The sequence below is a fragment of the Pelomonas sp. CA6 genome, assembly GCF_022549225.1.
Lineage (GTDB): Bacteria > Pseudomonadota > Gammaproteobacteria > Burkholderiales > Burkholderiaceae_C > Roseateles.
On the sequence record NZ_JAKZFD010000001.1, the window covers coordinates 333,386 to 786,841 of the forward strand.

General features: G+C 69.6%; 388 protein-coding genes, 16 tRNA genes, 1 other RNA gene and 1 CRISPR repeat array (2 of these 406 only partly in view). Of the genes, 262 read left to right on the forward strand and 143 right to left on the reverse strand.

The genetic code is table 11. The annotated features are described in order from the left end of the window. The 3 genes from LZ017_RS01535 to LZ017_RS01545 all read right to left on the reverse strand — a co-directional run. Positions 1-494 carry the 5' portion of a sulfurtransferase gene (locus tag LZ017_RS01535; protein WP_374109859.1) on the reverse strand. It extends 364 nt beyond the left edge of the window, so 494 of the gene's 858 nt are visible here — the first part of the coding sequence; its start codon is at positions 492-494; the stop codon falls past the left edge of the window. A gap of 14 nt (positions 495-508) precedes the next feature. Beyond that, a complete protein-coding gene (locus LZ017_RS01540; RefSeq protein WP_241298296.1) occupies positions 509-1,420 on the reverse strand; it encodes a DMT family transporter in 912 nt (303 codons plus the stop codon). 109 nt (positions 1,421-1,529) lie between these two features. Beyond that, positions 1,530-2,642 carry an aromatic ring-hydroxylating dioxygenase subunit alpha gene (locus LZ017_RS01545; RefSeq protein ID WP_241298297.1) on the reverse strand — a complete coding sequence of 371 codons (1,113 nt, stop codon included), beginning with the start codon at positions 2,640-2,642 and terminating at the stop codon, positions 1,530-1,532. Between the two features lie 314 nt (positions 2,643-2,956). On the opposite strand from LZ017_RS01545, the gene LZ017_RS01550 reads away from it, so the two are divergent. From LZ017_RS01550 to folE2, 4 genes are all read left to right on the forward strand, one after another. Further along, positions 2,957-3,223 (forward strand): exodeoxyribonuclease VII small subunit, encoded by a 267-nt coding sequence (locus tag LZ017_RS01550; protein WP_241298298.1) that lies wholly within the window; start codon positions 2,957-2,959, stop codon positions 3,221-3,223. 12 nt (positions 3,224-3,235) lie between these two features. Continuing rightward, the gene (locus LZ017_RS01555) at positions 3,236-4,111 is read left to right on the forward strand and encodes a polyprenyl synthetase family protein (RefSeq protein ID WP_241298299.1); all 876 of its coding nucleotides are present in this window, start codon (positions 3,236-3,238) and stop codon (positions 4,109-4,111) included. A gap of 23 nt (positions 4,112-4,134) precedes the next feature. Beyond that, positions 4,135-6,063 (forward strand): 1-deoxy-D-xylulose-5-phosphate synthase, encoded by a 1,929-nt coding sequence (dxs, locus tag LZ017_RS01560; RefSeq protein ID WP_241298300.1) that lies wholly within the window; start codon positions 4,135-4,137, stop codon positions 6,061-6,063. 111 nt (positions 6,064-6,174) lie between these two features. After that, positions 6,175-6,969 (forward strand): GTP cyclohydrolase FolE2, encoded by a 795-nt coding sequence (gene folE2, locus LZ017_RS01565; RefSeq protein WP_241298301.1) that lies wholly within the window; start codon positions 6,175-6,177, stop codon positions 6,967-6,969. On the opposite strand, the gene LZ017_RS01570 is transcribed toward folE2, so the two are convergent. Beyond that, positions 6,945-7,871, reverse strand: coding sequence for a LysR family transcriptional regulator (locus LZ017_RS01570; protein WP_241298302.1), 927 nt, complete (start codon positions 7,869-7,871; stop codon positions 6,945-6,947). The genes folE2 and LZ017_RS01570 overlap by 25 nt on opposite strands. 98 nt (positions 7,872-7,969) lie before the next feature. On the opposite strand from LZ017_RS01570, the gene lysA reads away from it, so the two are divergent. From lysA to ahpF, 3 genes are all read left to right on the forward strand, one after another. Further along, on the forward strand, positions 7,970-9,241 hold the full coding sequence (lysA, locus tag LZ017_RS01575) for a diaminopimelate decarboxylase (protein ID WP_241298688.1): 1,272 nt from the start codon (positions 7,970-7,972) through the stop codon (positions 9,239-9,241). Between the two features lie 150 nt (positions 9,242-9,391). Next, complete coding sequence (ahpC, locus tag LZ017_RS01580; RefSeq protein ID WP_241298303.1) at positions 9,392-9,955, forward strand: alkyl hydroperoxide reductase subunit C; 564 nt, start codon at positions 9,392-9,394, stop codon at positions 9,953-9,955. Positions 9,956-10,117: 162 nt separating this feature from the next. Continuing rightward, positions 10,118-11,671, forward strand: coding sequence for an alkyl hydroperoxide reductase subunit F (gene ahpF, locus LZ017_RS01585; RefSeq protein WP_241298304.1), 1,554 nt, complete (start codon positions 10,118-10,120; stop codon positions 11,669-11,671). A 55-nt stretch (positions 11,672-11,726) separates the two neighbouring features. On the opposite strand, the gene rarD is transcribed toward ahpF, so the two are convergent. Continuing rightward, on the reverse strand, positions 11,727-12,632 hold the full coding sequence (gene rarD, locus LZ017_RS01590; protein WP_241298305.1) for an EamA family transporter RarD: 906 nt from the start codon (positions 12,630-12,632) through the stop codon (positions 11,727-11,729). Between the two features lie 137 nt (positions 12,633-12,769). Between rarD and LZ017_RS01595 the strand changes: the two genes are divergently transcribed. Further along, positions 12,770-13,039, forward strand: a complete 270-nt coding sequence (locus LZ017_RS01595; protein ID WP_241298306.1) for a MoaD/ThiS family protein — start codon at positions 12,770-12,772, stop codon at positions 13,037-13,039. A gap of 3 nt (positions 13,040-13,042) precedes the next feature. After that, entirely contained in the window at positions 13,043-14,122 is a 1,080-nt protein-coding gene (locus LZ017_RS01600; RefSeq protein ID WP_241298307.1) for an exo-alpha-sialidase, read from the forward strand. Between the two features lie 15 nt (positions 14,123-14,137). On the opposite strand, the gene LZ017_RS01605 is transcribed toward LZ017_RS01600, so the two are convergent. Next, positions 14,138-14,863, reverse strand: coding sequence for a pseudouridine synthase (locus LZ017_RS01605; RefSeq protein ID WP_241298308.1), 726 nt, complete (start codon positions 14,861-14,863; stop codon positions 14,138-14,140). A 149-nt stretch (positions 14,864-15,012) separates the two neighbouring features. Here LZ017_RS01605 and LZ017_RS01610 point away from each other — a divergent pair, with 149 nt between their 5' ends. Next, a complete protein-coding gene (locus LZ017_RS01610; protein ID WP_241298309.1) occupies positions 15,013-15,387 on the forward strand; it encodes a hypothetical protein in 375 nt (124 codons plus the stop codon). A gap of 24 nt (positions 15,388-15,411) precedes the next feature. Here the strand turns inward: LZ017_RS01610 and LZ017_RS01615 are convergent, their stop codons facing one another. Further along, a complete protein-coding gene (locus tag LZ017_RS01615; RefSeq protein WP_241298310.1) occupies positions 15,412-15,822 on the reverse strand; it encodes a YchJ family protein in 411 nt (136 codons plus the stop codon). 90 nt (positions 15,823-15,912) lie between these two features. On the opposite strand from LZ017_RS01615, the gene LZ017_RS01620 reads away from it, so the two are divergent. Next, positions 15,913-18,306, forward strand: coding sequence for a UvrD-helicase domain-containing protein (locus tag LZ017_RS01620; protein WP_241298689.1), 2,394 nt, complete (start codon positions 15,913-15,915; stop codon positions 18,304-18,306). A gap of 204 nt (positions 18,307-18,510) precedes the next feature. On the opposite strand, the gene LZ017_RS01625 is transcribed toward LZ017_RS01620, so the two are convergent. From LZ017_RS01625 to LZ017_RS01635, 3 genes are all read right to left on the reverse strand, one after another. Next, entirely contained in the window at positions 18,511-19,944 is a 1,434-nt protein-coding gene (locus LZ017_RS01625) for a peptide MFS transporter (protein WP_241298311.1), read from the reverse strand. Positions 19,945-20,118: 174 nt separating this feature from the next. Beyond that, positions 20,119-22,074, reverse strand: a complete 1,956-nt coding sequence (locus LZ017_RS01630) for a PhoX family phosphatase (RefSeq protein WP_241298312.1) — start codon at positions 22,072-22,074, stop codon at positions 20,119-20,121. A 173-nt stretch (positions 22,075-22,247) separates the two neighbouring features. Next, entirely contained in the window at positions 22,248-23,408 is a 1,161-nt protein-coding gene (locus LZ017_RS01635) for a GNAT family N-acetyltransferase (protein ID WP_241298313.1), read from the reverse strand. Between the two features lie 143 nt (positions 23,409-23,551). Here LZ017_RS01635 and LZ017_RS01640 point away from each other — a divergent pair, with 143 nt between their 5' ends. Next, positions 23,552-25,636, forward strand: a complete 2,085-nt coding sequence (locus LZ017_RS01640) for an NAD(+) synthase (RefSeq protein ID WP_241298314.1) — start codon at positions 23,552-23,554, stop codon at positions 25,634-25,636. A 129-nt stretch (positions 25,637-25,765) separates the two neighbouring features. After that, positions 25,766-26,104 carry a P-II family nitrogen regulator gene (locus LZ017_RS01645; protein WP_241298315.1) on the forward strand — a complete coding sequence of 113 codons (339 nt, stop codon included), beginning with the start codon at positions 25,766-25,768 and terminating at the stop codon, positions 26,102-26,104. A gap of 17 nt (positions 26,105-26,121) precedes the next feature. On the opposite strand, the gene LZ017_RS01650 is transcribed toward LZ017_RS01645, so the two are convergent. From LZ017_RS01650 to LZ017_RS01670, 5 genes are read right to left on the reverse strand one after another with little or no spacing between them, the layout of a single operon-like run. Beyond that, complete coding sequence (locus LZ017_RS01650) at positions 26,122-26,499, reverse strand: diacylglycerol kinase (protein ID WP_241298316.1); 378 nt, start codon at positions 26,497-26,499, stop codon at positions 26,122-26,124. Positions 26,500-26,508: 9 nt separating this feature from the next. Then, positions 26,509-27,021, reverse strand: coding sequence for an RDD family protein (locus LZ017_RS01655; RefSeq protein ID WP_277604433.1), 513 nt, complete (start codon positions 27,019-27,021; stop codon positions 26,509-26,511). Positions 27,022-27,029: 8 nt separating this feature from the next. Next, positions 27,030-27,848, reverse strand: a complete 819-nt coding sequence (locus tag LZ017_RS01660; RefSeq protein ID WP_241298318.1) for a DUF3106 domain-containing protein — start codon at positions 27,846-27,848, stop codon at positions 27,030-27,032. After that, positions 27,845-28,324 carry a DUF3619 family protein gene (locus tag LZ017_RS01665; RefSeq protein WP_241298319.1) on the reverse strand — a complete coding sequence of 160 codons (480 nt, stop codon included), beginning with the start codon at positions 28,322-28,324 and terminating at the stop codon, positions 27,845-27,847. The genes LZ017_RS01660 and LZ017_RS01665 overlap by 4 nt, the downstream gene beginning before the upstream one ends. Next, the gene (locus LZ017_RS01670) at positions 28,324-28,887 is read right to left on the reverse strand and encodes an RNA polymerase sigma factor (protein ID WP_241298320.1); all 564 of its coding nucleotides are present in this window, start codon (positions 28,885-28,887) and stop codon (positions 28,324-28,326) included. Before LZ017_RS01670 ends, LZ017_RS01665 begins: the two co-directional genes overlap by 1 nt. 261 nt (positions 28,888-29,148) lie before the next feature. Between LZ017_RS01670 and LZ017_RS01675 the strand changes: the two genes are divergently transcribed. The 7 genes from LZ017_RS01675 (at position 29,149) to pbpG (ending at position 38,275) form a co-directional block, all read left to right on the forward strand. Next, positions 29,149-30,942 (forward strand): acetolactate synthase 3 catalytic subunit, encoded by a 1,794-nt coding sequence (locus LZ017_RS01675; RefSeq protein ID WP_241298321.1) that lies wholly within the window; start codon positions 29,149-29,151, stop codon positions 30,940-30,942. A 165-nt stretch (positions 30,943-31,107) separates the two neighbouring features. Beyond that, positions 31,108-31,599, forward strand: coding sequence for an acetolactate synthase small subunit (gene ilvN / locus LZ017_RS01680; RefSeq protein WP_241298322.1), 492 nt, complete (start codon positions 31,108-31,110; stop codon positions 31,597-31,599). Between the two features lie 51 nt (positions 31,600-31,650). Next, entirely contained in the window at positions 31,651-32,667 is a 1,017-nt protein-coding gene (gene ilvC / locus LZ017_RS01685; RefSeq protein WP_241298323.1) for a ketol-acid reductoisomerase, read from the forward strand. Between the two features lie 108 nt (positions 32,668-32,775). Beyond that, positions 32,776-33,615, forward strand: a complete 840-nt coding sequence (gene pssA, locus LZ017_RS01690; protein ID WP_241298324.1) for a CDP-diacylglycerol--serine O-phosphatidyltransferase — start codon at positions 32,776-32,778, stop codon at positions 33,613-33,615. A gap of 196 nt (positions 33,616-33,811) precedes the next feature. Next, a complete protein-coding gene (leuA, locus tag LZ017_RS01695; protein ID WP_241298325.1) occupies positions 33,812-35,500 on the forward strand; it encodes a 2-isopropylmalate synthase in 1,689 nt (562 codons plus the stop codon). Positions 35,501-35,526: 26 nt separating this feature from the next. Then, the gene (locus tag LZ017_RS01700; RefSeq protein ID WP_241298326.1) at positions 35,527-37,071 is read left to right on the forward strand and encodes a 2-isopropylmalate synthase; all 1,545 of its coding nucleotides are present in this window, start codon (positions 35,527-35,529) and stop codon (positions 37,069-37,071) included. Positions 37,072-37,258: 187 nt separating this feature from the next. Further along, entirely contained in the window at positions 37,259-38,275 is a 1,017-nt protein-coding gene (gene pbpG / locus LZ017_RS01705; RefSeq protein WP_374109860.1) for a D-alanyl-D-alanine endopeptidase, read from the forward strand. Between the two features lie 94 nt (positions 38,276-38,369). On the opposite strand, the gene LZ017_RS01710 is transcribed toward pbpG, so the two are convergent. From LZ017_RS01710 to hpnC, 4 genes are all read right to left on the reverse strand, one after another. Then, complete coding sequence (locus LZ017_RS01710; RefSeq protein WP_241298327.1) at positions 38,370-39,140, reverse strand: IclR family transcriptional regulator; 771 nt, start codon at positions 39,138-39,140, stop codon at positions 38,370-38,372. Positions 39,141-39,267: 127 nt separating this feature from the next. Beyond that, complete coding sequence (hpnE, locus tag LZ017_RS01715) at positions 39,268-40,605, reverse strand: hydroxysqualene dehydroxylase HpnE (RefSeq protein WP_308194053.1); 1,338 nt, start codon at positions 40,603-40,605, stop codon at positions 39,268-39,270. Continuing rightward, positions 40,569-41,417 carry a presqualene diphosphate synthase HpnD gene (gene hpnD, locus LZ017_RS01720; RefSeq protein WP_241298328.1) on the reverse strand — a complete coding sequence of 283 codons (849 nt, stop codon included), beginning with the start codon at positions 41,415-41,417 and terminating at the stop codon, positions 40,569-40,571. The genes hpnE and hpnD overlap by 37 nt, the downstream gene beginning before the upstream one ends. Continuing rightward, on the reverse strand, positions 41,414-42,283 hold the full coding sequence (hpnC, locus tag LZ017_RS01725; protein WP_374109861.1) for a squalene synthase HpnC: 870 nt from the start codon (positions 42,281-42,283) through the stop codon (positions 41,414-41,416). The genes hpnD and hpnC overlap by 4 nt, the downstream gene beginning before the upstream one ends. 267 nt (positions 42,284-42,550) lie before the next feature. Here hpnC and LZ017_RS01730 point away from each other — a divergent pair, with 267 nt between their 5' ends. From LZ017_RS01730 to LZ017_RS01785, 12 genes are all read left to right on the forward strand, one after another. After that, a complete protein-coding gene (locus LZ017_RS01730) occupies positions 42,551-43,603 on the forward strand; it encodes an efflux RND transporter periplasmic adaptor subunit (protein ID WP_241298330.1) in 1,053 nt (350 codons plus the stop codon). A gap of 10 nt (positions 43,604-43,613) precedes the next feature. Next, complete coding sequence (locus tag LZ017_RS01735; protein ID WP_241298331.1) at positions 43,614-46,742, forward strand: efflux RND transporter permease subunit; 3,129 nt, start codon at positions 43,614-43,616, stop codon at positions 46,740-46,742. A gap of 172 nt (positions 46,743-46,914) precedes the next feature. Continuing rightward, positions 46,915-47,001: transfer RNA gene (locus tag LZ017_RS01740), tRNA-Leu, on the forward strand. A 410-nt stretch (positions 47,002-47,411) separates the two neighbouring features. Continuing rightward, positions 47,412-48,725, forward strand: coding sequence for a trigger factor (gene tig, locus LZ017_RS01745; RefSeq protein WP_241298332.1), 1,314 nt, complete (start codon positions 47,412-47,414; stop codon positions 48,723-48,725). A gap of 149 nt (positions 48,726-48,874) precedes the next feature. Next, a complete protein-coding gene (clpP, locus tag LZ017_RS01750; RefSeq protein ID WP_277604436.1) occupies positions 48,875-49,483 on the forward strand; it encodes an ATP-dependent Clp endopeptidase proteolytic subunit ClpP in 609 nt (202 codons plus the stop codon). Positions 49,484-49,624: 141 nt separating this feature from the next. Further along, entirely contained in the window at positions 49,625-50,893 is a 1,269-nt protein-coding gene (clpX, locus tag LZ017_RS01755; protein ID WP_241298333.1) for an ATP-dependent Clp protease ATP-binding subunit ClpX, read from the forward strand. 146 nt (positions 50,894-51,039) lie between these two features. Then, positions 51,040-53,460: an endopeptidase La gene (lon, locus tag LZ017_RS01760; protein WP_241298334.1), complete on the forward strand. Its 2,421-nt coding sequence runs from the start codon at positions 51,040-51,042 to the stop codon at positions 53,458-53,460. Positions 53,461-53,594: 134 nt separating this feature from the next. Continuing rightward, positions 53,595-53,670: transfer RNA gene (locus LZ017_RS01765), tRNA-Gly, on the forward strand. 112 nt (positions 53,671-53,782) lie between these two features. Next, positions 53,783-53,856, forward strand: a tRNA-Cys gene (locus tag LZ017_RS01770). Positions 53,857-53,864: 8 nt separating this feature from the next. Beyond that, a tRNA-Gly gene (locus tag LZ017_RS01775) sits at positions 53,865-53,940 on the forward strand. A gap of 46 nt (positions 53,941-53,986) precedes the next feature. Next, a tRNA-Gly gene (locus tag LZ017_RS01780) sits at positions 53,987-54,062 on the forward strand. 145 nt (positions 54,063-54,207) lie between these two features. Continuing rightward, positions 54,208-54,295 (forward strand) — tRNA-Leu (locus tag LZ017_RS01785). A gap of 31 nt (positions 54,296-54,326) precedes the next feature. Here LZ017_RS01785 and murI read toward each other — a convergent pair. After that, entirely contained in the window at positions 54,327-55,142 is an 816-nt protein-coding gene (gene murI, locus LZ017_RS01790) for a glutamate racemase (protein WP_241298335.1), read from the reverse strand. A gap of 167 nt (positions 55,143-55,309) precedes the next feature. Here murI and LZ017_RS01795 point away from each other — a divergent pair, with 167 nt between their 5' ends. From LZ017_RS01795 to LZ017_RS01810, 4 genes are all read left to right on the forward strand, one after another. Beyond that, positions 55,310-56,059 (forward strand): electron transfer flavoprotein subunit beta/FixA family protein, encoded by a 750-nt coding sequence (locus LZ017_RS01795; protein WP_241298336.1) that lies wholly within the window; start codon positions 55,310-55,312, stop codon positions 56,057-56,059. A 41-nt stretch (positions 56,060-56,100) separates the two neighbouring features. Further along, a complete protein-coding gene (locus LZ017_RS01800; protein ID WP_241298337.1) occupies positions 56,101-57,033 on the forward strand; it encodes an electron transfer flavoprotein subunit alpha/FixB family protein in 933 nt (310 codons plus the stop codon). A gap of 90 nt (positions 57,034-57,123) precedes the next feature. Further along, positions 57,124-58,917, forward strand: a complete 1,794-nt coding sequence (locus LZ017_RS01805) for an acyl-CoA dehydrogenase (protein ID WP_241298338.1) — start codon at positions 57,124-57,126, stop codon at positions 58,915-58,917. 34 nt (positions 58,918-58,951) lie between these two features. Continuing rightward, positions 58,952-59,908: a nitronate monooxygenase family protein gene (locus LZ017_RS01810; protein ID WP_241298339.1), complete on the forward strand. Its 957-nt coding sequence runs from the start codon at positions 58,952-58,954 to the stop codon at positions 59,906-59,908. A gap of 49 nt (positions 59,909-59,957) precedes the next feature. Here the strand turns inward: LZ017_RS01810 and LZ017_RS01815 are convergent, their stop codons facing one another. From LZ017_RS01815 to LZ017_RS01830, 4 genes are all read right to left on the reverse strand, one after another. Beyond that, positions 59,958-61,538 (reverse strand): ABC transporter substrate-binding protein, encoded by a 1,581-nt coding sequence (locus tag LZ017_RS01815; protein ID WP_241298340.1) that lies wholly within the window; start codon positions 61,536-61,538, stop codon positions 59,958-59,960. Positions 61,539-61,632: 94 nt separating this feature from the next. Further along, a complete protein-coding gene (locus LZ017_RS01820) occupies positions 61,633-63,219 on the reverse strand; it encodes an ABC transporter substrate-binding protein (protein WP_241298341.1) in 1,587 nt (528 codons plus the stop codon). A 58-nt stretch (positions 63,220-63,277) separates the two neighbouring features. Beyond that, positions 63,278-63,625, reverse strand: coding sequence for a hypothetical protein (locus LZ017_RS01825; protein ID WP_241298342.1), 348 nt, complete (start codon positions 63,623-63,625; stop codon positions 63,278-63,280). 30 nt (positions 63,626-63,655) lie between these two features. Next, entirely contained in the window at positions 63,656-64,498 is an 843-nt protein-coding gene (locus LZ017_RS01830) for a 2OG-Fe(II) oxygenase family protein (protein ID WP_241298343.1), read from the reverse strand. 417 nt (positions 64,499-64,915) lie between these two features. Between LZ017_RS01830 and LZ017_RS01835 the strand changes: the two genes are divergently transcribed. The 5 genes from LZ017_RS01835 (at position 64,916) to LZ017_RS01855 (ending at position 72,558) form a co-directional block, all read left to right on the forward strand. Continuing rightward, positions 64,916-67,774: a 2-oxoglutarate dehydrogenase E1 component gene (locus LZ017_RS01835; RefSeq protein ID WP_241298344.1), complete on the forward strand. Its 2,859-nt coding sequence runs from the start codon at positions 64,916-64,918 to the stop codon at positions 67,772-67,774. Positions 67,775-67,885: 111 nt separating this feature from the next. After that, positions 67,886-69,145, forward strand: a complete 1,260-nt coding sequence (gene odhB / locus LZ017_RS01840; RefSeq protein WP_241298345.1) for a 2-oxoglutarate dehydrogenase complex dihydrolipoyllysine-residue succinyltransferase — start codon at positions 67,886-67,888, stop codon at positions 69,143-69,145. A 158-nt stretch (positions 69,146-69,303) separates the two neighbouring features. Beyond that, on the forward strand, positions 69,304-70,734 hold the full coding sequence (gene lpdA / locus LZ017_RS01845) for a dihydrolipoyl dehydrogenase (RefSeq protein WP_241298346.1): 1,431 nt from the start codon (positions 69,304-69,306) through the stop codon (positions 70,732-70,734). A gap of 79 nt (positions 70,735-70,813) precedes the next feature. Beyond that, the gene (gene zapE / locus LZ017_RS01850) at positions 70,814-71,914 is read left to right on the forward strand and encodes a cell division protein ZapE (protein WP_241298347.1); all 1,101 of its coding nucleotides are present in this window, start codon (positions 70,814-70,816) and stop codon (positions 71,912-71,914) included. A gap of 23 nt (positions 71,915-71,937) precedes the next feature. Beyond that, on the forward strand, positions 71,938-72,558 hold the full coding sequence (locus LZ017_RS01855) for a hypothetical protein (RefSeq protein ID WP_241298348.1): 621 nt from the start codon (positions 71,938-71,940) through the stop codon (positions 72,556-72,558). A gap of 6 nt (positions 72,559-72,564) precedes the next feature. On the opposite strand, the gene LZ017_RS01860 is transcribed toward LZ017_RS01855, so the two are convergent. Next, positions 72,565-73,329, reverse strand: a complete 765-nt coding sequence (locus tag LZ017_RS01860) for a PP2C family serine/threonine-protein phosphatase (RefSeq protein ID WP_241298349.1) — start codon at positions 73,327-73,329, stop codon at positions 72,565-72,567. A gap of 62 nt (positions 73,330-73,391) precedes the next feature. Here LZ017_RS01860 and LZ017_RS01865 point away from each other — a divergent pair, with 62 nt between their 5' ends. Both LZ017_RS01865 and LZ017_RS01870 read left to right on the forward strand, forming a co-directional pair. After that, entirely contained in the window at positions 73,392-73,595 is a 204-nt protein-coding gene (locus LZ017_RS01865; protein ID WP_241298350.1) for a YdcH family protein, read from the forward strand. A gap of 185 nt (positions 73,596-73,780) precedes the next feature. Then, positions 73,781-75,742: an ATP-dependent DNA helicase gene (locus tag LZ017_RS01870; protein ID WP_241298693.1), complete on the forward strand. Its 1,962-nt coding sequence runs from the start codon at positions 73,781-73,783 to the stop codon at positions 75,740-75,742. On the opposite strand, the gene LZ017_RS01875 is transcribed toward LZ017_RS01870, so the two are convergent. Beyond that, positions 75,704-76,537, reverse strand: a complete 834-nt coding sequence (locus LZ017_RS01875; protein ID WP_374109869.1) for an outer membrane protein assembly factor BamD — start codon at positions 76,535-76,537, stop codon at positions 75,704-75,706. The two genes, LZ017_RS01870 and LZ017_RS01875, sit on opposite strands and share 39 nt — an antisense overlap. Positions 76,538-76,614: 77 nt before the next feature. Here LZ017_RS01875 and LZ017_RS01880 point away from each other — a divergent pair, with 77 nt between their 5' ends. The 20 genes from LZ017_RS01880 (at position 76,615) to LZ017_RS01975 (ending at position 97,557) form a co-directional block, all read left to right on the forward strand. Next, on the forward strand, positions 76,615-77,664 hold the full coding sequence (locus tag LZ017_RS01880) for an RluA family pseudouridine synthase (protein WP_374109862.1): 1,050 nt from the start codon (positions 76,615-76,617) through the stop codon (positions 77,662-77,664). A gap of 378 nt (positions 77,665-78,042) precedes the next feature. After that, a complete protein-coding gene (scpB, locus tag LZ017_RS01885; RefSeq protein ID WP_241298351.1) occupies positions 78,043-78,852 on the forward strand; it encodes an SMC-Scp complex subunit ScpB in 810 nt (269 codons plus the stop codon). Beyond that, complete coding sequence (locus tag LZ017_RS01890; protein ID WP_241298352.1) at positions 78,849-80,834, forward strand: pseudouridine synthase; 1,986 nt, start codon at positions 78,849-78,851, stop codon at positions 80,832-80,834. Before scpB ends, LZ017_RS01890 begins: the two co-directional genes overlap by 4 nt. Positions 80,835-80,948: 114 nt before the next feature. Next, positions 80,949-81,374, forward strand: a complete 426-nt coding sequence (ndk, locus tag LZ017_RS01895) for a nucleoside-diphosphate kinase (protein WP_241298353.1) — start codon at positions 80,949-80,951, stop codon at positions 81,372-81,374. Positions 81,375-81,502: 128 nt separating this feature from the next. Then, the gene (rlmN, locus tag LZ017_RS01900) at positions 81,503-82,639 is read left to right on the forward strand and encodes a 23S rRNA (adenine(2503)-C(2))-methyltransferase RlmN (protein WP_241298696.1); all 1,137 of its coding nucleotides are present in this window, start codon (positions 81,503-81,505) and stop codon (positions 82,637-82,639) included. Next, complete coding sequence (pilW, locus tag LZ017_RS01905; RefSeq protein ID WP_241298354.1) at positions 82,636-83,457, forward strand: type IV pilus biogenesis/stability protein PilW; 822 nt, start codon at positions 82,636-82,638, stop codon at positions 83,455-83,457. Before rlmN ends, pilW begins: the two co-directional genes overlap by 4 nt. 10 nt (positions 83,458-83,467) lie before the next feature. Continuing rightward, the gene (locus LZ017_RS01910; RefSeq protein ID WP_241298355.1) at positions 83,468-84,421 is read left to right on the forward strand and encodes a helix-turn-helix domain-containing protein; all 954 of its coding nucleotides are present in this window, start codon (positions 83,468-83,470) and stop codon (positions 84,419-84,421) included. A 41-nt stretch (positions 84,422-84,462) separates the two neighbouring features. Continuing rightward, a complete protein-coding gene (gene ispG / locus LZ017_RS01915) occupies positions 84,463-85,755 on the forward strand; it encodes a flavodoxin-dependent (E)-4-hydroxy-3-methylbut-2-enyl-diphosphate synthase (protein ID WP_241298697.1) in 1,293 nt (430 codons plus the stop codon). Between the two features lie 14 nt (positions 85,756-85,769). Continuing rightward, positions 85,770-87,101, forward strand: a complete 1,332-nt coding sequence (hisS, locus tag LZ017_RS01920; RefSeq protein ID WP_241298356.1) for a histidine--tRNA ligase — start codon at positions 85,770-85,772, stop codon at positions 87,099-87,101. A gap of 27 nt (positions 87,102-87,128) precedes the next feature. Further along, the gene (locus LZ017_RS01925) at positions 87,129-87,797 is read left to right on the forward strand and encodes a tetratricopeptide repeat protein (RefSeq protein ID WP_241298357.1); all 669 of its coding nucleotides are present in this window, start codon (positions 87,129-87,131) and stop codon (positions 87,795-87,797) included. Continuing rightward, the gene (bamB, locus tag LZ017_RS01930; RefSeq protein ID WP_241298358.1) at positions 87,794-88,933 is read left to right on the forward strand and encodes an outer membrane protein assembly factor BamB; all 1,140 of its coding nucleotides are present in this window, start codon (positions 87,794-87,796) and stop codon (positions 88,931-88,933) included. Before LZ017_RS01925 ends, bamB begins: the two co-directional genes overlap by 4 nt. Positions 88,934-88,975: 42 nt before the next feature. Further along, positions 88,976-90,319 carry a ribosome biogenesis GTPase Der gene (gene der / locus LZ017_RS01935; protein ID WP_241298359.1) on the forward strand — a complete coding sequence of 448 codons (1,344 nt, stop codon included), beginning with the start codon at positions 88,976-88,978 and terminating at the stop codon, positions 90,317-90,319. Positions 90,320-90,419: 100 nt separating this feature from the next. After that, the gene (gene hfq, locus LZ017_RS01940; protein WP_241298360.1) at positions 90,420-90,662 is read left to right on the forward strand and encodes an RNA chaperone Hfq; all 243 of its coding nucleotides are present in this window, start codon (positions 90,420-90,422) and stop codon (positions 90,660-90,662) included. 38 nt (positions 90,663-90,700) lie between these two features. Next, positions 90,701-91,963, forward strand: a complete 1,263-nt coding sequence (hflX, locus tag LZ017_RS01945) for a GTPase HflX (RefSeq protein WP_241298361.1) — start codon at positions 90,701-90,703, stop codon at positions 91,961-91,963. A 32-nt stretch (positions 91,964-91,995) separates the two neighbouring features. After that, positions 91,996-93,231 (forward strand): FtsH protease activity modulator HflK, encoded by a 1,236-nt coding sequence (gene hflK, locus LZ017_RS01950; protein ID WP_241298698.1) that lies wholly within the window; start codon positions 91,996-91,998, stop codon positions 93,229-93,231. A gap of 17 nt (positions 93,232-93,248) precedes the next feature. Further along, positions 93,249-94,145 carry a protease modulator HflC gene (gene hflC / locus LZ017_RS01955; protein ID WP_241298362.1) on the forward strand — a complete coding sequence of 299 codons (897 nt, stop codon included), beginning with the start codon at positions 93,249-93,251 and terminating at the stop codon, positions 94,143-94,145. 13 nt (positions 94,146-94,158) lie between these two features. Further along, on the forward strand, positions 94,159-94,347 hold the full coding sequence (locus tag LZ017_RS01960; RefSeq protein ID WP_241298363.1) for a DUF2065 domain-containing protein: 189 nt from the start codon (positions 94,159-94,161) through the stop codon (positions 94,345-94,347). A gap of 78 nt (positions 94,348-94,425) precedes the next feature. Further along, positions 94,426-95,589, forward strand: a complete 1,164-nt coding sequence (locus tag LZ017_RS01965; protein WP_241298364.1) for an ATP phosphoribosyltransferase regulatory subunit — start codon at positions 94,426-94,428, stop codon at positions 95,587-95,589. A gap of 39 nt (positions 95,590-95,628) precedes the next feature. Beyond that, positions 95,629-96,966, forward strand: a complete 1,338-nt coding sequence (locus LZ017_RS01970) for an adenylosuccinate synthase (protein ID WP_241298365.1) — start codon at positions 95,629-95,631, stop codon at positions 96,964-96,966. A 69-nt stretch (positions 96,967-97,035) separates the two neighbouring features. Beyond that, positions 97,036-97,557 (forward strand): phosphoribosyltransferase, encoded by a 522-nt coding sequence (locus LZ017_RS01975; protein WP_241298366.1) that lies wholly within the window; start codon positions 97,036-97,038, stop codon positions 97,555-97,557. Positions 97,558-97,774: 217 nt separating this feature from the next. Here the strand turns inward: LZ017_RS01975 and LZ017_RS01980 are convergent. After that, positions 97,775-97,859: transfer RNA gene (locus LZ017_RS01980), tRNA-Leu, on the reverse strand. A 27-nt stretch (positions 97,860-97,886) separates the two neighbouring features. Here LZ017_RS01980 and rnr point away from each other — a divergent pair. Next, positions 97,887-100,331 (forward strand): ribonuclease R, encoded by a 2,445-nt coding sequence (gene rnr / locus LZ017_RS01985; RefSeq protein WP_241298367.1) that lies wholly within the window; start codon positions 97,887-97,889, stop codon positions 100,329-100,331. Positions 100,332-100,353: 22 nt separating this feature from the next. Here rnr and LZ017_RS01990 read toward each other — a convergent pair whose 3' ends face one another. Genes LZ017_RS01990 through LZ017_RS02000 form a run of 3 tightly spaced genes read right to left on the reverse strand, consistent with a single transcriptional unit; the run spans position 100,354 to position 104,514 of the window. Continuing rightward, the gene (locus LZ017_RS01990) at positions 100,354-101,898 is read right to left on the reverse strand and encodes an NAD(P)H-hydrate dehydratase (protein ID WP_241298368.1); all 1,545 of its coding nucleotides are present in this window, start codon (positions 101,896-101,898) and stop codon (positions 100,354-100,356) included. Positions 101,899-101,944: 46 nt separating this feature from the next. Beyond that, positions 101,945-103,135, reverse strand: coding sequence for an FAD-binding oxidoreductase (locus LZ017_RS01995; protein ID WP_241298369.1), 1,191 nt, complete (start codon positions 103,133-103,135; stop codon positions 101,945-101,947). A 2-nt stretch (positions 103,136-103,137) separates the two neighbouring features. Beyond that, on the reverse strand, positions 103,138-104,514 hold the full coding sequence (locus tag LZ017_RS02000; RefSeq protein WP_241298370.1) for an amidase: 1,377 nt from the start codon (positions 104,512-104,514) through the stop codon (positions 103,138-103,140). 224 nt (positions 104,515-104,738) lie between these two features. On the opposite strand from LZ017_RS02000, the gene rpsB reads away from it, so the two are divergent. From rpsB to LZ017_RS02080, 16 genes are all read left to right on the forward strand, one after another. Further along, complete coding sequence (gene rpsB, locus LZ017_RS02005; protein ID WP_241298371.1) at positions 104,739-105,485, forward strand: 30S ribosomal protein S2; 747 nt, start codon at positions 104,739-104,741, stop codon at positions 105,483-105,485. Positions 105,486-105,607: 122 nt separating this feature from the next. Further along, a complete protein-coding gene (tsf, locus tag LZ017_RS02010; RefSeq protein ID WP_241298372.1) occupies positions 105,608-106,510 on the forward strand; it encodes a translation elongation factor Ts in 903 nt (300 codons plus the stop codon). 121 nt (positions 106,511-106,631) lie between these two features. After that, positions 106,632-107,342, forward strand: a complete 711-nt coding sequence (pyrH, locus tag LZ017_RS02015; RefSeq protein ID WP_241298373.1) for a UMP kinase — start codon at positions 106,632-106,634, stop codon at positions 107,340-107,342. A 58-nt stretch (positions 107,343-107,400) separates the two neighbouring features. Then, the gene (frr, locus tag LZ017_RS02020) at positions 107,401-107,961 is read left to right on the forward strand and encodes a ribosome recycling factor (protein ID WP_241298374.1); all 561 of its coding nucleotides are present in this window, start codon (positions 107,401-107,403) and stop codon (positions 107,959-107,961) included. A gap of 15 nt (positions 107,962-107,976) precedes the next feature. Next, positions 107,977-108,708 (forward strand): polyprenyl diphosphate synthase, encoded by a 732-nt coding sequence (uppS, locus tag LZ017_RS02025; protein ID WP_308194054.1) that lies wholly within the window; start codon positions 107,977-107,979, stop codon positions 108,706-108,708. Further along, a complete protein-coding gene (locus LZ017_RS02030; protein ID WP_241298375.1) occupies positions 108,709-109,548 on the forward strand; it encodes a phosphatidate cytidylyltransferase in 840 nt (279 codons plus the stop codon). A gap of 23 nt (positions 109,549-109,571) precedes the next feature. Continuing rightward, positions 109,572-110,768: a 1-deoxy-D-xylulose-5-phosphate reductoisomerase gene (locus LZ017_RS02035; protein ID WP_241298376.1), complete on the forward strand. Its 1,197-nt coding sequence runs from the start codon at positions 109,572-109,574 to the stop codon at positions 110,766-110,768. After that, on the forward strand, positions 110,765-112,135 hold the full coding sequence (rseP, locus tag LZ017_RS02040; protein ID WP_241298377.1) for an RIP metalloprotease RseP: 1,371 nt from the start codon (positions 110,765-110,767) through the stop codon (positions 112,133-112,135). Before LZ017_RS02035 ends, rseP begins: the two co-directional genes overlap by 4 nt. A gap of 9 nt (positions 112,136-112,144) precedes the next feature. Continuing rightward, positions 112,145-114,448, forward strand: a complete 2,304-nt coding sequence (gene bamA / locus LZ017_RS02045) for an outer membrane protein assembly factor BamA (protein ID WP_374109863.1) — start codon at positions 112,145-112,147, stop codon at positions 114,446-114,448. Next, complete coding sequence (locus LZ017_RS02050) at positions 114,448-114,957, forward strand: OmpH family outer membrane protein (protein ID WP_241298379.1); 510 nt, start codon at positions 114,448-114,450, stop codon at positions 114,955-114,957. Before bamA ends, LZ017_RS02050 begins: the two co-directional genes overlap by 1 nt. Continuing rightward, a complete protein-coding gene (gene lpxD / locus LZ017_RS02055) occupies positions 114,954-116,018 on the forward strand; it encodes a UDP-3-O-(3-hydroxymyristoyl)glucosamine N-acyltransferase (RefSeq protein ID WP_374109864.1) in 1,065 nt (354 codons plus the stop codon). Before LZ017_RS02050 ends, lpxD begins: the two co-directional genes overlap by 4 nt. Next, entirely contained in the window at positions 116,015-116,470 is a 456-nt protein-coding gene (gene fabZ, locus LZ017_RS02060) for a 3-hydroxyacyl-ACP dehydratase FabZ (RefSeq protein WP_241298380.1), read from the forward strand. Before lpxD ends, fabZ begins: the two co-directional genes overlap by 4 nt. Before the next feature lie 14 nt (positions 116,471-116,484). Then, entirely contained in the window at positions 116,485-117,267 is a 783-nt protein-coding gene (gene lpxA, locus LZ017_RS02065) for an acyl-ACP--UDP-N-acetylglucosamine O-acyltransferase (RefSeq protein WP_241298381.1), read from the forward strand. 4 nt (positions 117,268-117,271) lie between these two features. Beyond that, on the forward strand, positions 117,272-118,489 hold the full coding sequence (lpxB, locus tag LZ017_RS02070) for a lipid-A-disaccharide synthase (RefSeq protein WP_241298382.1): 1,218 nt from the start codon (positions 117,272-117,274) through the stop codon (positions 118,487-118,489). Positions 118,490-118,566: 77 nt separating this feature from the next. Beyond that, positions 118,567-119,196 (forward strand): ribonuclease HII, encoded by a 630-nt coding sequence (gene rnhB, locus LZ017_RS02075; RefSeq protein WP_241298383.1) that lies wholly within the window; start codon positions 118,567-118,569, stop codon positions 119,194-119,196. Continuing rightward, positions 119,193-119,966, forward strand: a complete 774-nt coding sequence (locus LZ017_RS02080; RefSeq protein ID WP_241298384.1) for an RNA methyltransferase — start codon at positions 119,193-119,195, stop codon at positions 119,964-119,966. The genes rnhB and LZ017_RS02080 overlap by 4 nt, the downstream gene beginning before the upstream one ends. Before the next feature lie 36 nt (positions 119,967-120,002). Here the strand turns inward: LZ017_RS02080 and LZ017_RS02085 are convergent, their stop codons facing one another. Then, positions 120,003-120,881 (reverse strand): DMT family transporter, encoded by an 879-nt coding sequence (locus LZ017_RS02085; protein WP_241298385.1) that lies wholly within the window; start codon positions 120,879-120,881, stop codon positions 120,003-120,005. Next, positions 120,878-121,699, reverse strand: coding sequence for a pyruvate, water dikinase regulatory protein (locus LZ017_RS02090; RefSeq protein WP_241298386.1), 822 nt, complete (start codon positions 121,697-121,699; stop codon positions 120,878-120,880). Before LZ017_RS02090 ends, LZ017_RS02085 begins: the two co-directional genes overlap by 4 nt. Before the next feature lie 243 nt (positions 121,700-121,942). Between LZ017_RS02090 and ppsA the strand changes: the two genes are divergently transcribed. The 8 genes from ppsA to LZ017_RS02130 all read left to right on the forward strand — a co-directional run bounded on the left by ppsA (position 121,943) and on the right by LZ017_RS02130 (position 131,117). Continuing rightward, positions 121,943-124,342 carry a phosphoenolpyruvate synthase gene (gene ppsA, locus LZ017_RS02095; protein WP_241298387.1) on the forward strand — a complete coding sequence of 800 codons (2,400 nt, stop codon included), beginning with the start codon at positions 121,943-121,945 and terminating at the stop codon, positions 124,340-124,342. 138 nt (positions 124,343-124,480) lie between these two features. Beyond that, positions 124,481-126,562 carry a sodium:solute symporter family protein gene (locus LZ017_RS02100; protein WP_241298388.1) on the forward strand — a complete coding sequence of 694 codons (2,082 nt, stop codon included), beginning with the start codon at positions 124,481-124,483 and terminating at the stop codon, positions 126,560-126,562. Positions 126,563-126,774: 212 nt separating this feature from the next. Next, complete coding sequence (rpsF, locus tag LZ017_RS02105; protein WP_241298389.1) at positions 126,775-127,137, forward strand: 30S ribosomal protein S6; 363 nt, start codon at positions 126,775-126,777, stop codon at positions 127,135-127,137. A 69-nt stretch (positions 127,138-127,206) separates the two neighbouring features. Beyond that, on the forward strand, positions 127,207-127,491 hold the full coding sequence (gene priB, locus LZ017_RS02110) for a primosomal replication protein N (RefSeq protein ID WP_241298390.1): 285 nt from the start codon (positions 127,207-127,209) through the stop codon (positions 127,489-127,491). Positions 127,492-127,547: 56 nt separating this feature from the next. After that, complete coding sequence (gene rpsR / locus LZ017_RS02115) at positions 127,548-127,838, forward strand: 30S ribosomal protein S18 (protein WP_241298391.1); 291 nt, start codon at positions 127,548-127,550, stop codon at positions 127,836-127,838. A 13-nt stretch (positions 127,839-127,851) separates the two neighbouring features. Beyond that, complete coding sequence (gene rplI / locus LZ017_RS02120; RefSeq protein ID WP_241298392.1) at positions 127,852-128,304, forward strand: 50S ribosomal protein L9; 453 nt, start codon at positions 127,852-127,854, stop codon at positions 128,302-128,304. A gap of 179 nt (positions 128,305-128,483) precedes the next feature. Further along, positions 128,484-129,905, forward strand: coding sequence for a replicative DNA helicase (gene dnaB / locus LZ017_RS02125; protein WP_241298393.1), 1,422 nt, complete (start codon positions 128,484-128,486; stop codon positions 129,903-129,905). Between the two features lie 81 nt (positions 129,906-129,986). Continuing rightward, a complete protein-coding gene (locus LZ017_RS02130; protein ID WP_241298394.1) occupies positions 129,987-131,117 on the forward strand; it encodes a PA0069 family radical SAM protein in 1,131 nt (376 codons plus the stop codon). Between the two features lie 277 nt (positions 131,118-131,394). Here LZ017_RS02130 and LZ017_RS02135 read toward each other — a convergent pair whose 3' ends face one another. The 8 genes from LZ017_RS02135 to LZ017_RS02170 form a co-directional block, all read right to left on the reverse strand. Then, on the reverse strand, positions 131,395-133,068 hold the full coding sequence (locus LZ017_RS02135) for a phosphoethanolamine--lipid A transferase (protein WP_241298395.1): 1,674 nt from the start codon (positions 133,066-133,068) through the stop codon (positions 131,395-131,397). Between the two features lie 104 nt (positions 133,069-133,172). Further along, positions 133,173-134,792 carry a response regulator gene (locus LZ017_RS02140; RefSeq protein ID WP_241298396.1) on the reverse strand — a complete coding sequence of 540 codons (1,620 nt, stop codon included), beginning with the start codon at positions 134,790-134,792 and terminating at the stop codon, positions 133,173-133,175. Positions 134,793-134,941: 149 nt separating this feature from the next. After that, positions 134,942-136,099, reverse strand: a complete 1,158-nt coding sequence (gene dnaJ, locus LZ017_RS02145) for a molecular chaperone DnaJ (protein WP_241298397.1) — start codon at positions 136,097-136,099, stop codon at positions 134,942-134,944. Between the two features lie 102 nt (positions 136,100-136,201). Further along, positions 136,202-138,160 carry a molecular chaperone DnaK gene (dnaK, locus tag LZ017_RS02150; RefSeq protein WP_241298398.1) on the reverse strand — a complete coding sequence of 653 codons (1,959 nt, stop codon included), beginning with the start codon at positions 138,158-138,160 and terminating at the stop codon, positions 136,202-136,204. Between the two features lie 87 nt (positions 138,161-138,247). Next, positions 138,248-138,772 (reverse strand): nucleotide exchange factor GrpE, encoded by a 525-nt coding sequence (gene grpE, locus LZ017_RS02155; protein WP_241298399.1) that lies wholly within the window; start codon positions 138,770-138,772, stop codon positions 138,248-138,250. Between the two features lie 151 nt (positions 138,773-138,923). Continuing rightward, positions 138,924-139,379, reverse strand: coding sequence for an RNA-binding S4 domain-containing protein (locus LZ017_RS02160; RefSeq protein ID WP_241298400.1), 456 nt, complete (start codon positions 139,377-139,379; stop codon positions 138,924-138,926). Between the two features lie 31 nt (positions 139,380-139,410). Next, positions 139,411-140,820, reverse strand: a complete 1,410-nt coding sequence (locus tag LZ017_RS02165; RefSeq protein WP_241298401.1) for a sensor histidine kinase — start codon at positions 140,818-140,820, stop codon at positions 139,411-139,413. Beyond that, positions 140,820-141,500, reverse strand: coding sequence for a response regulator transcription factor (locus LZ017_RS02170; RefSeq protein WP_241298701.1), 681 nt, complete (start codon positions 141,498-141,500; stop codon positions 140,820-140,822). Before LZ017_RS02170 ends, LZ017_RS02165 begins: the two co-directional genes overlap by 1 nt. 160 nt (positions 141,501-141,660) lie before the next feature. Between LZ017_RS02170 and LZ017_RS02175 the strand changes: the two genes are divergently transcribed. The 4 genes from LZ017_RS02175 to LZ017_RS02190 are packed head-to-tail and all read left to right on the forward strand — an operon-like array spanning position 141,661 to position 145,709. After that, positions 141,661-142,683 carry a porin gene (locus tag LZ017_RS02175; protein WP_241298402.1) on the forward strand — a complete coding sequence of 341 codons (1,023 nt, stop codon included), beginning with the start codon at positions 141,661-141,663 and terminating at the stop codon, positions 142,681-142,683. A 53-nt stretch (positions 142,684-142,736) separates the two neighbouring features. Continuing rightward, positions 142,737-143,690, forward strand: coding sequence for a tripartite tricarboxylate transporter substrate binding protein (locus tag LZ017_RS02180; RefSeq protein WP_241298403.1), 954 nt, complete (start codon positions 142,737-142,739; stop codon positions 143,688-143,690). Positions 143,691-143,692: 2 nt separating this feature from the next. Beyond that, positions 143,693-144,208: a tripartite tricarboxylate transporter TctB family protein gene (locus tag LZ017_RS02185; RefSeq protein WP_241298404.1), complete on the forward strand. Its 516-nt coding sequence runs from the start codon at positions 143,693-143,695 to the stop codon at positions 144,206-144,208. Between the two features lie 13 nt (positions 144,209-144,221). Then, positions 144,222-145,709 (forward strand): tripartite tricarboxylate transporter permease, encoded by a 1,488-nt coding sequence (locus LZ017_RS02190; RefSeq protein WP_241298405.1) that lies wholly within the window; start codon positions 144,222-144,224, stop codon positions 145,707-145,709. A gap of 25 nt (positions 145,710-145,734) precedes the next feature. On the opposite strand, the gene hemH is transcribed toward LZ017_RS02190, so the two are convergent. The 9 genes from hemH to argA all read right to left on the reverse strand — a co-directional run bounded on the left by hemH (position 145,735) and on the right by argA (position 158,334). Continuing rightward, positions 145,735-146,826 carry a ferrochelatase gene (hemH, locus tag LZ017_RS02195; RefSeq protein ID WP_241298406.1) on the reverse strand — a complete coding sequence of 364 codons (1,092 nt, stop codon included), beginning with the start codon at positions 146,824-146,826 and terminating at the stop codon, positions 145,735-145,737. A gap of 29 nt (positions 146,827-146,855) precedes the next feature. Next, positions 146,856-147,815 carry an adenylate/guanylate cyclase domain-containing protein gene (locus LZ017_RS02200; protein WP_241298407.1) on the reverse strand — a complete coding sequence of 320 codons (960 nt, stop codon included), beginning with the start codon at positions 147,813-147,815 and terminating at the stop codon, positions 146,856-146,858. A 182-nt stretch (positions 147,816-147,997) separates the two neighbouring features. Further along, positions 147,998-150,214 (reverse strand): RNA polymerase sigma factor RpoD, encoded by a 2,217-nt coding sequence (gene rpoD / locus LZ017_RS02205; protein ID WP_241298408.1) that lies wholly within the window; start codon positions 150,212-150,214, stop codon positions 147,998-148,000. 302 nt (positions 150,215-150,516) lie between these two features. Next, positions 150,517-152,595, reverse strand: a complete 2,079-nt coding sequence (gene dnaG / locus LZ017_RS02210) for a DNA primase (RefSeq protein ID WP_241298409.1) — start codon at positions 152,593-152,595, stop codon at positions 150,517-150,519. Next, positions 152,592-154,763, reverse strand: coding sequence for an EAL domain-containing protein (locus LZ017_RS22220; RefSeq protein ID WP_241298410.1), 2,172 nt, complete (start codon positions 154,761-154,763; stop codon positions 152,592-152,594). Before LZ017_RS22220 ends, dnaG begins: the two co-directional genes overlap by 4 nt. Positions 154,764-155,088: 325 nt before the next feature. After that, positions 155,089-155,385 (reverse strand): H-NS family nucleoid-associated regulatory protein, encoded by a 297-nt coding sequence (locus LZ017_RS02220; protein WP_241298411.1) that lies wholly within the window; start codon positions 155,383-155,385, stop codon positions 155,089-155,091. A gap of 125 nt (positions 155,386-155,510) precedes the next feature. After that, positions 155,511-156,569, reverse strand: a complete 1,059-nt coding sequence (locus tag LZ017_RS02225; protein WP_241298412.1) for a Fe(3+) ABC transporter substrate-binding protein — start codon at positions 156,567-156,569, stop codon at positions 155,511-155,513. Positions 156,570-156,642: 73 nt separating this feature from the next. Then, complete coding sequence (locus LZ017_RS02230) at positions 156,643-156,915, reverse strand: oxidative damage protection protein (protein WP_241298413.1); 273 nt, start codon at positions 156,913-156,915, stop codon at positions 156,643-156,645. A 78-nt stretch (positions 156,916-156,993) separates the two neighbouring features. Continuing rightward, complete coding sequence (argA, locus tag LZ017_RS02235) at positions 156,994-158,334, reverse strand: amino-acid N-acetyltransferase (RefSeq protein WP_241298414.1); 1,341 nt, start codon at positions 158,332-158,334, stop codon at positions 156,994-156,996. 114 nt (positions 158,335-158,448) lie between these two features. Here argA and hrpA point away from each other — a divergent pair, with 114 nt between their 5' ends. The 3 genes from hrpA to LZ017_RS02250 all read left to right on the forward strand — a co-directional run bounded on the left by hrpA (position 158,449) and on the right by LZ017_RS02250 (position 166,840). Beyond that, positions 158,449-162,375, forward strand: a complete 3,927-nt coding sequence (gene hrpA, locus LZ017_RS02240) for an ATP-dependent RNA helicase HrpA (RefSeq protein ID WP_374109865.1) — start codon at positions 158,449-158,451, stop codon at positions 162,373-162,375. Positions 162,376-162,537: 162 nt separating this feature from the next. Continuing rightward, positions 162,538-164,394: a serine/threonine-protein kinase gene (locus LZ017_RS02245; RefSeq protein WP_241298415.1), complete on the forward strand. Its 1,857-nt coding sequence runs from the start codon at positions 162,538-162,540 to the stop codon at positions 164,392-164,394. A gap of 37 nt (positions 164,395-164,431) precedes the next feature. Beyond that, positions 164,432-166,840, forward strand: a complete 2,409-nt coding sequence (locus LZ017_RS02250; protein WP_241298416.1) for a serine/threonine protein kinase — start codon at positions 164,432-164,434, stop codon at positions 166,838-166,840. 40 nt (positions 166,841-166,880) lie between these two features. Here the strand turns inward: LZ017_RS02250 and LZ017_RS02255 are convergent, their stop codons facing one another. Both LZ017_RS02255 and ffs read right to left on the reverse strand, forming a co-directional pair. Beyond that, positions 166,881-167,483 (reverse strand): 2-hydroxychromene-2-carboxylate isomerase, encoded by a 603-nt coding sequence (locus LZ017_RS02255; RefSeq protein ID WP_241298417.1) that lies wholly within the window; start codon positions 167,481-167,483, stop codon positions 166,881-166,883. A 422-nt stretch (positions 167,484-167,905) separates the two neighbouring features. Continuing rightward, positions 167,906-168,003, reverse strand: an RNA gene (gene ffs, locus LZ017_RS02260) — signal recognition particle sRNA small type. Positions 168,004-168,238: 235 nt separating this feature from the next. Here ffs and LZ017_RS02265 point away from each other — a divergent pair. Next, positions 168,239-168,688 carry a hypothetical protein gene (locus LZ017_RS02265; protein WP_241298418.1) on the forward strand — a complete coding sequence of 150 codons (450 nt, stop codon included), beginning with the start codon at positions 168,239-168,241 and terminating at the stop codon, positions 168,686-168,688. A gap of 40 nt (positions 168,689-168,728) precedes the next feature. Here the strand turns inward: LZ017_RS02265 and LZ017_RS02270 are convergent, their stop codons facing one another. Both LZ017_RS02270 and LZ017_RS02275 read right to left on the reverse strand, forming a co-directional pair. Next, positions 168,729-169,106, reverse strand: coding sequence for a SirB2 family protein (locus LZ017_RS02270; RefSeq protein ID WP_241298419.1), 378 nt, complete (start codon positions 169,104-169,106; stop codon positions 168,729-168,731). 123 nt (positions 169,107-169,229) lie between these two features. Beyond that, entirely contained in the window at positions 169,230-170,354 is a 1,125-nt protein-coding gene (locus LZ017_RS02275) for an AIR synthase-related protein (protein ID WP_241298420.1), read from the reverse strand. Between the two features lie 56 nt (positions 170,355-170,410). On the opposite strand from LZ017_RS02275, the gene dnaX reads away from it, so the two are divergent. From dnaX to LZ017_RS02295, 4 genes are read left to right on the forward strand one after another with little or no spacing between them, the layout of a single operon-like run. Continuing rightward, positions 170,411-172,633 carry a DNA polymerase III subunit gamma/tau gene (dnaX, locus tag LZ017_RS02280; protein WP_241298421.1) on the forward strand — a complete coding sequence of 741 codons (2,223 nt, stop codon included), beginning with the start codon at positions 170,411-170,413 and terminating at the stop codon, positions 172,631-172,633. A gap of 30 nt (positions 172,634-172,663) precedes the next feature. Continuing rightward, positions 172,664-172,990, forward strand: coding sequence for a YbaB/EbfC family nucleoid-associated protein (locus LZ017_RS02285; RefSeq protein WP_241298422.1), 327 nt, complete (start codon positions 172,664-172,666; stop codon positions 172,988-172,990). Positions 172,991-172,996: 6 nt separating this feature from the next. Then, a complete protein-coding gene (gene recR / locus LZ017_RS02290) occupies positions 172,997-173,584 on the forward strand; it encodes a recombination mediator RecR (RefSeq protein ID WP_241298423.1) in 588 nt (195 codons plus the stop codon). Positions 173,585-173,597: 13 nt separating this feature from the next. After that, positions 173,598-173,990: an MAPEG family protein gene (locus LZ017_RS02295; RefSeq protein WP_241298424.1), complete on the forward strand. Its 393-nt coding sequence runs from the start codon at positions 173,598-173,600 to the stop codon at positions 173,988-173,990. A gap of 754 nt (positions 173,991-174,744) precedes the next feature. Here LZ017_RS02295 and LZ017_RS02300 read toward each other — a convergent pair. Together LZ017_RS02300 and gloB are read right to left on the reverse strand one after the other, a co-directional pair. Continuing rightward, positions 174,745-176,433, reverse strand: coding sequence for a transglycosylase SLT domain-containing protein (locus LZ017_RS02300; RefSeq protein ID WP_241298425.1), 1,689 nt, complete (start codon positions 176,431-176,433; stop codon positions 174,745-174,747). Next, entirely contained in the window at positions 176,430-177,203 is a 774-nt protein-coding gene (gene gloB / locus LZ017_RS02305; protein ID WP_241298703.1) for a hydroxyacylglutathione hydrolase, read from the reverse strand. The genes LZ017_RS02300 and gloB overlap by 4 nt, the downstream gene beginning before the upstream one ends. A 116-nt stretch (positions 177,204-177,319) precedes the next feature. On the opposite strand from gloB, the gene LZ017_RS02310 reads away from it, so the two are divergent. The 4 genes from LZ017_RS02310 (at position 177,320) to LZ017_RS02325 (ending at position 183,020) form a co-directional block, all read left to right on the forward strand. Next, on the forward strand, positions 177,320-178,108 hold the full coding sequence (locus tag LZ017_RS02310) for a class I SAM-dependent methyltransferase (protein ID WP_241298704.1): 789 nt from the start codon (positions 177,320-177,322) through the stop codon (positions 178,106-178,108). Then, positions 178,105-178,596, forward strand: coding sequence for a ribonuclease HI (gene rnhA / locus LZ017_RS02315; protein ID WP_241298426.1), 492 nt, complete (start codon positions 178,105-178,107; stop codon positions 178,594-178,596). The genes LZ017_RS02310 and rnhA overlap by 4 nt, the downstream gene beginning before the upstream one ends. A gap of 166 nt (positions 178,597-178,762) precedes the next feature. Next, the gene (locus LZ017_RS02320; protein WP_241298427.1) at positions 178,763-179,953 is read left to right on the forward strand and encodes an efflux RND transporter periplasmic adaptor subunit; all 1,191 of its coding nucleotides are present in this window, start codon (positions 178,763-178,765) and stop codon (positions 179,951-179,953) included. A 10-nt stretch (positions 179,954-179,963) separates the two neighbouring features. Then, positions 179,964-183,020, forward strand: coding sequence for an efflux RND transporter permease subunit (locus tag LZ017_RS02325; RefSeq protein WP_241298428.1), 3,057 nt, complete (start codon positions 179,964-179,966; stop codon positions 183,018-183,020). A gap of 18 nt (positions 183,021-183,038) precedes the next feature. Here LZ017_RS02325 and LZ017_RS02330 read toward each other — a convergent pair whose 3' ends face one another. After that, the gene (locus tag LZ017_RS02330) at positions 183,039-183,728 is read right to left on the reverse strand and encodes a Crp/Fnr family transcriptional regulator (protein WP_241298429.1); all 690 of its coding nucleotides are present in this window, start codon (positions 183,726-183,728) and stop codon (positions 183,039-183,041) included. A 125-nt stretch (positions 183,729-183,853) separates the two neighbouring features. Between LZ017_RS02330 and LZ017_RS02335 the strand changes: the two genes are divergently transcribed. Next, on the forward strand, positions 183,854-184,417 hold the full coding sequence (locus LZ017_RS02335) for a dCMP deaminase family protein (protein WP_241298430.1): 564 nt from the start codon (positions 183,854-183,856) through the stop codon (positions 184,415-184,417). Between the two features lie 92 nt (positions 184,418-184,509). Next, entirely contained in the window at positions 184,510-184,800 is a 291-nt protein-coding gene (locus tag LZ017_RS02340) for a hypothetical protein (protein ID WP_241298431.1), read from the forward strand. A 27-nt stretch (positions 184,801-184,827) separates the two neighbouring features. Here the strand turns inward: LZ017_RS02340 and LZ017_RS02345 are convergent, their stop codons facing one another. Beyond that, on the reverse strand, positions 184,828-185,097 hold the full coding sequence (locus LZ017_RS02345) for a hypothetical protein (protein ID WP_241298432.1): 270 nt from the start codon (positions 185,095-185,097) through the stop codon (positions 184,828-184,830). Positions 185,098-185,297: 200 nt separating this feature from the next. Here LZ017_RS02345 and LZ017_RS02350 point away from each other — a divergent pair, with 200 nt between their 5' ends. Next, on the forward strand, positions 185,298-187,460 hold the full coding sequence (locus tag LZ017_RS02350) for a S46 family peptidase (protein WP_241298433.1): 2,163 nt from the start codon (positions 185,298-185,300) through the stop codon (positions 187,458-187,460). A gap of 252 nt (positions 187,461-187,712) precedes the next feature. Continuing rightward, complete coding sequence (locus LZ017_RS02355; protein ID WP_241298434.1) at positions 187,713-190,535, forward strand: TonB-dependent receptor; 2,823 nt, start codon at positions 187,713-187,715, stop codon at positions 190,533-190,535. 58 nt (positions 190,536-190,593) lie between these two features. On the opposite strand, the gene LZ017_RS02360 is transcribed toward LZ017_RS02355, so the two are convergent. Beyond that, a complete protein-coding gene (locus LZ017_RS02360; protein WP_241298435.1) occupies positions 190,594-191,745 on the reverse strand; it encodes an alpha-hydroxy acid oxidase in 1,152 nt (383 codons plus the stop codon). A 72-nt stretch (positions 191,746-191,817) separates the two neighbouring features. Further along, on the reverse strand, positions 191,818-192,729 hold the full coding sequence (locus tag LZ017_RS02365) for a LysR substrate-binding domain-containing protein (protein WP_241298436.1): 912 nt from the start codon (positions 192,727-192,729) through the stop codon (positions 191,818-191,820). A gap of 54 nt (positions 192,730-192,783) precedes the next feature. Between LZ017_RS02365 and LZ017_RS02370 the strand changes: the two genes are divergently transcribed. After that, the gene (locus LZ017_RS02370; RefSeq protein WP_241298437.1) at positions 192,784-193,212 is read left to right on the forward strand and encodes a YbaN family protein; all 429 of its coding nucleotides are present in this window, start codon (positions 192,784-192,786) and stop codon (positions 193,210-193,212) included. A gap of 748 nt (positions 193,213-193,960) precedes the next feature. Here the strand turns inward: LZ017_RS02370 and dinB are convergent. The 4 genes from dinB to argH form a co-directional block, all read right to left on the reverse strand. Further along, positions 193,961-195,235, reverse strand: a complete 1,275-nt coding sequence (gene dinB / locus LZ017_RS02375) for a DNA polymerase IV (protein ID WP_241298438.1) — start codon at positions 195,233-195,235, stop codon at positions 193,961-193,963. A 58-nt stretch (positions 195,236-195,293) separates the two neighbouring features. Continuing rightward, positions 195,294-196,850, reverse strand: coding sequence for a methyl-accepting chemotaxis protein (locus LZ017_RS22020; protein WP_277604447.1), 1,557 nt, complete (start codon positions 196,848-196,850; stop codon positions 195,294-195,296). 248 nt (positions 196,851-197,098) lie between these two features. Next, a complete protein-coding gene (locus LZ017_RS02390; RefSeq protein ID WP_241298439.1) occupies positions 197,099-197,584 on the reverse strand; it encodes a hemerythrin domain-containing protein in 486 nt (161 codons plus the stop codon). A gap of 80 nt (positions 197,585-197,664) precedes the next feature. Continuing rightward, positions 197,665-199,113 (reverse strand): argininosuccinate lyase, encoded by a 1,449-nt coding sequence (argH, locus tag LZ017_RS02395; RefSeq protein ID WP_277604448.1) that lies wholly within the window; start codon positions 199,111-199,113, stop codon positions 197,665-197,667. A gap of 126 nt (positions 199,114-199,239) precedes the next feature. On the opposite strand from argH, the gene LZ017_RS22025 reads away from it, so the two are divergent. Both LZ017_RS22025 and LZ017_RS02405 read left to right on the forward strand, forming a co-directional pair. Continuing rightward, positions 199,240-200,289 (forward strand): sensor histidine kinase, encoded by a 1,050-nt coding sequence (locus LZ017_RS22025; protein WP_277604449.1) that lies wholly within the window; start codon positions 199,240-199,242, stop codon positions 200,287-200,289. A gap of 25 nt (positions 200,290-200,314) precedes the next feature. Continuing rightward, a complete protein-coding gene (locus LZ017_RS02405; RefSeq protein ID WP_241298440.1) occupies positions 200,315-201,121 on the forward strand; it encodes a LytTR family DNA-binding domain-containing protein in 807 nt (268 codons plus the stop codon). Here LZ017_RS02405 and LZ017_RS02410 read toward each other — a convergent pair. Next, the gene (locus LZ017_RS02410; protein WP_241298441.1) at positions 201,048-201,773 is read right to left on the reverse strand and encodes a DUF2087 domain-containing protein; all 726 of its coding nucleotides are present in this window, start codon (positions 201,771-201,773) and stop codon (positions 201,048-201,050) included. The genes LZ017_RS02405 and LZ017_RS02410 overlap by 74 nt on opposite strands. Before the next feature lie 592 nt (positions 201,774-202,365). On the opposite strand from LZ017_RS02410, the gene cas3 reads away from it, so the two are divergent. The 8 genes from cas3 (at position 202,366) to cas2e (ending at position 211,305) form a co-directional block, all read left to right on the forward strand. Continuing rightward, entirely contained in the window at positions 202,366-205,146 is a 2,781-nt protein-coding gene (cas3, locus tag LZ017_RS02415) for a CRISPR-associated helicase Cas3' (RefSeq protein WP_241298442.1), read from the forward strand. Beyond that, the gene (casA, locus tag LZ017_RS02420) at positions 205,143-206,768 is read left to right on the forward strand and encodes a type I-E CRISPR-associated protein Cse1/CasA (RefSeq protein WP_241298443.1); all 1,626 of its coding nucleotides are present in this window, start codon (positions 205,143-205,145) and stop codon (positions 206,766-206,768) included. Before cas3 ends, casA begins: the two co-directional genes overlap by 4 nt. A gap of 36 nt (positions 206,769-206,804) precedes the next feature. After that, positions 206,805-207,383 carry a type I-E CRISPR-associated protein Cse2/CasB gene (gene casB / locus LZ017_RS02425; protein ID WP_241298444.1) on the forward strand — a complete coding sequence of 193 codons (579 nt, stop codon included), beginning with the start codon at positions 206,805-206,807 and terminating at the stop codon, positions 207,381-207,383. Between the two features lie 52 nt (positions 207,384-207,435). After that, positions 207,436-208,497: a type I-E CRISPR-associated protein Cas7/Cse4/CasC gene (cas7e, locus tag LZ017_RS02430; RefSeq protein ID WP_241298445.1), complete on the forward strand. Its 1,062-nt coding sequence runs from the start codon at positions 207,436-207,438 to the stop codon at positions 208,495-208,497. 4 nt (positions 208,498-208,501) lie between these two features. Continuing rightward, the gene (cas5e, locus tag LZ017_RS02435) at positions 208,502-209,287 is read left to right on the forward strand and encodes a type I-E CRISPR-associated protein Cas5/CasD (protein ID WP_241298446.1); all 786 of its coding nucleotides are present in this window, start codon (positions 208,502-208,504) and stop codon (positions 209,285-209,287) included. Between the two features lie 15 nt (positions 209,288-209,302). Continuing rightward, positions 209,303-210,016: a type I-E CRISPR-associated protein Cas6/Cse3/CasE gene (gene cas6e, locus LZ017_RS02440; RefSeq protein WP_241298447.1), complete on the forward strand. Its 714-nt coding sequence runs from the start codon at positions 209,303-209,305 to the stop codon at positions 210,014-210,016. A 99-nt stretch (positions 210,017-210,115) separates the two neighbouring features. Then, complete coding sequence (cas1e, locus tag LZ017_RS02445) at positions 210,116-211,006, forward strand: type I-E CRISPR-associated endonuclease Cas1e (protein ID WP_308194058.1); 891 nt, start codon at positions 210,116-210,118, stop codon at positions 211,004-211,006. Beyond that, the gene (gene cas2e / locus LZ017_RS02450) at positions 211,006-211,305 is read left to right on the forward strand and encodes a type I-E CRISPR-associated endoribonuclease Cas2e (RefSeq protein WP_241298449.1); all 300 of its coding nucleotides are present in this window, start codon (positions 211,006-211,008) and stop codon (positions 211,303-211,305) included. Before cas1e ends, cas2e begins: the two co-directional genes overlap by 1 nt. A gap of 65 nt (positions 211,306-211,370) precedes the next feature. Continuing rightward, positions 211,371-212,865: direct repeats of the CRISPR family, unit length 29 nt; unit sequence GTGTTCCCCACGGGCGTGGGGATGAACCG. A 113-nt stretch (positions 212,866-212,978) separates the two neighbouring features. On the opposite strand, the gene ppc is transcribed toward cas2e, so the two are convergent. After that, entirely contained in the window at positions 212,979-215,813 is a 2,835-nt protein-coding gene (gene ppc / locus LZ017_RS02455) for a phosphoenolpyruvate carboxylase (RefSeq protein ID WP_241298450.1), read from the reverse strand. A 165-nt stretch (positions 215,814-215,978) separates the two neighbouring features. Between ppc and hemC the strand changes: the two genes are divergently transcribed. The 7 genes from hemC to LZ017_RS02490 all read left to right on the forward strand — a co-directional run bounded on the left by hemC (position 215,979) and on the right by LZ017_RS02490 (position 221,483). Further along, complete coding sequence (hemC, locus tag LZ017_RS02460; protein WP_241298451.1) at positions 215,979-216,923, forward strand: hydroxymethylbilane synthase; 945 nt, start codon at positions 215,979-215,981, stop codon at positions 216,921-216,923. A 62-nt stretch (positions 216,924-216,985) separates the two neighbouring features. Continuing rightward, a complete protein-coding gene (locus LZ017_RS02465; protein ID WP_241298452.1) occupies positions 216,986-217,810 on the forward strand; it encodes a uroporphyrinogen-III synthase in 825 nt (274 codons plus the stop codon). A 5-nt stretch (positions 217,811-217,815) separates the two neighbouring features. Further along, positions 217,816-218,937 carry a uroporphyrinogen-III C-methyltransferase gene (locus tag LZ017_RS02470; protein ID WP_241298707.1) on the forward strand — a complete coding sequence of 374 codons (1,122 nt, stop codon included), beginning with the start codon at positions 217,816-217,818 and terminating at the stop codon, positions 218,935-218,937. A 13-nt stretch (positions 218,938-218,950) separates the two neighbouring features. Continuing rightward, a complete protein-coding gene (locus LZ017_RS02475; RefSeq protein WP_241298453.1) occupies positions 218,951-220,189 on the forward strand; it encodes a heme biosynthesis HemY N-terminal domain-containing protein in 1,239 nt (412 codons plus the stop codon). 108 nt (positions 220,190-220,297) lie between these two features. After that, positions 220,298-220,374 (forward strand) — tRNA-Arg (locus LZ017_RS02480). 105 nt (positions 220,375-220,479) lie between these two features. Further along, positions 220,480-220,556: transfer RNA gene (locus LZ017_RS02485), tRNA-Arg, on the forward strand. A gap of 93 nt (positions 220,557-220,649) precedes the next feature. Further along, complete coding sequence (locus LZ017_RS02490) at positions 220,650-221,483, forward strand: ChaN family lipoprotein (RefSeq protein WP_241298454.1); 834 nt, start codon at positions 220,650-220,652, stop codon at positions 221,481-221,483. A 19-nt stretch (positions 221,484-221,502) separates the two neighbouring features. Here LZ017_RS02490 and LZ017_RS02495 read toward each other — a convergent pair whose 3' ends face one another. The 5 genes from LZ017_RS02495 to LZ017_RS02515 all read right to left on the reverse strand — a co-directional run bounded on the left by LZ017_RS02495 (position 221,503) and on the right by LZ017_RS02515 (position 224,789). After that, complete coding sequence (locus tag LZ017_RS02495) at positions 221,503-222,288, reverse strand: zinc-dependent peptidase (RefSeq protein ID WP_241298455.1); 786 nt, start codon at positions 222,286-222,288, stop codon at positions 221,503-221,505. A 16-nt stretch (positions 222,289-222,304) separates the two neighbouring features. Next, positions 222,305-223,087 (reverse strand): UDP-2,3-diacylglucosamine diphosphatase, encoded by a 783-nt coding sequence (locus tag LZ017_RS02500; protein ID WP_308194055.1) that lies wholly within the window; start codon positions 223,085-223,087, stop codon positions 222,305-222,307. A gap of 16 nt (positions 223,088-223,103) precedes the next feature. Then, the gene (locus tag LZ017_RS02505; RefSeq protein ID WP_241298456.1) at positions 223,104-223,607 is read right to left on the reverse strand and encodes a peptidylprolyl isomerase; all 504 of its coding nucleotides are present in this window, start codon (positions 223,605-223,607) and stop codon (positions 223,104-223,106) included. Then, a complete protein-coding gene (locus tag LZ017_RS02510; protein WP_277604450.1) occupies positions 223,604-224,164 on the reverse strand; it encodes a peptidylprolyl isomerase in 561 nt (186 codons plus the stop codon). The genes LZ017_RS02505 and LZ017_RS02510 overlap by 4 nt, the downstream gene beginning before the upstream one ends. A gap of 100 nt (positions 224,165-224,264) precedes the next feature. Beyond that, positions 224,265-224,789 (reverse strand): tetratricopeptide repeat protein, encoded by a 525-nt coding sequence (locus LZ017_RS02515; protein WP_241298457.1) that lies wholly within the window; start codon positions 224,787-224,789, stop codon positions 224,265-224,267. A 184-nt stretch (positions 224,790-224,973) separates the two neighbouring features. Here LZ017_RS02515 and cysS point away from each other — a divergent pair, with 184 nt between their 5' ends. The 6 genes from cysS to LZ017_RS02545 all read left to right on the forward strand — a co-directional run bounded on the left by cysS (position 224,974) and on the right by LZ017_RS02545 (position 230,937). After that, entirely contained in the window at positions 224,974-226,359 is a 1,386-nt protein-coding gene (cysS, locus tag LZ017_RS02520) for a cysteine--tRNA ligase (RefSeq protein ID WP_241298458.1), read from the forward strand. Beyond that, positions 226,359-227,012: a DNA-3-methyladenine glycosylase gene (locus LZ017_RS02525; protein WP_241298459.1), complete on the forward strand. Its 654-nt coding sequence runs from the start codon at positions 226,359-226,361 to the stop codon at positions 227,010-227,012. The genes cysS and LZ017_RS02525 overlap by 1 nt, the downstream gene beginning before the upstream one ends. Positions 227,013-227,020: 8 nt before the next feature. Next, on the forward strand, positions 227,021-227,992 hold the full coding sequence (locus LZ017_RS02530; RefSeq protein WP_241298460.1) for an acetyl-CoA carboxylase carboxyltransferase subunit alpha: 972 nt from the start codon (positions 227,021-227,023) through the stop codon (positions 227,990-227,992). 91 nt (positions 227,993-228,083) lie between these two features. Then, a complete protein-coding gene (tilS, locus tag LZ017_RS02535) occupies positions 228,084-229,388 on the forward strand; it encodes a tRNA lysidine(34) synthetase TilS (RefSeq protein WP_241298461.1) in 1,305 nt (434 codons plus the stop codon). Between the two features lie 134 nt (positions 229,389-229,522). Next, positions 229,523-230,794 (forward strand): aspartate kinase, encoded by a 1,272-nt coding sequence (locus tag LZ017_RS02540; protein ID WP_241298462.1) that lies wholly within the window; start codon positions 229,523-229,525, stop codon positions 230,792-230,794. 50 nt (positions 230,795-230,844) lie between these two features. After that, positions 230,845-230,937: transfer RNA gene (locus tag LZ017_RS02545), tRNA-Ser, on the forward strand. 141 nt (positions 230,938-231,078) lie between these two features. On the opposite strand, the gene LZ017_RS02550 is transcribed toward LZ017_RS02545, so the two are convergent. From LZ017_RS02550 to LZ017_RS02585, 8 genes are all read right to left on the reverse strand, one after another. Next, positions 231,079-233,163: a YqiA/YcfP family alpha/beta fold hydrolase gene (locus LZ017_RS02550; RefSeq protein WP_241298463.1), complete on the reverse strand. Its 2,085-nt coding sequence runs from the start codon at positions 233,161-233,163 to the stop codon at positions 231,079-231,081. Next, positions 233,126-234,829: a hypothetical protein gene (locus LZ017_RS02555; protein WP_241298464.1), complete on the reverse strand. Its 1,704-nt coding sequence runs from the start codon at positions 234,827-234,829 to the stop codon at positions 233,126-233,128. The genes LZ017_RS02550 and LZ017_RS02555 overlap by 38 nt, the downstream gene beginning before the upstream one ends. Next, complete coding sequence (locus LZ017_RS02560; RefSeq protein ID WP_241298465.1) at positions 234,826-238,836, reverse strand: ankyrin repeat domain-containing protein; 4,011 nt, start codon at positions 238,834-238,836, stop codon at positions 234,826-234,828. Before LZ017_RS02560 ends, LZ017_RS02555 begins: the two co-directional genes overlap by 4 nt. Then, positions 238,833-239,624 carry a PP2C family serine/threonine-protein phosphatase gene (locus LZ017_RS02565; RefSeq protein WP_241298466.1) on the reverse strand — a complete coding sequence of 264 codons (792 nt, stop codon included), beginning with the start codon at positions 239,622-239,624 and terminating at the stop codon, positions 238,833-238,835. Before LZ017_RS02565 ends, LZ017_RS02560 begins: the two co-directional genes overlap by 4 nt. Beyond that, positions 239,621-240,223 (reverse strand): FHA domain-containing protein, encoded by a 603-nt coding sequence (locus LZ017_RS02570; protein WP_241298467.1) that lies wholly within the window; start codon positions 240,221-240,223, stop codon positions 239,621-239,623. Before LZ017_RS02570 ends, LZ017_RS02565 begins: the two co-directional genes overlap by 4 nt. Next, positions 240,220-242,625, reverse strand: coding sequence for an AAA family ATPase (locus LZ017_RS02575; RefSeq protein ID WP_241298468.1), 2,406 nt, complete (start codon positions 242,623-242,625; stop codon positions 240,220-240,222). Before LZ017_RS02575 ends, LZ017_RS02570 begins: the two co-directional genes overlap by 4 nt. A gap of 214 nt (positions 242,626-242,839) precedes the next feature. Continuing rightward, a complete protein-coding gene (locus tag LZ017_RS02580; RefSeq protein WP_241298469.1) occupies positions 242,840-243,847 on the reverse strand; it encodes a zinc ribbon domain-containing protein in 1,008 nt (335 codons plus the stop codon). A gap of 219 nt (positions 243,848-244,066) precedes the next feature. Next, positions 244,067-245,611, reverse strand: coding sequence for a PLP-dependent aminotransferase family protein (locus LZ017_RS02585; protein WP_241298470.1), 1,545 nt, complete (start codon positions 245,609-245,611; stop codon positions 244,067-244,069). A 102-nt stretch (positions 245,612-245,713) separates the two neighbouring features. Here LZ017_RS02585 and LZ017_RS02590 point away from each other — a divergent pair, with 102 nt between their 5' ends. Continuing rightward, positions 245,714-246,334 (forward strand): FMN-binding negative transcriptional regulator, encoded by a 621-nt coding sequence (locus LZ017_RS02590; RefSeq protein ID WP_241298471.1) that lies wholly within the window; start codon positions 245,714-245,716, stop codon positions 246,332-246,334. A 29-nt stretch (positions 246,335-246,363) separates the two neighbouring features. Beyond that, positions 246,364-246,966: a GNAT family N-acetyltransferase gene (locus LZ017_RS02595; protein WP_241298472.1), complete on the forward strand. Its 603-nt coding sequence runs from the start codon at positions 246,364-246,366 to the stop codon at positions 246,964-246,966. Positions 246,967-247,089: 123 nt separating this feature from the next. On the opposite strand, the gene LZ017_RS02600 is transcribed toward LZ017_RS02595, so the two are convergent. Next, entirely contained in the window at positions 247,090-248,775 is a 1,686-nt protein-coding gene (locus tag LZ017_RS02600; protein WP_241298473.1) for an electron transfer flavoprotein-ubiquinone oxidoreductase, read from the reverse strand. 284 nt (positions 248,776-249,059) lie between these two features. Between LZ017_RS02600 and LZ017_RS02605 the strand changes: the two genes are divergently transcribed. The 3 genes from LZ017_RS02605 to LZ017_RS02615 are packed head-to-tail and all read left to right on the forward strand — an operon-like array spanning position 249,060 to position 250,945. Next, positions 249,060-249,842 carry an SDR family oxidoreductase gene (locus tag LZ017_RS02605; protein WP_241298474.1) on the forward strand — a complete coding sequence of 261 codons (783 nt, stop codon included), beginning with the start codon at positions 249,060-249,062 and terminating at the stop codon, positions 249,840-249,842. A gap of 4 nt (positions 249,843-249,846) precedes the next feature. Next, positions 249,847-250,506 (forward strand): YceH family protein, encoded by a 660-nt coding sequence (locus tag LZ017_RS02610; protein WP_241298475.1) that lies wholly within the window; start codon positions 249,847-249,849, stop codon positions 250,504-250,506. Between the two features lies 1 nt (position 250,507). Further along, a complete protein-coding gene (locus tag LZ017_RS02615) occupies positions 250,508-250,945 on the forward strand; it encodes a thioesterase family protein (RefSeq protein ID WP_241298476.1) in 438 nt (145 codons plus the stop codon). A gap of 33 nt (positions 250,946-250,978) precedes the next feature. Here the strand turns inward: LZ017_RS02615 and LZ017_RS02620 are convergent, their stop codons facing one another. Beyond that, positions 250,979-251,542 (reverse strand): ester cyclase, encoded by a 564-nt coding sequence (locus tag LZ017_RS02620; protein WP_241298477.1) that lies wholly within the window; start codon positions 251,540-251,542, stop codon positions 250,979-250,981. A gap of 118 nt (positions 251,543-251,660) precedes the next feature. Here LZ017_RS02620 and LZ017_RS02625 point away from each other — a divergent pair, with 118 nt between their 5' ends. Then, the gene (locus LZ017_RS02625) at positions 251,661-252,569 is read left to right on the forward strand and encodes a LysR family transcriptional regulator (protein ID WP_241298478.1); all 909 of its coding nucleotides are present in this window, start codon (positions 251,661-251,663) and stop codon (positions 252,567-252,569) included. Between the two features lie 77 nt (positions 252,570-252,646). On the opposite strand, the gene LZ017_RS02630 is transcribed toward LZ017_RS02625, so the two are convergent. Next, positions 252,647-253,093, reverse strand: coding sequence for a GNAT family N-acetyltransferase (locus LZ017_RS02630; RefSeq protein ID WP_241298479.1), 447 nt, complete (start codon positions 253,091-253,093; stop codon positions 252,647-252,649). 291 nt (positions 253,094-253,384) lie between these two features. On the opposite strand from LZ017_RS02630, the gene LZ017_RS02635 reads away from it, so the two are divergent. The 9 genes from LZ017_RS02635 (at position 253,385) to soxB (ending at position 261,172) form a co-directional block, all read left to right on the forward strand. Beyond that, positions 253,385-253,699: a c-type cytochrome gene (locus LZ017_RS02635; RefSeq protein WP_277604453.1), complete on the forward strand. Its 315-nt coding sequence runs from the start codon at positions 253,385-253,387 to the stop codon at positions 253,697-253,699. A gap of 87 nt (positions 253,700-253,786) precedes the next feature. Next, complete coding sequence (locus LZ017_RS02640; RefSeq protein WP_241298480.1) at positions 253,787-254,158, forward strand: metalloregulator ArsR/SmtB family transcription factor; 372 nt, start codon at positions 253,787-253,789, stop codon at positions 254,156-254,158. A 256-nt stretch (positions 254,159-254,414) separates the two neighbouring features. Beyond that, positions 254,415-255,794, forward strand: coding sequence for a sulfite dehydrogenase (gene soxC, locus LZ017_RS02645; protein WP_241298481.1), 1,380 nt, complete (start codon positions 254,415-254,417; stop codon positions 255,792-255,794). After that, complete coding sequence (locus LZ017_RS02650; RefSeq protein WP_241298482.1) at positions 255,778-256,860, forward strand: c-type cytochrome; 1,083 nt, start codon at positions 255,778-255,780, stop codon at positions 256,858-256,860. Before soxC ends, LZ017_RS02650 begins: the two co-directional genes overlap by 17 nt. Positions 256,861-256,930: 70 nt before the next feature. Beyond that, on the forward strand, positions 256,931-257,401 hold the full coding sequence (soxY, locus tag LZ017_RS02655) for a thiosulfate oxidation carrier protein SoxY (protein ID WP_241298483.1): 471 nt from the start codon (positions 256,931-256,933) through the stop codon (positions 257,399-257,401). A 62-nt stretch (positions 257,402-257,463) separates the two neighbouring features. Then, positions 257,464-257,775: a thiosulfate oxidation carrier complex protein SoxZ gene (soxZ, locus tag LZ017_RS02660; RefSeq protein ID WP_241298484.1), complete on the forward strand. Its 312-nt coding sequence runs from the start codon at positions 257,464-257,466 to the stop codon at positions 257,773-257,775. 89 nt (positions 257,776-257,864) lie between these two features. Continuing rightward, positions 257,865-258,677, forward strand: a complete 813-nt coding sequence (soxA, locus tag LZ017_RS02665; RefSeq protein WP_241298485.1) for a sulfur oxidation c-type cytochrome SoxA — start codon at positions 257,865-257,867, stop codon at positions 258,675-258,677. 11 nt (positions 258,678-258,688) lie between these two features. Continuing rightward, a complete protein-coding gene (soxX, locus tag LZ017_RS02670) occupies positions 258,689-259,351 on the forward strand; it encodes a sulfur oxidation c-type cytochrome SoxX (protein WP_241298486.1) in 663 nt (220 codons plus the stop codon). Between the two features lie 87 nt (positions 259,352-259,438). Further along, positions 259,439-261,172 (forward strand): thiosulfohydrolase SoxB, encoded by a 1,734-nt coding sequence (soxB, locus tag LZ017_RS02675; protein WP_241298487.1) that lies wholly within the window; start codon positions 259,439-259,441, stop codon positions 261,170-261,172. Between the two features lie 486 nt (positions 261,173-261,658). On the opposite strand, the gene LZ017_RS02680 is transcribed toward soxB, so the two are convergent. Continuing rightward, the gene (locus tag LZ017_RS02680; protein ID WP_241298488.1) at positions 261,659-262,093 is read right to left on the reverse strand and encodes a DsrE family protein; all 435 of its coding nucleotides are present in this window, start codon (positions 262,091-262,093) and stop codon (positions 261,659-261,661) included. A gap of 111 nt (positions 262,094-262,204) precedes the next feature. Between LZ017_RS02680 and LZ017_RS02685 the strand changes: the two genes are divergently transcribed. From LZ017_RS02685 to LZ017_RS02695, 3 genes are read left to right on the forward strand one after another with little or no spacing between them, the layout of a single operon-like run. Beyond that, on the forward strand, positions 262,205-263,320 hold the full coding sequence (locus tag LZ017_RS02685) for a YeeE/YedE family protein (RefSeq protein ID WP_241298489.1): 1,116 nt from the start codon (positions 262,205-262,207) through the stop codon (positions 263,318-263,320). Then, positions 263,317-264,267: an MBL fold metallo-hydrolase gene (locus tag LZ017_RS02690; RefSeq protein WP_241298490.1), complete on the forward strand. Its 951-nt coding sequence runs from the start codon at positions 263,317-263,319 to the stop codon at positions 264,265-264,267. Before LZ017_RS02685 ends, LZ017_RS02690 begins: the two co-directional genes overlap by 4 nt. Then, positions 264,264-264,758, forward strand: coding sequence for a hypothetical protein (locus LZ017_RS02695; protein ID WP_241298491.1), 495 nt, complete (start codon positions 264,264-264,266; stop codon positions 264,756-264,758). The genes LZ017_RS02690 and LZ017_RS02695 overlap by 4 nt, the downstream gene beginning before the upstream one ends. A gap of 13 nt (positions 264,759-264,771) precedes the next feature. Here the strand turns inward: LZ017_RS02695 and LZ017_RS02700 are convergent, their stop codons facing one another. The 4 genes from LZ017_RS02700 to LZ017_RS02715 all read right to left on the reverse strand — a co-directional run bounded on the left by LZ017_RS02700 (position 264,772) and on the right by LZ017_RS02715 (position 268,831). Beyond that, the gene (locus LZ017_RS02700; RefSeq protein ID WP_241298492.1) at positions 264,772-266,703 is read right to left on the reverse strand and encodes a radical SAM protein; all 1,932 of its coding nucleotides are present in this window, start codon (positions 266,701-266,703) and stop codon (positions 264,772-264,774) included. Between the two features lie 85 nt (positions 266,704-266,788). Next, entirely contained in the window at positions 266,789-267,256 is a 468-nt protein-coding gene (locus LZ017_RS02705; protein ID WP_374109870.1) for an HU family DNA-binding protein, read from the reverse strand. Between the two features lie 580 nt (positions 267,257-267,836). Beyond that, positions 267,837-268,418 (reverse strand): LuxR C-terminal-related transcriptional regulator, encoded by a 582-nt coding sequence (locus LZ017_RS02710; protein ID WP_241298494.1) that lies wholly within the window; start codon positions 268,416-268,418, stop codon positions 267,837-267,839. After that, on the reverse strand, positions 268,415-268,831 hold the full coding sequence (locus tag LZ017_RS02715) for a PaaI family thioesterase (protein ID WP_241298495.1): 417 nt from the start codon (positions 268,829-268,831) through the stop codon (positions 268,415-268,417). Before LZ017_RS02715 ends, LZ017_RS02710 begins: the two co-directional genes overlap by 4 nt. A gap of 157 nt (positions 268,832-268,988) precedes the next feature. On the opposite strand from LZ017_RS02715, the gene LZ017_RS02720 reads away from it, so the two are divergent. The 5 genes from LZ017_RS02720 (at position 268,989) to LZ017_RS02740 (ending at position 274,457) form a co-directional block, all read left to right on the forward strand. Then, positions 268,989-269,690 (forward strand): CoA transferase subunit A, encoded by a 702-nt coding sequence (locus tag LZ017_RS02720; RefSeq protein ID WP_241298496.1) that lies wholly within the window; start codon positions 268,989-268,991, stop codon positions 269,688-269,690. Positions 269,691-269,723: 33 nt separating this feature from the next. Beyond that, complete coding sequence (locus tag LZ017_RS02725; RefSeq protein ID WP_241298497.1) at positions 269,724-270,362, forward strand: CoA transferase subunit B; 639 nt, start codon at positions 269,724-269,726, stop codon at positions 270,360-270,362. Between the two features lie 188 nt (positions 270,363-270,550). Next, a complete protein-coding gene (locus tag LZ017_RS02730) occupies positions 270,551-272,221 on the forward strand; it encodes a DUF1800 family protein (RefSeq protein WP_241298498.1) in 1,671 nt (556 codons plus the stop codon). A 12-nt stretch (positions 272,222-272,233) separates the two neighbouring features. After that, positions 272,234-273,622: a DUF1501 domain-containing protein gene (locus LZ017_RS02735; RefSeq protein ID WP_241298499.1), complete on the forward strand. Its 1,389-nt coding sequence runs from the start codon at positions 272,234-272,236 to the stop codon at positions 273,620-273,622. 199 nt (positions 273,623-273,821) lie between these two features. Further along, on the forward strand, positions 273,822-274,457 hold the full coding sequence (locus LZ017_RS02740; RefSeq protein ID WP_241298500.1) for a helix-turn-helix transcriptional regulator: 636 nt from the start codon (positions 273,822-273,824) through the stop codon (positions 274,455-274,457). A 17-nt stretch (positions 274,458-274,474) separates the two neighbouring features. Here the strand turns inward: LZ017_RS02740 and LZ017_RS02745 are convergent, their stop codons facing one another. Continuing rightward, on the reverse strand, positions 274,475-274,978 hold the full coding sequence (locus tag LZ017_RS02745; protein ID WP_241298501.1) for a disulfide bond formation protein B: 504 nt from the start codon (positions 274,976-274,978) through the stop codon (positions 274,475-274,477). Beyond that, positions 274,978-275,457, reverse strand: coding sequence for a RidA family protein (locus LZ017_RS02750; protein WP_241298711.1), 480 nt, complete (start codon positions 275,455-275,457; stop codon positions 274,978-274,980). The genes LZ017_RS02745 and LZ017_RS02750 overlap by 1 nt, the downstream gene beginning before the upstream one ends. Before the next feature lie 234 nt (positions 275,458-275,691). On the opposite strand from LZ017_RS02750, the gene LZ017_RS02755 reads away from it, so the two are divergent. Further along, positions 275,692-277,617: a gamma-glutamyltransferase family protein gene (locus LZ017_RS02755; protein WP_374109871.1), complete on the forward strand. Its 1,926-nt coding sequence runs from the start codon at positions 275,692-275,694 to the stop codon at positions 277,615-277,617. Positions 277,618-278,040: 423 nt separating this feature from the next. Here the strand turns inward: LZ017_RS02755 and ubiM are convergent, their stop codons facing one another. Further along, complete coding sequence (ubiM, locus tag LZ017_RS02760) at positions 278,041-279,261, reverse strand: 5-demethoxyubiquinol-8 5-hydroxylase UbiM (RefSeq protein WP_241298502.1); 1,221 nt, start codon at positions 279,259-279,261, stop codon at positions 278,041-278,043. A 229-nt stretch (positions 279,262-279,490) separates the two neighbouring features. Between ubiM and LZ017_RS02765 the strand changes: the two genes are divergently transcribed. Next, positions 279,491-281,926, forward strand: coding sequence for a DNA internalization-related competence protein ComEC/Rec2 (locus LZ017_RS02765; protein WP_241298503.1), 2,436 nt, complete (start codon positions 279,491-279,493; stop codon positions 281,924-281,926). Here the strand turns inward: LZ017_RS02765 and LZ017_RS02770 are convergent. The 5 genes from LZ017_RS02770 to LZ017_RS02790 all read right to left on the reverse strand — a co-directional run bounded on the left by LZ017_RS02770 (position 281,851) and on the right by LZ017_RS02790 (position 288,093). Then, complete coding sequence (locus LZ017_RS02770; protein ID WP_241298504.1) at positions 281,851-282,777, reverse strand: EamA family transporter; 927 nt, start codon at positions 282,775-282,777, stop codon at positions 281,851-281,853. The two genes, LZ017_RS02765 and LZ017_RS02770, sit on opposite strands and share 76 nt — an antisense overlap. Positions 282,778-282,870: 93 nt before the next feature. Beyond that, positions 282,871-284,091 (reverse strand): lytic murein transglycosylase B, encoded by a 1,221-nt coding sequence (gene mltB, locus LZ017_RS02775; protein WP_241298505.1) that lies wholly within the window; start codon positions 284,089-284,091, stop codon positions 282,871-282,873. A gap of 14 nt (positions 284,092-284,105) precedes the next feature. Continuing rightward, positions 284,106-286,163 (reverse strand): DUF3488 and transglutaminase-like domain-containing protein, encoded by a 2,058-nt coding sequence (locus tag LZ017_RS02780; protein ID WP_241298506.1) that lies wholly within the window; start codon positions 286,161-286,163, stop codon positions 284,106-284,108. Continuing rightward, complete coding sequence (locus LZ017_RS02785) at positions 286,160-287,170, reverse strand: DUF58 domain-containing protein (RefSeq protein ID WP_241298507.1); 1,011 nt, start codon at positions 287,168-287,170, stop codon at positions 286,160-286,162. The genes LZ017_RS02780 and LZ017_RS02785 overlap by 4 nt, the downstream gene beginning before the upstream one ends. Further along, positions 287,167-288,093 carry a MoxR family ATPase gene (locus tag LZ017_RS02790; RefSeq protein WP_241298508.1) on the reverse strand — a complete coding sequence of 309 codons (927 nt, stop codon included), beginning with the start codon at positions 288,091-288,093 and terminating at the stop codon, positions 287,167-287,169. The genes LZ017_RS02785 and LZ017_RS02790 overlap by 4 nt, the downstream gene beginning before the upstream one ends. A gap of 49 nt (positions 288,094-288,142) precedes the next feature. Here LZ017_RS02790 and LZ017_RS02795 point away from each other — a divergent pair, with 49 nt between their 5' ends. From LZ017_RS02795 to LZ017_RS02805, 3 genes are all read left to right on the forward strand, one after another. Next, a complete protein-coding gene (locus LZ017_RS02795; protein WP_241298713.1) occupies positions 288,143-289,078 on the forward strand; it encodes a histone deacetylase family protein in 936 nt (311 codons plus the stop codon). Between the two features lie 84 nt (positions 289,079-289,162). After that, positions 289,163-290,458, forward strand: coding sequence for a mechanosensitive ion channel family protein (locus LZ017_RS02800; protein WP_241298509.1), 1,296 nt, complete (start codon positions 289,163-289,165; stop codon positions 290,456-290,458). 30 nt (positions 290,459-290,488) lie between these two features. Continuing rightward, positions 290,489-292,369 (forward strand): DUF3857 and transglutaminase domain-containing protein, encoded by a 1,881-nt coding sequence (locus LZ017_RS02805; protein WP_241298510.1) that lies wholly within the window; start codon positions 290,489-290,491, stop codon positions 292,367-292,369. 9 nt (positions 292,370-292,378) lie between these two features. On the opposite strand, the gene LZ017_RS02810 is transcribed toward LZ017_RS02805, so the two are convergent. Further along, on the reverse strand, positions 292,379-293,389 hold the full coding sequence (locus LZ017_RS02810) for an NAD(P)-dependent alcohol dehydrogenase (RefSeq protein ID WP_241298511.1): 1,011 nt from the start codon (positions 293,387-293,389) through the stop codon (positions 292,379-292,381). A gap of 196 nt (positions 293,390-293,585) precedes the next feature. Between LZ017_RS02810 and LZ017_RS02815 the strand changes: the two genes are divergently transcribed. Beyond that, the gene (locus tag LZ017_RS02815) at positions 293,586-293,816 is read left to right on the forward strand and encodes a DUF3079 domain-containing protein (RefSeq protein ID WP_241298512.1); all 231 of its coding nucleotides are present in this window, start codon (positions 293,586-293,588) and stop codon (positions 293,814-293,816) included. A gap of 58 nt (positions 293,817-293,874) precedes the next feature. On the opposite strand, the gene LZ017_RS02820 is transcribed toward LZ017_RS02815, so the two are convergent. Then, the gene (locus tag LZ017_RS02820; protein ID WP_241298513.1) at positions 293,875-295,401 is read right to left on the reverse strand and encodes a fumarate hydratase; all 1,527 of its coding nucleotides are present in this window, start codon (positions 295,399-295,401) and stop codon (positions 293,875-293,877) included. A 194-nt stretch (positions 295,402-295,595) separates the two neighbouring features. Here LZ017_RS02820 and nhaA point away from each other — a divergent pair, with 194 nt between their 5' ends. Beyond that, positions 295,596-296,765 (forward strand): Na+/H+ antiporter NhaA, encoded by a 1,170-nt coding sequence (gene nhaA / locus LZ017_RS02825; RefSeq protein WP_308194057.1) that lies wholly within the window; start codon positions 295,596-295,598, stop codon positions 296,763-296,765. 73 nt (positions 296,766-296,838) lie between these two features. On the opposite strand, the gene LZ017_RS02830 is transcribed toward nhaA, so the two are convergent. After that, positions 296,839-297,471, reverse strand: coding sequence for a TIGR00645 family protein (locus LZ017_RS02830; protein WP_241298514.1), 633 nt, complete (start codon positions 297,469-297,471; stop codon positions 296,839-296,841). 242 nt (positions 297,472-297,713) lie between these two features. Between LZ017_RS02830 and acs the strand changes: the two genes are divergently transcribed. Further along, positions 297,714-299,672: an acetate--CoA ligase gene (gene acs, locus LZ017_RS02835; RefSeq protein WP_241298515.1), complete on the forward strand. Its 1,959-nt coding sequence runs from the start codon at positions 297,714-297,716 to the stop codon at positions 299,670-299,672. A 224-nt stretch (positions 299,673-299,896) separates the two neighbouring features. Here the strand turns inward: acs and LZ017_RS02840 are convergent, their stop codons facing one another. After that, positions 299,897-300,205, reverse strand: coding sequence for a c-type cytochrome (locus LZ017_RS02840; protein ID WP_241298516.1), 309 nt, complete (start codon positions 300,203-300,205; stop codon positions 299,897-299,899). A gap of 130 nt (positions 300,206-300,335) precedes the next feature. On the opposite strand from LZ017_RS02840, the gene LZ017_RS02845 reads away from it, so the two are divergent. After that, the gene (locus tag LZ017_RS02845; RefSeq protein ID WP_241298517.1) at positions 300,336-300,584 is read left to right on the forward strand and encodes a TIGR04438 family Trp-rich protein; all 249 of its coding nucleotides are present in this window, start codon (positions 300,336-300,338) and stop codon (positions 300,582-300,584) included. 79 nt (positions 300,585-300,663) lie between these two features. Here LZ017_RS02845 and ilvD read toward each other — a convergent pair whose 3' ends face one another. Beyond that, positions 300,664-302,352, reverse strand: a complete 1,689-nt coding sequence (gene ilvD / locus LZ017_RS02850) for a dihydroxy-acid dehydratase (protein ID WP_241298518.1) — start codon at positions 302,350-302,352, stop codon at positions 300,664-300,666. A gap of 109 nt (positions 302,353-302,461) precedes the next feature. On the opposite strand from ilvD, the gene LZ017_RS02855 reads away from it, so the two are divergent. From LZ017_RS02855 to LZ017_RS02905, 11 genes are all read left to right on the forward strand, one after another. Beyond that, positions 302,462-303,346, forward strand: coding sequence for a LysR family transcriptional regulator (locus LZ017_RS02855; protein ID WP_241298519.1), 885 nt, complete (start codon positions 302,462-302,464; stop codon positions 303,344-303,346). A gap of 48 nt (positions 303,347-303,394) precedes the next feature. Then, a complete protein-coding gene (locus tag LZ017_RS02860; protein ID WP_241298520.1) occupies positions 303,395-304,399 on the forward strand; it encodes a tetratricopeptide repeat protein in 1,005 nt (334 codons plus the stop codon). A 72-nt stretch (positions 304,400-304,471) separates the two neighbouring features. After that, positions 304,472-305,272, forward strand: coding sequence for a prolipoprotein diacylglyceryl transferase (gene lgt, locus LZ017_RS02865; RefSeq protein ID WP_241298715.1), 801 nt, complete (start codon positions 304,472-304,474; stop codon positions 305,270-305,272). Positions 305,273-305,351: 79 nt separating this feature from the next. Then, on the forward strand, positions 305,352-306,077 hold the full coding sequence (dnaQ, locus tag LZ017_RS02870) for a DNA polymerase III subunit epsilon (RefSeq protein ID WP_241298521.1): 726 nt from the start codon (positions 305,352-305,354) through the stop codon (positions 306,075-306,077). Between the two features lie 88 nt (positions 306,078-306,165). After that, positions 306,166-306,240 (forward strand) — tRNA-Val (locus LZ017_RS02875). A 62-nt stretch (positions 306,241-306,302) separates the two neighbouring features. Further along, positions 306,303-306,377: transfer RNA gene (locus tag LZ017_RS02880), tRNA-Val, on the forward strand. A 465-nt stretch (positions 306,378-306,842) separates the two neighbouring features. Continuing rightward, complete coding sequence (locus LZ017_RS02885; RefSeq protein ID WP_241298522.1) at positions 306,843-307,865, forward strand: extracellular solute-binding protein; 1,023 nt, start codon at positions 306,843-306,845, stop codon at positions 307,863-307,865. A gap of 3 nt (positions 307,866-307,868) precedes the next feature. Further along, positions 307,869-308,954, forward strand: a complete 1,086-nt coding sequence (locus tag LZ017_RS02890; RefSeq protein WP_241298523.1) for an ABC transporter ATP-binding protein — start codon at positions 307,869-307,871, stop codon at positions 308,952-308,954. Continuing rightward, entirely contained in the window at positions 308,945-310,603 is a 1,659-nt protein-coding gene (locus LZ017_RS02895) for an iron ABC transporter permease (protein WP_241298524.1), read from the forward strand. Before LZ017_RS02890 ends, LZ017_RS02895 begins: the two co-directional genes overlap by 10 nt. A gap of 2 nt (positions 310,604-310,605) precedes the next feature. Further along, a complete protein-coding gene (locus LZ017_RS02900; protein WP_241298525.1) occupies positions 310,606-311,625 on the forward strand; it encodes an Ldh family oxidoreductase in 1,020 nt (339 codons plus the stop codon). 13 nt (positions 311,626-311,638) lie between these two features. Then, positions 311,639-312,532: a DUF1932 domain-containing protein gene (locus LZ017_RS02905; RefSeq protein WP_241298526.1), complete on the forward strand. Its 894-nt coding sequence runs from the start codon at positions 311,639-311,641 to the stop codon at positions 312,530-312,532. A 36-nt stretch (positions 312,533-312,568) separates the two neighbouring features. Here the strand turns inward: LZ017_RS02905 and LZ017_RS02910 are convergent, their stop codons facing one another. Continuing rightward, complete coding sequence (locus LZ017_RS02910; protein WP_241298527.1) at positions 312,569-313,447, reverse strand: LysR family transcriptional regulator; 879 nt, start codon at positions 313,445-313,447, stop codon at positions 312,569-312,571. Between the two features lie 153 nt (positions 313,448-313,600). On the opposite strand from LZ017_RS02910, the gene LZ017_RS02915 reads away from it, so the two are divergent. The 4 genes from LZ017_RS02915 to LZ017_RS02930 all read left to right on the forward strand — a co-directional run bounded on the left by LZ017_RS02915 (position 313,601) and on the right by LZ017_RS02930 (position 317,944). Next, complete coding sequence (locus tag LZ017_RS02915; RefSeq protein ID WP_241298716.1) at positions 313,601-314,479, forward strand: phosphonopyruvate hydrolase; 879 nt, start codon at positions 313,601-313,603, stop codon at positions 314,477-314,479. Between the two features lie 244 nt (positions 314,480-314,723). Further along, positions 314,724-315,923, forward strand: a complete 1,200-nt coding sequence (locus tag LZ017_RS02920; protein WP_241298528.1) for a lipid-transfer protein — start codon at positions 314,724-314,726, stop codon at positions 315,921-315,923. Between the two features lie 23 nt (positions 315,924-315,946). Continuing rightward, positions 315,947-316,792, forward strand: a complete 846-nt coding sequence (locus LZ017_RS02925) for an NUDIX hydrolase family protein (RefSeq protein WP_241298529.1) — start codon at positions 315,947-315,949, stop codon at positions 316,790-316,792. A gap of 27 nt (positions 316,793-316,819) precedes the next feature. Further along, entirely contained in the window at positions 316,820-317,944 is a 1,125-nt protein-coding gene (locus LZ017_RS02930) for an NAD(P)/FAD-dependent oxidoreductase (protein WP_241298530.1), read from the forward strand. Positions 317,945-317,954: 10 nt separating this feature from the next. Here the strand turns inward: LZ017_RS02930 and LZ017_RS02935 are convergent, their stop codons facing one another. Both LZ017_RS02935 and aat read right to left on the reverse strand, forming a co-directional pair. After that, entirely contained in the window at positions 317,955-318,677 is a 723-nt protein-coding gene (locus LZ017_RS02935) for an arginyltransferase (protein WP_241298531.1), read from the reverse strand. Between the two features lie 40 nt (positions 318,678-318,717). Then, positions 318,718-319,479 carry a leucyl/phenylalanyl-tRNA--protein transferase gene (gene aat, locus LZ017_RS02940; protein ID WP_374109872.1) on the reverse strand — a complete coding sequence of 254 codons (762 nt, stop codon included), beginning with the start codon at positions 319,477-319,479 and terminating at the stop codon, positions 318,718-318,720. Positions 319,480-319,503: 24 nt separating this feature from the next. On the opposite strand from aat, the gene LZ017_RS02945 reads away from it, so the two are divergent. From LZ017_RS02945 to LZ017_RS02960, 4 genes are all read left to right on the forward strand, one after another. Next, complete coding sequence (locus tag LZ017_RS02945) at positions 319,504-319,851, forward strand: ArsC family reductase (protein ID WP_241298533.1); 348 nt, start codon at positions 319,504-319,506, stop codon at positions 319,849-319,851. A gap of 175 nt (positions 319,852-320,026) precedes the next feature. Next, entirely contained in the window at positions 320,027-321,229 is a 1,203-nt protein-coding gene (locus tag LZ017_RS02950; protein WP_241298717.1) for an ammonium transporter, read from the forward strand. 73 nt (positions 321,230-321,302) lie between these two features. After that, positions 321,303-322,019: a riboflavin synthase subunit alpha gene (locus LZ017_RS02955; protein WP_241298534.1), complete on the forward strand. Its 717-nt coding sequence runs from the start codon at positions 321,303-321,305 to the stop codon at positions 322,017-322,019. Positions 322,020-322,052: 33 nt separating this feature from the next. After that, positions 322,053-322,553 carry a GyrI-like domain-containing protein gene (locus tag LZ017_RS02960; protein ID WP_241298535.1) on the forward strand — a complete coding sequence of 167 codons (501 nt, stop codon included), beginning with the start codon at positions 322,053-322,055 and terminating at the stop codon, positions 322,551-322,553. A gap of 10 nt (positions 322,554-322,563) precedes the next feature. Here LZ017_RS02960 and LZ017_RS02965 read toward each other — a convergent pair whose 3' ends face one another. Both LZ017_RS02965 and acnA read right to left on the reverse strand, forming a co-directional pair. Beyond that, complete coding sequence (locus LZ017_RS02965; protein ID WP_241298536.1) at positions 322,564-323,397, reverse strand: enoyl-CoA hydratase-related protein; 834 nt, start codon at positions 323,395-323,397, stop codon at positions 322,564-322,566. A gap of 107 nt (positions 323,398-323,504) precedes the next feature. Beyond that, positions 323,505-326,357, reverse strand: a complete 2,853-nt coding sequence (gene acnA, locus LZ017_RS02970) for an aconitate hydratase AcnA (RefSeq protein WP_241298537.1) — start codon at positions 326,355-326,357, stop codon at positions 323,505-323,507. Positions 326,358-326,484: 127 nt separating this feature from the next. Between acnA and LZ017_RS02975 the strand changes: the two genes are divergently transcribed. After that, positions 326,485-328,482 (forward strand): type IV pili methyl-accepting chemotaxis transducer N-terminal domain-containing protein, encoded by a 1,998-nt coding sequence (locus LZ017_RS02975; RefSeq protein WP_241298538.1) that lies wholly within the window; start codon positions 326,485-326,487, stop codon positions 328,480-328,482. Further along, entirely contained in the window at positions 328,479-329,165 is a 687-nt protein-coding gene (locus LZ017_RS02980) for a response regulator (RefSeq protein WP_241298539.1), read from the forward strand. Before LZ017_RS02975 ends, LZ017_RS02980 begins: the two co-directional genes overlap by 4 nt. Positions 329,166-329,685: 520 nt before the next feature. On the opposite strand, the gene LZ017_RS02985 is transcribed toward LZ017_RS02980, so the two are convergent. Next, positions 329,686-330,855 carry a serine hydrolase gene (locus tag LZ017_RS02985; RefSeq protein WP_241298540.1) on the reverse strand — a complete coding sequence of 390 codons (1,170 nt, stop codon included), beginning with the start codon at positions 330,853-330,855 and terminating at the stop codon, positions 329,686-329,688. Beyond that, entirely contained in the window at positions 330,833-333,544 is a 2,712-nt protein-coding gene (locus LZ017_RS02990) for a TonB-dependent receptor (protein WP_241298541.1), read from the reverse strand. The genes LZ017_RS02985 and LZ017_RS02990 overlap by 23 nt, the downstream gene beginning before the upstream one ends. Positions 333,545-334,004: 460 nt before the next feature. Between LZ017_RS02990 and LZ017_RS02995 the strand changes: the two genes are divergently transcribed. The 9 genes from LZ017_RS02995 to LZ017_RS03035 all read left to right on the forward strand — a co-directional run bounded on the left by LZ017_RS02995 (position 334,005) and on the right by LZ017_RS03035 (position 347,135). After that, complete coding sequence (locus LZ017_RS02995) at positions 334,005-335,351, forward strand: cyanophycinase (protein ID WP_241298542.1); 1,347 nt, start codon at positions 334,005-334,007, stop codon at positions 335,349-335,351. A 239-nt stretch (positions 335,352-335,590) separates the two neighbouring features. Then, the gene (locus LZ017_RS03000) at positions 335,591-336,886 is read left to right on the forward strand and encodes a nitrate/nitrite transporter (RefSeq protein ID WP_241298543.1); all 1,296 of its coding nucleotides are present in this window, start codon (positions 335,591-335,593) and stop codon (positions 336,884-336,886) included. Positions 336,887-336,911: 25 nt separating this feature from the next. Next, entirely contained in the window at positions 336,912-338,573 is a 1,662-nt protein-coding gene (locus LZ017_RS03005) for an MFS transporter (protein ID WP_241298544.1), read from the forward strand. 24 nt (positions 338,574-338,597) lie between these two features. After that, complete coding sequence (locus tag LZ017_RS03010) at positions 338,598-342,440, forward strand: nitrate reductase subunit alpha (RefSeq protein WP_241298545.1); 3,843 nt, start codon at positions 338,598-338,600, stop codon at positions 342,438-342,440. A 54-nt stretch (positions 342,441-342,494) separates the two neighbouring features. Continuing rightward, positions 342,495-344,030, forward strand: coding sequence for a nitrate reductase subunit beta (gene narH, locus LZ017_RS03015; RefSeq protein WP_241298546.1), 1,536 nt, complete (start codon positions 342,495-342,497; stop codon positions 344,028-344,030). 8 nt (positions 344,031-344,038) lie between these two features. Continuing rightward, positions 344,039-344,749: a nitrate reductase molybdenum cofactor assembly chaperone gene (narJ, locus tag LZ017_RS03020; RefSeq protein ID WP_241298547.1), complete on the forward strand. Its 711-nt coding sequence runs from the start codon at positions 344,039-344,041 to the stop codon at positions 344,747-344,749. Beyond that, complete coding sequence (narI, locus tag LZ017_RS03025; protein WP_241298548.1) at positions 344,746-345,480, forward strand: respiratory nitrate reductase subunit gamma; 735 nt, start codon at positions 344,746-344,748, stop codon at positions 345,478-345,480. The genes narJ and narI overlap by 4 nt, the downstream gene beginning before the upstream one ends. Before the next feature lie 10 nt (positions 345,481-345,490). Next, entirely contained in the window at positions 345,491-346,339 is an 849-nt protein-coding gene (locus tag LZ017_RS03030; protein ID WP_241298549.1) for a peptidylprolyl isomerase, read from the forward strand. 22 nt (positions 346,340-346,361) lie between these two features. Continuing rightward, positions 346,362-347,135, forward strand: a complete 774-nt coding sequence (locus LZ017_RS03035; protein WP_241298550.1) for a carbonic anhydrase — start codon at positions 346,362-346,364, stop codon at positions 347,133-347,135. Between the two features lie 6 nt (positions 347,136-347,141). On the opposite strand, the gene LZ017_RS03040 is transcribed toward LZ017_RS03035, so the two are convergent. The 6 genes from LZ017_RS03040 to ccoG form a co-directional block, all read right to left on the reverse strand. Next, on the reverse strand, positions 347,142-347,876 hold the full coding sequence (locus tag LZ017_RS03040) for an ABC transporter permease (protein WP_374109866.1): 735 nt from the start codon (positions 347,874-347,876) through the stop codon (positions 347,142-347,144). An 8-nt stretch (positions 347,877-347,884) separates the two neighbouring features. Then, complete coding sequence (locus tag LZ017_RS03045; RefSeq protein ID WP_374109867.1) at positions 347,885-349,141, reverse strand: ABC transporter substrate-binding protein; 1,257 nt, start codon at positions 349,139-349,141, stop codon at positions 347,885-347,887. 12 nt (positions 349,142-349,153) lie between these two features. Beyond that, a complete protein-coding gene (locus LZ017_RS03050) occupies positions 349,154-350,008 on the reverse strand; it encodes an ABC transporter ATP-binding protein (protein WP_241298551.1) in 855 nt (284 codons plus the stop codon). Then, positions 350,005-351,078 (reverse strand): acyl-CoA/acyl-ACP dehydrogenase, encoded by a 1,074-nt coding sequence (locus LZ017_RS03055; protein ID WP_241298552.1) that lies wholly within the window; start codon positions 351,076-351,078, stop codon positions 350,005-350,007. Before LZ017_RS03055 ends, LZ017_RS03050 begins: the two co-directional genes overlap by 4 nt. Next, positions 351,075-351,632: a carboxymuconolactone decarboxylase family protein gene (locus LZ017_RS03060; RefSeq protein WP_241298553.1), complete on the reverse strand. Its 558-nt coding sequence runs from the start codon at positions 351,630-351,632 to the stop codon at positions 351,075-351,077. Before LZ017_RS03060 ends, LZ017_RS03055 begins: the two co-directional genes overlap by 4 nt. A 105-nt stretch (positions 351,633-351,737) precedes the next feature. Continuing rightward, positions 351,738-353,159 carry a cytochrome c oxidase accessory protein CcoG gene (ccoG, locus tag LZ017_RS03065; RefSeq protein WP_241298554.1) on the reverse strand — a complete coding sequence of 474 codons (1,422 nt, stop codon included), beginning with the start codon at positions 353,157-353,159 and terminating at the stop codon, positions 351,738-351,740. A gap of 217 nt (positions 353,160-353,376) precedes the next feature. Here ccoG and LZ017_RS03070 point away from each other — a divergent pair, with 217 nt between their 5' ends. After that, positions 353,377-354,804, forward strand: a complete 1,428-nt coding sequence (locus LZ017_RS03070) for a PLP-dependent aminotransferase family protein (protein WP_374109873.1) — start codon at positions 353,377-353,379, stop codon at positions 354,802-354,804. A gap of 37 nt (positions 354,805-354,841) precedes the next feature. Here the strand turns inward: LZ017_RS03070 and metG are convergent, their stop codons facing one another. After that, a complete protein-coding gene (gene metG, locus LZ017_RS03075; protein ID WP_241298556.1) occupies positions 354,842-356,887 on the reverse strand; it encodes a methionine--tRNA ligase in 2,046 nt (681 codons plus the stop codon). A gap of 611 nt (positions 356,888-357,498) precedes the next feature. Here metG and minC point away from each other — a divergent pair. The 6 genes from minC (at position 357,499) to LZ017_RS03105 (ending at position 361,815) form a co-directional block, all read left to right on the forward strand. After that, the gene (gene minC, locus LZ017_RS03080; protein ID WP_241298557.1) at positions 357,499-358,326 is read left to right on the forward strand and encodes a septum site-determining protein MinC; all 828 of its coding nucleotides are present in this window, start codon (positions 357,499-357,501) and stop codon (positions 358,324-358,326) included. Between the two features lie 45 nt (positions 358,327-358,371). After that, the gene (minD, locus tag LZ017_RS03085; RefSeq protein WP_241298558.1) at positions 358,372-359,187 is read left to right on the forward strand and encodes a septum site-determining protein MinD; all 816 of its coding nucleotides are present in this window, start codon (positions 358,372-358,374) and stop codon (positions 359,185-359,187) included. Positions 359,188-359,200: 13 nt separating this feature from the next. Next, positions 359,201-359,461 (forward strand): cell division topological specificity factor MinE, encoded by a 261-nt coding sequence (gene minE, locus LZ017_RS03090; RefSeq protein ID WP_241298559.1) that lies wholly within the window; start codon positions 359,201-359,203, stop codon positions 359,459-359,461. A 351-nt stretch (positions 359,462-359,812) separates the two neighbouring features. Further along, positions 359,813-360,235: a GreA/GreB family elongation factor gene (locus LZ017_RS03095; protein ID WP_241298560.1), complete on the forward strand. Its 423-nt coding sequence runs from the start codon at positions 359,813-359,815 to the stop codon at positions 360,233-360,235. Positions 360,236-360,292: 57 nt separating this feature from the next. Continuing rightward, positions 360,293-361,192, forward strand: coding sequence for a hypothetical protein (locus LZ017_RS03100; RefSeq protein WP_241298561.1), 900 nt, complete (start codon positions 360,293-360,295; stop codon positions 361,190-361,192). 2 nt (positions 361,193-361,194) lie between these two features. Further along, positions 361,195-361,815, forward strand: a complete 621-nt coding sequence (locus LZ017_RS03105) for an N-acetyltransferase (RefSeq protein ID WP_241298562.1) — start codon at positions 361,195-361,197, stop codon at positions 361,813-361,815. Here LZ017_RS03105 and LZ017_RS03110 read toward each other — a convergent pair. Beyond that, positions 361,772-362,068, reverse strand: coding sequence for a 2Fe-2S iron-sulfur cluster-binding protein (locus LZ017_RS03110; RefSeq protein ID WP_241298563.1), 297 nt, complete (start codon positions 362,066-362,068; stop codon positions 361,772-361,774). The two genes, LZ017_RS03105 and LZ017_RS03110, sit on opposite strands and share 44 nt — an antisense overlap. 76 nt (positions 362,069-362,144) lie before the next feature. Here LZ017_RS03110 and LZ017_RS03115 point away from each other — a divergent pair, with 76 nt between their 5' ends. Further along, positions 362,145-362,705 (forward strand): M48 family metallopeptidase, encoded by a 561-nt coding sequence (locus LZ017_RS03115; protein ID WP_241298564.1) that lies wholly within the window; start codon positions 362,145-362,147, stop codon positions 362,703-362,705. On the opposite strand, the gene LZ017_RS03120 is transcribed toward LZ017_RS03115, so the two are convergent. Beyond that, positions 362,647-364,170, reverse strand: a complete 1,524-nt coding sequence (locus LZ017_RS03120) for a BCCT family transporter (RefSeq protein ID WP_241298565.1) — start codon at positions 364,168-364,170, stop codon at positions 362,647-362,649. The genes LZ017_RS03115 and LZ017_RS03120 overlap by 59 nt on opposite strands. Positions 364,171-364,358: 188 nt before the next feature. Here LZ017_RS03120 and LZ017_RS03125 point away from each other — a divergent pair, with 188 nt between their 5' ends. The 4 genes from LZ017_RS03125 (at position 364,359) to LZ017_RS03140 (ending at position 368,331) form a co-directional block, all read left to right on the forward strand. Further along, positions 364,359-365,339, forward strand: a complete 981-nt coding sequence (locus tag LZ017_RS03125; RefSeq protein ID WP_241298566.1) for a tRNA-dihydrouridine synthase — start codon at positions 364,359-364,361, stop codon at positions 365,337-365,339. Next, entirely contained in the window at positions 365,336-367,570 is a 2,235-nt protein-coding gene (locus LZ017_RS03130) for an alpha/beta fold hydrolase (protein WP_241298567.1), read from the forward strand. The genes LZ017_RS03125 and LZ017_RS03130 overlap by 4 nt, the downstream gene beginning before the upstream one ends. 3 nt (positions 367,571-367,573) lie before the next feature. Continuing rightward, complete coding sequence (locus tag LZ017_RS03135; RefSeq protein ID WP_241298568.1) at positions 367,574-367,912, forward strand: translation initiation factor Sui1; 339 nt, start codon at positions 367,574-367,576, stop codon at positions 367,910-367,912. A 197-nt stretch (positions 367,913-368,109) separates the two neighbouring features. Further along, complete coding sequence (locus LZ017_RS03140) at positions 368,110-368,331, forward strand: hypothetical protein (protein WP_241298569.1); 222 nt, start codon at positions 368,110-368,112, stop codon at positions 368,329-368,331. Positions 368,332-368,341: 10 nt separating this feature from the next. On the opposite strand, the gene LZ017_RS03145 is transcribed toward LZ017_RS03140, so the two are convergent. From LZ017_RS03145 to LZ017_RS03175, 7 genes are read right to left on the reverse strand one after another with little or no spacing between them, the layout of a single operon-like run. Then, positions 368,342-369,751: a PAS domain-containing sensor histidine kinase gene (locus LZ017_RS03145; protein WP_241298570.1), complete on the reverse strand. Its 1,410-nt coding sequence runs from the start codon at positions 369,749-369,751 to the stop codon at positions 368,342-368,344. A gap of 7 nt (positions 369,752-369,758) precedes the next feature. Further along, positions 369,759-371,099 carry a sigma-54 dependent transcriptional regulator gene (locus tag LZ017_RS03150; protein WP_241298571.1) on the reverse strand — a complete coding sequence of 447 codons (1,341 nt, stop codon included), beginning with the start codon at positions 371,097-371,099 and terminating at the stop codon, positions 369,759-369,761. 42 nt (positions 371,100-371,141) lie between these two features. Further along, positions 371,142-372,371 carry an ABC transporter permease gene (locus tag LZ017_RS03155; protein ID WP_241298572.1) on the reverse strand — a complete coding sequence of 410 codons (1,230 nt, stop codon included), beginning with the start codon at positions 372,369-372,371 and terminating at the stop codon, positions 371,142-371,144. A 10-nt stretch (positions 372,372-372,381) separates the two neighbouring features. Then, positions 372,382-373,695, reverse strand: coding sequence for an ABC transporter permease (locus LZ017_RS03160; RefSeq protein ID WP_241298573.1), 1,314 nt, complete (start codon positions 373,693-373,695; stop codon positions 372,382-372,384). A gap of 1 nt (position 373,696) precedes the next feature. Beyond that, a complete protein-coding gene (locus tag LZ017_RS03165; protein WP_241298574.1) occupies positions 373,697-375,028 on the reverse strand; it encodes a TolC family outer membrane protein in 1,332 nt (443 codons plus the stop codon). Next, positions 375,025-375,741 carry an ABC transporter ATP-binding protein gene (locus tag LZ017_RS03170; RefSeq protein WP_241298575.1) on the reverse strand — a complete coding sequence of 239 codons (717 nt, stop codon included), beginning with the start codon at positions 375,739-375,741 and terminating at the stop codon, positions 375,025-375,027. The genes LZ017_RS03165 and LZ017_RS03170 overlap by 4 nt, the downstream gene beginning before the upstream one ends. A 56-nt stretch (positions 375,742-375,797) precedes the next feature. Continuing rightward, complete coding sequence (locus tag LZ017_RS03175; protein WP_241298576.1) at positions 375,798-377,036, reverse strand: efflux RND transporter periplasmic adaptor subunit; 1,239 nt, start codon at positions 377,034-377,036, stop codon at positions 375,798-375,800. A gap of 317 nt (positions 377,037-377,353) precedes the next feature. On the opposite strand from LZ017_RS03175, the gene LZ017_RS03180 reads away from it, so the two are divergent. Genes LZ017_RS03180 through LZ017_RS03190 form a run of 3 tightly spaced genes read left to right on the forward strand, consistent with a single transcriptional unit; the run spans position 377,354 to position 379,778 of the window. After that, a complete protein-coding gene (locus LZ017_RS03180; RefSeq protein WP_241298577.1) occupies positions 377,354-378,052 on the forward strand; it encodes a hypothetical protein in 699 nt (232 codons plus the stop codon). Beyond that, complete coding sequence (locus LZ017_RS03185; RefSeq protein ID WP_241298578.1) at positions 378,052-379,176, forward strand: M48 family metalloprotease; 1,125 nt, start codon at positions 378,052-378,054, stop codon at positions 379,174-379,176. The genes LZ017_RS03180 and LZ017_RS03185 overlap by 1 nt, the downstream gene beginning before the upstream one ends. An 11-nt stretch (positions 379,177-379,187) precedes the next feature. Continuing rightward, positions 379,188-379,778 (forward strand): hypothetical protein, encoded by a 591-nt coding sequence (locus tag LZ017_RS03190; protein WP_241298579.1) that lies wholly within the window; start codon positions 379,188-379,190, stop codon positions 379,776-379,778. 51 nt (positions 379,779-379,829) lie between these two features. Here LZ017_RS03190 and LZ017_RS03195 read toward each other — a convergent pair whose 3' ends face one another. From LZ017_RS03195 to LZ017_RS03220, 6 genes are all read right to left on the reverse strand, one after another. Further along, on the reverse strand, positions 379,830-381,644 hold the full coding sequence (locus tag LZ017_RS03195; protein ID WP_241298580.1) for a glutamine--tRNA ligase/YqeY domain fusion protein: 1,815 nt from the start codon (positions 381,642-381,644) through the stop codon (positions 379,830-379,832). 48 nt (positions 381,645-381,692) lie between these two features. Then, complete coding sequence (locus LZ017_RS03200) at positions 381,693-382,502, reverse strand: LytTR family DNA-binding domain-containing protein (protein WP_241298720.1); 810 nt, start codon at positions 382,500-382,502, stop codon at positions 381,693-381,695. Then, complete coding sequence (locus tag LZ017_RS03205) at positions 382,496-383,602, reverse strand: sensor histidine kinase (protein ID WP_241298581.1); 1,107 nt, start codon at positions 383,600-383,602, stop codon at positions 382,496-382,498. Before LZ017_RS03205 ends, LZ017_RS03200 begins: the two co-directional genes overlap by 7 nt. Positions 383,603-383,838: 236 nt before the next feature. Beyond that, a complete protein-coding gene (locus LZ017_RS03210) occupies positions 383,839-386,178 on the reverse strand; it encodes a hypothetical protein (RefSeq protein ID WP_241298582.1) in 2,340 nt (779 codons plus the stop codon). Then, positions 386,163-386,930: a hypothetical protein gene (locus LZ017_RS03215; RefSeq protein ID WP_241298583.1), complete on the reverse strand. Its 768-nt coding sequence runs from the start codon at positions 386,928-386,930 to the stop codon at positions 386,163-386,165. Before LZ017_RS03215 ends, LZ017_RS03210 begins: the two co-directional genes overlap by 16 nt. Next, the gene (locus LZ017_RS03220) at positions 386,878-388,470 is read right to left on the reverse strand and encodes a helicase HerA-like domain-containing protein (RefSeq protein ID WP_241298584.1); all 1,593 of its coding nucleotides are present in this window, start codon (positions 388,468-388,470) and stop codon (positions 386,878-386,880) included. Before LZ017_RS03220 ends, LZ017_RS03215 begins: the two co-directional genes overlap by 53 nt. Positions 388,471-388,583: 113 nt before the next feature. On the opposite strand from LZ017_RS03220, the gene LZ017_RS03225 reads away from it, so the two are divergent. From LZ017_RS03225 to rng, 10 genes are all read left to right on the forward strand, one after another. Continuing rightward, positions 388,584-389,309 (forward strand): YebC/PmpR family DNA-binding transcriptional regulator, encoded by a 726-nt coding sequence (locus tag LZ017_RS03225; protein WP_241298585.1) that lies wholly within the window; start codon positions 388,584-388,586, stop codon positions 389,307-389,309. A 76-nt stretch (positions 389,310-389,385) separates the two neighbouring features. Continuing rightward, on the forward strand, positions 389,386-390,669 hold the full coding sequence (purD, locus tag LZ017_RS03230; protein ID WP_241298586.1) for a phosphoribosylamine--glycine ligase: 1,284 nt from the start codon (positions 389,386-389,388) through the stop codon (positions 390,667-390,669). Continuing rightward, positions 390,666-391,322 carry a 1-acyl-sn-glycerol-3-phosphate acyltransferase gene (locus tag LZ017_RS03235; protein WP_241298587.1) on the forward strand — a complete coding sequence of 219 codons (657 nt, stop codon included), beginning with the start codon at positions 390,666-390,668 and terminating at the stop codon, positions 391,320-391,322. The genes purD and LZ017_RS03235 overlap by 4 nt, the downstream gene beginning before the upstream one ends. A gap of 22 nt (positions 391,323-391,344) precedes the next feature. After that, positions 391,345-392,295 carry an oxygen-dependent coproporphyrinogen oxidase gene (hemF, locus tag LZ017_RS03240; RefSeq protein WP_241298588.1) on the forward strand — a complete coding sequence of 317 codons (951 nt, stop codon included), beginning with the start codon at positions 391,345-391,347 and terminating at the stop codon, positions 392,293-392,295. After that, positions 392,295-392,975: a nicotinate-nucleotide adenylyltransferase gene (gene nadD / locus LZ017_RS03245; RefSeq protein WP_241298721.1), complete on the forward strand. Its 681-nt coding sequence runs from the start codon at positions 392,295-392,297 to the stop codon at positions 392,973-392,975. The genes hemF and nadD overlap by 1 nt, the downstream gene beginning before the upstream one ends. Continuing rightward, positions 392,976-393,785, forward strand: coding sequence for a ribosome silencing factor (rsfS, locus tag LZ017_RS03250; protein ID WP_241298589.1), 810 nt, complete (start codon positions 392,976-392,978; stop codon positions 393,783-393,785). 4 nt (positions 393,786-393,789) lie between these two features. Beyond that, positions 393,790-394,260 (forward strand): 23S rRNA (pseudouridine(1915)-N(3))-methyltransferase RlmH, encoded by a 471-nt coding sequence (rlmH, locus tag LZ017_RS03255; protein ID WP_241298590.1) that lies wholly within the window; start codon positions 393,790-393,792, stop codon positions 394,258-394,260. Then, complete coding sequence (locus LZ017_RS03260) at positions 394,253-395,041, forward strand: ABC transporter substrate-binding protein (protein WP_241298591.1); 789 nt, start codon at positions 394,253-394,255, stop codon at positions 395,039-395,041. Before rlmH ends, LZ017_RS03260 begins: the two co-directional genes overlap by 8 nt. A gap of 522 nt (positions 395,042-395,563) precedes the next feature. Further along, entirely contained in the window at positions 395,564-396,163 is a 600-nt protein-coding gene (locus LZ017_RS03265; protein ID WP_241298592.1) for a Maf family nucleotide pyrophosphatase, read from the forward strand. Positions 396,164-396,267: 104 nt separating this feature from the next. Beyond that, positions 396,268-397,767 carry a ribonuclease G gene (gene rng / locus LZ017_RS03270; RefSeq protein WP_241298593.1) on the forward strand — a complete coding sequence of 500 codons (1,500 nt, stop codon included), beginning with the start codon at positions 396,268-396,270 and terminating at the stop codon, positions 397,765-397,767. On the opposite strand, the gene LZ017_RS03275 is transcribed toward rng, so the two are convergent. After that, positions 397,746-398,357, reverse strand: coding sequence for a peroxidase-related enzyme (locus tag LZ017_RS03275; RefSeq protein WP_241298594.1), 612 nt, complete (start codon positions 398,355-398,357; stop codon positions 397,746-397,748). The two genes, rng and LZ017_RS03275, sit on opposite strands and share 22 nt — an antisense overlap. 162 nt (positions 398,358-398,519) lie before the next feature. Here LZ017_RS03275 and tolB point away from each other — a divergent pair, with 162 nt between their 5' ends. The 8 genes from tolB to LZ017_RS03315 all read left to right on the forward strand — a co-directional run bounded on the left by tolB (position 398,520) and on the right by LZ017_RS03315 (position 403,697). Continuing rightward, positions 398,520-399,809, forward strand: coding sequence for a Tol-Pal system beta propeller repeat protein TolB (gene tolB / locus LZ017_RS03280; protein WP_241298595.1), 1,290 nt, complete (start codon positions 398,520-398,522; stop codon positions 399,807-399,809). 117 nt (positions 399,810-399,926) lie between these two features. Continuing rightward, positions 399,927-400,454, forward strand: a complete 528-nt coding sequence (pal, locus tag LZ017_RS03285) for a peptidoglycan-associated lipoprotein Pal (protein WP_241298596.1) — start codon at positions 399,927-399,929, stop codon at positions 400,452-400,454. A gap of 1 nt (position 400,455) precedes the next feature. Then, positions 400,456-401,226: a tol-pal system protein YbgF gene (gene ybgF, locus LZ017_RS03290; protein ID WP_241298597.1), complete on the forward strand. Its 771-nt coding sequence runs from the start codon at positions 400,456-400,458 to the stop codon at positions 401,224-401,226. A gap of 156 nt (positions 401,227-401,382) precedes the next feature. Continuing rightward, positions 401,383-402,501: a YeeE/YedE family protein gene (locus LZ017_RS03295; RefSeq protein WP_241298598.1), complete on the forward strand. Its 1,119-nt coding sequence runs from the start codon at positions 401,383-401,385 to the stop codon at positions 402,499-402,501. After that, positions 402,498-403,298 (forward strand): ThiF family adenylyltransferase, encoded by an 801-nt coding sequence (locus LZ017_RS03300; protein WP_241298599.1) that lies wholly within the window; start codon positions 402,498-402,500, stop codon positions 403,296-403,298. The genes LZ017_RS03295 and LZ017_RS03300 overlap by 4 nt, the downstream gene beginning before the upstream one ends. Before the next feature lie 111 nt (positions 403,299-403,409). Next, a tRNA-Lys gene (locus tag LZ017_RS03305) sits at positions 403,410-403,485 on the forward strand. Positions 403,486-403,519: 34 nt separating this feature from the next. After that, positions 403,520-403,595 (forward strand) — tRNA-Lys (locus tag LZ017_RS03310). A gap of 26 nt (positions 403,596-403,621) precedes the next feature. Continuing rightward, positions 403,622-403,697 (forward strand) — tRNA-Lys (locus LZ017_RS03315). A gap of 69 nt (positions 403,698-403,766) precedes the next feature. Here the strand turns inward: LZ017_RS03315 and LZ017_RS03320 are convergent. Further along, positions 403,767-404,102 carry an SMR family transporter gene (locus tag LZ017_RS03320; RefSeq protein WP_241298600.1) on the reverse strand — a complete coding sequence of 112 codons (336 nt, stop codon included), beginning with the start codon at positions 404,100-404,102 and terminating at the stop codon, positions 403,767-403,769. A 43-nt stretch (positions 404,103-404,145) separates the two neighbouring features. Here LZ017_RS03320 and LZ017_RS03325 point away from each other — a divergent pair, with 43 nt between their 5' ends. The 3 genes from LZ017_RS03325 (at position 404,146) to apbC (ending at position 406,496) form a co-directional block, all read left to right on the forward strand. Then, on the forward strand, positions 404,146-404,769 hold the full coding sequence (locus LZ017_RS03325) for a LysE family translocator (protein WP_241298601.1): 624 nt from the start codon (positions 404,146-404,148) through the stop codon (positions 404,767-404,769). Further along, positions 404,766-405,326, forward strand: coding sequence for a DUF523 domain-containing protein (locus tag LZ017_RS03330; RefSeq protein ID WP_241298602.1), 561 nt, complete (start codon positions 404,766-404,768; stop codon positions 405,324-405,326). The genes LZ017_RS03325 and LZ017_RS03330 overlap by 4 nt, the downstream gene beginning before the upstream one ends. A 75-nt stretch (positions 405,327-405,401) precedes the next feature. Beyond that, positions 405,402-406,496 (forward strand): iron-sulfur cluster carrier protein ApbC, encoded by a 1,095-nt coding sequence (gene apbC / locus LZ017_RS03335; RefSeq protein WP_241298603.1) that lies wholly within the window; start codon positions 405,402-405,404, stop codon positions 406,494-406,496. Between the two features lie 20 nt (positions 406,497-406,516). Here the strand turns inward: apbC and LZ017_RS03340 are convergent, their stop codons facing one another. Next, positions 406,517-408,568 (reverse strand): HAMP domain-containing sensor histidine kinase, encoded by a 2,052-nt coding sequence (locus LZ017_RS03340; RefSeq protein ID WP_241298604.1) that lies wholly within the window; start codon positions 408,566-408,568, stop codon positions 406,517-406,519. After that, the gene (locus tag LZ017_RS03345) at positions 408,565-409,974 is read right to left on the reverse strand and encodes a sigma-54 dependent transcriptional regulator (protein WP_241298605.1); all 1,410 of its coding nucleotides are present in this window, start codon (positions 409,972-409,974) and stop codon (positions 408,565-408,567) included. Before LZ017_RS03345 ends, LZ017_RS03340 begins: the two co-directional genes overlap by 4 nt. Positions 409,975-410,421: 447 nt before the next feature. On the opposite strand from LZ017_RS03345, the gene fdnG reads away from it, so the two are divergent. The 13 genes from fdnG (at position 410,422) to LZ017_RS03410 (ending at position 424,574) form a co-directional block, all read left to right on the forward strand. Further along, positions 410,422-413,493, forward strand: a complete 3,072-nt coding sequence (gene fdnG / locus LZ017_RS03350; RefSeq protein ID WP_241298606.1) for a formate dehydrogenase-N subunit alpha — start codon at positions 410,422-410,424, stop codon at positions 413,491-413,493. A gap of 10 nt (positions 413,494-413,503) precedes the next feature. Further along, positions 413,504-414,415 (forward strand): formate dehydrogenase subunit beta, encoded by a 912-nt coding sequence (gene fdxH / locus LZ017_RS03355; RefSeq protein ID WP_241298607.1) that lies wholly within the window; start codon positions 413,504-413,506, stop codon positions 414,413-414,415. A gap of 10 nt (positions 414,416-414,425) precedes the next feature. Next, a complete protein-coding gene (locus LZ017_RS03360) occupies positions 414,426-415,046 on the forward strand; it encodes a formate dehydrogenase subunit gamma (RefSeq protein ID WP_241298608.1) in 621 nt (206 codons plus the stop codon). A gap of 190 nt (positions 415,047-415,236) precedes the next feature. After that, positions 415,237-416,271: a formate dehydrogenase accessory protein FdhE gene (gene fdhE / locus LZ017_RS03365; RefSeq protein WP_241298609.1), complete on the forward strand. Its 1,035-nt coding sequence runs from the start codon at positions 415,237-415,239 to the stop codon at positions 416,269-416,271. 1 nt (position 416,272) lies between these two features. Continuing rightward, positions 416,273-417,772: an L-seryl-tRNA(Sec) selenium transferase gene (gene selA / locus LZ017_RS03370; protein WP_241298610.1), complete on the forward strand. Its 1,500-nt coding sequence runs from the start codon at positions 416,273-416,275 to the stop codon at positions 417,770-417,772. Between the two features lie 16 nt (positions 417,773-417,788). After that, positions 417,789-419,138 carry an FAD/NAD(P)-binding oxidoreductase gene (locus LZ017_RS03375; RefSeq protein WP_241298611.1) on the forward strand — a complete coding sequence of 450 codons (1,350 nt, stop codon included), beginning with the start codon at positions 417,789-417,791 and terminating at the stop codon, positions 419,136-419,138. Positions 419,139-419,179: 41 nt separating this feature from the next. Beyond that, positions 419,180-419,716, forward strand: coding sequence for a TlpA disulfide reductase family protein (locus LZ017_RS03380; RefSeq protein ID WP_241298612.1), 537 nt, complete (start codon positions 419,180-419,182; stop codon positions 419,714-419,716). Between the two features lie 46 nt (positions 419,717-419,762). Further along, complete coding sequence (locus LZ017_RS03385) at positions 419,763-420,884, forward strand: transglutaminase domain-containing protein (RefSeq protein WP_241298613.1); 1,122 nt, start codon at positions 419,763-419,765, stop codon at positions 420,882-420,884. Between the two features lie 34 nt (positions 420,885-420,918). After that, a complete protein-coding gene (gene selB, locus LZ017_RS03390; protein ID WP_241298614.1) occupies positions 420,919-422,886 on the forward strand; it encodes a selenocysteine-specific translation elongation factor in 1,968 nt (655 codons plus the stop codon). Positions 422,887-422,917: 31 nt separating this feature from the next. Beyond that, a tRNA-Sec gene (locus tag LZ017_RS03395) sits at positions 422,918-423,013 on the forward strand. A 64-nt stretch (positions 423,014-423,077) separates the two neighbouring features. Next, positions 423,078-423,506: a glycine cleavage system protein H gene (locus tag LZ017_RS03400; RefSeq protein WP_241298615.1), complete on the forward strand. Its 429-nt coding sequence runs from the start codon at positions 423,078-423,080 to the stop codon at positions 423,504-423,506. After that, a complete protein-coding gene (locus LZ017_RS03405; protein ID WP_241298616.1) occupies positions 423,485-423,883 on the forward strand; it encodes a DsrE family protein in 399 nt (132 codons plus the stop codon). The genes LZ017_RS03400 and LZ017_RS03405 overlap by 22 nt, the downstream gene beginning before the upstream one ends. 58 nt (positions 423,884-423,941) lie before the next feature. Next, positions 423,942-424,574, forward strand: a complete 633-nt coding sequence (locus tag LZ017_RS03410; protein ID WP_241298617.1) for a nitroreductase — start codon at positions 423,942-423,944, stop codon at positions 424,572-424,574. On the opposite strand, the gene LZ017_RS03415 is transcribed toward LZ017_RS03410, so the two are convergent. Together LZ017_RS03415 and LZ017_RS03420 are read right to left on the reverse strand one after the other, a co-directional pair. After that, the gene (locus tag LZ017_RS03415) at positions 424,565-424,993 is read right to left on the reverse strand and encodes a CBS domain-containing protein (RefSeq protein ID WP_241298618.1); all 429 of its coding nucleotides are present in this window, start codon (positions 424,991-424,993) and stop codon (positions 424,565-424,567) included. The two genes, LZ017_RS03410 and LZ017_RS03415, sit on opposite strands and share 10 nt — an antisense overlap. A gap of 121 nt (positions 424,994-425,114) precedes the next feature. Beyond that, positions 425,115-425,645 (reverse strand): DUF962 domain-containing protein, encoded by a 531-nt coding sequence (locus LZ017_RS03420; protein ID WP_241298619.1) that lies wholly within the window; start codon positions 425,643-425,645, stop codon positions 425,115-425,117. A gap of 92 nt (positions 425,646-425,737) precedes the next feature. Here LZ017_RS03420 and LZ017_RS03425 point away from each other — a divergent pair, with 92 nt between their 5' ends. Both LZ017_RS03425 and LZ017_RS03430 read left to right on the forward strand, forming a co-directional pair. Then, positions 425,738-426,487, forward strand: coding sequence for a Crp/Fnr family transcriptional regulator (locus LZ017_RS03425; protein ID WP_241298620.1), 750 nt, complete (start codon positions 425,738-425,740; stop codon positions 426,485-426,487). Next, on the forward strand, positions 426,484-427,230 hold the full coding sequence (locus LZ017_RS03430; protein ID WP_241298621.1) for a YceI family protein: 747 nt from the start codon (positions 426,484-426,486) through the stop codon (positions 427,228-427,230). Before LZ017_RS03425 ends, LZ017_RS03430 begins: the two co-directional genes overlap by 4 nt. Positions 427,231-427,264: 34 nt before the next feature. On the opposite strand, the gene LZ017_RS03435 is transcribed toward LZ017_RS03430, so the two are convergent. The 4 genes from LZ017_RS03435 to moaA are packed head-to-tail and all read right to left on the reverse strand — an operon-like array spanning position 427,265 to position 429,914. After that, entirely contained in the window at positions 427,265-427,807 is a 543-nt protein-coding gene (locus LZ017_RS03435) for a GNAT family N-acetyltransferase (RefSeq protein ID WP_241298622.1), read from the reverse strand. Continuing rightward, a complete protein-coding gene (gene mobA / locus LZ017_RS03440; protein ID WP_241298623.1) occupies positions 427,800-428,447 on the reverse strand; it encodes a molybdenum cofactor guanylyltransferase MobA in 648 nt (215 codons plus the stop codon). Before mobA ends, LZ017_RS03435 begins: the two co-directional genes overlap by 8 nt. Beyond that, positions 428,440-428,754 (reverse strand): hypothetical protein, encoded by a 315-nt coding sequence (locus LZ017_RS03445; RefSeq protein ID WP_241298624.1) that lies wholly within the window; start codon positions 428,752-428,754, stop codon positions 428,440-428,442. Before LZ017_RS03445 ends, mobA begins: the two co-directional genes overlap by 8 nt. A gap of 23 nt (positions 428,755-428,777) precedes the next feature. Continuing rightward, on the reverse strand, positions 428,778-429,914 hold the full coding sequence (gene moaA / locus LZ017_RS03450) for a GTP 3',8-cyclase MoaA (RefSeq protein WP_277604465.1): 1,137 nt from the start codon (positions 429,912-429,914) through the stop codon (positions 428,778-428,780). A gap of 132 nt (positions 429,915-430,046) precedes the next feature. Here moaA and LZ017_RS03455 point away from each other — a divergent pair, with 132 nt between their 5' ends. Continuing rightward, positions 430,047-430,985, forward strand: a complete 939-nt coding sequence (locus tag LZ017_RS03455; RefSeq protein ID WP_241298625.1) for a carbohydrate kinase — start codon at positions 430,047-430,049, stop codon at positions 430,983-430,985. Here LZ017_RS03455 and paaY read toward each other — a convergent pair whose 3' ends face one another. Then, on the reverse strand, positions 430,986-431,588 hold the full coding sequence (gene paaY, locus LZ017_RS03460; protein WP_241298626.1) for a phenylacetic acid degradation protein PaaY: 603 nt from the start codon (positions 431,586-431,588) through the stop codon (positions 430,986-430,988). 170 nt (positions 431,589-431,758) lie between these two features. Between paaY and LZ017_RS03465 the strand changes: the two genes are divergently transcribed. From LZ017_RS03465 to nadB, 12 genes are all read left to right on the forward strand, one after another. Beyond that, complete coding sequence (locus tag LZ017_RS03465) at positions 431,759-432,574, forward strand: enoyl-CoA hydratase-related protein (RefSeq protein WP_241298627.1); 816 nt, start codon at positions 431,759-431,761, stop codon at positions 432,572-432,574. 4 nt (positions 432,575-432,578) lie between these two features. After that, a complete protein-coding gene (paaI, locus tag LZ017_RS03470) occupies positions 432,579-433,019 on the forward strand; it encodes a hydroxyphenylacetyl-CoA thioesterase PaaI (protein ID WP_241298628.1) in 441 nt (146 codons plus the stop codon). A gap of 53 nt (positions 433,020-433,072) precedes the next feature. Next, complete coding sequence (paaK, locus tag LZ017_RS03475) at positions 433,073-434,383, forward strand: phenylacetate--CoA ligase PaaK (RefSeq protein WP_241298629.1); 1,311 nt, start codon at positions 433,073-433,075, stop codon at positions 434,381-434,383. A 33-nt stretch (positions 434,384-434,416) separates the two neighbouring features. Further along, a complete protein-coding gene (paaA, locus tag LZ017_RS03480; RefSeq protein ID WP_241298630.1) occupies positions 434,417-435,418 on the forward strand; it encodes a 1,2-phenylacetyl-CoA epoxidase subunit PaaA in 1,002 nt (333 codons plus the stop codon). Between the two features lie 34 nt (positions 435,419-435,452). After that, positions 435,453-435,758 (forward strand): 1,2-phenylacetyl-CoA epoxidase subunit PaaB, encoded by a 306-nt coding sequence (gene paaB / locus LZ017_RS03485; RefSeq protein ID WP_241298631.1) that lies wholly within the window; start codon positions 435,453-435,455, stop codon positions 435,756-435,758. Positions 435,759-435,776: 18 nt separating this feature from the next. Then, positions 435,777-436,565, forward strand: coding sequence for a 1,2-phenylacetyl-CoA epoxidase subunit PaaC (gene paaC, locus LZ017_RS03490; RefSeq protein WP_241298632.1), 789 nt, complete (start codon positions 435,777-435,779; stop codon positions 436,563-436,565). A gap of 20 nt (positions 436,566-436,585) precedes the next feature. Then, positions 436,586-437,131 (forward strand): 1,2-phenylacetyl-CoA epoxidase subunit PaaD, encoded by a 546-nt coding sequence (gene paaD / locus LZ017_RS03495; protein ID WP_241298633.1) that lies wholly within the window; start codon positions 436,586-436,588, stop codon positions 437,129-437,131. A gap of 15 nt (positions 437,132-437,146) precedes the next feature. Next, positions 437,147-438,226, forward strand: coding sequence for a 1,2-phenylacetyl-CoA epoxidase subunit PaaE (gene paaE, locus LZ017_RS03500; RefSeq protein ID WP_241298634.1), 1,080 nt, complete (start codon positions 437,147-437,149; stop codon positions 438,224-438,226). Positions 438,227-438,293: 67 nt separating this feature from the next. Next, on the forward strand, positions 438,294-438,905 hold the full coding sequence (locus LZ017_RS03505; RefSeq protein WP_241298635.1) for a TetR/AcrR family transcriptional regulator: 612 nt from the start codon (positions 438,294-438,296) through the stop codon (positions 438,903-438,905). Between the two features lie 64 nt (positions 438,906-438,969). After that, the gene (locus LZ017_RS03510) at positions 438,970-440,127 is read left to right on the forward strand and encodes an ABC transporter substrate-binding protein (RefSeq protein WP_241298636.1); all 1,158 of its coding nucleotides are present in this window, start codon (positions 438,970-438,972) and stop codon (positions 440,125-440,127) included. Positions 440,128-440,310: 183 nt separating this feature from the next. Beyond that, entirely contained in the window at positions 440,311-442,368 is a 2,058-nt protein-coding gene (paaZ, locus tag LZ017_RS03515) for a phenylacetic acid degradation bifunctional protein PaaZ (protein WP_241298637.1), read from the forward strand. Positions 442,369-442,798: 430 nt separating this feature from the next. Beyond that, the gene (gene nadB / locus LZ017_RS03520; protein WP_241298638.1) at positions 442,799-444,436 is read left to right on the forward strand and encodes an L-aspartate oxidase; all 1,638 of its coding nucleotides are present in this window, start codon (positions 442,799-442,801) and stop codon (positions 444,434-444,436) included. Positions 444,437-444,442: 6 nt separating this feature from the next. Here the strand turns inward: nadB and LZ017_RS03525 are convergent, their stop codons facing one another. From LZ017_RS03525 to LZ017_RS03540, 4 genes are all read right to left on the reverse strand, one after another. Further along, positions 444,443-446,683 carry a TonB-dependent receptor domain-containing protein gene (locus LZ017_RS03525; RefSeq protein WP_241298639.1) on the reverse strand — a complete coding sequence of 747 codons (2,241 nt, stop codon included), beginning with the start codon at positions 446,681-446,683 and terminating at the stop codon, positions 444,443-444,445. Between the two features lie 100 nt (positions 446,684-446,783). After that, on the reverse strand, positions 446,784-447,068 hold the full coding sequence (locus LZ017_RS03530) for a late competence development ComFB family protein (RefSeq protein WP_241298640.1): 285 nt from the start codon (positions 447,066-447,068) through the stop codon (positions 446,784-446,786). Positions 447,069-447,195: 127 nt separating this feature from the next. Next, entirely contained in the window at positions 447,196-448,302 is a 1,107-nt protein-coding gene (nadA, locus tag LZ017_RS03535) for a quinolinate synthase NadA (protein WP_241298641.1), read from the reverse strand. 489 nt (positions 448,303-448,791) lie between these two features. After that, a complete protein-coding gene (locus tag LZ017_RS03540; protein WP_241298642.1) occupies positions 448,792-449,634 on the reverse strand; it encodes a helix-turn-helix domain-containing protein in 843 nt (280 codons plus the stop codon). Positions 449,635-449,725: 91 nt separating this feature from the next. On the opposite strand from LZ017_RS03540, the gene LZ017_RS03545 reads away from it, so the two are divergent. From LZ017_RS03545 to rraA, 4 genes are all read left to right on the forward strand, one after another. Beyond that, positions 449,726-450,946 (forward strand): MFS transporter, encoded by a 1,221-nt coding sequence (locus LZ017_RS03545; protein ID WP_241298643.1) that lies wholly within the window; start codon positions 449,726-449,728, stop codon positions 450,944-450,946. 115 nt (positions 450,947-451,061) lie between these two features. Beyond that, the gene (locus LZ017_RS03550) at positions 451,062-452,783 is read left to right on the forward strand and encodes a thiamine pyrophosphate-binding protein (protein ID WP_241298644.1); all 1,722 of its coding nucleotides are present in this window, start codon (positions 451,062-451,064) and stop codon (positions 452,781-452,783) included. 13 nt (positions 452,784-452,796) lie between these two features. Then, on the forward strand, positions 452,797-453,039 hold the full coding sequence (locus tag LZ017_RS03555) for an RNA-binding S4 domain-containing protein (RefSeq protein WP_241298645.1): 243 nt from the start codon (positions 452,797-452,799) through the stop codon (positions 453,037-453,039). Between the two features lie 71 nt (positions 453,040-453,110). Continuing rightward, positions 453,111-453,456: the 5' portion of a ribonuclease E activity regulator RraA gene (gene rraA, locus LZ017_RS03560; protein ID WP_241298646.1), read on the forward strand. The gene runs 152 nt beyond the window's last position; only the first 346 of its 498 coding nucleotides appear in the window; the start codon lies at positions 453,111-453,113; the stop codon falls past the right edge of the window.

Here is a 453,456-nt window from a genome sequence, read left to right on the forward strand (position 1 = left end):
TCGGCGTCCAGCGTGCGCTCCAACGCGGCGCTGGCCTCGAAACTGCCCGGCGTGGGCCGTGAGGGCAGCTCGGCGCTGAGCGACAAGCCCGCCGCGCGCCAGGCGGGCAGGCCACCATCCAGCACGGCCACGGCCTCGTGGCCCAGCCAGCGCGCCAGCCACCACAGGCGCGCGGCATACATGCCCCCTTGTGCGTCATAGGCCACCAACTGGCGGCCGGCCGTCAGGCCCAGGCCGGCCAGCGTGGCGGCCAGGCGCTCGCGGTCGGGCAGGGGATGGCGGCCGCGGAAGACGCCTTGCGCATCGGTCTTGGCGCCGCTGAGATCCTCGTCCAGATGCAGATAGTGGGCGCCGGGCAGGTGGCCCTGCACATAGGCGCGTCGGCCAGCTTCGGTGTCGGCCAGGTCAAAGCTGCAGTCGATCAGCAGCGGCGCGGCGTTGCCGTTCAGCAGCGGCTGCAGCTCGGCGACGGACATCAGGGTGCGGTGGCTCATGTGTGACTCCGGGGTCAGGATTCCGAAGGGGGAGGGGTGGGCTCGGGCTTGCTCGCCGCGGCCGGCGCGCTGCGTGCGCGCAGCAGGCTGGCGGCGAGTCCAGCGCCGACGATCAGCAGGATACCGAGCAGCGCGCTCCAGCCCGGCCGGTCGCCGAACAGCAAAACGCCATAGCCGACCGAGAACGCGATGCCCAGGTATTGCAGCGACGCGTTGACCAGCGGCTTGCCGCGGCCGTAGGCGCGCGTCATCAGCAGCTGGGCCAGCGTCGCGAGCACTCCCACCGCGAGCAGCAGCAGTGCGCCCTTCAGGCTGTGGCCATGCCAGCCGCCCTGAGTGAGCAGGCTGATCGCGCCGCCGGCCAGCGCGCCGCCCAGCGAAAAGTAAAAGACGATGCGCATCTCCGGCTCGCCGGCCCGACCCAGCGCGGTCACCTGCAGGTAGGCCATCGCGGCCAGCATGCCGGAGGCGAGGCCGGCGAGCGCATGCCAGGCCTGGTCCTGCTGCATGGAGGGCCGCAGCACCAGCGCGACGCCCACAAAACCCAGCAGCACCGTGGCGACCAGGCGCGGGTCCACGCGCGCCGCACCCATCAGCACCGCGCCACCGATCAGGAACAGCGCCATCCAGACCGAGGACATGTAATTCAGCGTCATCGCCGTGGCCAGCGGCAACTGGCTGATCGCGTAGAACCAGAGCGACAGCGAGATGACGCCCGACAGGCTGCGCCAGAAATGCATGGCGGGCACCGTCGTGCGCAGGCTCACGCCCTGGTAGCGCGACAGCAGCGCAAGCATGCAGGTGCCCACCAGACCGCGATACATCACGATCTCGCTCGCGCCGTAATAGGCCGACGCAAGCTTGACGCAAACACCCATGGTGGCGAACAGCAGGCTCGCCAGCGCCATCAACAGCGGAGCAGACATGGGGTCGGATTGTCCATCGGCCAGGCGTTTCTGCCGGGCACAAGAAACAACGCCCCGCGAGGCGGGGCGTGATCGGGAGCGAGGGCTCCGAAGAGATCCAGCGGCAGGCTCAGTCGCGGATCTGCATCTTCGCGCGGTACCACTCGTGGAAGTGCTGCATGCCGTCTTCCATCGGGCTCTGGTAGGGGCCGACCTCGTTGTCGCCCCGCTGCATCAGCGCCTTGCGGCCTGCGTCCATGCGGATCGCGATCTCATCGTCCTCGATGCAGGTCTCCATGTAGGCGGCCTGCTGAGCCTCAACGAACTCGCGCTCGAAGGCGACGATTTCCTCGGGGTAGTAGAACTCGACGATGTTGGTGGTCTTTTGCACGCCGGTGGGGAACAACGTGGAGATCACCAGCACGTGCGGATACCACTCCACCATGATGTTGGGGTAGTAGGTGAGCCAGATCGCGCCCTGCGTCGGCGCCTGGCCGCCATCGAAGCGCAGCACCTGTTCATGCCACATCTTGTAGATGTCGGATCCCGGCTTGGACAGCGCCTTGTTGATGCCCACCGTCTGCACCGAGTGCTCGCGGCCGAACTCCCAGGCCAGGTCGTCGCAGGTGACGAACTGGCCCAGCCCCGGGTGGAAGGGGCCGACGTGGTAGTCCTCCAGATAGACCTCGATGAAGGTCTTCCAGTTGTAGTCGCACTCGTGGATGTGCACCTTGTCCAGCTGGTAGCCGCTGAAGTCCAGTGCCCCGCGCGGCCCCATGCCGGCAAGGTCGGCGGCGATGTCGCGGCCGTTGTCCTCAAACAGCAGGCCGTTCCATTCGCGCAGCTTGTAGCGGTTCAGGTTCAGGCAGGGATCCTGCGCAAAGTGCGGCGCGCCGATCAACTGGCCCTGCAGATCGTAGGTCCAGCGGTGCAGCGGGCAGACGATATTGCTCTTGGTGTTGCCCCGGCCCTTGAGCATCACCGCCTGGCGATGGCGGCAGATGTTGGAGATCAGCTCCAGACCCTTTGGCGTGCGCACCAGCGCGCGGCCCTCGCCCTCCTGGGGCAAGGCGTAGTAGTCGCCCACCTCCGGCACGGCCAGCGCGTGCCCGAGGTAGCGGGGACCGGGCTGAAAGATGAGTTCTTGCTCTTTGCGGAGCAGGTCCTCGTCGAAATAGGAAGAAACATGCAGCTGGGTGCGGCTGCGTTCAAGGGAACTGAGGGAGAGGCTCAGGTCGGACATGATCCAAAGGGTTCTCCAAGAAACCAATGTCAACCCCCCGGCGATCACATGGGGCTGGGCTCAAGCGGGCCGGGTTGCAGCGCGGAAGGGCCGCGCCAAAACACCGACAGCAGGCTGCTGCCGGCAAACGAGGGAAAGATTGTACCCGTGCCGACCATCGGGGGCTTGGCCCAGGTCAAATCCCGCCGGCTCGATCGTGCGCGTCGCGGAGGCTTGCGCAGTGTGGCGGCGATGGAACTCAAGCCGTCCCTTCATGGAGGGGCGTGCTTGGCCTGTCGAGGGGCTGCGTACAATCCACGTTTTCGCGTCAAAAAATGAGCAAAGCAACAGCCAGCGCCAAGCCCGCCGCCGCTGCGTCCGATACGGACCGTCCGGTTGCGGCCAGTTACGAGCAGGCCTTGGCCGAGTTGGAGCGTCTGGTGTCCGATATGGAAACCGGCCAGCTTCCCCTCGATCAGCTGCTGGCCAGCCACCGTCGAGGGGCCGAGCTGTTGAACTATTGCCGCACCCAACTGCAGGTCGTCGAACAACAAGTCCGCCTGGTGGAAGGAAATGACGTGAAGCCCTGGGAGGATTCTTAATTGGATGCAGGCGTGTTCGATCAATGGGTCAAGCGATCGCTGCAGGACGTCGAGTCGGCCCTCGAGGCCTGGGTGCCGGACGAGGCGCCCGCAGGGCTGGGCGAAGCGATGCGCTATGCGGTGCTGGGGGCGGGCAAGCGCCTGCGCCCCTTGCTGGTATTGGCGGCGGCCGAGGCAGTGGACGGATTGGGGCAGGCCGCCATGCGCGCGGCTTGCGCGGTGGAATTGATCCACGCCTATTCGCTGGTGCATGACGACATGCCATGCATGGACAACGATGTGCTGCGGCGCGGCAAGCCCACCCTGCACGTGCAGTACGGCGAGGCACAGGCCATGCTCGCCGGCGATGCGATGCAGGCGCTGGCCTTCGAAGTGCTCACGCCCGACGAGGGTGTGGATCCCGCGCTGCAGGCCCGGCTGTGCCGCCTGTTGGCGCGCGCATCGGGCTATGCCGGCATGGCTGGCGGCCAGGCCATCGACCTGGCCAGCATCGGCAAGCCGCTGACCGAAACCGAGCTGCGCGACATGCACCGGCGCAAGACCGGCGTGCTGCTGCAGGGCTCGGTGCTGATGGGGGCCGCCTGCGGGCGCGTTTCCGACAAGGCCTGGAACGCGCTGTCCGACTACGGCGCAGCGCTGGGCCTGGCCTTCCAGGTGGTGGATGACATTCTGGACGTGACCCAGGACTCCAGCGTGCTGGGCAAGACCGCCGGCAAGGATCAGGACTGCAACAAGCCGACCTATGTCAGCCTGCTGGGCCTGGAGGCCGCCGGCCGCTATGCCGACGAACTGCGGCTGGAAGCGCACCGCGCGCTGGCAGCCAGCGGTCTGGCGAACACCGCCTGGCTGGGCCTGCTGGCCGACAAGGTCGTGGACCGGCAGCACTGAAGACGTAAGGGTAGGGTTACAAGATGCTCAACAACTATCCCTTGCTGGCCAAGGTGGAGAGCCCGTCCGATCTGCGCAAGCTGCCGCGCCAGCAGCTCAAGCCGCTCGCCGACGAGCTGCGTGCCTATGTGCTGGACTGCGTTTCCAAGACCGGTGGCCACCTCGGCTCCAACCTGGGCACGGTGGAGCTGACCGTTGCGCTGCACTATGTGTTCAACACCCCCGAGGACCGGCTGGTGTGGGATGTGGGGCACCAGACTTATCCGCACAAAGTGCTGACCGGGCGGCGTGATCGCATGCTGTCGCTGCGCCAGCGGGGCGGCATCAGCGGTTTCCCCCGTCGCGACGAGAGCGAGTACGACACCTTCGGCACCGGCCATTCGTCCACCTCCATCTCGGCAGCGCATGGCATGGCGATGGCCGCCAAGCTCAAGGGCGAGTCGCGCAAGGCCGTGGCCATCATCGGCGACGGCGCGATGACCGCGGGCATGGCCTTCGAGGCGCTCAACAACGCCGGTATTCCGCACGGCGGGTTGATGGGCGACCTGCTGGTCATCCTGAACGACAACGACATGTCGATCAGCCCGCCGGTGGGCGCGCTGAACAAATACCTGGCCCGTCTGATGAGCGGGAACTTCTACACGGCGGCCCGCGAGGGCGCGAAGAGCGTGCTGAAGAACACGCCGCTGTACGAGTTCGCGCGCCGCTTCGAGGAGCACACCAAGGGCATGGTCGGCCCGGGCACCATCTTCGAGGAGTTCGGCTTCAACTACGTCGGGCCGGTGGACGGTCATGACCTGGAGTCGCTGATCCCGCTGCTGGAGAACCTGCGCAGCCGTCCGGGCCCGCAATTCCTGCATGTGGTCACGAAGAAGGGCCAGGGCTACAAGCTGGCCGAAGCTGATCCGGTCAAGTACCACGCCGCCTCTGGCAAGTTCGATCCCGCCGTGGGTTTCGTGAAGGCCGCGACGCCGCCCAAGCCCACCTTCACCCAGGTGTTCGGCGAATGGCTGTGCGACATGGCCGAGCAGGATGCCAAGCTGGTGGGCATCACACCGGCGATGCGCGAGGGCTCGGGCATGGTGGAGTTCCACCAGCGCTTCCCCACCCGCTATTACGACGTGGGCATCGCCGAGCAGCATTCGGTGACCTTTGCCGCCGGGCTGGCCTGCGAAGGGCTGAAGCCGGTAGTGGCGATCTACTCCACCTTTCTGCAGCGCGCCTACGACCAGATGATCCACGACGTGGCGCTGCAGAACCTGCCGGTGCTGTTCGCGCTCGACCGGGCCGGTCTGGTGGGCGCGGACGGCGCCACCCACGCAGGCAACTACGACATTGCGTTCACGCGCTGCATTCCCAACATGGCGGTGCTGACGCCGGCCGACGAGGCCGAATGCCGCACGGCGTTGACCACCGGCTACCAGCACACCGGCCCGGCGACGGTGCGTTATCCGCGCGGCGCCGGCGTCGGTGCCGAGATGACCAAGCCGCTGACCGCCTGGCCCTGGGGCAAGGGCGAGATGCGTCGCCATTCGGCGCGGCCCCAGACCCATGGCCGCGGCACGCCGCGCATCGCCGTGTTGGCCTTCGGGCCGCTGCTCTACCCGGCACTGAAGGCGGCCGAGGCGCTGGATGCCAGCGTGGCCAACATGCGCTTCGTGAAGCCGCTGGATCTGGAACTGGTGGTCGAACTGGCGCGCACGCACGACGCCTTGGTGACCGTTGAGGACAGCTGCATCATGGGCGGCGCCGGCAGCGCGGTGACCGAGGCATTGTCCGCGCAAGGCTTGACCCTGCCAGTGCTGCAGCTCGGTCTTCCGGACGAGTACGTCGAGCATGGCGACCCGGTCAAGCTGATGAGCTTGTGCGGACTGGATGCAGCCGGCATCGAGAAATCCATCCGCGAACGCTTCCTGTCCGCGCCCCTGCTGCGCTCGGTCGCGAACGAGTAACGAGTAAGGCAAGTCCTTGCCTGGGCAAGGTTGGCCACAAGCTGTCATTCTGATGCCCGCTTCCACCCTTGAACCGCAGTCCCGGCCCGTGGCCGCAGGCTTCCAGTCCCGATGAACCAAGTCACCAGCGCCCTGCATATTCCCGACACCCAGAGCGAACGCGATGAGCGTCACCTGGTGATTCAACGCGTCGGGGTGAAAGATGTGCGCTATCCGCTGCAGCTGAAAGTGGGGCGCGAGTCCCAAGGCACGGTGGGTCAGTGGACGCTGGATGTGCTCTTGCCGGCCGAGAAGAAGGGCACGCACATGTCACGCTTCGTGGCCTGGCTGGACGCGCTGAGCGAGCCGCTGGATGCCGCCGGGCTGCACGCGCTGCACCACCAGATGCTGGGCAAGCTGGAGGCCCAGGAGGGGCGCATCGAGGTCGCGTTCGCGTTCTTCCTGCGCAAGAGGGCGCCGGTGTCGGGCATCTCCAGCCTGCTGGACTACCAGGGCCGGCTGATCTCGGAAACACGCTCGGGCCAGACGCGCGTGTGGGCCGAGGTGGCCGTGCCGGTCAAGAGCCTGTGCCCCTGCTCCAAGGAGATATCGGACTATGGCGCGCACAACCAGCGCTCCTTGGTGACGATACGCGCCGAACTGAAGGACTTCTCGCTGGGCTGGCAGGAACTGGTGCGCTTCGCCGAGGAAAGCGCGTCCAGCGAGATCTGGCCGCTGCTCAAGCGCACCGACGAAAAGTGGATCACCGAGCACGCCTACGAGAACCCGAAGTTCGTCGAGGACCTGGTGCGCGACGTGGCGCTGCGCCTGAACGCGGAGCCGCGCGTCGGCGCCTATGCGGTGGACGTCGAGAACTTCGAGTCCATCCACAACCACAGCGCCTACGCGCGCATCGAGCGCGCCTGAGCCAGCCGCCCCGCGGCCTCGTCCAGCACCGCCTTGACCGCCGCGACGAAGGGCTCGGCCAGCGGCTGCAGCGGGCGATGCAGCGGGCGCAGCAGCTGCACCCGGTAGGGCACGGACACCTCGATGGGACGCCAGTGCAGGCCCTCACCGGCGCAGACCAGCGCGGTCAGCGGGTTGACCAACCCCAGGCCCAGACCCTGCTGCACGAGGGCGCAGACCGCGATCGCGCTGTGCGTTTCGGTGCGCAGCAGTCGCTGCACGCCGGCCTCGGCGAACAGGCGGTCGAACTGGTGCCGGTAGGGATCGTCCGGCGCCAGGCTGACGAAGGGCTCTCCTGCGAAATCCTGCAGGCGCAGCATGCGCCGCTGCAGCAAGCGGTGGCCCGCGGGCAGCACGCAGACCTCATCCAGCAGTGCCAGGGTCTCGCCGTGCGTGCCGCCCACGGCGGCGGCGGTTTCGCTCAAACCCAGGTCAAAGCGCTGCGCGGCCATCCAGGCTTCCAGCAGCGGTGATTCCTGGGGTGTGAGGCTCAATGCGGCCTGCGCATGGGCCGCGCGCCAGCGCGCACCGGCCGCCGGCAGCAGGGCATGGGTCAGCGCAGGCAAGGCCAGCACCGCCAGGCCCTGGTCCTCCGCCCGGCCCAGCGCCTGCGCGCGCGCGATCACGGCGTCCAGCCCCTGATACGCGCGCTGCACCTCGTCGAACAGGCTCAGCGCACGGGCCGTGGGGCGCAGCCGGCCGGCCTGGCGTTCGAACAGCGCGTAGCCCAGCAGCTGCTCCATGCGCGCCAGCTCGCGGCTGACCGTGGGCTGCGAGCTGTGTAGCAGCGCGGCAGCCCCGGTGACGCTGCCGGCCGTCATCACGGCGCGGAACACCTCGATGTGGCGATGGCTCAGGCTCATGACATATCAAATGTGAATTGATGGCAGACAACAAAGCAATTGATTGAATGATAGGCGCCGGGCATGCTGGGGTCTTGTCCACCTTCGCCGCACCGACCATGCCGCAGCCGCTCACTCCCGCCCGACAGGCTCTTTACGCACAACTCGTGGCGCGCCATGGCAGCCCGCTGTGGGTCTATGACGCCGCGGTGATCCGCGCACGCATCGCGGCGCTGAAGTCCTTCGACACGCTGCGTTTCGCGCAGAAGGCCTGCTCCAACACCCACATCCTGCGCCTGATGCGCGAGCAAGGCGTCAAGGTAGACGCGGTCTCGCGCGGCGAAGTGCTGCGCGCGCTTGGCGCCGGTTTCAGTGTGGGGCAGGGCGACGCGGCGCTGCATTCCGAGATTGTCTTCACCGCGGATCTGCTGGACCGCGAGACGCTGAAGACGGTGGTTGAGCTGAAGGTGCCGGTCAATGCCGGGTCGACGGACATGCTGGAGCAACTGGGTGAGCTGTCGCCAGGGCATCCGGTGTGGCTGCGCCTGAACCCCGGCTTCGGCCATGGCCACAGCAACAAGACCAACACCGGCGGCGAGCACAGCAAGCACGGCATCTGGCATGCGCAGCTGCCGCAGGCCCTGGAGGTGGTGCGCCGCCGCGGACTGCGCCTGATCGGGCTGCACATGCACATCGGCTCCGGCGTGGACTATGGCCATCTGCAGCAGGTCTGCGGCGCGATGGTGGGCCTGGTGCGCCAGGTGCGGGCGGCCGGCATGGACCTGCAGGCGATCAGCGCGGGCGGCGGGCTGTCCATTCCCTATCGCGACGGTGAGGCGCCCATCGATACCGCGCATTACTTCAGCCTCTGGGACGCGGCGCGCCGTGAGGCCGAGGACCTGCTGGGCCACGCGCTGACGCTGGAACTGGAGCCGGGGCGCTACCTGGTGGCCGAGTCTGGCTGTCTGCTGGCCGAGGTGCGGGCCGTCAAATCCCAAGGCAGCCAGCGTTTCACGCTGGTGGACGCGGGCTTCAACGAGCTGATGCGCCCGGCCATGTATGGCAGCTTCCACGCGATGAGCCTGATCCCGGCGGACGGGCAGCCGCGCGTCGCAGAGCCCACCGTGGTGGCTGGCCCTTTGTGCGAGTCGGGCGATGTGTTCACGCAAGGCGATGGCGGCGTGGTGCTGACGCGCGAACTGCCGCAGGCACGGGTCGGCGACCTGCTGGTGATCCATGACACCGGGGCCTATGGCGCATCCATGTCCAGCAACTACAACAGCCGCCCGCTCGCGGCCGAGGTGCTGATCGACGGGGACGCCCCCGCGGCCGCCCGCCTGATCCGCCGCCGCCAGACGGTGGAGGAGTTGCTAGCGCTGGAGCAGTGTTGAACCGACAGGTTCCGCTATCGCACAATTTTTAAGCGATAGCGACACTCAATAGCCTGGCCCAATGACCCCGATTCGATAAATCAAAACTAAGGGCGGCGGGATCGCCATATGATTCTCTCCATCCCATCAACCCCACAGCGGAGAGTATCGATGTCCCTGATCAACACCCAAGTGCAGCCGTTCAAGGCGCAGGCCTTCCACAACGGCAAGTTCATTGAGGTCACCGAGCAGAGCCTGAAGGGCAAGTGGTCCGTGCTGATCTTCATGCCGGCCGCCTTCACCTTCAACTGCCCGACCGAGATCGAGGACGCGGCCGAGCACTACGCCGAGTTCCAGAAGGCCGGCGCCGAGGTCTACATTGTCACGACCGACACGCACTTCTCGCACAAGGTGTGGCACGAGACCTCGCCGGCTGTCGGCAAGGCCAAGTTCCCCCTGGTTGGCGATCCCACCCATGCGCTGACCAACGCCTTCGGCGTGCACATCCCCGAAGAAGGCCTGGCGCTGCGCGGCACCTTCGTGATCAACCCCGACGGCGTGATCAAGACCGTGGAAATCCATTCCAACGAGATCGCCCGCGACGTGGCCGAGACCCTGCGCAAGCTGAAGGCCGCCCAGTACACCGCCTCCCACCCCGGTGAAGTCTGCCCGGCCAAGTGGAAGGAAGGCGCCAAGACGCTGACCCCGTCGCTGGACCTGGTGGGCAAGATCTAAATCTCACCGATCTCTCACTGCACGGTGGCCGGGCATTCCCTCCACCTTCTGCAAAGCCTTCCTGGCGGGCCGCGGGTCCGTCGGGAGGGGGCTGGCCGCCCTGTCGCGTCATGAAAGGGGGCCGGCTCTCGAAGACGCTCATCGATTGAAAGGAAGTACCCCATGTTGGACGACACCCTGAAGGCGCAACTCAAGGCCTACCTGGAGCGCGTGACGCTGCCGTTCGAGATCGAGGCTTCCCTGAGCGACTCCGAGAGCTCCCGCGACTTGCAGCAACTGCTGCAGGACATCGCATCGATGTCCGACAAGATCACGCTGCGCACCGATGGGCAGGACGGCCGCCGGCCTTCGTTCAGCCTCAAGCGCACGGGCAGCGAGCAGGGCCTGCGCTTCGCGGGCATCCCGCTGGGCCACGAGTTCACCTCGCTGGTGCTGGCGCTGCTGTGGACCGGCGGCCATCCGCCCAAGGTCGAGCCAGACCTCATCGAACAAATCAAGGGCCTGGACGGCGACTTCAACTTCGAGGTCTACATGTCCCTGTCCTGCCACAACTGCCCGGACGTGGTGCAGGCGCTGTCGCTGATGGCGGTGCTCAATCCCAAGGTCAAGACGGTGGTGATCGAAGGCGGCCTGTTCCAGGATGAGGTGAATGCGCGCGAGATCATGGCGGTGCCCATGGTCTATCTGAACGGCGAGGTCTTCGCCTCCGGCCGCATGACGGTGGAGGAGATCGTGGCCAAGCTGGATACCGGCGCGGCGGCCCGCGACGCGGCCAAGCTCAGCGCGAAGGACGCCTACGACGTGCTGATCGTTGGCGGCGGCCCGGCCGGCGCGGCGGCGGCCGTCTATGCGGCGCGCAAAGGCATCCGCACCGGCATCGCGGCCGAGCGCTTCGGCGGCCAGGTCAACGACACGCTGGCGATCGAGAACTACATCTCGGTGCTGGAGACCGATGGTCCGAAGTTCGCGATGGCGCTGGAGCAGCATGTCAAGCATTACGGCGTGGACATCATGAACCTGCAGCGCGCCGAGAAGCTGGTGCCGGCTGCCGAGCCCGGCGGCCTGATCGAAGTGCAGCTGGCCAATGGCGGCGTGCTCAAGAGCAAGACCGTCATCCTCTCCACCGGTGCGCGCTGGCGCAATGTGAACGTCCCCGGCGAGCAGGAGTACAAGAACAAGGGCGTGGCCTACTGCCCGCACTGCGACGGTCCGCTGTTCAAGGGCAAACGCGTCGCGGTGATCGGCGGGGGGAATTCTGGCGTCGAGGCGGCGATCGACCTGGCCGGCATCGTCGAGCATGTGACCCTGGTCGAGTTCGCCGACCAGCTCAAGGCCGATGCGGTGCTGGTGAACAAGCTCATGAGCCTTCCCAACGTCAGCGTGCACGTCAACGCACAGACGACCGAGATCACCGGCGCCGACGGCAAGGTCAACGGCCTGCGCTACAAGGACCGCGTGGGCGGCGACGAACACCTGGTGCCGCTGGAAGGCGTGTTCGTGCAGATCGGTCTGGTGCCCAACACCGAATGGCTCAAGGGCACGCTGGAGCTGTCGCGTTTCGGCGAGATCGTGGTCAACGCCAAGGGCGAGACTTCGTTGCCCGGCGTCTTCGCCGCGGGCGATGCGACGACCGTGCCCTACAAGCAGATCGTCATCGCGGCCGGCGATGGCGCGAAGGCGGCGCTGTCGGCCTTCGACCACCTGATCCGGCACTGAGCCGGACCTGGGCCAGACCGCTGGCCCGGTTTCCCTTTGACGGTGCGCGAGCGGCTCAGGCCGGCGCACCGGCAACGCGCCGCGCGGTCCACAGGCCCTCCAGGCTGTAGACCGCCAGCGCGGCCCAGATCAGCACGAAGCCCGTCAGCCGCGAGCCGGCCAGCGGCTCGTGGTAGAGCCACACGCCCAGCAGGAACTGCAGCGACGGCGAGATGTACTGCAGCAGTCCCAGTGTGGTCATCGTGATGCGGCGGGCCCCGGCGGCAAAGAGGAGCAGCGGCAGCGCCGTGATCGGGCCGGCCGCGAGCAGCCAGGCCCATTGCGACAGATCGGCGCCGACCAGCGCGCTGTGGCCCTGCAGCGTCCATGCCGCCAGCGCGATCGCGGCCACCGGCGCGAGGATCAGGGTCTCCAGCGTCAGGCCTTCCAGCGCGCCCAGCGACGCGGTCTTGCGCAGCAGCCCGTAGACGCCGAAGCTCAGGCCCAGCACCAGCGCCACCCAGGGCGGGTGCCCGGTGCTCAGGCCCAGCCACAGCACGCCGGCCGCGGCCAGCCCCACCGCCAGCCACTGCGCCGGCCGCGGCCGTTCGCGCAGCACCAGAAAGCCCAGCGCCACATTGACCAGCGGGTTGATGAAATAGCCCAGGCTGGCATCCAGCACATGGTTGTTCTGCACCGCCCACACATAGGTCAGCCAGTTGGTCGACAGCAGGACTGCGGACAGCGCGAAGGCAGCCAGCAGCCGCGGCTGGCGCAGCACCGGACCCAGCCACGCGAAGCGCCTGATCGATGCCAGAACCAGCACCATGAACACCATGCACCACAGCGTCCGGTGAGCGATCATCTCCAGCGCCGGCACCTGGGCCAGATGCTTGAAGTAGAGCGGGAACAGGCCCCACGCGGCATAGGCGAGGGCGGCGTAGAGCATGCCGGAGCGGACGTGGGCCATGATGTCTTGCATGAAGCGGTCCGCGATTTTGCCCGTCCGCCTCGCCGCGTGCTGACACAGGGTCGACACCGCATCGGCGCCCCATGACTTTGCGCATGCCATGGAATCCCTATGTTCAAGCCGGGGCCGGGCGCGCAGCATCAGCGGACATGGCCCGCATCCACTTCACGGCGCAGCTGCGCCGCTTCGTCGAGGCGCCCGAGATGGACTGCGCCGCGGCGACCCTGGGCGAGGCGCTCGAGCAGGTCTTCGCCGAGCACCGCCGGCTGCGCGGCTATGTGCTGGACGAACAGGGGCATCTGCGGCCCCATGTGGCCGTCTTCATCGACGGCCAGCGGGTGCGCGATCGCGTGGGCCTGAGCGACACGCTGCAGCCGCAATCGCAGGTGCATGTGCTGCAGGCCCTGTCGGGAGGATGAGCGATGGCGTCTCGTGCATGGGTGGCCACCCGCAAGGGCCTGATCGAAATCGAAGCCCTCGCGGGCGGCGGCTGGCGCGTGGCCCGGGTCAGCTTTCTCGGCGATCCGGTCAGCATGCTGCTGCCGCCACCACCCGGGGGCGGACGCATGCTGGCGGCGCTGAATCTGGGGCATTTCGGCTGCAAGCTGCACGCCTCGGACGACGGCGGGGTCCACTGGACCGAGCTGGAGGCGCCGGCCTATCCCGCGCAGCCGGAGGGGGCCGAAGGCCCGGCCTGGACGCTGCAGCAGATCTGGTCGTTGGAGCGTGATGCGGCGGGCCGGATCTGGGCCGGCACCATCCCCGGCGGGGTGTTCCGTTCCGATGACGACGGGGCTTCCTGGCGGCTGGTGGATGCACTGTGGTCGCATCCGGCGCGGCTGGGCTGGTTCGGCGGCGGCTATGACGCGCCGGGCGTGCATTCCATCTGCCCGCACCCGCGGCGTGCCGACGACCTGCTGCTGGGCATTTCCAGCGGCGGCGTCTGGCGCAGCGAGGACGCGGGGCAGGGCTGGCGGCACAGCGCCGCGGGCCTGCGGGCGGACTACATGCCGCCCGAGCAGCGCGACGATCCCAATATTCAGGACCCGCACCGCATCGCACGCTGTCAGGCCGAGCCAGAGGTGCTCTGGTGCCAGCATCACAACGGCGTCTGGCGCTCCGAGGATGGCGGCGCCCATTGGCAGGAGTTGCGGCCGCCGCTGTCGGTGTTCGGCTTCGCGGTCGCGGCCCATCCACGGGATCCGTTGACGGCCTGGCTGGTGCCCGGCGTCAAGGACGAGAAGCGCATCCCGGTCGATGGCGCGCTGGTGGTCAATCGCACGCGCGACGGCGGCCGCAGTTTCGAAACGCTGCGCACCGGGTTGCCGCAGCAGGACTGCTACGACCTCGTCTACCGCCATGGGCTGGACGTCGATGCCAGCGGCGAGCACCTGCTGATGGGCAGTACCACCGGGTCGCTGTGGGCCAGCCGCGATGGCGGCGATCGCTGGGCCATGGCGCTGCCCCATCTGCCGCCGATCTACGCGCTGCGCTTCGGTTGAGGCGGACGGCCGGGCTCAGCCCTCCTCCATCCAGCGCGCCCACTCCGGGCCGGGCCGGGCGACGAACTCCAGCGTGGTGCCGGTCAGCGGATGACGGATTTCCAGCGTCTGGGCATGCAGCCACAGCCGCTGCAGGCCCAGGTAGGCGGCGAGCGCACGGTTCAGCGGCCCCTTGCCATGGTTGGCGTCGCCGATGATGGGGTGGGCCATGTGCTTCAGATGGCGTCGAATCTGGTGGCGTCGCCCCTGGACGGGCTGGCATTCCAGCAGCGCCAGGCGCGTCACGGGGAAGCGCGCATCGGTCTGCAGCGGCAGCGCCAGGCGCCGCAGGCAGCGCCATTCGGTCTGCGCTTCCAGCAAGACCTGACCCCGCGAGGGCAGCTCGGGGTCGCGCGCCAGCGCATGGTCAACGAGCCCCTGCGCGTCGGCCGGCCAGCCGCGCACCAGGGCGATGTAGCGCTTGCGGCTCTCTCGCTCGGCGAGCGTGCGGCCCAGCAGGCCTGCGACCTCGGCGCTGAGGGCGAAGACCAGCACGCCCGAGGTGCCCTTGTCCAGGCGATGCACAGGCCAAACCGGCCGGCCGAGCTGGTCGCGCAGTCGCTGCAGCGCAGCGTCGTCCTCGTGGGCATCCAGGCTGCTGCGATGCACCAGCAGGCCGGCCGGCTTGTCGACCACGGCCATGTGCTCGTCCAGGTACAGCAGGGGCAGGGCAGGGGGTGTGACCGATTCAGCGATTTGCATGGCGGGGCGTCGTTCGATGTCGTCCAGATGCTGCATTTCCCCGTTATGGGGGGTATGACGCACGGGTGGCGCTTTCACACAATCCGGCCGCGCGGACATCAGCACATTCCCGGATCTCGGGCCGTGCGCAGCAAGACAGGGAGAAACACATGCCTCAGGAATTCCACATCGGCCACCGTTCCAGCCTCGTGACCTTCATGGCCTGGGGATTGCTGGTGCTGGGCACGCTGGCGGTGCTGCTGGCCTGGTGGGCGCCCCAGCCGCTGCTGGCGACTTTTTGCGCGCTGTGGGGGCTGGCCTGCGCGGCCACCGGCAACGCGCTGGGACGCCGGCTCGAGTGGGGTCGCCGCGTCGCGCGCACCATGTTGAGCAGCCTGCCGCTGCTGGCCGTGCTGGTGGGGCTGGGTTGGGCTGGGCTGCAGCCGTCGCTGACGCTGGGCCTGGGCGTCGCCGCGATGCTGCTGCCGCTGGGCTGGGCGCTGCGGCGGCTCAACTCCCGCGGCGTGCGCCAGGAATTCGCCTGAGCCAGGGATGGCGAGCATGCCGGGTCAGCCGGGAAAGTCGCCATCCACGTAGTACCAGACGCCGTTCTCGCGCACGAAGCGGCTGATCTCCTCCAGGCGGTGCGCCCGTCCGCCCAGCTTGCTGCGGGCGACGAAGTGCACGGTCGCGTGGCTGTCGTCCTGCCGGCGATGGGCCTTGACCTGCAGTCCCAGCCAGCGCAGTCCCGCGTCATCGGGCTCCAGCGAATCCGGACGGGTGCTGGGGTGCCAGGTGGCCCGCAGGTAGGCGTGCAGGCCGCGCACATAGGCGCTGTAGCGGGAGCGCATCAGTGCCTGCGCGTCGATGGCGCACAGGCTGCCGTCCAGGGCATGGCGCGCATGCAGCGCGCCGCAGCAATGCTCGTAGGGCAGGCCGGATCCGCAGGGGCAGTCGGCGTCGGTGGGCGGTCGGGACATGGGGCGGCATCATGCCAGGGTCGCCGGGCTCACTAGAATGGCTGGATGGATTCCCAGGACTTCGGCGCGCCCGCGGGCCCGCAAGACGACATGTTCGCTCCGCGCGTGCCGCGCGGGCTGCTGGACAACCTCAACCCCGAGCAGTACGCGGCGGTCACGCTGGGCCAGGAGCCGGCGCTGATCCTGGCTGGCGCGGGCTCGGGCAAGACCCGGGTGCTGACCACGCGCATCGCCTGGCTGATGAGCCAGGGCTATGCCACGCCGGCCAGCGTGATGGCGGTGACCTTCACGAACAAGGCGGCGAAGGAGATGGTCACCCGACTGTCGGCCATGCTGCCGGTGAACGTGCGCGGCATGTGGATCGGCACCTTCCACGGCCTGTGCCACCGCTTCCTGCGCGCGCACTGGAAGCTCGCCGGTCTGCCGCAGGGCTTCCAGATCCTGGATGCCAGCGACACGGTTTCGGCGGTCAAGCGCGTGATCAAGGCGATGAATCTCGACGAGGAGCGCTTCGTTCCCAAGCAGGTGTCCTGGTTCATCGCCGGGGCCAAGGAGGATGGCCTGCGTCCGCGCGACATCGAGCTGCGCGACGAGCAGACGCGCAAGCTGGTGGAGATCTACCAGGCCTACGAAGACCAGTGCGAGCGCGAGGGCGTGGTGGACTTCGCCGAGCTGATGCTGCGCTCCTATGAGCTGATGCGCGACAACGACGCGGTGCGCGAGCACTACCAGCGCCGCTTCCAGTACGTGCTGGTGGACGAGTTCCAGGACACCAACAAGCTGCAGTACGCCTGGCTGAAGATGTTCGCGCCGCCGGGGCGCGGCCAGGGCGTGTTCGCGGTCGGCGACGACGACCAGAGCATCTACGCCTTCCGGGGCGCGCGCGTGGGCAACATGAGCGACTTCGAGCGCGAGTACCGCGTGCGCCGGGTCGTGAAGCTGGAGCAGAACTACCGCAGCTTCGGCAACATCCTGGACTGCGCCAACGCGCTGATCAGCCACAACAGCCGCCGCCTGGGCAAGAACCTGCGCACCGAGGCCGGCCCCGGCGAACCGGTGCGCGTGCACGAGGCCGCGAGCGACTTCGCCGAGGCGCAGTGGTTGCTGGAGGAGGCGCAGGCCCTGCACCGCCAGGGTCTGGCGCGCAGCGAGATCGCGGTGCTCTACCGCAGCAACGCGCAGTCGCGCGTGATCGAGTCGGCGCTGTTCAACGCCGGCATCCCCTACCGGGTCTATGGCGGGCTGCGCTTCTTCGAGCGGGCCGAGGTCAAGCATGCGCTGGCCTATCTGCGCCTGATCGAGAACCCGAACGACGACACCAGCTTCCTGCGCGTGGTGAACTTCCCGGCGCGCGGCATCGGTGCGCGCACCATCGAGCAGCTGCAGGACGCCGCGCGCGCGAGCGGGCGCAGCCTGTACCAGAGCGTCGGCGCCGTCAGCGGGCGGGGCGGCACCAGCCTGGCCGGCTTTGTCGGCATGATGGACGCGATGCGCGAGGCGACCACGGGCCTGACGCTGCGCGAGATCATCGAGCACACGCTGCAGGCCTCGGGGCTTCTGGACTTCTACCGAGCCGAGAAGGAAGGCGCGGAGCGGCTGGAGAACCTGGACGAACTGGTCAACGCCGCCGAGGCCTTCGTGACGCAGGAGGGTTTCGGCAAGGACGCCGTCGCGCTGCCGGTGGACGAGACGGGGTCAGGTTTTGCCCCCGGCGACATTGCTCCCGGGCTGCCCGCGGCGCCCGCGCCCGCGGCCCAGCCCGTGCCGGACGCCGAAACCGGCGAGATCATGTCGCCGCTGGCGGCCTTCCTGACGCACGCCTCGCTGGAGGCGGGCGACAACCAGGCGCAGGCGGGCCAGGACGCCATCCAACTGATGACGGTGCATTCGGCCAAGGGGTTGGAGTTCGACGCGGTCTTCCTCACCGGCCTGGAGGAGGGGCTGTTCCCGCACGAGAACTCGCTCTCCGACGGCGACGGGCTCGAGGAAGAGCGGCGGCTGATGTACGTGGCGATCACGCGGGCGCGCCAGCGTCTGTACATCAGCTTCTGCCAGACGCGCATGCTGCACGGTCAGACCCGCTACAACATCAAGAGCCGCTTCCTCGAGGAGCTGCCCGAGGAGGCGCTGAAGTGGCTGACCCCGCGCAACCAGGGCTTCGGCTCTGGCTTCGCGCGCGACTACCAGCAGGCCTGGCAGCGTGGCTCGGGGCTGAAGTCCATGGTCGGTGCCGGGCGGGTCGATGCGCCGAGCTTCGGTGGCGCACCCGTGCCGCAGACCATGAAGCAGTCCGCGGCCCAGAAGACGGGCGACGAGCACGGCGGCCTGCGCGTGGGCAAGGGCGTGTTCCACAACAAATTCGGCGAGGGCGTGCTGGTCACGCTGGAGGGCAGCGGCGCCGACGCGCGCGCGCAGGTCAACTTCGGCCGCCATGGCATGAAGTGGCTGGCGCTGTCGGTGGCGAAGTTGACGCCGATCGAGTGAGTGTGAGTGAGTGAGCCCCCCGGTCAAAGGGTACTTTGACCGGCCCCCCGAGGGGGCGGCGATGCTCGCGGGGGTGGCCCCGCTCGCACATCGCCATGTGGGCCGGCTTGGGGCGGCCCGGCGCTCGGCCCTGAACACCCATCAAGCCCGGTGGGTAGGCTGGGCGGCCCCTCATGGGGGCGGCCAGCGCATCCCAGAAGCGGGTCAGGCGGCCTGCGCGGCGTCGTCGGGGGCGAGAAGGCGGCCGAAGGCGAGCTTGATCAGCAGCATCAGCACGGCAGCGGAGGCCACGAGCGCGGCGTGCAGGGCCCAGAATTGTGGGCCGCTGACCACCTCCAGCAGGCCGGCCAGCCAGCCGACGAAGGTGTTGCCGATGAACAGGTGCAGGTAGTAGGCGCCGATCATCAGGCCCTCCAGGCGCTTCGGTGCCGCGCGCGAGTACAGCGCCAGACCCACGGGCATCACGTTGGCGAAGCCCACGTTGTTCAACACGGTGTAGCCCAGGGTCCAGACGAGGCTCAGCCGGCCCCCCTCATGCTCGATCACGCCGGCGGCGAGCATGGTCAACGCCGGCGCGCTGGCGGCGACCAGTGCGCCCAGTGCCATCTTGCCCAGCTCGTCCGGTTCGCGGCGGCGCTGGGCCCACCAGCGCCAGAAGGCGATGGAGCCCAGCATGGTCAGCAGGCTGGTCGCCGCATCCACGGCTTGCAGCCAGGTCACCGGCACGGCCCAGCCGAACAGCACCATGTCCAGGTGCTTCTGGGCCCACAGCGGATAGGCGTTGTAGAACTGCTGGTTGCCGACGACGGACAACATCAGCACCGGGATCAGCGCGATCAACAGCAACAGGCGCTGGCGGTCGCGGCGGCTCATCGGTTCGCGGGCCGTGGCATCGTCGCGGCGCGACGGGCGCTGCGGTTCGGGCGGCAGATGGCGGCGTCCCGCCAGATAGACGAAGAGGCCGATCACCATGCCCACGCCCGCGGCGCCGAAGCCCCAGTGCCAGGCCACCTTCTCGCCCAGGGTGCCGCAGATGATGGGCGAGCCGATGACCGCGATCTGCACCGCCAGCATGAAGATCTGGAAGGCGCTGGCACGTCGCTTGTCCCCCGGCGGGTAGAGCGCGCCGACCTGGGCCGCGATGTTGCCCTTGAACGCCCCCACGCCGACCAGCAGGCAGGACAGCGCCGCCAGGAAGCTGGCATCGAAGGCCATCAGGAAATGACCCAGCGCCATCAGCACCGCGCCGATGGTGATGGTGCGCGTGCGGCCCAGCCAGCGGTCCGCGACGATGCCGCCCAGCAGCGGCGTCAGGTAGACCAGGCCGGCGTAGAGGCCGAAGATGAGCGAGGCCAGTTGCTGGGGCGAGCGTGCGCCGACGACGGATTCGAGCGCCGCGCGCAAGGCGTCCATGCCGCGCACATTGGCGATGTGCTCGGGCAAGAAGAGGTAGTTGCTGAGGTAGAGCACCAGCAGCGCCTGCATGCCGTAGTAGGAGAAGCGCTCCCAGAACTCGCAGAAGGCCAGCCAGCCCAGCCCGACCGGGTGGCCGAGGAAGGCGCGGTCGCTGGCAGGGGGGAGGGCGGAACCGGGGGCCGCCTGGGGGGCCGGCTCACCGGTGGGCATGACGACGGACATGGAGGGACGCCAGGGTGCGATGAAGTCCGCTAATGTCGCCGAGCTCGGCGACTCTGACCATCGAGGCTTCCCTGAACGGCGGATGGGGGCGACGGTCCACGAAAAAAAAGCCCCCGGCGGCTGCCGGAGGCTTCAAGTGCATGGTTGCGCCAGGCCTCTGGGCCTGGCCGGGGGTCAGACCTTGTTCAGCTTGACGCTGGTCGATGCGGCCGTCAGATAGCCGACGCAGGCGCCGAAGCGGTCCTTGTAGTTGGCGCGCACCAGCGGGTCCAGCGTGGGCTTGACCACGTTGTGGATGGAGCCCCAGTCGCCAGGGTGCTGGAAGTTGCTGGTGATGTAGGTCCAGCCGTTCAGATCGTCCACCACGCCCAGGCCGGTGGCCTCGGCGCCGGAGGGCATGGAGACCAGACGGCTGAGCTGCTTGGTGTCGACGTTGTAGGCCCACACGAAGTTGTTCACGTGCTGGCTGCTGTCCTCACCGATGAACAGGGTGCGCAGCTTCTCGGAGAACTTCAGGTTGTCCGGGTTGGCGATCTTGTCGGGGTTGCCGGTGTTGCCCAGCGGGTCGGCGGCGATGTCTTCGCCGACCAGCAGCGCCTTGGTCAGCGTCGGCACCCATTCGCTGTTGATCGCATTGCCGGCGGTGTCCTTCTGGCTGGCGGACAGCGTGTGCGCGAACACGCCGCCGGCATTCAGCGCCTTGGCCACGCCGACGTTGTAGGCGGGGTTGTTGGCGGCGTTGCCGGTGACCATGGAGCTCTGGATGTTCTGCAGCGCGGAGTAGGCCACCTTGTCTTTGATGTTGACCGTGGTGCCTTCCATCTTCGTGAAGGCCATGCTGGCGCCGACCAGCGCGGCATAGCGATGGGTTTCCAGGAAGGCGGCGGCTTTTTCCATGCCGGCCTTCAGCTTGACCCATTGCGGCTTGCCGCTGTACCAGATCTTGGTGTAGCTGGCGTCGGCCGGGTCCGCGGTCTTGACGTCCATGATGTCCGTCGGCTTGAGGCTGTTGGCCAGGGCCTCGATCTCGGCGCTGGTGGCCGAGCCCAGCTTGATCCAGGTGATCGCGGCGCCCGCGGCGGCCGGGTCCACCGAGAAACCGGAGGCGAACTTGGCGACATACAGTGAGCCGGAGGAGAGGTCCTTCTCCTTGTCGGCGACGAACATGAAGAAACCGCCGTTGGTGGCGTCGTCACCCATGATCGCGGTGCGGTTGTCGGGCATGACCTGGATCAGCTCATGCGAGATCCGGCCCATGCAGTAGTGCTTCTTGATCGAGCCGGTGCCGTCGGGGTTGACGGTCACTTCGGGCAGGTGGCCGTAGTGGTAGGGGTTGGCCTTGGTCGCGTCGCCGTACAGGTTCTTGCTGAAGTCCTGGAACTGGCTGCTGGTCGCCGCGGTGAAGGCGTCCGGCTCGTATTCCTCGCTGGACAGATGAGTGCCCCACGGGGACAGGCTAGAGCCGCAGGTGATCCACAGGCCCTTGACGGCGGAGGTGTCGACGTTGTGGTACTTCACCAGCGAGAGCTTGCCGGTGCTCTGATCCTGGTCCAGCGTCAGCACGGCGATGGGCGAGGGCAGGCGGCCGTACATGTCGGTCTTGCCGTCCTGGGCCCAGGTCGTGTATTCGAACTGCACGACGGCGAACACCGGCTTGCCCTTCACGCCGCTGACGTTGGCGTTGGGCAGGCTCAGCAGCGAGGTGCCGTCCGGCGAGTCGGAGAAGAAGTGGCGGTCCTTGCCGGCCACCGTGGTGTCGATGATGGGCTTGTTGTTGATGTCGTAGTAGCCGCCGGCGAGCAGGGTGCCGCCCTTGCCGTCCGGCACCATGTCGCCGGTGACGAAGAAGGCCGCATAGGCCAGCTGGAAGCTCTGCTTGGAGCCGTCGCTCAGCGAGACGTCCAGCGAGGAAGCAACCGCCGTCGTGGCCATGGCCTTGGGGTCGGCCAGGCTGGGGGCGGCCATCGCGGTGAAGGCGGCGGACACGAAGGTGGGCGCGGGCTTGTCGTCATCGCCGCCACCGCAGGCGGTCAGCAGGCTGGTGGCGCCGGCACCGGTGAGCGGCAGCATCAACGGGGTCGAGAGGAACTTCAGGGCCTGGCGGCGGGTGGGCTGGGAGGCTTGGGTCATGACAACGGATTCCATGTTGTGAGGGGCGGCCCGCTCGCGGGCCGTCGAGGTCACGGAGCGGCCACCGGCACCGGTGACGCCCCCGACAGGCCTCGCAGCCTAGGGTCGCCCTGTGTCAACAGCATGACTGCGCCCGCCGCGGGCGCAAGGCGCACGCGGCAGAGCGCGCGGTGTCAGGACTTGAAGGGGCGGTGCGCATCCAGCTCATCGACGTATTCGTCCATGGCCAGTTGCTCGCGCGCCAGATGTCGCGCCACCGCGTCATGGAACTGGGGATGGGCGAGCCAGTGCGACGACTGGGTGCGCACCGGCAGCAGGCCGCGCGCCATCTTGTGCTCGCCCTGCGCACCGCCCTCGAAGCGCAGCCAGCCGCCCGCCAGGCACCATTGCAGCGGCTGGTAGTAGCAGGCGTCGAAATGCAGGCAGGGCACCTGCTCCACCGTGCCCCAGTAGCGGCCATAGGCGACGCGGCGCAACGGGTCGATGGCCAGCAGCGAGCAGGCGATGCGCTGATCGCCGCGCCAGGCCACGAACATCAGCCAGTGCTGCGGCATGTGCCGGGCCATGCGCCCGAAGAAATCGCGCGTCAGATAGGGCTGGCTGCGATGCGCGCGGTAGGTCAGCGTGTAGCAATGATGGAAGAAGTCCCAGTCCTGTTCGCGGATCGCCTCGCCCTCCAGCCGTTCGAAGCGGATGCCGGCCTCGCGCACGCGGCGCTGTTCCTGCTGGATCTTCTTGCGCTTGTCGCGCTGCAGCCGCTGCAGGAAGTCCGGCCATGCGCAGGGCTGGCCGTCGCCGGTCCAGTGAAACTGCACCTGGCTACGCGCCAGCCAGCCGGCTTCGGCGAGCGTCGCCTGATCTTGTTCGTCCTCGAACAACACATGGGCGGACGACAGCGTCAGTTGCTGCGCCAGGGCTTCGAGGCCCTGCGCCAGCAGCGCACGGGCCGTCGCATCGCGCGCCAGCAGGCGGCTGCCCGGCACCGGCGTGAAGGGTACGGCCACCAGCAGCTTGGGGTAGTAGGGCAGGCCATGGCGCTGGTAGGCCTCGGCCCAGGCCCAGTCGAACACGTACTCGCCGTAGGAGTGGCTCTTCAGGTAGGCCGGGCAGGCCGCCACCAGTCGGTCCTGTTCCCACAGGCTGAGAAATTGCGGCTGCCATCCGGTCTCGGGCACGGCCGAGCCGGAGTCGTGCAGGGCCTGCAGATAGGCCAGGCGCATGAAGGGCGTGGGGCGCGGCGACGCGTCCAGCAGCGCGTTCCAGGCATCGGCGGGCAGCGCGGACGGATCGTCGTCCACGCGCAGCTGCAGGGGAGGGACGGGCGGCGTGTTCATGGCGAGCGCGCATGTTAGGCGGCGTTGCGCCGATCTGCAGGTTCGGGGCGCAAACCCTCAAGCCCTTGCCTGGCCCGCCCGGCGCTTTGATGGCAGGATGCGGGCTGAGGCTTGGCCCCGTGCGCCGGGCAACGACAGCGTTCATGCAATTCGACAATCTCTACAACCACGACTTCGCCCGCATTGCCGTGGGCGTGCCGATGTGCCGTGTGGCCGACCCCCTGTACAACGGCGAGCAGACGGCACAGCTGCTGCGCCAGGCCGCGGCGCAGGGCGCCGCCGTGGTCGCCTTTCCGGAGCTGGGCCTGTCGGCCTACAGCTGCGACGACCTCTTCCATCAGCGCGCGCTGCTGGACGGCTGCGAGGCGGCGCTGGCCGAGCTGCTGAAGGTCTCGCTGACCCTGCCGACCGTCGCGGTCGTGGGCATGCCCCTGCGCGTGGAGCACCGCCTCTTCAACTGCGCGGTGATCCTGCAACGTGGCCGAATCCTGGGCGTTCAACCCAAGACCTATCTGCCCAACTATGGCGAGTTCTACGAGGCGCGCCAGTTCAACGCGGCGGACGAGGCGGTGGCGGACGAAGTCGAACTACTGGGGCAGCGCGTGCCCTTCGGGACGCGGCTGCTGTTTGCCGCCACCGACCTGCCGCTGCTGCGCCTGCATGCCGAAATCTGCGAAGACGTCTGGACGCCGATTCCGCCCTCGTCCTTCGCCGCGCTGGCCGGCGCGACGGTGCTGCTCAATTTGTCGGCGTCCAACGTGACCGTGGGCAAGGCGGCCTACCGGCGCCAGCTGGTGGCGCAGCAGTCCGCGCGCTGCCTGGCGGCCTATGCCTATTCGTCCGCTGGCGCGGGCGAGTCCAGCACCGATCTGGCCTGGGACGGGCAGGCGCTGATCTACGAGAACGGCGAGGCTCTGGCCGAATCGGAGCGCTTTCAGCGCCGTGCCCAGCTGATCACGGCCGACGTGGACCTGGAGCGGCTGTCGCGCGAGCGCATGCGCCAGGGCAGCTTTGGCGCGTCGGTGCGCCGCCACGCCGAGGACCTGCGGGGCTTCCGCACCGTGGGCTTCGAGCTGGGCCTGGACCGCGGGCAGAGGCTGGCGCTGCAGCGGCGCGTCGAGCGCTTCCCCTATGTGCCCTCGGACCGCAGCCGGCGCGACGAGCGTTGCCACGAGGTCTACAACATCCAGGTGCAGGCGCTGGTGCAGCGCCTGGCGTCCAGTGTCATCCACAAGCTGGTCATCGGCGTGTCCGGCGGCCTGGATTCCACCCATGCCCTGCTGGTGGCGGCGCGCGCGATGGACCAGATGGGGCTGCCGCGCAGCCACATCATCGGCATCACCATGCCGGGCTTCGCCACCAGCCACCGCACCCGCGACCAGGCCTGGCGCCTGATGCAGGCCATCGGCTGCGATGCGCGCGAGATCGATATCCGTCCCAGCTGCGAGCAGATGCTCAAGGACCTGGGCCATCCCTATGCGCAGGGCCAGCCGGTCTACGACGTCACCTTCGAGAATGTGCAGGCGGGGGAGCGCACCAGCCATCTGTTCCGCCTGGCCAACCATCTGGGCGCGTTGGTGCTGGGCACGGGCGACCTGTCCGAGCTGGCGCTGGGCTGGTGTACCTATGGCGTGGGCGACCACATGTCGCACTACAACGTGAACGCCAGCGTGCCCAAGACCCTGATCCAGTACCTGGTGCGCTGGGTGGCTGAATCGGAGCTCGGCGAACAGCTGGGCCGCGGCGGGCGCGAGGCATTGCTGGACATCCTGTCCACCGAGATCAGCCCCGAGCTGGTGCCGGCCGGCGCCGAAGCCGGCTCCGGGCTGCAAAGTACCGAGGCCACGCTCGGGCCGTATGAACTGCAGGACTTCAACCTCTACTACACCCTGCGCTACGGCTACGCCCCCACCAAGATCGCCTACATGGCACGGCATGCCTGGGGCTCGCGGGAGCGTGGCACCTGGCCGGACGGCGAGCATGTGGCGCGCAACGAATACAGCCTTGCCGAAATCAAGAGGGTGCTGCGCATCTTCGTGCAGCGCTTTTTCAAAGGCAGTCAGTTCAAGCGCAGCTGCGTTCCGAATGCCCCCAAGGTGGGCAGCGGTGGCTCGTTGTCGCCGCGTGGCGACTGGCGCGCACCCTCCGATTCGGAGGCCGCTGTCTGGCTGGCCGACTTGGCGCGCATCCCCGACGGGCTGGATGCAGCGACTGAGCCGAGGCTCTGACGCCGAGTGTCATGGGGCCTACGGTGCGGGCGGCGTGACCCTGGGCGGCAGCTCGCCAAGTCGAGCCGGTTCCATGCTTAAATGGGGCATCCCCGGGACCTCGGCGTCCCTTCATCTTCGGAGCCTTCGATGAAGCAGATCACCGCCATCATCAAACCCTTCAAGCTGGACGAGGTCCGCGAGGCCCTCGCCGAGGTCGGCGCTTCCGGCCTGACGGTCACCGAGGTCAAAGGTTTCGGCCGCCAGAAGGGGCATACCGAGCTGTACCGCGGCGCCGAGTACGTCGTGGACTTCCTGCCCAAGGTCAAGGTCGAGGTGGTGGTGAAGGATGATGACGTCGAACGCTGCATCGACGCCATCCTGAAGGCGGCCAAGACCGGCAAGATCGGCGACGGCAAGATCTTCGTCACCCCGGTGGAGCAGGTGGTGCGCATCCGCACCGGCGAGACCGACGAGGCCGCGGTCTAAGCTGCGACAGGCAGGGGCTACTGCAGGCGCTGCCACAGCGCCGTGGCCCAGATGCCTGCGCACAGCACCAGGCTCAGGAAGACCGCCGCGCTGGCGATGTCCTTGGCGCGCTTGGACAGCGCGTGCAATTCGAACGAGACGCGGTCGATCGCTGCCTCGACGGCCGAGTTCAGCAGCTCGACGATCAGCAGCAGCAGCAGCGAACCCAGCAGCAGCGCAATCTCCACCCAGGTCCTGCCCAGCCAGAAGGCCAGCGGCGTGGCGACGAGGGTGAGCCAGACTTCCTGTCGGAAGGCGCTTTCGCCGCTGTAGGCGGCGCGCAGACCGGCGATGGAATAGCCGGTGGCGTGGATCAGGCGATTCAGGCCCGTGCGGCCCTTGTGCGGATTGCTCATGGACGAGGCTCAGGGGCGCCTGACGGGCGGCCGTTGGGTGATCAGCTGGGTGCGGCAGATCACGTCGTGCAGGAATTGGCGGCGTGGATGCAGCCGGGCCAGCAGGGCATACCCCAGCACGCCCGCGATGAGGCTGCCGAAGATCGCGCCGGTGCTGTGGTTGAGGCCCAGCAGGTAAACACTGGCGAGCGCCGGCATGAACCACAGCCAGGACAGCAGATAGCGCAGCGCCGCGCGCCCCTGGCCCAACGGTTGTCCGTCCAAGTCCACGACGCGCAGATGCCAGGCCTTCATGGCCACAGTCTGTCCGCCATGCGACCAGAACCAGCTGAAGTAGATGCCTAGCACCAGAAACAGAAAGGCCTGCAGGCCATGCTGGCCCTGCATCGCGTTGCGTTGCTGGGTCAATGCGGAATACAGGTAGCCGGCCACGAAGAGAACGCCGAACAGCAGCAGACCCTCATAGACGAAGCTGGCCATGCGGCGCCCGATTCCCGGCGGCGGGAGTTGCGGTTCATTCATCGGGCGGGTCAGCGCGGCTTGGTCCGCGGCAGCAAGGTGTGCGGGTCCAGCGCGTCGCCGGCCGCCAGTGGCAACCGCAAGCTTGATGCCGGCCGGGCCTGGGCCCCTTGGGTGATCAACACCGTGCTGGCACCGGGACGGGCCTGGACCAAGCTGGGCGCTTCGGCCACCGGTATCAGCGGCGGGGCCGCCACAACCTGTGCACCAGGCTTGGTGGCTGGCTGCGCTGGCTTGTGGGCTGGGCGCTCGGACGAGGCTCGCTGTGCGGCCTTCTCCGTCAGGCGCTGGCGCTCCTCGGGCGAGAGCGCCTGATAGGCCTCCCACTTGGACTGCAGTTTGTCTTGCACGGCCTCGGGCGACTGGCGCCTCTTGGGATCGGCCGCCTGCAACAGGTTCAGGTAGGCGGCACGCGTACGCTGGCGCTCGGCGGCGCTCAGCAGCGCCCATTCCTGCATGCGCTGGCGAATGCGGTCCTGCTGTTCGGGCGGCAGGCTGTGCACCCGGGCGGCCACCTCCAGCCACTTGCCTTTGCGGGCGCCGTCCAGCGTTTTCCACTCAGCCTGCAGCGGCGCCAACACCTGCTGCTGGGCCGGACTCAGTGCGGACCAGTCGGGGCCACCGGCCAGGGTGCTGGGTGCCAGTGGCGCGGGCGGGCGCGTGCTGCCGGGGGCGGATGCCGCGACGACGGGAGGGGATAGCCATGGAGAAGAAGCCGGCGCGGAGGCGCCGGCTTCGGGCAGGGGGGCTTGGGCTGCCGCGACCAGGGGCAGCAGGACAGGTCCGAGGAAACGCCAGCCGTGGCGACGGACCAGGACGGGCAAGATCACTGCTTGTCTTCTTCCTGGTTGGGGTCTTCGTTCAGGTATTCGCGGAAGCCCGGATCGTTGTAGGCCGCTGGCGGCAGAGGCTTGGACAACAGGCCGGTGTCCAGTTCGGCCGCCGCACGGATCTGTTCGTACCACTGGCTGTGCTGGATCAGCAGCAGCCCGGCCAGCAACAACAACAGCGGCAGCAGAGCGGCCAATTTGAGCCAGCGCGGCGAGCGATTGTCACTGGGGCCGCCCTTCAGCGCCAGTGTTCCGGACTCCAGCACGATGGTGTCCTGGGCCGGCTGGGCCGGCTGGGCCGCACGGGCGGCCTGCGCCTTGGCAAGTGCCTGCTCACGTGCAAAGCGAAGCCGCTCCTGGATGTCCAGGGGCAGGGTTTCGGCCTGCTCGCTCAAGCCGGCAGCGATACGCAACCCGAAGCGGGCGACGCGGGCGTCCGATTCCTGGGCGCTTGGCGGATGCTGTGGCTTGTTCATCACTGGATTCCCTTGGCTTTGAGCGACTTTGCCAGCGCGTGCACCGCCCGGGAGCAGTGTGTCTTAACACTGCCCTCCGAGCAACCCATGACCGACGCGGTCTCGGCAACGTCCAATTCCTCCCAGTAACGCAGCAGGAAGGCTTCGCGTTGACGGGCTGGCAGCTGTTGCACTTCCTGGTCGATCAAGGCCAGGGTCTGAGCCCTGGAGACCTCGTCGGCGGCGGACAGCGCGCCCAGGAAGCCTTCGCCCGTCTCCAGGCTTTCGAGCAGGTCGAATTCCTCGTCCGTCTCGCTGCCTTCAAAGTCGGACAGGTTGCGCATCACCGCGTTGCGCACCTTCTGGCGTCTGAACCAGTCCATCGTGGCGTTAGACAGGATGCGCTGGAAGAGCAGGGGCAGCTCAGCGGCTGGGCGGTCGAAGTACTTCTCGGCCAGCTTGATCATGGCGTCCTGCACGATGTCCAGCGCCGCGTCGTCGTCGCGCACCAGGTAACTGGTGCGTTTGAACGCCCGGCGGTCCACGCTTTTCAGGAAGTCGTTGAGTTCTTTGTCGGTAGCCAAGGTCTGACGGCCGGGTGTCGGCCCGTGCGCTGGCAAAAAACGGCGCGGATTATCGCATTGGCTTGGGGCTTGCTAGTTTTTTGTGCGGTGCCGCAGCAATTGCGGGTATCATGCTGCTTCGCACAACGCAGTTTGGGTCTCAAGCTGGCCGCCCGACCGGGGCGCCTTGTTTTTGACCGCGCAGGCTCCGAGTCCGCCCCACAAGGGTGAGAGGAGGGGCACCGATGGTTTTTCGTCAGAGAAAATCTCAGAGGTTCGACAATGGACATGTCTGCCGCGGACATCAAACGTGCAGCGACCACGGACGGTCGCGCACAGCCGCAATCCCCCCACGCATCCGCCGCGGAGCTCAATGGCTCCGAAATCCTGGTCCGCAGTCTCCAAGCCGAGGGCGTCAAGTACCTCTGGGGCTATCCAGGCGGCGCGGTTCTTTACATCTACGACGCGCTCTACAAGCAGGACGCCATCCAGCACGTGCTGGTGCGCCATGAGCAGGCCGCCGTGCATGCCGCTGACGGCTATGCGCGCGCCACCGGAGAGGTCGGCGTCGCCCTGGTGACCTCGGGTCCGGGCGTGACCAATGCCATCACCGGCATTGCCACGGCCTACATGGACTCCATTCCCATGGTGATCATCACCGGGCAGGTGCCCACGCCGGCGATCGGTCTGGATGCCTTCCAGGAATGCGACACCGTGGGCATCACGCGCCCCATCGTCAAGCACAACTTCCTGGTCAAGGACGTGCGCGACCTGGCGGTGACGCTCAAGAAGGCCTTCCACATTGCCCGTACCGGCCGGCCCGGACCGGTGGTGGTGGACATCCCGAAGGACGTCTCCCTGAACAAGACCGCGTTCAGCTACCCGGAGCGTGTCGAGATGCGCTCCTACAACCCAGTGAAGCGGGGTCACAGCGGTCAGATTCGCAAGGCCGTGCAGCTGCTGATGGCGGCCAAGCGGCCCTACATCTACACCGGCGGCGGCGTGATCCTGGGCGAGGCCACGGCCGAGCTGCGCCAACTGGTCGAGCTGCTGGGCTATCCCTGCACCAACACGCTGATGGGCCTGGGCGCGATGCCGGGCACCGACCCGCGCTTCCTCGGCATGCTGGGCATGCACGGCACCTACGAAGCCAACATGACGATGCAGAACTGCGACGTCCTGCTGGCGGTGGGGGCACGCTTCGACGACCGCGTGATCGGCAATCCCAAGCATTTTTCGCAGGTCGAGCGCAAGATCATCCATGTCGACATCGACCCCTCGTCGATCTCCAAGCGGGTGCGGGTGGACATCCCCATCGTCGGCGACGTGAAGGACGTGCTGCAGGAGCTGATCGCGCAGATCAAGGAAGCGCAATCGCGGCCCGACGCGCAGGCGCTCAACGCCTGGTGGTCGCAGATCAACGAATGGCGCCAGCGCGAATGCCTGGCCTACAAAAAGTCCGACGAGGTCATCAAGCCGCAGATGGTTGTCGAGACCCTGTGGAAGCTGACCCGCGAACGCGACACCTACATCACCTCCGACGTGGGGCAGCACCAGATGTGGGCGGCGCAGTTCTACCGCTTCGACGAGCCGCGGCGCTGGATCAATTCCGGCGGTCTGGGCACGATGGGCGTGGGACTGCCGTATGCGATGGGCATCAAGCTGGCCAAGCCGGAGTCTGACGTGTTCTGTATCACCGGCGAAGGCTCCATCCAGATGTGCATCCAGGAGCTGTCGACCTGTCTGCAGTACCGCACGCCGGTCAAGATCGTCTCGCTGAACAACCGCTACCTGGGCATGGTGCGGCAGTGGCAGGAACTCGATTACGAGGGCCGCTACTCCCACAGCTACATGGATGCGCTGCCCAACTTCGTCAAGCTGGCCGAGGCCTACGGGCACGTCGGTCTGCTGGTGGAGAAGCCCTCGGACGTGGAGCCCGCGCTGCGCGAGGCGATGCGTCTGAAGGACCGCACCGTCTTCCTGGACGTGCGCACCGACCCGACCGAGAACGTCTGGCCCATGGTGAAGGCCGGCAAGGGCATCTCGGAAATGCTGCTCGGTTCCGAAGACCTGTGAACGCCTGAAGCCGCGAGGCGCAGCCGGTGTTACCGCACCGGCGGCGACCGCGCGGCGCGAGGCGGGATCGGTCCCGACCCAACCCTGCAGACCCTGCGATCGAAGAGCGTGGCCAAGGACCGCCGGTTACCGCCGTCGGCCTGAAGAGCGCGAAGGACGAGACTCATGAAACACATCATTGCTTTGCTCATCGAGAACGAGCCGGGCGCGCTGTCGCGCGTCGTCGCGCTGTTCTCAGCCCGGGGCTACAACATCGAAAGCCTGACCGTGGCCCCCACCGAGGATGCCTCGTTGTCGCGGATGACCATCGTCACCAGCGGCAGCGACGAGGTGATCGAGCAGATCACCAAGCATCTCAACCGACTGATCGAGGTGGTCAAGGTCGTCGACCTGACCGAAGGCCGCTACATTGAGCGCGAACTGATGCTCATCAAGGTGCGGGCGGTGGGCAAGGAGCGCGAGGAAATGAAGCGCACCGCCGACATCTTCCGCGGGCGCATCATCGACGTGACCGAGAAGACCTACACCATCGAACTCACCGGCGATGCCGGCAAGCTCGATGCCTTCATCGACGCGATCGACCGCAGCGCCATCCTCGAAACCGTGCGCACCGGCACCAGCGGCATCGGCCGAGGCGAACGCATTCTGCGCGTCTGATTCCAGGCGCCCCTCTTGAACCCATTCACGAATTTCCCCCGGAGACCCACCATGAACGTGTACTACGACAAAGACGCCGACCTCAGCCTCATCAAGGGCAAGAACGTCACCATCATCGGCTATGGCTCACAAGGCCACGCCCATGCCCAGAACCTGAACGACAGCGGCGTCAAGGTCACCGTCGGTCTGCGCCGCGGCGGTGCTTCATGGGCCAAGGCCGAGGGTGCCGGCCTGAAGGTCGCCGAGATCGCCGAGGCCGTGAAGGCCGCCGACGTGGTCATGATCCTGCTGCCCGACGAGCAGATCGCCGAGGTCTACAAGAAGGACGTCGAGCCCAACATCAAGGCGGGCGCTTCGCTGGCCTTCGCGCACGGCTTCAATGTTCACTATGGCCAGGTGCAGCCGCGCGAAGACCTGGACGTGTGGATGGTTGCCCCCAAGGCGCCCGGCCATACCGTGCGCAACACCTATCGTCAGGGTGGCGGCGTGCCGCACCTGATTGCCGTCTACCAGGACAAGACCGGCAAGGCGCGTGACCTGGCCCTGTCGTATGCGGCGGCCAATGGCGGCGGCAAGGCCGGCATCATCCAGACCAGCTTCCGCGAGGAAACCGAGACCGACCTGTTCGGCGAACAGGCCGTGCTGTGCGGCGGCACCGTGGAGCTGATCAAGGCGGGCTTCGAGACGCTGGTGGAAGCCGGCTACGCCCCCGAGATGGCCTACTTTGAATGCCTGCACGAGCTCAAGCTGATCGTGGATCTGATCTACGAAGGCGGGATTGGCAACATGAACTATTCGATCTCGAACAATGCCGAATACGGTGAATACGTCACCGGCCCGCGCGTCGTGACCGAGGCGACCAAGAACGCGATGCGCCAGTGCCTGAAGGACATCCAGACCGGCGAATACGCCAAGAGCTTCATCCTGGAGAACAAGGCGGGCGCCCCTACGCTCATCAGCCGCCGTCGTCTGACCGCCGAGCATCCCATCGAGCAGGTGGGCGAGCAGTTGCGCGCGATGATGCCGTGGATCAAGGCCAACAAGCTGGTCGACAAGTCCAAGAACTGATGGAGTGGGCCGGGCGCGGGTGCGTCGCGTCCGATTCCTCACGCAAGCCGCGCCGGCCACCGCCAGCGCGGCTTTTTCATTGAAGGCGCTGTTGTATCCTCCCGCCCCATGAACGAAACCCACGACAAGAACGTGGACCAGCTGGACGATGACGAGGTTCTCGAGCCGCTGCGCCCGCGCCGCAAGGGCATTTACATCCTGCCCAATCTGTTCACGCTGGGGGCGCTGTTCAGCGGCTTCTACGCGATCGTGATGGCGATCGGCGGCCGTTTCGAACAGTCGGCCTATGGCATCCTGGCCGCGATGGTGCTGGACAGCCTGGACGGACGCGTGGCCCGCATGACGCATACCCAGAGCACCTTCGGCGAGCAGATGGACAGTCTGTCCGACATGGTCTCCTTCGGCGCTGCGCCCGCGCTGATCATGTACATGTGGGCGCTGCAGGGCCTGGGCAAATGGGGCTGGTTCGCCGCCTTCGTCTACGTCGCCGGCGCTGCGCTGCGTCTGGCGCGTTTCAACACCAATATCTCGGTGGTCGACAAGCGCTTCTTCCAGGGGGTGCCCAGCCCTGCCGCGGCCGCGTTGGTCGTGGGGCTGGTCTGGGTGCTGGACGATGCCGGCTACAAGAATGTGCACCAGGATCCGGCGCTGGCATGGACGGCCTTCGGCTTCACGCTCTATGCCGGCCTGACCATGGTGACCAATGCGCCGTTCTACAGCTTCAAGGACATCAGCTTCAAGCGTTCGGTGCCCTTCATCGTGATCGTCGCGATCGCGCTGGGCATCGCGGTGATCAACATCTATCCGCCGCGCGTTCTGTTCGGGGTGTTCTGCATCTATGGGCTGTCGGGCTACGTGGTCTACGCCATCAAGCGTGCCAAGGGCAAGCCGGTGAGCGTGATCGCCACATCCACCGACGAACCCGACGAGCAGGGCTTGCATCGCTAAGCCGCTGGCGTGCTATATTCGTTGGACCATGAAGACCTGGGCCGTGACCGCTCTGCTACTACTAGGTGAACCACGGGTTCGCTAGATCTGTCACGTCCTCACGTCCTCGATCTCAACGGCCCGTATGCAACCTGCAGCGGGCCGTTGGTCTTTCTGAAGACTCTGTGGGTTGCGAATCTCCTCAACAGGAATCCCCATGCTGAAGCAACCGCAACAGAAGTACCGAGCCTTTCAACCCATCGCGCTGTCTGATCGTCGCTGGCCCGACGTGCGCCTGGAGAAGGCTCCGCTATGGCTCAGCACCGATTTGCGTGACGGCAATCAATCGTTGATCGAGCCGATGAGCGTGGAGCGCAAGCTGCGCATGTTCGAGATGCTGGTGCGCATCGGATTCAAGGAGATCGAGGTCGGTTTCCCCTCCGCCTCGCAAACGGACTTCGACTTCGTGCGGCTGCTCATCGAGCGCGACCTGATCCCCGCCGACGTGACCATCCTGGTGCTGACCCAGGCGCGGCGCGAGCTGATCGAGCGCAGCTTCGAGTCGCTGCGCGGCGCGCGGCGCGCGGTGGTTCACCTGTACAACGCTGTTGCGCCGGTGATGCGGCGCGTGGTGCTGGGCATGAGCGAGGACGAGGTGGTGGAGATGGCGGTCAGCCATACGCGGCTGATCCGCGAGCTGGCCGACGCGCAATCGGAAACGGACTTTGGTTTCGAGTACTCGCCCGAGACCTTCTCCGGCGCCGAGTTGGCGTTTTCCAAGCGCATCGTCGACGCCGTCGTCGAGGCCTGGGGTGCGACGGCCGAGCGGCCCTGCATCGTCAACCTGCCTTCGACGGTGGAGCACTCCACGCCCAATGTCTTCGCGGACATGATCGAGTGGATGCACCGCAACCTCGCGCGGCGCGACGCCATCGTGCTGTCGGTCCATCCTCACAACGACCGTGGCACCGGGACCGCGGCCGCGGAACTGGCGCTGATGGCCGGGGCACAGCGGGTCGAAGGCTGCCTGTTCGGCAATGGTGAGCGCACCGGCAATCTGGATCTGGTCAACGTGGCGCTGAACCTCTACACCCAGGGCGTTCATCCGGGTCTGGACTTTTCGGACATCGACGAGGTCAAACGTTGCGTGGAGTATTGCAACCAACTGCCGGTGCATCCGCGCCATCCGTATGCCGGCGATCTGGTCTACACGTCCTTCTCGGGCTCCCATCAGGATGCGATCAAAAAGGCCTTCGCGCAGTACCGCGAGGGCGACGTCTGGCAGATCCCCTATCTGCCCATCGACCCCAAGGATGTAGGCCGCAGCTATGACGCGGTGATCCGCGTGAACAGCCAGTCGGGCAAGGGCGGCATCTCATATTTGCTCGAAGCCGAGTTCGGGGTGGAACTGCCGAGGCGCCTGCAGATCGAGTTCAGCCAGGTCGTGCAGGCGGTGACCGACAGCAGCGGCAAGGAGCTGGACGCTGCCGCCCTGTGGGCCATGTTCGAGCGCGAGTACGGCACCGCGAACGCACCGGTGCTGCAGCCCGACATCCGCAGCGGCGACAACGGACAGATCGAGCTCAGCGCGCTGGCCGATCTCAGCGTGCGCCGGCTCAAGGTCCAAGGTCAAGGTCAAGGCCCCATCGAGGCCTTCGTCGACGGGCTGAATCGCCAGCTCGTCTCCCAGGTGCGCGTGCTCGACTACCATGAGCACGCCATTGGCAGCGGCGCCGATGCGCGCGCCGTGGCCTATCTTGAGCTGCGCGTCGGCGACTCGCTGACGCTCTTCGGAGTGGGCATGGACGCAAACATCGTCACCGCCTCCCTCAAGGCCATCGTCTCCGGACTGCGGCGCGCCGCCCGACGCGGCAAGCTGCAGATCTCCAACGTACACACCGCCTGAATCACCGCTGCCGAAAGAGCCCAGCCATGTCCACCGACCGATTGATCATCTTTGACACCACCTTGCGCGATGGCGAACAGTCGCCCGGCGCCTCGATGACCAAGGACGAGAAGCTACGCATCGCACGGCAGCTGGAGCGCCTGCGCGTCGACGTGATCGAGGCCGGCTTCGCGGCCTCCAGCAACGGCGACTTCGAGGCGGTGAAAGCCATCGCCGAGGCGATACGCGAGAGCACCGTCTGCTCGCTGGCGCGCGCCAACGACCGAGACATCGCGCGTGCGGCCGAGGCGCTCAAGGGCGCCGCGCGCTCACGCATCCACACCTTTATCGCCACCAGCGAACTGCACATGGAGAAGAAGCTGCGCATGACGCGCGAGCAGGTGCTCGAGCAGGCGCGGCTGGCGGTGCGCTTCGCCCGCAACTTGTGCGAGGACATCGAGTTCTCGCCCGAAGACGGCTATCGCTCCGACCCCGACTTCCTGGCGCGCGTGATCGAAGCCGTGATTGCCGAAGGGGCCTGCACCATCAACATCCCCGACACGGTGGGCTATGCCGTGCCCGAGCTGTTCGGTGAGTTCATCCGCAGTCTGCGCGAGCGGGTGCCCAACTCCGACCAGGCCGTCTGGTCGGTGCATTGCCACAATGATCTGGGCATGGCGGTGGCCAACTCGCTGGCTGGCGTGAAGATAGGCGGCGCGCGCCAGATCGAATGCACGATCAACGGGCTGGGCGAGCGTGCCGGCAACTGCTCGCTGGAAGAGGTGGTGATGGCGGTGAAGACCCGCCGCGACTACTTCGGCCTGCAGTTGGGCATCGACGCGAGCCAGATCGTGCCGGCCTCGCGTCTGGTCAGCCAGACCACCGGCTTCGTCGTGCAGCCCAACAAGGCGGTCGTGGGCGCCAACGCCTTTGCCCATGCTTCGGGCATCCACCAGGACGGCGTGCTGAAGGCGCGCGACACCTACGAAATCATGCGCGCCGAGGACGTGGGCTGGAGCGCCAACAAGATCGTGCTGGGCAAGCTCTCCGGGCGCAACGCCTTCAAGCAGCGACTGCAGGAGTTGGGCATCGCCTTGGAATCCGAGGCCGAAATCAACGCAGCCTTCCAGCGCTTCAAGGACCTGGCTGACCGCAAGGCCGAGATTTTCGACGAGGACATCATCGCGCTGGTGATGGACGAATCGGTGACGCAAGAGCAGGAGCACTACCGCCTGCTGACGCTGGCGCAGCGCTCCACAACCGGTGAGCGCCCGCATGCGGAGGTGGTGTTCGCCGCCGGCGATGCCGAGTTCCGTACTGAGAGCGATGGCAATGGCCCGGTCGATGCGGTGCTCAAGGCCATCGAATCCAAGGTCGAAAGTGGGGCTGAGATGGTGCTCTATTCGGTCAACGCGATCACCAGCGGAAGCACAGAATCGCAGGGCGAGGTCACGGTGCGCCTGCAGCATGCGGGGCGGGTGGTGAATGGCGTGGGGGCCGACCCCGATATCGTCGTCGCGTCCGCCAAGGCATATTTGAGCGCGCTGAACAAGCTGCAAAGCAAGACCGAACGGGTTGCCGCGCAGGGCTGAGGTCGGTGTTGGGCAGTTCCACGGGGCTGCCCGGCTCAGGCGCAGCCCCAGGTCCCGGGAGGCCCAACCGCGCAGCAAGCGCCTCGGTGTGCGCCTTTTTGCACTTTAAGACAGTGCGTTAAGTCGTTGAATCTTGCCGAAGATTGGGTCATCCCCTAAACTCCGGCCAGCTTTCTTGGGGACTGGATTGAAGACGATCGCGACACTGCTGTCTGGCGCCGCACTGAGCGGCCTCCTGTTGGTGATGGGCAGCGTGGCGCCGGTCGCGTCTGCCCACGCCGCCCCGTCCAACGCCAAGGCCAAAACCTCCGCCGCGCAGAAATCGACGCGCAAGGCCAAGCCGGCACCGCGCTCCCCACGCAAGGTGGCACGCGCGGCCCGCGAGACACCCGTGGTGGTGGCCAAGCCATCCTTCGGGCAGCTCTACGGCCTGCATGCGGTCGATGACCCGCTGGAATTGAAATCCAGCGTGGCGCTGGTGCTCGACCAGGACACCAACGAGGTACTCTTTTCCAAGAATCCGCAGGCCGTGCTGCCCATTGCGTCGATCACCAAGCTGATGACGGCACTGCTCGTCGTCGAAGGCGGACAGTCGCTGGACGAGAAGATCACCATCACCGACGAGGACCGCGACACCGAGAAGGGCACCGGCTCGCGCCTGGCGATCGGCACCACGCTGACCCGCGGCGAGCTGTTGCATCTGGCGCTGATGTCTTCGGAGAACCGCGCGGCCCACGCGCTGGGACGCAACTATCCCGGTGGCCTGCAGACCTTCGTAACGGCGATGAACGAGAAGGCCCGCTCGCTGGGCATGAGCGACACGCATTACGTCGAGCCGACTGGCCTGTCCAGCCGCAACCAGTCCAGCGCCAAGGATCTGGCCGCGCTGGTGAAGGTGGCCCACCAATACCCGCTGCTGCGCGAACTGTCGACCTCGCCCGAGCATGTGGTGGATCTGGGGCGCCGTCAGCTGCAGTTCCGCACCACCAATGGCCTGGTGCGCAAGGCCGATTGGGACATCGGTCTGCAGAAGACCGGTTTCATCAGCGAGGCGGGCCAGTGCCTGGTGATGCAGGCGCAGCTGGCCGGCCGCAAGCTGATCATGGTCTTCCTCGATTCGGCGGGCAAGTACTCGCGGATCGGCGACGCCGAGCGTGTGCGCAAATGGCTCACGGGTGGCAACTCGCCGCTGGCCAAGCACTGAGCGAGGCGGCTTTGCGCGTTTCAACGGCGGCCCAGGGCCGCCGTTGTCGTTTGAGCTCGAACAAGACTCTCGCAGGAGCCTCGTTTTCGGCACCTCAGGTGCCGCGATAGCCCAGTGCGGCGGAGATGCGCGCCGCCGTCTCCTTCAGCTTGGGCAGCCAGGCCTCCTCCAGCCGGTCGGCTGGCGCGGAGATGGACAGGCCAGCGATCAGTTTGCCCTGGTCGTCGTAGATGCCGGCGGCCATGCAGCGCACGCCCAGCTCCAGTTCCTCGTCGTCGCGCGCCAGGCCGCGTTGGCGCACCAGCGCCATTTCGCGCTCCAGCGCCGCCAGGTCGGTGAGGCTGTTGCGGGTGTGGCCGGCCAGACCGGTGCGCGTCGCATAGGCGCGCACGCGCTGCGGATCGTCGCTGGCCAGGAACAGCTTGCCGACCGAGGTCAGGTGCAGCGGCGCCCGCCCGCCGACCGCGCGCACCACCTGCATGCCGGAGCGCTCGCTGTAGGTTCGTTCGATATAGACGATCTCGTCGCCCTGGCGCACCGAGAGGTTGACGGGCTGGTGCGTCAGCTTGTGCAGCTCGCGCATCGGGCCGATGGCCGCCTCGCGAACGTCCAGCCTGGCCTTGACCAGGTTGCCCAGTTCCAGCAGACGCATGCCCAACCGGTAACTGCCGGCCTCGGGGCGATCGACGAAGCGGCCCAGCGCAAGGTCGTTCAGGATGCGGTGCGCGGTGGATGGATGCAGACCTGTGCTTTCGCTGATCTGCTTCAGCGAGACCGGATCCTGGTGCTGGGCCAGCACATCCAGCAGGGAGAACATCCGCTCCAGGACCTGGATGGCGGGGGCTTGGAGCTCCGACGATTTCATGGTGAGGGATTGTGGAGGATGCGGGTCAGTTTTGCATGGCGAAATTAAGCGGGCGAGGCAGACCGTCGCTCCTGCCCATCACCGGGGCTGACCCCGCGTCTGGTTCCAGATCCTGAAATGCCACCGCTCAGCTTCGGAATGTGGGCGCTACCGTGCTTTGACCCAGCGCTGCCTCAGCGGCCGCCAGCCCGGCCTTCACCGCGCCTTCCAGCGTGGCGGGATAGGGGCCCTGAACATAGTCGCCGGCGGCCCATAGGCCGGGAGCAACCCGTGCCGGCGGACGTCGCAGCCCTGGCGTGCAGGAGAAGGTGGCGCGTTTCTCCGCGATCACCTGGTGGATCTGTCCGCCGTCGCCCCAGCCCAGGGCCTGTCTTGCCTGATGCAGGGCGAGCCGGCTCGTGGCCTGCAGGCCGCGCTTCAGCCACGGGGCAGCTCCACTGATCACCAGGCTGAAGTGTCCGGGCGCCAGTCCCAGCTGGCCCAGGTCGAACGCGAACTGGGCCGGGGCGTCGGGCCCCTCATGCAGTGCCAGCATGGGCGCAGGCAGGCGTGCCCCAGGATGCGTCAGGTAGACGGTCACAATGGGCTCGAAGCTCAGGCCGGTGGCCTGCGCGCTCCAGGCCGGCGCCTGCGGTTGGGTCAGCCGCGCCGCCTCCTGGCTGCTGCAGCACAGCAGCACGGCGTCAAAGGGGCGCGGGTCTTCGTCGAGCAGCCAGCCGCCGGGAACGCCCGCCGGGCGCAGACCTTGCACCCGGTGGCCGCGCTGCACGACGGCACCCTGGGCATGCAGCCAGCGCAGCGCTGGCTCGGGCAGCAAGGCGCCCAGGCCCTGACGCGGCAGCAGCAGATCCGCGCCTCCCGGCCCGCTGAACAAGGCGTCGCGCAGTACGCGCAGGAATACGGCCGCGCTGGCCCGCTCCGGCGGCGTATTCAGCGCGGCCACGCACAGCGGTGCGACGAACTCACGCCAGGGCAGCGCATGCAGGCCCTCGCAGAGGCCGGCCACGGTCATATCGTCGGCCGCATGGAAACCGCGGACACGCCAGCGGAGCAGCCGCCGCAACAGCGAGAGCCGGGCCGCCCAGGGCCAGCGCGGCGCGGTCAATACGGCGCGGGTGAAGGCCAGCGCGGTCGGACCACGGCCCAAGGCCAGGCGGTCGCCGTCGGGATAGCTCAACCGCAGCGGCAGCCGCAGCAGCAGGCGTTCGGGATCGGCGCCGACGCGGCGCATCAGCGCCAGGGTGTCGGCATAGGCACCGATCAGGATGTGCTGGCCGTTGTCCAACGAGGGCTCGCCCCCGTCCAGACTGCGCGCCCGGCCACCCGGACGGGCCGCCATCTCGTACAGGTGAACCTGGGCTCCGAGCTCGCAGGCGCGGACCGCCGCGGCGAGGCCGGCCCAGCCGCCTCCGACCACGGCCACGCGCATCAGCGGCCCCGCCAGTTGGTGCGCATCGCGATCCACAGCTTGCGCAGCGGGGTCAGCGCGATGCGTTGATGCAGCACCTGAAAGTTCTCCGCCTCGATCTCGCGCAGCAGCGTGCGATAGATGTTGGCCATCATCAGCCCCGGCTTCTGGGCCTTGCGGTCCACCTCGGGCAGCAGGGCCATGGCCTGGTCGTACAGGCCGTGGGCGCGTTGGGCCTGGAACTGCATCAGCCGCGTGAAACGTTCGCTGTAGCCCCAGGGCGCCTGGCGTTGGAGGATTTCGTGGGCCTTGACGTCGAACTGCTGCAGTTCGCTGACCGGCAGATAGATGCGACCGCGGCGCGCATCGTCGCCCACGTCACGGATGATGTTGGTCAACTGCAGCGCCAGGCCCAGCGTGTGGGCATAGGCGAGGGTTGCGGGGTCGTGACGGCCGAAGATGCTCGAAGCCACCTCGCCCACCACCCCCGCCACCAGGTGGCAATAGCGTTGCAGGCCCGCGAAGTCCAGGTAGCGGGTCTGGTCCAGATCCATCTGGCAGCCTTCGATCACCGCCTGCAGATGCGTCTCGCGGATGTCGAAGGTGGCGCAATGCGGCATCAGCGCCAGCATCACCGGATGCTGAGGCTTGCCCGCGAAGGCGGCCGCCACTTCCTTGCGCCACCAGGCCAGTTTGGTGGCAGCGACGCCCGGGTCCTGCACCTCGTCCACCACGTCGTCCACTTCACGGCAGAAGGCGTAGAAGGCGGTGATGGCGGCGCGGCGTGGCGGCGTCAGAAAGAGAAAGGCGTAGTAGAAGCTGGAGCCGCTCTGCGCGGCCTTCTGCTGCACGTATTGCTCGGGCGTCATCGGGAGGCTCCCGCAGCGGCGGCGGCCACGCTGCTGGGCATGCGCCAGGCGCGCCAGAGCAGGGCGGGGACATCGGACGCGCCAACCGTGGGGCGTCCAAGCAGGGCAGCGAACTGCATGGTTTCGAGTTTGTCCAGGATGCGCAGGCCGCCTTGTACCACCAAGCGCAGCTCCCAGCCCGCGCGCCCTGGAATGCGATGCACCAGCGGCGCACCTTCATGCATCAGCGCTCGGGCCCATGCACACAGTTCGCGTACCAGGGCGCGTGCCGCCGGGGAGTCCTGCCGGCGCAGCAGCGCGTCGCGCGTCAGCCCCTGCCGCGACAGGTCCTCCAGCGGTGCATACACCCGCCCGCGCGGCCCGTCCACGCTGAGGTCCTGCCAGAAGTTGATCAGCTGCAGCGCCGAGCAGATGGCGTCCGACTGGCGCAGAGCCTGCGCATCGTCGATGCCGTACAGATGCAGCAGCAGGCGACCCACTGGGTTGGCCGACCGGCTGCAGTAGTCCAGCAGCTCGGCACGGGTGTCGTAGCTGTGGCGGGTCAGGTCCTGCTCGAACGCGTCGAGCAGGGCCTCCAGCAGCGGCAGGGGCAGCCGATATTGGGAAAGAGCCGGTGCCAGCCGCTGGAAGACCGCCCCCGCCCAGCGCGGGGACGGCGGCCGCCCGGCGGCGATCGCATGGAGGTCTTGCCGATAACTGCGCAGATCGCCCAGGCGTTGCGCGGGCGTGGCATTGCCTTCGTCGGCCAGGTCGTCGGCGTGGCGGGCGAAATGGTAGATCGCAACAATGGCCGGCCTCAGCGCGGGTGGGCTCAACCAGGAGGCGACCGGAAAATTCTCGTAGTGCTCTATGCTCACGGCCGGCATTGTGTGCGTTTTGTGTGGTCCTTTACGCGCAGCCCAGGTGTTTGACAGGCTTGTACGCGCTGAATACATTACTGACCGGTCAGTCAGTTAGCGAACAACAACAGGAGCCTGGGCCCCGAACGGTGGTGGCGGCGGGCTCGCGGAGTGCCTCTTATGCCCCAGCTGTCCTTTGTCCCCCGCTCCTCGCGGCCGCTTGGTCCGTATCGCGATTCAACGGCCCTTGGTCGTCGGCATGGTGCCGGTTTTCTCGGTGGCCTGGGGCTGGCGGTGGCCTTGTTGCTGGCGGGCTGCGGCAAGCAGGCCCCGGCGCCGGAGCCTGAGCGCTATGTCCGCACCCAGGTGCTGGGTGCACAGGACAGCGTGCTCGTCAAGGAATTCGCCGGCGAGGTCAAGGCCCGGGTGGAGTCGCGCCTGGCCTTCCGCGTCGGCGGCAAGGTGCTCAAGCGGCAGGTCAACCTGGGCGAGGTGGTGCGGCCCGGTCAGGTGCTGGCGCAACTGGACAGTCAGGATCTGCTGCTGGGTCAGGAGGCGGCCAAGGCCGCGATGCAGGCGGCGCGGGTGAACCGTGACACGCTGGGCAGCGAATACAAGCGCTTCATCGAGCTGAAGCAGCAGGGCTTTATCAGCGCGGCCGAGCTGGAGCGGCGCGAGAACGCGTTCAAGGCGGCGCAGGCGCAGCTGGAACAGGCCCGCGCGCAAGCCGATGTGCAGATCAACCAGGCCGGCTATGCGCTGCTGCGTGCCGATGCGCCGGGTGTCGTGACCGGTGTCGACGCGGAGCCCGGCATGGTCGTCGGGGCCGGAACGCCCATCGTGCGCGTGGCCCATGACGGGCCGCGGGACATTCATTTCTCGGTGCCCGAAAACCAGCTGACCCAGTTCCGCGCCGCCGCGGGAGAAAAGGGGGCGCTGCGGGTCAAGCTGTGGGGCCACGACGGCGAGCCCGTCGATGCGACGGTGCGCGAACTGTCGGCCGCCGCCGATCCGGTCACGCGCACTTTCCTGGTCAAGGCCGAGGCCCAGGGTCTGGATGCACGGCTGGGCCAGACGGCCACCGTGCTGCTGCGCCAGCAGCGCAAGGAGTCGGCAATCAAGCTGCCCTTGTCCGCGGTGATGGAGGTGCAGGGCCGGACCTCGGCGTGGGTGCTGGACCCGCAGAGCATGACGGTCAAGCCCGTACCGGTGACCGTGGCAGGTGCCGACGGCAACGAGGTCGTCGTGTCCCAGGGGTTGCAGCCCGGGCAGGAAATTGTGACCGCTGGCGTGCACGTGCTGACGCCGGGCCAGAAGGTCAAACGCTACCAGCAGGCCGCGCGCTGAGGTTGCCGCCATGAGCACGCAGAACAGCCATTCGGGCTTCAATCTCTCACGCTGGGCGCTGGAGCATCCCGCGCTGACGCGCTACCTGATGGTGGTGCTGATGGTGATGGGATTCGCCACCTATTTCCAGCTGGGACAGGACGAGGATCCTCCGTTCACCTTCCGCATCATGGTGATCCAGGCCTTCTGGCCGGGTGCCACGCCGCAGCAGATGGCCGAGCAGGTGTCCGACAAGATCGAGCGCACGCTGCAGGAGGTGCCGCATGCGGACAAGATTCGCAGCTTCACCAAGCCCGGTGAGTCGCTGATCCTGTTCCAGCTCAAGGACAGCACGCCGGCCAAGGAGGTGGCGGGCACTTGGTACCAGGTGCGCAAAAAAGTCGGAGACATGCGCTACACGCTGCCACAAGGCGTGCAGGGCCCCATCTTCAACGATGACTTTGGCGACGTGTACGGCTCCATCTACGCACTGTCGGCCGATGGATTCAGCCAGGAGGAACTGCGCCAGCATGCCGAGAAGGTGCGCTCGGAGCTGCTGCGCGTGCCCGATGTGGCCAAGGTCGAGCTGTTCGGGGTGCAGGCCGAAAAACTCTTCATCGAGATCTCGCAGAAGCGACTCGCCGAGCTGGGGCTGGACTTCAACCAGGTGATCGGCCAGCTCAATGCGCAAAACGCGGTGGAGGGGGCGGGCGTGCTGGACGCGTCGGCCGGCAATCTGCAGGTGCGGGTCAAGGGGCAGCTCACCTCGGTGGAAGCGCTGCGCCAGCTGCCCATCCGCGCGACCAATCCCGCCACCGGCCAAGCCAGCAGTCTGCGTCTGGCCGACATCGCCAGCATCACGCGCGGCTATGCCGACCCGGCCACCGTGATGGTGCGCCACCAGGGCAAGCAGGTGGTGGCCCTGGGTATTTCGATGAGCAAGGGCGGCGACATCATCGCGATGGGCAAGGCCCTGCGTCAGTCCGTCGCCGGCGTCCAGTCCTCGCTGCCAGCGGGGCTGGAGCTGTCGCAGATCCAGGACCAGCCGCAGGCCGTGTCGCGCTCGGTGGGCGAGTTCGTTCAGGTATTGATCGAGGCCATCGTCGTCGTGCTGGCGGTCAGCTTCATCAGCCTGGGTCTGCACACGCGCCCGCTGCGCATCGACATCTGGCCGGGCCTGGTGGTGGCGATCACCATCCCGCTCGTGTTGGCGATCACCTTCGTCACCATGTTCTATTGGGGCGTGGGCCTGCACAAGATCTCGCTGGGTTCGCTGATCATCGCGCTGGGCCTGCTGGTGGACGACGCGATCATCGCGGTCGAGATGATGGTGCGCAAGCTGGAGGAGGGCTATGACAAGCTCCATGCCGCCACCTACGCCTACGACGTCACCGCGATGCCCATGCTGACCGGCACGCTGATCACCGCGGTGGGCTTCCTGCCCATCGGCTTGGCGCGTTCGGCCACGGGCGAGTACACCTTCGCGATCTTCGCGGTGACAGCCGCGGCGCTGGTGATCTCGTGGGTGGTGTCGGTGTACTTCGTGCCCTACCTCGGTGCGCTGCTGCTGCGCGTCAAGCCCCAGACCGGCGGCGAGGCCCACGAGCTGTTCGACACGCCTTTCTACAACCGCTTCCGTGCCACGGTGCGCTGGTGTGTCGAGAACCGCTGGAAGACCATTCTGGCCACTGTGGCCCTGTTCGTGCTGGGGCTGGTGGGCATGAGCCGGGTGCAGCAGCAGTTCTTCCCCGATTCCAGCCGTCCCGAGATCCTCGTGGATCTCACCCTGCCCGAGGGCTCGACGATGCGCCAGACAGAGGAGGTCGCGAAGCGCTTCGAGGCGCGCATGCTGAAGGAGCCGGGCATCCGGACCGTGAGCGCCTGGGTGGGTTCGGGCGTGCCACGCTTCTACCTGCCGCTGGACCAGATCTTCCCGGCCAGCAACGTCAGCCAGTTCATCCTGCTGCCCAAGGACCTGGGCGAGCGCGAGGCGCTGCGCAAGCGCTTGCCGGCCCTGGTGGCCACCGAGTTCCCGGAGGTGCGGGCGCGCGTGAAGCTGCTGCCCAACGGACCGCCGGTGCCCTATCCGGTGCAGTTCCGTGTCAGCGGTGCCGATCCGAAGGAAGTTCGCGTCTGGGCGGACCAGGCCAAGGAGATCCTGCGCGCCAATCCCAATATGCGCGGCGTGAATGACAACTGGAACGAGTCCATCAAGGTGCTCAAGCTGGACGTCGACCAGGACAAGGCGCGCGCGCTGGGCGTGAGCAGCCAGAGCATCGCCCAGGCCTCGCAGGTGCGCCTGTCCGGCGCCGTGGTCGGTCAGTACCGCGAAGGCGACCGCCTGATCGACATCGTGCTGCGCCAGCCGCTGGATGAGCGCAATGCGATCACCGACCTGGCCAGCGCCTATGTGCCGACCGCGACCGGCCGCGCGATCCCCCTGACGCAGATCGCCAAAGTGGACTTCGGCTGGGAGCCGGGCGTGATGCAGCGCGAGGACCGGCTCTATGCGGTCACCGTGCAGGGCGACGTCGTCGAAGGCCTGCAGGGCGCGACGGTCAGCGGGCAGATCTGGCCCGAGATGCAGAAGCTGCAGTCGCGCATGCCGCCGGGCTACCGCATCAGCATCGCCGGCGCGGTGGAGGAAAGCAGCAAGGGGCAGGGCTCCATCGCGGCTGGCGTGCCCATGATGCTGTTCATCACGTTCACGCTGCTGATGCTGCAGCTGCAGAGCTTCTCGCGCGCGATGCTGGTTTTCCTCACCGGCCCGCTGGGCATTGCCGGCGTCGCGGCCGCGCTGCTGCTGCTGAACAGGCCCTTCGGCTTTGTCGCGCTGCTGGGCGTGATCGCGCTGATGGGCATGATCCAGCGCAACTCCGTGATCTTGATCGACCAGATCGAGCAGGACCGCGCCCGCGGGGTGCCGGCTTGGTCGGCCATCGTCGAGGCGGCGGTGCGGCGGCTGCGGCCGATTGCGCTGACCGCAGCGGCGGCCGTGCTGGCCATGGTGCCGCTGTCGCGCAGCGTGTTCTGGGGGCCGATGGCGGTGGCCATCATGGGTGGCCTGATCGTCGCGACGGTGCTGACGCTGCTGGCGCTGCCGGCGATGTATGCGGCCTGGTTCCGCGTCGAGCGGCCCACGCAGGCCTCGCGGTTCTGAGCGTCGCGGGGCCCCGTCGCTTCGTGTGAGGTCTGCTAAGGACTCAAGAGAGTCCCGAAGCGGCTGCTTGCCTTACGGAGGAGGCGGATCTCGCTGCTAGAATCATCGGTTCGCCCAATCGGGGCTGCGCGGGTCTGTCGCTGAGGCAGCACCCGTTCAGTGCCCCGGCAATGCGCGGGTGGCGAAATTGGTAGACGCACCAGGTTTAGGTCCTGACGCCAGCAATGGTGTGGGGGTTCGAGTCCCCCCCCGCGCACCACGGATCCGCCGTGGCGGATCGTTCGTGGTCTAGTCCGGTTTCCGGCCCGACAGGGATGTCGGGTCGCGAATCCCGGTCTGTCCGTTGACCTGCCGGCAGTCGCCGGCAGCGCTGACTCCTCGCGTGACGCCCCGGTCTGCGGGTGCGATACGCACGCGTCTGCGCAGGCGGGCGGTCTTGCGGCGCGATGAGTTATAGTCTCGGACTCTTTTCAGATGGGGGCGGTGTTGTCTCCCCCGTCTCAAGACAAGCGCGGGCGTGGCCGAGCTGGTCTTTGTGCCAGGCTTTGTGCCCGGCCTTGTGCCAGGTTGGAGCCGTCAGCGCCCAGGTATGACCGAATCGGGGCCGATGGGCCTGCCGGCTCGACGCCGGTCCCGTTCACCGCAACACTCAACTGTTCAGAGTCCACTATGGCTGTCACCGTCGAAACTCTCGAAAAGCTCGAACGCCGCATCACTCTCACGCTGGCGGCCGCTGACATCAACAGCGAAGTCGAGACCCGTCTGAAGAAGCTGGCCCGCACCGTCAAGGCCGATGGCTTCCGTCCCGGCAAGGTGCCGATGTCCTTCGTGGCCCAGCGCTATGGCGCGTCGGTGCAGTACGAGGTCGTCAACGACAAGCTGGGCGAGGCTTTCGCCGCGGCGGCCAACGAAGCCCAGCTGCGCGTGGCCGGCATGCCCCGCATCGCTCAGAAGGACGGCGCCTCGGATGCCGAACTGGCGTTCGATGCCACCTTCGAGGTCTATCCCGAAGTCAAGATCGGCGACCTGGCCGAAGCCGAGGTCGAGCGCGTCAATGCCGAAGTGACCGAAGAGGCGATCGACAAGACCGTTGAGATCCTGCGCAAGCAGCGTCGCAGCTTCGCCCAGCGCGCCGCGGCCGACGCCGCCGCCGATGGCGACCGTGTGACGATCGATTTCGAAGGCAAGATCGATGGCGAGCCCTTCGCCGGTGGCAAGGCCGAAGGCTTCCAGTTCCTGCTCGGCGAGGGCCAGATGCTCGAGGCCTTCGAGAAGGCCGTGCGCGGCATGAAGGCGGGCGAGTCCAAGACCTTCCCGCTGGCCTTCCCCGAGGACTACCACGGCAAGGATGTGGCCGGCAAGGAAGCCGACTTCCTGGTGACGGTCAAGAAGATCGAAGCCCAGCATCTGCCCGAGGTGAACGAAGCTTTCGCGAAGTCGCTGGGCATCAAGGAAGGCACGGTCGAAGGTCTGCGCGCCGACATCAAGAAGAACCTGGAGCGCGAAGTGAAGTTCCGCGTGCTGGCCCGCAACAAGGCCGCCGCGATGGACGCGCTGCTGACCAAGGCCGAGCTGGACCTGCCCAAGGCGCTGATCGAAGGCGAGACCGAGCGCCTGGTCGAGGGTGCTCGCGAGGACCTGAAGAAGCGTGGCATCAAGGATGCCGACAAGGCCCCCATCCCTGCCGAGCTCTTCACGCCGCAGGCCGAGCGCCGCGTGCGCCTGGGTCTGGTCGTGGCCGAGCTGGTGCGCGCCAACAACCTGCAGGCCAAGCCCGAGCAGCTGCAGGCCCACATCGAGGAAATCTCGCAGAGCTACGAGAAGCCCGCCGAGGTGGTGCGCTGGTATCTGTCGGACCGCCAGCGCATGGCTGAAGTCGAGGCCATCGTGATCGAGAACAATGTCACCGAGTTCGTGCTGGGCAAGGCCAAGCTGAGCGACAAGCTGCTGCCCTTCGACGAGCTGATGGCATCCGCCGCCTGAGGCTGCTGAGCCGCTCGACGGCTCCGCACATCGCTGGGCGCCGTGCCGCAAGGCCGGCGCCCTTGTTCATTTGGGCCATTCTCCGGGCCGGCGCAGGGGCTCGTTCAGCCGCGACATAATCGCCGTGCCACACCATTTCTGAGGAAACAATGAGCGCGCTGGAAACAAGCAACCTGGGCATGGTGCCCATCGTGATCGAGCAGTCGGGCCGCGGTGAGCGGGCCTACGACATCTACAGCCGCCTGCTGCGTGACCGCATCATCTTCCTGGTCGGACCGGTGAACGATGCCACGGCCAACCTGGTCGTCGCCCAATTGCTGTTCCTGGAAAGCGAGAACCCGGACAAGGAGATTTCGCTGTACATCAATTCGCCGGGTGGCAGTGTCTCGGCGGGCATGTCGATCTACGACACCATGCAGTTCATCAAGCCGGACGTGTCCACGCTGTGCATGGGCATGGCGGCGAGCATGGGGGCCTTCCTGCTGGCGGCCGGGACCAAGGGCAAGCGCATGGCGCTGCCGAATTCCAAGATCATGATCCACCAGCCGCTGGGCGGCGCCCAGGGCCAGGCCACCGACATCGAGATCCATGCCCGCGAGATCCTGAAGACCCGCGAGCAACTCAACCGCATCCTGGCCGATCGCACCGGGCAATCGCTGGAGAAGATCCAGAACGACACGGAGCGTGACTATTTCATGTCGGCGACCGAAGCGCAGACCTATGGCCTGGTTGACCAGGTGGTCGAAAAGCGCGCCTGAGGCCTAGGATTCCCGTTTGCTGCACAGGGCGGCGCCAGGATGTAACTGGCGCCGCTTCCGGGCTTTTATCGCCCCAAGGCGGCTTGGGGCATTTGAACTATCATCATCGCAGGCACCCTGCCTGCTCCGAGTACCAGACCCATGGCCGACAAAAAAGGCAACTCCAGCGATAAAGTCCTGTACTGCTCGTTCTGCGGCAAGAGCCAGCACGAGGTGAAGAAGCTCATCGCCGGTCCGTCCGTCTTCATCTGCGACGAGTGCATCGAGCTGTGCAACGACATCATTCGCGACGAGGTGCCGGCGGAGTCCGCGCCGGGCCGGGCGAGCAAGTCCGACCTGCCGGTGCCCAGCGAGATCAAGTCCACGCTGGATAATTACGTGATCGGCCAGGACGTGGCCAAGCGCACGCTGTCGGTGGCGGTCTACAACCATTACAAGCGCCTGCGCCATGCTGGCGAGTCCAAGGACGGCGTCGAGCTGTCCAAGAGCAACATCCTGCTGATCGGTCCCACCGGCTCGGGCAAAACGCTGTTGGCGCAGACGCTGGCGCGCGTGCTCAATGTGCCTTTCGTGATCGCCGACGCCACCACGCTGACCGAGGCCGGCTATGTGGGCGAGGATGTCGAGAACATCATTCAGAAGCTGCTGCAGAACTGCAATTACGACGTCGAGCGCGCGCAGCGCGGCATTGTCTACATCGACGAAATCGACAAGATCAGCCGCAAGGCCGACAACCCGTCCATCACCCGCGACGTCTCGGGCGAGGGCGTGCAGCAGGCCTTGCTGAAGCTGATCGAGGGCACGATGGCCAGCGTGCCCCCGCAGGGCGGTCGCAAGCATCCCAACCAGGATTTCCTGCAGATCGACACGACCAACATCCTGTTCATTTGCGGCGGCGCCTTCGATGGCCTCGAGAAGGTGATCCAGAACCGTTCGGAAAAGTCCGGCATCGGCTTCGGCGCGACGGTCAAGAGTAAGAGCGAGAAGCGCGCCGCCGAGTTGTTCCGCGAGGTGGAGCCCGAAGATCTGATCAAGTTCGGCCTGATTCCCGAGCTGGTCGGTCGCCTGCCCGTGGTGGCGACGCTGGCCGAGCTGACCGAGGACGCGCTGATCCAGATCCTGACCGAACCCAAGAACGCGCTGGTCAAGCAGTACCAGCAGTTGTTCGCGATGGACGGCGTGGAACTGGAGATCCGCTCTTCCGCGCTGGGCTCCATCGCCCGCAAGGCGCTGGCGCGCAAGACCGGCGCCCGCGGCCTGCGTTCCATCATGGAGCATGCGCTGATCGACACGATGTTCGAGCTGCCGTCCATGGACGGCGTCGCCAAGGTGGTGCTGGACGAGCACAACATCGAGGAGGACGCCAAGCCCCTGCTGGTGTACCGCGAGCAGGCCAAGGCGAGTGCCTGAGCCCGGGGCTTGATCTCCGTGGGGCGCTGCGCCACGCCGAACGGAACTGCCGTGGACGCCCTGACACCCTTTGTGCCTGTGCTGGCGGCACAGCACTTGTAATCGACCGCTCAGGCCCTAGATGGGGCTGAGAAAGAGAGGTTTTCATGTCCGGTCATCCCATCCTCCCTGCGGAACCCATCACGCTGCCGCTGCTGCCGCTGCGCGACGTGGTTGTGTTCCCCCACATGGTGATCCCGCTCTTCGTCGGTCGGCCCAAGTCCATCAAGGCCTTGGAAGCGGCCATGGAAGCCGGCCGCCAGATCATGCTGGTGGCGCAGAAGGCTGCCGGCAAGGACGAACCCAAGCCCGACGACATGTTCGAGATGGGCTGCGTCTCCAGCATCCTGCAGATGCTCAAGCTGCCCGATGGCACCGTGAAAGTCCTGGTGGAAGGCCTGCAGCGCGCGACCACGCAGGAAATCACCGATGGCGAGGAGCACTTCAGCGCCGTCGTGACCCCCATCCCGCCCGAGGCCGATGAACAGCCCGAGGTGGAGGCCCTGCGCCGCGCCGTCACTCAGCAGTTCGACCAGTACGTCAAGCTGAACAAGAAGATCCCGCCGGAGATCCTCACCTCCATCGCCGGCATCGACGATGCCGGCCGCCTGGCCGACACCATCGCCGCCCACCTGCCGCTCAAGCTCGACGCCAAGCAGGCCGTGCTGGACCTGGCCGAGGTGGGCAAGCGGCTCGAGAAGCTGCTGGACCTGCTGGAGCACGAGGTCGACATTCTCCAGGTGGAGAAGCGCATCCGTGGCCGCGTCAAGCGCCAGATGGAGAAGAGCCAGCGCGAGTACTACCTGAACGAGCAGGTCAAGGCCATCCAGAAGGAGCTCGGCGACGGCGACGAAGGCGCCGACATGGAGGAGCTGGAGAAGAAGATCAAGGCTGCGCGCATGCCCAAGGAGGCTCGCAAGAAGGCTGAGGCCGAACTCAAGAAGCTCAAGCTGATGTCGCCGATGTCCGCCGAAGCCACGGTGGTGCGCAACTACATCGACACCCTGGTCAACCTGCCCTGGAGCAAGAAGACCAAGATCAAGCACGACCTGGCCAATGCCGAGGAGGTGCTGAACGAGGACCACTACGGCCTGGAGAAGGTCAAGGAACGCATCCTCGAATACCTCGCGGTGCAGCAGCGCGTTGACAAGCTCAAGGCGCCCATCCTGTGCCTAGTCGGCCCTCCCGGCGTGGGCAAGACCTCGCTGGGTCAGTCGGTGGCGCGCGCCACCGGCCGCAAGTTCGTCCGCATGGCGCTGGGCGGCGTGCGCGACGAGGCCGAGATCCGTGGCCACCGCCGCACCTACATCGGCTCCATGCCGGGCAAGGTGTTGCAGAGCCTGTCCAAGGTCGGCACGCGCAATCCGCTGTTCCTGCTCGACGAGATCGACAAGCTGGGCATGGACTTCCGCGGTGATCCGTCCTCGGCGCTGCTGGAGGTGCTGGATCCGGAGCAGAACCACACCTTCGCCGATCATTACATCGAGGTCGACTTCGATCTGTCCGACGTGATGTTCGTCGCGACTTCCAACTCGCTGAACATTCCGCCGGCACTGCTGGACCGGATGGAAGTGATCCGCCTGTCTGGCTATACCGAGGACGAGAAGGTCAACATCGCCCAGCGTTACCTGCTGCCCAAGCAGCGCGGCAACAACGGCGTGAAGGACGAGGAGCTGGAGGTGACCGAAGGCGCGATCCGCGGCGTGATCCGCTACTACACCCGCGAGGCTGGCGTGCGCTCGCTGGAGCGCGAGGTCTCCAAGATCTGCCGCAAGGTGGTCAAGGGTTTGCAGCTCAAGAGTTATGAGGGCAAGGTCGTCGTCACCGAGGACAACCTGAACGACTTCCTGGGTGTGCGCAAGTACGACTTCGGCCGTGCCGAGAAGAAGAACCAGGTGGGGCAGGTGGTGGGTCTGGCCTGGACCGAGGTGGGCGGCGATCTGCTCACCATCGAGGCCACGGCCATGCCGGGCAAGGGCAACATCATCCGCACCGGCTCGCTGGGCGACGTGATGAAAGAGTCCGTGGAAGCGGCGCGCACCGTGGTGCGCTCCCGTGCCCGCCGCCTGGGTATCAAGGATGAGCTCTTCGAGAAGCGTGACGTGCACATCCACGTGCCCGATGGCGCCACGCCCAAGGACGGTCCCAGCGCCGGCATCGCGATGACCACGGCCTTCGTTTCGGCGCTGACCGGCATTCCGGTGCGGGCGGATGTGGCGATGACCGGCGAGATCACGCTGCGTGGCGAGGTCACGGCCATTGGCGGTCTGAAGGAGAAGTTGCTCGCGGCCCACCGCGGCGGCATCAAGACCGTGATGATTCCGGAAGAGAACGTCAAGGATCTCCAAGACATTCCGGAAAACGTGAAGAACCAGCTGGAGATCGTGCCGGTACGCTGGATCGACCGCGTGCTGGAGGTTGCCCTGGAAGCGCTGCCGGAGCCGCTGGCGGAAGAGGACGCCGCCGCGGCCAAGGTCGCCGCGGAGCCTGCGGTGAAGGCGGAGAACGCCGAGTCGCTGAAGCACTGAACGAGTGGCGGGCCACGCAATGCAAAATGCTTGCGTGGCCCAATAATTTCGTTCTATACTCTCGGCTTCAGCGCGACGGAGACACCAAGGCCGAAACGCTGAACGTTCGAAAGAACGGTTCCTCGGAACACCATGCGGGAATAGCTCAGTTGGTAGAGCGCAACCTTGCCAAGGTTGAGGTCGCGAGTTCGAGCCTCGTTTCCCGCTCCAAGTTTCCAGGAAAAAATTTCGAAGAAGGGAAGCCCCGGCTTCCCTTTTTTATCGAAGCCGGAGGCGCTGGACGCGGCACCAAAGGGTTCGGCAGAATCAGTCCGAGATTCTGGGCGCGATAGCAAAGCGGTTATGCCCCGGATTGCAAATCCGGTCAGTCCGGTTCGACTCCGGATCGCGCCTCCAAGGACATTGCGGGAATAGCTCAGTTGGTAGAGCGCAACCTTGCCAAGGTTGAGGTCGCGAGTTCGAGCCTCGTTTCCCGCTCCAATCCACCGGTCGCACCGGTTCCTGGGGATTCAAACCCGGGAGAAATGCGGGAATAGCTCAGTTGGTAGAGCGCAACCTTGCCAAGGTTGAGGTCGCGAGTTCGAGCCTCGTTTCCCGCTCCAGATCAAAAGGGGAAGCCGGTTGGCTTCCCCTTTTTCTTGTCCGTTGAGCGGGTATCCGCACCGTGCGACCGAGTGCGTCGGGCAAGGCCATAATGCGCGCGATTCGCTTCTTTGGGAAGCACGGCGCCCCAGCGCGCCGACCACCGCCCGGGTGGTGAAATCGGTAGACACAGCGGACTTAAAATCCGCCGCCCTAAAAAGGCGTACGGGTTCGAGTCCCGTCCCGGGCACCAGCGGCTGCTGCATCAAGTGCCAGCATCATGCTTAAAGCTTGCGCTGGCGCGCCTCCAGCGGCCAGCCTAAGGCCTCGCGTGCCAGCCGCTGCAGCGGTAGCGGGTCGCCAGTGCTTGCCAGCTGTATGCCTTGTGCCACACCTTCTTCCGGATGGGCCTCGCGCCAGTGGCGCCACAGCCGCGCGGCTTGGCGCGCCACCGCCGATTCGATGTTGAGCAACTGGACGTGTTCGCCTAGCCGCGCCTGGATGTGCGCTTGGACCAGTGGGTAGTGCGTGCATCCCAGCAGCACGGTATCCACGCCGGCCTCGCTCAGCGGCGCGCAGCTCTGCGCGATGCGTTCGAGCACGGCTGGGCTGTCCAGATCGGCGGTCTCGATCAGGTCGGCCAAGCCGGGGCAGGGCTGGCTGAAGATGCGCGCCTCTCCGGCATGCTGGGCCACCAGCTGTCGGTAGCGTTCGCTGGACAGCGTGGCGCGCGTGGCCATCACGCCGATGCGACCGTTGCGCGTCTGTTGCACGGCCGGCTTGATGCCGGGCTCCACGCCGACGAAGAGCAGGTCGGGCCAGCGTTGCCGCAGCGCATGGATGGCCTGCGTGGTCGCCGTGTTGCAGGCGACGACGACCAAGCGCGCACCGTCGGCGATCAAGGCGCCCGCCAGGGTGAGACTGCGCTCGACGATGAACTCGCTGCCGCGCTCGCCATAGGGGGCATGGGCGGTGTCGGCGATGTAGTCCAGGCCGACCTCGGGCAGCAGCTCGTGAAGGGCGCGCAGTACCGTCAGGCCGCCCACGCCGGAATCGAAGACGCCAATGCGCGCGCCGTCCTGTCTCGCGAATGCACTCATATCAGGGCGAGCAGTCTAGACGGGTGCGGAGACTCCTGGCATGCTCTGTCTAAAATAGAACGATCGTTCGTTTTATTCCTATTCTCCGCCCGGGGCATGCGTCCAGAGCTCGGCGGCACCCGTAGAATCCAATTAACGTTAACGTCAATTCGTCCTGGAGTGCTTCGATGAAGGTATTGGTTCCTGTCAAACGAGTCGTCGACTACAACGTCAAGGTCCGCGTGAAGAGCGACGGCACCGGCGTGGACATCGCGAACGTGAAGATGTCCATGAATCCGTTTGACGAGATCGCGGTCGAGGAAGCCGTGCGCCTGAAGGAAAAAGGCGTGGTGACCGAGGTGGTGGCCGTGTCCTGCGGCGTGGCCCAGTGCCAGGAGACCCTGCGCACCGCGATGGCGATCGGTGCCGACCGCGCCATCCTGGTCGAGACCGACGCCGAGCTGCAGCCGCTGGCCGTGGCCAAGATCCTGAAGGCCCTGGTGGACAAGGAGCAGCCCCAACTGGTGATTCTGGGCAAGCAGGCCATCGACGACGACTGCAACCAGACCGGCCAGATGCTGGCCGCGCTGACCGGCCTGCCGCAGGGCACGTTCGCCTCCAAGGTCGAGGTGGCCGACGGCAAGGTGGCCGTGACCCGCGAAGTGGACGGTGGCCTGGAGACCGTGAGCCTGGCGCTGCCGGCCGTGGTCACCACCGACCTGCGCCTGAACGAGCCGCGCTATGTCACCCTGCCCAACATCATGAAGGCCAAGAAGAAGCCGCTGGACACCGTCAAGCCGGCCGACCTGGGCGTGGACGTGGCGCCGCGCATCAAGACGCTGAAGGTCGAGGAGCCGCCCAAGCGCAGCGCCGGCATCAAGGTGCCCGACGTCGCCACGCTGGTGTCCAAGCTGAAGAACGAGGCGAAGGTCATCTGAGCCTGAGCACGGAACGACAAGATCTGGAGATTCGACCCATCATGACCGCACTCGTCATTGCCGAACACGACAACGCCTCCATCAAGGGCGCCACGCTGAACACCGTCACCGCGGCCGCCGCCGCTGGGGGCGAGGTCCATGTGCTGGTGGCCGGCCACAACGCCGCCGCCGCCGCTGCCGCCGCCGCGCAGATTGCCGGCGTCACCAAGGTGCTGCATGCCGACGCCGCGCAGCTGGCCGAGGGCCTGGCCGAAAACCTGGCTGCCCAGGTGATCGCCGTCGCCGGCGGCTACAGCCACCTCCTGTTCCCCGCCACCGCGTCGGGCAAGAACGTGGCGCCGCGCGTGGCGGCGCTGCTGGATGTGGCCCAGCTCAGCGACGTCACCAAGGTGCTGAGCGCCGATACCTTCGAACGTCCCATCTACGCTGGCAACGCGATCGCCACCGTGCAGTCCGCCGACGCGGTCAAGGTGATCACCGTGCGCACGACCGGCTTTGACGCGGCCGCCAGCACCGGGGGCAGCGCCTCGGTCGAGACCGCCGCCGCCGCCGCCGACAGTGGCAAGAGCAGCTTCGTCGGCCGCGAGGTCACGAAGAGCGACCGCCCCGAGCTGACCGCCGCGAAGATCATCGTTTCCGGTGGCCGCGCCCTGGGCTCCAGCGACAAGTTCAACGAGGTCCTGACGCCGCTGGCCGACAAGCTGGGTGCCGCGCTGGGCGCTTCGCGCGCCGCCGTGGACGCGGGTTACGCGCCCAACGACTGGCAGGTGGGCCAGACTGGCAAGATCGTCGCCCCGCAGCTGTACATCGCCGCGGGCATCTCCGGCGCGATCCAGCATCTGGCCGGCATGAAGGACTCCAAGGTGATCGTCGCGATCAACAAGGATCCCGAGGCCCCGATCTTCTCGGTCGCCGACTACGGCCTTGAGGCCGACCTGTTCACCGCTGTGCCGGAACTGGTCAACAGCCTCTGATGCACCCGTGCCCCGTCGCGGGCACGACCGCTCAAACAAGGGGCGCCGGCAGCACACGCGGCGCCCCTTTCTTCATCCCTGGAGACAAGCATGACGTACCGCGCCCCGATCAAGGACATGTTGTTCGACATGCAGGCCCTGGCTGGCCTGCAGACCCTGGCGGACCAGATTCCCGCGTTCGCCGACCATGGGCTGGATACCGCGCAGGCGGTGCTGGAAGAAGCCGCCAAGCTCAACGAGGACGTGATCGCCCCGCTGAACTGGGAAGGCGACAAGAACCCCTCGTACTGGAAAGACGGCCAGGTCTTCACGACGCCGGGCTTCAAGGAGGCTTTCCGTCAGTACGTCGAAGGCGGCTGGCAGGGCCTGCAGCATCCCGAGGCCTATGGCGGACAGGGCCTGCCCAAAACCATAGGCGCGGCCTGCGGCGAGATCGTCAACGCGGCCAATGTCAGCTTCGCGCTGTGCCCGCTGCTGACCGACGGCGCGATCGAGGCCTTGCTGGTGGCGGGCAGCGATGAGCAGAAGTCGCTGTACATCCCCAAGCTGATCTCGGGTGAATGGACCGGCACCATGAACCTGACCGAGCCGCAGGCAGGTTCGGATCTGGCGCTGGTGCGCACCCGCGCCGAGCCGCAGGGCGACGGCACCTACAAGGTCTTCGGCACCAAGATCTTCATCACCTATGGCGAGCACGACATGGCCGAGAACATCGCCCATCTGGTGCTGGCTCGCGTGCCGGGCGCGCCAGAGGGCGTGAAGGGCATCAGCCTGTTCCTGGTGCCCAAGTTCCTGGTCAATGCCGACGGCTCGCTGGGCGCGCGCAACGACGCGCATTGCGTCTCCATCGAGCACAAGCTGGGCATCAAGGCCAGCCCGACCGCGGTGCTGCAGTTCGGCGACCACGGCGGCGCGATCGGCACGCTGATCGGCGAAGAGAACCGCGGCCTGGAATACATGTTCATCATGATGAACGCCGCGCGCTTCGGCGTCGGCGTGCAGGGCATCGCGGTTGCCGATCGCGCTTACCAGAAGGCCGTGGCCTATGCCCGCGAGCGCGTGCAGTCGCGCCCCGTGGACGGGTCGGTGGCCGGCCCGGCCACCATCATCCACCACCCCGACGTGCGCCGCATGCTGATGACGCAGCGCGCGCTGGTCGAGGGCTGTCGCGCGATGGCGATCGACGCCGCCGCGGCCTACGACATCGCGCATCACCACGCCGATGCCGACACGCGCAAGCAGGCGCAGGCCTTCTACGAGTTCCTGGTGCCGCTGGTCAAGGGCTACAGCACCGAGATGAGCCTGGAGGTCAGCTCGCTGGGCGTGCAGGTGCATGGGGGCATGGGCTTCATCGAGGAGACCGGTGCAGCGCAGTACTACCGCGACGCGCGCATCCTGCCCATCTACGAGGGCACGACCGCCATCCAGGCCAACGACCTGGTCGGTCGCAAGACGGTGCGCGACGGCGGCGCCTTCGCGCGCAGCGTGGCCGCGCAGATCGAGGAAACCGAAGGCGCGCTGGCGCAGGACGGCAGTGCCGCCGCGCAAGCCGTGCGCACCCAGCTGGCGCGCGCGCGCGCGGCCTTCGTCGAGGTGGTGGACTTCATCGCCAAGAGCGGCAAGGCGCAGCCCAATGCCGCGTTCGCCGGTTCCGTGCCCTACCTGATGCTGGCCGGCAACCTGGTCGCGGGCTGGCAGCTGGCGCGCTCGCTGCTGGCGGCGCAGCAACTGCTGGCGGCCGGCGAGGACACCGAGTTCATGCAGGCCAAGATCAGCACCGCGCGCTTTTACGCCGAACACATCCTGCCGCGCACCGTCGCGCTGCGCGACGCCGTCGTCAATGGCGCCGACAGCGTGATGGCGCTGCCGATGGACGCGTTCTGACCGGCCCTGTGCCCCGCCAACAAGGAGACAACACGTGGCACTTCCCCCGTTGTTCAACACCCTGCGCCTGCCGGTGATCGGCTCGCCGCTGTTCATCATCAGCAACCCCAAGCTCGTGATCGCGCAGTGCAAGGCCGGCATCGTCGGCTCCATGCCCGCGCTCAACGCCCGTCCGGCCGAGCTGCTGGACGAGTGGCTGGCCGAGATCACCGAGGCGCTGGCCGCTCACGACCGCGCGCATCCCGAGGCGCCGGCCGCGCCGTTCGCGATCAATCAGATCGTGCACAAGAGCAATGACCGGCTGGAGCACGACATGGCGCTGTGCGCCAAGTACAAGGTGCCCATCGTGATCACCTCGCTGGGCGCGCGCGAGGACGTCAACGCGGCCGTGCACGGCTGGGGCGGCATCGTGCTGCACGACGTGATCAACAACCGCTTCGCGCACAAGGCGATCGAGAAGGGCGCGGACGGGCTGATCGCGGTCGCCGCGGGCGCGGGCGGCCATGCCGGCGTGAAGAGCCCCTTTGCGCTGGTGCAGGAGATCCGCCAGTGGTTCCACGGCCCGCTGGCGCTGTCGGGCTCCATGGCCAGCGGCGACGCCATCCTCGCGGCGCAGGCCATGGGCGCGGACCTGGCCTACATCGGCTCGGCCTTCATCGCGACCGAGGAGGCACGCGCGCCGGACGACTACAAGCAGATGATCGTCGACAGCGACAGCGACGACATCGTCTACAGCAATCTCTTCACCGGCGTGCATGGCAACTACCTGAAGGGGTCCATCGTCAAGGCGGGGCTGGATCCGGAGAACCTGCCGGTCAGCGATCCCAGCCAGATGAACTTCGGCGGCGGCGCGGCCAAGGCCTGGAAGGACATCTGGGGCAGCGGCCAGGGCATAGGCGCGATCGACAAGGTGCAGCCCGCGGGCGAGCTGATCGAGCGCTTCAAGCGCGAATACCAGGCCGCGCGCCAGCGCCTCGCGCTGGCGGCCTGAGCCTCCTGCCGGCCTCGCCGCGACGGGCGAGGCCGGTTGAGCGCGGCGGTTACTTCACCGTGGTGAACCGCCCCTCGGGGCGGTCGTCCGAGCGGTGCACGGTGCTGACGTTCTTCTTCATCGCCCAGGGACGCACCTGGTGGTGGAGGGGGATGAACAGCACCTCGTCGCGCATGCGCAGCAGGCCCTCGCGCAGCAGCGCGTTGCGCTTGGTCACGTCGCCCTCGACCTTGGCCGCGTCGATGATCTGGTCCAGCTTCGCATCGCTGATGCGGAAGTAGTTGCCGCTGCCGTCGGCGCCGCCGGTGCGCGTGCGTGCCAGCGCCTGCATGGTGTAGAGCGCGTCGTAGGTTGGCACGCCCCAGCCGTACAGAAACAGCGGGTACTCGAAGGCCTGCAGCTTGGGGCTGTAGATGGAGAACTGCTCGGCCTGCAGCCGGGCCTTGATGCCCACCTTGCTCCACATGGACACCACGGCGAGGCAGATCTCCTCGTCGTTCACATAGCGGTTGTTCGGACAGGCCAGCGGCACCTCAAAGCCGTTGGGGTAGCCGGCCTCCGCGAGCAGCTTCTTGGCGCGTTCCGGATCGGCCTTGGGCGCGACGTCGATGTCCGGCGTGTTGCCGTTGACGCCCGGGGCGACCATGATGCCCGCGGGCACCGAGAGCCCGCGCATGGTGGCGCGCTTGATCGCCTCGCGGTCGATCGCGATGGACAGGGCCTCGCGCACGCGCCGGTCCTTGAACGGGTTCTTGCCCTGGACGCTGGCCCCCTTGATCTGCTCGCTGCCCTGGTCCATGCCGATGAAGATGGTGCGTACCTCGTTGCCCTCCAGCACCTGCAGCTTGGGGTCGCTGCGCAGCCGGGCGACGTCCTGGGTCGGGATGTCGGACAGAAGGTCCACGTCGCCGGACAGCAGGGCGGCGACGCGCGTGGGGTCGGACTTGATCGGCGAATAGATCAGCTCGCTGACATTGCTCGCGTTCTTGGCATCCCACCAATCCTTGTTCTGCACCAGGCTGACGCGCTGGTCCGGCTGCCAGCCGGTGATGCGGTAGGGGCCGGTGCCGTTGGCGCTGCGCGTCGCGACAGTCTCCTCCTTGGCCTTAACGTCGGGCAGGTTGGTGGCCTTGTTCTTCTCGGCCCAGGCCTTGCTCATGATGCGGAAGTCCACCACGATGCGCAGCAGGATGGGGTTGGGCGCGGCGAGCATGAAGTCCACCGTGTGGCTGTCCACCTTCTTCACTTCGGTGATGCCGGCGACGAAGGGGTGCATGGTGCCGTTGGGCTGGCGGATGCGGCCGAAGGAGAACACGACATCGTCGGCCGTGAAGGGCGTGCCATCGTGGAACTTCACGCCCTTGCGCAGCTCGAAGCGCACCTGTGTCGGGCTGATGTAGGTCCACTTGGTGGCCAGCGCGGGCTCCACCTGGTAGCTTTTGTCGTAGCGGGTCAGGCCCTCATAGGCATGCTGCAGCAGCGCGTTGGTCGTGCTGTGGTTCTGCGAATGCGGATCCAAGGTCAGCACGTCGTTCTGCGCGGCCCAGCGCAGCGTCGCGGCGCTGGCCTGAGCGGCGGCCAGGCCCAGGGCGACGACCAGCGTCGCGAATTTCAAAGTGGGGGTCCTCAAGCTAGCTCTCCCTGCAGTTGTCGGTTCGGGGATGCTAGCGGCGAGGCGGCCTGGCCGGCCTCGGCGATTGCCCGGAGGCCGCGCGCTGTGAGGTCTACTTGATCGTCGTGAAACGGGCCTCGGGACGGTCGTTGGAACGGTGCGGGGTCTCGACGTTGGTTCTCAGCGCCCAGGGGCGCATCTGGTGGTGCAGCGGAATGAACAGGTGCTGGTCGCGCACCCGCAGCAGCGCCTCGCGCAGCAGCGCGTCGCGCTTGGGCGTGTCGGTCTCGCTCTTGCTCGCGTCGATCAGCTTGTCCAGCGCCGGATCGCTGACCTTGGAGAAATTGAAGCTGCCGTCGCCGCCACTGCCGCGCGTGTGCGCCAGGGCCTGCAGCATGTACAGCGCATCGCGCGTGGACACGCCCCAGCCCAGCATGAACAGCGGCGATTCGAAGCGCTGGAACAGCTGGCTGTGCTGCGACATCGGCTGTGCCACCAGCCGCGCATGGATGCCGATCTTGGACCACATGGAAACGACGGCCAGGCAGATCTCCTCGTCGTTGACGTAGCGGTTGTTGGGGCAGTGCAGCGGCGTGTCAAAGCCCTGCGGATAGCCGGCTTCGGCCAGCAGCTTCTTGGCCCGCTCCGGATCGGGCTTGGGCGGCTTGTCGATGTCCGCGCTGTGGCCGTTGATGCCGGGCGCCACCATCAGCGCGGCCGGGATGGACTGCCAGCGCATGATGCTGCGCCGGATCGCCTCGCGGTCGATGGCCAGGCTCAGCGCCTCGCGCACGCGGATGTCCTTGAAGGGGTTCTTGCCCTTGACGCTGACCCCCTTCAGCTCGTTGCTGCCCAGGTCCATCGCGAAGAAGATGGTGCGCGTCTCCGGACCCTCGACGACCTTGAGCTTGGGGTCGGCCTTGAGCTTGGCGACGTCCTGGGTCGGCACGTCGGTCAGCAGATCCACGTCGCCGGCGATCATCGCGGCCACGCGGGTGGGTTCGGACTTGATCGGCAGGTAGCTGAGCTCGGTCACGTTGCCCTTGTTCTTGTCCCACCAGTCCTTGTGAATTTCCATCGTCAGCCGCTGATCGGGCTGCCAGCTGGTGATGCGGTAGGGCCCGGTGCCCATCGCGTGGCGCGAGGCGTAATTCTCTTCCTTGGACTTGTAGTCATGGACCTGGGCGGCCCGGTTCTTCTCGGCCCAGGTCTTGCTCATGATGCGGAAGTCGATCAGGTTGCGCAGCAGGATGGGCTGGGGGGCCTCCAGCATCAGGTCCACCGTGTACTCGTCGACCTTGCGGATCTCCTTGATGCCGGCGACGTAGATCTGCATCGTGCCCTGGGGCTGGCGGATGCGGTTGAAGCTGAAGATCACGTCGTCGGCCGTGAAGGGCGAGCCGTCGTGGAACTTCACACCGCGGCGCAGTTCGAAGCGCATCTGGGTCGGACTGATCGCGGTCCAGCGGGTGGCCAGCGCGGGCTCCACCTCGAAGGCCTCGTTGTAGCGGGTCAGCCCTTCGTAGGCGTGCTGCAGGATGGCGCTGGTCGTGGTGTGATCCTGCGAATGCGGGTCCAGCGTGAGGACGTCGTTCTGGGCCGCCCAGCGCAAGGTGGCCGCTCGGGCATCGGGGAGGGTGGCGGCCAGCGCAAAACAGGTGCTCAGCGCGAGAAGTGATCGGCGCAGCTGGGGGATCATGGCGCGACTCCGGAGGGTGGGGGTCCCACGATGCTAGTCGGGTCGACCGGCCCTGGGTCTATCGCTTGTCCTGGGTTGCGGGTTGTTGCACCGTCAACTCGGCATCGCAGCCCACGCCGGCCGCGATCATGCGGCGGGCCCATCGTGCCAGCGCGCGGTTGATGCCATGGCCTGCCGCGAGTCCGGGCAGCCCCAGGAAACGCGCCGGCCGGTCCAGCATGCCGCAGCGGTAGCGCCGCTGCCCGTCCGCCCATTCCAATGCCCGGCAGGCGCCATGGCGCTTCAGGCTCACGAGCATGCCCACCGGGCAGGGCTCATGCAGGCAGCAGAGTCCGCAGCCATTGCAGGCTTCGCCCAGCGCTGGCTTGGCCGGTGCCTCGGGCTGGATCAGGACGACGCGGGCCATGCCGCACTGTAGTCGCGGGAGGAGGCGAGGTCAGGTCTTGACGCCCAGTTCGCGCAGTCGCTCCTCCAGGTAGCTGTGCGCGGTGTAGCGGTCGGACAGCACGACATCGTTGCGCGGATGCAGGAACAGCGGCAGCGAGACGCGGCTCTTCTTCGCGCCTTCGCCGCTGGGGTTCACGACGCGATGGATGGTGGACGGGTAGTAGCCCTGCGAGGCCTCCTGCAGCATGTCGCCGATGTTGATGATCAGCATGCCGAAGTCGCAGGGCACGTCCACCCATTGGCCGTCCTTGCCTTGCACCTGCAACCCCGGCTCGTTGGCGGCCGGCAGGATGGTCAGCAGGTTGATGTCGCCATGCGGGGCGGCACGCAGCGAGCCGGCCGGCTCCTGGCCCGTCAGCGGGGGGTAGCGCAGCACGCGCAACAGGGTCTGGCGGCTGTCCTGGATCATCCGCGACAGCGGTTCGCGATAGCCGCGGGCGATCTCGGCCGGCGTGTGCGCCTCCACCCAGGAGAGCAGCTCGGCCGCCAGCGTGTTGGCGATGCCGTAATAACGCATCGCATCATCCTTCAGCGGCGCCGGGATGCGGCCCCAGGGGTAGATGTGGAAGTACTCTTTGATGTCCTTCTGCGTGAAGCCCTTGGCCGTCTCGGAGATCTCGGTGGAGAAGTAGCCGTCCTGCGTTTCCTTGGAAAAGGCGAACAGGTGCTTGTCCTGGCCGTCGAAGAACTTCAGCCAGTCGGCATAGATCTTCTCCACCAGGCTCTGCGGAATGGGGTGGTTGACCAGCACGCCGAACCCGGTTTCGTGCAGGGAGCGGGTGAACTGTTCGGCGGCATCGGCGGCACGGTAGTCGACGACTCGGACTTGCATGGGATCTCCTGGCTGTCCCGGCGTCTGCCATTCAATAGCGGGGCAGGACGCGCGGCAAGTCTAAGTGAAGCATTGTCAGACGCCAAACGTTTGCCTCTCCGAAACCTCCTTCCGGAAGTGCTACGTCCGGGCGGTTGGGCCTCTCTTGCCGGTGGGGCCTGTGGTGCGCCGCCGAGGTGCCGAATGCAGAGCTTCTGAGCCAGCGCAAGGCATTTATGCCGAAAACTGTGCGACCAGCGGCGTTGGTTGGCCCTGTCAACGGTGCTAAAGTCTGGCGCTTGTGACTTGAGGTCCTTCCCGTCCCCTTTTCTGGCAACAGTGAAAGGCGGGTCGCAATCCGCCAACCGGTCAAGCCGTGTCGCGGAAGGTTTATCAACCAGCCGATTGCCTTGGAAACCGAGGCGGAGGTGAGCGAAGATGATGCAGCAATACAGGTCGAATTCGTACCTGTTCGGGGGCAACGCGCCCTATGTCGAGGAAATGTATGAGGCCTACCTCGACAACCCGGGCTCCGTGCCTGACAACTGGCGGGCGTATTTCGACGCGCTGCAACATGTTCCTGCCGTCGATGGCAGCGACAAACGCGATGTGGCCCATGCGCCCGTCATCGAATCCTTCGCTCAACGGGCCAAGTCCAACGCCTTCGGCAACAAGGTCTCCAGCGCCGAGCTGGCCGTTGCCGGCAAGCAGGTCCATGTCCAGTCGCTGATCGCGGCCTATCGCTTCCTCGGCTCGCGTTGGGCCGACCTGGATCCGCTCAAGCGCACCGAGCGCCCCAAGATCCCCGAGCTGGAGCCCGCGTCCTATGGCCTGACCGAGGCCGACATGGACATCACCTTCAGCGCCACCAACACCTACTTCACCAAGGCCGAGTCCATGACCCTGCGCGAAATCGTGCAGGCCTTGCGTGAAACCTATTGCGGCTCGATCGGTGCGGAGTTCATGCACATCACCGATCCGACCGAGAAGCGCTGGTGGCAGGAGCGCCTGGAGTCCATCCGCTCCAAGCCCAGCTTCAGCGCCGACAAGAAGAAGCACATCCTGGATCGCCTCACCGCGGCCGAAGGCCTGGAGCGCTACCTGCACACCAAGTACGTGGGCCAGAAGCGTTTCTCGCTGGAAGGCGGCGAGAGCTTCATCGCCTCCATGGACGAGGCGGTGCAGACCGCCGGTGCCAAGGGCGTGCAGGAGATCGTGATCGGCATGGCCCATCGCGGCCGCCTGAACGTGCTGGTCAACACCCTGGGCAAGATGCCCAAGGACTTGTTCGCCGAGTTTGAGCACACCGCGCCGGAAGACCTGCCCGCCGGTGACGTGAAATACCACCAAGGCTTCTCCAGCGACGTGTCGACCGCCGGCGGCCCGGTTCACCTGAGCCTGGCCTTCAACCCCTCCCACCTGGAAATCGTCAACCCGGTGGTGGAGGGCTCGGTCAAGGCCCGTCTGGACCGTCGCGGCGACAAGACCGGCGACCAGGTGCTGCCGGTGCTGGTGCACGGCGACGCGGCCTTTGCCGGCCAGGGCGTCGTGATGGAGACGCTGGCGCTGGCGCAGACGCGCGGCTACTACACCGGCGGCACGCTGCACATCGTCATCAACAACCAGATCGGCTTCACGACCAGCGATCCGCGCGACACCCGCTCGACGCTGTACTGCTCCGACGTGGTCAAGATGATCGAGGCGCCGGTGCTGCACGTGAATGGCGACGATCCCGAGGCCGTGGTGCTGTGCACCCAGCTGGCCCTGGAATACCGCCAGCAGTTCAAGAAGGACGTGGTCGTCGACATCGTCTGCTTCCGCAAGCTGGGCCACAACGAGCAGGACACGCCGGCGCTGACCCAGCCGCTGATGTACAAGACCATCGCCAAGCACCCCGGCACGCGCAAGCTCTACGGCGAAAAGCTGGTGGCCCAGGGCGTGCTGCCGGCCGAGGGCCCGGACGAGATGGTCAAGGCCTTCCGCGCCGCGATGGACGAGGGCCGCCACACCGTTGACCCGGTGCTGACCAACTTCAAGAGCAAGTACGCCACCGACTGGACGCCGTATCTCGGCAAGAAGTGGACCGACAGCTGCGACACCGCGCTGCCGGTTGCCGAGTGGAAGCGCCTGGCCGAGCGCATCACGACCATCCCCGCCAATGTCAAGGTGCATCCGCTGGTCGAGAAGGTGATCGCCGACCGCGCCGCGATGGGCCGTGGCGAGATCAACGTCGACTGGGGCATGGGCGAGCACATGGCCTTCGCGTCGCTGGTGGCCTCGGGCTATCCGGTGCGCCTGTCCGGCGAAGACTGCGGCCGCGGTACCTTCGTGCACCGCCACGCCGTGCTGCACGACCAGAACCGCGAGAAGTTCGACGAGGGCACCTACATCCCGCTGCAGAACGTGGCCGAGAACCAGGCCCCGTTCGTCGTCATCGACTCCATCCTGTCGGAAGAGGCGGTGCTGGGCTTCGAATACGGCTATGCCAGCGCGGATCCGGTCACGCTGACCATCTGGGAAGGCCAGTTCGGCGACTTCGTCAACGGTGCCCAGGTCGTGATCGACCAGTTCATCGCCTCCGGCGAAGTGAAGTGGGGCCGTGCCAACGGCCTGACGCTGATGCTGCCGCACGGCTACGAAGGCCAGGGCCCCGAGCACAGCTCGGCGCGTCTGGAGCGCTTCATGCAACTGTCCGCGGACAACAACATGCAGGTGGTGCAGCCGACCACGGCCTCGCAGATCTTCCATCTGCTGCGTCGTCAGCAGCTGCGCATGTTCCGCAAGCCGCTGGTCATCATGACCCCGAAGTCGCTGCTGCGGAACAAGGATGCGACCTCGCCGGTGACCGAGTTCACCAAGGGCGAGTTCCGTACCGTGATCGGCGAACTCAACGCCGAGATCGACGCCAGCAAGGTCAAGCGCGTGATCGCCTGCTCGGGCAAGGTCTACTACGACCTGGTCAAGAAGCGCGAGGAGAAGAAGGCGCACGACGTGGCGGTCATCCGCGTCGAGCAGCTCTATCCCTTCCCGCACAAGGCCTTTGCCGCGGAACTCAAGAAGTACCCCAATCTCGCGGACATCGTGTGGTGCCAGGACGAGCCGCAGAACCAGGGCGCCTGGTTCTTCGTGCAGCACTACATCCACGAGAACATGCAGGACGGCCAGAAGCTGGGCTTCGCCGGCCGCCCGGCCTCGGCTTCGCCGGCCGTCGGCTACGCGCACCTGCACCAGGAGCAACAGAAGGCGCTGCTGGACCAGGCCTTCGCCAAGCTCAAGGGCTTTGTTCTGACCAAGTAAGTGATTGCGGACGCTTGCGCGCCGCAATCACACCAGGTGCACCCCGCCACGAGCGGGGGCGCCTGGCAGGCGCGAAGCTCCGGTTGACCCAAACCGAGAGAGAAAAACATCATGGCTATCGTAGAAGTCAAGGTTCCCCAACTGTCCGAGTCGGTGGCTGAGGCCACGCTGCTGCAGTGGAAGAAGCAGCCCGGCGAGGCGGTTGCAATCGACGAAATCCTGATCGAAATCGAGACCGACAAGGTCGTGCTGGAAGTGCCGGCGCCGGCCGCCGGCGTGCTGGCTGCCCATGTGGTGGGCAATGGCGGCACCGTGGTGTCCGACCAGGTCATCGCGCAGATCGACACCGAAGGCAAGGCCGGTGCCGCCGCTCCGGCCGCTGCGCCCACGGCTGCCGCCGCGCCCGCGGCCGCTGCAGCCGTGTCGGGTGCCGACAAGTCCGGCGTCGCGATGCCCGCGGCCGCCAAGCTGATGGCCGACAACAACCTGCCCGCCGGCTCCGTGGCCGGTACCGGCAAGGACGGCCGCGTGACCAAGGGTGATGTGCTGGGCGCGCTGGAAGGCGGCGCCAAGCCGGCCGCCGTGGCGGCCCCGGTCGCCGTGCCCGCGGCGCCCGCCGTGGCCAAGCCGCTGCCTGCCGTCGCCGCCCCCGTGGCGCAGAACCTGGGCGATCGCCCCGAGCAGCGCGTGCCCATGAGCCGTCTGCGTGCCCGCGTCGCCGAGCGTCTGCTGCAGTCCCAGGCCACCAATGCCATCCTGACCACCTTCAACGAGGTCAACATGGCTCCGGTGATGGAGATGCGCAAGAAGTTCCAGGAGAAGTTCGAGAAGGAGCATGGCGTCAAGCTGGGCTTCATGAGCTTCTTCGTGAAGGCCGCGGTGCATGCGCTGAAGAAGTTCCCGGTGCTGAACGCCTCGGTGGACGGCAACGACATCGTCTACCACGGCTACTTCGACATCGGCATCGCCGTCGGCTCGCCCCGCGGCCTGGTGGTGCCCATCATCCGTAACGCTGATCAGCTGAGCTTCGCCGAGATCGAGAAGACCATCGCCTCCTTCGGCCAGAAGGCCAAGGACGGCAAGCTGTCGATCGAGGAACTGAGCGGCGGTACCTTCTCCATCTCCAACGGCGGCACCTTTGGTTCCATGCTGTCGACCCCGATCATCAACCCGCCGCAGTCGGCCATCCTGGGCGTGCACGCCACCAAGGACCGTGCCGTGGTGGAGAACGGTCAGGTCGTGGTGCGTCCGATCAACTACCTGGCGATGTCTTATGACCACCGCATCATCGACGGCCGCGAAGCCGTGCTGGGCCTGGTGGCGATGAAGGAAGCGCTGGAAGATCCGGCTCGCCTGCTGTTCGACATCTGACAACCTGGGTCATCGCGCGGACGCCTGGCGTCGCCGCGGGGCCCGGCCGGGGAATCCTCAGGTAGCGCCGCGGCGCTGCGCGTCCCCGGCCCCCGCGTCTGGCCGGGTATCCCGCTGACGCCTCGGAGCACCGGGGCCTGCTGCGACAAGGAATACACATGAGTACCAAGAACTTTGACGTCGTCGTGATCGGCGGCGGCCCCGGCGGCTACATCGCGGCGATCCGCGCCGCGCAGCTGGGCTTCAACACGGCCTGTATCGACGAGTGGAAGAACGACAAGGGCGGCCCGGCACCGGGCGGCACCTGCACCAACGTCGGCTGCATTCCGTCCAAGGCTCTGCTGCAGTCCAGCGAACACTTCGAGCAGGCGGCACACCACTTCGGCGACCATGGCATCACGCTGTCGGACCTGAAGATGGACGTGGCCAAGATGGTGGGCCGCAAGGACAGCGTCGTGAAGCAGAACAACGACGGCATCCTCTACCTGTTCAAGAAGAACAAGGTCAGCTTCTTCCACGGCCGCGGCTCCTTCGTGGCGGCCAAGGACGGCGGCTATGAGATCGCCGTGGCCGGCGCCGCCACCGAGACGCTGCAGGCCAAGCATGTGGTCATCGCCACCGGTTCCAACGCCCGCCAGCTGCCTGGCGCGGAGTTCGACGAGGCGCTGATCCTCTCCAACGACGGCGCGCTGCGCATCCCCGCCGTGCCCAAGAAGCTGGGCGTGATCGGCTCGGGCGTCATCGGCCTGGAGATGGGGTCGGTGTGGCGGCGCCTGGGGGCGGAGGTCACCATCCTCGAAGCCATGCCGGCCTTCCTCGGCGCGGCCGACGAGTCGGTCGCCAAGGAAGCCGCCAAGGTCTTCAAGAAGCAGGGCCTGGACATCCAGCTGGGCGTGAAGATCGCCGAGGTGAAGAAGGGCAAGGACAGCGTCAGCGTGCGCTATGCCGATGCCAAGGGCGCCGAGCAGACGGTCGAGTTCGACAAGCTGATCGTGTCCATCGGCCGCGTGCCCAACACCATCGGCCTGAACGCCGAGGCCGTGGGTCTGAAGCTGGACGAGCGCGGCGCGATCGTCGTCGACGGCGACTGCAAGACCAGCCTGCCCAATGTCTGGGCGGTGGGCGACGTGGTTCGCGGTCCGATGCTGGCGCACAAGGCCGAGGAAGAGGGCGTGGCCGTGGCCGAGCGCATCGCCGGCCAGCATGGGCATGTCAACTTCAACACCATCCCCTGGGTCATCTACACCAGCCCGGAGATCGCCTGGGTGGGCAAGACCGAGCAGCAGCTCAAGGCCGAAGGCGTGGCCTACAAGGCGGGGCAGTTCCCCTTCCTGGCCAACGGCCGCGCCCGCGCGCTGGGTGACACGACCGGCTTCGTCAAGTTCCTGGCCGACGCCAAGACCGACGAAATCCTGGGTGTGCACATCATCGGCCCCTTCGCGTCGGAGCTGATCTCCGAGGCGGTGGTGGCGATGGAGTTCAAGGCCTCGGCCGAGGACATCGCGCGCATCTGCCACGCCCACCCCAGCCTGAGCGAAGCGACCAAGGAAGCCGCGCTGGCGGTCGACAAGCGCACGCTCAACTTCTGAGCCCGCCGGGGCCGCTGGCTCCGTCGCGTTCACAATCAAGGGGCGGCTTCGGTCGCCCCTTTGTCTTGATCCCTGCACCATGGCCTCCGTCACCGAGCTCTACCACCAGACCCTCGCCGAGCGCGGCTACAGCGCCGATCCCGCGCAGCTGCGCGCCATTGCCGCGCTGCAGCGCTGCCAGGACGAATGGGCCGACTACAAGGCGCGGCGCTCCAACGCGGTGACCAAGCTGCTGGTGCGCCCGCCGCTGCCGCGCGGCGTCTACATGTACGGCGGGGTGGGGCGAGGCAAGAGTTTCTTGATGGATTGCTTCTTCCAGGCCGTGCCGCTGACGCGCAAGACGCGTCTGCACTTCCACGAGTTCATGCGCGAGGTGCACCGCGAACTGCAGGACCTGAAGGGCATCGCCGACCCGCTGGAGGAGCTGGGCAAGCGCATCGCCAAGCGCTTCCGGCTGATCTGCTTCGACGAATTCCACGTTGCCGACGTGACCGACGCGATGATCCTGCACCGCCTGCTGGACTCACTCTTCAAGCACCGCGTCTCCATCGTCACCACCTCCAACTTTCATCCCGACGGCCTCTATCCGGGCGGCCTGCACCGCGACCGCATCCTGCCGGCCATTGAGCTGTTGAAGGAGAAGATGGAGATCATCAACGTCGACAATGGCATGGACTACCGGCAGCGCTCGCTGGCCCATGTGGAGCTGTACCACTGCCCGCTGGACGACAAGGCCGATGCTGCGCTGGTCCACGCCTTCGAGGCACTCGCCGAGGCGCGCGACGAGGATCCGTTGCTGCACATTGAGCACCGCGAGATCCGCGCGCGGCGCCGTGCCGGCGGCGTCGTGTGGTTCGACTTCCAGACCCTGTGCGGCGGCCCGCGCTCGCAGAACGACTACCTGGAGCTGGCTGCCCAATTCCACACCCTGATCCTCTCCGGCGTGCCGGAGATGCCGGTGCGCCTGGCCAGCGAGGCGCGGCGCTTCACCTGGCTGGTCGACGTGCTCTACGACCGCCGTGTCAAGCTGATCATCTCCGCTGCCGTGCCACCCGAGCAGCTGTACACCGAAGGGCCGCTGGCCCACGAATTTCCGCGCACAGTCTCGCGCCTGCAGGAAATGCAATCCCAGGAGTACCTGGCCTTGCAGCGCCGCGACGTGGACACGTCCCTGACCTGAGCCCGCAGCGGCGGAGGAGAGCCATGAAGCCCGTTGTCAAACCCTGGTCGCTGATGCTGGGCGTTGTGCTGACGCTGCCGGCGCTGGCCGGCAGTGCCGAGGAGGACCAGGCTCAGCGCGCCCGCATCGAACAGCGCTTCCAGGAGCAGATGCAGGTCTGCGCGGAGCGCATCGACGTGTTCAGCTGCGAGCGTCAGGCCAAGGCCCAGCGCGCCCAGGCACTCAAGCCACTGGAACAGGCGCGCCGCGAGCGTGCCGCGCGCGAGCGCGAGCAGCGTGCCGCCGAACACCAGCGCCGCGTCGAGGCCAAGCAGGCCGAGGCCACGCGGGAGCAGGGCGAACGCAATGCGGCCGCGCTGGTCGCGCCCGCGGCGAGCGCCGCGCGGCGCCATGCGCCGCGGCCGACCGTGCCCGCGCCCGATGCCGCGGCGCGCGCCGCGCGCGAAGCAGCGCATGAGCAGAAAGCAGCGCGCGAGCAAAAGCAGTCGGTGCTGGAGGCTCGCCAGCGCCGCGAGGCACTGCAAAAGCGCCAGGCCGATGCGCGCGCGCACAAGGAGGCGGTGGAGCAGCGCCAGCGCGAGCGCGCCCAGCAGAAAGCGCCCGCCGCCAGCCTGCCGCTGCCGGTGGCGTCGGCGCCGCGCTGAGGGCGCTTACTCGATGGGGTCGATCCGGACGATGGCCAGCGACAGGTTGTCGCCGCCGCCCTTGGCGCGCTGACGCGCCTTGTTGATCAGCAACTCCGCCGCCTCGCGGGGGGCCAGGCTGTGCAGCACCGTGCCCAGCTCGGCCGGTGTGAAGTAGTGCCACAGCCCGTCGCTGCAGGCGAGCAGGCTGTCGCCGATCTCCAGCCCCTCGATGGTCGACTCGACGGGCGTGGGCTCCTGCACCGTGCCCAGGCAGCCGGTCAGCAGGTTGGACTGCGGGTGCACCAGCGCCTCCTGCTCGGTCAGCTCGCCCTCGTCGACCAGGCGTTGCACGTAGCTCTGGTCCAGCGTGCGCGTGAGCATGCGCGGGCCGCGGAAATGGTAGATGCGCGAATCGCCCGAGTGGATCCAGTGGCAGCGCCGCCCCTGCACCAGGTAGGCGGCCAGCGTGCTGTGCGGTTCCTCCTCCGCGGAGATCGCCGTCAGGCGGATCATCAGGTGCGCCTCGGACACCAGTTGGCGCAGCAGCTCGGCCGCGTCCTCCTCGCCGGGCACGTAGCGCTCGAAAAGCTGCTGCGCGGTCAGCAGCACCTGGTCCGCGGCCTTGCGGCCGCCGCTCTTGCCCCCCATGCCATCGGCCACCAGGCCCAGCAGGCAGCCGGGCACGCGCGCATGGCCGATGATCTGCACCTGGTCCTGCTGATAGGCGCGGTCGCCGCGGTGAATGCCGGTGGCGGCGCTGAGTCGAAAGCCGATGGGGTTGCGGGTCATCCCAAAACTATAATCGTCCATCAGGTCGATTCGATGGCAGCCAGGCCGTCTCCCCCTCGTTCATGGATCAGCAACTGCACTCTCCCGCACGCCGGCTGATCGAGCTGCGCATCGCGCATGCCGAGCTGGACGAGCAGATCGACACCCTGGCCGGACAGCCCCAGCCCGACGAACTGTGCATGCGCCGGCTGAAGAAGCAGCGCCTGGCGCTGCGCGACGAGATCGCGCGCCTGGAGATGGCCTGCAGCCCGGACGAGCCCGCTTGAGCGATTCCTCCTCTCAGGACGACGCGTCCGCCGCCAGCCCGCAGGCCCGGGCCCACAGCGCGTGGGACGACGAGCGGGTGCCCGTGCTGTCCGAGCTCGAACAATCGGTGCGTGCCGCCTTTGACACCGGGGGGCCGCTGTCCCGTTGCGATCCCGGCTATGCCCCGCGCGAACCCCAGCTGCAGATGGCGATGGCGGTCGCGCGTGCGATTGCTGAACGCGAGGCGCTGGTCGTGGAGGCGGGCACCGGCGTTGGCAAGACATTCGCATACCTGGTGCCGGCTCTGCTGTCGGGCACGCGTGCGCTGATCAGCACCGCGACCAAGAGCTTGCAGGACCAGCTCTTCCTGCGCGACCTGCCGCGCCTGCTGCAGGCGTTCGCGATGCCGCTGCGCATCGCGCTGCTCAAGGGCCGCAGCAGCTATCTGTGCCTGCATCGGCTGGAACACGCGCGGCAGACGGCCTCGCTGCCGGACCGGCGCGCGATCGCGCAGCTGGCGCGCATCGAGCGCTGGGCGCTGGAGACTCGCAGCGGCGACTTCGCCGAGCTGGACGGACTGGACGAGCGCTCGCCGGTCATTCCGATCGTCAGCTCCACGCGCGACAACTGCCTGGGCACCGACTGCCCGTCTTATCGCAACTGCCATGTGGTCAAGGCGCGGCGCGAGGCGCTGGAGGCGGATCTGGTGGTGGTCAACCACCATCTGTTCTTCGCCGACCTGGTGCTGCGCGACTCCGGCGTGGCGGAGCTGCTGCCCAGCGTGGACCTGGCGGTCTTCGACGAGGCGCACCAGTTGGCCGAGGCGGGGCTGAACTTCCTCGGCCGGGTGCTGGGCAGCGCCCAGGTCTTCGACCTCGCGCGAGACCTGCTCGCGCAGGGGCTGGCGCAGGCGCGTGGCCTGCAGGAATGGCAGGACTTGGCCGGCGGGCTGGAGGCGGCGGCGCGGACGCTGCGCCTCGCTTGCGCGGACAGCCTGCAGCCGCGCGGACTGATCAAGCTGCGCTGGCAAGAGCGGGCCGGCCGTGCCGCGTTCGCCGAGTCATTGGCCGATCTGGCCTGCGCGGCGGATGCCGCGGAGCATGCGTTGGAGGCGGTGCTGGAGATGGGGCCGGACTTCCAGCGTCTGCACGAGCGCGCCGTCGCGCTGGGCGAGCTGGCGCGCCGCTTCTCGCAGCCGGCCGAAGCGGATGCGGTGCGCTGGATCGACCTGGGCCAGCACCAGGTGCGCCTGGTCGAATCCCCGCTGGACATCCGCGACGCGATGCACGAACAGCTGGAGCGCGGACCGCGCGCCTGGGTCTTCACCTCCGCGACGCTGGGCGAGGACGAGCAGCTGCGCTGGTTCACGGAGCCCGCGGGGCTGGCCGACGCGCGCACGCTGCGCGTGGGCAGTCCCTTCGACTACGCGGCGCATGCGCGGCTCTATGTGCCGCGCCGCTTCCCCAAGCCCGGCGAGCCCGCTCACGCGCAGCAGGTGGCGCTGCTGGCGGCGCGCTGCGCACGCGAGCTCGGCGGGCGCTGCTTCGTGCTCACCACCACGCTGCGGGCGCTGCAGGCCATCGGCGAGGCGCTGCGCGAGGACTTCGACAGCCAGGGCGACGCCCTGCGCGTGCTGGTGCAGGGCAGTGCGCCCAAGCGCCAGTTGCTGCAGCAGTTCGTGCAAGACCCGGCGGCGGTGCTGGTGGGGTCGGCCAGCTTCTGGGAAGGCATCGACGTGCCCGGCGACGACCTGCAATGCGTGCTGATCGACAAGCTGCCCTTCCCGCCGCCCAACGACCCGCTGGTGGAGGCGCGCGTGGCGCGGCTGGAGGCCGAGGGGCGCAACGCCTTTGCCGAGTACTTCATCGCCGAGGCGGCGATCGCTCTGAAGCAGGGCGCCGGCCGGCTGATCCGCACGGAGTTGGACAAGGGCCTGCTGGTGGTCTGCGATTCGCGCCTGGCCGGCATGAACTACGGCCGCCGGCTGCGCCAGTCGCTGCCGCCGATGACGCCGCTGATGCACGAGGAGGAGGCGCTGGACTGGCTGGCCGCGCTGCGCGACGCGCGTGAAAAAGCCGGCCGCGTGGGAACGGGGCCGGCCGGGCAGGGAGGGCTCAGCGAGCGCGGCTTACCAAACCTGCCACCAGGGTTTTTTGGCCTTTCGTAGCGCGCCGTCGGCGAGGAACTCGCTGTTCGGGAAGCTGGCCTTGAGCACGCGGCGGGCGTCGTCGCGCAGCTCGGGCAGGCCCAGCTTGTCGTAGCTGTTGATCATGATGTTCAGCGCGTCCTCGGCGATCGGGGCACGCTGGAATTCGTTGATCGCCTGCTGGGCGCGATTGGCCGCGGCCAGGTAGGCGCCGCGGTTGTAGTAGTAGCGCGCCACATGCACCTCGTAGGCCGCGAGGCTGTTGGTGATGTAGTCGATGCGCACGCGCGCATCCTCGGCGTACTTGGACTGCGGGAATTGCTCCACCAACTGGCGGAAGGCCTGGAGCGCGTCACGCGAGGCCTGCTGGTCGCGTTCATTGATGTCCTGGCGCGTGATGCGGCCGAACAGGCCGAGGTCATCGTTGAAGTTGACCACGCCCTTCATGTAGATCGCGTAGTCCAGCGCCGGGCTGGAGGGGTTGAGCTTGATGAAGCGATCCAGCGTGGTGACCGCCTGCGCGCGCTCGCCGCTCTTGAACTGAGCCCAGGCCAGATCCAGCGTGGCCTGCTGGGCCAGCACCGTGCCGGCGGCGCGGCCTTCGATGCGCTCCAGGGTCTTGATCGCGCGGTCGTAGCTGCCGGAGGACAGGTCGTCCTTGGCCTCTGCATACAATTTCTCCAGGCTGGCCTGCGAGTTCGGATCGTCCTTGGGCGCCGAGGAGCATGCCGCCAGCACCAGGGCCATGGCCATCGCGGTGGTCGAGAGCAGGGCCCGCGCGGCCCCGCTGCGGGGGGGCATCGGACGGTCAGGCATCACGCGTTGTTCAGTCATGGTCCCGGTCATTCTGGGGTGGCCTGTGCCCACCCTGAGCTAAATGGAGCGCAGATTATATGGTTGGGGTCCCGCGCGACGAGGTCGTGCCCGAGGGGGAAGTGGTGGTGTCGGGGGATGCTCCGGAATGGGAAGGCGCCTCGGACGAGCCGGCGGCGGACGAGGTCGAGTGCCGCGCCGAGATGCTGGGGCCTCAGGCCCAGGGCGAACGGCTGGACAAATGGCTGGTGCGCATGGCGCCCGAGTTCTCGCGCAGCCATCTGCAGAACCTGATCGCGCGCGGCTGCGTGCGCCTGGACGGGCAGCGGGTGGAGCAGGCGTCGCGCAAGCTGCGCCTGGGGCAGCGGCTGGAGGTGGAGCTGCAGCCCACCGACGAAAGCCGTGCTTTTCGGGCCGAACCCATGGCGCTGTCCATCGTCTTCGAGGACGAGCACCTGCTGGTGCTGAACAAGCCCGCCGGGCTGGTCGTGCATCCGGCGGCCGGGCACTGGTCGGGCACGCTGATGAATGGGCTGCTGGCCCATCACGCCGGCGCGACCCAGCTGCCGCGCGCTGGCATCGTGCACCGGCTGGACAAGGACACCTCCGGGTTGATGGTGGTGGGCAAGACCCTGCCGGCGGTGACCGCGCTGGTGCGCATGATCGCGGCGCGTGAGGTGCACCGCGAATACCTGGCGCTGGCGCAGGGCGCGCTGCGGCTGGCACCCGGCGAGGCGCTGGAGATCCAGGCGCCGCTGGGGCGCGACCCGCAGTCTCGCATCAAGATGGCGGTGCTGGCTTCCGGCAAGCCGGCGCGCACCGATGTTTTCATGCTCGGGCAGGGGGCGGACGAGCAGGGGCGCGCGGTCAGCGCGGTCCATTGCGTGTTGCACACCGGCCGCACGCACCAGATCCGTGTGCATCTGGCATCGCGCGGGCATCCGCTGGTGGCCGATGCGGTGTATGGCGGGCGGCCTGCGCTGGGGTTGCAGCGCCAGGCCTTGCATGCGGCGCGGCTGAGTCTGGCCCACCCTGTGCCGGGCCTGCCCGCGCTGCGCCTGCAGGCGCCGCTGCCGCCGGACCTGGCACTGGCTTGGCAGTGCGCCGGCCTGCCGGCGCCGTCAATATGAGCGGGCTCTTGCCATCCGGGCGTCGCGGCGTTTGACCGGGTGGGCGGCGCTCAGGCTACAATCCGCCAAAACCGGTGCAAAGGTCGCGCGAAGGGCAGGGCAGTGAGTCCAGGCGCGGCACACCGAGCAGGGCCCGATTGCCCCGCCGACGCCCGTGAGGGTCAGGCAGCAGCAGGCCCGGTCTCCCCAAGCGGAGCTTCCCCCCGCAAGTCCCTCCGGCGCCACGAATCCGTGTCGTCAGGCTTGAGCGGCGCACGGCGCCATGCGGATCCGGCTCCAAACGCCAGCGAACTTACGCGACCCCCGGGTCGACCCAGCCGACGCCACGATGGCGCAACCGTTGAGCGGCGCCTTAGCCGCAGACACTGACGACAGGCCATGAACACACAGGATGCCAAACGCGTCCTCGAGACCGCATTGCTGGTCGCTCAACAGCCGCTGACGCTGCGCGACCTGCGCAGCCTGTTCGCCGACGAAGTCGGTGCGGACACGCTGCGGCTGGTGCTGGACGAGCTGGTGCGCGAATGGGAGGGCAAAGGCGTGGAGCTGGTCGCGCTGGCCTCGGGCTGGCGCTTTCAGAGCCGCCCCGAGATGCGCGAGCATCTGGATCGGCTCAACCCCGAGAAGCCGCCGCGCTATTCGCGCGCGGTGATGGAGACGCTGGCCATCATTGCCTACCGTCAACCGGTGACGCGCGGCGACATCGAGGACATCCGCGGCGTGGTGGTTTCGACGCAGATCATCAAGCAACTCGAGGACCGGCACTGGATCGAGGTCGTCGGGCATCGCGAGGCGCCGGGCCGCCCCGCCCTCTATGCGACAACGCGGCAGTTTCTCGACGATCTGGGCCTGTCGGGCCTGGACCAGCTGCCGCCGCTCAGCGAAGCCGGCGCCGGTCCGCTCGCCGGGCAGGCTTCCTTGCTGGAGGCCGCGGCGGCGCAGGTGCTTGAAGGTGGGCCTGCCGAGGCTGCCGGTGCCGACGAGGGGTTGGCGTCGGACCAGGCCGCAGGGCCGGCCGAGTCCGCGGAAGCTGCGGAAGCCGCTGAGTCGACCAATGCTGCCGAGCCGGCCGATCCCGGCCCGGTTCCTGCCCCGGAAGCGCCACCGACCGCTTCCGACTCTCCATCCGATACGGCGCCCGAGGGCGACGATCTCAACCGATTCAACCAGGTGCAAACCGACGCATGAACGACAACGACAGCAATCCCAAGCCGGAGGATGCCGGCTCCGTGGCCTCCGAGGCGGCTGCGGCCCCCACGCCCAAGCGCGCGCGCAAGAGCGCGGCCAAGCCGGTGGCCGCGGACGATTCGGTGCCGGCGGGCGTCGCCACCGAGGGCGTCGATACCGAGGCGCCCAAGCCGCGCCGCCGCAAGGCGGCCGCCGAGACGGCGGATGCGGCGCCTGCGGCGGATCCAACCCTGGAGGCCAAGCCCAAGCGGCGCACGCGCAAGCCGGCCGCCGAGGGGGTGGAGGCGCAAGCCTCGGCTCCGGCCGAGGTCGCTGCCGTGCCTCAGCCGCTGGAGCTGTCGCCGTCCGAGCCGGCGGCGCCTGTCCCCGAGATGGATTCGGGTCGCCAGGCCGCTGATGGAATCGATGGTGCTGACGTGACCGATGACGGCGATGGTGGTGGTCGCCGCGGCCGCAACCGCCGCCAGCGCGGCGAGCGCCGCGAGCGCGCCGAAGACGCCATGGAGCCGACCGCCGCCGCCGCGCCCGTCGATGACGGGCAGCTGCAGGCCGAAGCCCAGGCCCGATTCGACGAGCTGCTGACCGGCGATTTCGATGCGGTCGCCGATGCCGCCCCCGAGGCGCAGCCGGCCGCCGTCGAATCGGCCGAAGAGCTGTCGAGCGACGACGCGCAGGCCGAGTCCGCTGGCGACGAGGAGGGGCAGGCGTCCAAGCGCGTGCTCGCCGCCGAGCCCGATGCGCCCAAGCTGCAGAAGGTGCTGGCCCAGGCTGGTGTCGGCTCGCGCCGCGACATCGAGGACATGATCGCGAAGGGCCAGATCACCGTGAACGGCGAGGTCGCGCATGTCGGCCAGCGCATCTCCTTCGGTGACAAGGTGGCCGTGGCCGGCAAGCCCATCAAGGTGCGCATCGCGCCGCCGACGCCGCGCATCCTGGCCTATCACAAGCCGGTCGGCGAGGTCGTCACCTTCAACGACCCCGAGGGCCGTCCCACGGTCTTCCGCAACCTGCCGCGTCTGCCCCAGGGCAAGTGGCAGTCGGTGGGCCGTCTGGACCTGAACACCGAAGGTCTGCTGCTGTTCACCAACTCCGGCGAACTGGCCAACCAACTGATGCATCCGCGCTTCGGCGTCGAGCGCGAGTACGCGGTGCGCGTGCTGGGCTCGCTGTCCAACGAGCAGAAGGACAAGCTGCTCACCGGCGTCGAGATCGAGGGCCAGGCGGCCAGCTTCAAGAGCATCACCGACGGCGGCGGCGAAGGCGTGAACCGCTGGTACCGCGTGGTGATCACCGAAGGCCGCAACCGCGAGGTGCGCAAGCTCTTCGAATCCGTCGGCATGGCCGTGAGCCGGCTGATCCGTATTCGCTATGGCACCGTGGTGCTGCCGCGCGGCCTGCGTCGCGGCGTCTATGTCGAGCTGAACGACGCGGATGTGCGCGTCATTCGCCAGCTGGCCGGTCATGGCGACCGTGAGCGCGGCGAACGGGGCGACCGTGGCGATCGCAATGACCGCAACAAGCGCCGCCGCGGCGGCGGCAATGGCGGCCCGCGCCCCAGCCGGCCCGAGCCTCGCCAGGTCGAGCAGCGCGCCAACGACAACCGTCCGCCGCGCCAGCAGCAGGAGCGCGAGCGCCCGCGCCGCGATGAGCATGACGAGGACGACGACGACTTCATCCCGCGCCACATCAACCCGCTCGAGCAGACCTTCGACCGGCGCTTCGTCGGCGGCGGCAAGTCGCGCGCCATCCCGGCCGGTTTCGGTCGCGGCGGCAGCGATGCAGGCCGTGGCGGTGCCGGCGGTGGCAACCGTGGCGGCGGCAAGGGCAAGGGGGGCGGCGGTGGCGGCGAGCGCCAGCCCGACCCGATGCAGACCTCGGTGGGCTATATCGGCGCCGACGCCTATCTGAACCGCGGCGGGCGTGGCGGCGGACGTCGTGGTGGCGGGGGTGGCGGTGGCGGCGGAGGTCGGGGCCGCCGCTGACGCGCCAGCCCTGCCGTCTGGCCTCCCGTGATGGCGCCCGCCGTCACGGGGGCCTTGACTTCACAAGGTAGAATGTCCGGCTTTGCTAAGCCCTAGATTTTCAAGGAAAACACCATGGCGATCGAACGCACCCTGTCCATTATCAAACCCGATGCCGTGGCCAAGAACGTCATCGGCCAGATCTACGCCCGTTTCGAAGGCGCTGGCCTGAAGGTCGTGGCGGCCAAGATGGTCCACCTGTCGCGTGGCGAGGCCGAGGCCTTCTACGCCGTGCACAAGGCCCGTCCCTTCTTCAACGACCTGGTGAACTTCATGATCTCCGGCCCGGTGATGATCCAGGCGCTGGAAGGCGAGAACGCCATCCTGAAGAACCGCGAGCTGATGGGCGCCACCGACCCGAAGAAGGCCGAGAAGGGTACCATCCGCGCCGACTTCGCCGACAGCATCGACGCCAATGCCGTGCACGGCTCCGACGCCCCGGAAACGGCGGCTGCCGAAGTGGCGTTCTTCTTCCCTGGCATGAACGTCTACAGCCGCTGAGTCGGCACCAGGCCTCCGGGTTGCTATGGCCTTGAGGCCATTCGCAAGCCGTCCCCGACCGGTCGCCCTCGCGACCGGTCTTCCCCGGGAAGACGCGGGGCGGCGCAAGACTTGAGAGAGGCATGACCATGGACGCGGTCAACCTGCTTGGATTCGATCTTCAAGGCCTGGCCGCGTATTGCGAGCAGCTGGGGGAGAAGCGCTTTCGCGCGACCCAGCTGTTCCGCTGGATCCATCAAAAGGGCGCCTGGGATTTCACCCAGATGTCCGACCTGGCCAAATCGCTGCGCGACAAGCTCGCCGGCAAGGCCCATGTCACCGCGCTGCCGGTGATCTCCGAACACCTGTCCGCCGACGGCACGATCAAGTGGCTGTTCGACGTCGGACAGGGCAACGCCGTCGAGGCGGTGTTCATTCCCGAAGACGACCGCGCCACGCTGTGCATCTCCAGCCAGGCCGGCTGCGCCGTGGGCTGCCGCTTCTGCTCCACCGGCCACCAGGGCTTCAGCCGCAACCTGGAGACCTGGGAGATCGTCGCCCAGCTCTGGTATGCCGAGCACAGCCTGCGCAAGCGCTTCAATACCAGCGAACGCATCATCTCGAACATCGTGATGATGGGGATGGGCGAGCCGCTGCAGAACTACGCCGCGCTGGTGCCCGCGCTGCGCATTTTCCTGGATGACCACGGCTATGGCCTGTCGCGCCGCCGCGTGACCGTGTCCACCTCGGGCGTGGTGCCCATGATGGACCGGCTGCGCGAGGACGTGCCGGTGGCGCTGGCCGTTTCGCTGCACGCGCCCAACGATGCGCTGCGCGACCAGCTGGTACCGCTGAACAAGAAGTACCCGATCGCCGAGCTGCTGCAGGCCTGCCAGCGCTACCTGGAGAAGGCGCCGCGCGATTTCATCACCTTCGAATACTGCATGCTCGACGGCGTCAATGACGGCCCCGAGCAGGCCCGCGAACTGATCGCGCTGGTCAAGGGCAAGCTGCCCTGCAAGCTCAACCTGATCCCCTTCAACCCCTTCCCGGCCTCGGGCCTGAAGCGCAGCAGCCGCGAGCGGGTGCAGGCCTTCGCCGAGCTGCTGATCCAGGCCGGCATCGTGACCACGGTGCGCAAGACCCGCGGCGACGACATCGACGCAGCCTGCGGGCAACTGGCGGGCGAAGTGCAGGACCGGACGCGGGTTCATCAGCGCATGCTGCGTGCCCCGGTGGTGGTACAAGCGAGCCCGTCTTCCACTCCCTCGACGAGCGGCTCATGAAATTGCAATCTGTGGCTGGTGGCGGCGTGAACAAGCTTCTTTGCGCGCTGCTGATGGCGGGGCTGCTGGGCGGCTGCGCCACGACTGGCGGCGGCGGTGGTGGCGATGGCTCGGGCCCTCGCACCGCCAGCGACCAGACAGACGCCGACCGCCGCGCGGCGGTGCGCCTGGAACTGGCCACGGGTTATTTCGAGCGCGGTCAGTTCGACACCGCGTTGGACGAGATCAAGCAGGTGCTGCAGATCAAGCCTGGCATGACCGAGGCCCTGAGCCTGCGCAGCCTGGTCTATGCCGGCATGGGTGAGAACCAGCTGGCCGAGGATGGCTTCCGACGTCTGCTGGCGCAATCGCCCAAGGACGGCGACGTGGCCCACAACTACGGCTGGTTCCTGTGCCAGCGCGGCCGTTATCGCGAGAGCTACGAGCAGTTCGACGCGGCGCTGGCGCAGCCGCAGTATCGCGCTCCGGTGCGCACCCTGATGGCGCGCGGTGTCTGCGAGGCGCGCGAGGGCCAGTTGGTCAAGGCCGAGCAGAGCCTGGCCAAGGCCTTCGAGTTCGACCCGTCCAGCCCGGTCGTGCAGGTGAACCTGGCCGAGGTGCTGCTGCGCCAGGGGCAGCTGGAGCGTGCGCGCTTCTATGCCCGTCGGGTCAATGCCAAGGCCGACCAGGTCAACGCGTCCAGCCTGTGGCTGGAGCTGCGCATTGAGCGCCGGCTCGGCAATGCCGCGAATGTCGAAGAACTGGGTCAGCAGCTACGTCGGCGCTTTCCCGCGTCGGCCGAGGTCGCGGCCCTGAACAGTGGTCGTTTCGATGAATGAGGGATCAGGCATGAGTTCGATGGCGGCCGAGGAGGCGCCCATGTCGGCAGTCGGCGCGGACAGCGCCGGTGCCGCGCTGCGCAAGGCCCGCGAGGCCCGGGGGCTGCATATCGCGGCGCTGGCCGTGATGCTGAAGGTGCCGCAGGCCAAGCTGGAGGCGCTGGAGGCTGATCGCTTCGACGAGCTGCCCGATGCCACCTTCGCGCGCGCGCTGGCCAAGTCGGTCTGCCGCGCGCTGAAGGCGGACCCCGCGCCCATCCTGGCGCTGCTGCCGCGTGGCAACGAGCCCGAGCTGGACCGCGTCTCGCGCGGGCTCAACGAGCCCTTCCGCGAGCGCAGCGGCCGCCCCGAACTGCTGCCTGGCGAGCTGCTGAAGAGCCCGGTGCTGATCGCCGCCGCGGGCATCGCGGTGGCGGCATTGGCGGTCTTTCTGCTGCCCAGCCACTGGCTGGAGTCCCTGACCGCCCCGCGCAGCGAGGTGGTACCCGTCTCTCCCGCGGCCTCCGAGCCGGTGCCGGATGGCTCCGAGCTGAAGCCCGAGGCGCTGCTGACGCCGGCCAGCGCAGTGATTCCGGCGTTGGTGGGGCAGGCCGCCAGCGCGGCCATGCCGGCTCAGCCGACGGCCAGTGCGGCCGCTTCGGCGCCAGCCCCGGTGATCGCCACCGCGGGGACCGGCGCGGCCACGCCGGCGTCGGTACCTGCGTCTCAGCTGCCGCCGCCTGCGGGCGCGGTGCCGCTGCGCCTGAAGATCAGCGCCGAGTCCTGGATCGAGGTGGTCGACGCGCGCGGGCAGACCCTGCTGTCGCGCCTGATGCGCCCCGGCGAGCAGACCGAGCTGAATGGCGTGCCGCCGCTGAAGCTGCGTGTGGGCAATGTCGCCGGCACCGAGCTCGTGTTCCGTGGCCAGCCGGTGGACCTGGGCAGCCGCGCGCGCGACAACGTCGCGCGCATCGAGCTGAACTGAACGAATGAACTGAACGAGGGAAAGGCGCAGGCCGGCCCATGATGGACAAGCAGTTGTTGAGCGAATCCTCTCCGCAGGACGAAGGCCTGATTGACGCGGCATGCCCCGCTGCGCGGCGCAGCCGCCAGGCCCAGGTGCGCTGGGGCGACCATCTGGTGACGATAGGTGGCGACGCGCCGGTGCGCGTGCAATCGATGACCAACACCGACACGGTGGACGTCATCGAAACTGCGATCCAGGTCAAGGAGTTGGCCCAGGCTGGCTCGGAACTGGTGCGCATCACCGTGAACACGCCCGAGGCCGCGGCCGCGGTGCCGGCGATCCGCGAGCAGCTGGACCGCATGGGCATCAACGTGCCGCTGGTGGGCGACTTCCATTACAACGGCCATCGCTTGCTGACCGAGTTCCCGGACATGGCGCAAGCGCTGTCCAAGTACCGCATCAACCCCGGCAACGTGGGCAAGGGCGACAAGAAGGATCGCCAGTTCGCGCAGATGATCGAGGCCGCGGTGCGCTACGACAAGGTCGTGCGCATCGGCGTCAACTGGGGCAGCCTGGACCAGGAGATCCTGGCCCAGATGATGGACGACAACGCGCGCCGTGCCACGCCCTGGGATGCGAAGCAGGTGATGTACCAGGCGCTGATCCAGTCGGCGCTGAGCTCCGCGAGCTATGCGCGCGAGCTGGGCATGAACCCGGACAACATCATCATCAGCTGCAAGGTCAGCGGCGTGCAGGACCTGATCTCGGTCTACCGCGCGCTGAGCCGGCGCTGCGACTATGCGCTGCACCTGGGGCTGACCGAGGCCGGCATGGGCGCCAAGGGCACGGTGGCCTCGGCCGCCGCGCTGTCCATCCTGCTGCAGGAAGGCATCGGCGACACCATCCGCGTCTCGCTGACGCCGCAGCCCGGCGAGGCACGCACGCAGGAGGTGGTGGTGGCGCTGGAGATTCTGCAGTCGCTGGGGCTGCGCGCCTTCAACCCCAGCGTCACCGCCTGCCCGGGCTGTGGCCGCACCACCAGCACCACCTTCCAGGAGCTGGCCAAGCAGATCGACGATTTCCTGCGCGCGCAGATGCCGGTCTGGCGCAAGAAGTATCCCGGCGTCGAGAACATGAAGGTCGCGGTGATGGGCTGCATCGTCAACGGCCCCGGCGAGAGCAAGCATGCCGACATCGGCATCAGCCTGCCGGGGACCGGCGAGGCGCCGGCAGCGCCGGTCTTCATCGACGGCGAGAAGGCCCTGACCCTGCGCGGCGACAACATCGCCAACGAATTCCACGCGCTGGTGGAAACCTATATCGAGCGCCGCTTTGGCACGGCCTCGGCCTGAGCATGTCTGAACCCATGAGCGAGAACAACAAGCCCGACGCGACGCGCGCCGCCAAGCTGGAGCCCCTGCGCGGCGTCAAGGGCATGAACGACAGCTTCGCCCCCGAGTCCGCCCGCTGGGAATGGCTGGAAGGGCAGATGCGCGGCCTGCTGGCGGCCTATGGCTACCGCAACGCGCGCACGCCCATCGTCGAGCCCACGCAGCTCTTCGTGCGCGGCATCGGCGAGGTGACCGACATCGTCGAGAAGGAGATGTACACCTTCACCGACAAGCTCAACGGCGACCAGCTCGCGCTGCGCCCCGAGATCACCGCCGGCCTGGTGCGCGCGGTGATCGAGCACAACGCGCTGTACGACGGCCCGCTGCGCCTGTGGTCCATCGGCCCGGTGTTCCGCCATGAGCGCCCTCAGAAGGGGCGCTACCGCCAGTTCCACCAGCTGGACGTCGAGGCCATGGGCTTCGCCGGCCCGGACATCGACGCCGAGCTGATCCTGCTCACCCGCGCGCTGTGGAAGCGCCTGGGGCTGAAGGAGGGCGAGGACATCCGCCTGGAGCTCAACAGCCTGGGCGAGCCCGCCGAGCGCGCCGCCCACCGCGCCGCGCTGATCGCCTATCTGGAGCAGCATCAGGCGCTGCTCGACGAGGACGCGAAGCGCCGCCTCTACACCAACCCGCTGCGCGTGCTGGACACCAAGAACCCGGCGATGCAGGCCATGGTGGAAGGTGCGCCCAAGCTGCTCGACTTCCTTGGTGAGGACTCGCGCGCCCACCTGCAGGCGATCTGCACGGTGCTGGACGCCGCCGGTCTGGCCTACACCATCAACCCGCGCCTGGTGCGCGGGCTGGACTACTACAACCGCACCGTGTTCGAGTGGGTCACGCCCCACCTGGGCAGCCAGGCCACCGTCTGCGGCGGCGGGCGCTATGACGGGTTGATCGCGCAGCTGGGCGGCAAGCCGGCGCCGGCGGTGGGCTTCGGACTGGGCATGGAGCGCCTGCTGCTGCTGCTGGAGGCGCTGGGCCTGAACACGGCCGACGGCGCGCCGGACGCCTACGCAGTGATCCCGGACGCCACGCAGCTGCCGCGCATCCTGCCGGTGTTGGAGGCGCTGCGCGAGCAGGGCGTCGCGGTGCAGATGCATGCCGGCGGCGGCTCGTTCAAGTCGCAGTTCAAGAAGGCCGACGCCAGCGGCGCGCGCTACGCCCTGGTGTTCGGCGGCGATGAGCTCGCCCGCGGCGAGGTGGCGCTCAAGCCGCTGCGCGAGGAGGGGGCCGCCCAGGTCACCCGGCCGCTGGCCGATGTCGGGGGCTGGGCGCAGGAATTGCAGAACCGCCGCAACGCATAATCGCGGCACCATTGAATCAGGACAAGCATGGCGTCTCATCTGGATCTGGAAGAACAGGAACAGCTCGAACAGCTGAAGGCTTTTTGGAAGCGCTGGGGAAATGCGATCACCTGGGTGGTGACGCTGGCGCTGCTGGCCTATGCGGGCTGGAGCGGCTGGAACTACTGGCAGCGCGAGCAGGCCGCCAAGGCCTCGGCGATGTACGGCGAATTGGAGCGCGCCGTCGAGGCCGGCGACCTGGAGAAAGGCCAGCAGGTGCTGACCGACCTGCGCAACGGCTATGCGCGTACCGCCTATGCGGCCCAGGGCGGCCTGCTGGCTGCCAAGCTGCAACTCGACAAGGGCAAGGCCGACGACGCCCGTGCCACGCTGGCGTGGGTGGCGGACAACGCCCGCGAGGCCGCCTACAAGGATGTTGCCCGCCTGCGTCTCGCGGCGCTGCAGATGGACGCCAAGCAGTATGACGAGGCCGGCAAGAGCCTGGACGCCGTGAAGGGCGCCGAGTTCGCCGCGCTGGTGGCCGACCGCCGCGGCGACCTGGCGCTGCTGCAGAACAAGCCGGACCTGGCCAAGGACCATTTCAAGAAGGCCTACGACAGCCTGGACAAGACCCTGGATTACCGCCGCATCGTCGAATACAAGCTGGCCACGCTGGGCGTGGCGGTGGACGAGCCGGCCGCTGGAGCGAAGCAATGATGGGCCGCATTCCTTCCCGTGCCTTCACGACCGCCGCGCTGGCGGCGCTGACCCTGCTGGGCGGCTGCTCGTGGTTTGGCGGCTCCAATGCGCCCAAGCCGGCGCCGCTGGAGCAGATCTCGCCGCAGCTGGCGGTGAGCGTGGCCTGGCAGGGCCGCGTGGACAGCGTGAAGTTCCCGCTCAGCGTCGCCACGCCCAAGGGCCAGTACGTGCTCGCCGGCACCGATGGCGTGGTGCAGGCGCTGTCTGCCGTTGATGGCGCCTCGCTGTGGCGCGCCGACCTGAACCAGGGCCTGGCCGCGGGCGTGGGCAGCGACGGCCGCTATGCCGCCGTCGTGACGCGCAACAGCGAGCTGGTGGTGCTGGACGAAGGCAAGGTGCTGTGGCGCAAGACGCTCAAGACGCCCGTGGTCACCGCCCCCTTTGTGGCCGGTGAGCGCGTCTTCGTGCTGACGCTGGACCGCATGGTGCTGGCGTTCGACGCGCTCGACGGCCGCCGTCTGTGGGAACTGCGTCGTCCCGGCGACGCGCTGACGCTGCAGCAGTCCGGCGTGATCGGCGCCTATGGCAACACCCTGGTGGTGGGGCAGGGCGCCCGTTTGGCCGGGGTCGATTCGCTGCGCGGCACCGTGCAGTGGGAAGCCCCCGTGTCCACCCCGCGCGGCACCAACGAGGTGGAGCGCCTGGCCGACCTGGTGGCGCCCGTGGTGCGCAGCGGCGAGCTGCTGTGCGCGCGCGCCTTCCAGTCCGCCGTGGGCTGCGTCAATGCCGAGCGTGGCGGCCCGGTGTGGAGCCGCAATGTCGGCGGCACCCAGGGCCTGGGCGGTGACGCCGAGCTGATCGTCGGCGCCGATGCCTCCGACCGCATCACCGCATGGGCCACCCGCAATGGCGATGTGCAATGGACCGCCGACCAGTTCCAAAACCGCCGCCTGAGCGCGCCGGCCGTGCTGGACCGCGCCGTCGTGTTTGGCGATGGCGAGGGCTATGTGCACTTCCTGTCGCGCGACAAGGGCAAGACGCTGCAGCGCCTGCCCACCGACGGTTCGCCCATCGCCACCGCCCCGGTGGTGTCGGGCAACACGCTGCTGATCGTGACGCGCAACGGCGGGCTCTTCGCCCTCCGTCCGCAGTAAGGTCGGCGGCCCTTCGATACGCTTGCTGAGAACAAGAACAAGATGAAACCCGTGATCGCCCTGGTGGGCCGGCCCAATGTGGGCAAGTCCACGCTGTTCAACCGCCTGACCAAGAGCCGCGATGCCATCGTGGCCGACTTCGCCGGGCTGACACGCGACCGCCACTACGGTGACGGCCGCCTGGGCGATCGCGAGTTCATCGTCATCGACACCGGCGGCTTCGAACCCGACAGCAGCAGCGGCATCGTCAAGGAAATGGCCAAGCAGACCCGCCAGGCCGTGGCCGAGGCGGATGCGGTGGTCTTCGTTGTCGACGTCCGCCTGGGCGTGTCCGGACAGGACCATGACATCGCGCGCTATCTGCGCCAATCCAACAAGCGCGTCTTCCTCGCCGTCAACAAGGCCGAGGGCATGAGCGACTCCCCGCTGCTGGCCGAGTTCCACGAACTGGGCATGGGCGAGCCGCATCCGATCTCGGCCGCACATGGCCAGGGCATACGCAGCATGCTGGAATGGGTGCTGGAGGACTTCGAGCCCGACGCCGAGGACGAAGAGGGCGAGGACGAGGAAGCCCCGCAGGTCATCCGCCTGGCCGTCGCGGGCCGGCCCAATGTGGGCAAGAGCACGCTGATCAACACCTGGCTGGGCGAAGAGCGCCTGGTGGCCTTCGACATGCCCGGCACCACGCGCGACGCGATCAGCGTGGACTTCGAGCGCAACGGCCAGAAGTTCAAGCTCATCGACACCGCCGGGCTGCGCCGCAAGGGCAAGGTTTTCGAGGCGATCGAGAAGTTCTCGGTGGTCAAGACCCTGCAGGCCATCGCCGATGCGCATGTGGTGCTGCTGCTGATCGACGCCACGCAGGGCGTTTCCGACCAGGACGCCCACATCGCCGGTTATGTGCTGGACTCCGGCCGGGCCGTGGTGGTGGCCATCAACAAATGGGATGCCGTGGACTGCTACCAGCGCGAGCAGCTGGAGCGCTCCATCCAGACCCGGCTGGCCTTCTTGCGCTTCGCGCCCATCCTGCACATCTCGGCGCTCAAGCGCCAGGGCCTGGGGCCGTTGTGGAAGGCTCTGGGCGAGGCCCACGCCTCGGCCTATCGCAAGATGAGCACGCCGGTGCTGACCCGGCTGGTGCACGAGGCCGTGCAGCACCAGGCGCCCAAGCGCGCCGGCACCTTCCGCCCCAAGCTGCGCTATGCCCACCAAGGTGGTATGAACCCGCCCATCGTCGTGATCCACGGCAATTCGCTGGAGCACATCGGCGATGCCTACAAGCGCTATCTGGAAGGGCGCATCCGCGATCACTTCAAGCTGGTCGGCACGCCGCTGCGCATTGAGATGCGCTCGTCGAAGAACCCGTTCGCCGAAGGGGCGGGCTGAAGCGCCCTGGCTGGGCCGGGTTTCGGGAGGGCTGCGGGGAAACCCGGGCCTGTGTTAAGGTGCGCACTCCAACACCATCTCCCTCAACACGGAGCATATCGTGAGCAACAAAGGACAACTCTTGCAAGACCCCTTCCTGAATCTGCTGCGCAAGGAGCATGTGCCGGTGTCCATCTACCTGGTCAACGGCATCAAGCTGCAAGGCCACATCGAGTCCTTTGACCAGTATGTGGTGCTGCTGCGCAATACGGTGACGCAGATGGTCTACAAGCACGCGATCTCCACCGTGGTGCCGGGTCGTGCCGTCAACTTCCACGCAGGCGAGAGCAACGACGCTGCCTGAGTCGGGCGGGCCCACCGGGCCCGCTTTCTGCCCCTACCTTGAGTTCCACTGATCCGAGTCACCGCACGCCGCCCCCAGAGGCGGCGCGCGCCATTCTGGTGGGCGTCGATTTCGGTCGCGGCGCCTCGTTCGATCCGCGGCTCGACGAGCTCGCCCTGTTGGCCGAATCGGCCGGGGACACCCCGGTCGCCCGTGTCATCGCGAAGCGCAAGGCGCCCGATGCGGCGCTGTTCGTCGGCGAAGGCAAGGCCGACGAAATCAAGCTGCTGGTGCAGGCGCATGACGCCCACACGGTGCTGTTCGACCAGGCCATCTCGCCGGCGCAGCAGCGCAACCTGGAGCGCCACCTGGGCGTGCCGGTGGCGGACCGCACCGCGCTGATCCTGGAGATCTTCGCCGCCCGTGCCCAGAGCTTCGAAGGCAAGCTGCAGGTCGAGCTGGCGCGGCTGCAATACCTGGCCACGCGCCTGGTGCGGCGCTGGAGCCACCTGGAGCGCCAGAGCGGCGGCATCGGCATGCGCGGCGGCCCGGGCGAGCGCCAGATCGAGCTGGACCGCCGCATGATCGACGAGCGCATCAAGACCATCAAGGAGCGGTTGCGCAAGGTCGAGCGCCAGCGCAGCACGCAGCGCCGCGCCCGCGCGCGCAACAACGTCTTCCGCGTTTCGCTGGTGGGCTACACCAACGCCGGCAAATCCACGCTGTTCAACGCACTGGTCAAGGCGCGCACCTATGCGGCGGACCAGCTCTTCGCGACGCTGGACACCACCACCCGCTCGCTCTACCTGGAGGAGGCGGGGGCCAGCGTGTCGCTGTCCGACACCGTGGGCTTTATCCGCGACCTGCCGCACAAGCTGGTCGAAGCCTTCAAGGCCACGCTGCAGGAGGCGGCCGACGCCGACCTGCTGCTGCATGTGGTCGATGCCGCGTCGCCGGTGCTGGACGAGCAGATGGCCGAGGTCCAGCGCGTGCTGGCCGAGATCGGCGCCCAGCATGTGCCCCAGATCCTCGTGTACAACAAGCAGGATCTGCTGGAGCCCAACCAGCGTCCGCGTCAGCCGCAGGACTGGCTGCAGGCCGGCCCCGCCGGCGAACTGCTGCCGCGCGTGTTCGTCAGTGCGCACAGCGGCGAAGGACTGGACCTGCTGCGCGCGATGATCGCCAGAAGCGTGCACGACGACTTGAAGCCCGAGGACTCGCCCTCAGATGCGCAGCAGGCTGCCGACATCGCCGATACTCGCGCCGAGGCAAGTACTGACCCCGGCGCTGCCGCAAACCAAAACGTTCGACAACAGGCATGAGCATGAATCAAACCGACCGCGGCCCTTCGCGCATGGATCCGGCGGGGCGCGCAGGCGTGATGCAGCGCTGGACGCGCCTGCTGAGCAATGGCCGCAACGACGGCCCGCCCGATCTGGACGAGCTGTGGCGCGATTTCAATCGCAAGCTCTCCGGCCTGTTCGGAGGCCGTGGCGGCGGTGATGGCAACCAGGGCGGCGGCTATGGCAACGGCAGCGGCGGCACGCCGCCCGACATGAAGGGCGCCGGGCTGGGCATCGGCCTGGTCGGCGGCATCGTCGCGCTGGGCTGGCTGGCCAGCGGCGTCTTCATCGTCCAGGAAGGCCAGCAGGGTGTGATCACCTCGTTCGGAAAGTACAGCCGCACGGTGGACGCCGGCATCCAGTACCGCCTGCCCTATCCCTTCCAGGCCAACGAGGTCGTCTCGGCCACCCAGCTGCGCTCGGTGGAAGTGGGGCGCAGCTCGGTGGGGCAGGTGACCGGATTGCGCGACTCCTCCATGCTGACGCAGGACGAGAACATCGTCGACATCCGCTTCACCGTGCAGTACCGCCTGAAGGACGCACGCGACTACCTCTTCGAGAACCGCAATGCCGACGATGCCGTCGTGCAGGCGGCCGAGGCCGCCGTGCGCGAGATCGTCGGCAAGAGCAACATGGATTCGGTGCTGTACGAGCAGCGCGATGCGATTGCCGCCGATCTCGCCAAGTCCATCCAGGCACAGCTGGACCGGCTCAAGGCCGGCATCCTGATCGCCAACGTCAACGTGCAGAGCGTGCAGGCGCCCGAGCAGGTGCAGGCCGCGTTCGACGACGCCGTGAAGGCCGGTGCCGACCGCGAGCGCCTGAAGAACGAAGGCGAGGCCTACGCCAACGACGTGATCCCCAAGGCCCAAGGCACGGCCGCGCGCCTGCGCGAGGAGGCCGAGGGCTACCGTGCGCGCGTCGTGGCCCAGGCCGAGGGTGATGCGCAGCGCTTCAAGAGCGTGCTGAGCGAATACCAGAAGGCGCCGGCGGTGACGCGCGATCGCATGTACATCGACACCATGCAGCAGGTCTACAGCAATGTGACCAAGGTGATGGTGGACAGCCGCAGCGGCTCCAACCTGCTCTATCTGCCGCTGGACAAGCTGCTGCAGCAGGGCAGCAGCGGCACCGTGACCAGCACCCCGCCGACGCCGGTGACGAGCACGCCGGAGCCTCTGCCCCCCAACCTGAATGACCCGCGCTCGCGCGACGGCATGCGCAGCCGCGACCGTGACGGCCGTTGACGAGCGGAGTCCCCACCATGAACCGTTTGATATCCATCGCCCTGGGCCTGCTGGTCGTTTTCATGCTGGCCAGCTCCACCCTGTTCGTCGTCGACCAGCGCCAGTTCGCGGTCGTCTACGCCCTCGGTGAGATCAAGGAAGTCGTCACCGAGCCGGGCCTGAAGTTCAAGCTGCCCGCGCCGCTACAGAACGTGGTCTTCCTGGACCGCCGCGTGCAGACGCTGGACAGCCCGGAATCGCGCCCCATCTTCACCGCCGAGAAAAAGAGCCTGGTGATCGACTGGCTGATCAAGTGGCGCGTCACCGACGCGCGCCAGTTCATCCGCAACAGCGGCGCCGACATGCGCAACGTCGAGAACCGCCTCAGCCCCATCGTGCAGGCGGCGCTGAACGAGGAAGTCACGCGCCGCACCGTGCGCGCGGTGCTGGCCACCGAGCGCGAGAAGGTGATGCAGGACGTCCGCAAGCGCCTGGAGGAAGAGGCCAAGCAGTTCGGTATCGAGGTGCTGGACGTGCGCGTGAAGCGTGTGGACTTCGCGTCCAACATCACCGAGTCGGTGTACAACCGCATGAAGTCGGAGCGCGTGCGCGTCGCCAACGAGCTGCGTTCCACCGGCACGGCCGATGGCGAGAAGATCCGCGCCGACGCCGATCGTCAGCGCGAGGTCATCATCGCCGAGGCCTACCGCGATGCCCAAAAGATCAAGGGCGAAGGCGACGCCAAGGCCTCCGCGATCTATGCCGAAGCCTTTGGTCGCGATCCCGCCTTCGCGCAGTTCTACCGCTCGCTGGAAGCCTATCGCCAGACCTGGCGCAGCAAGTCCGACGTGATGGTGGTGGACCCCAACACCGAGTTCTTCAAGGCCCTGCGCGGCGGTGCGCCGGCCGCCGCCGGTCCCGCGCCGCGCAAGTAAAGACCGGGCGGGCATGGCCGACCTGCTGCTGAGCGCGGTGGCGCTGATGTTGGTGATCGAGGGGCTGATGCCTCTCGTGAACCCGCAGGCCTGGCGCCAGGTCTTCACCCGGCTGCTCGCGATGAGCGACGGGCAGCTGCGCTTCATCGGTCTGGCCAGCGTCGCGTTGGGGCTGCTGTTGCTGTTTCTTTTCCGCGGCTGACAGCCGACGGTTTGCTCGGGATTGCCGGGTTCGCGCGCGACCCCGGTACAATGCCTTTTTTAATCCCCCATTCCGTCCATGTCCTCTGCTTGGCTGCTGCCCGAGCACATCGCCGACGTCTTGCCGTCCCAGGCGCGCCGCATCGAAGAACTGCGGCGTGAGTTGCTGGACATGGCGCGCAGCTATGGCTGCGAGCTGGTGATGCCGCCCCTGTTGGAGCATCTCGAATCGCTGCTGTCCGGCACCGGGCATGCGCTGGATCTGACCACCTTCAAGCTGGTCGACCAGCTGTCCGGGCGCAGCCTGGGCCTGCGCGCCGACACCACGCCGCAGGTCGCGCGCATCGACGCCCACCTGCTCAATCGCGCCGGCGTCACCCGCCTGTGCTACTGCGGCCCGGTGTTGCACACCCGTCCGCGTGGACTGCATGCCACGCGCGAGCCGCTGCAGTTCGGTGTCGAGGTCTACGGCCATGCCGGTCTGGAGGCCGATCTGGAGGTGCAGGAGCTGGCGCTGGACGCGCTGCAGCGCGTGGGCCTGCAAGACCTGACCCTGGACCTCGGCGACGCACGCCTGCTGCAAGGCCTGCTGGACGGCTGCACGCTGCCCGAGGGTCGCGAGGACCAGATCGTCGCCGCGCTCGCCGCGAAGGACGCCGCCGAGTTGCGGGCGCTCACGCAAGACCTGGCCCCGGCGGTGGCCTCCGGCCTGCAGGCGCTGCTGGCGCTGTATGGTGGCATGGAGGTGCTGGCGCTGGCGCGCGACCGGCTGCCCGCGCATCCGCTGATCCAGGCTGCGCTGCATGATCTGGAGTGGCTCGCGCGCCATGTCGTGGCCGCCCATCCCGGCGTGCGTCTGGGCTTCGACCTGGCGGACCTGCCGGGCTATGCCTACTACAGTGGCGCGCGCTTTGCGATCTACGCCAAGGGCAGCAGCGAGGCGCTGCTGCGCGGAGGCCGCTACGACGAGGTCGGTGCCGTGTTCGGCCGCCGCCGTCCGGCGGTGGGGTTCAGCCTGGACCTCAAGACCCTGGTGGGTCTGATTCCCGAGACCGCTCTGCGGGCGGCGGTGCGTGCGCCCTGGGGTGAGGATCCGGCGCTGCGTTCGGCGGTGCGCCGCCTGCGCGAGCAGGGCGAGACGGTGGTCTGCGTCCTCCCGGGTCATGAGCACGAGAACGACGAATTCGAGTGCGACCGCGAGCTGGTGCTGGCCGGCGACCAATGGGTGCTGCGCGCGCTGTGACGCGCCGCAGATGGCTTTAGTTTTCACCGGATGAACAAGATGCAAAGCAGTGAGATCGCGCGCGGCCGCAATGTGGTGGTCGTGGGCACCCAGTGGGGTGACGAAGGCAAGGGCAAGGTCGTGGACTGGCTGACCGACCACGCCCAGGGTGTGGTGCGCTTCCAGGGCGGCCACAATGCCGGCCACACGCTGGTGATCAAGGGCGTGAAGACCGCGCTGCAGCTGATCCCCTCGGGCATCATGCGCGACGGCGTGGCCTGCTACATCGGCAACGGCGTGGTGCTGGACCCCAACCACCTGATGTCCGAAATCGAGCGCCTGGAGAAGGCCGGCGTGGAGGTGCGTTCGCGCCTGTTCATCAGCGAGAGCTGCCCGCTGATCCTGCCCTTCCACGTCGAGGTGGACCGGGCCCGCGAGGCGCTGCGCGAGAGCAGCGGCAGCGGCAAGATCGGCACCACCGGCAAGGGCATCGGCCCGGCCTATGAAGACAAGGTGGCGCGCCGCGCGCTGCGTGTGCAGGACCTGAAGCATCCCGAGCGCTTCGCGAAGAAGCTGCGTGAGCTGCTGGAGCTGCACAACTTCGCGCTGACGGGCTACCTGAAGGCGGGCGCGCTGGAGTTCCAGCCCATCTACGACCACGCGCTGCAGCTGGCCGAGCAGATCAAGCCCATGATGGCCGACGTCGGCTACATGCTGCACAAGGCCCACCAGGCAGGCCAGAACATCCTGTTCGAGGGGGCCCAGGGCACGCTGCTGGACATCGACCATGGCACCTATCCCTATGTGACCTCCAGCAACTGCGTGGCCGGCAACGCGGCGGCCGGCGCAGGCGTCGGGCCGCAGATGCTGCATTACATGCTGGGCATCACCAAGGCCTATGCCACTCGCGTCGGCTCGGGTCCGTTCCCGACCGAGCTGGACTGGGAGGTGCCGGGCACCGTGGGCCATCACCTGTCCACCGTGGGCCAGGAGCGCGGCACCGTGACCGGGCGCGCGCGCCGCTGCGGCTGGCTGGATGCCGCCGCGCTGAAGCGCTCCATCATCATCAACGGCATCAGCGGCCTGTGCCTGACCAAGCTGGACGTGCTGGACGGCCTGGCCGAGGTGAAGATGTGCGTGGGCTACGAGCTCAACGGCAAGACCACCGACATCCTGCCGCTGGACGGCGACGAGATCGCCGCCTGCAAGCCCATCTACGAGACCTATCCCGGCTGGACCGAGAGCACCTTCGGCGCCACCCGTTGGGAGCAACTGCCGGCCAATGCGCGTGCCTACCTGGAGCGCGTGCAGCAGGTGATCGGTGCGCCGATTGCGATGGTGTCCACCGGCCCGGACCGCGAACACACCATCCTGCTGCAGCATCCCTACCAAGCCTGAACCCGCGGTGGCCCGCAACGGGCCGCCGCTCATGACATCACCGAGATCCACGCTGAGGAGCCAAGACCCATGTTGACCGACGACGGCAAGCATCTGTATGTGTCCTGGGACGAATACCACCTGCTGATCGAGCGCCTGGCGCTCAAGGTCTACAACTCCGGCTGGGAGTTCGACCAGATCCTGTGTCTGGCCCGCGGCGGCATGCGCCCGGGCGACGTGCTGTCGCGCGTGTTCGACAAGCCGCTGGGCATCATGTCCACCAGCTCCTACCGCGCCGAGGCGGGCACCATCCAGGGCCGCCTGGATATGGCCAAGTACATCACCATGCCCAAGGGCGAGCTGGCCGGCCGCGTGCTGCTGGTCGACGATCTGGCCGACTCCGGCGTCACGCTGAAGGCCGTGGTCGAGCGTCTGCGCGGCATGCCCGCGATCACCGAGCTGCGTTCCGCGGTGATCTGGACCAAGAGTGTTTCGGCCTACACGCCGGACTACTACGTCGAGCTGCTGGAGACCAGCCCCTGGATCCACCAGCCCTTCGAGGACTACGACTCGCTGCGCCCCGATGCGCTGGCGAAGAAGTTCGCGATCTGACGTGGAAATGCAAAAAGCCGGCTCCTCGAAGCCGGCTTCTTGTTTCGGTCCCTAGAATGGATGCAATGGCTGCCGATGTGAACACCGTTCTGCCGCAAGCGGCGGGCTCCGAGGGAAGGGGCCCGGCCGGTCCGGGTTGGGTGTTGCACGCACTGCGCAAGCGGGATGCGGCCGCCGGAAAAGAAAAAAGCCAGCTTGCGCTGGCTTTCATCGAATTTGGTGCCCAGGAGAGGACTCGAACCTCCACGGAGTTACCCGCTAGTACCTGAAACTAGTGCGTCTACCAATTCCGCCACCTGGGCAAGGTTCCAAGAGAAAATCAAGAAGATTTGCTTGGACGTCTCAGGAAAGAAAAGGATTCTAATATCAAAACGACACAACACACAAGCCCCGCCACCGACAATTCTTCCAAGGCCGCGGGCCTGCTGAGCGAGGTGGAAGGCGTGGTGCAAGGTCACCGCGACGGCTACGGCTTCCTGATCAGCGAACAAGATGGTCCGGACATCGTGCTGTCCGCGCAGGAGATGCATGCGGTGATGCATGGCGACCGGCTGCGCGTGCGCGTCACGCGTTACGACAAGCGCGGCCGTCCCGAGGGCAAGGTGCTGGAGATCCTGGAACGGCGCAAGAAGCCCATCATCGGCCGGCTGCTACTGGAGTCGGGCATCTGGCTGGTCGCGCCCGAGGACAAGCGCTACGGCCAGGACATCCTGATCCCGAAGAACGCGATCGCCAATGCCACCGCCGGCCAGGTCGTCGCGGTGGAGCTGACCGAGCCGCCGTCGCTGTACTCGCAGCCGGTGGGCCGCGTGACCGAGGTGCTGGGCGAGATCGACGACCCCGGCATGGAGATCGAGATCGCGGTGCGCAAGTACGAGGTGCCGCATGCCTTCAGCGCCGAGACGCTGGCGCAGGCGGCCAAGCTGCCGGACAAGGTGCGCGCGGTGGACATGAAGCACCGCGTGGACCTGCGCGACGTGGCTCTGGTCACCATCGATGGCGAGGACGCGCGCGACTTCGACGATGCGGTCTACTGCGAGCCGCACAAGCAGGGCCGCGGCAAGAATGCGTTCAAGGGCTGGCGCCTGATCGTCGCGATCGCCGACGTGAGCCACTACGTGAAGCCCGGCGAGCCGCTGGACGCCGATGCCTACGAGCGCGCCACCTCGGTGTACTTCCCGCGCCGCGTGATTCCCATGCTGCCGGAGAAACTCTCCAACGGCCTGTGCTCGCTCAACCCCGAGCAGGACCGGCTCAGCATGGTCTGCGACATGCTGATCACCGAGGCCGGTGAGATCCATGCCTACCAGTTCTACCCGGCGGTGATCTGCTCGCATGCGCGCTTCACCTACACCGAGGTCGCGGCCATCCTGTCCAACACCCATGGACCCGAAGCCGCCAAGCGAAGCGCGCTGGTGCCGCATCTGCTGCATCTGCACGAGGTCTACCGGGCGCTGCTGGCGCAGCGCGAGAAGCGCGGCGCGGTGGACTTCGACACCGTCGAAACGCAGATCGTCTGCGACGAGAACGGCCGCATCGAGAAGATCGTGCCGCGCGTGCGCAACGAGGCTCACCGCTTGATCGAGGAGGCCATGCTGGCCGCCAACGTCTGCTCGGCCGATTTCATCGGCCACAACAAGCACCAGGGGCTGTACCGCGTGCACGAGGGGCCGACGCCCGAGAAGCGCATGGCCCTGCAGGCCTATCTGCGCGCGCAGGGCGTGGGCCTGTCGATCAGCGACGACCCCAGCCCGGGCGAGTTCCAGGCCATCGCCAAGGCGGTGAAGGAGCGACCCGACGCGCAGCAGATCCACACCATGCTGCTGCGCTCCATGCAGCAAGCCATCTACACGCCGGCCAATTCGGGCCACTTCGGGCTGGCCTACGGGGGCTACACGCACTTCACCAGCCCGATCCGGCGCTATCCAGACCTGCTGGTGCATCGCGTGATCAAGGGGATCCTGGCCGGTAAGCGCTACCACCTGGACGCGCACAAGATGGCTGCCGCCAAGCCCCTGATCAGCAAGCGCTCCGGCCCGGCCAAGCCGCACAACCCGATGGCGGCGAGCACCGAACAGGAACGCTGGGAGATCGTCGGCGCGCACTGCAGCGCCAACGAGCGCCGCGCCGACGAGGCCTCGCGCGACGTCGAGGCCTGGCTCAAGTGCCGCTACATGCGCGAACACCTGGGCGAGGAGTTCAGCGGCACGGTCAGCGCGGTCACCGGTTTCGGGTTGTTTGTCCAGCTCGACGCGATGTTCGTCGAGGGGCTGGTCCACATCACCGAGCTGGGAGGCGAGTACTTCCGCTTCGACGAGGTGCGCCAGGAGCTGCGCGGCGAGCGCACCGGCATCCGCTATCACGTCGGCACGCGCGTCCAGGTGCAGGTCAGCCGCGTGGACCTGGATGGCCGGCGCATCGATTTCCGCCTGGTGCGCGAAGCCGATGAACTGCGCCAGCGCAGCGGCGCCAGCGGCAAGTCGTCCGAAGGCCGGGCTGCCGGGCGTGGCGCCGGGCGGAAGTCCGACAAGCGGGCTGGCAAGGCCGCCGAGCGCGAGGCGCGCAAGGCGGCCGATCCGGCCGCCGACGCGCCGCCCGCGGCGACGCGGGCGAGCGAGGCGCTGGACGAGGTCCAGCGCGCCGATCGCGCACTGAAGGCGCAGCGCCGCGCCACGCTGAAGGCCAGCCATCCGGTGGTGGTGCGCCAGGCCGCCGCCAAGGCGGGACGCGCGGTGAAGCGGGGCGAGACCAAGCCGGCGCGCAAGAAGCGCTGAGGGGCAAGGCCCCGCGCAGGGCTCAGCGGTGCAGCCGGGCCATGCGCTCGATCAGGTCGGCGGCACGCAACGGACCGCGCCAGCCCTGCGCGGCCAGGCCATGCCAGGCCACGCCGGCGCAGGCCAGTTCGAGCAGGGCCTGCTCGGCGGAGCCGGCCGCGCTGTCGTGGCACTGGGCCGCCTGCTGAGCCCACAGGCCTCCCAGCCAGCCGGCCAGCACATCGCCGGTGCCGGCGGTCGCCAGCGCCGCGCCACCGCTGGCGTTGATCCGCGGGGGCAGGGGCGCCGGGGAGGCGATCACGCTGCCGGAGCCCTTCAGCACCACGGTGGCGCCAAAGCGCAGGGCGAGCCGGCGCGCCGCGTCCAGGCGGGCATGCTGGATCGCCGCGGCATCGCAGTCCAGCAGCCGGGCGGCTTCCAGCGGGTGCGGCGTCAGCAGCGTGGCCTGTCCGCGCGCACGGCGCAGGGCCAGCAGCTCGCGCAGCGCGGGGGCGGCGGCCACGGCATTCAGCGCGTCGGCATCCAGCACCAGTCGGCGCGCCGCGCGCAACAGCGCGGGCAGGCGTTGGGTCACCGCGCTGCCGCCTCCACAGCCGCAGACCAGGGTCAGGTCTTGCCAGGCCGACACATCGTCCCAGCGCTCGGCGCGCCAGAGCATCAGCTCGGGGCGCGGCAGGCCCGTGCCCTGGGCATCGAGCGGGCTCAGGTAGACGCGCCCGGCCCCAGCCGCCAGTGCGGCGGCTCCGGCCAGCCCGACGGCGCCACTCATGCCGCTGGCGCCGCCCAGCACCAGCACGTCGCCCTGGCGGCCCTTGTGGCTGCTCGGGCTGCGTGCATGGCGTTGCTGCCAGGTCGACAGTGCCGCGAGGCCGCTCAGCAGGGCCTCGGGCGGGCCCGCGGCGTCGGGGAGGGCGCCCAGCGCGTCGAACCAGATCGTGCCGCAGCGGCTGCGCCCCTCGGCGGTGAACAGTCCCGGTTTCAGGCTCAGCAGGCACAGCGTGTGGTCGGCGCGCACCGCGTCGCCCAGGCAGGCGCCGGTGCCTGCGTGCAGCCCGCTGGGCAGGTCCACGGCCAACGCGCGCACCCCCGCCGGGCGGGCGTTGATGTGTTGGATGGCTTCGGCCAGCGCGCCCGCGGCCGGTCGGTCGGTGCCCAAGCCCAGCAGGCCGTCGACCACCAGTTCGCAATCCGCCGGTATCTCGGCGGGGCCGGGCTGGATGGGCACGCCAGCGGCCAGCGCCCGTGCCAGCGCATGGCGGGCGTCAGGCGGTGCCGACGCGCTGGCGCCGATGTGCCGGACCTGTACTCGGCGCCCCGCCTCCTGCAGGTGGCGCGCGGCGATCAGCGCGTCGCCGCCATTGTTGCCGGGGCCGCAGAGCAGCCAGATCATGCGCCCCTGCGGTGCGAGCGCCAGGGCCAGCTTGGCCAGCGCAAGCCCGGCGCGCTCGATCAGGGCATGGTCTGGCAGTGAGGCCTGCAGGCGCTGTTCCAGCTGGCGACTGGTGGCCACGCCCAGCAAGGGGTGGTCGTGCCCGGGCAGCTGGGCGTCGGAGAGGAGGAGTTGCATGCGCCTACTCTAGTCCACGCCCCCTTTGCCGTCGTGCGCGCGAGCCCTAGTGCAGCGCCGCGGGTTCCAGCGCTTGCGTGTCGATGGCGGTGGGCTGCTGCTGGATGCGCTGGGCGAGCAGATGGGCTGCGCCCAGGGCCAGGATCCAGCCGTGTTCACCGTGGCCGATGTTGAGCCAGATGCCGGGCTTGCCGCTCGCGCCGATCAGCGGCAGGCCGCTGGGCAGCAAGGCGCGCTGCCATTTCCATCGCTGCACGGAGCCATGCTGCTGGGCGCCGGGAAAGACATCGTCCAGCACGCGCTGCAGGCGCGCCAGCGGCTTCTCGCCCAACTGCTCGGCGTCGCCGCCCAGTTCGGGGCCGCCGCTGACCCGCACGCGCTGGCCCAGGCGGGTCAGCGCGACGCGTTGCTGCATGTCCATCAGAGCCGCTTTGGGGCCCAGGTCGGGATGGGCCTCCAACTGACGCAGCGGGGCCGTCAGCGTGTAGCCGTGCACCGGTGCCAGGGGCAGCTGCAAGCCCAGGCCGGCCAGCAGCGCGGGCGATCCGGCTCCCGCGCAGAGCACGACGGCGTCGAACTCCAGGCTGCGGTCCGCCAGCTTCAGCAGCGGCCTGGGGCCGGGCTCGAGCCCCTGCACCTCGGCCTGCAGATGCAGGCCGGCGCCGAGCTGCTGCAGCGCGCCGCGCAAGGCCTGCACGAATTGGCGCGCATTGCCGGACTCGTCCTGGCGCAGATGCAAGCCGGCGTGCAGGGTCAGCTCCGGCGCGAGGCCGGGCTCGATCTCTCGGCAGGCCTGGGCGTCGAGCAGGCGCAGCGCATGGCCCTGGCGTTCCAGTCGCTGCAACAGCGGCTGGTCCTGCTGCAGGTCGCGCTCGCGCCGCCACAGCAGCAGCAGGCCGTGGGATTCTTCGTACTCGGGCTGCAGCTGACGCTTCAGCTCGGCCAGGCGCTCGCGGCCCAGCGCCGCGAGCTCATGCAGCGCGCCGGGTGCTTCGGCCTTGTGGCGCCACTGGCTCCAGCGCCAGGCGGCATGGCGTGGGCGGTCCGTCCATTGCAGTGCGCCGAGGTCCGGCTGCGCCGCCAGCCAACCCGGCGCGATCAGGCCGGCCGGCGCGAAGCTCGCACCGGTGGCCACGCCCGTGCTGCGTTCGAAAACCTGCACGTCGTGGCCGGCCTGGGCCAGCTCGTGAGCGCAGCACATGCCGGCCAGTCCGGCACCGACGATGGCAACCCGCATGCTCAGTGCACTCCACGGCCGGTGGTCGGGGCCAGCGCGGCCTCCAGCTGATCTGCGACGCCCAGCAGCGCGTCGTCGCGGCCGTTGAGGGTCCAGGCCATCAGTCCGACCGGCAGCTCGCCGGGGGCCTCGCAGGGCAGCGAGATCGCGCAGCCGTCGAGCAGGTTGACGATGGCCGGATTGCGCAGCAGACGCGCATTGGTGGCGAAGAACAAGGCATCGGACTCCAGCAGCGGAGCCAGTTCGGGGGCATGCATCGGGACGGTGGGGCTGAGCAGAGCATCGAAGCCGGCGATGGCTTCGTGCATCTGCGCGATGAAGAGACGGCGCTCGCGCAACAGATCGATGTAGTCGGCGGCGCTGATGGATTCGCCGCGCCGTATGCGCAGCGCGACGCGCGGATCGTACAGCGCTTCGCGCTCGGCCAGCCGGCGGCGATGCCAGGCCCAAGCCTCCGCGGCGGTGAGTCCGCCCTGCGCCTGCAGCGCAGGCAGCCGCACGAAGGCCTCGGCGAGCGAGACCTCCGCGATGCGCGCGCCGGCGGCGCGCAGCAGGGCCAGCGCGCGTTCGAAGGCCATGGCGACGCCGGGCTCCAGCTCGTCCTGCATCAGCTCCCGGACCACGGCCAGGCGCAGGTCGGCGAGTGGCCGCCCTGCGATCCGCGTCGGGGCGGGCTGGGCGGCGAGGACATGGTGCAGCAGCCGGGCATCGCGCACCGAGCGCGTGATCGCGCCGACGGTGTCCAGGCTGGTGGACAGCGGGATGCAGCCTTCGCGCGGGGTGCTCTGCGCGCTGCACTTGAAGCCCACCAGGCCCTGCAGCGCGGCGGGGATGCGCAGCGAGCCGCCGGTGTCGCTGCCCAGCGCGGCCCAGGCGGCGCCGGTCGCGACGCTGACGGCGGCCCCCGAGCTGGAGCCGCCCGGGATGCGCGTGCGCCCGTCCAGCGCGTGGGTGACCGGGTTGCCCGGCGTGCCGTGGTGGGGATTGATACCCACGCCGGAGAACGCGAACTCGCTCATGTGGGTGTGGCCCAGCAGCGCGGCGCCGGCCTGGCGCAGTCGCGCCACGGCCGGCGCATCCGCCGCTGCCGGCGCGGCGTCCCGCAGCGACGCGGAGGCCGCCGTCGTGGGGTGGCCGGCGACGTCGAACAAGTCCTTGATGGAGACAGCGAGTCCGGCGAGCGGCGGCAGCGGGGCGCCCGCGCGAACCAGGCGATCAACGCAATCGGCCTGCGCCGAAGCCGGCTCTGCGAAGAGGCGCACGAAGGCCGACGCACAGGCCGGGCTGCGGGCGATGGACAGGCTCTGCGACATCAGCTCGGACGCTGAGGTCTGGCCCTGACGCATCTGCTGCAGGGCGGCTGTCAGGTCATGGGGCATGGATGGTGTATACTCTTTGGGTTTTGCTGATCGGACCTTCGATGCCCGCTTCCCGGGAAGGGATTCCCAGGGTGGGGTGGCAGGGGTCCCAGGCAAAGCGAATCGCAAACCCGGCTGTCGAAAGGTGTTGCGACGCAAGCGGAAACAAGGCGGGATCGCCGCAAAAGTTCGTGAGCTTCGTTGCAATTCGTGCCGGATTTTAGAACCAACCTTCGGAGTTACCCATGTCCGTGACGATGCGCGAAATGCTGGAAGCCGGTGTCCACTTTGGTCACCAAACCCGCTTCTGGAACCCCAAGATGGCCCCCTTCATCTATGGCCATCGCAACAAGATCCACATCATCAACCTGGAAAAGACGCTGCCCGCGTTCCAGGAAGCCCTGAAGTTCGTGCGTCAGCTGTCGGCCAAGCGCGGCAACATCCTGATGGTCGGCACCAAGCGCCAGGCCCGCGACATCGTCGCCGAGGAAGCGCTGCGCGCCGGCATGCCCTATGTGAACCAGCGCTGGCTGGGCGGCACGCTGACCAACTTCAAGACCGTGAAGACCTCGCTGAAGTCCCTGAAGGACATGCAGGCCCAGGTCGAGGCTGGCACCCAGCCCGCGATCAAGAAGGAAGCGCTGCTGTTCAAGCGCGACATCGCCAAGCTCGAGAAGAACATTGGCGGCATCCAGGACATGGGTGCGCTGCCCGACGCGCTGTTCGTGATCGACGTCGGCTACCACAAGATCGCCGTGGCTGAAGCCAAGAAGCTGGGCATTCCGGTGATCGGCGTGGTGGATACCAACCACTCGCCCGAGGGCATCGACTACGTGATCCCGGGTAACGACGACTCCGCCAAGGCCGTGGCGCTGTACGCCAAGGCCGTGGCCGACGCCGTGCTGGATGGCCGTGCCAACGCCACGCAAGAGCTGGCCCAGGCCGTGGCCGCCGACGGCGACGAGTTCGTGGAAGTCAGCGAAGGCGCCTGAGCGCCCGCCTGAGCCCGCACGGGTCTGACGAGGGGGCTGCTACAGCCCCCTTTTTCTAAGCTGATTCAGATTTTGAGGATCCGCCGGCCAGACCGCCCGGATCCGAACAACCGGAGATTGATATGGCAGCAATTACCGCAAGCATGGTGGCCGAACTGCGTGCCCGCACCGACGCCCCGATGATGGAGTGCAAGAAGGCGCTGACCGAGGCCGAGGGCGACCTGGGCCGTGCGGAAGAAATCCTGCGCGTCAAGCTGGGCAACAAGGCCGGCAAGGCGGCGTCGCGCGTCACCGCCGAAGGTATCGTCGCCGCGGCCGTGGTGGGTGGTGCCGGTGCGCTGATCGAAGTCAACTGCGAAACCGACTTCGTCTCCAAGAACGACAGCTTCCTGGCTTTCGTGAACTCGCTGGCCGGCCTGATCGCCGAGAAGAACCCCGCCGACATCGACGCGCTGTCGGCGCTGCCGCTGTCGCAGGACGGCTTCGGCCCCACGGTCGAGGATGTGCGCAAGGGCCTGATCGGCAAGATCGGCGAGAACATGAGCATCCGCCGCTTCAAGCGCTATGAAGGCACCAAGCTGGCGTCCTACCTGCACGGCACCCGCATCGGCGTGATGGTGGCCTTCGACGGTGACGACGTGGCCGCCAAGGACGTGGCGATGCACGTGGCGGCGATGAAGCCGGCCGCGCTGTCCGCCGCTGAGGTGCCCGCGGATCTGGTCGCCAAGGAGCGCTCCATTGCCGAACAGAAGGCCGCCGAATCCGGCAAGCCGGCCGAGATCGTCGCCAAGATGGTCGAAGGCTCTGTTCAGAAGTACCTGAAGGAAGTGTCGCTGCTGGACCAGGTCTTCGTGAAGGCCGCCGACGGCAAGCAGACCGTGGGCGCGATGCTGAAGGACAAGGCCACCCAGGTGAAGAGCTTCACGCTCTACGTGGTCGGCGAAGGCATCGAGAAGAAGGTGGACGACTTCGCGGCCGAAGTGGCGGCGCAGAAGGCTGCCGCCGAAGCCGCCAAGGGAGCCTGAGCTTCATCTTCGGAAACAAGGGGCGCCTCTGGCGCCCTTTACACTTGTGCCTGCGCCGAAGGCGGGAATCGCAATGCCCCCGCTCGCGCAGCACCCCCATCGCTGTATTCAAGAGGTGACAATGCCCGCGCACAAACGCATCCTGCTCAAGCTTTCCGGTGAGGCCCTGATGGGCGATGATGCCTATGGCATCAACCGCGCCACCATCGTGCGCATGGTGCGCGAGATCCAGGAAGTGACCCAGCTGGGTGTGGAGGTCGCGGTCGTGATCGGCGGCGGCAACATCTTCCGCGGCGTTGCCGGCGGCTCCGTGGGCATGGACCGCGCGACGGCCGACTACATGGGCATGCTGGCCACCGTGATGAACGCGCTGGCGCTGGCGGACACCATGCGCCAGGAGGGCATGACCGCGCGCGTGATGTCCGCCATCGGCATCGAGCAGGTGGTCGAGCCCTATGTGCGCCCCAAGGCGCTGCAGTACCTGGAAGAGGGCAAGGTCGTGGTCTTCGCCGCGGGCACGGGCAACCCCTTCTTCACGACCGACACCGCCGCCGCGCTGCGCGGCGCCGAGATCGGCGCCGAGGTGATGCTCAAGGCCACCAAGGTGGATGGTGTCTACACGGCCGATCCCAAGAAGGATCCCAGCGCCACGCGCTACAGCCGCATCAGCTTCGACGAAGCCATCATCAAGAACCTGCAGGTGCTGGACGCCACCGCGTTCGCGCTGTGCCGCGACCAGAAGCTGCCGATCAAGGTGTTCTCCATCTTCAAGCCCGGTGCGCTCAAGCGCGTGGTGATGGGCGAGGACGAGGGCACGCTGGTGCACGTTTGAGCGTCCTGCCGCGTTGAGGCATCTGCCCGCGCGGCAACGCAATGAGAGAGGTCAAGACATGAGCATCGCTGACATCAAGAAGAACGCCGAAGCCAAGATGGCCAAGTCCGTCGAGGCCTTCAAGAACGAGTTGCAGAAGATCCGCACCGGCCGGGCCCACCCCGGCATCCTCGACCAGGTGCATGTGGACTACTACGGCTCCATGGTGCCCATCTCCCAGGTGGCCAACGTGAGCCTGCTGGACGCCCGCACGATCAGCGTGCAGCCCTGGGAAAAAGGCATGGGCGCGAAGATCGAGAAGGCCATCCGCGAGTCGGACCTGGGCCTGAACCCCTCCGCGCAGGGCGACCTGATCCGCGTGCCGCTGCCCCCGCTGACCGAGGAGCGCCGCAAGGAGCTGACCAAGGTGGTCAAGGGCGCCGGCGAAGATGCCAAGGTGGCCGTGCGCAACCTGCGCCGCGACGCCAACGAGCAGGCGAAGAAGCTGCAGAAGGACAAGCTGATCACCGAGGACGACGAGCGCCGCAGCCAGGATGAGGTGCAAAAGCTCACCGACCGCGTGATCGCCGACATCGACAAGCTGATCGCGGCCAAGGAAGCCGAGATCATGGCCGTCTGATTTCCGGCCGTTCCCGTGCAGAACCTAGACAAGGCGGCCGTGCCCCGCCATGTGGCCATCGTGATGGATGGCAATGGGCGCTGGGCCAAGAAGCGCTTTCTGCCGCGCTTCTTCGGCCACAAGCAGGGCGTGGACGCCCTGGTGCGCATCGTCCAGGCCTGCCTGGACCGCGAGATCGAGTACCTGACCGTCTTCGCGTTTTCGAGCGAGAACTGGAAGCGCCCCAGCGACGAGGTGTCGGGCCTGATGGGCCTGGTGCTGGCCGCGGTGTCGCGCTATCTGGCCCGCCTGGGCGACATGGGGGTGCGCATCCGCATCGTCGGTGACCGCGAGGCGGTGTCGGACAAGCTGCGTGCCGCCTGGAACGAGGCGGAGAGCAGCACCGAGCACAACACCCGGCTGACGCTCAACGTGGCTTTCAATTATGGCGGCCGCTGGGACATTGTCCAGGCCTGCCGCAAAGCCATCGCGGCCGGCGTGCCGGCGGACGCGCTCACCGAGGCCAAGCTGTCCGAATTCATGGCGATGAGCTATGCGCCGGACCCGGATCTCTTCATCCGCACCGGCGGCGAGATCCGCATCAGCAACTTCCTGCTCTGGCAGGCCGCCTACACCGAGTTCGTGTTTTCCGACTGTCTGTGGCCGGAGTTCGGCGAGGCGGAACTGGACGCCGCGATCCAGGCCTTCCGGACGCGCGACCGCCGCTTCGGCGGCGTCAATCCCCAGCCGGTGGCCCAAGGAGCCTGAGTGCTGCGTACCCGCATCATCACCGCGCTCGTGCTGCTGGCGCTGCTGCTGCCGGCGCTGTTTGCCGCCAGTCCGTTGCCGTTCGCTCTGCTGACCCTGGCGATGATTGCCGCGGCCGGTTGGGAATGGGGGAGGCTCAACGGCCTGGGGCAGGGCGCCGCGCTGGCGCTGGGCGCCGCGGTCGCGCTGGCCTGCGCGGCGGCGCTGTCCGGCCTGGGCTTGCAGGCGGCGCCGGGTTGGGTCTGGTGGCTGGTCGGCGGCCTGTGGGTGCTGGGCGGTGCCCGGGCGCTGAGCCTGGGGCCGACGGGCTGGCCGCGTCTGCCGCGGGCGCTGCGCCTGGCGCTGGGCGTGCTGCTGCTGTGGGCGGCCTGGCTGGCGCTGGCGCAGGCGCGCGCGCGCGGCATCAATTTCCTGCTGTCGGTGTTCTGCCTGGTCTGGATGGCGGACATCGCCGCCTACTTCTGTGGCAAGGCCTTCGGCCGCCGCAAGCTGGCGCCCGCGATCAGTCCCGGCAAGAGCTGGGAAGGCGCGATCGGCGGCCTGCTGGGCGTGCTGCTGCTGGCCGTGCTCTGGGCGCGGTTCATTGACGCCCGTGTCGCGGTCGACTCCGTGAGCCTTTATCAGCTGCTGCTGAAGGGTCAGGTGTTGCCGGTGGCGCTGCTGGCCCTTGTTTTCCTGGGTGCGATGAGCGTCGTCGGGGATCTGTTCGAATCCCTGGTCAAGCGTGCCGTCGGTGCCAAGGACAGCAGCGCGCTGCTGCCTGGCCATGGCGGCGTGCTGGACCGCATCGACGCGCTGCTGCCGGTGCTGCCGCTGGCGATGGCGATCAGCAGCCTCTAGCCTCTTTCCGTCGAGTTCCGATCATGACCCCCTCTCGCAAGCAGCGCGTCGTCGTGCTGGGCTCCACCGGATCGATTGGCACGAACACGCTGGACGTGCTGGGTCGGCACCCGGAGCGCTTCGAGGTGTTCGCGCTGTCCGCGATGAGCCGCGTCGACGAACTGGCCGCGCAGTGCCGCCAGTGGCAACCGCGCTTCGCCGTGCTGCCGGACTGCGCACTGGCCGCGCAGCTGCGTGTGCTGCTGCGCGAGGCTGGCCTGCGTACCGAGGTGCTGGACGGCGAGGCGGCGTTGGCCGAGATCGCCGGCCATCCCGATGCCGATGTGGTGATGGCCGCGATCGTCGGTGCCGCCGGGCTGGCTCCGGCCATCGCCGCGGCGCGCGGTGGCAAGCGACTGCTGCTCGCCAACAAGGAAGCCATCGTGCTTGGCGGCGCGCTGTTCATGCAGGCCGTGGAGCAGGGCGGCGCGACGCTGCTGCCGGTCGACTCCGAGCATTCGGCCATCTTCCAGTGCCTGCCCGAGGATCGCAGCGCCTGGGCGCGGCGCATTGACCACATCGTGCTGACCGCGTCCGGCGGGCCGTTCCGCGAGCGCGATCCGGCCACGCTGTCGGCGGTCACGCCGGCGCAGGCCTGTGCCCACCCCAACTGGGTGATGGGGCGCAAGATTTCGGTGGATTCGGCCACCATGATGAACAAGGCGCTGGAAGTCATTGAAGCGCGCTGGCTGTTCAATCTGGCGCCCGAGCAGATCCGCGTGCTCATCCATCCGCAGAGCATTGTTCATTCCATGGTGGTGTGTCGCGACCAGTCGGTGCTGGCGCAACTGGGCACGCCGGACATGCGCGTGCCCATCGCCTATGCGCTGTCCTTCCCGGAGCGCGTCGAATCGGGCGCCAGCCGGCTGGACCTGCTGAGTGGTCGCGGTCTGAGCTTCGAGGAGGCTGATGAGCGACGCTTCCCCGGTCTCTTCCTGTCCTGGCAGGCGCTGCGCGCCGCCGAGGGGGCGACCGCGGTGCTGAACGCGGCCAACGAGGAGGCGGTGGCCGCCTTCCTGGACGGCGGCCTGCGCTTCGATCTGATTCACCGCGTGAACCGCGAGACGCTCGAAGCGCTGCAGGCCACGCGCGACGAGTGCGCCAGCGTCGAGGGCCTGATGGCACTGGACGCCCGGGCCCGCCGCCACGCCCAGGCCCTGATCGAGGAGCTGCGATCGTGATCTCGTCGGCCCTGGCCTTTGTCGTCACCCTGGGCGTGCTCATCGTGGTGCACGAATGGGGCCATTACCGGGTCGCCCGGGCCTGCGGGGTCAAGGTGCTGCGTTTCTCGGTGGGCTTTGGCAAGGTGCTGTGGCGCCGCCAGCGCCACCCCGACGCCACCGAGTTCACGCTCAGCGCCATTCCGCTGGGCGGCTATGTCCGCATGCTGGACGAGCGCGAGGGTCAGGTCTTGCCGCAGGAGCGCGACCAGGCCTTCAACACCAAGCCGCTGTGGCAGCGCGCGGCCGTCGTGGCCGCCGGGCCGGCCGCCAACCTGGTGCTGGCGGTGCTGTTGTTCGCGGCCTCGGGCTGGTTGGGCCAGCAGGAACTGAAGCCCTTGCTGGCCTCGCCGCCGGCCGGCAGTTTGGCTGAGCGCGCCGGTGTGCGCGCCGGCGACTGGGCGCAGTCCTGGTCTTGGGACGGGCAGAACTGGGAGGAGCTGCGCTCGCTGGCCGATCTGAACTGGCGCCTGACCCAGGCGGTGGCCGAAGGCCGGCCGCTGCAGCTGGAACTCAGCAACGCGCAGGGGCATGGCCGGCGCGCGGTGCAGCTGGACATCGACCGCCTGCCGGGTCGCGAGATGAATGCCTCGCTGATGCGTCAGTTGGGGCTGGGCGGCGTCTACAGCGAGCCGGTGCTGGGTGAGATCAAGGCGGCCGGTCCGGCCGACCGCGCGGGGCTGCGCGCCGGAGATCGCGTGCTGAGCATCGATGGTCAGCCCATCGTCGACGGGGCGCAGGCGCGCGAGCGCGTGCGCCAAGCGTTGCAGGAGGGCGAGGGTCGCCGCATGCGCTGGCAGGTCCAGCGTGGCGGACAGCTGGTGGACCTGGAGGTGCTGCCGCGCGCGCTTGAGCTCAATGGCCAGCGCATCGGTCGCATCGACGCGGAGCTGGGCTCGCGACCGGAGACCGTGCAGGTGCGCTACGGCTTCTTTGAGGGCCTGCGGCAAGGCGTGCAGCGCAGCTGGGACCTCAGCGTTCTGACCCTGAAGACCCTGGGCCGCATGGTGATCGGCGAGGCCTCGCTGAAGAACCTCAGCGGCCCGCTGACCATCGCCGATTACGCCGGCCAGTCCGCGCGCATGGGACTGACGCAGTACCTGGGCTTTCTGGCCCTCGTCAGCGTCAGCCTGGGGGTGCTGAACCTGCTCCCGCTGCCCATGCTCGATGGCGGACACCTGATGTATTATCTTTTCGAGGGCTTGAGCGGCCGCCCCGTCTCCGAGTGGTGGCACAAGCAGCTTCAGCGCGTTGGCGTCGCTGTTCTGCTGCTGATGATGAGCCTGGCCCTTTCCAACGACCTGACCCGCTTGCTGGGTCTGCACTGAAGCTTCCGCATGTCCCCACTTTCGCCTATGCGTATGCGCCCGACCTTGAGTTACGTGGCGGCGTTGGCCGCTGTCCTGCACGCGGGCGCCGCCTGGGCCGTCGAGCCCTTCGTCCTGAAAGACATCCGCGTCGAGGGCCTGCAGCGGACCGATCCGGGCACGGTGTTCGCGAGCCTGCCTTTCCGCATCGGCGACACCTACAACGATGACAAGGGTGCGGCCGCGCTGCGTGCGCTGTTCGCGACCGGCCTGTTCAAGGACGTCAAGATCAACATCGACGGCACGGCCGTCGTCGTGGTGATCGAAGAGCGGCCCATCATCGCCAACGTCAGCTTCGCGGGCTTGAAGGAGTTCGACACCGAGGCGCTGAACAAGTCGCTGAAGGACGTGGGCATCGGCGAAGGCAAGCCCTTCGACAAGGCCCTGGCCGACCGCGCCGAGCAGGAGCTGAAGCGCCAGTACCTGACGCGCAGCTTCTACGGCGCCGAGGTCACGACCACGATCACGCCGCTGGAGCGCAACCGCGTCAATGTGAGCTTCTCGGTCACCGAGGGCGAGCCGGCGAAGATCAAGGAGATCCGCATCCTGGGCAGCAAGGTCTTCTCCGAAGGCACGCTGCTGGGCCTGCTGGAGCAGACCACCAGCGGCTGGCTGACCTGGTACACCAAGACCGACCGCTACAGCCGCACCAAGCTGAACGCGGACCTGGAGACCATCCGCTCCTACTATCTGAACCGCGGCTATCTGGAGTTCAACGTCGAGTCCACGCAGGTCACGATCTCGCCGGACAAGCAGAGCATCAGCATCGCGGTCACCGTGCACGAGGGCCAGCCCTACACGGTCAGCGCGATCAAGCTCGAAGGCGAGTTCCTCGGCCGCGACGAGGAGTTCAAGCGCCTGATCGCACTCAAGCCCGGCCAGGCCTACCAGGGTGAGGCGGTGGCGCAGACCACGCGCAACTTCCAGGACCTCTACGGCACCTTCGGCTACGCCTTCGCGCGCGTCGAGAGCCGGCCGGAAATTGATCGCGCCACCGGCCAGGTGGTCGTGACCTTCGTCGGCGAGCCGCAGCGCCGCGTCTACGTGCGCCGCGTGCTGGTCTCGGGCAACACGCGCACGCGGGACGAGGTCATCCGCCGCGAGTTCCGTCAGTTCGAGTCCGCCTGGTACGACGGACAGCGCATCAAGAACTCACGCGACCGCGTCGAGCGCCTGGGCTATTTCAAGGACGTCAACATCGACACCACCGAGGTGCCCGGCTCGCCGGACCAGGTGGATGTGACCATCTCCGTTACCGAACGTCCGACCGGCAACATCACCGTCGGTGCCGGCTACTCCAGCGCCAGCAAGCTGTCGCTGTCGGGCTCCATCCAGCAGGACAACGCCTTCGGTTCGGGCAACTACCTGGGCATCCAGGTCAACACCGCGCGCACCGGTCGCGCGCTGGCCATCTCCACCGTGGATCCTTATTTCACGGTGGACGGTGTCTCGCGCGGTCTGGACGTGTTCTACCGCACCGTGAAGCCGATCAACACCCTGGGTGAGGAGTACCAGCTGGCGACGGTGGGCGGCTCGGTCAAGTTCGGTGTGCCCTTCTCGGAAGAGGACACGGTCTTCTTCGGCATCGGCTACGAGAACACCCGCATCACCACCTCGCGCGGCTTGCCGTTCTCGTACTGGCTGTACCGTCACACCTTCGGCGCCAGCAGTTCAGCGGTGCCGCTGACCGTGGGCTGGAAGCGCGACAACCGCGACAGCGTGATCACGCCGACGGCCGGCCGCTACCAGCGCGTCAACCTTGAACTCAGTCCCATTGGCGATGCACGCTACGCGATCGCCAACGTCCAGCACCAGGAGTTCTTCCAGCTGACGCGCAAGTTCTCGCTGATGCTCAACGGCGAGATCGCCTGGGGCAGCGGCCTGGGCAGCCGGCCCTTCCCGCTGTTCAAGAACTTCTACTCCGGCGGCCTGGGCTCGGTGCGCGTCTTCGAGGCCGGCTCGCTGGGCCCGGTGGACATCACGGGCTCCTACTCGGGCGGCAACCGCAAGTTCAACCTGAACGCCGAGCTCTACGTGCCGGTTCCCGGCACCGGCAACGACAAGAGCTTCCGCCTCTTCGGCTTCGTGGACATGGGCAATGTCTGGGGCTCCAACGAAAAGCTCAGCGCGTCGGACATCCGCTCCTCGGGCGGTATCGGCATCAGCTGGCTCTCGCCGATGGGCCCCCTGCGTTTGAGCTATGGTGTGCCGATTCGCAAGAAGGGCACGGATAGAATCGAGAAATTCCAATTCCAGATCGGGAACGCATTCTGATGAACAGCAAGCTGTTGAAGACGGTGGCTCTGGCCGCCCTGATGTCGGCGACGACCCTGGCGACCCAGGCCCAGGAATTGAAGATCGGGTACGTCAACAGCGACCGCGTGCTGCGCGAGGCCAACATGGCCAAGGCCGCTGGTGCCAAGCTGGAGGCCGAGTTCGGTCGCCGCGACAAGGAGTTGAAGGACGCCGAAGGCAAGCTGCGCAGCGCCGCCGAGAAGCTGGAGAAGGAAGCCCCCACGCTGTCCGAAGCCGAGCGCGGCCGTCGCCAGCGTGACCTGATCGAGCAGGACCGCGATCTGCAGCGCAAGCGCCGTGAGTTCCAGGAAGACCTGAACCAGCGCAAGAACGAAGAGCTGGCCACGGTCGTCGACAAGGCCAACCGCGTGATCAAGGCGATCTACGAGAAGGAAAAGTACGACCTGATCCTGCAGGACGCCATCCATGCGAGCGACCGTATCGACATCACCAAGAAGGTGATCGATACGCTGAATGCACAGAAGTGAACATCCGGCAGGTCTGCGTCCAGGATCTGATCGCCGCCTTGGGCGGCGATCTTCTTGGTGCGGGTGAAACCCAGGTGTCGCGCGTGGCCCCGCTGGACGAAGCAGGCCCCGACGCGATCTCTTTCCTGGCCAATCCGCTCTATCGCTCGCAGCTGGACAGCACCGGCGCCGCCTGCGTGATCGTCGCGCCGGCGATGGCCGAGGCGGCCGCGGCGCGCCGGGGCGGCCAGGGCTGCGCCATCGTCACGCCGGATCCCTACCTGTACTTCGCGCGCCTGACCCAGTGGTGGGTGGCGAACATGCGCAAGCCCAGGCCCACGCCTTCGGTGCACCCGACCGCGGTCGTCGCGCCGGATGCGGTGCTGGGCGAGGACGTCGAGATCGGCCCTTATGCGGTGATCGAATCTGGCGCCCGCATCGGCCGCGGCGCCCGCATTGGTGCCCATTGCGTGGTGCAGCACGACGCCGAGGTGGGCGAGGGCACGCGGCTCGCGCCCCATGTGGTGCTGGGCCATGACTGCCGCATCGGCGCGCGCGGCCTGGTGCACAGCGGCACGGTGATCGGCTCCGACGGCTTTGGCTTCGCACCGACCCGGGGCGAGGGCGGTGTGGTCTGGGTGAAGATCGAGCAGCTCGGTGCGGTCCGCATCGGCGACGACGTCGAGATCGGCTCCAACACCAGCATCGACCGCGGCGCCCTGGGCGACACCGTGATCGCCGACGGCGTGAAGATCGACAACCTGGTGCAGATCGCGCACAACGTGCAGATCGGCACCCGTACCGCGATCGCCGGCGCGGTGGCCATTGCCGGCAGCGCCAAGATCGGTGCCTATTGCACGCTGGCCGGCGCCGCGCGCGTCAAGGGCCACATCAGCATCGCCGACCATGTCAATGTGACCGCCACCGCGGTCATCACAGGCAGCATCCACCAGCCCGGCAACTACGGCGGCCACTTCCCCTTCGACAACTACGCGAACTGGGAAAAGAACGCGGCCACGCTGCGCAAGCTGCATGACCTGCGCCAGCGGCTGCGTGCGCTGGAAAAGAAGAGCAACCCATGAAAGCATTGATCGACATCCACCGCATCCTGAAGATGCTTCCGCATCGCTATCCCATCCTGCTGGTGGACCGCGTGCTGGAGATCGAGAAGGGGCGTCGCATCCTGGCGCTGAAGAACGTCAGCATCAACGAGCCTGTCTTCAACGGCCACTTCCCGCATCGCCCGGTGTTCCCGGGTGTGATGATCCTGGAGGCGATGGCCCAGGCGGCGACGCTGCTGGCGCTGGAGAGCACGGGTACCGAGCTCGATGAGAACAGCGTGGTCTATTTCGCCGGCATTGATGGCGCGCGCTTCAAGCGCCCGGTCGAGCCGGGCGACCAGTTGCGCCTGGAAGTGGTGCTGGACCGTGCCAAGGCCGGCATCTACAAGTTCCATGGCCGAGCCTGGGTCGGCGAGGAGGTCGCGGCCGAGGCGCAGCTGATGTGCACCATGCGCCAGCTGCCGGCGGCCTGACGGAGAGCTCCGCGATGGCGCGCATCCATCCCACCGCGCTGGTCGACCCGGCGGCCGAGCTGGACGAGTCGGTCGAGGTCGGTGCCTACACGCTGATCGGTCCTCACGTGAAGATCGGCGCCGGCACGGTGGTCGGCCCGCATGTGGTGATCGAAGGCCATACCACCATCGGCCGCGACAACCGCTTCTTCCAGTTCAGTTCCATCGGCGCGGCCAACCAGGACAAGAAGTACGCCGGCGAGCCGACCACGCTGGTGATCGGCGACCGCAACACGGTGCGCGAGTTCTGCACTTTCAACGTGGGCACGGTGCAGGACCGTGGCGAGACGCGTGTCGGCGATGACAACTGGGTCATGGCCTATGTGCATCTGGCCCATGACGTGGTGCTGGGCGATCACTGCGTGCTGGCCAATGGCGTGACGCTGGCCGGCCACGTCCGCGTCGATGACTGGGCCACGATCGGCGGCCTGACCGGCGTGCTGCAGCGCATGCGCATCGGCGCGCATGCGATGGTGGGCTTCCAGGCCCATGTGGCGCAGGACGTGCCACCGTTCATGATGGTGGACGGCCATCCGCTGGCCGCGCGCGGGCTCAACCTGGTGGGGCTGCGCCGGCGCGATTTCACGTCCGAGCGGATCGCCGTCGTCAAGCAGATCCACAAGCTGCTCTACCGCAACGGCCTGACGCTGGAGCAGGCCCTCACCGCGATCGGCGAGCTGCGCGGGCAGGGCGGGGATGCCGAGGTTCAGCAGATGCTGGACTTCCTGGCCAGCGCCCAACGCGGCATCGTCCGCTGAACGGATGAACGGCACCGAACCCAGCGGAGCCGGCTTCGCCGGGTCGTCGTCCGCCGCGCCGCCGTCTGCCGCCGTGGCCGCGCCCACGCTGGGCCTGGTGGCCGGCGAGGCCTCGGGCGATCTGCTGGCCAGCCTGCTGCTGCAGGGTCTGCGCGAGCGCTGGCCCGGGCTGCTCTCCTGCGGCATCGGCGGCCCGCGCCTGGCCGAGCTTGGCTTCACCGCCTGGTGGCCCAGCCACAAGCTGTCCATCTTCGGCTATGTCGACGCGCTGTTGAACCTCCGCGAACTGCTCGCCATACGCCGCGAGCTCGGCGACCGGCTGATCGCCGACCCGCCCTCGGTCTTCGTCGGCGTCGATGCGCCGGACTTCAACTTCGGCCTCGAGCGCCGCCTGCGCGAGGCCGGCATCAAGACCGTGCACTTCGTCTGCCCATCCATCTGGGCCTGGCGGCCCGAGCGCGTGCAGACCATCAAGGCCAGCTGCGACCATGTGCTGTGCCTGTTCCCCTTCGAGCCCGAACTGCTGCAGCGCGCCGGCATCGGGGCCACCTATGTGGGCCATCCACTCGCCGATCGCATTCCGCTGTGGCCCGACCAGGCGGCGGCGCGCGTGGCGCTGGGCCTCGCTGAGGGCTCGTCCGGCGGACCGGTCGTGGCTCTGTTGCCCGGCAGCCGGCGCTCGGAGCTGAAGTACATCGCGCCGCCGCTGCTGCAGGCGGCCCGACGGATGGCGCAGGCGCGCGGCGATCTGCGCTTCATCCTGCCGGTCGCGCCCGGGCTGATGGAGATGGCCCGTGCGCTGCAGCAGGCCCATGGGCAAGACCTGCCCCTGACCCTGCTGGACGGCCGTTCGCACGAGGCCCTGGCGGCCTGCGACGTCACGCTGGTGGCCAGCGGCACCGCGACGCTGGAGGCGGCGCTGTTCAAGCGCCCCATGGTGATCGCCTACAAGCTGCACTGGCTCAACGCCTGGCGCATGCGCGGCAAGGCCCTGCAGCCCTGGGTGGGGCTGCCCAATGTGCTGGCGCGCGAATTCCTCGTGCCCGAACTGATCCAGCAGGACTGCACGCCCGAGAATCTGGCCCGCGAGGGCCTGGCCTGGCTGGACGATCCGGCGCGCTATGCGCGGGTGCAGCAGCGCTTTGTCGAACAACATGAACTGCTGCGCTGCAATACCGCGCAACGTGCCGGCGATGCCATCGCAAATCTGCTGCAGCGCTGAGGATCCGAGGCCGGTGTTCCCGGCGCGCCGCGGGCTTCGTGCCCGGTCGGGTGGGCCGAGCTTCCTGGAGATCCGCCATGCCCGCGCCTGAGCAACTCGGCCTGGCCTGGGATCGTGTGGGTCTGATTGCCGGCGTCGACGAGGCCGGCCGCGGTCCGCTGGCCGGCCCGGTGGTCGCCGCCGCGGTGATCCTGGACGACCAGGCGCCCATCGCCGGGCTTGGCGACTCCAAGGCCCTGAGCGAGAAGAAGCGCGAGCGGCTGTTCGACGAGATCCGCGCCAAGGCCTTGTGCTGCTGCATCGCGGAGGCCAGCGTCGAAGAGATCGACCGCCTCAACATCCTGCAGGCGACGATGCTGGCGATGCGCCGTGCGGTGGAGGGCCTGCGCCTGCCGCCGGCCAAGGTGCTGGTCGATGGCAACCGCATCCCGGTGCTGAAGGTGCCCGCCGAGGCCATCGTGAAGGGCGACGCCAAGGTGGCCGCCATCTCCGCCGCATCCATCTTGGCCAAGGTGCACCGCGACCGGCTCTGCCTGCAGTGGCATGAGGCCCTGCCTCAGTATGGCTTCGCCACCCACAAGGGCTACCCCACCGCCGAGCACCTGCAGGCGCTGCGCGCCCACGGCGTCAGCGCCTGGCACCGGCGCAGCTTCGGGCCGGTGCGGGAGCTGCTGGCGATCCCCTCGCTTTCCGGAGCCCCATCATGACCTGGCAGCCCATCAGCGCCCGCGACAACCCGCAACTGCAGCGCCTGCGCAAGCTGGCGCAGGACGGCAACGCCTACCGCAAGCTGGGCAGCGTTTGGCTGGAAGGCGACCACCTCGGCCGTGCCGCGCTGCAGCGCGGGCTCGGCCCTCAGCTGGCGCTGATCACCGAGGAAGCGGCGCAGCAGCCCGCGCTGCGCGAGCTGGCCGAGCGGGCGCCGCGGGTGCTGGTCGTGTCGTCGGCGCTGTTCAAGACCGTCTCCGGGCTGGAATCTCCCGCGCAGATCGGCTTCGAGCTGGCGCTGCCAGCGACGCAAGACCTGACCCCGGGCGTGGACAGCGTGGTGCTGGACCGCCTGCAGGACGCCGGCAACGTGGGCACCATTCTGCGCAGCGCCGCGGCGCTGGGCTTCGGCCAGGTGCTGGCGCTCAAAGGCACGGCCGCGCTGTGGTCGCCCAAGGTGCTGCGCGCCGGCATGGGGGCGCACTTCGCGCTGCGCCTGGTCGAGGGCCTGGGCCCGGAGGATTTGTCGCGCCTGCAGCTGCCCCTGCTGGCCACCAGCTCGCATGCGGCCCAGCAGCTGCACCAGGTGCGCCTGCCCCGGCCCTGTGCCTGGGTGATGGGCCATGAAGGGCAGGGCGTGCAGCCGGCGTTGATGGCGCGTTGCTCGCTGACCTTGGGCATTCCGCAGCCCGGCGGCGAGGAATCGCTCAATGTCGGCAGCGCGGCGGCCATCTGCCTCTACGAGAGCGCGCGCCAGCGGCTGGCCTGAGCCCGAGCGAGCGGCGCCCCGGGCGCCCCTTGGCGCTCAGGACGCCGCCAGCCCCACCACGCCAGCGGCGATCAGCACGGCGCCGGCCAGGCGCCAGCCGCGCTCGCCTTCGCCCAGCAGCTGTCCGCCCAGCAGCGCCGCCACCAGCATGGACAGCTCGCGCGCCGGTGCCACGCGAGACAGCGGCGCCAGCTGCATCGCGTACAGCACCAGGATGTAAGCCAGCGGGCTGAGCGCGGCGACCAGCAGCGCGTAAGGCCATTGCCGCCGCAGCGCTGGCCAGAATCCGCCGCGGTCGCGCAGCACCGGCGGCAGCGCCAGCGGGACGCGCAACAGGTTGCAGAGGTAGTCGTAGAGCAGCGGCGAAACGGCCAGCATCTTCACCGCATAGCCGTCGACCACGCTGTAGCTGGCGATGGTGGCGCCGGTAAGCAGCCCCCACAGCAGGCCCAGCTTGCGTCGCCGCTGCTGCTCGGCGTCGCCGCGCGCCAGCAAGGCCGGGCCCGCGGCGATCAGCAGGATGCCGCCCACCACGCCGGCCAGCCCCAACGCGCCATAGACGCCCAGGTGCTCGTCCAGCAGCACCAGGGCCACCAGCGACGAGATCAACGGCCCGCTGCCGCGCGCGACCGGGTAGACCACAGTCATGTCGGAGGCGCGGTAGCCAGCCAGCAGCGCATTGAAGTAGGCCAGGTGCAGCGCCGCGCTCAGCAGCGTGGCGGCCCACTGAGGCCAGCCCCAGCGTGGCAGCTCATCCACGCCCACGTAGACGGCGACCGGCAGCCACAGCAGCGCCACGCCCAGCGAGCTGGCGAGCACGAAGTGATGGTTGCCCTGCGCCTTCTTCGCGCCCAGATTCCACAGCGCATGCAGCAGCGCGGCGGCCAGCACCAGGGCCAATGCGGCGGCGCTCAATAGATCAGCCTGTCCGGACGGATGTCGCGCAGGATGGTGGTCGCGATTTCCTCGATGGACTTGTGGGTGGAGGAGAGCCAGGCGATGCCGGCTTTCTTCATCATGGTCTCGGCCTCGCGCACCTCGTAGTGGCAGTTCACCAGGTCGGCGTATTTGCTGCCCGGGCGGCGCTCATTGCGGATCTGCGACAGGCGCTCGGGGTCGATGGTCAGCCCGAAGCACTTGCTCTTGTGCGGCATCAGCATGGAAGGCAGCACGTTGCGCTCGAAGTCCTCGGGGATCAGCGGGTAGTTGGCGGCCTTGATGCCGTGCTGCATCGCCAGGTACAGCGAGGTGGGCGTCTTGCCGCAGCGGCTCACGCCGACCAGGATCACGTCGGCGCGGTCCAGGTTCTTGGCCGATTGACCGTCGTCGTGGGCGAGCGAGAAATTGATCGCCTCGATGCGGTCGTGGTACTCCTGGCTGCGCGCCACGTCGGAGAAGCGGCCGACGCGGTGGTTGGACTTGAGCTGCAGCTCCTGCTCCAGCGGTTCGATGAAGGTGCCCACCATGTCCATCACCATGCCTTCGCAGCGGCTGCGCACCACCTCCAGCACCTCGCGGTTGACCAGGGTGGCGAACACGATGGCCCGCTCGCCCTCGCGCCGGCCAGTCTCGTTGATCTCGTCGACCACCTCGCGGGCCTTGTCGACACTGTCGACGAAGGGGCGGCGCACATGGCGCGGCTTGATCGAGAACTGGGCCAGGATGGAGTTGCCGAAGGTCTCGGCCGTGATGCCGGTGCCGTCCGAGACAAAGTACACGGTGCGTTGGGTCATGGTGACAGTGGGGCTCTGGCGCCCCGCGCTGAAGAAGGCCTGATCGCATCTTAAGGGCGCGAACCCGTAGAATTCCCGCCAGTTTCAATCCATGCCCCCGATGAACGCGCTCCGCCCCCCATCACAACCGATCAGAAATCGGGCGATGCTGCGCGCCGGGATGGCCCTTTGTGGATCGGCCGCCGTCGTGCCGACCAGGGCCAGGCAGGGAAGCCCGGTTTCTCAACATCACGGAGTTTTCCCATGTCTGATGCACGCTTCGAGGCGGCCGCCCTGGTCGTACCCTTCGAGAAACTGAGGATGGACGACGTCGAGGTCGTGGGCGGCAAGAACGCCAGCCTCGGCGAAATGATCTCCCAGCTGGCCGAGTCCGGCGTTCGGGTGCCCGGGGGCTTCGCCACCACGGCGCATGCCTTCCGCGAGTTCCTCAAGTACGAGGGACTGGACCAGCGCATTCACGCCCGGCTGTCCAGCCTGAACACCGACGACGTGCGCGCGTTGGCCGAGGCCGGTGCCGAGATCCGCGGCTGGGTCGAGGCCCAGCCCTTCCCGGCGGACCTGGAGGCGGCGATCCGCGAGGAATTCGCGCGCCTGACCGCCGGCAATCCTGCGGCCTCCTTCGCGGTGCGCTCGTCGGCCACCGCCGAAGACCTGCCCGACGCCTCCTTCGCCGGCCAGCAGGAGACCTTCCTGAACGTGGTCGGCATCGAGCAGGTGCTGCACAAGATGAAGGAGGTCTTTGCCTCCCTCTACAACGACCGCGCGATCAGCTACCGCGTGCACAAGGGCTTTGCCCACAGCGAGGTGGCGCTGTCGGCCGGCGTGCAGCGCATGGTGCGCTCCGACCTGGGTTCGGCCGGCGTGATGTTCACCATCGACACCGAGTCGGGCTTCAAGGACGTGGTCTTCATCACCTCCAGCTACGGCCTGGGCGAGACGGTGGTGCAGGGCGCGGTCAACCCCGACGAGTTCTACGTGCACAAGCCGGCGCTGACCAAGGGCAAGTTCGCGCTGATTCGTCGCAACCTGGGTTCCAAGCTGATCAAGATGAGCTTCGCGACGCCCGAGGAGAAGGCGGCGAGCGGCAAGCTGGTCAGGACCGAGGACACCGAGCCGGAACAGCGCAACCGCTATTCGCTGAACGACGAGGAAGTCATCCAGCTGGCCCGCTACGCGCTGATCATCGAGCAGCACTATGGGCGTCCGATGGACATCGAATGGGGCAAGGACGGCGGCGACGGCCAGCTCTACATCCTGCAAGCCCGTCCCGAGACGGTGAAGAGCCAGGCCGAAGGCCAGGTCGAGCATCACTTCAAGCTCAAGGGCCACAGCACGGTGCTGGCCGAGGGGCGCGCGATCGGGCAGAAGATCGGCACCGGCCCGGTGCGCCTGGTCCACAGCATCGCCGAGATGGAGCGCGTGCAGCCCGGTGACGTGCTGGTCACCGACATGACGGACCCGAACTGGGAGCCGGTGATGAAGCGCGCCAGCGCCATCGTCACCAACCGCGGCGGCCGCACCTGCCACGCCGCCATCATCGCGCGCGAGCTGGGCATCCCGGCGGTGGTCGGCTGCGGCGACGCGACCGAGACGCTGAAGGACGGCCAGCTGGTCACGGTGGCCTGCTCCGAGGGCGACACCGGCCACATCTACGACGGCCTGCTGGAAACCGAGGTCACCGAGGTGCATCGCGGCGAGCTGCCGTACTGCCCGGTGAAGATCATGATGAACGTCGGCAATCCGCAGCTGGCCTTCAACTTCGCGCAGATGCCCAGCAGCGGCGTGGGCTTGGCCCGCCTCGAGTTCATCATCAACAACAACATCGGCGTCCATCCCAAGGCCATCCTGGACTATCCGAACGTCGACGCCGACCTGAAGAAGGCGGTGGAGTCGGTCGCCCGCGGCCACGCCTCGCCGCGCGCCTTCTACGTGGACAAGCTGGCCGAGGGCATCGCCACCATCGCCGCCGCCTTCTACCCGAAGCCGGTGATCGTGCGCCTGTCCGACTTCAAGAGCAACGAGTACCGCAAGCTGATCGGTGGGTCGCGCTACGAGCCGGACGAAGAGAACCCCATGCTGGGCTTCCGCGGCGCGTCGCGCTACATCAGCGGCGAGTTCTCCGACGCCTTTGCGATGGAGTGCGAGGCTCTCAAACGCGTGCGTAACGACATGGGCATGAGCAACGTCGAGATCATGGTGCCCTTCGTGCGCACCGTGCGCCAGGCCGAGCGCGTGGTCGGCATGCTGGCCGAGCGCGGGCTCAAGCGCGGCGTCGACGGGCTGCGCGTGATCATGATGTGCGAGGTGCCCAGCAACGCCATCCTGGCCGAGCAGTTCCTGGAGCATTTCGACGGCATGTCCATCGGCTCCAACGACCTGACCCAGCTGACGCTGGGCCTGGACCGGGATTCGGGCCTGGAGCAGCTCTCCGGCGATTTCGACGAGCGCGATCCGGCCGTGAAGGCGCTGATTTCGCGCGCGATCACCGCCTGCCGTGCCACCGGCAAGTACATCGGCATCTGCGGTCAGGGCCCCAGCGACCATCCGGACTTCGCCGACTGGCTGGCACAGGAAGGCATCGTCTCCATCTCGCTGAACCCCGACACGGTGATCGAGACCTGGCAGCGACTGGCCGCCCGCTGAGGCGGCTCTTCGCCGCCGGATGGCGTTGACCCCGGCGCGCTGCCATCGCGCCGGGTGTCCGGGGGTGCCGCCGCCAGGCGCCCCCGGCGCGGGTCATCCGCGATGCGCGCCGTGCGGAGGCGGCGCATCATCCGAGCTATGTCCAGCCCTCTTCCTACCGCCAGGTTCCGCCAACGCCTGGACCGCATCTACCTCGGCTACACGCTGGGGTTCGCGGTGCTGGTGCTGGTGCTGGCCGTGCTGGAGTACTGGGGCCTGCCCAAGCGCTGGATCGGCTTCTCCTTCCTGGCCGTCACGGTGGGGGTGTATGCCGGCATCGGCATCCTGAGCCGCACGACCGACCCGGAGGAGTACTACGTGGCCGGGCGCCGCGTGCCGGCCTTCTACAACGGCATGGCCGCCAGCGCCGATTGGATGAGCGCGGCGTCGTTCCTGGGGCTGGCGGGCAGCCTCTATCTGTCCGGCTACGGGGGGCTGGCCTTCGTGCTGGGCTGGACCGGCGGCTTCGTGCTGGTCGCGCTCTTCCTGGCGCCTTATCTGCGCCGCTTCGGCGGCTTCACGGTCGCCGATTTCTTCGGCGAGCGCTATGGTGGACGCGACATCCGCCTGCTGGCCGCGGTGGCGACGGTGCTGGTGTCCTTCGTCTACGTCGTGGCGCAGATCTATGGTGTCGGGCTGATCACGACGCGGCTGACGGGGCTGAGCTTCGAGATCGGCGTGTTCGTCGGTCTGGGGGGCGTGCTGGTGTGCTCCTTCCTGGGCGGCATGCGGGCGGTGACCTGGACCCAGGTGGCGCAGTACATCATCATGATCCTCGCCTACCTAGTGCCGGTGCTGTGGCTGTCGGCCAAGCAGACCGGCTTTGTGCTGCCGCATTTCAGCTATGGGCAGCAGGTCCAGGCCATCACGCTGCGCGAGGACCAGCTGATCGCCGACAAGGCCGAGCTGGAGGTGCGTCACATCTATGCGCACCGGGCCAGCGAGGCGGAGGACCGCCTCGCGCGCGTGCCCCAGGCGCTGGCCGAGGAGCGCCTGCGCGCCTCGCAGGAGGTCGCGCTGCTGCGCGCCAAGGACGCACCGCTGGCCGAGATCCAGGCGGCCGAGAAGCGCCGCTCCGCACTCCCGCGCACCGAGGCCGACGCGGTGGACCGCTGGGGGCGCGAGATGACCCAGGACAGCGAACGGGCGAAGGAGCTGTCCGGCATGCCCCGTCACGCCCAGGCTTTCGCCGGCGATCCGCAGGGCAGTGCCGAGGAACGTGAGGCCTTCGAGCTGTCGCGGCGCAACTTCCTCGCGCTGGTGCTGTGCCTGATGGTGGGCACCGCCGGCCTGCCGCATATCCTGACGCGCTACTACACGACACCCAACGTCGCGCAGGCGCGCTCGTCGGTGACCTGGTCGCTGCTGTTCATCTCGGCCCTGTACATCACCGCGCCGGCGCTGGCGGTGATGCTCAAGTTCGAGGTCTTCAACCAACTGGTGGGCACGCCCATCGACGATCTGCCCAGCTGGATACGCCAATGGGCGCGCGTGGACCCGGGGCTGATCGCGGTGAGCGACCTCAACGGTGACGGCGTGCTGCAGCTCGGCGAGCTGCGCCTCAGCGGCGACATCATCATGCTGCTGGCGCCCGAGCTGTCCGGGCTGCCCTATGTGGTGTCGGGCATGGTGGCGGCCGGCGGCCTGGCGGCCGCGCTGTCCACGGCCGACGGGCTGCTGCTGACCATTTCCAGCGCGCTGTCCCACGACCTCTACTACCGGGTGATCAACCCGCGGGCCAGCACGACCAAACGCGTCACCATCTCCAAGGCCCTGCTGCTGGCGATGGCGCTGACCGCCGCTGCGGTGGCGGCGCAGAAGCCGGCGGACATCCTCTTCCTGGTGTCCGCCGCTTTCTCGCTGGCGGGCGCCACCTTCGTGCCGGCGCTGGTCGGTGGCGTGTTCTGGTCGCGCGCCAATCGGCCGGGGGCGCTGGCGGCGATGCTGACGGGCCTGGGCGTGACGATCTACTACATGGTCACGGCCCACCCGGCGTTGCGCCAGATGCTGGGCCTGTCCGGGCCGCCGCAGCTGTGGTGGGGCATACAGCCGATCTCGGCCGCGGTGTTCGGCGTGCCCGCTGGCGTGCTGGCGCTGGTGGTGGTCAGCCTGTCGACACCTCGGCCCAGTGCCGCCGCCACGGCGCTGGTGCAACGCCTGCGCAGCCCCGACGGACGCTGAGCGCGGCCGCATCCCTGGTCAATGTGGCGCGACTGCGCTACAATCGCGGGCTTTCCCTTGCCGGACCCAGGGCTTAGGGCATGCCTCATCCGAGGCCATGTCCGCAAGCCAGACGCATGGGGCCGGCTTTCAGGCTGGGGGCTGGCGTCGTTTTCCTGGATCCAGGGAGGCGGCCAAGGGCTGAAGGTCGTTGAAATCCATAAGGAGTGTTTATGCGTCATTACGAGATCGTTCTGCTGATCCATCCGGATCAAAGCGAACAGGTTCCGGCCATGCTGGAGCGCTACAAGGGCCTGGTCACCAACGGTGGTGGCAAGGTGCATCGTGTGGAAGACTGGGGCCGCCGTCAGCTGGCCTACATGATCCAGAAGCTCGCGAAGGCGCACTATCTGTGCCTGAACATCGAGTGCAGCAAGGAAGTCCTGGCTGAGCTGGAAACCGGCTTCCGCTTCAACGACGCCGTGCTGCGTCACCTGACCGTTGCCAAGGACAAGGCGGAGACCGCCCCCTCGGTGATGATGAAGGCTGTCGAGCGCGAAGAGGCCCGCAAGGCGCCTCAGGAAGCGTCCGCCTAATCGGCTGGCGCGAGCCAACCGCCAAGCGTTCGCGAAAGAGTCTTACCTGCCAGTTCTCCACGCGTCTGCATGAACCAGCTGGTGTTGCAGGCGCAGGTGCTGGAAATGGCCCCGATCCGCTACACCCCCGCCGGCTTGCCGGCCCTGGACCTGATGCTCATGCATGAGTCCCAGGTGGAAGAAGCCGGCAGCCTCCGCAAGGTGGCGCTGGAACTGAAGGCGGTGGCGATCGGCGACATGGCCAAGCAGGTGCAGGCGCTGGGGCTGGGCAGTCAGGCCTTCTTCAAAGGCTTTCTGTCGGCACAGCGCCAGGGTCGGGGAACGGTGTTCCACATCACCCGGCTCAAGACCTGAGGCAGACGCAGCGCAGGCTCGCATCGTTCAATCCGGATAGATTCAAAGAGGTCAATATGCCCCCCGCACGTGGTAAAGGTCGGTTCTCCAAGGACCGCAAGCCCAAGCGCAACCAACAATCGCTGCTGTTCCGCCGCAAGCGCTTCTGCCGCTTCACCGTGGCCGGCGTCGAGTCCATCGACTACAAGGACGTCGACACGCTGCGCGACTTCGTCAGCGAAAACGGCAAGATCGTGCCCGCCCGCCTGACCGGCACGCGCGCGTTCTACCAGCGCCAGCTGTCGGTCGCGATCAAGCGCGCCCGCTTCCTGGCCCTGCTGCCGTACAGCGACCAGCACAAGGTTTGAGGAGTTAGACACCATGCAAGTGATCCTGCTTGAAAAGGTGGCCAACCTCGGCAACCTGGGTGACGTGGTCAAGGTCAAGGACGGCTACGCCCGCAACTTCCTGATCCCGACCCGCCGCGCCCGTCGCGCCACCGAGGCCGCCATCAAGGAATTCGAAGCCAAGCGCGCCGAACTGGAAAAGGCCGCCGCCGAGAAGCTGGCCGCCGCCCAGACCCAGGGCGAGAAGCTGAACGGCAAGACCGTCACCATCAGCCAGAAGGCTGGCGTGGACGGCCGCCTGTTCGGTTCCGTGACCAACGCCGACATCGCCGAAGCCCTGGTGAAGGCCGGCTTCGAGGTCGTGAAGGCCCAGGTGCGCCTGCCCAATGGCCCGCTGAAGGCCGTGGGCGAGTTCACCGTGTCGGTGGCCCTGCACACCGACGTGGTCGTGGACCTGCACGTCCAGGTCGTGGCCGAGGCCGAGTAATCGCCCGCCCGACATCGGAGATCCGGTCTGCGAACCAGGCTGGATTTCCCGCATAGCCGCCGCCCGCAAGGGCTGCCACTATGCTCGAAAGCCGACGGCTGCAAAGCCGTCGGCTTTCGGCTTTCTGGGCCCGACAGTTGTCCAGTGCCCATCCCAAGCTTGCCCACAGACTTGTCCACATGTCCGCGATCTTCTCCTCCAATCCCCCCGGCACTCCCCGCGACGACGAGGTGGCGCGCCTGCGGGTGCCGCCCAACTCGGTCGAGGCCGAGCAGAGCGTGCTCGGCGGCCTGCTGATCGACAACTCGGCCTGGGATAAGGCCGCCGATCTGCTCTCCGAGGGCGACTTCTACCGCTACGAGCACAAGCAGATCTACGCGGCCGTTGGTAAGCTGGTGAACGCCGGCAAGCCGGCCGACGTGGTGACCGTCTACGAGGAGCTGACCTCGCTGGGCAAGGCGGAAGAGTGCGGCGGCCTGGCCTATCTGAACGCGCTCGCGCAGAGCGTGCCCAGCGCCGGCAACCTGCGCCGCTACGCCGAGATCGTTCGCGAGCGCGCCATCCTGCGCAAGCTGGTTCAGACCTCGGATGAAATCTCCACCGCGGCGCTGAACCCGCAGGGCCGGGCGGTCAACGAGATCCTGGACGAGGCCGAAGGCAAGATCTTCCGCATCGGCGAGGAGGGCACGCGCAGCGGCCAGGGCTTCCAGAGCATGGACCGGCTGATGGTCGAGCTGATGGACCGCGTCAACGAGCTGGCGGAGAACGGCGCCGAGGATGTGACCGGCGTGCGCACCGGCTTCTACGACCTGGACCGCATGACCGCCGGCCTGCAGCGCGGCGACCTGATCATCCTCGCGGCCCGGCCCTCCATGGGCAAGACGGCCTTCGCGATCAACATCGGCGAGGCCGTCGCGATCAACGAAGGCCTGCCGGTCGTCATCTACTCGATGGAAATGGGCGCCGCCCAGCTGGCGCTGCGTATGGTGGGCTCTATCGGCCGCATCGACCAGAGCCATCTGCGCACCGGCCGGCTCAAGGACGACGAATGGAGCCGCCTGGCCGAGGCGGTGGACAAGCTGGGCAATGCCCCCATCTTCATCGACGAGAGCCCGGGCCTCTCGCCCAGCGAAGTGCGTGCGCGTGCGCGCCGCCAGGCGCGCATCTGCGGCCAGCTGGGCCTGATCATCATCGACTACCTGCAGCTGATGAGTGGCAACGGCGGCGGCAGCGAGGAGAACCGCGCCACCGTGGTGGGCGAGATCTCGCGTGGTTTGAAAGCCCTGGCCAAGGAATTGCGCTGCCCGGTGATCGCCCTGTCGCAGCTGAACCGCTCGGTGGAAACGCGGCCCGACAAGCGGCCCATGATGTCCGACCTGCGCGAATCCGGTGCCATCGAGCAGGATGCCGACATCATCATGTTCATTTACCGCGACGAGTACTACACCAAGGAAGAGTGCAAGGAACCGGGCGTCGCCGAGATCATCATCGCCAAGCAGCGTAACGGCCCGGTCGGCACTGTGAAGCTGGCTTTCCAGCGCCAGAACACGAAGTTCGAGAATCTGGCGCCCGGCTACACCGGCGGCGGCGACGAGTACTGATCGTTCGGGGCCGACGGCCGCGCGCATCCGTTCGTCGCAGGCGCTTGGCGGAGGTCAAGGCATGCTGTATAAATAAACAGTATGAAGACGCCCCATTCCTCCGACGCCGCGCCCGCTCCGGACGCTCCGCTCCTGCCGGGCGCTCCGCTGAAAGGCCGGGGCACGGCCTGGGCCATCGCCCACCGCTTCGAGACGCGCGAGCGCGAGCAGTTCGACGACGGCTGGGGCAACCTGGACCAGCAGGCCGCCGAAGAAACCCTGCCGCCGCGCACCCAGATCATCGAGGAGCAGGCGGGGCGCATCCTGAGCGGCAATGAATCGCCGGACATCGGCTTCGATCTCTCCATCAATCCCTACCGCGGCTGCGAGCATGGCTGCATCTACTGCTTCGCCCGGCCCACGCACAGCTATCTGAACCTGTCGCCGGGGTTGGACTTCGAGACCCGCATCATCGCCAAGGTCAATGCCGCGCAACGCCTGCGCGAGACCTTGGCGAGCCCGTCCTACCTGCCGCTGGCGCTGTGCCTGGGGACCGCGACCGATGCCTACCAGCCAGTGGAGCGGCGCTTGCGCATCACACGCGGCATCGTCGAGGTGCTGGCCGAGGCTCAGCATCCCTTTTCACTGGTCACCAAGTCCAGCGGCGTGGAGCGCGACCTGGACCTGCTCGCGCCCATGGCCGCCCGCGGGCAGTTCGCCGTCTATGTGTCGATCACGACGCTGGACCCGCAGCTGGCCCGCTTGCTGGAACCGCGCGCCGCGTCGCCGCAGCGCCGGCTGCAGACCCTGCGCACGCTGTCCGAGGCCGGCGTGCCGGTGGGTGTCAGCGTGTCGCCGGTGATTCCGTTTCTCAACGAGCCTGAGCTGGAGCGCATCCTGGAGGCGGCGGCCGACGCTGGCGCCAGCAGCGCTTTCAGCATCCCGCTGCGCCTGCCCTGGGAGGTTCGCCCGCTGTTCCTGGACTGGCTGCGGCAGCACTACCCGGAGCGCGCCGAACGCGTGATGGCCCGGCTGCGCGACATGCGCGGTGGGCGCGACAACGACCCCCGCTTTGGCAGCCGCATGCGCGGCGAAGGGCTGTGGGCGGACCTGCTGCGCCAGCGCATGCGCAAGGCCTGCCAGCGGTTGGGGCTGCTGCGGGAGCGGCGCTCCATGGACTACAGCGGGTTTAGACGGCCGGTTGGGATGGCGGGGCAGGGGGATTTGTTTTAGTGGGTGTGGGAGGCGGGGAAGGCTTGGATTGACTGTTTGCGCGCTGCGCAGAGCCCGCCGGGTACGGCTGGGTTCCACACTGGGCTCGCTGCCAAGACGTCTGCCGATGCTTGCGGCTCGACGCCGCGAGCATCGGCGGTATTCGGGGCCGAGCGCCGGGCCGCCCCAAGCCGGCCCACCTGCCGATACGGGCGGCTCCATGCCGCCCGTATCGGCGCCCCCGCGGGGGGCCGCCCAAGGTATTCCTTGGGCGGGGGGGCCACACACTCCCGGGCACTCAAATCCTGCAAGCCCCCACCCAATCCCAATCCTTGCGGTACAGCTGGGTCTGCACGCCGGCCAGGCTCAGCACGGTGTGGAACAGGCCGTCGTGCGACAGCGGCGTGTCCAGCCGCTGTGCCAGGCAGGCACGGTCCACGCCGGCGGCGCGGCTGCTGGCTTCGGGCAACCAGAGGACCATAGGCACATGCTTCTGCTCCTGCGGCGCCACGGAGTAGGGCATGCCGTGCAGGAAGAGGTTCTTCTCGCCCAAGGACTCCCCATGGTCGGAGACATAGGCCAGGCTGGGCGCGAAGCGGTCCTGCTGGGTCTCCAGCCAGCGCACCGCGCTGGCCAGCACGCGGTCGGTGTAGGCGATGGTGTTGTCGTAGGCGTTGCGCACCTCGTCCACCGGGCATTGCTGCAGCGCGTTGCTGCGGCACTCCGGCTGAAAGGGCTTTCGATCCGGCGGCGTGCGCTTGTAGTAGGCCGGGCCATGGCTGCCCATCTGGTGGAGCACCAGCACGACGCCCCGCGCGACGCGCTGCGGGTCCAGTTGCGCGATGCGGGCTTCCAGGTCATGCAGCAGGGCCTCGTCCAGGCACTCGCCATCGGCGCCGCACAGCCCCTGCGGCAGCGGGTGATCGGCTCGCGCGGGGTTGATGGCCTGGGCGTTGGGCACGCGGTCGCAGATGCCTTTGCAGCCGGACTGGTTGTCCAGCCACAGCACGGCCAGCCCGGCACGCTGCAGCACGTCCATCAGGCTTTCCTGGTGCGGCTTGAGGTCGGTGTAGACCTCGCGACCCAGCGGCGAGAACATGCAGGGCAGCGACGCAGCGGTGCTGGTGCCGCAGGAGCTGACATTGCGGAAGCTCAGCACCGGCAGCTTGGCCAGCTCCGGGTTGGTGGGCTTGGCATAGCCGTTGAGCGAGAAGTTGGCCGCGCGCGCCGTCTCCCCGACCACCAGCATCACCAGTGGCGGCTTCGCGCCCTCGGCGCGGGGCGCCAGCTTGGCGTCCAGGCCGATGGCCTCGGGCGGGCCCTTGGGCTTGCGCTGCGATTCCGCGGCCACCACGCCCACGCCCCACAGCGCATTCACCGGGCTGATCATGTAGCGCAGGGACTTGTGGTTGCGCATGGTCGAGGACAGGTCGGCAAAGCTGGTCAGCGCCAGCAGCACGGCCGCGATCAGGCCCAGCACCAGGCCGCCCAGGTTCCATGAGATGCGCCGCGCCCAGCTGCTGTCCTTCAGCGGCTGGCGCCACAGCCACCAGGCCGGCAGCGCCGCGATCACCAGCACGCTCGCCACCATGCGCAGGCCCAGCAGGTCCCGGGTCTCGCGGACGTCGGTCTGCAGCGCATTCGTGATCATGGTGGCGTCGATCACCACCCCATAGCTGCCCATGAAATGCGCCAGCACGGCGGTTATCAGCAGCATCGCGGTGAGCGCCGGCTTGACCACCGGCCGCCATGCCAGCAGGCTCGCCAGCGCGCCCAGCAACGCGCAGACGATGGCGGCGAACACCAGCACGAAGAGCCTGCCCTTGGGCTCGGCGAATTCGCTCATGCCCAGCATGCGCTGCCACAGCGGCCAGTTGCCGACGGTGCCCATCCACAGGGCCGCGATCCAGGCGAGGTTGAGCGGGGAGAAGCGCGCGGCGCGTGGCTGAAGAGCTGTCCGGAGGTCTCGCATCGGTTCGGGTCTGGGGCAGAGGGGGCTGTCTTGTAGCCCGAGGGGCTGAAGTCAAGCTGAAGCGAGTGAGGGCGCCCGGCCCTCCGGCGCCGGGGCACCGAGGCTCAGCCGCGCATCACCATCGCGCCAGCAGCACGCGCGGCGCGCAAACCTTGGCCGCTGCGCTGCACGTAGCGCTGCTGCAGCCGCTCGATCTGCTCCAGCAGCGCGTGCTGGTCGGCGATCTTATCGTGGTGGCGTTTCAGGACCAGGGACGCGAGGTCGATCAGCTTGGCATTGCGGGTCTGGCCGCCATGCTCCAGCAGCAGTTGCACGGCGACGCGCGCGTCGCCACGCATGGCGTGGCGCATCGCCGTCTCGGCGACGTTGGCGATGTGCGCGTGGGCCTCGCGCAGGCGCAGCACCGCGGCTTCGTCGTCTTCCGCCATCGCCACCAACACCTCGGTGGCGGACTTGGACGCGCAGAAGCGCAGCCCCACGGTGCTCATCACTGCATCCATCTCGGCGCGCTCGATGCCTTGCCGCGCCAGCCGCACCCACAGCGCGATCAGCAGGCTGGCGGCTTCGAGGTCGACGTCATCCTGCTGCAGCAGCGCCGCGTCCTCGCGTGCCAGCTGCAGCGCATCGGTGGTCCTGCGTTCCTGCAGCAGGCGCAATGCGCGCAGCAGCAGGTCCAGGCGTTGCAGCCTGTCATTCTTGGGGTTGCGGATCAGGGCCTGCGCGAGCGCGTCCTGGGCGTACTTCAGGCCCTTGCCGTCGCGCTTGTCGAAACGCATCAGCGCGATCAGCGCCAGGCTGAGCCAGTCGAAGAGCTTGGAGCGCAGCCCCTGGGCCAGCGCCCGTTCCAGCAGCGTCAGCGCCTCGCTGCGGTCTCCGCTGTAGAAGGCCAGGGTGCCGCAATGCTGTTGGCGCAGCAAGCAGCCGGGCGTGAGCTTCACCGCGGTGCGGTAGGTCTGCAGCGCGGCGTCGATCTCACCCTGCTCCATCTGCACGCGGCCCATCAGGTCGTAGGAGTCGGCCTGCTCGGGCATCTCGCCGATCAGGGTTTCCAGCGTGCGCCGCGCGGCGGGCAGGTTGCCGCCCGCCACTTCGGTGCGTGCCACGCCCAGCCGTGCCCAGGGCACGGTGCGCGCCGCGATGATGGCTTCGTAGAGCCGGCGCGCCTCGTCATGGCGCTCCAGGCGCAGCAGCAGTTCGGCGCCAATGCGCGCGGCGTAGAGCCAATAGGGCGCGCGCGCCTCGAAGCGCTGCATGCACAGCTCGGCCGCGCGGACGAAGTCCTTGTCCTCGACCGCGTCGAAGATGTCCTTCAGCTCGCGCTTGCGCCGTCTCGCGCTGGACAGCCGCTCGGCCAGCGCCGCGCTGGTGTAGGGCTTGACCAGATAGGCATCCAGCGCCGCCTCGGCGGCCTCGGCGACCTTGGCGTAGGAGGCTTCGCCAGTGACCATCACGAAGACGGTCGAATAGGGCAGCAACTGCTCGCGGCGCAGTTCGTCCAGCAGATCCTGGCCGGACATGTCGGTGCCGTCGAAGTGGTAGTCGCACAGCACGATGTCGTAGGGTTGGGTCTCCAGGATCACGCGCGCGTCCTTGACGCGGGTGGCCTGGCGCACCTGGCCCACGCCCAGTTCGCGCAGCTGCGCGCTCATCAGGCTGCGCGAGGTGGCGTTGCCGTCGATGACCAGCGCACTGGCGCTGTTGATCGAGGTATCTAGCGAACGCATGCGCGGGCTCCGCGGCCGCGCCAAAGACAAGGACCCGCGCAGCCCGGTAAGGGCGGCAGCGGGTCCCGGTTTGGCTTACAGCGGCTCACCCCCGGACTATCGGCCGGAAAGTGTGCGAACTGTAGACAGGATTTGCCCGAAGGCGGGATTTATTTGAACAAATCCTTCACCCGGTCGGTCCAGCTCTTGGCGCTGGGCGAGTGGCGCTCGCCGCCTTCGCGCAACGAGCGGTCCAGCTCCTTGAGCAGCTTGCGCTGGTGCTCGGTCAGCTTGACCGGCGTCTCGATCGCGATGTGGCAGTACAGGTCGCCCGGATAGCTGGAGCGAACGCCCTTGATGCCCTTGCCGCGCAGGCGGAAGGTCTTGCCATGCTGCGTGCCCTCGGGCAGCTCAATCTCGGCCTTGCCGCCCAGCGTGGGCACCTCGATCGTGCCACCCAGCGCCGCCGTGGTCATGGAGACCGGCATGGTGCAGTGCAGATCGTCGCCATCGCGCTCGAAGATGTCGTGCTGCTTGATGCGGATCTCGATGTAGAGATCGCCGGGCGGCCCGCCGTTGACGCCCGGCTCGCCGTTGCCGGCCGAACGGATGCGCATGCCCTCGTTGATGCCGGCGGGGATCTTGACCTCCAGCGTCTTGGCCTTCTTCAGCTTGCCGGCGCCGTTGCAGGTGGTGCAGGGGTCAGGAATGATCTTGCCGCTGCCATGGCAGTGCGGGCAGGTCTGCTGGATGCTGAAGAAGCCCTGGCGCATGTGCACCGTGCCCGAGCCACCGCAGGAGCCACAGCTCTTCGCGCTGGTGCCAGGTTTTGCGCCGGTGCCGCTGCAGGTTTCGCAGGACTCCCAGGAGGGGATGCGGATCTGCGTTTCCTTGCCGCGCGCCGCCTCTTCCAGCGTGATCTCCATCGCGTAGGAGAGGTCCGAGCCGCGGTAGACCTGCTGTCCGCCGCGCCGGCCGCCACCTCCACCGCCGGCGCCTCCGAAGATGTCGCCGAAGATGTCGCCAAAGGCCTCGGCAAAGCCGCCAAAGCCCTCGGCGCCGGCGCCGCCACGGAAGCCGCCCGCGCCCATGTTGGGGTCAACGCCGGCGTGGCCGTACTGGTCGTAGGCCGCGCGCTTCTGCGCGTCGGTGAGCATTTCGTAGGCCTCCTTGGCCTCCTTGAACTGCTCTTCCGCCGCCTTCGCACCCTCGCCCTGGTTGCGGTCGGGGTGGTACTTCATCGCCAGCTTGCGATAGGCCTTCTTGATGTCCTCTTCGCTGGCGTTCTTGGCCACGCCGAGAACTTCGTAATAGTCACGCTTTGCCATCGGGCATCCCTTGCATCTGAAACACAGCGCCGCGCAAGGCGCCCGGGGCACCTGCGCGGCGGCGTGACGGGCCCGGCGTTGAGCCGGGCCCGGCCCCTGTGCTTACTTGCTGTCCTTGACTTCCTTGAACTCGGCGTCGACGACGTTGTCGTCCGCCGGCTTGCTGGCGGACGGCTGGGCCTGGGGCTGCTCGCCCGCGGCGGCGGCACCTGCGGCGCCGGCCGCGGCCTGGGCCGCCTGAGCGTCGGCGTACATCTTCTCGCCCAGCTTCTGGCTGGACGTCATCAGCGCCTCGGTCTTAGCGTCGATCGCGGCCTTGTCGTCGCCCTTGATGGCTTCTTCGAGGTCCTTGATCGCGGCCTCGATCTTGTCCTTCTCGCCGGCCTCCAGCTTGTCGCCGTGCTCGGTGAGGGACTTGCGCACCGAGTGCACCAGACCGTCGGCCTGGTTCTTGGCCTGCACCAGCTCAACCTTCTTCTTGTCCTCGGCGGCGTTGGCCTCGGCGTCCTTCACCATCTTTTCGATCTCGGCCTCGGACAGGCCGGAGTTTGCCTTGATGGTGATCTTGTTCTCCTTGCCGGTGCCCTTGTCCTTGGCGCTCACGTGCAGGATGCCGTTGGCGTCGATGTCGAAGGTGACCTCGATCTGCGGCAGGCCGCGCGGCGCCGGCGGGATGCCTTCCAGGTTGAACTCGCCCAGGCTCTTGTTGGCCTGCGCCAGCTCGCGCTCGCCCTGGTAGACCTTGATGGTCACGGCCGGCTGGTTGTCGTCCGCGGTGGAGAAGGTCTGGCTGAACTTGGTCGGGATGGTCGTGTTCTTCTTGATCATCTTCGTCATCACGCCGCCCAGGGTCTCGATGCCCAGGGACAGCGGGGTGACGTCCAGCAGCAGCACGTCCTTGCGGTCGCCGGACAAGACCTGACCCTGCACGGCGGCGCCGACGGCGACGGCCTCATCCGGGTTCACGTCCTTGCGCGGCTCCTTGCCGAAGAACTCCTTGACCTTCTCCTGCACCTTGGGCATGCGGGTCATGCCGCCGACCAGGATCACGTCGTCGATCTCGCTGGTCTTCACGCCGGCATCCTTGATCGCGATGCGGCAGGGCTCGATGGTGCGCTCGATCAGCTCTTCCACCAGGGCTTCCAGCTTGGCTCGGGTCAGCTTGATGTTCAGGTGCTTGGGACCCGAGGCATCGGCGGTGATGTAGGGCAGGTTGATGTCGGTCTGCGAGGAGTTGGACAGCTCGATCTTGGCCTTCTCGGCGGCTTCCTTCAGGCGCTGCAGCGCCAGCACGTCCTTGGTCAGGTCGACGCCTTGTTCCTTTTTGAACTCGGCAATGATGTAGTCGATGATGCGCTGGTCGAAGTCTTCGCCGCCCAGGAAGGTGTCGCCGTTGGTCGACAGCACCTCGAACTGCTTCTCGCCGTCCACGTCGGCGATTTCGATGATGGAGATGTCGAAGGTGCCGCCGCCCAGGTCGAACACGGCGATCTTGCGGTCACCCTTGCCATGCTTGTCCAGGCCGAAAGCCAGGGCCGCCGCGGTGGGTTCGTTGATGATGCGCTTGACGTCCAGGCCGGCGATGCGGCCGGCATCCTTGGTGGCCTGGCGCTGGGCGTCGTTGAAGTAGGCCGGCACCGTGATCACGGCTTCGGTCACTTCCTCGCCGAGATAGTCCTCGGCGGTCTTCTTCATCTTGCGCAGCACCTCGGCGCTGACCTGCGGCGGCGCCAGCTTCTTGCCGCGCACCTCGATCCATGCGTCGCCGTTGTCGGCGGCGGTGATGGTGTAGGGCATCAGGTCGATGTCCTTCTGCACTTCCTTCTCGGTGAACTTGCGACCGATCAGGCGCTTGGAGGCATAGATCGTGTTCTTCGGGTTGGTGACCGCCTGGCGCTTGGCCGAGGCGCCGACCAGGATCTCGCCGTCTTCCTGATAGGCAATGATGGACGGAGTGGTGCGCGCACCTTCGGCGTTCTCGATGACGCGGGTGCTGTTGCCTTCCATCACGGCCACGCACGAGTTCGTGGTGCCCAGGTCAATACCGATGATCTTTCCCATGTTCTTGCTCCTGCGGAGAATCTGTTTCGTTGCTGTGCGAGATGCGGATCGATCGCGGCGTTTCAAGAGGCCGCGAACAGGTCGGGTTTATTTCGGTGCGGCCACCGTCACCAGAGCCGGACGCAGCACGCGCTCGGCGAGGGCGTAGCCCTTCTGCAGCACGGTGACCACGGTGTTGGCCTCCTGCTCGGCGGGCACCATGGAGATGGCCTGGTGCTGGTGCGGGTCGAACTTGGCGCCGGCGGCCGGATTGATCTCCATCACCTTGTTGCGCTCCAGGGCCTGGAGCAGCTGGCGGCGCGTGGCGTGCACGCCCTCCAGCACCTGCTCCACGCTGGCGTCGGGGCGGGCGATGGCCGCCTCCATGCTGTCCATCACGGGCAGCATGGCCTCGGCAAAGCTCTCGATCGCGAACTTGCGCGACTTGCTGACTTCCTCCTCGGCGCGGCGGCGGATGTTCTCGGCTTCCGCCTTGGCGCGCAGATAGGCATCGGACATCTCGGCCAGGCGGGCCTCGGTCTCGGCCAGCTTGGCCGACAGGTCCTGCTGGGGCGCCTCGGTCTGGGCGGTCTCAGGCGTTTGCGGATCGGGCTGAACAGGGTCGGTGCTCATGGTGGTCTGCGTTCGATGACGACTCCAGGCTCGGAGCCAAGGAAATGCGATGCGGGGCATCTGGGGGCAGAAGCCGAGGCTTCAAGAGGGATTTTTGAGAAAAAGAAGCAGCGAAAACCAGGGGTTTTCCGGGGAAACCCAGGTGTGCGGCTCAGCTCGGTTCGTCCAACTCGGCGCTCCAGCGGTTCCAGTCGGCCAGGCGGCGGCGGTCTTGCTTGGTGGGCCGGCCCTGGGTGATGGTGGCCGCCGGCTCGGGCGCCAGGCGGCGAGCCTCGCGGGCGCGCTCGCCGGCCGCGAGGCTGGCCGGGGTTTCCTCATAGAGCTGCTGGGCCACCGGCGCCGGGCCGCGCACGGCACTGAGGCCGCGCACCCAGACCTCGCGTTCCACCGCGCCCTGGCGCAGCCGCACGCGGTCACCCACGCGCAGCTCGCGCGACGCGCGGGCGGCCTGGTCGTTGACGCTGACGCGCCCCTTGCCGATTTCCTCGACGGCCAGCGAGCGGGTCTTGTAAAAGCGCGCCGCCCACAGCCATTTGTCCAGACGCAGGCCCTCGTCGCCCGTTTCAGCGGCCGCCGGCCGGCCGGCCGTCCTGTCTTGTCTTGCCATCGGCGGATTGTCCTCCAAGCCCGGCCCGCGCCTAGGCGCAGGGCAGGGTGAGCACCGCGTCCAGCCCGCGCACGCGCCCGCCTTCGACGCGGTTGTTCAGCTCGAGGCGCCCGCCCAGCGAATCGACGATCTCGCGGCAGATCGCCAGGCCCAGCCCGGCGCCACCGCTCTGGCCGTGGCTGGTGAAGGGCTGCATCAGCCGCGGGCGCAGGCTGTCCGGGATGCCGGGGCCGCTGTCGCTGACGCGCAGTACCACCCGGTCCGCCTGGCGCTCCAGCCCCAGGTCCAGCCGGCCGCCGGGCGGGCTGTGCTTGAGCGCGTTGTGCAGCAGGTTGCGCACCAGCTCGCGCAGGGCCCAGGCATGGCCGCAGACCGGCGCCGGCTGGGTGCTCAGCTCGAAGTCCAGCCCGGCGTCGGCGATCAGCGGGGCCAGGTCCAGCGCCACGTCGCGCACGGTCTGGGCCAGGTCCAGCACCGGCGGGTCGCGCTGCTGGCGCAGCTGCTCCACCTTGGCCAGCGCCAGCATCTGGTTGGTCAGCAGGGTGGCGCCGTCCACGGTCTGGCCGATCTCGGCCAGCGCCTGCGCGGGCGGCACGTCGCCGCGCTGCGCCGACTGCACCTGGGCCTTGAGCACCGCCAGCGGCGTGCGCAGCTGGTGCGAGCAGTCGCGCACGAAGCGCTTCTGGTGGCTCAGCAGGCCGGCCTGGCGGTTCCAGGCCTCGTTGATCGCGGCGATCAGCGGGGCCAGCTCCACCGGCGTGCCGGGCGGCGGCTCGATGGGCGCGACGTCGTCGGCATCGCGGGCGGCGATGTTGCGGCTGAGCTCGCGCACCGGCCGCGTGGCCAGCTGCACGACCAGCCACACGACGATGCCGATCACGCCCAGCAGCACCGCCTGGCGCCACAGCGTGGCCAGCAGCACCTGGCGCGCCAGCGTGCTGCGCAGCTCCAGGGTCTCGGCCACCTGGATGGTGGCCAGCCCCATGCCGGCCTGCCCGGTGACCGGCTGCAGCAGCACCGCCACACGCACCGGCGCGCCGCGATAGCGCTCGTCGTAGAAGTGGACGAGGGCGGCATAGCTGCTGCGATCGGGCAGCCGGCCGCGCCAGACAGGCAGGTCGGCGAAGCCGGAGACCAGCCGGCCGTCGAAGCCATTGACCCGGTAGTACATGCGGCTGCGGTTGTCGGCCTCGAAGGCTTCCAGCGCCGAATAGGGCACGTCGGCCACCAGATGCACCGCGTCGGGCGCGCCGGCCACCTGCAGGCGCTCGCCGATGGTCTTGGCCGAGGCCAGCAGCGTGCGGTCGTAGGCGGTGTCGATGGCCAGCAGCGCGTCGTGGTAGAGGCGGTAGGCGTTGGCCGCGACCAGTAGCCCCACCGGCAGCAGGATGCCCAGCAGCAGCCGGCTGCGCATGGATGCGGGCCAGGGCGTGCGCGCCATCAGTCGGGTGCCTTCAGCAGGTAGCCCAGGCCGCGCAGCGTGACGAGCCGGGCGCTCATCGGCGGCAGTTTCTTGCGCAGGCGGTAGGCCACCACCTCCACGGCGTCGGGCTGGACCTCCAGCGTGTCGCCGAAGACCAGCTCGGTCAGCCGCTCCTTGCTCAGCGCCTGGCCGGGTCGGGCCAGCAGCGCGCGCAGCAGCGCGGCCTCACGCGGCGGCAGCTCCAGCGGCAGGCCCAGGTGGTAGACCGCACCGCTGGACGGGTCGGCGCGCAGGCCGCAGAACACCGGCTCGGGCTCCGGTGCCGTGGCCGCGCTGCCACGGCTGCGGCGCGCCAGCGCGCGCAGGCGGGCCTCCAGTTCGTCGAGGTCGAAGGGCTTGGGCAGGTAGTCGTCGGCGCCGATGTTCAGGCCGAGGATGCGGTCGCCCACGGTGCCGCGCGCGGTGAGGATGATCACCGGGGTCTCCAGGCCATGGGCCCGGGCCTGCGTCAGCAGCTCCAGCCCGTCCAGGTCGGGCAGCGACAGGTCCAGCAGCACCACGTCGGGCGGGCTCGCGCGCCAGCGCTCCAGCGCCGGCAGGCCCTCGACGCAGCCGCTGACATGGATGCCGCGGCGTTCGAAGCTGCGCCGCAGCGTGGTCTGCAGCGCGGCGTTGTCCTCGATGAACAGCAGGGTGATGGGCGGCATGGCGGCAGTGTCGGGGACAGCGTGCCGCGCGCCGAGTTCAGGTTAACCCTGTGGGAACGGACAGCGGTTTGACAGCCCGGCTGCGCAGCATGCGCAGCCAGCGCCGGCCGAACCGACATCGTGGACCGGGGCACCCATCAAGGAGACAAGCATGAGCCTCAAGCACACCCCGCCGCCGGCAGCGGCCCTGGCCCTGCTGCTGGCCGCCTTCGCGGGCCCGGCCGCGGCGCAATCCAGCGTCACGCTGTTCGGCGTCGTGGACGTCGGCGTGCAGTCGCTGAAGAACGGCAGCAAGCGTCTGTCGCTGCAGAGCATTGATGGCCTGCAGACCAGCCGGCTGGGCTTTCGCGGCAGCGAGGACCTGGGTGGCGGGCTCAGCGCCAGCTTCCACCTCGAAGGGGCGATCGGCCCGGACACTGGCGCGGGCTTCGACTTCCGCCGCCGCGCTACGCTCAGCCTGGCGAGCAAGGAACTGGGCGAGCTGCGCCTGGGCCGCGACTACACGCCCACCTTCTGGAACATCAGCCGCTTCAATCCCTTCGGCACCAATGGCGTGGGCGCGGCCAGCAACCTGGTCTACGGCTTCGAGGGCAAGTCCGCGACGGCCAAGACCGTGATCCGCTCCGACAACTCGGTGGGCTATTTCCTGCCCGGCGGCCTGGGCGGCGTCTATGGCCAGGCCATGCTGGCGGCCGGCGAGGGCAGCACCGGCAAGTACGAGGGCCTGCGCTTGGGCTACGCCGAGGGTGCGCTGGACCTGGCCGCGGCCGTCTCGCAGACGGTGAACACCGCGGCCGGCGACAAGTTCAAGGTCGGCAACATCGGCGCCAGCTACCGGCTCGGCGCGGTCCAGCTGATGGCGCTGTACCACGTCAGCAAACAGCAGACGCGCAAGCAGACCAACGGGGTGCTGGGTGTCCTCTACGCGATAGGCAACGGCACGGTGCGCGCCAGCTACACCCAGGCCAAGCTCAGCGACACCGGCGTGAACAACACCGGCCGCATGCTGGCGATCGGCTACCGCCATGACCTCTCCAAGCGCAGCGCGCTTTACGCCACTGCCTCGCGCGTCAGCAACAGCGCGCAGGGGCAGTTCCTGATTCCCGGAGGCTCGGCGGTGGCGCCGGGCGAAAGCTCGCAGGGGCTGGAACTGGGCCTCTACCATTCGTTCTGACCGTTCAGACACAGGAGGCCCGGGCCACGCCCCAGGCCCATCAGGAGACATGCATGCGTAGAAACGAATTTATGAAGGCCCTGGCCGCGCTCGCGGCCTGTGGCGCGCTGCCGGCCCAGGCCAGCACCGCGATGAAGATCATGGTGCCGGCCAATCCGGGCGGTGGCTGGGACAACACCGGCCGTGCCCTCGGCCGCGCGCTGCAGGACGCCGGCGCGGCCACGGCCGTGAGCTACGAGAACAAGGGCGGTGCCGCCGGTGCGATCGGCCTGGCCCAGTTCGTCAGCGCGAGCAAGGGCGACCCCCACGCGCTACTGGTGATGGGCGCGGTGATGCTGGGCGGGCTGATCACCGGCAAGCCGCCGGTGAGCCTCAGCCAGGCCACGCCCATCGCGCGGCTGACCAGCGAGTACAACGTCTTCGTGCTGCCCGCCGCGTCGCCGCTGAAGAGCATGAAAGAGGTGGTGGAGCAGATGCGGCGCGACCCCTCCAGCGTCAAGTGGGGCGGCGGCTCGCGCGGCGCCACCGAGCACATCGCGGCGGCCATGCTCGCGCGCGACGTGGGTCTGGATGCCGCGAAGATCAACTACGTGCCCTTCCGTGGCGGCGGCGAGGCCATCGCGGCGATCCTCGGTGGCAACGTCACCGTGGGCGGCAGCGGCTACAGCGAGTTCCAGCCCTATATCGAGAGCGGCAAGATGCGTCACATCGCGGTGACCGCGCCGCAGCGCCTCAAAGGCCTGGATGTGCCGACGATGAAGGAGCTGGGCTACAACGTCGAGATCGGCAACTGGCGTGGCGTCTACGCGCCGCCGGGCATCACGCCCGCGCAGCGCCAGGCGCTGACCGAGAGGGTGCTCAAAGCCACGCGCAGCAAGGCCTGGGCCGAGGCGCTGGAGAAGAACGGCTGGACGCCCGCCGTGCTCACCGGCCGCGAGTTCGAGGACTTCGTGGACCGCGAGTTCGCCGCGCTGCGCGCGATCATGGCCAAGTCGGGGATGGTCTGAACATGGCCGACGTCCACAAGACCGCGGTGCGTCACCAGACCGCGGTGGGCCTGGGCGCGCTGCTGCTGGGGCTCTTGATGGGTCTGGGCGCGCGGCGCATTCCGTCCGAGGCCGGCTATGCCGGCGCCGGGCCTGACATGCTGCCCTGGCTGGTGTCCGGCGCGCTGATGCTGTGCGGCGCCTGGCTGGTCTGGGAGGCGCGCAGCGGCGGCTATCGCGCGATGGAGCCGCCCTCCGGCGCGGAGCGCGCCGACTGGCGCGCCGCGGCCTGGGTGGTCGCGGCACTGCTGGCGACCGCGGCGCTGATCACCCACGTCGGCTTTGTGCTCGCCTGCACGCTGTGCTATGGGCTCGCGGTGCGCGGCCTGCGCCTGGCCGAGGGGCGGCGCGGCGCGGGCGCGCGTGGCCTGCTGCTGGACGCACTGACCGGGTTGGCGCTGGCGCTGCCGGTGTTCTGGGTGTTCAACAGGCTGCTGGGCCTGAACCTGCCGGCGCTGAGCGCCTCCGGCCTGATCTGACGGAGGGCGCGCGATGCAGGAACTCTGGACCCAGCTGCTGGGCGGCTTCGCGACCGCCGGCACCGCGGTCAACCTGATGTGGGCCTTCGTTGGCTGCGCGCTGGGCACGGCGATCGGCGTGCTGCCGGGGCTGGGGCCGGCGGTGACGGTGGCCATGCTGCTGCCCATCACGGCCCAGGTGGAGCCCACGGCCTCGATGATCTTCTTCGCCGGCATCTACTACGGCGCGATGTATGGCGGTTCGACCACCTCCATCTTGCTGAACACGCCCGGCGAGACCGGCACCATGGTGACGGCGCTGGAGGGCTTTCGCATGGCCAAGAGCGGCCGTGCCGGCGCGGCGCTGGCGACGGCGGCGATCGGCTCCTTCGTCGCCGGCACCATCGCCACCGTGCTGGTGACGCTGTGCGCGCCGTTGCTGGCGGACTTCGCCGTGACGCTGGGGCCGCCGGAGTACTTCTGCCTGATGCTGCTGGCCTTCACGACGGTCAGCGCGGTGCTGGGCAAGAGCACGCTGCGCGGGCTCTGCTCGCTGTTCATCGGCCTGGCGATGGGGCTGGTGGGGCTGGACCAGATCACCGCGCAGGTGCGCTACACCGGCGGCATCCCCGAGCTGATGGACGGCATCGAGGCGGTGCTGGTGGCGGTGGGCCTGTTCGCCGTCGGCGAGACGCTCTATCTGGCGCTTTACGAGGGGCGCAGCGAGCAGCACCTGAACCGCCTCAGCCGCGTGCACATGGACCGCGGCGAATGGCGCCGCTCCATCCCCGCCTGGCTGCGCGGCACGGCCATCGGCTTTCCCTTCGGCACCATCCCCGCCGGGGGCTCCGAGATCCCGACCTTCCTGAGCTATGCGACCGAGCGCAGGCTCTCGCGCCACAAGGACGAGTTCGGCACGGTTGGCGCGATCGAGGGCGTGGCCGGCCCGGAGGCGGCCAACAACGCGGCCGTCACCGCCACCCTGGTGCCGCTGCTGACGCTGGGCATTCCGACCTCGGTGACGGCGGCCATCCTGCTGTCGGCGCTGCAGAACTATGGCATCCAGGCCGGACCGCAGCTGTTCCAGACCTCGTCCACCCTGGTCTGGGCGCTGATCGCGTCGCTGTACATCGGCAACGTGATGCTGCTGGTGCTCAACCTGCCGCTGGTGGGGCTGTGGGTGAAGCTGCTGAAGATCCCGCGCGCACCGCTGTACGCGGGCATCCTGATCTTCGCCACCGTGGGGGTCTATGGCATGCGCCAGAGCGCCTTCGATCTGGTGCTGATGCTGGCCATCGGCCTGCTGGGCGTGCTGCTGCGGCGCTTCGACTTTCCGCATGCGCCGGTGGTGGTGGGCATGATCCTCGGCCCGCTGGCCGAGGCGCATCTGCGCAATGCCGTCGCGATCGGCGGCGGGCAGTGGAGCGTGTTCCTGCAGCGCCCGCTGTCGCTGACGCTGCTGATCGTCGTCGTGCTGGTGCTGCTGCTGCCGCCCGTGCTGCGCCGGCGGCGCCAGGGCTGAACCCGACCGGGTGTCCCGGACTTCCTCAGCGCGGAGCGCCCGCGGCCAGCGCTGCCTCGCGCTGACGCGCCGCTGCCGCCGCGTCCGGCATGTCGCGCGTGGGCCAGCCCTGCAGATGGCGCTCGGCCAGCTCGGTCAGCGCGCGCATGCCCTGGCGATCGTCGTTGAGGCAGGGCACATAGGAGAAGCGCTGACCGCCGCTGTGCAGAAAGGCCTCGCGCGCTTCCATCGCGATCTCCTCCAGCGTCTCCAGGCAGTCGGCCGCGAAGCCAGGGCAGATCAGGTCCACCGACTTCAGGCCCTGACCGGCCAGCTGGCGCAGGGTGGGTTCGGTATAGGGCTGCAACCACTTGGCCTTGCCGAAGCGGCTCTGGAAGGTGACCATCCATTGGTCGCGCTGCAGCCCCAGCGCCTCAGCGAGCAGCCGGCCGGTCGCCAGGCATTCGCAGTGGTAGGGGTCGCCCAGGTGCAAGGTGCGTTCCGGCATGCCATGGAAGCTCATCACCAGCTTGTCGCCGCGGCCCTCGCGCTGCCAATGCGCGCGCACGCTGGCGGCCAGGGCCTGGATGTAGCCGGGCGCGTCGTGGTAGCGGTTGATGAAGCGGAACTCGGGCAGGTGGCGCGTCTTCAGCGACCAGCGCGCCACGTCGTCGATCACGCTGGCCGTGGTCGCGCCGCAGTACTGTGGGTAGGCGGGAAAGACCAGCACCCGCGTCACGCCCTCGGCACGCAGCGCGTCGAGCTGGCTGGCGATGCTGGGGCGGCCGTAGCGCATTGCATGGCGCACGATCACGCGGTGCCCGCGCTCGCCCAGCATGCCCTGCAGCAGCTTGGCCTGGCGCTCGGTCCACACCGCCAGTGGCGACCCTTCCTTCATCCACACGCTGGCGTACTTGGCCGCGGACTTGGCCGGTCGCACGCGCAGGATGATGCCGTGCAGAATGGGCCACCAGGCCAGCTTTGGGATCTCGACCACGCGCGGATCGCCGAGGAACTGGGCCAGGTAGCGGCGCAGCGCGGGCGCCTCCGGTGCGTCAGGCGTTCCGAGGTTGCAGAACAGCAGCCCGATGCGGGGCTCGCTGCCATGGGGGAGGGTGGGTTCGGTCTTGAATCTCATCGGGAAAGCGAGTCCAGGCCACGCGGGGTTCAGAGCGGGCGCAGATGCTCGTCGTCGGTCACGGGCAGGCGCTCAGTGTCGGCGAAATGCAGAACCTCGAAATGTACCGACGGGGCTTGGCCGTCCTGCGGTGGGCCGCCCAGGCCGATCACGCCGCTGCCATGCAGGGTGCAGGCACTGCGCCGCAGGCTGAGGATCTCCCCACTGGCGCCGAAGCGCACGAAGCTGCCGTTGTAGCTGAGGTCGGTGAGAATGAAGCTGGTGCCCTGCCAGTCGATGCGGGCATGGGAGCGGGACACGCGCACGTCGGTGATGCAGTAGGTCGCCTGCGTGCTGCGACCCAGCACCACGGGCATCGCGTCGATGTCGAAGACGCGGTCCAGGTCCTGCCAGATCAGCCGTATGCCCTCGGGCTCATGCGGACGGCGCACGATGGCGCCGAACTGGGTGGCCGCGGCATCGGTCGGCCCGCCGCTGCCATCCAGCATGTACAGGTGCACCGGCTCGGCGCGGCCGCGCACCGCGATGCGGTCCAGGCTGCGGAACTTGCCACGCTGCGCGCTGCTCAACCCCTGAACCACCTCGGCGGTGACCAGGGTCTCGCTGTCGCCGGCATGGTCCAGCAGTCGCGCCGCCACGTTGACCGCGTCGCCGAAGCAGTCGCCGCGTATCTCCACCACTTCACCGCGCGCCAGCGCGACCTGCAGCTGCAGGCCACTCAGCCGCGGGCTGCGCCCGGCTTCCTTGCGCAGAAGCTCCTGCATGCGGATGGCCGATTTGACGCCTTCGCGCGGATGGTCGAAGACCGCCATCAACCCGTCGCCCAGGGTCTTGATCAGCTGGCCGCGGTACTCGTGCACCGCCTGGCCGACCAGGCCCACGGTGCCGGTGACCAGGTCGGAGGCCTCGGCATTGCCCAGGGTCTCGAACAGCGCCGTGCTGCCGCGCAGGTCGGCAAACAAAACGGTGCGCTCGCGGATCTGGGACATGTGACCAAGTGTGATGAAAGTCTCAGTGTAGCCCCCGTGCATGTCGGGCCGACGGCGGAAAAGCCCGGGGGAGGGGGTGCATTCGTGCGCACTATGACGCGCCACCCCCTGCACGCGGGGGGCCTGAACGGGCAAAGAAAAGCCGGCCCGCGGGCCGGCTGGTGTCCGTGCAGGACGAGCTCTTACAGGTTGTCCAGATAGGTCCGCAGCTTGTCCGAGCGGCTGGGGTGCTTGAGCTTGCGGATGGCCTTGGCTTCGATCTGGCGGATGCGCTCGCGGGTGACGTCGAACTGCTTGCCGACTTCTTCCAGCGTGTGGTCCGTGCTCATCTCGATGCCGAAGCGCATGCGCAGCACCTTGGCCTCGCGCGGGGTCAGGCTGTCGAGGATGTCCTTCACCACCTCGCGCAGGCCGGCCTGCATGGCCGCCTCGATGGGCGCGGTGTTGTTGGTGTCCTCGATGAAGTCGCCCAGGTGGCTGTCGTCGTCGTCGCCGATCGGCGTTTCCATGGAGATCGGCTCCTTGGCGATCTTCATGATCTTGCGGATCTTGTCCTCCGGCATCTCCATCTTCTCGGCCAGCGTCGGCGCGTCCGGCTCGAAGCCGAATTCCTGCAGGTGCTGGCGCGAGATGCGGTTCATCTTGTTGATCGTCTCGATCATGTGAACCGGAATGCGGATGGTGCGCGCCTGGTCGGCGATGGAGCGCGTGATGGCCTGACGGATCCACCAGGTGGCGTAGGTCGAGAACTTGTAGCCGCGACGGTACTCGAACTTGTCCACCGCCTTCATCAGGCCGATGTTGCCTTCCTGGATCAGGTCGAGGAACTGCAGGCCGCGGTTGGTGTACTTCTTCGCGATGGAGATCACCAGGCGCAGGTTGGCCTCGATCATTTCCTTCTTCGCGTCGCGCGAGGCCTTTTCGCCCTCGTTCATGCGCTTGTTGATCTCCTTGAGATCGTCCAGCGGCACGACGGCCTTGGCCTGGATGTCCACCAGCTTCTGCTGCAGCTCCTGCACGGCCGGCAGGTTGCGCGACAGCACGGCGCTGTAGTTCTTGCCGGCGGCGGCTTCCTTCTCGGCCCACTGCAGGTTCAGCACGTTGGGCGGGAAGGTCTTGATGAAGTGCTCCTGCGGCATGCCGCACTTGTCGACGACAATCTTGCGGATCTCGCGCTCGTAGCGGCGCACGTCGTCCACCTGCGAGCGCAGGATGTCGCACAGCTTCTCGATGGTCTTGACCGTGAAGCGGATCGTCATCAGGTCGGCGCTGATCGCGGCCTGTGCCTTGTTGTAGGCCGGCGACTTGTAGCCGTCCTTCTCGAAGGCCTGACGCATTTTGTCGAAGTGCTTGGCCAGCGCGTCGAGCTTCTCCAGCGCGGCGTTCTTCAGCTCTTCCAGCTTCTTGGTCAGGGCCTTGGAGCCACCGTTGCCGTCGTCATCGTCCTCTTCGTCGAATTCGTCGAAGTCTTCCTCGGCCACATAGTCGTCGGCCTCGTCATCGGACACGAAGCCATCCACCGCCTCGGAGATCTGCATCTCGCCGGCGCGGATCTTGGCTGCCATCGCGAGGATCTCGGCGATGGTGGTGGGCGATGCGCTGATCGCCAGCATCATCGCCTGCAGGCCACCTTCGATGCGCTTGGCGATTTCGATTTCGCCTTCGCGGGTCAGCAGTTCGACCGTGCCCATCTCGCGCATGTACATGCGCACCGGGTCGGTGGTGCGGCCGAATTCGGAATCCACCGTGGACAGCGCGGCTTCGGCGGCTTCCTCGGCTTCTTCCTCGGTCGCGGTCGGCGAGGTGCTGCCCTGGATCAGCAGCGTCGCGGCGTCGGGCGCCTGCTCGTAGACCGCGATGCCCATGTCGTTCAACATGGACACGATGGCCTCGAGGATTTCCTCGTTGATCAGCTTTTCGGGCAGGTGGTCGTTGATTTCCTGATGGGTCAGGAAACCACGGGTCTTGCCCATCTTGATCAGGGTCTTCAGCTCCTGGCGGCGCTTGGCAACCTCTTCCTCGGTCAGCGCGGTCTCATCCAGGCCGAACTCGCGCATCAGCGCGCGCTCCTTGGCGCGGCTGACCTTCATGCGCAGCGGCTTGGCCTTGGCCTTCTCTTCGCTGACCTCTTCCGCCTCGACTTCCGGCTCGGCCTCCGCCTCGCCTTCGCCGCCTTCGAATTCCGTTTCCAGGTCGTTGAAGTCTTCCTCTTCTTCCTCGACCTTGGCCTTGGCGGACTTCTTGTTTTCCGTCGCGGCCTTGGGCTTGCGGCCGCGCTTGGGCTTGGCGTCGTCGCTGGCGGCGGCCTTGGTCTTCGCGGTCTTGGCCGGCTTCTTGGTTTCTTCGGCCAGTTCCTCAGTCTTGGCGGCAGCCTTGGACGCGGTCTTCTTGGCGGTCATGCAGTTCCTCGGATGGGTGATGCAATGCAAACAGCCACCTGGCCGGCGCGCGTTAGAAACAACGCGCTGTGCCCAGGCGGCTCATATCGATGGCCTAGGTCCGACATGGGGTCTGCCCGGTCGGACACAAGGCTTTGCGCGTGAAGGCTAGCGTGAACGTTTGCAATTGCAGCCCAGGCGGATAGGGTGGCCTTCTAAGTTGCCCCAAGGTCAATGGGGGGCCGGGTCCGGTTGGTGCTGCCGTCACTCTTGACGCGCGAAAACTCTTAATTATCGATCAAGTTCGAGGCAGGGTCAAAAAATCAGGCCTTCTTCAGGTCCTGGATCTGCTGATGGAGGGCTTTCAGCTGCTGCAAGGTTTCGGCCTGGGGCGGCTGCGAGGCCAGGTGGCGGCTGCGCGCTTCGAGGTCGGCGATCCACAGCTGGCGCATCACCTGGCGGAACTCCTCGCCCAGCGGGCCGGTGGCCTCGTCCGGCGCGGCGATGTCGCCGCCGGCGATGCGCCTGGCCATCTCCAGCCGGTCTTCCTCGACCAGCGCCGCACGCATTTCATTCCAGGGCACGCTGCCATGGTGGGTCAGGTAACGCTCCAGCCAGGCCACCATCTCGCCGTGCTCGCCGGGCAGCTGGTGCAGCAGGTGCAGGTCCTGCTCGCTCAGCGACTCCCACAGCGCGCTGTGCTGCAGCAGCATGCGCAGCGCATGGTCCATCGGCGATGGCGGGGCACGCCGGGGCAGGCCCAGCGTGGGGTCCTGCTCGCGGCGGCGCCAGTCGCCGCCGCCGCGCTTGCCGCCCTTGCGGAATTCGCTGTCCGGCACCCAGCGGCGCTGCTGACGCGGCGCGGGTTCGGCGGGCGCCGCGGCGGGGGCTTCCTCGTGGCCGGCACCGCCCATGGCCCAGTCCGGAGGCGGATCGGCGTCGGGGATGTGGGCGTCCCAATGCAGGTCCTCGACCGGGCCACCGTCCCACGGGGCACCGCCGCTCGTCGCCGCCTGCCGGGTCGCCGGGGCATGGGCGCCCGCCGACGCGGCGGAACGGGGCGCGGACGCCGCCGGCCGGCCGCCCGGCGCGCCGGCCTGCCAGAGCGATTGCAGCTCCTGATCGGGCAGTTGCGCGCTGCGCGCGAGTTCGCCCAGCAACTGGCGCTTCAGCAGCCCGTCCGGCAGCGCGCTCCACAGCGGCCGGGCCTGGGCCAGCATGCGTGCCCGGCCCTCGGCGCTGCCCAGGTCGCAGCCCTCGGCCGCGCTGTCCAGCAGCTGGCGCGACAGTGGCACGGCCTGCGCCACGCAGCGCTCGAAGGCCTCGCTGCCCAGTTCGCGCACATAGGAGTCCGGGTCGTGCTCGGTCGGCAGGAAGAGGAACTTGATGCTGCGCGTGTCGCTGGCATGCGGCAGCGCGGCCTCCAGCGCGCGACCGGCCGCGCGCCGGCCTGCGGCATCGCCGTCGAAGCTGAAGACCACGGTTTCGGTGAAGCGGAACAGCTTCTGGACATGGTCCGCGGTGCAGGCCGTGCCCAGCGTGGCGACCGCGTTGCCGAAGCCATGCTGAGCCAGCGCCACCACGTCCATATAGCCTTCGACGACCAGCGCATAGCCCTTGCGCCGCAGCGCGGGGCGCGCCTCGTGCAGGCCGTAGAGCTCGCGGCCCTTGCTGAAGACCGGCGTTTCCGGCGAGTTCAGGTATTTGGGCTCGCCCTTGTCCAGCACCCGGCCGCCGAAGCCGATCACCTGGCCCTGGACATTGCGGATGGGGAACATGATGCGGTCGCGGAAGCGGTCGTAGCGGCGTTGCTCTTCGGCGCTCTTGCCGGGGTCTTCCTGCAGGATGACCAGCCCGGCCTCGACCAGCAGCGGGTCGTCGTAGGACGGGAAGGCGCTGGCCAGCGCGCGCCAGCCCTCGGGCGCATAGCCCAGCCCGAACTGCGCGGCGATTTGCCCGGTCAGCCCGCGGCCCTTCAGGTAGGCCACCGCGCGCGCGTTGCCCTTGAGCTGCTTGCGGTAATGCTCGCCGGCGCGTTCCAGCACCTCGCTCAAGCTGGCCTGGCGCTGTTTCTGCGCCTGTTCCCGCTCACGTTCCTGGACGCTGCGATTGTCCTCGGGCACCTGCATGCCGGCCTGTTGCGCGAGGTCGCGGACCGCGTCGATGAAGCCGATGCCCAGGTGCTCCATCAGGAAGCGGACCGCGTCCCCATGCACGCCGCAGCCGAAGCAGTGGTAGGTCTGGCGCGTGGGGCTGACGATGAAGCTGGGCGTCTTCTCGCCGTGGAAGGGGCACAGCCCCTTGTGGTTGATGCCGGCTTTCTTGAGCTCGACGTGGCGCGACACGACGTCGACGATGTCGACGCGCGAAAGAAGATCCTGAATAAAGCCCGGTGGAATCACCCCGGCAGTCTACCGGCCCGGGCGTTCAGCCAGACCGAGACCTGGTCCGCGGGCATGGGCAGCGCGATGCCGTTGCCCTGGGCCTGTTGGCAGCCCAGCGCGCGCAGCGCGTCCAGGTGCGCGGGCGATTCGGCCCCTTCAGCCACCGTGGCCAGCCCCAGTTCGCGCGCCAGAGCGAGCGCATTGCGCACCAGCGCCTGGTCTTTCTCGTTGACCAGCAGGGTCTGCACGAAGGAGCGGTCCAGCTTCAAGGCGTCAAAGGGCAGGCGGCGCAGATAGGCCAGGTTGGCGTAGCCGGTGCCGAAGTCGTCCAGCGCCAGCTTCAAGCCCAGCGCGCGGCATTCCCGGAGCACCGATTCGGCCAGCCCCAGGTCGGGCAGGGCGCTGGATTCCAGCAGTTCCAGGCACAGCTGCTGCGGCGCCGGAGCGCCGGGCTGGGCCAGCAGCTCGCGCAGCCGGGCCACGAAGCCGGGGGACTGCAGATGGCGGGCGCTGATGTTGAGGCTCAGCTCCAGCGCCAGGCCCTGGTCGCGCCAGCGGCCAGCCTGGGCCAGGCCTTGCTGCAGCACCCAGTCGCCCAACCGGCCGGCGAGCGGGCTGGATTCCACATGGTGCAGGAAGCGGTCCGGCCCCAGCACGCCCTGCAGCGGGTGGCGCCAGCGCAGCAGGGCCTCCATGCCGACGACGCGGCCGTCCGCGAGCGCGATCTTGGGCTGGTAGTACAGCATCAGTTCGCCGAGCTCCAGCGCCTGCTCCAGGTCGCGCAGCTGGTGGCTGCGCTGCTCGCTGGCCTGACCGTCCCCGGGGTCGAACATCGCGTGGCGGTCGCGTCCGTCGCGCTTGGCCTGGTTCAGCGCGCTGGCGGCATGGCGCATCAGTGTTTCCGCCGCCGCCTCGTCCATCGGATACAGCGTGGCGCCCATGCTGACGCTCAGCGGCCGGTCCTGGACTGCGCCGCGGGCGTGGCGCAGCAGCCGGCGCAGTGCCTGATGGGCTTCCTGCTCGTCGCTGACATGCAGCAGCAGCCCGAACTCGTCGCCGCCCAGCCGGGCGATCGCGTCCTGCGGCCCTGAGGCGCCGCGCAGCGCCGAGCGCAGGCTGTGCGCGAGGTGCTGCAGCACCCGGTCGCCGCCTTGCTCGCCGAGTTCGGTATTGATGCGTGCGAAGCCATCGACGTCCAGGCGCGCGACGCACAGCGCGCCCTGGTCGGGTCGCCAGCGGGCCTGGGCCTGGGCGATGCGCTCCGTCAGGCCGGCCTCGTTGAGCAGGCCGGTCAGCGGGTCCTGCCGGGCCAGGCCCAGCAGCAGCTTCTCGCGCGCCTCGGCGGCACTGCGGTCGTCGATCTCCAGCATGAAGCGGCGCGGCGCCTGTTCCAGCGCGTCCGCTTCTTCCTCTTCGCCGGTCTCGATGACGTGCAGGCGCAGAAGCAGGCTGCGCAGCTGGCCGTGGCGGTCCTGGATCCATACCGCGCCCTCCCAGCCGGCCTCATCGGGCCGCGCCCGCGCCGCGTCGCTGAGCTGCGACCAGAGCGCGGAGGCCTCGTGACCGCCGGTCGCCAGCACCTCCGGGCCGAGGACCGCGGGGCGCTGCCCTTCCATGGCCCCGTCCCAGTCCGCGCAGAGCCGGTGGAAGGCGGGATTGGCCTGTTCGATGCGCCAGGCGCCATCCAGCAGCGCCTGCGCCTGACCGCTGAAGCGGAACAGACCGCGGGCGCTGGCCTCGCGCTCGCGCTGAGCCTGCCGCTGGCGCGCATCGCTCAGCGCGCAGCGGGCCAGGCGCGCCAGTCCACGCGCATCGCGCTCCAGCACCTCGGCACGCAGCTCAAACCATGTCCAGCCCCCCTCTCCGTCGCTGAGGCGAAGGCGCTCGTGCAGGACCGCGCCGAAGGGGGAGGGGACCACCAGCAGGCCCTGCAACCGCGGCGCCAGGCGCTGGCGATCAAGCGCATGGCTGTGTCGCAGCCAGTCCAGCCAGTCGCCCTGCGGAGGGCCCAGGCGCTGATGCCAAAGACGGGAAGCCTGCAAGCCGGCGCGGCTGATGCACAGCACGGCCAGGCCCGCATCACTCAGCGCACCGTCCCAGAGTGCCAGCTGTTCACGCCGCAGGCGGCCCAGCCCCAGCGCGCCGGCCAGCCAGCCGAGCAAACCGCCGGCCCGGATTCCGGCCACGGAATGTGGCGCCTGCGGGCGGTCTTGCCTCCCAGGCGTGACGGCGTCGAGTATTTTCAAGGCCCGTCCTCGCAAGCTGGGCAATGGCGTTGGAGGATTTGATGCTAGCAGCGGGGTTTATCTGGCAGGGCCTTGCCGCCCCTGCAAACAAGTGGTGGAGCCGCGACCCGGGGATCGGGGATAACCCTTGGCTGCGTCTCCGGCACCAGAAATCGGGCGCCATCCGCGCGACGGGACGGCGCCCTCCGCCGTGGGGGCGAAAAAAAGCCGCCGCTGAGGCTTCTCAGCGGCGGCTTGGTTTGCTTCTGTCTGTGTGCGGGACTTATCAGACGGCAAAATCTTCCAGTTTGGCACCGCCAGCGATGGCGGCTTTCAGCCATTTGGGCTGCAGGCCGCGACCGCTCCAGGTCTCGCCGGTGGCCTGGTTGCGATATTTCGCCGCCACCTTGGAGGTCTTGACGGCCTTGGGTGCCTTGGCATTCAGATCGGAAACCGACAAGCCATATTCGGCCATCAATGCGCGAACCTTGGCAATCGCGTCGGAGCGCTCGCGCTCCTGGGTCTCGGCGATTTCCTTTTCAAGCGCAGCCCGCTGGGCGAGGAGGTCTTTCAGCGTTGCCATTTATGCGTTCCTTGCAAAGTCCAACAAGTACCCGACTCGGGATTGGCCGATTATAGGTCAGGGTTTGGAAAATCGTGCAAGAGCAAGTTTCTGGCGCTGAAATGCCCAGCGGCCGCTGCCGTGAATTACTTGTAGCCGGCCTTGTCCAGCAGCTGCTGGACCTTGCCAATATTGGCACCCACCGTGGAGACCGGAATCGTCTCCATCTTGAAATTGCCCATCGCCTCCAGCGCCGGATTGCTGGGCTTCACGCCCGGCACCGTGGGCCATTCGTTGTTGCCGTTGGCGAAGTAGACCTGGGCCTCGGGGGAGGACAGGTATTCGAGGAACTTGACCGCGTTGTCGCGATTCTTCGCGTGGCGGGCGACGGCGCCGCCGGCGATGTTCACGTGCGTGCCCCAGCTTTGCTGGTTGGGGAACACCACGCCGACCTTTTCCACCACGGCGCGGTCGTCGGGCTTGTTGGAGCGCATCATGCGCGCCAGGTAATAGGTATTCGTGAGTGCGATGCCGCATTCCCCGCTGGCCACGGCCTTGATCTGGTCCGTGTCGCCGCCCTTGGGTTCACGGGCCATGTTGCCGACCACGCCCTTGAGCCATTGCTCGGTTTGTGCCGCGCCCAGATGTTCATACAGCGCGCCGAACAGCGACAAGTTATAGGGATGCGAGCCGGAACGGGTGCAAACCTTGCCCTTGTTCTTGGGATCCGCCAGATCCTGGTAGTTCTGGACGTCGGCCTTGTTGACGTTGATCTTGTTGTAGACGATCACGCGGGCGCGGGTCGAAAAACCAAACCAGGCCGTGCCCTGCGCACCGGCCTTGGCGCGCAGATTCACCGGAATGCGCTGCTCCAGCAGCTCGGATTTGACCGGCAGGAACAGCCCCTCGTTCTCGGCCTGCCACAGGCGGGCGGCGTCGACCAGCAGGATCACATCGGCGGGGGAGGCGCTGCCTTCGCTCTTCAGGCGCGCGAGCAGACCGGCGTCATCGGTATCGACACGATTGATCTTGATGCCGGTGGCCTTGGTGAAATTCGCGTACAGCGCTTCGTCCGTCTGGTAATGACGGGCGGAATAGAGATTCAGCACCTGTTCCTGGGCCCACAGGGTGGGCGCGGCGGCAAGCAGGCCCAGACCCAGGACGGTGGATTTCAGCGAGAAACGGCGGGAAACGATGGAACGCATAGGAACTCCAGACCATGCGGATTTGCAGTGGCTGGAGTGTAGCCTTAACGAGAATCGTTCCTGTTTCGCCAGGTCAGGCACTGGGCGGCACGTAGCCGGCCGGCTTCTCGGCGCCGTCGCCGAAGAAGAATTGCTCCATCTGGCGCGCCAGGTACTGGCGGGCGCGCTGGTCGGCCAGGTTCAGCCGGTTCTCGTTGACCAGCATGGTCTGGTGCTTCATCCAGGCGGCCCAGGCCTCCTTGGAGACGCTGTCATAGATGCGCTTGCCCAGGTCGCCGGGGTAGACGGGAAAGTCCATGCCCTCGGCTTCCTTCTTCAAATACACGCATTGCACGGTGCGAGCCATTTCAACCTCTTGTCTTGCTAGGGTGGCCTGTGGGCCGGGTTCAACGGGGCCGGAGCCGCCCGCGGGGTGGCGGGCGACTCAGGCCAGTTTCTTGACCAGGACCTGCGAGCGGCGGTCCCAGTTGTATTTGCGCTTGCGCTCTTCGGGCAGCCAGTCCGGGTCCACGGGCTGGAAGCCGCGCTTGATGAACCAGTGCATGGTGCGGGTGGTGAGCACGAAGATGCTGGACAGGCCCTGGGCCTTGGCGCGCTGCTCGATGCGCTTCAGGATGCGCTCGCCGTCGCCCTGGCCCTGCACGGCCGAGGAAACGGTCAGCGCCGCCATCTCGCCGGTGCGGGCCTCCAGGTAGGGGTGCAGGGCCGCGCAGCCGAAGATGACGCCGTCGTGCTCGATCACCGTGTAGAGCTCGATGTCACGCTCGATCTCGGTGCGGTCGCGCTTGACCAGGGTGCCGTCGCGCTCGAAGGGTTCGATCAGCGCGATCAGGCTCCCGATGTCGTCCGGCGTGGCTTCGCGCAGGCTCTCCAGCTTCTCGTCCACCACCATGGTGCCGATGCCGTCGTGGGTGTAGACCTCCTGCAGCAGCGCGCCGTCCACCGCGAAGGGCAGGATGTGCGAGCGCTCGACACCGGCCTCGCAGGCGCGCACGCAGTACTGCAGGTAGAAGGCCACGTCCGTGGGCTGGGTGGGGCGCGGCAGCTTGGCCAGCATGCGCTTGGCGTCGGCCAGCGCCAGCTCGGTGTCGATGGCGCTGTCGGGGTCGTCCTGGTTCTCGCGGACGCCGGCCACCTCGGTCATGAACAGCAGCTTGTCGGCCTGCAGCGCGATCGCGGTGGCGGTGGCCACGTCTTCCATGGTCAGGTTGAAGGCCTCGCCGGTGGGCGAGAAGCCGAAGGGCGACATCAGCACGATGGCGCCGCTGTCGATCGCGCGCTGGATCGCCGCCGAATCCACGCGACGCACCACGCCGCTGTGCTGGAAGTCCACGCCATCGACGATGCCCACCGGGCGCGCGGTCAGGAAATTGCCGGAAACGACGCGCACCGTGGAGTTGGCCATGGGGGTGTTGGGCAGGCCCTGCGAGAACGCGGCCTCGATCTCGAAGCGCAGCTGCCCTGCGGCCTCCTGCGCGCAATCCAGCGCCACCGCGTCGGTGATGCGCATGCCCTGGCTGTAGCGCGACTGCTGGCCCTTGGCCGCGAGCTGCTCGTTGACCTGGGGACGGAAGCCATGCACCAGCACGATCTTGATGCCCATCGCATGCATGATCGCCAGGTCCTGCACGAAGCTGTTGAGCTTGCCCGCGGCGATCAGCTCGCCGGTCATCCCGACGACGAAAGTCTCACCCCGGTAGGCGTGGATGTAGGGGGCCACGGCGCGGAACCAGGGAACGAAGGTGTGAGGGAAGACCAGGCTCATGGGCGGAATTGTGCCGCAGCCCATTCGCCACTCGCCCGGCTGCGGGTACCGCGCGTGCGAGGCCAAACCTGACTAGCGGCCGGGCCCGGCGCCGCGCGGGATAATCCCGGCCCCGTGAGTGAAGAACACAACAAGCCCCAGGCCCGCCCCGCGCGCGCCGCCGAGCGGCGCCGCCAACCGGCCCCCGCAGCCCGAGCGCCACGGCCGGCCAATCCGGTCCCGCCCATCTCGTTCCCCGAGTCGCTGCCCGTTTCCAGCCGGCGCGAGGAGATCGCGCGGCTGCTGTCCGAGCATCAGGTCATCATCGTCTGCGGCGAGACCGGCTCCGGCAAGACCACGCAGCTGCCCAAGATCGCGCTGGCCCTGGGCCGCGGGCTGGCGCAGGGCGGCGGCCTGATCGGCCACACCCAGCCGCGGCGCATCGCCGCGTCCAGCGTCGCCAAGCGCATCGCCGAAGAACTCAACACCCCGCTGGGCGAGGTGGTGGGCTACAAGGTGCGCTTCCAGGACCGGCTGCAGCCCGGCGCCAGCGTCAAGCTGATGACCGATGGCATCCTGCTCGCCGAGACGCAGACCGATCCGCTGCTCAAGGCCTACGACACGCTGATCATCGACGAGGCCCACGAGCGCAGCCTGAACATCGACTTCCTGCTCGGCTACCTGCGCGAGATCCTGCCACGCCGGCCGGACCTGAAGGTCATCGTCACCTCGGCCACCATCGACGCCGAGCGCTTCGCCAACCATTTCGCCAGCATCAAGGGGCCGGCGCCGGTCATCATGGTCTCGGGCCGGACCTTCCCGGTGGAGCAGCGCTACCGGCCCTATGAGGAATCCAAGGACTACGACCTCAACGACGCGATCTGCGACGCCGTCGACGAGCTGTGGCGCGAGGCCGGCGGCAGCGGCGACGTGCTGGTCTTCCTGCCCGGCGAGCGCGAGATCCGCGAGGCCGCCGAGGCACTGCGCAAGCACCACCCGCCGGGCGTGGAGATCCTGCCGCTGTTCGCGCGCCTGTCGCAGCAGGAGCAGGACCGCGTCTTCCAGCCCCATGGCCAGCGGCGCATCGTGCTGGCGACCAACGTCGCCGAGACCTCGCTGACCGTGCCCGGCATCCGCTACGTGGTCGACCCGGGCCTGGCGCGCGTCAAGCGCTACAGCTACCGCAACAAGGTCGAGCAGCTGCAGATCGAGCCCATCAGCCAGGCGGCCGCCAACCAGCGCGCCGGCCGCTGCGGCCGCGTGGCCAACGGCATCTGCATCCGCCTTTACGACGAGAAGAGCTTCAACGAGCGCCCGCGCTTCACCGACCCGGAGATCCTGCGCTCCTCGCTGGCCGGCGTGATCCTGCGCATGAAGGCGCTGCACCTGGGGCAGGTGGAGGACTTTCCCTTCATCGAGCCGCCGCCGCGCAAGGCCATCGCCGACGGCTACCAGCTGCTCGCCGAGCTGGGCGCGGTGGACGAGCGCAACGAGCTGACCGAGATCGGGCGCGAGCTCTCCAAGCTGCCGCTGGACCCGCGCGTGGGCCGCATGATCCTGGAGGCACGCCGGCGCGACGCGCTGACCGAGGTGCTGGTGATCGCCAGCGCGCTCTCCGGTCAGGACGTGCGCGACCGTCCGCTGGAGCAGCAGCAACAGGCCGACGAGAAGCACAAGAAGTTCGACGACGAACGCTCGGAGTTCATGGGCTACCTCAAGCTGTGGAAGTGGATCGCCGACAGCCGCGGCGGCGAGGGTGAGCACCGGCTCTCCAATCGCAAGCAGGAACAGCTGCTGCGCGAGCATTTCGTCAGCCCGCGCCGCGTGCGCGAATGGCGCGACATCCATTCGCAGCTGCATACCGTGGTGGCCGAGCATGGCTGGCGGCTCAACGCCAGCCCGGCCACCTACGACCAGGTGCACCTGTCCATGCTCGCCGGCCTGCTGGGCAACATCGGCTGCAAGGCCGACGACGACGAGTGGTACCTCGGCGCGCGCGGCATCAAGTTCTGGCGTCATCCCGGGGCCCACCTGAGCAAGAAGCCCGGCCGCTGGATCGTCGCCGCCGAGCTGGTCGACACCACGCGGCTGTTCGGCCGCGGCATCGCCGCGATCGACGTCAACTGGATCGCGCCGCTGGCCGGCCATCTGCTCAAGACCCAGCTGCTGGAGCCGCACTGGGAGAAGAAGGCCGCCGAGGTCATCGCGCTGGAGCGCGCCACGCTGTACGGCATCGTCGTGTACAACAACCGGCGCGTGAACTTCGGCCGCGTCGACCCGGTCGCCGCGCGCGAGATCTTCATCCGCGAGGCCCTGGTCAACGGCGAATGGGAGACCCGGCTGCCCTTTTTGGCGCACAACCAGAAGCAGGTCGCCAAGGTCCAGGAGCTGGAGCACAAGTCGCGCCGCCAGGATGTGCTGGTGGACGAGGAACTGATTTACGCCTACTACGACGAGCACCTGCCCGCCGAGGTCTGCTCGGGCGCGAGCCTGGAGAAGTGGTACCGCGAGGCGAGCCGGGCCCATCCGCGCCTGCTGATGCTGGAGCGCGAGGAGCTGATGCGCCACGAGGCCGCGGGCGTCACCAGCAATGCCTTCCCCAAGACCCTGCGCCTGGGCGGCGTCGACTGCAGCGCCAGCTACCTGCACGAGCCCGGCGACGCGCGCGACGGCGTCACCGTCAGCGTGCCCATCTTCGCGCTCAACCAGGTCAGCGAGGAGCGCTGCGACTGGCTGGTGCCCGGCATGCTGGAGGCCAAGCTGATGGCCTTGCTGAAGAGCCTGTACCAGAAGCCGCGGGCGCGACTGACGCCGCTGCCGGACTTCGTCGCCGAATTCGTCGAGCTGCATCCCTTCGCGCAGGGCAACCTGATGGAACTGCTCATCAAGGCCGTGCGCGAGCGCAGCCAGATCGCGGTGCAGCGCAACGACTTCAAGCTGGAACAGGTGCCGCCGCACCTGTTCATGAACATCCGCGTGGTGGACGAACATGGCCGCCAGCTGGGCATGGGGCGCAACCTCGCGGCGCTGAAGGCCGAGCTGGGTGCGCAGGCGCGCTCCGCCTTCCAGGCGCTCGCGGTGCTCAAGCGCGACCCGCCCGCGCCGGCCGCCCAGTCCGCCGAGGCCGGGCCCGTGCCGGCACCGCCCGCGGGCCGCGGCATCCGCGCCGAGATCAAGCCGCCCGCGCCCAAAGGCCCGCCGCCGCGCGACGCCAGCCAGGCCTATACCGCCTGGACCTTCGGCGAGCTGCCCGAGCTGATGGAGGTGCGCCGCGGCAACCAGACCCTGATCGGCTTCCCCGCGCTGATCGACAAGGGCACGCATGTGGAGATCGAGGTCTTCGACGAACCCGAGCTCGCCGCGCAGAAGCACCGCGCCGGCCTGCGCCGGCTGCTCGCGCTGCAGCTGAAGGAGCCGCTCAAGTTCCTCGAGAAGAACATCCCCGACCTGCAGCGCATGGCCGTGGCCTACATGAGCCTGGGCACCGCCGAGGAGCTGCGCGACCAGATCATCGGCGTGGCGCTGGAGCGCGCCTTCCTCGCCGATCCGTTGCCCAGCGACGAATTCCAGTTCAAGGCCAGGCTGGAGGAAGGGCGCAGCCGCCTGAACCTGATCGCGCAGGAAGTCGCCCGCCTGGCCGGCACCGTGCTGGTCGAGTACCAGGCCGCGCTGCGCAAGCTCAAGGACGCGCGCCCGCCCAAGGACGTGGCCGAGGACCTCCAGGCCCAGCTGCAGCGCCTGATGCCCAAGGCTTTCGTGCACAAGACCCCCTGGGCCCAGCTGCAGCACTATCCGCGCTATCTGAAGGCCGTGACCCTGCGCCTGGACAAGCTGCGCGCCGATGCCGCCCGCGACGCCAAGCTGATGGGCGAGATCAAGCCGCTGGAGCAGCGCTGGCAGCGCCGCGTCGCCGAGCTCAAGGGCGCGGCCGATGCGCGGCTGGACGACTTCCGCTGGCAGCTGGAGGAGCTGCGTGTCAGTCTCTTCGCGCAGGAGCTGCGCACGCCGCAGCCGGTCAGCGTGAAGCGGCTGGACAAGGTCTGGACCCAGCTCAGCCACTAGCCGCCTGCCACAGCCGCCGTCCGCGAGGGCGGCCGCTGTGGCGCCGCCGCGACCGTCAGGAACTGGCAGGAAAATGACCGCTGTTTCCCCCTGGCGCTGCCGGGTGGAATTGGGTCCAATCGTTACAAATACCTCCCTGGCCTTCGCGGTCCGGTCCTGACCGTGTCTGATTCCTCGCCCACTTCTTCACCGTCCGCGATGCGGCTGTTCGGCCGCTTCGAATTGCGCGCGCTGATCGGCAAGACCGAACGCAGCATGCTGTGGCGCGTGTTCGACCCGAGGGTGCAGCAGGAGCAGCTGCTCTGCCTGCCGCGCAACAAGCCGGCCAGCGAGGCGGCCTACGAGCAATGGCGGCGCTCCGCCGACAACGCGGCGCGCGTCCAGCATCCCCACCTGGCCCATGCGGTGGAGGTGGGCCGTGTCGACCCCTGGCCCTACATCGCCTACGACCGCGCGCTGGGCGAGACGCTGGAAGAGCGCCTGGCCCGCACCGGCCCGCCCACGCCCGCCGACGCCGCGCAGTGGATCGCGCAGGCGCTGGAGGGCCTGGCCTTCGCCCACGAGGCCGGCCATGTGCACCGCGACATCCAGCCCGGCCACCTGCTGATCGACGCGGCCAACCAGGTCCGTCTCATCGGCCTGGAGGTGGCCCAGGACCCGGGCGCCAGCGAGGCCGAGTACGGCGCGCAGAGCCGCCTGGCCCAGCGCGAGGCGGCCGAGGAGGACGTGCTGTGCATGGGCCTGGTGCTGCACCGGCTGCTGTCCGGCCGCCCGGTGCTGGACGAAGCCGACCTGCAGCTGGTGCTGCAGCGCATGCCGCCGCGCGGCCAGGAGCTGGTGCGCCTGGGCTGGGAGACGCCGCACCCCATCCCCGACCCGCTGCGCGCCATCGTCAACCGCGCCAGCGACCGCCAGGCGCGGCAGCGCTACCACCTGGCGCGCAGCTTTCTGCGCGCGCTGGATGGCTGGCTGCAGGCCAGCATGCACGAGGAGGGCGGCGCGATCGCGCTGCTGAAGGACAAGCTGCAGCGCTATGGCCACCTGCCCACCACCTCGGGGCGCTCGCTGAGCGTCACGCTGGGCGGGGCGATGGAATCGCAGCATGCCAGCGAGCTGGCCGCGCTGGCGCTCAAGGACATGGGGCTGAGCCTGGAGCTGCTGCGCCGTGTGAACCTGACGCTGAAGCAGCAGGGCGCGGCCAGCGGCTCGGTGCTGAACATGCAGCGCGCGATCGCGATGCTGGGGCTCAATGGCCTGCAGCAGGCGGCGCGCGCGCTCAAGCCCTGGCCCGGCATCCTCAACGACACCCAGGCCGTCTTCATGCATTCGCAGATGCGCCGCGTGCACCGCATCGGCCAGGTGGCGCAGGCGCTGCGCCCGGCCGGCTACGACGCCGAGGTGGTCTACCTGATCGCGCTGCTGCAGAACCTGGGCCGGCTGCTGGTGCAGTACCACTTCCCCGACGACGCGGCACAGATCCGCCAGCTGATGCAGCCGCCCGAGCCCACGCCCGAACAGCCCAACCCGCGCGGCATGCCCGAGTTGTCGGCCGCCTACGCGGTGCTGGGCTGCGACATCGAGAGCATGGGCATCTCGGTGGCGCGCTACTGGGGCTTCGACGACGAGGTGCTGCACATGATGCGGCGCCAGCCACCCGAAATGCCGGTGCGCGGCGCCCATGGCGATGCCGAGCTGCTGCGCCTGACCTGCAGCCTGGCGGCCGAGCTGGTGGAGGCGCTGACCCTGACCGAAACCAAGCGCCAGCTCGCGCTCGAGATGGCCACGCGGCGCTACGCGCGCTCGCTGGGGCTGGGCCTGCGCGAGGTCATGGAGGCGGTCTACCCGCCGGCCACGCTGCGCTCCGCCGCGCCCGCCGAGGACGACACGCTGTCGTCCCTGCCCGCCGCGGAGGACGAGCGCCCGCGCCGCTCCAGCCTGCGCGACCGTGGCACGCCGCCGGCCGAGGGCCGGCTGGCCGAAACGCCGCCCGACACCGGCACGGGAAGGGCGCCCTCATGAACCCGGCCCGACAGGCCTTGCGGCGCGGAGCGGCGCGATGAGCTTGCCGGCCGACGGTTCGCTGCCGCCCGCGCTGGGTCGCTTCAGGCTGCTGAAGCGGCTGGGGCAGGGGGCGCAGGCCTCGGTCTGGCTGGCGCACGATCCTCGCCTGGACCGCGAGGTCGCCGTCAAGGTGCTGCAGGGCGTGGACCGCGCCAGCGTCGACGCCTGGCTGGCCGAGGCGCGCGCGGTGAGCCGGCTCACCCATTCCAACATCGTGCCGGTGTTCGAGGCCGACATGGCCGCCGGCCAGGCCTACATGGTCTTCGAGTACGTGCCCGGCGGCACGCTGGCCGAGCGTCTGCGCCGCCAGGGCCGTCTGCCCGCGCGCGAGGCCGTCGGCCTGATGCTGGGCGTGCTGGACGGGCTGCGGGCCGCGCATGCGGCTGGCGTGGTGCACCGAGACCTCAAGCCCAGCAACATCCTGCTCGACGCCCAGGGCCGCCCGCGCGTGATGGACTTCGGCATCGCCGCCCGGCTCGACGACGCGGCGCGGCCGCAGCGCGTGGTCGGCACGCCCGGCTACATCTCGCCCGAGGCGGCGCGTGGCGAGCCGCCGCATCCGGCAATGGACGTGTTCGCCGCGGCCATCATGCTGGCCGAGATGCTCTCCGGCCAGCGCCTGAACAAGGACCCCGATCCCTGGGCCGCGGTGCGCCGCGTGACGGAGCAAGACCTGACCCTGCCCGCCGACCTGGGCCCCGACGCCGACGACGCGCTGCGCGCGCTCCTGCAGCGCGGCCTGGCGCGCGACAAGGCGCTGCGCTGGCCCGACGCGCGCAGCTTCCACGACGCGCTGGCCGCCTGGCTGCACCCGGCCGCCGAACCGGCCCCGCAGGCGGGCGACACCGCGACGCTGGACTTCCTGCTGCGCCGCATGCGCCACAAGAGCGACTTCCCGGCCATGGCCGACGCGGTGACGCGCATCCAGCGACTGGCCGAGTCCGAGAGCGAAAGCCTCTCCAGCCTGTCCAATGAAATCCTCAAGGACGTGGCGCTGACCCACAAGCTGCTGCGCCTGGTCAACACCGTGCAGTTCAGCCATGCGGGCGGCGGCAGCATCAACACCGTCTCGCGCGCGGTGGCGCTGATCGGCTTCGGCGGCATCCGCAACCTGGCGCTGTCGCTGGTGCTGCTGGAGCGCATGGAGAACAAGGCCCATGCGCAGCGCCTGCGCGAGGAATACCTGCGCCTGCTGATGGCCGGTTCGCTGGCGCGCGAGCTGATGGCCGGCGCGGGCGAGGGCGAGGAGTCCTTTCTTGCCGCGATGTTCCAGAACCTGGGTCGCGTGCTCACCGAGTTCTACCTGCCCGAGGAGGCCTCGCAGGTGCGCCGCCTGCTGCGGCCCGAGCGCGGCAGCGGCGACCGCGCGGCGCCCCCGGTGGGCGAGGCGCTGGCCTCGCTGCAGGTGCTGGGGCTGAGCTATGAGCAGCTGGGCCTGGGCGTGGCGCGCCAGTGGGGCCTGCCCGACAGTCTTCAGCGCAGCATGCGCCGGCCCGAGGGCGAGGTGCCGATGCGGCGCATCGACGCGCCGCCCGAGCGCCTGCGCTGGGTCGCGCGCGCCGCCAACGACGTCGCCGAGCTCATCTTGCTGACCGATCCGGCCGAGGCCCATGCGCGGCTGCGCGCGCTGGGCCAGCGCTATGCGCGCGCGCTGGGCGTCGAACCGCAGACCCTGGTGCAGGCCGCCGACGCGGCGCGCCAGCGCCTGACGCAGATGGCGCAGGCCATGGACATCCAACTGCCCAAGGGCTCGGCGGCGCTGCGCCTGCTGGCGCCGTTGCAGCCCACGCTGGAGGACAGCCTGTCGCCGCTGGAGCTAGACGCGGCCGTGCAGGAGCACACGCTGCGCATGGACATGCAGCCGCGCATCAGCCGCGAGCAAGCGGCGCAGACCCTGGCCGACGGCATCCAGGACATCACCAACGCCATGGTGGAGAACTTCCGCCTCAACGAGGTGCTGCGCATGATCCTGGAGACCATGTACCGCGGCCTGGGCTTCCGGCGTGTCGTGTTCTGCCTGCGCGATCCGCGGACCGAGACCCTGCTGGGCCGCTTCGGGCTGGGCGAGGACGTCGAATCGGTTGTGACGCAGTTCCGCGTGCCGCTGCGCCTGCCCGCGGGTCAGCCCGCCGACCTGTTCGCAGCCGTCTGCGCCAAGGGCGTGGACACGCTGATCGCCGACGCCTCGCAGCCCCGCATTGCCGAGCGCCTGCCCGCGTGGTTCAGCGGGCCGGTGCGCGCGGCCAGCTTCCTGATCCTGCCCATGAGCCTGCGCGGCGCGCCCTTCGCGATGATCTATGCCGACAAGCTGCGCGCCGGCAGCATCGACCTGGACGAGAAAGAGCTGTCGCTGTTGCGCACGCTGCGCAACCAGGCGGTGATGGCCTTCAAGCAGGCCGGCTGAAATCGCGGCCGCGCGGCGCCCGGTGCGCCGGCCGGGGCCATCAGTACGGGCCGCTGGCCAGCCAGCGTTCCAGCTGCGGCAGCCGGTCGTTGCCCCAGAAGCGCTCCCCCTCGACGATGAAGAAGGGCGAGCCGAACACCCCGCGCGCCTCCGCCAGATCCACCTCGGCCTTCAGCCGCGCGCGGGCACCCGCGTCCGTCGCGATCGCGCCCAGCTCGTCCGCGGCCATGCCCTGTGCGGCGCACAGCGACTGCAGCACGTCCATCTGCGCGATGTTGCGGTCCTCGACGAAATAGGCCCGGTACACCGCATGCGCGAATGCGCGGCCCTGCTGCGGGTCGCGGTCGTTCAGCACGTGGAACACCCGCGCCGCCAGGTCCGTGTGCAGGCCCAGCGTGCCCGGCGTCTTGTAGGGCACGCCCATGAATGCGGCCAGGCGCTCCACATCGCGGCGGATGTAGTCGCTGCGCATCACGCTGCTGGGGATGCGGATGCGTTCCAGCGACTGGAAGTTCGCGTCCAGCACAATCGCATGCCAGTTCACCGCGCGGCCATGCCGCGCCGCCAGCTCGTCGATCGCCTGCGACGCGATATAGCCATAGGGCGAGGCAAAGTCGAAATAAAAGTCGATCGGCGCGGACATGCGGACTCCCTGGGGTGAGAACGCCTCGGCGGCGCCGAGGGCGGGCGCATTGTAGAAGCCGTGTGGCGCCGGCCGCGGATGGTGGCCGGTGAACGGCCGGCGCGCTCGCGGACGTCAGCGGAAGACTTAGGGGGACTTCTTCTTGGCGCCATGCTCCAGAGTTGGAGCCTCCGCGAAGGCAGGAGTGATCCCCCTTGCCTCCGCCGTCGCAGAGGGGCAGGCGTTGCTCAGCCCGCGTCCAGATCGATGTTCCACCGCAGCAACGCGGCGCAGTCGTTCGAGGTTTTTTCGGGGTCAGGTGATGGTGCTGTCCGTCATGTTCAGACCTTGTCTCTGGTGACACACCGAACTGACACACCCGCCGCGTTCAAGTCCTTGTCCACCGCCAGGCTGCTGGTGCGCAAGGATTCAGGGGAAGAGGGGTTGACGAGCCTTACCCCCGGCACTGGTCACAACGGTTAGGGCTGCTTGGTTCCCCACCTGACCCGGTTGGCCGCGCTTCCATGCGAGGAGGCCCGTCAGCGCGCATTGTATGTCATGTGCAGCGCTCCCTCAGGGATGCGGGGGGCGCACGGCTGGTGCGGCGAGGGGCGCCGGGGCCGTGTAGAATGCGGCCCAGCCCAGGCATCGATGCCGGGCACCGCCGATTTACCAACTACTTGCGGGCGGTCTACCAAATGCGGCTAAAGCGTTGCGGCTCCGAGATGCCCAGGGCCGGCAAACGCCGGTGATGTTTGGGCACTCGGAGTTTTTTCATGCACGGTCTGGCCCGATTCGACGCGCTGCTGGCGCGCCACCATCACGAGGCGCCCCGCACCACCACCCCGTCCCGTCTGCACCGCGCGTCGCTGGCCGCCCGCGTGGTGGCGCGGCAGCGCTCGCTGCTGATCGATCCCTGGGGCGACGTCGTCGCCACGCTGCCGCCGGATGCCCGGCCGGCCCTGGTGCTGGCGGCCGCGTGGCGGCTGCAGCGCGGCGACTGGATGGGCGTGCTGGCGGATGACGGTGCCGTGCCGCGCGGCGGCCGCGCGGGCTGGCGGCTGGCGCTGTTGCGCGGGCGCGTGGGCGCCGGCGGCTCGTCGCTGCAATGGCTGAGCCCGGCGCAGCGCGAGCTGGCCGGCGTGCGCAGCGGCGAACTGCTGCAGCGCCTGCAAGAGGCCGCGCTGGCGGAACTGTGGCGCCAGGGCTGGCGCCTGCAGGCCTGAGGGCGCGCAAGACCTGGCCCCGTGCCCCGCGGCGCCGAGTTCAAAGGCCCAGCGACGGGCTGCGGGTGTAAGAGACCCCCATCACATAGCCCAGCGCCAGCAGGCCCAGCACATAGCCGGGCAGGCGCAGCGCGCGCCGCCCCATGGCCCAGTGGGCGCAGGCGATGTAGAGCATCAGCGCGATCAGCTTGGCGGCCAGCCAGCCTTCGCGCAGCGGCGAATACTGCAGCGCGCCCCAGAGGCTCAGCCCGCTGATCACCAGCAGCACATCGACGCCGAAGACGAGCAGGCGCACGCGGTCGTCCATCTCCCAGGCGGCTTCGAGCAGCACGGCCATGCCGCGGATCAGAAAGAAGACGATGCCGATCCACGCGAGCAAGGCGTGCATCTGCACCATCTGCGTGTAGAACCAGGTCATGTCGTCTGTCTCCCCGTGGGAGGCAGCTTGTCCAGTGGCGGCGCCGCTGTCAATGCCCCGCAAGGCGGGCCGCCCGTGGGGCGGCCGCTCAGAGAGGGCGGGGTCAGTCCTTGCCCGCGTCGTTCAGCGCAGCTGCAGGTCGTCGTCGCCGAAGCGGATGGACAGTGGTTCGATCAGCAGCTGCTTCTCGCCGTCTTCCACCGTGCCGGCCACCCAGGCGTCGATGCCGCAGGACTTGGACACCTCGACGACGCGCGCCGCCTCGTCGGCCTTCACGAAGATCGCGAAGCCGGCGCCCATGTTCAGCGTGGAATAGGCCTCGCGGTCATCCTGCTGCGCGTGCTGCTGGATGAACTTCAGCACCGGCGTGACCGGCGGCACGGTATGGATGCGGTAGGTGAAGCGGCCCGGGTGGCGCAGCAGCTTGCGCCAGCCATGGCCGGTGATGTTGGCGCAGTAGTGCGGCGTGATGCCGGCCTTGTACAGCGCCTCGGTGACCGGGGAATACAGCACGGTGGGCGCCAGCAGCGCGTCGCCATAGCTCAGGCCTGGGGCGATCTCGGTCAGGTAGCCCTGCGGCAGGCGCTCGGTCAGCTTGCGCGCCAGGCTCAGGCCGTTGGCATGGATGCCGCTGGAGGCGAGCAGCACGATGGCGTCGCCGGCGGCCAGCTTGTCGCCTACCGACAGGCGCTCTTTGGGGTTGATCAGCCCGGTGCAGGAAGCCGCCAGGTCGATGCGGCCAGACTCGACGATGCCGGCCAGCGCGGGCGTCTCGCCGCCGCCCCAGGCCACCTGGCAGGTATCGCAGGCCTTCTTCCAGCCGGCTACCAGGGCCTGTGCGCGCGGCGCGTCGCCGAACCAGTCGGACCCGCCCGCGGCCCAGTAGGCCTGCACCACCAGCGGCGTGGCGCCGACGGTGATCAGGTCGTTCACCGCCATCGCGATGGTGTCCTGGGCGATGCCGTCGTAATAGCTCTTGCCGGTCAGGCGGGCCATCTCGTCGGCGACCAGGGCCTTGGAGCCCAGGCATTCGACGATGGAGGCGATGTAGAAGGGCCCCACGTCCACGACATAGGCCGATTCGCCGCGCGAGGCCTTCACCTCGCTGAAGCCGTGGGCGGCCAGGTGGCCGGCGGTGGCGGCGGCGGCGCGCTGAGCGCTGATCTTCAGCGGGTCGATCAGGTCGTAGTTGACGCCGGCTTGTTCGTAGCTCAGCGTTCCGGCGGAGGAGGGGGCATGGGTGCTCATGGGGCGCAATTATCTCCCGACAAATCCGCGCACCCGCCCCCGTAGAATGCGCCGCCATGAGCTACCAGGTCCTCGCACGCAAGTACCGCCCCCGCAGCTTCGAAGAGCTGGTGGGCCAGGAGCATGTGGTCCAGGCCTTGGCCAATGCGCTGACGCAACAGCGGCTGCACCACGCCTATCTGTTCACCGGCACCCGGGGGGTCGGCAAGACCACGGTGTCGCGCATCCTGGCCAAGAGCCTGAACTGCACCGGGCCGGATGGCCAGGGCGGTATCACGGCCCACCCCTGCGGCCAGTGCGCGGCCTGTCGCGACATCGATTCGGGCCGCTTCGTCGACTATGTGGAGTTGGACGCGGCGTCCAACCGCGGCGTCGAGGAGATTTCGCAGCTGCTGGACCAGGCGGTCTACAAGCCGGTGGTGGGGCGCTTCAAGGTCTACATGATCGACGAAGTCCACATGCTCTCCAACACCGCGTTCAACGCGATGCTGAAGACGCTGGAGGAGCCGCCGGAATACCTGAAGTTCGTGCTCGCGACCACCGACCCGCAGAAGGTGCCGGTCACCGTGCTGTCGCGCTGCCTGCAGTTCAACCTGCGGCCCATGGCGCCACAGACCGTGCTGGAACACCTGACCCGTGTGTTGTCGAACGAGGGCGTGCCGGCCGAGCCCGGTGCGCTGCGCCTGCTGGCGCGCGCGGCGCGCGGCTCGATGCGCGACGCGCTGTCGCTGACCGACCAGGCCATCGCCTTCGGCTCCGGCCAGCTGGCCGAGCCCGGCGTGCGCCAGATGCTGGGCAGCGTGGACCGCGGTCATGTGCTGGCCATCCTGAATGCGCTGATCGCCGGCGACGGCGCCGCGGTGGTCGCGGCCTCGGACCGGCTGCGCGACATGGGCCTGGCGGCCGCCGGCACGCTGGAAGACCTGGCGGTGGCGCTGCAGACCCTGGCCGTGGCCCAGGTCGCGCCCGGCGCGCTGGACGCGCAGGACCCCGACCTGGCCGATCTGTTGCCGCTGGCCGCCCGGCTGCCCGCCGACGAGCTGCAGCTGATGTACAGCATGGCCCTGCATGGCCGTCAGGAGCTGCCGCTGGCGCCCGACGAATACGCCGGCCTGACCATGGTGCTGCTGCGCATGCTGGCCTTTCGCCCCGAGGGCGCGCCGGTGCAGCGCGCCGACGGCGGGCTGAACGCCGCGGCCACGCCGGCCCCGGCCGCAACCGCCCGGCCGGCCGCCGCGCCGCTGCTGAGGTCGCAGCCGCCTGCCGTCGCGGTGGCCGCGGACCGGCCGCAGCCTGCCGCGACGCCGGTGGCCGAGGCTCCGCAAGCACCGGTTCCCCTGAAGGCCGAGCCCGTGGCGCCGACCGAGGCGGTGGCCCGCCCGAATCCGGCGCCTGAACCTGTCCTCGAACCCGCAGCCGCCCTGGCGCCCCCGCCGGCAGCGGTCGCGGAGGCCGAAGCTGCGGCCGTGGCCGTGGCTGAGCCTGTCGAGCCGCCTGAGGCCCAGGCGCCGGTGGCGGTGGCCGAGCCGACCCGCGAGGAAGCGCCTGCCGCGCCGTCGCCCGTCGCTGCGGCGCCGGTGCCGGCACGGCCGGCTTCGCGTCCCGAGGCCTTGTCCGCCGAGCCGCCCGCGCGGCGCTTCAGCGACCGCCTGCGGCCACGCGTGGCCGCGCCGGCGGTGTCGGCCGAGGACGAAGAGCCATCGGCCGCTCCAATGGGTGACGAGCCGCCGCCCTGGCTGGACGGTCCGCCGCCGATGGACGAGGAGCTCTCGGCCGGCACCGGGGCGGGCGAAGACCTGGCGCTGGAGGCCTCGCTGCCCGACGGCGGCCCCGACGCCGGTGGCGGCATCTATGTGTCCACCGCGGGCGACGAGGTGGCGCTGGAGCCCACGCCGCTGGGCGAGCGCTGGGCCCAGCTGCTGCCCCAGCTGGGGCTGAGCGCGCTGACCCGCGAGCTGGCGCTGCAGGCGCAGTGCATCGGCATCGACGAACAGGCCCAGCCGCCGCTGTGGCGGCTGCGCGTGGAGCGCGAGTCGCTGCGCCAGCCGGCGCTGAAGGACAAGCTGCAGGCCGCGTTGGCGGCCCACCTGGGCCATGCGCTGCTGCTGGAGATCGAGGCCGGGCGCGCCACCGATTCCCCCGCGCTGCGCGATACCATGGCGGCCCGCGCGCGGCAGCGCCACGCCGAATCCCTCATCCTCGAGGACCCCGAAGTCCGAGAACTGCTGGCGAGCTTCAAGACCGCGCGCATCCTGCCCGGCTCGATCAAGCCAGTCTGACACCCACTACACCGAAGTACGGAGCACACCATGATGAAAGGCCAACTCGCCGGTCTGATGAAGCAGGCCCAGGCGATGCAGGACAACCTCAAGCGCGCGCAGGAAGAGCTGGGCAATGTCGAGGTCGAGGGCCAGAGCGGCGCCGGCCTGGTCAAGGTGACCATGACCTGCAAGCACGATGTGCGCCGCGTCGCCATCGACCCCAGCCTGCTGGCGGACGACAAGGACATGCTGGAAGACCTGGTGGCCGCCGCGTTCAACGACGCGGTGCGCCGTGCCGAGCAGGTGAGCCAGGAGAAGATGTCCAAGCTGACCGCCGGCATGCCGCTGCCCCCGGGCATGAAGTTCCCCTTCTGATCCCGCGTGGCTGCGCTTGACCAGCTGATCGAGGCGCTGCGGCGCCTGCCCGGGGTGGGGCAGAAGTCGGCCCAGCGCATGGCTTACCACCTGCTGCAGCACGACCGGCCGGCGGCCGAGCAACTGGCCCAGGCGCTGCGCGCCGCGACCGAGCAGGTGCGCCACTGCGAGCGCTGCCACACCTTCAGTGAGACCGCGATCTGCGCCGTCTGCGCCGACGGCACGCGCGACGCCAGCCTCCTGTGCGTCGTCGAGTCGCCGGCCGACCAGGCGGCGATGGAGCGCACCGGCTCCTACCGTGGCTACTACTTCGTGCTGCAGGGGCGGCTGAGCCCGCTGGACGGCATCGGCGCGCGCGACATCGGCGCGGCGCAGCTGCTGCAGCGGGCCGGCGACGGCCAGGTCCGCGAGGTGATCCTGGCCACCAGCTTCACCGCCGAGGGCGAGGCCACCGCCCATGTGCTGGCCGAGGCGCTGAAGGCGCGCGGTCTGCGCAGCACCCGGCTGGCACGCGGTGTGCCGATCGGCAGCGAACTCGAATACGTGGACCTGGGCACCATCGCCCATGCGCTGGTGGACCGGCGCGACACCTGAGCCGGGAGCACGCATGACCACGCTTGCCAACCTCTGCATCCTCGTCGCCGCCGCGCTGCCCGTGGCCTGTGCCGCGCTGGCCAAGTCGCGCGGCTTTGGCAAGCGCCGCCGCGAGGGCGGCTACGACAACCACGACCCGCGTGCCTGGCTGGCGCGCCAGAGCGGCTGGCAGGCGCGCGCCAATGCGGCGCAGGCCAACGGCTTCGAGGCGCTGCCGCTGTTCATCGCCGGGGTGCTGGTGGCCCAGCAATCCCAGGCGCCGCAGGACCGGGTGGACCTGCTGGCGCTGGGCTTCATCGCCGTGCGGCTGGTCTACATCGGGCTGTATCTGGCGGACCGTCCGGCGGCGCGCAGCCTGGTGTGGGCGCTGGGGGTCGGGGTGTCGGTGGCGTTGTTTTTTATTTGACGCGGCTGAGGGTGGGTGCGTGTCGCGTCGGGTCGGGTCGAGTCGAGTCGAGTGCGGCTTGCTCTTGGGACTGCCTTGGCTTCTGCCTTCCCTGGCTGTCGCTTGATTGCAATGCCTTGACTGCAATGCCTTGAGTGCGGGTTGCGCTCCCGCGCAGAGCCCGCCAGGTCCCGGCCCGGCAGCCGGGTAACTTTTCCTGCGGGCCCAGGAAAAGTCACCAAAAGTAGGGCCTGAATGCGATTGGACCGAGGACTGCGCTACACACCGCGCACCGGCCCGACCACCACCGAGCCCGTACACCATCACCTCGATACCCGCTCGCCGGGTACGGCTCGACTCGTCACCGAGCCACGCAGGCCACGACGCGTCGTTGTCGCTTTCTGGGGAGCAGGGGCCAGCGGCCGAAGCCGGGCCGGGAGGCCTTCCTGCGTCAGCGAACTGGGGCATGAGGCCCGCTGTGGAGTCGAGCCGTACCCGGCGAGCGACTCAAGGCCTGAGCGGTGGAGCCGCCCCGATGGTTGTCGGGGCAGTACGCGGTGCTCAGCGCAGGGCTCGGTCCAATCGCATTCAGGCCCTCTTCTTTGGTGACTTTCTTCTGGGCCCCCAGAAGAAAGTTACCCGGCTGCCGGGCCGGGACCCGGCGGGCTCTGCGCGGGAGCGCAAACAGGATTCAACGCACGGAGCCCGCAAGAACCCAGCAGGCTCAGGCCGCCGCAAAAGAACCCACAGCCAGCCGCGTCTGACGCGGCCAAGATCAACGCAGACTCGTGCGGGTCATCGCCCGCCCGCCCTGGGCCGCCACCTGCTGGCCACCGCCGCCACGGGCTGCGGTCTTGGCCGCGCGAGTGCGGGTGCTGCCGCTGCTGGCGCGCGAGCTCGTCGCCTTGCCGGCCGAGGCTCGCGCTGGCGGGGTCGCCGCGGCCGTGCGGGTGCTGGCGCCGCTGCCCGGCGGCAACCACAGCACCACGGTCTGGCCGGCCTTGAAGCCGGCCTGGCTGCCGACCTTGTTCCATTGCGCCACCTGGGCCGCGCTGAGCTTGTAGCGGCGTGCGACGCTGGCCACGGTCTCGCCCTTGCCGGCCTTCAGCGACACGCGGCGCAGCGGCGGCGCGTCGGGCGCCAGCGCGATGGTGGCGTTGTCGGCCAGGTGCTCGGACACGTCCTGGTCGAGCTTGGCACTGCGCGACACCAGCAGCGTGGACCCCTTCTTCACCAGCATGCGCGGCGGAATGCGGTTGAGCTCGCGCAGCTGAGCCTCGGCCATGCCCAGGCGCTTGGCCGCCTCGGCCGGGCTCATGGTGCTGGGCACGACCCAGGCGGTCCAGCTGGCCGTGGGGCCACGGTGCGCGGCCAGCGCCTCCACGAAGGCGCTCGCATTGTCATAGGGCAGCAGCACCTGGCCGCTGCTGGCGGCCAGGATCACCGGCTTGTTCATCTGCGGGTTGAAGAGCTTGAACTGCTCCTCGCTCATGCCCGCCAGGCGCGCGGCCAGCGCCACGTCGATGTCGCGGTCGATGTTGACCGACAGGAAGAAGGGGTGATTGGCAATCGTCGGCAACGCCAGGCCGAAGGACTCGGGGCGCAGCACGATGTTCTTCACCGCCTGCAGCTTGGGCAGGTAGTAGCGCGTCTCCTCGGGCATGCGCAGGTTGTCGAAGTCGGTGGGCAGGCCGGCGCGCTGGTTGCGCGCGATCGCGCGCGCCACGTTGCCCTGGCCCCAGTTGTAGGCGGCCAGCGCGAGCTGCCAGTCGCCGTCGAACATCTTGTTCAGCCGCCCCAGGTAGTCCAGGGCCGCGCGGGTGGAGGCCAGCACGTCGCGGCGGTCGTCGCGGAAGATGTTCTGCTTGAGGTCGAAATCACGCCCGGTGGCGGGCATGAACTGCCACATGCCCACCGCGCGCGCGCTGGATTGCGCGTCGGTGCGGAAGGCGCTTTCGATGAAGGGCAGCAGGGCCAGCTCGGTGGGCATGCCGCGCTTCTCGACTTCCTCGACGATGTGATAGAGGTAGCGACTGCTGCGCTCGGTCATGCGTGCCACGTAGTCGGGGCGCTCGGAGTACCAGGTCTCGGCCTTGCGCACCAGCTCGTTGTCCAGCTCGGGCATGGCCATGCCCTGGCGAATGCGCGCCCACAGGTCTTCGCGGGCGCTGGGTTTGCCCAGTTCGATGCGCGCCTCGGGGTCCAGGTTGTCTTGCAGCAACTGCTCCAGGGCCGCCGGGGTGGCGGGCGTCGCGCCGGCCGCGGCCTGCGTGGCCGCCGGAGGGACCACGCGCACCACGGGCCCCGCGGCGGTGTTCTGCGGGGTTTGAGGCGGCTGTGGCAGGTTGGCGCAGGCGGCCAGCAGCGTGGGAAGCAGCGCGGCGATCAGGGCCTGGAGGCGGCGCGGCCGGGGTGCCCGGCGCGGGCCATGGAGGGGGGAGGCGAGGGTCAGGTCTTGATTCATCGGAACTCGTTCTTCCATTGCCGCAGGCAGGCGAACACCGCGGCCTCGTCTTCAGGGTCCAGCAGAGGGTCCCGCTGCAGCGCGGCCCGGCGCACCGTCGGCTGTCCGCAGCGGAGAAAGGGATTGATTCGGAGCTCCAACGCCAGCGTGGAGGGCAGGGTGGGCAGCTGCTGCGCACGCCGGGCCTGGCACCAGGCCTCGTGTTGCGCGGCCGCCTCGTTCTGGGGCTCTATGGTCCGCGCAAATCGCAGATTCGACAAGGTGTATTCATGCGTGCAGCACACGCGCGCGTCGCCGGGCAGGGCAGCCAGGCGCTGCAGGCTGGCATGCATTTGCGCGGGCGTGCCTTCGAACAGGCGTCCGCAGCCGGCGGAGAACAGCGTGTCGCCGCAGAACAGCAGCGGCTGCGCGGCGTCCAGCTGCAGGAAGGCGATGTGGCCGGCGGTGTGACCGGGCACCTCGATCACCTGGAAGGTGTGGCGGCCCCAGCGCAAGACCTGGCCCTCGCTGCAGGGCGTCACGGGCACCGGCAGGGTTTCGCGCGCCGGGCCCCAGATGGGCCCCTGCAGCAGGTCCGCGAGCGCCGCCAGACCGCCGACATGATCGCCATGGTGATGGGTCACTAGAATGCCCGTCAGGCGCAGTCCGAGCCGGTGCAGCGCCTCGCGCACCGGCGCGGCGTCGCCCGGATCCACCACCAGCGCCTGGTCCCCGTCATGCAGCAGCCAGATGTAGTTGTCGTCGAACGCAGGCAGCGCCAGCAGCGCCAGCAGCGGCGCTGCGGCGCAACCGGACATGGGCGAGGACGGGGCGATGGGGGCGGGCACGAGAGGAAGCGGTGCGTCCGGTGAGCAGCGAGCTGGATATTGTAGGCGGCGACCCCGCGCTGGCGGCCTGGCAATCCTGGAGCGCCTGGCTGGCGACGCCGCCGGGGCGCTATCTGAGCGGCTGGTCGCAGGCGCAGCTGGACCTGGCGGTGGCCGACTGCTTCGGCTTCCATGCGCTGCAGCTGGGCATGCCCGACCTGGAGGCCCTGCGCGCCAACCGCATGCCGCGCCGCTGGCTGGCGGTGGACCATGCCTGGCCCGGCGGCGCGTCGGAGTTGTTCTCGCTGTATTGCGAGTTTGACGCGCTGCCCTTTCCCAAGGACAGCCTGGACCTGGTCGTGCTGCCGCACACGCTGGAGCGCGCGCCCGACCCGCACCGCTGCCTGCGCGAGGTCGAGCGCGTGCTGCGGCCTGAAGGGCGGCTGGTGATCCTGGGCCTGAACCCGGCCAGCCTGTGGGCGCTCAGGCAGAATCTCGGGCTTTTGCGTGGCCGGCTGTCCGGCGCACCGGCACCGCTCTTCATGCCGCGCCTGCCCGGCGAGGCCGAGCTGATCGGCTACTGGCGCCTGCGCGACTGGCTGCGCCTGCTGGGCATGGAGCTGGAAACGGTGCGCTTCGGCGGCTACCGGCCGCCGCTGCAGTCCGACAAATGGCTGCAGCGCTGGCAGGGGTTGGAACGGCTGGGCGCCCATTGGTGGCCGGTGCTGGGCGCGGTCTATCTGGTGGTGGCGGTCAAGCGGGTGCATGGCATGCGCCTGGTGGGTCGGCTGCGCCAGCGCCGCCGCCAGGCCCAGACCGCGCCGGCCGTGGCCATGCAGCATCACCGCGACATCACCCAGGATTCATGAGCAGCACGCAAGACCCGACCCCGCAGACCGCGCCGGCCAAGATCGCCAAGCCCCAGGTCACCATCTACACCGACGGCGCCTGCAAGGGCAATCCGGGGCCGGGCGGCTGGGGCGCCTGGCTCTCCAGCGGCGGCCACGAGAAGGAGCTGTTCGGCGGCGAACCGGGCACGACCAACAACCGCATGGAGCTCACCGCGGTGATCGAAGCGCTGGCCTCGCTCAAGCGCAGCTGCCGCATCACGATCTACACCGACAGCGAATACGTGCGCAAGGGCATGACCGAATGGCTGGTGAACTGGCAGCGCCGCGGCTGGAAGACCGCCGACGGCAAGCCGGTGAAGAACGCCGAGCTGTGGCAGCGCCTGGATGCGCTGCGCCGGCTGCACGAGGTGGACTGGCGCTGGGTCAAGGGCCATGCCGGCGATCCCGGCAATGAGCGCGCCGACGCGCTGGCCAACAAGGGCGTCGCCAGCCTGTCGCGGCGCTGAGAGCGGGGCCGCCGCGCGGGGGGTGGTGCGCTTGACGCACGGTTTCCGCCGTCCGTGCCGCCGTCTCCGTGCTTGAGCGCATGTCACGGCGGTTTGGCTGCAATTTGTATCCGCAGCCGCTACAGTGCGCGTCTCACGACGCAGCCCTCCCAGCACGCCCCGCCGCATGAGCTTCAAGAAACCCCAAACCCTGATCGCCCTGGTGGCCCTGGCGGGCGCCGTCGGACTGGCCTATTGGTGGCAGAACAAGCCGCCCGCGGCGGCCTCGCCGTCCGCGGCCGCCGCGCCGGCCGGCAAGCCCGCGGCGGGGGCGGGCGGTGGCGGCGGCCCGGTGCCGGTGGAGGTCCGCAAGGTCGTGGCCCAGGACCTGGCCGAAGAGGCGCAGGCGGTCGGCACGCTGCGCGCGCGCCAGTCCGTGCTGCTCAAGCCCGAGGTCAGCGGCCGCGTGGTCAAGCTGGGCTTCGCCGACGGCCAGCGCGTGCGCGCCGGCCAGCTGCTGGTGCAGCTGGACGACAGCCTGCAGGCCGCCCAGCTCAAGCAGGCCGAGGCGCAAGCCAGCCTGGCCCGCACCCAGCTGCAGCGCAACAGGGAACTGCTGAGCCAGGGCTTTGTGTCGGCCAACGCGGTGGACCAGTCGCAGTCCGCGCTGGAGGTGGCCGAGGCGCAGGTGGCGCTGTCGCGCGCCCAGGTTCAACGCATGCAGGTGCGCGCGCCCTTCGACGGCGTGGCCGGCATACGCGCGGTCAACCTGGGCGACTATGTGAAGGACGGCGCCGACCTGGTCAGCGTCGAGGACGCGTCGACGATGTGGGTGGACTTCCGCCTGCCCGAACGCCATGTGCCGGCGCTGAAGAAGGGCCAGCCGGTGGAGCTGAGCCTGGATGTGCTGCCCGGCCGCCAGTTCCGCGCCCGCGTGGAGGCGCTGGATGCGCTGCTGGACGCCAACGGCCGCTCGCTGCTGGTGCGCGCGCAGCTGGAGCAGCCCGGCCCCGAACTGCGCACCGGGTTGTTCGCCCGCGTGCGCGTGCGCTTCGCCGCGCGCCAGAACGCGCTGCTGGTGCCCGAGGAGGCGCTGGTGCCGCAGGCCGGCAAGCAATACCTGCTGAAGGTGGTGCAGCGCGAGGGCAAGCCCGCGGTGCAGCGCCTGGAGGCGCGCACCGGGCAGCGCCTGCCCGGCCGCGTCGAGATCCTGGATGGGCTGACCGCCGGCGACACGGTGGTGACGGCCGGCCACGCGCGGCTGATGCGCGGCGATCCGCTGCCCATCAAGATCGTCGACCTGGACCAGGTGGCCCAGGGCGGCGGGGCCTCGGCCAGCCATGGCGCGGCGCCGGCCGCGCCGGCGGCGCAGCGCTGAGGGGCGGGCGATGAAGCTGTCCGAGATCTCCATCCGCCGCCCGGTGCTGGCGACGGTGATGTCGCTGCTGCTGGTGCTGGTGGGGCTGGTGTCCTTCAGCAAGCTGTCGCTGCGCGAATACCCGCGCATCGACGAGCCGGTGGTCACCGTCAGCACCCGCCTGGTCGGCGCGTCCAGCGAGGTGATCGAGAGCCAGGTCAGCAAGCCGCTGGAAGACTCCATCGCCGGCATCGACGGCGTGGACGTGGTCACCTCCTATTCGCGCTCCGAGCAGAGCCAGATCTCGGTGCGCTTCAAACTGGAGAAGAACCCCGACGACGCGGCCGCCGACGTGCGCGATCGCGTCGCGCGCGTGCGCGGCCGCCTGCCCGACGCGGTGGACGAGCCGGTCGTGGCCAAGGTCGAGGCCGACGCCACGCCGACCATCTGGCTGGCCTTCACCAGCGAGACCATGAACCCGCTGGACATCACCGACGTGGTCAACCGCGTCGTCAAGCCACGCCTGCAGACCATCCCCGGCGTGGCCGACGTCCAGGTCAACGGCGACCGCCGCTACGCGATGCGCGTCTGGCTGGACCCGGAGCGCCTCGCCGCCTACCGGCTCACGGTGCAGGACGTCGAGGACGCGCTGCGGCGCCAGAACCTGGAGGTGCCGGCCGGGCGCATCGAAAGCGAGCAGCGCGAGTTCAACGTCACCGCGCGCACCGACCTCAACACCCCGGCGCAGTTCGCCGAGGTGGCACTGCGCCACGTGGGCGGCTACACGGTGCGGCTCAAGGACGTGGGGCGCGTCGAGGAGGCCGCGGCCAGCGAGCGCTCGCGCGTGCGCCTGAACGGCGTGCCCTCGGTGTCGGTGGGTGTGATCCGTCAGGCCACGGCCAATCCGCTGGACGTCTCGGCCGGCGTGCAGGCCATGATGCCGCGGCTGCAGGCCGAGCTGCCCGACGCGATCACGGTGCGGCCGGCCAACGACAACTCGGTCTTCATCGACCGCTCGATCAAGTCGGTCTACCAGACCATCATCGAGGCCGTGGTGCTGGTGGCCCTGGTGGTGTTCATCTTCCTGCGCACGCTGCGCGCCTCGGTGATCCCGCTGGTGACCATTCCGGTGAGTCTGATCGGCGCCTTCGCGCTGATGGCCGCGGCCGGCTTCACCGTCAACACCCTGACCCTGCTGGCGCTGGTGCTGGCGATCGGCCTGGTGGTGGACGATGCCATCGTGGTGCTGGAGAACATCTTCCGCCACATCGAGGAGGGGCTGAGCCCCTTCCAGGCGGCGCTCAAGGGCGCCCGCGAGATCGGCTTCGCCGTCGTCGCGATGACGCTGACCCTGGCGGCGGTGTTCGCGCCGCTGGCCTTCACGCCGGGGCGTACCGGGCGGCTCTTCGTCGAGTTCGCGCTGACGCTGGCGGGCGCGGTGGTGGTGTCGGGCTTCGTCGCGCTGACGCTGACGCCGATGATGTGCTCCAAGCTGCTGCGCCACATCGACCAGCCCACGCGCTTCGACCGCCTGATGGAGGCGGTGCTGACGCGCATCGAGTCGGGCTACCGCGGCCTGCTGGCGCGCGCGCTGTCGGCGCGCTGGGTGGTGGTGGCGCTGATGCTGACGGCCGGCGGCGCGAGCGCATGGCTGTTCATCCATGCCAAGTCCGAGCTGGCGCCCACCGAGGACCGCGGCGTGATCTTCATGCCGGTCAACTCGCCCGACGGCGCCACGCTGGAGTTCACCGCGCGCTACCTGGACGCGGTGGACCGCGTCGCGTCGCAGTACCCGGAGTTCGACCGCCGCTTCGTCTTTTCGGGCGGCAACGTCGCCAGCGGCACGGCCATCTTCCGCACCGTGGACTGGGCCGAGCGCAGCCGCAGCACGCAGGAGATCGCGCGCGCCATGCTGCCGCAGATGAGCGCGCTGCCGGGCGTGCAGGCCTTCCCGATCACGCCGCCCAGCCTGGGGCAGGGCTTCCGCGAGCGGCCGATCAACTTCGTCATCGTCACCAGCGACTCCTATGCCAATCTGGCCACGGTCTCGCAACAGTTCATGGCCGAGATGGCCAAGAACCCCGGATTTGTCCAGCCCGACAGCGACCTGCGCCTGAACAAGCCGGAGATCTTCCTGGAGGTGGACCGCGAGCGTGCGGCCGATGCCGGCGTGTCGGTGGACGCGGTGGCGCGTACCGTGGAGACCATGCTGGGCAGCCGCGTGGTCACGCGCTACAAGCGCGACGCCGAGCAGTACGACGTGATGGTGCAGACCGAGGCGCGCGACCGCAGCACGCCGGAGCAGATCGAGAAGCTCTTCGTGCGCGGCCGCAACGACGCGATGATCCCGCTCTCCGCACTGGTGAAGATCACCGAGACGGTGAGCCCGCGCGAGCTCAACCACTTCAACCAGCGCCGCTCGGTGTCCATCACCGCCGGCCTGGCGCCGGGCTATGCGCTGGGCGAGGCGCTGCAGTTCATGGACCAGACCGCGGCGAAGGTGCTGCCCAGCGGCTATGCCACCGAGCTGAACGGCGTTTCGCGCGAGTACAAGTCGGCCAGCGGCGCGCTGGGGCTGGTCTTCGTGCTGGCGCTGCTCTTCATCTTCCTGGTGCTGGCGGCGCAGTTCGAGAGCTTCGTCGATCCCTTCATCATCATGCTGTCGGTGCCGCTGTCCATGGTGGGCGCGCTGGCCGCGCTGCAGTGGAGCGGCGGCACGCTCAACGTCTATTCGCAGATCGGCCTGATCACGCTGGTGGGCCTGATCACCAAGCACGGCATCCTGATCGTGGAATTCAGCAACCAGCTGCGCCAGCAGGGCCGCGAGCTGGTGGACGCGGTGCTGGAGGCGGCCACGCTGCGCCTGCGGCCCATCCTGATGACCACCGGCGCGATGGTGCTGGGCGCGGTGCCGCTGGCGCTGGCCCAGGGCGCGGGTGCCGAGAGCCGTCAGCAGATCGGCTGGGTGATCGTCGGCGGCATGAGCCTGGGCACGCTGCTGACTGTCTTCGTCGTGCCCACCATGTATGTGATCTTGGCGCGCCGCCGCGTGCCTGGCGAGATCACGACGCCCGCGCTGGAGTCCTGAGGACTTCGGTTGCGCGGCTCAGGGCTTGGGCGCGCGCGGGCTCGCGTAGCGGCGCAGCCCGTCCAGCGCCAGCACCTGGATGCCGCGGCGCTCGCGGCGCAGCAGCCCGGCCTGCTCCAGCGTGTTCAGCGCGAGATTGGCGCGCTGGCGCGACACGCCGGCCAACAGCCCCAGCTCGGTCTGCAGCAGGTCCAGGTAGGGGCCGGGTTCGGGATAGAGCTCGGGGCTGTACAGGCTGGCGATGCTGCGGGCCACGCGCTCGGTGTAGTCCAGCAGCCGGTCCTGGCAGAGCTGGGCGATGAAGCTGCCCATGCGCGCGCCCATCAGGTGCTGCAGGTAGTGGTTGAAGGGGATGCTGGTCTCGCGCAGCCATTCGAAGCAGGCGCGCGGCATCAGCGCGACGCGGCACTCGCGCAGCGCCGTCGCCTCGTATTGCCAGTGGCCGCGCTTGATCAACGTGCCTTCGCCGAACCAGGCCCCCGAGGCCACGCCCAGCAGCGCGGTCTGGCGGCCGTCCGCATGGCCGACGCTCATGCAGCCCAGCCCGCTGATCAGCCCCACCCAGTGCTGGGCCTGCTCGCCGCAGCGCACGATGGGCTGGCGCGCCGGCACCACGCGCTCCAGGCAGCTGGCCTGCACGCGCTGCATCTCGCGGGGACTGAGGCCGCGGCCCCAGTAGGCAGTCTCCAGCATGTCGCGCAGTAGCATGGACCGGTCTCTTGGTGGAATCGGCGGATTCTAGGAGCCGCCGGGCCCGGTACAGTTCGGCCATCCTCAGCCGCGGACCCGGCACGGCGCCTGCCGGCCCCGTCCGCACGACGACGATCGCACGCATGAACAACCAATCTCTGATCCATTGGCACTCGATGTTCATGGGAGTGGCGCTGCTGGCCGCGGCGCGCTCCAAGGACGCGCGCAAGCGCAACGGCGCCTGCATTGCCAGCGCCGACAACAAGATCCTCGGCGTGGGCTACAACGGCCTGCCACGCGGCTGCGACGACGCGGACGCCTCCTACTGGGCGGACGACGACCACGACCCGCTGCACTCGCGCCACAGCTACATCGTGCATGCCGAGGTCAACGCCATCCTGAACTGCGTGGTGCTGCCGCTCACCGGCGGCACCATCTACACCACCCAGTTCCCCTGCCCGCGCTGCGCCCAGTCCATCATCCAGGTGGGCATACGCACGGTGGTCTACCTGGACAAGAAGTCGCACCAGACGGCGGCCAACGCGGCGTCCGACAAGATGTTCGCCGACGCCGGCCTGCGCGTGCTGTCGCTCAACGAGCTGGAGGCGGCTTCCGCGCGCTGGTGCGGCAAGCTGGACGACTTCATCCAGCAGACCGGCCCCGAGCTGCACGGCTTGCACGGGCTGCCGGGCCTGCCTGGGACTTGAGCGGAAATAGCGGGGGGAATCCCCGTTTATTCGCGCTCAAGTCGGGGGCGCGGCCGGCATCATGCCAACCAGCACTGCCGCCGAGGTCCGCCATGTACATCCACGCCGAATACGTCAATCAAGCCGCCAGCCTGGGCCTGATGCCCGAACTGGGCGCCGTGGTGGCCGGCCCGGTGGGCATGGAACCGCTGTGGCAGCTGCAGGACCTGATGGAAGCGCAGGGCCTGAAGCTGCAACCCACGCGCATGGTCTACGACCGCATGTACGCGCTGGAACGCCTGGCCACCGCGCATGCGCGCGGCGACGCCGAACTGCAGGCGCTGGCCCAGTCGTTGTTCGACCGCTATCAGAACAGCGGCGAATGGCTGGGGCTGCTGCACTGATCGACGGCCGCTTCAGCGCTCGCATTCTCACGGGCCGGCCGCGGCCAGCCAGTCGCAGCGCAGCCGGCCGCGCCGGTGCAGGCGCGCGCGTCCGCGCGCATAGGCCGAGGGCAGCAGCCAGGCCGCCAGGCTCACCGGCAGCAGCCGCCAGGCCTGCGTCAGCACGATGGGCGCCAGGCCCATCCAGCTGAGCACCCAGCAGGTCATCACCAGATTCCAGATTGCCAGTTCCACCGGATGCTGCGCCGCGTGCAGCAGCATCCAGTGCTTGACCTGTGCATAGTGATCCAGCGTCATGACGGACCTCCTGTGTCGCGGTGGCGGTGCAGGCTCCCTGGCTGCGAAGTGTAAGCTCGCCGTCAGTTTTGCGCGACGCGGAGACGGCCGCACCCGTGCTTGCAGGGGGAGGGTGACCGATGTCATGGGCCGGGAGTGCCCCCGAGCGTGTAAGGTGCGCGCTTTCGTCGAATCCGGGGACCGCTGCTCCCCCTTGCGCAATGAAGAAGACTCTGATGGCCGGCGCCGTGCTGGCCCTGGCGTCCGCCCAGGCGGGCGCCACCGAGGGCATGTGGCTGCCCGAACAGCTCCCCAGCATCGCCAAGTCGCTGCGTGCCACCGGGCTGAAGATCGACCCGGCGCTGCTGTCGCGGCCGCTGGAGTTCCCGATGGGGGCGATCACCAGCCTGGGCGGTTGCACCGCCTCCTTCGTGTCGCCGCAGGGCCTGGTGGTGACCAACCACCACTGTGCCTACGGCAGCATTCAGTACAACTCCACGCCGGGCCGCGACCTGCTGAAGAACGGCTTCCTGGCGCGCACGCTGGCCGATGAGCTGCCCGCGGCGCCGGGCAGCCGCATCTATGTCACCGTGGCGCTGAACGACGTGACGGCGCAGGTGCTGGACGCGCCGACCGCGGCCCTGAGCGGTCAGGCCCGCGTCGACGCGATCCAGGCCAGGACCAAGGGCCTGGTCGCGCAGTGCGAGAGCGACGCCGGCCACCGCTGCCAGGTGGCCAGCTACTACGGCGGTCTGCAGTACCGCCTGATCAAGCAGCTGGAGATCCGCGACGTGCGCCTGGTGCACGCGCCGGCCCAGGGCGTGGGCCTGTTTGGCGGCGATACCGACAACTGGATGTGGCCGCGTCACACCGGCGACTACAGCTTCTACCGCGCCTACGTGGGGCCGGACGGCAAGCCGGCCGACTTCTCGGCGCAGAACAAGCCCTACCAGCCGCCGCACCACCTGAAGCTGGCCACGCGTCCGCTCAACGAGGGCGACTTCGTGATGGTCGCCGGCTACCCGGGCCACACCGATCGCCACCGCCTGCCGTCCGAGGTGGACTTCGCCTTCGGCTGGGAGCATCCCGAGCGCGTGCGCCTGATGGGCCAGAAGCTGGAGCAGATCCGCCAGGCCACCGCGGGCCGGCGCGACGCCGAGATCAAGATGGCCGACACCGTCGCCGGCATCGCCAACTACTACAAGAACCTGCAGGGCCAGCAGGCCAGCTACGACGGCAGCGACATCCTCGCGCGCAAGAGCGCCGACCATGCCGCGCTGAAGGCCTGGGTGCAGGCCGATGCCACGCGCCGCGCCCGCTATGCCGACAGCCTGGCCGAGGTGGACCGCCTGCTCGCCGAACAGCAGCAGATCGAGCGCCGCGAACTCATCCTGCCCTATCTGCGCCCCGCGCTGCTCAATGCCGCGCGCGATCTCTACAAGCAGGCGCAGGAGCGCGCGAAGCCCGACGAGCAGCGCGAGCCCGGTTACCAGGAGCGCGACCAGCGCCGCCGCCGCCAGGGCCTGGAGGCGCTGGAGCGCCGCTATGACGAGGCCGCCGACAAGGCCAGCGTCGCCCACTTCCTCGCCCAGTACCTGGCCCAGCCCGCGGGCAGCCACAATGCGGCGCTGCTGAAGGCGCTGGACCTGCAGCCGGGTATGAAGGCCCCGGCCATTGCCGAGCGACTGGACGCGCTCTATGCCGGCAGCACCCTGGCCGACAAGGCGCAGCGCCTGGCCTGGCTGGAGCGCAGCCCCGCGGACTTCGAGAAGAGCCAGGACCGCTTCATCGCCGCCGCCGTCGCGCTGTACGAGGACGACCAGGCCCGCGAGGCGCGCGACAAGGCCCTGCGCGGCCGCCTGCAGCCGCACTACATCAAGGCCATGGAGGCGATGATCGCCTTCCGCGCCAGCCGCGGCGAGGTGGTCTATCCGGACGCCAACAGCACGCTGCGCGTGGCCTATGGCCAGGTGCAGGGCCGCAAGCCCGGTGCCGACGGCTCGGACTGGCATGCCTTCACGACGCTGCGCGGCATCGTCGACAAGCACCGCGGCGAGGGCGAGTTCGACGCGCCCGCCGAGCAGCTGGCGGCGATCAAGGCGCGCCGCTTCGACCGCTATGGCGTGAAGGCGCTGGACTCGGTGCCGGTGAACTTCCTCGCGACGCTGGACACCACCGGCGGCAACTCCGGTTCGCCGGTGCTCAACGGCCGCGCCGAGCTGGTGGGGCTGCTGTTCGACGGCACGCTGGATGGCGTGATCTCGGGCTGGTCCTTCAACGACAAGCTCAACCGCAGCATCTGCGTGGATGCGCGCTACATGCTGTGGCAGATGAAGGTGGTCGACAAGGCCGACTCGCTGCTGAAGGAAATGGGCGCGCTGTAAGGCGCGATGCGCCCGGGGCCGCCCCGGACGCCGCCAGGGCCGGGTCTTGCCTCCCGAGGGGGGCGGCCCGGCTTTTTGCATCTGGGTGCGCTCAGCGCGCATCCAGGGGCCCGGGCATAACGGCCGTTCATGGCGGCGCGCCCTATTGCTATGCCCGGTCATGCGGGCGTCACGTTCCAATCGTCTGCGCTCGCGCCACGGCCGTTTCGGCCGCTGGCGCCGCCCCGCATTGCAAGAGAACGGAGACACCCCATGCAATTTCGTCCCAACCCCATCGCCGGTGCCGTCGCGGTCGCGCTGACGCTGGGACTGGCGGCTCCGGCCGTGCTGGCCCAGCAGACCGAGTCCAAGCCCAAGGCCCAGGACGAGGCCAAGAGCAAGCTGGACCAGGTGGTGCTGACCGGCATCCGCGCGTCCATCCAGAAGTCCATCGACACCAAGCGCCAGGCCGACACCAACGTGGAAGTGGTCTCGGCCGAGGACGTGGGCAAGATGCCCGACAAGAACATCGCCGACGCGCTGTCGCGCCTGCCCGGCGTCAACGTGCAGTTCGGCGGCGGCATGGCCATGGACGAGGCCGAGCGTGTCGCGATCCGCGGCACCAGCCCCAACCTCAACCTGGTGACCGTCAACGGCCATGCCCTGTCCTCGGGCGACTGGCATGTGGGCGACCAGGGCGCCAGCGGACGCAGCGTGGGCTTCAGCCTGCTGCCCTCGCAGCTGATCGGTCAGTCCATCGTCTACAAGACCCAGCGCGCCGACCTGACCGAGGGCGGCATCTCCGGCAGCGTGGATGTGGTGCTGCGCAAGCCGCTGGACTTCCGCAAGACGCTCAGCGGCGAGGTCTCGGTGGGCGCCGTCTATGCCGACCTGCCGGACAAGGTGGACCCGCAGATCAGCGGCCTGGTCGCCTGGAAGAACGAGGCCGGCAGCCTGGGCGTGCTGGTGCAGGCCTACAAGGAAGACCGCCACCTGCGCCGCGATGGCCAGGAGGTCTTCAGCTACGGCGTGATCAGCGCCGCGCAGGCGGCCGCGTCCAACAACATGGCGCTGGCCGGCAAGCGCATGCCGGGCAGCATCAACAACGCGATGTTCGACGGCGTGCGCAAGCGCGAGGGCGCGGCCACGGTGGTGCAGCTCAAGCCCAACCGCCAGGTCGAGGCCAGCCTCAGCGCCTTCCGCACCACGCTGAAGGCGGACAACTACAACACCTCCGGCTACGGCATGCCCACCGCGCTGGTGGGGCAGGGCTGGCTGATCAGGGACGCCCGCATCGACGGCGACGTGATCTCCTCGGCCCGGCTGGAGCGCGGTCCGAATGCCGGCTCCCAGGTGGTCGGCTTCGAGTACGACCAGATCCTGCGCCAGGGCGCGAAGTCGCTGAGCTCGTTTTACGACATTGACCTCAAGCTCTCGCCCAGCGATGCGCTGACCCTGAAGGCGCGCATCGGCACGACCAAGGGCAGCGGCAGCACGCGCGCGCAGCCGCAGCTGACCTTCGGCCTGCTCGATCCCAACCTGAGCTATGGCATCAGCCCCAGCGACGGCATCAGCTGGCGCATGCTGGACGCGCAGAACCGGGCCATCGACATGGGCCGGGTCAGTAACTTCGTGCAGATGAGCAACACCGCCGCCGCGGTGAACTCCGTCGACAAGGAGGACTATCTGCACCTGGACGGCGAGTACCTGCTCAAGGACTCGTTCTTCACCGCGATCAAGTGGGGCGGCCGCGCCGCCAAACACCGCCGCAGCTACGAGGTGCTGGGCGGGCGCTGGAATGCGCTGGACCAGGGCGCGAGCTTCACGCCGGTCACCGGTGGCCAGCTGGTGGACCAGATCATCCCGCCGGGCACCTTCCCGGCGCCCGGCGGCGCCTACCCGGCGGACTGGGCTTCGGGCATTGGCGCGGACATGCCCCAGGGCCTGTTCCGCTACACGCCCGAGCAACTGGCCGCGTTCGGCCGCCAGTACATGAACTGGGATCCGGTGCAGAACCGTTCGCTGGCCAGCGGCTATGAGGTCAAGGAGCGCAATGGCGCGCTCTACCTGATGGGCGACTTCGAGCTCAACCCCGAGCTGGGCGGCAACGTCGGCCTGCGCATGGTGACGACCACGGTGGACTCGCTGTCCTACCAGGCGCTGCCCAACACCCAGTGCAAGCCGCTGGAGCCCTGCGCGGTGCCGGGCGCCATCGTGGGCTCCAAGCTGGGCACCTACCTGCCGCGTTCCACCAGCACGCGCCACACCGCGATGCTGCCCAGCCTGAACCTGCGCTGGGACCTCAGCAGCAAGCTGGTGGCGCGCGCCTCGCTGTCGCGTTCGCTGGGCCGGCCCAACTACAACGAGCTGGCCGGCGCCGTGTCGCTGAACGACACGCTGCTGACCGGCACCAGCGGCAACCCGCTGCTGAAGCCGGTGACCTCCAACAACGCCGACGCCACGCTGGCCTGGTACTTCGCGCCGCGCGCCTATGCGTCCTTCGGCGTGTTCACCCAGCGCCTGCACGACTACGTGAAGGCCGGGGTCTCGCGCATCGACTACTACAACATCACGCAGGGCAAGGTGACCACTTACGAGGTCAGCTCACGCATCGGCGTGAAGGCGCGGCTCAAGGGCGTGGAGGCCGCGCTGGAGATGCCGCTGGGCAAGGGCTTCGGCTTCGGTGTGAACGGCACCTACGTCGATTCGCGCGACCAGGACGGCGTGGAAATGCTGGGCACCTCGCGCTGGACCTACAACCTGCGCGGCTTCTACGAGGACGACCGCTTCTCGGCCAGCCTGGCCTGGAACCACCGCAGCGACTACGCCACCGGCTTCGTCGGCAGCGGCAGCGGCAAGCCCACCGTGGACAAGGGCGGGGTGGTCACGGCCTACAACGGCCTGCGCTACTACAAGGGCTATGGCAGCCTGTCGCTGTCGCTGGGCTACAAGATCAGCGAGGACATGAGCATCCACCTGGACGGCAACAACCTGCTGAACCCGGTGCGCCACACCTACGACCTGAGCGAAAACGCGCCCGGCTACTGGCATGTCAGCGGCCGCCAGTACTACCTCAACCTGCGCATGAAGTACTGAGCGTCCCTGTCGCCGCGCGCCGAGGCCTCGCGGGCCTCGGCCGTGGCGTGGGCTGGGCTCAGGTGGGATAGCTGCCCGGCAGCAGGATGGACTTGTCCACCGCGGCGAGCCGGCGATGGCCGCAGAAGGCCATGGTGATGTCCAGCTCCTTGTGCATCATCTCCAGCACCCGGGTCACGCCGGGGCGGCCCATCGCGCCCAGGCCGTAGAGGAAGGCGCGGCCGATGTAGCAGCCGCGCGCGCCCAGGGCCCAGGCCTTGAGCACGTCCTGGCCGGAGCGTATGCCGCCGTCCATGTGGACCTCGATGCGCTCGCCGACCGCGTCGACGATGCGCGGCAGCGCGCGGATGCTGGACTCGGCGCCGTCCAGCTGGCGGCCGCCGTGGTTGCTGACGATCAGCGCGTCGGCGCCGCTCTGCGCGGCCAGCTTGGCGTCTTCCTCGTCGATGATGCCCTTCAGGATCAGCTTGCCGCCCCAGCGCTCGCGGATCCACTGCACGTCGTCCCAGGACAGCTGGGGGTCGAACTGCTTGGCCGTCCACTCGGACAGCGAGCCCATGTCGCCCACGCCCTTGACGTGGCCGACGATGTTGCCGAACTGGCGCCGCGGCGTGGCCAGCATGTTCAGGCACCAGCGCGGCTTGCTCGCCATGTTGATCAGGTTGGGCAGGGTCAGCTTGGGCGGGGCCGACAGGCCGTTCTTCAGGTCCTTGTGGCGCTGGCCCAGGATCTGCAGGTCCAGCGTCAGCACCAGCGCGCCGCAGTTCGCGGCCTTGGCGCGGTCGATCAGGCTGCCGATGAAGCCGCGGTCCTTCATCACATAGAGCTGGAACCAGAAGGGCTTGCTGGTGCGCGCCGCGACGTCCTCGATGGAGCAGATGCTCATGGTCGACAGTGTGAAGGGCACGCCGAAGGCCTCGGCCGCCTGCGCGGCGAGGATCTCCCCGTCGGCATGCTGCATGCCGGTCAGCCCGGTGGGCGCCAGCGCCACCGGCATCGCCACCGGCACGCCCACCATCTCGGTGGCGGTGCTGCGGCCTTCCATGTTCACCGCGACGCGCTGGCGCAGCTTGATGGCCTGGAAGTCGCTCTCGTTGGCGCGGTAGGTGGATTCGGTCCAGGAGCCGGAATCGGCATAGTCGTAGAACATGCGCGGCACGCGCTTCTGGGCCAGGCGGCGCAGGTCCTCGACGCAGGTGATCACGGTCATGGGGCGGGTCTCCTTGGAATGGGCATCGCCGGCATGCTAGGTCCGCGCCGGGCCGCGCGGCGCGAATCTTGTTCAGCCGGCGCCGGAAAATTCTTCCGCCAGCGCCGCGCAATGGCCGCGCAGCCAGTCCGCCGTGGCGCGCACCGCCTCGCCCTCGGCGTGGCACAGCAGCGCATAGGGATGGGCGGCTGGCACCTGCAGATCGAACAGCCGCTGCAGCGCGCCGCGGCGCAGATAGGGGCCAGCCAGTGTGGGCCGCGCCAGCGCGATGCCCTGGCCGCAGGCGGCGGCCTCCAGCGTCAGCCCCAGGTCCACGAAGCGGGTGCCGCTGCGCGGCTCGCCCCAGTCCAGCCCGGCGGCGCGGAACCAGGGCGTCCAGGGCTGCAGCGGCGTGCGCAGCAGCGGCGCGGCCTGCAGGTCGGCCGGGCGGCGCAGCGCGGGCAGCCGCTGCAGCAGCTCGGGCGCGGCCATGGGCGTGACCACGTCGCGCAGCAGCGGCAGCGCGCCCGGCGGCAGCTCGCCGTTGCGCACCTCCAGGTCGGCGTCGGGGCCCTGGGTGTCCAGGTAGGGCACGGACAGTACCAGTTCCAGCTCCAGCGCCGGGTGGGCGCGCGCGAAGGCGGGCAGCGCGGGCACGAGGATCTGGCGCGCGAAGGTGGGCGGGGCGCTGAGGCGCAGCCGCGTGAGCCGCTGCTGTGGCCGGCGGTGCAGCGGTACCGCGGCCAGCAGTGCCAGCGCCGCCTGCACTTGTTCGAGGTATTCCTTGCCGGCGGCGCTCAGCCGCAGCGGCTTCGCGCCGCGCGCGAACAGCTCCAGCCCCAGCAGCGCCTCCAGCGTGGCGATGCGCTTGCCCACCGCGCTGGCGCTGACCGCCAGGCCTTCGGCGGCGCGCTCCAGGCTGCCCAGCCGCGCGGCCGCCTCGAAGGCGCGCAGGCCCTCGATGGAGGGCAGGCGCAGGTCCGGCGGGGCTTGGCGTGAGCTCATGGCGGAACTGTAGCCGGCCCGTGGCGGCGTGGGCGCGCATGCGATGATGCGCCGGTGAATCCTCCCGCGCATGACCTGACCCCCGACCCCACGCCCGCGCTGCCGCGCCGGCCGTTCTGGCAGCGCCTGCTGTGGGCGCTGGCCGGTGTGCTGGCACTGGTGCTGGGCGTGGTCGGCATCTTTCTGCCGCTGCTGCCCACCACCCCCTTCGTGCTGCTGGCCGCCTTCTGCTTCGCGCGTGGCAGCAGCCGTTGCGAGCGCTGGCTGCTGACCCATCCGCGCCTGGGGCCCATGGTGCGCGACTGGCGCGAGCACCATGCGATTCCGCGCCGCGCCAAGCAGCTCGCCTGGACCATGATGGCCCTGGGCTCGCTGTGGGCGGCCTGGAGCCTGCCGCGCTTCAAATGGCTGCCCGCGCTGTGCTGCGCGGCGGTGGCCTACTGGATGTGGCGGTTGCCGACGCGGGAGCCGGATGCTGGGTGAGCTTGAGCTGGCGAGATGGGTTCTCGCCTTGCCCGGCTGTTGCTTGATGGCCGGGCTTTGAGTGCGGGTTGCTCTTGGGACTGCCTTGGCTTCTGTGTCGCTGGATGGCAATGCCTTGAGTGCAATGCCTTGAGTGCGGTTTGCGCTCCCGCGCAGAGCCCGCCGGGTCCCGGCCCGGCAGCCGGGTAACTTTTCCTGCTGGCCCAGGAAAAGTCACCAAAAGGAGGGCCTGAATACGATTTGACCGAGGACTGCGCTACACACCGCGCACCGGCCCAACCACCACCGAGCCCGCACACCATCACCTCGATACCCGCTCGCCGGGTACGGCTCGACTCGTCACCGAGCCACGCAGGCCACGATGCGTCGTTGTCGCCGTCAGGGGACCAGGGGAGCAGGGGAGCAGGGGAGCAGGGGCCAGCGGCCGAATTCGGAGCCGGGGCTGGAGCCCTTGAGTCCTGTGTCAGCGAGCCCTGGGCATGATGCCCGATGTGGAGTCGAGCCGTACCCGGCGAGCGACTCAAGGCCTGAGCGGTGGAGTTGCTCCGACGGTTGTCGGGCCAGTACGCGGTGCTCAGCGCGGATCTCGGTCAAATCGTATTCAGGCCCTCTTCTTTGGTGACTTTCTTCTGGGCCCCCAGAAGAAAGTTACCCGGCTGCCGGGCCGGGACCCGGCGGGCTCTGCGCGCAGCGCAAACCGCCCCCAAAGCCAACCCCAAAAACCACAACCCAAACCCCAAAAACCACTTCAAAACAGACTCAACACCTCCGGCTCCCCAGCCGCCCCCTCATTCCCCCCACGCCCCTTGGCCCCCCGCGCCGCCGCAGGCGCGCCCGTGCCCGCCCCCGCCATCTCGGCAGCGGAAACCAACTTCCCCACCCTCACGCCCAACAAGCGCAACCGCTTCCCCAGGTCCACGCGCTTCAGGCACAGGCCCGCCGCATGGCGTATCGCTGCGGCGTCGCGCACGGGCGCCTCCAACGTCAGGTCGCGGGTCACGGTGTGGAAGCCCTCGAAGCGCAGCTTGATGCCGATGGTGCGGCCCGCATAGCCCTTGCGCTCCAAGTCGCCGGCCAGTTGTTCGCACAGCCGCGTGAAGATGGCCGAGAGTTCGGCGCGGTCGCGTTTGGCGTGCAGGTCGCGCTCGAAGGTGGTTTCGCGGCTGATGGACACCGGCTCGCTGTGCGTGACCACCGGCCGCTCGTCCAGCCCGCGCGCGGCCTGGTAGAGCCAGTGGCTGTAGCTGGCGCCGAAATGCTGGCGCAGCAGCTCCAGCGGCGCGGCGGCCAGCTCGCCGATGGTGTGCAGACCCAGTTCGTCGAGCTTAGCACCGGCCTTGGGGCCGATGCCGTTGATGCGCCGCACCGGCAGCGGCCAGATGCGCGTGGGCAGGTCGGCCATGGTCAGCACTGTCAGGCCGTCGGGCTTGTCCAGCTCGGACGCGATCTTGGACAGCAGCTTGTTGGGCGTGACGCCAATGGAACAGGTCAGCCCGGTGGCGCGCAGCACCGAGTTCTTGATCTCGCGCGCCACGGCGCGCACGCCGCCCAGGGGATCATGGCCCACCGTCTCGCGGATGCCGGGCACCTCGCTGAGGTCGATGTAGATCTCGTCGATGCCGCGGTCCTCGATCACCGGGGCAATCTCGGCCACCGCGGCCTTGAACAGGCGCGAGTAGTGCCGGTAGGCCTCGAAGTCGGCCGGCAGCAGGATGGCCTGCGGCGCCCGCAGCGCCGCCTTCATCAACCCCATGGCCGAATGCACGCCCAGCGCGCGGGCCGCATAGGTGGAGGTGGTGGCGACACCGCGGCCGGTGTAGTCGGCCAGCCGCGAGAACACGCGCTGGCCGTCCGGCCCGATCTGCGGCGCATGGGCGCGCCGTCCGCCGACCACCACCGGCAGCCCCTTCAGCTCCGGATAGCGCAGCAGTTCCACGGAGGCGTAGAACGCGTCCATGTCCAGATGCGCGATCAGGCGCTCGGGCAGGGCCGAGGCGGCGGGCGGTGAAGGCGTGAAGGCCATGCCCGCGATTGTGGCCCGCGGCGCTGACGCCCGCTGGCAGCAGCGGCGTGACGCGGGCTCAGCGCTCCTTGAAGCGGAACACGCTGACCAGGTCCACCAGCCCGCGCGCCTGGTGCTCCAGCGATTGCGCCGCGGCGGCGGCCTCCTCGACCAGCGCGGCGTTCTGCTGCGTCACCTGGTCCATCTGCACGATGGCCTCGTTGATCTGCTCCAGGCCGGCGGACTGCTCCTGGCTGGCATGGCTGATCTCGGAGATCAGCTGCGCCACACGGTTCACCTGGGCGACGATCTGGCCCATGGTGCCGCCGGTCTCGCTGACCAGTCGGCTGCCGTCCTCCACCGTGCCGCTGGAGCGGCCGATCAGGGCCTTGATCTCGCGCGCCGCCTCGGCGCTGCGCTGCGCCAGCTGGCGCACCTCGCCGGCCACCACCGCGAAGCCTCGGCCCTGCTCGCCGGCGCGCGCGGCTTCCACGGCCGCGTTCAGCGCCAGGATGTTGGTCTGGAAGGCGATGCCATCGATCACGCCAATGATGTCGGTGATGCGTCGCGAGGACTCGCTGATGCGCTCCATGGTGTCGACCAGCTTGCCGACGACCTCGCCGCCGCGGGTCGCCAGTTGCGCCGCGTCGCCGGCCAGCCGGGTGGCGTTCATCGCGCTCTCGTGGTTGAGCTTGACGTTGGCCGACAGCTGCTCCATCGACGCCGCGGTCTGCTCCAGCGCGCTGGCCTGCTGTTCGGTGCGGGAGGAGAGGTCCTGGTTGCCGGCGGCGATCTGGCGCGTGGCCTGGGCCGTGGAGTCGGCGCTCTGGCGCACCCGCTGCACCACGCGCACCAGGCTGTCGCTCATGTCGTTGAGGCCCTTGAGCAGCTCGCCGCATTCGTCGCGGCGGTCCACCCGCACGCCGGTGTCCAGCCGGCCCTCGGCCACCTCGCGCGCCACGGCCACCGCCTGGCCCAGCGGCGCGGTGATGGTGCGCGTGATCCACAGCGCCAGCACCAGCCCGGCCAGCATGGCCGCCGCACCCAGCCCCAGCATCCAGCGCCGGCCCGACGCGATGCCTTCACTGAGCTCTTCACCGCTTTCCAGCACCACCTTGCGCTGCAGCGCGGTCAGCTGGTCCACCGGCTTTTGCATCGCGTCCAGCAGGGGCAGGGTCTCGTCATCGACGCGCCGCGTCGCCTCCTCGCGCTGGCCCTGGTCGACCATCTGGACCACCTGCGAGAACGAGGCGACATAGCGCGCCCGCGCCGCCTTGAGGTCCGCCAGCGCCGCCTTGCCTTCGGGCAGGGACACCAGCCGCTCCAGCGTGGCGATGGCGTCGGAGATGGTCTTCTTGTTGAACTCGATGCGCTCCTTGATCTTCGCGACGCGCGCCGGGTCCGTGACGATCAGCAACTCCATCGTGCGCCTGGCGTTGGCGCGTGTCGTCGCGCTGATGATCTGGGTGGCCTCGGCCTTGACCCAGTCTTCCTCGATCAGCTGCTTGTTGAGAAGGTCGGCATGCCCGAACTGCTGCTGGGCGACCAGGATGAGGGCCGCCATCGCGGCCAGGAGGAGGGCAAAGCACAGGCCCAGCCGGGTGCCGATGCGCAGATCGGCAAGACGAAGGTTCATGTCAGGCTCCCTGATGGATCTCTTGCGGATCGCCGGCGCCGGCCTCTTCGGACCTTTCCTCCGACGGCCCTATTTATGGCGCCTCGGCCGTCTGACGTCAATCAAGCCCGCCCCGAAGGGGCATCTCGGCCCCCCGCAGCCCGGGGGAGGGCGGGTCGACTGACTGGCGCCATTGCGGGCCGGAAACGACACCGGCCGCGCAAGGCGGCCGGTCGGGAGCGTCGGGGGGGGGAGGGCGCGCGCGGGGCTCAGTCGCCGCCGCAGCTGCCGCTGCCGCAGGAGCTGATCGGCGCTGCCTCGGCCGCCGGCGGGCGGGCGATCTGGCCGGTGGCCGGGTCATAGCCGACCTGGCCCATGTGGTAGACCAGCGCCGCGTCCATCATCTCGGCGTGCTGGGGCAGCCACTTGGCCAGCTCGCCGACGACGATGCGCATGGGCTCCAGGTCCCTCAGCTCGGTGGCGTGGCGCACCACCTCGCGCATCACGTTGAGCACCATCGCATGCTGGCTGCTGTGGCAGTTCTCGGGCGCGAAGCCCGTGGCCGCCATCCAGCGCTCTTCCATCGCGAAGTGCTCCTCGGTGTGGGCCAGCACCTCGCGGAAGGTGGGCAGCGGGTCGGCGTCGGTGGCCAGCACCTGGGCGAGTTGGTTCAGCAGGTCGACGAACTCCTCGTGGGTCTGGTCGATCTGGGGCTGGTTCAGGACGAGCGAGTCGTTCCAGGTGAGGACGTTCATGGCGGCGAGGGTAGCGAAGGGCGGCGGGGTCGGTTTGTGCCAGGTCAAAGACGGGGCGGCGGTGCCCCGTCTTTGGCGGTTCAGGCGCCCAGCCGGGCGCGGTGGCGGGCCACCTGCGCGCGCACCTGGGCCGGCGCCGTGCCGCCCAGGATGTTGCGCGCGTTCAGCGAGCCCTGCAGCGACAGCACCTGGTAGACGTCCTCGCCGACGCGGGCGTCGAACTTCTGCAGCTCGGCCAGCGGCAGCTGCGACAGGTCCACGCCCTGCGCGGTGGCGGTCTTCACCGCATGCGCCACGACCTCGTGCGCGTCGCGGAAGGGCAGGCCCTTCTTCACCAGGTAGTCGGCCAGGTCGGTGGCGGTGGCGTAGCCGCGCAGCGCGGCGCGTTCCATCGCCTCGGGCTTGACGGTCAGGCCGTCCATCATCTCGGCGAAGATGCGCAGCGTGTCGCTCAAGGTGTCCACCGTGTCGAACAGCGGCTCCTTGTCTTCCTGGTTGTCCTTGTTGTAGGCCAGCGGCTGGCCTTTCATCAGGGTGATGAGCCCCATCAGGTGGCCGACCACGCGGCCACTCTTGCCGCGCGCCAGTTCGGGCACGTCGGGGTTCTTCTTCTGCGGCATGATGGACGAGCCGGTGCAGAAGCGGTCGGGCAGCGCGATGAAGCCAAAGCTCTGGCTCATCCACAGGATCAGCTCTTCGGACAGGCGCGAGATGTGCACCATGATCAGTGCCGCTGCGGCGCTGAACTCGATCGCGAAGTCGCGGTCGCTGACCGCGTCCAGGCTGTTCTGGGCCACGCCTTCCATGCCCAGCGTGCGGGCGACGCGCTCGCGGTCCAGCGGATAGCTGGTGCCGGCCAGCGCGGCGGCGCCCAGCGGCAGGCGGTTCACGCGCTTGCGCGCGTCCGTGAGGCGCTCGGCGTCGCGCGCGAACATCTCCACATAGGCCAGCATGTGGTGGCCGAAGCTCACCGGCTGCGCCACCTGCAGATGGGTGAAACCGGGCAGGATCACCTCGGCATGGCGCTCGGCCTGGTTCACCAGCACGCGCTGCAGCTCGGTCAGCAGACCCACCAGGGTGTCGATCTCGCCGCGCAGCCACAGGCGCACGTCGGTGGCGACCTGGTCATTGCGGCTGCGGCCGGTGTGCAGCCGCTTGCCGGCCAGCCCGACCAGCTCGGTCAGCCGTGCCTCGATGTTCAGGTGCACGTCCTCCAGGTCCAGCTTCCACTCGAAGCGGCCGGACTCGATCTCGGCACGGATCTGCGCCATGCCCTGCTGGATCGCGGCATGGTCCTCGGCGCCGATGATGCCCTGCGCGGCGAGCATCTCGGCATGCGCCAGGCTGCCCTGGATGTCGGCGGCCCACAGGCGCTTGTCGAAGTCCACGCTGGCGGTGTAGCGCTTGACCAGCTCGCTCATCGGCTCGGAGAACAGCGCGGACCAGGCCTCGGCCTTCTTCGCAAGCTGGTTCTCGAGGGCGGGGGCGGCGCTAGCGCCGGGGTTCGTAGGCGTCGTGGATGCGGGCATGGTGTGTCGGGTCTGGGCACCGGCGGCACGAACGGGCGCTGGGAGGGCGGGCCTAGGCGTGCGGTTTTGCTGGGCGAGAATGAGGGAGCCGGATTTTAAGCGCCGCAGCGCCAGCGCCGCCCACCCATGATCCAGACCCCCGACGGAAACGACAGCCAGTACCTCAGCAGCCTGCTGGAGCCGGCGCCGCCGCGCGCGCCCGGCGCGCGTCCGTTCGACCTCTGCCATGTCGGCCTGGTGCTGCGCGCGGTGCTGGGGGTGCAGGCCATGCTGGGCGTGGGCCTGCTGGTGGCGCTGCCCGACCCGCGCTCGTGGCCGATGGCGATGGCCAGCGGCACCGTGGTGAGCCTGACCGGCGTGCTGGTGTGGCTGCTGGGCGTCTGCCTGGCCCAGCGGCCGCTGGCCCGGCTGGCGACGGCCTGGCAGTGGACCGCGCTGCTGGTCTGGGGTGCGCTGTGCGCGCACCTGGGCGCGGCGCTGCTGGCCTTGGTCAACGAGGAAGCGCTGACCGGCTCGCAGCGCCTGGGCGTGGCGCTGGCCGGCGCCGCGGTGGCGGCGCTGCTGGCGGGCTGGCTGCAGCTGCGCGGCCGCGCCCAGGCTCCGGCGGACGCGCAGGCGCGGCTGGTGGAACTGCAGTCGCGCATCCGGCCGCATTTCCTCTTCAACACGCTGAACACCGCGATCGCGCTGGTGCAGCTGGACCCGGGGCGGGCCGAGCGCGTGCTGGAGGACCTCAGCGAGCTGTTCCGCGTCGCGCTGGCGGGCACCGAGGCGCGCGTCTCGCTGGCGCAGGAGATCGAACTGGCGCGGCGCTACCTGGACATCGAACAGCTGCGCTTCGGCGAGCGGCTGCGCGTGAGCTGGCAGCTGGACCCGCGCTGCGACACGGCGCAGCTGCCGCCCTTGCTGCTGCAGCCGCTGGTGGAAAACGCCGTCAAGCATGGCGTGGAGCCCAACGAGCAGGGCGGCGAACTGGAGATCAGCACCCGCCTCAAGGGCGACACCGTGGAGCTGCGCGTCAGCAACAGCGTCGGCGCGCCGGCGCGCACGCCGGGCCATGGGCTGGCGCTGGCCAATGTGCGCGAGCGGCTGCGGCTGATGCATGATGTGGCGGCGCGCCTGGAGCTGAAGTCCGGCGCCGACCGGTTCCGGGTCCGTCTCGTCCTGCCGAAATGAGCGCCCGGGTGCAGGAGGGAATCTGATGCTGATGCAGCCGCCACTCAAGGTCCTGATCGTCGATGACGAGTCGCTGGCCCGTTTGCGCCTGCGCGGGCTGGTCGAGACCTGTCCCGAGCCTCGCGCGGAGGTCGTGGCCGAGGCGGCATCGGCGGGCCAGGCCCAGCAATGGCTCAGCGCGCATGCCTGTGACGTGGTGCTGCTGGACGTGCAGATGCCCGGCCCCGACGGACTGGCGCTGGCGGCCCAGCTGCGCGCGCGCGCGCAGCGGCCGGAGCTGGTCTTCGTCACCGCCCATCCGCAGCACGCGGTGCAGGCCTTCGAGCTGGAGGCGCTGGACTACCTGACCAAGCCCGTGCGCCGCGAGCGGCTGCAGGCCAGCCTGCAGCGCGTCGCACAGCGCCTGGCCGAGCGCCAGCGGCCAACGCAGGCCGAGGCCGGTGGCGCCGAGGGCGACGACAGCGTGATCAGCCTGACCGAACGCGGCCGCGTGCTGCGCATCCCGCTGGCCGAGGTGCTGTACTTCAAGGCCGAACTCAAGTATCTGACCCTGCGCACCGCCGCCGCCGCCCATGTGATGGACGGCAGCCTGTCCGAGCTGGAACAGCGCCTGGGCGAGCGCTTTCTGCGCATCCATCGCAACGCGCTGGTGGCCAAGGCCGCGGTGCGCGAGCTGGAGCGCCATGCCGCCGCCGAGGCCGGCGATGGCGAGGGCGGCGGCGACAGCGAGCCCGGCTGGGCCGTGCGCATCGCCCATGTCAACGAGTGGCTGGCGGTGTCGCGTCGCCAGGTCGCCGCGGTGCGCGAGGCCCTGGCGCGCCAGAGCCTGTAGCGGGCGGCGCGCCGGGCAGCACGCCGGGCTGCACCGGCCCGCTGACGGATGGCCGGCGCGCCTGGAAGCGCGCGCGCCAGGCGCTCAGCAGCGCGCGCACCTCGTCGTCGGGCCGCGCGGGCAGCTTGCGGTAGGCCGAGCAGTCGCTGGCGCGCGTCATCAGCCGGTGGTTGATCAGCTCGCGGCGCAGCGTCACGTGGTCGCCAAAGCCGTTGGCGGCGCGCAGCACCGCGTTCACCTCGGCTTCGGTGTAGGTGCGCTTGGCGTCGAAGCGCGTCCACAGCACCCACATCGCCATGCGCTGCACCGTGTACTTGGTGGGCCAGCGCAGCAGCCGGCCCTGAGCGTCGAACTGCTTCAGCGTGCGCCGCGCGTTGTCGCTCAGCGCCGCAACGGCGCTCGCCGGGGCCTCGTGGCCACCGTCCGGCGCCACCGTCGCGTCGGGCTCGCAAAGCCGGGGCAGGGCGGGCGGCGCGGCGGCCTTGAGCGCCTGCAGGTTGCGAAAGCCGGCGGCGCGGGCGATCAGGTTCTGCAGCTGCACATGGCCGGCCGGGGCCAGGTCTTGCGCGGCGTGCTCGGCCAGCGCGCGCGCGAGGCGCCGCGCGAAAACGGACAGATCGGCCACCAGCAGGGGCGTGGGTTGGCGTGCCATGACAAAGACTCCTCGTCGTCGTTCGAGGCCTGGGCCGGACTGCGCGGCGTGTGAGCACGCCCCGCCCGGTGGTCGCCGACTTGCCGGTCCGGCCCGCGGCCTCTCGTCGAAGAGGGCTCACGGCGCGAACGCATCATCAAGATCCAAGGGCAGGTTTAGCTCGCGGCCAAGCCGCGCGGCGACGCCTGGGTGAACTGCCGACCCGGTCCGCAGTGTAGGGGCGCGCGCCCGGGCGGGCGGGGGCGGTGCGGCGAACGGCGGGATGGCGGGATGAATGGCAGTCGCCGGGACCGGCCAGCCAGCGGGGTCGCAATGGTCCGCATTGATGTGGCGCAAGTCGCCACTGGCGCCGCCCCCCGGATTCCAGGGGGCGGCGAAACCCTGGCGGGCCTTTCTGCGCCGGGTCGGCCTCCTATGATCCTGCGCACACGACCAAGATAGTCATCGCGCCGTCTTCCATCAGCTTCACTCAGAAAGCGGGGGGCGGTCTGCCGGGGAGGGATGACGGAATGCAGACAGGTGGACGGCTTGCTCACGCCATGTGGTGTGGCAGGCCCATGGGGTGAGCGCGCGCGCGCCGACGATGGCCGGCTTGCGCCATCGACTCTGCTTCGAATATTGGGGCAAGGCCAGGCCTGCCGAGGGTGAGGCGGGCTGCCACCTGCTGCCGCTGCACAGCCTGGACGTGGCGGCGGTCGGTGACGTGTACCTGCGCCTCAACCCGCCGCTCCTGGCCTGGTTGGCCGCCGAGCTGGGCTGTGCCGACGATCTCCCGCGCGTGCGCGCCTGGCTGGTGTTCTGGCTCGCCTTGCATGACCTGGGCAAGTTCTCGCTCAGCTTCCAGGCGCAGCGGCTGGACGTGATGGAGCGCCTGCAGCACGAACCCGCGCCGCACCGAGGGTTGCCCGACGTCCGGCACGACAGCCTGGGGCATCAGCTGTGGATCGAGGATCTGCTGCCGGAGGTGCTCGCGGACGCCTGGTTCGACGGCGACGACGGCGCGCTGGAGGAGGGGCTGGGCTGGTGGGTCAGGGCCGTCACAGGCCATCACGGCCAGCCCCCGCGGGAAGACGTTCCGCTGATGAGCCGGCACTTCCGGCCCCGTGATCGTGAGGCTGCGCGGGCGTTCGCCCGCGAGATGCGGGTCTGGCTGTTGCCGGACACGGCCGCGGCGCTGCCGCGTGCCCTGGGCGCCCGGTTTGCGCCGCTCAGCCAAGCCCTGTCCTGGTGGGTGGCGGGGCTGGCCGTGTTGGCCGACTGGATAGGGTCCAACGCCGAGGTGTTCCGCTACCAGGACCAGGCCCCCGACACGCTGGATGCCTATTGGGCGCTGGCCCGGCAGCGCGCCGAACAGGCGCTGCAGCGTTCCGGCGTGCTGCCCGTGGCGCGGCAGTCCGCGCTGAGCTTTGAGCAGCTGTTCCCCGCCATCCGGCACCCTTCGCCGCTGCAGGACTGGGCGGCCCGCGTGCCCTTGCTGCCGGGGCCGCAGCTGCATTTGCTGGAGGATGTGACGGGCGCGGGCAAGACCGAGGCCGCACTGATGCTGGCCCATCGCCTGATGGCCGACGGCCACGCCGAAGGCTTCTTCATCGGGTTGCCCACCATGGCCACGGCCAATGCGATGTACCAGCGCCTGGCGGCGTTCTACGCGCGGCTGTTTGCCGGGCACGCCAGCCTGGTGCTGGCCCATGGCGGGAGCCGGCTGGTGGAGGAGTTCGCTGCCTCCATCGTCGAATCCGGGCCCGATGAAGGCGACGCGGCGCAGGGCGATGACAGCGCCACTCGCCGCTGCCAGCGCTGGCTGGCCGACCACAACAAGCGCGCCTTGCTGTCGCCGGCCGGCATTGGGACCGTCGACCAGGTGCTGCTGGGCGCGCTGCAAAGCAAGCATCAGAGCCTGCGTCTGCTGGGTCTGGCGCGCAAGGTGCTGATCGTCGACGAGGTCCACGCCTGCGATCCCTATATGCAGCAGACCTTGGAGACTCTGCTGCGGCTGCATGCGCAAGCCGGTGGCAGCGCCATCCTGCTGTCTGCCACGCTGAGCGGGGGGATGAAGGCTTCGCTGATGCGCGCCTTTGCCCAGGGCCGCGGATTTGAGGACGCGCCGGCGCTGCGCAAGGCGGACTATCCCCTCGCCAGCCACTGGTCCGCGGTCCGCCCGGAGTGCGTGGATGAGCACGCGCTGCCGACCCGGCCCGAGGTCCGGCGCGAACTCGCCGTGCGCTATCTCTGCGACCGTCGCGAAGTCATCGCGGGCATCGTCGCCGCGTTGCGCCAGGGGCAATGCGTGGCCTGGATCCGCAACACGGTGGGCGATGCCCTGCAGGCCCACGCCGAGATGGCCGGGCAATGGCCGGCTGAGCGCATCACGCTGTTCCATGCGCGCTTCGCGCTGGGCGATCGGCTGGATATCGAGGCCGAGGTGCTGGCGCAGTTTGGCGCCCAGAGCGGGCCGGGCCGGCACCAGGGCCGTTTGCTGATTGCGACCCAAGTGGCGGAGCAATCGCTGGACGTGGACTTTGACCTGGTCGTCAGCGACCTCGCGCCGATTGACCGGCTGATCCAGCGCGCCGGGCGGCTGCAGCGCCATGTGCGCGACGCCCAGGGCCATCGACTGCCCGCCGGCGCAGCCGATGGCCGCGGTCCGCCGGTGCTGTGGGTGCTGGGGCCTCCATGGACCGCCGACCCCGACCCGCGCTGGCTGCGCCAGGCGTGTCCCCGATCGGCCCAGGTCTATCCCAACCACGCGCAACTCTGGCTCAGCGCGCGGGCCCTGCAGCCGGGCCGCCTGCGCATGCCCGACGATGCGCGCACCCTGATCGAATCGGTGTTCGGCGACGCTGCCGATGCGCAGGTGCCCGCCGGCCTTCAGCGCAGCGCCGACGAGGCGCTGGGCAAGGCCTATGCCGACAAATCGCAGGCGCAGCTCAACAGCATCAAGCCGGCCGAGGGTTACATCAGGCGGGGCCTGGCGTGGGCTGACGACACCGTGGCGCCTTCGCGCCTGGGCGAAGACACCGTCGAGTTGCTGCTGGGGCGCTGGGAGGGCGACCAGCTGCAACCATGGCGTGCCGACCGTGGACGGGAGGCCTGGGCCTACAGCACCTTGCGGGTGGCCAGGCGCTTGATTGCCGAGGTGGAGCCTCCGCAAGACCCGGCGCGACGGGCAGCGCTGCAGGCGACGTTGTCCAAGCTGCTTGGAGCGGGGCAGGGCAAGGTCCTGCTTGCCTTTGATGCGGAAGCGGCTTCCGGCCTTGCGCGGGCTAGGGGCGCCGCTGACCGGGACGGTCGCCCTCGCGATGTCCTGACCTGGACTTATGACCCCTCGATGGGTCTGCGTGTGTTGACGGCTCCCCAGGAGGATGCTTCATGAACCTGCTCGACGAACCCTGGATCCCCGTCCGCCGCCATGATGGTGAGTCGGACTGGATCCGCCCGGCCCAGCTGGGCGATCCGGCGTTGGCGGCGTTCGACGCCTGCCGGGCGGACTTCAACGGTGCGCTGGCGCAGTTCGCGATCGGCTTGCTGCAGACCTGCGCGCCGGCCGAAGACCTGTCCAGCTGGCGCCAATGGCTGCGCGACCCGCCCGATGCGGCCACGCTGGACCCATGCCTGGCTCCGCATCGCGCCGCTTTCGAGCTGGACGGGGACGGTCCTCGATTCATGCAAGACCTGACCCTGAGGGCCGATGAGGGCGAGCCGCTGAGTGTCGCCAACCTGCTGATCGAAACGCCGGGCGGGAAAACGATCCGCGACAACAGCGATCACTTCATCAAGCGCGGCCGTGTGACGGCGATCTGTCCGCATTGCGCGGCGCTGGCGCTGTTCACGCTGCAAACCAATGGCCCACCCGGTGGCAAAGGCCATCGCACGGGCCTGCGCGGCGGTGGACCCCTGACCACGCTGCTGGCCGTCTCGGCGGCGCCCAACCGGCCGGCCAGCCTGTGGCAGACGCTGTGGATGAATGTGCGCGAGTCGGCCGTCTTCATGCCCGAGCCCCTGGCGCCCGGCATGGCGCAGCCCTCGCGCACCTTTCCCTGGCTCGCGCCACAAGAGGCGTTGCAGCAGGGCCAGGCGGGCCAGCTCACGCCGGCGCAGGTGCACCCGGCCCATGTGTTCTGGGCCATGCCGCGGCGCATCCGCCTCGATTTCGAACAGGCGGCTCCGGGCGGAAGTTGTGACCTGTGCGGCCGCGAGGCTGCCCAGCGGCTGGCGCACTACGTCACGCGCAACTACGGCCTGAACTACAAGGGGGCCTGGCTGCATCCGTTGTCGCCCTACGACCAGGGCAAAGAGGGGCTGCTTCCGCTGCGTCCGCAGTCCGATGGGCTGGGCTATCGGCACTGGCTGGCCTGGGTGCTGGGGGTGCATGACGACAAGAAGCGGGTGGCTCCCGCCCAGGTCCTTGCCACGCTGGCGCAGCGCGAACGCGCGGCCGGGCTGCCACTGCGGGTGTGGGCCTTCGGCTACCACATGGACAAAATGAAGCCCCGCGGCTGGTACGAGTCCACCGTGCCCCTGTATGCGCTGAGCGAGTGTGGGCCCGCCGCGCACAAGATGCTGCGCGAGGAGGTGGGCAGCTGGCTGGCCGGCGCCGAGTTTGCATTGGGGGCGCTGCGCATTGCCGTGAAGACCGCCTGGTTTGGCCACGAGGCGCGCGGCGATCTTGGTTTTGTGGACGCTGCGTTCTGGAGCCGGACCGAGCCGCTCTTCTACCCCTTGCTGCGGGATCGCATCCACGCGCTGCGCGACGGCGTGGACGCGGACCCGCTGCAGATAGCGGAGAACTGGCGGCGGGCCTTGGGTGCCACCGCGCTGCGCTTGTTCGACCGCGAACTGGTCGGGGCCGGCGCCGTCGAGCGGCAGCACCCGGACCGGGTGAGCCACGCTCGGCGACAGCTGGGCCAGAGCCTGAACGGATCCAAGCTGCGCGCAGCGCTGAGCCTGCCCGAGCCCGTCGGCGAACCGAAGAAGACCCAGCGTCGTACCGGCTGAAACGCCGGCCGACGCGCTCCCCAGGAGAAGACCACGATGACGACGCAAGAGACCCTGCAGGAGCCGCCGGCGGCCCCGGCCGAAGCCCAACGCCATGCCGGCCATCGCTTGCCCGGCCCGGTGAAGGATCGCTTCCTGGCCTGGTGGACCCGGCTGCAGCACGAGGGCGCCCCCGGCCCGGTGCGCGCCGACCGTGCCGCCCTGAGGCGTGCCCATGACCTGACGGCGGTGGTCTGCACGCCGGCCTATCAGCGCATCTACCGTGAACTGGTGCAGGCCAACGGTGGCGTGTCCTGGGACAAGCCCTGGCAGCAGGACCGGATCGCGGCGTTGATCGCACTGGCCGCCCATGTGGAGAAGCGCAGCGGGAAGAACCTGCCACAGGCCATGAGCCAGCAGGCCGAAGGCAGCGATCGCAACCTGGTGAGCGACCTGCGCTTCGCGCGGCTGCTGGACTCGCCCGACATCGAATCGCTGTTCACCGGGCTGCGCCGGCTGCTGCCGCTGATCCAGCGCCAGACCGATCCCGGAGCATTGGCCGACGACCTGTTCGAGTGGGGCGACCGGATCAAGAAGCGCTGGGCCTACGACTACATCTGGCGCGGCAAGCCCTGACCCCACGATACCCAAGCCATCCCATCACAACATCGCCAGAGAGGACCGATTCATGACCCGCTTTGTCCAGCTGCACCTGCTGACCTGCTACCCGCCGTCCAACCTCAACCGCGACGACACCGGCCGCCCGAAGACGGCGCTGGTTGGCGAGGCCCTGCGACTGCGCGTCTCGTCGCAGAGCCTCAAGCGCGCCTGGCGCTGCTCCGAGCGATTCGAGGAAGCGCTGTCGGGCCACCTGGGCACGCGCACCAAGCTGATGGGCAAGGAGGTCTTCGACACCCTGAAAAAGGGCGGCGTGGCGGAAAAGCCGGCGCGCGAATGGGCCAAGGACATCGCCGGGCGGTTCGGCAAGTTGAAGTCCGACAAGAAGGCCGAGCACGATGCCGACCTCGAGATCGAGCAACTCGCCCACATCAGCCCCGAGGAGCACGAGGCGATCCAGGCGCTGTGCCAGACCCTGATCGCGCGCCAGGACAAGCCCACCGAGGCCGAACTGGCGCTGCTGACGCGGCCCCGCCGCGCGGTGGACATCGCGATGTTCGGCCGCATGCTGGCCGACAAGGCGGAGTTCAATGTCGAGGCGGCGGTGCAGGTGGCCCATGCCTTCACGGTGCACAAGGCCGCCGTGGAGGACGATTACTTCAGCGCGGTGGACGATCTGAGCCCGCGCGGGGCTTCGGGCGCGGCCCACATTGGCGAGCGGGGCTATGGCGCGGGCCTGTTCTACCTGTACCTGTGCATCGATCGGGCGCTGCTGCGCCGTAACCTGGGCGATGACGAAGCGCTGGCCCGGCGCGCGCTGGAGGCCCTGGCCCGCGCCGTGACCCAGGTGTCGCCCACCGGCATGCAGAACAGCTACGGCTCCCGCGCCTATGCCAGCCACGTGTTCGCCGAACGGGGCGACCAGCAGCCGCGCACGCTGGCCCAGGCCTTCCTGAAGCCCGTGCAGGCCCGAGGGGAGGGCAGCCTGCTGGACGAGGCGGTCGCCGCCCTGCACCGGCGCAGCGACAACTTCGACAAGGTCTACGGCGCCTGCGCCGATGCCCGCTACACGCTGGACGTCGAGCAGGGCCAGGGCACGCTCGATGGGCTGGTGGACTTCCTGCGCGGGTGAGGCCATGGCGGACTACCTGATCTTTCAGCTGCAGGGGCCCATGGCGTCCTGGGGCGAGCCGGCCGTGGGCGAGTTCCGCGGCAGCGCCGAGCAGCCCTCGCAATCGGCGCTGCTGGGCCTGCTGGCGGCCGCGCTGGGCCTGGCGCGCGAGGACGAAGCCGGGCATGCGGCATTGCGCGACGGCTATTGGCTGGCCAGCGCCATGCTGGATGCGGGCAGCCTGCTGCGGGACTATCACACCGCCCAGGTGCCGCCTCGCTCGGCCTTGAAAGGGCGGCCGCAGGCCACGCGGCGGCAGGAGCTGGCGGTGCCCCACTTCGATCTGGGCACCATTCCTTCCAGGCGTGACTATCGGCAAGGCGCGGCCTGGCTCGTCGCCGTGCAGGCACGCGAGGCGGCCCCGCACGATCTCCCCACGTTGGCCGCCGCGCTGCGCGCTCCCCGCTATGTGCTGTATCTGGGGCGCAAGAGCTGTCCCCCTGCGGCGCCCTTGTGGCCGCAGCTGCTGGCCGCGGATTCGGTGCTGGACGCGATGCGTGCCTATGCCGAGCGGCATGACGCGGCACGCCAGAGTGCCGCTGCGGGCCGGGGCAAAGCGCCGCTGGAACCCCTGCCTGCGCCGCTGCGTCTGGCCTTTGATGAGCGGATGGTGGCCGGCGCACCGACGGACCTGACCCTGCGTCGCAAAGACCGCGTGATCCGGCGCCAGCGCTGGCAGTTCGGGGACCGGGACGAGCAGGTGTCGCTGCTGCAGCATCCCGGCGAAGACGGCTCGCGCACGGAGGCTTGAACGATGTACTTCAGCATGATCACTCCAGCCCCGGGGCGCGAGCGCGAGGCCATGCACCAGCGCAGCGTCGGCCCCTATGCGGATCACCAATGGCTGTGGCGCTGGTTTCCCGCCGAGGCCGACACGCCGCGGGACTTTCTGTTTCGTCGGTATGAGTCACGGGACGGCCTGCCGCGCTACTACACCGTGTCGCGACGCCCTCCCGTGCCCCTGGACGGCACCTGGACGGTGCAGAGCCGTCCCTATCAGCCCGAGCTGAGGCCCGGCGATGTGCTGGGCTTCGAGCTGCGCGCCAACCCCACGGTCCGCCACGGGCGCGACGGCAAGTCCAAGCGCCATGACGTGGTGATGGAGGCCAAGAAGCAGCATCTGGCCGCGCGCGGCTTGCAGCGTTGGGGGGAGTGGGAGAGCCAGGACCGCCCCGCGCTGCAGGCCCTGATCCACGAACGCTGCGGCCACTGGCTGGCGCGACGGGGCGAGGCGCATGGCTTCGAGCCGCTGCAGGACGAACTCATCGTCGAGTCCTACCAGCAGCACCGGGAGCGGCAGGACCAGTCCATGCGCTTCACCACGGTGGACTTCCGCGGCCTGCTGCGCGTGACCGATGCGCAGGCATTCACGCAGGCGCTGTTCCAGGGCCTGGGCAGTGCCAAGGGCATGGGTTGCGGGCTCCTGCTGGTGCGCCGCGCGGATCCTGCCCTGGGTGGCGAAGAAGACCGTGGCGACTGAGCCCGTGAGCGCAGGCGCGGCGCCACCCCGGAGCGCGGTGCGAAGGGGCTCGCGGTGAACCTGCCCGACCGGCCGCTGCCACCGCTCAAGCCCTTGCCCATCAAAGACCGCGTGTCCATGGTCTTTGTGCAGTACGGGCAGATCGACGTCATCGACGGCGCCTTCGTGCTCGTCGACAAGACCGGGGTGCGCACCCATATCCCGGTCGGCTCGGTCGCCTGCATCATGCTGGAGCCGGGCACGCGCGTGTCGCACGCGGCCGTGCGCCTGGCCGCGCTGGTCGGCACGCTGCTGGTGTGGGTGGGCGAGTCGGGCGTGCGCCTGTATGCCAGCGGCCAGCCGGGCGGCGCGCGTGCCGATCGTCTGCTCTACCAGGCCCGGCTGGCACTGGACGATGAGCTGCGGCTCAAGGTCGTGCGCAAGATGTACGAGCTGCGATTTGGCGAGCCGGCGCCGGCCCGGCGCAGCGTGGAGCAGTTGCGCGGCATCGAGGGCGCGCGCGTGCGTGCCAGCTACAAGCAGCTGGCGCATCAGCACCGTGTGAACTGGCAGGCGCGCAACTACGACCACCAGCAATGGGATGCCGCCGACATCCCCAACCGCTGCCTGTCGGCGGCCACCGCCTGCCTCTATGGCATCACCGAGGCCGCGGTCCTGGCGGCCGGTTACGCGCCCGCCGTGGGCTTCATCCACACGGGCAAGCCGTTGTCATTCGTGTACGACGTGGCCGACGTGTTCAAGTTCGACACCGTCGTGCCATTGGCCTTCCGCACGGCCGCCAAGGAACCCGCGGAGCCCGAGCGTGCCGTGCGTCTGGCCTGCCGGGACCTCTTTCGCAGCAGCAAGCTGCTGGAGCGCATCATCCCCGCCATCGACGAGATGCTGTCTGCGGGCGGCATCTCTCCGCCCGAGGCGCCGCCGGAGTCGGTGCCTCCCGCCATTCCGTTGCCCGTGCACGGCGGCGACATGGGCCACCGCAGCCCGTCGTGATGGCTTTTCTCGTCGTCGTCACCGAAAACGTGCCCCCGCGCCTGCGTGGCCGCCTGGCCATCTGGCTGCTGGAGGTGCGGGCCGGCGTCTACATCGGCGATGTCTCCCGACGCACTCGCGAGATGGTGTGGCAGCAACTGGAAAGTGGCTGCGAAGACGGCAGCGTCGTGATGGCCTGGGCCAGCCCCAGCGAGTCCGGCTACGACTTCCAGACCCTGGGCACCAACCGTCGCGAGCCCATCGACTACGACGGGCTGCGCCTGGTCACCTTCCGGCCTCAGGACCCCGGCGATCTTTAACAAGCAGATTCGGTGGATTTCGGTGGAGTCATTTTTCCTTGATGGGACAATGACTTGCATTTGGTGTGTTCCCCACGGGCGTGGGGATGAACCGTAGCCGGACTCGTAGCCATCGACCCATACCTTGTGTTCCCCACGGGCGTGGGGATGAACCGTTCGCACCGAGAGCGCAGCGGGTCAGGGGTTAGGTGTTCCCCACGGGCGTGGGGATGAACCGTATCAGCACGTCGCCCGGTCGCTCGTAGGTGCGTGTTCCCCACGGGCGTGGGGATGAACCGACCTGGAAACACTGCTAACCCTCGGGCAAATTGTGTTCCCCACGGGCGTGGGGATGAACCGACTGTGATCCTTGGTTTGCAGCCGGTTGCGGAGTGTTCCCCACGGGCGTGGGGATGAACCGACATCTGGCCCAGCGCCGACTACTTCAAACAAGTGTTCCCCACGGGCGTGGGGATGAACCGGCCCTTGTGACGTCTTCCGCACGCATCTTTCGGTGTTCCCCACGGGCGTGGGGATGAACCGAGCGCGCGCGCGGCCTCGACGTTGCCGCCACCGTGTTCCCCACGGGCGTGGGGATGAACCGGCCTATAACGATGGCGTCGCCGCCGGCGAGGAGTGTTCCCCACGGGCGTGGGGATGAACCGATACGCCGCACGTGTTCATGCGGTCCAATCAGGTGTTCCCCACGGGCGTGGGGATGAACCGCCCGCAACGATCTCGCAAAAGCTCAAAAAGTCGTGTTCCCCACGGGCGTGGGGATGAACCGTGCTTGTTCTGCAATGCGTCGGTCCAGTGCCAGTGTTCCCCACGGGCGTGGGGATGAACCGAGATTGCCCGCACTTGACCATCGGCAGGGCCGGTGTTCCCCACGGGCGTGGGGATGAACCGGCCCGCAGCGGCGCCAGTAAAGCTGTCGATGTGTGTTCCCCACGGGCGTGGGGATGAACCGACACCCGCCGACATCGAGGCCTGGCTGAAGGCGTGTTCCCCACGGGCGTGGGGATGAACCGCTGCCCACCGTGCTGACCGAGGCCACGGCAGAGTGTTCCCCACGGGCGTGGGGATGAACCGATGTTTTGCTCTTTCTTGACGCCGCGGTTGACCGTGTTCCCCACGGGCGTGGGGATGAACCGAACTTGGCCGAGATGTACGGAGTTGGTTATCAGTGTTCCCCACGGGCGTGGGGATGAACCGTCCTCACTCAATGAGTTTGACCGCGTTTCCGCGTGTTCCCCACGGGCGTGGGGATGAACCGTGCTGATCGGGCGCGCTCCATGTCATCCATGGGTGTTCCCCACTGGCGTGGGGATGAACCGCCGAATGCGGTTTCCAGCTTCATGGAGTCGCCGTGTTCCCCACGGGCGTGGGGACGAGCCGGGTGAGCTCGATCATGATGCGGCCCACCAGATGTGTTCCCCACGGGCGTGGGGATGAACCGCACAGATCCATTAAGCGGGCCTCAGAGCAACTGTGTTCCCCACGGGCGTGGGGATGGACCGTTCTTGTTGTTGGTGCCGCTCAGGTCCGTACGGTGTTCCCCACGGGCGTGGGGACGAACCGCCCTGAACCCAGCGCGAGCTTTCGTTCGTCTGCCTTGCTCCCCTCGGGCACCTGAAACGCGTCGGAGGGAGAACCTCCCGCCCCGAGGCGCTGCCGACGCGCGCGCGCTCCGCTCAGCCCGTATTCCGCAACCCCGCCGCAATCCCGTTGATGGACAGATGGATGCCGCGCTGCACGCGCTCCAGGCTGGGGTCGGCGTCGCGCTTGTCGGCCGGGATGGCGCGGTAGCGCCGCATCAGTTCGACCTGCAGGTGGTGCAGCGGGTCGATGTAGGGGAAGCGGTGCTCGATGGAGCGCGCCAGCGCGGGGTTGCCGGCCAGGCGGCTGTCTTCGCCGGTGATCAGCGCCACGGCGGCCTGGGTGCGTTCGAACTCGGCCTGGATGGCCGCGAAGATGCGCTTGCCCAGGCGCTTGTCTTCGACCAGGTCCACGTAGCGCTGTGCCAGGCCCAGGTCGGTCTTGGCCAGCACCATGTCCAGGTTGGACAGCAGGGTGCGGAAGAAGGGCCATTGCTTGGCCATGCGCTTGAGCAGGGCCAGGCGTTGCGCGCGCTGGGCTTCGTCGCTGCCCAGGAAACCTTCGACGCCGGAACCGAAGCCGCACCAGCCCGGCAGCGCCACGCGGCTCTGGCCCCACGAGAAGCCCCAGGGGATGGCACGCAGGTCCTCGATGGCGCGGGTGGCCTTGCGCGACGCGGGGCGCGAACCGATGTTCAGCTCGGCGATCTCGCGGATGGGGGTGGACGAGAAGAAGTAGTCGGCAAAGCCGCGCGTCTCGTAGACCAGGCCGCGGTAGGCCTGGAAGCTCTGGTCGGACAGCGCCTGCGCGGCGTCCAGGAAGCTCCGCGGCGCGCTCTTGGTCGGATGCAGCAGCGTGGCCTCCAGCGTCGCGGCGACCAGGGTTTCGAGGTTGCGCCGGCCGATGGCGGGGTGGGCGTACTTGGACGCGATGACCTCGCCCTGTTCGGTGAGGCGGATCTGGCCGTTCACCGTGCCCGGCGGCTGGGCCAGGATGGCCTGGTAGCTGGGGCCGCCGCCGCGGCCCACGGTGCCGCCGCGGCCGTGGAAGAGGCGCAGCGTGATGCGGTGCTTTTTCTTCAGCTCGCTGAAGAGTTCCACCAGCGCGATCTCGGCGCGGTAGAGCTCCCAGTTGCTGGTGAACATGCCGCCGTCCTTGTTGGAGTCGGAGTAGCCCAGCATGATGTCCTGCTCGCCGCCGGAGCGCAGCACCAGGTCCAGCACGCCGGGCAGCGCGTAGAACTCGCGCACGATGGTGGGCGCCTGGCGCAGGTCGCCGATGGTTTCGAACAGCGGCACGACGATCAGGTCGCAGACGGCGGCGCCGGTGCCTCCGGCGTTGTCGCCCGTGCCGTCGAGCACGCCGCGCATCAGGCCGACCTCCTTGCACAGCAGCAGCACTTCCAGCAGGTCGCTGACGTCTTCGGTGTGGGAGATGATGTAGTGGCGGATCGCCTCGCGGCCATAGCGCGCCAGCGAGTCGCGCGCGGCTTCGAAGATGGCCAGTTCGCCCTGGGTGCGCTCGCTGTACTGCGCGCCGATCACGCGCAGCGGCCTCGCGTCGTTGAGCAGGCGCACCAGCAGCGCGCGGCGCTGGTCTTCGGGCAGGGCACCGTAGTCGGGGCACAGGCGCGCGGTGGCCAGCAGCTCGGCGACCACGGCCTCGTGCTGGTCGGAGCTCTGGCGCAAGTCCAGCGTGGCGAGGTGGAAGCCGAAGACCTGCAGCGCGCGCATCAGCGGCTTGAGCCGCGGCGCGATCAGGGCCTGGGCATGGTGGGTCTTCAGCGAGGCTTCGATGACGCGCAGATCGGCGAGCAGCTCTTCGGCGTCGCGGTAGGGGTCCTGCGGCGCGACGGCGTGGCGCAGCGCCTCGGTGCCGGTCAGCGCATGCAGCGTCGCGGCCAGGCGCGCGTACATGCCGGTGAGCGCGCGCCGGTAGGGCTCGTCCATGCGGTGTTCGTTGCGGTCGGGGCTGCGCTCGGCCAGGGCCTGCATCTCCGGCGTGATGCGCGCCAGCCGCGCCGAGATGGACAGCTCGGCGCCCAGTTCGTGCAGCTCGGTCAGGTAGTGGCGCAGCGCGACCTCGCTCTGGCGCCGCAGCGCATGGTTGAGCGTGGCGGCGGTGACGTTGGGGTTGCCGTCGCGGTCGCCGCCTATCCAGTGGCCCATGCGCAGGAAGCTGTTCAGCTCATGGCCGGGCAGCGCCTGTTCCAGCTCGGCGTAGAGGGCCGGGATCTGGCGCAGGAAGGTGGCGTGGTAGTAGGACAGCGCGTTCTCGATCTCGTCGGCCACCGAGAGCTTGGAGTAGCGCAGCATGCGCGTCTGCCACAGCTGGGTGATGCGGGCTCGCAGCAGGTCTTCGTTGGCGCGGCGCTCGCGCTCGGTCTGCAGCGCGTCGCGCTGTTCCACCAGCTCGGCGATCGCGCGTTCGGCGTCCAGGATGCTCTTGCGCTGCACCTCGGTCGGGTGGGCGGTGAGCACCGGCGAGATGAAGCCGTGCTGCAGCGTGCGCGCCACCTCGGCGGGGCGCACGCCGGCCTCGTGCAGGCGCTCCATCGCATAGGCCAGCGAGCCGGGCTGCAGGTTGCCGGCGCGCTCGTGCACCTCGCGGCGGCGCACATGGTGGCGGTCCTCGGCGATGTTGGCCAGGTGCGAGAAATAGCTGAAGGCGCGGATCACGCTGACCGTCTGCTCACCCGACAGGCTCTTGAGCAGCTTGTCGAAACTCTTGCCGGCCTGCGCGTCGCGCTTCAGGCGGAAGGCCACCGAGAGCTTGCGCACCTGCTCGACCAGTTCGTAGGCCTCGCGGCCTTCCTGCTCGCGGATCACCTCGCCGAGGATGCGGCCCAGCAGCCGGATGTCGTCGATCAGCGGCTGGTTCTTGTCCTTGGCGGACGCCGAGGGGCGGGCGGAGCGAGCGGCAGCGGGCATGGAGGGTACGGAGCTGTGGTTGCAGGACGCTCGCGGAGGGCCGCGAGCTGGACGGTGTGTGTAACCAAGTTACCGGAATCTGACTTTATCAGTTTCTTGTGCTGGCTCAGTCGCCGACGCGGCCTCTGAGCCGGAACCAGGGGGTGGCTGCGCTAGCATGACGTCATGACGCAACAACAAGCACTCGTGATCGCGACCCGCGAAAGCCGGCTCGCGATGTGGCAGGCGGAACATGTCCAGGCATTGCTGCAGCAGCGCCTGGGCCGCGCCGTGGACCTGCTGGGCATGACGACCAAGGGCGACCAGATCCTGGACCGCGCGCTGTCCAAGGTGGGCGGCAAGGGCCTGTTCGTGAAGGAGCTGGAAACGGCGCTGCAGGAGAAGCGCGCCGACCTGGCGGTCCATTCGCTGAAGGACGTGCCCATGGACCTGCCCGAAGGCTTCGCGCTCGCCGCGGTGCTGGAGCGCGAGGATCCGCGCGACGCCTTCGTCTCGCAGCAGCATGCCTCGCTGGAGGCGCTGCCGCAGGGCGCCCGCGTGGGCACCTCCAGCCTGCGCCGCGTGGTGCAGCTGAAGAACCTGCGGCCGGACCTGCAGATCGAGCCGCTGCGCGGCAACCTGGACACCCGGCTGCGCAAGCTGGACGAAGGGCAGTACGACGCCATCGTGCTGGCCGCCGCCGGGCTGAAGCGCCTGGGGCTGGCGCAGCGCATCCGCCACTGCTTCGATCCGGCGCAGATGCTGCCCTGCGCGGGCCAGGGGGCGCTGGGCCTGGAGATTCGTGCCGACGACGCCGGGCTGACGCAAGACCTGGCCCCGCTGGCCCACCACGCCACCTGGCTGGCGGTGGAGGCCGAGCGCGCGGTGTCCCGCGAGCTGGGGGGCAGCTGCAGCATGCCGCTGGCGGCCTACGCGGTGTGGCAGGGCGACAGCGGCCAGGCGCTGCGGCTAGAGGCCCGGCTGGGGCATCCGCTGCAGCCGCAGCGGCCGCTGCTGTGCGCCACGCAGCAGGCCGAGGTGGCTGACATCGCCGGCGCGCGCGCGCTGGGTCGTGCCGTGGCCGATGCGCTGCGCGAGCAGGGTGCCGCGGCGTATCTGGCCGAGGCCTGAGTTGCCGAGGTCCGTCAACCCAGGCCCGCCGGGGCCGGCTCCATGTCCGAGGGGGCGCTGACATGGCGTCGCCCGCCCTTGACCCGGCCGCGGGGACGCTGATCCTGACCCGGCCGGCGGCCCAGGCCCCTGAATGGCAGCGGCGGCTCGCGGCACTGGGCGTGTCCGCGCGCAGCCTGCCGCTGCTGGAGATCCAGCCCGGCGCCGCGGACCAGGCCCAGGCCGCCTGGGCGGCGCTGGACGCGGGGGCGGATCTGGCGATGTTCGTCAGCCCCAATGCGGTGAGCGCGCTGTTCGCCGCCCAGCCGCCCGGGGCGGCCTGGCCGGCGCGCTGCTGGGCCGCGACGGTGGGGCCGGGCAGTGCCGCGGCGCTGGCGCGGGCGGGCGTGCCGCAGGCGCTCATCCTGCAGCCCGATCCGGGGGCGCCCAGCCTGGATTCCGAACACTTGTGGCCGGTCATCGAACGCGAGGCGGGCGCGGACTGGCGCGGCCGCCGCGCACTGCTGATGCGGGGCGAAGGCGGGCGCGAGTGGCTGGCCCAGCGGCTTGCGCAGCGCGGGGCGCAGGTCGCCGCGTTCGCGCTGTACCGGCGCGGCTGCCCGCGGCCGGACGCCGCGCAGCAGGCGCTGCTGCGCGAGGCGCTGGCGCATCCGCGGGCCCATGTCTGGCTGTTCAGCAGCGCCGAGGCGGTTGGCCATCTGCCGGCGCTGGCGGCTGCGGAGACCGATTGGCGCGCCTCGCGGGCCATCGCCACGCATGAGCGCATCGCCCAGCGCGCGCAAGCCCTGGGCTTCGGGCATGTGGTTTTGGTGCGACCCGATGCCGGCGAGGTCGCGGGGGCGTTCAGGCGGCTTTCAGGGGGGCCTCTAGAATCGTCTCCATTGTGAGCGAGATGCAAACCCCCGAGGGCTTCGCGCCCGCGCCGTCCACGGACGGCGGCACGACGACGAGCAAGCGCAGCGGCGGCTTCGGCCTGATGCCGGCTCTGACGCTGGCGGCCAGTCTGGCCGCACTGGCCTCGCTGGCGCTGGCCTGGCAGGGTCAGACCCGGATCAAGAGCCTGGAGCAGGAACTGGTGCGCCGCCAGGAGGGCAGCCAGACCGCCGCCGCTGGCGCGCGCGAACTGGCTCGCCAGGCCCAGGATCTGAGCCGAGACACCGCCGCCAAGGTGGCGCTGCTGGACGCCCGGCTGGCCGAGGTGGCGCTGCAGCGCGAGCAGATCGAATCGCTGCTGCAGTCCATGTCGCGCTCGCGTGACGAGAACCTGGTCGGCGACCTGGAAGCCTCGCTGCGCGTGGCCATGCAGCAGTCGGTGATCACCGGCAGCGCGGAACCGCTGGTCGCGGCGCTGAAGCAGGCCGACGAGCGCCTGCTGCGCCACAAGCAGCCGCGCCTGGAGGGCGTGCGCCGCGCGGTGGCGCGCGACCTGGACCGCGTCAAGGCGGTCAGCGTGGTCGATGTGGCGACGCTGAGCATCAAGCTGGACGAGCTGGTGCGCTCCACTGACGAGCTGCCGCTGCTGGCGCAGCGCAACGACGAAGGCGGCAGCCGCGCCGCGCCGCGGGCCGACAAGGCCACGCGCGCCGGCAAGCCGGTGCAGGCGCCGGAGGACGCGGGCGCCGACTCCTGGTGGTCGCGCAGCTGGACCGTGGGCAAGCAGCGCTGGGACAGCCTGTCCAGCGAGGTCTGGCAGGAGGCCAAATCGTTGCTGCGCGTGACGCGCATCGACCATCCCGAAGCCATGCTGCTGGCGCCGGAGCAGGCCTTCTTCCTGCGCGAGAACCTCAAGCTGCGGCTGCTGAACGCGCGCCTGGCGCTGCTGAGCCGGCAGTTCGACACCGCACAGGCCGACCTGCGCGAAAGCCAGCTCATGCTGGAGCGCTACTTCGATGGGCGCTCGCGCAAGGTGCAGGTGAGCCAGGAGCTGCTACGCCAGGTCTCTGGCCAGGCGCGCCAGGTCACGGTGCCGCGCCCCGACGACACGCTGGCCGCGCTGGGCGCGGTGGCGCGCTGAAAGGGGCCGCGCCATGCGCATGGTGATCTGGCTGGTGCTGCTCTTCGCGGGCGCGGTCGTGGCCGCGCTGACCCTGGGCAACAACGACGGGCTGGCCAGTTTCTACTGGCGAAGCTGGCGTCTGGATGTCTCGCTGAATCTCTTCATCCTGGTGCTGGTGGCCGGCTGCTTCCTGCTGGTGACGCTGTTCCAGACCCTGGATTCGCTGATCTCGCTGCCGAAGCGCGCGCGTCAGTGGCGCCAGGCGCTGCGCGAGCGCAGCGCCCAGGCCGCGCTGCGCGACGCGCTGGGCGACTACTACGGCGGCCGCTACAGCCGCGCGCAGAAGGCGGCGCTGAAGGCGCTCAACATCCAGTCGCAGACGCCCGACCTGGCTCAGGACGCGGGTTTTGTCGCGCTGGTCCATCTGCTGGCGGCACAGAGCGCCCATCGGCTGCAGGACAAACGCCGGCGCGACGACCATCTGCAGCAGGCGCTGCTGGCCGGCAGCCAGGCGCGCACCCAGGAAGAAGGCGCGCGCCTGCTCGCCGCCGAATGGGCGCTGGACGACCGCGACGCGGCGCGCGCGTTGCAGCTGCTGGCCGAACTGGGGCCGGGCGTGTCGCGCCGCACCCAGGCGCTGCGCCTGAAGCTGCAAGCGTGCCGGCTGTCGCGCCAGCCCATGGAGGCGCTGCGCACCGCGCGCCTGCTGGCCAAGCACCAGGGCTTCTCCAAGCCGGCCGCGCAGGGCTTGCTGCGCTCGCTGGCCTTCGAGGTGCTGGAGTCGGCGCGCGACGTGGACCAGCTGCGCAGCCTGTGGCAGCAGCTGGACGGCGCCGACCGGCGCGATGTCTTCGTCGCCGCGCGCGCGGCGCAATGCGCGGCGGCTCAAGGCGCGCCCGAGGACGGGCGCGGCTGGCTGCGTCCGTTCTGGGACGCCATCGGCGAGCAAGGCGACGACGAACGCGCGGCGCTGGCCGAAGCGCTGGTGCAATGCGTGCCCGGCGTGGGCCCGGAATGGCTGCAGCGCCTGGAGCAGGCCCAGCAGCGTTTCCCGCGCGACATGCAGCTGAGCTATGCGCTGGGCCATGTGCTGGCCGAGCGCCAGCTGTGGGGCAAGGCGCGCCTGATGCTGGAGCAGGCCGCCGAAGACCGCCGTCTGGCCGTGGCCGCGCGCAGGCGCTGCTGGCTGTTGCTGGCCGATCTGGCCGGCCAGGACGGCGACATGGACCGCCGCGCCCGCTGCCACGAGGCGGCGGCCCGCGCGGTCTGAGGCTCCGCGGGGCCGGGTCTTGCCTGGTCGTGGCCGGATATTTTTCAAATCCCCGTCAAAGTCTTGTCAGACCCAAAAAATACGTGCTATAGTTTCGTTCTTTGCAGCGCGGCTGTAGCTCAGTTGGATAGAGTACTTGGCTACGAACCAAGGGGTCGTGGGTTCGAATCCTGCCAGCCGCGCCAAAGCAAAATAAATTGCAGAAATAGAACAACAAAAAGAACGAAAGAAGAAGAAAATTTCTGAATGCCGCGTCGACCACGACGGCACGGCGTTCAAGCAAGAAATGTGCGGCTGTAGCTCAGTTGGATAGAGTACTTGGCTACGAACCAAGGGGTCGTGGGTTCGAATCCTGCCAGCCGCGCCAAATAACAAGAAATGGATCAACGGGCTAGACGTTCAGGCGTCTCGCCCGTTTTTTCTTGGTCGCGTGATTTGAGGGGCGGCGGATATGAGGCACGTGAGGATCTGCCAAGGGCTGCTGGCCCTCATGTTGGCCGGGCTGGGGCCGAGCCTGGCGCAAGCCGCGCCTTGCGGGCGCGAGGTCGTTCTCCCGGCGTCTCTGGTGGCGAGTCCGCTGGTGTTGCTGGGTGAGCTGCACGGCACGGCGCAGATCCCGGAGTTTGTCCAGGGCTATGTGTGCAGCCTGGCCCGCGTCGTGGACCACGTTGTCCTGGCGCTGGAAATTCCCGCGGACGAGCAGCCGCTGCTCGATGCCTTCCTGGCGAGCGAAGGGCGCGCAGCCGACCGCCGGGCGCTGCTGGACTCGCCCTTTTGGTCGCGGCCTCTGCAGAGGCAGGACGGCCGCAGCAGTCGGGCGATGCTGGCCTTGCTGGACGCGGTGCGGCAGCACAACCAGGACCGACCCGCGCGCGCGATCACGGTGGCCGCCATCGCCGATGGGGACGAGCTGCGCATGAGCCAGAACGTCCGCACTCTGGTATCCGGGGCCGGTGCTGGGCGCCCCCGCCACGTCGTCGTCGTCATCGGCGAACTCCATGCGGCCAAGCACAAGGGTCATTCGTTCGACCCCGGGTTTGAATCCCTGGGCTATCTGCTCCGCGATCTGGCGCCGGTGGCGCTGCGGGCGGAGTTCGGCCAGGGCTCGGCCTGGGCGTGCCGGAGGAAGGACCGTTGCGAAGCGGGTGCGGTGGGTGGGACGCGTGGGGCCCCGCTCGATCGACCGTTCTCCATCTCGCTGATGCCGCCGGAGCGTAAGCCGGGTTTTGATGGCCGCTATGACGTCGGGGTGGTCGAGGCGTCGGAGCCCGCTTTCCTGGGGCCGATCCCTTGAGTACGGCCGGTGGCGGCGCTCAGCCGTGCCGCGCCGGATCCTGCTGGAAGAAGTCGCGCAGCAGCGCGTACAGCCGCGGATGCTCCTGCGTCATCTCCCGCGGGGCGACGAAGAAGGCCTCCACGGCGACGGCGAAGAACTCCTCCACGGCCTCGGCACCATAGGGATCGATCAGCGTGGGCTCGCCCGCGTCGACGCGGGCGCAGAAGGCTTCCCACTCGGGGTCGATCACGGCGATCCAGTCTTCGCGCGCGGCCAGCGAGGGCAGCGGCGGCACGCCGTCGGCCTCGCCGTCGCGCATGTCCAGCACATGGGCGAATTCATGGATCACGACGTTGTAGACCGGCCCGTCGCCGTCCTGCAGCTCGGGGTCCATCTCGCTCCAGGCCAGCATCAGTGGGCCGCCCTCCATCGCCTCGCCGGCGAGCAGCTCCTCGTACTCGTGGACCACGCCGTCGTCGTCGGTCCACTGGCGCGGGGCCAGCACCTGGTCCTCGTGCATCACGATGCCCACAAAGCCTTCGTACCACGGCAGCCCCAGCCGCAGCACCGGCAGGCAGGCCTGCGCGGCCACGGCGAGGGCGATCTCGTCGGTGACGGCGAAGCCGGCGGCGCCATGGAATTCCTTGCTCGCCAGAAAGAGCGAGCAGAGCCGGCGCAGTTCGGCGAGGTCCGCCGCGCTGCGGCGGGCCAGGAAGGGGTAGCGGGCCAGCGTGAGCTGCCACAGCGGCTCGGGGATCTCGTGGCGGCGCAGCAGGCGGGCTTCGCGGTGCTGGCGCCAGCGGCTCAGCAGGCCGGCGAGCATGGGCGGTCCCGGCGGGTCAAGCGCCGCAGGGCGCGTGGCGCTGCAGGCCCTGGGCGTCCAGGCGCAGCACATCGGCGCGCGGTGCGCCGCCGTCCAGTTCCCAATCAGACAGCACCCAGCGCTGGCGTCCGTCGCCCAGCTCGTAAGTCCCGGGGCGGTGGGTGTGGCCGTGGATGAGGACCGGACAGCCGGATTCGGTCAGCCAGTCGCGGCAGGCGGCCTCGTCGACATCCGCCCAATTCTCGGGCAGGGCCTGCGCGGCCTGGCTTTGCGCGCGCATCTGCTGCGCGAGCAGCCGGCGCGCCGCGAGCGGCTGGGCCAGCACCTGGGCCTGCCAGCGCGGGTCGCGCAGCTGCACACGGGCAGCCTGGTAGGCGTGGTCGTCCAGGCACAGCGCGTCGCCATGGCTGACCAGCCAGCGGCGGCCGAACGCGATCAGGCGAAAGGGGTCGGGCAGCAGCGTGAGCCCCGCGTCGCGGGCCATGGCCTCGCCGAGCAGGAAGTCGCGGTTGCCGTGCACGAAGAACAGCGGCCGCCGCGCCGAGGCTTCGCGCAGCAGCGCCAGCGCCTCGGCTTCGAAGCCGGGCTCCAGGCGCGCGTCGTCGCCCACCCAGGCCTCGAAGATGTCGCCGAGCAGGAAGACGGCATCGGCATCGGTGGCGCGCAGATGCTCGCGCAGGGCCGCCAGCGTGCGCGGCGTCTGCGGCGACAGGTGAAGGTCGGATAGCAGGTCCAGCCGCTGCCACGCCGCCGGCGCGACCAGCTCATGCAGCGGCGAGGGCAGGGGCAGGCGGCTCAAGATGGTCAGACGTCGATCAGAGCACGATGGCCTGGTTGATCACCACGTCTTCCACCGGCACGTCCTGATGGAAGCCGGAGCGGCCGGTCTTGACCTTCTCGATCGCGGCGACGATGTCGGCGCCCTCGACCACCTTGCCGAACACGGCATAGCCCCAGCCCGACGGGGTCTCGGACTTGAAGTTCAGGAAGTCGTTGTCGACGGTGTTGATGAAGAACTGGGCGCTGGCCGAGTGCGGGTCGTTGGTGCGCGCCATCGCGATCGTGTAGCGGTCGTTCTTCAGGCCGTTGTTGGCCTCGTTGCGCACCGTGGCGTCGGTGGGCTTTTGCTTCATGCCGGGCTCGAAGCCTCCGCCCTGGACCATGAAGCCCTTGATCACGCGGTGGAAGATGGTGCCGTTGTAGTGGCCCTTCTCGACATAGGCGAGGAAGTTGGCGACGGTCTCGGGCGCCTTGGCGGCATCCAGCTCGATGCGGATGTTGCCCTTGTTGGTCTGCAGTTCGACGGTCTTGGTGCTCATTGCTTGGGTTCCACGATGGCTTTGTTGACGAGGATGGCCTGCACCGGCAGGTTCTGGTGCATGCCCTTGGATTCGGTGGCGGTGGTGCGGATCGCGTCCACGACCTCCATGCCCGAGATGACGTGGCCGAACACCGCATAGCCCTTGCCATCGCGGGCATTGGCGGCGTCCAGCATGGGGTTGTCGACCACGTTGATGAAGAACTGCGAGGTGGCGGAGTTCGGATCGGCGGTGCGCGCCATCGCGATGCTGCCGCGCACATTGGTCAGGCCGTTCTGGCTTTCCAGCGGGATGGGCGGCCGGGTGGGCTTCTGTGCCAGGCTGGCGGTGTAGCCGCCGCCCTGGATCATGAAGCCGTCGATCACGCGGTGGAAGATGGTGCCGTTGTAATGCCCGGCCTTCACGTACTGCACGAAGTTGGCCACGGTCTTGGGGGCTTTCTCGGCATCCAGCTGGATGCGGATGTCGCCCGCGGTGGTGCTGAGCTTCACGACCTGGGCGGCAGCACCCAGGCTGATCAGGGAGGCGGCGAGCGCCAGGCTGAGATGTCGGATCATGGCTGAGAGGTCCGGGGCGTTGAAAAAAGGGCGGCGGCGCGCGGCGGCCACCGCGGCGCGATTGTCGCTCAAGCAGGGCGGGGCCGACCCGCGGCGCGGCTCAGCGCCCCTGGTTCAGCGCGGTGACGCGCTGCAGCTTGAGCTTCAGCGACGACGCATCGCCCAGCGCCAGCTTCAGCGCCCGCTCGTAGGACTGCTGCGCCAGCCGCGTCAGCACGTCGCCCATGTTTTCGAGCGCCTGCGCATGATCGGGCTGCAGCAGCAGCGCGCGTTCCAGGGCCTGGCGCGCCTGCTCGTAGCGGCCGTGCGCGGCATGCACCACGGCCAGGTTGTTGTAGGGGTCGGGCAGGTCGGGGTAGTCCTGCACCAGCGATTCCAGCTGGGCCTGGGCGGCATCCAGGCGCTGCAGTTCCAGCAGCATGCTGGCGTGGCTGAAGCGCAGCTTGGGGTTGCCGGCGTCCTGCGCCAGCGCCGCCTCGGTCAGCTTGAGGGCCTGTTCGCGCTTGCCGGCCAGCCACAGCGACTGGGCCTCGTCCAGCGGTCCGGCCGCGGCCGCCGGCAGGGCGAGGGACAGCGTGGCCAGGGCCAGCGAAAGCGCGAGGACGGAACGGTGGAGTTTGTTCATCGTGGCTGGGGGCCTGTGAGGCGGCGAGGACCGTTCCGCGGCGGCGCCTGCGGGGGTCGTCGGCCGGGTGGCCCGGTATACTGGCGGCCATTCTAGAGCGACCCTCCAAGCCCTTGCACATGACCTTCGGCCCGCCACGGGGCAGGCCGCGGGTGTCTGTCTTTACCGGGCCGGTCATCGTTTCATGTCCCTGCGCATCTACAACACGCTGACCCGCGCGGTCCAGCCCTTCACGCCCATCGAACCCGGTCACGTCCGCATGTATGTCTGCGGCATCACGGTCTACGACCTGTGCCACATGGGCCATGCGCGAATGAACGTCGCGTTCGATGTCGTGTACCGCTGGCTGCAGGCCTCGGGGCTGCGCGTGACCTTTGTGCGCAACATCACCGACATCGAAGACAAGATCATCCGCCGCGCGGTCGAGCGCGGCCTCACGATCCGCCAGCTCACCGACGAGATGATCGCGGCCATGCACCGCGACTTCGCGGCGCTGGGCATCCTCACGCCCACGCACGAACCGCGCGCCACCGAGTACGTGGGCCAGATGCTGTCCATCATCGGCCAGCTGCAGGCCAAGGGCCTGGCCTACCAGGCCCACAACGGCGACGTGAACTACGCGGTGCGCAAGTTCGAGGGCTACGGCAAGCTCAGCGGCAAGTCGCTGGACCAGCTGCGCGCCGGCGAGCGCGTCGCGGTGCAGTCCGACAAGGACGACCCGCTGGACTTCGTGCTGTGGAAGTCCGCCAAGGCCGAGGAGCCCGCCGAGGCCAAGTGGGCCAGCCCCTGGGGCGAGGGCCGTCCGGGCTGGCACATCGAGTGCTCGGCGATGAGCTGCGCGCTGCTGGGCGAGCATTTCGACATCCACGGCGGCGGCCAGGACCTGACCTTCCCGCACCACGAGAACGAGATCGCGCAGAGCGAGGGCGCCACCGGCCAGCCCTTCGTCAACGTCTGGATGCACAACGGCTTCGTCAACGTCGACAACGAGAAGATGTCCAAGAGCCTGGGCAACTTCTTCACCATCGCCGATGTGCTGAAGAAGTACGACGGCGAGTCGCTGCGTTTCTTCCTGCTGCGCACGCAGTACCGCAGCCCGATCAACTACAGCGACGCGACGCTGGACGACGCGCGCGCCGCGCTGCGCCGCCTCTACACCGCGCTGGACGCGGTGCCGGCGGCCGAGGTGGCGATCGACTGGAGCCAGGGCCCGGCCGCCGACTTCAAGGCGGCGATGGACGACGACTTCAACACGCCCGCCGCGCTGGCCGTGCTGTTCGATCTGGCCAGCCAGGTCAACCGCGGCCGCTCGGCCGCCGATGCCGGTCTGCTGAAGGCCCTGGGCGGCGTGCTGGGCGTGCTGCAGCAGTCGCCGCAGGCCTATCTGCAGGGCGGTGCCGCGCTGGACGAATCGGCCATCGTCGCGGCTATCGCCGCGCGCGCTCAGGCCAAGGCCGCGCGCGACTTCGCCGAGGCCGACCGCATCCGCAAGCAGCTGGCCGAACAGGGCATCGAGCTGAAGGACTCGCCGACCGGCACGACCTGGGTGGTCACGGGAGCCTCGGCGTAATGGGGCGTATCGCGACGGCCGGGGTCACCCCGGAGTACTGGGACGAGGCCTGCCGTCACCTGGTCAAGCGCGACCGGGTGATGAAGAAACTCATCCCCCAGTTCGGCGAGGCCCGGCTGCAAAGCCGCGGCGACGCCTTCACCACGCTGGCGCGCTCCATCGTTGGGCAGCAGATCTCGGTCAAGGCCGCGCAATCGGTCTGGGACCGCTTCGCGGAGCTGACGCCGGGGCCCTCCAACCGCATCAAGCCCGCCGAGGTGCTGACGCTGACGGTGGAGCAGCTGCGCGGCGCCGGGCTGTCGGCGCGCAAGGTGGAATACCTCTCCGACCTGGCCCAGCATTTCGAGGCCGGCCGCGTCCATGTGAAGCAGTGGGCGCAGATGGAGGACGAGGCCATCATCGAGGAACTGGTGGCGATCCGCGGCATCGGCCGCTGGACCGCCGAGATGTTCCTGATCTTTCATCTGATGCGCCCCAATGTGCTGCCACTGGACGACCTGGGGCTGCTCAAGGGCATCAGCGAACACTACTTCAGCGGCGAGCCGGTTTCGCGCGCCGAGGCCCGCGAACTGGGCGAGGGCTGGGCGCCTTATCGCTCGGTGGCCACATGGTACATTTGGCGGAGCCTCGATCCGCTGCCGGTGGATTATTAGGACTGCAGATGAGCAAACGACATTTCCTCGAGTTCGAGCAACCCATTGCCGAGCTCGAATCCAAGATCGAAGAACTGCGCTACGTGCAGAGCGAATCGGCGGTCGACATCTCGGAAGAGATCGATCGGCTGTCCAAGAAGAGCCAGCAGCTCACCAAGGACATCTACGCCAACGTGGCGCCGTGGCAGGTCTACCAGATCGCCCGCCATCCGCAGCGTCCGCAGACGCTGAACTACTGCGAAGACGTTTTCACCGAATTCCAGGAACTGCACGGCGACCGCCACTTCGCCGATGACGCCGCCATCGTTGGCGGTCTGGCGCGCTTCAACGGCCAGCCCTGCATGGTGATCGGCCATCAGCGCGGCGCCGACGCGAAGGAGCGCACGCTGCGCAACTTCGGCATGCCGCGCCCCGAGGGCTACCGCAAGGCGCTGCGCCTGATGAAGCTGGCGGAAAAATTCGGCCTGCCGGTGTTCACCTTCATCGACACCATGGGCGCCTATCCCGGCATCGGTGCCGAGGAGCGCGGCCAGTCCGAGGCCATTGGCCGCAACATCTTCGAGATGGCGCAGCTGGAAGTCCCCATCATCGCCACCGTGATCGGCGAGGGCGGCTCGGGCGGTGCGCTGGCCATCGGCGTGGCCGATCAGGTGCTGATGCTGCAGTTCGCGGCCTATTCGGTGATCTCGCCGGAAGGTTGCGCGTCCATCCTGTGGAAGACCTCCGAGCGCGCGTCCGACGCGGCCGAGGCGCTGGGCATCACCGCCCACCGCCTGAAGGCGCTGGGCCTGATCGACAAGATCGTCAACGAGCCGGTGGGCGGCGCGCACCGCGACGGCAAGCAGATGGCGTCCAACCTGAAGCGCGCGCTGGGCGATGCGCTGCGCCAGGTCTCCGACCTCAAGACCAAGGACTTGCTGGAGCGTCGCTACGAGCGCCTGCAGGCCTATGGCCGCTTCGGCGACACCAAGAGCCGCTGAACGCGCGCGGGAGCCCGGCTCTGCGGGCTCCGACTCCGGCACGGGCCTCGCGCCCGCCGCCTCGCAGCCCCCGGGGCCGCCGCGCGTCGCGGTGGCCTACAGCGGCGGCCGCGATTCCACCGCCTTGCTCCATGCCACGGCGCGCGCCTGCGCGGCCCAGGGCCTGCAGGTGCTGGCGCTGCATGTTCACCACGGCCTTTCCCGCCATGCCGATGACTGGGTGGCGCATTGCCGCACCCAGGTGGCCGGCTGGGCGGCCCAGGGGCTGCCCGTCACACTGAGCGTCCACCGCCTGGAGGGCCGGCCCGCGCGCGGCGAAAGCGTGGAGGCCTGGGCGCGCACCGGCCGCCATGCCGCGCTACAGCGCCTGGCGCTGGCCGGTGGCGCGACGCTGCTGCTGCTCGCCCACCACCGCCGCGACCAGGCCGAGACCTTCGTGCTGCAGGCGCTGCGCGGCGCCGGCAGCGCCGGGCTGGCCGCGATGCCGCGCGCCCAGCGCCGCGCCGGCGTGGTCTGGGCCCGGCCCTGGCTGGATCGGCCGCGCGAGGCCATCGAGGCCTATGTGGCGGCCCATGGGCTGGACCACATCGAAGACGATTCCAACAACGACCCGCGCCATGCCCGCAACGCGCTGCGCCTGAAGGTCTGGCCGGCGCTCGGCGCGGCCTTCCCGCAGGCCGAGGCGGCGCTGGCCCAGTCGGCCGAATGGGCGCAGCAGGCGCTGGCGCTGCAGCAGGAGCTGGCCGGGCAAGACCTGCCCCTGTGCCGTGGCGCCGCCGGGCTGCATGTCGCCGCCTGGCTGGGCCTGAGCCCGGCGCGCGCGGCCAACGCGCTGCGCGCCTGGCTGCATGAGGTGCTGGGCCAGCCGGCGCCGGCCTCGCTGGTGCGGCGGCTGCTGGCCGAGCTGACCGCCGCGCGCGACGAGCCGGTGGCGCAATGGCCGGCCCCGGGCGGGCGGCTGCGCCTCTACCGCGGCGAGCTGCGCTGGGAGCGCACGCCCGCCGCGGCCCCGCCGGCCGTGGTCGCGGCGCAGTGCCTGGACCTGAGCCGCCCCGGCGTCCATCCGTTGCCCGCGCTGGGCGGGCGGCTGATCGTCGAACTGTTGCAAGCCGGTGACTCGGCCGCCGGGGAGGGGGTGCCGGCTTCCCTGCTCAGCAAGGTCGACTTGCGTCCGCGCGAAGGCAGCGCACGCTTCCAGCCGCATCCGCACGCCGTTCCGCGCAGCCTCAAGAAATGCTGGCAGACGGCCGGCGTGCCGCCGTCCGGCCGCGCCGGACCGCTGCTCTACCTGGGAGAACAGCTGCTGTACGTGCCCGGGCTGGGCCTGGATGCGCGCGTGCGTGCCTGCCCCGGGACGCCCCGGCTGAGCCTGCGCTGGCTGCCGGAAACCGCCTGAAACGCGCACGCGGGGCGGCGCCCGCCGCCACCGCGGGCGGCGCGGATCGTCAGGGTTTGCCAGGGTCGCTGTCCTAGAATCGATCGCTGCGGTCGCGGCGCATCCCTTTTCATCCGCGCAACCAAGAACTTCCCATGGCATTGATCGTTCACAAGTACGGCGGCACCTCGATGGGTTCGACCGACCGTATCCGCAATGTGGCCAAGCGCGTCGCCAAATGGGCGCGCGCGGGCCACCAGATGGTGGTGGTGCCCTCGGCGATGAGCGGCGAGACCAACCGGCTGCTGGGCCTGGCCAAGGATCTGTCGCCGGCCAGCATCACGCCCGAGGCCATGCGCGAACTGGACATGATCGCCGCCACCGGCGAGCAGGTCTCGGTGGGCCTGCTGGCACTGGCGCTGCAGGCCGAGGGGCTGGACGCGGTCAGCTACACCGGCTGGCAAGTGCCCGTCGCCACCGACTCCTCGTACACCAAGGCGCGCATCGAAAGCATCGACGACGCCCGCGTGCGCGCCGATCTGTCCGCGGGCAAGGTGGTCGTGATCACCGGCTTCCAGGGCGTGGACGAGGACATGAACATCACCACGCTGGGCCGCGGTGGTTCGGACACCTCGGCGGTCGCGATCGCTGCGGCGATGAAGGCCGACGAGTGCCTGATCTACACCGATGTCGACGGCGTCTACACCACCGACCCGCGCATCGTGCCGGAGGCCCGGCGCCTGCACACCATCAGCTTCGAAGAGATGCTGGAAATGGCCTCGCTGGGCTCCAAGGTGCTGCAGATCCGCTCGGTGGAATTCGCCGGCAAATACCGCGTGCCGCTGCGCGTGCTGTCCAGCTTCACGCCCTGGGACATCGACATCAACGAGGAAGCCAAGTCCGGCACCTTGATCACTTTTGAAGAGGACGAAAAAATGGAACAAGCCGTCGTCTCGGGCATTGCCTTCAACCGCGACGAAGCCAAGGTCACCCTGCTGGGTGTGCCCGACAAGCCCGGCATCGCGTTCCAGATCCTGGGCCCGGTGGCCGACGCCAACATCGACGTCGACGTGATCATTCAGAACGTCTCGCAGGAAGGCAAGACGGACTTCAGCTTCACCGTCCACCGCAACGACTACCAGCGCACGATGGAGCTGCTGGAGAAGACCGTGGGCCCCGCGGTGCAGGCCGCCAAGGTGCTGGGTGACGCGCGCATCTGCAAGGTCTCCATCGTCGGCATCGGCATGCGCTCCCACGTGGGCATCGCATCCAAGATGTTCCGCTCGCTGTCCGAAGAGGGCATCAACATCCAGATGATCACGACCAGCGAGATCAAGACCTCGGTGGTGATCGACGAGAAGTACATGGAGCTGGCCGTGCGCACCCTGCACCGTGCGTTCGAACTCGACCAGGCGCCGGCGGCCTGAACTCCCTGGACCGGTCAAAAAACCGTGCTATAGTCTTAGCTTCACCGGTTGGAGACGTGACCGAGTGGCCGAAGGTGCTCCCCTGCTAAGGGAGTATGTGGGCAAAACCTGCATCGAGGGTTCGAATCCCTCCGTCTCCGCCAAGACTTCGCTGAAGTCCGATTTCAAGAACGCCGTGGTGGCTGTGTCACCACGGCGTTTTTCGTTGGGCCTCCGAATGCGCTGCGCGGGGATGGCGGGCCGTGCCAGGTCTTGCGCGCCGCTCGGGCGTCGCCAGACCCGGCTCAGTACGAACTCGAGACCTCCGCGCAGGGCGAGCTGCCGTCTGGGCCCAGCGCGTAGGGGCTGAGGTCGCCGGAGGCGCCCAGGCCGCGCACGAAGCGCGCCATGCCGTGCACCTGCAGCAGTCGTTTGACGTATTGCGCGGCCATCATGTCCACCAGGCCGCTGCCGATCTGCACGGCGGTCTTGCCCATGTTCCGGCCGGTGGAGGCGCTGTACAGCCAGCCCAGGGCCTTGCCCATGCCTTGCAGGGCCTTGGCCTGCGCGACGCCGGCGACGACGGCGCGGCGCTGCGCCTCCACGCCGGCCGCGCCGCGGCCCGCGCCCGCCTGGTTCCAGGCCGGGTCATCCAGCAGCGCCTCCAGCCCCTGGCTGATCGCCAGGTCCTTGGCCACCTTCTTCACGGTGCCGGTGGTGCTGGCGCTCAGCAGGGTCTGCAGCGGGCCGGAGACGAAGTACTGGCCCACGGCGCGGGCCAGGTCGGCGTCTTCCTCGGCGTCGAAGTAGGGGTCGGGCTGGGTCAGCAGGCAGACCGGCTTGACCAACTGGCGGCTGGCCTTGATCCATTGCTGGGCCTTGGCCGAATGCTTGCGCAGCGAGTCCAGCCCCAGCGAGAGCGGATCGCCCATGCGCAGGTCATGCTCGGGCGAAGGCGGGCTGCCCGGCGCCGGCAGCTCCAGCGCGGTGAACAGGCGCGCGTTGGCGGCGTCGTAGCTGCGGCCGCTGAGGTAGCGCACGGGCAGCGGCGACGGGTTGAATCCCACCACGCGCAGCCCATGCCGGTAGGCCACGTACTGCGCCATGCCGCCGCCCAGCGAATGACCCACGACCAGCGGGCTGATGCCGCGGCGGCGCAGTTCGCTCACCAGATCGTCGGCGGCGGTGTAATGCGGCGAGGTGATCTCGCCCAGATCCACGCCCATCCACAGATTGCTGATCCAGTCCGCCGCCTCGGCCGAGCCGCGAAAGGCCAGCACGTACTGACCGCTGGCGTTGTGGCGGTACAGCTCGGCCACGAAGGCCGCCGGCGCGCGTCGAGGCAGGGCCGGCAGCGCCATGGCCTGCAGGCCCACCTCGTCCAGCAGCGCGGCCTTGTCGCCCAGGCTGCGCTCCAGCGCGGCCTGTTTGCGCTGCGTGGCGTCCAGGCTGCTGCGCGTGAGCTGCAGCTTGAGCGGCTGGTAAGGCGTGGGGCGGGATTCCAGCAGCGCGAGCACGTCGGCCAGCACCGTGGCGACCTCCGTTTCGGCGCGCAGCGCCGCGGGGCTGGTGTAGGTGCCCAGTGCCAGGCGGGCCAGCGTGCGCAGGCTGAAGGCGCTGCCCGGGAAGGCCGGCGCATCGACCAACGAAGGGCCGGCGCCCGGGCCGGTGGGGAGGGGCGGGCGGCCCGGTGTCGGTGTCGGGGTCGGCGCCGGGAAGGGCATCGGTCCGGCGCCGGGCGTCGCCGTGCCGGGCGGCGCAGCCGGTGTGCCGGGGACGGGCGCGGGGCTGGCGATGCCGCCGGGCGCGGGGGCTGGGGCGGGCGCCGGCGGGGCCGGGATGGTGGGCGCGGCCGGCGGCATCGCCGCCGGGCTGCCGCCCCCGGTGCACAGCGAGCGCAGCGCGGCGGCCATCAGCGGCTGGGTCAGCGCCAGGTCGGCCAGCGCCTCGCTGCGCCGCTGCTCGGGCGCCAGGCGCAGGCTGCGCGCGGGCTGCTCGGGTGCGTCGCCGCTGCGGTAGACCTCGCTGCGCCAGACGCTGCGCGTGCCGGCGCGGCAGTCGACCGCCATCTCGTCGACCTGGCGGCTGGCCTGGGTCACCTCCAGCAGCGGCGCCGGCTGGCGCAGCACCAGTGCCAGCGTGGCCAGGTGGCGGCCGTCGCTGGGCTGGTCCTGCAGCAGCATCACCACGTCGCCGCGCAGATTGCTGGCGAGTTGGCGCCCGGGCTGGCCGCTCGCCGCCGCGACCTGAACGAGCGAGAGATCGGATGACAGGGCTTGCGCACCGGCTCCCGCCGCGGCACCGGCCAGCAAGGCCCAGACGGCCGCGAGCGAGGGCAGGCGGCGGCCCGCGTCAGCGCCGGGCCGGCGGGGGTTCGACCCAGGTTTCATCTTCTTCGACCTTGGCAGCGGGCTTGGCGGGGCGCTGGGCTGCGGTCGGCGCGGGGGCCGGCGCCGCGCCGTTCGCGCCGTTGTTGCGGCCACCAGGCAGCGGCGCCGGCGTCATGGACGGGGGCAGCTTCAGCGCCGCGCCTGCGCGTGCGCCACGCGCCGCGGCCGCGCCGCTGGCGGGCAGTTCGGCGATGGCGGGCACGGGCAGGCCCTCGTAGCTGCGGTCGGCCACCAGCGTGCGCGGCAGGCGGCCTTCCGGGATCGGTGCCTGGCCGGGCACGTCGCCGGCCACGGCCAGCAGTTGGCCGGCCCGGTTGGGCTCGGGCGGCGTTTCCCAGACGAAGAGCGCGCGCGGCATGATGGCCGCGACCATGCCGGGCCGCTTCTGCTCAAGCGTCTCGCGCGCGGGGAAGGGGCCGCTGTTCAGCGCGCCGATGGCGCGCACGTCGAAGACCAGCTCCGCCCAGACCTGGCGGTTGCGCTGCAGCTTGCGCAGCAGCGCGTCGGCGCGGGCTTCGGGCACGCGCAGGCGCGGCCACAGCCCGCCTTCGGGCAGGGTCAGCTGGGTCAGCGGCGGCAGCTCGGCACTCTGCGGCTGCAGGCCGCTCGGGCGCCATTGCGGGTTGGGCCGCTGCTGGCACAGCGTGAGCAGCAGGAAGTAGGGCTCGGCCTCGTCGGGGCGCGCATAGTCGGCCGTGCCGGGGTTCTCCCAGACGCAGGTGCTGCCGCGCGTGCTGTAGCCGTAGAAGGGGCCGCTGCGCGGCGATTCGCCGCCATAGACGCCCTGATTGAGCTGCGGCGCGCGGCTGCGCGAGTGCAGCGGATAGCGCAGCTCGAAGCTCTGGCTGGCGACGTCGTAGTCGCGCAGCTGCACCCACAGGCCCAGCACCAGGCGCGGCTCGGCCACCTGGTTGCCCAGGCGCTGCACCAGGGCCTGGATGGCGCGGGGGCGGGCGATCTCATTGCCGCGCGTGGTCTGTGCCGCCTGCGGGTCGAGCTGTTCCAGCAGCTGGTTGTTGAATTCCTGGTCGCGCTGCGGCTGACCGCTGGCGGGGCCGAACAGGCGGCGCGCGGCGTACTGGCTCAGCAGTGCCTGCGGCGCCTCGGGGATGTAGTCGGCCTCGCCGGGGCGGTACAGGCCGGTGTCCACGTTGCGCAGCTGCTGGGCGGCCACGGGGGCGCGGCCCAGCGCGGCCGACACCACCTTCAGCCGCGTGACGATGTCGTAGGGGAAGCTGAAGCCCGCGCACAGGTTGGTGACGGTGCTGCACTTGGCGGTCGCGTCGTTGCCGGTGGCCAGCGCGCCGGCCATGCGGTAGTAGCGGTCCGCCGCCGCCCAGGCGCCCATGCCTTGCGCGGCCACGCCCAGGTAGAAGTAGGCGATGTCGCGCCGGTAGCTGGTTTTGGCGGTGGCCAAGGCCAGCTCGGGCCAGTTTTGCGCCCGGTACAGCTGCTGCAGCCGGGTCTGGCTGAACATGTACAGCGGGGCGCAGGCCAGGCCGCAGTCCAGCTGCACGGTGCCGGCCTTGATGTCGGCGAGCAGCTGGGCTTCGCCGCCGGGCGGCACGGCGTTGGGCGCGGCGCAGCCGGCCAGCACCAGCGCGCTCAGCGCCGCGAGGCCCAGCGGCGTGCGCTGGGTGGGGGAGGGGCGGGCGGTTTGCGTCATTTCCACTGACCTCGCTTGGCGGCCATGGCCTGGGCCTGGGCGTCCTTGTACTGGGCCGGTGCCTCGGGCGAGAGGCTGGCCACGCCGTTGAGCAGCAGGGCCTCGGCGACGTCGATCTGGCGCGCGGTCAGGCAGCGGTAGCCGCCGCCGCCACTCACCGGCTCGCAGCTCAGGTGGTTGTCGTGGCTGGCCAGCCAGCCCTCGAAGCGGCCGCGCTGGCTGGTGGTGATGCCGGCGATGCCATGCAGCGGCAGGGCGCGGCCGTCGATCTGCGGCCAGCCTTCCGCCGACAGGCCTTGCACCGTGCCGGCCACCGGCTGTGCCGCGGGGGCGCGCGCCGGCGCGCCGTTCGCGGCCTTGCCCGTGCTCGGTGCGGGGGGCTCGGCCGGCGTGTTGCCGCGCCGGATCTGCGTCAGCGGAATGGCCACCTCCACATTGGTCAGGCGCGTGCCGCAGCGAGCCGGTGGCTTGGGCACGTTGGCATACCAGCGCGGCTCCGGCCAGTTGTTGGGCGCCGGGCGCAGGCCGGTCAGCGTGGTGCCGGGCGGCAGCGTGCAGACGGGGCCGCGGTTGTCGCGCACGATGAAGTTCGACAGCAGGCTGCCGTTGCCCAGCTCGGGCGTGGTGGCGGCTTGGGGTTCCGCGCGCATGCCGGTGCCGCTGCCCTGCAGCAGCCCATAGACCGGCAGCAGGATCACGCCGGTCAGCCCCAGCGTCAGCGCCAGCGCGCCGAAGCGGCCCTGGGACTTGCCGGACCCGCCCGCGGCCAGGTATTTTTCATAAGGCTCGGCGAAGTTGCGCGCGCGGCCGCTGACCCAGACCGAGAGGGCGGTCAGCACCAGGCCGGCGAACAGCGCCACCAGCCCCCAGCCCTGCAGGGCCGAAAGCCGGTAGGCGCTCATGCCGCTCTGCGCCTGCAGCGCCGCCGCGGCCAGCAGGCCGCCACCGCCCAGCAGCGCCGGGCCCAGCACCAGCCAGCGCACCCAGCCGCCCAGCGAGCGCAGCGCAGCCTTCAGCCGGGCGCCCAGGGTCTTCCACGAGCCATCCAGCGTGGCGCGCATCGCCAGCAGGATGAGCATGAGCTCACCGAACACCAGACCTAGCGTGGCCCCGTCGGCATGCGCCAGCGCGCGCGACTGCAGCAGCCAGTTCCCCAGCGTCAGCAGCGGCAGCACCAGCGCGGCCAGTGTCAGCGCCTTGAGCACGGTGGCCCCCAGCTGCTTGAAACGGCCGCGCCAGGCCAGGCCGGCACCCGGGGCCAGCAGCGGTTCCAGCGCCGTGGCCTTGCGCATGCGCGCATAGGTGGCGGGCAGCATGGCGCCGTCGCCCACCTGGTCGCGACGCGCGCCATGCGCCAGCAGCAGCTGCACCAGGCCTTCCTGGCTCCACAGGGCGGCCCAGTGCAGCGGCGCCTTGCCCTGGTCCAGGGTGTCGACGCGGGCCCCGGCCTTCAGCAGCCGTTCGATGACGGGCAGGTAGGCCGCGGCATCGGCGTGCTGGAAGTGGAAGGCGTAGAGCGCGGTGAACAGCGCATTGCAGGGCGGTTGGCCGTTGACGGCCAGGTTGGGGCCCGGGCGCTGGATGTCCGCGCCATGCGCCAGCAGCATCTCCAGCAGCGGCAGTGCGTGGTCGCGCTGCTCGCTGACCAGGGCTAGGTGCAGCGGCAGGCGGCCGTCGCCGCCGCTGGGCTGGTTGGCGTCGACACCGGCTTCCAGCATGCGCTGCACCAGCGCGGGGTCCACCGGGTAGCGGTACTTCTGCGTCTGACCCGGGATCAGGGCCAGGCCCAGCAGCGTGTGGCCGTCGGGGCGCACGTGGCGGATGCTGGCGCCTCGGTCCAGCAGCAGCGTCACCGTTTCCTTGCGGCGGAAGCGCACGGCCGCGGCCAGCGCGGTGTCGCCATCGGCGTCCACCACCTCCAGGTCGGCGCCATGGTCCAGCATGAAGGTGACCGCCGGCAGGTTGTTGTTGGCCGCGGCGGTGACCAGCGGCTTCCATTCCTCGGCCGGGGCGTTGAAGTCCAGCCCCTGCGCGATGAATTCATCCAGCAGGTCCAGGCGCTTGGCCTTGAGCAGCGCATGCGCGATCGCGCCCTGACGCTTGGGCAGATCGCCGACGAACTCGGCCAGGCGCAGCCACGGGAAGGCGCGCATGACGCTGAGCTGGTCGGCCGGCTGGGCCTGCGGCAGCGCTTCGAGCTGCTCCACGATGCCCAGGCGCTGCAGCCACAGCAGCACGCGCGAATGGCGCTCGTTGAGGGCCGCGCGCAGCGCCTGCTGCACCTCGGCCGGCGCGTCGGCCAGGTCCTCGGGCAGGAAGTAGTAGCGGTCCAGGATCTGCACGCGGTTGCGGCCGCCGCTGTGCAGCGCGTAGATCAGCTGGTTGAACGCCAGCTGCGCGCCCTGCTTGCCGAGAAACTGGGCGCGCGTCTCGGTGGCGAACTCGCCTTCGCCGCGCGCCTGCAGGTAGAGGTAGAACGGATCGAAGGGCTGGGTCAGCGCCTGCACATAGTGCGCCTGCTCGGCGAGCAGGGCGTTGCCCAGGTCGTCGCCGGTCAGGCAGCTGCGGCCGCCCGCGGTGACGAAGGGGCGCGCAGCGTCCAGCGTGTAGACGGCGCGCAGCAGGCCGGCCTGGCGCTGGGCGTCGTCCTGGTCGAACTGGCGCACGATCTTCTCGATCTGCGTGGCCAGCTCCATGTCGCGCGCGCCCTCCAGCCATTTGCCGATGGTGCCCAGGTAGAGGTAGTCCACGCCCAGCGCCGGGTACTTCTCCAGCAGCGCGGCCAGCTCGGCCGGGGTCTGGTAGTACTCGTCGCCGCGGAAGGCCAGGCGCTCGTAGACGCGCTCGGTGCGGGTGTAGTCCACCTCCAGCGCCTGGTGGTTGACCCAGCGGCGCACCTGCTCCGGCCCGAAGCGCTGCTTCGCGCTGGGGCTCAGCAGGCCCTTGATCAGCGTTTCCAGCGACGCATCCATGCCGGGCGGGAAGGGCACCTCGCGGTCCTGCACCAGGGCCGCGCGGCGGGTGCCAGGCACGCCCTGGAAGGGGGGCTGGCCCTGCCAGCATTCCAGCAGCGTGATGCCCAGCGCGAAGTAGTCCACCTTCTCGGTGACCAGGGTCTGCGTCTCGTTGCCGAAGCGCGCCAGTTCGGGCGCGGCGTACTCGCGCGTGCCGTTGGCGATGACCTGCACCTCGCTGCTGCCGGGCTTGCGCAGCGAGGAGATGCCGAAGTCCGCCATCACCACGCGCTCCAGATCGGGGCCGGAGATGAGGATGTTCTCGGGCTTCAGGTCCTGGTAGATCAGGCCCACGCGCTCGTGCAGGTGCTCCAGCCCGTCGGCCAGGTGGCGCACCAGACGGCGCAGCCGTTCCAGGTCCTGCAGCGGGCCGTCGCGGCGCAGCAGCTGGTCCAGCGTGCCGGCCGGGAAGTACTCCAGCAGTTCGAAGTCCTGGCCCGCCTCGGAACCGAAGTCATGGATGGCGACCACGTTGGGGTGCGGCTGGGCCTGCAGCGCGCCCAGCGCGGCCAGCGGCGCGCGCAGCCCCGGCCGGTAGTGCTTGAGCACGAAGCGCTTGGCGCCGTCCGTCACCACATAGGTGCGCGCCTCGCCGGTGGTGGTGCTGAGCGTGGACTCGACTTGGTAGCTCGCGCCGTGCAGCTGCACGGTCTGGCCGTTCATCAGGTGCTGGCCGGCCTCGGGGGCCTGCGCCGCGTCCACCGCGGCGGGGGCGGGGGCGCCAACGCGGGCCGTGCCGGCCGGGCCCGCCGCGGCCTCGATGCGCGCGGTGCCGGCGGGGCCCGCGGCTTGCGTGCCGGTGTCGATGCGCGCCGTCCCGGCGGGACCCGCCGCGGCCACGGGGCCGGCGTCGATGCGGGCCGTGCCCGACGGACCGGCCGGCGTGGCGTCGATGCGCGCGGTGCCGGCCGGGCCGGTCGGCGTGGCGTTGAGGCGGACCGTGCCTGCGGGGCCGGCCGGATCGGCGTTGCCGTGTTCGGGGTTGCTGCTCATGGGCGTGTCGGGATCTGGAGGTCGGAAGGGGCGGGGCGCGGGATGTCGGCCACCAGCACGGAGATGTTGTCCAGGCCGCCGGCCTGGCGGGCCAGCTGCACCAGGGTTTGCACGGCGGTCTCGCGGTCGCCGGCCAGGGCTTGTTCGATGTCGGCGTCGTTCACCATCTCGTGCAGGCCGTCGCTGCACAGCAGGAAGCGGTCGAAGGGCTGGACGCCATCGGCGATCTCGGCCAGCTCCAACCGGCAGGCGGCGCCGCCGCCCAGTGCGTTGAAGAGCAGGTTGCCGGGCAGGCTGGCGTCGCCGGTCTGCTGACGCAGCGAGTGGTCTTCGGTGAGTCGCTCCAGCCGGCCCGCGCGGCGGCGGTAGAGGCGGCTGTCGCCGGCATGAAAGCGCCAGGCGCGGCCCTGCCACAGCAGCAGCCCGACCACGGTCGTGCCCATGCCGGCGCGCTGCGGACAGGCCTGGCCCTGTGCGAGCAGCTCGGCATGGGTGCGATGCGCCCACATGGGCAGCACGCCGGACAGCTCGTCGCCGTCCAGCTCCGCCGGGGCCGCCTGCATCAGCGTGCGCAGCTGGGTCAGTGCGATCTCGCTGGCCAGCTCGCCGGCCGCGGCGCCGCCCATGCCATCGGCCACGGCCAGCAGCAGGTGGCCGTGATGCTCAGCGGCATCGAGGCGCGCGGCCAGCGTGGCATCGCGCAGCAGCTGGCTGCCGGCGAGGATCAGGTCCTCGTTGTTGGCGCGCACGCAGCCGATGTCGCAGCGCGCGTCGACGTCCACCCTCATTCGAAGCTCACCGCGAAGGCCACGTCGCCCAGCGCCAGCGTCGCGCCGGCCTCCAGCCGCTGCGGCTGGCCTGGCGCGAGCTGGGTGCCGTTGTAGAAGCTGTGGTTGAAGGAGTTCATGTCCTTGGCAAACCACTGGCCGCTGTCGTCGCGCTGCAGCTCCAGGTGGTTGCTGGAGATCTGCGAGAAGCGCGACAACAGGCCCGCGTGGGGCCCGAAGCGCCGGCCCAGCACGTCGCCCGGCGCGGGGCGCAGTTCCACGCCGTGGGCGGCGCTGCGCAGGCACAGGCCGCGCGCCGGTGTGGCCACTGCGCCCGGGGGCGCGGCCACGGGCGCGGCCGGCGTGGGGGCCGGTCCGGCGGCGGGCGCCGTGCCGGGGCCCGGGCCGGTCTTGGCCGGTGACGCGGTGGACAGCGATGCGGTGCCGCCGCTCTGCGCCAGCGCCTTGGCCGGCAGCAGTGGCGTGCGGTCGTGGGGGCAGACCTTGCCCTTGCCGGTGTAGCCGCACAGGCCGCACTTCATCAGCTCGGTGCCGCACTGGTCGCAGTAGAAGGAGTCGTCGTCGATGGTGGCCTTGCAGCCGGGGCATTGGAGCGTCATGCCTGGTCTCCGGGGCGAGGGATTTGCTGCAGGTCGGCGGGGGTGAGCAGGCGCATCGCGGCGGGCTGCTCGGCCGCGGGCAGGCGCAGCGCCGCGACGCGCTCGCCGCAGGCGGCGCCCACGGCGTCGAACAGGCGGCGCACCGCGCGCGCGTTGTCGAAGTTGGCGTCGCGCGCGGCATGCAGCGCCTGCAGCCAATCGTCCAGCTGCGCGTCGAAGCCCTCGGCGCGCTGCAGACCACGGGTGTCGCACATCGCGACGAAGATCTGCCGCAGTTCGTCCGGCGCGTAGTCGGCGAAGTTCACCGTGTTGCTGAAGCGGCCCTTGAGGCCGCTGTTGCTGTCGAGGAAGACCTGCATCTCGCGGTGGTAGCCGGCGGCGATGACGACGAACTTGCCGCGGTCGTCCTCCATGCGCTTGAGCAGGGTGTTGATCGCCTCGATGCCCGGGTCGCCCTGCGCGCCCGGGGGCAGCAGCGAATAGGCCTCGTCGATGAACAGCACGCCGCCCATCGCGTTGTCGACCGCCTTGTTGGTCAGCTTGGGGGTGTCGGCACGGTAGGCGCTCACCAGCTCGTTGCGCGTGACCTCGATGACGCGGTCGGTCGGCAGCATGCCCAGGCCGTGGAAGATGCGCGCCATCAGGCGGGCCACCGTGGTCTTGCCGGTGCCGGGGCCGCCGAGGAAGAGGAAGTGGCGCTCCAGCGGCTTGTTGCTGCCCAGCACGCGCTCGCGGTTGAGCGAGGCCTCCAGGCGCTGGATGGTGTCCTTCACCTCCTGCAGCCCGGTGAGCGCCTGCAACTCGTCCATCGCCGCCTTCAGGGTCTGCGGCGACCCGGATGCGAGCTCGGGGACGTCCTGCGGCAGCAGCGTCACCAGTTGGTCGACGTCGGCGGGCGCGGCTTGTCGGCTCAGCCGTTCGGACTGGTTGCTGCGCACCTGGTCGAACAGGTTGCGCGCCTCGCGGCCGTTGGCGAAGTCGCTGGTCTTGCGGGCGCAGCGCGCAGCGAAGAAGTCCTTGATCCGTTCGCGCGTGCCTTCGCCCAGCCGGTAGCGCTTGGCGGCGGCGAGCGCGGCGAAGATCTCGGTGAGCTCGTCGGCGCTGTAGTCCTCGAGGTGGTAGACATGCTGGAAGCGTGACTTCAGCCCGGGGTTGCTGCGCACGAACTCCTGCATCTCGCGGTCGTAGCCGGCGGCGATGACGACGTATTTGCCGCGGTCGTCCTCCATGCGCTTGAGCAGGGTGTCGACGGCCTCCTTGCCAAAGCTGTCGTTGGCGCCCTGGACCAGCGCATAGGCCTCGTCGACGAAGAGCACGCCGCCCTCGGCCTGCTTGCAGGCCGCCACCACCTTGGTGGCGGTGTGGCCCTGGTATTCGCCGACCAGCTTGCTGCGGTCCACCTCCACCACATGGCCGGTGGGCAGCACGCCCAGCGCCTCGAACACCTCGCCCAGCTTGCGCGCCACGGTGGTCTTGCCGGTGCCCGGATTGCCGGTGAGGATGAAGTGGTAGGCGAGCTTGTCGTCGTCGCCGCTGGCCAGGCCCATGGACTGGCGCAGCCGGGCGTTCTGGATGTCGCGGTGCAGCGCGCGCATCTTGTCCTTGATCTCGCCCATCCCGATCAGATCGTCGATGGCGGCCATGATCTCGGTGATGGACTTGGTCTGGTCCACGTCCGGCCCCATGTCCTCGGGGCGCAGCTGGTTGTCGCTGCCGCCGCGGGCGTAGTAGCGGCGCTCGATCTCGCCGGCCTCGTCCAGCGCCAGGCGGCCGTTGACGGCGCGGATCTCCTTGTCGCCCGCCTTGAGCCGGCGGTAAAGCCAGCGCATGCGCATCAGCAACTGCTTCTCGGTGGCCTCGTCCAGGCTGAAGCCGGTGGCGCGCAGCGCGTTGGCGCAGATCTGAGCCAGCTGCTCGGGCAGGTAGTCGGCGATGCGGAACACCGCATTGAAGCGGCCCAGCAGGTTGCGCGAGGTGGTGCGCAGGCAGAACTCCTCCAGCCCGGTGGGCAGGCCCGCCATGATCACGATCGGATCGAGCGGCGAGTTCTCCATCAGGTGCAGCAGCTGGTTGAAGGGCGGCAGCGGATCGCCCTTGGGCGTCATCAGCAGCTGCGCGTTGTCCACGAAGAGCACGCTGCCCTTGGCCTTGGCGAAGGCGGCGGCGAGCTTCTGGCTGTCCAGGTCGTCCTGCTGCAGCGCGTTGACGACCACCGGCTGCGCGCGGTCCACCAGCTGGAGCTGGTGCAGGGCCTTCGTGATCATGGGGCCCAGCCGCGACTTGGCGGTGCCGGAGTCACCGATGATCAGCATGGCCAGCGGCCGGCGCGGGTCGCGGCCGGCACGGCGCCGGCCCTCGGTTTCGACGCGGATCGCGTCCAGCGTGGCGCGCAGTTTGTCCATCCCGACGAGGGAATCCAGCGCGGCCGCCGTGTCGGGCGGCGCGAACCCGGTTCCGCAGAACTTGCAGAACTTGGCGGTGGGGCGGTTGGCTCCACCGCAGGATGCACAAGCGTTCACGTCCTCTCCTACTCCTGTGCGCCGGGTTCCGCCGGTGTCTCGCGACCCCGGCGGCCGGCTTGTCTTGTCTTGGTCCTTGGCCGCTTGCGCGGTGTCCTCAGTCGAACAGCCAGCGGCCTCCCAGCGACGGGTTGCCGCAGTCGTTGGGGTTGTCGTGCTGGCAGTTGGCCCAGTTGCACAGCCACTTGGTGGGCTGCTGGCCCTCGCGGATCAGCTGGCTGCGCAACTGCATGAAATGGCGGCGCGCGCTCTGCGCGTCGGGGAAGCTGCGCTGGTCGGACGCGGCCATCAGCGCCTTGATGCGCTCGCGCGTCTGCTGCAGCTGCGCCGACAGCCCCAGCGCGGTGGCCGTGCTCTGCGCCATCTCGGCCTGACGCGCGGCCTGCAGCGCGTCCGCGCGGGCGGCCTGCATGGCCTGGGCCGTGGCATCGTCCGCGCGTGCCTGGGCCTCCGCGCGTGCCTTCGCGGCCTCGTCGCGGGCCCGCTGCGCGGCGGCCGCGTCCAGCGCCGCACCGGCGCGCAGGCTCTGCAAGGCGCCACCCAGGTTGAGGCCGGGCGGCGGTGCCGGGCGCGGCGCCGGCGCCGCGGCGGCCTGGACCTGCGCGAGCTGGGCCTGGGCCTGGCGGGTGGCGGCATCCAGCTGGCGCAGCTGCGCCAGCGCCTCGGCCAACGCGGGATCGTCCGGCGGGGCCAGTGCCAGGTCTTGCGCCAGCTCGGACAGCGCGTCGCCGCAGCCGCCGCAGAAATCGAAGAAGCCCTGGGTCTGGCAGCGCGCGCAGCGCAGCCCCTGCTGGCTGTTGCCGCATTCGGTGCAGAAGGCCGCGCCTTCCACCAGCTCGGCATAGCAGAAGCGGCACTGGCCGGTTTTCAGCCAGTGGCCGCAGGCCTCGCAGAAGTCGCCGCCGCCGACCTCGGCCCCGCATTGCGGGCAGGGGCAGCCCAAGGCATGGCCGCACTCCACGCAAAAGAGCGCGCCCGGCACCAGGGGCTCATGACAGTTGGGACAGCCCGACGCGTCACGCGTGCGCGTCAGGTCCTGGGTCGCCTGCTCGGTGGCGACGGGCTCGGAGGCCGTGCGGCCGGCGGGATCGCCTGGCGCGCTCAAGACCGGCGCTCCGCCGCTGCGTCCGCGTGCATCCCGCGCTGCTGCTCCTTGAGCCGGGCAGGTCGCGCAATATCCACGGGGGTCGGGCAGGGCGTCGCAGCTCGCATGGCAGATCGGTAAGCCAGGGGTGTCAGATGTAAGCGGAACATCTTAGCGAACAAATATTTGCGAAATCCGCTCTGACAGGCGCACTGTTGCGCGCCGTCGCCAGGCAGTGACTTAGTTCTCTGCGCGGCGCCACGCCGATCGCGCGGGGCGCAGGACGCACGGGAGATCAGCCGCGCAACAAGGGCGCCAGGCTTGTGCCAGGCGGCGCACCGCGTCGCGGATCTGGGGCGGCGGCACCGCGGCAAAGCCCAGCACCAGGCCGGCGCCGCCCAACGGGTCGGGCTGTCCACCGACCTGGCGCATCGGGCCCACCTCCACACCGGCCGCCGCCGCCGCGTCGGCCAACGCTCGCTCGGTGCGCGCGTCGGGCAGCGGCAGGAAGGCGTGCAGGCCGCCGTCCGGCGGCGGCAGCGCCAGGCCCAGCGGGGTCAGGTCTTGCGCCCAGGCCTCCAGCAGCGTGCTGCGTCGCTCGTTGGCGGCGCGGCGCATGCGCCGCAGATGGCGCAGGAAGTGGCCCTGCTCGATGAAGTCGGCCAACACCTGCTGGTCCATGCAGGCGCTGTGGCGGTCCAGCACCGCGCGCAGCCGGGCCAGCGTGGGCATCCAGGCGGCGGGCGCGACCAGATAGCCCAGGCGCAGCCCGGGGAAGAGCAGCTTGGACAGCGAACCGACGTAGAGCGTGCGCCGCTGGGCGTCCAGGCTGGCCATGGGCGCCAGTGGCAGGCCGGTGTAGCGGTATTCGCTGTCGTAGTCGTCTTCCAGGATCCAGGCCTGCCGCGCGCGCGCCCAGTCCAGCAGGTCCAGCCGGCGCTGCAGCGGCATGCTCACGCCGGTGGGGAACTGGTGCGAGGGCGTCAGATAGAGCAGCCGGCAGCGTGGCCCCAGCGCGGCGAGCGCGGCGGGGCGCAGGCCCTGCGCGTCCAGCGGCACGCGGTGCACCCGCGTGGCGGCCAGGGTCAGCGCGGCCGTCGCGGCGCGGTAGCCGGGTGCTTCCATCGCCGCTTCGTCGCCGGGGCGCAGCAGTGCCAGCGCGGCCAGCGCGATGGCCTGCTGGGCGCCGGCGGTGATCAGCAGCTCGTCGGCGCTGCAGTGCAGGCCGCGCGCGCTGCGCAGATAGTCGGCCAGCAGCGCACGCAGCCGCGGCAGCCCGGCCGGGTCGCCATAGCCCAGGGACTGCGGTTCGTGGCGGCGCCAGGCGCGCGCCTGCAGGCGCGACCAGACCTCGGCCGGAAACAGGTCCAGCGCCGGGCTGCCCCAGCGGAAGGCCCGCTGCGGCCCGTCCGGCGTGCGGCCGGGCGTGAAGGCTTGCAGCTGGCGCCAGACCTGGGTGTCGGGCGGGGGCGCGGCGCTGGCCGGCGCGCCGCGCGCTCCGGCCGGCTCCGCGGTCGACGGCAGCCGCGCCGCCACATAGCTGCCGTCGCCGACGCGGCTGGCGATCAGCCCTTCGTCCAGCAGTTGTTCGTAGGCGCGCACCACCGTGTTGCGCGACAGGCCCAGCGCCTGCGCCAGCGCGCGCGTGGTGGGCAGACGCGTGCCGGCCGGCAGGCGGCCGTCCAGCACGCGCAGGCGCAGCCGCGCCACCAGCGTCGCGGCCCGCGGTCCGGGGTCTTCCAGCGCGAGGCCGGAGGCGTCGAAGGGCAGGGCCGGGGCGCGCATTGGTCCTTTGGATTTGTGATGAATTGGAGCTTGGATCGTACCAATCGGCCGCCTAAGCTGTGCGCTCGTCCCTTTGCCCAGGCTCCGAGCCAGGACCCGCCCATGTACACGCCCCGCCATTTCATGCTCGACGATCCCGTGCTGCGGCGCCGGCTGGTGCGCGAGCATCCGCTGGCCCTGCTGGTGGCCACCGATGCCCGTGCCCCGGAGCAGCCGCCCATTGCGCTGCATCTGCCCATGGTCTGGAGCGCCGAGGACGGTGACGGCGGCGCGCTGGAGGGCCATCTGGCGCGGGCCAATCCCCATCTGGCGGCGCTGCGCGACGGCCAGCCGGTGCGCCTGATGTTCAGCGGGCCCGACGCCTATGTCTCGCCGTCGCTGTACGACGGCGCGCTCAACGTGCCGACCTGGAACTACCTGGCGCTGGAGGTGCAGGGCCGCCTGGCGCTGGTCGACGAGCGCGAGGCCAAGGACACGCTGCTGAAGCGGCTGATCGCGCAGCAGGACCCGGGCTACGCCGCGCACTGGCGCGGCCTGCCCGAGGCCTATCAGCAGCGCATGCTGGACGCCATCGTCGGGCTGCGCGTGCAGGTCCTGGCCGTGGCGGCCAAGGCCAAGCTCAGCCAGAACCGTTCCGCCGCCGAGCGCGCGCGCGTGGCGGCCCATTTCGAGGCCGGCACGGCCGCCGGCCTGGCGCGCTGGATGCGCGAGCTGGCGCCCTGATTCTTTCCACTTCCGATCTGGAGATCACGATGGCAAGACCTGCCCCCCTGGACATCCATCCCGTCACGCTGCGCGGCCGCGTGGTGCAGCTGGAACCGCTGAGCCTGGACCATGTCGAGGGCCTGTGCGAGCACGGCCTGGAGCCGGCGCTGTGGCAGTGGATCCCCACGCAGGCCCTGACGCCCGAGGACATGCGGGCCTACGTGGTCCAGGCGCTGGCCGAGCAGGAGCGCGGGCAGTCGCTGCCCTTCGCGATCCGCGACCTGGCCTCGGGCCAGCTGGCCGGCTGCACGCGCTTCGGCAACATCTCGGCGGCGGACCGGCGGCTGGAAATCGGCTGGACCTTCGTGGGCCTGCCCTTCCAGCGCAGCGGCGTGAACACCGAGGCCAAGACCCTGCTGCTGACCCACGCCTTCGAGACCCTGGGCGCCTACCGCGTCGAGCTGAAGACCGACGTGCTCAACGAGACCTCGCGCCGCGCCATCGCCCGCCTGGGCGCGACGCAGGAAGGCATCTTCCGCCGCCATGTGATCACCCACAGCGGCCGCGCGCGCGACACGGTCTACTTCGCCATCCTCGACCACGAATGGCCGGCGGTGAAGCAGAGGCTGCAGGGCCTGTTGAAACAGTGAGCCCCTCGGCCAGCGGGGGCGGCGATGTTCGAAGGGGGAGGCCCCGCTCGCACATCGCCAGACGGGCCGGCTTGGGGCCGCCCGGCGCGCGGCCCCGGGCGGCCAAAGCAGCGCGCCGCGGGCTTACATGCCGGCGTAGTTGGGGCCGCCGCCGCCTTCCGGGGTGATCCAGACGATGTTCTGGGTCGGGTCCTTGATGTCGCAGGTCTTGCAGTGCACGCAGTTCTGCGCGTTGATCTGCAGCCGGTCGCTGCCATCCTCGTTCTTGACGAACTCGTAGACGCCGGCCGGGCAGTAGCGGCTCTCGGGACCGGCGAACTGGGCCAGGTTGACCTGCACCGGCACGTCCGCGTTCTTCAGCGTCAGGTGGGCCGGCTGGTTCTCTTCGTGGTTGGTGTTGGAGATGAACACCGACGAGAGGCGGTCGAAGGTCAGCTTGCCGTCCGGCTTCGGGTACTCGATGCGCGGCATCTCGGCGGCCGGCCTCAGCTGCACATGGTCGGGCAGCGGGCGGTGCAGGGTCCAGGGCGGGCTCTTGATGCCGAGCTTGGGCAGCAGCCACTGCTCGATGCCGGTCATCAGCGTGCCAATGGTGTTGCCCTTCTTGAACCAGGTCTTGAAGTTGCGCGACTGGTGCAGCTCGTCGTGCAGCCAGCTCTTCTCGAAGGCTGCCGTGTAGGCGTTCAGCTCGTCCTTCTCGCGGCCCGCGGCGAGCGCGTCGACCAGGGCCTCGGCGCACATCATGCCGGTCTTGATCGCGGCATGGCTGCCCTTGATGCGCGCGGCGTTCAGGAAGCCGGCGTCGCAGCCGATCAGCGCGCCGCCCGGGAAGACCGGCTTGGGCAGCGACAGCAGGCCGCCCGCGGTGATCGCGCGCGCGCCATAGCCCAGGCGCTTGCCGCCTTCGATGTGCTTGCGGATGCTGGGGTGGGTCTTCCAGCGCTGCATTTCCTCGAAGGGCGACAGCCAGGGGTTCTTGTAGTCCAGCCCGACCACATAGCCCAGCGTGACCTTGTTGCCTTCCAGGTGGTAGAGGAAGCCGCCGCCATAGGTGTCGGCGTCCATGGGCCAGCCGGCGGTGTGCACCACCAGGCCGGGCTGGGCCTTGTCGGCCGGCACTTCCCACAGCTCCTTGACGCCGATCGCGTAGCTCTGCGGGTCGCGGCCGGCGTCGAGCTGGAACTTGGCGATCAGCTGCTTGCCCAGGTGGCCGCGCGAGCCCTCGGCGAAGATGGTGTACTTGCCCAGCAGCTCCATGCCCAGCTGGAAGCCCTCGTGCGGCTGGCCGTCCTTGCCCACGCCCATGTTGCCGGTGGCCACGCCGCGCACGCGCCCCTGTTCGTCGTACAGCACCTCGGCGGCGGCGAAGCCGGGGAAGATTTCCACGCCCAGCGCCTCGGCCTGCTCGCCCAGCCACTTGGTCACGGCGCCCAGCGAGATCACGTAGTTGCCATGGTTGTGGAAGCAGGCCGGGATCAGCCATTGCGGCGTGCGCTTGGCATCGCTCGGGCCGAGGAACAGCACCTCGTCGCCGGTGACGGGCTGGTTCAGCGGCGCGCCCAGCTCCTTCCAGTTCGGGAACAGCTCGGTGATCGCACGCGGGTCCATCACCGCGCCGGAGAGGATGTGGGCGCCGGGTTCCGAGCCTTTCTCCAGCACGACGACGGAGATGTCCTGGCCCTTCTCGGCCGCCAGCTGCTTCACGCGGATCGCGGTGGACAGACCGGCGGGGCCGGCACCGACCACGACCACGTCGTACTCCATGCTCTCGCGCGGTCCGAATTGGGCAAGCAGTTCCTCAGAGCTCATGGAAGTCCTTCGTGGTTGTCTCTAGCTGATAGGCGGGGCAGGGCGCATGCCTCCCCTTGTGGCTGGGGCGCATTCTAGCCTTGCGTCCCGAAAATAGAACGGTCGTTCTATTTTGTTGCTAGAGCGCCAGCACTAGGACGAGGCAAGACCCGGCACCGTGGCCCGCGCGGCTCGCCGCGGGCTCTGGCGCCCCGGGGCGCGTGCTATCGTTTTGCGCTTGGTCCCCTGGCCCGCGCCCGCGGATGGCTGGCGGGCCGTCTTTTCCTTCAACCAGGAATCTCCCCATGAGCTACAGCATTGACCTGTCGGGCCGTGTCGCCCTGGTGACCGGTGCGTCCAGCGGCCTGGGCGCGCAGTTCGCGCGCACCCTGTCCGCGGCCGGCGCCGCGGTGGTACTGGCGGGCCGCCGCGTGGATCGGCTCAAGACCCTGCGCGCCGAGATCGAGGCCGGCGGCGGCGATGCCCACGTGGTGCAGCTGGACGTGACCGACCACGACAGCATCAAGGCCGCGGTCGCCCACGCCGAAACCGAGATGGGCACGCTGGACATCCTGATCAACAACTCCGGCGTCAGCACCACGCAGAAGCTGACCGACGTGACGCCCGAGGACTACGACTTCGTGATGAACACCAATGCGCGCGGGGCCTTCTTCGTCGCGCAGGAGGTGGGCAAGCGCATGCTGGCGCGCGCCCGCGGCGCGGCGCCGGGCACCTTCACCGGTGGGCGCATCGTCAACATCGCGTCCATGGCCGGCCTGCGCGTGCTGGGCCAGATCGGCGTCTACTGCATGAGCAAGGCCGCCGTGATCCACATGACGCGCTCGATGGCGCTGGAGTGGGGCAAGTACGGCATCAACGTCAACGCGATCTGCCCCGGCTACATCGACACCGAGATCAACCACCACCACTGGACCACCGAGCAGGGCCGCAAGCTCGTGGACCTGCTGCCGCGCAAGCGCGTGGGTCAGCCTCAGGACCTGGACACGGCGCTGCTGATGCTGTGCGCCAACGAGAGCCATTTCATCAACGGCGCGGTGATCCAGGCGGACGACGGTTTCGGAGTTTGACGGCATGAGTGTGCGTACCCTGAGCGCGGCGGAAGCGCGCGTGCTGGCCGTGCTGGTGGAAAAGGAATCCACCGTGCCGGACAGCTATCCGATGTCCTTGAACAGCCTGACCCTGGGCTGCAACCAGAAGACCGCGCGCGACCCGGTGATGAACCTGGCCGAGTCGGAGGTGGCGGCGGCGCTGGACGAGCTGAAGTCCATGAGCCTGGTCCATGAGGTCAGTGGCAGCCGCGTGACCCGCTTCGCGCACAACATGCGCCGCGTGCTGGGCGTGCCGGGCCAGTCCGAGGCCTTGCTGGCGGTGATGATGCTGCGCGGGCCGCAAACGGCGGCCGAGCTGCGCCTCAACAGCGAGCGGCTGCACCGCTTCGCCGACGTTTCGTCGGTCGAAGGCTTTCTGGAAGAACTGGCCGAGCGCGAGCCGCCGCTGGCGCGCAAGCTCGCCCGCGCGCCCGGCGCGCGCGAATCGCGCTGGGCCCATCTGCTGGCCGGCGAGCCCGCGCTGCCGGCCGCCGAGGTCCGCGCGTCGTCGGATGCCCCGGCTCCTGCGCGCGACGCGGAACTGGCCGCGCTTCGCGAGGAGGTGGCGACGCTGAAGGAACTGGTGCACCGCATGGCGCAGCAGCTGGGCGTGGAGATCGAACCGGGGCCCCAAGGCGGTTGAGATGCGCATAGACATCCCCGAGGACAAGCGGCTGGTCCATGAGTGCCGCATCCCGATACGCTGGGGCGACATGGACGCCATGGGCCATGTCAACAACGCGGTCTACTTCCGCTACATGGAAATCGCCCGTGTGGACTGGCTGGACAGCCTGGGTGGCGCACCCGCGCCGGAGGGCCAGGGCCCGGTGATCGTCAACGCCTTCTGCAATTTTTACCGCCCGCTCAGCTACCCCGGCGAGGTGCTGGCCCGGCACTATGTGTCCAACCCCGGGCGCAGCAGCTTCGACACCTGGATCGTGCTGGAACGCAGCGATCAGCCCGGCGTGATCTACGCCGCGGGCGGTGCCACCACCGTCTGGCAGGACGCGGCGACGCAGAAGTCCTGCCCGCTGCCGGACTGGCTGCGCCCGGTGCTGGCGCCGGACGGCGCGGGACGCTGAGCGGAGCCCGCCGCGCCATCCGACGCCGCGGGCTCAGGACCCGCTGGCGACGACGCCCAGCTGCTGCAGCAGCGTCAGGTTGTCCTCCAGATGCCAGTTCTCGGCGATGCGCCCGCTGGCATCGATGCGGTAGATGTCGGTGGCGATGAAGTCGATCGCGCGGCCGTCGCCCTGGTGTGCGCCAAAGCGGCCGGTGAAATGGCCGCGAAAGCGCAGCCGGCCGACCACGCGGTCGCCCACCACCAGCATCTCTTCGACCTCGGCACGCAGGTCGGGCACGGCGGCGCGGAACTGCCGCGACGCGAAGAGCGGCCCCTCGGGCCCCTGCGGCCGCCCCGCGGGCAGGTTGCGGTCCATGAAGTCCGGCGCCAGCGCCGCCCGCGCGAGCGCCGGGTCGCCGCTGTTCCAGAACCCGTAGTAGCGGCGCGCAGCCAGGCTCTGCGCGGCCAGCCGTTCGGCGCTCAACGAACGGTCGACCACGGTGGACGCGGGCTCGGGCAGGGTCTCCGCGGGATCGGCCGCCCGGGCCGGCAGGGCCAGGGTCGCGAGGAGGGCCAGCAGCAGCGGCGTGGACGCCAGGCGGGGGAGGTGAGGCATGGTGAATCGCAAGGTTGACGGTGGAGGCGCTACTGTCCCTCTTTCCATTGCGGAACAAAATGCCTCGCGGTGCTGAAGCACCTGTTCCAAAACGAAATAGATACCCGAGGTGATCGCCATGGCCGAGTTGGCCGACATGAAGCTCTTTGTGCAGACGGTGCGGGCCGGCAGCCTCTCGGCGGCAGGGCGGCTGCTCGGCTTTTCGCCGGCGGTGGGCAGCAAGCGCCTGGCGCGGCTGGAGGCCGACCTGGGCACGCGGCTGCTGCAGCGCAGCTCGCGCCGCCTGGCGTTGACCGAGGAGGGGGCGATCTACTTCGAACATTGCCAGGCGATCCTGGCCCAGGTGGACGAGGCCGAAGCGGCGGTCGGCCACGGCCGCCAGCAGGCCCAGGGAGTGCTGCGCATCAGTTCGCCGGTGGCGTTGGGCCGGCGCTGGATCGGCCCGGCATTGGCGCGCTTCGCGGCGGCTCATCCGGCGGTGACGGTGCAGCTCTCACTCAGCGACGCGCTGGTCGATCTGCTGGAGGACGGCTACGACTGCGCGATCCGCATCGGCGGCCCGCCGGATTCGCGCCTGGCCGCCCGGCCGCTGGCCGAGAACCGGCGCATCGTCTGCGCGGCGCCGGCCTACCTGAGCCGCCATGGCCGGCCACAGCGGCCCGAGGACCTGGCCGGCCATGCCTGCCTCATCACCAGCCGCAACCGCGCGACCCTGGCCGACTGGCGCTTCTGGCCCCGTGACGCCGGCCCGCGCGTGGCGCCCACCGTGGTGCGCGTCGGCGGTCGCCTCGTCTGCGACAACGGCGACCAGGCCCACGACTGGTGCCTGGCCGGCCTGGGCGTGGCGCGGCGTTCCATCCTGGACGTGCGCGAGGAGCTGGCCGACGGCCGCCTGGTCGAGTTGCTGCCGGCGTGGACCGGCGAGCGGGCGCCGGTGCAACTGGTCTTCCCGTCGCGCCGCTTTCTGCCGGCGCGCACGCGGTTCTTCATCGAGCAGTTGGTGGCGGAGTTCGCGACGGCTCTCTGATGGGGATCGGCGCGGGCGTCAAGCCGGGTGGGCTGGATGCCCAAAGCCCGGCCGCGCGGTGCCGCGGAGGGCGCCCGTCACGGCTGCCGAACGCGGCGCATCTCGGCCGCGTATTCCGTGAACCCCAGGGAACGGTACATCTCGCGGGCGGGCTCCGTCGCCCCGAGCCGGACCTCGCCGATGCCCTGCGCGTCCAGGTGATCGAGGAGGGTGGAGACGAGCGCCTTCGAGATGCCCTGCCGGCGGTGGCTCTCCGCGCTGAAGACATTGGTGATGCGGGCCATCTGGCCGCCGGGGTTGCCGCGTGTCGGGCCCCAGTCGAGCAGGACGACGCCGGCCCCGCCGACCACGACGCCATCCTCGACCGCGAACCAGCCCAGATAGGTGCCGGTGCCGATCTTGGGTTTGACCCACTGGGCGTAGGCCGGCCGACGCTCGGCGTCTTCCGGGCGAAAGCAGCCGTGCGCGGCGACCATGTCTGCGTCGGAGGGGATGACGCGGCGTAGGGTCCAGGAACGTTCCATGCGTGGATTCTCCCTTGATCCCGTTCCCTGGCGGCGCTGCCCGATGGCGCGGGCGATCGATCCACGGCATGCGGCGGCGTGGCAGCTCGAACACGCCAGCGGCGCAGATGTCGCCCCGGGCTGCAGTCGAGCTTGCCATGGGGGCCGCCATCGCCTGGCCCTGTTCACTGTTCTGAGAGCGGGGAGACCTCTGCGCACGCCAGGCGCACAACATCAGGGCTTTTGCCCAGTCCGTCTTGTCTCAGGTCAAATATCATTGAATTCTTATTTATGAATTCCCAAGGAGACCCCATGCGTCTGCTGTCCCTGATCGCTCCCGCCGCGCTGCTGATCGGCGCCGCCATGCCGGCCCACGCCAATCTGGCGCTGGCGCAGAAGAATGCCTGCATGGCCTGCCACGCGGTGGACAAGAAGCTGGTCGGGCCGGCCTACCAGGAGGTGGCCAAGAAGTACGCCGGCCAGGCGGACGCGAAGGCCAAGCTGGCCGCCAGCATCAAGCAGGGCGGGGCGGGCAAATGGGGCCCGGTGCCCATGCCGGCGCAGCCCAATCTGTCCGACGACGACCTGCAGGCCCTGGCCGGCTGGATCCTGGCCGGCGCCAAATAAGCCGGTTGCGCCAGGCCTGGCCGACCACGGCGCCGGTGTGCCCACGGGGGGCTTGGGCGGGAGGGCAGGGCATAGAATGTCGCCCTCATGACCTCCTCTGCAACCATGACCCCTCAGGACAACCAGACCAAGGTGTTCGAATCGGTGGCGGAGCTGTTCTCTCTGCTGTCCACGCCGATACGGCTGCGCATCATCAGCGCGGTCTGCAATGGCGAAAAGAACGTGTCGGAGCTGCTCGCCGAGATCGAAACGACGCAGCCCAACATGTCGCAGCACCTGTCCACGTTGTACCGCAGCGGCGTGCTGTCGCGCCGCCGCGAGGGCACGCAGATCTACTACAGCCTGCAGAGCCAGCGCGTCGCCACCCTGTGCCGTGCGGTCTGCACGCAGGTGGCGATCGAGCTGGACGGCGACGCCGAAATCGACCCGGCGGAGCGCCTGATCCCCAACGGGCGCTGAGGCCCCCGGCCGGCGGTCCGCCGGCTTCCTGTCTTCCGGCATGCCGCCGCTCCCGGTGCGGCGGCCCGCCCGCGCCATCCCGCCGTGCGTCAGCCGCTCGCGCGTTGCGCCTAGCGCCCCATCCCAGGGAAAGTCCTTAAATATTCGAATTCACTGATCAATAATATTAGCGATTATTGATATTTGAGGTGGCGCGCGCCCCTGTCCGGGTGCGAAGGCTGCGGCTCAGCGCTCCCCGAGCTGCGAAGGATGCAATGTGAACCAAGATGATCGACAGCCCTCCGGGCGGCTGCTGAAGGCGCCGGAGAACTTCCTCGACGCCGACGGCGTGCGCCGCGTGTTCGCCGAGGCCAAAGATGGGCGGCGAGGCTTTCTGCGCCAGGCCTTCGTCGCCGCGGGCGCGGCAGGCGCCCTCGGTGGCGCGGCGCGTGTCGCGGCCGCGCCGGTCAGCGGCGATGGCGACCCGGCCATCCTGGAGCTGCCCGAGCACAGCAAGGGCCTGGGCCAGGCGGTGGTGACCGACGGCTATGGCAAGCCGTCCAAGTACGAAGCCAATGTGCAGCGCCGCCAGAGCCCTGGCCTGACGCAGACCGCGCAGGCCTCGGTGTCCTTCGCGCCGCTGCAGTCGCTGTTCGGCATCGTCACGCCCAGCGGCCTGCATTTCGAGCGCCACCACCAGGGCTGGTGGGACATCGACCCGTCCAAGCACCGCCTGATGGTCAATGGCTCCGACCCCGGCCTGCTGAAGAAGCCGCTGGTGCTGGGCATGGACGAGTTGATGCGCCTGCCCTCGGTCTCGCGCTTCCACTTCATCGAATGTGGCGCCAACACCGGCATGGAATGGGGCAACGTCGCCGTGCCCACGGTGCAGTACTCCCACGGCATGCTCAGCTGCAGCGAGTTCACCGGCGTGCCGCTGCGCGTGGTGCTGGACATGGCCGGCGTGGACTACAAGAAGGCCCGCTATGTGCTGGCCGAAGGGGCGGACGGCTCGTCGATGACGCGCACCATCCCGATGGAGATGGTGGAGAGCGGCGAGGTGCTGCTGGCCTATGGCCAGAACGGCGAAATGCTGCGCCCCGAGAACGGCTACCCGCTGCGCCTGGTGGTGCCCGGCGTGCAGGGCGTGAGCTGGGTGAAGTACCTGCGCCGCATCGAGGTGGGCGACCAGCCCTGGGCGACCAAGGACGAGGCCATCCACTACGTGGACCTGATGCCGGGCGGGCTACACCGCCAGTACACCAGCATCCAGGAATGCAAGAGCGTGGTCACCACGCCGTCGGGCGGCCAGGTGTTGCTGGACAAGGGCTTCTACAACATCAGCGGGCTGGCCTGGTCGGGCCGTGGGCGCATCCAGCGCGTCGACGTCTCGGTGGATGGCGGCCGCAACTGGCGCAGCGCGCGCCTGGAAGGCACGCCGCTGCCCAAGTGCCTGACGCGCTTCAACCTCGACTGGGTCTGGGACGGCAAGCCCGCGCTGATCCAGAGCCGCGCGATGGACGAGACCGGCTTCGTGCAGCCGGCCATGCGCCAGCTGCGCGAGGTGCGCGGCACGCGCTCCATCTATCACAACAACGCCATCCAGACCTGGCTGGTGCAGGAAGACGGCGAGGTGAAGAATGTCCAGCTTTCGTGAGAACACGCGGGGCCGTCCCCGCGCCCTGCGTGCGCTGCTCGCCGCGCTGGCGCTGGCGGCCGCGCTGCCCGCGGCCCTGGCGCAGGAGCGCTTTCCCGGCATAGGCCGGGCCGCGACGCCCAAGGAGATCGCCGCCTGGGACATCGACGTGCGCCCGGACTTCAAGGGCCTGCCCAAGGGGTCGGGCTCGGTGGCCAAGGGCCAGGAGGTCTGGGAAGGCAAGTGCGCGCAGTGCCATGGCATCTTCGGCGAGAGCGGCGAGGTGTTCTCGCCGCTGGTCGGCGGCACCACGGCCGAGGACGTCAAGACCGGCCGCGTGGCGCGCCTGAACGACCCGGGCTTCCCCGGCCGCACCACGCTGATGAAGGTGGCCACCGTCTCGACGCTGTGGGACTACATCAACCGCGCGATGCCGTGGACCGCGCCCAAGTCGCTGAGCACCGAGGAGGTGTATGCGGTGACGGCCTATCTGCTCAACATGGGCGGCATCCTGCCGGATGACTATGTGCTGTCCGACCGCAACATCGCCGAGGCGCAGCAGCGCCTGCCCAACCGCAACGGCATGACGACCGCGCACACGATGTGGCCCGGCAAGGGACTGACCACCGCGAAGGCACCGGACACCGCCAACAAGCCCTGCATGAGCAACTGCGCCGCCGAGCCGCGCGTGGCGTCCTACCTGCCCGACCACGCCCGCAATGCGCACGGCAATCTGGCCGACCAGAACCGCCTGGTGGGCCCGCAGCGCGGCGCGCAGACGGCCGCCAGCGCGGGGGCGAAGGCCGCCGCCGCGCCGGCCAAGCCCGAGGCCCCGGCCGCGCCCACGGCGCTGCTGAAGAAGAACAGCTGCACCGCCTGCCATGCCCAGAACAGCAAGCTGGTGGGGCCGTCCTTCCAGGAAATCGCCCAGCGCCACGGCGGCCGTGCCGACGCGGCGGGCTATCTGGCGGAGAAGATCCGCAGTGGTGGCGTGGGCGTCTGGGGCCAGATCCCCATGCCGCCGCAGACCCTCAGCGCCGACGAGGCGCGCAGCATCGCCGACTGGCTGTCCAAGCTCAGCCGTTGACATTTCCCAGGGGTCCGGTGGTGCAATCCACTTCCGGACCGCCGATCAAGCGCACAACCAGGAGACCGAGATGAGTGCGAACCGAAGAGAAGTCCTGTCCACCGGCCTGCGTCTGGCTTCGCTGCTGCTGGCCAGCGGCGCGCTGGCGCAGCACGCGCAGGCCGCCGGCACGATGGCCGGCAAGGGCGCCTTCGACGCCAAGACCGTGGGCGAGGTGATGAAGAGCCTGGGCCTGTCCATGCCCACCGAGAGCAAGGACGTCAGCATCACTGCGCCCGACATCGCCGAGAACGGCGCCGTCGTGCCGCTGGGCGCGGCATGCACGCTGCCCGGGGTCAAGCAGGTCCTGCTGATGGTCGAGAAGAACCCGGCCGTGCTGGCCGCGGCCTTCAACGTGACGCCCAGCATCGACGCCGCGTTCTCGACGCGCGTGAAGATGGGTCAGTCGTCCCAGGTCTTCGCGGTGGTCGTCACCGAGGACAACAAGGTGCTGTTCGCCCAGAAGGAAGTGAAGGTCACGCTGGGCGGTTGCGGCGGTTGACGCGCCGCGGCGCCGACCCGACCGATTTCAACCGACGCATTCCGACGACTAGGAGATAGAACATGGCAGACCCGATGCGCATTCGCGCCCAAGCCTCCGGCGACAAGATCACCGTGCGCGTGCTGATGGCCCACGAGATGGAAACCGGCCAGCGCAAGGATTCCTCCGGCAAGACCATTCCCGCGTGGTACATCAACGAGGTCACCGCCCTGCACAACGGCAAGGTGGTGATGAGCGCCGAATGGGGCCCGTCCGTGGCCAAGAACCCCTTCCTGCAGTTCACCATCAAGGGTGGCAAGGCGGGCGACAAGGTCGGCATCAGCTGGACCGACAACCGCGGCGACAAGCGCAGCGACGAAGCCGTCGTCAGCTGAAGCCAACCGGCCCCGGGGCCGCGGGCCCCGTGTGAATCACAACGAGGCGCCCGCGCCAAGCCCGACGGGCGACCCACAGGAGACATGCGATGAAGCACATCACCCAGGGCCTGGTGGCCGCGGCGGCCCTTGCGGCGCTGGCCGCGGTGGGCACCGTGCAGGCGCAGAAGAGCGCTGCCGACGGCATTGCCGAGTACCGCGCGCTGCTGGCCGACGGCAACCCCGCCGAGCTGTTCGAAGCCAAGGGCGAGGACCTCTGGAAACAGAAGCGCGGCCCCAAGAACGCCTCGCTGGAGGCCTGCGACCTGGGCAAGGGCCCGGGCGTGGTCAAGGGCGCGTTCGTGGAGCTGCCGCGCTGGTTCGCCGACACCGGCCGCGTGCAGGACCTGGAGTCGCGCCTGCTGACCTGCATGGGCCGGCTGCAGGGCCTGGACGAGGCCGCGATCGCCAAGACGCGCTTCGGCCAGGGCGAGCAGCTCAACATCGAGGCCCTGGTGGCCTGGATCTCGGCCGAGTCGCGCGGGCTGCGCATGAACCTGCCGCAGCAGCACGCCGAGGAGCAGCGCATGTACCAGCTGGGCAAGCGCGCCTTCTTCTTCCGTGGCGGACCGATGGACTTCTCCTGCGCGTCCTGCCATGGCGAGGACGGCAAGCGCATCCGCCTGCAGGACCTGCCCAACCTGACCAAGAACCCGGGCGACGGCGTCGGCTTCGCGGCCTGGCCCGCCTACCGCGTCTCCAGTGGCGAGCTGTGGGGCATGCAGCGCCGGCTCAACGACTGCTTCCGCCAGCAGCGCTTTCCCTATCCCGGCTATGCCTCCGATGTGACCGTCGCGCTGGCCGTGTACATGGGCGTCAACGCCAAGGGCGCCGAATCCATCGCCCCGTCCATCAAGCGCTGAAAGGGTTCCCGATGAAGAACGTTCGCATCTCCAAGGCCCTGCGCCTGGCCGCCTATCCCGCGCTGCTGGCGCTGGCCGTGGGTGGCTGCGCCTCGCTGCCCAGCAGTGCCGAGCTGGACGCCCAGGCGCGTGCCATGCTGCAGGCCTCGTTCCGCGACGAGGGCATCGCGACCATGAAGCGCCTGGACCAGGACCTGGGCCAGCAGGCCTGCTCCAGCGACCAGGCGCCGCCCGAGGCGGTGGCCAAGTCCATCGAGAGCGAGGCCATGGCCTCGATCCGCTGGCCCGCCGACGGGCGCTACCTGGGCGACTGGAAGGAAGGCGAGAAGCTGGCGCAGAACGGCCGCGGCATGACCTGGACCGACAAGTCCGCCGAGCCCGCGGCCAATGGCGCCAACTGCTACAACTGCCACCAGATCAGCAAGCAGGAGGTCTCCTTCGGCACCATCGGCCCGAGCCTCTACAACTACGGCAAGCTGCGCGGCGTCAGCAACCCGGCCGATCCGGCCGCGGCGCCCATCGTCCAGTACACCTGGGGCAAGCTGTGGAACTCCAAGGCCTATTCGGCCTGCTCCAACATGCCGCGCTTCGGCCACAAGGGCCTGCTCAACGAGGACCAGATTCGCCACGTGATGGCGCTGCTGCTGGACCCGCGTTCGCCGGTCAACGAGTGACCCCTGGCGCGCGGCGCGCGGTCTGAACCGCGTGCCGCGCGCCTTGCTCCTCCCCCATTTCCCTTTCTTCGTCCCGGACCTCCCACCATGAATCTCAGCAAGCGGGAATTCCTGCAAGTGATCTCGGCCGCCTCGGTCGCCGGCATGGCGCTGGGCCGCCATGAGCAGGCCGACGCCGCCAGCGCCGAGGCCGGCCTGTACGAGCTGCCGCGCTTCGGCCAGGTCTCTTTCCTGCACATGACCGACTGCCACGCGCAGCTGCGGCCCATTTACTTCCGCGAGCCCAGCGTCAACCTGGGCCTGGGCTCGATGTCCGGCCGCACGCCGCACCTGGTCGGCGAGCAGCTGCTCAAGGCGGCCGGCGTGCGTCCGGGCACCGCGCTGTCGCATGCCTACACCTACCTGGACTTCGAGCGCGCCGCGCGCCGCTACGGCAAGGTGGGCGGCTTCGCCCACCTGTCCACGCTGGTCAAGCGCATGAAGGCCTCGCGCCCCGGCGCGCTGCTGCTGGACGGCGGTGACACCTGGCAGGGCTCGGCCACCTCGCTGTGGACCCAGGCCCAGGACATGGTCGACGCCTGCAAGCTGCTGGGCGTGGACGTGATGACCGGCCACTGGGAGTTCACCTATGGCATGGAGCGGGTGCAGGAGATCCTGGAGAAGGACTTCAAGGGCAAGCTCGACTTCGTCGCGCAGAACGTCAAGACCAACGACTTCGGCGACCCCGTCTTCGCGCCCTATGTGATCCGCGAGATCAACGGCGTGCCCTGCGCCATCATCGGTCAGGCCTTCCCTTACACCCCCATCGCCAACCCGCGCCACATGGTCGCCGACTGGGCCTTCGGCATCCAGGACGACAACATGCAGCGCATGGTCGACGAGGCGCGCGGCAAGGGCGCGCAGGTCGTGGTCGTGCTGTCGCACAACGGCATGGACGTGGACCTGAAGATGGCCAGCCGCGTGCGCGGCATCGACGCCATCCTGGGCGGGCACACGCACGATGGCGTGCCGCAGCCGGTGCTGGTGGACAACGCCGGCGGCAAGACCCTGGTGACCAATGCCGGCAGCAATGGCAAGTTCCTCGGCGTGCTGGACTTCGAGTTGAAGAACGGCAAGGTCTCGGACTTCCGCTACAAGCTGCTGCCGGTGTTCTCCAACATGCTGACGCCGGACCCGGAGATGCTGGCGCTGATCGAGCGCGTGCGCAAACCCTATGAAGCCAAGCTGTCCGAGAAGCTCGCGGTCACCGACGGCGTGCTCTACCGCCGCGGCAATTTCAACGGCAGCTGGGACCAGCTGATCGTCGACGCGCTGATGGAGGTGCAGGGCGCCGAGATCGCGTTCTCGCCGGGCTTCCGCTGGGGCACCAGCCTGCTGCCGGGCGACGCCATCACGCGCGAGCTGCTGATGGACCAGGTCGCGACCACCTATTCCTATGCCACGGTCACCGAGATGAGCGGCGCCACCATCAAGACCGTGCTCGAAGACGTCTGCGACAACCTCTTCAACCCCGACCCCTACTACCAGCAGGGCGGCGACATGGTGCGCGTCGGCGGTCTCAGCTACGCCTGCGAGCCGGGCGCGGCGATGGGCGCTCGCATCCAGGACATGCGCCTGAACGGCAAGCCCATCGAGGCCGGCAAGACCTACCGCGTCGCCGGCTGGGCGCCGGTGGCCGAGGACGCCGGCAAGGCACCGGGCACGCGCATGGTCTGGGACGTGGTCGAGCAGTGGCTCAAGGGCCATGCGCGGGTGACGACGCGGCGCATCAACACGCCGCGGCTGATTGGGGTGGAGGGGAATGCGGGATTGAGGATGTAAGCCCCCGGGCATGCGGCCCCCCGCCCAAGGGGTACCTTGGTCGGCCCCCCGAGGGGGCGGCGATGCTCGCGGGGGCTTCCCCGCTCGCACATCGCCAGATGGGCCGGCTTGGGGCGGCCCGTGGAATGCTGCCCCCCGCCCAAGGGGTACCTTGGTCGGCCCCCCGAGGGGGCGGCGATGCTCGCGGGGGCTTCCCCGCTCGCACATCGCCAAGTGGGCCGGCTTGGGGCGGCCCGGCGCCGGCCCGTGGAATGCGGGCCCCCGCCCAAGGGGTACCTTGGTCGGCCCCCCGAGGGGGCGGCGATGCTCGCGGGGGAGGCCCCGCTCGCACATCGCCAAGTGGGCCGGCTTGGGGCGGCCCGGCGCCGGCCCGGCCCATCGGGGCCGCTGGTCGGCCCCCGTTTTGGGGCGGCGATGTTCGCGGGGGTGGCCCGGTGCCGGCCCGTGAAGCGCAGGCCGGTGGCGTGGGGCCTCTGGGGGCTGGGGTCAGGGTTTGAGGTAGACGTAGCCTTCGCGGGCCTGGAGGCGGGCGACTTCGGCGACGCCGGAAGGAACGACCTGGGCTTCCATCGCGACTTGGTCGGCGGAGATCTTGCGGGCGACCAGGGTGTTGTTGCAGACCTTGAACTGGACGCCACGGCCGGCCAGTTCGCCGATCGCGCCGGCAAAGGGCTGGCCGGTCGGGGTGGTGGCGCCGTCGAGCAGGAAGTCGATGCCAGGGCCGTGCGCGACGACGACGATGCGCGCCTTGGGGTCGGCGTCGAGATGGTTGCGGATGTTGCCCATCGCACGCGCGGCCTGCTGCACGCCGTCGCTCAGGTGGTAGACGACCTTGACCGGCTCATCGGGCGCGGCGCCCGCGCCGCCGATCAGGCTCAGACCGGTGGCCAACGCCAGCACGAATCGAAAAAATCTTGACATGACGCGTCTCCTCTTCCTCAATGGGGGGTTGAAAATCAGTGAATCTGAATATGTGGATTCAACACTGACCGGCCCGCGAAGGCGAGCGGGTTAACACAGGGTGCGTGAGCGATGGATGCATGGCTTGAACGGTTGGGGCAGGCGCAAAGCCTGGGCTGGGGCGGATTGCTGATCGGGCTGGTGTTCGGCTTCTTCGCCCAGCGCTCGCGCTTCTGCCTGCGCTCGGCGACCATCGAATTCTCGCGCGGGCTGCCGGGTGGCAAGCTGACCGTGTGGCTGTTCGCATTCTCCTTCGCCCTGCTGGTGACGCAGGGGCTGATCGCGCTGGGCTGGATGGATGTCGGCGCCGCGCGCCAGCTGGCCACGCGCGGCAGCCTCTCCGGTGCGCTGGTCGGCGGTGCGATGTTCGGCTGCGGCATGATCCTGGCGCGCGGCTGCTCCAGCCGCCTGCTGGTGCTGGCGGCGCAGGGCAATCTGCGCTCGGTGCTGTCGGGCCTGGTGTTCGCGGTCACCGCGCAGGCGGCCTGGAGCGGCGCGCTGGCGCCGCTGCGCGAACACATCGCCGGCTGGTGGACGGTGGAGGGTGGCCCCGCGCGCGACCTGCTCGCGATCAGCGGACTGGGACGGCCCGCGGCGCTGCTGATGGGCGCGCTGTGGCTGCTGGCGGCGATCCGCTGGGCGCGGCACCAGCGCGTCGGTGCCTGGGGCTGGGGCGGCGCCTCCATGGTGGGGCTCAGTGTGGCCGGCGCCTGGTGGTTCACCGCCTGGGTGGCCTCTTCAGCCTTCGACGCCCAGCCCGCGCCGGTGCAAAGCCTGAGCTTCACCGGCCCGTCGGCCGAGGTGCTGGTGCGCGTGCTCTTCGCGCCGGAGCGCGAGCCCAGCTTCGACTTCGGCCTGGTGCCGGGCGTGTTCCTGGGCTCCTTCCTCGCCGCCGCGCTGTTCCGCGAGCTGAAGCTCGAAGGCTTCAACGGCGGGCCGGCGATGCGCCGCTACCTGGTCGGCGCGATGCTGATGGGTTTCGGTGGCATGCTCGCGGGCGGCTGCGCGGTGGGCGCTGGCCTATCCGGCGCCGCCGTGTTCAATCTGACGGCCTGGATCACGCTGTGCGCGATGTGGGCCGCCGCCGCGCTGACCGACCGGCTGCTGGACCAGCGCGAGGCGCCGGTGGCCGCCACCGCCGCGCAGCCGCTGGACGAGGCGCTGCCGCAAACCACAACCAAGGGATGACGATGAATCGGATCAAGAGCGCGCTGACCGCACTGGCGCTGAGCACCGGACTGTGGGCGGCGCCCGGCGCGCAGGCGCAGAGCCTGAAGGCGCAGCAGGTCTCGCCCCATGCCTGGATGGTGCAGGGGCTGTCCGCGCTGGGCTCGCCGGCCAATCGCAATTTCATCTCCAACGCCAGCTTCGTCATCACCGGCGAGGGCGTGCTGGTGGTGGACGCGCTGGGCTCGCCGGCGCTGGCCGAGGAGCTGCTCGCCGAGATCCGCAAGCTCACCGACCAGCCGGTGCGCTGGGTGGTGCTGACCCACTATCACGCCGACCACATCTACGGGCTGCAGGCGCTGAAGGCCGCCGGCGCCACCGTGATCGCCCATGCCGGCGCGCGCGAGTACCTGAACTCCGAAACCGCCAGGCTGCGCCTGGAAGCCAGCCGCAGCGAACTGGCGCCGTGGATCGACGCCAGCACCCGGCTGGTCGACGCGGACCGTTGGATCAGCGGCCCGCTGGACCTGAAGGCGGGCGGGCTGACGCTGCAGATCCGCCCGGTGGGGCCGGCGCACACGCCCGAGGACCTGGTGGTCTATCTGCCGCAGGACAAGCTGCTGATCGCCGGCGACCTGGTGTTCCGCGGCCGCGTGCCCTTCGTCGGCCAGGCCGACAGCCGGCGCTGGGTGCAGGCGCTGGAGCAGCTGCTGCGCTTCGACGCCGAGGTCATCGTGCCGGGCCATGGCCCGCTGTCGCATGAGGCGCGCGCCGACCTGGAGCTGACGCGCGACTACCTGGTCTACCTGCGCGAGCGCATGGGCGAGGCGGCGCGCAACATGGAGCCTTTCGACGAGGCCTATGCGCGCACCGACTGGAGCCGCTTCGAGAAGCTGCCGCTGTTCGGCGTGGCCAACCGCATGAATGCCTACAACACCTATCTGCTGATGGAGCAGGAGTCGCGATGACGCTGCGTCGCCGCGAGGCCCTGCTGCTCGCCGCGGCGCTGCCGCTGGCCGCGCGTGCCGCGCCCGAGCGCGGCGAGCTGCCGGACTGGCCCGCCCAGCTCGCGCTCGCCGACGGCGGCACCCTCGAGCGCGCGGCGCTGCTGGCGCGGCCGCTGATCGCGGTCTGGTGGTCGCTGAGCTGCGTCTACTGCGAGCGCCACAACCCGCGCGTCGCGGCGCTGTGGGCGCGGCTGCAGCGGCTGCCGCAGCAGGCGGTGCCGCGCGTGCTGGGCTTTCCGGTGGATGGCACGCCGGCGCAGTGGCTCGCGCACCAGCGCGAGCGCGGCTGGGCCTTCCCTCAGGTGCAGGATGCGGCGGCGCTGCGCCAGCGCCTGGGCCTGCGCCGCGTGTTGCCGCTGACGCTGCAGGCCCGCGCGGGCGGGGCGCTGCAGATGCTGATTCCCGGCGAGATGGCCGACGAGGACGTGCAGGCGCTCTGGCCCGCGGCCTGAGCCGCGCCGCGATTCAGCGCGGTTCGGCCGCCGCCAGCGCCTTGGCGATGCGGTGGCGCGCCACCGTGGGCTTGGGCACGCGCACGTCGAACCAGCGGCGGATGTCCTGCTCCAGCGCGATGCCGTGCATGAAGTTGTAGATTGCCTTCTTGAGCGCCCGACCCATGGCGTCGTGGTCGGTGCCGGTGGGGTCGACGAAGCCCACGTCGTTCTTCGCGAAGCGCCCCGGCGGCAGCGGCAGCAGCCGCACGCCGTAGGCCTCCGGCTCGCGGCCCACCGGCGAGTGCACGGTGCAGGCGAAGCGGTGGAAAAAGCCGCTGTGGATGCAGCCGTTCTCGAACAGCTGGCGCACATACTCCAGCGCGTCCACCGTGTCCTGCACGGTCTGCGTGGGGAAGCCGTACATCAGGTAGGCGTGGACGAGCACGCCGGCGTCGGCGAAGGCGCGCGTCACGCGCGCCACCTGGTCCACCGAGACGCCTTTCTTCATCAGCTGCAGCAGCCGGTCCGAGGCCACCTCCAGCCCGCCGGAGATCGCGATGCAGCCGCTGTCGGCGAGCAGCCGGCACAGCTCGGGCGTGAAGGTCTTCTCGAAGCGCACATTGCCCCACCAGCTGATCGCGACGCCGCGCGCCAGCAGCTCCTGCGCCAGCGCCTTCAGCACCTTGGGCGGCGCGGCCTCGTCGACGAAGTGGAAGCCGGTCTGCCCGGTCTCGGCGACGATGGCCTCGATGCGGTCCACCAGGGTCTTGGCCGACGCGGCTTCGTAGCGCGAGATGTAGTCCAGCGAGATGTCGCAGAAGCTGCACTTCTTCCAGTAGCAGCCCTGGGCCACCGTGAGCTTGTTCCAGCGCCCGTCGCTCCACAGCCGATTCATCGGGTTGAGCATGTCCAGCAGCGACAGGTAGTCGCGCAGCGGCAGCCCGTCCCAGGTCGGCGCGCCGACGTCCTCGAAGGCCACGTCGGGTTCCGAGAAGTTGAGGTAGCGGACCTGGTCCTGGCCCTGCGCCTCATCGCGCTCGCGCACGAAGCAGCGCACCAGGCGCTGGCGCGAGCGGCTGCCGGCCAGGTGCTCCAGCAGCGCCAGCAGCGGGCGCTCGCCGGCGTCCAGCGTCACATAGTCCACGTAGTCGAACAGGCGCGGCTCGGCGAGCTCGCGCAGCTCGGTGTTGACAAAGCCACCGCCCAGCACGATGGGCAGCCGCGGGCGCAGCCGGCGTATCGTCTGCGCGATGCGCAGCGCGCCGTAAACCGCGCCGGGGAAGGGCACCGACAGCAGCACCACGCCGGGATCGTGCGCGGCCAGTGCCTGCTCGGTGAGTTCGGCCAACAGGCGGTCGACCAGGTTGGGCGGCGCCTGCAGCGCATCGTGCAGCGGGTCGAAATGGGGCTGCGCGGTGGCCAGCTGCTCGGCGTAGCGCACGAACTCGAAGCGCGGATCCACCGATTCGCGCAGCACGTCGGCCAGGTCGTTCAGGTACAGCGTGGCCAGGTGGCGCGCGCGGTCCTGCAGCCCCAGCGCGCCGAAGGCCCAGGCCAGCGGGTCCTCGCCGTCCTCGGCGACATAGCTGTCCAGCGACGCGAAGCGGGCGCCCTCGGGCAGGAAGCCGCGCGTGTTGATGCGGTGCGCCAGCGTGGGGTCACGGCCCTGCAGGAAGGTGATCGCCGGCGCGATGGTCGCGCGGTAGCGCTCGTAGCCGGCGACGAAGGCCGTCGAGGCCGGGCCGCGCCGAGCCGGGTCGATCGCCTGCACCACCTCGTGGATCTGCGCCAGGCCCTCGCGCGAGAACAGGCGCAGCACCAGGCCCAGCGCCAGGTCCTGCTGGCTGGCCTGCACGCCGCGCGTGCGCAGGAAGCCGGTCAGGTAGGCGGTGGAGGGGTAAGGCGTGTTCAGCTGCGTCATCGGCGGGATGAGCGACAGCACGCGGGGCAGGGCGGCGGACATGCGACAACTGTAGGAGCAAAAAAACAAACCCGGCCGGAGCCGGGTCTGCATCAGGACGCGAATCGGGCCCAAGGCCCGACGGACATCACTTCTTGGCGGCCTTCTTGGCGGGCTTGGCTTCGGCCTTGGCGCCGGCCTTGCGGGCAGCAGCCTTGGGATCCACGGCGGCCTTGAAGCCGGCGCCCGGGGTGAACTTCGGCAGCTTGGCCGCGGCGATCTTGATCTTCTCGCCGGTGCTGGGGTTCACGCCGGTGCGGGCGGCGCGGGCATGCTGCTTGAAGGAGCCGAAGCCGGGGATGGCCACGGTGCCACCCTTCTTCACCGTGGTGACCACGGCGTCCAGCAGGGTTTCGAGGATGCGGCCGGCTTCGGCCTTGGTCAGCTCGTGCTTGGAAGCCAGGTGTTCGATCAGTTCGGTCTTGTTCATTCGATGTGACTCTACAGAGGTTAGGCCCGGCGCGCTGCCGGACGGCGCGTATTGTGCGCGAGAAATGAGGCGGCTGGCTGCGGGGTTGCCCCGGGAGGGCCGATGACATCGCCGCTGCGGGCGGATGGCGGGCGGGAGGGCCGATCAATAGGGGGGTGTGGGGGTGTTTGGGCGGCGTAACTAAAGGTAGAGGGGGGTGTGGGGGCAAGACCTGGCCCTGGGGGTGGGTTGGTGTGGCTGCGGTTGATGGTTGTGCTCCGGCTCGGTTCCAGCGGGGTTCCGGCCGGGTTCCGGCCTGGCGGCCGGGTAACTTTCTTCTGGGGGCCCAGAAGAAAGTCACCAAAGAAGAGGGCCTGAATACGATTTGACCGAGGCCCGCGCTGAACACCGAGTCATGGCCCGACCACCACCCGGGCAACGCCACCACTCAGGCATCAAGTCGCTCGCCGAGTACGGCTCGACTCCACGCTGGGCCTCGTGCCTAGGCTCGCTGCCGGTGCTGGCGGCTCCATGCCGCGAGCATCGGCGCCCCCTGGGGGGCTGCCCAGCGGAACCGCTGGGCTTGGGGGGCAGGGCCGAGCGCCGGGCCGCCCCAAGCCGGCCCACTTGGCGATGCTGGCGGCTCAATGCCGGCGGCATCGCCGCCCCCATGGGGGGCCGGCCAGGGTACTCCCTGGACGAGGGGCCCCACTCCCAGAGGCGTATTTCAGGACACCAACAGCTTGTGCACCAGGTCCGGCGTGCTGGACGCGCCGTATTTGCGCATCAGCCGGGCGCGGTAGACATCGATGGTGCGCGGGCTGACGTTGAGGCGGCGGCCGATTTGTTTGCTGGTGAGGCCTTCGATCAGCAGCGCCGCGATTTCGCGTTCGCGCGCGGTGAGCTCGGCCTTGATCTGGCGGTGCGCGGAGAGATCCTCGAAGCTCCAGATGCCCGCGGCATGCGGCTGCGAGGGGTCCAGCGCACGGCCGGAGACATGGCACCAGAACAGCTCGCCAGCCCGCGCACCGGCGACGCGCTTCATCACGCGCTCGTCGGCATAGCGGCCGTTCTCGTCGAGCTGGGCGACGATGCGCTCGCCAGTGCGCTGGAATTCCGCCAGGCTGGGATAGAGCAGTTCGAAGCTGCGGCCGATCAGCTGCTCGCGCGTGGCACCGAAGATCTCCAGCAGCTGCCGGTTGCAGTCGCGGATCAGCCGGTTCTCCGAGATCACCAGCCCGATGGGCGCCAGTTCGAAGGCCCAGCGGTAGTCCAGCGGCGGACCGCCATCGGGAGGCGGGGCCGTCATAGCAGGGCGTAGGTCGTGGTCGCCTGCACCGCGAGACGGCCATCCTCGCCAAAGATGTCGATCTGCCCGAAGGCGAGGCTCTTGCCGCTGCGCAGCACCCGCGCGCGCACCTCGCAACGCGGGCCACCGACGGGACGCAGGAAGCTGGTGTTCAGCTGCACCGTGGTCATGGGCCGGAACTCGCCCAACTGCGCCATCATCGCCAGCACCATCGCGGTGTCGGCCGCGGCCATCGCGGCCTGGCCGCACATCACGCCCCCGACATGCACCAGCGCCGCATGCACCGGCATGGACAGGTCCACCTCGCCTGGCGCGGCGCGCAGGACCTGCAGGTCCAGCGCGACGATCCAGGGCGCGAAGATGCGGGGAATCTGGGCTTGCAGATCGGCGGCGGTGATCGTCGGCTGGCTCATGCGTGGACAAAGACAGGTCGGGACGCGATCGGGCGGCCGCCGCGCGGGGCGACCCCCGGGGGGCGGATGAAATCTTAGGCGATTTCGCGTAATCGACTACGTATCGCCTTAAGTAGTACGCTTCGGCCCGTTCGATTCCAAGCATGGAGACCAACGCATGAACAAGCTCTATCCCAGCGCGGCCGAAGCCTTGAAGGGCATCGTCGCGGACGGGCAGCTGATGGCCGTGGGCGGCTTCGGCCTGTGCGGCATCCCCGAGGCGCTGATCGCGGCGCTGCGCGATTCCGGGGTCCGCGACCTCACGGTGATCTCCAACAACGCGGGCGTGGACGGCTTCGGCCTGGGCCAGCTGCTGGAGACGCGGCAGATCAAGAAGATGATCTCCAGCTATGTGGGCGAGAACAAGGAGTTCGAGCGCCAGTACCTGGCCGGCGAGCTGGAGCTGGAGTTCACGCCGCAGGGCACGCTGGCCGAGAAGCTGCGCGCTGGCGGCGCCGGCATCCCGGCCTTCTTCACGCGCACCGGCGTGGGCACCATGGTCGCCGACGGCAAGGAGCTGCGCGAGTTCGACGGCCACACCTATGTGATGGAGCGTGCGCTGAACCCCGATGTCTCGCTGGTGAAGGCGCACATCGCGGACAAGAGCGGCAATCTGGTGTTCCGCCGCACCGCGCGCAACTTCAACCCGGCCGCGGCCATGGCCGGCAAGATCACCGTGGTCGAGGTGGAGCAAATCGTCGAGGTGGGCGAGCTGGATCCGGACGCCGTCCATCTGCCGGGCATCTATGTGCACCGCATCGTGCACAACCCGACCCCCGAGAAGCGCATCGAGAAGCGCACCACGCGCAGCGCCGCGTGAGCCGCGACGGCCCGAACGAATTAGGAGACTGACATGCCCTGGACCCAAGACCAGATGGCGGCGCGCGCCGCCCAGGAACTGCAAGATGGCTTCTACGTGAACCTCGGCATCGGCATCCCGACGCTGGTGGCCAACCATGTGCCGGCCGACATCGAGGTGTGGCTGCAGAGTGAGAACGGCATGCTGGGCATCGGCCCCTTCCCGACCGAGGACGAGGTGGACGCCGACCTGATCAACGCCGGCAAGCAGACCGTCACCACCATTCCCGGTTCGTCCATCTTCGGCAGCCACGACTCCTTCGCGATGATCCGCGGCGGCAAGATCAATCTGTCCATCCTCGGCGCGATGCAGGTGACCGACAAGGGTGATCTGGCCAACTGGATGATCCCCGGCAAGATGGTCAAGGGCATGGGCGGCGCGATGGACCTGGTGGCCGGCGTCAAGCGCGTGATCGTGCTGATGGAGCACGTGGCGAAGAAGAAGGATGGCAGCGAGGACCTGAAGATCCTGCCGCAGTGCACGCTGCCGCTGACCGGCCAGGGCGTGGTCAATCGCATCATCACCGACCTGGGCGTGATGGACGTGACCGAGCAGGGCCTGAAGCTGGTCGAACTGGCGCCTGGCGTGACGCGCGAGCAGATCCAGAGCAAGACCGGCGTGCCGCTCATCTGAACCCTGGGCAGGGCCGGTCGGGAGACCGGCCCGGCAGGCCGCGGCGGGGTGTGGCCCGCGGCCCTTGTCCAGTGCATTTTTCACGCCCCGGCCTGCTGTTGCCGCTCATTGCACCTTGATCGTTTCCGTCGCGGTTTCCGTCATGGACGGCCGCTACATTGCGCCCGATGCCATTGCTGGGGCCGATCATGAACGACGAGGCGTGCGCGCCCATTTCTCTCGAGTCCGAGTCGCTGCCGGGGGCCGCCGCGCTGCTGGCGCCGGCCTTGCTGCTGAGCGCCTGCGGCGGCGGAGGCGGCGGTTCGGAGGCGGGCGCTGGCCCGCTTCCGCCCGCCGCGGACACCAAGCCCAGCGAGGCGCAGGCCGCGCGCTTCCTGGCCCAGGCCGGCTTCGCGGCGAGCACGGCGGAGATCGCGCAGGTGCAGTCCCAGGGCTACGCCGGTTGGCTGGACGCGCAGTTCGCGCTGCCGCGCGGCCAGGGCCATGTGGACTGGATGCTGGCCAAGGGCTATGGCGCCGAGGTCTACAAGACCGGCTTCGCCGGCGTGGATGCGACGATCTGGCGCAAGCTGATCGGCGCCCCCGACGTGCTGCGCCAGCGCATGGTCCTGGCGCTGTCGCAGATCTTTGTGGTGTCGATGAACGGTCTGCCGGTCAACTGGTCGGGCATGGCCGTGGCCGGCTACCTGGACATCCTGGAGACGCATGCCTTCGGCAACTACCGCGCGCTGCTGGAGGCGGTGACGCTGTCGCCGGCCATGGGCATCTACCTGAACATGCGCGGCAACCGCAAGGAAGACCCGCGCACCGGGCGACTCCCCGACGAGAACTATGCGCGCGAGGTGATGCAGCTGTTCAGCATCGGCCTGGTCCAGCTCAACGCGGACGGCAGCCCGAGGATGCTCAACGGCCGGCCGCAGGAGACCTACACCCAGGCCGACATCAGTGCGCTGGCGCGCGTCTTCACCGGCTGGGACCTGGATGGCGCCAACGGCACCGACCCCAGCTTCATGAACAAGCCCATGGTGCACACGGCCAGCCGCTTTTCGGCCGGCGCGAAGAGCGTGCTGGGCGTCACCATTCCCGAAACGGCGGACGGACCGGCCGCGCTGAAGATGGCGCTGGACACGCTGGCCGCGCATCCCAACGTCGCCCCCTTCCTGGCACGCCAGCTGATCCAGCGCCTGGTCTGTTCCAACCCCAGCGCCGCCTATGTGCAGCGCGTCGCCGCGGTGTTCAACGACAACGGCCAGGGGCAGCGCGGCGACCTGAAGGCGGTGCTGCGCGCGCTATTGCTGGACCCCGAGGCGCGCAGCCCGTCGGCCGCGCCGGGCGGCGGCAAGCTGCGCGAGCCGGTGCTGCGTCTGGTGCAGTGGGCGCGCACCGTGGGCCTGAGCTCGCCGGGCGATCTCTGGGCGCTGGGCGACTGCAGCAACCCGGCGACGCGGCTGGGGCAAAGCCCGCTGCGCAGCCCTTCGGTGTTCAACTTCTATCGCCCTGGCTATGTGCCGCCCAGCGCCGAGCTGGGCGCCAATGGCGTGACGGCGCCGGAGTTCCAGCTCTGCAACGAGAGCACGGTGGCGGGCTACCTGAACTTCATGCAGACGCTGATCGGCGGCGGCATCGGCGACATGAAGCCGGACTACACGGCCGAGCTGGCGCTGGCCGACGATGCGCGCGCGCTGGTGCAGCGCCAGGCGCTGCTGCTGGGCGGCGGCGGCATCTCGGCGGCGACGCTGGACGCCGTGGTCGCGGCCGTGTCCAGCATCGCCGGCGGCAGCGATGCCGGCCGGCTCAACCGCGTGCGCGCCAGCTGGCTCTTGCTGCTGGCCTGTCCCGAATACCAGATCCAGAAGTGAGGGCCCTGCATCATGGCGCATATCTCCAAGCTGGCCGCGCTGCAGCGGCGCGAGTTCCTGCGCAGAGCCTCGGCGCTGTCGGTGGCCGGCGCGGCCGCGCCATGGGCGCTGCAGCTCGCGGCCATGGGCGAGGCGGCCGCGGCCACCGCGCCGGGCGACTACAAGGCCCTGGTCTGCGTGTTCCTGTACGGCGGCAATGACTACGGCAACACGCTGATTCCGTATGACGCCGCGAGCTACCAGGCCTATGCCAACATCCGCCAGCAGCTCGCGCTGGCGCGCAATGCGCTCGGTGCCACCGCGCTGATCCCGCAGATGGCGCTGCCCGATGGCCGGCAGATGGCGCTGGCGCCGACGCTGGCGCCGCTCAAGCCGGTGTTCGACGCCGGCCGGCTGGCCGTGATGCTCAACGTCGGCACGCTGGTGCAGCCCACCACGCTGGCGCAGTTCAAGGCCGGCAATGTGCCGCTGCCGCCCAAGCTGTTCTCGCACAACGACCAGCAGAGCGTCTGGCAGGCGTCCAACCCCGAAGGCGCGACCTCGGGCTGGGGCGGACGCATGGGCGATCAGTTCCTGGCCGGCAATGGCGGCACCACCTTCACCTGCATCAATGTGTCCGGCAATGCGGTCTTCATGTCCGGGCGCCAGGCGGTGCAGTACCAGATGTCCAGCAGCGGCGCGGTGGCGGTGAACGGCATCGCCAAGCCGCTGTTCGGTTCGCAAGCCTGTTCGGACGCGCTGCGCGGCCTCGTCACGGCGACGCGCAGCCACTGGATGGAGGCCGAACTGAACCGCGTCACCGCGCGTTCGATCACGGCCCAGTCCACCGTCAACGGCGCGCTGGCGGCCTTGCCGCCGCTGCAGACCGCCTTTGACGCGAGCAGCTCGCTGTCCCAGCAGCTGCGCCTGGTGGCGCGGCTGATCGCGGCGCGCGGCTCGCTGGGCGTGTCGCGCCAGGTCTTCTTCGTGTCCATCGGCGGCTTCGACCTGCACGACCTGCTGATGACCCAGCATCCGGTGCTGCTGGGCCAGGTCGGCGGCGCGCTGGCGAGCTTCGACGCGGCGATGCAGGAGCTGGGCGTGGCGCAGCAGGTGACGACCTTCACGGCCTCGGACTTCGGCCGCACGCTCAGCTCCAACGGCGACGGCTCGGACCATGGCTGGGGCTCGCACCATTTCGTGATGGGCGGCGCGGTGCGCGGCGGCCGCTTCTATGGCCAGCTGCCATCCGTCAGCATCAACGGGCCCGACGACGTCGGCCAGGGCCGATTGCTGCCCACCACCGCGGTCGACCAACTGGCCGCCACGCTGGCGCGCTGGATGGGCGTGCCGGGCTCGGCGCTGTCCACGGTGCTGCCGGGCCTGGCGAACTTCAGCCAACAGGATCTGGGCTTGTTCTGATGCCTCCGGCGTCCCCGGGGACGCCACTTCTGCAGAGGACTTGAGGCCCCGACAAGGGACGCCTGGCGCGGTCGCCCGCGCCTGGGCGGCGTGAGCCCTTCCTACCATGGACGCCAGCCTGCCCGCGGCTATCGGGCGGGCCCACAACAAGGGATGAGGCGGGGCCTGGCCCGAGCCCACGTCCCGCAGGGAGTCCACCATGGAAGCAACACCCAGTCCGGACCGCCACGGTGCCATGCGCCACGTCTTTCAGATGGCGCCCAGTTGGTGGCAAGCGGTGATGAACGAGATCGACCTCGGGCTCTGCGTGGTCGGGCGCGCGCTGCAGGTGGTCTTCGCCAACGAGGTGGCGCGCGCCGTGCTCGCGTCGCGGGCGCTCGGCGAAGGGCGGTTGAACCTGCCCGACCGCGGCGACCAGCTGAGGCTGGAGCAGGCGCTCTACGAGGCGCGCCATCGTGGCCTGCGCCGCCTGCTGGTGCTCAACGGCCACAGCGGGCGCCTGCCGGTGTCGGTGCTGCCGCTGCCGGCGACCGAGGGCGCGGAGCTCGCGCTGCTGCTGATCGGCAAGCGCCAGCTGTGCGGCGCGCTGCCCATGCAGGCCTTTGCGCGCGAATACCAGCTGACCGGGGCCGAGCAACAGGTGCTGGTGGCGCTGTGCGACGGTGACGCGCCGCAGGCCATCGCGACGCGGCACGGCGTGGCGATCTCGACGGTGCGCACCCAGATCGCCAGCATCCGCGCCAAGACCTCCACCGACAGCATCCGCGAGCTGGTGGCGCTGATCGCGCAGCTGCCGCCCTTGCAGAGCGTGCTGCGCGTCGCGGACGGGGCCTGAGCGGGCGCGGCCCGCGCTCAGCCGCGGCGCCAGGCCAGGATGGCCAGCAGCCCCATGAGCGCGAAGCTCAGCGCGCTCCAGATCTCGTAGGGCAGGCCCAGCAGCGTGTAGGCGGTGGCCTCGCTGCAGGACGCGGTGACCATGAACATCGAAGGCCAGCGCGCTTCCAGGTCCAGCGCGATCAGGATGCGGTCGGCCAGCGTCATGTCGCAGGACGCGAGCTTGGACGCGACTTCGTGCTGGTAATAGGCCGCCGCCAGGCCGGCGCCGGCCAGCGCCAGGCTCAGCAGCGAGGCGCCGCGGCGCAGCACGCGCCAGCGGCCCAGCAGCCAGCCCAGGCCGGCGGCCAGCGCCAGCAGCAGGAAGACCCCGCGCTGCATCACGCACCAGGGGCAGGGCTTGACGCCGAACGCATGCTGGGCGACGAGCGCGGCGCCCACCGCGGCCAGGCTGCCCAGCGCGATCAGTCCCAGCAGCGGCGAAGACGAGGGGCGCGCGCGGGCGGACAGCGTGACCGGCATCAGTCCTGCACCTCGGCGATCAGGTCGATCTCCACGCAGGCGCCCATGGGCACCTGGGCGACGCCGAAGGCGCTGCGCGCATGCGCGCCGACGGTGGAGCCGAAGACCTGCACCATCAGCTCCGAGCAGCCATTGGTGACCAGGTGCTGTTCGGTGAAGTCGGGCGTGCTGTTGACCAGGCTCATCAGCTTGACCACGCGGCGGATCTTGTTCAGATCGCCCACGGCGGCATGCAGCGTGCCCAGCAGGTCGATGCCGATCGCGCGCGCGGCGGCCTGGCCGGTGGCGGTGTCCACCTCCTTGCCCAGCTGGCCCACCCAGGGCTTGCCGTCCTTCTTGGCGATGTGGCCGGACAGGAAGATCTGGTTGCCGCTGCGCACGAAGGGCACATAGGCGGCGACCGGCGCGGCCACCGGGGGCAGGGTGATGCCCAGCTCGTTCAGGCGGGCGTAGACGTCTTGGCTGGCTGCAGTGCTCATGGCGATGAGGGGCGCGGTGCGCAGGAAAAGAAGGCTGGGCATCCTACACCCTGGTCGCGGCAATCCCTTTCGTCGCCGGCGGCGGGCAGGGGCGGCCTACACTGGGCCGCAGTGCCGCTGCCGCGTTTCGCATCGCTCCTGTCCATGCTTGTGCTTGCTGGGCTCCCATGGCGTCGCCCCGGCGCGCTTCTTCGCCCCGTGCGCCTGTTGCGGCCGCTGCTGCTGGGCGGGCTGATGTCTGGGCTGATGTTTGCGCTGGTGGCCTGCACGGGCGCACCGCCCGCCCTGGAGCTGCCCCCGGCGCCCGAGGCCGCCAGCGGCTGGACCGACAAGCCCGGCTGGCCGCTGCGCCACGGGGGCGTCGCGGCCGCGCATCCGCTCGCGGTGCAGGCCGGCGTGCGCCTGCTGCGCGAAGGCGGCAATGCGCTGGATGCCGCGATCGCGGCGCAGCTGATGCTGGGCCTGGTGGAGCCGCAGAGCAGCGGCATCGGCGGCGGCGCCTTTCTGCTCAGCTGGGATGGCCGGCAACTGCATGCCTTCGACGGCCGCGAGACCGCGCCGGCCGAGGCCGACGAGGCGCAGTTCCTCAAGCCCGACGGCCGCCCCATGGCCCTGTCCGAGGCGGTGGATGGCGGTCACAGCGTGGGCACGCCGGGCCTGCTGCGCATGCTGGAGCAGGCCCATCGCCGCGACGGCCGGCTGCCCTGGGCGCAGCTGTTCCAGCCAGCGATCGAGGCCGCCGAGCAGGGCGTGCCGGTGGGGGCGCGGCTGCATCGCCTGCTGCAGGACGACCCGCTGCTGCGCGGCGACGCGCTGGCGCGCGCGCATTTCTACGATGCGCGGGGTCAGGCCTTTCCCGAAGGCACGCGGCTGCGCAACCCCGCCTATGCCCAGGTGCTGCGCCGTGTCGCCCGCGAAGGCAGCGAGGCCTTCTATGGTGGCGAGGTGGCGCGCGACATCGTGCGGCGTGTGCGTTCGCATGCGCGCCATCCCGGCCGCCTGAGCCTGGCCGACCTGGCCGGCTATCGGCCGGTGGAGCGCGCGCCGCTGTGCACCGACTGGCGCGGCGAGACGGCGCGGCCCTGGCGCGTCTGCGGCATGCCGCCGCCATCGTCGGGCCATCTGACGCTGATGCAGATCCTTGGCATGCTGCCGGCGACGCGCGCGGCCGACGCGCTGGACGCCGGCGTGCCCGGTCCCGACTGGCTGCACCGCTACACCGAGGCGGCGCGCCTGGCCTATGCCGACCGTGCGCAATACATCGCCGACCCGGCCTTCGTCGCTGCGCCCGGCGGCGACTGGCTCCACCTGCTGCGGCCGGACTATCTGCGTGCCCGCGCGGCGCTGATCGGCGCGCGCAGCATGGGGCGTGCCGAGGCCGGCGATCCCGGTGCGCTGCCGCGGCCTCAAGCGGCCCAGCCCGAGCAGGCCGAGCATGGCACCAGCCATCTCAGCGTGGTCGATGCCCAGGGCCGCGCGGTGGCCTTGACCACCACCATCGAGGCCCAGTTCGGCGCCCGGGTGATGAGCGATGGCGGCAGCGGCCTGCCCGGTGGCTTTCTGCTCAACAACCAGCTGACCGACTTCTCGCTGGTGCCGCGCGATGCGCGCGGCCGGCCCGTGGCCAACCGGCTGCAGCCGGGCAAGCGGCCGCGTTCCAGCATGGCACCGACGCTGGTGTTCGACGCGCGCGATGGCCGCCTGCTGATGACGGTGGGCTCGCCGGGCGGCCAGGCCATCATCCACTTCGTCGCCAAGGCCCTGGTCGCCACCCACGACTGGGAGCTGGACCTGCAGAGAGCCTTTGCGCTGCCCAACGTGGCCAGCTTCAACGGCCCCACGGTGCTGGAGTCGGGACGCTTCCCAGCCGCCACGCGCATGGCCCTGCGGGCGCGCGGCCACGAATTGATCGACACCGAACTGACCAGCGGCCTGCACGGCCTGGCCCGCAGCGACGACGGCTGGTTCGGCGCGGCCGATCCGCGGCGTGAAGGCTGGGTGGGAGGGCCCCCCGACCCGCGGGTACGCGGGTCGGCCCCCCGAGGGGGCGGCGAGGCTGCCGGCATTGAGCCGCCAGCCTCGCCAAGTGGGCCGGCTTGGGGCGGCCCGGCGCTCGGCCCTGCCCCCCAAGCCCAGCGGTTCCGCTGGGCAGCCCCCTGAGGGGGCGGCGATGCTGCCGGCATTGAGCCGCCAGCCTCGCCAAGTGGGCCGGCTTGGGGCGGCCCGGCGCTCGGCCCTGCTCCCCCAAGCCCAGCGGTTCCGCTGGGCAGCCCCCCAGGGGGCGCCGATGCTCGCGGCATGGAGCCGCCAGCACCGGCAGCGAGCCTAGGCACGAGGCCCAGCGTGGAGTCGAGCCGTACTCGGCGAGCGACTTGATGCCTGAGTGGTGGCGTTGCCCGGGTGGTGGTCGGGCCATGACGCGGTGTTCAGCGCGGGCCTCGGTCAAATCGACTTCAAGGCCCTCTTCTTTGGTGACTTTCTTCTGGGCCCCCAGAAGAAAGTTACCCGGCCGTCAGGCCGGAACCCGGCCGGAACCCGGCCGGAACCCGGCCGGAGCCCCGCCACCCAACCACCAACCAAGCCTCAATGCACCACCAAGCTCCTCAACTGCCTCAACAACGACGCCCCCGGCCCCCCGCGGCCGGTCAGCTGCGCGCTGATCAGCGCCCGCAGCGGCGGCAGCCGTGACGCGCCTTGCAGCACGCCCTGGCGCAGCGCGCGGGCCAGCGGCCGTTCGTCGGTGAACAGGCGCACGACCGCATTGGTGCCCAGGTAGATGGTGCGCGTGGCGCGCCGGTGGATCTGGTCGTATTGCTGCAGCGGCCCGGGCGCGCCGGGGTCCGCCTGCGCGTCGCGCTGGCGTGCCGCGCCCAGGGCCTGGGCCAGCACCTGCACGCCATAGAGGCCGAAGTTGTAGCCATGCGCGGTGACCGGGTGCATGCCCACCGCCGCATCGCCGATCAGCGCCAGGCGCTGGGCGCTGAAGCGGTGCGCATAGGTCGCGACCAGCGGGTAGTGGTGGCGCGGGCCGGCGAGTTCGAGCTGGCCCAGCCGGCCCTGGCTGTGTTGCTGCACCCAGGCCAGGAAGGCGTCGTCGCTGTCCGCCAGGCGCTGCTGGGCCTGGTCGGCATCCAGCGTCAGCACCAGCGAGCTCATGCCCTCGGCCAGCGGCAGCCAGGCCATGGTGTGGCCGTGATGGAAGCACTCCAGCGCCACATGCTGATGGGGCACCTGGTGGCGCATGCGGCACAGGATCACGCTGCGTCCGAAGTCCAGCATCTCGGCGCCGATGCCCGCGAGCCGGCGCGTCGCCGAGAAGCGGCTGTCGGCGGCGATCACGAGGGCCGCGCGCAGGCGTTCGCCGCCCTCCAGCAGCACCTCGGCGGCATCCGCCCCCAGCGTCAGGCCCTGCACCCGCGTGCCGCAGCGCAGGCGCACGCGCTGCGCGCGGCGCTGCACGCCCTGGTACGCGATGCGGCGCAACGCATGGTTGGGCACCAGCTGGCCCAGGTGGTCCGTGCCCTCGGGTTCGAAGCCCAGGCTGTGGGTGTCCTGGCCGTTGAACACGCGCGCCGCTTTCAGCGGCCAGACTTCGTCGGGGGCCAGGTCTTGCCAGGCCCCCAGGGCCTGCAGCTGGCCCACGCCGCGGTGGGTCAGCGCAATCTCGCGGCCGTCTTCCGCGGGGGCGGCGATCTGTGCTTCGGGCGCCTGCTCCAGCACCAGGCAGTCCAGCCCCAGGTCGGCCAGCGCCGCGGCCATGCTCAGGCCGGCGGGGCCGGCGCCAATGATCAACACGTCTTGCATAGGGGCAAGGCTAGCGGGCTTCAGGCCCGGCGGCCTTGACCCAGCGCAGGCCCGGTGAAGCCCGGCCCGTCCGCCGCCTTGAGGTTGCCACCGCCGTGGGGCCGTCTAGCGTCGGAGGCCGGACCAGCAGGTGGAGCAGACGGTGGGGGAGGCCGGGACGACGGACGGGCGGGCGGCGCCGGGGCGGTGCCATGGGCCGGGAGCGGCGGCACCGCCGCTGGCGGGCTTGTTGTTGCTCCTGATCGGCTGGCTGGCCGGCCATGCGTGGCTGCAGGGGCAGGCGACGTTGCCGACGCCGCGGCAGAGCCTGACTGGCGCTGGCGTGGCGCTGCTGCTGGTCGCGCTGGCGCTCGGGTGGTGGCGCTGGCGACGAAGCCGAGCGGCTACCCGGGTCGCATGGACGGCCCTGGTGCTGGCCGCGGCGCTGCTGGGGGGCGCCAATGCGGGCTGGCGCGCCGTGCAGCGCATGGACGACCAGCTCGCGCCGCACTGGCAGGGGCAGACGCTGGCGCTGCAGGGGCGCATCGCCGAGCTGCCGCAGCCCCTGGCCGGCATGGGCGGCGACAGCGGCTGGCGCCTGGTGCTGGCGGTGGAGCAGGCCCGATCCCCGGGGCTGGCCGAACCGCCGCGCCTGCCACCCCGCTTGCTGCTGAGCTGCTTCCACCTGCCCGAGGCGCCGCATGCCGACGAGCGCTGGGCGCTGACGGCGCGCCTGCGGCCCGCGCACGCGCTGCTCAATCCCCACGGGCCCGACGGCCGGCTGTGGATGCTGGAGCAGGAACTGGGCGGCGCCGGGGCCTGCACGGCGCAGCCCGCGCCGCGGCGGCTCGCGCCGGCCTCGGCCTGGCGTCTGCAGGGCTGGCGCGATGCGCTGCGCGAGCGCATCCAGCGTCGGCTGCAGGACCGGCCGCGCGAGGCCTCGGTGCTGGTGGCGCTGAGCCTGGGCGATCAGTCGGCGCTGGCGGCGCGCGACTGGGCCCTGCTGCGCGACACCGGCGTGGCCCATCTGTTCAGCGTCAGCGGGCTGCACATCACGATGCTGGCCTGGCTGGCCGCCCGCGCGGGCCGCTGGGCCTGGAGCCGCGGCGCGCGCCTGAGCCTCGCGGTGGCGGCGCCGCGGGCCGGCACGGCATTGGGGCTGGCGACGGCACTGCTGTACACGCTCTTCTCGGGCTGGGGCGTGCCGGCCCAGCGCACGCTGTGGATGCTGGTGGCGCTGGCGCTGCTGCAGCGGCTGGGCCTGCGCTGGCCCTGGGCGCTGCAGCTGCTCGCGGTGGCGGCGCTGGTCGTGGGCCTGGACCCCTGGGCGCTGTTGCAGCCGGGGTTCTGGTTGTCCTTTTGTGCCGTCGGGCTGTTGATGGCCGGCGCGCCGCCATCCCCGCAGAGCGGCGCCGCGCCGGGCTGGCGCCAGCGCCTGCGCGGCGCGCTGCGCGAGCAGCTCTCGATCACGCTGGGCCTGGCGCCGCTGACCCTGCTGCTGTTCCGCCAGCTCTCGCTGGTGGGGCTGGCGGCCAACGCGCTGGCGATCCCGCTGGTGTCCTGGGCGGTGACGCCACTGGCTTTGCTGGGCGCGCTGTGTCCGCCGCTGTGGGAGCCGGCGGCCTGGCTGGTGCGAGGCCTGTGGGTCGTGCTGGAGGGCTTGCAGGGCCTGCCGCTGGCGGTCTGGTGGGTGCCTGTCGCGCCGCAGTGGGCGCAGCTGCTGGCGCTGGCGGGCGCGGCGCTGGTCGCCCTGGCCTTGCCCTGGCGGCTGCGTCTGGCGGGGCTGGCCTGCATGCTGCCCATGCTGGCGCCGCTGCCGCAGCGTCCGCCGCCCGGGGTGCTGGAGCTGCTCGCGCTGGACATCGGCCAGGGCAATGCGGTGCTGCTGCTCACGCACGGCCATGCGCTGCTCTACGACACCGGCCCGCGCTGGGGTCCGGACCTGGACGCCGGTGCGCGTGTCATCCTGCCCGTGCTGCGCGCGCTGGGCGTGCCGGCGCTGGACCTGCTGATCGTCAGCCATGCGGACCAGGACCACAGCGGCGGGGCGGCCTCGGTGCTGGCCGGGCTGCCGGTGCGCGCGCGGCTGGGCGCGCTGCGCGGCGCGCCGCCCTGCGAGCGCGGGCAGGCCTGGCGCTGGGACGGCGTGGACTTCGAGCTGCTGCATCCGGTGCCGGAGCCGCCAGCGGCCGCGTCGGCCACCTCGCCGCGGCCGCGCGCCAATGCCCGCTCCTGCGTGCTGCGGGTCAGCGCCCAGGGCCGGCGCGTGCTGCTCACCGCTGACATCGAGGCCGCGCAGGAAGCCCAGCTGGTGGCGCGCGAGGGCGCCCAGGGGCTGCGCGCCGAGCTGCTGATGGTGCCCCACCACGGCAGCAAGACCTCATCCAGCGACGCGCTGCTGGACGCTGTGGCGCCGCGCCTGGGGCTGGTCCAGTCGGGCTTTCAGAACCGCTTTGGCCACCCCGCGCTGGCCGTGGTGCAGCGCTATGCGGCGCGCGGCATCGTGCTCGTCAACACGGCCGACTGCGGCGCGTGGCGGTGGCGCAGCGACGGGCCCGCGGCCGAGGTCCTCGTGCCCGCGGCGGACTGCGAGCGCCTGCGCCGCGGACGCTACTGGCTGGCTGACCCGCCGCGCGGGCCCGGGGACGGCGACGCGGCCGGTCCACCGCTGCCGCCGCTCCACTGAACCGCCAGCACGCTGCCCAGCACCAGGCCCATGCCCAGCAGGGCCGTCGGACCCAGACGCTGGCCCAGCAGCCACCAGCCCAGCACGACCGCGGTCAGCGGGCTCAGCAGGCCCAGCGAGGACACCGCCACCGTGGGCAGCCGGGCCAGGCCGCGAAACCACAGCGCATAGGCCAGCACCGCACCGACCAGGGCCAGGTAGGCATAGCCGGCGATGGCGGAGGCCGCCAGGGGCGGCAGCGGCGGGTCCAGGAGCCAGGCCAGCGGCAGCTGCATCAGCCCGCCCACCAGCAGCTGCCAGCCGGTGAAGGCCAGCAGCGGCACCTGGGTGCGCCAGCGCCGCGCGAGAAAGGTGCCGGCCGCCATGCAGACCGCGCCCGCCAGCGCCGCGGCCACGCCCAGCAGGTCCCACGAGGATTGCGGCGACAGCAGCAGCAGCGCCATGCCGCCCACGCCCACCAGCGCGGCCGGTATCGCCAGCCGCGCCGGCGCCTGGCGTTCGACCGCCCAGGCCAGGGCCATCACCAGCAGCGGCTGGATCGAGCCCACGACCGCGGCCACGCCGCCCGGCAGGCGGTAGGCGGCGATGAACAGCAGGGCCTGGAAGATGCCGATGTTCAGCGCCCCCAGCACCAGCGTGCGCCCCCATTCGCCGCGCCGCGGCAGCCGGCGCGCGGCCAGGCTCAGCAGCAGCCCGGCTGGCAGCGCGCGCAGCAGCGCGGCGGTGAAGGGGCGGTCCGGCGGCAGCCATTCGGTGGTCACCAGGTAGGTGCTGCCCCAGACCACCGGCGCCAGCGCGGTCCAGAGGGTGTCGCGCAGAACCTGGGCGCGCGGGACGAGGGTCGGGCTCATGAAGTATCTTGATGTCGAGATACTTCCAGTATGCCCTGGGCATCCCGGCATCGGTACCCAGAGGGTCTTGCGCCGCCGGGGCGGGCGCGCGCCTCAGCGGGGAGACGAGGCCGGCGCCGGGGATTCCGGCGGGGCCGAGGCGGGAGCCGCCGCGGCCCCGGGGCGCGCCGCATCGCCGCGCCACTGCGCCAGCGTGCGCCCCAGCTCGATCACCGCCATCGCGTAGTAGCTGGACTGGTTGTAGCGCGTGATCGCGTAGAAGTTCTGCGTGCCGGCCACGTAGACCGGCGCGGCATCGCCCATCTGCAGTTCGATCAGCGCCAGGGGGCCAGTGTGGGCGCGGCCGGCCTCGTCCAGGCGGGCGCCGGCGGCTTCCAGCTCGGCGGCGCTGAAGCTGGGCAGGATGTCCGGGCCCATCAGCCGGGCACGCTCGCGCGTGTCCACCGGGGCCTGCACGGCGAAGTCGGTCGGCAGGCCGCGCTGCCAGCCGTGCTGGGCGAGATAGTGGGCGACCGAGCCGATCGCGTCGACCGGGCTGTTGATCAGGTCCACCTTGCCGTCGCCGTCGAAGTCCACCGCATGGCGGTTCCAGCTGCCGGGCATGAACTGGCCCCAGCCCAGCGCGCCGGCATAGGAACCTTTCAGCGTCAGCGGGTCCAGCCCTTCGCGGCGCGTGAGCGCGAGGAACTCGGCCAGCTCCTCGCGGAAGAAGGGGCTGCGGTCGCGCCGCCCGCTGGGGAAGTCGAAGGCCAGCGTGGCCAGCGCGTCCAGCACGCGGAAGCCGCCCATGATGCGGCCATAGAAGGTCTCGACGCCGATGACGCCGGCGACGATGTGCGCCGGCACGCCGTATTGCGCCTCGGCGCGCGCCAGCGCCGCCTCGTGTTCGGACCAGAAGGCCAGCCCCGCCTGCAGCCGGCGCGGCTCGACGAAGCGGGCGCGGTAGGCGCCCCAGTCCTTCGCCGTGCCAGCGGGCGGCGGCATCATCAGCTTCTGCACCTGCGGCAGCAGTCGGGCCTGCGCGAGCAGCTCGCGCAGCGGCGCGGCCTCCCAGCCGCGCGCGGCGGCCAGCTCGTCGGCGAAGCGCATCAGGTCGGCGCGTTCGCCATAGGCTTGCGCGGCCGGGGCGGGCTGCGCCTGGTGCCGGGTCTTGACCAGCGCCGCGCGCGTGGTGGATGCGCCGGACTTGCCGGGCTTGCGCGCGGCGGCGTCGGCCGTGGCGGTCCATGCCAGCCCCAGCGCCAGGGTCAGCGTGAATGCCGCCAGGCGGGGGAGGGCGCGCGCGGGGCGCGATGGGAACAGGGTGTCGGTCATGGGCAGGCAATCCGTCATCGGTCGGTCCGTCGCAGCCGGGCGGCGGCACGCTGGAATTGTCGCCGCCAGGCCAGGCGCGCGCCGGCACCCGCGGCGGGCGGGCCGGCGGCATAGCGCTGGCGCTCCAGCTGCAGCAGCAGCTCCACCAGCGGCGTGGCCGCGGCGCCATGGCGATCGGCCAGCAGCCGGGCCCAATGGCGCGGGCTTTGCTGCGCGGTGGCGGCCACGCCCAGGCGCTGCAGCCGGCGGATCAGCCAGCGCTGCTGGCGCGTCCAGGCGTCATGCGGCCGGCTGCGCCACAGGCTCCACAGCGCGCCGGCGCCGGCGCTGGCGGCCAGCAGCAAGCCGGCGGTCTGCAGCAGCGCCTCCCAGTCCGGGCGGGCAAAGCCCAGGCGCTTGAGCAGCTCGAACTGGTCGCTGCGCGCGTAGTTCAGCACCTGCTGCTGCCAGCGGTTTTCCAGCACCTCCCAGGCCTGGCGCAGGCCGGCCCACAGGCGCGGGTCGACCTGCGACAAGGCATTGGCCAACACGCCCGGCGGGCTGCGCAGCGGGCGGCCGCGTATGCGTTCCGGGGCCACCGCGGCGGTGGGGTCCACGCGTTGCCAGCCCTCGCCTTCGAGCCAGTACTCGGCCCAGGCATGGGCCTGGCTCATGCGTACCACCAGGTAGCCGTCGGACAGCTGCGGGTCGGCGCCCTGAAAACCGGTGACCACGCGTGCCGGCACGCCGGCCGAGCGCATCAGCACGACGAAGGCGGCCGCGAAGTGCTCGCAGAAGCCCTGGCGACGGTCGAACCAGAACTCGTCGACGCGGTGCGGGCTGGCCTCGCCATAGAGGCCGGGGGCCAGCGTGTACTCGAAGCCGCCGCCGCGTATCTCTTGCAGCAGGCGGCCGGCCAGCGCGCGCGACAGCGCGGCGGGGGCGGCCAGCGCCGGGTTCTGCTGCAGCAGGCGGCGCTGCTCCAGCGCCCAGGCGCGGCTGCGCGGGTTGAGTCCGGCGGGCAGGTCCAGCTCGCCCAGCAGCTCGGGGCCGCGCTGCAGCGGGCCCAACCGGGCGGCGGGGTAGGCCTGGGCCTGCAGCCGCAACCGCTCGACAACCGGGCGGCGCGCCACCCACTGGCCCTGCACGGCGCGGCGCAGCGTCAGCTCGCCGGCCTCCAGCGGCGCGCCGGGCTCGCCCGGCGCATGCTCCAGCAGCGGGATGGTGGTGATGCGCAGCGGTTCCACGGTCATCTCGTAGGCACGCGGCGTTCCCTGCATCGCGAACAGCGGTGTGCGCGAGGGCGCCTGGCCGCCCCAGGGCAGCGCCGTCGGCGCGGCGTGCCAGGTCTTGCCGTCGAAGCGGCTGAGCACCTGGCCACGGAAATAGAGTTGGGGCTGCGCGGGCGGCGGCGCGCCGTCGCTGAACTTCAGCCGCAGCGCGATGCTGTCGTCCACCGCCAGGTCGGTGAAGGCGCCCAACTCCATCTGGTCGGACAGGCCGGTGCGGGCCTGCTCGTTCTGCGGCAGCCCCCACAGCGGCGGCAGGCGCGGGAACAGCAGGAACAGCGCCAGCATCACCGGCATGCCCCACAAGGTGTTGCGCGCGGCGATGCGCGCGGCGAGCAGAAGCCGGGGCTGACCCAGCGGCATCTGCGCCAGCACCAGGCTGGACAGCAGGGCCCACACGCACAGCAGGGTCCACAGCGCGGTCAGCAGCGACTGCGAGTAGAGGAACTGCGTGAGCACCAGGAAGAAGCCCAGGAAGAAGACCACGAAGGCATCGCGCCGCGCCCGCAACTCCAGGGTCTTCAGCCCCATCAGCATGGCCAGCATGGTGATGCCGGCCTCGCGGCCCAGCAGGGTGCGGTGGGTCAGCAGGGTCAGGCCCAGCACCAGGCCGAGCACGACGAACAGGCTCCAGCGGCCCGGCAGCGGCGCGCTGCGCCAGGCCAGCACGGCGCGCCAGCACAGGATGGCGGCAGCGGCCGCGCTGGCCCAGACGGGCAGGTGGCCCGCATGCGGGACCAGCGTCGCGGCGATGGTGGCGAGCAGGAACAGCGTGTCCCGCGCCTCGCGGGGCAGCGGCTTCATCGGCGCGGCTCCTCGGCCAGCGCCAGCGCTTCCATGCAGGCGCGGCGCTGCTCGGGGCCCAGCGCGGGCGGGATCTCCACGCCGGGCAGGCGCAGCCCGTAGGGCCGGCCCTGGGCCTCGGCACGCTCCACCCAGGCGGCAAGCCGGGACAGCCGTGCCTCGAAGTCCGCACCCGCGGTCTGCGCGAGCGACAGCCACAGCTGCTGCGCCTGCGCGCTGCGGCGCTCGCGCACCCACAGCTGCGGCTCGCGCTCGCCCTCGTCGGCGCGCGCCAGCGCCAGCGCGGACTTCTTCCACAGGATCATGCGCGGCGAATCGCCGCGCAGATAGCCGCGCACGCCGTCGGGCTCGCCGCTGCCAGGATGGGCGCCGGGCAGACCCTGGCCGCCCGGGTTGTCCGGCCAGGGCGGGGCGCCGGCCTCGGGCAGCGGGTAGACCCAGGCGCGCGCGGCCGGACGCCACAGGCTCCAGGCGCCGAACAGGCCCAGCGGGAAATGGGTGGTGATGCGCAGCAGTGGCAGCTCATGCAGGCCGCGGCCGGGCAGCTGGATGCGCAGCTGCAGCGAGGCATGGCCTTGCGCGGGCACGTCGGTGAAGGCCCGCTCGCGATCGCTGGCCGGGTTCAGCCCGATGCCGTAGCGCGCCCGGCCGGGGTTGTGCAGGCGCAGCTCCAGCGCCAGTGGCTGGCCGGCAAGACCTGGCCCCGGCGTGCGCAGGTCCAGGCTCAGACCGCTGAGGTTGCCGTGCGTGGCATGCATGGAGGCCAGGCCGGCGCCGGCGAGCAGGAAGCACAGCAGATAGCCCAGGCTGAGCTGGTCGTTGATGGACGCCACCAGGATGACCAGCAGCGTCGCGCAATACGCCAGCCCAGGCCGGCTGGGCAGGATGTAGATGTTGCGCTGGCCCAGGCGCAGCGTGTCGCGCGGCGTGTGCCGGCTCCACCACCACTGGCGCCAGCGCTGCCGCAGGCCCTGGCCTTCGGCGCCGCGCTCGGGGCTCGCGTTCACGGGATGGGCACGGCCGCCAGCATCGCCTGCACCTGCTCGCGCGCGCCGCGCGCGCTGCCGGCGCGCGGGCGCAGCCGGTGCGCGATGGCCTGCGGCAGGATGGCCTGGAGGTCGTCCGGCGAGACATAGTCGCGCCCGGCCAGCAAGGCCTTGGCGCGCGCCGCGCGCAGCACCGCGAGGCCGGCGCGCGGGCTCAGGCCCTCGTGGAACCACTGGCCGGATCGCGTCGCCTCGATCAGCGATTGCAGATAGTCCAGCAGCGCGTCCGAGACATGGATGGCGGCGACCTGCTTCTGCAGCGCCTGCAGCGTGGCGCCGTCCATCACCGGCTTGAGCGCGCGCAGCTGCTCGCGGCTGTCCTCGCCCTGCAGCATCTCGCGCTCGGAGCGGCGGTCCGGGTAGCCCAGGCTGATGCACATCAGGAAGCGGTCCAGCTGCGACTCCGGCAGTGGGTAGGTGCCCAGCTGCTCGCTGGGGTTCTGCGTCGCGATCACAAAGAAGGGCTGGGGCAGGGCATGGGTGGTGCCGTCCACGCTGACCTGGTATTCCTCCATCGCCTCCAGCAGCGCGCTCTGCGTCTTGGGGCCGGCGCGGTTGATCTCGTCGGCCAGCAGCACCTGGGTGAAGACCGGCCCGGGATGGAACTGGAAGCCGCCGCGCTCGCGTTCGTACAGGCTCACGCCCAGCAGGTCGGAGGGCATCAGATCGGTGGTGAACTGCACGCGCGAAAAGCGCAGGCCCAGCGAGATGGCCAGCGCGTGCGCCAGCGTGGTCTTGCCGACGCCGGGCAGGTCTTCGATCAACAAGTGACCCCCCGCCAACAGGCAGGCCACGGCGTCCTCGATCTGGGCGGCCTTGCCACGGATGATCGTGCTAATCTGGCGTTGCAGGGCGTGAAGAGGTTGCAAGGCATCCGGATTCATGGCCTTCACGTTAACCGAAATGTGGCGCCGTCAGGGCGCGATGAGCACGATGTCCACCGCCTATCTCAGCCATCCTGCCTGCCGCCGACACGACATGGGACCGGGCCATCCGGAATGCCCGCAACGGCTGGACGCGATCGAAGACTGGCTGATCGTGCATGGCATGGATGCCGCGCTGACCCGCGTGGACGCGACCGAGGTGGACCTGCGCACCGTGGAGCTGGCGCATACCCACGGCTATGTGGCCGAGCTGGCCGATCTGCTGCAGTCGCTGGCCAGCACCGGCGAGAGCCGCGCGGTGGACCCCGACACCGTGGCCATGCCCCACACCTGGGCGGCCGCGCTGCGCTCGGCCGGTGCCGCGGTGCAGGCCACCGACCTGGTGCTGGACCGCAAGGCCAGCAACGCGTTCTGCGCCGTGCGTCCGCCGGGTCATCATGCGACGCGCGACCAGAGCATGGGCTTTTGCTTCTTCAACAACGTCGCCATCGCCGCGCGCCACGCGCTGGACAACCGCGGGTTGCGCCGCGTCGCGGTGGTGGACTTCGATGTCCACCATGGCAACGGCACCGAGGACATCCTCGCCGGCGACGACCGCGTGCTGATGGTCTCCATCTTCCAGGACCCGCTCTTTCCCTACAGCGGCGCGGTGCCCAAGGGCACCAACATGGTCAACATCCCGGTGCCGCCCTACACGCGGGGCATGGACATCCGAGAGATGTGCGAGGCGCAGTGGTTCCCGGCGCTGGAGGAGTTCCGGCCCGAGATGATCTTCATCTCCGCCGGCTTCGATGGCCACCGCGAGGACGACATGGGCCAGCTGGGGCTGACCGAGGCCGATTACGAATGGTTCACGCTGCGCATCATGGACGTGGCGCAGCGCCACGCCCGCGGCCGCGTCGTCTCGGTGCTCGAAGGGGGCTACCATCTGGGGGCCCTGGCGCGCAGCGTGGGCGCGCATCTGCGCGCGCTCGCCGGCGTGTGAGCCGCGCGTGAGCGGCTTGCGCGCGCCGCCGGCGGCGCCTGCTGTTGCCTCACCCTCCCGCGCCTCGCGCGGGCCTGCCTTCCGATGACCAATGCTCTGAGCTTCGACAAGCTGGAGGCCTTGCTGGCCTCCTTCCTGAAACCCTCGTCCCTGATCGAACTGGGCCTGACCGTGGCCTGCCTGGGTCTGTCCTGGCTGGTGGTTTCGGCGCTCAAGCGCCGCATGCCGCAGCATGACGCCAACTCGGTGCTCTTCGGCCAGCACGCGGTGGACGGCGTGCTGTTTCCGGTGCTGGCGCTGCTGCTGGCCATCCTGGCGCGGCGCAGCATGCCGATGATGGGGCTGCCGGTCGCGGTGTTCAAGCTGATCATCCCGGTGATGATCTCGCTGGTGGTGATCCGGTTGTTCGCGCGCGTGCTGCGCGCGGCGCTGCCCGCCTCGCGCTGGGCCGGCCTGATCGAGCGCAGCGTGTCCTGGCTGGCCTGGGGTGGCTCCATCCTGTGGATCACCGGCGTGCTGCCCATGCTGATGAGCGATCTGGACGGCATCACCGTCAAGATCGGCGCCACCAAGGTCACCGCGCGCGACGTGATCGAGGGCGGCTTCTCGGCGGCGCTGGTGCTGGTGCTGGTGCTGTGGCTGTCCTCGGTGATCGAGGCCAAGCTGATGCGCAACGCCAACATCGATCTGTCCATGCGCAAGATCGCGGTCAACCTGACCCGGGCCGCGCTGATGTTCCTGGGGCTGATCGTCGCGCTGTCGGTGGCGGGCATCGACCTGACGGCGCTGTCGGTGCTGGGTGGCGCGGTGGGCGTGGGCATCGGCTTTGGCCTGCAGAAGCTGGCGGCCAACTATGTCTCGGGCTTCGTGATCCTGGCCGAGCGCTCGCTGCGCATCGGCGACATGGTGCGCGTGGACAACTTCGAAGGCCGCATCAGCGACATCAAGACGCGCTACACCGTGATCCGTGCGCTGGGCGGGCGCGAGGCCATCGTGCCCAACGAGACCCTGATGACCACGCGCGTGGAGAACCTCTCTCTGACCGATCCGCGCGTGCTGCTGTCCACCGTGGTGCAGGTCGCCTACGGCACCGACGTGGAGGCACTGATGCCGCGCATCGTCGAGCGCGTGAGCCAGGTGCCGCGCGTGCTCAAGGACCCCGGGCCCTCGGTGCAGCTGAGCAACTTCGCGGCCGACGGCCTGGAGCTGACGGTCTACTTCTGGATCGGCGACCCGGAGAACGGCCAGGGCGGCCCGCGCTCGGACGCCAACCTCGCCATCCTGCGCCTGCTCAACGAGCTGGGCATCGACATTCCGTTCCCGCAGCGGGTGTTGCATCATGCAATGCCGCCACCGGGTGAAGCGGTCCATCGCTCATAAATACAGACATACAGACCAGGGAGGGTCGATATGAAGAAAGGTTGGAGGAACTGTGTGAGTGGCTTGGCGGGAATGGTCTTGGCTATTTCCGCCTGGGCGGCATCGACACCGCAGCGGGTCGCCACCGATCTGGGGGCGCGGGTTGAGCAGTATGTCGAGCGCCATGTGGTAGCTGAGGATGGCAGCGAAGTGAGCCACTATCGACAGGTCAACCGGCTGCTCAAGGCCGATGAGGCGGACCATGTCCGCAAATACTCCATCAGCCACAGTGCCAGCGCGCAACGGCTCGAGATCGTTGAAGCCTTTACCCGCAAGGCCAACGGGCGCAAATTGGTGGTGCCCAAGAGCAACTATCAGCTGAAGACGGCGTCTGGCCGCAGCGGCGCCGCGGCGCTGTTCAGCGACTGGAACGAGACGGCCGTGGTGTTTCCGGATCTGCAGGTCGGCGATGCAGCGGAAATCAGCTATCGCATCGTGACGCGCCAGCCGCTGTTTCCCGGACATTTTTCGCGGGTCGCGGAGTTCTCGCGCAGCGTCGCCTTCGACAAGGTGGACATCACCGTGGACGCGCCGCGCAAGATGAAGCTGCAGTTCGCCAACTGGCACATGGGCTTTAGCCGCCAGGAGCAGGGCGCCCGCCAGCTGCTGCGCTGGACGCTTGCCCAGCCGCAGGCCTTGGTGAACGAGCGCCGCGACTACTCGGTCTACGCGCAGGGCACCGAGCCTGGGTATGCCGTGTCAAGTTTCGAGAGCCCGCGCGACATCGCGCAGCGCTACGTGGAGCGTGCCGAGCCCAAGGCCGTGGTCACGCCCCGTATCCAGGCCCTGGCCGATCAGATCACGGCGGGAGCTGAGGGACCCAAGGCGCAAGCGAATCTGCTGTATGACTGGGTGTCGCGAGAGATCGGCTATGCGGGCAACTGCGTGGGCATCGGCGCGGTCGTGCCGCGTGACCTGGGTGTGGTGCTGGACAACCGCATGGGCGACTGCAAGGACCACACGACCCTGCTGCAGGCCTTGCTGGCCGCCAAGGGCATTCCCAGTCACCAAGTGCTGGTGAACTCAGGCAACCTCTATGCATTGCCTGAGGTTCCCGTTCTCAGCATGGTGAACCATGTCATCAACTATCTCCCGTCGCTCGGGCTCTTCCTGGATTCGACCGACCCGGATGCGCCGTTTGGTCAATTGCCCTTGAGTGTTCAGGACAAGCCCGTGCTGGCCGCCAGTGCGGACGTTCCGGCGCGCACGCCCGGCGATGATGGCCGCGCCCGCCAGACGATGGACGCGCGCTATCGCATTGGGGCTGATGGCAGTTTCGAGGGCGAGGTCCGGATAACGGCCGAGGCGCGCTTCGGTCAGATGCTGCGCGTGGGCTTCAAATCACTCAGCCAGGACCAGCGAGACGGCATGGTCAAGCGCCACTTCGAATCGGCGCGCATCCCGGCTGACGGTCAAATGAAGCGCTACAGCGATCCGCAACAGCGCACGGACCAGTTCGAGTACGAGGCCAGTTTCAAAACCCAGCCGCTGTTGCGCACCGGGGCAGCCGGCGCCTTTGGCATCGGCCCCATGCTGTTCAGCCCGGCGCCTGTGCCGGCCTATGCCCACGCGGCGCTTCAGCCAGCTCCGGACCATGCGGTCCTGTGTTTCTCCTCTGCCTCTGAGGAAACCTACGAGATCACCCTGCCCGAGAACATGCAGGTGTTGTCGATACCGACGGATACCGCCTACAACGGGCCGCTGGTCAGCTATGAGAGCAGCTACCGGTTGGAAGGGCGCTTGCTGCATGTGAAGCGCCGCATTGCCGATCGCATGCCGTCAAACGTCTGCTCGCCGGAGGTCATCGCGGCATACCGCGAGGCCTTGCAGCCGATGCTCAACGACCTGCGCCAGCAAGTGCTCTACAAGTGAGGTGACGGCTCAGAAGTCCGCGTCCAGCACCACCCGGTAGCGCGCCTTGCCGGCGCGCAGGTGGTCCAGCGCCTCGTTGACGCGGCTCATCGGGAAGCGCTCCACCTGCGGCAGGATCTGGTGGCGCGCGGCGAAGTCCAGCATGCGCGCCAGCGTGCCGGGCGCCGGGGTCGGTGACGCCGACAGGCTGCGCTGCCAGCTCAGCAGGCCGCCGCTCTTGAGGTTGAGCTTGTCGGTGACCACGCCGACCAGGTGCAGCCGGCCCTTGGGCGCCAGCGTCGCGATCAGCGAGTCCCAGTCCAGCGTGGCGCCAACGGTGACGAGCAGGAAATCGAGCTGGCCGGCCACGCTCTTGAGTTCCGCGCGGTCCACGCTGGAGACCGTGCGGTGCGCTCCCAGCGCCAGTGCTTCCTCGCGCTTGGCGGCCGACGAGGTGAAGGCGGTGACTTCGCAGCCCCAGGCGCGCGCGAACTTCACGGCCAGATGCCCGAGCCCGCCAATGCCGACCACGCCGACGCGATCGGTCGGCTTGATCGCATGCAGCTGGAAGGGCAGGAAGACCGTGCCGCCGCCGCACATCAGCGGCCCGACCGCGGCCGGGTCCAGACCGGCGGGGATGGGCACGGCCCAGCTCCAGTGCGCATGCAGGGCCTCGGCGAAGCCGCCATGGCGGCCGATGATGGTGGGCTGGCGCTGGCCGCAGAGGTTTTGCTCGCCGGACAGGCAGAAGTTGCAGTGGCTGCAGCTGCTGGTGTGCCAGCCCACGCCCACGCGCTGCCCGACCTCGCGCCCCTTGACCCGGGATCCCACCGCGGTGATGGTGCCCACCACCTCGTGGCCAGGCACGACCGGATAGCTGGCGGGGAACCATTCGCTGTCGATCATCGCCAGGTCCGAATGGCAGATGCCGCAATGCTCGACGCGGATCGCCACCTCTTCCTCGCCCAGCGGGCCGGGGTCGTAGCTGAAGGGCTGCAGCGGGCCGCCCTGGGCAAGGGCGGCATAGGTGCGCAGGGTCATCGCGTTCTCCTCGTGGTGCTGGAGGCCGGATGCTAGCGCGCCGCACCCCGGGCGGGCGTCGCTCAGGAGTCAGCCGGGGCGGGGGTAGGGCCATGCGGGCCGACGGAGCTTCCGCTTGAGGCGGGTCAAATCCATGCTGGCGACGCGTGCGCATGCTGTCGGGACCGGCGGGCGCAGGGCGCGGCCGGCCTCCGCGATGGCCAAAAAATTCCCGATCCAACCCGCCAACCCCGGCCGCATCTGCTGGGGCTGCGACAAGTACTGCCCCGCCGACTCGCTGCAATGCGGCAACGGCAGCATCGCCACGCCGCATCCGTCCGAGCTGTTCGGCGAGGACTGGATGAGCTGGGGCCTGGACGCGCGCCGGGAGCCCGAGCCCGCGCTGCCCGCCACGGCGCCTGACGCGGTGGCCAAGCCCGAGAACTGAGCGCCCCCGGGGCGAAAAAAAGCCGCCTTGCGGCGGCTTCGCTTCGGGGCTGTCGGCCTCAGGCCACGGCCACCGGGATCTTGCCGATCTTGGCCTGCCATTCGGCCGGGCCGGTCTGGTGGGCGCTGGTGCCGCCGGCATCGACCGCCACGGTCACCGGCATGTCGACCACGTCGAACTCGTAGATGGCCTCCATGCCCAGGTCTTCGAAGCCGACGACCTTGGCCGCCTTGATGGCCTTGGAGACCAGATAGGCGGCGCCGCCGACGGCCATCAGGTAGGCGCTCTTGGCGTCACGGATGGCGTCGATCGCGACCGGGCCGCGTTCGGCCTTGCCCACCATCGCGATCAGGCCGGTCTGCTCCAGCATCATGCGGGTGAACTTGTCCATGCGCGTGGCGGTGGTGGGGCCGGCCGGGCCGACCACCTCGTCGCGCACCGGGTCGACCGGGCCGACGTAGTAGATGACGCGGTTGGTGAAATCGACCGGCAGCTTCTCGCCCTTGGCCAGCATGTCGTGGATGCGCTTGTGCGCGGCATCGCGGCCGGTGAGCATCTTGCCGTTGAGCAGCAGGGTCTGGCCGGGCTTCCAGCTGGCCACCTGCTCCTTGGTCAGGGTGTTCAGGTCGACGCGGGTGCTCTTGTTGTAGTCGGGCGCCCAGTGCACGTCGGGCCACAGGTCCAGGCTGGGCGGCTCGATGTAGCTGGGGCCGGAGCCGTCCAGCACGAAGTGCGCATGGCGGGTGGCGGCGCAGTTCGGGATCATCGCGATGGGCTTGGACGCGGCGTGCGTGGGGTAGGTCTTGATCTTGACGTCCAGCACCGTGGTCAGGCCGCCCAGGCCCTGCGCGCCGATGCCCAGCGCATTGACCTTCTCATACAGCTCGATGCGCAGCTCTTCGAGCTTGTTCTGCGGGCCGCGCTGCAGCAGCTCGTACATGTCGATGTCGTCCATCAGCGCTTCCTTGGCCAGCAGCGCCGCCTTCTCGGCCGTGCCGCCCACGCCGATGCCCAGCATGCCGGGCGGGCACCAGCCGGCGCCCATGGTGGGCACGGTCTTCAGCACCCAGTCGACGATGTTGTCGCTGGGGTTGAGCATGTAGACCTTGCTCTTGTTCTCCGAGCCGCCGCCCTTGGCCGCGACGGTGATGTCCACGGTGTTGCCCGGCACCACCTCCATGAAGACCACGGCCGGCGTGTTGTCCTTGGTGTTCTTGCGCTCGAAGATGGGGTCGGACAGCACGGAGGCGCGCAGCTTGTTGTCCGGGTGGTTGTAGGCGCGGCGCACGCCCTCGTTGATGGCGTCCTGGATGGAGCCGGGGAAGTCCACCCAGCGCACATCCATGCCGATCTTCAGGAAGACGTTGACGATGCCGGTGTCCTGGCAGATCGGCCGGCGGCCTTCGGCGCACATGCGGCTGTTGGTCAGGATCTGCGCGATCGCGTCCTTCGCGGCCGCGCTCTGCTCGCGCTCGTAGGCGCGCGCCAGGTGCTGGATGTAGTCGGCGGGGTGGTAGTACGAGATGTACTGCAGCGCGGCGGCGACGCTGTCAACCAGGTCAGCGTATCGAATCTGTGTGCTCATGGTGCGAGTCCGTGGACAAGGGAGGCTGGCGGGCGGGCGATGCCGCGGAACTGGTGCATCATCCCGCCCTTGGCTTGCATGGTGCTGAAGTGTGCCGGGATCAGTCTCCGCCGCAAGGCGGGGACGGGCTCGCGGTACAAGGCCGCACAGCCTGCCAGTGTACTGAAGCCCAGACATGAGAGGAGGTCCAGCCCGTGATCCGGCGTTCCCTGCAACGGTTTTTTGCCATGGAGTCCGCGGGCGGCATCGTGCTCGCGATGGCCGCGCTGGCGGCGCTGCTGGTCAGCAATTCCGGCCTCGGCGGCTGGTACCAGTCCTTCACGCAGTTCCCCGGCGAGCTGCGCATCGGCGGCGACTGGCTGGTGCTGGCCAAGCCGCTGATCGTCTGGGTCAATGACCTGTGGATGGCGGTGTTCTTCTTCCTCGTCGGGCTGGAGATCAAGCGTGAGTTCGTCCATGGCGAGCTGTCGCAGCGCTCGCAGGCGGTGCTGCCGGCGGTGGCGGCGCTGGGCGGCATGGCGGTGCCGGCGCTGATCTATGCCGCGGTGAACTGGGGCGAGGCCGTCCCGCTGCGCGGCTGGGCCATTCCGGCGGCGACGGACATCGCCTTCGCGCTGGGCATCGTGATGCTGCTCGGTGCGCGGGTGCCGGCCTCGCTGAAGGTCTTCCTGACCGCGGTGGCCATCATCGACGACCTGGGCGCCATTGTCGTGATCGCGCTGTTCTACACCCACCAGCTGTCGCTGCCCATGCTGGGCGGGGCGCTGTTGTGCCTGCTGGCGCTGTTCGCGCTGAACCGCGCGCGCGTGATGCGGGTGGACCTGTACATCGTGCTGGGCCTGGTGATGTGGACCTGCGTGCTGAAGTCCGGCGTGCATGCGACGCTGGCCGGCGTGGCCACGGCGCTCTTCATCCCGTCCAGCGACGGCAAGGGCGGTTCGCCGGCCGAGGACCTGGAGCACGGGCTGCATCCCTGGGTGGCCTTCCTGATCCTGCCGATGTTCGCGTTCGCCAACGCGGGGGTGTCGCTGGCGGGGCTCAAGCTCGCCGACTTGCTGCATCCGATCTCGCTGGGCATCGCGCTGGGGCTGCTGCTGGGCAAGGCAGTGGGGGTGTTCGGTGCGTCCTGGCTGATGATCCGCCTGGGCCTGGCCGAGAAGCCGCGCGGCGCGGACTGGGTGCAGTTCTTCGGCGTCTGCGTGCTCTGCGGCATCGGCTTCACGATGAGTCTGTTCATCGGCGGCCTGGCCTTCGCGGGGCTGGACGGCGACTACGACACACGCGTCAAGCTGGGCGTGCTGGGCGGGTCGCTGCTGTCGGGGCTGCTGGGCACGCTGATCCTGACGCGGCGGCCGGCCCGCTGAGCGACGAGCGCCCATGAAAAAACCGCCCTCGGGCGGTTTTCTCTTGTGGGCCGGGCCGTTGGCCCGACGCCCTTCAATGCGCGTCGTCGCCGGCGCCGTGGGACAGCAGGCGGTCGGTCAGCGCGATCGCCAGCGCCGAGAACAGGAAGGCGATGTGGATGATGGTCTGCCACATCAGCGTCTTCTCGGTGTAGTTGTCGGCGTTGATGAAGGTCTTGAGCAGGTGGATGGACGAGATGCCGATGATGGCGGTGGCCAGCTTGACCTTGAGCACCGAGGCGTTCACATGGCTGAGCCATTCGGGCTGGTCCGGATGGCCCTCCAGGCGCATGCGCGACACAAAGGTCTCGTAGCCGCCGACGATCACCATGATGAGCAGGTTGGAGATCATCACCACGTCGATCAGGCCCAGCACCACCAGCATGATGATGGTCTCGTTGATCTTGGCGATGGGCTCGTAGCCGATGGTGTTGCCGCTCGCATCCTTGATCGCGGCGGCCTTGTAGCCAATGCTCTTGACCAGCGAGGCCAGCGCGTCTTGGTGGCCGAAGGCGGCCTCGATCAGGTGCACCAGCTCGGTCCAGAACTGGAACACATAGACCGCCTGCGCGAGGATCAGGCCGACATAGAGCGGCAGCTGCAGCCAGCGGCTGCCGAAGATCAGCGCGGGCAGGGGGCCCAGTTTGGTGATGGCGTTCTGTGTCATGAAGTTCCGTGGGTCAGGGGCGGCAAACGCGCGATTCTAGGGAAGCCCGGCCGGTAACACCGAGGTACGAGGTCAGAATGCGGGGATCCGACTAGGGTGAACCCCAGCCGGTTCGCACTGGCGGTCTTGTACAAGAGTAAGGGCTTCGTCAGTGTGAAATCGCACAGTTCCCGACAACCCTGGACCCACAGAGTCCGCCGTTAGACATGCAGCAGCCCGCGCCGGGCACGGAGACAAAGGCCATGAGCGACAAGCACTATCCCCCACCCGCAGCCCTGGCAGCCAGCGCCCACGTCGCGGGCATGGCGGCCTATGACGCGCTGTGCAAGGAAGCCGAGACCGACTACGCCGGCTATTGGGCCCGCCTGGCGCGCGAGTTGCTGAGCTGGAAGAAGCCCTTCACCCGCACGCTGGACGAGAGCCAGGCGCCGTTCTTCAAGTGGTTCGACGACGGGCTGCTGAACGTCTCCTACAACTGCCTGGACCGCCACGTCGAGGCGGGCCGCGGCGATCGCACCGCGATCATTTTCGAGGCCGATGGCGGCGAGGTCACCCGGGTCAGCTATGCGCAGCTGCTGCTGCGCGTCGCGCAACTGGCCAACGCGCTGAAGGCGCGCGGCGTCAAGAAGGGTGACCGCGTGGTCATCTACATGCCCATGTCCATCGAGGGCGTGGTCGCGATGCAGGCCTGCGCGCGCATCGGCGCCACCCACTCCGTGGTGTTCGGCGGCTTCTCGGCGCAGTCGCTGCGCGACCGCGTGCAGGATGCCGGCGCGGTGATGGTGATCACCGCCGACGAACAGCAGCGTGGCGGCAAGGCGCTGGCGCTGAAGGCCATCGTTGACGAGGCGCTGGCCGACAACAGCTGCCCCACCGTGCGCGACGTGATCGTGTACAAGCGCACCGGCGGCAGCATCGCCTGGGTCGCCGGCCGCGATCAGTGGCTGCATGAGCTGACCGAAGGGCAGAGCAGCCAATGCGAACCCGAGTGGGTGGAGGCCGAGCATCCGCTGTTCCTGCTCTACACCTCGGGCTCCACTGGCAAGCCCAAGGGCGTGCAGCACAGCACCGGCGGCTATCTGCTGCATGCGGCGCTGACCACCAAGTGGACCTTCGACCTGAAGGACGGCGACGTGTTCTGGTGCACGGCCGACATCGGCTGGGTCACCGGCCATACCTACATCACCTACGGCCCGCTGGCGCTGGGCGGCACCGAGATCGTCTTCGAAGGCGTGCCCACCTATCCGGACGCCGGCCGCTTCTGGAAGATGATCCAGGACCACAAGGTCACGATCTTCTACACCGCGCCGACCGCGATCCGCTCGCTGATCAAGGCCGCCGAGACCAACGAGGCGGTCCATCCCAAGAACTACGACCTGTCCTCGCTGCGCCTGCTGGGCTCGGTGGGCGAGCCCATCAACCCGGCAGCCTGGGAGTGGTACCACCAGCATGTGGGCGGCGGCCGCTGCCCCATCGTCGACACCTTCTGGCAGACCGAGACCGGCGGCCACATGATCACGCCGCTGCCGGGCGCGACGACGCTGGTGCCGGGCTCCTGCACGCTGCCCTTCCCGGGCATCACGGCGGCCATCGTCGACGAGCTGGGCAACGACGTGCCCAACGGGCAGGGTGGCATCCTGGTCGTCAAGAAGCCCTGGCCGTCCATGATTCGCACCATCTGGGGTGATCCGGAGCGCTTCAAGAAGAGCTACTACCCGTCCGAACTGCGCGGCTACTACCTGGCCGGCGACGGCGCGATCCGCGACGAGAAGACCGGCTACTTCACCATCACCGGCCGCATCGACGACGTGCTGAACGTCTCGGGCCATCGCATGGGCACGATGGAGATCGAGTCCGCGCTGGTCAGCTGCACCGAGCTGGTGGCGGAGGCCGCGGTGGTGGGCCGTCCCGACGACACCACCGGCGAGGCGATCTGCGCCTTCGTCGTGCTCAAGCGTCCGCGTCCCAGCGGCGATGAGGCCAAGGCCATCGCCAAGCAGCTGCGCGATCACGTGGCCAAGGAGATCGGCCCGATCGCCAAGCCCAAGGACATCCGCTTCGGCGACAACCTGCCCAAGACCCGTTCCGGCAAGATCATGCGTCGCCTGCTGCGCTCGGTCGCCAAGGGCGAGAGCGTCACGCAAGACACCAGCACGCTGGAGAACCCGGCCATCCTGGAGCAACTGGGCCAGGCGTACTGACCACACCCCCGCCCGGCTCCTCGGGCGTCGCTGGAGACTTCGAGGCCCGCCATTGGCGGGCCTCTTTACTTCTGACTTGCTTCTGCCGGCTCGGCAACGGGGCGCGGCGCCGCCCCAATGGAAAGGCCCGCCAGTGGCGGGCCTTGATTCAGCCACCGAGGCTCGCCGATCCGGCTCTTGGCCGGTCTGGCGAGCCCGCCCCTTGAGGGGCCGGCGGAGAGGGCTTACTTGACCGTCAGGACCCACTTGGCCAGGGTCTCGGCTTCGGCCGGCGTGACCTGGGTGTTGGCGGGCATGGGGACGGGGCCCCAGACGCCGGAGCCGCCCTTGACGATCTTCTCGGCCAGCTTCTTCACGGCGTCCTTGTCCTTGGCGTACTTGGCCGCGACGTCCTTGTAGGCCGGGCCCACCAGCTTCTTGTCCAGGGCATGGCAGGCCATGCAGTTCTTCTTCTGCGCCAGATCCTGGCTGGCGTAGGCGGACGGAGCCGCCATCAGGGTGGCTGCGGTCAGGGCGATCAGGGCGTATTTCATGGCATCCTTTCGGGTCAGGTCCGGGGTCAGTCCTGGGTTGGTGCCGAGCAGGCCCAAGCCCGCTCGGGCTGGCGAAGATTCTACGGTTGCAGCCCTGCGCTGGCAGGAACAACAGCACTGGGAGTGTGCGATGTGGTTTGTGGTGATTGGGGTCCTCATGATCTTGCTCAAAGTCGGCGAGATCGGACCGGTGGCGCAGTGGAGTTGGTGGCTGGTGCTGGCGCCGTTTCCACTGGCCACGATCTGGTGGGCCTTCGCCGACAAGTTCGGCTACACCCAGCGCGAGGCCATGCGGCGCATGGACCAGAAGAAGGACGCGCGCCGCCAGAAAGCGCTGGAGGCGCTGGGGCAGGGCGACAAGAGCAAGCGCCGGCGCTGAGACCGGCGCACCCGGCACATCTGGCGCGTCTGGCGAGCGGCGGCTCGCTGCCGCCGCGGCCTTCGATGTCGCGGCGCGCTTACTCGAAGCGGTCCAGCACCGCGCCGTGGCTGGCGCTGGCGGCGTTCTTCGCGAACTTGGCGAGCACGCCGCGGGTGTAGCGCGGCCCCGGCTGCACCCAGGCCGCGCGCCGGCGCGCCAGTTCCGCGTCGTCCACATGCAGCTGCAGCAGCAGCTGGTGGGCGTCGATGGTGATGGTGTCGCCTTCCTGTACCAGCGCGATCGCGCCGCCCTCATAGGCCTCGGGCGCCACATGGCCGACCACCATGCCCCAGGTGCCGCCCGAGAAGCGGCCGTCGGTGATCAGGCCCACGCTCTCGCCCAGGCCCTGGCCGATCAGCGCGCCGGTGGGCGCCAGCATTTCCGGCATGCCGGGACCGCCCTTGGGGCCCAGGTAGCGCAGCACCATCACGTCGCCGGCCTGGATCTTGCCGGCCATGATGGCGGCCAGCGCCGACTGTTCGTCGTCGAACACGCGCGCCGGGCCGGTGATCACGGGGTTCTTCAGCCCGGTGATCTTGGCCACGCAGCCTTCCGTGGCCAGGTTGCCCTTGAGGATGGCGAGGTGGCCCTGCGCGTAGAGCGGATCGCCGACCGGGCGGATCACGTCCTGGTCCGGCGACAGGTCCGGCACCTCGGCCAGGTTCTCGGCCACGGTCTTGCCGGTGATGGTCATCGCGTCGCCGTGCAGCAGGCCGTGCTTGAGCAGCTCCTTCATCACCGCGGGAATGCCACCGGCGCGGTGCAGGTCGATCGCCAGGTACTGGCCGCTGGGCTTGAGGTTGCACAGCACCGGCACCTTTTTGCGCATGCGTTCGAAGTCGTCGATGGTCCATTCGACGCCGGCCGCGTGGGCGATGGCCAGATAGTGCAGCACCGCGTTGGTGGAGCCGCCGGTGGCCAGGATCACCGCCACCGCGTTCTCGATCGCCTTCTTGGTGACGATGTCGCGCGGCTTCAGGTCCTTCTTCACCGCCTCCACCAGCACGCCTGCGGCCTTCTTGACGTTGTCCACCACCTCGTTCTCGACGTTGGCCATCGTGGAGGAGTAGGGCAGGCTCATGCCCAGCGCCTCGAAGGAGGAGCTCATGGTGTTGGCCGTGTACATGCCGCCGCAGGAGCCGCTGCCGGGGATGGCGCGCTTCTCGATCTCGCAGAAGTCCTCTTCGCTCATCTTGCCGGCGCTGAACTGGCCCACGGCTTCGAAGACGCTGACGATGTTGAGGTCCTGGCCCTTGTACTTGCCGGGCAGGATGGTGCCGCCGTAGATGTACAGCGCCGGCACGTTGGCGCGCAGCATGCCCATCATGCCGCCGGGCATGTTCTTGTCGCAGCCGCCGATCACCATCACGCCGTCCATCCACTGGCCGCCGACGCAGGTCTCGACGCAGTCGGAGATGACCTCGCGCGAGACCAGCGAGTACTTCATGCCCTCGGTGCCCATGGCCATGCCGTCGCTGATCGTCGGCGTGCCGAAGATCTGCGGGTTGGCGCCGGCCGCCTTCAGCCCTTCGACGGCGGCATCGGCCAGGCGCTGCAGACCGGAATTGCAGGGCGTGATCGTCGAATGGCCGTTGGCCACGCCGATCATCGGCTTGTCGAAGTCGCCGGCCTCGTAGCCCAGGGCGTAATACATCGAACGGTTGGGCGCGCGGGCCACGCCCTCGGTGATGTTCTTGGAGCGGCGGTTGGCGGGGCTGGAACTCATGTCTGGCATCCGAAAGGGTTGAACAGATTCTTGCAAGTATCCCGAGCGCAAACCCTAGGGTCCAATATATAGTGACCGTGGATTTGATTTGTGGAATGTATCAATCCTCATGATCGAGCTTCGCAGCCTGCGCCAGTTCCTGGTGCTGGCCGAGGAACTGCATTACGGCCGCGCGGCGGAGCGCCTGCACATGACGCAGCCGCCGCTGAGCCTGGCCATTCAGAAGCTGGAGGCGCAGCTGGGGGTGGCGCTGCTGGAGCGCGGTCGGCGTGTCGTCGCGCTGACGCCGGCGGGGCAGGCGCTGGTGGAGCAAGGCACGCGCCTGATGGAGTTGGCGACCCAGCTGCCGCAGCGCGTGCGCGCCGCGGCCAGCGGCGAGCAGGGGCGGCTCAGCCTCGCCTTCGTCTCCACCGTCGGCTATGGCGAGATGCCGCGCTGGCTGCGCGGCTTTCGCGAGCAGCATCCGGGTGTCGCGCTCAACCTGCTGGAGGCCACGCTGGATGTGCAGCAGCAAGGCTTCGAGCGCGGCGACCTGGACGCCGGCTTCGTGATCCATGCGCCGGACGCGGTGCCGCCCGGTTTCGCCCGCCTGTCCATCGGCATGGAGCCCATGGTGCTGGCCCATGCGGAGGACTGGGGGCTGGGCCGGCGCCCCGCGCTGGCGCGTCTGCTGGCCGAGCCGCTGGTGGTGTTCCCCCGCGAGATCGCGCCCTCACTGTTCGATGCGCTGCTGGGTTTTTATCGCGCGCATGGCGCGACGCCGCAGATCGCCCAGGAAGCCAATCAGATGCAGACCATCGTCAACCTGGTGTCCGCCGGCATGGGCGTGGCCTGGGTGCCGCGCTCGGTCTGTGCGCTGCAGCGGCCCGGCGTGCGTTACCTGGAGCTGGCCGGCGATCCGCCGCAAAGCGAGACCAGCCTGATCTGGAAAGAACCCGCGGCCCCTGTGGTGAGCCGTTTCGTGGACCATGTGCGCGCGGCGCTGGCGTCCTGACCCCCATGCGTCGGGGCGCCCGCGGCCATCGATACGAGGAGTGCTGGAGTGAGTCTGTTTTTCCATCCCCGCCTGCGCCTTACGCTGGCCGCCCTGTTGACGAGTGCCGCGTTGATGCCGTCGGCACAGGCCGTGGTGTTCAAGGACCCGGCCTTGCAGGCCCTGCTGGACGCCGGCCAGGCCGATCTGCTGGAGCAGGCGGCGCAGCGCCGCCTGAAGTCCCAGCCCGACGATCCGCAGGCTGCTGTGGCCTGGACGCTGGGCGTGCTGGACCTGGCCGATCCCGCGCCGCTGCGCCAGGCCCTGCAGGCGCTGGAGCGCTGCCAGCAGCGCGCCCAGCCCGAGCCGGCCTGCTCGTACGCGCAGGCGCTGGGCCTGTCCTTGCAGGCGCGCCAGGGCAGCAAGCTGAAGATGCTGTCGCAGGTCGGCAAGGTGCGCGACCTGCTGCGCCGCGCGCTGGATCGCGCACCCGAGATGAATGAAGCGCGCAGCGCGCTGGCCCAGCTCTACCTGGCGCTGCCGGCGATGGCCGGTGGCGGCGAGGAGCGCGCCCGCGCGCTGGTGCAGGAGGCGCGCGACGCCGACGAGCAGCGTCTGCTGCGCGCACGCATCGCGGCCCATCGCAAGGACTGGGTGGCGATGGAGCGCGAACTGCGCGCGGTGCGCAGCAACAAGCCCGGCTTGCTGCTGGAGCTGCGCCTGCTGTGGTCCGAGCTGGGGCGCGAGTGGATGTTCCAGGGCGAGCTGGACCGGGCGCAGGCCTGGTTCGAGCAATTGATCAAGGAGCAGCCGCGCCAGGCCATGGGCCCCTATGGGCTGGGCCGCGTGCTGGACGCGATGGGCCGGCATGAGCAGGCCATCGCCAGCTTCGAGCGCGCCCGCCAGATGGAGGGCGCGGACTCGCTGGCGCTGGACCACCGCATCGGCATGGCCTGGCAGGCCATGGGCGACAAGGCCCAGGCACGCGCCGCCTACGAGCGCTACATCGCCAGCCGCCGTGCCAGCCCCAACAACATCGAGGACTGCCGCAAGCGCCTGCAGGAACTGGGATGAGCCGCCGCCTGTCGGCCGGGGCCGGTGTGCCTCGCCTATGATTCGCCGCTTCTGAACGAGAGTGACTTGAACATGCTGGTACATCCCCGCTTCGACGCGGTGGCCCTGCAGCTGGGGCCCGTGGCCATCCATTGGTACGGACTGATGTACCTGACCGCCTTCGGCCTTTTCCTGTGGCTGGCCGGCCGCCAGGTGGCCAGGCCCTGGAACGCCCAGATGGGCTGGACGCGCCGCGACGTCGACGACTTGCTGTTCTTCGGCGTGCTGGGCGTGGTGCTGGGCGGGCGCCTGGGCTATGTGCTGTTCTACAAGCCTGACTACTACCTGCAGCATCTGGGCGAAGTGCTGGCGGTGTGGAAGGGCGGCATGTCCTTCCACGGCGGACTGCTGGGCGTGATCCTCGCAATGGCGCTGTTCGCCCGCCGCAAGGGCTGGAGCTTCTTCACCGTGGCCGACCTGGTGGCGCCCTGCGTGCCCACCGGGCTGGCGGCGGGCCGGCTGGGCAACTTCATCAACGGCGAGCTGTGGGGCCGCGCGGCCGACCCCAGCCTGCCCTGGGCGATGATCTTCCCGCAGTCCGGCAGCAACCTGCCGCGTCATCCCAGCCAGATCTACCAGTTCCTCGGCGAGGGCTTGCTGCTGTTCGTCGTGATGTGGTGGTTCGCGCGCAAGCCGCGGCCCCTGGGCGCGGTGTCCGGGCTGTTCCTGACGGGCTATGGCGTGGCGCGCTTCGTCGCCGAGTATTTCCGCGAGCCGGACGACTTCCTGGGCTTGCGTGCGCTGGGCTGGAGCCAGGGCCAATGGCTGAGCCTGCCCATGATCGTGATCGGCATCGCGATGATGGTCTGGGCCTACCGCCGCCAGTCCCGCTGAGTGTTGCAGGCCGGCCGCGCGGTGCGGGCACCGCCGGCGGCGACAATAGGCCTTCACGCGCTGAAGGCCACTCCCGACCATGAGACAGATCTTTTTTGACACCGAAACCACCGGCCTGAATCCCGAGAGCGGGGACCGCGTGGTGGATATCGGCTGTGTCGAGATGCTGAACCGGCAGCTGACCGGGCGCCATCTGCATTTCTACCTGAACCCCGAGCGCGACATGCCCGAGGAGGCCTTCCGGGTCCACGGCCTGAGCGAGGAATTCCTGGCCGACAAGCCCAAGTTCGCCGAGGTGGTCGACGAGCTGCTGGACTTCCTGAAGGGCGCCGAGCTGGTCATCCACAACGCGGCCTTCGACGTCGGCTTCATCAACGCCGAACTGAAGCGCTGCGGGCGGCCGCTGCTGCACGAGGTGGTCTCGAGCGTGCTGGACACGCTGCTGATGGCGCGCGACATGTTCCCCGGCAAGGCCAACTCGCTGGACGCGCTGTGCCGCCGCCTGGAGGTGGACAACAGCAACCGCGAACTGCACGGCGCCGTGAAGGATGCGGAGCTGCTGGCCGAGGTCTACATCCGCCTGACGCGCGGCCAAGACTCGCTGGTGATTGACGAGGCTGGCAGCGGCAACGGCGGGCAGGGCGGCGAGCAGGAGATGGAGGCGGTGGACTTCGCGCTCTTCAACCTGCCGGTGCTGGTGCCGACGGCCGAAGAGCTGCAAGCCCACGAGGCCGTGCTGGCCGACCTGGACAAGGCCAGCGGCGGCAAATGCCTGTGGAAGCCGGCCGAGGCGTCAGCGGCTTGAGCCGGCCGCTTCTTGTCACGGCAACAAAATCCATGGCATAATCTCTTTCTTTCCCGGTTCGCGATAAAGCAACGCGCGACGCAAGACCGGGCGGTTAGCTCAGTGGTAGAGCACTGCCTTCACACGGCAGGGGTCGCAGGTTCGAACCCTGCACCGCCCACCAGACCCGGCATTGTCGGGATGTCTTGCCCCAGCGCTTCATGCGCCATGATCGCCACGAATACCGGGCGGTTAGCTCAGCGGTAGAGCACTGCCTTCACACGGCAGGGGTCGCAGGTTCGAACCCTGCACCGCCCACCACCATCAGACCCCGCAAGTCATCGGCTTGCGGGGTTTTTTGTTGCCTCCCCGCGCAAGGCTTCGCGACGATCCCACGGCCCCAAGGCCTTCGGCCGCAACGCAGCGGGGCGGCCGGCATGATGATCGACCGGGCACCGCCATGGACGCCCCCCCGGCTTGGCGCATCAATGCGTGCTCAAGTCCTGGCGCCGCGCATGGGCCGCTTGGCGCCCCAGCCTGTCTTGAGATCTGAGCCGCGCAAATGGCCGTCCGCGCGTTGAAGGTGGTGTTGCCGCCTCCGCGTTTGCCCCGTTCGGCTCGGCCTCACCGGGCGCGTCGCCGGGACTTGATCGCCTCACCATCAAAAATACTCATCGATGAGGCAGGAACAGTCATGACATTTCCTCCGGTGTAATGGAATTTTCATTATCGATTTCTAGCATGAGAAAAGCTTATGTTTGATTTTCTCAAGAAAGAAAGATCGAAATGGATATTCGGGTATTTTGTGGATTTGTGTCTAAATTGATACTGAATTCACTTGAAAAAACAATTGGGGCTGCCGTTCTTTTCTCCCTTGCTTGCACGACTGTCATGGCCAAGGACGTGGTGTTGTACTCGTCTGTCAGCACCCAGGCCATCGACGCCGTCGTTAGCGGCTTCGAAACTGAATATCCCAACATCAAGGTGTCCGTGGTTCGAGCCGGTAGCGGTTCCTTGCTTCAGCGCCTCAAGGCGGAAGCTGGGAACCCCCAGGCGGACATCATTTGGGCGGGTACCCCGGGAGTCTTGCCTCTCTATAAAGATTTGCTGGAGCCATACCTTTCTCCTGAAGCGGCAGCCTACGACAGGAAGTTGATCGGATTGGAAAATCGCTGGTTGGCGATTGAAAGCCATTTGCATGTATTCCTGGTCAATACGCGCGCCCTAAAGGGGGCGAAGATGCCGCAAAGCTGGAAGGATCTGCTGACTCCTGCTTGGGAGGGCAAGATCATCATGGGTAATCCCGAGCAATCCAGTTCAGCTTATGAGCAACTGGCTGGAGTCAATCACTTCTTCGGCAAGACCGCCGCGGACTCATTGGCGCGCAATGCCTCGACTGTTGCGACATCCAGTGCAGTGAATACTGGGGTGGCGCGGGGTGAGTTTGCAATTTCAATAACACCGGAATACCTCGCCATGGACTATGTGCGGAACGGTGCCAAGAACATTGATGTGGTCTATCCAAAGGATGGTGTGTTTGTCTCCTATTTCACGACTGCGATTGTGAAGGGAGGCAAGAACGCAGATGGCGCTCGTTTGCTGTATGACTACCTGGCGTCGAAAAAGGGGCGTGAACGTGTGCTGGCGGCAACTTATCGTCGCCCCAGTCGCGGTGATATAGATGTTGCTGCCATTGCTCCCGTTCCAAGTTCTAAGAATCTGACGCTGCTGCCGATTGAAGAGCAACTTTCCACCAATAACCATGCCGCCTATATCGAGCGTTGGAAAAAGGTTCATCAGGGAAAGTAAGCCATGACGACATTGAGTTTGCGGGGTATTGAATGTCGCTACGGTGAGGTTCGGGCTTTGGAGCCTTTGGATCTGACGATTCCGTCTGGTGAATTGTTTTCGCTGCTCGGTCCCAGCGGTTGTGGCAAGACCACGCTGTTGCGCCTGATTGCGGGCTTCGTACAGCCGAGCGCAGGGCAACTGATGTTCGACGATGAAAACGTGACGGATCAGCCTCCCCATGCGAGAAACATCGGGATGGTGTTTCAAGACTACGCTTTGTTTCCCGATCGCTCGGTGTTCGACAACGTGGCGTTTGGATTGCGTGCCCGTCATGTGGAGAAGCATGCGATCCGCATCAAGGTCGAGGCCATGCTCGCGCGTATGGGCTTGTCTGGCATGGCCGATCGCCGTCCTGCTGCTCTGAGCGGCGGCCAGCGCCAACGCGTGGCAATGGCGCGAGCACTGGTGATTGAGCCACGTATTCTTTTGCTGGATGAGCCGCTGTCGGCGCTTGATGCCAAGTTGCGCTTGGAGCTGCGCCAGGTAATTCGTGAAGTTCAGAAAGAGTTCGGGATTACCACGCTGTTCGTGACGCATGACCAGGACGAGGCGTTGGCTATTTCAGACCGCATTGCCTTGCTGACGCGGGGCCGCATGGAGCAGGTGGGGACGCCGCAGGAAATCTACGATCACCCGGCCAGCGTCTTTTCCGCGGATTTTCTAGGCGGAGCAAATTTGCTGCGAGTGGCTCAGCCTTTGCTCGTCAATCCCCGTCGTGCGCGCTACACCTTGGCTGGCCAGCAGTTTGAGTCGGCGCTGGGATCTGCGGGAATCCCAAATGAGGGCTGGCGACTGTGCGTGCGCCCGCAAGCCTGGGTCCCACGTGCTGGCACCTGCACGGAGCATGGCGTGTTACGTGGGACGGTGTTGAGTCGCGAATTCTTTGGCGGCCATGCTTCCTATTTGATTGATCTCTACACGGGCACGCCGGTCAAGGCGATCGCGCCACGCGAACACGGCGAAGCAATGTATGAGCCGGGCACGGAAATCGAATTGCCGCTGCCGCCTTGTGCTGTCTTGTTGCCAGGAGAGCAGGCATGCGCCTGACGCGCCTGAAGGGCTGGCAGGGGCTCAGCATGGCGGCGTTCATGGTGACCATTGCCGGGTTGATCTGGCCGCTGTCGGATCTGCTTGTGGGCAGTGTCCGCACGTCAGCCGGGGGCTGGACGTTGGCGGGCTACCGTGATTTCTTCCTGCATCGCCCAACGGTATTGCTTAACACGCTGGTACTGGGCGTTTGCGTCACCGTGCTGTCCACGTTGCTGGGTGGACTGTTGGCATGGATGGTGGCCCGGTATCGTTTTCGTCTTGCGCCCTTATTGGGCATTCTTGCGATGGTCGCATTGGTGATGCCCGATATCGTTGTGGCGCAATCATGGATGTTGGTGCTCGGTAACGATGGATTCTTGACCAACTGGCTGGCGGATCGAAGTATTTATTTGCCTTCTTTGTATGGATGGTTTGGGCTGATTCTGGTGCTGACAGTGCAAAGCTATCCCTATGCCTTCGTAACCCTGTTGCCCGGCTTCAAGAGCATGGATCGCTCCCTGGAGGAGGCCTCGCTGAGCTTGGGGGAGCCGCCATCACGTGTGCTCTGGCGGGTGACCCTGCCGATGTTGCTGCCCGCTTTGCTCGCGTCCGCTTTGCTGGTATTCACCCACGTCATCAACGAATTCAGCATTCCTGCTGTGCTGGGCTTGCGGGTGCCCGTCATGTCGGTGGCGATTTACAACGAATTCCTCAGTGAGCGGGGCGGCAACCCCTTGGTGTATTCCTCGATGGCGACGGTGCTGGTTGCCGTCGCCTTGCTGGCGCTATGGCTCCAGCGGCGAGTCATGGCAGGGCGAGACTTCCGCATGGAGTCCGGTCGTTCGGTTGCCGCGGTTCCGGCACGCGGCGGGATGAGATGGGCCATTCAAGCGATTGCTTTGGGATTTATTGCCTTCAGCGCAGTGCCGCTGGGTAGCGTTCTGGTGTCGTCGGTCAGTGAAGCGGCGGGGCCGACGCTGAGTTACGGAACCTTCACATTGGAGAACTTTCGGCGCGCACTGGATATTGCCGGCCCCGCCTGGATCAATTCGCTCAAGCTGGCCACGATCTCCACCTTGCTGGGGACCGTCTTCGCGACGGCGGTTGCCTATTGCATCGTCAAGAAACCTTCTCGTCTGACCGCTCTGCTGGACATGCTGTTGACTGTACCTTTGGCCGTTTCCGGCACGGTGCTGGGGATCGCACTGATCGCGTCGTTCAATCATGGCTGGCTGGTGCTGACGGGAACGCCTTTCATTTTGGTGTTGGCGTATTTCTGGCGCCGCGTTCCGTTTGGCGTTCGCTCGGCGGTTGGCGCTTTGCACGGCTTGCGCGATTCCATTGAGGAGGCGGCCATCAGTCTGGGCATGCGGCCCTTCCAGACCTTTTTCCGTGTGATTGTTCCGGTGATGGCGCCGGCCATCCTGGCTGCGGCTACGCTGATCTGGGTCACGACACTTTCTGAGTTCCCCGCCACGCTGGTGCTGTATTCGAGTGGCTGGTCGACGTTGGTCGTCGAAATTTTTCAGCAACTGGACAATGACCGCGCCGCTGTGTCCTCGGCCATGAGCGTGTTGCTCCTGGTTTCGATCTCGCTGCCCATGATGGTGGCTTATCTTTTCAATATGGACGTCCTTGGCGTCAAATCAAATAAATATCAGGACTGAAGATGGAATCCACGATTGCCTATGAAGAAATGCGGCAGCTTGCAACGCGTGTATTCATGCGTCATGGCGTTCCCGCCGATGAGGCGAACATCACCAGCGAGGTGCTGGTGGAAGCGAATGCGCGCGGGCATGATTCACACGGAGTGATCCGTATTCCTAAATGGATTGAGGGTATTTCCTCCGGTGCCATCAAGAGCCGTTTTTTGCCCAGGGCGTTGAATGATTGTTCATCGGCCATCTGGCTTGATGGGGGGCAATGCCTGGGGCCGGTGGTTGCCGAGTATGCATGCCATCTTGCCGTCCGCCAGGCGCGTGATTACGGAATTGCCATGGTATCCGTTAAGAATGCATCGCATATCGGCATGCTGGGGTTCTATGCGGAATTGATGGCAAGGTCTGGCTGTATTGGAATCATCGCGACCAATACGGAATCTGGCGTTGCGCCCCATGGGTCTGCAGAGAAGGTTTTTGGCACGAATCCGCTGGCCATCGGCTGCCCCACGTTGTCTGGCCCGGTTTTCCTGGATATGTCGACTTCGGTCGTGGCACGGGGGAAAGTGGTGCTGGCTCAGCGGGCCGGAGCGGCCATACCGGAAGGGTGGGCCGTTGATTCACGCGGCCAACCCACGACCGACCCGAATCAGGCGCTTGCCGGTGCCTTGCTCCCGGTTGGTGGGCCTAAAGGTTCGGGACTGTCGTTCTTCGTGGACATCCTCTGTGGCGCATTGTCTGGAACGGCCGTGGGCAAAGATGTCAGAGGAACTTTTGACATGCGCCAGAGTGGATCCAAAGGCGATATTTTCATCGCCATCGACCCCGAAAAAATCGGTGGTATTGATCGCTTCACAGGCCTTGCCCAGCATCTGGTTGATCAAGTCCGGCAATCGACGCCGGCGGTTGGCTGTGACCGGGTTCTTGTGCCCGGGGAGTATGAAATGAACTTCAGGAAACAGCGGATGGAAAATGGCATCCCGCTTGCGTCAGATCTCATTTCTGAATTGAAAGCCCTTGCGGGTGAATGAATATTTAAACCCCATGCCGACGACGTCATCACCCTCGGTGGGTTTCATTGGCTTTGGCGAGGCCGGCTCGCTGATGGCTTGCGGTCTGGCCGAAGGCGGTGCGGCCCGTGTCCTGGCCTTTGACCCTTTGCTCGCGCGAGGATCTGAGCATCCGCGCTGTGCTCAGGCCGCGGCGTTCGGCGTGCAGTGGGTGGACCGCGTTGCGGACCTGGTGCAGAAGGCGGACATCGTGCTGTCTACCGTCGTGGCCCGTGCGGCACTCGACGTCGCGCAAGAAGCCAGCGCATCGCTGCGTGCGGGCCAGCTCTATGTCGACCTGAACTCGGTGTCGCCGGAGACCAAACAGGCCATCGCGGCCGCCATCTCGCCCAGCGGTGCATGCTTCGTCGAGGGCGCCATCATGACGAACGTGGCGAAGAGGCGTCAGCAGACGCCCATATTTGCCTGCGGGCCGGGCGCAGCGGACTTCACCGTGCAGGCCAACGCCATGGGCATGGCGGTGGAGAACCTGGGACCCGAGCTGGGCCGGGCCTCGGCCACCAAGATGTTCCGCAGCATTCTGGTCAAGGGGCTGGAGGCCCTGTTCCTCGAATGCCTGCTGGCCGCCGAACGCTATGGCGTGGGCGACAAGGTGCTGGAGAAAGTGCAGGAAGGCTATCCCGGCCCCGACTGGCAGAGCTGGGCCACGCAGTTCCTGGCGCGTACCGTCGAGCACGGCGAGCGCCGCGCCGATGAAATGCGCGAAGTGGCGCAAACCCTGCGCGAAATGGGCATGGAGCCCTTCATGGCCGAAGGTGCGGCCGAGCGCATCGCCTTCTGCGGCAGGGGGCTGAAGGAGCGCTTTGCGGGTCGTCCTCTGGCCAGCTACCGAGAAGCCATCGCCGCCATGCGGGACCGCCACACCTAGGGACGGTTTGCTCGCCGTCGTGCCGCGAGCCACCCGCTATTGGCCGTCGCGAATGGCACGCTTGAGCCAACGGCAGAAGTCGCGCGCGATCTCCGCATGCTGGCTGCGCGCATGCACATAGGCCACATAGCTGGCGCCCGAATCGATGGCGCCCGGGGCGGCGAGTTGCAGCGCGCCGCTTTGCAGAGGGTCTCGCACCAGCAGATGCGGCACCACCAGCAGGCCGGCGCTGCCAACCGCCGCGGCGATGGCCAGGAAGAGATGGTCGTAGCGCGCCGTGACCTGGAGTCGATCCGCCGGCACCTCATGGGCGATGGCCCAGGTCGAAATCAGGTCGGGGCGCGAGCGCGCCGCGATCATCGGCCAGGACGGGACGGGCCGAGACTGGTGCGCCGCCACCAAGGTGGGCGAACCGACGCAGACCAGGGTTTCGCGCAGCAGCTCCCAGCTTTCGGTGCCCGGCAGGCTCAGGTCCCGGGTGATCAGCACGTCGAAATCGTCGTGGGGCTGAGGGGGCGACAGTGAAGTGATCAGGTCGATCTGCACCTGCTGGCGCGCCGTATAGGCACCCAGTTGCGGTACCACCACCGCCATCGAAAAGCTCGGCATCGACGTGCGCACCCGCAGCCGGTCATGCAAGCCGCCGCGCTGCGCCAGTTGCTGGGTGGCCAGTTCAATGGTTGCGATGGCGTCCTTCACCGCGTCATAGAACTGCATGCCGGCGGGCGTGAAGAGGATGCTGGAGCCCTTGCGCTCGAACAGCGGCACTCCTGCCAGTGTTTCAAGGGTGGCCACGTGGTGGCTCACCGCGCTTTGCGTGATGCCCAGCGCGCTGGCTGCGCGCGTGAAAGTGCCTTGCCGCCCCACGGCCACCAAAGCGCGGATGGCGGTGAGCGGCATGTCGACTTTGCTCATTATCGGAATGCCTGACTTCAGGATGAGTTTTACTCATTTCGAAGCTTGGCATTCTGCAGGGAAATTATAGAAAATTTATGAATCATGCTCATGGCGCCCCTTGATTGTTTTTGCATGCCGGGCGTTGGGGCAAGAGCAACAGGAGTCATCAAAATGGGTGCTGGAAAAAACAAGGGATTGAAGCAGGCGCTGGCCGAACGACGGCTTTTTACTGCCATGGCGGCGCACAATCCGCTGGCCGCGAAAATTGCGCAAGAGGCGGGTTTCGACGGTATATGGGGCAGCGGCTTCGAATTGTCGGCAAGCTATGCGGTTCCAGACGCCAATATTCTCTCAATGGGCACGCATCTGGAAATGATGCGCGCCATTGCCGCCACCGTTTCGGTACCTTTGATTGCAGATATCGATACGGGCTTCGGCAATGCCGTCAATGTCAGCTACATCATTCCGCAGTACGAAGCAGCGGGGGTTTCCGCGGTCGTGATGGAGGACAAAACCTTCCCGAAAGACACCAGCCTGCGCGCCGATGGCCGGCAGGAGCTGGTGCGCGTGGAGGAGTTCCAGGGCAAGGTCGAGGCCGCGGTACAAGCGCGGCAAGACGCGGATTTCGTTGTCATTGCCCGAACCGAGGCGCTGATTGCCGGCCTGGGACAGGAGCAAGCACTGCGGCGTGCGCTGGCCTATGAGGAGGCGGGGGCGGATGCCGTCCTGATCCACTCGAAGCAGAAGACGCCTGACGAAATCCTGGCGTTCGTCGCGGCATGGAAGGGGCGGGTGCCGCTGGTACTCGTGCCGACCGCCTACCCTCAGTTGACCGAGGCGGACATCGCCGCCACGGGCAAGGTCGGCATCGTGATCTATGGCAATCACGCCATTCGCGCTGCGGCAGGCGCGATGCGCAGTGTCTTTGCGCAAATTCGCCGTGATGGCGGCATTCAAGGGGTGGATGCCTCTCTGCCCAGCGTGAGCGACATCATTGGCTGGCAGGGCGATATGCGCATGCGTGACATCGAACGGCTGTTTCTCCGCTGAAGCCCTCCCACGGATCGGCCCAAGCGCGGGGCATGGAAACCGCTGCCGGAATGGCGTGCCGGCACCGGCGCCGGCACCGCGTCTTGGTGCTCCCCGGATAACGCCGCTCCGCCTGTTTTCGCTCCCCTCCGGAGGGGTCGCTCCGGCGACTGCATCCGCTGGCCCAGGCGCCTCAGCGGATAAGCTAGGGACCCGCGGTGCCGCAGCATCCGCGCAGTCCAACAGCCCGATGGAGGAGAGCACCATGAGCACCCCCGTGATCGTCGCCGGCGTCGGCATGATCCCGTTCGCCAAGCCCGGGGCCAGCGAGCCCTATCCGGCCATGGGCGCTGCGGCGGTGCGCGCCGCGCTGGCCGATGCCGGGCTGCCCTATGCACAGATGCAGCAGGCCTATGTGGGCTATGTCTATGGCGACTCCACCAGCGGGCAGCGCGCGCTGTACGAGGTGGGCCAGAGCGGGGTGCCCATCTTCAATGTGAACAACAACTGCTCGACCGGCTCCACCGCGCTGTATCTGGCGCGCCAGGCCGTGGCCTCGGGCGCGGCCGACTGCGTGCTGGTGCTGGGCCTGGAGCAGATGCGGCCGGGCGCGCTGGGCAGTGTCTACGAGGACCGGCCTTCGCCCTTCGATGCCTTCGACGCCACCTGCGCCGCGCTGACGGCCGACGATCCTGCTGCGGCGCAGATCCCGCTGGCGCTGCGCTATTTCGGCGGTGCCGGCCGCGAGCACATGCGCCGCTATGGCACGCCGCTGGCCACCTTCGCGAAGATTCGCGCCAAGGCCAGCCGCCACGCGGCGCGCAATCCGCTGGCACTGCTGCGCCGCGTCGTCACGGTCGAGGAGGTGTTGCAGGACCGCGAGGTCTGGCCCGGCGTGATGACCCGGCTGATGGCCTGCCCGCCCACCTGCGGCGCGGCGGCGGCGGTGCTGGTCTCCGAGCCCTTCGCGCGCCGCCACGGCCTGTCCACACAGGTTCGCATCCGCGCGCAGGCCATGACCACGGACCGCGAGGACAGCTTCCAGTCCGGCTCGATGATGCAGCTGGTCGGCGCTGGCATGACGCGCGAGGCGGCGCGGCGTGTCTACGAATCGGCCGGCGTGGGGCCCGAGGCGATCACGGTCTGCGAGCTGCACGATTGCTTCGCGCACAACGAGCTGATCAGCTACGAGGCCCTGGGCCTGTGTCCGGACGGCGAGGCGGCGGCCTTCGTCGACGCCGGCGACAACAGCTATGGCGGCCGCGTCGTGACCAATCCGTCCGGCGGACTGCTGTCCAAGGGTCACCCGCTGGGCGCCACCGGTCTGGCGCAGTGCTACGAGCTGACGCAGCAGCTGCGCGGTCGCGCGGAGCAGCGCCAGGTCGAGGGGGCGCGCCTGGCCCTGCAGCACAACCTGGGCCTGGGCGGCGCTTGCGTGGTCACGCTGTACGAACGCGCGAACTGAGCGGGACCCTTCCCGTGGCTCGCATGGCTCCACTGCCCCGGTCGCTCGACCCGCTGCTGCAGCGCTGCCTCGCGCAGGCGCAGCAGCCGGTGCTGCCCGGGCTCGTGCCTTTTCTGCTCGGGCCGCATCGGCTGGGAGCGCTGCACCCCTTGCGCGTGCCGCTGCTGCGCAGCGTCTTTCCCGAGCTGCGCCAGGAGTCGCAGTCCCTGATCTGGGATGCGCAGACGCTGGATGTGCCGGCGCGCAGCGCGCGCATTCAGGCGGCGGCCGAGGCGCTGCGCGCGCAGGGCGCGATTTCCGGCTGGCGCGACGAGCGCTATGCCTGCGAGCGGCCGGTCGACGATCCCTGCGCGCAGCGTGGCGAGACCCTGTTCGAGCTGGAGCGCGCGGCCTTCCGCTTCTTCGGGCTGATGAGCCGCGCGGTGCACGTCAACGGCTTCCTGCCCGGCGCGCGGCTGCTGTGCGGTCGCCGTGCGCCGAGCAAGGCGACCGACCCGGGGCGGCTGGACAACCTCGCCGCTGGCGGGCTGCCGGCGGGCGAGCCGCTGGCGCAATGCGCGCGCCGCGAACTGGCCGAGGAGGCCGGCGTGCCCGCGGCGCTGGGGCGCCAGGTCTTGCCTCGTGGCGCCTTGCGCAGCACGCGCCTGGAGCGCGAGGGTTTGCACGACGAGGTGCTGCATGTCTACGCGCTGCGCCTGCCCGCCGGGTTTGTGCCCCGCAATGCCGATGGCGAGGTCAGCGAGTTCCTGGCGCTGGACCTGGAGAGCCTGGCGCAGCGCCTGGACCAGGGCGAGTTCAGCATCGACGCGGCGGCGGTCTGCGCGCTGGGGCTGCGCCATCCCGAGGCGCTGGGGGACCTGCGGGCCTGATCTGCGCGTCCCTCACAATCGCACCCCATGGACCAAGTCGATGCAGTGGTGGTGGGGGCCGGGGTGGTGGGGCTGGCCGTGGGGCGCATGCTGGCGCGGCGCGGGCTGGAAACCCTGGTGCTGGAGCGCGAGACGGCGATAGGCACGGGCGTGAGCTCGCGCAACAGCGAGGTCATCCACGCCGGGCTGTACTACCCGGCCGGCTCGCTGAAGGCCAGGCTGTGCGTGCAGGGCCGCCACCTGCTCTATGCCCACTGCGAATCGCATGGCGTGGCCCACCGGCGCTGCGGCAAGCTCATCGTCGCCACCTCGGCCGATCAGCTGCCGGCCCTGGCCGCGCTGCAGGACAAGGCGCGCGCCAACGGCGTGGACGACCTGCAGTGGCTGGACGGCGCGCAGGCGCGCGCCATGGAGCCGGCGCTGCGCTGCGAGGCGGCGCTGTGGTCGCCGTCCACCGGCATCGTCGACAGCCATGGCCTGATGCTGTCGCTGCAGGGCGATCTGGAGGCCGGCGGCGGGGCGGTCGCGCTGGGCGCGGAACTGCGTGCGGTACGGCCCGTCGCTGGCGGCTTCGAACTGGACATCCACGACGCCGGCAGCGGAGCGATGCGGCTGGGCTGCGCCACCCTGGTCAATGCCGCGGGCCTGTGGGCCCCGCGGGTGGCGCGCGCCATCGAGGGGCTGCGGGACCTGCCCGAGGCCCGCTACAGCAAGGGCAGCTATTTCTCGCTGCAGGGGCGCTCCCCGTTCAGTCGCCTGATTTATCCGCTGCCGCAGGACGCCTGGCTGGGCGTGCACCTGACGCTGGACCTGGGCGGGCAGACCCGTTTCGGCCCCGACGCGCAATGGCTGGACGCGGCGGCGTCGCCGGCCGCGCTGGACTACCAGGTGGACCCGGCGCGCGCGCAGGCCTTCTATGCCGATGTGCGGCGCTACTGGCCGGCGCTGCCCGATGGCGCGCTGACGCCGGCCTACAGCGGCGTGCGGCCCAAGATCCACGGCCCGGGCGAGCCGGCGCCGGACTTCCGCGTCGACGGCCCGGCGCAGCATGGCATCGCCGGGCTGGCCAACCTGATGGGCATCGAATCGCCGGGGCTGACCAGCGCGCTGGCCATCGCGCAGGAGGTGGAGGCGCGGCTGTTCGCGGCCTGAGCGCCGCGCGTCAGCCGCGCTGCCAGCGCCCGTCGATCAGCAGTTCGTGCGGGCGAAAGCGCGCCTTGTACGCCATCTTCTGGCTCTGCGCGATCCAGTAGCCCAGGTAGAGGTGGGGCAGGCCGAGTTCGCGGGTCTGCTCGATCTGCCACATCACGTTGTAGGTGCCATAGCTGGCCTTGGCGTCATCGGGCTCGTAGAAGGTGTACACCGCCGACAGGCCGTCGCCGAGCACGTCCAGGATGGACACCATCTTGAGCTGGCCGCCCGGGCCGCGGAACTCCACCAGGCGCGAGTTGACCCGGCTCTGCAGCAGGAACTGGCTGTACTGGTCGATGCTGTCGTGGTCCATGCCGCCGCCGCTGTGGCGCCCGGCCTGGTAGCGCAGGTAGAGCTGGTAATGCTCGTCGCTGTAGCCCAGGCGCATCACGCGCGCGCGCAGCTCCTCGTGCTGTTGCCAGGCGCGGCGCTGGCTGCGCGTGGGGCGGAAGGACGCGACCGGCACGCGCATCGGTACGCAGGCGCGGCAGCCGTCGCAATAGGGCCGGTAGGTGAACATGCCGCTGCGCCGGAAGCCGGCGGCCACCAGGCCCGAATAGGCGTCGGCATGGATCAGGTGGCTGGGCGTGGCGACCTGCGAGCGCGCCATGCGCTCCGGCAGGTAGCTGCAGGGATAGGGGGCCGTGGCGTAGAACTGCAGCTCGGCCAGCGGGAGTTCCTTGGGATGCGTCACGGTGGTGGCGTCGTGCGGGAAGGTCGGTGGGGAGGCTCGATCAAAGCCTCTGAGCCGGGGGCTGACCCGTGTCCTGCAGTCGCTCCCACAGGCCCGGATGATAGGACCAATCCCCGGGCGCCGCTTGGGTCACATGGCTGGCCAGATGGGCTTCGAAGGCCTGGCGGCTGACCGGCGCCGCGCCCAGCGAGGCGAGGTGGGCGGTCTGCTGCTGGCAGTCGATCCAGGGGATGTCCCGCTCGCGGCACAGGCAAACCAGGGCCGCCAGCGCGATCTTGGAGGCATCGCTGCGGCGCGCGAACATCGATTCGCCGAAGAACATGCGGCCCAGGTTCAGCCCGTACAGCCCGCCGACGAGTTCGCCGTCCACCCAGGTTTCCACGCTGTGCACCACGCGCTGGCGGGCCAGCGCCAGATAGGCCTGGCGCATCTCGGGCAGGATCCAGGTGCCGGACTGGCCTTCGCGCGGCATGCTGGCGCAGGCCTCCAGCACCGCCTCGGTGGCACTGTCGACGCGGATCTCGCAGCCCGGCGTGCGCCGGAAGGCGGCGATGGTCTTCTTCAGCGAGCGCGAGAGCTTGAAGTCGCGCGTCTGCAGCACCATGCGCGGCGCCGTGCTCCACCACAGGATGGGCTGGCCTTCGCCATACCAGGGGAAGATGCCGCGCGAATAGGCGGCGATCAGGCGCGCCGGGCGCAGGTCGCCGCCCGCCGCGAGCAGCCCCGGCGCCTCGCTGCGCGGGCCCAGCGCCTTGGCGGTGGGGGGGAAGTCCAGGGTGTCGTCGTCCAGCCAGGGAATCATTGGCTTCATGGTAGCGTGTCGCCCATGATCATCGTCTACGGCATTCCCAACTGCGACACCGTCAAGAAGGCCCGTGCCTGGCTGGACGGACAGGGCCTGGCCTACCAGTTCCACGACTACAAAAAGCAGGGCGTGCCCGCCGAGCTGCTGCCGCAATGGATGGACGCCCTGGGCTGGGAGGCGCTGCTCAACCGCTCCGGCACGACCTGGCGCAAGCTGGACGAGGCGGTCCGCGCCGGCGTCACCGACCGCGCCAGCGCCGCCGCGCTGATGCTGGCACAGCCCAGCGTGATCAAGAGGCCGCTGGTGCGCTGGGCCGATGGCCGGCTGAGCCTGGGCTTCAAACCCGAGCTGTTCAGCGCCCATGCCTGAGCGCTGATCCATGCTGGTGCGAAAGCCGCACCAGCATGGAACGCCACGCCTCGCCGCGGTGCGCCGAGCCGGCCCGCGCGGCGCCCCAGACTGGGCACTGTTCTTGCGATCCTGGTGCGCCGACGGTCCAAGCCGGTGCAACGGGGCGCCGGACGGACTGCCGCCGGGGATGTCGATGGAGAACTTCAAGCAGGGCGCGGACGCGCTCTTCATTCTGCTGGGCGCCATCATGGTGCTGGCCATGCACGCGGGCTTCGCCTTCCTGGAGCTGGGCACGGTACGCAAGAAGAACCAGGTCAATGCGCTGGTCAAGATCCTGGTCGACTTCGCGGTGTCGACGGTGGCCTATTTCCTCGTCGGCTACGGCGTGGCCTATGGCGTGCACTTCTTCACCGGGGCCGAGAGCCTGGCGGCGAAGAATGGCTATGAGCTGGTGAAGTTTTTCTTCCTGCTCACCTTCGCGGCCGCCATCCCGGCCATCGTCTCGGGCGGCATCGCCGAGCGCGCGCGCTTCGGCCCGCAGCTGATCGCCACCGCGCTGATCGTCGGCCTCATCTATCCGCTGTTCGAGGGCGTGGCCTGGAACCAGGCGCTGGGCCTGCAGGGCTGGCTGAAGGCGCGGTTCGGCGCCGAGTTCCACGACTTCGCCGGCTCGGTGGTCGTGCATGCGGTGGGCGGCTGGATCGGCCTGGCCGCCGTGCTGTGGCTGGGGCCTCGCTACAACCGCTATCGCAAGGACGGCGCGATGAGCGCGCACCCGCCGTCCAGCATTCCCTTCCTGGCGCTGGGGGCCTGGATCCTCGCGGTGGGCTGGTTCGGCTTCAACGTGATGAGCGCGCAGACGCTGGACAAGCTTTCCGGCCTGGTCGCGGTCAATTCGCTGATGGCCATGGTGGGCGGCACCCTGGTCGCGGTGCTGATGGGGCGCAACGACCCGGGCTTTGCCTACAACGGGCCGCTGGCCGGGCTGGTGGCCGTCTGCGCCGGCTCGGACCTGATGCATCCGCTGGGGGCGCTGGTGGTCGGCGGCGTGGCCGGGGCGATCTTCGTCCAGCTGTTCACGCTGACGCAGAACCGCTGGAAGATCGACGATGTGCTGGGCGTCTGGCCGCTGCACGGGCTGTGCGGCGCCTGGGGCGGCATCGCCTGCGGGCTGTTCGGCCAGCCATGGCTGGGCGGCATCGGCGGCGTGAGCTTCATGTCCCAGCTGATCGGCACGCTGCTGGGCGTGCTGTGGGCCTTTGGCGGCGGGCTGGCGGTCTATGGCGTGCTGAAGACGACCCTGGGCCTGCGCCTGAGCCCCGAGGAGGAGTTCGACGGCGCGGACCTCTCCATCCACAAGATCGGCGCCACGCCGGACCGCGAAGTCAGCTGGTAATCTCTGCCCTTTGCCCCAAGGGTTGCGGCGCTCCGCCGTCGCCAGCGGGGCCCAGGCATTCGGGCAGCACACCATGTTCACAGGCATCGTCCAGGGCGTCGCGCAGGTCGCGGCGCTGACCGACCGTCCCGGTCTGCGCAGCTTCACGCTGCAGTTTCCGCCCGGCTTCTGCGCCGGGCTGGAGATCGGGGCCAGCGTGGCCTGCGATGGCGTTTGCCTCACTGTCACCGCGCTGCACGGCGCGGACCGCGCCGATTTCGATGTGATGCTGCAAAGCCTCAGCCTCACCACGCTCGGCGCGCTGCAGGCGGGCAGCCGCGTCAACGTGGAGCGCGCGGCCCGGGACGGTGCCGAGATCGGCGGGCATCCGCTGTCCGGCCATGTGGACTTCATGGCCCGGGTGGCGCAGATCCGCCGGCCCGAGAACAACCATGTGCTGCGCATCGCCGTGCCGGCGCCGTGGATGCGCTACATCTTCGCCAAGGGCTATGTGGCGGTGAACGGCGCCAGCCTCACCGTGGCCGAGGCGCATCGCGAGCGTGATGGCAGCGGCTGGTTCGAGGTCTGGCTCATCCCCGAGACGCTGCGCATGACCACCTTCGGCGAGAAGGACGAGGGCGCCGCGCTGCACATCGAGATCGAACGCCAGACCCAGGTCTTCGTGGACACCGTGCGCGCCGCGCTGGACGAGAAGCTCGGGCCGCTGTTGCCCGCGCTCGAACGCCTGCTCGCCGAGCAGGGCGCGACCGTGGACCAGCTGGCGCAGCCGCCCGCGCGGCTGGGCTCTTGAGACGCCGACACCACAGACCCGGGGGAGGGCAGGATGGAGCACAGGCTGGAGGAGAGGCCGGCGCTGCGGCTGCTGGGCCATGCGCTGGACACGGCGCTGGCGGATGGGCGCAACCAGCGCGAGATCCCGGCGTTCTGGGCCGCGCACGACCGCGGGCCGCGCCAGGCCATGCTGGCGGCGCTGGGTCGCCGAGACGCGCCCGAGTACGGCGCGGTGGCGCGCTTTGACGCGCACAGCGGCGCGATGCGCTATTTCATCGGCATGGAGGCCGGTCCGGACCTGGGCGCAGCGCCGCCGGGGCTGACCTGGCTGGTGCTGCCCGCCGGGCGCTACGCGGTGCTGCGCAGCCGGCCGGCGGCCAGCGAGGCCGAGTTCCTGGCCGCGATCCCGGCACTGTGGGGCGAGGCCATGGCCTGGCTGCCCGGTTCCGGGCTGCAGCCGCGCGAGGCGCCCAGCTTCGAGTACTACGACGGCCATGCGCGGCCCGACGCCGCGCCACGACGCTTCATGGAACTCTGGCTGCCGGTGGCCTGAGCGGCCGCGTTCAGCCCTCGCGGAAGTAGCGCAGCGGCTTGAGGTCGGGGAACTGCGTGGGCCGCTTGCCCTGCGTGGCCATGAAGGCCTCCATCAGGTTGGCGTTTTGCCAGATCGCGGCCTGCAGCCAGCCCATCTGCTGCAGGCTGTCCGCCACGCCGTGGTCGCGGGCGTAATGAATGGCCTGCTTGCTGCCCCAGATCGCCACCGGCGGTTTCTGGGCGATCTCGCGCGCGCAGGCCAGCGCCGCCTCCACGCACTGCGCCTGGCTGGCGAACACCTCGTTGACCAGGCCGCAGGCGGCGGCGCGCGCCGCGCCCATGCGCCGGCCCGTGTAGGCCAGCTCCTTGAGCAGGCCCAGCGGCATCAGCTTGGGCAGGCGCTGCAGCGTGCCCAGGTCGGCGGCCATGCCGATGTTGATCTCCTGAATGCAGAAGAAGGCGTCCTCGCTGGCATAGCGGATGTCGCAGGCCGCCACCAGATCGACCGCGCCGCCGATGCAGCCGCCGTGGATCGCGGCGATCACCGGCACGCGCAGCTCGTCCAGCCGCGTGAAGGCCTTCTGCATGTCGGCCAGCATGTCCACCAGCGCGGCGCGGCCTTCGGCGCTGCGGTCGTCGGGGGCGATCGCGCCGCCCTTGAACACGTCCAGCGACATGCCGGCGCTGAAGTGCTTGCCGGTGGACGAGATCACCAGCGCGCGCAGCGTCGCGCTGCGGTGCAACTGCTCCAGCAGCGGCTCCAGCTCGCGCCACATCTGCGGCGTCATCGTGTTCAGCGCGTCGGCGCGCCTGAGGATCAGGTGCGCGACGCCGGCTTCTTCGCTCAGCTCAAAACAGTCCACGGGGCCTCCTCGTTCTCGGACGAGCCCCATGCTAGCCCCCGGCGGCCGCGCCGGCTTGCACCCAGGTGACAGAGGCCGCGCGCGGGAGCCGCGCCGCCCGCGCCGCTTCAGGCTTTCAGCAGCTGGCGCAGCACATAGGGCAGGATGCCGCCGTGGCGGTAGTACTCGACCTCGATCGCGGTGTCGATGCGCAGCGTCAGCGCCACCTGGCGCTGCTTGCCGTCGGCCGCGGTGATGCGCAGCCGCGCCTCGGACTGCGGCAGGATCTCCGCGCCCAGTTCGATGTCGATCAGTTCGTCGCCCTTCAGGCCCAGGCTCTCCCAGGAGTCGCCCGCCTTGAACTGCAACGGCAGCACGCCCATGCCGACCAGGTTGGAGCGGTGGATGCGCTCGAAGCTGCGCGCCACCACGGCCTTGATGCCCAGCAGCTGCGTGCCCTTGGCCGCCCAGTCGCGGCTGGAGCCGGTGCCGTACTCCTCGCCGGCGAAGACCACGGTGGGCACGCCGGCCTCGATGTAGCGCATCGCCGCGTCGTAGATGAAGAGCTTGCGGCCCTGGTCCGCGCCGGGCAACTGCAGCAGCGTCAGCCCGCCTTCCTCGCGCGAGCCGTCGGGCTGCGGCGGGATCATCAGGTTCTTGATGCGCACGTTGGCGAAGGTGCCGCGCATCATCACCTCATGATTGCCGCGGCGCGAGCCGTAGGAGTTGAAGTCGGCCTGCTGCACGCCGCGAGCGAGCAGGTACTGGCCCGCGGGCGAACTGGCCTTGATCGAGCCGGCCGGCGAGATGTGGTCGGTCGTGATCGAGTCGCCGAACAGCGCCATCACGCGCGCGCCACGCACGCCAGCGTCGAGCGCGCGCGGCTGCAGCGTGAAGTCCTGGAAGAAGGGCGGCTGCGCGATGTAGCTGCTGTCCGGCCAGCCGTAGACCTGGCCGGTGCTGGTGGCGATCTTGCCCCACAGCTTGCCGGGCTTGCTTTCGACCTTGGCGTAGTTCTCGCGGAAGGCCTTGGGGTTCATCGCCAGCTTCAGCAGCGCATGGATCTCGTCGCTGCTGGGCCAGATGTCGCCCAGGTAGACCGGCCGGCCCTTCTTGCCCAGGCCCACGGGCTCGGTCATCAGGTCGCGCATCACGTTGCCGGCGATCGCGTAGGCGACGACCAGCGGCGGGCTGGCGAGGAAGTTGGCCTTCAGGTTGGGGTGGATGCGGGCCTCGAAATTGCGGTTGCCCGACAGCACCGCGGCGCAGACCAGGTTGTTGGCGCTGATGGTCTCGTTGATCTCGGGCGCCAGATCGCCGGCGTTGCCGATGCAGGTGGTGCAGCCGTAGGCGGCCACCGCGAAGCCCAGCTTTTCCAGATACGGCAGCAGGCCGGCCTTTTCCAGGTACTCGGTGACGATGCGCGAGCCCGGGGCCAGCGAGGTCTTGATGTGCGGCTGCACGCGCAGCCCGGCCTCCACCGCCTTCTTCGCCAGCAGGCCGGCGGCCAGCAGCACGCTGGGGTTGGAGGTGTTGGTGCAGGAGGTGATGGCGGCGATCAGCACGTCGCCATTGCCCAGCGTGACCGGGTCGGCGGCGCCGGCGAGCGTGGGCCGGTTGCCCACCATCTCCACCACGGGGCGCGGCGAACCGGCGGGCGGCGCCGGCGCGGCCTCCGGCGTGGCGGCGCCCAGCGGGAAGCGCTGGTGCAGCTTCTCGGCCGGCTGGTTGAAGCCGTTCTCGGCCACCGGCTTGCTGTAGAGCTCGGCGAAGCTGCGCGACAGGTGGGTGATCTCGATGCGGTCCTGCGGCCTCTTGGGGCCGGCCAGCGAGGGTGCCACGGTGGACAGGTCCAGGCTCAGCACCTGGCTGTAGGCGATGTCCTGCAGCGTTGCCGGCGCGTCGGCGGTGCCGGGCACGCCGAACAGGCCCTGAGCGCGGAAATAGGCCTCCAGCGCGGCGATCTCGCTCTTGCTGCGGCCGGTGCCCTGGAAGTAGTCCAGCGTGCGGCCATCCACCGGGAAGAAGCCCATGGTCGCGCCGTACTCGGGCGCCATGTTGGCGATGGTGGCGCGGTCGGGCACCGACAGGCTGGCCGTGCCCTCGCCGAAGAATTCGACGAACTTGCCCACCACCTTGGCCTTGCGCAGGATCTCGGTGACGGTCAGCACCAGGTCGGTGGCGGTCACGCCTTCGCGCAGCCGGCCGGTGAACTGGAAGCCCACCACGTCCGGGGTCAGGAAGTACACCGGCTGGCCCAGCATGCCGGCCTCGGCCTCGATGCCGCCCACGCCCCAGCCAACCACGCCGATGCCGTTGATCATGGTCGTGTGGCTGTCGGTGCCCACCAGGCTGTCGGGGTAGTAGGTGCGGGCCTCGCCCTTGGCGGCCTTGGGCGCGCGGTGCACGCCGCGCGCCAGGTACTCCAGGTTTACCTGGTGCACGATGCCGAAGCCGGGGGGCACGACGCCGAAGGTGTCGAAGGCCTGCATGCCCCACTTCATGAATTCATAGCGCTCGCGATTGCGCTGGAATTCCAGCTTCATGTTCAGGTCCAGCGAGTCCTTGCCGCCGTAGTGGTCCACCATCACCGAGTGGTCCACCACCAGGTCCACCGGCACCAGCGGCTCGATGGTCTTGGGGTCGCGGCCCTGGGCCTGGGCGACGTTGCGCATCGCGGCCAGGTCGGCCAGCAGCGGCACGCCGGTGAAGTCCTGCAGCACGACGCGTGCGACCACGAAGGGGATTTCCTCTGTGCGCGCCGCAGTGGGCTGCCAGTTGGCCAGTTGCTCCACATGCTGGGCGGTGACGCGTTGGCCGTCGCAGTTGCGCAGCACCGATTCCAGCACGATGCGCAACGAAACCGGCAGTCGGTTCACGTTGGGGAAGCTCTTCGCCAGCAGCGGCAGCGAATAGAACTGTCCGGACTTGCCGGCCTCGGTCTGAAAGCTGGCGACGGTGCTGGCAAACGCATGGGGCATGGCTGACTCCTGGATGGGGCACGAAGGCCCATTGTGGCCCTGTTGCCTCCCGGCGGTGTGACGCGTCGGGCGATTCCGCAACGCAGGCAAGGCGGCTTCCCGGCCGCCTGTGCGGCCTGCGTTTCGCTTGACTTCGGTCAATTTCGAGGCCGCGGTGGCCGGCTATCGTCGCCCCATGTTCACCAAGATGCGCAGTCTGGTCGGCAAGTTGGCGCTGATCCAGACCGGTTTCCTGTTGGTGGCCCTCGCGGCCATCGGCCTGACGCTGTGGGTGTCGTGGCAGTTGGAGGGCGGCGCCGGCGCGATCAACGAGGCCGGGCGCATGCGCATGATGAGCTATCGCATGGCGCTGGCCCATGGCGAGCTGCAGCGCGGCGGAACCCAGTCCGCGGCGCTGGCCGAGGACATGCTGAGCTTCGACGCGATGGTGCTGCGGCTGCGCGATGGCGATCCGCAGCGCCCGCTGTTCGTGCCCGACACCGAGGACTGCCGCGACCGCCTGGACGCGGTGCAGCGGCTCTGGCCGCGGCTGCGTGGCGCGCTGGCGCGGCCGGACACCGACGCGGCGGCGCTGAAGGCCGAGGCCGATGCCTTTGTCGCCCGTGTCGACGAGCTGGTGGGCGCGATCGAGCGCACCATCGCCATGCGCACCGCCTTGCTGGGCGGCATGTGCTTCGGGTTGGTCGTGCTGGTGGTGTTCGCGTCGGTGATCTTTGTCTCGGGCACCTATGTCTGGGTGCTGCAGCCGCTGCAGCGCCTGGGCGAGGGCCTGCGCGACATGGCGCGGCGCGATTTCTCGGTGCGCGTGGACGAGCAGCAGCCCGTCGAGGAATTCAGCACGCTGGCCGAGGGCTTCAACCAGATGGCCGACACGCTGCAGTCGCTGTATGCCGGGCTGGAGCACAAGGTGGCCGAGAAAACCGCGGACCTGGCGCGCCAGAACGAACGCCTGGCCGCACTGTATGACGTCACACTGATGGCGACGCAGAACGTGGATCACCTGGAGGCGCTGGGCTCGGATTTCGCCGCCAAGGTGGCGCGCATCGCGCAGGCCGACGCGGCCGCGGTGCGCCTGATCGCGCAGGACCAGGACCGCGTGCTGCTGCTGGGCAGTGCGCGGCTGCCGGCCGCGCTGCGCGAGGCCGAGCGCTGCGTGCACCTGGGCGACTGCGCCTGCTCGGCGGTGGCCAACTCCAACGCCGAAGGCGCGCGCGTGATCCCCATCCGCAGCCTGGGGCGGTCCACGCTGGGCCATTGCGAGGCGGCCGGTTACCAGAGCCTGGTGACCGTGCCCATGCGCAGCGCCACGCGCGTGATCGGCGAGGTGGAGCTGTTCTATTACGGCGAGCGCCAGCTCAGCGAGGACGAGCGCCAGCTGCTGGAGGCGCTGGCCGGGCATTTCGGCGCGCTGGTGGAGAACGTGCGCCTGGCCGCCAGCGACCGCGAGCTGGCGGTGTCCGAGGAGCGCAACCTGCTGGCGCAGGAGCTGCACGATTCCATCGCGCAGTCGCTGGCCTTCCTGAAGATCCAGGTGCAGCTGCTGCGCGGCGCGATGGCCGAGCACAAGCCCGAGGGCGTGGCGCGCGCGCTGGAGGAGATCGACACCGGTGTGCGCGAGTGCTATGCCGATGTGCGCGAGCTGCTGCTGCACTTCCGCACCCGCACCGGCCACGAAGACATCGAGCATGCGCTGCGCAGCACGCTGTCCAAGTTCGAGCACCAGACCGGCATCTCGACCACGCTGGACCTGCACGGCCATGGCGTGCCTCTGCCGGCCGACCAGCAGGTGCAGGTGCTGCACGTACTGCAGGAGGCCTTGTCCAATGCGCGCAAGCACGCGCTGGCACGCCACGTGGTGCTGACGGTGCACAAGTCGCCGCACTGGCGCTTCGAGGTGCAGGACGACGGCCAGGGCTTCGACATGGGCGACCAGGCCCAGCATGACGATGGCACCCATGTGGGCCTGCGCATCATGCGCGAGCGCGCACAGCGCATCGGCGCGCAGCTGGAGGTTAGCAGCCTGCCCGGGCGTGGCACGCGGGTCGTGCTCTCGGTGCCGGCGCCGCCGCATGACGCTTCTTCCCAGCATCCATCCCCGCGCGAGGAGGCGCAGGCCGCGACATGACGAACCCGGAACCCCAACGCATCCGCGTGATGGTGGTCGACGACCACAAGCTGTTCCGCCGCGGGCTCGTGGCCTTGCTGGGCCAGGAGCCCGGGCTGGAGGTGGTGGGGGAGGCGAGCGACGGCGCCGAGGCGCTGCGCCATCTGCGCAGCCTCAAGCCCGACGTGATGCTGCTGGACAACCACATGCCCGGCGTGCGGGGCGTGGACCTGCTGCCGGGCTTGATCGAGGCCTCGCCGGAGACCCAGTTCGTGATGCTCACCGTCAGCGAGGATGAGCAGGACCTGGCCGCCGCGCTGCGCTCAGGCGCCGCGGGCTATCTGCTCAAGACCATGGACGGCCAGGACCTGGCGCGCGCGATCCATCGCGTGGTCGACGGCGAGTCGGTGCTGAGCCCGGAGATGATGGGCAAGCTGATCCAGGCCTTTCGCAGCAGCGCGTCCGCGGTGCCACCCGATGCGCCGGCGACCGACAGCGCCGCCAACGAGCAGCTTGCCAGCCTGTCCCCGCGTGAGCGGGACATCCTGCGCGAGGTGGTGCGCGGCTCCAGCAACAAGGAGATCGCGCGCACGCTGGGCATTGCCGAAACCACGGTGAAGATCCATGTGCAGCACGTGCTGCGCAAGCTGGGGCTGAACTCGCGGGTGCAGATGGCGGTGTGGGGGAGCGAAAGGGGCGTGTGACTGCGGCCTTGGCTCAGATGTGAGCCCCCCGCCCAGCGGGACCGCTGGTCGGCCCCCCGAGGGGGCGGCGATGCTCGCGGGGATGGCCCCGCTCGCACATCGCCAGGTGGGCCGGCTTGGGGCGGCCCGGCGCTGGCCCGTGGCAATGCGGCCCCTCGTCCAGGGAGTACCCTGGTCGGCCCTCCGAGGGGCGGCTTGGGGCGGCCCGGCGCTCGGCCCCTGGAGTACGCCTCCTGCCGGGAGTCTTGGCACGAGGCCCGATGTGGCGTCGAGCCGTACCCGGCGAGCGACTTGAAGCCTGAGCGGTGGGGTTGCCCGGATGGTGGTCGGGCCGGGGCTCGGTGCTCAGCGCGGTCCTCGGTCAAATCGCATTCGGACCCTCTTCTTTGGTGACTTTCTTCTGGGCCTCCAGAAGAAAGCTACCCGGTTGCCGGACCGGGACCCGGCGGGCTCCAAGCGCAGAGCCACTCACGCCCACAAGCGCAACACGCAAACCCCAACGAGAGCCCCTCAACCAAACTCAGGCATCCCCCAGCTCCGCCGCCAAGCCCCGCCAAACCAGATCCCCCCCCAGCCCATTGCACATCATCACCATCGCGCTGCGCCGCTCCGGGCAGAACTGCGCATAGCTGCGATACCCGGTGCTGTTGCTGCCGCTGTGATAGGCGATCCGCTCGCGCGCGCCACCGGGACCGCGACGCGGCTCCAGCACCCAGCCCAGTCCCCAGTGCACGGCCTCGCCGGTCAGCTGGCCGGGGCGGGCCACCGGGGGGCGGTCGTCGGCCTGGCGCTGCGGGCTGAGCATCTGCGCCACCATCGCCGCGCTCAGCGCCGCGGGCAGCGTGGGCGGGGGATCCATCAGCGCCTGCAGCAGGCGCAGGTAGTCGGCCGCGCTGGTGTACAGGGTGTAGGCGGCGTTGGCGCGCAAGTAGTCCTCGCGCGGCAGCGGCCGGCCCTCGGGGTCGTGGCCGCGCGCGCGCTGGCCATCAAGCAGCGGGTCGTGGACGAAGCTGCTCGCGTTCAAGCCCAGTGGCGCGAACAGGCGGCGCCGCGCCAGCAGGTCCAGCGACATGCCGCAGACCCACTCCAGCGCCTGCTGCAGCAGCTGGTAGCCCTCGCCGGAGTAGAGGAAGCGCTCGCCCGGCTGCGCCTCGGGCCGCAGGGGCGCCAGATCGCCGCCCGCACGCCAGTTGGGCAGCCCGGCCCCGTGCGACAGCAGCAGCCGCGGCGTGATGCGCCGCATCAGCTCCGCGGGCAGCGGCATGGGCGCGGGCGGCCAGAGCTGGTCCAGCGGCTGGTCCAGCGCCAGGCGGCCGGCCTGCACCTCGGCCAGCACCAGCCAGGCGAAGATGGGCTTGCTCATCGACGCGGCCTCGAACACCGTGTCCGGCGTCACCGGCCGCGTCGCCAGCGGCCCGCTGCCGCCCAGTTGGCCGTGGGTGAAGCGGCGCGGCGCCTCGCCCGGCCGCGCCACCAGCAGCGCGAGGCCCGGCACATGGCGGACCTGCATGCGTGCCGGCAGCCCGGCGCAGAAGCGCTGCCAGCGCGCTTCGAAGTCCGCGTCTCCGTCCGCCGAAGCGATCGCGCGGGCGCCGCCGGCGGCGCAGCCGCTCAGGCCGCTCGCCGTCAGTCCCAGCGCGCCGGCCGCGACCAGCAGCCGCCGCCGTTCAGCGGAAACGGTACTGCACACTGACGTAGGCGTAGCGGCCGCGCGGGTCGGTGTAGCTGGGGTCGTAGCCGGACAGGAAGAACCAGGCCTGCTGCGAGAACGGCGGCGAGGTGTCGGCCAGGTTCTTCACGCCGGCGCGCAGCGTCAGCGCGGAGTTGACCGCCCAGGCCCCGGTCAGGTCCCACAGCGAGTAAGCCGAGACGCGGCGGTCCGGCTTGCCGACGATGGTCTGGTCGGTGTAGCCGGCCAGATAGGTGTTCGACAGCGTCGCGCTCCAGGCCCCCAGTTCCCAGTCGGTGCTGAAGGTATGGCGCCAGCGCTGCACCACGCCGTCGTTGATGAAGTGGCCCAGGTTGCTGACGTAGGGGTCGCCGTTGCCGGTCTGCTGCTTGGACTTCAGCGTCAGCGTGCCGTTCAGGCGCAGCCCGAAGGTGCCGATGCCGCTCTTCAGCCCCGACAGCGACACACCCAGGTCTAGCCCCGAGATCTGCTGGCGGCCGCGGTTTTCCTTGACCAGGTCGATGTGGTCGATCTCGTTCTTCGCGTTGCGCACCACCAGGCTGCCGTACTTGTCGAGGTTGGCCAGGATCACGTCCACGCCCAGCGTGCTGATCAGGTTGCGCTTCTCGATGTTCCAGTAGTCCAGGTTCAGGTTGAGGCCCTGGCGCGGCTCGAACACCGCGCCCAGGCTGAACTGGCGCGACTTCTCGGGCTTGAGGTTGGCGTTGCTGTGGGTGTAGGTGGTCCAGGTGTCCGAGCAGTCGGTGACCGTGTTGGTGGGGTCGGCCGCCATGCACACCGGGTCCACCAGCGTCGCCGCCGTACCGCGCGTGACCGGGCGGTAGAGGTCGGACATGCTGGGCGCGCGGAAGCCCGAACCCACGGACGCGCGCAACAGCAGCTGCTTGCTGGGCGTGTACTTCAGGCCCAGCTTGGGGCTCAGCGCACCGCCGGTGCGCTGGTAATGCTCGTAGCGCATCGCCGCCTGCAGCTCCAGGTTCTTGAGCAGCGGCGCGCTGACTTCGGCGAACAGGCCGGCGACGCGGCGCGAGTTGCCGAAGGCCGCGTCCGGGCCCTGCGAGGTCTCGCCCAGGATCAGGCCCTGGGCCAGCGCGTCGGACTGGCGGTAGTCCTGGCGCTCGCGGCGCAGCTCGCCGCCCAGCGCCAGCGCCAGCTCGCCGGCCGGCAGCTGGGCCAGCACGCTGCTGGCCTTGAAGTCCAGCGCGGTCATCGTGCCCTTGGCGTTGCGGACCTCGCCGCGGATCTGGGCCTTCTCGTACAGCGCCAGGCCGGCAGCGTTCGATGGGCCGAAGGCGTTGAGCGTGCCGTCTGCAAAGCCGGCCATGACCATGGCTTCGTTCAGATAGCCCTGGTGGTCGCGGTCGGAGACCTTGCTGACGCTGTGGTTCAGCGCCAGCTCGTAGTCCCAGCTGCCCAGCGTGCCCATCAGGCCGGCGACATAGCGCTGGCCGGTCGACACCAGCTCGCTGGTGCGCAATCCGGCCTCCACCAGCCGGGTGCGCACGGTCAGGCTGCGGTCCTCGTCGCCGGCCGGCAAGGTGGCCAGGCTGGTCTTGGACAGCGCGGCGATCCGCGACACGTCCATCTCGGCGTCGACACGGTTGGGCGTGCCGGAGTACAGGGTGCGCGAGCGCGTCAGCGAAAGTTCGGTGAAGAGCTGGTGGCCGCCACCCAGCATGAACACGCCGCGGCCGAACAGGCTCTTCTTGTCCGACTTCGGGTAGAGCTCGATGTCGCGCATGTAGTCATAGGTGCAGCCATCGACGCCGCCGATGCCGTCGGGCAGGTACAGCGAGGCCGGTGCATTGCAGCCGGAGGCCGCCGCCGGGTTGATGTTCTTGCTGTCGATGACGGTCTTGCCGTTGGTCGAGAAGCCGTCGGCGATCAGGCGGTCGCGCTGGCTGCTGCTGAGCCGCATGTTGCCCGGGAAGCTCGCGCTGGAGAGCAGGTCGGGCAGGCGCTCGGGGATCTTCAGGTCGGAGATGAAGCGGCGCTGGCTGGCATTGAGCGCGTCGGTCCGCTGCAGGTCCAGCACGCCGAAGACGTTGAAGCCGTCGCGCGCGATGTCGCCAAAGCCGCCGGCCAGCGAGGCATTGCGCTTGCCCGCGCCGCCTTCGCGCGTGCCGCCGATGCCGGCGTTGAACTCGATGCCCTGGTAGTCCTTGCGCGTGATGAAGTTGATCACGCCGCCGATCGCATCGCTGCCGTACAGCGCCGATGCGCCGTCCAGCAGCACCTCGACGCGCTGGATGGCCGCCGCCGGGATGTTGTTGAGATCCACGCCGGAGGCGTCGCCGGGCGACGCGAAGTTGGCCATGCGCCGGCCATTGAGCAGCACCAGCGTCGAGGACACGCCGATGCCGCGCAGGTTGGCGCCGTTGAAGCCCATCTGGTCGCGGAAGCCGCCGTAGGCCACGCTGCCGCCGTCGGTCAGGTTGTTGGTGCTGGCGCTGAGGCGGCCGACGATTTCGGCCGCGGTGGTCAGGCCCGCCTTGACGATTTCCTCGCGCGAGATCACCTGCACCGGCAGCGCGCCCTCATCGGCCAGGCGCTTGATCGCGGAGCCGGTGACTTCCACCTTTTCCAGCTTGTCGACGGTGGGCGGCGCGGTGCTCTGGGCCTGCGCCTGCGCGGCGCAAAGGGCGAGGACGGCGAGGGCGATGCCTCGCAAGGCGGGGGAGGTTTGCATGGCCGGCTTCTCCTTGGTCGGACGGCAGGGCGTCCGCGGGCTCGTGATGTTTCGGGTCAGTCTGAGCCCCTGGGCCAAGTGGAGCAAGCCGGAGCTCACCCGATGTGGCGTGCGCGCCAATGCGCGGCAGTCCCCCTGACTGAGGTGGGTGCGGGCCTCGCGCGGCAGCGTCCGCCATGGCAATCGCGCGCGCCGACGCGTGGCATGGCCGCGGCACCCATGCCAGGCGTCATGTCGGCGCTTGTGCGATGTGCGTTCGTTGCGGCAGGTCGGTTGTGCGGCTGCCACAGCCGCGTCTTCCAGGCCGACCACGGTTTCGCCCGGATGGCGGTCGGGTGCCGGCCGATGCCATCATCAGGTCGTTCGCTGACTCTGACTCAGGTCGATGGAAATCATGGAGCGATCCCGCAAGATGGGGCCCCAGGGAGGGGCATGTGGCGCCGCGCCGCGGCGTGGCTGGATGGGCATGGCGGCGGCGCTGGTGGCGCTGGCGTTGGCCGGGAACTGGAGCACGGCCGTCGCGGCCGGCGCGGCGGCTTCGCCGTCGCCGCGCGCCTCCGAGGCGGGGCCGCCACGCGGCTATGCGGTGCCCATCGGTGGCGCGCTGAAGGCCGACAACGACGAGGTCTGGGGCCGGCTGGTGCAACTGGCGGGCGGCAAGGGCGCGCGCTTCGTGGTCTTCGGCACCGCGTCCGAGGACCCCGAGTCCAGCGCCAAGCAGGTCGTGGACCTGTTGCATCGCCGCGGTGCGGTGGCCGAGGCCTTGCCGGTGGCGCCCAAGTTCGGCTGGGTGGATCTGCAGAAGGTGGTGCGCGATCCGGCGCTGATCGCCAAGGTGCGCAATGCCAAGGGCGTGTTCTTCACCGGCGGCTCGCAGGAGCGCATCGTCGACGTGCTCTTCCCCGGCGGGCAGACCACGCCCATGCTGGAAGCGATCTGGGACGTGTACCGACGCGGCGGCGTTGTCGCCGGCACCTCGGCCGGCGCGGCCATCATGAGCACGGTGATGTTCCGCGACGCGCCCAGCGTGATCAACATCATGAAGGGGCGCTGGACCGAGGGCAAGCAGATCGACCGCGGCCTGGGCTTCGTGGGCCCCGACCTGCTGGTGGACCAGCACTTCCTCAAGCGCGGCCGCTTCGGCCGCATGATCCCGCTGATGCTGGCCAAGGGCTACAAGCTGGGCCTGGGCGTGGAGGAGAACTCCGCGGCCATCGTGCGCGGCGACGAGGTCGAGGTGATCGGCGGCAAGGGCGCGCTGCTGATCGACCTCAGCGACATCCGCAGCGATCCGGGGCTGGGCGTGCTCAACCTCACCGGCGCCAAGCTGACCTACCTGGACCACGGCGACCGCTACCACCTGAAGACGCGCGTCACGACGCCCTCGGCGGTCAAGCTGCGCGGCCAGAAGCTGGAGCCCGGCACCACCGGCTACAAGCCCTATTACACGGACCCGATCTACTACCCCGACATGCTGGGCGATTCGGCGATCTCCAACGGCATGTTCTACCTGATCGACAGCGTGCACCCGGAGGTGCGCGGCCTGGCCTTCGAGGGCGAGCCCAAGCTGGGCGAGACGCTCAACGACCTGGGCTTCGTGTTCCGCCTCTACAAGGGGCCGGGCTCGATCGGCTGGAGCACCGACGAGCTGGGGCCGGAGGACTACACCGTGGTCAACCTCTACCTGGACATCACGCCGGTGCGCCTGCCCCAGCCGCTGTTCGCGCCCTGGCAGGCGCGGCGCCCGCCCGATCCGGCGTCCGCGCCGGTGCGCGGCGATGCCGCGTCGGCGCCGGCCACGCCCTGAGGCGCGGCCTCGGGCCGCCTTGCCGGGGCAGTCAGCGCCGGCGGCGAGCATGAGGGGGCCGGCGGCGGGCCGGTTTGACCTGCCGCAAACCGGCGCCAGGCAGGCGCCGGACTAGTACCAACGAACGAGGGCGGCTGTGCCGCCCTCGTTCTTTTGCATCCGTCCGCCTGGACCGCTGGAGGATGCCGCGCCGGGAAGGCGCTTTCTACAGTGGACGCACAACGACAAGGAGTGCGTTCATGGCACAGCAAAGCCCCAAGGAAGTCCCGGGCGCCTCGGGCAAGGCGCTGTCGGTGCTGATCGTCAGCACCCTGGCCTTCACCGTGTGCTTCATGGTGTGGATGATGTTCGGCGTCATCGGCATCCCGATCAAAAAGCAGCTGGGCCTCAATGCCACCGAGTTCGGCCTGCTCACCGCGACGCCGGTGCTCACCGGCTCGCTGATCCGCGTGCCGCTGGGCATCTGGACCGACCGCTACGGCGGCCGCCTGGTGTTCTTCCTGCTGATGCTGGCCTGCGTGATTCCGATCTGGCTGATGGCCTATGCCACGGCCTATTGGCATTTCCTGGTCATCGGCCTCTTCGTGGGTCTGGCCGGCGGCTCCTTCTCGGTGGGCACGCCCTATGTGGCGCGCTGGTTCCCCAAGGCGCGCCAGGGCTTCGCGATGGGCGTGTTCGGCGCCGGCAACTCGGGCGCCGCGGTGAACAAGTTCGTCGCGCCGGCGCTGGTCGTGGCCTTCGGCTGGACCATGGTGCCGCATGTGTACGCGGCGGTGCTGCTGGGCACGGCCATCCTGTTCTGGTTCTTCAGCCACCACGACAGCCGCCATGTCGTTTCCAGCAAGGCCAGCTTCGCCTCGCAGCTGAAGGCGCTGAAGGACCCCAAGGTGCTGAAGTACTGCCAGTACTACAGCATCGTGTTCGGCGGCTATGTGGCGCTGTCGCTGTGGATGGTGCAGTACTACGTCGGCGAGTATGGGCTGGACATCCGCGTCGCCGCGCTGCTGGCGGCCTGCTTCTCGCTGCCCGGCGGCGTGCTGCGCGCGATCGGCGGCTGGCTGTCCGACCGCTACGGCGCGCACAGCGTGACCTGGTGGGTGATGTGGGTGAGCTGGATCTGCCTGTTCGTGCTGTCCTACCCGCAGACCGAGTTCACCGTGCAGACCGTGAATGGCGTCAAGACCTTCCAGATCGGCCTCAACGTCTATGCCTTCACCGCGCTGATGGCCGTGCTGGGCGTGGCCTGGGCCTTCGGCAAGGCCAGCGTGTTCAAGTACATCAGCGACGACTACGGCGCCAACATCGGCACCATCAGCGGCATCGTCGGCCTGGCCGGCGGCATGGGCGGTTTCATCCTGCCCATCATGTTCGGCGCGCTGCTGGACCTCACCGGCGTGCGCTCCAGCGCCTTCATGCTGCTCTACGGCGTGGTCTGGGTCTCGCTGATCTGGATGTACTGGACCGAGGTGCGCAAGACCGAGGTGATGGGCAAGAACGCGCCCGCCACGCCGGTGTCGCAGTCCTTCGCCCGCTGATCTCCTTCCTCCCCAAGGACATTCCATGAACACCACCATCACCTCGGGCACGCCGGCGCAGTCCGGCGGCTCGGGCGCGGACCTCCAGGACTGGCGCCCCGAGGACGAGCGCTTCTGGGAACAGACCGGCAAGCGCATCGCCTACCGCAATCTCTGGATCTCCATCCCGGCGCTGCTGTGCGGCTTCGCGGTGTGGGGCATGTGGGGCATCATCACCGTGCAGATGCTCAACCTGGGCTTCCCGTTCAGCCAGGCCGAGCTCTTCACGCTGACCGCGATCGCCGGCATCTCCGGCGCCACCATGCGCATCCCGGCGTCCTTCCTGATCCGGATGGCCGGCGGCCGCAACACCATCTTCCTGACCACCGCGATGCTGCTGGCTCCGGCCTTGGGCACCGGCGTCGCGCTGCAGCATCCGGAATGGCCGCTGTGGGTGTTCCAGCTGATGGCGCTGTGGTCGGGCGTGGGCGGCGGCAACTTCGCGTCGTCGATGTCCAACATCAGCACCTTCTTCCCCAAGCGGCTGCAGGGCACGGCGCTGGGCCTGAACGCGGGCCTGGGCAACTTCGGCGTCACCACCATGCAGATCGTGATCCCGCTGGTGATGACGGTCAGCCTGTTCGGCTGGCTGGGCCTGGGCGGCGAGCCCATGACGCTGGTGAAGGACAGCGGCTGGATCTTCGGCAAGATCAAGGCCGGCACGCCGACCTGGATCCAGAACGCCGGCTTCGCCTGGGTGATCTCGCTGGTGCCGCTGGCGCTGCTGTGCTGGCTGGGCATGAACAACCTGAAGACGGTGACGCCGCAGGCCGGCTCGCCGCTGGTGGCCTTCGCGAAGATCACCTATCTGTACTCGCTGGCCTTCATCCCGTCGATCGGGATGCTCTACCTCTACCTGCCGGCGCCCACGGGCCTGGGCCTGCTGAACATGTGGGTGGCGATCCCGCTGGACATCATCGCCGCGCTGCTGGTGATGCGCCTGGCCGCCTTCGGCACGATGAAGGAGAACGTGCAGAAGCAGTTCGCGATCTTCTCCAACAAGCACACCTGGAGCATGACGGCGCTGTACGTCGTGACCTTCGGCAGCTTCATCGGCTTCTCCATGGCGCTGCCGCTGGCGATCACGGTGATCTTCGGCTTCATCCACGCCCCCGACGCCGCCGGCGTGATGCAACACACGCTGAAGAACCCCAACGCGCCATCGGCGCTGACCTATGCCTGGATCGGCCCCTTCGTCGGCGCCGCGGTGCGGCCCGTCGGTGGCTGGATCTCGGACAAGCTGGGCGGGTCCATCGTCACCCAGGTGATCTCGGCGGTGATGGTGCTGGCCTCGGCCGCGGTGGGCTATGTGATGCAGCAGGCCTATGGCTCGGCGACGCCGGAGCAGTACTTCCCCACCTTCATGGGCCTGTTCATCCTGCTCTTCGCCGCCAGCGGCATCGGCAACGGATCGACCTTCCGCAGCGTGGGCGTGATCTTCGACCGCCAACAGGCCGGCCCGGTGCTGGGCTGGACCTCGGCGGTGGCCGCCTACGGCGCCTTCATCGCGCCGGTGCTGATCGGCCAGCAGATCAAGGCCGGCACGCCGCAGGCCGCGTTCTACGGCTTCGCCGTCTTCTACGCGGTCTGCCTGCTTCTGAACTGGTGGTTCTACCTGCGCCGCGGCGCGGAGATCCGCAATCCCTGACACGACATTCCAACGAGGACGCTCATGAGCCACTTTCTCGACCGCCTGAGCTATTTCGCCCAGCCCAAGGAGGCGTTCGCCAACGGTCACGGCCGCGTGACCGGCGAGGACCGCACCTGGGAGGACGCCTACCGCAACCGCTGGGCGCACGACAAGATCGTGCGCTCCACCCACGGCACCAACTGCACCGGTTCGTGCTCGTGGAAGATCTATGTGAAGGGCGGCATCGTCACCTGGGAAACCCAGCAGACCGACTATCCGCGCACCCGCCCGGACCTGCCCAACCACGAGCCGCGCGGCTGCGCCCGCGGCGCCAGCTACAGCTGGTATCTGTACAGCGCCAACCGCGTGAAGTACCCCATGGTGCGCGGCGCGCTGCTCAAGCACTGGCGCGCCGCGCGCGCGGTCGCCAAGAGCCCGGTGGACGCCTGGGCCAGCATCGCCGAGAACGCCGACGCGCGCCGTGAATGGCAGAAGGAGCGCGGCCTGGGCGGCTTCGTGCGCTCCAGCTGGGACGAGGTCAACGAGATCATCGCCAGCGCCAACATCTACACCGTCAAGAAGCATGGCCCGGACCGCGTGATCGGCTTCTCGCCCATCCCGGCGATGTCCATGATCAGCTATGCCGCCGGCAGCCGCTACCTGAGCCTGCTGGGCGGCGTGTGCATGAGCTTCTACGACTGGTACTGCGATCTGCCGCCGTCCAGCCCCATGGTCTGGGGCGAGCAGACCGATGTGCCCGAGAGCGCCGACTGGTACAACAGCCACTACATCATCGCCTGGGGCTCCAACGTGCCCCAGACCCGCACGCCGGACGCGCACTTCTTCACCGAGGTCCGCTACAAGGGCACCAAGACCGTCGCGATCACGCCGGACTACGCCGAGATCTCCAAGCTGGCCGACCAGTGGCTGCACCCCAAGCAGGGCACCGACGCGGCGATCGCGATGGCCATGGGCCATGTGATCCTGAAGGAGTTCTACTTCGACAAGCGCTCGGCCTACTTCGACGACTACGCGCGCCGCTACACCGACCTGCCGCTGCTGGTGCAGCTCAAGCGCCAGACCGGCGCGGACGGCCGCGAGCTGCTGGTGCCCGACCGCTATCTGCGCGCCAGCGATTTCGGCGGCAAGCTGGGCCAGGACAACAACCCGGAATGGAAGACCCTGGCCTTCGACGCGGCCGGCAAGGTGGTGGTGCCCAACGGCTCCATTGGCTTCCGCTGGGGCGCGTCCGAGCGCGAGGACCTGGGCAAGTGGAACCTGGAAAGCAAGGAGGCGCGCGACGACGCCGACGTGAAGCTGCGCTTGTCCGTGCTGGAGGGCGAGGCGCAGGCGCATGAGGTCGTTGAGGTCGGCTTCCCGTACTTCGGCGGCGTCGAGAGCCCGCAGTTCACCGCCAACAAGCAGCAGGACGTGCTGAGCCGCCGCGTGCCCGCGGTGCGCCTGCGTCTGGGCAAGCAGGAGGGCGCCGAGGAAGTGCTGGTGGCCACGGTCTTCGACCTGCAGGTGGCGCAGTACGGCATCAACCGCGGCTTCGGCGACGACATGCCCGCCGACTACGACGACAACAAGCCCTACACCCCGGCCTGGGCCGAGCTCATCACCGGCGTGCCGCGCGCCCAGATCGCGCAGGTGGCGCGCGAGTTCGCCGACACCGCCGACAAGACCCGCGGCCGCTCCATGGTCATCATCGGCGCGGCGATGAACCACTGGTACCACTGCGACATGAACTACCGCGGCATCATCAACATGCTGATGATGTGCGGCTGCATCGGCCAGAGCGGCGGCGGCTGGGCGCACTACGTGGGCCAGGAGAAGCTGCGTCCGCAGACCGGCTGGACCGCGCTGGCCTTCGCGCTGGACTGGATCCGCCCGCCGCGTCAGCAGAACTCCACCAGCTTCTTCTACGCCCACACCGACCAGTGGCGCTACGAAAAGCTGGACGTCTCCGAAGTGCTCTCACCGCTGGCCGACAAGCAGAAGTTCGGCGGCAGTCTGATCGACTACAACGTGCGCGCCGAGCGCATGGGCTGGCTGCCCAGCGCGCCGCAGCTGCAGACCAACCCCATCGAGGTGGTCAAGCAGGCCCAGGCCGCCGGCATGGACGCCAAGGACTACACCGTGCAGGCGCTGCAGAACGGCAGCCTGCGCATGAGCTGCGAGGACCCGGACCATCCGGACAACTGGCCGCGCAACATGTTCGTGTGGCGCTCCAACATCTTGGGCAGCTCCGGCAAGGGCCACGAGTACTTCCTCAAGCACCTGCTGGGCACCACCCACGGCGTGCAGGGCAAGGACCTGGGCCAGCAGCTTGGCCCCCAATCCTCCCAAGGGGGCGCGGCCGGCTTGGGGCGGCCCGACGCCGGCCATGCTGCGAAGCCCGAGGAAGTCGTCTGGCACGAGAAGGCGCCCGAGGGCAAGCTGGACCTGCTGGTGACGCTGGACTTCCGCATGAGCACGACCTGCCTGTACTCCGACATCGTGCTGCCCACCGCGACCTGGTACGAGAAGAACGATCTCAACACCAGCGACATGCACCCCTTCATCCATCCGCTGTCCACCGCGGTGGACCCGGCCTGGGCCGCGCGCAGCGACTGGGAGATCTACAAGGGCTTCGCGAAGAAGGTCTCCGAACTCTGCGTGGGTCACCTGGGCGTCGAGAAGGAAGTGGTGCTGACGCCGCTGATGCACGACAGCCCGGCCGAACTGGCCCAGCCCTTCGACGTGAAGGAATGGAAGAAGGGCGAGGTCGCACTGATCCCGGGCAAGACCGCGCCGCAGATCGGCATCGTCGAGCGCGACTATCCCAATCTGTACAAGCGCTTCACCGCGCTGGGCCCCTTGATGGGCAAGGTGGGCAACGGCGGCAAGGGCATCGCCTGGAACACCCAGGACGAGGTGCAGAACCTGGCCGAACTCAACGGCACCGTGCGCGAGCCCGGCGTGACCCAGGGCCTGCCGCGCATCGAGAGCGACATCGACGCCGCCGAGGTGGTGCTGATGCTGGCGCCCGAGACCAACGGCCACGTCGCGGTCAAGGCCTGGGAGGCGCTGTCCAAGCAGACCGGCCGCGAACACGCCCACCTGGCGCTGCACCGCGAGGACGAGAAGATCCGCTTCCGCGACATCCAGGCGCAGCCGCGCAAGATCATCTCCAGCCCCACCTGGTCGGGCCTGGAGAGCGAGAAGGTCTCGTACAACGCCGGCTACACCAACGTGCATGAACTGATCCCCTGGCGCACGCTGACCGGCCGCCAGCAGTTCTACCAGGACCATCCCTGGATGCTGGCCTTCGGCGAGGGCTTCAGCAGCTATCGCCCGCCGGTGGACCTGAAGACCCTGGCGGAGGTGGAGAACCTCAAGCCCAACGGCCACAAGGCGGTGGCGCTGAACTTCATCACGCCGCACCAGAAGTGGGGCATCCACTCCACCTACAGCGACAACCTGATGATGCTGACGCTCAACCGCGGCGGCTCGGTGGTCTGGCTGTCGGAGGACGATGCGCGCCAGGCCGGCATCGCCGACAACGACTGGGTGGAGCTGTACAACAGCAACGGCGCCATCGCGGCGCGCGCGGTGGTGAGCCAGCGCGTCAACCCGGGCATGGTGATGATGTATCACTCGCAGGAGAAGATCATCAACACCCCGGGCAGCGAGATCACCGGCACGCGCGGCGGCATCCACAACTCCGTGACCCGCATCGTCACCAAGCCCACGCACATGATCGGCGGCTACGCGCAGCTGAGCTACGGCTTCAACTACTACGGGACCATCGGCACCAACCGCGACGAGTTCGTGCTGGTGCGCAAGATGGCCCGCGTGGACTGGCTGGACGAGGAACTGCCCGCGGAGGCGGTCAGGACCTGACCCCGCCGCAATGCCTGGACCCGCCCGCAAGAGAACCTACCCAAGGAGCCCGCGATGAAAGTTCGCGCCCAAATCGGCATGGTGCTGAACCTGGACAAGTGCATTGGCTGCCACACCTGTTCGGTCACCTGCAAGAACGTCTGGACCAACCGCCCCGGCATGGAATATGCCTGGTTCAACAATGTCGAATCCAAGCCTGGCATCGGCTATCCCAAGGAATGGGAGAACCAGGAACGCTGGGAAGGCGGCTGGATGCGCCGCGCCGACGGCAGCATCGTGCCGCGCCAGGGGGGCAAGTGGAAGCTGCTGATGCGCATCTTCGCCAACCCCAAGCTGCCGCAGATCGACGACTACTACGAGCCCTTCACCTTCGACTACGACCATCTGCAGTCGGCGCCGCGCTCCAAGGCCGCGCCGACCGCGCGGCCGCGCAGCCTGATCACCGGGCAGCGCATGGAGAAGATCGAGTGGGGTCCGAACTGGGAAGAAATCCTCGGCGGCGAGTTCGCCAAGCGCAGCAAGGACGCCAACTTCGAGAACGTGCAGAAGGAGATCTACGGCCAGTTCGAGAACACCTTCATGATGTATCTGCCGCGGCTGTGCGAGCACTGCCTGAACCCGGCGTGCGTGGCCAGCTGCCCCTCGGGCTCGATCTACAAGCGCGAGGAAGACGGCATCGTGCTGATCGACCAGGACAAGTGCCGCGGCTGGCGCATGTGCGTCTCGGGCTGCCCCTACAAGAAGATCTACTACAACTGGCAGAGCGGCAAGGCCGAGAAGTGCGTCTTCTGCTATCCGCGCATCGAGTCCGGCCAGCCCACCGTGTGCTCCGAGACTTGCGTGGGCCGCATCCGCTACCTGGGCGTGCTGCTCTACGACGCGGACAAGATCGAGGCCGCGGCCGCGACGCCCAATGACAAGGACCTCTACCAGGCCCAGCTGGACCTCTTCCTGGACCCCAACGACCCGCGCGTGATCGAGCAGGCGCGCAAGGACGGCGTGCCCGAGGCCTGGCTGGAGGCGGCCAAGCGCAGCCCGGTCTACAAGATGGCGATGGAGTGGAAGGTGGCGCTGCCGCTGCACCCCGAGTACCGCACCCTGCCCATGGTCTGGTACGTGCCGCCGCTGTCGCCGATCAGCTCGGCGGCCAATGCCGGCCAGATCGAGGCGGACGCGCGCTTCGGCGGCCTGATCCCCGACGTCAAGCAGCTGCGCATCCCCGTGCAGTACCTGGCCAACATGCTCACCGCCGGCGATACCCGGCCGGTCGAGCGCGCGCTGGAGCGCATGCTGGCGATGCGGGCCTACCAGCGCGGCAAGCATGTGGACGGCGTCGAGAACAAGGGCCTGCTGGACCTGGTCGGGCTGCAGAAGAACGAGGTCGAGGACATGTACCAGACCATGGCGATCGCGAACTACGAGGACCGTTTCGTCATCCCGACGACGCACCGCGAGTACGCCGAGAACGCCTACGACCTGCGCGGCGGCTGCGGCTTCAGCTTCGGCAACGGCTGCTCCGACGGCCAGACCGAAACCAGCCTGTTCGGCGGTGACAAGCGTCGCACCATCCCCATCAAGACCACCGTGTGAGCGCCCTCATGAGCAAGCATCGCAAGGACCCCGAGGCGCCGCTGTCGCTGAGCTGCCGCGTGCTGGCGCGCCTGCTGGACTATCCGGCCGACGAGATGCTCGGCCGACTCGACGAGCTGCGCCAGGCGCTGCGCCAGGAGGCCGCGCTGAGCCCGGCCCGGCTGGCCGAGCTGGAGACGCTGACCCTCTGGATGGAGCGCCGCGAGCGCTACGCGCTGCAGTCCGACTACGTCGAGACCTTCGACCGCGGCCGCGCCAGCAGCCTGCACCTGTTCGAGCATGTGCACGGCGACTCGCGCGAGCGCGGCCCGGCGCTGGTCGACCTGGCCAAGACCTATGAGTCGGCCGGCCTGCGCTTCGAGGCGCCCGAGCTGCCCGACTACCTGCCGGTGGTGCTGGAGTTCGCGTCCACGCAAGCCCCGGCCACCGCGCGCGCCTTCCTGGGCGAGTTGGCCCACATCCTCAACGCCATCCACAGCGCGCTGGTCAAGCGCGGCAAGCCCTGGGCCGCGGCGATCGGCGCGGTGCTGGAGCTGGCCGGCGAACAGCCGCAGGCGGTGCAGATCACCGTCGACGAGCCGCTGGACGAGAGCTGGCAGGAGCCCGCGGCCTTCGACGGCTGCAGCTCGCGCGGCCAGAGCCGTCCCGGCGTGCCCCAACCCATTCACATCCACAAGAAGGCCGCGGCCCCGGCTGCCGGCCAAGGAGTGACACGATGAACTCCCTGGACTTCGCCCTGTTCGGGCTCTACCCCTATGTCGCGCTGGCGGTCTTCCTGGTCGGCAGCCTGCTGCGCTTCGACCGCGACCAGTACTCGTGGAAGAGCGACTCCTCGCAGCTGCTGCGCGCCGGCAGCCTGCGCTGGGGCAGCAATCTCTTCCATGTCGGCGTGCTCTTCCTGTTCTTCGGCCACACCGTGGGCATGCTGACGCCGCACTTCCTGTACGAGCCCTTCATCAGCGCCGGCAACAAGCAGCTGATGGCCATGGTCAGCGGCGGCATCGCCGGGCTGCTGGGCTTTGCCGGCGTCAGTGTGCTGCTGCACCGCCGCCTGTCCGACGAGCGCATCCGCCGCAACAGCAAGCCCAGCGACATTCTGTTGCTGGTGCTGCTGTGGCTGCAGCTGGCGCTGGGTCTGGCCACCATCCCGCTGTCGGCCCAGCACCTGGACGGCGGCATGATGATGCGCCTGGCCGAGTGGGCGCAGCGCATCGTCACCTTCCGCGGCGGCGCGTCGGAGCTGCTGGCCGAGGCCTCGTGGGTGTTCAAGGCCCACATGTTCCTGGGCATGACGCTGTTCGTCGTCTTCCCGTTCACCCGCCTGGTGCACGTCTGGAGCGGCTTCGGCACGCTGGCCTACCTGTTCCGTCCCTATCAGCTGGTGCGCAGCCGTCGCATCTCGCTGCCGCAGGACCACACCACGCCGCAGCACCTGCGTGGCGGCCGTTGAGGAGATTCGCATGGCAAGCCATGGAGGATGCGGCGGGACCGGCCAGTGCGGCTGCGGTTCCCGCTCGCAGCAAGACCTGACCCCGCCGCCGGCCCCGGTGGCGCGCGTGAACGGCCAGGCGCTGCATGCGCCGGGTGAGCAGCTGCACGAACAAGAGCTCCACCAGCGCGCCTACGGCGAACTGTTGCGCCAGGCCGCGCAGGCGCAGGGCTTGCTCGATGCGGCGGAGCCGGCGCCCCAAGACGGCGTGCTCAGCGAGGCGGCGGTGGCGGCGATCGAGGCGCTGCTGGCCCGTTCGCTGCAGCTGGCCGAGCCCGACGAGACCGCCTGCCGGCGCTACTACGAGGCTCATCCGCAGCGCTTCGCGCAGGGCGAGCGCGTGCAGGCCAGCCACATCCTGGTGGCGGTGACGCCGGGCGTCGATGTCGCGGCGCTGCGCGCCCACGCCGAGGGCCTGTTGCTGCGCCTGCGCTGCGAGGACGAGGCGGCCTTCGCCGCCGCGGCGCGCGAGAACTCCAACTGTCCCAGCGGCGAGCAGGGCGGACGCCTGGGCTGGCTCGTGCGCGAGGACTGCATGCCCGAGCTGGGCAGCGCGCTGTTCGGCCAGGACGAGGCCAACCGCCACCTGGGCGTGCTGCCACGCCTGGTGAGCAGCCGGCACGGCTTTCACATCATCCGCGTGCAGGACCGCGAGGCCGGCGCGCGGCCGCCCTTCGAGACCGTGCGCCAGGCGGTGGCGGCGCTGCTCGCGCAGCAGCAGCAGATCACCGCGACGCGCCAGTACCTGGACCTGCTGGCCGGCGCGGCCCAGCTGGAAGGGCTGGCCCTGGGCGCTGCGGATTCGCCGCTGGTGCAGTAGCGCCGAGCCCCGGAGCGACGCGATGCCCGACGAACTGCTGACCCGGCTGCGCCGCTTCAGCACCGAGGCCTTCCCGCGCTACCAGGACCGCTTCCGCGACCTGGTGGAGCAGGGCCAGCATCCCAGCACGCTGTTCATCGGCTGTTCGGACTCGCGCCTGGTGCCTCACCTGCTGACCGGCGCCGGACCCGGCGAACTCTTCCTGGTGCGCAATGTCGCCGCCTTCGTGCCGCCCTGGGACGGCACGCTGGAGGCGGCGCCGGCCGGCTGCGGCTGCGCCGCATGCGGCGCCGGCGGCGGGCAGGGCCACTGGGTGGGCCACCATGGCACGGCCGCCGCGATCGAGTACGCGGTGCTGGCGCTGGAGGTGCGCCACGTCATCGTCTGTGGCCACAGCCATTGCGGCGGCATACGCGCCCTCTACGGCGAGCTGCCGCCCGAGGCGCAGAACCTGCGCGCCTGGCTGGACCTGGGCCGCGAAGCGGTGCTGCCCGTGCAGCCGGGCCCCGAGGCACTGCGCCGCACCGAGGAGCGTTCCGTCGTGCTGCAGCTGGAGCGCCTGATGGGCTACCCCATGGTGCGCAGCCGCGTGGAGCAGGGCCGGCTTTCGCTGCACGGCTGGCACTACGTGATCGAGGACGGCGAGGTCAATGTGTTCGACGTCCACCAGGGCCGCTTCGTGCCGGCCTCCGAGGCCGAGCACAGCGGCACCGGGCCCTACCGCGACCTGGGCCAGGGCGACGAGGGCGGGCAGCTGTTCAACGAGATCGCCGACGCCTGGCCGCCGCGCGGCTAGGACCCCTCAGCCAGCGCGCGCGTGCAGCCAGCGCGCCGCATGGTCCAGCGCCCAGCCCAGCGCGCCGATCAGCAGGATCAGCGCCATCAGGTCGCTGTAGGCCAGGCGGTCGCGCGCGTCCAGAATCAGGTAGCCCAGGCCCGCGGAGACGCCCAGCATCTCGGCCGGCACGAGCACGATCCACAGCACGCCGATGGCCAGGCGCACGCCGGCCAGCACATGGGCGGCGATGCCGGGCAGCACGACCTGCGCGAGCAGCTCCAGCCGCGTCGCGCTGAGGCTGCGCGCCAGCTGCAGCCATTGCGGGTCCAGCGCGGCCACGCCCGCGGCGGTGTTCAGCACCAGCGGCCAGACCGCCGCGAACGCGAGCAGGAAGACCACCGGCGCATCGCCCACGCCCAGCGCCATCACCGCCAGCGGCATCCAGGACAGCGGCGAGACCATGCGCAGGAACTGGAACAGCGGCGTCGTGGCGCGCGCGAAGCGCGGCGACAGACCGGCCGCCAGTCCCAGCGGCACGCCCAGCGCCAGCGCCGCGAGCAGCCCGAGCCCCACGCGGCGCAGGCTCAGTGCCACATGGGTCCACAGCTCGGAGTTCTGCAGCAGCGCCAGCAGCGCCCGCAGCGCGGGCGCGACGCCGAAGCTGGCGATGAGCGCGTTGTCGCGCGCCATCCCGTCCACGCCCGCCTGCCAGACGAGCAGCAGCCCGGCCAGGCCCGCGGCCGGCCAGGCCCATGCCATGGCGCGGCTCACGGTTCGACGGTCTCGCGGCGCGCCAGATCGGCCGGCAGTCCGAAGCGCGCGGGCCCGCCCACCGCCGCCAGCGCCTGGCGCACGAAGCGGGTGTCGACCAGATCGCGGGCGACGAAGGCCGGGTCCAGCTCGGCGAGGAAGCGGGCGTCGCCCTCCACCCGCGTTTCGCGCAGCAGGCGCACCAGCTGCTCGGTATAGCCGGGGAAGGGGTAGGGCTGGAAGTCGATGCGCCGCTGCAGCCAGCCCTTGTGGCGCACCACGCCGGCGGACTCGTAGCCGGCGTAGTCGGTGGCTGCCAGCACCTTGGACAGCGCCTGCACGCTGTGCGGCGTGAAGCGCGGCTCGCCACTGCTGGACAGCAGGCGCGAGGTGGCGAGCTGGTTGTCGCGTGCCCACAGCTGTGCCTTGACCAGCGCGGTGGTGACGCGCTGGGCCCATTCGGGGCGCTGCACCAGGTCGCGCTCGGCCAGCACGGTGACGCAGCAGGCATGGTCCTTCCAGACATCGCCCGAAAAGCGCAGCACGCGGCCCACGCCGGCGATCTCGGCGGCGGCGTTGAAGGGCTCGGCGACGATGAAGCCGGCGATGGAGCGCGCCGCCAGCGCCGCCACCATTTCCGCGGGCGGCAGCACCAGCAGCCGCACCTCGTCGGCGCGCAGCGTCGCGTCGCGCGGTCGCGTCACCGCCGTCAACCCGGCCTTGCGCAGCAGCTGCTGCAGCAGGATGTTGTGGATGGAATACCAGAAGGGCACGGCCACCGTCTGCCCGCCCAGGTCCTCGACGCGGCGGACCTGCGGCGCCACCGTGAGCGCGGAACCGTTGACATGGTTCCAGGCCACGATCTTGGCCGGGAAGCGCGAGCCATAGCGCATCCACAGCGCGGCCGGCGACAGCAGGTGGATCACGTTGACCTGCCCGGCGACGAAGGCCTCGACCAGCTGGGCCCAGCTGCGGAACAGGCGCGGCGCCTCGGTCCTCAGCCCTTCGGCTTCGAACAACCCGCGGCCCTGGGCCACCAGCAGCGGCGTGGCGTCGGTGATGGGCAGATAGCCCACGCGCACCGGCGCGTCGTCGCCCTTGAGGCCCTGGGCACGGGCGTCGCCCAGGCGCAGCAGCGGCGCGGCGGCGGCGCCGCCCAGCGCGCTCAGGCGCAGCCAGTCGCGCCGGCTCATGCCGCAGCCGCAGGCGGGGTCGGCGCAGTGGGGATGGGCGGCGTGCGCGAAGGGGTCGGTCGGGCGTGTCGGACGGGTCATCGGTTCGGGCGGTCAGTGGAGGCTGTGGAAGGCGGCCTCCTGCCGTGCCAGCTCGGCATCGGGCGGCAGTGGCCAGGCGGGGGCGCGGGAGGCGGCGGCGTGGGCGTCGCCGGGCGCCGCCATGCTGTCGCGCAGCGCCTGCAGCAGCCGCTCGCGCGACGGCGGCTGGGCGTCGGCGCACGACCAGCGGCCCATGAGGCGCGCCGGCCGGGCGGCGTCGGGGCGGGCCAGCAGCAGGATCTGGTCGCCCAGGGCCAGCGCCTCGTCGACGTCGTGGGTGACCAGCAAGGCGGCGCAACCGGTCTGCCGCACCAGCTGGCGCAGCAAGGCCTGCATCTCGGTGCGCGTGATGGGGTCCAGCGCGGAGAAGGGCTCGTCGGCCAGCAGCAGCGCGGGCTGGCGTGCCAGTGCGCGCGCCAGCGCCGCGCGCTGGGCCATGCCGCCCGACAGCGCGGCGGGGCGCAGCCCGGCCGCCGCCGACAGGCCCACCGCCGCCAGTGCCTGCGCGACGCGCTGCGCGCGCTCGGCGCGGCTTTGGCGCGGCTGGTGGCGGAAGCCCAGCCCGAAGCCCACGTTGGCGGCGCAGTCCAGCCAGGGCAGCAACCCGGGGCGCTGGAACAGCAACCCGGCGCGCGGGTGGGGGCGCTGCAGCGGCTCGCCCAGCAGCTCGATGTGCCCGCGCTGCGGGCGATCCAGTCCGGCCAGCGCGCGCAGCAGCGTGGACTTGCCGCCGCCGCTGGCGCCCAGCAGCGCGACCAGCTCGCCGGCGCGCAGCTCGAGATCGACCGCCTCCAGCACGCAAGTGCCGCCATAGCCGCAGGCGAGGTCCCGGACGCGCAGCACCGGCGGCGGCGGGGCGGTGCTCATGCGGCGGCCTGGGCCTGGGCCTGGCGTGCCAGCTCGCCCTGCAGCTGGCTGATGCTGGGGGTGACGATGGGGATGAACGCCGCCTCGCGCCAGCGCCGCGCGAAACCCAGCGACGGGTCGCGATGGTAGGCACGGCCGCCGCTGGCCAGCAGCTCCAGTTGCAGGGCCTGCTGCACATCCTGGGCCAGCGCGATGCGCAGCCGGAACAGCGCCGCCGGCTGAGCCGCGAAGCGGCCATCGGCAAGACCCTGGAGCAGCGCGTCGCGGTGCTGCTGCAACGCGGTGCTGGCCTCGTCCAGCGGCTGGGCCAGCACCGCGCGCGCCGGGCCCAGGCGTTCGGCGGCGCGCGCCAGCGCCTCCTGCGCCAGGCCCAGCGACAGCCCGCATTGCAGGCTCAGGAAGGCCGGGCGCACGCGCGGCAGGTATTGGCCGGCCACGGGGTGGATCAGGTCGGACGCGTCGGCCTCCACGCCGTCCAGCCGCAGCGACGCGGTGTGGCTGCCGCGCAGCGCGATCAGGTCCAGGTCGGCGCTGCGCAGCAGCCCGGCGCGTTCGCTGGGCAGCGCGACCACGGCGGGCGGCAGGCCCTCGCCGCGGTCCACCGCCAGCGCGATGTCGAAGCCCGCCTGCGCCAGGTTGGTGGCCCAGGGCAGCGCGCCGTCCAACCGCCACGGCGCGTCGCCGTCGCGCGCACGCACGCCCAGGCGTTCGATGCCGCTGAGGAATTTCATCGCGTTGGACAGGCCGGTGGCGCCGGCGCGCCGCCCTTCCAGCAGCGCGCCGAGGCGGCGTTCGCGCAAGCCCTCGTTGGGGCTGTGCAGCAGATATTCGATGAAGGCGCGCTGGGCCCAGAACACGAAGGCCGCGGTCAGCGAGGCGCGCGCCACGCCGGCGATGGCCTGCACCGCGTCCCCCAGCGTGCCGCCGTCGCCGCCCAGCGGGCCCGGCACGCCGATGCGCAGCAGGCCCTGCGCGCCCAGCCAGGGCAGCAACTGCAGCGCGGGTTCGGGCTCGCCGGTGTCCAGCGCCTCGGCGTGGCGCTCCAGCCAGGCCTGCGCGGGCGCGCTCATGCCAGCACCCCCGGCGCATAGGGCTGCAGCTCGGGGTTGATCTCGTTGCCCGCCAGCACGTTGGCGTAGTTGCACAGCGTGGCCAGGCTCACGCCCAGCACCACCTCCAGCGCCTGCTGCGGGCCGTAGCCGGCGGCCTGCAGCGCGCTCAGCTCGGTGTCGGCGACCGCGCCGCGGCGCCCGATCACCGCGGCGGCGAAGCGCTGCAGCGCGTCCAGCCGCGCATGGCCGGTGGGCAGGCCACGCTGCAGGCGCAGCACCGCGTCGCGGTCCAGCCCGGCCTTCTTCAGCGCCAGCGCGCTGTGGCCGGCGACGCAGAAGTCGCAGCCGTTCAGGCGCGCCGCGGTGATCTGCACCACCTCGCGCTCGGCCACGTCCAGCGAGGCGCGGCCGTTGATCTCGGAGACGGTCAGATAGGTCTCCAGCGCCACCGGCGCGTTGGCCAGCGTGCCGATCAGATGCGGCAGGAAGCCGTTGCTGGCCTGTACCTTGCGCACCAGCGCGCGGCTGGCCTCGGGGGCAGTGTCGGCATTGAGTCGGGGAAGTCTGCTCATGGGCTAGGGGGGATGAGGGCAAGGGACAGTGTGGGCGCGCGGCGCGGGCGGCGTCGACTGCGGATTGCGCAGCAGCATCTGCGCAATCCGAGCAAGGCCGGCGCCTCAGCGCGGCACGACGAAGGTGGACTCGGTGAGCGCCAGCGCCGAACCGGTCTCGGCCTGCTCGTTGACGCGGAAGCGGATGGGTGCGATGCGGCCCGCCAGCGCCTGGGCCTGGGCGGCGTCCAGGCGCAGCACCACGGTCACGGTCTCGGCGGCGGCGGGCGCGAGGCGCACCTGCGACACCGACGCCAGGCGCAGCCCGGGCAGGCCGTCCACGCTCAGCGCCAGGCTGCGCTCGCGCTCGCTGGCGTTCATCAGCTGCAGCCGGTAGAGGTTTTCGATCTGGCCGTCCTCGACCTGGCGCGCCAGCACGCCGCGGTCGCGCACCGCGTCGACACGCAGCGTGGGCCGCAGCCACAGGCCCAGCACCAGCGCGCAGCCGGCCAGCGCCAGCAGCCCGCCATAGATCAGCACGCGCGGCCGCATCAGATGGGCCAGCAGCCCGCCCTGACCCGGCACGGGGCTTTCCAGTTCGGTCTGCGTCGCGAAGCGCACCAGGCCGCGCGGCGCGCGCAGCTTGTCCATCACGCTGTCGCAGGCGTCGATGCACAGGCCGCAGCTGATGCACGGCGCCTGCATGCCCTGGCGAATGTCGATGCCCACCGGGCAGACCTGCACGCACAGCGTGCAGTCCACGCAGTCGCCCTGGCCCTTGCTGCGCGCGTCGCTGCCGCGCGAGCGCGCGCCGCGCGGTTCGCCGCGGCGCGTGTCGTAGGCGACGATCAGCGTGTTCTTGTCCATCATCGAGCCCTGGAAGCGCCCGTAGGGACACATGTGCTGGCAGACCTTCTCGCGCAGCAGCCCGGCGTTGGTGTAGGTGAACAGGCCGTAGAAGCCGCTCCAGAACAGCTCCCAGGGGCCCAGTGCGCCGGCGGCCAGTGCCGGCATCAGCTCGCGGATGGGCGTGAACCAGCCCACCAGCGTGAGGCCGGTCCACAGGCTCAGCGCGCCCCAGGCCAGGTGCTTGCCGCCGCGGCGCAGCAGCTTGTTGGCGTTCCAGCGCGACTCGTCCAGGCGCAAACGGGCCAGCCGGTCGCCTTCGAAGCGGTGCTCCAGCCACATGAACATCTCGGTGTAGACGGTCTGCGGGCAGGCGAAGCCGCACCAGACGCGCCCGGCCACCGTGGTGGCGAAGAACAGCAGCAGCGCGCTGAAGACCAGCAGCGCGGTCAGGTAGATCAGGTCCTGCGGATAGAGCACGGCGCCGAACAGGAAGAAGCGCCGCGCCTCCAGGTCGAACAGCACCGCCTGGCGGCCGTTGATCTGCAGCCAGGGCAGCGCGTAGAACATCAGCTGGGTGATCCACACCAGCGCCCAGCGCCAGCGGCTGAACAGGCCGCGCACCGCGCGCGCCTGGATCTTGGGGTCCCGGGAGATGCCGGACTCCGGCACCAGGGGAATGATTCGGGTGGGGGAATTCATCTCGCAATCCGTTCCGAGGCCGGCAGACCCTGCCGTTCCAAGCCTCGCCGCGATGATGGGTGTCCCTGCGCTGATTTGTAATATTCAGTTTTTGTCTATTTCGACCAGATCAGATGGGCCCGAAGACGCCGTTTCCATCCAGGTCAGCTCGAGATCGCGAAGCTGATGGCTAAACTCGCGGTGATTTCAAAAGGAACAGGATCAGATGAGGGCCTCGATGCCGCGCTACCAGCAGCTGGCGGATGATCTGGCGGACGCGATACGCAGCGGGCTGCTGCGCAGCGGCGAGCGTCTGCCCTCGGTGCGCGAGACCTGCGCGCTGCGCGCCGTCAGCCCGTCCACGGTGTTCCAGGCCTATGGCCTGCTGGAGACCGAGGGCCTGATCGAGGCGCGGCCGCGCTCTGGCTACTACGTGCGCGCGCCGCGGCGTCCGGCGCGCTCCACGCCCGAGGCCGCCAAGGCCCGCGACGAGGCCACGCCGGTGGCGATCACCGACCTGGTGTTCGCGCTGCTCGGCGCGGCCGGCGACGAGCATGTGGTGCCGCTGGGCTCGGCCTTTCCGGCCGCGCACCTGTTCCCGTTCGCCGAGCTGGCGCGAAGCGGCGCGCGCGCGATGCGGCGGCTCAAGCCGGCGCAGGTCACCGGCGCGCTGACCGCCGGCGACCCGGGGCTGCGCGCGCAGCTGCTGCACCGCTATGCCGCGCACGGCGTGCCGCTGGCCGACGACGAACTGCTGATGACCAATGGCGCGATGGAGGCGCTGAACCTGTGCCTGCAGGCGGTGACGCGGCCGGGCGACGTGGTGGTGGTGGAGTCGCCCACCTTCTACACGGCGCTGCAGGCGCTGGAGCGGCTGCAGCTCAAGGCCGTGGAGGTGGCGACCGACCCGCAGGGCGGCGTGGAGCTGGCGGCGCTGGAGGCGCTGCTGCAGCGCCAGAAGGTGGCGGCCTGCTGGCTGATGCCCAGCTTCCAGAACCCGCTGGGCGCGCTGATGACGCCGCAGCGCAAGCAGGCCCTGGTGGCGCTGCTGGCGCGCCACCAGGTGCCGCTGATCGAGGACGACGTCTATGGCGAGCTCTATGCCCCGGGGCGGCGCCCGCCGCCGGCCAAGGCCTTCGACCGCGAGGGCCTGGTGCTGCACTGCAGCTCGTTCTCCAAATGCCTGGCGCCCGGCTACCGCGTGGGCTGGGCCGCGGCGGGACGTTTCGCGCCGGCGGTGCAGCGGCTGAAGATGATGGGGTCGCTGGCCAGCTCGCTGCCGCCGCAGCTGGCGCTGGCCGATTACCTGGCCCAGGGCGCCTATGAGCGCCATCTGCGCCGGCTGCGCAGCGCGCTGACCGAGCAGCGCCTGCATGCGCTGCGCCTGGTGGAGCGGCATTTCCCCGCCGGCACCCGCGTCACGCGGCCGGCCGGCGGTTACTTCCTGTGGCTGGAGCTGCCGCCCCAGGTCGACGCGCTGGCGCTGCACCACCAGGCCATGGCCCAGGGCATCAGCACCGCGCCGGGGCCGCTGTTCTCGGCCGACGGCCGCTTTGGCCACCACCTGCGGCTCAACGTGGGCCACCCGGGCGACCCGCGCTTCGATCCGGCGCTGCGCCGCGTGGGCGAACTGGCCTGCGCCGCGGCCCAGGCCAAGCGGGGCTGAGCGCCCCGGGGTCAGGTCTTGCGCGGCGGGCGCGGGCTCAGCGCACGCGCATGCCCGGCTGGGCGCCGGGGAAGGGCTCCAGCACGAAGATGCCGGGGTGCGCCTTCTCGTCGGCATGGCTGGCGGCCAGCACCATGCCTTCGCTGAGGCCGAACTTCATCTTGCGCGGTGCCAGGTTGGCCACCATCACGGTGAGCTTGCCTTCCAGGTCTTCGGGCTTGTAGGCGCTCTTGATGCCCGAGAAGACGTTGCGCAGCCGGCCCTCGCCGACGTCCAGCGTCAGGCGCAGCAGCTTGTCCGAGCCCTCGACGTGCTCGGCCTTGACGATCTTGGCGACGCGCAGGTCCACCTTGGCGAAGTCGTCGATCTTGATTTCCTCGGCCAGGTCCTCGCCGCCAGGCACGACCTTGGGCGGTGCGGGCGGCTCGAACAGCGCGTCCAGCAGCTTGGGATCGACACGCTGCATCAGGTGCTCGTAGGCGCCGATCTGGTGCGCGCCGAGCGCGCGCTGGGCGTCGGCGAACTGCATGGGCTCGACCTTCAGGAAGGCCTCCACCTTGGCGACCAGCGCCGGCAGCACCGGCTTCAGGTAGATGGACAGCAGGCGGAAGGCCTCGATGCAGACGCTGCACACGTCCTGCAGCACCGGGTCCTGGCCGGCTTGCTTGGCCAGCTCCCAGGGCTTGTTCTGGTCCACGTACTCGTTGACGCGGTCGGCCAGCAGCATGATCTCGCGCAGCGCCTTGCCGAACTCGCGCGCTTCGTACAGCTCGGCGATCGCGCCGGCATGGGCGCGCAGCCCGTCCAGCAGCGCGCGGCCTTCGACGCCGACGTCGGCCGACAGACGTCCATCAAAGCGCTTGGCCAGGAAGCCGGCGGCGCGCGACGCGATGTTGATGTACTTGCCGACCAGGTCGCTGTTGACGCGGGCGACGAAGTCCTCGGGGTTGAAGTCCAGGTCCTCGACCTTGCTGTTGAGCTTGGCCGCCAGGTAGTAGCGCAGCCACTCGGCGTTCATGCCCAGCTTCAGGTACTTCAGCGGGTCCAGGCCGGTGCCGCGGCTCTTGCTCATCTTCTCGCCGCCGTTGACGGTCAGGAAGCCATGCACGAACACATGGTTGGGCGTCTTGCGGCCGCTGAAATGCAGCATCGCGGGCCAGAACAGCGTGTGGAAATAGGTGATGTCCTTGCCGATGAAGTGGATCTGCTCCACCGTCTCGTCGGCGAGGAAGGCGTCGAAGTCGCGACCGGTCTTGCCGAAGTAGTTCTTCAGCGACGCGAGGTAGCCGATGGGCGCGTCCAGCCACACATAGAAGTACTTGCCCGGCGCATCGGGGATCTCGATGCCGAAGTAGGGTGCGTCGCGGCTGATGTCCCAGTCGCCCAGGCCGCCGTTGCCTTCGTCGTCCTTGGCGAACCACTCCTTGATCTTGTTCAGCACCTCGGGCTGCAGCCGCCCCGGGGTCTGGGTCCACTGCTCGAGGAACTCGACGCAGCGCGGATCGGACAGCTTGAAGAAGTAGTGCTCCGAGCTCTTGAGCACCGGCGTCGCGCCGGTCAGCACCGAGAACGGATTCTTCAGCTCGGTGGGCGTGTAGACCGCGCCGCAGACCTCGCAGGAATCGCCGTACTGGTCTTTCGCCCCGCACTTGGGGCATTCGCCCTTGATGAAGCGGTCGGGCAGGAACATCGCCTTCTGCGGGTCGAAAAACTGCTCGATGGTCTTCACCGAGATCAGCTCATTGGCGCGCAGCGCCTTGTAGATGGCCTGCGACAGCGCGTGGTTCTCCGGGCCGTCGGTGGAGTGCCAGTTGTCGAAGCTGATGTGGAAGCCGTCCAGGTAGCTCTTGCGGCCCGCGGCGATGTCGGCGACGAAGGCCTGCGGCGTCTTCCCGGCCTTCTCCGCGGCGATCATGATGGGCGCCCCGTGGGCGTCGTCCGCGCAGACGAAGTGCACCTCCTGGCCCATCATGCGCTGGAAGCGCACCCAGATGTCGGCCTGGGTGTACTCCATGATGTGGCCAATGTGGAAGTTCGCATTGGCGTAGGGCAGGGCGGTGGTGACGAAGAGCTTGCGTGTCATGGCGGGGCGTCGTTGGGCAGGCCGGGGGCGTCGGGGCCGGTCCCGGGTGGGGGCGGGCCAAACATGGGATTTTAGGCCCGGTTGTCCATCCGGACTCCGGTGGCGCGCGTCGCGGCGTCCGGTGTTGCGAGTTGCATCGCAAACTTCAGACCGTTTCTAGGCTTGGCCCCTAAGTCGCTGATTTTCCTGAGGGTTGGCAGCTATCCACCGTGGCTGTGGATAACTTTGTGCAAAACCCTCAGACGGCGACGCTAAATCCTTGATCCATCGTGCCTAGTCTTTCCCTGCCACTTTTGCGGGCATTTCAAACGTACCTATATAAATCAAGCACTTAGCGGCGGCGCGGGTTTTCCTGAACTTGCAGCGCAGCATGGAGTCCACGCTGCGGTCGCAAACCCATCCGTGGGGATAAGTCAAGCCCGACCGACAGGGGCACGCCTCTTTTTTCGCCGCCGGATGTCCACGCCGCTTGTGGACAAGCGTGTGGGCGGGCTGGCGATGACGGGCGCAAGTGACTGTCGCCGTGGGACTTTCCTTGATCTGCTGCATTAACGGGCAGAGGTCGGCAGGCGAACCGCTAAAATCGCGCACTTTGTGCATCCAGACACCCCATGGCTCAGGCATCCCAGGCTTCGACGTCGACCGCAACGGGCCGCAGCGCCGAACCTTTCGAACTGAAAAGCGCCTCGCTGAGCCTGCTCGCGCTGGTGCTGCGCAGCGCCGACCGCGCCGAGCTGGAATCCCAGCTGCAGCACAAGCTGGGCCCCACGCCCGATGCCTTCCACCATGACCCGCTGCTGATCGACCTGGGCAGCCTGCCGCCGGCCAGCGGCGACGATGGCCAGCTGAGCCTGGACGGCGGCGCGCGTATCGACCTGGCCTGGCTGCTGCCGCTGCTGCGCGCGCACCGCCTGCAGCCGGTGGGCGTGGTCGGCGCCAACGAGGCCGAACTGGCGCAGGCGCTGTCGCTGGGCCTGGCCGAGGCGCCCGATCTGGGCCTGCCCGCGCGCAGCGCCGAGCCGCGCACCGTGGTGCAGGAGGTGGTCAAGGAGGTGGTGCGCGAAGTCGTCGTCGAGCGCGAGGTGCCGGTGGCCGCCGAGGCGCCGCGCACCGTCGTGGTCGACAAGCCGCTGCGCTCCGGCCAGCAGGTCTATGCCAAGGGGGCGGACCTGGTGGTGCTGGCGCTGGTGAGCCATGGCGCCGAGGTCATCGCCGACGGCCATATCCATGTCTATGCGCCGCTGCGAGGCAAGGCGATCGCCGGAGCGCGCGGCAACACCGAGGCGCGCATCTTCGCCGCCAGCCTGGAAGCCGAACTGATCGCCATCGCCGGCATCTACCGCACGACCGAGAACCCCTTGCCCGAGCATGTGCTGGGCAAGGCCGCCCAGGTGCGGCTCGATGGCGAGAAGCTGGTGATGGAAGCGCTGAACCCCTGAGCCGCCGCGCTCAGCCACTGAATTCTGACGAAAGGAACGCATTCGATGACCAAGATCGTCGTGGTGACCTCGGGCAAGGGCGGGGTCGGCAAGACCACCACCAGCGCCAGCTTTGCGACCGGCCTGGCCATGCGCGGCCACAAGACCTGCGTGATCGACTTCGACGTCGGCCTGCGCAACCTGGACCTGATCATGGGCGTGGAGCGCCGTGTGGTCTACGACCTGATCAACGTGATCAACGACGAGGTCAAGCTGGGCCAGGCGCTGATCAAGGACAAGCAGCTGGACAAGCTGTACATCCTGGCCGCCTCGCAGACGCGCGACAAGGACGCGCTGAAGCAGGAGGGCGTGGAGCGCGTGCTGGACGAGCTGCGCGCCATGGAGTTCGACTACATCATCTGCGACTCGCCGGCCGGCATCGAGACCGGCGCGCTGATGGCCATGCACTATGCCGACGAGGCCCTGGTCGTGACCAACCCCGAGGTGTCCTCGGTGCGCGATTCGGACCGCATCCTGGGCATGCTCAACAGCAAGACCAAGCGCGCGATCGAAGGCCGCGAGCCGGTCAAGGAACACCTGCTGATCACGCGCTACAACCCCAACCGGGTCGAGGGCGGGCAGATGCTGTCGCTGGAGGACATCCACGAGATCCTGCGCACGCCGCTGATCGGCGTGATCCCCGAGAGCGAGGCCGTGCTGCAGGCCTCCAACCAGGGCGTGCCGGCGATTCACATGAAGGGCTCGGACGTGGCCGAGGCCTATGCCGACGTGGTCGCGCGCTTCCTCGGCGAGGACAAGCCCATGCGCTTCATCGAGGCGGTCAAGCCCGGCTTCTTCAAGCGCCTGTTCGGCGGCAAGTGAGGAGGGCGCGATCATGGGTTTCCTGTCCTTTTTCCTCGGCGAGAAGAAGAGCACGGCCAGCGTTGCCAAGGAACGCCTGCAGCTGATCCTCGCGCACGAGCGCACCGGCCGCGGCGCCAGCCCCGACTACCTGCCGCAGCTGCAGCGCGAACTGGTCGCGGTGATCTCCAAGTACGTGGCCATCAACCCGGACGACATCAAGGTCCACATGGAGCGCCAGGACAACCTGGAGGTCCTGGAAGTCAAGATCGAGCTGCCGGAAGCGCAGCGCTGATCCTGCCGGCCGCCGCACCGGCGGCCAGGCAAGACCTGGCCCCGGTGGGGAGCACCGGGCGTGCGCTGCGCGCATGCCCGGCTTGGACAAGATCCGTTCGCCTTCCTACAATCCCCGGCCATGGACCACTTCAGGCACGTTCCCGCACTGCTGCAGACCGTCGACACGGCCTGCGGTCGGACGTGCACGCCGCATGTCGGCGGTGCCGGGCCCGCGCCAGCACTCGCCGCACATCCCTGAGCCCGGCGACCTTCCTCCATCCTTTCAGCGCAGTTTTCGGGTCGTCGGGCACAAGCCCCGCGCGATCGTCGGCGCCTTCGCGGGCGCCGCTCCCGAACCAGGAGCGCCTTCATGGATGCGAGCACGCCCAAGCGGCTTCTCTCCGGGCTGGACCACGCCCGGCTGTCCAGCTTTCTCTTCAAACCCCGTTTCGCCACCACGCTGCCGGCCGGGTTGGCCGATGCGGCCCAGGACCTTCTGGACGGGGCCGACTCGATCGACGCCACGCGCATGCCGCCCGAGGTGGTCACGATGCGCTCGCGGGTGCGCGTGCGCGGCGGCAATGGTGATGAACGCACGCTGACGCTGTGCTACCCGGCCGAGGCGGATCCCGCGCTGGGCCTGGTCTCGGTGTTCACGCCGCTGGGCCTGGCGCTGCTGGGCGCGCGCGTCGGCCAGCGCATCGCGTGGACCGGGCCGCGCGAGGAGCCGCGCACCGCGCTGGTCCTCAAGCTTCTCTACCAGCCCGAGTCCAGCGGCGACTACGCCTGCTGAGCCCCCACTCCCGACCGGAACGACCCCGGAACGCTGGCGCGTCCGGGGCGCCAGACCATGGACATCTCCAAGAATTTCATCAAGGCCAAGCGCCCTTGCGCCGATGGCCTGCGCTGGTACCTGCGCCACGGGCTGCAGGACCATGCCTACCAGGAACTGCTGGACGCGCTGGTGGAGGCCGGCCGCGTCGGCGACGCCTGCTGGCTGCTGGACAACTTCGGCCCCACCGACGCGGTGCTGGAGCTGGACGCGCTGCAGGCTTCCGCGCTGGTGTTCGCCGGCACGCTGCGCGTGCGCGGTGGCGTCGAGGTGGACGGGCTGCTGCGCACCGGCCGCGGCCTGCACGCGGGCGGCGGCCTGCGCGTTGGCGGCGACCTGGTCTGCGGCGACGATCTGGCCTGTGGCGGCGCGCTGCGCTGCGAGGGCCGCTTGCGCGTGGGCGGCCGCCTGCAGGCCGCCTGGGGGCTGGAGGTGGCTGGCGCGCTGGACTGCGCGGGGCCGCTGCGCAGCGGCCGCGACCTGCACTGCGGCGGCGCGCTGCACGCCGGCGGCGAGCTGAAGGTGGGCGAGGCCCTGCATGTGGGCGCCGCGCTGCACTGCGCGCAAAGCCTGTGGGTGGGCGGCGATGCCTGGGTGGACGGCGCGCTGCAGGCGGGGCAGGGGGTCGCGGTGGGCGGCACGCTGGAGACCGCGTCGCACCTGGAGGCCGGCTGGGGCCTGCGCGCGGGGGGAGACATTCTCTCCGGCGGCGCGGTGCGCGCCGGCGAAAGCCTGCTGGCCGGTGGCCGCATCGTGGCCGGGCCCGGTTACGGCATCTATGCCGGCCTGGACGTGCGCGAGCAGGCCTGGGAGGCGAGCGCGCGCGTCAGCGCGGCACAGCCGCCCGAGGGCTTGCGCAGCGGCCTCTGGGTGGGGCCGGACCTGGCGCTGCAGCGCGCCGCGTGGAGCCCGGCCTGAGCATGCGCACCGACGTGCAACTGGACGAGGCCGCGCTGGCCGCCGAGCTGGCGGCCTGCCACGCGCGGCTGCACGCGCCCGGCGACCGCCTTTTCGGCTTGCCGTCCTGGCCGTTGCGGGACGGCCTGCGGCTGCGCTGCCGCGAGGCGGACGGCGAGTACTACCTCTATGTCGAAGACCCCGGGCGGCATTGCCTGGCTGGTCTCGTGGTGCTGAACCGGCTGATCGAGGTCGGGCGCCGGTGGGACCCGCTGGTGCGCGCGCCCCACACCAAGATCGGCCGCGACTACCGGCGCCGCGGACTTGCGCGCGCGCTCTACGCGGGCGTGCTGGAGGCGGGGCTGTGCCTGCTCAGCGGCGCGCGCCAGTCGCCGGGCGCGCAAGCGCTGTGGGATGCGCTGGCGCGCGACTTCGACGCCGGCTATGTGACGCTGGAGCACAAATCACTGCAGCCGCTGGGGCCCCGGGTCAGCGCGCAGCAGGCCGACCGGCTGCAGACCCGGCGCCTGCTGCTGGGCCGGGGCTGGGACCTGGCGCGGCTGGCCGCGCCGGCGCCGGGGGCGCCGCGGCGTCCGGCCTTCAGCCTGCGGCAGTGGCTGGGGAGCGCAGCACCAGGTCCGTGAGCGGCTCCGCGACGCAGGGCAGGATGCAGCCTTGCGCCTTTTCCTCGGCGCTCAGCCCGGGCCATTCGATGCGGTAGCGCACCCGGCCTTCGGCGAGTTCGCGCAGGCAGGCGCGGCAGCTGCCGTTGCGGCAGGAACTGCGCAGCGCGACGCCGGCCGCCAGCGCCGCTTCCAGCACGCTCTGCCCCGGCGCGCAGGCAAAGGCGGGCGCATCGGGGGCGGGGCGGATCAGCAGGGCGGCGGCGTCGGGCATGGCGCCGATTGTCGCCGCCCGGCCCGCCTAGAATGCCGCCTTCGCCCCTCCGTTCCGCCGCCAGGCCCCTCCCGCGATGAAGTATCTGCACGGCTATCCGCCGGCCCTGCTGGAGCAGGTGCGCCAGCTGATCGAACGCGACGAACTGGGCGCGCTGCTGGCGCGGCGCTATCCGCAGGGGCACGAGGTGCGCAGCGACAAGGCGCTGTTCGACTACACGCAGGCGCTCAAGCAGCGCCATCTGCGCAATGCCGATCCGCTCGCGCGCGTCTGCTACGACGCCAAGATCAAGGTTGTGCAGCACGCGCTGGGCACGCACACGCGCGCGTCCACGGTGCAGGGCAGCCGGCTCAAGACGCGGCGCGAGATCCGTGTCGCGACGCTGTTCCGCGAGGCGCCCGAGCCCTTTCTGCGCATGATCGTGGTCCACGAGCTCGCGCACCTGCGCGAGCTGGAGCACAACAAGGCCTTCTACCAGCTGTGCCACCACATGGAGCCGGCCTATGCCCAGCTGGAGTTCGACACCCGGCTGTGGCTGACCCAGCGCGAGCGGGCCGGGGCGGCCCTGGCCGCCGCGCTTACTCCGGCGGCAGCATGTGGCGCAGACGGTCGCGCAGACGGCGTTCCTCGCGGCTGAGCGCCCGCTCGTCGTCGCGCGCGGCGCGCCACAGCGCCAGCGCCAGCAGCGCCAGCACCGCGGTGAAGGGCAGCGCGAAGACCACGGTGGCGGTCTGCAGCGCCTTGATGCCGCCGGCGCCCAGCAGGCTGGCGGCGATGGCCGCCACCATCAGGCCCCACAGCAGCTTCAGCCAGGCCGGCGAATCGCCCTCGCGGCCGCCCCGGCTCATGGAGGCCAGCACCAGCGTGGCCGAGTCGCCCGAGGTGATGAAGAACACCGCGACCAGCAGCGTCGCCGCCAGGCTCATCAGCGTGCCGCCGGGCAGCGCGTCGAAGACGCTGAACAGCGCGGTCGCGATGTCGGCCTGCACCGCGGCGGCGATGGGCTGGCCGCCGAAGATCTGCAGATGCAGCGCGGTGCCGCCGAATACCGAGAACCACAGCGCCGCCGCCAGCGTGGGCGCGAGCACCGTGCCCAGCACGAATTCCTGGATGGTGCGCCCGCGCGAAACGCGCGCGATGAACACGCCGACGAAGGGCGACCAGGAAATCCACCAGGCCCAGTAGAAGACCGTCCAGTCGCTCACCCAGCTGCTGTCGCGGAAGGGCGTCATGCGCAGGCTCATGCGCAGCAGCTCGCTGAGATAGGCGCCCAGCGCGTTGCTGAAGTTGTCGATGATGGCCACCGTGGGGCCAAGCAGGAACACCGCCAGCGCCAGTGCCGCGGCCAGCAGCAGGTTGGCGCTGGACAGCCATTTGACGCCGCGGTCCACGCCGCTGACCGACGAGGCCAGGAAGAGCGCGGTGGTGGCGGCGATGATGGCCAGCTGCGGCCCCAGCCCCACCGGCAGCCCGAACACCCGCGCCAGCCCGGCATTGATCTGCAGCGCGCCCACGCCCAGCGACGCGGCGACGCCGAAGGCCGTGGCCACCAGCGCCAGGCCGTCAACCAGCGGGCCGACGCGGCGCATCCAGGGCCAGGGCAGGGTGTCCGTGGCCGAGCTGATCAGCGCCGGCTTGCCGCGGCGGAACTGGAAGAAGCCGATCGCCAGCCCCACCACGCTGTACACCGCCCAGGGATGCAGCCCCCAGTGGAAGATCGCATAGCGCATCGCCACGTTGGCCGCCTCGGGCGTCTGCGCGGCCACGCCCGGCGGCGGGCGCAGGTAGTGCGAGACCGGTTCGGCCACGCCCCAGAACACCAGGCCTATGCCCATGCCGGCCGCGAACAGCATCGCGAACCAGGCCGGGCGCGAAAAGGCCGGCTCCTCGTCCTCGGCGCCCAGCTTCAGCCGGCCGAGCCGGCTGAAGGCGAGGCCCAGGCAGGTCAGCACCAGCCCCAGCACCACCCACAGGTAGAGCCAGCCCAGCTTGCGTGTCAGCTGCGCCAGCGCACCCTCGAAGAAGCTGCCCATGCCCAGCGGGTCCAGCAGCCCCCACACCACCACGGCACCGATGACCAGCGCCGATCCAATCCATTGCATTCAGAGTCCTCCTCAGTGCTGCATTTTCGGGCATCCTGAGGCGGTCCCTTGAAAATCAAGCACTTGCGTGCGCCTTGCGCAGGCTTTGCACGGACTTGTCCACAGATTTGGTGATGATCCGCTATGCTCTCGCCCCTTTGTTCCATGACCCGGTCCGTGCCCCGCGCCCGCCCGTCCCGTCGCTTCCGATGATTCTTCTGGCGCCCATGGAGGGCCTGCTGGACCACATGCTTCGCGACACGCTGACCCGCGTGGGCGGCGTGGACCGCTGTGTCTCCGAGTTCATCCGCGTCACCGACCAGCTGCTGCCGCGCCGCGTCTTCACCCGCATCGTGCCGGAGCTGAAGCAGGGCGGCCGCACCGCGTCGGGCGTGCCGGTGCGGCCCCAGCTGCTGGGTTCGGACCTGGTCTGCCTGGCCGAGAACGCCGCGCGCCTGGCCGAGCTGTCGCCGCAGGGCGTGGACCTGAATTTCGGCTGCCCGGCCAAGACGGTGAACCGCCATCGCGGCGGCGCGGTGCTGCTGGACGAACCGGAGCTGGTCGGCGCCATCGTCGCCGCGGTGCGCCGCGCGGTGCCGGCAGCGCTGCCGGTCTCGGCCAAGATGCGGCTGGGCAACGAGGACCGCGAACGCATGCTGGACTGCGCGCGCGCGATCGCCGCGGCCGGCGCCAGCGAGCTGGTCGTGCACGGCCGCACCAAGCGCGATGGCTACAGTCCGCCGGCCTTCTGGGACCAGATCGCGCGCGTGCGCGAATCGGTGGCGCTGCCGGTGGTGGCCAATGGCGAGGTCTGGACCGTGGACGACGCGCAGCGCTGCCTGCGCGAATCCGGCTGCGAGCGGCTGATGCTGGGCCGCGGCATGGTCGCCGACCCGGGGCTGGCGCTGGCCATACGCGCGGGCGCGGCGACGCCGCAGGACCCGCCGCTGCTGCCCTGGGGTCAGGTCTTGCCGCTGATGCAGGGCTTCTGGTCGCAGGTGCGCGCCAATGTCGCGCCGCGCCACCAGGCCGGCCGGCTCAAGCAGTGGCTCAACTACCTGCGCCGCCGCTATCCCGAGGCGCAGGCCGAGTACCAGCGGCTGCGCACCATCAACGCACCCCAGGTGCTCGAACAGCAGCTCTTCGGTGATCCCGCCGAGCCTGCCCGCAAGCAAGGAAATCCCGCATGATCAAACTCACCCCGCTGCTGGCGGCCTGCGTCGTCGCGCTGCCGGCCTGGGCCGCCGCGCCGGCCGAACTGCCGCTGGAGCGCCTGTTCGCCGACCCGCCGCTGCAGGGCCGGTTGCCGCGCCAGGCCGAGCTGTCGCCGGGCGGGGGCTGGGTGAGTTTTCTGCGCCCTTCGGCGCAGGACAGCGAGCAGCTGGAACTGTGGGCCCAGCCCGCGGCCGGCGGCGCACCGCGCCGCCTGGTGGGCATGCCGGACCTGCTGGGCGAGCGCGAGGCCCAGCTGACCGAGGCCGAACGCATGGCGCTGGAGCGTAAGCGCATCACCCAGCGCGGCATCACCGGCTACCAGTGGTGCGGCCGTGACGACCGCACGCTGCTGCTGCCGCTGTCCGGCGATCTCTATCTGGTGCGGCTGGGCGAGCAGGGCGTGCAGACGCGCCGCCTGACCGAGGACGAGTCCGTGCCCGAGCAGGACCCGCAATGCTCGCCCGATGGCCGCCAACTAGCCTATGTGAAGCGGGGCGAGCTGGTGGTGCAGGCGCTGGACGGCGGCGCGCCGCGCACGCTGACCGAGGGCGCCGGCGAGACGCGCTTCTTCGGCCTGGCCGAATTCATCGCCGCCGAGGAACTGGGCCGCCACCGCGGCTACTGGTGGTCGCCGGACGGCAGCCGGCTGCTGGTGCTGGAGGTGGACGAGAGCGGCGTGCCGGTGAAGACGCGCGCGCAGATCTTCGCCGACCGCAGCACCATGACCCAGCAGCGCTATCCGGCCGCTGGTGAGGCCAATGCGCGCGTGCGCGCGCTGAGCGTGGACCCGCGCAGCGGCGCGCGCCAGCCGCTGCCGTTGCCGGCCGAGGCCGAGTACATCGCCCGCGCCGGCTTCTTTGACGATGGCACGCCCTGGCTGCAGTGGTTCACGCGCGACCAACGCCGCCTGGTGCTGACCGAATTCGACGCCGCTGGCCGGCCGCGCCAGATCACCGAAGAGCGCGATCCGGCCTGGGTGGAGGTGCACGACGACCTGGCTGAAATGCCCGGGCTGATGCTGTCCGGCAAGCCCGCGCTGCTGTGGTCCAGCGAGGCCTCGGGGCGCCGCCAGCTGCTGCTGCTGGACCGCGTCAGCGGCGCGCGCCGCGCGCTGACGCAGGAGCCCGAGCCGGTCGGCCACCGCATCTGCTCCAGCGCCACCGAGGTGGTGTACAGCGTGGCGCGCGAGCGCGGCCGCAGCCAGGAGCTGTTCGCGATCGACGTGCAGGGACGCAGCCGTGCGCTGCCCGGCGCGCAGCCGCGCCAGTGGCGCGACGCCAAGGGCGACGAGGACTGCCGCCGCCTGCTGGTGACGCGTTCGGCCTGGGGCCAGCCGCCGCAGCTGGCGCTGCAGGCCCTGGACGGCAAGACGGCCGCGGTGGCGCTGGCCGGCGATGCCGCCGATCCGCTGCTGGCGCAGCTCGTGCCGCAGCCGCGCGAGCTGCAGCTCAGCGCCGCCGACGGTCGCACGCCGCTCAACGGCTTCTACTTCGCGCCGCTCAAGCCGGGCGCTGCGACGGCGCGCCATCCGGTGATCGTGCTGGCCTATGGCGGCCCGGGAGCGGCGACCGTGAAATGGAGCTGGAGCCGCGATACCGCGCTGATCGCCTACTGGCAGCGCCGCGGCTATGGCGTGATGGCGCTGGACACGCGCGGCATGGCCCACCGTGACCGCGACTTCACCCGTGCTCATCACCGCGCGTTCGGCGCGGTGGAGGTGGCCGACCTGTTTGCCGCGGTGCGCCAGCTGCCGGCCCAGGTGCCGCAGGTGGACGCCGCGCGCATCGGGTTCTTCGGCTGGTCCTATGGCGGCTTCCTCGCCGCGCGCGCGATGCTGGACGCCGATACGCCCTTCGCGGCCGCCGCGGCCGGCGCCCCGCCCACCGACTGGACGCTCTACGACACCGCCTACACCGAGCGCTACCTGGGCCTGCCCGACGGCGGCAAGGCCGCGCCCTATGCGCAGGCCAATCTGCTCGCGCGCGCCGCGCTGCTGCAGCGGCCGCTGCTGCTGATCCACGGCACGGCGGACGACAACGTGCTGTTCGAGAACACGCTGCGCCTGACGCAGGCGCTGCAGCAGGAAGGCAAGCTCTTCGATCTGATGGTCTATCCCGGCCATGCCCATGGCGTCGTTGGCCGCCGACCGAAGCTGCATCTGCACCGCGTGCTGGATGCCTTCTTCGACCGCCATCTGCAGCCCTGAGCCATGGCCCTGGTCTATTCCACCGATCACGGCCGCGTCTGTCCGGACTGCCGCCGCCCGCAGGCGCAGTGCGCCTGCCGCGACCCGCAGGCCCTGCTGGGCGACGGCCGCGTGCGCGTGCGCCGCGAGACGGCCGGGCGCAAGGGCAAGGCGGTCACGGTCGTGCAGGGGCTGGCGATGACCCAGGCCCAGTTGACCGAGACCGCCAAGGCGCTCAAGGCCGCCTGCGGCAGCGGCGGCACGGTCAAGGACGGGATGATCGAGATCCAGGGCGACCACCTGGCGCGCGTGATGGACTGGCTCGCCAAGGCGGGCCACGCGCCGCGCCGCGCGGGCGGCTGAGCCCGCCGCCGGGCACCGCGCTTGCCCTGCCGGGGCATGCCCGGGAGCCGGCGATGCCGCCGCCGTGATCTCTTGCCGCTGCGCGGGGCAGACATGAAACAGCGCCCCGATTCCGCGACCTTTGCACGGATCAAGACGCGGCCGCCCGCCTACTGTGGCAACAAGGCCCGCGCCTCCGGCGGGCCCGGAGTCTGACCATGAACACCCGGCCCATGTCTCTCGAGGGCGATCTGTCCCGCCTTTACCAACTGCGCTTCGAATCCCTGTTCCATCAGGGGCGGGGCCTGAGCTTTCCCTGCAACGCCCGCGGCGAAGTGCAGATGGACACGCTGAGCGAGCGTGCGCGCGAGAACTACCTGTTCGCGCGTGCCGTCGTCGGCCACGAATACGCCAGCCCCGTGGTGCAGCCGCGCGATTGAGGGCCTGCGCTCAGGGCGCGGCCACCGGCGCTGGCGCCTGTGGCTCGCGCGGCAGCGTCAGCGTGACGCGCAGCCCGCCGCCCTCGCGGTTGGCCATCGCAATGCGGCCGCCATGGGCCTCGGCGATTTCACGCGCCAGCGCCAGCCCCAGGCCACTGCCGCTGCGCTTGGTGGAATAAAAGGGCAGCAGCGCCTGGGCCAGCTGCGCCTCGCTCATGCCGGGCCCGCGGTCGTTCACCTCCAGGCACCAGCCATCCGCCTGCGGACGCACGGCCAGGCTCACGCCGGCCGGATCGCCGCCCGCTTCATGGGCGTTCTTCAGCAGATTGATCAGCGCCTGTTCGACCTGGGCGGCGTCGAACAGGCCGGGCTGCGCCGGCAGCGCGCCTTCCATGCGGAAGGCGTAGTGCGCGCCCAGCCCGGCGACGAAGGGGGCCCAGTCCACCTGGGTCAGCACCGGCGCGGGCAGCTTGGCGAAGCCCGCATAGCCGGCGAGGAAGCCATGCAGGTGCGCGACCCGCTCGCCAATGCTGGCGAAGACCTGGGTGGCGCGCTCGGTCTGGCCGCGGCGCAGCAGCTCGGCACCGCTGTGCGCCAGCGAGGACATGGGGGCCAGCGAGTTGTTCAGCTCGTGGCTGATCACGCGGATCACACGCTTCCAGCTCGCCACCTCCTGGCGCGACAGCTCGCGCGTCATGCGGCGCAGCAGGCGCAGCCGGTGCGGCTGGCCCTGCAGCCGGAACTCGCGCTGCGACAGGTGGAAGCGCTCTTCCTGTCCGTCCAGCTCCACGCTGAGCAGGCCGTCCTGGCCACCCGCCAGCGCCTCGCGCAGCGCCAGGGGCGCGGTGGCCAGCAGCTCGGGCAGCGTGCGTCCGGCCAGGCCGCGGCCGCCGTCCAGCAGCTGGCGCGCGGCGATGTTGGCATAGGCGATGCGCTCGCGCTCATCGGTCAGCAGCAGCGCCACCGGGGTGTTCTGCACCACGGTGTCCAGCAGCAGCTCGCGCTGCGCCAGCTGGCGGCGCTGTTCGCGCAAGGCCAGGCCCAGCTCATGGTGCAGCTGCAGCAGGCTGGCCAGCTCGGCCAGCCCGCTGGGCGGCGCGGCGGCGATGCCGCTGCCGAACTCGCCGTCGCGGTAGCTCAGCACCGTGCCCTCCAGCGCGCGCAGCAGCCGGGCCAGGGGCGCCAGCAGCACGCCGGCCAGCCACCAGGCCAGCGGCAGCAGCAACAGCAGGCTCAGGCCCCAGGCGAGCGGGCTCCAGAGCGCGGGCGCCGCGCCCAGCTCAAGCCCCTGCAGCAGCTGCGGCAGCGGCCAGGCGCTCAAGCCGGCATGCAAGGCCAGCCCGGCCGCCGCGCTGCCGAGCAGGAACAGCGCCAGGCGCAGCCGCAGCGAGGGACGCCAGCGCGGTCGCGGTTCGTCCATGGGCGGCTCAGTGGTCCAGCCCGTAGCGTTCCAGACGCCGGTACAGCGCCTGGCGCGACAGGCCCAGCGCCTGCGCGGCGCGGCTGACCACGCCGGAGGCCGCTTCCAGCGCGGCCAGCACGGCCTCGCGGCTGGGCTCGTCCAGGTTGCGTGAAGCGGGCACCGCCGCCGCGGCCGACGGCAGGCCCAGCTCGGCGGCGCCGATCACGCCCTGCGGCGCGAGCAGCGCGGCGCGTTCGATCACGTTCTTCAGCTCACGCACATTGCCGGGCCAGGCATGGCGCAGCAGGGCTTCACGCGCCGGCTCGCCCAGGCGGGCGCGGCCGGCGAGGAAGTGCTCGGCCAGCGGCAGGATGTCCTCGCGCCGCTCGGCCAGCGCCGGCAGCGCGATCTCGATCACGTTGAGCCGGTAGTAGAGGTCCTCGCGGAAGCTGCCCACCTGCACCATCGCGCGCAGGTCGGCGTTGGTGGCCGAGAGCACGCGCACCTGGACCTGGCGGCTGCGGCTGGAGCCCAGGCGCTCGAAGCGGCCGGTCTCCAGCACGCGCAGCAGCTTGACCTGGCCGGCCAGCGGCAGGTTGCCGATCTCGTCGAGGAAGAGGGTGCCGCCGTCCGCGGCCTCGAAGCGGCCCTCGCGGGCGCGCACCGAGCCGGTATAGGCGCCGCTCTCGGCACCGAACAGTTCGGCCTCGATCAATTCGCCCGGCAGTGCGCCGCAGTTGACCGCGACGAAGGGACCGGTGGCGACCGCCGAGTTGGCATGCACGATGGCCGCGATGCGCTCCTTGCCGCTGCCGTTGGGCCCGCTGATCAGCACCGGCGCGGCCGAGCGGGCGACCTGGCAGGCCAGCTCCAGGCTGCGCAGCATGGGCTCGGACGCGAACACCAGCCCCTGCAGCCGGTGGCGCTGCAGCAGCGCGTCGCGGCGGCGGTGGCGGTCGCGCCTGGCCTCGCCCAGCGCGCGCTGGCTTTCGCCCAGCTCGAGCAGGTTCTCGACGCTGGCGAGCAGCTTGGCGTCGTCCCAGGGCTTGGCCAGGTAGTCCGCGGCGCCGGCCTTGACCAGGGCCACGGCCTGCTCCAGCTGGGTCCACGCGGTGAGCAGGATCACCGGCAGGTCGGGATGGCGCTGGCGGATCTGCTGGAACAGCGCCCGGCCTTCCTCGCCGGAGGTGGTGTCGGCGCTGAAGTTCATGTCCTGGATCACCAGGTCCACGTCCTCGCGCTCCAGCAGCGCCAGGCCCTGCTGCGGCGTGTGCGCCTGCAGCGCTTGCATGTCGTGCAGCGACAGCAGCAGCCCCAGAGCCTCGCAGACCCCGGGGTTGTCATCGATGATCAGGACGGTTCGCATCGGGCGCGCAGCATAGCAAGGCCGGCTCGTTCTGCCGACAGCTCAGGCACCGCGCAGGGCGGCCACCGGCGGCAGCGCGGCGGCGCGGCGCGCCGGCGCCAGCACGGCGATCTGCCCCAGCGCCCACAGCGCCAGCGCGCCCAGCGGCAGGTAGTGCCAGGGCAGGCGAGGCAGCTCGTAGTGGCGCATCAGCAGCAGGCTGATGCCATAGGCGCCCAGCATGCCCAGCGCGATGCCGGCGCTGGACAGCAGCAGGTTCTCGGTCTGGAAGTAGCGCAGGATCTGGCCGCGCGTCGCGCCCAGCGCGCGGCGCGTGCCGATCATGCGCGTGCGCTGCTGCACCCAGAAGCTGGCCAGGCCGACGATGCCGAAGGCGGTGACGATGAGCAGCGCGACGCAGACGCCGCCCAGCAACCAGACCATCGCGCGGTCTTGGCGGTAGTAGGCCTCGCGCATGTCCGCGAAGCTGCGCGGCATGCGCACGATGCGCTTCACGCCGTCGCTGTTCTTTTCCAGCGCCGCGCTGGCGGCCTTGAGCAGCGCGTCGCGCTGCGGCGGCGTGGTGCGCAGCACGAAGGTGCCGCTGCGGTAGGTGGGGCGCAGCGGCGTCACCATCACCGGGGCGGCGGGGCCCGCCACGCCGGTGGGGTAGGGCGGCGGCAGTTGCTCCAGCACGCCGACCACGCGCTGCGGCTCGGTGCCGTAGATGTAGAGCGCCTGGCCCAGCGCCGACTGGCCGGGGAAGAGCTGCTCGGCCATCGCGCGGGTGATGATGACGGCGGGCACGCGCGGGTCGGGGTTGTCGTCCAGCACCGTGCCGGGCAGGTATTCCTCGGGCAGGAAATCGCGCCCCTCGGCCAGCCGCAGCCCCAGGGCCTGCAGCCAGCCTTCGCCCGCGCTGTAGTGCGAGGCCACCAGGCGCGCGCGCGTGTTGTCGCCCGGCTGCAGGCGCACGCCGGAGTTGTGCGAGCTGGGGCCGAAGGGCAGTTGGTTGGTCAGCGCGACCGCGCTGACGCCGGGCAGGCCGCGCAGCAGAGCGAGGTCGGACTGCGTCTGCGCCTCGGCATTGCCGGCGCGCGTGACCCCGGTGACGAAGAGCGTGACGATCTCGTCGTCGGGCATGCCGGTGGGGGTCTGGATGCGCTCGACGCGCTGGCTGATCAGGAACAGCGCGTTGCAGACGATGGCGCAGGTCAGCGCGATCTGCAGCACGATCAGCGCCGCGGCGGTCTTGTGGCGCTTCAGCGTCGAGAGGATGGGCAGGATGTCCATGGGGCGGGCCTCATTGCGATTTGAGTTGCAGCGCGGGGGCGATCTGGCAGGCGCGCCAGGCGGGCAGCAGGCCGGCGGCCAGGCTGGCCAGCAGCGACAGCGCCAGCGTGGTGGCGAACATGGCCCAGTCCAGCTGGGCCAGCGCGGCGTAGGGCGCCGGGCTCAGGCGCACCAGCCACAGGCCCGCCAGGGTCAGTAGCAGGCCCAGCAGCCCGCCGGCCAGGCCCAGGCTGCCGGCCTCGACGAGGAACTGCAGGAAGATCTGGCGGCGCGGCGCGCCCAGCGCGCGGCGCACGCCGATCTCGCCGGCGCGGCGCAGGCATTTGGCCAGCAGCAGGCCCACGGTGTTGACCAGGCAGACGACCAGGAAGCCGAAGGCCAGCCAGACCTGCAGCCGCACGTCGCTGGGCACGACCTTGCGCTTGGACAGCCACTCCATCACCGGGCTGAGGCGCGGGTTGGCGGGGCGCTCGAAGCGGCCGGCGCGGCGCTGCTGTTCGGAGTAGTCCAGCAGGTATTGGCGGTAGGCGCGTTCCTCGTCGGCCGTGTCCAGCTGCACCCAGTACTGCAGCCAGGCGCAGTTGCTGTTCAGCGCGCGCGGATCGCGGCCGCCGTTGTTGCCCCAGCAGTTCATCGTGCCCATGCTGCCGAAGCGCAGGGCCAGCGAGGTGGCCAGCGGCAGGTAGAGCTCGGCCGGCTTGGCGTAGGCGCCCGCCGTCAGGTCGAAGTAGTGCGGCGCCGGTCGCCAGTCCTTCAGCACGCCGACCACGATGAAGTCCTTGTCGCGCAGCCGCACGTTGCGGCCGCGGCTGTCGGCGCCGCCGAACAGGCGCTCGTTCAACTCGGCCGACAGCACCACCACGCGTGCCTGCGCCTCGTCGTCCGCGGCGGTCCAGCCGCGGCCATGGGCAAAGGGCGCGTCGAACATCGCGAAGAAATCGGCGCTCGCGTAGCGCGTGGTCGCGAAGAAGGGCGAGCTGTTGGTCAGGCCCGAGCCGGCCGGGTCGACGGCCAGGCTGCCGCCGGTCATCGCGACCTGATGCCGGCCGCGCTTTTCGCGCAGCAGGTTCTCGGCGTCCGTGCGCGTGAGCTGCAGCTCGGGCTCGCCGCCGGGCTGGTAGTCGCTCATCGGCTCGGCGTCCAGCTGCACGTTGAACAGGCGCGCGCTCTTGTGCGGGATGGGGTCGCCCGACAGCACATGAAAGACCGTCAGCGTGGTCATGCAGGCGGCCACGCCCATCGCGATGGACAGCAGCATCAGCACGGTGAGTCCGCGATGGCTGCGCAGGCTGCGCAGTCCCAGTTCCAGGTAGTAGCCCAGCATCTCAGAGCTCCGAGGCAAGAAGTTGATTCACGGCGGCCAGCTCGCGCTCGCCCAGCTGGCCGGCGGCCTGCTGCAGCAGCAGCGTGGCCAGCACGTAGCGGTGGCGCGCGTGCGCGTGCGCGTTGTGGGCGTTGCTGCGCGTCTGGATGGCCAGCAGCAGGTCGGTCATGCTGCGCGCGCCCAGGTCCAGGCCGGAGCGCGTCGAGAGCAGGGCCTTCTCGGCCGCGTCGACCGCGGCGCGCGTGCTCTGCAGCTGCGCCAGCGCCGACAGCACCGCCTGGTGCTGGGCCTGGGTCTCGCGCACCAGCGCGCGCCGCGCGGCTTCCAGCGTCTCGCGCTGCAGGGCTTGCTGATGCACGGCCAGGCGCTTCTGCGATTCGATCGCGCCGCCGGCGAACAGCGGGATGTTCAGGCGCAGCGCGACCGTGCTGTCGTAGCGCCCGGCGTTCTGCGCGGCGATGGCCGAGCCGGAGCGGCGCTCGCCGTCCCAGCCCAGCGACAACGTGGGCAGGTGGGCGGCGCGCGCCGCCGCGACGCGTTGCTCACTGGCGCTCAGGCCCAGGGCCTGGGCCTGCAGCGAGGGGTTGTCGCGCAGCGCCTGGGCCACCCAGGCCTCGGGCTGCGCCGGTTCGGGTGCATGCGCCGGCAGCTCGGCCGCCAGCGGGCGCAGCGTCTGCGGCAGCTGGCCGGTGATCTCGGCCAGGGCCTGGCGCGCGTCGGCCAGCGCTTCGCGGGCCTGGGCCGTGGCGCCGCGCGACAGCTCGTGGTAGGCGCGCGCCTGTTCGACGTCCATCGCCGCGCTGAGCTGGGCCTCGAAGCGGGATTGCGCTTGCTGCACCTGCTGGGCGTAGGCTTCCTCGATCTGCTGCGCGGTGCCCAGCGTGGCCTGGGCGGACAGCACGCCGAAATAGGCACGCGCGACGCGCGCGCAGAGCTCGGACTCGGCGGCGCGCACGCGTGCGTCCTCGGCGCTCAACAGGGTGCGCGCCGCGTCCAGCGTGCGCAGCCGGCTCAGGTCCAGCAGCACCTGGCTGAGGCTGTGGCCCAGCTGCTGCTCGCGCGCGCCGCCGCCATGGCGCAGCTCGCCGGCGCTGGCGGTCCATTGCGGCAGCAGCGCGGCGCGCGCCTGCACGGCGAGCTCCTGCTGCTGGCCGCGCAGCGCGTGGGCGCTGGCCAACAGCGGATCGGCGCCGCGCGCCTGGGCATAGATGCTCAGCAAATCGTCGACGACGGGCGGCGCGGCGGTCTGCGCCGCCGCCGGCAGACAGCAGCCGGCGCAGGCCAGCGCGAGCAGCGCCGCCGCCGCGAGCTTGAGCCGCGGTGCTGCCCTCATGCCGGCGTCCCCGCGCGCAGCAGCGCCGGATCCAGGTGCAGCTCGGCGGCGATGTCCACCACCTGGCCGTCGATCACATGCACATTGCGCTGCGCGCGCGCGGCCAGCTGCGGGTCGTGGGTGACCATCACGATGGTGGCGCCCTCGCGATGCAGCTCCTCCAGCAGCTCCATCACGCTGCGCGCCATGCTGCTGTCCAGGTTGCCGGTGGGTTCGTCGGCGAGCAGCAGGCGCGGCTGGCCCGCCAGCGCGCGGGCGATGGCGACGCGCTGCTGCTGGCCGCCGGATAGCTCCGCCGGGTAGTGGCGCTCGCGCGCCGACAGCCCCACGCGCGCCAGCGCCTCGCGCGCGCGGCGCTTGCGCTCGTCGGACTTCAGCCCGCGGTAGCGCAGCGGCACCTCGATGTTGTCCAGCACGTTCAGGTCGGGGATCAGGTTGAAGGCCTGGAAGATGAAGCCGATCTTCTCGTTGCGCAGGCGTGAGCGCTGGTTGTCGTCCATCGCGCTGACGTTGACGCCGTCCAGCTCGTAGCGCCCGCCGCTGAAGGACTCCAGCAGCCCGGCGATGGTCAGGAAGGTGGTCTTGCCCGAGCCCGACGGGCCGGTCACGGCGACGAATTCGCCCTCGTTCACCTGCAGGTTGAAGTCGCGCAGCGCATAGGTCTCGATCATCTCGGTGCGGTAGACCTTGGACAGCGATTGCATCTTGAGCATGGGGTCCTCTCCTCGTGGGTTTCTTCGGGAGGGCCGGCGCGGCCGGCCCGCGGGGGTCAGGGGCTGACGGTGGCCTGCGCGGCGTCGCCGAAGGCCTGGGCGCCGCTGATCACGACTTGCTCGCCGGGCGCCAGGCCTTCCAGCACCTCGACCTTGGACAGGCCCTGCGCGCCCAGGCGCACCGCGCGCCGCGTCGCGATGCCGTCCTTGAGCACATAGGCCCAGCGGCCGCCGCCTTCCTCGACGAAGCTGCCGCGCGCCAGGCCCAGCACCTTGTCGCGCTTGTCCAGCAGCACGCGCACCGACAGGCGCTGGTTCTGGCGCAGCTGGTCGGGCACGGCGCCATCGAAGCGCAGCCGCGCCGCGACCTCGCCGTTGACGACCTCGGGCGAGACCGAGCTGATGCGGCCCGGCCAGCTGCGCCCGGCGCCGCTGATTTCGCCGGGCATGCCCACGGCGAGTTCGCGGGCGAAGCTCTCGGCCACCTGCATCTGCACCTCCAGCGCGCTGAGGTCGATCACGGTCAGCAGCCCGGCGCCGCTGGCCACGTTGGCGCGTTCGGCGACCAGCAGCTGGCCCACCTGGCCGTCCACCGGCGAGCGCAGCGCCAGCTCGCCGACCTGGCGCCGCAGGTCCTGCACCAGCAGGGTCTGGCGCTGCAGGGCCTGCTGCTTGGCCTGCAGCTCGAACTTCAGGCTGTCGTCCTTCATCGCCAGGCCCGCCTCGGCGTGGGCGACCGCGATGCGCGCCTTCTCCAGCGCGTCGCGGGCCTTGTCCACCTGCATGCCGGCGACGGCACCGGCCTCGTAGGCCTTGGTCTGGCGGGCGAGGTCGTTGCGCGCGGTCTGCAGGTCGATCTGCGCGTTTTCCAGCGCGCTCTTGAGCTCCGAGCGCTGCTGGCGCGCATCGACCTGCGCGCGCAGCAGTTCGGCCTTCTGCGCGTCGGCATTGCTCTGCTCCTGGGCCAGGCGGGCGCGCAGCTCGGGGCTGTCGAGTTCGGCCAGCAGCTGACCGCGCGTCACGCGGTCGCCGGCCTTGACGCGGAAGCTCAGCAAGCCGCTGGCGGTGGCATAGAGCGTGGGGCTGTTGGCCGCCACGACGCGGCCCTCGCCAGCCACGTCGCGCTGCAGCGGGCCGACTTCCACCGTGGCCACGGCCAGGCGCTGCAGACTGACGGAATTGCCGCCGGCCGCGCCCAGGCGCTGAGCCAGGCCCCAGGCGGCGCCGGCCAGCAGCGCGGCCGTCAGTGCCAGCAACGCGGGCTTGCGCCAGCGGCGGCGCGCGTCGGTCGCCATGGGGCGGTCTTGGGCGGAGGTGTCGCGGATCATCGAGAGGTCCCTGTGTGAGGCGTCCCGCCAAGGAACGCAAGGGCCGTGCCAAGCTCCCGTTTGCTGGAAATCGTTTGTGATTCAACGACTTGGTGGCTTCGTCGGGCGGCGTCCACTGTCCGCGGACAGCGGGCGGACAGTGGCGCGGACGGTGCGGACGGGCTTGCGCGGACGGGTGTCCGCCTCCCCACGGCCTTGGGGTCCCCACGAGGAAAAACTGTCGTGTCCGGGTGTTACATTGCGGCGCCCGCGCCTGTCGCGGGACGCATCACCAGGGAGAAACGATGAACACGAAATCCATGCTGGCCGGGCTGCTGATGGCGGCCAGCCTGAGCCTCCACCCCGCGCTGGCGGAACAGAACCTGGCGCCGGGCTTCAGCCAGCTGGCCAAGTCTTCGTCGGTCGTGGTGATGCCCGTGGACGTGGAGCTGTTCTCGATGTCGGCCGGCGGCGTGAACGAGCCGCGCGCCGACTGGACCGCGGCGGCCCAGGGCCATATGCGTGGCGCGCTGGCCAGCAAGGCCGACAAGCTGGGCATCAAGACCCTGCACCTGGAAGAGCGTGAGGCCGACGAGTTCGGCGAGCTGCTGGCGCTGCATGCCGCAGTGGCGCGCTCGATCGCGCTGCATCACTCGGTGGGCGGCGGCTGGTCGCTGCCCACCAAGGACGGCAAGCTGGACTGGAGCTTTGCCGAGGCCATGAAGCCCATCCAGGCCAAGACGGGCGCGCAGTACGGGCTCTTTGTCTGGGTGCGCGACAGCTATGCCAGCGCCGAGCGCAAGCTGGCCATGGTGGGCCTTGCGCTGCTGGGCGTGGGCATCACCGGGGGCGCCCAGGTGGGTTATGCCTCGCTGGTCGATCTCAGCAGCGGGCAGGTGTTGTGGTTCAACCGTCTGGCTCGTGGCAGTGGCGACCTGCGCGAGGCCGAGCCGGCCGCCGAATCCATCGAGGCGCTGCTGAGCGGCTTCCCCAAGGTGCAGTGATGAAGCGCCGTACCCTGGTGGCCGGGCTGGGGCTGGGCTGCCTGCATTGCGCCACGCTGGCGCAGGAGCAGTGGGCCGCACCGGCGCGCTTCGTCCGGCCCGAGGCGGGCAGCGACGAGGGCGGGCTGTGGGCGATGATGGAGCGCGAGGAAACCAAGCTGCGCCGCAGCCCCTTCCTGCTGCGCGACGCGCCGCTGCGCGACTATCTGCAGGAGATCGCCTGCAAGCTGGCCGGCGACCATTGCGCCGACGTGCGCGTCTACCCGGTGCGCACGCCCTTCTTCAATGCGTCGATGGCCCCCAACGGGATGATGCAGGTCTGGTCCGGCCTGCTGCTGCGGGTGGACAACGAGGCCCAGCTCGCCGCGGTGCTGGGCCACGAGATCGGCCATTACCTGCAGCGCCATTCGCTGGAACGCCTGCGCGACGCCAAGGCGCGCAGCGCCTTCGGCATGTTCATGGGTATGTTCGGCATCGTCGGCCTGGTGGGGCAGATGGCGGCGCTGGCCGGCGCCTTTGGCTTCTCGCGCGATCAGGAGCGCCAGGCGGACAGCATCGGCCTGGCGCTGATGCGCCGCGCCGGCTATGACACCCGCGAGGCGGCCAAGATCTGGGAGAACCTGCGCGCCGAGGTGGCGGCGGGCCACGACCCCTCGCGCGGCAGCCCGCTGTTCGCCACCCATCCGCCGTCGGAGGAGCGCAGCGCGACGCTGACGCGGCTGGCCGAGGCGGACAGCGGCGGCTTCGTCGGCGAGGCGGAACTGGGCAGCCGCCTGGCCACGCTGCAGCAGATGATGCTGGAGGACGAGCTCAAGCGCGGCCAGCACGGCGAAACCCTGGTGCTGCTGGACCGGCTGGTGAAGCGCTCGCCGCAGCGCGCGGACCTGCTGTACTTCCGCGGCGAGACGCGCCGGCTGCGCGCGCAGGACGGCGACCTGGACCTGGCGCTGCAGGACTTCGAGCAGGCCCGCGCGATCGGGCAGGAGCCGCCGCAGCTGTACCGCGCGCAGGGCTACATCCACCGCAGCCGCGAACAGACCGAGCAGGCGCGCGCCGCCTTTGCCCGCTATGTCGAACTGGCGCCCGAGGCCGCCGACGCCGGGCTGATCAAGAGTTTTCTTTGAGGGAGCGAACGTTGAAAAAGACGCTGAATGCGAAGCTGGCCGCGCTGTGCGTGGCCCTGGTGCTGTCGGGCTGTGCCGCGGTGACCAAGGTGGCCAGCGGCGACGCGGTGGTTGGCAACCGGCTGGCGCTGAAGCTGGACACGGCCTGGAACCAGTTCGAGCAGGGCCTGGGCAACAACACGCCGACCTGGACCGTGGAAGGCATCACCGTCGACGCGCTGCAGTTCTACGTGGGCATCAAGGACGGCCAGCCCATCACCCGGCTGATGGACAACGACAAGAGCAAGAAGCCGCTGAACTTCCGCGCCGACATGCAGCCGGCCGACATCGTCGCGCTGTACGAGGCGCTGCTGACGCGCGACGGCTCCAGCTTCCAGTTGGAAAAGCTGGAGCCGGCCAGCTTCCTGGGGGGCCAGGGCTTCCGCTTCGAGTACGCGCTCAACCGCAAGGTCGACGACGTGCCGATGCGCGGCATGGCCTATGGCGCGGTGCGCAACGGCGAGCTGTTCGTGATCCACTACAGCGCGCCGCGCCTGGTGTTCTTCCCGCGCTACCAGCCGCGTGTGGAGGCGCTGATCCGCAGCGCATCGGTCAAGGGCTGAGCCCCGGCCGAGATCGCGCCACGCCCCTCGCGGGGGCGCGGCGCTCTTGCCTCACTTGCCCCAGCCGTCCTTCAGCCCGGTGATCTTGTTGAACACCGGCGCGTCGGCGCGGTGGTCGACGCGGTCGGCGACGAAGTAGCCGTGGCGCTCGAACTGGAACTTCTGTTCCGGCTGGGCGCCGGCCAGCGAAGGCTCGAGGTAGCCGCGCGTCACGCGCTTGGCGGCGGGGTTGAGCAGCTCGAGGAAGTTGCGCTCGCCGGCATCGGGCTGCGGCTCGGTGAACAGGCGGTCGTAGAGGCGCAGCTCGGTGGGCACGGCCTCGTGCGCGCCCACCCAGGTGATCACGCCCTTGACCTTGATCGCGTCGGCGCCCGGAGTGCCGCTCTTGGTGTCGGGCACCAGGTTGGCGAGCACCGCGGTGACGCGGCCCTCGGCGTCCTTCTCGCAGCCGGTGCACTCGATCACATAGCCGTACTTCAGGCGCGCCTTGTTGCCCGGGTAGAGGCGGTGATAGCCCTTGACGGGGACTTCCATGAAGTCCTCGCGCTCAATCCACAGCGTGGGACCCAGCGAGAACTGGCGCGTGCCCAGCTCCGGCAGATGCGGATGGGCTGGCGCGCTGCAGGGCTCGCGGTGCTCGAGGCTGCCGAAGATGTCGGCGTAGTTGCCGAGCTTGAGCGGCAGCGGGTCCAGCACCGCCATCGCGCGCGCGGCCTTGCCTTCCAGGTCGCCGCGCAGGCAGCCGTCCAGCACCGAGTAGTCGATCCAGCTGTTGGTCTTGCTCGCGCCGGTGCTCTCGACCATCGCGCGGATGCTCTCGGCCGTGTAGCCGCGGCGGCGCATGCCCACCAGCGTGGGCATGCGCGGGTCGTCCCAGCCGTCCACATGGCCTTCCTCGACCAACTGGCGCAGCTTGCGCTTGGAGGTCACGACATAGCTCAGGTTCAGGCGGCCGAACTCGTACTGGTGCGGCAGCGGGCGCGCGAGCAGGCCGCCCTCGGCCAGGCGCTCCAGCAGCCAGTCGTAGAACGGGCGCTGGTCCTCGAACTCCAGCGTGCAGATGGAGTGGGTGATGCACTCCAGCGCGTCCTCGATCGGGTGGGCGTAGGTGTACATCGGGTAGATGCACCAGGTGTCGCCGGTGTTGTGGTGGGTGGCGCGGCGGATGCGGTACAGCGCCGGGTCGCGCAGGTTGATGTTGGGCGAGGCCATGTCGATCTTGGCCCGCAGCACCATCGCGCCGTCGGGGTGCTTGCCGTCGCGCATTTCGCGCAGGCGCGCGAGGTTCTGCTCCGGCGTGCGGTCGCGGAAGGGGCTGTTCTTGCCCGGCGTGGAGAAGTCGCCGCGGTTGGCGCGCATCTCCTCGGCCGTCTGCTCGTCCACATAGGCCAGCCCCTGCGAGACCAGGTACTCGGCGGCGCGGTACATGAAGTCGAAGTAGTTGCTGGCGTAGTAGAGGTTGGACTGCCCGCCCTGTTCCCAGGACCAGCCCAGCCAGGCGACCATTTCCTTGATCGCGTCGACGTATTCCTGCTCTTCCTTCTCGGGGTTGGTGTCGTCGAAGCGCAGGTGGCAGGCGCCGCCGTAGTCGCGCGCCAGCCCGAAGTTCAGGCAGATGCTCTTGGCATGGCCGATGTGCAGATACCCGTTGGGCTCGGGCGGGAAGCGCGTGCGGATGCGGGCCGCGTCCAGCGGGCCGGCCGCATGGTGCGCGGCATCGCCGGGGCCGCCGCCGAAGTGCCGCTGCGGCTGGAAACCCTGCTCCAGGTCGCGCTCGATGATGGCGCGAAGGAAGTTGCTGGGTTTGACGGCGGCGTCGGGGGTGGCCTTGTCGGCGGTGGCGGTGGCCTTGGCGTCGGTGGACATCGGGTGCATTCCGTGCTTTGGAAGGCCTGAGATTCTATCGGGCGGCGCCTACAGCGCCTTGAAGAGATGGGCATACATGCGGCTCACCCCCAGGGTCTCGGGGCGCTGGCGCAGATGCAGCGTGAGCTTGCCGTTGTCGTCGCGGCTCAGGCGGTGGATGGCGTCCACCTGCACGATGGTGCCGCGATGGATCTGCCAGAAGCGCTGCGGGTCCAGCTGCGGCAGCAGCTCGCGCAGCGAGACGCGTACCAGATAGTCCTTGTCCGCGGTCTGCACGCGCAGGTATTTGTCGGCCGCCTCCAGGTAGAGCACCTCGTCCAGCGGCAGCATCAGGATGCCGCTGCCCACGCCCACCTGCAGATGGCGCAGCGTTGCCGCGGCGGGCGCCTGGCCGGCCGCCGGCGAGCCCAGCAGCGCGCGCAGCTGGGCCAGCACCGCGTCCTGCGCCGGGCCCTGCGCGCCCTGGCGCTGCGCCAGGGCCTGCTGCAGGCGCTGCACGGTCTGCGCCAGGCGCTCGCGCTGCACGGGCTTGAGCACATAGTCCACCGCCGCGCGCTCGAAGGCCTGCAGCGCGTACTGGTCGTAGGCGGTCACGAAGACCAGCAGCGGCAGCGGCCGGCCCTCGGGCCAGTCCTCGGCCAGCTGCTCGGCGGCCTCCAGCCCGGTCTGGCCCGGCATGCGGATGTCCAGGAAGCACAGGTCGGGCTGGTGCTGCAGCGCCAGTTCGACGGCGGCCGTGCCGTGCGGCGCGGTGGCGACGATGCGCAGCTCCGGCCACAGCGCGGCCAGTTCCTGGCGCAGGTGGGCGGCCAGCAGTTCCTCGTCTTCGGCGATCAGGGCGGTGGGCATGGTCAGCAGGTCTTGGCTTGGGAATCGGTGCCGGCCAGCGCGGCCAGCGGGATGCGGATCTCGGCGCGCGTGCCACCGCCGTCGCGGGGCAGCAGCAGGAACTGTGCGGCGTCGCCATAGCAGACCGCCAGGCGCTCGCGCACCTGCTGGGTGCCAAAGCCGGTGCCAGGTGTTGCCGGCGCGCCGCGGGGGGAGGCCGGCGCGGCCAGCCCGCGGCCGTCGTCCTCGACGCGCAGGCGCAGCGTGTCGCCGTCGACGTGGGCCTGCACGCGCAGCAGCCCACCGCCGACATGCGGCTCCAGCCCGTGCTTGATCGCGTTCTCGACCAGCGGCTGCAGCAGCAATGGCGGCACCGGCAGCGTCTCCAGCGCGGCGGGCAGCTCCAGCTCGGGGCGCAGCCGCGCGCCCATGCGCACCTGCATCAGCGCTAGGTAGTCGGCGAGGCGGCCGAACTCGTCCTTCAGACTGTGGCGCGCCGCGCGCGAGGCTGTCAGCGTGGCGCGCAGGAAGGCGATCAGGTGGTCCAGCATCTGCTGCGCGCGCGCCGCGTCCATGCTGATCAGCACGCGCAGGTTGGCCAGGGTGTTGAACAGCATGTGCGGCTCCAGCTGGGACTGCAGCAGCGCCAGCTGGGTCTCCGCCACCTGGCGCTGCATGGTCTGCGCGCGCGCCTCGGCGGCGGCCAGGCGCTGGCGGTTCAGGAAGAACACCGTCAGCGCGAGGCCGGGCAGCAGCGAGATGGCCATGATGGTCAGCGCGCGGCGCAGGCTGGTGTTGTGCAGCCCGGCCTCGTTGTAGCCGGTGACCGCGTTGGCGATTTCGTTGCCCAGCGAGTAGCCCAGCCCGGTGCCCAGCACCAGGCTCAGCATCATCAGCGGCCAACCGGGCCATTCGCCGCCGTCGCGGCGCAGCAGGCGCGCCAGGAGGATGCGCAGCGACTGTGTGCAGACCGAGCAGCACAGGGTGATGAAGAAGGTGTAGGTCAGGGTCGGCAGCAGGCGCTGGCGAAACACCAGCATCAGCAGCGCGGTGATGCCCACGGTGACCAGGACCAGGATGAGGACCTGCTGCAGCCACCAGCGTGGCCAGTCCTTGGGGGCGGGGATCAACGGGGCGGCGGGTGGGGGCACGGGAGTCCGGGGCTGGGTGGGTCGGGGAGCCGCTGCGGGCCGGAATCAGGGAGCGGGTGGTGCGGGTGGGTCGGTGTCCAGCATACCGAACACCGGGGCCCGGCTCGCCGTGGCGCTGGTTGCACTGTCGCGCATCGCGGACGGCGCGGCCAGGGCGCCGCGACGAAGTGCCGCCCGCTGGCGCCGGGCGCGCCGGGCCGGCGCGAGCGGCCGGATCAGCGGTACCAGTAGGGGGACTGGGCGGCCCAGGGCGAGCGCGGGAAGCGCTGGTGCAGCAGCCGGTGCATGGCCTGCGACTGGCGTCCGTTGTCCGGGTCCACGCAGCCGCCACGGGTGGACTGGATGCCGACGTAGAGCAGCCAGTCCAGGTCGGCCGGCGCGGGCTTTTGCTGCGCGCGCTGCAGCACCCAGCGCGCAAAGGCCCCGGTGGCGCTGCCCTGGGCCTTCAGTGCGGCCTGCTCGGCCGCGAGTTCCGGTGCCGGCGCGAACTGCGGCGGCAGCGGCGGCACGCGCTCCACGCTGCCGTCGTCGATCCAGCCGGTGTCCGCCTGGTCCAGCCGGCACCAGGCGGAGGCCACGGCATCGTCGAGCGGTGTCGATGGCAGCGGGCCCTCGAAGCGGACGTCCTGCCCCAGCCCCGTGCCGACCGCGGCGCGCAGCGGCTGGGCCAGCGTCGCGCGCCACAGGGCCTCGCGACGTGCCGGCGCGCTGCCGGCGGCCAGATACGGTCGCACGGTGGCGGCCTGGCGCGGGTCCAGCCGCGCCAGCAAGCGCGCGGCCGCCTGCGCGCGACCGGTCTGCCCCAGCAGCTCGGCGCGCCACCACAGGCCCAGGGTCAGCGGCACGCGCAACTCGCGCGCCAGGTCCGGCGCCTCGACCAGGGCCTGCCATTGCGCCAGGCTCAGCCGGGTGGTGATCAGGCGGGCGCCGTCCTCGGCCAGTGCGGGCTGGGGGGCCGCCGGGCGGCCCTCGGCGCCGCTGTCGGCGTCGCGCCAGCCGGCCCATTCGCGCGCCAGCCAGGGGCGCGCCTCGTCCAGGTTGCGCGCCAGGCTCAGGGCCTGCTGCGCGATCAGATTGCGTGCGCTGACCGAGGGCAGCTTCAGCGCCTGCAGCGCGGGCAGCAGCGCGCGGGCGCGGTCCAGCTGGCCCAGTTCGCGCAGCAGGCGCAGTTGCTGCCAGCGCAGCGTCGCCGCGGCCGGATGGTCGGCGGGCAACGCGTCGACGGCCTTCAGCAGGGCCTGCGCCTGCGCGGGTTGGCGTTCCAGCGCCGCGCCGTCCGCGCAGCTGAGCAGCGGCACCAGCCACAGCGCCCCGGGGCGTGCCTGCCAGCGCTGCAGCGCATGCTCGAAGGCGGCGGCGCGGCGCTGGCGGTCCGCCGCCGGCGCCGGGTCCGCGAGGGGCTCGCACTGCTGCAGGGCGCTCATCCAGTCCAGCATGGGATGGGCGGCACGGGCCGGGGGCAGGGCCTGGGCGTTGCCGTCGAAGCGGGCGTCGGCCAGGCGCACCCAGTCGCTCAGCGCGTGGCGCCCGGGTGCCTGGTCGAGCCGCTGCAGCTCGGCGGACAGGGCCGCGAAGCGCTCGTCCGGCACCAGCCGGGCCTCGGCCAGCGCGATCAGGTCCTGCGCGGCACGCTGCTGCATGCCCCAGTCGCGGTGGGCGGCGATGGCGGCGGCCAGCGCGCGCAGGCGCTGCAGCAGGGCCTGCGCGGCGGGGCGCGGCTCGGCCGTCATGCGGCCGGCCAGCGAGGCCTCGCGCAGCACGCTGCGCAGCTCGGCCAGCGCGGCCCAGGCCTGCCAGGGATGGCCGTCGTCGACCGCGATGCGGTGGAAGGCCGGTGTCGCGCTGGCCCAGTCGCCGGCATAGAAGGCGGCCGCGGCGCGCTGGTAGTCGCGCGCCTGGCGCCAGTACAGCGCTTCGCTGGCGGCCAGCGCCTGCGGTGGCTCGGGCAGCGGCTGGGGCGCGGCCTTGCCTCCGACCGGCGCGGGGACGCCGCGGGACGCGCAGTGCTCGAACACCTGGTCCTGCGCCTGCACCCAGGCGCGCAGCCGCTCGGGCGTGGCGTCGCGGCGCTGTTTCAGCTGCGCCAGGGTGTCGCTGGCGAAGCGGAAGGCCGGGTCGGGGCAGTTCAGGAACCAGTCCCAGCCGTCCCGGCCCAGGGACTTCAGCGGCGAGGGCAGGGCGCGCGGCGGCTGCGGCTGCACCGCGACGCGCGTCTCCAGCCAGGTCCGTATCGCGTCGCGCGCCGGCTCGTCTGCGCCCTGCAGGGTGGCCGCGCCGGCGTCGCAGCAGGCCAGGTGCAGGGCCTCGTCGCTGAGGGGTTTGAGCGGCAGTGCGGCGTCGCGGCTGGCCAGCGCGCGCCAGCCCGGGTAGAGATGGACGCGGTGGAAGCTGGGCAGCAGCAGGCCCGGCTCGCCGCGCAGCACGGCCGCCGTGGGCATGTCGCTGTGCTCGCGCCAGACGAAGTAGTCCTGCGGCCCGGCGCCGCTGGCCTGTGCGGTCGAAGCCAGCAGGCTCAGCAAGACGGGCAGGAGACGCTTGTTCAGGGCGAAGGCCATAGGGAGGATTCCAGGTCGGGGTCCCAGGCCGTGGCCCGGCCGGGACGGAGATTGAACCAGTAGCGGCGTGGCCATTGGCGCTGCCACGAGGGCGGCTGGCCCGGCGCCAGGGCGTCGGGCGCGAAGCCGGCCGCGGCGCGGCAGCGCGGCTGCAGCCGCGCGCCGCCGTCGCGCGCCATCGCCATCCAGGCCTCGCGCTGCGCGCCGAGGCGGAAGAACATGGGCACCAGCTCGTCGGCGGCCAGCGGCGCGATCCAGGCCGTGCTGCGACATTGCCAGGCCAGCAGCGTCACCGACAGGCGCAGGCGCGGGGGCAGGTCTTGCCGGATCTGGCGCACCAGCGCGTGATAGCTGTCGCGCTGCGAAGGCCGGGCCTCAAAGTCCAGCTGCACCCAGCCGCTGGTGCTGGTGGCGGCCGCGTCGTGGACGCGGCGCGCGATGCCGCTCAATTGCGCCGGCGTCAGCGGACCGGGCGTGGCGCGCGGCGCCTGCTCGACGTGGACCACCGGCGTGACCGCGCGGCCTTCGGGCGGCGGCAGGCGCCGCAGGCGCGCGCGCGCATGCAGCCCCTCGCCCTGCAGCTGCAGCTGGGTGACGGTCACGGCCCAGGCGCGCGCGCGCAGTGGCGGGGCCTGGTGGTCCCAGACCCAGGCGATGTCCTCGCCACCGGCCGGGCGTTGCGGCGCGGCGCGCGGCGGCTCAGCGCCGCTTGCTGCTGCTGCCGCCGCCGAGCAGACTGCCCAGCACACCACGAACGATTTCACGGCCAACCGAGGATCCGATGGAGCGCAGCGCCGACTTGGCGGCCGCTTCGGCCAGCCCTTCGCGGCGGCCGCCGCGCGGGCCGGTGGAGCCGAACAGCACGTCCTTGAGCCCGTCCAGCATGCCGCCGCCGCCATCGGCGCTGCCGCCGGCGGGCGCCGGCGCGGCGCCGCCGCGCGGATGCAGCACCGCGTCGGCTTCGTCGGCCATCGAGCCCCCGCGCGGGGAGGACGGAGCGGCACCGCCTGCGCCGGCGGCCACGCGGCCGGTGAGCTTCTCGTACGCCGATTCGCGGTCCACCGCCTGTTCATAGACGCCGGCGACCAGCGAATTCCTGATCAGGGCCTGGCGCTGCTCGGGCGTGATCGGGCCGATCTGGCTGCCCGGGGGCAGCACATAGACGCGCTCGGTGATGCTGGGCCGGCCCTTGTCGTCGAGCAGGCTGACCAGGGCCTCGCCCACGCCCAGTTCGCCGATCGCGCTGGCGATGTCCAGACCGGGCTTGGCGCGCATGGTCTCGGCGGCGGCCTTGACCGCCTTCTGGTCGCGCGGCGTGAAGGCGCGCAGCGCATGCTGCACGCGGTTGCCCAGCTGTCCAAGCACGGAGTCGGGGATGTCCAGCGGGTTCTGGGTGACGAAGTAGACGCCCACGCCCTTGGAGCGCACCAGGCGCACGACCAGCTCGATGCGCTGCACCAGCGCGGCCGGCGCGTCCTTGAAGAGCAAATGCGCCTCGTCGAAGAAGAAGACCAGCTTGGGCTTGTCCAGGTCGCCGACCTCGGGCAGGGTCTCGAACAGGTCCGACAGCATCCACAGCAGGAAGGTGGCGTACAGCTGCGGCGCCGCCATCAGCTTGTCGGCGGCCAGGATGTTGATCACCCCCCGACTCGACTCGGTCTGCATGAAGTCGGCGATGTTGAGCATGGGCTCGCCGAAGAACTTGTCGCCGCCCTGGGCCTCGATCTGCAGCAGCCCGCGCTGGATCGCGCCGATGCTGGCGGCCGAGACGTTGCCGTACTGCGTGGTGAACTGGCTGGCGTTGTCGCCCACATGCTGCAGCATCGCGCGCAGGTCCTTCAGGTCCAGCAGCAGCAGGCCGGCGTCGTCGGCGATCTTGAACACCAGCTGCAGCACGCCGGCCTGGGTGTCGTTGAGCGACAACATGCGCGCCAGCAGCAGCGGGCCCATGTCGGAGGCGGTGGCGCGCACCGGGTGGCCCTGTTCGCCGAAGACGTCCCACAGCGTGGTCGGGCAGGCTACCGGCGTGGGCGCGTCCAGGCCGCGCTCCTTCAGGATGGACAGCAGCTTGGCGCTGGGCTGGCCGGTCTGCGAGATGCCGGTCAGGTCGCCCTTCACGTCGGCCATGAAGACGGGCACGCCCATCAGCGAGAAAGATTCGGCCAGTTTCTGCAGGCTGATGGTCTTGCCGGTGCCGGTGGCGCCGGTGATCAGGCCGTGGCGGTTGGCCAGCGCAGGCAACAACTGGCACTCGATGTCGCCGTGGCGGGCCAGCAGAATGGGGTCGGCCATCGGGGGTCTCCGGGGGCAAAAGCTAAAATCGCAGTCTAACGAAGCTGAACAGGTCGCCCACCCAGGCTTTCCGCGGTAGGGAACCCCATCGGGCGACACAGGAGAACCAGACCATGGCAGGTCATTCCAAATGGGCCAACATCCAGCACCGCAAGGGGCGCCAGGACGAGAAGCGGGGCAAGGTGTGGACGCGCATCACGCGCGAGATCATCGTCGCCGCGCGCGCCGGCGGCGGTGACATCAACATGAACCCCCGCCTGCGTCTGGCCATCGAGAAGGCCAAGGCGGTCAACATGCCGGCCGACAACATCAAGCGCAACGTCGACAAGGCCACCGGCAACCTGGACGGCGTGACCTACGAGGAAATCCGCTACGAAGGCTACGGCATCGGCGGCGCCGCGATCATCGTGGACTGCATGACCGACAACCGCGTGCGCACGGTCGCCGAGGTCCGCCATGCCTTCAGCAAGTTCGGCGGCAACCTGGGCACCGAAGGTTCGGTGGCCTTCCAGTTCAAGCATTGCGGCCAGCTGGTGTTCGCGCCCGGCACCTCCGAGGACAAGGTCATGGAGGTGGCGCTGGAGGCCGGCGCCGAGGACGTGGTCAGCGACGACGACGGCGCCATCGAGGTGCTGACCGCGCCGGGCGACTTCGAGGCGGTGAAGGCCGCGCTGGAAGCAGCCGGCCTGAAGCCCGAGATCGCCGAGGTGACCATGCGCGCCGAGAACACCATCGAGCTGTCGGGCGACGACGGCGCGCGCATGCAGAAGCTGCTGGACGTGATCGAGGACCTGGACGACGTCCAGGAGGTCTACCACAACGCGAGCATCGATCAATGAGCGGCGTCGCTCCTTGTCACGCGCGGCCCCTGCCGGGGATCGCCGTCCTTGCCGCGGCAGCCCCTCGGAGGTCGGCATGAAGGTCCTGGTCCTCGGCAACGGCGGCCGCGAGCATGCGCTGGCCTGGAAGCTGGCGCAGGGCGAGCGCGTCAGCCAGGTCTTCGTGGCGCCCGGCAATGGCGGCACGGCGCGCGACCCCAAGTTGAAGAACGTGCCCATCAGCGACGTGAAGGCGCTCGCTGATTTCGCGCAGGAACAGAAGATCGCGCTGACCGTGGTGGGTCCCGAGGCCTACCTGGCCGCCGGCGCGGTGGACGAGTTCCGCGCCCGCGGGCTGCGCATCTTCGGCCCCACCCGGGCGGCGGCGCAGCTGGAGTCCAGCAAGGCCTTCGCGAAGGAGTTCATGAAGCGCCACGGCATCCCGACCGCGGCCTACGAGACCTTCACCGACGTTGCTTCGGCCCATGCCTATGTGGACGCGCAGGGCGCGCCCATCGTGATCAAGGCCGACGGCCTGGCCGCGGGCAAGGGCGTGGTCGTCGCGATGACGCTGGCCGAGGCGCATGAGGCGATCGACTGGATCCTCGCCGACAACAAGCTGGGCGTGGTGCACAACGCCGGTGGCGCGCGGGTGGTGATTGAGCAGTTCCTCGAAGGCGAGGAGGCCAGCTTCATCGTGCTGTGCGACGGCAAGAACGTGCTGTCGCTGGCGACCAGCCAGGACCACAAGCGCCTGCAGGATGGCGACCAGGGGCCCAACACCGGTGGCATGGGCGCCTATTCGCCGGCGCCGGTGGTGACGCCCAATGTGCATGCCAAGGTGATGCACGAGATCATCCATCCCACCATCCAGGGCATGGCGCGCGACGGCATTCCGTTCACGGGCTTCCTGTACGCCGGGCTGATGATCGACGCGCAGGGCCAGCCGCGCACCGTGGAGTTCAACACCCGCATGGGCGACCCCGAGACGCAGCCCATCATGATGCGGCTCAAGAGCGACCTGTTCGAGGTGCTGATGCACGCCACCGACGGCACGCTGGACCAGGTCGAGCTGCAATGGGACCGCCGGCCCGCGCTGGGCGTGGTGATGGCGGCCGCCGGCTATCCACTCGCCCCGCGCAAGGGCGACGCGATCAGCGGGCTGCCGGCCGACCAGGAGGACGCCATGGTGTTCCATGCCGGCACCCAGCAGCGCGAGGACGGCACGCTGGTCACCAGCGGCGGTCGCGTGCTGTGCGTCACCGCGCTGGGCGAGTCGGTGCGTCAAGCCCAGCAACTGGCCTACCAGACGCTGACTGGCATCCAGTTCGACGGCAAGCAGTACCGCCAGGACATCGGCCACCGCGCGGTGAAGCGTTGAGCAGCGCCGGCGAGACCAGGCCGGCAGGCCTGCCGCACAAGGTGGCGCGGCGCTGGACCGGACCGCTGACGGTGCATCCGCAGGGCAGCGGGCTGGCGCGCGCACTGATGGCGCTGTTCGGCTGGAAGGTGGTGTTCGCCGGGCTGCCGGGCCGCCAGGGCGTGGTGATGGTCTATCCGCACACCTCCAACTGGGACTTCGTCATCGGCGTGATGACCAAGTGGACCCTGGGCCTGCAGGTGCGCTTCTGGGGCAAGGACAGCCTGTTCAAGGTGCCACTGTTCGGCGCCTGGCTGCGCTGGCTGGGCGGCGTCGCGGTGAATCGCCGCGCCGCCAGCGGCCTGGTCGGGCAGACCGTCGAGCAGGTGCGCGCGGCACGTGCGCGCGACGAGCTGTTCTGGCTGGCGGTGGCGCCCGAGGGCACGCGCAGCTATGCGCAGGGCTGGCGCTCCGGCGCCTACCAGGTGGCGGTGCAGGCCGGCGTGCCGGTGGGGCTGGCTTACTTCGATTTCGCGACGCGCACCGTGGGCTTCACGGAGTTCGTCGAAGTCAGCGGCGACCCCGAGCAGGACTTCGCGCTCTTCGCGCAGGTGCTGCAGGGCCGGCGCGGCAAGAGGCCCGAACTGGCCAGCCCGATACGGCTGAAGCCTTGATGCAATGAATGGAGTGCAGACCATGGGCGCGGAACCACTGAACACGGCGCTGGTGCGCGACTACCTGCTGCGCCTGCAGCAGCGCATCGTCGCGGGGCTGGAGCGGGTCGACGGCCAGGCCTTTCTGTCGGACGCCTGGCAGCGCGAGCCGGGCGGGCGGCTGGAGGGCGACGGGCTGACGCGGCTGATCGAGAACGGCGGCTTGTTCGAGCGCGGCGGGGTGAACTTCTCGCATGTGCGCGGCCGGGTGCTGCCGCCTTCGGCCACCCAGCACCGGCCGGAGCTGGCCGGCGCGCCCTTCGAGGCCATGGGCGTGTCGCTGGTGCTGCACCCGCACAACCCCTTCGTGCCCACGGTGCACATGAACGTGCGCATGTTCGCGGCCATGCCGGCGGACGCGCCGGCCGTGGTCTGGTTCGGCGGCGGCATGGACCTGACGCCCTATTACGGCTTCGAGCGCGATGCCCAGCATTTCCACCGCGTCTGCCGCGACGCCCTGCAGCCGCATGGCGAGGCGCTCTATCCGCGCTTCAAGACCTGGTGCGACGAGTACTTCTTCCTGAAGCACCGCAACGAGCCGCGCGGCATCGGCGGCATCTTCTTCGACGACTATGCCGAAGGCGGCTTTGACCGGGCGCTGGGGCTGATGCAGTCGGTCGGCGACGCCTTCCTGCCGGCCTATCTGCCCATCGTCGAACGCCGCCAGGGCCTGGCCTATGGCGAACGCGAGCGCGACTTCCAGGCCTACCGGCGCGGCCGCTATGTGGAGTTCAACCTGGTCTTCGACCGCGGCACGCTGTTCGGGCTGCAGTCGGGCGGCCGCACCGAGTCCATCCTGATGTCCATGCCGCCGCAGGTGAAGTGGCGCTATGACTGGCATCCGGAGGAGGGCACGCCGGAGGCGCGGCTGTACAGCGACTTCCTGCGCCCGCGCGACTGGGCGGACGAGAAGGCCACGCATCTGTGGCTGTGATGCCCGTGCGGCGCGTTGGCTGGTTCGGCGGGTCCTTCGATCCCGCGCATCTGGCGCACCGCGCGCTGGCGGACGCCGCGCTGCAGCAGCTGCGGCTGGACGAGCTGCGCTGGGTCGTCGCCGGTCAGCCCTGGCAGAAGGCCGGGCGCCAGCTCGCCGAGGCGCGCCACCGCGCCGCCATGGTGGCGCTGATGATCGAGGACGACGCGCGCCAGCGGCTGGACGAGCGCGAGCTGCGGCGCGACGGGCCCAGCTACACGCTGGACTCCATCCGCGAGGTCCAGCAGGAGCAGCCCGGCGACGAGCTGTGGCTGGTGCTGGGCCAGGACCAGCTCGCCAGGTTGCCGAGCTGGCACGGCTGGAAAGAACTGGTGGCGCGGACCGGCCTGGCCGTGGCCGCGCGTGCCGGGGCGGTGGTGACGCCGCCCGATGAATTGCTGGCCTGCCCGCACCGCCTGACGGTGCTGGCGATGCCGGCGATGGAACAGTCCTCGACCGAGGTGCGCCGCCGGGCGGCCGCGGGCGAGGACCTGACGCCCATGGTGGGCGGGAAGGTTGCGGGTTATATTGCCCGGCACCGTCTTTATCAGGAGCCCGCGAACGCCGGGCTTTGCCCGCCCCGACCCCCCGAGGGAGAACCGGCTTCCCGGGGCGGCCCTTCGATTTCTGGTGAGAACTGAATGGACATTCGAAAACTGCAACGCGCCATCGTCGATGGTCTGGAAGACGTCAAGGCCCAGGACATCCAGGTCTTCAACACCGAACACCTGTCGCCGCTGTTCGAGCGCGTGATCATCGCTTCCGGCACGAGCAACCGGCAGACCAAGGCCCTGGCCTCCAGCGTGCGCGAGACCGTCAAGGGACGCGGCATGCAGGTCATGCGCACCGAGGGCGAGGACAACGGTGAATGGATCATCGTGGACTGCGGCGCGGCGGTCGTGCATGTGATGCAGCCGGCCATCCGCCAGTACTACCACCTCGAAGAAATCTGGGGCGGCAAGCCGGTCAAGCTGAAGCTGGGCAGCGGCGAGACCCGCCTGGTCAAGGCCTCCGAAGGAGCAGACGACGAGGATGAGGCCCAGGCCAAGCCGGCGCGCAAGACGGCCGCCGGCAAGACGACCAAGGCCGACGTGCCCGCCAAGCCCGCGAAGGCGATGAAGCCGGCTCCGGCGGCCAAGAAGGCGCCGACGCGCGCAACCGGCGCCAAGTCGACCGCGGCGAAGTCGGCGGTGGGCAAGCCGGCGGCCAAGAGCGCCAAGTCCGCTGCCAAACCCATCGCCAAACCCATCGCCAAACCCACTGCGGCGAAGTCCGCGGCGACGAAGCCCGCAGCCAAGAAGACCTCCTCCCGCAAGCCTGCGGCCAAGCCGGTGCTGACCGTCAAGGTCGGCAGCAAGAAGCCGGCCGCCAAGCCGGCGGCGAAGGCCGGTAGCAGCAAGCCGGCGGCGAAGAGGCCCGCGGCGAAGAAGGCGCCGGCGCGCAAGGCCTGAGCCCATGCGCCTGCTGCTGTGCGCGGTGGGGCAGCGCATGCCTTCCTGGGCCGACGAGGCCTATGAGGATTTCGCCAAGCGCTTTCCCGCCGAGATGCGCCTGGAGCTCAAGGCCGTGAAGGCCGAGCCCCGGACCACCGGCAAGACCACCGCGCAGATGATGGCCGCCGAGGCCCTGCGGCTGGATGCGGCCTGCCCCAAGGGCGCGCTGCGCGTGGTGCTGGACGAGCGCGGCGATCGCGTCACGACCCAGCAGCTGGCGCGGCGCCTGGAGGCCTGGCGGGGCGAGGGCCGCGACGTGGCCATCTTCATCGGCGGCCCCGATGGGCTGGACGACAGCATCAAGTCGCGGGCCGACGAGAAGCTGCGCCTGTCCGACCTGACCCTGCCCCACGCCTTCGTGCGCGTGCTGCTGGCCGAGGGGCTGTACCGCGCCTGGTCGGTGATGGACGGACATCCCTATCACCGTGAGTAAGCGAGCCTGGCCGCGGCTGCGCCGCCGCCCCCTGGCGGCGCTTGCCGGCCTGCTGTCGTTGGGGATGGCCGGCGCGGTGGCTGCCACGCCGACCCGGCTGGAGGTGGGCGGAGACTACGCCTTCGCGCCGTATTCCTTCATCGAGAACGGCCGGCCCGCCGGCATCGACGTGGACCTCATGCGCGAGCTGTCGCGCCGCACCGGCGTGGAGCTCCATGTCCACCTGCAGCCCTTCAAACGTGTGCTGGAAGAGCTGCGCCAGGGCCGGCTGGACGCCGGCATGGCGGTGCTGCACAGCACCGAGCGCGAGGCCTTTCTGCAATACACCGGTGTGCTGCGCCTGAGCCGTTACCAGCTCTTCGTGCGGCGTGGCCAGGAGTTCCCGTTCGAGCGCGCCGAGGACTTGCGCGGCCGCAGCGTGGCGGTGGTGCGCGGCTTTCTGGTCGGCGACACGCTGCGCGAGGAACTCAGTTCGGCGCGCGTTCGCCTGGAGTCGGTCGCGTCGCAGGAGCAGACCCTGCGCATGCTGTTGGCGGGGCGCGTGGATGCGATCGCCGGCCAGTCGGTCGTGATGCGCCACTTGGCGCGCGAGCAGGGCGCGGCCGGGCGTCTCTCGGCGTTGCCCACGCCGGTGATCCCGGACCGGCCGGCCTATCTGGTGCTGTCGCGCCGCGGCGGCCTGGCCGAGCGTGACCGCCTGGCCGAGCTGTTGCGCCAGGGGCTGGAGTCCATGCATCGCGATGGCACGGTGGAGAGGATCGAGGGGCGTTGGATCAAGTGAGTGGCCCCCCGCCCAGCGAGTACGCTGGGCGGCCCCTGGAATGCGGCCCCTCGTCCAGCGGGACCGCTGGCCGGTCCCCCAGGGGGACGGCGATGCTCGCGGGGGACGGCCCCGCTCGCACATCGCCAGGCGGCCGGCTTGGGGCGGCCCGGCGCTCGGCCCCTGGAATGCGGCCCCTCGTCCAGCGAGTACGCTGGCCGGTCCCCCAGGGGGACGGCGATGCTCGCGGGGATGGCCCCGCTCGCACATCGCCAGGTGGGCCGGCTTGGGGCGGCCCGGCGCTCGGCCCCTGGAGTGCGGCCCCTCGTCCAGCGGGACCGCTGGCCGGTCCCCCACGGGGACGGCGATGCTCGCGGGGTGTGCCCCGCTCGCACATCGCCAGGCGGGCCGGCTTGGGGCGGCCCGGCGCTCGGCCCCTGGAATGCGGCTCCGCGCAGCGAGTACGCTGGTCAGCCCAGCGCGCGGCCTATGGGGGTACGGTGCTCGTGCAGGGGTGGTTCGGGCGCTGCTAGCATGCGGCGCATGGCCTTGATCTATCTTGCGTCGCAGAGTCCGCGGCGCCGCCAGTTGCTGGAGCAGCTGGGTATTGCCCACGAGACCCTGTTGCCGGGACCGGACGAGGATGCCGAGGCGCTGGAGCAGGTGCTGCCCGCCGAGCGGCCGGATGACTATGTGCGGCGCGTCACCACGGCCAAGCTGGCCGCGGCGCGCGAACGGCTGGCGCGGCGCGGACTGGCGGCGCTGCCGGTGCTGTGCTCCGACACCACGGTGGCGCTGGACCGCGACATCCTGGGCAAGCCGGCCGACGCGGCCGACGCGCTGGCGATGCTGCGCCGCCTGTCGGGCCGCAGCCATCGCGTGCTGACCGCGGTGAGCCTGGCCTGGGGCGGCCAGGAGGCGCAGGCGCTGAGCATTTCGCAGGTGCGCTTCGCCGAGATCCCCGAGGCGGCGCTGCAGGCCTATGTGGACAGCGGCGAGCCCATGGGCAAGGCCGGCGCCTACGCGATCCAGGGGCGCATCGCGGGCTGGATCTCTCACATGGACGGGTCCTATTCGGGCATCATGGGGCTGCCTCTGTACGAGACGGCGCAGCTGCTGCGGCGCGCCGGGATCGCGTGCTAGGACGGACGAGGGCAGCCGGTGCTGCCGCCAGCGGCGCGTGACGCCGCTGGCGAGAGTGCTTGGCGCGAGGACTCCCGCAGGGAGCCGCGACCTGGAGGCAAGGCATGGAAGACATTCTGATCAACTGGTCTCCGCAGGAGACCCGCGTCGCCGTGGTCGAGAACGGCGCGGTGCAGGAGCTGCACATCGAGCGCACGCTGGAGCGTGGCCTGGTGGGCAACGTCTACCTGGGGCGCGTCGCGCGCGTGCTGCCGGGCATGCAGTCCGCCTTCATCGACATCGGGCTGGAGCGCGCCGCCTTCCTGCACGTGGCGGACCTGCACATCAACGGCGCCCATCCGCGCGGCCACCAGGGCGAGAACGGCAACCAGCCCATCCCGATCGAGCGCCTGGTCTATGAGGGGCAGGCGCTGACGGTCCAGGTCATCAAGGATCCCATCGGCAGCAAGGGCGCGCGCCTGTCCTCGCAGATCTCCATCGCGGGCCGCCTGCTGGTGCACCTGCCGCAGGACAACCACATCGGCATCTCGCAGAAGATCGGGTCGCCCGAGACGCGCGAGCTGCTGCGCGCGCGCATGCAGACCCTGGTGGGCGCCTCCATGGCCGCGGGCGACAACCCCGGCAACACCGGCGGCTTCATCCTGCGCACCAATGCCGAGGAGGCGAGCGACGACGAGCTGGCCGCCGACATCGGCTATCTGCGCAAGACCTGGAACTCGATCCGCGAGAAGGCCACGCGGCTGCCGCCGGGCAGCCTGCTGTACCAGGACCTCAGCCTGGTGGAGCGCGTGTTGCGCGACCTGGCCAGCGAGCGCACCGGCTCCATCCGCATCGACTCCAAGCTGCAGTACGAGGTGCTGCGCGAGTTCGGCGAAACCTACATGCCGGCCGCCACCGCCAAGCTGGACCTGTACCGCGGCGAGCGCCCCATCTTCGACCTCAACAACATCGACGTCGAGATCGCGCGCGCGCTGGCGCGGCGCGTGGACCTGAAGTCCGGCGGCTACCTGATCTTCGACCAGACCGAGGCGATGACCACGGTGGACGTCAACACTGGCGGCTTCGTCGGCGCCCGCAACTTCGACGACACCATCTTCAAGACCAACCTGGAGGCGGCCGGCGCGATCGCGCGCCAGCTGCGGCTGCGCAACCTGGGCGGCATCATCATCGTCGACTTCATCGACATGACGCGCGAGGAGCACAAGGCCGCGGTGCTGCAGGAGTTCCGCAAGCAGCTGGCCAAGGACCGCACCAAGGTCACGCTGGGCGGCTTCACCCAGCTGGGGCTGGTGGAGCTGACGCGCAAGCGCACGCGCGAATCGCTGTCGCGCATGCTGTGCGAGCCTTGCCCGACCTGCGAGGGCCGCGGCCAGGTCAAGACCGCGCGCACCGTCTGCTACGAGATCCTGCGCGAGATCCTGCGTGAGTCACGCCAGTTCAACCCGCGCGAGTTCCGCGTCGTCGCCGCGGCCAACGTCGTCGAAATGCTGCTGGACGAGGAGAGCCCGCACCTGGCCGGGTTGTCCGACTTCATCGGCAAGCCCATCTCGCTGACCGCCGAGCCGACCAACCAGACCGAGCATTACGACATCGTGCTGCTGTGAGCGGGCTTGCTGCGCGGCACCCGGCCGAGCAGGTAGAACTCGTCATTGGGGCGCAGCGAGATGGCGCTGGCGATGCGGTTGGAAAGCCCGAACAGCGCGGTGATGGAGATGATGTCCCAGATGTCTTCGTCGTCGAAGCCCTGGGCCCGCAGCGCGGCGTAGTCGGCCTCGACCACCTCGTCCGAGTGCAGGCAGACCTTCAGCGCGAAGTCCAGCATGGCCTTCTGGCGGTCGCTGATGTCCGCCTTGCGGTGGTTCACCGCGATCTGGTCGGCCAGCAGTGGCGCCTTCTCGTAGACGCGCAGGATCGCGCCGTGCGCGACGACGCAATAGAGGCAACGATTGACCCCGCTGGTGGCGACGATGATCATTTCCTTCTCGCCCTTGCTGAGGCCCGACTCGCGCAGCAGCAGCGCGTCGTGATAGGCCAGGAAGGCGCGCAGCTCGTCGGGCCGGCGCGCCAGCGCCAGGAACACATGGGGCACGAAGCCGGCCTTGGCCTGCACCTCGAGGATGCGCTCGCGCAGGTCGCTGGGCAGTTCGGCGACCTCGGGCACGGGGTAGCGGCAGATCGGGGGCAGGGCGTTCATCGGTGTCTCCTTGTTGTGGGATGCGCGGGCGCAGAGCGTTCCGCGTCGCGCAATTTGTAACTCATCCGTACCCGGTCGGGGTGAGGGCTTGGCGGCGGCCCCTTCGGGCTGCGGCACAATGGCGCCTTGTCATCGAGAGCCCCGTGCGCCCACGCGCCAGTCATGACTGCATCCCAAGCTAACACCGTCACGCGCCGTCAACTCCTCGGCGCCGGCCTGGGCGGCCTCAGCCTTCCGGCCCTGGCCCAGTTCCGCATCGAGATCTCCGGCGTCGGCGCGACCCGGCTGCCCATCGCGATCAACGATTTCCGCGACGAGGCCCAGTCGGGCCATCCGATCGCCTCCATCATCCGCGCCGACCTGGAGCGCAGCGGCCAGTTCACGCTGGTGCCAGGTCTTGCCGGGCTGAGCGAGGCCGGCGCCCCCCACTATCCCGACTGGCGCGCGCGCCAGGCCGATGCGATGGCGGCCGGTTCCGTCACGCGGCTGGCCGACGGCCGCTTCGACGTGCGCTTCAAGCTCTGGGACATCGTCAAGGGCCAGGACCTGGGCGGCGAAAGCCAGGCCGTGGCGCCCGACGACGCACGCCTGGCGGCCCACCGGATCGCCGACGCGATCTATCAGAAGCTCACCGGCGAGCGCGGCGTCTTCGCCACCCGCCTGGCCTACATCACCAAGGCCGGCCCGCGCTACACGCTGCGCATCGCCGACGCCGACGGCGAGGGCGGCCAGGTGGCGCTGGCCAGCCCCGAGCCCATCATCTCGCCCGCCTGGTCGCCCGATGGCCGCGCGCTGGCCTATGTGTCCTTTGAATCGCGCAAGGCGGTGGTGTGGGAGCAGGACCTCTCCACCGGCCGGCGCCGCATGCTGGCCAACTTCCGCGGCTCTAACAGCGCGCCCGCCTATTCGCCCAATGGCCAGCAGCTCGCGCTGACGCTGTCGCGCGATGGCGGCTCGCAGCTGTTCCTGATCAGCCGCAGCGGCGAGGTCGTGCGTCGTCTGACGCAGAGTTCGGCGATCGACACCGAACCGGTGTTCGCGCCGGACGGCAACACGATTTATTTCGTCAGCGATCGCGGCGGCGCGCCGCAGATCTACCGCATGCCGGTGGGCGGCGGCTCGGCCGAGCGCGTGACCTTCAGCGGCGGCTACAACATCAGCCCCGCGCTGAGCCCGGATGGCCGCACGCTGGCCTATGTCACGCGCATCAGCGGAAACAGCTTCAAGCTCTGCGTGATGGACCTGGCCAGCGGCACGGTCAACCAGATCAGCGATACCACCGAGGACGAGAGCCCCAGCTTCGCGCCCAACGGCAAGCTGATCGTCTTCGCCACCCGGTCCGAAGGCAAGGACGTGCTGATGACGACCACGCTGGACGGCAAGGTCAAGGCCAAGCTGGTGTCCACGCTGGCCGACGTCCGCGAACCGGCCTGGGGGCCTTTTGGCCGCTGAGACCGGCGTCCCCACTCGCTGTGCGCATAGCGTCGGCCGGGTGCGCAGGGATGCGGGACAATTTCTTGTTACAGCCCGGCGGGCGCCGGGTCATTCCCCCTCGTTAGGAGCCATGTGATGCAAATGTCCAAACTGTTGCTGAGTCTGCTGGCTGGTGCCGCCCTGGTGGGCTGCAGCTCGACCAAGCTGGATGAACCCGCGCCGGTGACGACGCCCCCCGCGACGACCGCGCCGAGCACCAGCGGCCAGACCGCCCCGACCAGCGAATCCAAGGTCGCGACCGTGGACCTGGGCGCGCAGCTGGACGCCGCCGTGTCCAACCAGCGCGTCGTGTACTTCGACTTCGACAGCTTCGTGGTCAAGGACGAGTACCGTGGCCTGATCGAGACCCACGCCAAGCGCCTGGCCACCAAGAAGGGCCTGGCTCTGAGCCTGGAAGGCCATGCCGACGAGCGCGGCGGCCGCGAGTACAACCTGGCCCTGGGCCAGAAGCGTGCCGAAGCCGTGGCCAAGCAGCTGAGCCTGCTGGGCGTGCCGGCCGCGCAGGTCGAGCCGGTGAGCTACGGCAAGGAACGTCCGGCGGCGCAGGGCCACAACGAAGAGGCCTGGGCGAAGAACCGTCGCGTCGAACTGCGGGACAAGTGAGATGGGCAAGGTCGTGCGCCTGCTGCCGCTGACGGCCCTGCTGCTGCTGAGTCTGTCCTCGCCGGTCCGCGCCGGGCTGTTCGAGGACGATGAAGCCCGCAAGGCCATTCTGGACCTGCGCAACCGGCTGACCGAGCTGGAGAACGCCTACAAGGGCCGCTCCGAGCAGCTCAGTGACCAGCTGACCACCGCGCAGCGCGCCGGGCTGGACCTGGCCGGGCAGATCGAGGGCCTGAAGTCCGAGATCGCCAAGCTGCGCGGCCAGAATGAGCAGCTGGCGCGCGACCTCGCCGAGACCCAGCGCAAGCTGACCGATCTGCAGCAGGGCCTGGACGCGCGTCTGCGCCCGCTGGAGCCGCAGAAGGTCTCGGTGGACGGCAAGGAGTTCCTCGCCGACCCCGACGAGCGCCGCCAGTTCGAGGCTGCGATGGCCCAGATCCGCCGCGGCGAGTTCGCCGAGGCGGTGGCCGGCTTCAACGCCTTCCTCAAGCGCTATCCGTCCGGCGGCTATGTCGATGCGGCGCGCTTCTGGCTGGGCAATGCCCAGTACGGCAAGCGCGACTACAAGGATGCGATCGCCACCTTCCGCGGCTTCGTCGCCGCGAGTCCCGAGCACCCGCGCGCCGCCGAGGCGCTGCTGGCGCTGGCCAACTGCCAGATCGAGCTGAAGGACAACAAGGGTGCGCGCCGCAGCCTGGAAGAGGTGCTGAAGAGCTATCCCGGCAGCGAGGCCGCCCGCGCGGCCAAGGAGCGCATCGCCGCGCTGCGCTGAACGCCCGCGCCGCCGCGGCGGCGCCTGCGACCGACACCCCGGGGCGGCTGCCTGCGGGGTGTTTTCCTTTTTTCTGCCAACTCCGTGGAAACGCCGGGCCGGGCTACTTGGCCGGCCGGGCGCGCGAGCGGGGTCGGCTGCCTAGAATCCTCCCCCATGGAAGAACAAGCAATCCAGACCCTGGCCACCCAGGTCCTGTGGGCCGGCTTCGCGCTGTCGGTGCTGTTAGGCGCGCTGGTGCAGCGCACCCATTTCTGCACCATGGGCGCGGTGGCGGACATCGTCAGCATGGGCTCCTGGGCGCGCATGCGCATGTGGGTGCTGGCCATGGGCGTGGCCGTGCTGGGCTTCAACGCGATGGTGGGCCTGGGCTGGCTGCAGGCGGCCAACAGCATCTATGCGGCGCCGCGCCTGCTATGGGCCTCGCATGCGCTGGGCGGGCTGATGTTCGGGGTCGGCATGGTGCTGGCCTCGGGCTGCGGCGGCAAGACCCTGGTGCGCATGGGGGGCGGCAACCTGAAGTCGCTGGTCGTCTTCCTGGTGATGGGGGTGGCGGCCTATGCGACGCTGCGCGGCATCACCGGCGTGCTGCGCGTCGCGACGGTGGAGCAATGGGCGCTGGAGCTGGGGCGGGGTCAGGACTTGCCCAGCCTGCTCGCCCCCGCGCTGGGCCGCGAGGCGCGCGCGCTGGCGCCCTGGCTGGGCGGGCTGCTGGGCGGTGCGCTGGTGCTGTGGGCGCTCGCCCGCGCGGAAGGACGCTCGCGCGAGGTGCTGCTGGGCGGCGTGGGCGTGGGCGCGGTGATTGCTGCGGTCTGGTGGGTCAGCGGCGTGATGGCCTTCGTGCCCGAGCATCCGCAGACCCTGGAGCCGGCCTTCCTGGGCAGCAGCAACACGCAGCGCATGGAGGCGTTGAGCTTTGTCTCACCGGTGGCGGCGACGCTGGACTGGCTGATGCTGTACAGCGACCGCAGCCGCGGGCTGAACCTGGGCATCGTCAGCGTGCTGGGCATGGTGCTGGGGTCGGCGCTGCACGCGCTGGCGACGCGCCGTTTCCGCTGGGAAGGTTTCCGCAGCACCGAGGACCTGGGGCGCCACCTGGTCGGTGCGCTGCTGATGGGCGTGGGCGGCGTGGTCGCGATGGGCTGCACGATCGGGCAGGGGCTGTCCGGGCTGTCCACGCTGAGCCTGGGCAGTGCGATCACGCTGGTCTTCATCGTGGCGGGTGCCGCGCTGACCCTGCGCTGGGAGGCGCGTCGCCTGGAGCGCCTGCTGTGAATACCGCGTTGGAGCGGACGGCCGGACTGGCGCCGACGTCGGACGAAGCCGATCTGGAGCGCCGCTTCGGCGGACTGCGCCGGCTCTATGGCGGCGCGGCCTACGAGCGACTGCGCGCGGCGCGCTTCGCGGTCGTGGGGCTGGGCGGCGTCGGTTCATGGACCGTCGAGGCGCTGGCCCGCATGGGCGTGGCGCGGCTGGTGCTGATCGACATGGACCATGTGGCCGAGTCCAACATCAACCGCCAGGTCCAGGCGTTGACCAGCACGCTGGGCATGGCCAAGGCCGAGGCGCTGCGCCGCCGCGTGCTGGAGATTCATCCCGGCTGCGAGGTGCTCACGGTGGAAGAGTTCGTCGAGCCCGACAACTGGCCGGCGCTGCTGGGCGATACCGCGATCGACGGCCTGGTCGACGCCTGCGACCAGGTGCGCGCCAAGGCCGCGCTGGCGGCCTGGGCGCTGGCCCGGCGCCCGAGCTTTGTCTGCGTCGGCGCGGCCGGTGGCAAGCAGCGGCCGCAGGCGGTGGAGCTGGACGACCTCGCCGCCACCACGCACGACCCGCTGCTCGCCAGCCTGCGCCAGCGGCTGCGCAAGTTCCATGGCGCGGCGCGTGCGGGCCGCATCGGCCTGGGCTGCGTGTTTTCGCGCGAAAGCGTGCAGCGGCCGGCCGAATCCTGCGAGCTGGACGGCAGCCTGAACTGCCATGGCTATGGCTCCAGCGTCGCGGTGACCGCCGCCTTCGGCATGTGCGCCGCGGCGGAACTGGTGCGCCAGCATCTGGCGCGCGCCACCGCCTGAGCGCCGATCACCACGAGCAGCGTTCAGCACTTGCGCAAGAGGAAAATTCAGGTCTATAATCTGCGGCTTCGCTGGTGAGCAAAAACAAAAACTCATCAAGTGAAACTTGATGGGTTGTTAGCTCAGTCGGTAGAGCAGCGGACTTTTAATCCGTTGGTCGCAGGTTCGAATCCTGCACAACCCACCAGCACTTTTTGTGCTGGCACAGTCAGGCATCTCGGGGGCTCTTAGCTCAGTTGGTAGAGCAGCGGACTCTTAATCCGTTGGTCGTAGGTTCGAATCCTACAGGGCCCACCAACCCCGATGAATGACGCGCGAATTTCGGGCTCTTAGCTCAGTTGGTAGAGCAGCGGACTCTTAATCCGTTGGTCGTAGGTTCGAATCCTACAGGGCCCACCAAGACCAAAGCACCTGCACGCGACGCCGCGGCAGGTGCTTTTTTCTTGGCCTCGCGCAGGCGGCGCGCGCTCAATGCGCCACGGACTTGGAAAAGGCGTTGACGATGACGACGCCGGCCACGATGAAGCCCATGCCGATCAGCGCCGGGGCGTCCAGGGTCTGGCCATGGACCAGCCAGCCCAGCAGCGAGATCAGCACGATGCCGACGCCGGACCACAGCGCATAGGCCACGCCCAGCGGAATGCCGCGCAGCGTCAGCGACAGGAAATAGAAGGCCACCCCATAGCCCGCCACCGTCAGCAGGCTGGGCCAGAAGCGGGTGAAGCCTTCGGTGCTTTTCATCGCCGTGGTGGCGATGGTCTCGGCGACGATCGCGATGGCGAGGTACAGATGACTGATGCTCATGGGGCCGACTCTAGCGGCAAGCGCGCCACCGGATAATGGCCCGATGAGCTACTACCCGCTGTTCCTGCTCGTCGCCGCGGCCACGGTGATGAGCCCCGGCCCCGGCGTGCTGATGAGCCTGAGCAATGCCTTGCGGCTGGGCTGGCGCGGTGCCTTGCCGGGCATCCTCGGCGTGGCCAGCGGCGCGGCCGTGGTGGCGACGCTGTCGGCCACCGGCCTGGGGCTGCTGCTGGCGCGCTCGGCGCTGGCGTTCTCGGTGCTGAAGTGGGTGGGGGCGGCCTACCTGGTCTACCTGGGCTGGAAGCTGTGGCGCGCGCCGGCGTTGCGCTGGTCCGCCGCGGAGGAGGCCCTGCCGCCGGTGCCGCCCGGACCCTGGCGGCGCTTCGTCGAGGGGCTGCTGCTGCAGTTCACCAATCCGAAGGCGATCTTCTTCTTCCTGTCGGTGCTGCCGCAGTTCGTCGCGGCGGACCAGCCGCGCGCGCCGCAGTTCGCGCTGCTGGTGGGCAGTTACGCGCTGCTGGTGGTGCTGATCCACAGCCTCTACGCGGTGCTGGCGCAGCAGTCGCGGCGCTGGCTCGCCGGTCCGCGCGCGGGGCGCCTGCTCAACCGCATCGGCGGTGCCACCTTCATGGGCTTCGGGGTTGCGATGGCGGGTGCGCGGCCATGACGGCGCCGGGCATTCTGGTCAGCGCCTGCCTGCTGGGGCAGCCGGTGCGCTACGACGGCGGCGCGCGCGGCGAGCGCGACGACGAGGCCTGGGCGCTGGCCCGGCTGCGCGACTGGGCCGCCCAGGGCCGCGTGCGCCTGCTGGCGCTGTGCCCCGAGGTGGCCGGCGGGCTGCCGGTGCCGCGGCCGGCGGCGGAGATCCAGCCCGGCCATGGCGGCATCGACGTGCTGCGCGGCCAGGCCTGGCTGGGCACGCGCGCCGGCGGCCCCGACGCGGAGCTGACGCGCCGCTTCGTCGACGGCGCGCATCGCGCCCTCGCGCTGATGCGTGCGCAGCACGGTGTCGCGGCGCTGCTGACGCCGCGCAGTCCCTCCTGTGGCGCCGAGCACATTTACGACGGCCGCTTCGAACGCCGCCTGGTGGCGGGCGAGGGCGTGACCGCGGCGCTGTTGCGCGAGCAGGGCTATGCGGTCTTCCATCCGGCCCAGATCGACGCGCTGGACCGCTGGCTGCGGGACCGGGCGGCCGCACGCGACGCCGGCCCCGCCTTGCGCTGACGCAAGGCCCGCGGCGGCCCAGGGGCAAGCCCGCTGGGCTAGACTGCCGGCCCCATTCCCATGCACTGAAAAACGATGTCCGCCCTCAACGAAGCCAGCCTGCTGCAGGCGCTGCAAGCCGTGATTGACCCCAACACCGGCCGCGATCTGGTGCAGACCAAACAGCTGAAGAACCTGCGCATCCAGGGCGGCGACGTCAGCTTCGAGGTGGAGCTGGGCTATCCGGCGGCGAGCCAGATCGACGCGTTGCGCGGCCGTCTGATCGCCGCGGCACGCACGGTGCCGGGCGTTGCCAACGTGAGTGTGAGCATCGCCAGCCGCATCGTCGCGCATGCGGTGCAGCGCGGGGTGCAGCTGCTGCCGGGCGTGAAGAACATCATCGCCGTGGCCTCGGGCAAGGGCGGCGTGGGCAAGAGCACGACGGCGGCCAACCTGGCGCTCGCGCTGGCGGCCGAGGGCGCGCGCGTGGGTCTGCTGGACGCCGACATCTACGGCCCCAGCGTGCCCGCGATGCTGGGCGCCAGCGGCCGGCCGGAGAGCCTGGACGGCAAGTCCATGGAGCCGCTGATGGCGCACGGGCTGCAGCTGATGTCCATCGGCTTTTTGATCGCCGAGGACCAGGCCATGGTCTGGCGCGGCCCGATGGCGACGCAGGCGCTGGAGCAGCTGCTGCGCGACACACGCTGGAAGGACCTGGACTACCTGGTCGTGGACATGCCTCCGGGCACCGGCGACATCCAGCTGACGCTGTCGCAGCGCGTGCCGGTGACCGGTGCGGTGATCGTCACCACGCCGCAGGACATCGCGCTGATCGACGCGAAGAAGGGCCTGACCATGTTCCAGAAGGTGGGCGTGCCCATCCTTGGCATCGTGGAGAACATGGCGGTGCACATCTGCTCCAACTGCGGCCATGCCGAGCACATCTTCGGCGAAGGCGGGGCCGCGCGCATGGCGCAGCAGTACGGCAGCGAACTGCTCGGCGCCTTGCCGCTGGCGCTGTCCATCCGCGAGCAGGCCGACCGCGGCGCGCCCACCGTGGTGGCGGCGCCCGACAGCGAGCACGCGGCGCTGTACAAGGCCATCGCGCGCAAGATCGCGGTGAAGCTGGCCGGGCAGGCCAAGGACTATTCGTCCAAGTTCCCGTCCATCACCATCTCCAAGAACAGCTGAACGCCGCGGGGCCGGCGCCGTCAGTCGCCGCCCTGCAGCCACAGCGCGAAACAGGCGCCCGGTTCGCCCTCGGGCAGGGGCTCGACGCGCAGGCTGCCGGCGTAGCGCTCGACGAGGCTGCGGCTGATCCACAGGCCCAGGCCGGTGCCTTCGCGCTTGCCGGTGACGAAAGGCTGGAACAGCCGGTCCTGCAACGCCGGGCTGAGGCCAGTGCCGCTGTCGCGCACGCGGATCAGCAGGCCGGGTCGGCCCTGTTCGTCGTCGCGGTCCTCGGTGGAGAGCTGCAGCAGGCCGCCCTGGGGCATGGCCTGCACCGCGTTGACCAGCAGGTTCACCAGCACCTGCTGCAGCTCCTGGCGGTTGATCGCGACGCGACGCCGCCCGCGGTAGTCGCGCTCCAGGCGCACGCCGGCGCCGGCGAGCAGGTGCTGGACCAGCGGCAGGCAGGCGTCCAGTGCCTCGCCGGCGTCGAGCTGCTCCACGTAGCCGGCGTACTCGCCGGGCCGCGCGTACTGCAGCAGCTGGGTCACGATCAGGCGCATGCGCTCGACCTGGGCGTCGATGAGGCGGATCTCCTCGCGCGCCGGCTCGGCGGCCGGGCCCAGCAGCTCGCGCATCAGGTCCAGGTTGCCCTGGATCACCGCGATGGGGTTGTTGATCTCGTGCGCGATGCTGGCGGTGAGCTGGCCCACGGTGGCCAGCTTCTCGCTGCGCACCAGCTGCTGCTGCGCGGCGCGCAGCTCGGCGGTGCGTTCGGCCACCTTGCGGTCCAGTTCCTCGCCCCAGCGCTGCAGCGCGCGGGCCTTGTCGTCCACGCTGTCCAGCAACTGGTCCAGATGGCCGGCCAGCCGGCCGATCTCGTCGCCGGAGGCCAGCGGTCCGACGCGCGCCGCCGCGTCGCCGGATTCGACGCGGCGCATGGTGCGCTCCATGCGCTCCACCGGGCGGAAGATGCTGCGCGCCAGGCGCAGCGAGACCCAGGCCACGGCCAGCATCACGCCGATGAAGACCACGCCGATGCCGCCCAGCACCGCGTACTTGACCTTGACGAAGGGGCGTTCCAGAAAGCCCACGTAGAGCATGCCCACGCGCCGCCCGTCGCGGTCCACCACCGGCTGGTAGGCCGAGACATACCAGTCGTTGACGACGAAGGCGCGCGCCAGCCAGGTACCGCCACGGCCCAGCACCGCTTCGCGCACCTCGCGCGAGACGCGCGTGCCGATCGCGCGCTCGCCCGCCGCATGGGGGCCAGGGTGCGCCGCGGTGCCGGCGGCGTCGCCCTGGAACAGGCGCACGTTGGTGCTGATGCGCACGTCGTCGAGGAACAGCGTGGCCGTGCCCTGGCTGCCGGCGGGCAGGCTGCCATCGGGATAGACGATCTCGTTGATGTGGTCGATGAAGTCCAGGTTGCGGTTGAGCAGCACGCCGCCCTGCAGATGGCCCAGCAGCCGGCCCTGGCCGTCGCGCACCGGCGCGCGCGCGATCAGCAGCATCGCGCGCTCCTCGCTGCGCCGCTCGGTGGGTGCCGCGTTCAGCGTCGGCAGCAGCGGGATGGCCAGGCGTGGCAGCAGCTGCGGCGCGACCCGGGCCAGCGCCTCGCGGTCGACCACCGCCACCGACGCCAGCGCGCCGCTTTCGTCGGCCACCAGCAAGGGCATGGGCGGGCCCGGGTCCACCGGCCCGGATTCGCGCGCCAGCAGGCGGCCGTCCGGGGCGAGCAGGTTGAGGAACTCCAGGCCGTGGTGGCGGCGCGCGTCGGCGAGGAAGGCGGGCAGGGCGTCGGCCGGCACGGCCTGTCCCGAGGCCGGCGCGAGCAGCTGCACCAGGCGGTGCGTCGCCGCCGCGGCCTGGGTGCCCGAGCCCACCTCGGCCTGGACGCGCTCGAAATAGCCGCGCGCGACGGCCAGGTCGCTGCGCACCTTGGTGATCAGCAGCTCGTCCAGCGCGGTGTTGCCCCAGATCAGCAGGATGGCGCCCAGCAGCGGCTGCACCACCAGCAGCGGCAGCAGGGCCAGCCACAGCAGCTTGCGCCGCAGGCCGGCCCGGCGCCAGTGGCGCAGCAGCGCGCTCATCCGGCCTCGCCGGCGTCCTGGCCCCACTCGGCCACGCGGCGCTCCAGGGTGCGCTTGGAGATGCCCAGCAGCTGCGCCGCGCGCGCCTTGTCGCCCTGCACCGAGGCCAGCACCGCCTGGATGTGGCGGCGCTCCAGCGTCTGCAGGTCGGTGGTCGTGGGCAGGGCCGAGGCGCCGGGCAGCGGCGGCGCCACGGTGGCGCCGTCCGCCGGCTCGGACTGCATCGCCGGGTACAGCGCCGACAGGTTCAGCGAACCGAGGATCAGCGAGCGCTCCACCAGGTTGCGCAGCTCGCGCACATTGCCGGGCCAGTCGTACTGCATCAGATAGCCCAGTTCGCGCGGCCGTGCCTCGAAGGGCATCAGGCCCAGGCGCGGCGCCAGATCGGCGATGAAATGGCGCACCAGCTGGGCGATGTCTTCCTTGTGCTCGCGCAGCGGCGGCAGACGCAGCTCCACCACCTGCAGCCGGTAGTACAGGTCCTTGCGGAAGCGGCCCGCGGCCACCTCGCGCTGCAGGTCGCGGTTGCTGGCGGCGATCACGCGCAGGTCCACCGCGACCTGCTGCTCGCCGCCGACCGGCCGCATGCGGCGCTCGTCGAGCACGCGCAGCAGCGCCGCCTGCGCGGGCAGCGGCAGTTCGCCGACCTCGTCGAGAAAGAGCACGCCGCCCTGTGCGTAATAGAGCAGGCCGTCGCGCCCGGGGTCGGCCGCGCTGGCGGCGCGACCGAACAGCTCGGCCTCCACCGTCTCCGGCGACATCAGCGCGCAGTTGACCGGCACGAAGGGGCCGGCGGCGCGCGCGCTGCCGCGGTGGATGGCATGTGCGGCCAACTCCTTGCCGGTGCCCGATTCGCCGCTCAGCAGCACCGTGCTGTCGACGCCGGCGACACGCTGCAGCTCATGGCGCAGCTGCTGCAGCGCCGACGAATCGCCGACCAGGCTGGCCGTGGCCAGATGGCCCTGGGCCAGCGTGCGGCGCAGCACGTAGTTTTCGCGAGCCAGCCGCGCGCGCTCCAGGCTGTGGTGCACCGCGTGCAGCATCTGCGTGACGCGAAAGGGCTTGAGGATGAAGTCCGACGCGCCGGCGCGCAACGCCTCGATCGCGGTGTCCAGGTCGGCGAAGGCGGTGATCAGCACCACCTCGCCGCTGTGGCCCAGGGTGCGCAGCTCGCGCAGCCAGGCCAGGCCGGTCTTGCCGGGCAGGCTGATATCCAGCACGATGAGGTCGAAGCGCTGGCGGCGCAGCAGTTCGGCGCCGGCCTCCGCGCTGTCGGCGGCCAGCACCTGGCCGCAACGCGGCGCCAGGGTCTTGACCAGGAAGTTGCGCATCCCTTCCTCGTCGTCGACCACGAGCACGCTGCTGGTGGGCCAGGAGGCCAGGGGGTTGTGACGGATCTGTTGCATGTGGCCGGCACTGTAGCGGACTCGCCCGGTCCGGCGCGCGTCGCGGGGCATGGCCGGCCACCGGGCCTGCTGCGGCGCAGCATGTTGCATTTCCGTGCCAAATGCCTCGCCTTGCGCACGAATCTCGCCTTTTCTCGGGGGCAAGACCTGACCCCTTGATGCACGTCACGCTGGCGCGCAGAGCGACAAATTGTCGCGCTGGCCGCTTTTTCGTCGCGGTGGGTGCGACAAATTGTCGCTGTCGCGGCCTCCCGTCCGCCGCCGTCCGTCCAAGCTGTCCGGCCGAGGGTGGCGGAGGCCTTTTCACCGGGGTTGCCCCGCAGTGGACAAGCGCGGCGCTTTGTGTCGAAATCCCAGCGCGGTGTCGCGTGCCGGCCCTATGAACGCGTCCGTGTCGCAGGCACGGGCGCCTCCAACACTGTGAGTCATCGCAGGAGGCAAAGACAAATGGATATGAACCGGAGGCATTTCTTCCGGGTGAGTGGGGCGGCCGTGATGGGATCCAGCCTCGTGGCGCTGGGCTTCTCGCCGACGGCGGCCCTGGCCGAGACGCGCCAGTTCAAACTCTCCCGGGCGACCGAAACCCGCAACACCTGCCCCTATTGCTCGGTGGGCTGCGGCGTGATCATGTACAGCCTGGGCGACAAGGCCAAGAACGTCACCAGCGAAATCATCCACATCGAGGGCGACCCCGATCATCCGGTGAACCGCGGCACGCTGTGCCCCAAGGGCGCCGGCCTGCTGGACTTCATCCACAGCGAGAGCCGCCTGAAGTTCCCCGAGATCCGCGAGCCGGGCTCCAAGGAATGGAAGCGGGTGAGCTGGGACGAGGCGATGGACCGTCTGGCCAAGATGATGAAGGCCGACCGCGACGCCAACTTCCAGGCCCAGACCGCCGACGGCAAGACCGTCAACCGCTGGCTTTCCACCGGCATGCTGTGTGCTTCGGCATCCTCCAACGAGTCGGGCTACATCACCCACAAGGCGATGCGCTCACTGGGGATGCTGGTCTTCGACAACCAGGCGCGCGTTTGACACGCCCCGACGGTGGCCAGTCTGGCCCCGACGTTTGGGCGCGGTGCGATGACCAACCATTGGGTGGACATCAAGAACGCGGATCTGGTGCTGATCATGGGCGGCAATGCCGCCGAGGCCCACCCCTGCGGTTTCAAGTGGGTGATCGAGGCCAAGCATCACAACAAGGCCAAGCTGCTGGTCGTGGACCCGCGCTTCACGCGCTCGGCCGCGATGAGCGACTACTACGCGCCGATCCGGGCGGGGTCCGACATTGCCTTCCTGGGCGGCGTCATCAACTACCTGCTCAGCAACAACAAGATCCAGCACGAGTACGTCAAGAACTACACCAACGCGTCCTTCATCGTCAACGAGGGCTACGCCTTCAATGACGGCCTGTTCTCGGGCTATGACGAGGCCAAGCGCAAGTACGACCCGGCAAGCTGGGGCTACGAGCTGGACGACAAGGGCTTCGCCAAGGTCGACCCGACGCTGGAGCATCCGCGCTGCGTGCTCAATGTGCTGAAGAAGCACTATGCGCGCTACACGCCGGAGATGGTCAGCAAGGTGTCGGGCACGCCCAAGGACAAGTTCCTGAAGTGCTGCGAGATGATTGCCGAGACGGCCAGGCCGGACAAGGTGATGACCATCATGTACGCCCTGGGCTGGACTCAGCACAGCCAGGGCTCGCAGATGATCCGCACCGGCGCGATCATGCAGCTGCTGCTGGGCAACATCGGCCTGCCGGGTGGCGGCATGAACGCGCTGCGCGGCCACAGCAACATCCAGGGCCTGACCGACCTGGGTCTGCTGTCGACCTCGCTGACCGGCTATATGACGCTGCCGCGTGAGTCCGAGCAGGACCTGGACAGCTACCTGAAGCCGCGCACGACCAAGGCGCTGCGGCCGGGGCAGATGAGCTTCTGGCAGAACTACCCCAAGTTCTTCGTCAGCTTCCAGAAGGCCTGGTGGGGCAAGTCCGCCACCAAGGAGAACGACTGGGCCTACCACTATCTGCCGAAGTGGGACAAGGCCTATGACGTGCTGCAGGCCTTCGAGCTGATGAACCAGGGCAAGCTCAACGGCTACATCTGCCAGGGCTTCAACCCGGTGGGCTCCTTCCCGAACAAGAAGAAGATCGTCTCCGGCCTGTCCAAGCTCAAGTACCTGGTCATCATCGACCCGCTGAACACCGAGACCGCCGAGTTCTGGAAGAACTTCGGCGAGTCCAACGATGTGAAGTCGGAAGAGATCCAGACCACGGTGTTCCGGCTGCCCAGCACCTGCTTCGCCGAGGAGGACGGTTCGCTGACCAACTCCGGCCGCTGGCTGCAATGGCACTGGAAGGGCGCCGAGCCTCCGGGCGAGGCCAAGGGCGACCCGGAGATCATTGCCGACCTCTTCCACCGCCTGAAGACCCTCTACCAGAAGGAAGGCGGCGCCTATGCCGACCCCATCCTGAACCTGACCTGGCCGTACAAGCAGCCGCACAACCCCTCGGCCGAGGAGTTGGCGATGGAGTACAACGGCAAGGCCCTGGCCGACGTGACCGATCCCAAGGATCCGACCAAGGTGCTGGCCAAGGCGGGCGAGCAGCTGTCCGGCTTCGGGCTGCTGCGCGACGACGGTTCGACCTCGTCGGGCTGCTGGATCTATGCCGGCGCCTGGACGCAGGCGGGCAACCAGATGGCGCGCCGCGACAACAGCGATCCGTGGGGCATCGGGCAGACGCTGAACTGGGCCTGGGCCTGGCCGGCCAACCGCCGCGTGCTCTACAACGCCGCGTCCTGCGACACCAAGGGCAAGCCCTGGAACGCCAAGCGCAAGCTGGTGTTCTGGAACGGCGAGAAGTGGGTGGGTTCGGACGTGCCGGACATCCGCCCCGACGCCGATCCGACGGCCGACGACGCGGTGCGCCCCTTCATCATGACCGCCGAGGGCGTGGCGCGCCTGTTCGCGCCCACCGGCATGGCCGAAGGTCCGCTGCCGGAGCACTACGAGCCCTTCGAGACGCCGCTGAACGCCAACCCCTTCCACCCGAACAACCCCAAGGCCAAGTCCAACCCGGCGGCCCGCGTGTTCAAGGGTGACATGGAGGCCTTCGGTCAGCCCAAGGACTTCCCGTACGTGGCGACCAGCTACCGGTTGACGGAGCACTTCCACTACTGGACCAAGAACGTGCGCAGCAACGCCGTGATCCAGCCCCAGCAGTTCGTCGAGATCGGCGAGGAGCTGGCCAAGGAGAAGGGCATCGCCAACGGCGACACCGTCAAGGTCAGCTCCAACCGCGGCTTCATCAAGGCCAAGGCGGTGGTGACCAAGCGGGTGGCGTCGCTGGACGTGGACGGCAAGCGCGTGCACACGGTGGGCCTGCCCAACCACTGGGGCTTTGTCGGCGTGGCCAAGCCCGGCTATCTGGTCAACACGCTGACCCCCTTCGTGGGCGATGCGAACACCCAGACGCCGGAGTTCAAGAGCTTCACCGTCAACATCGAAAAGGCTTGAGGGGCGCGCCATGTCATCTTTGCAATCCCTGGATATCGCGAAGCGCTCCGCCACGACGACGCCCTCGACGCAGGCGCGGACCCACGTGACCGAAGTCGCCAAGCTGATCGACGTCTCGTCCTGCATCGGCTGCAAGGCCTGCCAGGTCGCCTGCATGCAGTGGAACGACCTGCGCGACGATGTGGGCGAGAACGTCGGCACCTACGACAACCCGCGCGACCTGAGTCCGCAGTCCTGGACCGTGATGCGCTATGCCGAGGTGGAGACCGAGGCCAACCGGCTGGAGTGGCTGATCCGCAAGGACGGCTGCATGCACTGCGAGGACCCGGGCTGCCTGAAGAGCTGCCCGGCGCCCGGCGCGATCGTGAAGTACTCGAACGGCATCGTGGACTTCATCTCGGAGCACTGCATCGGTTGCGGCAACTGCGTCACCGGCTGCCCCTTCGACGTGCCGCGCATCTCCAAGACCGACTCCAAGGCCTACAAGTGCAGCCTGTGCTCCGACCGCGTCGGCGTGGGTCTGGAGCCGGCCTGCGTGAAGGTCTGCCCGACCGGCGCGATCCGCTTCGGTTCAAAGGAGGACATGCTGGACTACGGCGCCGAGCGGGTCACCGACCTGAAGGAGCGTGGCTACCAGAACGCCGGGGTCTATGACCCGCAGGGCGTGGGTGGCACGCACGTGGTCTATGTGCTGCAGCATGCCGACAAGCCCGAGCTCTACCACGGCCTGCCGGCCGAGCCCAAGATCAGCCCGCTGGTCTCGCTGTGGAAGGGCGCGGCCAAGCCGCTGGCCCTGGCGGCGATGATGGGCGCGGTGGTGGCGGGCTTCTTCCACTACATGAAGGTGGGGCCGGTGGAGTCCAAGGAGGACGAGGCTGGCGCCGATGGCGACCGCAAGGTCGGCATGGACGAGAAGGCGTAAGGAGACCCCCATGGCGATCAAACTTCTCCAGCGCTACAACGACGGCGAGCGCATGAACCACTGGGCCATCGCCCTGTTGTTCTTCGCCGCGGGCCTGTCCGGCCTGGCCTTCTTCCACCCCAGCCTGTTCTTCCTGAGCACGCTGTTCGGTGGCGGGGTCTGGGCGCGCATCCTGCATCCCTTCCTGGGTCTGGCCATGGTGCTGATGTTCACGCTGCTGGCGCTGCGCCTGTGGCGCGAGAACGTGCTGACCGCGGCCGACGCCGAGTGGGTGCGCCACAGCCGAGACATGCTCAACGGCGACAAGTCCAAGATGCCCCCGGTCGGCAAGTACAACGCCGGCCAGAAGGTGGTGTTCTGGGTCATGTGCCTGAGCCTGCTGGTGCTGCTGCTGACCGGCTTCGCGTTCTGGCAGCCGTGGTTCGCGAACAGCTTTCCCATCCTGGTCCGCCGCATCGCCGTCGTGCTGCATGCCGCCGCCGCGGTGGCGCTGGTGCTGACCACCATCATCCACGTCTATGCGGCGATCTGGGTGAAGGGCACGGTGCGCGCGATGACGCGCGGCACCGTGACCGAGGGCTGGGCCAAGACCAACCACCCGCTGTGGCACAAGGAGGTCAGCGGCCGCTGATCCCCGCGCCCGTGCCCCGCGTCGCGCGGGGCACGGGCGTTAACATACGCGGCGCTGCCGCCCCCCGGAGCACCCTGAGCCTGCCGCGTGGCGCCTGGCTCCACAACAGGGCCAGAGACCCGGGGCGGCCCTTTGTTTTCTTGTGAGGGCCGGGTCCATCCCGGCCCTGGGTATTGAAAGCCTCTCCCGCATGAGCTCCTCCGCCAACCCCCGCCTGATGTCGCCCGAAGAGATCGCGATGCGGGCCGGGGAGACCCCGCAGACCCTGCGCCTGCCCGAGGCCGGTCTGTTCGCCGAGCGCGAGCTGCGCCTGCGCCAGCTGGCGTCGGACCATGCGATGCGCGACTTCCTGCTGTTCTGCGCCGAACTGGCGCACCAGCAGCACGAGCTGCTCAAGACGCTGCCCGCGCTGGCCTTGCCCGGCGCGGATGCGATCGAGCAGGCTGCGCTGCATGGCCGCGCGCCGCTGCCTGCGGCGCTGCTGCCGCGCAATGCCGTCTGGCGCGAGCTGCTGGGCCGGCTGCTGCAGGGCTTGGCGCACGCCGCCATCCCGGCACCGGCGCGCCAGCTGGTGCAGCAGCTGCAGTCGGCCGATGCCGACTATCTGGAACAGCAGGCCGACCGGCTGCTGTCCGAGCGCAGCGACGGGCTGGACCTGGCCGCGGCGCCGCTGATCGCGGCGGCGCTGCAGGTCTACTGGACTGGGCTTGTGATGCAGGTACAGGCCGGCCACGGTCAGGGCTCGGGCCGGGTGCTGACCCCCTTCGGCCTGGTCGACGACGCGACCCGCTGCCCCTGCTGCGCGTCGCGTCCGGTGGCCTCCATCTATCGCCTGTCGGCCGAAGGCGGCGGGCAGCGCTACCTGGCCTGCAGCCTGTGCGGCACGCAATGGCATTACGTGCGCATCAAGTGCGCGCGCTGCCAGGGCACCAAGGGCATCAGCTTCCAGTCCCTGCTGCGCGACGACGGCGAGCCGCTCAACACCGCGCAGAAGGCCGTGCAGGCCGAGTGCTGCGAAAGCTGTGGCCACTACCTGAAGGTGGTCGCGATGGACAAGGACCTGCAGGTCGAGCCGCTGGCCGACGATCTGGCCACGCTGACGCTGGACATGCTGGTCGCCGAGCTGGGCCTGGCCCGGCACGGCCTCAACCCGATGCTGATCTTCGGCGAAGCCGACGAGGCGGGCGCGCCGGACGGCGCGCCTCCCGATCCAGGAGGACACTGAGATGACGCCCAAGGCATCCATGGTTCATGGTCCGAAGGCGAATCCAGAAGCCTCCGCCACCGAGCCCGCGCCGGCCCAGGCCAAGGACCTGCCCTCGGTCGACCGCCTGCTGCGCGCGCCCGCGCTGTCCGCCTTGCTGGACGAGCTGGGCGCGCAGTTCGTGACCCGGCAGGCGCGCGCCCTGCTGGACGCGCTGCGCCGCCGCGCGCTGGCCGGCGAGCTGGCGCCGTCCGAGCTGGACGAACTGCCCGAGCGGCTGGCGCGGCAGTGCCGCGAAGCCCTGGCGCCGCGCATGCGCCGCGTCGTCAACCTCACCGGCACGGTGATCCACACCAACCTGGGCCGCGCGCTGCTGGCCGACGCCGCGCTGCAGCAGCTGCTGCACTGCATGGCCTCGCCCAACAACCTGGAGTACGACCTGGACTCCGGCGGCCGCGGCGACCGCGACAGCCTGGTCGAGTCGCTGCTGTGCGAACTGACCGGCGCCGAGGCCGCGACGGTGGTGAACAACAACGCGGCGGCCGTGCTGCTGGTGATCGCGGCGCTGGGGCGCGGCCGCGAGGTGATCGTCTCGCGCGGCGAGCTGGTGGAGATCGGCGGCGCCTTCCGCATGCCCGACGTGATGGCCAGCGCGGGCGCCGAGCTGGTGGAGGTGGGCACGACCAACCGCACCCATGCGCGCGACTACGAAGGCGCCATCACCGAGCGCACCGCGATGCTGATGAAGGTGCACACCAGCAACTATGCGGTGCAGGGTTTCACCGCCGCGGTGGACGAGGCCACGCTGGCTCCGATCGCGCATGCGCGCGGCCTGCCGCTGGTCAGCGACCTGGGCAGCGGCGCGCTGGTGGACCTGTCGCAATGGGGGCTGCCCAAGGAACCGCTGCCGCAGGAGATGCTGGCCGCCGGCTGCGATGTCGTGACCTTCAGCGGCGACAAGCTGCTGGGCGGGCCGCAGGCCGGGCTGATCGTTGGCAAGAAGGCCTTCATCGACCGCATCCGCAAGTTCCCGATGAAGCGCGCGCTGCGCATGTCCAAGCTGCCGCTGGCGGCGCTGGAGGCCACGCTGCGGCTGTACCTGCGTCCGGACCGCCTGACCCGCGAACTGCCCACACTGCGCCTGCTGACGCGGCCTGTGGACGAGATCCGCGCCCAGGCGCAAGACCTGGCCCCGCGCCTGGCGCAGGCGCTGGCGCCGCGCTACCGCGTCGAGGTGGCGGACATGCTGGGCCAGATCGGCTCGGGTTCGCTGCCGGTGGAGCGCTTGCCCTCCGCCGGACTGGCGATCGCGCCGCTGACCGCCAAAGGGGTGGGGCGCGCGCTGGAATCGCTGTCCGACGCGCTGCGCGGCCTGCCGCTGCCGGTGATCGGCCGCGTGGCCGAGGACCGGCTGTGGCTGGACCTGCGCTGCCTGTCCGCGCAGGAACAGCAGGCGCTGCAGGAGCAGCTGCCGCGGCTGCGCGCGGCGCTGGGGCTGGCGGCGCCGGAAATCACCGAATGAACCCGGGAGAACAAGCATGAAACGTCGTGAACTGCTGCTGGCCGCCGGTGCGGCCGCGGTCCCCGGCCTCGGCCAGGCCCAGGCGGCCGCGCCGGCTCCGGCCAGCGCGCCGCTGCCCTTCATGGTGGGGCGCCCGGAGCAGACCCTGCTGCCCAAGGGCCGCGCGCGCCGCGTGGTCATCTGCGGCGGCGGCTGGGGCGGGCTGTCCGCGGCCAAAACCCTGCGCAAGCTGGCGCCGCAGCTGGAGGTGGTGCTGCTGGAGCGCAACCCGGTGTTCTTCTCCTGCCCCTTGAGCAACAAGTGGCTGATCGACGCGGTCGACACCAGCTTCCTGATGTACGACTACCTGCGCGTCTCCGACCGCCATGGCTACCGCTATGTGCAGTGCGAGGTGCTGGGCGTGGACCGCGCGGCCAAGCGCGTCAGCACCACCCAGGGCAGCCTGGACTACGACTTCCTCATCCTCGCCCCGGGCATTCGCTACAACTACGAGGCCTGGTTCGGCGAAGACCGCGAGGCCGCGGACGCCACCCGCACGCGCTTCCCGGCGGCCTATGTGCCCAGCGCCGAGCACTTCACGCTCAAGCGCGCGCTGCACGGCTTCCAGGGCGGCGAATGGGTGATGACGCTGCCGCCGCCGCCGCAGCGCTGCCCGCCGTCGCCCTACGAGCGCGCCTGCATGGTGGCCTGGTGGTTCAAGAGCCGCGGCATCAAGGGCCATGTGACCATCCTGGACCACAAGGACGGCGTGCGTCCGATCGGCCCGGGCTTCCGCGCCGCGTTCCAGGAGCTGTACAAGGACCAGATCACCTACGTGCCCAACGCGCAGGTGCAGTCCATCGATCCCTTCAGCAAGCGCATCCGCACCAGCGCGGGCGACATGAAGTTCGACCACGCCGTGTTCATGGCCCCGCATCAGGCCGGCGATCTGGCCTGGAAGGCCGGCGCCGTGGGCCTGAACGCGCAGGGCAAGCCCAGCGGCTGGGCCGACGTGCATCCGCTGATGCTGCACCTGAAGTCCGATGCGGACGTCTACGTGATCGGCGATGCCGTGGGCTGGGTCTCGCCGGACTTCAACTTCTATCCCAAGTCCGGCCATGTGGCGAACCGCCATGGCCGCATCGTCGCGGCCTACATCGCCGAGCGCGCCGCCGGCCGCGACCCGCAGGTCAGCCTGCCCGACAATCTCTGCTACATGATGGTCAACGGCGCGCCGCGCGAGGCCATCAGCGTGCAGTTCGACTACCTGTTGAACGCGCAGGGCATCATCGAGCAGGTGCAGATCGACGACAACGATCGCCGCGCCGAGCTGGTCGCCGAGAACCTGAAATGGGCGGGCACGATGTTCGACGCGATGTTCGGCTGATCGGCGCGCACGCCCACCGCCCCGACGAAGTCCCACCCGCGATGAAGCTGCCATCCTCCTCCCTGTTGAACCGCCGCCGGCTGATGGCCGCCGCGCTGGCCAGCGCCTGCGCGCCGCTGCGGGCCCAGGAGGGCGGTCCGGTGCTGCGGCCCTGGCCCCGGGGCCAGGCCACGCCGGCGCTGGCGCTGCCGGGGGTGGAGGGGCCGGCCTGGAGCCTGGCCCAGGCGCGCGGCCGGCCGGTGCTGCTGAACTTCTGGGCCAGCTGGTGCGAGCCCTGCCGGACCGAGATGCCGTCGCTGGAGCTGCTGGCGCAGCGCCATGAGCCGCGCGGGCTGCAGGTGATCGCGGTGAACCACCGCGAGACGGACGCCGCCATCCGCCGCTTCCTGCAGCTGATGCCGATCAGCCTGCCCATCGTGCGCGATGTCGACGGCGCCACCACGCGCGCCTTCGGCGTGCGTGTCTTCCCCAGCACCGTGCTGATCGGCCGCGACGGCCAGGCGCGCATGACCGTGATCGGCGAATGCGACTGGATGGGCGAGGACGCGCGGCGCTGGGTGGAACCGCTGCTGGCCTGATTTCTTCCTGATCCCCCCTCAAGACCTGACCCCGCTGGAGCCTTCGATGACGCTGAACCGCCGCCACCTTCTGCACACCCTGCAAGCCGCCGCGCTGGGGGGGCTCGGATCCTCGCTGGGGCTGGCGCGCGCCGCGGCCGATCCGCAGCGCCGCTTCGCGCCGCAGCCGACCGGCTGGCGCAGCTTCGACCTGACGCTGGAGGTCGCGGTCGCCGACGCCCAGGGCCAGACCCAGCTCTGGCTGCCCATCCCCGACCTGGACACCGACTACCAGCGCACCGTGGGCCACGAATGGCGCGGCAACGCGGCGCAGGCGCGCGTCGTCGCCGACGCCACCGGGGGCAGCCGGCTGCTGCACGTGCAGTTCGCGCCGGGCGAGAAGGCGCCGGTCTTCGCGGTGACCAGCCGCGTGCAGACGCGCAACCGCGTCGTCGACTGGAGCCGGCCGGCCCCGGCCAGCGAGGACCCGGCGGTGCTGGCCTTCAACCTGCGGCCCACCGAGCTGCTGCCGCTGGATGGCATCGTGCGCCAGACCGCGCTGGAAGCCACGAAGGGCGCGAAGAGCGACGTCGACAAGGCGCGTGCGATCTACCAGTGGGTGGTGGCGCGCGCGCACCGCGATCCCAAGACCCGCGGCTGCGGCATCGGCGACATCAAGAGCATGCTGGAGAGCGGCAACCTGGGCGGCAAATGCGCCGACCTGAACGCGATCTTCGTCGGCCTGTGCCGCTCGGTGGGCGTGCCGGCGCGCGATGTGTACGGGCTGCGCGTGGCGCCGTCGGCCTTCCCCTACCGCGAGCTGGGCGCCAATTCCGCCGCGCTCAAGGGCGCGCAGCACTGCCGCGCCGAGGTCTTCCTGCGCCAGTACGGTTGGGTCGCGATGGACCCGGCCGACGTGCTGAAGGTGATGCGCCAGGAGACGCCGGCCTGGATCAAGGACCCGGCCGACCCGGTGGCCGCACCGGTGATGAAGGCGCTGTTCGGCAGCTGGGAAGGCAACTGGGTGGGCTACAACACCGCGCACGACCTGCTGCTGCCCGGCAGCGCCGGCAAGGCCACGCTGCCCTTCCTGATGTACCCGCAGGGCGAGAACGCCAGCGGCCGCTTCGACGAGCTGGCGCCGGACAGCTTCAAGTACCAGATCAGCGCGCGGGAAGTCGCCGCTTGAGCGCAGCACGCACGCGTCCGGCAGGGAGTCCCGCATGATCGTCGGCACCGCAGGCCACATCGACCACGGCAAGACCACGCTGGTGCGCGCGCTCACCGGCGTGGACACCGACCGTTTGCCGGAGGAGAAGAAGCGCGGCATCAGCATCGAGCTGGGCTATGCCTTCCTCGACCTGCCGGCGGCCGACGGTGCCGCGCCCGGGGCACGCATCGGCTTCATCGACGTGCCCGGCCACGAGCGCCTGGTGCACACCATGCTGGCGGGCGCCACCGGCATCGACTTTGCGCTGCTGCTGGTCGCCGCGGACGACGGCGTGATGCCGCAGACCCGCGAACATCTGGCGGTGCTGAGCCTGCTGGGCCTGGCGCGCGGCGCGGTGGCGATCACCAAGTGCGACCGCGTCGAGCCGGCGCGGGTCCAGGCGCTGAGCCAGGAGGTGGCGGCGCTGCTGCAGGGCACGTCGCTGGCCGGCGCGCCGGTGCTGCCGGTCAGCGCCGTCAGCGGCCACGGGCTGCCGGCGCTGCGCGAGCTGCTGGTCGCCGCGGCGCGCGCGCTGCCGGCGCGGCACAGCGCTGGCCAGGGCTTTCGCCTCGCGATCGACCGCGCCTTCAGCCTGGACGGCGTGGGCACCGTGGCCACCGGCACCGTGCATGCCGGCCGCCTGAGCGTGGGCGACGAGGTGGCGCTGTGCCCCGACCCCCGTGCCGGCGCGCAGCCACGCGTGGCGCGCGTGCGCAGCCTGCATGCGCAGAACCAGGCGGTGGACGAGGCCCGCGCCGGCCAGCGCTGCGCGGTGGGCCTGGTGGGGCTGGGCAAGGACGACCTGGCGCGTGGCCAGTGGCTGGTGGCGCCGGAGGTGGCGCTGTCCACCGACCGACTGGACCTGTGCCTGCGCCTGTGGCAGGGCGAGGAGAAGGGGCTGCGCTCCGGGACCTCCGTGCATGTCCACCTGGGCGCGCGCACGGTGATGGGCTCGGTGGCGGTGCTGGGCTGGGACGGCGTTGCGTCGGACAACGCGCTGCAGCCGGGCGAGCAGGCCTGGGTGCAGCTGGTGCTGCGCGAACCGGTGGGCGCCTGGCGCGGCGACCGCGTCGTGCTGCGCGACGCGTCGGCCACGCGCACGCTGGCCGGGGGCGTGGTGCTGGACCCCTTCGCGCCGGTGCGCTACCGTCGCACGCCCGAGCGCCTGGCGGAGCTGGCCGCGCTGCAGATCGAAGACCGCGGCGAACGCCTGCGCACCCTGCTGCAGGCCGCGCCGCAGGGGCTGGACCTGCGCCGCCTGGCGCGTGCCGAAGGGCAGATGCAGGTGCAGGACGGGGCTGGCCTGGACGACGGCGCGGCCCTGCTGGCGCACGAGCCGGGGGCGGACTGGGCGCTGAGCGCGGCGCATGGCGCGGCGCTGGCCCTGCGCGTGCAGGAGCAGTTGGCGGCTTTCCACCAGCGCCAGCCGGACGAGCTGGGCCCCGAGGCGGCGCGCCTGCGCCGCCTGGCCGCGCCGCGCCTGCCCGAGCCGCTGTGGCGCGCGCTGCTGGCGCGGCTGCGCGAGCAGGGGCGGGTGGCGCAGCGCGGCGCCTTCGTTCATCTGCCCGAGCACGGCGTGACGCTGTCGGCGGTGGAGCAGCGCATCGCGCAGAAGATCGCGCCGGCGCTGCAGCAGGCCGGCTTCGAGGGCGCCTGGGCGCGCGACCTGGCGCGCGACGCGCAGGAGAGCGAGGCCCTGATGCGGGCCACGCTGGCGCGGCTGTCGCAGCAGGGCGAGCTGCACCAGGTGGTCCGGGACCTGGTCTACAGCGATGCCCACATGCGCGAGCTGGCGCGGCGCGCGCGCGAACTTGCGCAGGCGCACCAGGGCCAGGTGTTGGCCGCGGACTTCCGCGACGCCACCGGGCTGGGCCGCAAGCGGGCGATCCAGATCCTGGAGTACTTCGACCGCGTGGGCCTGCTGCGACGGGTTGGCGATGTGCACAAGCTGCGCGTCGAATCCAGCGTGTTTAGCGATTAGGATGCGGGCCGCGCGATGAACAAGGTTTCGCGGAGGGGAAACGATCCTGGTGGGTCGGCCGGGCTTCAAACCCGGTGGGTGGCGCCATGCGTCGCCGGGTGGGTTCGACTCCCATTCCCCTCCGCCATCCGCCTCGGCCCGCCGGCGGCGCGGGCGCCCCTGGGCGGACCTGGACGAAGGAGTTCCCCCTCATGCTGATCGCGGGCTGCGAGCTGCCAGAGGATCTGCTGTACTGGGTCGAGGACCAGACCTGGGCGCGGCTGCTGGACGATGGCTCGGTGCTGCAGGGCATCACGGCGCTGGGGCTGAAGGCCTCGGGCGAGATCTACATGTGCCGGCCCAAGGCCGCGGGCGCGCGGCTGGAGCAGGGGCGCTCGATGGGCGTGGTGGAGCTGGCCAAGAGCATCGTCTCGGTGCGCTCGCCGCTGTCCGGCGAGGTGCTGGCGTCCAACGCGGCGCTGGAGGAGGATCCGGGGCTGGTGCACCGCGACCCCTATGGCGCGGGCTGGCTGCTGCGCCTGCGGCCCACGGACCTGGCCGGCGAGCGCGCGGCGCTGCGGCCGGGGGCCGAGGCGCGCGAAGCGATGGAGCGCTACGCATGGCTGAATCAGCTGCTGTGAGCCCTTCGGGGCTGGCCATTCTGCTGTGGTCCTGCGACCCGGACGACCCGGTGCGCCTGGCCACGCCCCTGCATCACGCCGCCGCCGCGGCGGCGATGGAGCTGCGGGTGGAGCTCTATTTCAGCGCCCGCGCGGTGCTGCTGCTCAAGCCCGGCGTGGCCGAGGGACTGCGCGCGGTGCCGCACAGTCCCAAGACCATCGCCCAGTACCTGCAGGACGCGGTGGATCACGGCGCGGAGCTGCTGGCCTGCACCGACGCGCTGCAGGCCCACGGGCTGGCGCGCGACGCGCTGATCCCGGCCTGTCGCCGCCATGGTGGCGCGGTGCAGTTCATCGCGCGCGTGGCCGATCCGGCCTGGCGCACGCTGGTGTTCTGATGCCGGCCTCCGGGCCGCATGGCGGACGGCGACGCCCGTCCAACCGATGGAGTTCACGATGAATCAAGAGCGTTCCGCGGCCACGCCGCCGACTTCCTCCGCCGGCGAGGCGGACTTCGTCGCGCGCGCGCTGGCCGCGCTGGGCGGCCGCTACTCGGTCGGGCCCAAGCACATCGCCGAGCCCGGCCCGACGGATGCCGAGCTGGCGCTGATGCTGCAGGCAGCGCTGCGCGCGCCCGACCACGGCGAGCTGCGGCCCTGGCGCTTCAAGCTCGTGCGCGGCGAGGCGCGCGCGCGGATGGCGCAGCTGTTCGCCGACGCGGCGCGGCGCGCGGGCAAGGACGAGGCCGGCGCGCAGCTGGACGCCGAGCGCGCGCTGAAGCCGCCGCTGTCAGTGGCGGTGCTGGCGCGCATCGACCTGGGCCACCCCCAGGTGCCGGCGCACGAGCAATGGGCCGCGCTGGGCGGGGCGCTGGCGCAGTTCCTCAGCGCCGCCCATGTGCTGGGCTATGGCGCCAAGATGCTGTCCGGCGCCAAGGTGCGTGACGCCGCGCTGCAGGCGGCCTTCTGCGAGCCGGGCGAGACCCTGGTGGGCTGGGTCGCGATGGGCACGCCGCTGCGTCCGGCCAAGCCGCGCCCGCCCCGGCCGGGCGCCGGCGCGGCGATGAGCGAGTGGCCGGCTCAGCCGTAGATGTAGCTTTGCAGCTGGGCGATGGTCATCTCGTCGTCCGCGATGATGTCGTCCATCAGGTCACGGATGGAGATCATGCCGGTCACGCGGTCGCCGTCGACCACGGGCAGGTGGCGGATCTTGCGCTGGCTCATCAGGCTCATGCATTCGCGCACATCGCTGTCGGGCCGCACCACCAGCACGCTGGGTGTCATCACCTCGCGCACCGTGGTGTGGCGCGAATCGCGGCCCTGCAGCGCGATCTTGCGGGTGTAGTCCCGCTCGGAGAAGATGCCCTGCAGCTTGCCGTCCTGCATCACGACCAGGGCGCCGACGTCGTACTCGGCCAGCAGATGCAGCGCGTCGAACACGGTGGATTCGGGGGCCACCGAGCGCACGGCGGCGGCGCGCTTCTTCAGCAGTTCAGACACCGGTTTCATGGAGCCTCCTCGCCGGATTGCCAGTCGGTCCCAAGATAAAGGCCTTGGGCCGTCCGCGCAAGAAGCTTTTCACCACCCAGGCCGCCCCCCGAAGGGGGTGGCGTGGTGGCGGCGCGGGGACTCAGGCCGGGCGGGTCAGGTCGCGGAGGCGGGTGGGGCCGACGCGGCGTTCGATCTCGTGTTGCAGTTCGCGGCCCCAGCCCAGCGCGAACAGGGCTTCGGCGACGACGAACATCGGCCCCACCAGCAGGCCCACGAGGTCATCGACGAAGGCCGGCTTGCGGCCCTCGTAGTAGTGGCCGATGAACTGGATGATCCAGCCGATCACGAAGCTGCCCAGGCCCCAGGCCAGCCAGGGCGCCGCGCCGCCCTGCGCCAGCGGATGCGCCAGCGCCATCAGCGCCGCGTTCACCGCGCTGACCGCCAGGCCCAGCGCAAGGTTGCCGCGCAGCAGATACCACAGCGTGCTGAGCAGCCACAGCAGCCAGGCCGCGCTGAGCTCCAGGCCGCCCAGCTCGAAACGCGCCCGCGCCAGCAGCACGCCGATCGCGAACACGATCAGCGGAATGCCGACGAAGTGGGTGGCGATGTTGCGCCGGTCGCGGTGGTAGGCCGCGTACTGCGCCATCAGGTCGGTGGCGGTTCTGGCCATGCTTGTCTCCTGTAGTGATGCAGGTCAATCCTAGGCGGCGTGCCCGGCGCTGACTGTCAAAATGCCTACAGTCCTTCACGAGGTTTTCCCGCATGGCTCCATCGGCCGCCGCCGCCCTGACGCCCGCCCAGCGGCAGCTGCTGCTGGCCCAGCCCTGGCTGCGGACCGCGCAGCCCGCGCTGCAGCACTTTCTGCTCGAGCAGGGGCGGCGTCAATACCTCGCGGCCGGCGAGGCGCTGTTCCAGCGCGGCGGCGCCGCGCACGGGCTGGGCTGCGTGCTGGCCGGCGCGCTGCATGTCGGCGCCTGGCAGGCCGACGGCCGCCAGAGCCTGCTGGCCTACCTGGAGCCGGGGCAGTGGTTTGGCGAGATTTCGCTGATCGACGACCGGCCGCGCACCCATGACGTGGTGGCCGACGGCGCCAGCGAGGTCTGGCTGGTGCCCCAGCCCCTGCTGCGCGACTGGCTGGAGCGCCATCCGCAGGGCTGGCGCGACATCGCCCGGCTGGCCTGCGCCAAGCTGCGCATCTGCTTCGAGGCGCTGGAGGACAACGCGCTGTTGCCGCTGCCGCGCCGCCTGGCCAAGCGCCTGCTGCAGGTGGCGCAGGGCTACGAGCCGGGCGCGCCGGACGAGGTCTTGCCGCGGCAGCGTCTGCGCCTGCCGCAGGAGCAGCTGGCGCTGATGCTGGGCGTGAGCCGGCCCACGATCAACAAGGCCCTGCGCGCGCTCGCCGAGCAGGGCCTGATCGCGCTGGGCTATGCCGAGATTGAGCTGCGCGACGCCGAGGGCCTGCGCCGGCTGGCGCTGGACGATGGCGCCCCGGGCGCGGAGGGCTGGGCATGAGGGGTGGCTTCGCGCTGGCGCTGATCGTGGCGCTGGCGGGCTGCGCGCTCCTGGCGCCGCGGATCTCGCCACCGGCCGGATCGGCGTCGCCGGCCGAGGCCGCGCCGCCGATCCCGGACGCGCGGGCCTGGTGCGAGGCCCGGCTCGCCGCGGGCGGCGAGGGGCGTCTGCTGGCGCTGGACGCCGACGGCTCGACGGTGCGCATCCATGCCTTCCGCGGCGGGCGCGCGGCGGCGCTGGGCCACAACCACGTGCTGGCGCCCCAGCGCTGGCGCGGCTGGGCCTACCAGCCGGCGTCCGGGCTGGCCGGCGCCAGCCTGGCGCTGGACCTCGCGCTGGAGGACCTGGTGCTGGACCGGCCCGAGTGGCGCGCCGCGCTGGGCCCCGAGTTCGCGAGCCCGCTGTCGCCGCAGGCCATCGCGGCGACCCAGGCCAATCTGCGCCGGGCGCTCAATGCCGAGCGGCATCCGCTGCTGCAGCTGCGCGCCGACGCTGGCGCCGGCGCCTGGCCCTGGCTGGTGCTGCGCCTGACGGTGACGCTCAACGGCCAGCCGCGCCCGCTGGACCTGGTGCTGCGGCTGCAGCAGGACGGCGAGGCGCTGTGGGCGCGCGGCCAGCTGCTGCTGCGGCCGAGCGATTTCGGGTTGCAGCCCTTCAGCGTGCTGGGCGGCCTGCTGGCGGTGCAGGACGAGGTGGTGGTGGACCTGGCGGTGCGCGCGCGGCCGGCTGCGGATTGCCGCTAGCCGCGGACCGCGAGCCGCCTCGGCGGGCCTATCCCTATTCCAGCGCCGCGGGGCGCAGGTCGCAGACCATCAGGTCCTTGGCCAGGTAGCGGCCGTCGGGCATGCGCAGCGCGCGCGGCAGCCGGCCATAGCGCACGAAGCCGGCGCGGCGGTAGAGCTCGTAGGCCCTCTTGTTCGTCGCGGTGACGCTGAGCGTGACCATTTCCAGGCTGGGGTCGCGGCGCAGCAGCGCCAGCGCGGTCTGTAGCAGGCGCCGGCCCAGGCCGCGGCCCTGGGCCATGTCGTCCACCATCATGCCGACGAGCTGGGCCTGGTGGCGCGCCTTGCCGCGCGCCTCGCGCTCGCAGGTCAGCGCGCCCACCAGCCGGCCGTCCATCCAGGCGCCCAGCGTGAACAGCGCGCGTCCGCCGACCTCGGCATGCAGCCGGGCCTGGTAGCTGGCGGCGTCGCGTCCGCGTTCCTGCGCCGCGTCGGAGCTGAAGGCCTGCTCATGGCCGGCCAGCATGCCATCGCGCAGGCGCTTGTAGTCGACCAGGTCGGCCGGCAGCAGCAACGCGATGCGGACGTCGTCAGCCATGGTCGCTTCCCTGCTGCGCGGCGGCGGGCGCGGTCGTCAGCAAAGCCTCCAGCCGTGCCAGTTCCTCGGGCGTGTTGGCGTTGGCGAAGGCCTCGGCGTCGCCGGGCTGGTCGAAGGGCACGAAGCGGGCGTTCTGCTGGCGCAGCCAGTCCTGCACGCGGCGCTGGTCGCGCGCCAGCGCATCGGCCAGCGATGGCGCCAGGCTGCGGTGCATCAGGCAGAAGGCGGCCTGCACGCGCGGCTCGCCGCCGTCCTGGCGCACCGGCACGGCCAGCCGGTCGCCGGGCCGCAGGGCCTGGCCCAGACGCTGCGCGAGATCGGCCGGCAGCAGCGGCGAGTCGCAGGGAACGGCCAGCAGCCAGGGCGTGTCCAACTGCTCCAGCGCGCTGAGCCAGCCGGCCAGCGGCCCAGGCTGGTCGGGCAGGCGGTCGCTGAGCACGCGCGGAGCGAGGCGGCGGTAGTCGTCCAGATGGCGGTTGGCGCTGATCCAGCAGGGCCCGACCTGTGGCGCCAGGCGCCGCAGCGCATGGGCCGCCAGCGCCTGCCCGGCGAGCGGCAGCAGGCCCTTGTCGGCGCCCCCCATGCGCTGACCTCGGCCGCCGGCCAGGACCAGGCCGGTGAGCTGTTCGCGCTCAGGCATCGCGCCCGCGGTCGTGGTCGCCGGGAAAGGCGTCGCCGTCCAACTGCGGCCCCTTCATCACCGCCACCACCCAGCAGCCCACCAGCCAGGCCATCACCATGCTGAGCCCGAACAGCATCGCGCCGATGGCCATGTAGTCCAGCAGCTGGGCGCGGCGCAGCGCGTCCTCGGCGATGCCGGGTTGAATGCCGGTCTTGACCAGCTCGGCGACGCCGAAGGGCAGGGCCACGCAGCCGATCACGGCCGCCAGCGCCTTGCGCCGCAGTGCCGGCGTGAACCAGGCGGTGAAGGCGGAGGAGGGGGGCATGGCCATGGCCTTGGGCGTAGCGGTCAGCCGCCGATGTAGTGCATCTCGATGCGCCGCTGCGGCGCGCTGTGGGCGCTGCGCAGCTCGGAATAGCGGTCCTCGCGCAGGCCCCACAGATCGGCCAGGGCCTGGCCGATCTGTGCGTCGCCGCAGGGCGCCAGGCCGGCGCCCGGATGGCCGCGCAGCAGCGCGCGCAGATCATGGCCCTGGTCCGCGAACAGGCAGGTGTAGAGCATGCCCTCGGTGGACAGGCGCGCTCGGTTGCAGTCGCCGCAGAAGGCCTGGGTGACGCTGGAGATCAGGCCGATCTCGCCCTGGCCGTCGGCATAGGCCCAGCGCTCGGCGGTCTCGCCGTGGACGCTGGGCGTCAGCGGCCGCAGCTCGAACTCCTCGCGCAGCCGCTGCAGCACCTCGGCCGACGGCAGCACGTCGTCCATGCGCCAGCCGTTGCTCATGCCCACGTCCATGAACTCGATGAAGCGCAGGATGGCGCCGCTGCCGCGGAAATGGCGGGCCATGGGCAGGATCTCCTGCTCGTTGGTCCCGCGCTTGACCACCATGTTGACCTTCACCGGGTGCAGCCCGGCGGCCTGCGCGGCGGCGATGCCGTCCAGCACCTCGGCGACCGGGAAGTCCACGTCGTTCATCGCGCGGAACACGCGGTCGTCCATCGCGTCCAGGCTGACGGTGACGCGGCGCAGACCGGCTTGCTTCAGCGCCTGGGCCTTGCGCGCCAGCAGCGAGCCGTTGGTGGTCAGCGTCAGCTCCAGCGGCTCGCCCTCGGGCGTGCGCAGCTGTGCCAGCATCGCGATCAGGTCTTCGATGTTCTTGCGCAGCAGCGGCTCGCCGCCGGTCAGGCGCAGCTTGCGCACGCCCAGGCGCGCGAAGATGGCCGCCAGCCGGGTGATTTCCTCGAAGCTGAGCAGCTCGCCGTGCGGCAGGAAGCGATAGTGCTTGTCAAACACTTCCTTGGGCATGCAGTAGCTGCAGCGGAAATTGCAGCGGTCGGTGACCGAAATGCGCAGGTCGCGCAGCGGCCGGCCGCGCGCGTCGGCGATCAGCGGCAGGGCTTGCAGGGGGGTGTCCTGCGACAGCGGGGGCACACGCGGCAGGCGCGCCCGCTGGCGCAGATCGAGCAGGGGTATCACGCCGTCGGTCATGGACCGCATTGTGCCTGCTGGCCCATGGCCCTGCCTTGATCCAGTCCGTTTCCACCCCGGGGAACCCGCCTGGAGCGTGCATTCTTGATGGACGCGGTTGCGCCGGCGGCCGGCCGGCGGTTGAATCGCGGCATGCCCCTGCTGCGCCATCCCGACCTGCCCCGCTTCGTCGCCTTTGGCGAGGCGCTGACCGATCTGATCCGCGTCGCGCCCGACCAATGGCTGAGCCGCTGCGGCGGCGCGCCGTGGAACGTGGCGCGCGCGATGTCCAGCCTGGGGGAGTTGGCGGCCTTCGCCGGCGGGCTCAGCGCCGACGTGTTCGGCCAGGCGCAGTGGCGCGAAAGCGCGGACGCCAACCTGGACCTGCGCTTCCTGCAGCAGAACGCCCATGGGCCGCTGCTGGCGGTGGTGCACGAGACACAGCCCCCACAGTACTTCTTCATCGGTGAGAACAGCGCCGACCTGCATTTCCGCCCCGAGGCGCTACCAGCGGGCTGGATGGGGGCGCTGCGCTGGGCCTTCTTCGGCTCTATCAGCCTGGTGCGCCCGCCGCTGGCGGAGCGGCTGCTGGCGTTGGCGGAGCGGCTCAAGGCGCAGGGCAAGCTGATCGCCTACGACCCCAACTACCGGCTGCTCATGGACGCCGGCTACGACGAGACCCTGGAGCGCATGTGCCGGCTGGCCGATGTGATCAAGGTGTCGGACGAAGACCTCTGCGGCCTGTTCCGTGTGCCCGACCCGCGCGTGGGGCTGGCCCAGATCAGCGCCTGGAATCCGCGCGCGCTGCTGCTGCTGACGCAGGGCGACCGTGGCGCGCGGCTGTTCCACCCGCAGGGCGAGCTGCATGGCCGGCCGCCGCCGGTGGTGGTGGTGGACAGCGTGGGCGCCGGCGACGCCGCGGTGGCCGGGCTGCTGCATGCGCTGATGCAGGGCGAGCGCGCGCCCGAGCAATGGCTGCGCTGGGCCCTCGCGGCCGGCAGTGCCGCCTGCGAGCAGCCCGGCGCGCAGGCGCCGCGCGCGGACCGCGTGCGCGCGCTGCTGGACGGCGTGCAGATCCTGCCCGCGCCCTGATCAGCCGCGCTTGGTGGCCACCAGCGTCTGCGGGCCGCCCACCTGCAGGCGCGGCCGCTGCGCTTCGGGCTCGGCCAGCGGCTGGCATTCCACCAGCGAGGCCTGGCAGCGCTGCGTCAGCGTCTGGTAGGTGCGCGTGCCTTCGAGCTTCCAGCGCATCTCGTCCTCGCTGAGCTCGCGCACCACCTTGGCGGGCAGGCCGGCGATCAGCGACTTCTGCGGCAGCTTCTGCCCCGCCTTCACGAAGGCGCAGGCGGCGACGATGCTGTACGCGCCGACCTCCGCCTCGTCCATCACCACCGCGTTCATGCCCACCAGCGCGTCGTGGCGCACCACGCAGCCGTGCAGCACGGCGCCATGGCCGATGTGGCCGTTGCGCTCCACCACTGTTTCCGAGTCCGGGAAGCCGTGCACCACGCAGCCGTCCTGCACATTGGCACCCTCCATCAGCACGATGCGGCCGAAGTCGCCGCGCAGCGAGGCGCAGGGGCCCACATAGCAGCCGGGGCCGACGATGACGTCGCCGATCAGCACCGCGGTCGGGTGCACGTGCGCGCTGGGATGGACCACCGGGCGCAGCCCGTCGATGGCGTAGCAGGGCATGGAGTCTCCTTGTCGATGGATGGGGCCGAGGGCGCCTGGCGCGCGTCGGGTCGGTGGACTAGGGTATTCACCAGCCCTCGAAAACGTGGATCGGCCTTGCGTCAGATCAAGCAGGACCTTACGATCTACCGACCGGTCGGTCAAGAGTGTTTGTGAAAGGTCAAACGTCCATGTCCCAGTCCACGCTACCCGCTGCAGACTGCGTCCTCGTCGCCCAGGAAGGCGCGGTGCGCGTGCTGACGCTGAACCGCCCGCAGGCCCTCAATGCCTTCACCGCCACCATGCTGGCCCATCTGCGCCAGGCGCTGGACGATGCGGCGCATGACCGCGCGGTGCGCGCGGTGCTGGTCAGCGGCGCCGGGCGCGCCTTCTGCGCCGGCCAAGACCTCAGCGACCCGCTGATCAAGCCCGAGGCGGACCAGCCGCCCAAGGACATCGGCCATCTGCTGGACCACTACTACATCCCGCTGGCGCTGCGCCTGCGCAGCATGCCGGTGCCGGTGGTCTGCGCGGTGAACGGCGTCGCCGCCGGCGCCGGCGCCAATTTCGCGCTGGGCTGCGACCTCGTCGTCGCGGCGCAATCGGCCAGCTTCATCCAGGCCTTTTCCAAGATCGGCCTGATCCCCGACTGCGGCGGCAGCTGGCTGCTGACGCGTCTGGTGGGCCGCGCGCGCGCGCGGCAGCTGGCCCTGCTGGGCGACAAGCTGCCCGCCGATCAGGCCCAGTCCTGGGGCCTGATCGCGCGCTGCGTGCCCGACGACCAGCTCGCCGCCGAGGGCATGGCCCTGGCCCAGCGCCTGGCGGCCATGCCCACCAAGGCCCTGGTCGAGACGCGCCGCATCCTGGACGAGGCCCTGGAGCTGAACCTGGAAGACGCGCTGAAGCTGGAGGCGCGGCTGCAGAGCCAGCTCGGCTTCGCCCACGACTACCAGGAGGGCGTCAACGCCTTCCTCGACAAGCGCGCCCCTCAGTACAAGGACCGTTGACCCGATGACGCCGCAACAGATTGCCGAAGCGGTCCGCGACGCGATGTTCGCGAACGACCGCGCCTCCCGCGGCCTGGGGCTGGAGATCCTCTCCGTCGGACCGGGCAGCGCCTGCATCCGCATGACCGTGCGCGAGGACATGCTCAACGGTTTCGACATCTGCCATGGGGGTTATGTGACCACCCTGGCGGATTCCACCTTCGCCTTCGCCTGCAACTCGTACAACGAGATGACGGTGGCGTCGGGCTTCGCGATCGACATCGTCGCGCCGTCCCGACTGGGTGACACGCTGGTGGCGACGGCCTGCGAGGTGTCGCTGGCCGGGCGCACCGGCGTCTACGACATCACGGTCCGCAACCAGCGCGATGAACTCATCGCGGTGTTCCGCGGCCGTTCCTACCGGATCAAGGGCCGGCCGGTCGTCGCCGAGCTGGGCCCGCAGTAACGAGAGAAAGCGGTGAACCGGTCGCGTCCGCGGCCGGACCGAGGAGACAAGAGATGCCCGTGAAGACCCCCGCCCCCGGCGACCTGGAACCCATCGAGAAGGCCAGCCAGGACGAGCTGCGCGCGCTGCAGTTGCAGCGCCTGCAGTGGTCGCTGCAGCATGCCTACGACAACGTGCCGCACTACAAGGCCGCGTTCGACGCCAAGGGCGTGCATCCCAGCGACCTCAAGGAGCTGGCCGACCTGGCCAAGTTCCCGTTCACGACCAAGAAGGACCTGCGCGACAACTACCCCTTCGGGATGTTCGCGGTCCCGCGCGAGCAGGTGTCGCGCATCCACGCCTCCAGCGGCACCACCGGCAAGCCCACCGTCGTGGGCTACACGCAGCGCGACATCGACACCTGGGCCAATCTGGTCGCGCGTTCGCTGCGCGCGGCCGGCACGCGGGCCGGCGACATCGTCCACATCGCCTACGGCTACGGCCTGTTCACCGGCGGCCTGGGCGCGCACTATGGCGCCGAGCGCCTGGGCTGCACCGTGATCCCGATGTCCGGCGGCCAGACCGAGAAGCAGGTCCAGCTCATCCAGGACTTCAAGCCCGACGTCATCATGGTCACGCCCAGCTACATGCAGGTGATCATCGAAGAGTTCGCGCGCCAGGGCCTGGACGCGCGCGACTGCTCGCTGAAGGTCGGCGTGTTCGGCGCGGAACCCTGGACCGAGGCGATGCGCGCCGAAATCGAATCCAAGGCCGGCATTGACGCGCTGGACATCTATGGCCTGTCCGAGGTGATGGGCCCCGGCGTCGCCAACGAATGCATCGAGTCCAAGGACGGCCCGGTGATCTGGGAAGACCACTTCTACCCCGAGATCATCGACCCCGAGACCGGCGAGGTGCTGCCCGACGGCTCCGAGGGCGAGCTGGTCTTCACCTCGCTGTCCAAGGAAGCGCTGCCGGTGATCCGCTACCGCACCCGCGACCTGACCCGGCTGCTGCCGCCCACCTCGCGCAGCATGCGCCGCATGGGCAAGATCGTCGGCCGCAGCGACGACATGCTGATCATCCGCGGCGTCAACCTGTTCCCGACCCAGATCGAGGAGCTGGTGCTGCGCGAGCCGGGTCTGTCCGGCCAGTACCAGATCGTGGTCAGCCGCGACGGCCATCTGGATGCGGTCGAGGTGCGCTGCGAACTCTCCTCCGCGGCGGTCGGCACGGCCGACATCGCGGTGATCGCCAAGTCGCTGCAGCACCGCATCAAGACCCTGATCGGGGTCTCCACCAAGGTGCTGATCGGACCGCCGGATTCCATCGAACGCACGCTGGTGGGCAAGGCGCGCCGCGTGATCGACCACCGTCCCAAGTAAGCGCGCCCCTTCAATTCTTGAAAGGAACGACAGATGTACACGCAAGCGATGAGCATCGGCCCGCAGGACCAGGCCAGCAAGCTGCAGACCGCCGAGGAGCGCCAGCGCACCGAGGCCTTCGAGTCGCGCATCGATGCCGGCGACTTCATCGAGGCCAAGGACTGGATGCCCGAGCACTACCGCAAGACCCTGGTGCGCCAGATCAGCCAGCACGCGCATTCCGAGATCGTCGGCATGCTGCCCGAGGGCAACTGGATCACGCGCGCGCCCACGCTCAAGCGCAAGGCCATCCTGCTGGCCAAGGTGCAGGACGAGGGCGGGCACGGCCTCTATCTGTACTCGGCCGCCGAGACCCTGGGCACCAGCCGCGACCAGATGCTGGACGCGCTGCACTCGGGCAAGGCCAAGTACAGCTCCATCTTCAACTACCCCACGCTGACCTGGGCCGACATCGGCGTGATCGGCTGGCTGGTCGACGGTGCGGCCATCATGAACCAGGTGCCGCTGTGCCGCTGCTCGTATGGCCCGTATGCGCGCGCGATGATCCGCATCTGCCGCGAGGAGAGCTTCCACCAGCGCCAGGGCTATGAAAGCCTGCTGGTGATGATGCGCGACGGCACGCCCGAGCAGAAGGCCATGGTGCAGGACGCGGTGAACCGCTGGTGGTGGCCCTCGCTGATGATGTTCGGACCGCACGACAAGGACTCGCCCAACTCCGAGCAGTCCATGCGCTGGGGCATCAAGCGCATTTCCAACGACGACCTGCGCCAGAAATTCGTCGACGCCACCGTGCCCCAGGCCGAGGTGCTGGGCATCAGCCTGCCCGACGCCGACCTGAAGTGGAACGAGGCGCGCGGCCACTACGACTTCGGTGCGATCGACTGGTCGGAGTTCTGGCGCGTCGTCGGCGGCGAAGGCCAGTGCAACCGCGAACGTCTGAACGCCCGCGTCAAGGCCTGGGAAGACGGCGCCTGGGTGCGCGAGGCCGCGCTGGCCCACGCCCGCAAGCAGCAACCCCAGGCCGAGGCGGCCTGACGGCCCAGCTCGGAACGATGCAAGGAGAAACCCAATGAGCGTGAATCAACAAACCGGTGCCAACGAATGGCCGCTGTGGGAAGTCTTCGTCCGCTCCAAGGCGGGCCTGGACCACAAGCACTGCGGCAGCCTGCATGCCAGCGACGCCAAGATGGCGCTGCAGATGGCCCGCGACGTCTACACCCGCCGCCAGGAAGGCGTGAGCCTCTGGGTCGTGCCGTCCAGCGCGATCGTCGCGTCCGATCCCGGCGAGAAGGGCAGCTACTTCGATCCGATGGAAGACAAGGTGTACCGCCACCCCACCTTCTATGAGCTGCCCGAGTCCGTCAACCACATGTAAAGAACGGCCGAGAACGCCATGACACAAGCTTCGATCACGGTCGTCGAGCGGGCTGACATCCGCTACCTGCTGCGCCTGGCGGACAGCTGCCTGGTGCTGTCGCAGCGCCTGGGCGAGTGGTGCGGCCATGCCCCCATCCTCGAAGAGGACCTGGCGCTGACCAACATGGCGCTGGACCTGCTGGGCCAGGCGCGCGGTGTGCTGACCCGCGTGGGCCAGCTCAACGGCGCGGCCGGCGGCAGCGTCTATGACGAGGACCAGCTGGCCTTCCTGCGCGACGAGCGCCAGTACCTGAACCCGGTGCTGATGGAGCTTCCGCGCGGCGACTTCGCGTTCACGCAGCTGCGCAACCTGATGGTTTCGTCCTGGCTGCTGCTGCTGTGGCAGCGTCTGCAGGCCAGCAGCGACGCCGAGATCGCGGCGATCGCCGAGAAAGCGCTCAAGGAAGCCCGCTACCACCAGCAGCATGCTGCCGACTGGGTGCTGCGCCTGGGGGACGGCACCGAGGAATCGGCGCGCCGCTGCCGCGAGGCGCTGGACCAGCTGTGGCCCTATGTCGGCGAGCTGTTCAGCGACGATGACGCGGACGCCGCGGCGCAGGCCTCGGGCCTGGGCCCGGCGTGGTCCACGCTGAAGGGCGACTGGCTGGCGCAGCTGGACGAGGTGCTGGCCGCCGCCAAGCTCGCGCGGCCCAAGGACAGCGCCCATGTCTTCTCCGGCCGGCGCGGCGTGCACAGCGAGCACATGGGCCACATGCTGGCGACCCTGCAGTACCTGCAGCGCGCCTATCCCGGCGGGCGCTGGTAAGCCGGGCGGGGCCGCAAGCGATGACCGCGCTTTCGCATCTTTCATCGAGCGCGCCGCGCGACCAGGGCTGCGGGCGTCTGACCTCGGCCTGGGAGGTCCTGCGCCAGATCCCGGATCCCGAGGTGCCGGCGATCACGCTGGTCGAGCTGGGCATCGTGCGCGACCTGCGCCTGCTGGAGGACGGCGGCGACGGCGTCGAGGTGGTGCTGACGCCGACCTACTCCGGCTGCCCGGCCACCGAGCTGATCCAGGACCAGGTCCGCGAGGCGCTGGCGCGCTTCGGCGAGGTGCGCATCACGCTGCAGCGCTCGCCGGCCTGGACCACCGACTGGATCAGCGACGAGGGCCGCGAGAAGCTGCGCGCCTACGGCATCGCGCCGCCCGGGCGCTGCGGCGCCGCGGCCGAGCAGCCGATACGCGTGGTGCGCCGCGCGCCGCAGCTGCAGTGCCCGCGCTGCGGCAGCGCGCAGACCGAGCAGCTCTCGGCCTTCGGCTCCACCGCCTGCAAGTCGCTGTTCCGCTGCCTTGCCTGCCGCGAGCCCTTCGAATACTTCAAACCCATCTGAAAGACAGGACCCATCATGAGCCTGCATTTCCATCCGCTGCGCGTGAGCCGCGTCGAGCATGACACCGACGACGCGGTCGTGCTGAGCTTCGAGGTGCCCGCCGAGCTGCAGCCGCAGTTCCGCTTCACCCAGGGGCAATACCTGACCCTGCGCGGCGAGGTCGGCGGCGAGGACCTGCGCCGTTCCTATTCGATCTGCGCCGGCGTGGACGACGGCGAGCTGCGCGTGGGCGTGCGCAAGGTGGCCGGCGGCGCCTTCTCCACCTGGGTCCACGAGCAACTCAAGGCCGGCGACGAGATCCAGGTCTTCCCGCCCCAGGGCCGCTTCTTCGTGCCCGTGGACCCGGCCGCCGCGCGCCACTACGTGGGCATCGCCGCGGGCTCGGGCATCACGCCCATCCTGTCCATCATGAAGACGGTGCTGGCGCGCGAGCCTCAGTCGCGCTTCACGCTGATCTACGGCAACCGCCGCCCCGCCTCCACGATGTTCAAGGAGGAGATCGAGGACCTGAAGAACCGCTACCTGACGCGCGTCTCGCTGCACCATGTGTTCTCGCGCGAACAGGTCGATTCGCCGCTGATGGCCGGCCGCATCGACCAGGCCAAGATCGCCGAGTTCCTCGCCGGCCCGGTGCCCGCCGCCGGCATCGACCATGTGTTCGTCTGCGGTCCGTTCGAGATGAACGAGCAGGCCGAGGCCGCGCTGCGCGCCGCTGGCGTGGCGCCGGAGCGCATCCACATCGAGCGCTTCGGCACGCCCGAGATGCTGCAGGGCAAGCCCGCGCCGCACGAGGTGCATGCCGAGGACGCCGAGGCGGCCAAGGTGCTGGTGATCCGCGACGGCGTCTCGCGCGAGATCGAGTTCCGCAAGAGCGACCCCAGCCTGCTGGACGCCGCCGCGCGCGCCGGCATGGACGTGCCGTACTCCTGCAAGTCCGGCGTCTGCTCGACCTGCCGCTGCAAGCTGCTGGAGGGCGAGGTGCGCATGGACAAGAACTTCGCGCTGGAGAAGCACGAGATCGCCGCCGGCTTCATCCTCAGCTGCCAGGCCCATGCGCTGACGCCACGCGTGGTCATCTCCTTCGACGAGCGCTGATCCAGGCAGACCCGGGGATGCGCGCGGACGCCCAGCTGTTAGGCTTGCGAACTTTTTGAGCACGTCCATGGCCAGAGGCAGAGCACCCGGTTTCGACGCAACCCGCGAACAGATCCTCGCCCAGGCGGCGCGGCTGTTCGCCAACCAGGGGTACAGCGGCACTTCGATGAACCAGGTCGCGGAGGCTTGCGAGGTCTCCAAGCCCACGCTTTACCACTACGTGCGCGACAAGCAGGAGCTGCTGGTGCAGATCTGCCAGAACCACCTGCAGCATCTGGTGGACCTGGTGGAGCAGGTGAAGATGCGCGAGCTGCCGCCCGAGGAGCATCTGCGTGCGCTGATCCTGCAGTTCGTGCAGTCCTATGGCGAGGCCCAGAACGAGCACCGCGTGCTGACCGAGGACCTGAAGTTCCTGGACGATGAGCACCGCGAGCGCCTGATCGGCGTGGAGCGCCAGGTCGTCAGCCAGTTCGCCGACGCGGTGGCCGCGGTGCGCCCGGAGCTGCGCGGCGCCCATCTGCACAAGCCGCTGACCATGCTGCTGTTCGGCATGATCAACTGGACCTTCACCTGGCTGCGGCCGGACGGCGCGCTGACCTACGAGGCGGTGGCGCCCATGGTGGCCGATCTGTTCTTTGGCGGAGTGGGCGCCGTGCGCCTGCAGCAGCAAGCCTCATGAAGGCTTGAGTCCCCAAGATTCCGACGCGTTTTTCGACAGACCAACACCAACCATGGAGACACACATGAAACGCATCCAGAAGACCCTGCTGGCCCTGGCCGGCGCCGCGCTGATGGGCGCGGGCGGCGTCGCGCAGGCGGACATCAATGTCGGCGTGACCGTCTCGGCCACCGGGCCGGCCGCCTCGCTGGGCATCCCGGAGAAGAACACCTTCTCGCTGATGCCCAAGACCATCGCCGGCCAGAAGATCAACTACATCGTGCTGGACGACGCGTCCGACACCACCACCGCGGTGGCCAACACGCGCAAGCTGATCACCGAGCACAAGGTCGACGTGGTCGTCGGCTCCACCGTGACGCCCAACTCGCTGGCCATGATCGACGCGGTGGCCGAGGCGCAGGTGCCCATGGTCTCGATGGCCGCGTCGGCGCGCATCGTCGAGCCCATGGACGCGAAGAAGCGCTGGGTGTTCAAGACCCCGCAGAACGACATCATGATGGCGCTGGCCATCGCCAGCCACATGCAGGCCCAGGGCGTGAAGACGGTGGCCTACATCGGCTTCGCCGACGCCTATGGCGAGGGCTGGTATGGCGAGTTCAACAAGGTGGCCGGCTCCAAGGGCCTGTCCATCGTGGCCAACGAGCGCTACAACCGCACCGACACCTCGGTGACCGGCCAGGTGCTGAAGATCATGGCCGCCAAGCCCGACGCGGTGCTGATCGGGGGCAGCGGCACGCCTGCCGCGCTGCCGCAGAAGACGCTGAAGGAGCGCGGCTACGCCGGCAAGTTCTACCAGACCCACGGCGTGGCGAACAACGACTTCCTGCGCGTCGGCGCCAAGGACGTCGAGGGCACCTTCCTGCCCGCCGGCCCGGTGCTGGTGGTGGACCAGCTGCCCGCCGACCACCCGGCCAAGAAGAGCGCCAAGGAGTACGTCACCAAGTATGAGGCGGCCTTCGGCAAGGGCTCGGTGTCGACCTTCGGCGGCCACGCCTGGGATGCGGGCCTGCTGCTGCAGGCGGCCATCCCCGCGGCCGTCAAGAAGGCCCAGCCGGGCACGCCGGCCTTCCGCGCCGCGCTGCGTGACGCGCTGGAGGCGGTGAAGGAAATGCCCGCCTCGCATGGCGTGTTCACGATGTCGCCCAATGACCACCTGGGTCTGGACCAGCGCGCGCGCGTGATGGTCAAGATTGAAGGTGGCACCTGGAAATACCAACCCTGATTTCGCGGCCGCTCGGCTACTGCGCGGGCCGATCTCGGACCTGGGGTGCTCGCCGTACGGGAGTACGGCTGCGCACCCCGGGCCCGACCTCGACCCGTTCGCGACGCCGCTCGTCCGCGAAATCCCAGTGATGAATTCATGAGGCCGGGGATGCGCCCCGGTCATGCTGTCTGAAGGAATGCCATGAGCGCCACGCCCCAAGTTCTCCAAAGCCTGATCGCCGGTCGCTGGATCGGCCAAACGCCCGCGCGCGGCTTGCACAGCGCCGTCAACGGCCGCCTGGTGGCGCACACCCATGGCGAATCGATCGACTTTGGCGAGAGCCTCCACCATGCCCGGGGTCAGGCCTTGCCTGCGTTGCTGAAGCTGGACTTCCAGCAGCGCGCCGCGCAGCTCAAGGCGCTGGCGGCCTATCTGATGGAGCGCAAGGAGCAGCTCTACGCGATCTCGGCGCATACCGGCGCGACGCGCCCGGACAGCTGGATCGACATCGAGGGCGGCATTGGCACGCTGTTCGCCTATGCGTCCATGGGCCGGCGCGAGCTGCCTTCCAGCAACATCGTGCACGAGGGCCCGGCCACGCCGCTGGGCAAGAACGGCCAGTTCCTGGGCAGCCACGTGCTGGTGCCCAAGCGCGGCGTCGCGGTGCACATCAATGCCTTCAATTTCCCGATGTGGGGGATGCTGGAGAAGTTCGCGCCCAGCTACCTGGCCGGCATGCCCTGCATCGTCAAGCCGGCCACCGCGACCAGCTATGTCGCCGAGGCCTGCGTGCGCCTGGTCGAGCAGTCCGGCCTGATCGTGCCGGGCAGCCTGCAGCTGATCATCGGCGGCTCCGGCGACCTGCTGGACCGGCTGGAGGAGACCGACGTGGTCACCTTCACCGGCTCGGCCGACACCGCGGCCAGCCTGCGCGTGAACAAGAACCTGATCGCGCGCTCCATCCCCTTCAACGCCGAGGCGGACAGCCTGAACTGCTCCATCCTCGGCCCCGATGTGCAGCCCGGCGACCCCGAGTTCGACCTCTTTGTGAAGGAGGTGCTGCGCGAGATGAGCGCCAAGGCCGGCCAGAAGTGCACCGCCATCCGCCGCGCCATCGTGCCGCGCGCGCAGGTGGATGCGGTGGCCGCCGCGCTGCGCGAGCGTCTGGCCAAGATCAAGATCGGCGATCCGGCCGTGGAGGGCGTGCGCATGGGCGCGCTGGCCTCCAAGGACCAGCAGGCCGATGTCGCCGCGCGCGTGAAGCTGCTGGCCGAGGGCAACGAACTGCTGTTCGGCGAGCGCGACGGCTTCGCGCCGGTGGGCGAGGGCGTGGGCGAGGGAGCCTTCTTCGCACCCACGCTGCTGCTGTGCCGCGACGCGCTGCGCAACGAGGTCGTGCACCAGGTCGAGGCCTTCGGCCCGGTGTCCACGCTGATGCCCTATGACGAGTTCGACCAGGCGCTGGCGCTCGCGGCCAAGGGCCGCGGCAGCCTGGTGGGCTCGGTGATCACCAAGACGCCGTCCATCGCCGCGCATGCGGTCTACCACGCGGCGGCCTTCCACGGCCGGCTGCTGGTGCTGGACCGCGACGCCGCGCCGGAGTCCACCGGCCACGGCTCGCCGCTGCCCATGCTCAAGCACGGCGGCCCGGGCCGCGCCGGCGGCGGCGAGGAGCTGGGCGGCATTCGGGCCGTGAAGCACTACCTGCAGCGCTGCGCGGTGCAGGCCTCGCCGACCATGCTCACCGCCATCACCGGCGAGTACCAGCGGGGCGGCAAGGTCAACGAGGACGCGGTCCACCCCTTCCGCAAGTACTTCGAAGAGATCCAGATCGGCGACTCGCTGCTGACCCACCGCCGCACGGTGAGCGAGGCCGACATCGTCAACTTCGGCGGCATCTCGGGCGACTACTTCTACATGCACTTCGACGAGATCGCGGCCAAGGACACGCAGTTCGGCAAGCGCATCGCGCATGGCTACTTCGTGCTGTCGGCGGCGGCGGGACTGTTCGTCTCGCCGGCCCCCGGTCCGGTGCTGGCCAACTATGGCCTGGACACGCTGCGCTTCGTGAACCCGGTGGCCATCGGCGACACCATCCAGGCGCGCCTGACCTGCAAGCGCCGCATCGACCGCGGCAACCGCCCGGACCAGCCGCCGCAGGGCGTGGTGGCCTGGGATGTGCAGGTCAGCAACCAGCACGGCGAGCTGGTCGCCAGCTACGACATCCTGACGCTGGTGGCGAAGAAGCCGCAGGCCTGAGCGCGCGGGCGGCGGCGGCGCTGCTCAGGCGGGGTCGTCGTCCGGCCGGGGCTCCTGGACGGACAGCCACAGCGAGCAGCGCGTGAACCAGGCTGGCAGTGCGGGGCGTGCACGGTCAGTTCCGTGCCCGCGGTCAGATCGCGCTCGATGTCGTCGGCACTGATGTAGACGCCGATCCACTCGGGGCGCAGCACGCCATGGATGGTGCTTTTGCCGGAGCCGTTGGGGCCGGCGAAGATGCGCAGCCGGGGCTGGGCACGGCTCACCGGGCGGCGAGCTTCTTTCGCTTCAGCACCGTGCCGGGCATGGCGGGCTGTGCGGCCGGCAGCGGTTTGATTCCGATAAATCCTCGCGCGGCGCCGTGGCGCGCGGGCTCCTAGAATCGGACACCTTGTTGGACGCCGCGCCATCGGTGCGGCCGCATGTCGTGATGTCTGCTTCCCCTGCTTCCGAGAAGAATCCGTTGCCGGTCGTGATCGTGGGCGCTGGCCTCGCGGGCCTGACCGTGGCGCTGCACCTGGCCGATCAGGTGCCCGTGGTCGTGCTGGCCAAGCGCGGACTCCATGAGGCCGCCACCGCCTGGGCCCAGGGCGGCATCGTCGGCGTGCTGGGCAGCGATGACTCGATCGAGAGCCATGTCCGCGATACCCAGGATGCCGGCGCCGGGCTGGTGGATGAGGCGACGGCGCGCTTCATCGCCGAGCGCAGCGCCGACGCGGTGGGCTGGCTGGTGGCCCAGGGCGTGCCCTTCACGCCCGACGAGCAGGGGCCGCTGGGCCTGCACCTGACCCGCGAGGGCGGCCACGCGGTGCGCCGCATCGCCCATGCCGCCGATGCCACCGGCAAGGCCATCCACGACGCGCTGCTGGCCAAGGCGGCGGCCCATCCCAACATCGAGCTGCGCCAGCGTTGGATGGCGCTGGACCTCGTCACCTCGCGCCATGTGCAGCGCGAAGAGCAGCCGCGCTGCTACGGCCTGTATGCGCTGGACATGGACGCGCGGCGCGTGGAGGCGCTGCCGGCGCGCGCCGTGGTGCTGGCCACCGGCGGGGCCGGCAAGGTCTACCGCTACACCACCAATCCCGACACCTCCACTGGCGACGGCATCGCGATGGCCTGGCGCGCGGGCTGCCGCGTGGCCAACATGGAGTTCATCCAGTTCCATCCGACCTGCCTCTACCACCCGCAGGAGCGCAGCTTCCTGATCACCGAGGCGCTGCGTGGCGAGGGCGCGCACCTGAAGCTGCCCGAGCACCTGGGCGGGGCGCGCTTCATGGCCGCGCACGACGAGCGCATGGAGCTGGCGCCGCGTGACATCGTCGCGCGCGCGATCGACTTCGAGATGAAGAAGCACGGCCTGGACCATGTGTGGCTGGACGCCACGCCCATCGTGCGCGAGAAGGGCGAGGGCTTCCTGAAGGAGCATTTCCCCACCATCTATGCGCGCTGCCTGCAGCTGGGCATCGACATCACCCGCGAACCCATCCCGGTCGTGCCGGCGGTGCATTTCACCTGTGGCGGCGTGGTGTCCGACCTGCAGGGCCGCGCCGACCTGCCGGGCCTCTATGCGGTGGGCGAGACGGCCTACACCGGGCTGCACGGCGCCAACCGCCTGGCCAGCAACTCGCTGCTGGAATGCACGGTGCTGGGCCGCACCTGCGCCGACGACATCCTCGCCCAGGCGCCCGGCGAGCCGGCCCCGCTGCCGGCCTGGGACGAAAGCCAGGTGGAGGATGCCGACGAGCAGGTCGTGATCGCCCACAACTGGGACGAGCTGCGCCTGCTGATGTGGAACTACGTCGGCATCGTGCGCACCGACAAGCGCCTGGAGCGCGCGCTGCACCGCATCGCGCTGCTGAAGGGCGAGATCGACGACTACTACGCCAACTTCCGCGTCAACCGCGACCTGCTGGAGCTGCGCAACCTGGTGGACTGCGCGGAGCTGATCGTGCGCTCCGCGCTGCTGCGTCATGAAAGCCGCGGGCTGCACTACAGCCGCGACTACCCGCGCACGCTGCCGGTGAGCTTCCCCACGGTGCTCATCGCCGAGCGCGCCGGCCGGCGCTGAGTCGGCTCAGAGGCGCTGGCTCAGCGTCAGCTTGAGGTTGCGCCCCGGCGCGTAGACGGCCTCGGCCAGGTAGGGCTGCACGGCGCGGTTGAACAGGTTGTCCACGCTGAGCCCGACGCGCGTGCCGGCCAGCCGGCCCTGGCCCTGCCATTGCGCGAACAGCCCATGCAGCGCATAGCCCTTGGAGGGTGGCAGCGCATAGGGCACGATCTCGTCGTCCGGCACGTGGCGTTGCGCGGCGACGAACTTGCCCTGCCAGCCCGCGGCCAGCCCCAGCGCGGGCCATTTGCCGCCCAGCACCAGCACCGCCTTGGGCGCGCCGATGTCGATCAGCGGCTGGTTGCGCGCCGCCCAGGGGTCGCGCAGCGAGCCGCGGTGCTCGCCGTCCATCCAGGCCAGCGACGCGCTGGCGAACAGGCGGCGCGCCTCGTAGTGGGTCTCCAGCTCCAGGCCCTCGCTGCGGTAGCCGGGCAGGTTGCGGTAGAAGGGCAGCAGCGGCGGGCGCGGCGTGCCTGGTTCGACCATGATGCCGAAGCGCTTGTGGATGTTGTCGTGCACCAGGTTGCGAAAGCCCGTCAGCGTGGCGGCGAAGGCGTCGCCGCTGCTGAGCCAGTCGCCGCGCTCGTACTTCAGCCCGCCGCGCAGCGCGGTGAGGCGCTCACGGCGCAGCCCGCGGCTGGTGGCCGGCGCGCTGGCGGCAGCGGACTGCACTTCGTAGATTTCATCGATCACCGGCGCGCGCCAGCTGCGGCCGGCGTCGGCGAAGAACTGCAGCCGGCTGCTCGCGCGCCAGGCCAGCGCCAGGTGGTAGGACCAGCCGCTGTGCGTCACCGCGCTGTAGTCGTGGCCGGCGCGCGGGTCGTTGTAGCGCGGCGCCAGGTTGGGCTGGCCGACGCTGCGCACCTGGTCATGGCGCAGCCCGGGCGTCAGGCTGAACTCGCGCCAGCGGATCTCGTCCTCCAGCCAGGCGGACTGGCTGCGCTGGGTGCCCGAGGGCATGTAGTAGGGCTGCATCCAGCCGTGGTTGTAGCTGGGGTCCTGGGTGCGGGTGTGCAGCAGCATCAGCGTGTCGCGCGTGTGCTGCTGGGCCTGCAGCCCGGCGGCCAGCGCATGGCGCGTCGGGCCCAGCGCGAAGCGCGCGGTGTTGCTCAGCTCGAACTGGCGGTCGCGATAGCTCGCATGGCTCTGCTTGCCCAGGCTGGACGCGAAGTCGCTGCTGATGCTGTCCGGGCGGCTGTCGTCCTGGCGGCTGCTGGACTGGGAGAGATGCAGCCGCAGCTCCAGCAGCGACTGCCCGGCCGGCGCGTACTCCCAGGACAGCGCGTCGGTGCGGTCCCGTTGGTCGCGCCAGAGCACCTTGCGCAGCCAGGCCTCGCGCTCGCCATAGCGGGCGATCTCGGCGGGCGTGGGCGCCGGCACCTCGTCGCGCTTGGCCGCGAAAGGCGCCCAGGCCTTGCTGCGTCCCTCCAGATGCGACAGCGTCAGCCGGCTTTCGCCCAGCGCGAGCGAGAGCTTCAGCAGGGCCGAGCGGCTGTGGGTGGCGGAGAACTCATAGACGCTGCCGTCGGCGCGGCGCTGGTTGTCGGAGTCGCGCGCGGTCAGCGCGGCGAGGAACTCCCAGGGCAGGGCGCTGCCGTCCTCGGCGCGCGCGAACACGCTGCCCGACGCGATGCGCTGGCGGTCATTGCTGGCATGGCCCAGCTTGACCAGGCCGCCCACGCGCTCGCCGGCGCGCAGCAGGTCGGCGGCGTCCTTGCTGTCGATGCGCACCGTGCCGCCGAAGCCGCCATTGCCATAGCGCACCGAATGCGCGCCCTTGTCCACGGTGATGCGCTTGATCAGCTCCGGCTCGATGAAGATCGAGCCCTGGCGGTATTTCTCGAAGCCTTTGTTGGCGCCGTCCAGAGTCACGCGGATGTCTTCCACGTCGCCGAAGCCCCAGATGTTGAGGCTCTGGCCGCCGGGGCGCCAGCTGCCGTTCAGGTCCACGCCGGGCACGTTGTCCAGCAGCTGCTGGACGGTCAGCGCCTGCTGGCGCTCGATCTCGTCGGGCGTGATGCGCGTCTGGCCCGGCGCGACGCTGCGCACGCCGAAGACCGTGACCGCGGGCAATTCGGCCTCGGCGGTGGGCGCGGCCGCAGGGCTGGCGGCCTGCGCGGGTGCCAGGGCCAGCGCGGCCAGCAGCGGGATCAGGGAAGAACGGGGTGGAACAAGAGCCGGAACACGGGGAGGGGCAACAGAATGCACGGACACATCAAATGAGAATTATTATCATTTTAGTGTAGCAAGACCTGACCCCGTTCCGGGCCACCCGACTCGCGCTCAGCCCAGCGCGGGGCGACAGGCGTCAGTTGCGTGAATGCAGGGCCAGCCGCGCGCGCACGAAGTTGAACGCATAGTCCACCGCCTCCTTGACCGCGGCATCGCTCTCCAGGCGCTCGGACTGGGTCAGGTAGAAGGCGTAGTCCACCTGATGGCGGATGTAGCGCGGCGGCAGCCGGTTCAGCGCGACGCAGGCCACGTCCACCAGCAGGTCGGCGCTGGACGCGATCTCGGGGAACTGCGGGGCGGTTTCCATCACGACGGCAAACACATCGCGTTCGTGGTGGTTGTAGAGCGAGGTGAAGTCCATGGTCGGGCCCTGGTTGGCGGGGTGCGGTCACTGTAGCGCCGCGCGGCCCGCAAGGGCAGGCCCGTCCCGCGCCACCCCCCGGCTTGCGTGGAGGAATGCCCGGGGCAGGCGCGGCCCCGGACGAGGCTCAGGCGGCGCCCAGATTGGGCACCATGCCTGCGGCGGCGTGGCGCGCCTTCAGCGCCGCGGTGAAGTCCAGCATGCGCTCGATGCAGGCCAGCGCGCGGCCGCGCACGGGTTCCTCGACCTGGATCTCGCCATGGCCCTGCTCCAGGCAGTCGACCACGCCCTGCAGGCCGTTCATCGCCATCCAGGGGCAGTGGGCGCAGCTCTTGCACGTGGCGCTGTTGCCGGCCGTCGGGGCCTCGATCAGCACCTTGTCCGGCGCCAGCTGGCGCATGCGGTGCAGGATGCCCTTGTCGGTGGCGACGACGTATTCGCGCGCCCGGCCCTCCACCACGGCCTTGATGAGCGCCGAGGTGGAGCCGACCACGTCGGCCTGGGCCACGACGGACGCGGGCGATTCCGGGTGGACCAGGATCATGGCCTGCGGATGCTGCTCGCGCAGCAGCTCCAGCTCCAGGCCCTTGAACTCGTCGTGCACGATGCAGGCGCCGTTCCACATCAGCATGTCGGCGCCGGTCTGCTCCTGGATGTAGCGGCCCAGGTGCTTGTCGGGGGCCCAGAGGATCTTTTCGCCCTGGGCCTTGAGGTGGCTGACGATCTCCAGCGCGCAGGAGCTGGTCACCATCCAGTCGGCGCGCGCCTTCACCGCGGCGCTGGTGTTGGCGTAGACCACCACCTTGCGGTCCGGATGGGCGTCGCAGAAGGCCGCGAAGTCCTCGGCCGGGCAGCCCAGATCCAGAGAGCAGGTGGCGTCCAGGTCGGGCATCAGCACGCGCTTTTCGGGGCTCAGGATCTTGGCCGTCTCGCCCATGAAGCGCACGCCGGCGACGACCAGGGTCTGCGCCGCGTGGTCACGGCCGAAGCGCGCCATTTCCAGCGAATCGGACACGATGCCGCCGGTCTCCAGCGCCAGGTCCTGCAGGTCGCCATCGACGTAGTAATGGGCCACCAGCGCGGCGCCGCGCGCCCGGAGCAACTCCGCCGCGCGCTGCTTGAGCTGCTGGCGTTGCGCCGACGTCAGCGGCGCGGGGACCTTGGCCCAGGCATGGGCGGTGCAGGTGACGCCCTGGGCGTCCTGGCGGTCGAAGTCAAAGAGAACCTGGTTCATCGCTGGGGCGGGCTGTGGCTGGCGGACGGGGGGGAAGAATGGTAGCTCAGAGCTTGTGGGGAGGGGGGGTGGGGGGTGTTGTGCCGCTGTTCTGTCTGCGCGGGGCGCAGAGCCCGCCGGGTCCCGGCCCGGCAGCCGGGTAACTTTTCCTGCGGGCCCAGGAAAAGTCACCAAAAGGAGGGCCTGAATGCGATTTGACCGAGGCCCGCGCTGGGCACTGAGTCCTGGCCCGACGACCATCGGGGCGGCTCCACCGCTCAGGATGTAAGTCGCTCGCCGAGTACGGCTCGACTCCACACCGGGCCTCGTACCCCGTCGCACAGCCGATACTCGCGGCTCCACGCCGCGGGCATCGGCGGTATTTGGGGCCGAGCGCCGGGCCGCCCCAAGCCGGCCCACGGGGCGATGTGCTGGCGGCTCAATGCCGCCAGCATCGCCGTCCCCTTGGGGGACCGTCCAGCGTACCCGCTGGACGAGGGGCCCACCCCCTCACGCCTGCTCAAAGAACTTCCGCGGCGGCATCCCCACCGTGCGCGTCACCATCGCGCTGAAGGCGCTGGGGCTGGCATAGCCCAGCTCGGCGGCGATCAGTTGCATGGGATGGCGCCGCGCCGCCAGGCGCAGCGCATGGGCGAGCAGGGCCTGCTGGCGCCACTGCGCATAGCTGCTGCCCAGCTCCTGACGGAACAGCCGCGAGATGGTGCGCGCGCTGGCTCCGGCCTCGGCCGCCCAGTCTTCCAGCCGCGCATGGCGCTGCGGCGCCTCCAGCATGGCTTCGCACAGCCGGCGCAGGCGTTTGTCGCGCGGCAGGTCCACGCCCAGGCGCAGGCTGCGCGCCTGCGCCAGCTCGTCGCGGATCAGCGCGGCCAGCCAGGCCTCGCGCGGGCTGGCCACCTCGGCGCTGAGCGCGGCCAGCGCGACGACCAGTTCGCGCAGCAGCGGCGAGACTTCCAGCACCCGGCAGCCCTCCCAGCAGGCCTCCGCCGACGGAGGTTCCAGCAGGTAGAGGGTGCGCAGGTCGCAACGCTCCACCGCGGTCACCGCATGCACCACGCCACGCGGAATCCACACCGCGCGCGAGGGCGGCACCAGGAAGGTGTGGCGCTCGGTGCTGACCCGCACCACGCCACTGAAGGAGAACACCAGCTGCCCCCACTCATGATGGTGGGCCTGGATGTCCATGTGGTGCGCCATGCGGCGCTCCTTGGCGCGCGCCGGGCGTTCGGCGGTGGGCGCGTAGCGGCGCGGATCCAGCGGCGGCAGGCTGGTGCGAGCGCGCGGCGCGGGCACGCGGGGCTTGGCGGGGGTCAAGGGATGGGAGCGATCGGTCATGGCGGCGCAAACGCGGGGGCGTGGCGGGTTCTCGACAGAATTTGTCCGGCTATCGTAACCATGCCGCGTCCCCCCTGCGCACCATGCGGACATGAACACCGCCACCCTCCCGCTGCCGGCCGCCCAGACCGCGCGCCGCGACTTCACCACCATCGGCCTGATCGGCCTGGCCCATGGCACCAGCCATTTCTTCCACATGCTGCTGCCGCCGCTGTTCCCGGTCTTCATCCGGGATTTCGGACTGAGCTATTCGCAGCTGGGCCTGCTGGTCACGGTGTTCTTCGTGATCTCGGGCGTGGGCCAGGCGCTGGCCGGCTTCATCGTCGACCGCATTGGCGCGCGGCCGGTGCTGTTCGCGGCGCTGTCCAGCTTTGTCGCGGCGGCGCTGGTGGCCTCGGTGGCCCAGGGCCTGTCCGGACTGATGCTGGCCGCGGCGCTGGCCGGTCTGGGCAACGCACCGTTCCACCCGGCCGACTTCACCATCCTGAACAAGCGCGTGTCCCAGGCCCGGCTGGGCCATGCCTTTTCGGTGCATGGCATCACCGGCAACCTGGGCTGGGCCCTGGCACCGGTGTTCATGATCGGGCTGACCGAGCTGCTGGGCAGCTGGCGCGGCGCCTATCTGGGCGCGGCCCTGTGGGCGCTGGCGGTGATCGCGCTGCTGGCCCTCAAGCGCGACGCGATCGACGACCGCCAGGGCAGCTGGGGCCACGAAAAGGCCGGCGCCGCCGTGCCCGACGAGCACCCCATGGCCTTCCTGAAGCTGCCCTCGGTGTGGCTGTGCTTCTCGTTCTTCTTCTTCACGACCGCGGCGCTGAGCGCGATCCAGAGCTTCGCCGCGCCCGCGCTGGCCGCGATGTACGGGCTGCCGCTGACGCAGACGGCCTTCGTCGTGACCGGCTACATGCTGGCCGGCGCGGTGGGCATGGTGATCGGCGGCTTCCTGGTGGCGCGCTCGGCCAACCTGGAGCGCAACATCGCCTTCGCGATGAGCGCCGCCGCGCTGATGCTGCTGGCCACCGCGAGCGGCTGGCTGCCGCCCACGCTGGCCGTGGGCATGGCGGCGCTGGCCGGCTTCGGCACCGGGCTGGCCGGCCCGTCGCGCGACATGCTGATCAAGCGCGCCGCGCCGCCCGGCGCCACCGGCCGGGTCTACGGCACGGTGTACTCCGGCCTGGACACCGGCTTCGCGGTGGCGGCCCCCATCTTCGGCGCGCTGATGGACCGCCACCTGCATGGCCCGGTGTTCGCCGGCGCGGCGCTGGCCCTGATCGCCGGCGTGCTGGCGGCCAATCTGGTGCGCCGCCGCTGATCGACTCCGCGGGAGCTTGATGCAGAGCAAGACCTGACCCCGATCCGGGCGGCCGGCGACCATCACCAGGAAGGGGCCTTGCCGAGGCCCGGGGCGCTGCGGCTACAGTTGCCGCATGAACAGCAGCAACTCTGTGCGGCCGGCCGGCCATGCGCTCGTCGAAGCCCTGATCGCCCAGGGCGTCACCGATGTCTTCGGCGTGCCCGGCGAGAGTTATCTCGCGGTGCTGGACGGCTTTCACGAGCACCGCGAGCGCATCCGCTTCATCGCCTGCCGCCAGGAGGGCGGCGCGGCCTTCATGGCCGAGGCGGCCGGCAAGCTGGGCGGCGGCCGGCCCGGAGTCTGCTTCGTCACGCGCGGACCCGGCGCCACCAATGCCAGCATCGGCCTGCACACGGCCTTCCAGGACTCCACACCGCTGGTGCTCTTCGTCGGCCAGGTGGCGTCGGACCAGCGCGACCGCGAGGCTTTTCAGGAACTGGACTACCGCCAGTTCTTCGGTCCCGGCACGCTGGGCATGGCCAAGTGGGTGGCCGAGATCGACCGCGCCGACCGCCTGCCCGAATACGTGGCGCGCGCCTTCCACACCGCGATGCAGGGCCGGCCCGGCCCGGTGGTGCTGGCGCTGCCCGAGGACATGCTGAGCACGCCCACCGCGGCGCCGGTGCTGCCGGCGGCACGGCCTGCGCAGGCCTGGCCGCATCCGCAGGCGCTGGACGAGCTGCGCGAGCGCCTGCTGCGCGCGCAACGGCCGCTGGTGATCGCCGGCGGTGGTGGCTGGACGGGCGACGCGACGGCGGCGCTGCAGCGCTTCGCCGAGGCCTGGCAGCTGCCGGTGGGCTGCGCCTTCCGCTTCCAGGATTTGTTCGACAACCGCCATCCGCTCTACGCCGGCGACGTGGGCATCGGCATCAATCCGCGCCTGGCCGAGCGCGTGCGCGACGCCGACCTGATCCTGGCGCTGGGCGCGCGGCTCGGCGAGATGACCACCGGCGGCTACGAACTGCTGAAGGCGCCGCGGCCGCATCAGCAGCTGATCCACATCCATGCCGGCGCCGAGGAGCTGGGGCGGGTGTACGCGGCCGATCTGCTGCTGCAGTCCGCGATGGCCAGCGCCGCGCCGGCGCTGGCCCAGCTGGCGCCGCCGCCCGGCGAGCCGGTCTGGAGCGCCTGGACGCGCGCGGCGCGCGAAGACTATGTGGGCAATCTGCAAAGCCTGCCAGTCGGGCCCATGGACATGGCCGAGGTGGTGCGCGCGCTGGAGCGCAGCCTGCCGGCCGACACGCTGTACACCAATGGCGCCGGCAACTTCGCCGGCTGGCTGCACCGCTTCCACCGCTATCCCGCGCTGCACCAGGGCGGGCGGCACCAGCTCGCCCCCACCAATGGCGCGATGGGGTATGGCCTGCCGGCGGCGGTGGGCGCCAGCCTGCTGCAGCCGCAGCGCTGGGTGGTCAACCTGGCGGGCGACGGCGACTTCCTGATGAACGGTCAGGAGCTGGCGACCGCGATGGCCCATGGCGCGCGGCGCCTGATCAGCGTGGTGGTGGACAACGGCAGCTTCGGCACCATCCGCATGCACCAGGAGCGCGAGTTCCCCGGGCGCGTCAGCGGCACCGAGCTGTTCAACCCCGATTTCGCCCAGCTGGCGCGCGCCTATGGCTGGGCGTCCGAGCGCGTGGAGCAGACCGAGGCCTTCGAGCCCGCGCTGCGCCAAGCCATCGCACGCGAACAGCCGACCCTGATCCACCTGAAGCTGCCGGTCGAGATCTCGACCAGCCGCGCGACGCTGAGCAGCATCCGCGACGCCGCGCGGCGCCGGCTCGGCCAGGGCTGAGACAATCCGCGGCATGTCACACGCCTCCCCCGCACCGGCCGCGCTGGACTTCCAGCTGCGCGGCGACTTCATCGAACTGGACAAGCTGCTCAAGGCCTGCGCGCTGGCCGACTCAGGCGGTGCCGCCCGTCACCTGATCACGGAGGGCCGGGTGCGCGTGGATGGGCAGGTGGAGCTGCGCAAGACCGCCAAGATCCGCGCCGGCCAGCATGTCGAGCTGGACGGCCAGGCCGTGCGCGTGCTCGCCGCGGACTGAGCCGCGGCGCGATCTCGTTCCCCGGCCGCGAGGCGGCCCCTCTGGTTTTGCGTTTCGTCAGGAGTGCCACGATGGATTTCTCGACCTGCGACCTCTGCGACCGCCTGAAGGGCGACACCTCGGGTGCGCTGCGCTGGCTGCCAGGCAGTCTGTACCGCCGCTACGGGAGCCAGGCGCGCTTCGCCGGGCCGGTGGCCACGGTGCGCTGCTTCGAGGACAACACCCAGGTCAAGGCCGCCGTCGAAGGACCCGGCGAGGGCCGCGTGCTGGTGGTGGACGGCGGCGGCTCGCTGCGTCGCGCGCTGCTGGGCGGCAACCTGGCCGCCAGCGCCGCGGCCCAGGGTTGGGCCGGCGTGCTGGTCCATGGCGCGGTGCGCGACCTGGCCGAGCTGCGCGCCGCAGGCCTGGGCCTGCTGG

What these genes read in the sequence shown, in the direction of transcription:
- LZ017_RS01540 (WP_241298296.1), bottom strand. Translation starts at nt 1,420, where the DNA reads ATGTCTGCTCCGCTGTTGATGGCGCTGGCGAGCCTGCTGTTCGCCACC.
- LZ017_RS01545 (WP_241298297.1), bottom strand. Translation starts at nt 2,642, where the DNA reads ATGTCCGACCTGAGCCTCTCCCTCAGTTCCCTTGAACGCAGCCGCACC.
- LZ017_RS01550 (WP_241298298.1), top strand. Translation starts at nt 2,957, where the DNA reads ATGAGCAAAGCAACAGCCAGCGCCAAGCCCGCCGCCGCTGCGTCCGAT.
- dxs (WP_241298300.1), top strand. Translation starts at nt 4,135, where the DNA reads ATGCTCAACAACTATCCCTTGCTGGCCAAGGTGGAGAGCCCGTCCGAT.
- folE2 (WP_241298301.1), top strand. Translation starts at nt 6,175, where the DNA reads ATGAACCAAGTCACCAGCGCCCTGCATATTCCCGACACCCAGAGCGAA.
- LZ017_RS01570 (WP_241298302.1), bottom strand. Translation starts at nt 7,871, where the DNA reads ATGAGCCTGAGCCATCGCCACATCGAGGTGTTCCGCGCCGTGATGACG.
- lysA (WP_241298688.1), top strand. Translation starts at nt 7,970, where the DNA reads ATGCCGCAGCCGCTCACTCCCGCCCGACAGGCTCTTTACGCACAACTC.
- ahpC (WP_241298303.1), top strand. Translation starts at nt 9,392, where the DNA reads ATGTCCCTGATCAACACCCAAGTGCAGCCGTTCAAGGCGCAGGCCTTC.
- ahpF (WP_241298304.1), top strand. Translation starts at nt 10,118, where the DNA reads ATGTTGGACGACACCCTGAAGGCGCAACTCAAGGCCTACCTGGAGCGC.
- rarD (WP_241298305.1), bottom strand. Translation starts at nt 12,632, where the DNA reads ATGCAAGACATCATGGCCCACGTCCGCTCCGGCATGCTCTACGCCGCC.
- LZ017_RS01595 (WP_241298306.1), top strand. Translation starts at nt 12,770, where the DNA reads ATGGCCCGCATCCACTTCACGGCGCAGCTGCGCCGCTTCGTCGAGGCG.
- LZ017_RS01600 (WP_241298307.1), top strand. Translation starts at nt 13,043, where the DNA reads ATGGCGTCTCGTGCATGGGTGGCCACCCGCAAGGGCCTGATCGAAATC.
- LZ017_RS01605 (WP_241298308.1), bottom strand. Translation starts at nt 14,863, where the DNA reads ATGCAAATCGCTGAATCGGTCACACCCCCTGCCCTGCCCCTGCTGTAC.
- LZ017_RS01610 (WP_241298309.1), top strand. Translation starts at nt 15,013, where the DNA reads ATGCCTCAGGAATTCCACATCGGCCACCGTTCCAGCCTCGTGACCTTC.
- LZ017_RS01615 (WP_241298310.1), bottom strand. Translation starts at nt 15,822, where the DNA reads ATGTCCCGACCGCCCACCGACGCCGACTGCCCCTGCGGATCCGGCCTG.
- LZ017_RS01620 (WP_241298689.1), top strand. Translation starts at nt 15,913, where the DNA reads ATGTTCGCTCCGCGCGTGCCGCGCGGGCTGCTGGACAACCTCAACCCC.
- LZ017_RS01625 (WP_241298311.1), bottom strand. Translation starts at nt 19,944, where the DNA reads ATGTCCGTCGTCATGCCCACCGGTGAGCCGGCCCCCCAGGCGGCCCCC.
- LZ017_RS01630 (WP_241298312.1), bottom strand. Translation starts at nt 22,074, where the DNA reads ATGACCCAAGCCTCCCAGCCCACCCGCCGCCAGGCCCTGAAGTTCCTC.
- LZ017_RS01635 (WP_241298313.1), bottom strand. Translation starts at nt 23,408, where the DNA reads ATGAACACGCCGCCCGTCCCTCCCCTGCAGCTGCGCGTGGACGACGAT.
- LZ017_RS01640 (WP_241298314.1), top strand. Translation starts at nt 23,552, where the DNA reads ATGCAATTCGACAATCTCTACAACCACGACTTCGCCCGCATTGCCGTG.
- LZ017_RS01645 (WP_241298315.1), top strand. Translation starts at nt 25,766, where the DNA reads ATGAAGCAGATCACCGCCATCATCAAACCCTTCAAGCTGGACGAGGTC.
- LZ017_RS01650 (WP_241298316.1), bottom strand. Translation starts at nt 26,499, where the DNA reads ATGAGCAATCCGCACAAGGGCCGCACGGGCCTGAATCGCCTGATCCAC.
- LZ017_RS01655 (WP_277604433.1), bottom strand. Translation starts at nt 27,021, where the DNA reads ATGAATGAACCGCAACTCCCGCCGCCGGGAATCGGGCGCCGCATGGCC.
- LZ017_RS01665 (WP_241298319.1), bottom strand. Translation starts at nt 28,324, where the DNA reads ATGAACAAGCCACAGCATCCGCCAAGCGCCCAGGAATCGGACGCCCGC.
- LZ017_RS01675 (WP_241298321.1), top strand. Translation starts at nt 29,149, where the DNA reads ATGGACATGTCTGCCGCGGACATCAAACGTGCAGCGACCACGGACGGT.
- ilvN (WP_241298322.1), top strand. Translation starts at nt 31,108, where the DNA reads ATGAAACACATCATTGCTTTGCTCATCGAGAACGAGCCGGGCGCGCTG.
- ilvC (WP_241298323.1), top strand. Translation starts at nt 31,651, where the DNA reads ATGAACGTGTACTACGACAAAGACGCCGACCTCAGCCTCATCAAGGGC.
- pssA (WP_241298324.1), top strand. Translation starts at nt 32,776, where the DNA reads ATGAACGAAACCCACGACAAGAACGTGGACCAGCTGGACGATGACGAG.
- leuA (WP_241298325.1), top strand. Translation starts at nt 33,812, where the DNA reads ATGCTGAAGCAACCGCAACAGAAGTACCGAGCCTTTCAACCCATCGCG.
- LZ017_RS01700 (WP_241298326.1), top strand. Translation starts at nt 35,527, where the DNA reads ATGTCCACCGACCGATTGATCATCTTTGACACCACCTTGCGCGATGGC.
- LZ017_RS01710 (WP_241298327.1), bottom strand. Translation starts at nt 39,140, where the DNA reads ATGAAATCGTCGGAGCTCCAAGCCCCCGCCATCCAGGTCCTGGAGCGG.
- hpnD (WP_241298328.1), bottom strand. Translation starts at nt 41,417, where the DNA reads ATGACGCCCGAGCAATACGTGCAGCAGAAGGCCGCGCAGAGCGGCTCC.
- hpnC (WP_374109861.1), bottom strand. Translation starts at nt 42,283, where the DNA reads ATGCCGGCCGTGAGCATAGAGCACTACGAGAATTTTCCGGTCGCCTCC.
- LZ017_RS01735 (WP_241298331.1), top strand. Translation starts at nt 43,614, where the DNA reads ATGAGCACGCAGAACAGCCATTCGGGCTTCAATCTCTCACGCTGGGCG.
- tig (WP_241298332.1), top strand. Translation starts at nt 47,412, where the DNA reads ATGGCTGTCACCGTCGAAACTCTCGAAAAGCTCGAACGCCGCATCACT.
- clpP (WP_277604436.1), top strand. Translation starts at nt 48,875, where the DNA reads ATGAGCGCGCTGGAAACAAGCAACCTGGGCATGGTGCCCATCGTGATC.
- clpX (WP_241298333.1), top strand. Translation starts at nt 49,625, where the DNA reads ATGGCCGACAAAAAAGGCAACTCCAGCGATAAAGTCCTGTACTGCTCG.
- lon (WP_241298334.1), top strand. Translation starts at nt 51,040, where the DNA reads ATGTCCGGTCATCCCATCCTCCCTGCGGAACCCATCACGCTGCCGCTG.
- murI (WP_241298335.1), bottom strand. Translation starts at nt 55,142, where the DNA reads ATGAGTGCATTCGCGAGACAGGACGGCGCGCGCATTGGCGTCTTCGAT.
- LZ017_RS01795 (WP_241298336.1), top strand. Translation starts at nt 55,310, where the DNA reads ATGAAGGTATTGGTTCCTGTCAAACGAGTCGTCGACTACAACGTCAAG.
- LZ017_RS01800 (WP_241298337.1), top strand. Translation starts at nt 56,101, where the DNA reads ATGACCGCACTCGTCATTGCCGAACACGACAACGCCTCCATCAAGGGC.
- LZ017_RS01805 (WP_241298338.1), top strand. Translation starts at nt 57,124, where the DNA reads ATGACGTACCGCGCCCCGATCAAGGACATGTTGTTCGACATGCAGGCC.
- LZ017_RS01820 (WP_241298341.1), bottom strand. Translation starts at nt 63,219, where the DNA reads ATGATCCCCCAGCTGCGCCGATCACTTCTCGCGCTGAGCACCTGTTTT.
- LZ017_RS01825 (WP_241298342.1), bottom strand. Translation starts at nt 63,625, where the DNA reads ATGGCCCGCGTCGTCCTGATCCAGCCCGAGGCACCGGCCAAGCCAGCG.
- LZ017_RS01830 (WP_241298343.1), bottom strand. Translation starts at nt 64,498, where the DNA reads ATGCAAGTCCGAGTCGTCGACTACCGTGCCGCCGATGCCGCCGAACAG.
- LZ017_RS01835 (WP_241298344.1), top strand. Translation starts at nt 64,916, where the DNA reads ATGATGCAGCAATACAGGTCGAATTCGTACCTGTTCGGGGGCAACGCG.
- odhB (WP_241298345.1), top strand. Translation starts at nt 67,886, where the DNA reads ATGGCTATCGTAGAAGTCAAGGTTCCCCAACTGTCCGAGTCGGTGGCT.
- lpdA (WP_241298346.1), top strand. Translation starts at nt 69,304, where the DNA reads ATGAGTACCAAGAACTTTGACGTCGTCGTGATCGGCGGCGGCCCCGGC.
- zapE (WP_241298347.1), top strand. Translation starts at nt 70,814, where the DNA reads ATGGCCTCCGTCACCGAGCTCTACCACCAGACCCTCGCCGAGCGCGGC.
- LZ017_RS01855 (WP_241298348.1), top strand. Translation starts at nt 71,938, where the DNA reads ATGAAGCCCGTTGTCAAACCCTGGTCGCTGATGCTGGGCGTTGTGCTG.
- LZ017_RS01860 (WP_241298349.1), bottom strand. Translation starts at nt 73,329, where the DNA reads ATGACCCGCAACCCCATCGGCTTTCGACTCAGCGCCGCCACCGGCATT.
- LZ017_RS01865 (WP_241298350.1), top strand. Translation starts at nt 73,392, where the DNA reads ATGGATCAGCAACTGCACTCTCCCGCACGCCGGCTGATCGAGCTGCGC.
- LZ017_RS01870 (WP_241298693.1), top strand. Translation starts at nt 73,781, where the DNA reads ATGGCGATGGCGGTCGCGCGTGCGATTGCTGAACGCGAGGCGCTGGTC.
- LZ017_RS01875 (WP_374109869.1), bottom strand. Translation starts at nt 76,537, where the DNA reads ATGCCTGACCGTCCGATGCCCCCCCGCAGCGGGGCCGCGCGGGCCCTG.
- LZ017_RS01880 (WP_374109862.1), top strand. Translation starts at nt 76,615, where the DNA reads ATGGTTGGGGTCCCGCGCGACGAGGTCGTGCCCGAGGGGGAAGTGGTG.
- scpB (WP_241298351.1), top strand. Translation starts at nt 78,043, where the DNA reads ATGAACACACAGGATGCCAAACGCGTCCTCGAGACCGCATTGCTGGTC.
- LZ017_RS01890 (WP_241298352.1), top strand. Translation starts at nt 78,849, where the DNA reads ATGAACGACAACGACAGCAATCCCAAGCCGGAGGATGCCGGCTCCGTG.
- ndk (WP_241298353.1), top strand. Translation starts at nt 80,949, where the DNA reads ATGGCGATCGAACGCACCCTGTCCATTATCAAACCCGATGCCGTGGCC.
- rlmN (WP_241298696.1), top strand. Translation starts at nt 81,503, where the DNA reads ATGGACGCGGTCAACCTGCTTGGATTCGATCTTCAAGGCCTGGCCGCG.
- pilW (WP_241298354.1), top strand. Translation starts at nt 82,636, where the DNA reads ATGAAATTGCAATCTGTGGCTGGTGGCGGCGTGAACAAGCTTCTTTGC.
- LZ017_RS01910 (WP_241298355.1), top strand. Translation starts at nt 83,468, where the DNA reads ATGAGTTCGATGGCGGCCGAGGAGGCGCCCATGTCGGCAGTCGGCGCG.
- ispG (WP_241298697.1), top strand. Translation starts at nt 84,463, where the DNA reads ATGGACAAGCAGTTGTTGAGCGAATCCTCTCCGCAGGACGAAGGCCTG.
- hisS (WP_241298356.1), top strand. Translation starts at nt 85,770, where the DNA reads ATGAGCGAGAACAACAAGCCCGACGCGACGCGCGCCGCCAAGCTGGAG.
- LZ017_RS01925 (WP_241298357.1), top strand. Translation starts at nt 87,129, where the DNA reads ATGGCGTCTCATCTGGATCTGGAAGAACAGGAACAGCTCGAACAGCTG.
- bamB (WP_241298358.1), top strand. Translation starts at nt 87,794, where the DNA reads ATGATGGGCCGCATTCCTTCCCGTGCCTTCACGACCGCCGCGCTGGCG.
- der (WP_241298359.1), top strand. Translation starts at nt 88,976, where the DNA reads ATGAAACCCGTGATCGCCCTGGTGGGCCGGCCCAATGTGGGCAAGTCC.
- hflK (WP_241298698.1), top strand. Translation starts at nt 91,996, where the DNA reads ATGGATCCGGCGGGGCGCGCAGGCGTGATGCAGCGCTGGACGCGCCTG.
- hflC (WP_241298362.1), top strand. Translation starts at nt 93,249, where the DNA reads ATGAACCGTTTGATATCCATCGCCCTGGGCCTGCTGGTCGTTTTCATG.
- LZ017_RS01960 (WP_241298363.1), top strand. Translation starts at nt 94,159, where the DNA reads ATGGCCGACCTGCTGCTGAGCGCGGTGGCGCTGATGTTGGTGATCGAG.
- LZ017_RS01965 (WP_241298364.1), top strand. Translation starts at nt 94,426, where the DNA reads ATGTCCTCTGCTTGGCTGCTGCCCGAGCACATCGCCGACGTCTTGCCG.
- LZ017_RS01970 (WP_241298365.1), top strand. Translation starts at nt 95,629, where the DNA reads ATGCAAAGCAGTGAGATCGCGCGCGGCCGCAATGTGGTGGTCGTGGGC.
- LZ017_RS01975 (WP_241298366.1), top strand. Translation starts at nt 97,036, where the DNA reads ATGTTGACCGACGACGGCAAGCATCTGTATGTGTCCTGGGACGAATAC.
- LZ017_RS01990 (WP_241298368.1), bottom strand. Translation starts at nt 101,898, where the DNA reads ATGCAACTCCTCCTCTCCGACGCCCAGCTGCCCGGGCACGACCACCCC.
- LZ017_RS01995 (WP_241298369.1), bottom strand. Translation starts at nt 103,135, where the DNA reads ATGCGGGTTGCCATCGTCGGTGCCGGACTGGCCGGCATGTGCTGCGCT.
- LZ017_RS02000 (WP_241298370.1), bottom strand. Translation starts at nt 104,514, where the DNA reads ATGCCCCATGACCTGACAGCCGCCCTGCAGCAGATGCGTCAGGGCCAG.
- rpsB (WP_241298371.1), top strand. Translation starts at nt 104,739, where the DNA reads ATGTCCGTGACGATGCGCGAAATGCTGGAAGCCGGTGTCCACTTTGGT.
- tsf (WP_241298372.1), top strand. Translation starts at nt 105,608, where the DNA reads ATGGCAGCAATTACCGCAAGCATGGTGGCCGAACTGCGTGCCCGCACC.
- pyrH (WP_241298373.1), top strand. Translation starts at nt 106,632, where the DNA reads ATGCCCGCGCACAAACGCATCCTGCTCAAGCTTTCCGGTGAGGCCCTG.
- frr (WP_241298374.1), top strand. Translation starts at nt 107,401, where the DNA reads ATGAGCATCGCTGACATCAAGAAGAACGCCGAAGCCAAGATGGCCAAG.
- LZ017_RS02035 (WP_241298376.1), top strand. Translation starts at nt 109,572, where the DNA reads ATGACCCCCTCTCGCAAGCAGCGCGTCGTCGTGCTGGGCTCCACCGGA.
- bamA (WP_374109863.1), top strand. Translation starts at nt 112,145, where the DNA reads ATGTCCCCACTTTCGCCTATGCGTATGCGCCCGACCTTGAGTTACGTG.
- LZ017_RS02050 (WP_241298379.1), top strand. Translation starts at nt 114,448, where the DNA reads ATGAACAGCAAGCTGTTGAAGACGGTGGCTCTGGCCGCCCTGATGTCG.
- fabZ (WP_241298380.1), top strand. Translation starts at nt 116,015, where the DNA reads ATGAAAGCATTGATCGACATCCACCGCATCCTGAAGATGCTTCCGCAT.
- lpxA (WP_241298381.1), top strand. Translation starts at nt 116,485, where the DNA reads ATGGCGCGCATCCATCCCACCGCGCTGGTCGACCCGGCGGCCGAGCTG.
- lpxB (WP_241298382.1), top strand. Translation starts at nt 117,272, where the DNA reads ATGAACGGCACCGAACCCAGCGGAGCCGGCTTCGCCGGGTCGTCGTCC.
- rnhB (WP_241298383.1), top strand. Translation starts at nt 118,567, where the DNA reads ATGCCCGCGCCTGAGCAACTCGGCCTGGCCTGGGATCGTGTGGGTCTG.
- LZ017_RS02080 (WP_241298384.1), top strand. Translation starts at nt 119,193, where the DNA reads ATGACCTGGCAGCCCATCAGCGCCCGCGACAACCCGCAACTGCAGCGC.
- LZ017_RS02090 (WP_241298386.1), bottom strand. Translation starts at nt 121,699, where the DNA reads ATGACCCAACGCACCGTGTACTTTGTCTCGGACGGCACCGGCATCACG.
- ppsA (WP_241298387.1), top strand. Translation starts at nt 121,943, where the DNA reads ATGTCTGATGCACGCTTCGAGGCGGCCGCCCTGGTCGTACCCTTCGAG.
- LZ017_RS02100 (WP_241298388.1), top strand. Translation starts at nt 124,481, where the DNA reads ATGTCCAGCCCTCTTCCTACCGCCAGGTTCCGCCAACGCCTGGACCGC.
- rpsF (WP_241298389.1), top strand. Translation starts at nt 126,775, where the DNA reads ATGCGTCATTACGAGATCGTTCTGCTGATCCATCCGGATCAAAGCGAA.
- priB (WP_241298390.1), top strand. Translation starts at nt 127,207, where the DNA reads ATGAACCAGCTGGTGTTGCAGGCGCAGGTGCTGGAAATGGCCCCGATC.
- rpsR (WP_241298391.1), top strand. Translation starts at nt 127,548, where the DNA reads ATGCCCCCCGCACGTGGTAAAGGTCGGTTCTCCAAGGACCGCAAGCCC.
- rplI (WP_241298392.1), top strand. Translation starts at nt 127,852, where the DNA reads ATGCAAGTGATCCTGCTTGAAAAGGTGGCCAACCTCGGCAACCTGGGT.
- dnaB (WP_241298393.1), top strand. Translation starts at nt 128,484, where the DNA reads ATGTCCGCGATCTTCTCCTCCAATCCCCCCGGCACTCCCCGCGACGAC.
- LZ017_RS02130 (WP_241298394.1), top strand. Translation starts at nt 129,987, where the DNA reads ATGAAGACGCCCCATTCCTCCGACGCCGCGCCCGCTCCGGACGCTCCG.
- LZ017_RS02135 (WP_241298395.1), bottom strand. Translation starts at nt 133,068, where the DNA reads ATGCGAGACCTCCGGACAGCTCTTCAGCCACGCGCCGCGCGCTTCTCC.
- LZ017_RS02140 (WP_241298396.1), bottom strand. Translation starts at nt 134,792, where the DNA reads ATGCGTTCGCTAGATACCTCGATCAACAGCGCCAGTGCGCTGGTCATC.
- dnaJ (WP_241298397.1), bottom strand. Translation starts at nt 136,099, where the DNA reads ATGGCAAAGCGTGACTATTACGAAGTTCTCGGCGTGGCCAAGAACGCC.
- dnaK (WP_241298398.1), bottom strand. Translation starts at nt 138,160, where the DNA reads ATGGGAAAGATCATCGGTATTGACCTGGGCACCACGAACTCGTGCGTG.
- grpE (WP_241298399.1), bottom strand. Translation starts at nt 138,772, where the DNA reads ATGAGCACCGACCCTGTTCAGCCCGATCCGCAAACGCCTGAGACCGCC.
- LZ017_RS02160 (WP_241298400.1), bottom strand. Translation starts at nt 139,379, where the DNA reads ATGGCAAGACAAGACAGGACGGCCGGCCGGCCGGCGGCCGCTGAAACG.
- LZ017_RS02165 (WP_241298401.1), bottom strand. Translation starts at nt 140,820, where the DNA reads ATGGCGCGCACGCCCTGGCCCGCATCCATGCGCAGCCGGCTGCTGCTG.
- LZ017_RS02175 (WP_241298402.1), top strand. Translation starts at nt 141,661, where the DNA reads ATGAGCCTCAAGCACACCCCGCCGCCGGCAGCGGCCCTGGCCCTGCTG.
- LZ017_RS02180 (WP_241298403.1), top strand. Translation starts at nt 142,737, where the DNA reads ATGCGTAGAAACGAATTTATGAAGGCCCTGGCCGCGCTCGCGGCCTGT.
- LZ017_RS02185 (WP_241298404.1), top strand. Translation starts at nt 143,693, where the DNA reads ATGGCCGACGTCCACAAGACCGCGGTGCGTCACCAGACCGCGGTGGGC.
- LZ017_RS02190 (WP_241298405.1), top strand. Translation starts at nt 144,222, where the DNA reads ATGCAGGAACTCTGGACCCAGCTGCTGGGCGGCTTCGCGACCGCCGGC.
- hemH (WP_241298406.1), bottom strand. Translation starts at nt 146,826, where the DNA reads ATGAGATTCAAGACCGAACCCACCCTCCCCCATGGCAGCGAGCCCCGC.
- LZ017_RS02200 (WP_241298407.1), bottom strand. Translation starts at nt 147,815, where the DNA reads ATGTCCCAGATCCGCGAGCGCACCGTTTTGTTTGCCGACCTGCGCGGC.
- rpoD (WP_241298408.1), bottom strand. Translation starts at nt 150,214, where the DNA reads ATGACCGCCAAGAAGACCGCGTCCAAGGCTGCCGCCAAGACTGAGGAA.
- LZ017_RS02220 (WP_241298411.1), bottom strand. Translation starts at nt 155,385, where the DNA reads ATGGCAACGCTGAAAGACCTCCTCGCCCAGCGGGCTGCGCTTGAAAAG.
- LZ017_RS02225 (WP_241298412.1), bottom strand. Translation starts at nt 156,569, where the DNA reads ATGCGTTCCATCGTTTCCCGCCGTTTCTCGCTGAAATCCACCGTCCTG.
- LZ017_RS02230 (WP_241298413.1), bottom strand. Translation starts at nt 156,915, where the DNA reads ATGGCTCGCACCGTGCAATGCGTGTATTTGAAGAAGGAAGCCGAGGGC.
- argA (WP_241298414.1), bottom strand. Translation starts at nt 158,334, where the DNA reads ATGAGCCTGGTCTTCCCTCACACCTTCGTTCCCTGGTTCCGCGCCGTG.
- LZ017_RS02250 (WP_241298416.1), top strand. Translation starts at nt 164,432, where the DNA reads ATGAGCTTGCCGGCCGACGGTTCGCTGCCGCCCGCGCTGGGTCGCTTC.
- LZ017_RS02255 (WP_241298417.1), bottom strand. Translation starts at nt 167,483, where the DNA reads ATGTCCGCGCCGATCGACTTTTATTTCGACTTTGCCTCGCCCTATGGC.
- LZ017_RS02265 (WP_241298418.1), top strand. Translation starts at nt 168,239, where the DNA reads ATGCACGGTCTGGCCCGATTCGACGCGCTGCTGGCGCGCCACCATCAC.
- LZ017_RS02270 (WP_241298419.1), bottom strand. Translation starts at nt 169,106, where the DNA reads ATGACCTGGTTCTACACGCAGATGGTGCAGATGCACGCCTTGCTCGCG.
- LZ017_RS02275 (WP_241298420.1), bottom strand. Translation starts at nt 170,354, where the DNA reads ATGAGCACCCATGCCCCCTCCTCCGCCGGAACGCTGAGCTACGAACAA.
- dnaX (WP_241298421.1), top strand. Translation starts at nt 170,411, where the DNA reads ATGAGCTACCAGGTCCTCGCACGCAAGTACCGCCCCCGCAGCTTCGAA.
- LZ017_RS02285 (WP_241298422.1), top strand. Translation starts at nt 172,664, where the DNA reads ATGATGAAAGGCCAACTCGCCGGTCTGATGAAGCAGGCCCAGGCGATG.
- LZ017_RS02295 (WP_241298424.1), top strand. Translation starts at nt 173,598, where the DNA reads ATGACCACGCTTGCCAACCTCTGCATCCTCGTCGCCGCCGCGCTGCCC.
- LZ017_RS02300 (WP_241298425.1), bottom strand. Translation starts at nt 176,433, where the DNA reads ATGAATCAAGACCTGACCCTCGCCTCCCCCCTCCATGGCCCGCGCCGG.
- rnhA (WP_241298426.1), top strand. Translation starts at nt 178,105, where the DNA reads ATGAGCAGCACGCAAGACCCGACCCCGCAGACCGCGCCGGCCAAGATC.
- LZ017_RS02320 (WP_241298427.1), top strand. Translation starts at nt 178,763, where the DNA reads ATGAGCTTCAAGAAACCCCAAACCCTGATCGCCCTGGTGGCCCTGGCG.
- LZ017_RS02325 (WP_241298428.1), top strand. Translation starts at nt 179,964, where the DNA reads ATGAAGCTGTCCGAGATCTCCATCCGCCGCCCGGTGCTGGCGACGGTG.
- LZ017_RS02330 (WP_241298429.1), bottom strand. Translation starts at nt 183,728, where the DNA reads ATGCTACTGCGCGACATGCTGGAGACTGCCTACTGGGGCCGCGGCCTC.
- LZ017_RS02335 (WP_241298430.1), top strand. Translation starts at nt 183,854, where the DNA reads ATGAACAACCAATCTCTGATCCATTGGCACTCGATGTTCATGGGAGTG.
- LZ017_RS02340 (WP_241298431.1), top strand. Translation starts at nt 184,510, where the DNA reads ATGTACATCCACGCCGAATACGTCAATCAAGCCGCCAGCCTGGGCCTG.
- LZ017_RS02345 (WP_241298432.1), bottom strand. Translation starts at nt 185,097, where the DNA reads ATGACGCTGGATCACTATGCACAGGTCAAGCACTGGATGCTGCTGCAC.
- LZ017_RS02350 (WP_241298433.1), top strand. Translation starts at nt 185,298, where the DNA reads ATGAAGAAGACTCTGATGGCCGGCGCCGTGCTGGCCCTGGCGTCCGCC.
- LZ017_RS02355 (WP_241298434.1), top strand. Translation starts at nt 187,713, where the DNA reads ATGCAATTTCGTCCCAACCCCATCGCCGGTGCCGTCGCGGTCGCGCTG.
- LZ017_RS02360 (WP_241298435.1), bottom strand. Translation starts at nt 191,745, where the DNA reads ATGACCGTGATCACCTGCGTCGAGGACCTGCGCCGCCTGGCCCAGAAG.
- LZ017_RS02365 (WP_241298436.1), bottom strand. Translation starts at nt 192,729, where the DNA reads ATGAGCTCACGCCAAGCCCCGCCGGACCTGCGCCTGCCCTCCATCGAG.
- dinB (WP_241298438.1), bottom strand. Translation starts at nt 195,235, where the DNA reads ATGGCCTTCACGCCTTCACCGCCCGCCGCCTCGGCCCTGCCCGAGCGC.
- LZ017_RS22020 (WP_277604447.1), bottom strand. Translation starts at nt 196,850, where the DNA reads ATGAACCTTCGTCTTGCCGATCTGCGCATCGGCACCCGGCTGGGCCTG.
- LZ017_RS02390 (WP_241298439.1), bottom strand. Translation starts at nt 197,584, where the DNA reads ATGAACGTCCTCACCTGGAACGACTCGCTCGTCCTGAACCAGCCCCAG.
- argH (WP_277604448.1), bottom strand. Translation starts at nt 199,113, where the DNA reads ATGCCCGCATCCACGACGCCTACGAACCCCGGCGCTAGCGCCGCCCCC.
- LZ017_RS22025 (WP_277604449.1), top strand. Translation starts at nt 199,240, where the DNA reads ATGATCCAGACCCCCGACGGAAACGACAGCCAGTACCTCAGCAGCCTG.
- LZ017_RS02405 (WP_241298440.1), top strand. Translation starts at nt 200,315, where the DNA reads ATGCTGATGCAGCCGCCACTCAAGGTCCTGATCGTCGATGACGAGTCG.
- LZ017_RS02410 (WP_241298441.1), bottom strand. Translation starts at nt 201,773, where the DNA reads ATGGCACGCCAACCCACGCCCCTGCTGGTGGCCGATCTGTCCGTTTTC.
- casA (WP_241298443.1), top strand. Translation starts at nt 205,143, where the DNA reads ATGAACCTGCTCGACGAACCCTGGATCCCCGTCCGCCGCCATGATGGT.
- casB (WP_241298444.1), top strand. Translation starts at nt 206,805, where the DNA reads ATGACGACGCAAGAGACCCTGCAGGAGCCGCCGGCGGCCCCGGCCGAA.
- cas7e (WP_241298445.1), top strand. Translation starts at nt 207,436, where the DNA reads ATGACCCGCTTTGTCCAGCTGCACCTGCTGACCTGCTACCCGCCGTCC.
- cas5e (WP_241298446.1), top strand. Translation starts at nt 208,502, where the DNA reads ATGGCGGACTACCTGATCTTTCAGCTGCAGGGGCCCATGGCGTCCTGG.
- cas6e (WP_241298447.1), top strand. Translation starts at nt 209,303, where the DNA reads ATGATCACTCCAGCCCCGGGGCGCGAGCGCGAGGCCATGCACCAGCGC.
- cas2e (WP_241298449.1), top strand. Translation starts at nt 211,006, where the DNA reads ATGGCTTTTCTCGTCGTCGTCACCGAAAACGTGCCCCCGCGCCTGCGT.
- ppc (WP_241298450.1), bottom strand. Translation starts at nt 215,813, where the DNA reads ATGCCCGCTGCCGCTCGCTCCGCCCGCCCCTCGGCGTCCGCCAAGGAC.
- hemC (WP_241298451.1), top strand. Translation starts at nt 215,979, where the DNA reads ATGACGCAACAACAAGCACTCGTGATCGCGACCCGCGAAAGCCGGCTC.
- LZ017_RS02465 (WP_241298452.1), top strand. Translation starts at nt 216,986, where the DNA reads ATGGCGTCGCCCGCCCTTGACCCGGCCGCGGGGACGCTGATCCTGACC.
- LZ017_RS02470 (WP_241298707.1), top strand. Translation starts at nt 217,816, where the DNA reads ATGCAAACCCCCGAGGGCTTCGCGCCCGCGCCGTCCACGGACGGCGGC.
- LZ017_RS02475 (WP_241298453.1), top strand. Translation starts at nt 218,951, where the DNA reads ATGCGCATGGTGATCTGGCTGGTGCTGCTCTTCGCGGGCGCGGTCGTG.
- LZ017_RS02495 (WP_241298455.1), bottom strand. Translation starts at nt 222,288, where the DNA reads ATGCTCGCCGGCCTGCTGAGCCGCTGGCGCCAGCACCGCGAAGCCCGC.
- LZ017_RS02505 (WP_241298456.1), bottom strand. Translation starts at nt 223,607, where the DNA reads ATGAGCACCAAGACCGTCGAACTGCAGACCAACAAGGGCAACATCCGC.
- LZ017_RS02510 (WP_277604450.1), bottom strand. Translation starts at nt 224,164, where the DNA reads ATGATCCGACATCTCAGCCTGGCGCTCGCCGCCTCCCTGATCAGCCTG.
- LZ017_RS02515 (WP_241298457.1), bottom strand. Translation starts at nt 224,789, where the DNA reads ATGAACAAACTCCACCGTTCCGTCCTCGCGCTTTCGCTGGCCCTGGCC.
- cysS (WP_241298458.1), top strand. Translation starts at nt 224,974, where the DNA reads ATGTCCCTGCGCATCTACAACACGCTGACCCGCGCGGTCCAGCCCTTC.
- LZ017_RS02525 (WP_241298459.1), top strand. Translation starts at nt 226,359, where the DNA reads ATGGGGCGTATCGCGACGGCCGGGGTCACCCCGGAGTACTGGGACGAG.
- LZ017_RS02530 (WP_241298460.1), top strand. Translation starts at nt 227,021, where the DNA reads ATGAGCAAACGACATTTCCTCGAGTTCGAGCAACCCATTGCCGAGCTC.
- LZ017_RS02540 (WP_241298462.1), top strand. Translation starts at nt 229,523, where the DNA reads ATGGCATTGATCGTTCACAAGTACGGCGGCACCTCGATGGGTTCGACC.
- LZ017_RS02550 (WP_241298463.1), bottom strand. Translation starts at nt 233,163, where the DNA reads ATGAAACCTGGGTCGAACCCCCGCCGGCCCGGCGCTGACGCGGGCCGC.
- LZ017_RS02555 (WP_241298464.1), bottom strand. Translation starts at nt 234,829, where the DNA reads ATGACGCAAACCGCCCGCCCCTCCCCCACCCAGCGCACGCCGCTGGGC.
- LZ017_RS02560 (WP_241298465.1), bottom strand. Translation starts at nt 238,836, where the DNA reads ATGAGCAGCAACCCCGAACACGGCAACGCCGATCCGGCCGGCCCCGCA.
- LZ017_RS02565 (WP_241298466.1), bottom strand. Translation starts at nt 239,624, where the DNA reads ATGAGGGTGGACGTCGACGCGCGCTGCGACATCGGCTGCGTGCGCGCC.
- LZ017_RS02570 (WP_241298467.1), bottom strand. Translation starts at nt 240,223, where the DNA reads ATGACGCTCCAATGCCCCGGCTGCAAGGCCACCATCGACGACGACTCC.
- LZ017_RS02575 (WP_241298468.1), bottom strand. Translation starts at nt 242,625, where the DNA reads ATGGACAAACTGCGCGCCACGCTGGACGCGATCCGCGTCGAAACCGAG.
- LZ017_RS02585 (WP_241298470.1), bottom strand. Translation starts at nt 245,611, where the DNA reads ATGCGCGCCCCGGCCCTGCCCTTCGACGCCTCCGGCCTCGCGCTGGAA.
- LZ017_RS02590 (WP_241298471.1), top strand. Translation starts at nt 245,714, where the DNA reads ATGTACACGCCCCGCCATTTCATGCTCGACGATCCCGTGCTGCGGCGC.
- LZ017_RS02595 (WP_241298472.1), top strand. Translation starts at nt 246,364, where the DNA reads ATGGCAAGACCTGCCCCCCTGGACATCCATCCCGTCACGCTGCGCGGC.
- LZ017_RS02600 (WP_241298473.1), bottom strand. Translation starts at nt 248,775, where the DNA reads ATGAGCTCTGAGGAACTGCTTGCCCAATTCGGACCGCGCGAGAGCATG.
- LZ017_RS02605 (WP_241298474.1), top strand. Translation starts at nt 249,060, where the DNA reads ATGAGCTACAGCATTGACCTGTCGGGCCGTGTCGCCCTGGTGACCGGT.
- LZ017_RS02610 (WP_241298475.1), top strand. Translation starts at nt 249,847, where the DNA reads ATGAGTGTGCGTACCCTGAGCGCGGCGGAAGCGCGCGTGCTGGCCGTG.
- LZ017_RS02615 (WP_241298476.1), top strand. Translation starts at nt 250,508, where the DNA reads ATGCGCATAGACATCCCCGAGGACAAGCGGCTGGTCCATGAGTGCCGC.
- LZ017_RS02620 (WP_241298477.1), bottom strand. Translation starts at nt 251,542, where the DNA reads ATGCCTCACCTCCCCCGCCTGGCGTCCACGCCGCTGCTGCTGGCCCTC.
- LZ017_RS02625 (WP_241298478.1), top strand. Translation starts at nt 251,661, where the DNA reads ATGGCCGAGTTGGCCGACATGAAGCTCTTTGTGCAGACGGTGCGGGCC.
- LZ017_RS02630 (WP_241298479.1), bottom strand. Translation starts at nt 253,093, where the DNA reads ATGGAACGTTCCTGGACCCTACGCCGCGTCATCCCCTCCGACGCAGAC.
- LZ017_RS02635 (WP_277604453.1), top strand. Translation starts at nt 253,385, where the DNA reads ATGCGTCTGCTGTCCCTGATCGCTCCCGCCGCGCTGCTGATCGGCGCC.
- LZ017_RS02640 (WP_241298480.1), top strand. Translation starts at nt 253,787, where the DNA reads ATGACCTCCTCTGCAACCATGACCCCTCAGGACAACCAGACCAAGGTG.
- LZ017_RS02650 (WP_241298482.1), top strand. Translation starts at nt 255,778, where the DNA reads ATGTCCAGCTTTCGTGAGAACACGCGGGGCCGTCCCCGCGCCCTGCGT.
- soxY (WP_241298483.1), top strand. Translation starts at nt 256,931, where the DNA reads ATGAGTGCGAACCGAAGAGAAGTCCTGTCCACCGGCCTGCGTCTGGCT.
- soxZ (WP_241298484.1), top strand. Translation starts at nt 257,464, where the DNA reads ATGGCAGACCCGATGCGCATTCGCGCCCAAGCCTCCGGCGACAAGATC.
- soxA (WP_241298485.1), top strand. Translation starts at nt 257,865, where the DNA reads ATGAAGCACATCACCCAGGGCCTGGTGGCCGCGGCGGCCCTTGCGGCG.
- soxX (WP_241298486.1), top strand. Translation starts at nt 258,689, where the DNA reads ATGAAGAACGTTCGCATCTCCAAGGCCCTGCGCCTGGCCGCCTATCCC.
- soxB (WP_241298487.1), top strand. Translation starts at nt 259,439, where the DNA reads ATGAATCTCAGCAAGCGGGAATTCCTGCAAGTGATCTCGGCCGCCTCG.
- LZ017_RS02680 (WP_241298488.1), bottom strand. Translation starts at nt 262,093, where the DNA reads ATGTCAAGATTTTTTCGATTCGTGCTGGCGTTGGCCACCGGTCTGAGC.
- LZ017_RS02685 (WP_241298489.1), top strand. Translation starts at nt 262,205, where the DNA reads ATGGATGCATGGCTTGAACGGTTGGGGCAGGCGCAAAGCCTGGGCTGG.
- LZ017_RS02690 (WP_241298490.1), top strand. Translation starts at nt 263,317, where the DNA reads ATGACGATGAATCGGATCAAGAGCGCGCTGACCGCACTGGCGCTGAGC.
- LZ017_RS02695 (WP_241298491.1), top strand. Translation starts at nt 264,264, where the DNA reads ATGACGCTGCGTCGCCGCGAGGCCCTGCTGCTCGCCGCGGCGCTGCCG.
- LZ017_RS02700 (WP_241298492.1), bottom strand. Translation starts at nt 266,703, where the DNA reads ATGTCCGCCGCCCTGCCCCGCGTGCTGTCGCTCATCCCGCCGATGACG.
- LZ017_RS02710 (WP_241298494.1), bottom strand. Translation starts at nt 268,418, where the DNA reads ATGACGGCCCCGCCTCCCGATGGCGGTCCGCCGCTGGACTACCGCTGG.
- LZ017_RS02715 (WP_241298495.1), bottom strand. Translation starts at nt 268,831, where the DNA reads ATGAGCCAGCCGACGATCACCGCCGCCGATCTGCAAGCCCAGATTCCC.
- LZ017_RS02720 (WP_241298496.1), top strand. Translation starts at nt 268,989, where the DNA reads ATGAACAAGCTCTATCCCAGCGCGGCCGAAGCCTTGAAGGGCATCGTC.
- LZ017_RS02725 (WP_241298497.1), top strand. Translation starts at nt 269,724, where the DNA reads ATGCCCTGGACCCAAGACCAGATGGCGGCGCGCGCCGCCCAGGAACTG.
- LZ017_RS02730 (WP_241298498.1), top strand. Translation starts at nt 270,551, where the DNA reads ATGAACGACGAGGCGTGCGCGCCCATTTCTCTCGAGTCCGAGTCGCTG.
- LZ017_RS02735 (WP_241298499.1), top strand. Translation starts at nt 272,234, where the DNA reads ATGGCGCATATCTCCAAGCTGGCCGCGCTGCAGCGGCGCGAGTTCCTG.
- LZ017_RS02740 (WP_241298500.1), top strand. Translation starts at nt 273,822, where the DNA reads ATGGAAGCAACACCCAGTCCGGACCGCCACGGTGCCATGCGCCACGTC.
- LZ017_RS02745 (WP_241298501.1), bottom strand. Translation starts at nt 274,978, where the DNA reads ATGCCGGTCACGCTGTCCGCCCGCGCGCGCCCCTCGTCTTCGCCGCTG.
- LZ017_RS02750 (WP_241298711.1), bottom strand. Translation starts at nt 275,457, where the DNA reads ATGAGCACTGCAGCCAGCCAAGACGTCTACGCCCGCCTGAACGAGCTG.
- LZ017_RS02755 (WP_374109871.1), top strand. Translation starts at nt 275,692, where the DNA reads ATGTCTGGGCTGATGTTTGCGCTGGTGGCCTGCACGGGCGCACCGCCC.
- ubiM (WP_241298502.1), bottom strand. Translation starts at nt 279,261, where the DNA reads ATGCAAGACGTGTTGATCATTGGCGCCGGCCCCGCCGGCCTGAGCATG.
- LZ017_RS02770 (WP_241298504.1), bottom strand. Translation starts at nt 282,777, where the DNA reads ATGAGCCCGACCCTCGTCCCGCGCGCCCAGGTTCTGCGCGACACCCTC.
- mltB (WP_241298505.1), bottom strand. Translation starts at nt 284,091, where the DNA reads ATGACCGACACCCTGTTCCCATCGCGCCCCGCGCGCGCCCTCCCCCGC.
- LZ017_RS02780 (WP_241298506.1), bottom strand. Translation starts at nt 286,163, where the DNA reads ATGAAGCCGCTGCCCCGCGAGGCGCGGGACACGCTGTTCCTGCTCGCC.
- LZ017_RS02790 (WP_241298508.1), bottom strand. Translation starts at nt 288,093, where the DNA reads ATGAATCCGGATGCCTTGCAACCTCTTCACGCCCTGCAACGCCAGATT.
- LZ017_RS02795 (WP_241298713.1), top strand. Translation starts at nt 288,143, where the DNA reads ATGTCCACCGCCTATCTCAGCCATCCTGCCTGCCGCCGACACGACATG.
- LZ017_RS02800 (WP_241298509.1), top strand. Translation starts at nt 289,163, where the DNA reads ATGACCAATGCTCTGAGCTTCGACAAGCTGGAGGCCTTGCTGGCCTCC.
- LZ017_RS02805 (WP_241298510.1), top strand. Translation starts at nt 290,489, where the DNA reads ATGAAGAAAGGTTGGAGGAACTGTGTGAGTGGCTTGGCGGGAATGGTC.
- LZ017_RS02810 (WP_241298511.1), bottom strand. Translation starts at nt 293,389, where the DNA reads ATGACCCTGCGCACCTATGCCGCCCTTGCCCAGGGCGGCCCGCTGCAG.
- LZ017_RS02815 (WP_241298512.1), top strand. Translation starts at nt 293,586, where the DNA reads ATGGCCAAAAAATTCCCGATCCAACCCGCCAACCCCGGCCGCATCTGC.
- LZ017_RS02820 (WP_241298513.1), bottom strand. Translation starts at nt 295,401, where the DNA reads ATGAGCACACAGATTCGATACGCTGACCTGGTTGACAGCGTCGCCGCC.
- LZ017_RS02830 (WP_241298514.1), bottom strand. Translation starts at nt 297,471, where the DNA reads ATGACACAGAACGCCATCACCAAACTGGGCCCCCTGCCCGCGCTGATC.
- acs (WP_241298515.1), top strand. Translation starts at nt 297,714, where the DNA reads ATGAGCGACAAGCACTATCCCCCACCCGCAGCCCTGGCAGCCAGCGCC.
- LZ017_RS02840 (WP_241298516.1), bottom strand. Translation starts at nt 300,205, where the DNA reads ATGAAATACGCCCTGATCGCCCTGACCGCAGCCACCCTGATGGCGGCT.
- LZ017_RS02845 (WP_241298517.1), top strand. Translation starts at nt 300,336, where the DNA reads ATGTGGTTTGTGGTGATTGGGGTCCTCATGATCTTGCTCAAAGTCGGC.
- ilvD (WP_241298518.1), bottom strand. Translation starts at nt 302,352, where the DNA reads ATGAGTTCCAGCCCCGCCAACCGCCGCTCCAAGAACATCACCGAGGGC.
- LZ017_RS02855 (WP_241298519.1), top strand. Translation starts at nt 302,462, where the DNA reads ATGATCGAGCTTCGCAGCCTGCGCCAGTTCCTGGTGCTGGCCGAGGAA.
- lgt (WP_241298715.1), top strand. Translation starts at nt 304,472, where the DNA reads ATGCTGGTACATCCCCGCTTCGACGCGGTGGCCCTGCAGCTGGGGCCC.
- dnaQ (WP_241298521.1), top strand. Translation starts at nt 305,352, where the DNA reads ATGAGACAGATCTTTTTTGACACCGAAACCACCGGCCTGAATCCCGAG.
- LZ017_RS02885 (WP_241298522.1), top strand. Translation starts at nt 306,843, where the DNA reads ATGGATATTCGGGTATTTTGTGGATTTGTGTCTAAATTGATACTGAAT.
- LZ017_RS02890 (WP_241298523.1), top strand. Translation starts at nt 307,869, where the DNA reads ATGACGACATTGAGTTTGCGGGGTATTGAATGTCGCTACGGTGAGGTT.
- LZ017_RS02895 (WP_241298524.1), top strand. Translation starts at nt 308,945, where the DNA reads ATGCGCCTGACGCGCCTGAAGGGCTGGCAGGGGCTCAGCATGGCGGCG.
- LZ017_RS02900 (WP_241298525.1), top strand. Translation starts at nt 310,606, where the DNA reads ATGGAATCCACGATTGCCTATGAAGAAATGCGGCAGCTTGCAACGCGT.
- LZ017_RS02905 (WP_241298526.1), top strand. Translation starts at nt 311,639, where the DNA reads ATGCCGACGACGTCATCACCCTCGGTGGGTTTCATTGGCTTTGGCGAG.
- LZ017_RS02910 (WP_241298527.1), bottom strand. Translation starts at nt 313,447, where the DNA reads ATGAGCAAAGTCGACATGCCGCTCACCGCCATCCGCGCTTTGGTGGCC.
- LZ017_RS02915 (WP_241298716.1), top strand. Translation starts at nt 313,601, where the DNA reads ATGGGTGCTGGAAAAAACAAGGGATTGAAGCAGGCGCTGGCCGAACGA.
- LZ017_RS02920 (WP_241298528.1), top strand. Translation starts at nt 314,724, where the DNA reads ATGAGCACCCCCGTGATCGTCGCCGGCGTCGGCATGATCCCGTTCGCC.
- LZ017_RS02925 (WP_241298529.1), top strand. Translation starts at nt 315,947, where the DNA reads ATGGCTCCACTGCCCCGGTCGCTCGACCCGCTGCTGCAGCGCTGCCTC.
- LZ017_RS02930 (WP_241298530.1), top strand. Translation starts at nt 316,820, where the DNA reads ATGGACCAAGTCGATGCAGTGGTGGTGGGGGCCGGGGTGGTGGGGCTG.
- aat (WP_374109872.1), bottom strand. Translation starts at nt 319,479, where the DNA reads ATGATTCCCTGGCTGGACGACGACACCCTGGACTTCCCCCCCACCGCC.
- LZ017_RS02945 (WP_241298533.1), top strand. Translation starts at nt 319,504, where the DNA reads ATGATCATCGTCTACGGCATTCCCAACTGCGACACCGTCAAGAAGGCC.
- LZ017_RS02950 (WP_241298717.1), top strand. Translation starts at nt 320,027, where the DNA reads ATGGAGAACTTCAAGCAGGGCGCGGACGCGCTCTTCATTCTGCTGGGC.
- LZ017_RS02955 (WP_241298534.1), top strand. Translation starts at nt 321,303, where the DNA reads ATGTTCACAGGCATCGTCCAGGGCGTCGCGCAGGTCGCGGCGCTGACC.
- LZ017_RS02960 (WP_241298535.1), top strand. Translation starts at nt 322,053, where the DNA reads ATGGAGCACAGGCTGGAGGAGAGGCCGGCGCTGCGGCTGCTGGGCCAT.
- acnA (WP_241298537.1), bottom strand. Translation starts at nt 326,357, where the DNA reads ATGCCCCATGCGTTTGCCAGCACCGTCGCCAGCTTTCAGACCGAGGCC.
- LZ017_RS02980 (WP_241298539.1), top strand. Translation starts at nt 328,479, where the DNA reads ATGACGAACCCGGAACCCCAACGCATCCGCGTGATGGTGGTCGACGAC.
- LZ017_RS02990 (WP_241298541.1), bottom strand. Translation starts at nt 333,544, where the DNA reads ATGCAAACCTCCCCCGCCTTGCGAGGCATCGCCCTCGCCGTCCTCGCC.
- LZ017_RS02995 (WP_241298542.1), top strand. Translation starts at nt 334,005, where the DNA reads ATGGGCATGGCGGCGGCGCTGGTGGCGCTGGCGTTGGCCGGGAACTGG.
- LZ017_RS03000 (WP_241298543.1), top strand. Translation starts at nt 335,591, where the DNA reads ATGGCACAGCAAAGCCCCAAGGAAGTCCCGGGCGCCTCGGGCAAGGCG.
- LZ017_RS03005 (WP_241298544.1), top strand. Translation starts at nt 336,912, where the DNA reads ATGAACACCACCATCACCTCGGGCACGCCGGCGCAGTCCGGCGGCTCG.
- LZ017_RS03010 (WP_241298545.1), top strand. Translation starts at nt 338,598, where the DNA reads ATGAGCCACTTTCTCGACCGCCTGAGCTATTTCGCCCAGCCCAAGGAG.
- narH (WP_241298546.1), top strand. Translation starts at nt 342,495, where the DNA reads ATGAAAGTTCGCGCCCAAATCGGCATGGTGCTGAACCTGGACAAGTGC.
- narJ (WP_241298547.1), top strand. Translation starts at nt 344,039, where the DNA reads ATGAGCAAGCATCGCAAGGACCCCGAGGCGCCGCTGTCGCTGAGCTGC.
- narI (WP_241298548.1), top strand. Translation starts at nt 344,746, where the DNA reads ATGAACTCCCTGGACTTCGCCCTGTTCGGGCTCTACCCCTATGTCGCG.
- LZ017_RS03030 (WP_241298549.1), top strand. Translation starts at nt 345,491, where the DNA reads ATGGCAAGCCATGGAGGATGCGGCGGGACCGGCCAGTGCGGCTGCGGT.
- LZ017_RS03035 (WP_241298550.1), top strand. Translation starts at nt 346,362, where the DNA reads ATGCCCGACGAACTGCTGACCCGGCTGCGCCGCTTCAGCACCGAGGCC.
- LZ017_RS03040 (WP_374109866.1), bottom strand. Translation starts at nt 347,876, where the DNA reads ATGGCATGGGCCTGGCCGGCCGCGGGCCTGGCCGGGCTGCTGCTCGTC.
- LZ017_RS03045 (WP_374109867.1), bottom strand. Translation starts at nt 349,141, where the DNA reads ATGACCCGTCCGACACGCCCGACCGACCCCTTCGCGCACGCCGCCCAT.
- LZ017_RS03050 (WP_241298551.1), bottom strand. Translation starts at nt 350,008, where the DNA reads ATGAGCACCGCCCCGCCGCCGCCGGTGCTGCGCGTCCGGGACCTCGCC.
- LZ017_RS03055 (WP_241298552.1), bottom strand. Translation starts at nt 351,078, where the DNA reads ATGAGCGCGCCCGCGCAGGCCTGGCTGGAGCGCCACGCCGAGGCGCTG.
- LZ017_RS03060 (WP_241298553.1), bottom strand. Translation starts at nt 351,632, where the DNA reads ATGAGCAGACTTCCCCGACTCAATGCCGACACTGCCCCCGAGGCCAGC.
- ccoG (WP_241298554.1), bottom strand. Translation starts at nt 353,159, where the DNA reads ATGAATTCCCCCACCCGAATCATTCCCCTGGTGCCGGAGTCCGGCATC.
- LZ017_RS03070 (WP_374109873.1), top strand. Translation starts at nt 353,377, where the DNA reads ATGCCGCGCTACCAGCAGCTGGCGGATGATCTGGCGGACGCGATACGC.
- metG (WP_241298556.1), bottom strand. Translation starts at nt 356,887, where the DNA reads ATGACACGCAAGCTCTTCGTCACCACCGCCCTGCCCTACGCCAATGCG.
- minC (WP_241298557.1), top strand. Translation starts at nt 357,499, where the DNA reads ATGGCTCAGGCATCCCAGGCTTCGACGTCGACCGCAACGGGCCGCAGC.
- minD (WP_241298558.1), top strand. Translation starts at nt 358,372, where the DNA reads ATGACCAAGATCGTCGTGGTGACCTCGGGCAAGGGCGGGGTCGGCAAG.
- minE (WP_241298559.1), top strand. Translation starts at nt 359,201, where the DNA reads ATGGGTTTCCTGTCCTTTTTCCTCGGCGAGAAGAAGAGCACGGCCAGC.
- LZ017_RS03095 (WP_241298560.1), top strand. Translation starts at nt 359,813, where the DNA reads ATGGATGCGAGCACGCCCAAGCGGCTTCTCTCCGGGCTGGACCACGCC.
- LZ017_RS03100 (WP_241298561.1), top strand. Translation starts at nt 360,293, where the DNA reads ATGGACATCTCCAAGAATTTCATCAAGGCCAAGCGCCCTTGCGCCGAT.
- LZ017_RS03105 (WP_241298562.1), top strand. Translation starts at nt 361,195, where the DNA reads ATGCGCACCGACGTGCAACTGGACGAGGCCGCGCTGGCCGCCGAGCTG.
- LZ017_RS03110 (WP_241298563.1), bottom strand. Translation starts at nt 362,068, where the DNA reads ATGCCCGACGCCGCCGCCCTGCTGATCCGCCCCGCCCCCGATGCGCCC.
- LZ017_RS03115 (WP_241298564.1), top strand. Translation starts at nt 362,145, where the DNA reads ATGAAGTATCTGCACGGCTATCCGCCGGCCCTGCTGGAGCAGGTGCGC.
- LZ017_RS03120 (WP_241298565.1), bottom strand. Translation starts at nt 364,170, where the DNA reads ATGCAATGGATTGGATCGGCGCTGGTCATCGGTGCCGTGGTGGTGTGG.
- LZ017_RS03125 (WP_241298566.1), top strand. Translation starts at nt 364,359, where the DNA reads ATGATTCTTCTGGCGCCCATGGAGGGCCTGCTGGACCACATGCTTCGC.
- LZ017_RS03130 (WP_241298567.1), top strand. Translation starts at nt 365,336, where the DNA reads ATGATCAAACTCACCCCGCTGCTGGCGGCCTGCGTCGTCGCGCTGCCG.
- LZ017_RS03135 (WP_241298568.1), top strand. Translation starts at nt 367,574, where the DNA reads ATGGCCCTGGTCTATTCCACCGATCACGGCCGCGTCTGTCCGGACTGC.
- LZ017_RS03140 (WP_241298569.1), top strand. Translation starts at nt 368,110, where the DNA reads ATGAACACCCGGCCCATGTCTCTCGAGGGCGATCTGTCCCGCCTTTAC.
- LZ017_RS03145 (WP_241298570.1), bottom strand. Translation starts at nt 369,751, where the DNA reads ATGGACGAACCGCGACCGCGCTGGCGTCCCTCGCTGCGGCTGCGCCTG.
- LZ017_RS03150 (WP_241298571.1), bottom strand. Translation starts at nt 371,099, where the DNA reads ATGCGAACCGTCCTGATCATCGATGACAACCCCGGGGTCTGCGAGGCT.
- LZ017_RS03155 (WP_241298572.1), bottom strand. Translation starts at nt 372,371, where the DNA reads ATGGACATCCTGCCCATCCTCTCGACGCTGAAGCGCCACAAGACCGCC.
- LZ017_RS03160 (WP_241298573.1), bottom strand. Translation starts at nt 373,695, where the DNA reads ATGCTGGGCTACTACCTGGAACTGGGACTGCGCAGCCTGCGCAGCCAT.
- LZ017_RS03165 (WP_241298574.1), bottom strand. Translation starts at nt 375,028, where the DNA reads ATGAGGGCAGCACCGCGGCTCAAGCTCGCGGCGGCGGCGCTGCTCGCG.
- LZ017_RS03170 (WP_241298575.1), bottom strand. Translation starts at nt 375,741, where the DNA reads ATGCTCAAGATGCAATCGCTGTCCAAGGTCTACCGCACCGAGATGATC.
- LZ017_RS03175 (WP_241298576.1), bottom strand. Translation starts at nt 377,036, where the DNA reads ATGGCGACCGACGCGCGCCGCCGCTGGCGCAAGCCCGCGTTGCTGGCA.
- LZ017_RS03180 (WP_241298577.1), top strand. Translation starts at nt 377,354, where the DNA reads ATGAACACGAAATCCATGCTGGCCGGGCTGCTGATGGCGGCCAGCCTG.
- LZ017_RS03185 (WP_241298578.1), top strand. Translation starts at nt 378,052, where the DNA reads ATGAAGCGCCGTACCCTGGTGGCCGGGCTGGGGCTGGGCTGCCTGCAT.
- LZ017_RS03195 (WP_241298580.1), bottom strand. Translation starts at nt 381,644, where the DNA reads ATGTCCACCGACGCCAAGGCCACCGCCACCGCCGACAAGGCCACCCCC.
- LZ017_RS03210 (WP_241298582.1), bottom strand. Translation starts at nt 386,178, where the DNA reads ATGGCCTTCGCCCTGAACAAGCGTCTCCTGCCCGTCTTGCTGAGCCTG.
- LZ017_RS03220 (WP_241298584.1), bottom strand. Translation starts at nt 388,470, where the DNA reads ATGGCCGACCCCATTCTGCTGGCCCGCCACGGCGACATCGAGTGCCAG.
- LZ017_RS03225 (WP_241298585.1), top strand. Translation starts at nt 388,584, where the DNA reads ATGGCAGGTCATTCCAAATGGGCCAACATCCAGCACCGCAAGGGGCGC.
- purD (WP_241298586.1), top strand. Translation starts at nt 389,386, where the DNA reads ATGAAGGTCCTGGTCCTCGGCAACGGCGGCCGCGAGCATGCGCTGGCC.
- hemF (WP_241298588.1), top strand. Translation starts at nt 391,345, where the DNA reads ATGGGCGCGGAACCACTGAACACGGCGCTGGTGCGCGACTACCTGCTG.
- nadD (WP_241298721.1), top strand. Translation starts at nt 392,295, where the DNA reads ATGCCCGTGCGGCGCGTTGGCTGGTTCGGCGGGTCCTTCGATCCCGCG.
- rsfS (WP_241298589.1), top strand. Translation starts at nt 392,976, where the DNA reads ATGGACATTCGAAAACTGCAACGCGCCATCGTCGATGGTCTGGAAGAC.
- rlmH (WP_241298590.1), top strand. Translation starts at nt 393,790, where the DNA reads ATGCGCCTGCTGCTGTGCGCGGTGGGGCAGCGCATGCCTTCCTGGGCC.
- LZ017_RS03265 (WP_241298592.1), top strand. Translation starts at nt 395,564, where the DNA reads ATGGCCTTGATCTATCTTGCGTCGCAGAGTCCGCGGCGCCGCCAGTTG.
- rng (WP_241298593.1), top strand. Translation starts at nt 396,268, where the DNA reads ATGGAAGACATTCTGATCAACTGGTCTCCGCAGGAGACCCGCGTCGCC.
- LZ017_RS03275 (WP_241298594.1), bottom strand. Translation starts at nt 398,357, where the DNA reads ATGAACGCCCTGCCCCCGATCTGCCGCTACCCCGTGCCCGAGGTCGCC.
- tolB (WP_241298595.1), top strand. Translation starts at nt 398,520, where the DNA reads ATGACTGCATCCCAAGCTAACACCGTCACGCGCCGTCAACTCCTCGGC.
- pal (WP_241298596.1), top strand. Translation starts at nt 399,927, where the DNA reads ATGCAAATGTCCAAACTGTTGCTGAGTCTGCTGGCTGGTGCCGCCCTG.
- ybgF (WP_241298597.1), top strand. Translation starts at nt 400,456, where the DNA reads ATGGGCAAGGTCGTGCGCCTGCTGCCGCTGACGGCCCTGCTGCTGCTG.
- LZ017_RS03295 (WP_241298598.1), top strand. Translation starts at nt 401,383, where the DNA reads ATGGAAGAACAAGCAATCCAGACCCTGGCCACCCAGGTCCTGTGGGCC.
- LZ017_RS03320 (WP_241298600.1), bottom strand. Translation starts at nt 404,102, where the DNA reads ATGAGCATCAGTCATCTGTACCTCGCCATCGCGATCGTCGCCGAGACC.
- LZ017_RS03325 (WP_241298601.1), top strand. Translation starts at nt 404,146, where the DNA reads ATGAGCTACTACCCGCTGTTCCTGCTCGTCGCCGCGGCCACGGTGATG.
- LZ017_RS03330 (WP_241298602.1), top strand. Translation starts at nt 404,766, where the DNA reads ATGACGGCGCCGGGCATTCTGGTCAGCGCCTGCCTGCTGGGGCAGCCG.
- apbC (WP_241298603.1), top strand. Translation starts at nt 405,402, where the DNA reads ATGTCCGCCCTCAACGAAGCCAGCCTGCTGCAGGCGCTGCAAGCCGTG.
- LZ017_RS03340 (WP_241298604.1), bottom strand. Translation starts at nt 408,568, where the DNA reads ATGAGCGCGCTGCTGCGCCACTGGCGCCGGGCCGGCCTGCGGCGCAAG.
- LZ017_RS03345 (WP_241298605.1), bottom strand. Translation starts at nt 409,974, where the DNA reads ATGCAACAGATCCGTCACAACCCCCTGGCCTCCTGGCCCACCAGCAGC.
- fdxH (WP_241298607.1), top strand. Translation starts at nt 413,504, where the DNA reads ATGTCATCTTTGCAATCCCTGGATATCGCGAAGCGCTCCGCCACGACG.
- LZ017_RS03360 (WP_241298608.1), top strand. Translation starts at nt 414,426, where the DNA reads ATGGCGATCAAACTTCTCCAGCGCTACAACGACGGCGAGCGCATGAAC.
- fdhE (WP_241298609.1), top strand. Translation starts at nt 415,237, where the DNA reads ATGAGCTCCTCCGCCAACCCCCGCCTGATGTCGCCCGAAGAGATCGCG.
- selA (WP_241298610.1), top strand. Translation starts at nt 416,273, where the DNA reads ATGACGCCCAAGGCATCCATGGTTCATGGTCCGAAGGCGAATCCAGAA.
- LZ017_RS03375 (WP_241298611.1), top strand. Translation starts at nt 417,789, where the DNA reads ATGAAACGTCGTGAACTGCTGCTGGCCGCCGGTGCGGCCGCGGTCCCC.
- LZ017_RS03380 (WP_241298612.1), top strand. Translation starts at nt 419,180, where the DNA reads ATGAAGCTGCCATCCTCCTCCCTGTTGAACCGCCGCCGGCTGATGGCC.
- LZ017_RS03385 (WP_241298613.1), top strand. Translation starts at nt 419,763, where the DNA reads ATGACGCTGAACCGCCGCCACCTTCTGCACACCCTGCAAGCCGCCGCG.
- selB (WP_241298614.1), top strand. Translation starts at nt 420,919, where the DNA reads ATGATCGTCGGCACCGCAGGCCACATCGACCACGGCAAGACCACGCTG.
- LZ017_RS03400 (WP_241298615.1), top strand. Translation starts at nt 423,078, where the DNA reads ATGCTGATCGCGGGCTGCGAGCTGCCAGAGGATCTGCTGTACTGGGTC.
- LZ017_RS03405 (WP_241298616.1), top strand. Translation starts at nt 423,485, where the DNA reads ATGGCTGAATCAGCTGCTGTGAGCCCTTCGGGGCTGGCCATTCTGCTG.
- LZ017_RS03410 (WP_241298617.1), top strand. Translation starts at nt 423,942, where the DNA reads ATGAATCAAGAGCGTTCCGCGGCCACGCCGCCGACTTCCTCCGCCGGC.
- LZ017_RS03415 (WP_241298618.1), bottom strand. Translation starts at nt 424,993, where the DNA reads ATGAAACCGGTGTCTGAACTGCTGAAGAAGCGCGCCGCCGCCGTGCGC.
- LZ017_RS03420 (WP_241298619.1), bottom strand. Translation starts at nt 425,645, where the DNA reads ATGGCCAGAACCGCCACCGACCTGATGGCGCAGTACGCGGCCTACCAC.
- LZ017_RS03425 (WP_241298620.1), top strand. Translation starts at nt 425,738, where the DNA reads ATGGCTCCATCGGCCGCCGCCGCCCTGACGCCCGCCCAGCGGCAGCTG.
- LZ017_RS03430 (WP_241298621.1), top strand. Translation starts at nt 426,484, where the DNA reads ATGAGGGGTGGCTTCGCGCTGGCGCTGATCGTGGCGCTGGCGGGCTGC.
- LZ017_RS03435 (WP_241298622.1), bottom strand. Translation starts at nt 427,807, where the DNA reads ATGGCTGACGACGTCCGCATCGCGTTGCTGCTGCCGGCCGACCTGGTC.
- mobA (WP_241298623.1), bottom strand. Translation starts at nt 428,447, where the DNA reads ATGCCTGAGCGCGAACAGCTCACCGGCCTGGTCCTGGCCGGCGGCCGA.
- LZ017_RS03445 (WP_241298624.1), bottom strand. Translation starts at nt 428,754, where the DNA reads ATGCCCCCCTCCTCCGCCTTCACCGCCTGGTTCACGCCGGCACTGCGG.
- moaA (WP_277604465.1), bottom strand. Translation starts at nt 429,914, where the DNA reads ATGACCGACGGCGTGATACCCCTGCTCGATCTGCGCCAGCGGGCGCGC.
- LZ017_RS03455 (WP_241298625.1), top strand. Translation starts at nt 430,047, where the DNA reads ATGCCCCTGCTGCGCCATCCCGACCTGCCCCGCTTCGTCGCCTTTGGC.
- paaY (WP_241298626.1), bottom strand. Translation starts at nt 431,588, where the DNA reads ATGCCCTGCTACGCCATCGACGGGCTGCGCCCGGTGGTCCATCCCAGC.
- LZ017_RS03465 (WP_241298627.1), top strand. Translation starts at nt 431,759, where the DNA reads ATGTCCCAGTCCACGCTACCCGCTGCAGACTGCGTCCTCGTCGCCCAG.
- paaI (WP_241298628.1), top strand. Translation starts at nt 432,579, where the DNA reads ATGACGCCGCAACAGATTGCCGAAGCGGTCCGCGACGCGATGTTCGCG.
- paaK (WP_241298629.1), top strand. Translation starts at nt 433,073, where the DNA reads ATGCCCGTGAAGACCCCCGCCCCCGGCGACCTGGAACCCATCGAGAAG.
- paaA (WP_241298630.1), top strand. Translation starts at nt 434,417, where the DNA reads ATGTACACGCAAGCGATGAGCATCGGCCCGCAGGACCAGGCCAGCAAG.
- paaB (WP_241298631.1), top strand. Translation starts at nt 435,453, where the DNA reads ATGAGCGTGAATCAACAAACCGGTGCCAACGAATGGCCGCTGTGGGAA.
- paaC (WP_241298632.1), top strand. Translation starts at nt 435,777, where the DNA reads ATGACACAAGCTTCGATCACGGTCGTCGAGCGGGCTGACATCCGCTAC.
- paaD (WP_241298633.1), top strand. Translation starts at nt 436,586, where the DNA reads ATGACCGCGCTTTCGCATCTTTCATCGAGCGCGCCGCGCGACCAGGGC.
- paaE (WP_241298634.1), top strand. Translation starts at nt 437,147, where the DNA reads ATGAGCCTGCATTTCCATCCGCTGCGCGTGAGCCGCGTCGAGCATGAC.
- LZ017_RS03505 (WP_241298635.1), top strand. Translation starts at nt 438,294, where the DNA reads ATGGCCAGAGGCAGAGCACCCGGTTTCGACGCAACCCGCGAACAGATC.
- LZ017_RS03510 (WP_241298636.1), top strand. Translation starts at nt 438,970, where the DNA reads ATGAAACGCATCCAGAAGACCCTGCTGGCCCTGGCCGGCGCCGCGCTG.
- paaZ (WP_241298637.1), top strand. Translation starts at nt 440,311, where the DNA reads ATGAGCGCCACGCCCCAAGTTCTCCAAAGCCTGATCGCCGGTCGCTGG.
- nadB (WP_241298638.1), top strand. Translation starts at nt 442,799, where the DNA reads ATGTCTGCTTCCCCTGCTTCCGAGAAGAATCCGTTGCCGGTCGTGATC.
- LZ017_RS03530 (WP_241298640.1), bottom strand. Translation starts at nt 447,068, where the DNA reads ATGGACTTCACCTCGCTCTACAACCACCACGAACGCGATGTGTTTGCC.
- nadA (WP_241298641.1), bottom strand. Translation starts at nt 448,302, where the DNA reads ATGAACCAGGTTCTCTTTGACTTCGACCGCCAGGACGCCCAGGGCGTC.
- LZ017_RS03540 (WP_241298642.1), bottom strand. Translation starts at nt 449,634, where the DNA reads ATGACCGATCGCTCCCATCCCTTGACCCCCGCCAAGCCCCGCGTGCCC.
- LZ017_RS03545 (WP_241298643.1), top strand. Translation starts at nt 449,726, where the DNA reads ATGAACACCGCCACCCTCCCGCTGCCGGCCGCCCAGACCGCGCGCCGC.
- LZ017_RS03550 (WP_241298644.1), top strand. Translation starts at nt 451,062, where the DNA reads ATGAACAGCAGCAACTCTGTGCGGCCGGCCGGCCATGCGCTCGTCGAA.
- LZ017_RS03555 (WP_241298645.1), top strand. Translation starts at nt 452,797, where the DNA reads ATGTCACACGCCTCCCCCGCACCGGCCGCGCTGGACTTCCAGCTGCGC.